Annotated in this window: 382 protein-coding genes, 1 tRNA gene, 3 pseudogenes and 1 riboswitch; of the genes and pseudogenes, 178 read left to right on the top strand and 208 right to left on the bottom strand. The window is 69.1% G+C overall.

Annotated elements, in window-relative coordinates; genetic code table 11:
* Positions 1–307 precede the first annotated feature (307 nt).
* The 6 genes from ACZ5ZX_RS11960 to ACZ5ZX_RS11935 are packed head-to-tail and all read right to left on the bottom strand — an operon-like array spanning position 308 to position 7,488.
* Positions 308–1,204 (bottom strand): AurF N-oxygenase family protein, encoded by an 897-nt coding sequence (locus tag ACZ5ZX_RS11960; RefSeq protein WP_465501993.1) that lies wholly within the window; start codon positions 1,202–1,204, stop codon positions 308–310.
* A 43-nt stretch (positions 1,205–1,247) separates the two neighbouring features.
* Positions 1,248–2,498, bottom strand: coding sequence for a cytochrome P450 family protein (locus tag ACZ5ZX_RS11955; RefSeq protein ID WP_465501992.1), 1,251 nt, complete (start codon positions 2,496–2,498; stop codon positions 1,248–1,250).
* A 13-nt stretch (positions 2,499–2,511) separates the two neighbouring features.
* Positions 2,512–2,787, bottom strand: coding sequence for an acyl carrier protein (locus ACZ5ZX_RS11950; RefSeq protein ID WP_465501991.1), 276 nt, complete (start codon positions 2,785–2,787; stop codon positions 2,512–2,514).
* A 23-nt stretch (positions 2,788–2,810) separates the two neighbouring features.
* Positions 2,811–4,532 (bottom strand): fatty acyl-AMP ligase, encoded by a 1,722-nt coding sequence (locus tag ACZ5ZX_RS11945; RefSeq protein WP_465501990.1) that lies wholly within the window; start codon positions 4,530–4,532, stop codon positions 2,811–2,813.
* Positions 4,529–5,803 carry a cytochrome P450 gene (locus ACZ5ZX_RS11940; protein ID WP_465501989.1) on the bottom strand — a complete coding sequence of 425 codons (1,275 nt, stop codon included), beginning with the start codon at positions 5,801–5,803 and terminating at the stop codon, positions 4,529–4,531. Before ACZ5ZX_RS11940 ends, ACZ5ZX_RS11945 begins: the two co-directional genes overlap by 4 nt.
* On the bottom strand, positions 5,800–7,488 hold the full coding sequence (locus ACZ5ZX_RS11935) for a carbamoyltransferase N-terminal domain-containing protein (RefSeq protein ID WP_465501988.1): 1,689 nt from the start codon (positions 7,486–7,488) through the stop codon (positions 5,800–5,802). The genes ACZ5ZX_RS11940 and ACZ5ZX_RS11935 overlap by 4 nt, the downstream gene beginning before the upstream one ends.
* A 325-nt stretch (positions 7,489–7,813) precedes the next feature.
* Between ACZ5ZX_RS11935 and ACZ5ZX_RS11930 the strand changes: the two genes are divergently transcribed.
* Positions 7,814–9,685 (top strand): glycoside hydrolase family 9 protein, encoded by a 1,872-nt coding sequence (locus ACZ5ZX_RS11930; RefSeq protein WP_465501987.1) that lies wholly within the window; start codon positions 7,814–7,816, stop codon positions 9,683–9,685.
* Between the two features lie 55 nt (positions 9,686–9,740).
* Here the strand turns inward: ACZ5ZX_RS11930 and ACZ5ZX_RS11925 are convergent, their stop codons facing one another.
* The 3 genes from ACZ5ZX_RS11925 to ACZ5ZX_RS11915 all read right to left on the bottom strand — a co-directional run bounded on the left by ACZ5ZX_RS11925 (position 9,741) and on the right by ACZ5ZX_RS11915 (position 15,992).
* Positions 9,741–10,187 carry a hypothetical protein gene (locus tag ACZ5ZX_RS11925; RefSeq protein WP_465501986.1) on the bottom strand — a complete coding sequence of 149 codons (447 nt, stop codon included), beginning with the start codon at positions 10,185–10,187 and terminating at the stop codon, positions 9,741–9,743.
* Positions 10,188–11,029: 842 nt separating this feature from the next.
* On the bottom strand, positions 11,030–13,294 hold the full coding sequence (locus ACZ5ZX_RS11920) for a hypothetical protein (RefSeq protein ID WP_465501985.1): 2,265 nt from the start codon (positions 13,292–13,294) through the stop codon (positions 11,030–11,032).
* A 142-nt stretch (positions 13,295–13,436) separates the two neighbouring features.
* Positions 13,437–15,992 carry a helix-turn-helix transcriptional regulator gene (locus tag ACZ5ZX_RS11915; protein ID WP_465501984.1) on the bottom strand — a complete coding sequence of 852 codons (2,556 nt, stop codon included), beginning with the start codon at positions 15,990–15,992 and terminating at the stop codon, positions 13,437–13,439.
* A gap of 487 nt (positions 15,993–16,479) precedes the next feature.
* On the opposite strand from ACZ5ZX_RS11915, the gene ACZ5ZX_RS11910 reads away from it, so the two are divergent.
* The 4 genes from ACZ5ZX_RS11910 (at position 16,480) to ACZ5ZX_RS11895 (ending at position 19,810) form a co-directional block, all read left to right on the top strand.
* A complete protein-coding gene (locus ACZ5ZX_RS11910; RefSeq protein WP_465501983.1) occupies positions 16,480–17,919 on the top strand; it encodes an amino acid permease in 1,440 nt (479 codons plus the stop codon).
* 364 nt (positions 17,920–18,283) lie between these two features.
* The gene (locus tag ACZ5ZX_RS11905; protein WP_465501982.1) at positions 18,284–18,919 is read left to right on the top strand and encodes a helix-turn-helix transcriptional regulator; all 636 of its coding nucleotides are present in this window, start codon (positions 18,284–18,286) and stop codon (positions 18,917–18,919) included.
* A 102-nt stretch (positions 18,920–19,021) separates the two neighbouring features.
* On the top strand, positions 19,022–19,642 hold the full coding sequence (locus ACZ5ZX_RS11900) for a helix-turn-helix transcriptional regulator (RefSeq protein ID WP_465501981.1): 621 nt from the start codon (positions 19,022–19,024) through the stop codon (positions 19,640–19,642).
* 30 nt (positions 19,643–19,672) lie between these two features.
* The gene (locus tag ACZ5ZX_RS11895; RefSeq protein WP_465501980.1) at positions 19,673–19,810 is read left to right on the top strand and encodes an Lsr2 dimerization domain-containing protein; all 138 of its coding nucleotides are present in this window, start codon (positions 19,673–19,675) and stop codon (positions 19,808–19,810) included.
* Between the two features lie 66 nt (positions 19,811–19,876).
* Here the strand turns inward: ACZ5ZX_RS11895 and ACZ5ZX_RS11890 are convergent, their stop codons facing one another.
* Positions 19,877–20,215: a hypothetical protein gene (locus tag ACZ5ZX_RS11890; RefSeq protein ID WP_465501979.1), complete on the bottom strand. Its 339-nt coding sequence runs from the start codon at positions 20,213–20,215 to the stop codon at positions 19,877–19,879.
* Between the two features lie 609 nt (positions 20,216–20,824).
* Here ACZ5ZX_RS11890 and ACZ5ZX_RS11885 point away from each other — a divergent pair.
* The 3 genes from ACZ5ZX_RS11885 (at position 20,825) to ACZ5ZX_RS11875 (ending at position 28,267) form a co-directional block, all read left to right on the top strand.
* Entirely contained in the window at positions 20,825–21,262 is a 438-nt protein-coding gene (locus ACZ5ZX_RS11885; RefSeq protein WP_465501978.1) for a hypothetical protein, read from the top strand.
* A gap of 223 nt (positions 21,263–21,485) precedes the next feature.
* Entirely contained in the window at positions 21,486–24,599 is a 3,114-nt protein-coding gene (locus ACZ5ZX_RS11880; protein ID WP_465501977.1) for a BTAD domain-containing putative transcriptional regulator, read from the top strand.
* Positions 24,596–28,267 carry a BTAD domain-containing putative transcriptional regulator gene (locus ACZ5ZX_RS11875; protein ID WP_465501976.1) on the top strand — a complete coding sequence of 1,224 codons (3,672 nt, stop codon included), beginning with the start codon at positions 24,596–24,598 and terminating at the stop codon, positions 28,265–28,267. Before ACZ5ZX_RS11880 ends, ACZ5ZX_RS11875 begins: the two co-directional genes overlap by 4 nt.
* On the opposite strand, the gene ACZ5ZX_RS11870 is transcribed toward ACZ5ZX_RS11875, so the two are convergent.
* From ACZ5ZX_RS11870 to ACZ5ZX_RS11835, 8 genes are all read right to left on the bottom strand, one after another.
* A complete protein-coding gene (locus tag ACZ5ZX_RS11870) occupies positions 28,239–29,627 on the bottom strand; it encodes a GH1 family beta-glucosidase (RefSeq protein ID WP_465502171.1) in 1,389 nt (462 codons plus the stop codon). The two genes, ACZ5ZX_RS11875 and ACZ5ZX_RS11870, sit on opposite strands and share 29 nt — an antisense overlap.
* A gap of 10 nt (positions 29,628–29,637) precedes the next feature.
* A complete protein-coding gene (locus ACZ5ZX_RS11865) occupies positions 29,638–30,480 on the bottom strand; it encodes a carbohydrate ABC transporter permease (protein ID WP_465501975.1) in 843 nt (280 codons plus the stop codon).
* Entirely contained in the window at positions 30,480–31,337 is an 858-nt protein-coding gene (locus ACZ5ZX_RS11860; RefSeq protein ID WP_465502170.1) for a carbohydrate ABC transporter permease, read from the bottom strand. The genes ACZ5ZX_RS11865 and ACZ5ZX_RS11860 overlap by 1 nt, the downstream gene beginning before the upstream one ends.
* Positions 31,338–31,383: 46 nt before the next feature.
* Positions 31,384–32,649, bottom strand: coding sequence for an ABC transporter substrate-binding protein (locus ACZ5ZX_RS11855; protein WP_465501974.1), 1,266 nt, complete (start codon positions 32,647–32,649; stop codon positions 31,384–31,386).
* A gap of 49 nt (positions 32,650–32,698) precedes the next feature.
* The gene (locus ACZ5ZX_RS11850; protein WP_465501973.1) at positions 32,699–33,325 is read right to left on the bottom strand and encodes a helix-turn-helix transcriptional regulator; all 627 of its coding nucleotides are present in this window, start codon (positions 33,323–33,325) and stop codon (positions 32,699–32,701) included.
* 114 nt (positions 33,326–33,439) lie between these two features.
* Positions 33,440–34,213, bottom strand: coding sequence for a GntR family transcriptional regulator (locus ACZ5ZX_RS11845; protein WP_465501972.1), 774 nt, complete (start codon positions 34,211–34,213; stop codon positions 33,440–33,442).
* 395 nt (positions 34,214–34,608) lie between these two features.
* The gene (locus ACZ5ZX_RS11840) at positions 34,609–35,670 is read right to left on the bottom strand and encodes an alcohol dehydrogenase catalytic domain-containing protein (protein ID WP_465501971.1); all 1,062 of its coding nucleotides are present in this window, start codon (positions 35,668–35,670) and stop codon (positions 34,609–34,611) included.
* An 873-nt stretch (positions 35,671–36,543) separates the two neighbouring features.
* Positions 36,544–36,804, bottom strand: coding sequence for a hypothetical protein (locus tag ACZ5ZX_RS11835; RefSeq protein WP_465501970.1), 261 nt, complete (start codon positions 36,802–36,804; stop codon positions 36,544–36,546).
* 240 nt (positions 36,805–37,044) lie between these two features.
* Here ACZ5ZX_RS11835 and ACZ5ZX_RS11830 point away from each other — a divergent pair, with 240 nt between their 5' ends.
* The gene (locus ACZ5ZX_RS11830; RefSeq protein ID WP_465501969.1) at positions 37,045–39,864 is read left to right on the top strand and encodes an AfsR/SARP family transcriptional regulator; all 2,820 of its coding nucleotides are present in this window, start codon (positions 37,045–37,047) and stop codon (positions 39,862–39,864) included.
* A gap of 74 nt (positions 39,865–39,938) precedes the next feature.
* The gene (locus tag ACZ5ZX_RS11825; protein WP_465501968.1) at positions 39,939–40,556 is read left to right on the top strand and encodes an SMI1/KNR4 family protein; all 618 of its coding nucleotides are present in this window, start codon (positions 39,939–39,941) and stop codon (positions 40,554–40,556) included.
* A 48-nt stretch (positions 40,557–40,604) separates the two neighbouring features.
* Here ACZ5ZX_RS11825 and ACZ5ZX_RS11820 read toward each other — a convergent pair whose 3' ends face one another.
* Complete coding sequence (locus ACZ5ZX_RS11820) at positions 40,605–41,576, bottom strand: peptidoglycan-binding domain-containing protein (RefSeq protein WP_465501967.1); 972 nt, start codon at positions 41,574–41,576, stop codon at positions 40,605–40,607.
* 26 nt (positions 41,577–41,602) lie between these two features.
* Positions 41,603–42,520 (bottom strand): peptidoglycan-binding protein, encoded by a 918-nt coding sequence (locus ACZ5ZX_RS11815; RefSeq protein ID WP_465501966.1) that lies wholly within the window; start codon positions 42,518–42,520, stop codon positions 41,603–41,605.
* 145 nt (positions 42,521–42,665) lie between these two features.
* Between ACZ5ZX_RS11815 and ACZ5ZX_RS11810 the strand changes: the two genes are divergently transcribed.
* The 3 genes from ACZ5ZX_RS11810 (at position 42,666) to ACZ5ZX_RS11800 (ending at position 47,582) form a co-directional block, all read left to right on the top strand.
* Positions 42,666–44,369 (top strand): glycoside hydrolase domain-containing protein, encoded by a 1,704-nt coding sequence (locus tag ACZ5ZX_RS11810; protein WP_465501965.1) that lies wholly within the window; start codon positions 42,666–42,668, stop codon positions 44,367–44,369.
* A 74-nt stretch (positions 44,370–44,443) separates the two neighbouring features.
* Positions 44,444–46,045: a hypothetical protein gene (locus tag ACZ5ZX_RS11805; RefSeq protein ID WP_465501964.1), complete on the top strand. Its 1,602-nt coding sequence runs from the start codon at positions 44,444–44,446 to the stop codon at positions 46,043–46,045.
* A gap of 10 nt (positions 46,046–46,055) precedes the next feature.
* Positions 46,056–47,582: an alkaline phosphatase D family protein gene (locus ACZ5ZX_RS11800; RefSeq protein WP_465501963.1), complete on the top strand. Its 1,527-nt coding sequence runs from the start codon at positions 46,056–46,058 to the stop codon at positions 47,580–47,582.
* 50 nt (positions 47,583–47,632) lie between these two features.
* Here ACZ5ZX_RS11800 and ACZ5ZX_RS11795 read toward each other — a convergent pair whose 3' ends face one another.
* Complete coding sequence (locus ACZ5ZX_RS11795) at positions 47,633–48,595, bottom strand: ArsR/SmtB family transcription factor (protein WP_465501962.1); 963 nt, start codon at positions 48,593–48,595, stop codon at positions 47,633–47,635.
* 615 nt (positions 48,596–49,210) lie between these two features.
* Between ACZ5ZX_RS11795 and ACZ5ZX_RS11790 the strand changes: the two genes are divergently transcribed.
* Both ACZ5ZX_RS11790 and ACZ5ZX_RS11785 read left to right on the top strand, forming a co-directional pair.
* Entirely contained in the window at positions 49,211–50,209 is a 999-nt protein-coding gene (locus ACZ5ZX_RS11790; protein ID WP_465501961.1) for a C40 family peptidase, read from the top strand.
* 29 nt (positions 50,210–50,238) lie between these two features.
* On the top strand, positions 50,239–51,372 hold the full coding sequence (locus ACZ5ZX_RS11785; protein ID WP_465501960.1) for a peptidoglycan-binding protein: 1,134 nt from the start codon (positions 50,239–50,241) through the stop codon (positions 51,370–51,372).
* Positions 51,373–51,409: 37 nt separating this feature from the next.
* Here ACZ5ZX_RS11785 and ACZ5ZX_RS11780 read toward each other — a convergent pair whose 3' ends face one another.
* The 3 genes from ACZ5ZX_RS11780 to ACZ5ZX_RS11770 all read right to left on the bottom strand — a co-directional run bounded on the left by ACZ5ZX_RS11780 (position 51,410) and on the right by ACZ5ZX_RS11770 (position 54,687).
* Entirely contained in the window at positions 51,410–52,072 is a 663-nt protein-coding gene (locus ACZ5ZX_RS11780) for a response regulator (protein ID WP_465501959.1), read from the bottom strand.
* Positions 52,069–53,238 (bottom strand): sensor histidine kinase, encoded by a 1,170-nt coding sequence (locus tag ACZ5ZX_RS11775; RefSeq protein ID WP_465501958.1) that lies wholly within the window; start codon positions 53,236–53,238, stop codon positions 52,069–52,071. Before ACZ5ZX_RS11775 ends, ACZ5ZX_RS11780 begins: the two co-directional genes overlap by 4 nt.
* 177 nt (positions 53,239–53,415) lie before the next feature.
* Positions 53,416–54,687 (bottom strand): cation:proton antiporter, encoded by a 1,272-nt coding sequence (locus tag ACZ5ZX_RS11770; protein WP_465501957.1) that lies wholly within the window; start codon positions 54,685–54,687, stop codon positions 53,416–53,418.
* A gap of 164 nt (positions 54,688–54,851) precedes the next feature.
* On the opposite strand from ACZ5ZX_RS11770, the gene ACZ5ZX_RS11765 reads away from it, so the two are divergent.
* Positions 54,852–56,393, top strand: a complete 1,542-nt coding sequence (locus ACZ5ZX_RS11765) for an FAD-dependent monooxygenase (protein WP_465501956.1) — start codon at positions 54,852–54,854, stop codon at positions 56,391–56,393.
* Positions 56,394–57,092: 699 nt separating this feature from the next.
* Complete coding sequence (locus tag ACZ5ZX_RS11760) at positions 57,093–58,061, top strand: ParB/RepB/Spo0J family partition protein (protein ID WP_465501955.1); 969 nt, start codon at positions 57,093–57,095, stop codon at positions 58,059–58,061.
* A gap of 62 nt (positions 58,062–58,123) precedes the next feature.
* Here the strand turns inward: ACZ5ZX_RS11760 and ACZ5ZX_RS11755 are convergent, their stop codons facing one another.
* Positions 58,124–58,867, bottom strand: a complete 744-nt coding sequence (locus ACZ5ZX_RS11755) for an AfsR/SARP family transcriptional regulator (protein ID WP_465501954.1) — start codon at positions 58,865–58,867, stop codon at positions 58,124–58,126.
* A 318-nt stretch (positions 58,868–59,185) separates the two neighbouring features.
* Between ACZ5ZX_RS11755 and ACZ5ZX_RS11750 the strand changes: the two genes are divergently transcribed.
* From ACZ5ZX_RS11750 to ACZ5ZX_RS11720, 7 genes are read left to right on the top strand one after another with little or no spacing between them, the layout of a single operon-like run.
* On the top strand, positions 59,186–59,629 hold the full coding sequence (locus tag ACZ5ZX_RS11750; RefSeq protein ID WP_465501953.1) for a nuclear transport factor 2 family protein: 444 nt from the start codon (positions 59,186–59,188) through the stop codon (positions 59,627–59,629).
* Positions 59,630–59,642: 13 nt separating this feature from the next.
* Complete coding sequence (locus ACZ5ZX_RS11745) at positions 59,643–61,187, top strand: FAD-dependent monooxygenase (protein ID WP_465501952.1); 1,545 nt, start codon at positions 59,643–59,645, stop codon at positions 61,185–61,187.
* A complete protein-coding gene (locus tag ACZ5ZX_RS11740; protein ID WP_465501951.1) occupies positions 61,184–62,212 on the top strand; it encodes a class I SAM-dependent methyltransferase in 1,029 nt (342 codons plus the stop codon). Before ACZ5ZX_RS11745 ends, ACZ5ZX_RS11740 begins: the two co-directional genes overlap by 4 nt.
* Entirely contained in the window at positions 62,212–63,228 is a 1,017-nt protein-coding gene (locus ACZ5ZX_RS11735) for an aldo/keto reductase family protein (protein WP_465501950.1), read from the top strand. The genes ACZ5ZX_RS11740 and ACZ5ZX_RS11735 overlap by 1 nt, the downstream gene beginning before the upstream one ends.
* Before the next feature lie 18 nt (positions 63,229–63,246).
* The gene (locus tag ACZ5ZX_RS11730) at positions 63,247–63,693 is read left to right on the top strand and encodes a PPOX class F420-dependent oxidoreductase (RefSeq protein WP_465501949.1); all 447 of its coding nucleotides are present in this window, start codon (positions 63,247–63,249) and stop codon (positions 63,691–63,693) included.
* Positions 63,690–64,490 (top strand): aromatase/cyclase, encoded by an 801-nt coding sequence (locus ACZ5ZX_RS11725; RefSeq protein ID WP_465501948.1) that lies wholly within the window; start codon positions 63,690–63,692, stop codon positions 64,488–64,490. The genes ACZ5ZX_RS11730 and ACZ5ZX_RS11725 overlap by 4 nt, the downstream gene beginning before the upstream one ends.
* Before the next feature lie 39 nt (positions 64,491–64,529).
* A complete protein-coding gene (locus ACZ5ZX_RS11720; RefSeq protein WP_465501947.1) occupies positions 64,530–65,243 on the top strand; it encodes a methyltransferase in 714 nt (237 codons plus the stop codon).
* Positions 65,244–65,440: 197 nt separating this feature from the next.
* Here ACZ5ZX_RS11720 and ACZ5ZX_RS11715 read toward each other — a convergent pair whose 3' ends face one another.
* The 5 genes from ACZ5ZX_RS11715 to ACZ5ZX_RS11695 are packed head-to-tail and all read right to left on the bottom strand — an operon-like array spanning position 65,441 to position 70,872.
* Positions 65,441–66,475 (bottom strand): methyltransferase, encoded by a 1,035-nt coding sequence (locus ACZ5ZX_RS11715; RefSeq protein ID WP_465501946.1) that lies wholly within the window; start codon positions 66,473–66,475, stop codon positions 65,441–65,443.
* On the bottom strand, positions 66,459–67,448 hold the full coding sequence (locus ACZ5ZX_RS11710; protein ID WP_465501945.1) for an acyltransferase domain-containing protein: 990 nt from the start codon (positions 67,446–67,448) through the stop codon (positions 66,459–66,461). The genes ACZ5ZX_RS11715 and ACZ5ZX_RS11710 overlap by 17 nt, the downstream gene beginning before the upstream one ends.
* On the bottom strand, positions 67,445–68,473 hold the full coding sequence (locus ACZ5ZX_RS11705) for a methyltransferase (protein ID WP_465501944.1): 1,029 nt from the start codon (positions 68,471–68,473) through the stop codon (positions 67,445–67,447). Before ACZ5ZX_RS11705 ends, ACZ5ZX_RS11710 begins: the two co-directional genes overlap by 4 nt.
* A 30-nt stretch (positions 68,474–68,503) precedes the next feature.
* Positions 68,504–70,408 (bottom strand): AMP-binding protein, encoded by a 1,905-nt coding sequence (locus ACZ5ZX_RS11700; protein ID WP_465501943.1) that lies wholly within the window; start codon positions 70,406–70,408, stop codon positions 68,504–68,506.
* An 11-nt stretch (positions 70,409–70,419) separates the two neighbouring features.
* Positions 70,420–70,872 (bottom strand): nuclear transport factor 2 family protein, encoded by a 453-nt coding sequence (locus ACZ5ZX_RS11695; RefSeq protein ID WP_465501942.1) that lies wholly within the window; start codon positions 70,870–70,872, stop codon positions 70,420–70,422.
* Positions 70,873–71,041: 169 nt separating this feature from the next.
* Here ACZ5ZX_RS11695 and ACZ5ZX_RS11690 point away from each other — a divergent pair, with 169 nt between their 5' ends.
* From ACZ5ZX_RS11690 to ACZ5ZX_RS11660, 7 genes are all read left to right on the top strand, one after another.
* Entirely contained in the window at positions 71,042–71,836 is a 795-nt protein-coding gene (locus tag ACZ5ZX_RS11690; protein ID WP_465501941.1) for an SDR family NAD(P)-dependent oxidoreductase, read from the top strand.
* A 29-nt stretch (positions 71,837–71,865) separates the two neighbouring features.
* Positions 71,866–72,816, top strand: a complete 951-nt coding sequence (locus ACZ5ZX_RS11685; protein WP_465501940.1) for an aromatase/cyclase — start codon at positions 71,866–71,868, stop codon at positions 72,814–72,816.
* Entirely contained in the window at positions 72,809–74,422 is a 1,614-nt protein-coding gene (locus ACZ5ZX_RS11680; protein ID WP_465501939.1) for an FAD-dependent oxidoreductase, read from the top strand. Before ACZ5ZX_RS11685 ends, ACZ5ZX_RS11680 begins: the two co-directional genes overlap by 8 nt.
* A gap of 16 nt (positions 74,423–74,438) precedes the next feature.
* The gene (locus tag ACZ5ZX_RS11675; protein ID WP_465501938.1) at positions 74,439–75,239 is read left to right on the top strand and encodes a cyclase family protein; all 801 of its coding nucleotides are present in this window, start codon (positions 74,439–74,441) and stop codon (positions 75,237–75,239) included.
* Positions 75,236–75,811, top strand: coding sequence for a flavin reductase family protein (locus ACZ5ZX_RS11670; RefSeq protein WP_465501937.1), 576 nt, complete (start codon positions 75,236–75,238; stop codon positions 75,809–75,811). The genes ACZ5ZX_RS11675 and ACZ5ZX_RS11670 overlap by 4 nt, the downstream gene beginning before the upstream one ends.
* Positions 75,812–76,050: 239 nt before the next feature.
* Positions 76,051–76,770 carry a PadR family transcriptional regulator gene (locus ACZ5ZX_RS11665; RefSeq protein WP_465501936.1) on the top strand — a complete coding sequence of 240 codons (720 nt, stop codon included), beginning with the start codon at positions 76,051–76,053 and terminating at the stop codon, positions 76,768–76,770.
* A gap of 57 nt (positions 76,771–76,827) precedes the next feature.
* Positions 76,828–78,300: an MFS transporter gene (locus ACZ5ZX_RS11660; protein WP_465501935.1), complete on the top strand. Its 1,473-nt coding sequence runs from the start codon at positions 76,828–76,830 to the stop codon at positions 78,298–78,300.
* 150 nt (positions 78,301–78,450) lie between these two features.
* Here ACZ5ZX_RS11660 and ACZ5ZX_RS11655 read toward each other — a convergent pair whose 3' ends face one another.
* The 4 genes from ACZ5ZX_RS11655 to ACZ5ZX_RS11640 all read right to left on the bottom strand — a co-directional run bounded on the left by ACZ5ZX_RS11655 (position 78,451) and on the right by ACZ5ZX_RS11640 (position 83,218).
* On the bottom strand, positions 78,451–80,424 hold the full coding sequence (locus ACZ5ZX_RS11655) for a KedN5 family methylcobalamin-dependent radical SAM C-methyltransferase (RefSeq protein ID WP_465501934.1): 1,974 nt from the start codon (positions 80,422–80,424) through the stop codon (positions 78,451–78,453).
* Positions 80,425–80,627: 203 nt separating this feature from the next.
* The gene (locus ACZ5ZX_RS11650) at positions 80,628–81,773 is read right to left on the bottom strand and encodes an acyltransferase family protein (protein WP_465501933.1); all 1,146 of its coding nucleotides are present in this window, start codon (positions 81,771–81,773) and stop codon (positions 80,628–80,630) included.
* Positions 81,770–81,985 (bottom strand): ferredoxin, encoded by a 216-nt coding sequence (locus ACZ5ZX_RS11645; RefSeq protein WP_465501932.1) that lies wholly within the window; start codon positions 81,983–81,985, stop codon positions 81,770–81,772. The genes ACZ5ZX_RS11650 and ACZ5ZX_RS11645 overlap by 4 nt, the downstream gene beginning before the upstream one ends.
* A 12-nt stretch (positions 81,986–81,997) precedes the next feature.
* Positions 81,998–83,218, bottom strand: a complete 1,221-nt coding sequence (locus ACZ5ZX_RS11640; RefSeq protein ID WP_465501931.1) for a cytochrome P450 — start codon at positions 83,216–83,218, stop codon at positions 81,998–82,000.
* Positions 83,219–83,392: 174 nt separating this feature from the next.
* Here ACZ5ZX_RS11640 and ACZ5ZX_RS11635 point away from each other — a divergent pair, with 174 nt between their 5' ends.
* Together ACZ5ZX_RS11635 and ACZ5ZX_RS11630 are read left to right on the top strand one after the other, a co-directional pair.
* A complete protein-coding gene (locus ACZ5ZX_RS11635) occupies positions 83,393–85,018 on the top strand; it encodes an NAD(P)/FAD-dependent oxidoreductase (RefSeq protein WP_465501930.1) in 1,626 nt (541 codons plus the stop codon).
* 37 nt (positions 85,019–85,055) lie between these two features.
* Positions 85,056–86,264, top strand: a complete 1,209-nt coding sequence (locus tag ACZ5ZX_RS11630) for a cytochrome P450 (RefSeq protein ID WP_465502169.1) — start codon at positions 85,056–85,058, stop codon at positions 86,262–86,264.
* Between the two features lie 330 nt (positions 86,265–86,594).
* On the opposite strand, the gene asnB is transcribed toward ACZ5ZX_RS11630, so the two are convergent.
* The 4 genes from asnB to ACZ5ZX_RS11610 are packed head-to-tail and all read right to left on the bottom strand — an operon-like array spanning position 86,595 to position 91,255.
* Positions 86,595–88,412 (bottom strand): asparagine synthase (glutamine-hydrolyzing), encoded by a 1,818-nt coding sequence (gene asnB / locus ACZ5ZX_RS11625; RefSeq protein ID WP_465501929.1) that lies wholly within the window; start codon positions 88,410–88,412, stop codon positions 86,595–86,597.
* A 29-nt stretch (positions 88,413–88,441) separates the two neighbouring features.
* On the bottom strand, positions 88,442–88,699 hold the full coding sequence (locus ACZ5ZX_RS11620; protein ID WP_465501928.1) for an acyl carrier protein: 258 nt from the start codon (positions 88,697–88,699) through the stop codon (positions 88,442–88,444).
* 43 nt (positions 88,700–88,742) lie between these two features.
* Positions 88,743–89,951 carry a ketosynthase chain-length factor gene (locus ACZ5ZX_RS11615; RefSeq protein WP_465501927.1) on the bottom strand — a complete coding sequence of 403 codons (1,209 nt, stop codon included), beginning with the start codon at positions 89,949–89,951 and terminating at the stop codon, positions 88,743–88,745.
* Positions 89,948–91,255, bottom strand: coding sequence for a beta-ketoacyl-[acyl-carrier-protein] synthase family protein (locus tag ACZ5ZX_RS11610; protein WP_465501926.1), 1,308 nt, complete (start codon positions 91,253–91,255; stop codon positions 89,948–89,950). The genes ACZ5ZX_RS11615 and ACZ5ZX_RS11610 overlap by 4 nt, the downstream gene beginning before the upstream one ends.
* 179 nt (positions 91,256–91,434) lie before the next feature.
* Here ACZ5ZX_RS11610 and accD point away from each other — a divergent pair, with 179 nt between their 5' ends.
* Genes accD through ACZ5ZX_RS11585 form a run of 5 tightly spaced genes read left to right on the top strand, consistent with a single transcriptional unit; the run spans position 91,435 to position 96,532 of the window.
* Positions 91,435–93,120: an acetyl-CoA carboxylase, carboxyltransferase subunit beta gene (accD, locus tag ACZ5ZX_RS11605; protein ID WP_465501925.1), complete on the top strand. Its 1,686-nt coding sequence runs from the start codon at positions 91,435–91,437 to the stop codon at positions 93,118–93,120.
* The gene (locus ACZ5ZX_RS11600; protein WP_465501924.1) at positions 93,117–93,644 is read left to right on the top strand and encodes an acetyl-CoA carboxylase biotin carboxyl carrier protein; all 528 of its coding nucleotides are present in this window, start codon (positions 93,117–93,119) and stop codon (positions 93,642–93,644) included. Before accD ends, ACZ5ZX_RS11600 begins: the two co-directional genes overlap by 4 nt.
* A complete protein-coding gene (locus tag ACZ5ZX_RS11595) occupies positions 93,641–95,038 on the top strand; it encodes an acetyl-CoA carboxylase biotin carboxylase subunit (protein ID WP_465501923.1) in 1,398 nt (465 codons plus the stop codon). Before ACZ5ZX_RS11600 ends, ACZ5ZX_RS11595 begins: the two co-directional genes overlap by 4 nt.
* Positions 95,035–95,724, top strand: a complete 690-nt coding sequence (locus tag ACZ5ZX_RS11590) for a class I SAM-dependent methyltransferase (protein ID WP_465501922.1) — start codon at positions 95,035–95,037, stop codon at positions 95,722–95,724. Before ACZ5ZX_RS11595 ends, ACZ5ZX_RS11590 begins: the two co-directional genes overlap by 4 nt.
* 49 nt (positions 95,725–95,773) lie before the next feature.
* Positions 95,774–96,532 (top strand): SGNH/GDSL hydrolase family protein, encoded by a 759-nt coding sequence (locus tag ACZ5ZX_RS11585; protein WP_465501921.1) that lies wholly within the window; start codon positions 95,774–95,776, stop codon positions 96,530–96,532.
* Here ACZ5ZX_RS11585 and ACZ5ZX_RS11580 read toward each other — a convergent pair.
* The 12 genes from ACZ5ZX_RS11580 to ACZ5ZX_RS11525 all read right to left on the bottom strand — a co-directional run bounded on the left by ACZ5ZX_RS11580 (position 96,523) and on the right by ACZ5ZX_RS11525 (position 108,519).
* Complete coding sequence (locus ACZ5ZX_RS11580) at positions 96,523–97,095, bottom strand: TetR/AcrR family transcriptional regulator (protein ID WP_465501920.1); 573 nt, start codon at positions 97,093–97,095, stop codon at positions 96,523–96,525. The two genes, ACZ5ZX_RS11585 and ACZ5ZX_RS11580, sit on opposite strands and share 10 nt — an antisense overlap.
* 78 nt (positions 97,096–97,173) lie before the next feature.
* Positions 97,174–97,611: an SRPBCC family protein gene (locus ACZ5ZX_RS11575; RefSeq protein ID WP_465502168.1), complete on the bottom strand. Its 438-nt coding sequence runs from the start codon at positions 97,609–97,611 to the stop codon at positions 97,174–97,176.
* Positions 97,608–97,925 (bottom strand): metalloregulator ArsR/SmtB family transcription factor, encoded by a 318-nt coding sequence (locus ACZ5ZX_RS11570; protein ID WP_465501919.1) that lies wholly within the window; start codon positions 97,923–97,925, stop codon positions 97,608–97,610. Before ACZ5ZX_RS11570 ends, ACZ5ZX_RS11575 begins: the two co-directional genes overlap by 4 nt.
* Complete coding sequence (locus ACZ5ZX_RS11565; RefSeq protein WP_465501918.1) at positions 97,925–98,311, bottom strand: VOC family protein; 387 nt, start codon at positions 98,309–98,311, stop codon at positions 97,925–97,927. The genes ACZ5ZX_RS11570 and ACZ5ZX_RS11565 overlap by 1 nt, the downstream gene beginning before the upstream one ends.
* Before the next feature lie 25 nt (positions 98,312–98,336).
* A complete protein-coding gene (locus ACZ5ZX_RS11560) occupies positions 98,337–102,692 on the bottom strand; it encodes an HAD-IC family P-type ATPase (protein ID WP_465501917.1) in 4,356 nt (1,451 codons plus the stop codon).
* Positions 102,693–102,813: 121 nt separating this feature from the next.
* Positions 102,814–103,299, bottom strand: coding sequence for a pyridoxamine 5'-phosphate oxidase family protein (locus tag ACZ5ZX_RS11555; RefSeq protein ID WP_465501916.1), 486 nt, complete (start codon positions 103,297–103,299; stop codon positions 102,814–102,816).
* 96 nt (positions 103,300–103,395) lie between these two features.
* Positions 103,396–104,745: an SPFH domain-containing protein gene (locus ACZ5ZX_RS11550; RefSeq protein WP_465502167.1), complete on the bottom strand. Its 1,350-nt coding sequence runs from the start codon at positions 104,743–104,745 to the stop codon at positions 103,396–103,398.
* Positions 104,746–104,803: 58 nt separating this feature from the next.
* Entirely contained in the window at positions 104,804–105,235 is a 432-nt protein-coding gene (locus tag ACZ5ZX_RS11545) for an NfeD family protein (protein WP_465501915.1), read from the bottom strand.
* Between the two features lie 95 nt (positions 105,236–105,330).
* The gene (locus ACZ5ZX_RS11540) at positions 105,331–106,146 is read right to left on the bottom strand and encodes a DUF3097 domain-containing protein (RefSeq protein WP_465501914.1); all 816 of its coding nucleotides are present in this window, start codon (positions 106,144–106,146) and stop codon (positions 105,331–105,333) included.
* A gap of 97 nt (positions 106,147–106,243) precedes the next feature.
* Positions 106,244–107,134, bottom strand: coding sequence for an aminoglycoside phosphotransferase family protein (locus ACZ5ZX_RS11535; protein ID WP_465501913.1), 891 nt, complete (start codon positions 107,132–107,134; stop codon positions 106,244–106,246).
* A 22-nt stretch (positions 107,135–107,156) separates the two neighbouring features.
* Positions 107,157–107,939 carry an SCO1664 family protein gene (locus tag ACZ5ZX_RS11530; RefSeq protein WP_465501912.1) on the bottom strand — a complete coding sequence of 261 codons (783 nt, stop codon included), beginning with the start codon at positions 107,937–107,939 and terminating at the stop codon, positions 107,157–107,159.
* 4 nt (positions 107,940–107,943) lie between these two features.
* Complete coding sequence (locus tag ACZ5ZX_RS11525; RefSeq protein WP_125678033.1) at positions 107,944–108,519, bottom strand: DUF3090 domain-containing protein; 576 nt, start codon at positions 108,517–108,519, stop codon at positions 107,944–107,946.
* A gap of 143 nt (positions 108,520–108,662) precedes the next feature.
* Here ACZ5ZX_RS11525 and ACZ5ZX_RS11520 point away from each other — a divergent pair, with 143 nt between their 5' ends.
* Genes ACZ5ZX_RS11520 through ACZ5ZX_RS11505 form a run of 4 tightly spaced genes read left to right on the top strand, consistent with a single transcriptional unit; the run spans position 108,663 to position 112,582 of the window.
* On the top strand, positions 108,663–110,603 hold the full coding sequence (locus ACZ5ZX_RS11520; RefSeq protein WP_465501911.1) for an alpha/beta hydrolase family protein: 1,941 nt from the start codon (positions 108,663–108,665) through the stop codon (positions 110,601–110,603).
* Positions 110,600–111,487 (top strand): S66 peptidase family protein, encoded by an 888-nt coding sequence (locus tag ACZ5ZX_RS11515; protein WP_465501910.1) that lies wholly within the window; start codon positions 110,600–110,602, stop codon positions 111,485–111,487. The genes ACZ5ZX_RS11520 and ACZ5ZX_RS11515 overlap by 4 nt, the downstream gene beginning before the upstream one ends.
* A 49-nt stretch (positions 111,488–111,536) precedes the next feature.
* Positions 111,537–112,163 carry a class I SAM-dependent methyltransferase gene (locus tag ACZ5ZX_RS11510; RefSeq protein ID WP_465501909.1) on the top strand — a complete coding sequence of 209 codons (627 nt, stop codon included), beginning with the start codon at positions 111,537–111,539 and terminating at the stop codon, positions 112,161–112,163.
* A gap of 2 nt (positions 112,164–112,165) precedes the next feature.
* A complete protein-coding gene (locus ACZ5ZX_RS11505) occupies positions 112,166–112,582 on the top strand; it encodes a TIGR03668 family PPOX class F420-dependent oxidoreductase (protein WP_465501908.1) in 417 nt (138 codons plus the stop codon).
* Positions 112,583–113,133: 551 nt separating this feature from the next.
* Here the strand turns inward: ACZ5ZX_RS11505 and mptB are convergent.
* The 6 genes from mptB to ACZ5ZX_RS11475 form a co-directional block, all read right to left on the bottom strand.
* Positions 113,134–114,693, bottom strand: coding sequence for a polyprenol phosphomannose-dependent alpha 1,6 mannosyltransferase MptB (gene mptB / locus ACZ5ZX_RS11500; RefSeq protein ID WP_465501907.1), 1,560 nt, complete (start codon positions 114,691–114,693; stop codon positions 113,134–113,136).
* Positions 114,694–114,776: 83 nt separating this feature from the next.
* Positions 114,777–116,426, bottom strand: a complete 1,650-nt coding sequence (gene nikE / locus ACZ5ZX_RS11495) for a nickel ABC transporter ATP-binding protein NikE (RefSeq protein ID WP_465501906.1) — start codon at positions 116,424–116,426, stop codon at positions 114,777–114,779.
* Positions 116,423–117,328: an ABC transporter permease gene (locus tag ACZ5ZX_RS11490; RefSeq protein WP_465501905.1), complete on the bottom strand. Its 906-nt coding sequence runs from the start codon at positions 117,326–117,328 to the stop codon at positions 116,423–116,425. The genes nikE and ACZ5ZX_RS11490 overlap by 4 nt, the downstream gene beginning before the upstream one ends.
* Entirely contained in the window at positions 117,325–118,356 is a 1,032-nt protein-coding gene (locus tag ACZ5ZX_RS11485) for an ABC transporter permease (RefSeq protein WP_465501904.1), read from the bottom strand. Before ACZ5ZX_RS11485 ends, ACZ5ZX_RS11490 begins: the two co-directional genes overlap by 4 nt.
* A gap of 9 nt (positions 118,357–118,365) precedes the next feature.
* Complete coding sequence (locus tag ACZ5ZX_RS11480) at positions 118,366–120,153, bottom strand: ABC transporter substrate-binding protein (RefSeq protein WP_465502166.1); 1,788 nt, start codon at positions 120,151–120,153, stop codon at positions 118,366–118,368.
* 330 nt (positions 120,154–120,483) lie between these two features.
* Positions 120,484–122,274 (bottom strand): hypothetical protein, encoded by a 1,791-nt coding sequence (locus ACZ5ZX_RS11475; protein WP_465501903.1) that lies wholly within the window; start codon positions 122,272–122,274, stop codon positions 120,484–120,486.
* A gap of 111 nt (positions 122,275–122,385) precedes the next feature.
* On the opposite strand from ACZ5ZX_RS11475, the gene ACZ5ZX_RS11470 reads away from it, so the two are divergent.
* The 3 genes from ACZ5ZX_RS11470 to ACZ5ZX_RS11460 are packed head-to-tail and all read left to right on the top strand — an operon-like array spanning position 122,386 to position 124,126.
* Positions 122,386–122,763: a cupredoxin domain-containing protein gene (locus ACZ5ZX_RS11470; RefSeq protein WP_465501902.1), complete on the top strand. Its 378-nt coding sequence runs from the start codon at positions 122,386–122,388 to the stop codon at positions 122,761–122,763.
* Complete coding sequence (locus ACZ5ZX_RS11465) at positions 122,760–123,983, top strand: hypothetical protein (protein WP_465501901.1); 1,224 nt, start codon at positions 122,760–122,762, stop codon at positions 123,981–123,983. Before ACZ5ZX_RS11470 ends, ACZ5ZX_RS11465 begins: the two co-directional genes overlap by 4 nt.
* Positions 123,980–124,126 carry a hypothetical protein gene (locus tag ACZ5ZX_RS11460; RefSeq protein ID WP_162835874.1) on the top strand — a complete coding sequence of 49 codons (147 nt, stop codon included), beginning with the start codon at positions 123,980–123,982 and terminating at the stop codon, positions 124,124–124,126. Before ACZ5ZX_RS11465 ends, ACZ5ZX_RS11460 begins: the two co-directional genes overlap by 4 nt.
* Before the next feature lie 5 nt (positions 124,127–124,131).
* Here ACZ5ZX_RS11460 and ACZ5ZX_RS11455 read toward each other — a convergent pair whose 3' ends face one another.
* Positions 124,132–124,566 (bottom strand): VOC family protein, encoded by a 435-nt coding sequence (locus tag ACZ5ZX_RS11455; protein ID WP_465501900.1) that lies wholly within the window; start codon positions 124,564–124,566, stop codon positions 124,132–124,134.
* Between the two features lie 24 nt (positions 124,567–124,590).
* A complete protein-coding gene (locus ACZ5ZX_RS11450; RefSeq protein ID WP_465501899.1) occupies positions 124,591–125,139 on the bottom strand; it encodes a TetR/AcrR family transcriptional regulator in 549 nt (182 codons plus the stop codon).
* A 91-nt stretch (positions 125,140–125,230) separates the two neighbouring features.
* Between ACZ5ZX_RS11450 and ACZ5ZX_RS11445 the strand changes: the two genes are divergently transcribed.
* Together ACZ5ZX_RS11445 and ACZ5ZX_RS11440 are read left to right on the top strand one after the other, a co-directional pair.
* Entirely contained in the window at positions 125,231–125,515 is a 285-nt protein-coding gene (locus tag ACZ5ZX_RS11445; protein ID WP_465501898.1) for an antibiotic biosynthesis monooxygenase, read from the top strand.
* Positions 125,512–126,090: a DUF2867 domain-containing protein gene (locus ACZ5ZX_RS11440; protein ID WP_465501897.1), complete on the top strand. Its 579-nt coding sequence runs from the start codon at positions 125,512–125,514 to the stop codon at positions 126,088–126,090. The genes ACZ5ZX_RS11445 and ACZ5ZX_RS11440 overlap by 4 nt, the downstream gene beginning before the upstream one ends.
* Before the next feature lie 545 nt (positions 126,091–126,635).
* Here ACZ5ZX_RS11440 and ACZ5ZX_RS11435 read toward each other — a convergent pair.
* Complete coding sequence (locus tag ACZ5ZX_RS11435; protein WP_465501896.1) at positions 126,636–127,082, bottom strand: winged helix-turn-helix transcriptional regulator; 447 nt, start codon at positions 127,080–127,082, stop codon at positions 126,636–126,638.
* Positions 127,083–127,170: 88 nt separating this feature from the next.
* Here ACZ5ZX_RS11435 and ACZ5ZX_RS11430 point away from each other — a divergent pair, with 88 nt between their 5' ends.
* The 3 genes from ACZ5ZX_RS11430 (at position 127,171) to ACZ5ZX_RS11420 (ending at position 130,341) form a co-directional block, all read left to right on the top strand.
* Positions 127,171–128,352, top strand: coding sequence for a thiolase family protein (locus ACZ5ZX_RS11430; RefSeq protein ID WP_465501895.1), 1,182 nt, complete (start codon positions 127,171–127,173; stop codon positions 128,350–128,352).
* Entirely contained in the window at positions 128,349–129,386 is a 1,038-nt protein-coding gene (locus ACZ5ZX_RS11425; RefSeq protein WP_465501894.1) for a 4Fe-4S binding protein, read from the top strand. Before ACZ5ZX_RS11430 ends, ACZ5ZX_RS11425 begins: the two co-directional genes overlap by 4 nt.
* A 67-nt stretch (positions 129,387–129,453) precedes the next feature.
* Positions 129,454–130,341, top strand: a complete 888-nt coding sequence (locus ACZ5ZX_RS11420) for a sigma-70 family RNA polymerase sigma factor (protein WP_465502165.1) — start codon at positions 129,454–129,456, stop codon at positions 130,339–130,341.
* Positions 130,342–130,413: 72 nt separating this feature from the next.
* Here the strand turns inward: ACZ5ZX_RS11420 and ACZ5ZX_RS11415 are convergent, their stop codons facing one another.
* From ACZ5ZX_RS11415 to abc-f, 4 genes are all read right to left on the bottom strand, one after another.
* A complete protein-coding gene (locus tag ACZ5ZX_RS11415) occupies positions 130,414–131,493 on the bottom strand; it encodes a glycoside hydrolase family 5 protein (protein WP_465501893.1) in 1,080 nt (359 codons plus the stop codon).
* Positions 131,494–131,660: 167 nt separating this feature from the next.
* Positions 131,661–132,263, bottom strand: coding sequence for a CGNR zinc finger domain-containing protein (locus tag ACZ5ZX_RS11410; RefSeq protein WP_465501892.1), 603 nt, complete (start codon positions 132,261–132,263; stop codon positions 131,661–131,663).
* Positions 132,264–132,408: 145 nt separating this feature from the next.
* On the bottom strand, positions 132,409–133,254 hold the full coding sequence (locus tag ACZ5ZX_RS11405) for an LLM class flavin-dependent oxidoreductase (RefSeq protein ID WP_465501891.1): 846 nt from the start codon (positions 133,252–133,254) through the stop codon (positions 132,409–132,411).
* Positions 133,255–133,342: 88 nt separating this feature from the next.
* Positions 133,343–134,971, bottom strand: coding sequence for a ribosomal protection-like ABC-F family protein (gene abc-f, locus ACZ5ZX_RS11400; RefSeq protein WP_465501890.1), 1,629 nt, complete (start codon positions 134,969–134,971; stop codon positions 133,343–133,345).
* A 270-nt stretch (positions 134,972–135,241) separates the two neighbouring features.
* Here abc-f and ACZ5ZX_RS11395 point away from each other — a divergent pair, with 270 nt between their 5' ends.
* From ACZ5ZX_RS11395 to ACZ5ZX_RS11365, 7 genes are all read left to right on the top strand, one after another.
* Positions 135,242–135,850: an Rv1733c family protein gene (locus tag ACZ5ZX_RS11395; RefSeq protein ID WP_465501889.1), complete on the top strand. Its 609-nt coding sequence runs from the start codon at positions 135,242–135,244 to the stop codon at positions 135,848–135,850.
* 42 nt (positions 135,851–135,892) lie between these two features.
* Positions 135,893–136,720: a M55 family metallopeptidase gene (locus ACZ5ZX_RS11390; protein ID WP_465501888.1), complete on the top strand. Its 828-nt coding sequence runs from the start codon at positions 135,893–135,895 to the stop codon at positions 136,718–136,720.
* The gene (locus ACZ5ZX_RS11385) at positions 136,713–138,008 is read left to right on the top strand and encodes a M20/M25/M40 family metallo-hydrolase (protein ID WP_465501887.1); all 1,296 of its coding nucleotides are present in this window, start codon (positions 136,713–136,715) and stop codon (positions 138,006–138,008) included. Before ACZ5ZX_RS11390 ends, ACZ5ZX_RS11385 begins: the two co-directional genes overlap by 8 nt.
* Positions 138,009–138,282: 274 nt before the next feature.
* On the top strand, positions 138,283–139,539 hold the full coding sequence (locus ACZ5ZX_RS11380) for an HNH endonuclease signature motif containing protein (RefSeq protein WP_465501886.1): 1,257 nt from the start codon (positions 138,283–138,285) through the stop codon (positions 139,537–139,539).
* 355 nt (positions 139,540–139,894) lie between these two features.
* Positions 139,895–140,671 carry a transposase gene (locus ACZ5ZX_RS11375; protein WP_465501885.1) on the top strand — a complete coding sequence of 259 codons (777 nt, stop codon included), beginning with the start codon at positions 139,895–139,897 and terminating at the stop codon, positions 140,669–140,671.
* A gap of 10 nt (positions 140,672–140,681) precedes the next feature.
* Positions 140,682–141,224, top strand: coding sequence for a hypothetical protein (locus ACZ5ZX_RS11370; RefSeq protein ID WP_465501884.1), 543 nt, complete (start codon positions 140,682–140,684; stop codon positions 141,222–141,224).
* A gap of 16 nt (positions 141,225–141,240) precedes the next feature.
* The gene (locus ACZ5ZX_RS11365) at positions 141,241–141,867 is read left to right on the top strand and encodes a maleylpyruvate isomerase family mycothiol-dependent enzyme (RefSeq protein ID WP_465501883.1); all 627 of its coding nucleotides are present in this window, start codon (positions 141,241–141,243) and stop codon (positions 141,865–141,867) included.
* A gap of 13 nt (positions 141,868–141,880) precedes the next feature.
* Here the strand turns inward: ACZ5ZX_RS11365 and ACZ5ZX_RS11360 are convergent, their stop codons facing one another.
* On the bottom strand, positions 141,881–142,486 hold the full coding sequence (locus tag ACZ5ZX_RS11360) for a TetR/AcrR family transcriptional regulator (protein WP_465501882.1): 606 nt from the start codon (positions 142,484–142,486) through the stop codon (positions 141,881–141,883).
* Between the two features lie 67 nt (positions 142,487–142,553).
* Here ACZ5ZX_RS11360 and ACZ5ZX_RS11355 point away from each other — a divergent pair, with 67 nt between their 5' ends.
* Complete coding sequence (locus ACZ5ZX_RS11355; RefSeq protein ID WP_465501881.1) at positions 142,554–144,140, top strand: FAD-dependent oxidoreductase; 1,587 nt, start codon at positions 142,554–142,556, stop codon at positions 144,138–144,140.
* Here the strand turns inward: ACZ5ZX_RS11355 and ACZ5ZX_RS11350 are convergent.
* Complete coding sequence (locus tag ACZ5ZX_RS11350) at positions 144,127–144,966, bottom strand: oxidoreductase (RefSeq protein ID WP_465501880.1); 840 nt, start codon at positions 144,964–144,966, stop codon at positions 144,127–144,129. The two genes, ACZ5ZX_RS11355 and ACZ5ZX_RS11350, sit on opposite strands and share 14 nt — an antisense overlap.
* Positions 144,967–145,089: 123 nt before the next feature.
* Here ACZ5ZX_RS11350 and ACZ5ZX_RS11345 point away from each other — a divergent pair, with 123 nt between their 5' ends.
* Positions 145,090–145,992 carry a LysR family transcriptional regulator gene (locus ACZ5ZX_RS11345; RefSeq protein WP_465501879.1) on the top strand — a complete coding sequence of 301 codons (903 nt, stop codon included), beginning with the start codon at positions 145,090–145,092 and terminating at the stop codon, positions 145,990–145,992.
* 70 nt (positions 145,993–146,062) lie between these two features.
* Positions 146,063–147,136, top strand: coding sequence for a GDSL-type esterase/lipase family protein (locus tag ACZ5ZX_RS11340; RefSeq protein WP_465501878.1), 1,074 nt, complete (start codon positions 146,063–146,065; stop codon positions 147,134–147,136).
* A 7-nt stretch (positions 147,137–147,143) separates the two neighbouring features.
* On the opposite strand, the gene ACZ5ZX_RS11335 is transcribed toward ACZ5ZX_RS11340, so the two are convergent.
* From ACZ5ZX_RS11335 to ACZ5ZX_RS11310, 6 genes are read right to left on the bottom strand one after another with little or no spacing between them, the layout of a single operon-like run.
* The gene (locus ACZ5ZX_RS11335) at positions 147,144–147,443 is read right to left on the bottom strand and encodes a hypothetical protein (RefSeq protein ID WP_005150941.1); all 300 of its coding nucleotides are present in this window, start codon (positions 147,441–147,443) and stop codon (positions 147,144–147,146) included.
* Positions 147,430–147,657 carry a hypothetical protein gene (locus ACZ5ZX_RS11330; protein WP_007035425.1) on the bottom strand — a complete coding sequence of 76 codons (228 nt, stop codon included), beginning with the start codon at positions 147,655–147,657 and terminating at the stop codon, positions 147,430–147,432. Before ACZ5ZX_RS11330 ends, ACZ5ZX_RS11335 begins: the two co-directional genes overlap by 14 nt.
* A 56-nt stretch (positions 147,658–147,713) precedes the next feature.
* Entirely contained in the window at positions 147,714–148,166 is a 453-nt protein-coding gene (locus ACZ5ZX_RS11325; protein WP_465501877.1) for an Lrp/AsnC family transcriptional regulator, read from the bottom strand.
* Positions 148,163–149,305, bottom strand: a complete 1,143-nt coding sequence (locus ACZ5ZX_RS11320) for a M24 family metallopeptidase (RefSeq protein WP_465501876.1) — start codon at positions 149,303–149,305, stop codon at positions 148,163–148,165. Before ACZ5ZX_RS11320 ends, ACZ5ZX_RS11325 begins: the two co-directional genes overlap by 4 nt.
* A gap of 10 nt (positions 149,306–149,315) precedes the next feature.
* The gene (locus ACZ5ZX_RS11315; RefSeq protein WP_465501875.1) at positions 149,316–150,566 is read right to left on the bottom strand and encodes an MFS transporter; all 1,251 of its coding nucleotides are present in this window, start codon (positions 150,564–150,566) and stop codon (positions 149,316–149,318) included.
* The gene (locus tag ACZ5ZX_RS11310) at positions 150,563–151,141 is read right to left on the bottom strand and encodes an ArsR/SmtB family transcription factor (RefSeq protein WP_465501874.1); all 579 of its coding nucleotides are present in this window, start codon (positions 151,139–151,141) and stop codon (positions 150,563–150,565) included. The genes ACZ5ZX_RS11315 and ACZ5ZX_RS11310 overlap by 4 nt, the downstream gene beginning before the upstream one ends.
* A gap of 118 nt (positions 151,142–151,259) precedes the next feature.
* On the opposite strand from ACZ5ZX_RS11310, the gene ACZ5ZX_RS11305 reads away from it, so the two are divergent.
* The 3 genes from ACZ5ZX_RS11305 (at position 151,260) to ACZ5ZX_RS11295 (ending at position 153,782) form a co-directional block, all read left to right on the top strand.
* On the top strand, positions 151,260–151,796 hold the full coding sequence (locus tag ACZ5ZX_RS11305) for an NADPH-dependent FMN reductase (RefSeq protein WP_465501873.1): 537 nt from the start codon (positions 151,260–151,262) through the stop codon (positions 151,794–151,796).
* A gap of 76 nt (positions 151,797–151,872) precedes the next feature.
* The gene (locus tag ACZ5ZX_RS11300) at positions 151,873–152,817 is read left to right on the top strand and encodes a 5'-3' exonuclease (protein ID WP_465501872.1); all 945 of its coding nucleotides are present in this window, start codon (positions 151,873–151,875) and stop codon (positions 152,815–152,817) included.
* Complete coding sequence (locus ACZ5ZX_RS11295; protein ID WP_465501871.1) at positions 152,814–153,782, top strand: pirin family protein; 969 nt, start codon at positions 152,814–152,816, stop codon at positions 153,780–153,782. Before ACZ5ZX_RS11300 ends, ACZ5ZX_RS11295 begins: the two co-directional genes overlap by 4 nt.
* On the opposite strand, the gene ACZ5ZX_RS11290 is transcribed toward ACZ5ZX_RS11295, so the two are convergent.
* The 12 genes from ACZ5ZX_RS11290 to ACZ5ZX_RS11235 form a co-directional block, all read right to left on the bottom strand.
* On the bottom strand, positions 153,779–154,999 hold the full coding sequence (locus ACZ5ZX_RS11290) for a GNAT family N-acetyltransferase (protein WP_465501870.1): 1,221 nt from the start codon (positions 154,997–154,999) through the stop codon (positions 153,779–153,781). The two genes, ACZ5ZX_RS11295 and ACZ5ZX_RS11290, sit on opposite strands and share 4 nt — an antisense overlap.
* Positions 155,000–155,043: 44 nt before the next feature.
* Positions 155,044–155,454, bottom strand: a complete 411-nt coding sequence (locus tag ACZ5ZX_RS11285) for a DUF4333 domain-containing protein (protein ID WP_465501869.1) — start codon at positions 155,452–155,454, stop codon at positions 155,044–155,046.
* A 35-nt stretch (positions 155,455–155,489) separates the two neighbouring features.
* Entirely contained in the window at positions 155,490–156,689 is a 1,200-nt protein-coding gene (locus ACZ5ZX_RS11280) for a GNAT family N-acetyltransferase (protein ID WP_465501868.1), read from the bottom strand.
* A 41-nt stretch (positions 156,690–156,730) separates the two neighbouring features.
* Positions 156,731–157,543 (bottom strand): DUF4333 domain-containing protein, encoded by an 813-nt coding sequence (locus ACZ5ZX_RS11275; RefSeq protein WP_465501867.1) that lies wholly within the window; start codon positions 157,541–157,543, stop codon positions 156,731–156,733.
* 177 nt (positions 157,544–157,720) lie between these two features.
* Positions 157,721–160,498: a DEAD/DEAH box helicase gene (locus tag ACZ5ZX_RS11270; RefSeq protein ID WP_465501866.1), complete on the bottom strand. Its 2,778-nt coding sequence runs from the start codon at positions 160,496–160,498 to the stop codon at positions 157,721–157,723.
* 96 nt (positions 160,499–160,594) lie between these two features.
* Complete coding sequence (locus tag ACZ5ZX_RS11265) at positions 160,595–161,470, bottom strand: diacylglycerol/lipid kinase family protein (protein ID WP_465501865.1); 876 nt, start codon at positions 161,468–161,470, stop codon at positions 160,595–160,597.
* Positions 161,471–161,478: 8 nt separating this feature from the next.
* Entirely contained in the window at positions 161,479–162,450 is a 972-nt protein-coding gene (gene tatC, locus ACZ5ZX_RS11260) for a twin-arginine translocase subunit TatC (RefSeq protein ID WP_465501864.1), read from the bottom strand.
* A gap of 110 nt (positions 162,451–162,560) precedes the next feature.
* Entirely contained in the window at positions 162,561–162,893 is a 333-nt protein-coding gene (gene tatA / locus ACZ5ZX_RS11255) for a Sec-independent protein translocase subunit TatA (protein ID WP_007035409.1), read from the bottom strand.
* Positions 162,894–162,930: 37 nt separating this feature from the next.
* A complete protein-coding gene (locus ACZ5ZX_RS11250; RefSeq protein ID WP_037319634.1) occupies positions 162,931–163,140 on the bottom strand; it encodes a bacteriophage holin in 210 nt (69 codons plus the stop codon).
* Between the two features lie 9 nt (positions 163,141–163,149).
* Positions 163,150–164,127 carry a helix-turn-helix transcriptional regulator gene (locus ACZ5ZX_RS11245; protein WP_465501863.1) on the bottom strand — a complete coding sequence of 326 codons (978 nt, stop codon included), beginning with the start codon at positions 164,125–164,127 and terminating at the stop codon, positions 163,150–163,152.
* Complete coding sequence (locus ACZ5ZX_RS11240; RefSeq protein ID WP_465501862.1) at positions 164,124–165,104, bottom strand: helix-turn-helix transcriptional regulator; 981 nt, start codon at positions 165,102–165,104, stop codon at positions 164,124–164,126. The genes ACZ5ZX_RS11245 and ACZ5ZX_RS11240 overlap by 4 nt, the downstream gene beginning before the upstream one ends.
* A gap of 9 nt (positions 165,105–165,113) precedes the next feature.
* A complete protein-coding gene (locus ACZ5ZX_RS11235) occupies positions 165,114–165,545 on the bottom strand; it encodes a winged helix-turn-helix transcriptional regulator (RefSeq protein WP_061986535.1) in 432 nt (143 codons plus the stop codon).
* A 104-nt stretch (positions 165,546–165,649) separates the two neighbouring features.
* Here ACZ5ZX_RS11235 and ACZ5ZX_RS11230 point away from each other — a divergent pair, with 104 nt between their 5' ends.
* Positions 165,650–166,594 (top strand): NADP-dependent oxidoreductase, encoded by a 945-nt coding sequence (locus tag ACZ5ZX_RS11230; RefSeq protein ID WP_465501861.1) that lies wholly within the window; start codon positions 165,650–165,652, stop codon positions 166,592–166,594.
* A 90-nt stretch (positions 166,595–166,684) separates the two neighbouring features.
* Here the strand turns inward: ACZ5ZX_RS11230 and ACZ5ZX_RS11225 are convergent, their stop codons facing one another.
* From ACZ5ZX_RS11225 to ACZ5ZX_RS11215, 3 genes are all read right to left on the bottom strand, one after another.
* Positions 166,685–167,563, bottom strand: coding sequence for a TIGR03620 family F420-dependent LLM class oxidoreductase (locus ACZ5ZX_RS11225; protein ID WP_465501860.1), 879 nt, complete (start codon positions 167,561–167,563; stop codon positions 166,685–166,687).
* 71 nt (positions 167,564–167,634) lie between these two features.
* Entirely contained in the window at positions 167,635–167,976 is a 342-nt protein-coding gene (locus ACZ5ZX_RS11220) for an ArsR/SmtB family transcription factor (RefSeq protein ID WP_465501859.1), read from the bottom strand.
* 28 nt (positions 167,977–168,004) lie between these two features.
* Positions 168,005–168,898, bottom strand: a complete 894-nt coding sequence (locus tag ACZ5ZX_RS11215) for an NADP-dependent oxidoreductase (RefSeq protein WP_465501858.1) — start codon at positions 168,896–168,898, stop codon at positions 168,005–168,007.
* 70 nt (positions 168,899–168,968) lie between these two features.
* Here ACZ5ZX_RS11215 and ACZ5ZX_RS11210 point away from each other — a divergent pair, with 70 nt between their 5' ends.
* Positions 168,969–169,547 carry a TetR/AcrR family transcriptional regulator gene (locus ACZ5ZX_RS11210; RefSeq protein ID WP_465501857.1) on the top strand — a complete coding sequence of 193 codons (579 nt, stop codon included), beginning with the start codon at positions 168,969–168,971 and terminating at the stop codon, positions 169,545–169,547.
* Positions 169,548–169,551: 4 nt separating this feature from the next.
* Here the strand turns inward: ACZ5ZX_RS11210 and ACZ5ZX_RS11205 are convergent, their stop codons facing one another.
* Positions 169,552–170,592, bottom strand: coding sequence for a WD40/YVTN/BNR-like repeat-containing protein (locus ACZ5ZX_RS11205; protein ID WP_465501856.1), 1,041 nt, complete (start codon positions 170,590–170,592; stop codon positions 169,552–169,554).
* Between the two features lie 79 nt (positions 170,593–170,671).
* Positions 170,672–172,030, bottom strand: a complete 1,359-nt coding sequence (gene pafA / locus ACZ5ZX_RS11200) for a Pup--protein ligase (protein ID WP_007035399.1) — start codon at positions 172,028–172,030, stop codon at positions 170,672–170,674.
* Between the two features lie 147 nt (positions 172,031–172,177).
* Between pafA and ACZ5ZX_RS11195 the strand changes: the two genes are divergently transcribed.
* Positions 172,178–173,656 (top strand): phosphatase PAP2 family protein, encoded by a 1,479-nt coding sequence (locus ACZ5ZX_RS11195; protein WP_465501855.1) that lies wholly within the window; start codon positions 172,178–172,180, stop codon positions 173,654–173,656.
* An 81-nt stretch (positions 173,657–173,737) separates the two neighbouring features.
* On the opposite strand, the gene prcA is transcribed toward ACZ5ZX_RS11195, so the two are convergent.
* The 4 genes from prcA to dop all read right to left on the bottom strand — a co-directional run bounded on the left by prcA (position 173,738) and on the right by dop (position 177,255).
* Entirely contained in the window at positions 173,738–174,499 is a 762-nt protein-coding gene (gene prcA / locus ACZ5ZX_RS11190) for a proteasome subunit alpha (RefSeq protein ID WP_465501854.1), read from the bottom strand.
* Positions 174,500–174,550: 51 nt separating this feature from the next.
* Positions 174,551–175,387, bottom strand: coding sequence for a proteasome subunit beta (gene prcB, locus ACZ5ZX_RS11185; RefSeq protein WP_465501853.1), 837 nt, complete (start codon positions 175,385–175,387; stop codon positions 174,551–174,553).
* A 73-nt stretch (positions 175,388–175,460) separates the two neighbouring features.
* Complete coding sequence (locus ACZ5ZX_RS11180; RefSeq protein WP_037319666.1) at positions 175,461–175,655, bottom strand: ubiquitin-like protein Pup; 195 nt, start codon at positions 175,653–175,655, stop codon at positions 175,461–175,463.
* 97 nt (positions 175,656–175,752) lie between these two features.
* Positions 175,753–177,255, bottom strand: a complete 1,503-nt coding sequence (dop, locus tag ACZ5ZX_RS11175) for a depupylase/deamidase Dop (RefSeq protein WP_465501852.1) — start codon at positions 177,253–177,255, stop codon at positions 175,753–175,755.
* 43 nt (positions 177,256–177,298) lie between these two features.
* On the opposite strand from dop, the gene ACZ5ZX_RS11170 reads away from it, so the two are divergent.
* Complete coding sequence (locus tag ACZ5ZX_RS11170) at positions 177,299–177,850, top strand: NUDIX hydrolase (RefSeq protein ID WP_465501851.1); 552 nt, start codon at positions 177,299–177,301, stop codon at positions 177,848–177,850.
* On the opposite strand, the gene ACZ5ZX_RS11165 is transcribed toward ACZ5ZX_RS11170, so the two are convergent.
* The 3 genes from ACZ5ZX_RS11165 to ACZ5ZX_RS11155 are packed head-to-tail and all read right to left on the bottom strand — an operon-like array spanning position 177,812 to position 179,764.
* On the bottom strand, positions 177,812–178,414 hold the full coding sequence (locus ACZ5ZX_RS11165) for a hypothetical protein (protein WP_465501850.1): 603 nt from the start codon (positions 178,412–178,414) through the stop codon (positions 177,812–177,814). The genes ACZ5ZX_RS11170 and ACZ5ZX_RS11165 overlap by 39 nt on opposite strands.
* 55 nt (positions 178,415–178,469) lie before the next feature.
* Entirely contained in the window at positions 178,470–179,423 is a 954-nt protein-coding gene (locus ACZ5ZX_RS11160; protein ID WP_465501849.1) for an aldo/keto reductase, read from the bottom strand.
* Positions 179,420–179,764, bottom strand: a complete 345-nt coding sequence (locus ACZ5ZX_RS11155; RefSeq protein WP_465501848.1) for a hypothetical protein — start codon at positions 179,762–179,764, stop codon at positions 179,420–179,422. The genes ACZ5ZX_RS11160 and ACZ5ZX_RS11155 overlap by 4 nt, the downstream gene beginning before the upstream one ends.
* Positions 179,765–179,905: 141 nt before the next feature.
* Between ACZ5ZX_RS11155 and ACZ5ZX_RS11150 the strand changes: the two genes are divergently transcribed.
* Positions 179,906–180,817, top strand: coding sequence for a DMT family transporter (locus ACZ5ZX_RS11150; protein ID WP_465501847.1), 912 nt, complete (start codon positions 179,906–179,908; stop codon positions 180,815–180,817).
* Between the two features lie 57 nt (positions 180,818–180,874).
* Here the strand turns inward: ACZ5ZX_RS11150 and arc are convergent, their stop codons facing one another.
* Positions 180,875–182,677 carry a proteasome ATPase gene (arc, locus tag ACZ5ZX_RS11145; protein WP_465501846.1) on the bottom strand — a complete coding sequence of 601 codons (1,803 nt, stop codon included), beginning with the start codon at positions 182,675–182,677 and terminating at the stop codon, positions 180,875–180,877.
* Between the two features lie 363 nt (positions 182,678–183,040).
* On the opposite strand from arc, the gene ACZ5ZX_RS11140 reads away from it, so the two are divergent.
* Together ACZ5ZX_RS11140 and ACZ5ZX_RS11135 are read left to right on the top strand one after the other, a co-directional pair.
* Positions 183,041–183,874 carry a hypothetical protein gene (locus tag ACZ5ZX_RS11140; RefSeq protein ID WP_465501845.1) on the top strand — a complete coding sequence of 278 codons (834 nt, stop codon included), beginning with the start codon at positions 183,041–183,043 and terminating at the stop codon, positions 183,872–183,874.
* A gap of 10 nt (positions 183,875–183,884) precedes the next feature.
* Entirely contained in the window at positions 183,885–184,334 is a 450-nt protein-coding gene (locus ACZ5ZX_RS11135) for a hypothetical protein (protein ID WP_465501844.1), read from the top strand.
* Positions 184,335–184,343: 9 nt separating this feature from the next.
* Here the strand turns inward: ACZ5ZX_RS11135 and ACZ5ZX_RS11130 are convergent, their stop codons facing one another.
* Positions 184,344–185,168: a tRNA (adenine-N1)-methyltransferase gene (locus ACZ5ZX_RS11130; RefSeq protein WP_465501843.1), complete on the bottom strand. Its 825-nt coding sequence runs from the start codon at positions 185,166–185,168 to the stop codon at positions 184,344–184,346.
* A gap of 61 nt (positions 185,169–185,229) precedes the next feature.
* Positions 185,230–186,381 carry a site-2 protease family protein gene (locus tag ACZ5ZX_RS11125; protein WP_465501842.1) on the bottom strand — a complete coding sequence of 384 codons (1,152 nt, stop codon included), beginning with the start codon at positions 186,379–186,381 and terminating at the stop codon, positions 185,230–185,232.
* Positions 186,382–186,510: 129 nt separating this feature from the next.
* On the opposite strand from ACZ5ZX_RS11125, the gene ACZ5ZX_RS11120 reads away from it, so the two are divergent.
* From ACZ5ZX_RS11120 to ACZ5ZX_RS11110, 3 genes are all read left to right on the top strand, one after another.
* Positions 186,511–187,404, top strand: a complete 894-nt coding sequence (locus ACZ5ZX_RS11120) for a RecB family exonuclease (protein WP_465501841.1) — start codon at positions 186,511–186,513, stop codon at positions 187,402–187,404.
* Between the two features lie 9 nt (positions 187,405–187,413).
* Positions 187,414–188,199: a thioesterase family protein gene (locus ACZ5ZX_RS11115; RefSeq protein WP_465501840.1), complete on the top strand. Its 786-nt coding sequence runs from the start codon at positions 187,414–187,416 to the stop codon at positions 188,197–188,199.
* A 67-nt stretch (positions 188,200–188,266) separates the two neighbouring features.
* Positions 188,267–189,202: a ParA family protein gene (locus ACZ5ZX_RS11110; RefSeq protein ID WP_465501839.1), complete on the top strand. Its 936-nt coding sequence runs from the start codon at positions 188,267–188,269 to the stop codon at positions 189,200–189,202.
* Positions 189,203–189,368: 166 nt separating this feature from the next.
* Here ACZ5ZX_RS11110 and hisG read toward each other — a convergent pair whose 3' ends face one another.
* The 6 genes from hisG to metH all read right to left on the bottom strand — a co-directional run bounded on the left by hisG (position 189,369) and on the right by metH (position 196,868).
* A complete protein-coding gene (hisG, locus tag ACZ5ZX_RS11105; RefSeq protein WP_465501838.1) occupies positions 189,369–190,214 on the bottom strand; it encodes an ATP phosphoribosyltransferase in 846 nt (281 codons plus the stop codon).
* Positions 190,215–190,247: 33 nt separating this feature from the next.
* Entirely contained in the window at positions 190,248–190,511 is a 264-nt protein-coding gene (locus ACZ5ZX_RS11100) for a phosphoribosyl-ATP diphosphatase (protein WP_061986583.1), read from the bottom strand.
* Between the two features lie 71 nt (positions 190,512–190,582).
* The gene (locus tag ACZ5ZX_RS11095) at positions 190,583–191,074 is read right to left on the bottom strand and encodes a methylated-DNA--[protein]-cysteine S-methyltransferase (RefSeq protein WP_465501837.1); all 492 of its coding nucleotides are present in this window, start codon (positions 191,072–191,074) and stop codon (positions 190,583–190,585) included.
* 14 nt (positions 191,075–191,088) lie between these two features.
* On the bottom strand, positions 191,089–192,552 hold the full coding sequence (locus ACZ5ZX_RS11090; RefSeq protein WP_465501836.1) for an AlkA N-terminal domain-containing protein: 1,464 nt from the start codon (positions 192,550–192,552) through the stop codon (positions 191,089–191,091).
* 55 nt (positions 192,553–192,607) lie between these two features.
* Complete coding sequence (locus tag ACZ5ZX_RS11085) at positions 192,608–193,288, bottom strand: HAD family hydrolase (RefSeq protein ID WP_465501835.1); 681 nt, start codon at positions 193,286–193,288, stop codon at positions 192,608–192,610.
* A 16-nt stretch (positions 193,289–193,304) separates the two neighbouring features.
* Positions 193,305–196,868, bottom strand: a complete 3,564-nt coding sequence (gene metH / locus ACZ5ZX_RS11080) for a methionine synthase (protein WP_465501834.1) — start codon at positions 196,866–196,868, stop codon at positions 193,305–193,307.
* A 39-nt stretch (positions 196,869–196,907) separates the two neighbouring features.
* Between metH and ACZ5ZX_RS11075 the strand changes: the two genes are divergently transcribed.
* Complete coding sequence (locus tag ACZ5ZX_RS11075; RefSeq protein WP_465501833.1) at positions 196,908–197,807, top strand: PAC2 family protein; 900 nt, start codon at positions 196,908–196,910, stop codon at positions 197,805–197,807.
* Between the two features lie 114 nt (positions 197,808–197,921).
* Here the strand turns inward: ACZ5ZX_RS11075 and ACZ5ZX_RS11070 are convergent, their stop codons facing one another.
* From ACZ5ZX_RS11070 to ACZ5ZX_RS11060, 3 genes are read right to left on the bottom strand one after another with little or no spacing between them, the layout of a single operon-like run.
* A complete protein-coding gene (locus tag ACZ5ZX_RS11070; RefSeq protein WP_465501832.1) occupies positions 197,922–198,746 on the bottom strand; it encodes a metallophosphoesterase family protein in 825 nt (274 codons plus the stop codon).
* A gap of 15 nt (positions 198,747–198,761) precedes the next feature.
* Positions 198,762–200,000: an MFS transporter gene (locus tag ACZ5ZX_RS11065; RefSeq protein WP_465501831.1), complete on the bottom strand. Its 1,239-nt coding sequence runs from the start codon at positions 199,998–200,000 to the stop codon at positions 198,762–198,764.
* Positions 199,997–200,575 (bottom strand): ArsR/SmtB family transcription factor, encoded by a 579-nt coding sequence (locus tag ACZ5ZX_RS11060; protein ID WP_465501830.1) that lies wholly within the window; start codon positions 200,573–200,575, stop codon positions 199,997–199,999. Before ACZ5ZX_RS11060 ends, ACZ5ZX_RS11065 begins: the two co-directional genes overlap by 4 nt.
* 150 nt (positions 200,576–200,725) lie before the next feature.
* Here ACZ5ZX_RS11060 and ACZ5ZX_RS11055 point away from each other — a divergent pair, with 150 nt between their 5' ends.
* Positions 200,726–201,205, top strand: a complete 480-nt coding sequence (locus tag ACZ5ZX_RS11055) for a MarR family winged helix-turn-helix transcriptional regulator (protein WP_465501829.1) — start codon at positions 200,726–200,728, stop codon at positions 201,203–201,205.
* A gap of 151 nt (positions 201,206–201,356) precedes the next feature.
* A complete protein-coding gene (locus ACZ5ZX_RS11050) occupies positions 201,357–202,970 on the top strand; it encodes an ABC-F family ATP-binding cassette domain-containing protein (protein WP_465501828.1) in 1,614 nt (537 codons plus the stop codon).
* A gap of 56 nt (positions 202,971–203,026) precedes the next feature.
* On the opposite strand, the gene mshC is transcribed toward ACZ5ZX_RS11050, so the two are convergent.
* Complete coding sequence (gene mshC / locus ACZ5ZX_RS11045) at positions 203,027–204,265, bottom strand: cysteine--1-D-myo-inosityl 2-amino-2-deoxy-alpha-D-glucopyranoside ligase (RefSeq protein ID WP_465501827.1); 1,239 nt, start codon at positions 204,263–204,265, stop codon at positions 203,027–203,029.
* A gap of 75 nt (positions 204,266–204,340) precedes the next feature.
* Entirely contained in the window at positions 204,341–205,105 is a 765-nt protein-coding gene (locus ACZ5ZX_RS11040; RefSeq protein WP_465501826.1) for a MerR family transcriptional regulator, read from the bottom strand.
* Between the two features lie 49 nt (positions 205,106–205,154).
* Here ACZ5ZX_RS11040 and ACZ5ZX_RS11035 point away from each other — a divergent pair, with 49 nt between their 5' ends.
* Positions 205,155–206,468, top strand: coding sequence for a cytochrome P450 (locus tag ACZ5ZX_RS11035; protein ID WP_465501825.1), 1,314 nt, complete (start codon positions 205,155–205,157; stop codon positions 206,466–206,468).
* Here ACZ5ZX_RS11035 and ACZ5ZX_RS11030 read toward each other — a convergent pair whose 3' ends face one another.
* Both ACZ5ZX_RS11030 and ACZ5ZX_RS11025 read right to left on the bottom strand, forming a co-directional pair.
* Positions 206,469–208,424: a vWA domain-containing protein gene (locus ACZ5ZX_RS11030; RefSeq protein WP_465501824.1), complete on the bottom strand. Its 1,956-nt coding sequence runs from the start codon at positions 208,422–208,424 to the stop codon at positions 206,469–206,471.
* Entirely contained in the window at positions 208,421–209,818 is a 1,398-nt protein-coding gene (locus ACZ5ZX_RS11025; RefSeq protein ID WP_465501823.1) for a sigma 54-interacting transcriptional regulator, read from the bottom strand. Before ACZ5ZX_RS11025 ends, ACZ5ZX_RS11030 begins: the two co-directional genes overlap by 4 nt.
* 136 nt (positions 209,819–209,954) lie before the next feature.
* On the opposite strand from ACZ5ZX_RS11025, the gene ACZ5ZX_RS11020 reads away from it, so the two are divergent.
* The 3 genes from ACZ5ZX_RS11020 (at position 209,955) to ACZ5ZX_RS11010 (ending at position 212,494) form a co-directional block, all read left to right on the top strand.
* Positions 209,955–210,407: a hypothetical protein gene (locus ACZ5ZX_RS11020; protein ID WP_465501822.1), complete on the top strand. Its 453-nt coding sequence runs from the start codon at positions 209,955–209,957 to the stop codon at positions 210,405–210,407.
* Positions 210,408–210,441: 34 nt separating this feature from the next.
* Positions 210,442–211,626 (top strand): sensor histidine kinase, encoded by a 1,185-nt coding sequence (locus ACZ5ZX_RS11015; protein ID WP_465501821.1) that lies wholly within the window; start codon positions 210,442–210,444, stop codon positions 211,624–211,626.
* A gap of 70 nt (positions 211,627–211,696) precedes the next feature.
* On the top strand, positions 211,697–212,494 hold the full coding sequence (locus ACZ5ZX_RS11010) for a hypothetical protein (RefSeq protein WP_465501820.1): 798 nt from the start codon (positions 211,697–211,699) through the stop codon (positions 212,492–212,494).
* 9 nt (positions 212,495–212,503) lie between these two features.
* Here ACZ5ZX_RS11010 and ACZ5ZX_RS11005 read toward each other — a convergent pair whose 3' ends face one another.
* Positions 212,504–213,550 (bottom strand): ferrochelatase, encoded by a 1,047-nt coding sequence (locus ACZ5ZX_RS11005; protein WP_465501819.1) that lies wholly within the window; start codon positions 213,548–213,550, stop codon positions 212,504–212,506.
* A gap of 85 nt (positions 213,551–213,635) precedes the next feature.
* Between ACZ5ZX_RS11005 and ACZ5ZX_RS11000 the strand changes: the two genes are divergently transcribed.
* From ACZ5ZX_RS11000 to ACZ5ZX_RS10990, 3 genes are all read left to right on the top strand, one after another.
* Entirely contained in the window at positions 213,636–214,220 is a 585-nt protein-coding gene (locus ACZ5ZX_RS11000; protein ID WP_465501818.1) for a TetR/AcrR family transcriptional regulator, read from the top strand.
* Positions 214,221–214,290: 70 nt separating this feature from the next.
* A complete protein-coding gene (locus tag ACZ5ZX_RS10995; RefSeq protein WP_465501817.1) occupies positions 214,291–215,469 on the top strand; it encodes a Cmx/CmrA family chloramphenicol efflux MFS transporter in 1,179 nt (392 codons plus the stop codon).
* Positions 215,470–215,477: 8 nt separating this feature from the next.
* Positions 215,478–215,882: a nuclear transport factor 2 family protein gene (locus tag ACZ5ZX_RS10990; protein ID WP_465501816.1), complete on the top strand. Its 405-nt coding sequence runs from the start codon at positions 215,478–215,480 to the stop codon at positions 215,880–215,882.
* A gap of 309 nt (positions 215,883–216,191) precedes the next feature.
* Here the strand turns inward: ACZ5ZX_RS10990 and fabI are convergent, their stop codons facing one another.
* Together fabI and fabG are read right to left on the bottom strand one after the other, a co-directional pair.
* A complete protein-coding gene (gene fabI, locus ACZ5ZX_RS10985; protein ID WP_465494922.1) occupies positions 216,192–216,959 on the bottom strand; it encodes an enoyl-ACP reductase FabI in 768 nt (255 codons plus the stop codon).
* Between the two features lie 49 nt (positions 216,960–217,008).
* Entirely contained in the window at positions 217,009–217,713 is a 705-nt protein-coding gene (gene fabG / locus ACZ5ZX_RS10980; protein WP_465501815.1) for a 3-oxoacyl-ACP reductase FabG, read from the bottom strand.
* A 191-nt stretch (positions 217,714–217,904) separates the two neighbouring features.
* Here fabG and ACZ5ZX_RS10975 point away from each other — a divergent pair, with 191 nt between their 5' ends.
* The 6 genes from ACZ5ZX_RS10975 (at position 217,905) to ACZ5ZX_RS10950 (ending at position 224,179) form a co-directional block, all read left to right on the top strand.
* Positions 217,905–219,263, top strand: coding sequence for an MFS transporter (locus ACZ5ZX_RS10975; RefSeq protein WP_465501814.1), 1,359 nt, complete (start codon positions 217,905–217,907; stop codon positions 219,261–219,263).
* A gap of 10 nt (positions 219,264–219,273) precedes the next feature.
* Complete coding sequence (locus ACZ5ZX_RS10970) at positions 219,274–219,942, top strand: response regulator transcription factor (protein ID WP_465501813.1); 669 nt, start codon at positions 219,274–219,276, stop codon at positions 219,940–219,942.
* A 3-nt stretch (positions 219,943–219,945) separates the two neighbouring features.
* Positions 219,946–221,349 carry a sensor histidine kinase gene (locus ACZ5ZX_RS10965; RefSeq protein WP_465501812.1) on the top strand — a complete coding sequence of 468 codons (1,404 nt, stop codon included), beginning with the start codon at positions 219,946–219,948 and terminating at the stop codon, positions 221,347–221,349.
* Positions 221,346–222,287, top strand: coding sequence for a TAXI family TRAP transporter solute-binding subunit (locus ACZ5ZX_RS10960; RefSeq protein WP_465501811.1), 942 nt, complete (start codon positions 221,346–221,348; stop codon positions 222,285–222,287). Before ACZ5ZX_RS10965 ends, ACZ5ZX_RS10960 begins: the two co-directional genes overlap by 4 nt.
* A 100-nt stretch (positions 222,288–222,387) precedes the next feature.
* Positions 222,388–223,680, top strand: a complete 1,293-nt coding sequence (locus ACZ5ZX_RS10955) for an alpha/beta hydrolase family protein (protein WP_465501810.1) — start codon at positions 222,388–222,390, stop codon at positions 223,678–223,680.
* Positions 223,681–223,747: 67 nt separating this feature from the next.
* Positions 223,748–224,179, top strand: coding sequence for an acyl-CoA thioesterase (locus ACZ5ZX_RS10950; protein WP_465501809.1), 432 nt, complete (start codon positions 223,748–223,750; stop codon positions 224,177–224,179).
* Here the strand turns inward: ACZ5ZX_RS10950 and ACZ5ZX_RS10945 are convergent.
* The gene (locus tag ACZ5ZX_RS10945) at positions 224,167–225,762 is read right to left on the bottom strand and encodes an alkaline phosphatase D family protein (RefSeq protein ID WP_465501808.1); all 1,596 of its coding nucleotides are present in this window, start codon (positions 225,760–225,762) and stop codon (positions 224,167–224,169) included. The genes ACZ5ZX_RS10950 and ACZ5ZX_RS10945 overlap by 13 nt on opposite strands.
* Positions 225,763–225,873: 111 nt before the next feature.
* Between ACZ5ZX_RS10945 and ACZ5ZX_RS10940 the strand changes: the two genes are divergently transcribed.
* Positions 225,874–226,335, top strand: coding sequence for a tRNA (cytidine(34)-2'-O)-methyltransferase (locus ACZ5ZX_RS10940; protein WP_465501807.1), 462 nt, complete (start codon positions 225,874–225,876; stop codon positions 226,333–226,335).
* Positions 226,336–226,421: 86 nt separating this feature from the next.
* On the opposite strand, the gene ACZ5ZX_RS10935 is transcribed toward ACZ5ZX_RS10940, so the two are convergent.
* The 5 genes from ACZ5ZX_RS10935 to ACZ5ZX_RS10915 all read right to left on the bottom strand — a co-directional run bounded on the left by ACZ5ZX_RS10935 (position 226,422) and on the right by ACZ5ZX_RS10915 (position 231,446).
* Positions 226,422–227,402: a VWA domain-containing protein gene (locus ACZ5ZX_RS10935; RefSeq protein WP_465501806.1), complete on the bottom strand. Its 981-nt coding sequence runs from the start codon at positions 227,400–227,402 to the stop codon at positions 226,422–226,424.
* Complete coding sequence (locus ACZ5ZX_RS10930; RefSeq protein WP_465494975.1) at positions 227,399–228,283, bottom strand: DUF58 domain-containing protein; 885 nt, start codon at positions 228,281–228,283, stop codon at positions 227,399–227,401. The genes ACZ5ZX_RS10935 and ACZ5ZX_RS10930 overlap by 4 nt, the downstream gene beginning before the upstream one ends.
* A 69-nt stretch (positions 228,284–228,352) precedes the next feature.
* Positions 228,353–229,423: an AAA family ATPase gene (locus ACZ5ZX_RS10925; RefSeq protein ID WP_465501805.1), complete on the bottom strand. Its 1,071-nt coding sequence runs from the start codon at positions 229,421–229,423 to the stop codon at positions 228,353–228,355.
* Between the two features lie 127 nt (positions 229,424–229,550).
* Positions 229,551–230,093 carry a molybdenum cofactor guanylyltransferase gene (gene mobA, locus ACZ5ZX_RS10920; protein WP_465501804.1) on the bottom strand — a complete coding sequence of 181 codons (543 nt, stop codon included), beginning with the start codon at positions 230,091–230,093 and terminating at the stop codon, positions 229,551–229,553.
* A gap of 3 nt (positions 230,094–230,096) precedes the next feature.
* On the bottom strand, positions 230,097–231,446 hold the full coding sequence (locus tag ACZ5ZX_RS10915; protein WP_465501803.1) for an NlpC/P60 family protein: 1,350 nt from the start codon (positions 231,444–231,446) through the stop codon (positions 230,097–230,099).
* Positions 231,447–231,787: 341 nt separating this feature from the next.
* On the opposite strand from ACZ5ZX_RS10915, the gene acnA reads away from it, so the two are divergent.
* Together acnA and ACZ5ZX_RS10905 are read left to right on the top strand one after the other, a co-directional pair.
* Complete coding sequence (gene acnA / locus ACZ5ZX_RS10910; protein WP_465501802.1) at positions 231,788–234,598, top strand: aconitate hydratase AcnA; 2,811 nt, start codon at positions 231,788–231,790, stop codon at positions 234,596–234,598.
* Positions 234,599–234,673: 75 nt separating this feature from the next.
* The gene (locus ACZ5ZX_RS10905) at positions 234,674–235,480 is read left to right on the top strand and encodes an alpha/beta fold hydrolase (protein ID WP_465501801.1); all 807 of its coding nucleotides are present in this window, start codon (positions 234,674–234,676) and stop codon (positions 235,478–235,480) included.
* Positions 235,481–235,810: 330 nt separating this feature from the next.
* On the opposite strand, the gene ACZ5ZX_RS10900 is transcribed toward ACZ5ZX_RS10905, so the two are convergent.
* The 3 genes from ACZ5ZX_RS10900 to ACZ5ZX_RS10890 all read right to left on the bottom strand — a co-directional run bounded on the left by ACZ5ZX_RS10900 (position 235,811) and on the right by ACZ5ZX_RS10890 (position 238,519).
* On the bottom strand, positions 235,811–236,269 hold the full coding sequence (locus ACZ5ZX_RS10900) for an MgtC/SapB family protein (protein WP_465501800.1): 459 nt from the start codon (positions 236,267–236,269) through the stop codon (positions 235,811–235,813).
* A 192-nt stretch (positions 236,270–236,461) separates the two neighbouring features.
* Entirely contained in the window at positions 236,462–237,499 is a 1,038-nt protein-coding gene (locus ACZ5ZX_RS10895; protein ID WP_465501799.1) for a hypothetical protein, read from the bottom strand.
* A gap of 114 nt (positions 237,500–237,613) precedes the next feature.
* Positions 237,614–238,519: a LysR family transcriptional regulator gene (locus ACZ5ZX_RS10890; RefSeq protein ID WP_465501798.1), complete on the bottom strand. Its 906-nt coding sequence runs from the start codon at positions 238,517–238,519 to the stop codon at positions 237,614–237,616.
* 153 nt (positions 238,520–238,672) lie between these two features.
* Between ACZ5ZX_RS10890 and ACZ5ZX_RS10885 the strand changes: the two genes are divergently transcribed.
* From ACZ5ZX_RS10885 to ACZ5ZX_RS10875, 3 genes are read left to right on the top strand one after another with little or no spacing between them, the layout of a single operon-like run.
* Complete coding sequence (locus ACZ5ZX_RS10885; protein ID WP_465502164.1) at positions 238,673–240,100, top strand: MFS transporter; 1,428 nt, start codon at positions 238,673–238,675, stop codon at positions 240,098–240,100.
* Between the two features lie 13 nt (positions 240,101–240,113).
* Complete coding sequence (locus ACZ5ZX_RS10880; RefSeq protein ID WP_465501797.1) at positions 240,114–241,004, top strand: SDR family oxidoreductase; 891 nt, start codon at positions 240,114–240,116, stop codon at positions 241,002–241,004.
* 11 nt (positions 241,005–241,015) lie between these two features.
* Complete coding sequence (locus ACZ5ZX_RS10875; protein WP_465501796.1) at positions 241,016–241,363, top strand: darcynin family protein; 348 nt, start codon at positions 241,016–241,018, stop codon at positions 241,361–241,363.
* A 75-nt stretch (positions 241,364–241,438) separates the two neighbouring features.
* On the opposite strand, the gene ACZ5ZX_RS10870 is transcribed toward ACZ5ZX_RS10875, so the two are convergent.
* The 7 genes from ACZ5ZX_RS10870 to ACZ5ZX_RS10840 all read right to left on the bottom strand — a co-directional run bounded on the left by ACZ5ZX_RS10870 (position 241,439) and on the right by ACZ5ZX_RS10840 (position 249,098).
* On the bottom strand, positions 241,439–243,049 hold the full coding sequence (locus ACZ5ZX_RS10870) for an alpha/beta hydrolase (protein ID WP_465501795.1): 1,611 nt from the start codon (positions 243,047–243,049) through the stop codon (positions 241,439–241,441).
* Between the two features lie 156 nt (positions 243,050–243,205).
* On the bottom strand, positions 243,206–243,628 hold the full coding sequence (locus tag ACZ5ZX_RS10865) for a nitroreductase family deazaflavin-dependent oxidoreductase (protein ID WP_465502163.1): 423 nt from the start codon (positions 243,626–243,628) through the stop codon (positions 243,206–243,208).
* A 46-nt stretch (positions 243,629–243,674) separates the two neighbouring features.
* Positions 243,675–244,652 carry an L-histidine N(alpha)-methyltransferase gene (gene egtD / locus ACZ5ZX_RS10860; RefSeq protein ID WP_465501794.1) on the bottom strand — a complete coding sequence of 326 codons (978 nt, stop codon included), beginning with the start codon at positions 244,650–244,652 and terminating at the stop codon, positions 243,675–243,677.
* Entirely contained in the window at positions 244,649–245,431 is a 783-nt protein-coding gene (gene egtC / locus ACZ5ZX_RS10855) for an ergothioneine biosynthesis protein EgtC (RefSeq protein ID WP_465501793.1), read from the bottom strand. Before egtC ends, egtD begins: the two co-directional genes overlap by 4 nt.
* Before the next feature lie 5 nt (positions 245,432–245,436).
* Positions 245,437–246,786, bottom strand: coding sequence for an ergothioneine biosynthesis protein EgtB (gene egtB, locus ACZ5ZX_RS10850; RefSeq protein WP_465501792.1), 1,350 nt, complete (start codon positions 246,784–246,786; stop codon positions 245,437–245,439).
* Positions 246,783–248,045, bottom strand: a complete 1,263-nt coding sequence (locus ACZ5ZX_RS10845; protein ID WP_465501791.1) for a glutamate-cysteine ligase family protein — start codon at positions 248,043–248,045, stop codon at positions 246,783–246,785. Before ACZ5ZX_RS10845 ends, egtB begins: the two co-directional genes overlap by 4 nt.
* Before the next feature lie 129 nt (positions 248,046–248,174).
* Positions 248,175–249,098: a LysR family transcriptional regulator gene (locus ACZ5ZX_RS10840; protein WP_465501790.1), complete on the bottom strand. Its 924-nt coding sequence runs from the start codon at positions 249,096–249,098 to the stop codon at positions 248,175–248,177.
* A gap of 161 nt (positions 249,099–249,259) precedes the next feature.
* On the opposite strand from ACZ5ZX_RS10840, the gene ACZ5ZX_RS10835 reads away from it, so the two are divergent.
* On the top strand, positions 249,260–250,447 hold the full coding sequence (locus tag ACZ5ZX_RS10835; protein ID WP_465501789.1) for a Glu/Leu/Phe/Val dehydrogenase dimerization domain-containing protein: 1,188 nt from the start codon (positions 249,260–249,262) through the stop codon (positions 250,445–250,447).
* A gap of 68 nt (positions 250,448–250,515) precedes the next feature.
* On the opposite strand, the gene pip is transcribed toward ACZ5ZX_RS10835, so the two are convergent.
* The 5 genes from pip to ACZ5ZX_RS10810 form a co-directional block, all read right to left on the bottom strand.
* On the bottom strand, positions 250,516–251,463 hold the full coding sequence (gene pip, locus ACZ5ZX_RS10830) for a prolyl aminopeptidase (RefSeq protein ID WP_465501788.1): 948 nt from the start codon (positions 251,461–251,463) through the stop codon (positions 250,516–250,518).
* A 483-nt stretch (positions 251,464–251,946) separates the two neighbouring features.
* A complete protein-coding gene (locus ACZ5ZX_RS10825) occupies positions 251,947–252,678 on the bottom strand; it encodes an ESX secretion-associated protein EspG (protein WP_465502162.1) in 732 nt (243 codons plus the stop codon).
* 24 nt (positions 252,679–252,702) lie between these two features.
* A complete protein-coding gene (locus tag ACZ5ZX_RS10820) occupies positions 252,703–254,043 on the bottom strand; it encodes a hypothetical protein (RefSeq protein ID WP_465501787.1) in 1,341 nt (446 codons plus the stop codon).
* Positions 254,040–254,666 carry a DUF3558 domain-containing protein gene (locus tag ACZ5ZX_RS10815; protein ID WP_465501786.1) on the bottom strand — a complete coding sequence of 209 codons (627 nt, stop codon included), beginning with the start codon at positions 254,664–254,666 and terminating at the stop codon, positions 254,040–254,042. Before ACZ5ZX_RS10815 ends, ACZ5ZX_RS10820 begins: the two co-directional genes overlap by 4 nt.
* Positions 254,667–254,668: 2 nt before the next feature.
* Entirely contained in the window at positions 254,669–255,067 is a 399-nt protein-coding gene (locus ACZ5ZX_RS10810) for a hypothetical protein (RefSeq protein WP_465501785.1), read from the bottom strand.
* Positions 255,068–255,271: 204 nt separating this feature from the next.
* Between ACZ5ZX_RS10810 and ACZ5ZX_RS10805 the strand changes: the two genes are divergently transcribed.
* From ACZ5ZX_RS10805 to ACZ5ZX_RS10785, 5 genes are all read left to right on the top strand, one after another.
* Entirely contained in the window at positions 255,272–255,868 is a 597-nt protein-coding gene (locus tag ACZ5ZX_RS10805) for a TetR/AcrR family transcriptional regulator (protein WP_465501784.1), read from the top strand.
* Between the two features lie 157 nt (positions 255,869–256,025).
* Entirely contained in the window at positions 256,026–257,372 is a 1,347-nt protein-coding gene (locus ACZ5ZX_RS10800) for a hemolysin family protein (RefSeq protein ID WP_465501783.1), read from the top strand.
* The gene (locus tag ACZ5ZX_RS10795; RefSeq protein WP_465501782.1) at positions 257,369–258,412 is read left to right on the top strand and encodes a hemolysin family protein; all 1,044 of its coding nucleotides are present in this window, start codon (positions 257,369–257,371) and stop codon (positions 258,410–258,412) included. Before ACZ5ZX_RS10800 ends, ACZ5ZX_RS10795 begins: the two co-directional genes overlap by 4 nt.
* The gene (locus ACZ5ZX_RS10790) at positions 258,409–259,320 is read left to right on the top strand and encodes a 3-methyladenine DNA glycosylase (protein WP_465501781.1); all 912 of its coding nucleotides are present in this window, start codon (positions 258,409–258,411) and stop codon (positions 259,318–259,320) included. Before ACZ5ZX_RS10795 ends, ACZ5ZX_RS10790 begins: the two co-directional genes overlap by 4 nt.
* 93 nt (positions 259,321–259,413) lie before the next feature.
* Positions 259,414–260,100, top strand: coding sequence for a hypothetical protein (locus ACZ5ZX_RS10785; RefSeq protein ID WP_465501780.1), 687 nt, complete (start codon positions 259,414–259,416; stop codon positions 260,098–260,100).
* Between the two features lie 398 nt (positions 260,101–260,498).
* On the opposite strand, the gene ACZ5ZX_RS10780 is transcribed toward ACZ5ZX_RS10785, so the two are convergent.
* Genes ACZ5ZX_RS10780 through ACZ5ZX_RS10770 form a run of 3 tightly spaced genes read right to left on the bottom strand, consistent with a single transcriptional unit; the run spans position 260,499 to position 262,703 of the window.
* Positions 260,499–260,978 carry a DinB family protein gene (locus ACZ5ZX_RS10780; protein WP_465501779.1) on the bottom strand — a complete coding sequence of 160 codons (480 nt, stop codon included), beginning with the start codon at positions 260,976–260,978 and terminating at the stop codon, positions 260,499–260,501.
* 41 nt (positions 260,979–261,019) lie between these two features.
* Complete coding sequence (locus ACZ5ZX_RS10775; protein WP_465501778.1) at positions 261,020–261,847, bottom strand: aldo/keto reductase; 828 nt, start codon at positions 261,845–261,847, stop codon at positions 261,020–261,022.
* Between the two features lie 49 nt (positions 261,848–261,896).
* On the bottom strand, positions 261,897–262,703 hold the full coding sequence (locus ACZ5ZX_RS10770) for a helix-turn-helix domain-containing protein (RefSeq protein ID WP_465502161.1): 807 nt from the start codon (positions 262,701–262,703) through the stop codon (positions 261,897–261,899).
* A gap of 136 nt (positions 262,704–262,839) precedes the next feature.
* Here ACZ5ZX_RS10770 and ACZ5ZX_RS10765 point away from each other — a divergent pair, with 136 nt between their 5' ends.
* On the top strand, positions 262,840–263,202 hold the full coding sequence (locus ACZ5ZX_RS10765) for a nuclear transport factor 2 family protein (RefSeq protein ID WP_465501777.1): 363 nt from the start codon (positions 262,840–262,842) through the stop codon (positions 263,200–263,202).
* 3 nt (positions 263,203–263,205) lie between these two features.
* Here the strand turns inward: ACZ5ZX_RS10765 and gcvP are convergent, their stop codons facing one another.
* Together gcvP and ACZ5ZX_RS10755 are read right to left on the bottom strand one after the other, a co-directional pair.
* Positions 263,206–266,085, bottom strand: a complete 2,880-nt coding sequence (gcvP, locus tag ACZ5ZX_RS10760) for an aminomethyl-transferring glycine dehydrogenase (protein WP_465501776.1) — start codon at positions 266,083–266,085, stop codon at positions 263,206–263,208.
* A 170-nt stretch (positions 266,086–266,255) separates the two neighbouring features.
* Positions 266,256–266,357: riboswitch (glycine riboswitch) on the bottom strand.
* Positions 266,358–266,403: 46 nt separating this feature from the next.
* On the bottom strand, positions 266,404–266,985 hold the full coding sequence (locus ACZ5ZX_RS10755) for a MerR family transcriptional regulator (protein ID WP_044853188.1): 582 nt from the start codon (positions 266,983–266,985) through the stop codon (positions 266,404–266,406).
* Positions 266,986–267,282: 297 nt separating this feature from the next.
* Between ACZ5ZX_RS10755 and ACZ5ZX_RS10750 the strand changes: the two genes are divergently transcribed.
* A complete protein-coding gene (locus ACZ5ZX_RS10750; RefSeq protein ID WP_465502160.1) occupies positions 267,283–267,897 on the top strand; it encodes a TetR/AcrR family transcriptional regulator in 615 nt (204 codons plus the stop codon).
* Between the two features lie 50 nt (positions 267,898–267,947).
* On the opposite strand, the gene ACZ5ZX_RS10745 is transcribed toward ACZ5ZX_RS10750, so the two are convergent.
* From ACZ5ZX_RS10745 to ACZ5ZX_RS10720, 6 genes are all read right to left on the bottom strand, one after another.
* A complete protein-coding gene (locus ACZ5ZX_RS10745) occupies positions 267,948–268,421 on the bottom strand; it encodes a bifunctional nuclease family protein (RefSeq protein ID WP_005150031.1) in 474 nt (157 codons plus the stop codon).
* 218 nt (positions 268,422–268,639) lie between these two features.
* Positions 268,640–269,401: a transcriptional regulator FtsR gene (gene ftsR / locus ACZ5ZX_RS10740; RefSeq protein ID WP_465501775.1), complete on the bottom strand. Its 762-nt coding sequence runs from the start codon at positions 269,399–269,401 to the stop codon at positions 268,640–268,642.
* Positions 269,398–269,865, bottom strand: coding sequence for a glycogen accumulation regulator GarA (gene garA, locus ACZ5ZX_RS10735; protein WP_037305121.1), 468 nt, complete (start codon positions 269,863–269,865; stop codon positions 269,398–269,400). The genes ftsR and garA overlap by 4 nt, the downstream gene beginning before the upstream one ends.
* A 125-nt stretch (positions 269,866–269,990) precedes the next feature.
* Positions 269,991–270,374: a glycine cleavage system protein GcvH gene (gene gcvH, locus ACZ5ZX_RS10730; RefSeq protein ID WP_061989543.1), complete on the bottom strand. Its 384-nt coding sequence runs from the start codon at positions 270,372–270,374 to the stop codon at positions 269,991–269,993.
* Between the two features lie 64 nt (positions 270,375–270,438).
* Positions 270,439–271,074 carry a CDP-alcohol phosphatidyltransferase family protein gene (locus tag ACZ5ZX_RS10725; RefSeq protein ID WP_465501774.1) on the bottom strand — a complete coding sequence of 212 codons (636 nt, stop codon included), beginning with the start codon at positions 271,072–271,074 and terminating at the stop codon, positions 270,439–270,441.
* 37 nt (positions 271,075–271,111) lie between these two features.
* Positions 271,112–271,345: a hypothetical protein gene (locus tag ACZ5ZX_RS10720; RefSeq protein ID WP_465501773.1), complete on the bottom strand. Its 234-nt coding sequence runs from the start codon at positions 271,343–271,345 to the stop codon at positions 271,112–271,114.
* Positions 271,346–271,655: 310 nt separating this feature from the next.
* Here ACZ5ZX_RS10720 and ACZ5ZX_RS10715 point away from each other — a divergent pair, with 310 nt between their 5' ends.
* Both ACZ5ZX_RS10715 and ACZ5ZX_RS10710 read left to right on the top strand, forming a co-directional pair.
* Positions 271,656–272,168, top strand: a complete 513-nt coding sequence (locus tag ACZ5ZX_RS10715; protein ID WP_465501772.1) for a hypothetical protein — start codon at positions 271,656–271,658, stop codon at positions 272,166–272,168.
* A 23-nt stretch (positions 272,169–272,191) separates the two neighbouring features.
* A complete protein-coding gene (locus ACZ5ZX_RS10710) occupies positions 272,192–272,575 on the top strand; it encodes a hypothetical protein (RefSeq protein WP_465501771.1) in 384 nt (127 codons plus the stop codon).
* 128 nt (positions 272,576–272,703) lie between these two features.
* On the opposite strand, the gene ACZ5ZX_RS10705 is transcribed toward ACZ5ZX_RS10710, so the two are convergent.
* A complete protein-coding gene (locus ACZ5ZX_RS10705) occupies positions 272,704–273,600 on the bottom strand; it encodes a hypothetical protein (RefSeq protein ID WP_465501770.1) in 897 nt (298 codons plus the stop codon).
* A 173-nt stretch (positions 273,601–273,773) separates the two neighbouring features.
* Between ACZ5ZX_RS10705 and ACZ5ZX_RS10700 the strand changes: the two genes are divergently transcribed.
* The 4 genes from ACZ5ZX_RS10700 to ACZ5ZX_RS10685 are packed head-to-tail and all read left to right on the top strand — an operon-like array spanning position 273,774 to position 277,556.
* Positions 273,774–274,760: an adenylate cyclase gene (locus ACZ5ZX_RS10700; RefSeq protein WP_465501769.1), complete on the top strand. Its 987-nt coding sequence runs from the start codon at positions 273,774–273,776 to the stop codon at positions 274,758–274,760.
* Positions 274,761–274,762: 2 nt separating this feature from the next.
* Positions 274,763–275,737, top strand: coding sequence for a hypothetical protein (locus ACZ5ZX_RS10695; protein WP_465501768.1), 975 nt, complete (start codon positions 274,763–274,765; stop codon positions 275,735–275,737).
* Positions 275,734–276,927, top strand: coding sequence for an adenylosuccinate synthetase (locus tag ACZ5ZX_RS10690; RefSeq protein ID WP_465501767.1), 1,194 nt, complete (start codon positions 275,734–275,736; stop codon positions 276,925–276,927). Before ACZ5ZX_RS10695 ends, ACZ5ZX_RS10690 begins: the two co-directional genes overlap by 4 nt.
* Complete coding sequence (locus ACZ5ZX_RS10685; protein ID WP_465501766.1) at positions 276,924–277,556, top strand: NUDIX hydrolase; 633 nt, start codon at positions 276,924–276,926, stop codon at positions 277,554–277,556. The genes ACZ5ZX_RS10690 and ACZ5ZX_RS10685 overlap by 4 nt, the downstream gene beginning before the upstream one ends.
* Positions 277,557–277,560: 4 nt before the next feature.
* Here ACZ5ZX_RS10685 and ACZ5ZX_RS10680 read toward each other — a convergent pair whose 3' ends face one another.
* From ACZ5ZX_RS10680 to ACZ5ZX_RS10670, 3 genes are all read right to left on the bottom strand, one after another.
* Positions 277,561–278,319, bottom strand: coding sequence for a D-Ala-D-Ala carboxypeptidase family metallohydrolase (locus ACZ5ZX_RS10680; RefSeq protein WP_465501765.1), 759 nt, complete (start codon positions 278,317–278,319; stop codon positions 277,561–277,563).
* Positions 278,320–278,537: 218 nt separating this feature from the next.
* Positions 278,538–280,241 (bottom strand): AMP-binding protein, encoded by a 1,704-nt coding sequence (locus ACZ5ZX_RS10675; RefSeq protein ID WP_465501764.1) that lies wholly within the window; start codon positions 280,239–280,241, stop codon positions 278,538–278,540.
* Between the two features lie 39 nt (positions 280,242–280,280).
* Positions 280,281–281,123, bottom strand: coding sequence for a crotonase/enoyl-CoA hydratase family protein (locus ACZ5ZX_RS10670; RefSeq protein WP_465501763.1), 843 nt, complete (start codon positions 281,121–281,123; stop codon positions 280,281–280,283).
* A 129-nt stretch (positions 281,124–281,252) separates the two neighbouring features.
* Between ACZ5ZX_RS10670 and ACZ5ZX_RS10665 the strand changes: the two genes are divergently transcribed.
* Both ACZ5ZX_RS10665 and ACZ5ZX_RS10660 read left to right on the top strand, forming a co-directional pair.
* Positions 281,253–282,140 (top strand): alpha/beta fold hydrolase, encoded by an 888-nt coding sequence (locus ACZ5ZX_RS10665; RefSeq protein ID WP_465501762.1) that lies wholly within the window; start codon positions 281,253–281,255, stop codon positions 282,138–282,140.
* Entirely contained in the window at positions 282,130–282,690 is a 561-nt protein-coding gene (locus tag ACZ5ZX_RS10660; protein ID WP_465501761.1) for a GNAT family N-acetyltransferase, read from the top strand. Before ACZ5ZX_RS10665 ends, ACZ5ZX_RS10660 begins: the two co-directional genes overlap by 11 nt.
* On the opposite strand, the gene cobA is transcribed toward ACZ5ZX_RS10660, so the two are convergent.
* The 6 genes from cobA to rpmB form a co-directional block, all read right to left on the bottom strand.
* Positions 282,678–283,895 (bottom strand): uroporphyrinogen-III C-methyltransferase, encoded by a 1,218-nt coding sequence (gene cobA / locus ACZ5ZX_RS10655; RefSeq protein WP_465501760.1) that lies wholly within the window; start codon positions 283,893–283,895, stop codon positions 282,678–282,680. The genes ACZ5ZX_RS10660 and cobA overlap by 13 nt on opposite strands.
* 54 nt (positions 283,896–283,949) lie before the next feature.
* Positions 283,950–284,357 (bottom strand): ankyrin repeat domain-containing protein, encoded by a 408-nt coding sequence (locus ACZ5ZX_RS10650; RefSeq protein WP_465501759.1) that lies wholly within the window; start codon positions 284,355–284,357, stop codon positions 283,950–283,952.
* Positions 284,358–284,422: 65 nt separating this feature from the next.
* On the bottom strand, positions 284,423–284,662 hold the full coding sequence (gene rpsR / locus ACZ5ZX_RS10645) for a 30S ribosomal protein S18 (protein ID WP_465501758.1): 240 nt from the start codon (positions 284,660–284,662) through the stop codon (positions 284,423–284,425).
* Positions 284,663–284,667: 5 nt separating this feature from the next.
* Entirely contained in the window at positions 284,668–284,973 is a 306-nt protein-coding gene (gene rpsN, locus ACZ5ZX_RS10640) for a 30S ribosomal protein S14 (protein ID WP_465501757.1), read from the bottom strand.
* The gene (gene rpmG / locus ACZ5ZX_RS10635) at positions 284,973–285,140 is read right to left on the bottom strand and encodes a 50S ribosomal protein L33 (RefSeq protein ID WP_005149953.1); all 168 of its coding nucleotides are present in this window, start codon (positions 285,138–285,140) and stop codon (positions 284,973–284,975) included. The genes rpsN and rpmG overlap by 1 nt, the downstream gene beginning before the upstream one ends.
* A complete protein-coding gene (rpmB, locus tag ACZ5ZX_RS10630) occupies positions 285,140–285,376 on the bottom strand; it encodes a 50S ribosomal protein L28 (RefSeq protein WP_005149951.1) in 237 nt (78 codons plus the stop codon). The genes rpmG and rpmB overlap by 1 nt, the downstream gene beginning before the upstream one ends.
* 84 nt (positions 285,377–285,460) lie before the next feature.
* Between rpmB and mrf the strand changes: the two genes are divergently transcribed.
* Genes mrf through ACZ5ZX_RS10610 form a run of 4 tightly spaced genes read left to right on the top strand, consistent with a single transcriptional unit; the run spans position 285,461 to position 288,226 of the window.
* Positions 285,461–286,714, top strand: coding sequence for a ribosome hibernation factor-recruiting GTPase MRF (gene mrf, locus ACZ5ZX_RS10625; protein WP_465501756.1), 1,254 nt, complete (start codon positions 285,461–285,463; stop codon positions 286,712–286,714).
* Entirely contained in the window at positions 286,711–286,968 is a 258-nt protein-coding gene (locus ACZ5ZX_RS10620) for a type B 50S ribosomal protein L31 (protein WP_020635049.1), read from the top strand. The genes mrf and ACZ5ZX_RS10620 overlap by 4 nt, the downstream gene beginning before the upstream one ends.
* Entirely contained in the window at positions 286,968–287,126 is a 159-nt protein-coding gene (gene rpmF / locus ACZ5ZX_RS10615; protein WP_465501755.1) for a 50S ribosomal protein L32, read from the top strand. The genes ACZ5ZX_RS10620 and rpmF overlap by 1 nt, the downstream gene beginning before the upstream one ends.
* Complete coding sequence (locus ACZ5ZX_RS10610) at positions 287,123–288,226, top strand: GTP-binding protein (protein WP_465501754.1); 1,104 nt, start codon at positions 287,123–287,125, stop codon at positions 288,224–288,226. The genes rpmF and ACZ5ZX_RS10610 overlap by 4 nt, the downstream gene beginning before the upstream one ends.
* Positions 288,227–288,292: 66 nt before the next feature.
* On the opposite strand, the gene ACZ5ZX_RS10605 is transcribed toward ACZ5ZX_RS10610, so the two are convergent.
* From ACZ5ZX_RS10605 to ACZ5ZX_RS10590, 4 genes are all read right to left on the bottom strand, one after another.
* Positions 288,293–288,589, bottom strand: a complete 297-nt coding sequence (locus tag ACZ5ZX_RS10605) for a hypothetical protein (RefSeq protein WP_465501753.1) — start codon at positions 288,587–288,589, stop codon at positions 288,293–288,295.
* A gap of 738 nt (positions 288,590–289,327) precedes the next feature.
* Positions 289,328–290,749, bottom strand: coding sequence for an AMP-binding protein (locus ACZ5ZX_RS10600; RefSeq protein WP_465501752.1), 1,422 nt, complete (start codon positions 290,747–290,749; stop codon positions 289,328–289,330).
* Between the two features lie 15 nt (positions 290,750–290,764).
* Positions 290,765–291,508, bottom strand: coding sequence for a 3'(2'),5'-bisphosphate nucleotidase CysQ (locus ACZ5ZX_RS10595; RefSeq protein ID WP_465501751.1), 744 nt, complete (start codon positions 291,506–291,508; stop codon positions 290,765–290,767).
* A 3-nt stretch (positions 291,509–291,511) separates the two neighbouring features.
* Positions 291,512–293,296, bottom strand: coding sequence for an MFS transporter (locus ACZ5ZX_RS10590; RefSeq protein ID WP_465501750.1), 1,785 nt, complete (start codon positions 293,294–293,296; stop codon positions 291,512–291,514).
* Positions 293,297–293,698: 402 nt separating this feature from the next.
* Here ACZ5ZX_RS10590 and ACZ5ZX_RS10585 point away from each other — a divergent pair, with 402 nt between their 5' ends.
* From ACZ5ZX_RS10585 to ACZ5ZX_RS10520, 14 genes are all read left to right on the top strand, one after another.
* A complete protein-coding gene (locus ACZ5ZX_RS10585) occupies positions 293,699–296,479 on the top strand; it encodes a LuxR C-terminal-related transcriptional regulator (protein ID WP_465501749.1) in 2,781 nt (926 codons plus the stop codon).
* Positions 296,480–296,726: 247 nt separating this feature from the next.
* The gene (locus ACZ5ZX_RS10580; protein WP_465501748.1) at positions 296,727–297,980 is read left to right on the top strand and encodes an aspartate kinase; all 1,254 of its coding nucleotides are present in this window, start codon (positions 296,727–296,729) and stop codon (positions 297,978–297,980) included.
* Positions 297,981–297,996: 16 nt separating this feature from the next.
* Entirely contained in the window at positions 297,997–298,785 is a 789-nt protein-coding gene (locus tag ACZ5ZX_RS10575) for a 2-amino-3,7-dideoxy-D-threo-hept-6-ulosonate synthase (RefSeq protein ID WP_465501747.1), read from the top strand.
* A 42-nt stretch (positions 298,786–298,827) separates the two neighbouring features.
* The gene (locus tag ACZ5ZX_RS10570; RefSeq protein WP_465501746.1) at positions 298,828–299,736 is read left to right on the top strand and encodes a family 3 encapsulin nanocompartment shell protein; all 909 of its coding nucleotides are present in this window, start codon (positions 298,828–298,830) and stop codon (positions 299,734–299,736) included.
* Entirely contained in the window at positions 299,733–300,650 is a 918-nt protein-coding gene (locus ACZ5ZX_RS10565) for a sulfotransferase (RefSeq protein WP_465501745.1), read from the top strand. Before ACZ5ZX_RS10570 ends, ACZ5ZX_RS10565 begins: the two co-directional genes overlap by 4 nt.
* A complete protein-coding gene (locus ACZ5ZX_RS10560; RefSeq protein ID WP_465501744.1) occupies positions 300,650–301,408 on the top strand; it encodes an SDR family oxidoreductase in 759 nt (252 codons plus the stop codon). The genes ACZ5ZX_RS10565 and ACZ5ZX_RS10560 overlap by 1 nt, the downstream gene beginning before the upstream one ends.
* 15 nt (positions 301,409–301,423) lie before the next feature.
* Entirely contained in the window at positions 301,424–303,073 is a 1,650-nt protein-coding gene (locus ACZ5ZX_RS10555; protein ID WP_465501743.1) for an AMP-binding protein, read from the top strand.
* A gap of 15 nt (positions 303,074–303,088) precedes the next feature.
* The gene (locus ACZ5ZX_RS10550; RefSeq protein ID WP_465501742.1) at positions 303,089–304,234 is read left to right on the top strand and encodes an acyl-CoA dehydrogenase family protein; all 1,146 of its coding nucleotides are present in this window, start codon (positions 303,089–303,091) and stop codon (positions 304,232–304,234) included.
* Positions 304,235–304,262: 28 nt separating this feature from the next.
* Positions 304,263–304,811: an adenylyl-sulfate kinase gene (gene cysC / locus ACZ5ZX_RS10545; RefSeq protein ID WP_410582720.1), complete on the top strand. Its 549-nt coding sequence runs from the start codon at positions 304,263–304,265 to the stop codon at positions 304,809–304,811.
* A complete protein-coding gene (cysD, locus tag ACZ5ZX_RS10540) occupies positions 304,808–305,722 on the top strand; it encodes a sulfate adenylyltransferase subunit CysD (RefSeq protein WP_465501741.1) in 915 nt (304 codons plus the stop codon). The genes cysC and cysD overlap by 4 nt, the downstream gene beginning before the upstream one ends.
* Complete coding sequence (locus ACZ5ZX_RS10535; RefSeq protein ID WP_465501740.1) at positions 305,722–307,008, top strand: sulfate adenylyltransferase subunit 1; 1,287 nt, start codon at positions 305,722–305,724, stop codon at positions 307,006–307,008. The genes cysD and ACZ5ZX_RS10535 overlap by 1 nt, the downstream gene beginning before the upstream one ends.
* The gene (locus tag ACZ5ZX_RS10530) at positions 307,005–308,387 is read left to right on the top strand and encodes an FAD/NAD(P)-binding protein (protein WP_465501739.1); all 1,383 of its coding nucleotides are present in this window, start codon (positions 307,005–307,007) and stop codon (positions 308,385–308,387) included. The genes ACZ5ZX_RS10535 and ACZ5ZX_RS10530 overlap by 4 nt, the downstream gene beginning before the upstream one ends.
* A complete protein-coding gene (locus tag ACZ5ZX_RS10525) occupies positions 308,384–309,961 on the top strand; it encodes an aldehyde dehydrogenase family protein (RefSeq protein WP_465501738.1) in 1,578 nt (525 codons plus the stop codon). The genes ACZ5ZX_RS10530 and ACZ5ZX_RS10525 overlap by 4 nt, the downstream gene beginning before the upstream one ends.
* Positions 309,961–310,422, top strand: a complete 462-nt coding sequence (locus tag ACZ5ZX_RS10520; protein ID WP_465501737.1) for an SRPBCC family protein — start codon at positions 309,961–309,963, stop codon at positions 310,420–310,422. The genes ACZ5ZX_RS10525 and ACZ5ZX_RS10520 overlap by 1 nt, the downstream gene beginning before the upstream one ends.
* Before the next feature lie 28 nt (positions 310,423–310,450).
* On the opposite strand, the gene ACZ5ZX_RS10515 is transcribed toward ACZ5ZX_RS10520, so the two are convergent.
* Genes ACZ5ZX_RS10515 through ACZ5ZX_RS10485 form a run of 7 tightly spaced genes read right to left on the bottom strand, consistent with a single transcriptional unit; the run spans position 310,451 to position 317,031 of the window.
* Entirely contained in the window at positions 310,451–310,606 is a 156-nt protein-coding gene (locus ACZ5ZX_RS10515; RefSeq protein ID WP_465501736.1) for a hypothetical protein, read from the bottom strand.
* A gap of 54 nt (positions 310,607–310,660) precedes the next feature.
* Positions 310,661–310,996, bottom strand: coding sequence for an ArsR/SmtB family transcription factor (locus ACZ5ZX_RS10510; RefSeq protein ID WP_465501735.1), 336 nt, complete (start codon positions 310,994–310,996; stop codon positions 310,661–310,663).
* The gene (locus ACZ5ZX_RS10505; RefSeq protein ID WP_465502159.1) at positions 310,986–311,297 is read right to left on the bottom strand and encodes an SRPBCC domain-containing protein; all 312 of its coding nucleotides are present in this window, start codon (positions 311,295–311,297) and stop codon (positions 310,986–310,988) included. The genes ACZ5ZX_RS10510 and ACZ5ZX_RS10505 overlap by 11 nt, the downstream gene beginning before the upstream one ends.
* Positions 311,298–312,698 (bottom strand): pyridoxal phosphate-dependent decarboxylase family protein, encoded by a 1,401-nt coding sequence (locus ACZ5ZX_RS10500; protein WP_465501734.1) that lies wholly within the window; start codon positions 312,696–312,698, stop codon positions 311,298–311,300.
* Entirely contained in the window at positions 312,695–313,999 is a 1,305-nt protein-coding gene (locus ACZ5ZX_RS10495; RefSeq protein WP_465501733.1) for an MFS transporter, read from the bottom strand. The genes ACZ5ZX_RS10500 and ACZ5ZX_RS10495 overlap by 4 nt, the downstream gene beginning before the upstream one ends.
* A 34-nt stretch (positions 314,000–314,033) precedes the next feature.
* Positions 314,034–314,993: a sphingomyelin phosphodiesterase gene (locus tag ACZ5ZX_RS10490; RefSeq protein ID WP_465501732.1), complete on the bottom strand. Its 960-nt coding sequence runs from the start codon at positions 314,991–314,993 to the stop codon at positions 314,034–314,036.
* A 22-nt stretch (positions 314,994–315,015) separates the two neighbouring features.
* On the bottom strand, positions 315,016–317,031 hold the full coding sequence (locus ACZ5ZX_RS10485; RefSeq protein ID WP_465501731.1) for a neutral/alkaline ceramidase: 2,016 nt from the start codon (positions 317,029–317,031) through the stop codon (positions 315,016–315,018).
* 247 nt (positions 317,032–317,278) lie between these two features.
* Here ACZ5ZX_RS10485 and ACZ5ZX_RS10480 point away from each other — a divergent pair, with 247 nt between their 5' ends.
* Together ACZ5ZX_RS10480 and ACZ5ZX_RS10475 are read left to right on the top strand one after the other, a co-directional pair.
* Entirely contained in the window at positions 317,279–318,535 is a 1,257-nt protein-coding gene (locus ACZ5ZX_RS10480) for an HNH endonuclease signature motif containing protein (RefSeq protein WP_465501730.1), read from the top strand.
* 88 nt (positions 318,536–318,623) lie between these two features.
* Positions 318,624–319,816, top strand: a pseudogene (locus tag ACZ5ZX_RS10475) (IS3 family transposase).
* 318 nt (positions 319,817–320,134) lie between these two features.
* Here the strand turns inward: ACZ5ZX_RS10475 and ACZ5ZX_RS10470 are convergent.
* Both ACZ5ZX_RS10470 and ACZ5ZX_RS10465 read right to left on the bottom strand, forming a co-directional pair.
* Positions 320,135–321,160 carry an LLM class F420-dependent oxidoreductase gene (locus ACZ5ZX_RS10470; protein ID WP_465501729.1) on the bottom strand — a complete coding sequence of 342 codons (1,026 nt, stop codon included), beginning with the start codon at positions 321,158–321,160 and terminating at the stop codon, positions 320,135–320,137.
* 12 nt (positions 321,161–321,172) lie between these two features.
* Positions 321,173–322,093, bottom strand: coding sequence for an oxygenase MpaB family protein (locus ACZ5ZX_RS10465; RefSeq protein WP_465501728.1), 921 nt, complete (start codon positions 322,091–322,093; stop codon positions 321,173–321,175).
* A gap of 90 nt (positions 322,094–322,183) precedes the next feature.
* Between ACZ5ZX_RS10465 and ACZ5ZX_RS10460 the strand changes: the two genes are divergently transcribed.
* On the top strand, positions 322,184–322,777 hold the full coding sequence (locus tag ACZ5ZX_RS10460) for a TetR/AcrR family transcriptional regulator (RefSeq protein WP_465501727.1): 594 nt from the start codon (positions 322,184–322,186) through the stop codon (positions 322,775–322,777).
* Here ACZ5ZX_RS10460 and dmpG read toward each other — a convergent pair.
* Together dmpG and ACZ5ZX_RS10450 are read right to left on the bottom strand one after the other, a co-directional pair.
* Positions 322,768–323,802, bottom strand: a complete 1,035-nt coding sequence (dmpG, locus tag ACZ5ZX_RS10455) for a 4-hydroxy-2-oxovalerate aldolase (protein ID WP_465501726.1) — start codon at positions 323,800–323,802, stop codon at positions 322,768–322,770. The two genes, ACZ5ZX_RS10460 and dmpG, sit on opposite strands and share 10 nt — an antisense overlap.
* The gene (locus ACZ5ZX_RS10450; protein ID WP_465501725.1) at positions 323,799–324,701 is read right to left on the bottom strand and encodes an acetaldehyde dehydrogenase (acetylating); all 903 of its coding nucleotides are present in this window, start codon (positions 324,699–324,701) and stop codon (positions 323,799–323,801) included. The genes dmpG and ACZ5ZX_RS10450 overlap by 4 nt, the downstream gene beginning before the upstream one ends.
* A 41-nt stretch (positions 324,702–324,742) precedes the next feature.
* Between ACZ5ZX_RS10450 and ACZ5ZX_RS10445 the strand changes: the two genes are divergently transcribed.
* Entirely contained in the window at positions 324,743–325,510 is a 768-nt protein-coding gene (locus ACZ5ZX_RS10445) for an IclR family transcriptional regulator (RefSeq protein WP_465501724.1), read from the top strand.
* A 3-nt stretch (positions 325,511–325,513) separates the two neighbouring features.
* Here the strand turns inward: ACZ5ZX_RS10445 and ACZ5ZX_RS10440 are convergent, their stop codons facing one another.
* The 3 genes and pseudogenes from ACZ5ZX_RS10440 to ACZ5ZX_RS10430 form a co-directional block, all read right to left on the bottom strand.
* On the bottom strand, positions 325,514–326,617 hold the full coding sequence (locus ACZ5ZX_RS10440) for an LLM class flavin-dependent oxidoreductase (RefSeq protein ID WP_465501723.1): 1,104 nt from the start codon (positions 326,615–326,617) through the stop codon (positions 325,514–325,516).
* A gap of 104 nt (positions 326,618–326,721) precedes the next feature.
* Positions 326,722–327,432: an MBL fold metallo-hydrolase gene (locus ACZ5ZX_RS10435; RefSeq protein ID WP_465501722.1), complete on the bottom strand. Its 711-nt coding sequence runs from the start codon at positions 327,430–327,432 to the stop codon at positions 326,722–326,724.
* Between the two features lie 17 nt (positions 327,433–327,449).
* Positions 327,450–327,566, bottom strand: a pseudogene (locus ACZ5ZX_RS10430) (mycothiol transferase); the annotation flags it as partial.
* A gap of 51 nt (positions 327,567–327,617) precedes the next feature.
* Here ACZ5ZX_RS10430 and ACZ5ZX_RS10425 point away from each other — a divergent pair.
* Positions 327,618–328,469: a DMT family transporter gene (locus ACZ5ZX_RS10425; protein WP_465501721.1), complete on the top strand. Its 852-nt coding sequence runs from the start codon at positions 327,618–327,620 to the stop codon at positions 328,467–328,469.
* Here ACZ5ZX_RS10425 and ACZ5ZX_RS10420 read toward each other — a convergent pair.
* On the bottom strand, positions 328,450–329,487 hold the full coding sequence (locus tag ACZ5ZX_RS10420) for a FecCD family ABC transporter permease (RefSeq protein ID WP_465501720.1): 1,038 nt from the start codon (positions 329,485–329,487) through the stop codon (positions 328,450–328,452). The genes ACZ5ZX_RS10425 and ACZ5ZX_RS10420 overlap by 20 nt on opposite strands.
* A gap of 23 nt (positions 329,488–329,510) precedes the next feature.
* Positions 329,511–330,554: a FecCD family ABC transporter permease gene (locus ACZ5ZX_RS10415; protein ID WP_465501719.1), complete on the bottom strand. Its 1,044-nt coding sequence runs from the start codon at positions 330,552–330,554 to the stop codon at positions 329,511–329,513.
* Positions 330,555–330,660: 106 nt separating this feature from the next.
* On the opposite strand from ACZ5ZX_RS10415, the gene ACZ5ZX_RS10410 reads away from it, so the two are divergent.
* The 3 genes from ACZ5ZX_RS10410 (at position 330,661) to ACZ5ZX_RS10400 (ending at position 335,299) form a co-directional block, all read left to right on the top strand.
* Complete coding sequence (locus ACZ5ZX_RS10410) at positions 330,661–332,346, top strand: ABC transporter ATP-binding protein (RefSeq protein WP_465501718.1); 1,686 nt, start codon at positions 330,661–330,663, stop codon at positions 332,344–332,346.
* Entirely contained in the window at positions 332,343–334,100 is a 1,758-nt protein-coding gene (locus ACZ5ZX_RS10405) for an ABC transporter ATP-binding protein (protein WP_465501717.1), read from the top strand. Before ACZ5ZX_RS10410 ends, ACZ5ZX_RS10405 begins: the two co-directional genes overlap by 4 nt.
* 113 nt (positions 334,101–334,213) lie before the next feature.
* The gene (locus ACZ5ZX_RS10400; RefSeq protein ID WP_465501716.1) at positions 334,214–335,299 is read left to right on the top strand and encodes an iron-siderophore ABC transporter substrate-binding protein; all 1,086 of its coding nucleotides are present in this window, start codon (positions 334,214–334,216) and stop codon (positions 335,297–335,299) included.
* Positions 335,300–335,803: 504 nt separating this feature from the next.
* Here ACZ5ZX_RS10400 and ACZ5ZX_RS10395 read toward each other — a convergent pair.
* Genes ACZ5ZX_RS10395 through ACZ5ZX_RS10385 form a run of 3 tightly spaced genes read right to left on the bottom strand, consistent with a single transcriptional unit; the run spans position 335,804 to position 359,708 of the window.
* On the bottom strand, positions 335,804–336,013 hold the full coding sequence (locus tag ACZ5ZX_RS10395; RefSeq protein ID WP_465501715.1) for an MbtH family protein: 210 nt from the start codon (positions 336,011–336,013) through the stop codon (positions 335,804–335,806).
* Positions 336,010–358,320: a non-ribosomal peptide synthase/polyketide synthase gene (locus tag ACZ5ZX_RS10390; protein ID WP_465501714.1), complete on the bottom strand. Its 22,311-nt coding sequence runs from the start codon at positions 358,318–358,320 to the stop codon at positions 336,010–336,012. Before ACZ5ZX_RS10390 ends, ACZ5ZX_RS10395 begins: the two co-directional genes overlap by 4 nt.
* Before the next feature lie 44 nt (positions 358,321–358,364).
* Complete coding sequence (locus ACZ5ZX_RS10385) at positions 358,365–359,708, bottom strand: lysine N(6)-hydroxylase/L-ornithine N(5)-oxygenase family protein (RefSeq protein WP_465501713.1); 1,344 nt, start codon at positions 359,706–359,708, stop codon at positions 358,365–358,367.
* Positions 359,709–359,846: 138 nt separating this feature from the next.
* On the opposite strand from ACZ5ZX_RS10385, the gene ACZ5ZX_RS10380 reads away from it, so the two are divergent.
* From ACZ5ZX_RS10380 to ACZ5ZX_RS10350, 7 genes are all read left to right on the top strand, one after another.
* On the top strand, positions 359,847–360,794 hold the full coding sequence (locus tag ACZ5ZX_RS10380) for a methionyl-tRNA formyltransferase (protein ID WP_465501712.1): 948 nt from the start codon (positions 359,847–359,849) through the stop codon (positions 360,792–360,794).
* 100 nt (positions 360,795–360,894) lie between these two features.
* Positions 360,895–361,872, top strand: a complete 978-nt coding sequence (locus tag ACZ5ZX_RS10375) for an RNA polymerase subunit sigma-70 (RefSeq protein ID WP_465501711.1) — start codon at positions 360,895–360,897, stop codon at positions 361,870–361,872.
* Positions 361,873–361,876: 4 nt separating this feature from the next.
* The gene (locus tag ACZ5ZX_RS10370; RefSeq protein ID WP_465501710.1) at positions 361,877–362,314 is read left to right on the top strand and encodes a PPOX class F420-dependent oxidoreductase; all 438 of its coding nucleotides are present in this window, start codon (positions 361,877–361,879) and stop codon (positions 362,312–362,314) included.
* A 57-nt stretch (positions 362,315–362,371) separates the two neighbouring features.
* The gene (locus ACZ5ZX_RS10365) at positions 362,372–364,477 is read left to right on the top strand and encodes an alpha-galactosidase (protein ID WP_465501709.1); all 2,106 of its coding nucleotides are present in this window, start codon (positions 362,372–362,374) and stop codon (positions 364,475–364,477) included.
* A gap of 137 nt (positions 364,478–364,614) precedes the next feature.
* On the top strand, positions 364,615–365,886 hold the full coding sequence (locus ACZ5ZX_RS10360; protein ID WP_465501708.1) for an extracellular solute-binding protein: 1,272 nt from the start codon (positions 364,615–364,617) through the stop codon (positions 365,884–365,886).
* A gap of 6 nt (positions 365,887–365,892) precedes the next feature.
* Positions 365,893–366,780, top strand: coding sequence for a carbohydrate ABC transporter permease (locus tag ACZ5ZX_RS10355; RefSeq protein WP_465501707.1), 888 nt, complete (start codon positions 365,893–365,895; stop codon positions 366,778–366,780).
* Positions 366,777–367,616 (top strand): carbohydrate ABC transporter permease, encoded by an 840-nt coding sequence (locus tag ACZ5ZX_RS10350; protein WP_465501706.1) that lies wholly within the window; start codon positions 366,777–366,779, stop codon positions 367,614–367,616. The genes ACZ5ZX_RS10355 and ACZ5ZX_RS10350 overlap by 4 nt, the downstream gene beginning before the upstream one ends.
* 100 nt (positions 367,617–367,716) lie before the next feature.
* Here the strand turns inward: ACZ5ZX_RS10350 and ACZ5ZX_RS10345 are convergent, their stop codons facing one another.
* Positions 367,717–369,354, bottom strand: a complete 1,638-nt coding sequence (locus tag ACZ5ZX_RS10345; protein ID WP_465501705.1) for an ABC-F family ATP-binding cassette domain-containing protein — start codon at positions 369,352–369,354, stop codon at positions 367,717–367,719.
* A gap of 146 nt (positions 369,355–369,500) precedes the next feature.
* Here ACZ5ZX_RS10345 and ACZ5ZX_RS10340 point away from each other — a divergent pair, with 146 nt between their 5' ends.
* Both ACZ5ZX_RS10340 and ACZ5ZX_RS10335 read left to right on the top strand, forming a co-directional pair.
* Positions 369,501–370,391 carry a PaaX family transcriptional regulator gene (locus tag ACZ5ZX_RS10340; protein WP_465501704.1) on the top strand — a complete coding sequence of 297 codons (891 nt, stop codon included), beginning with the start codon at positions 369,501–369,503 and terminating at the stop codon, positions 370,389–370,391.
* Between the two features lie 36 nt (positions 370,392–370,427).
* Complete coding sequence (locus tag ACZ5ZX_RS10335) at positions 370,428–371,207, top strand: enoyl-CoA hydratase/isomerase family protein (RefSeq protein WP_465501703.1); 780 nt, start codon at positions 370,428–370,430, stop codon at positions 371,205–371,207.
* 18 nt (positions 371,208–371,225) lie between these two features.
* Here the strand turns inward: ACZ5ZX_RS10335 and ACZ5ZX_RS10330 are convergent, their stop codons facing one another.
* Both ACZ5ZX_RS10330 and ACZ5ZX_RS10325 read right to left on the bottom strand, forming a co-directional pair.
* Entirely contained in the window at positions 371,226–372,134 is a 909-nt protein-coding gene (locus ACZ5ZX_RS10330; RefSeq protein ID WP_465501702.1) for a CU044_5270 family protein, read from the bottom strand.
* Positions 372,127–372,729 (bottom strand): RNA polymerase sigma factor, encoded by a 603-nt coding sequence (locus tag ACZ5ZX_RS10325; protein WP_465501701.1) that lies wholly within the window; start codon positions 372,727–372,729, stop codon positions 372,127–372,129. The genes ACZ5ZX_RS10330 and ACZ5ZX_RS10325 overlap by 8 nt, the downstream gene beginning before the upstream one ends.
* 221 nt (positions 372,730–372,950) lie before the next feature.
* On the opposite strand from ACZ5ZX_RS10325, the gene ACZ5ZX_RS10320 reads away from it, so the two are divergent.
* From ACZ5ZX_RS10320 to ACZ5ZX_RS10295, 6 genes are all read left to right on the top strand, one after another.
* Entirely contained in the window at positions 372,951–375,167 is a 2,217-nt protein-coding gene (locus tag ACZ5ZX_RS10320; protein WP_465502158.1) for a glycosyl hydrolase family 18 protein, read from the top strand.
* 94 nt (positions 375,168–375,261) lie between these two features.
* The gene (locus ACZ5ZX_RS10315; protein WP_465501700.1) at positions 375,262–376,287 is read left to right on the top strand and encodes a lactonase family protein; all 1,026 of its coding nucleotides are present in this window, start codon (positions 375,262–375,264) and stop codon (positions 376,285–376,287) included.
* Positions 376,288–376,442: 155 nt separating this feature from the next.
* Complete coding sequence (locus ACZ5ZX_RS10310) at positions 376,443–377,612, top strand: alginate lyase family protein (protein ID WP_465501699.1); 1,170 nt, start codon at positions 376,443–376,445, stop codon at positions 377,610–377,612.
* Between the two features lie 140 nt (positions 377,613–377,752).
* Positions 377,753–377,826: transfer RNA gene (locus ACZ5ZX_RS10305), tRNA-Pro, on the top strand.
* A gap of 372 nt (positions 377,827–378,198) precedes the next feature.
* Positions 378,199–379,176, top strand: coding sequence for a helix-turn-helix domain-containing protein (locus tag ACZ5ZX_RS10300; protein WP_465501698.1), 978 nt, complete (start codon positions 378,199–378,201; stop codon positions 379,174–379,176).
* Positions 379,177–379,237: 61 nt separating this feature from the next.
* Complete coding sequence (locus ACZ5ZX_RS10295) at positions 379,238–379,585, top strand: hypothetical protein (RefSeq protein WP_465501697.1); 348 nt, start codon at positions 379,238–379,240, stop codon at positions 379,583–379,585.
* Positions 379,586–379,627: 42 nt separating this feature from the next.
* Here ACZ5ZX_RS10295 and ACZ5ZX_RS10290 read toward each other — a convergent pair whose 3' ends face one another.
* From ACZ5ZX_RS10290 to ACZ5ZX_RS10275, 4 genes are all read right to left on the bottom strand, one after another.
* Positions 379,628–380,986, bottom strand: coding sequence for a lipase family protein (locus ACZ5ZX_RS10290; RefSeq protein ID WP_465501696.1), 1,359 nt, complete (start codon positions 380,984–380,986; stop codon positions 379,628–379,630).
* 447 nt (positions 380,987–381,433) lie between these two features.
* The gene (locus tag ACZ5ZX_RS10285) at positions 381,434–381,667 is read right to left on the bottom strand and encodes a hypothetical protein (RefSeq protein ID WP_465501695.1); all 234 of its coding nucleotides are present in this window, start codon (positions 381,665–381,667) and stop codon (positions 381,434–381,436) included.
* 123 nt (positions 381,668–381,790) lie between these two features.
* Positions 381,791–384,610, bottom strand: a complete 2,820-nt coding sequence (locus ACZ5ZX_RS10280) for an AfsR/SARP family transcriptional regulator (RefSeq protein ID WP_465502157.1) — start codon at positions 384,608–384,610, stop codon at positions 381,791–381,793.
* A gap of 115 nt (positions 384,611–384,725) precedes the next feature.
* Positions 384,726–385,292, bottom strand: a complete 567-nt coding sequence (locus ACZ5ZX_RS10275; RefSeq protein WP_465501694.1) for a TetR/AcrR family transcriptional regulator — start codon at positions 385,290–385,292, stop codon at positions 384,726–384,728.
* A gap of 105 nt (positions 385,293–385,397) precedes the next feature.
* On the opposite strand from ACZ5ZX_RS10275, the gene ACZ5ZX_RS10270 reads away from it, so the two are divergent.
* Positions 385,398–385,955: a cupin domain-containing protein gene (locus tag ACZ5ZX_RS10270; RefSeq protein ID WP_465501693.1), complete on the top strand. Its 558-nt coding sequence runs from the start codon at positions 385,398–385,400 to the stop codon at positions 385,953–385,955.
* Positions 385,956–386,278: 323 nt separating this feature from the next.
* On the top strand, positions 386,279–387,031 hold the full coding sequence (locus tag ACZ5ZX_RS10265) for a GH12 family glycosyl hydrolase domain-containing protein (RefSeq protein ID WP_465501692.1): 753 nt from the start codon (positions 386,279–386,281) through the stop codon (positions 387,029–387,031).
* On the opposite strand, the gene ACZ5ZX_RS10260 is transcribed toward ACZ5ZX_RS10265, so the two are convergent.
* Complete coding sequence (locus tag ACZ5ZX_RS10260; protein ID WP_465501691.1) at positions 387,024–388,244, bottom strand: MFS transporter; 1,221 nt, start codon at positions 388,242–388,244, stop codon at positions 387,024–387,026. The genes ACZ5ZX_RS10265 and ACZ5ZX_RS10260 overlap by 8 nt on opposite strands.
* Before the next feature lie 35 nt (positions 388,245–388,279).
* Positions 388,280–389,284 (bottom strand): glycoside hydrolase family 43 protein, encoded by a 1,005-nt coding sequence (locus tag ACZ5ZX_RS10255; RefSeq protein ID WP_465501690.1) that lies wholly within the window; start codon positions 389,282–389,284, stop codon positions 388,280–388,282.
* 850 nt (positions 389,285–390,134) lie between these two features.
* Here ACZ5ZX_RS10255 and ACZ5ZX_RS10250 point away from each other — a divergent pair.
* Genes ACZ5ZX_RS10250 through ACZ5ZX_RS10235 form a run of 4 tightly spaced genes read left to right on the top strand, consistent with a single transcriptional unit; the run spans position 390,135 to position 395,765 of the window.
* The gene (locus ACZ5ZX_RS10250; RefSeq protein WP_465501689.1) at positions 390,135–390,773 is read left to right on the top strand and encodes an endo-1,4-beta-xylanase; all 639 of its coding nucleotides are present in this window, start codon (positions 390,135–390,137) and stop codon (positions 390,771–390,773) included.
* A gap of 10 nt (positions 390,774–390,783) precedes the next feature.
* Entirely contained in the window at positions 390,784–392,430 is a 1,647-nt protein-coding gene (locus ACZ5ZX_RS10245) for a glycoside hydrolase family 27 protein (protein WP_465501688.1), read from the top strand.
* An 18-nt stretch (positions 392,431–392,448) separates the two neighbouring features.
* Complete coding sequence (locus ACZ5ZX_RS10240) at positions 392,449–394,428, top strand: alpha-L-fucosidase (protein WP_465501687.1); 1,980 nt, start codon at positions 392,449–392,451, stop codon at positions 394,426–394,428.
* Between the two features lie 38 nt (positions 394,429–394,466).
* Positions 394,467–395,765: a ricin-type beta-trefoil lectin domain protein gene (locus ACZ5ZX_RS10235; RefSeq protein WP_465501686.1), complete on the top strand. Its 1,299-nt coding sequence runs from the start codon at positions 394,467–394,469 to the stop codon at positions 395,763–395,765.
* Positions 395,766–395,787: 22 nt separating this feature from the next.
* Here the strand turns inward: ACZ5ZX_RS10235 and ACZ5ZX_RS10230 are convergent, their stop codons facing one another.
* Complete coding sequence (locus tag ACZ5ZX_RS10230) at positions 395,788–396,852, bottom strand: GlxA family transcriptional regulator (protein ID WP_465501685.1); 1,065 nt, start codon at positions 396,850–396,852, stop codon at positions 395,788–395,790.
* Positions 396,853–396,972: 120 nt separating this feature from the next.
* Between ACZ5ZX_RS10230 and ACZ5ZX_RS10225 the strand changes: the two genes are divergently transcribed.
* From ACZ5ZX_RS10225 to ACZ5ZX_RS10210, 4 genes are all read left to right on the top strand, one after another.
* On the top strand, positions 396,973–397,563 hold the full coding sequence (locus ACZ5ZX_RS10225; RefSeq protein WP_465501684.1) for an isochorismatase family protein: 591 nt from the start codon (positions 396,973–396,975) through the stop codon (positions 397,561–397,563).
* 70 nt (positions 397,564–397,633) lie between these two features.
* Positions 397,634–399,373: a pyruvate dehydrogenase gene (locus ACZ5ZX_RS10220; RefSeq protein ID WP_465501683.1), complete on the top strand. Its 1,740-nt coding sequence runs from the start codon at positions 397,634–397,636 to the stop codon at positions 399,371–399,373.
* A 173-nt stretch (positions 399,374–399,546) separates the two neighbouring features.
* Entirely contained in the window at positions 399,547–401,022 is a 1,476-nt protein-coding gene (locus ACZ5ZX_RS10215; RefSeq protein WP_465501682.1) for a cellulase family glycosylhydrolase, read from the top strand.
* A 571-nt stretch (positions 401,023–401,593) separates the two neighbouring features.
* On the top strand, positions 401,594–402,688 hold the full coding sequence (locus ACZ5ZX_RS10210; RefSeq protein WP_465501681.1) for a S1 family peptidase: 1,095 nt from the start codon (positions 401,594–401,596) through the stop codon (positions 402,686–402,688).
* Positions 402,689–402,743: 55 nt separating this feature from the next.
* On the opposite strand, the gene ACZ5ZX_RS10205 is transcribed toward ACZ5ZX_RS10210, so the two are convergent.
* The 5 genes from ACZ5ZX_RS10205 to ACZ5ZX_RS10185 all read right to left on the bottom strand — a co-directional run bounded on the left by ACZ5ZX_RS10205 (position 402,744) and on the right by ACZ5ZX_RS10185 (position 405,844).
* On the bottom strand, positions 402,744–403,130 hold the full coding sequence (locus ACZ5ZX_RS10205) for a hypothetical protein (protein WP_465501680.1): 387 nt from the start codon (positions 403,128–403,130) through the stop codon (positions 402,744–402,746).
* Positions 403,123–404,277, bottom strand: a complete 1,155-nt coding sequence (locus tag ACZ5ZX_RS10200) for a VanZ family protein (RefSeq protein ID WP_465501679.1) — start codon at positions 404,275–404,277, stop codon at positions 403,123–403,125. The genes ACZ5ZX_RS10205 and ACZ5ZX_RS10200 overlap by 8 nt, the downstream gene beginning before the upstream one ends.
* Positions 404,270–404,575 (bottom strand): hypothetical protein, encoded by a 306-nt coding sequence (locus ACZ5ZX_RS10195; protein WP_465501678.1) that lies wholly within the window; start codon positions 404,573–404,575, stop codon positions 404,270–404,272. Before ACZ5ZX_RS10195 ends, ACZ5ZX_RS10200 begins: the two co-directional genes overlap by 8 nt.
* Positions 404,576–404,671: 96 nt before the next feature.
* Positions 404,672–404,836, bottom strand: a complete 165-nt coding sequence (locus ACZ5ZX_RS10190) for a hypothetical protein (protein ID WP_465501677.1) — start codon at positions 404,834–404,836, stop codon at positions 404,672–404,674.
* Positions 404,837–404,917: 81 nt separating this feature from the next.
* Positions 404,918–405,844, bottom strand: coding sequence for a MurR/RpiR family transcriptional regulator (locus tag ACZ5ZX_RS10185; protein ID WP_465501676.1), 927 nt, complete (start codon positions 405,842–405,844; stop codon positions 404,918–404,920).
* Between the two features lie 136 nt (positions 405,845–405,980).
* On the opposite strand from ACZ5ZX_RS10185, the gene ACZ5ZX_RS10180 reads away from it, so the two are divergent.
* The 3 genes from ACZ5ZX_RS10180 to ACZ5ZX_RS10170 are packed head-to-tail and all read left to right on the top strand — an operon-like array spanning position 405,981 to position 409,017.
* Positions 405,981–407,372, top strand: coding sequence for an MFS transporter (locus ACZ5ZX_RS10180; RefSeq protein WP_465501675.1), 1,392 nt, complete (start codon positions 405,981–405,983; stop codon positions 407,370–407,372).
* Positions 407,369–407,806, top strand: coding sequence for a GAF domain-containing protein (locus tag ACZ5ZX_RS10175; RefSeq protein WP_465501674.1), 438 nt, complete (start codon positions 407,369–407,371; stop codon positions 407,804–407,806). The genes ACZ5ZX_RS10180 and ACZ5ZX_RS10175 overlap by 4 nt, the downstream gene beginning before the upstream one ends.
* On the top strand, positions 407,803–409,017 hold the full coding sequence (locus ACZ5ZX_RS10170; RefSeq protein WP_465501673.1) for a metal-dependent hydrolase family protein: 1,215 nt from the start codon (positions 407,803–407,805) through the stop codon (positions 409,015–409,017). The genes ACZ5ZX_RS10175 and ACZ5ZX_RS10170 overlap by 4 nt, the downstream gene beginning before the upstream one ends.
* Before the next feature lie 8 nt (positions 409,018–409,025).
* Here ACZ5ZX_RS10170 and ACZ5ZX_RS10165 read toward each other — a convergent pair whose 3' ends face one another.
* From ACZ5ZX_RS10165 to ACZ5ZX_RS10135, 7 genes are all read right to left on the bottom strand, one after another.
* Complete coding sequence (locus ACZ5ZX_RS10165) at positions 409,026–410,027, bottom strand: proline racemase family protein (RefSeq protein ID WP_465501672.1); 1,002 nt, start codon at positions 410,025–410,027, stop codon at positions 409,026–409,028.
* Positions 410,028–410,939: a dihydrodipicolinate synthase family protein gene (locus tag ACZ5ZX_RS10160; RefSeq protein WP_465501671.1), complete on the bottom strand. Its 912-nt coding sequence runs from the start codon at positions 410,937–410,939 to the stop codon at positions 410,028–410,030. It abuts the gene before it with no gap.
* Positions 410,936–412,288: an FAD/NAD(P)-dependent oxidoreductase gene (locus ACZ5ZX_RS10155; RefSeq protein ID WP_465501670.1), complete on the bottom strand. Its 1,353-nt coding sequence runs from the start codon at positions 412,286–412,288 to the stop codon at positions 410,936–410,938. The genes ACZ5ZX_RS10160 and ACZ5ZX_RS10155 overlap by 4 nt, the downstream gene beginning before the upstream one ends.
* A complete protein-coding gene (locus tag ACZ5ZX_RS10150) occupies positions 412,285–412,551 on the bottom strand; it encodes a (2Fe-2S)-binding protein (RefSeq protein WP_465501669.1) in 267 nt (88 codons plus the stop codon). Before ACZ5ZX_RS10150 ends, ACZ5ZX_RS10155 begins: the two co-directional genes overlap by 4 nt.
* Positions 412,548–413,726: an NAD(P)/FAD-dependent oxidoreductase gene (locus tag ACZ5ZX_RS10145; RefSeq protein ID WP_465501668.1), complete on the bottom strand. Its 1,179-nt coding sequence runs from the start codon at positions 413,724–413,726 to the stop codon at positions 412,548–412,550. Before ACZ5ZX_RS10145 ends, ACZ5ZX_RS10150 begins: the two co-directional genes overlap by 4 nt.
* An 80-nt stretch (positions 413,727–413,806) precedes the next feature.
* Positions 413,807–414,406, bottom strand: coding sequence for a helix-turn-helix domain-containing protein (locus ACZ5ZX_RS10140; RefSeq protein WP_465501667.1), 600 nt, complete (start codon positions 414,404–414,406; stop codon positions 413,807–413,809).
* 600 nt (positions 414,407–415,006) lie between these two features.
* Positions 415,007–416,422 (bottom strand): aminopeptidase P family protein, encoded by a 1,416-nt coding sequence (locus ACZ5ZX_RS10135; RefSeq protein ID WP_465501666.1) that lies wholly within the window; start codon positions 416,420–416,422, stop codon positions 415,007–415,009.
* A 90-nt stretch (positions 416,423–416,512) separates the two neighbouring features.
* Between ACZ5ZX_RS10135 and ACZ5ZX_RS10130 the strand changes: the two genes are divergently transcribed.
* The 4 genes from ACZ5ZX_RS10130 (at position 416,513) to ACZ5ZX_RS10115 (ending at position 420,009) form a co-directional block, all read left to right on the top strand.
* Positions 416,513–417,505, top strand: a complete 993-nt coding sequence (locus ACZ5ZX_RS10130; RefSeq protein ID WP_465501665.1) for a LysR family transcriptional regulator — start codon at positions 416,513–416,515, stop codon at positions 417,503–417,505.
* A gap of 55 nt (positions 417,506–417,560) precedes the next feature.
* Positions 417,561–418,928: an FAD-binding oxidoreductase gene (locus ACZ5ZX_RS10125; protein WP_465501664.1), complete on the top strand. Its 1,368-nt coding sequence runs from the start codon at positions 417,561–417,563 to the stop codon at positions 418,926–418,928.
* 53 nt (positions 418,929–418,981) lie between these two features.
* Entirely contained in the window at positions 418,982–419,194 is a 213-nt protein-coding gene (locus ACZ5ZX_RS10120; RefSeq protein ID WP_465501663.1) for a hypothetical protein, read from the top strand.
* 356 nt (positions 419,195–419,550) lie between these two features.
* Positions 419,551–420,009: an STAS domain-containing protein gene (locus ACZ5ZX_RS10115; protein WP_465501662.1), complete on the top strand. Its 459-nt coding sequence runs from the start codon at positions 419,551–419,553 to the stop codon at positions 420,007–420,009.
* A gap of 11 nt (positions 420,010–420,020) precedes the next feature.
* On the opposite strand, the gene ACZ5ZX_RS10110 is transcribed toward ACZ5ZX_RS10115, so the two are convergent.
* A complete protein-coding gene (locus ACZ5ZX_RS10110) occupies positions 420,021–420,365 on the bottom strand; it encodes an STAS domain-containing protein (protein ID WP_465501661.1) in 345 nt (114 codons plus the stop codon).
* A 158-nt stretch (positions 420,366–420,523) separates the two neighbouring features.
* Between ACZ5ZX_RS10110 and ACZ5ZX_RS10105 the strand changes: the two genes are divergently transcribed.
* Complete coding sequence (locus ACZ5ZX_RS10105; RefSeq protein WP_465501660.1) at positions 420,524–420,937, top strand: ATP-binding protein; 414 nt, start codon at positions 420,524–420,526, stop codon at positions 420,935–420,937.
* Positions 420,938–420,957: 20 nt separating this feature from the next.
* Here ACZ5ZX_RS10105 and ACZ5ZX_RS10100 read toward each other — a convergent pair.
* From ACZ5ZX_RS10100 to ACZ5ZX_RS10090, 3 genes and pseudogenes are all read right to left on the bottom strand, one after another.
* Positions 420,958–421,068: pseudogene (locus ACZ5ZX_RS10100) on the bottom strand (dihydrofolate reductase family protein); the annotation flags it as partial.
* A gap of 251 nt (positions 421,069–421,319) precedes the next feature.
* Entirely contained in the window at positions 421,320–421,991 is a 672-nt protein-coding gene (locus ACZ5ZX_RS10095) for a response regulator transcription factor (RefSeq protein ID WP_465501659.1), read from the bottom strand.
* Position 421,992: 1 nt separating this feature from the next.
* The gene (locus ACZ5ZX_RS10090) at positions 421,993–423,171 is read right to left on the bottom strand and encodes a sensor histidine kinase (RefSeq protein WP_465501658.1); all 1,179 of its coding nucleotides are present in this window, start codon (positions 423,169–423,171) and stop codon (positions 421,993–421,995) included.
* Positions 423,172–423,351: 180 nt separating this feature from the next.
* Between ACZ5ZX_RS10090 and ACZ5ZX_RS10085 the strand changes: the two genes are divergently transcribed.
* Both ACZ5ZX_RS10085 and ACZ5ZX_RS10080 read left to right on the top strand, forming a co-directional pair.
* A complete protein-coding gene (locus ACZ5ZX_RS10085; RefSeq protein WP_465501657.1) occupies positions 423,352–423,585 on the top strand; it encodes a hypothetical protein in 234 nt (77 codons plus the stop codon).
* Positions 423,586–423,674: 89 nt separating this feature from the next.
* Positions 423,675–425,987, top strand: a complete 2,313-nt coding sequence (locus ACZ5ZX_RS10080) for a LuxR C-terminal-related transcriptional regulator (RefSeq protein ID WP_465501656.1) — start codon at positions 423,675–423,677, stop codon at positions 425,985–425,987.
* Positions 425,988–425,990: 3 nt separating this feature from the next.
* On the opposite strand, the gene ACZ5ZX_RS10075 is transcribed toward ACZ5ZX_RS10080, so the two are convergent.
* The 3 genes from ACZ5ZX_RS10075 to ACZ5ZX_RS10065 all read right to left on the bottom strand — a co-directional run bounded on the left by ACZ5ZX_RS10075 (position 425,991) and on the right by ACZ5ZX_RS10065 (position 430,265).
* Positions 425,991–427,109 (bottom strand): helix-turn-helix domain-containing protein, encoded by a 1,119-nt coding sequence (locus tag ACZ5ZX_RS10075; protein ID WP_465501655.1) that lies wholly within the window; start codon positions 427,107–427,109, stop codon positions 425,991–425,993.
* 131 nt (positions 427,110–427,240) lie between these two features.
* A complete protein-coding gene (ilvD, locus tag ACZ5ZX_RS10070; protein WP_465501654.1) occupies positions 427,241–428,920 on the bottom strand; it encodes a dihydroxy-acid dehydratase in 1,680 nt (559 codons plus the stop codon).
* Between the two features lie 64 nt (positions 428,921–428,984).
* Positions 428,985–430,265: a hemolysin family protein gene (locus ACZ5ZX_RS10065; protein ID WP_465501653.1), complete on the bottom strand. Its 1,281-nt coding sequence runs from the start codon at positions 430,263–430,265 to the stop codon at positions 428,985–428,987.
* 128 nt (positions 430,266–430,393) lie between these two features.
* Here ACZ5ZX_RS10065 and ACZ5ZX_RS10060 point away from each other — a divergent pair, with 128 nt between their 5' ends.
* The 6 genes from ACZ5ZX_RS10060 (at position 430,394) to ACZ5ZX_RS10035 (ending at position 435,735) form a co-directional block, all read left to right on the top strand.
* A complete protein-coding gene (locus ACZ5ZX_RS10060) occupies positions 430,394–431,728 on the top strand; it encodes a cytochrome P450 (RefSeq protein WP_465501652.1) in 1,335 nt (444 codons plus the stop codon).
* A gap of 61 nt (positions 431,729–431,789) precedes the next feature.
* Positions 431,790–432,278: a hypothetical protein gene (locus ACZ5ZX_RS10055; protein ID WP_465501651.1), complete on the top strand. Its 489-nt coding sequence runs from the start codon at positions 431,790–431,792 to the stop codon at positions 432,276–432,278.
* Positions 432,279–432,340: 62 nt separating this feature from the next.
* A complete protein-coding gene (locus tag ACZ5ZX_RS10050) occupies positions 432,341–433,339 on the top strand; it encodes an AraC-like ligand-binding domain-containing protein (protein ID WP_465501650.1) in 999 nt (332 codons plus the stop codon).
* A 40-nt stretch (positions 433,340–433,379) separates the two neighbouring features.
* A complete protein-coding gene (locus ACZ5ZX_RS10045) occupies positions 433,380–434,147 on the top strand; it encodes a MoaF C-terminal domain-containing protein (protein ID WP_465501649.1) in 768 nt (255 codons plus the stop codon).
* A gap of 11 nt (positions 434,148–434,158) precedes the next feature.
* Positions 434,159–434,560 carry a nuclear transport factor 2 family protein gene (locus ACZ5ZX_RS10040; RefSeq protein ID WP_465501648.1) on the top strand — a complete coding sequence of 134 codons (402 nt, stop codon included), beginning with the start codon at positions 434,159–434,161 and terminating at the stop codon, positions 434,558–434,560.
* Positions 434,557–435,735: an ABC transporter substrate-binding protein gene (locus tag ACZ5ZX_RS10035; RefSeq protein WP_465501647.1), complete on the top strand. Its 1,179-nt coding sequence runs from the start codon at positions 434,557–434,559 to the stop codon at positions 435,733–435,735. Before ACZ5ZX_RS10040 ends, ACZ5ZX_RS10035 begins: the two co-directional genes overlap by 4 nt.
* Positions 435,736–435,897: the final 162 nt, after the last annotated feature.

Genomic DNA, 435,897 nt, shown 5'->3' with positions numbered 1-435,897 from the left:
CAAACATTTCACGACGTCGGCGACGGTTTTTTCCCGTTTGGCGTGGGCGCGCGCGGCGGCGTTTGGGAAAAATGGGTTTATACCCCTCTTGGCCACTCACGACCCCCGCACAAAACCGCACATGCAGGCATCAATCGGACACCGAGTCCCGAAAAGTGTCTCTTGTGGACAGTCAAGGACGCACCTTGTCTCAGCGGGGAGTATTTGACTGCAACCAAGTAGCGAAGGCCCCTTCCTCGCGCCTGACACAAGGAAGGGGGCCATCATGTACTTCCACTCGCGACCAACCCAGTGCTCCTCCCACACGTCACAGGAGAAAGGACTTACGCCAGAAGTACCGTCCGGGTTTGCCGACCAGTCCCGAATCCAGCAGGAACGGCATGACCTTCTCCCCCGCCCAGCGGATGGTCTCGTGCCAGCGCGGGTTGTTCCATGCCGCTTTGGCACCTTCACGGGGCCGGATCCCGACAGCCGCGAAGAAGTTCGGGTTGACCAGCGCGCGAACCACGAGGAACGAGATCTGCGCGGCCATGGCCTGCTGGTACAGCAATTCCGTTTTGGACAGCCGGGCCATCCCGCGGGTGAGCTCTTCGCGGGCGAAGGTGACGTGCCGGGCTTCTTCGAGCACATGGATCCGGTTGACCATCCGCACGAGGGGCTGGATGTCCGGGTTGTTCATCTGCTCACGGCCGATGCGGTCGAGTACCTCCTCCGCGACCAGGATCGCGGCATAACGCGCGGGCCCGTAGCTGAGGGTGGGCAGGAGTTTCCCGAGCCGGCGCATCCACGGTACGGGGCCGTAGACCGGGCAATCCATCCAGACGGTCAGCCGCGCGAACATGGTCGAGTGGCGGCATTCGTCCGCGATCTCGGTCAGCGCGTATTGGGCGTGCGAGCTGATCGGATCCCCCGTGTAGAGCTCTTTGAGCAGCATCTGCATCACGAGGTTTTCGAACCATAATCCCAAACCCGCGACGTTCGCCATCTCGTGCTTGCTGAGCTCGATGCGTTGCTCGTCCGACAGCGTGTCCCACAGCTTCGTGCCATAGAGCGAAGATCGGTGAGGAAGCATGAAGGACTTCCCCTCGACCAACGGAGCGTTCCAGTCGATGTCGACTTCGGGATCGTAGAACTTTCCGGCGGACGACTTGAGCAGCCGCTCCGCGGTCTTCTCGCGGTTCGTTTCCCTTGTCACAGGGGACATGACATTTTCACTCCACTAGTTCGGCGGATACCAAGCGGGATCGTCACGTCCGACGAAGGCGCACCGGCAGGCTTTGCACCCCGTACATCTGCAGCCCCGGGTGATACGGCAGTTCGTTTTCCGGAACGGCGAGGCTGAGTTCGGGCAGCAGCGGCAGCAGTTCCCGCACCGCCACCTCCGCCTCCAGCTGGGCCAGCTGCGCACCGATGCAGAAGTGGATGCCGAGGCCGAAACCGAGGTGGCCGGCGGTGTCCCTGGCCGGGAGGAATTCGTCCGCCTGCTCGAACTTCGCCGGGTCGCGGTTGGCCGAGAGCAACGAGACCAGCACCGCGTCCCCGCGGCGAACCACCACGTCGCCCATTTCGATGTCCTCGGCGGCGAAGCGGACCAGCGAGGTCAAGGCCGGGCTGTCGAATCGGATGATCTCCCTGATGGTGGCGGGGATCAGCGACGGGTCCTCTCGCAGTTCCCGGACCAGGTCGGGCCTGCGCAGCAGGCTGAACAGGATGTTGCCGATCAGCCGGACGGCGGGCTCGTGTCCGGTGAGAAGCAGCGACGACGCCATCGAGATCAGTTCATGGCCGTCGAGTTTGTCGTCTCCGGTGTCCTTGATCAGGGCGCTCAGGAGATCGTCCTGCGGATCGTCGCGCTTGCGGGCGATGAGCCTGGCGAAGTACTTGGTGATCGAGACGAACAGGTCGTTGTCCGCCTGCCCCGGCACGGTGACGGTGAAGAACGTGTCCGCCCACCCCTGGAAGATGTCCCGGTCGGCTGCGGGTATGCCGAGCAGGTCGCAGATCGTGGCGGTGGTCAGACCGCCGGCGAACTCGGTGACCAGATCGAAGGTTTCGTGCCGCACCATGTTCTCGCGCAGTTCCCGGGCGGCCTTCTCGATGCCCGGCCGCATCGCCTCGACGCGGCGCTTCGTGAACGGCCGGGCCACGAGCTTGCGCAACCGGGTGTGGTTCGGCGGGTCGTTACTCGCCAGATCCTTCGACCAGAGCTGGGACGTTTCCGTGCCGGGCTGCCAGCCCGCCGGCAGGCCGACCGCGGTCGGATCCTTCACCAGCCGAGGATCGGTGAGCGCGGCGGCACCCTCCGCGTGCCGGGTGATCATCCAGATCGGGGCCGCGCCGGGCGGTTCGCACCGGTGCACCGGCCCGCTCTCCCGCAGTTCACCGAGCAGGTCGAACGGATTCGCCGCGAAGTCCGGCGTCCGGAGCTTGCTGTGCAAGGAGGCGTCGACGGGGCACCGTCGCGCTTGGCCGGTGTGGGCGGTCGAAAGGTCATCCACCGAAATTCCTCCGCTAATCCCGCTGGGGAGTCGAAAGAAGCATTTCGACCACGAGGTTCACGGTCGGGTACTTCCACAGTGTGTCGACGCCCAGGACGATCCCGAATTCGTCCTCGAGGTCGACGGCGAGGGCGACCGCGCTCACCGAATCCAAGCCGTACTGGGACAGTGGCGTGTCGGCGTCGATCTCGGCGTCGTCCAGTTTCGCGTACTTGGCGGCCCGGGAGACCAGCCACTCCCGCAGCTGTTCTTCGTCGATCTGCCGCAGACCGTTCTGCTCGATGCTCATTTCCTGTTCTCCTGTGCTCGAGTTCAGCGGGTGTACTGATAGACGGGCCGCAACGAGCCGGCCAGATAGCGTTCGCGCATTTCCACGCGTTTCACTTTCCCGCTGGTGGTCCGCTGTACCCCGCCGGGGCGGAGGAACGACACCCCGGCGACCTGGGCACCGAACTCGCGAGCCACCAGGTGCACGACCTTCTGCGCCAGTTCCGCCAGGTATTCGGCCGACGCTTCGCGGACCTCGTGCGTGATGACGACCCGGTCCGGTTCGTCCTCGGGTCCCGGAAGGCGGAAGGCCGCGGTGATCCCCGGCAGTTCCGGGAATTCCGCCCGCAAGGCGGACTCGATGTCCTGCGGGTAGATCTTCAGCCCCCGCACGACGATGACCTCCTTGATCCGCCCGGTGACGTAAAGCTCGCCGTCGTGGCGGAACCCGAGATCGCCGGTCCGGAGATACGGTCCGTCACCCTGGGCCGTGGTCGCGTGGAACAACTGCCTGGTCTGTTCGTCCTTGCCCCAGTACCCCTTGGCGACGCTGCGTCCGCGCAGCCAGATCTCACCGACCTGGTCCTCGCCGAGAGGCGCCAGGGTGTCCGGATCGACGAGCTCCAGATCGATCTCGTGCGGGAACCCGCAGCTGATGATCTGCTTGCCGGTCTCGGCCGGATCCGCGACCTCGAAGGTCCCGCCGTCGAGCGCGGTCCGGTCCGCGTCGAGGACCCGCAGAGTGGCCGACCGACGGCTCGCCACGATCAGCGTGGCCTCCGCCAGGCCGTACGCCGGGCACATTTCCGCCTTGAACCCGGCGGCGGCGAACTTGTCCGTGAAGCCGCGCATGGTGGACAGGTTAAGCCAGTCGGCGCCGTTGGTCGCCATCTTCCAGGTCGACAGGTCGAGCCGGGAGACCTCCTCGTCGGAGATCCGATCGACACAAAGGCCGAAGGCGAAGTCGGGGGCAGCCGAAACCGTGGCGCGGTACCGGTCGATGGTGCGCAGCCAGGAATAGGGACGCCGGACGAAGGTGCCGGGATCGAGGAGATACGAGGTGCCACCGAACAACAGCGGGCTCAGCAACTGGCCGATCAACCCCATGTCGTGGTAGAGCGGCAGCCAGCAGACCAGGCGGATCTCTTCCGGCGGCAGATCGGTGATCTCGAACAGGATCCGGGAGTTGGTCAGGATGTTGTCGTGGGTCAGTACGACGCCCTTGGCGTCACCCGTGGATCCGGAGGTGTACTGCAAGAACGCGACGGCGTCGGGTCCGCGCTCCCGCGCGGAGAAGTCCGCCGCCGGGGCGGGGTCCACGGTGTCGGTGAACACGGGAACCAGACCGTCGAGCCCCTCCGAGGACACCCAGTCCAGTACGACGCCGCTGTCACCGGAGTGGGCAAGTACCACCGAGACACCGGCGTCCTCCGCGATGGCCGTCAATCGCCGCTTCTGTTGTTTGGAGCGCACGGGCAACGGCGCCGGAACAGCGATCAGTCCACTGTAGAGGCAGCCGAGGAAGGCCGCCGCGAAATGCGGTCCGGACGGATAGGTCAGCAGGATCCGGTCTCCCGGCCCGGCCAGTCGTTCGAGCTGCGCCGCGACGGCACTCGCCTCGTCGTGCAGCCGTCGGTAACTCCAGGACACGGTGGAGTCCGGGTCGTCCGGGTCTCGGACGAAGGCCACGGCCTCCCGCTCACCGTGCTCCCGGACCCGCTCCTGGAAGACCCGCGCCACACCCGGGGCTGTGGTCACATCGGTCACGTCCGCCTCCTTTCCTGGCCGACTCCGTGGCCGGCTGTCGCCCTGCTGAGCACCGGTGGCGCGGCACGGACACCGCTGAACGCGACCACGAGGCTTTCCGGCCCGCGCAGACTCGGGGTCGCCTTGTAGGTGAGCCGATCCGTCAGCAGCTTCGGCTCGACAACCCGGCCGGCGAACGCCTCGAACGCGGCGGCTCCTTCGACCCGGGCGAGCCCGCTGCCGAGGCAGAAATGCGGGCCCGACGCGAACGCGAGGTGCTGCCCGGCTCCCGTCCGGCCGATGTCGAACTCGTCCGGCCCGGCGAAGACGGCGGGATCGCGATTGGCCGCACCCAGCAGGAGGACCAGGAGATCCCCTGCCGCGATCCGCAGTCCACCGATGGTCAGGTCGGCGACGGCCACTCTCGTGGTGATCTGCGCGGGCGAGTCGTAGCGCAGCACCTCGTCCACCACCGCGGGCGCCAGCTCCGGATCCCCGGCGAGACGACGCAACTGCTCCGGATGCTCCAGCAATGCCCGGACGCCGTTTCCGACGAGATCGACCGTCGTCTCGTAGCCGGCGTTGATCAGCAGCACACAGATACCGAGGACTTCGCTTTCACTCAGCCCGCTTCCCTCGTCTCCGGTGTTCAGCAGGGCGTCGAGGACGGGACCGTGCGGCGTCGAACGTGGTTCCGCGAGCAGCTTCTTGAAGTGGACGAGCAGGCGTCCGCCTGCCCGCGCCGCGGCGCCGGTCGCCTCGTGGTCCACCGAGCCCAGCGGAAGCGGGTACAGCCCGCGGGAAAGCGTCCTGGACCAGTCGCCGACCAGTTCGTGGTCCGCGGCGGGAACGCCCAGCTGGGTACAGACCGTCGACAACGCCAGCGGCGAAGCGAAGTCCTTGATGACATCGAAGGGACCGTCCGGGGGAACCGCGTCGAGGAGGTCGTGCACCGTCGCCCTGATCCGCGTCACCAGCGGCGCGAGGGCGCGCCCGGTGAAGGCCTTGGACACCAGACGGCGGAGGCGAGTGTGGTCCGGCGGATCGAGGTCGACGAGCTTCCGGCTCGCCGGGCGGACGTCCTCGTGGAAGAGGCGGGCCCGGCTCCTGTCGCTACTGACGCGTGGGTCACGCAGGATCGCCGAGCAGTGTTCGTGTTTCGCCACCACGACGACGCCGTCCGAGGCCGGATACGGCGAGGATTCCCGCAGGTGGGCGAGAACCGGGTAGGGCTCCCGCTCACGCAGGATCTCCGGTAAGCGGGCGAAGACCTCTCCGAGGTCGGTGGTCATCGGCCGGCCTCGGAGCGGTAGAGCGCGCCCTCCGACCAGATGTAGCGGACCTTTCCCCAGCGGGCGGCCGAGGCGACGTCCGGGAAGAACCCGGATCCGTTGAAGTTCGCGCTGGTGTTGCACAACACCGGTACCCCGGTCCGGCGCCGGTAGGCGGTCAGCAGTGCGTACGTCACCGGGTTATCCGCACCGACGGTCTGCAGCCGGGCGCTGCCGTCGACGTGCACCACGGCCGGGACCCGCGTACGCCATTCCGGACGGACCTGGTGCTCGAACAACATGTACGGATCCCGCGTGCCCGGCGAGAACACCTCGGGCGCCGCGTCCTCCAGGCAGATCGGTGCCACCGGCCGGTAGGACGCGCGCTGCTTGAGCTCGTTCAGCCGGTCCAGCATCCCGGCGTCGATCGCCGGGGCGATGATGCTCCGGTGCCCGAGCGCTCGGGGACCGATCTCGGCCCGGCCGGTCAGCACGATCACCGGTTCGCCTTCGACGGCGAGCAGTTCGGCCAGTTCGTCCAGCGTGCACGGCGTCGACGTCCAGCCCTCCGGCACTTCGGTACCGGGAACGACCTCCGGTCCCGCGAAGGCCGACCAGTGCAGGGCACTTTTCCCGGTGCGGTCGATCATCTCCGCGCAGGCCGCGCCGATGGCCGAACCCGCGTCGTTGGGGAACGGTGGTACCCACACCTCGGAGAACAGGCCGGAGTCGCGGACCCGGGCGTTCCACTTGATGTTCAAGGCACATCCACCGGACAAGGCGATCGGTGTGCCGCGGAACTCTTCGTGCTCGGTCACGAACCGGCGGAGCGCTTCGACCAGCAGTCCCCCGAGGTACTCCTGCATCGACGCCATCAGGGTGGCGTCGGAAAGCTTCTTCGGCGCCAGGTCGCGCAGGACGGAGCGGCTCCACAGGTACATGGGCACGACGTCGGTGGGCCGGTGCCTGCTCGAAGCGGCGGCCATGGCGGCCAGCGCGTCGTCGTCCGGGCTTCCCAAGGCCGCGTAGGCCATCGCTTTGCCGGAGACCGGCAGGATCACCGTCTCCAGTTTCCGGGCATCGGTGTCGAGGGCGCCGTCCCCGGTACGGAAGGGTTCGAGGTGGGTGGCGAAAATGGGGTACAGACCACCCAGGACGTCCAACAGCCAGCGCAGCGGCCGCAAGGACCGGCGGACCGGGTCGTAGTGATACAGACAGGGCGCCATGCCGCCGTCCCACACCACGATGAGCGCGGATTCACCCCGCAGGGCGAACGGACTGCTGCAGTAGCCCGCGAGCGCGTGGCCGGTCGCGTGGCTGAAACTGCGGAACTTCACCAGGCCGTCGCCGAACAGTTCGGCCGTTTCGTACGGACGGCTGAGCGGGTCGATGCCGGTGCCGGGCAAGTCGCGATAGGGGGCGACCGGTACGGGACGCCGTGCGCCCGCGTCGTCGATCACGTGGACCTGGTGGGTGTCCTCACCCGCTGTTCGTCCCCAGCCGTCCACCGCGATCGACGTCAGCTCTTCCGGGCGCAGCCCCTGCCCGTCGAGTACGGCGACGAGGTCACGCCACGTGTTCAGCGCCGAGTACCGGTCCCGGTTCTCCAGTTTCTCGGCCTCGATCGAGAAGAGCAGCCGATCGTCTTCGATCGCGGCCAGGGAGCCGTCGTGGGTGAGCTTCAATCCGCAGAAGATCTCGCTCATGGTGGTGCCCCTTACCCGGAGTCGATTTCCCGATTCGCGGAAATCAGCTGATCAGAAGAATTCGGCACCATCTTCAGTACGCGGGATCGAAAATGTCCAACACGGCCGGACCGGCCAGGACTTCCCGCATAGGATCGTTGCCTCTTCGGACATTTTCCGGCGGCGACCGCCCGACCCCGGTGTACGCGGCGCAAGCCGAGAGGGAATCAGGGCAACCCGGGCCGATATCCGGGCAGATTCCACCACTCCGGGTGCCGTCCGCGAGATCGTCGGCCAGTCGAGCACCATTCACGGGATTCGTCCCGAAGCGGAGGAACCCGAAGCCATGCGGAACACCAGGTCGATTTCGCGTCGGCACGGACTCGGGCGAAGTCTGTACACCTGTGTGGTGCCGATGGCCGTCGTTCTGCTCGCCTCCGGCTGCACCACGGTCCCCTCCGCCTCGGAAGCCCCCGTCGTGCCGGTGGACGGTTTCGTGCGGGTCGACCAGGTCGGTTACGTCACCACCGAGACGAAACACGCCTACCTCATGAACACGGGCGTCGCGGCGCCCTTCCGGGTGGTCGACGCGTCCGGCCACACGGTCCTCGACGGCACAGCCGGCGCGTCGGCAGGCTCCTGGAACAGCACCTTCCCCAGCGTGCGACCACTCGACATCTCGGAGGTACGCACGCCGGGCGACTACCGGATCCTGGCCGACGGCGCGGAGCCGTCCCCGGTGTTCCGGATCGACTCGGCGGCCGCACTCTTCTCACCACAGGTCTCGGCGAACGTCCGCTTCTTCCAAGCCCAGCGCGACGGGTCCGAGGTCGTGAAGTCCATAATGGACCGCAAGCCCGCGCATCTGAACGACGCGCGGGCGACGGTGTACGAAATCCCCCGGTACGACGAAGAGGGCACCGAACTGCAGGACGAGCGGCTCGTCCGGACCGGCGGACCGGTCGACGTCGCCGGCGGCTGGTTCGACGCGGGTGACTTCCTCAAGTTCACCCACACCACCGCTTACACCGTCGCGTCCCTCCTGCTGGCGCAACGGGATTCGCGCGCGGGTGGGGCCGAACTGGCCGCCGAGGCCCGGCATGGGCTGCTTTGGCTGGACAAGATGTGGGACGCGGAGTCCGGAACCCTGCTCGCCCAGGTCGGGATCGGCGCCGGTAACGAGAACGTCCGCAGCGATCACGACGTCTGGCGGCTGCCCGAAGCCGACGAAGCACCGGGCGCGGATCCGGCGCTGGCGTCGCGGCCGGTGTTCCGTGCCGCCGGACCGGGCCTTCCGATCAGCCCCAACCTCGCCGGAAAGGTCGCCGCCGCCTTCGCACTCGCGGCGCAGACGAGCACCGGCGCGGAGGCCCGCCACGCGTTGGACGAGGCCGCCCGTGTCTACGCCCTCGCCGACCGGGAGCCGGACGCCCTCACCACCGCGTACCCACCGAACTTCTATCCGGAGGCGTCCTGGCAGGACGACATGGAATTCGCCGCGACCGAGCTGGCACTGGCGGGCAAGGCACTCGGCGACCCCCGGACCGGGCAGTGGGCTCAGGACGCGGGGCGGTGGGCCGTGGCCTACCTCGGCTCGGAGTACCTCGGAACCTTGGGAGTCGGTGATGTCAGTGCCCTCGCGCACGCGGACCTGGCGGGGCTCATCGAGTCCGGGACCCCGGCCGGCGACCTCACCCGCGACCGGCTGATCGGAGACCTCGTCCGTCAACTCGAAGACGGACTGGCACGAGCGGGCAAGGATCCGTTCGGCGCTGGCGCCGACCAGCTCGAATTCGATTCCGTGCCGCATACCTTCGGCCTCGCGACGACCGCGCTGCTGCACCGCCGTGTCACCGGTCAGGACACCTACGCGGCTTTCGGGACACGACAACGGAACTGGGCACTCGGCGCGAACGCGTGGGGCATGTCGTTCGTGATCGGCTCCGGCGCCGTATCCCCACGGTGTCCGGAGCACCAGGCCGCTAACCTCACCGGCAAGCAGCTCGTCGGCGCCGTGGTCAACGGCCCGAACAAGGCGGAGTCGTTCGCCGAACTCAACCGGTTCCCGACCATGCGCCCTTGCGTGGTCGGCGGGTTCGAACGCTTCGACGGCCGGGGAACGCGATTCGTCGACGACGTGGGCGCGTGGCAGAGCGTCGAGCCCGCCATCGACTTCACCGCCACCGCCCTGCTCACCTTCGCCCTCGCGAGCCGCTGAACGCCCGTGCCGTGGACCGTGGGATCCGGATTCGTTCGACCTCTCCCCCGTTGCTCTACGTCGTCGAGCTGGGGACCGCCTGGGTGAGATTGTCGTTGTAACCGTCGCCGTCGGAGTTGGTGCCCTCCCCGGAATAGTTCCGCTGGTCGTTTTCGGTCTTCTGGTCGAAGGTCGTGATCTTGCCGGAGATCTCCCCTTCGAGCGCGGCGAGAAGGTTCTTGATCGCCGCGGCGTTGTCGCCGTCGGTCTTCTCGAACTTGTCCGCGATGGCCTTCAATTTCGCGCTCATGGTTTCGAAGGTGAGCGTGAGATGGTCGGCATGCGCGACGACGGCGTTGCGCCGGTCATCGACGACCCTCTCGACCCACTGGGCCAGCGGGAACTTCCCCGCGTTCGGCCAATGGTGCTTCAGCGACTCGAAGGCCGTCTTGTGCTCGTCCATGATCTTGGCGATGTTGTCGGCCACCCCTCGGATGGCGTTGGCATCGATTTTCGTCGCCACGGGAACTCCTTAGCTGATGGTTCGCTGGGAAAGCCTGGTGGATCCTCCGGCCGGGCCCGGGCGGTCATGGGCGAACCGCCCTCCTCGTCAGCGCTTTCGGCCGTGGTCGCCGTCGACGGTAACGCGGGTTCGCCCGCTTCTCCGGGACCGCGGCCCCCTCGCGGACGAGGCGGAGGAGTTTCCTTCACCAAAGACATTCAAGGTGAAGTGGTGTAAGGCAAACGTGGCGTAATCGGCTCGCTGCCGTGAAGGTCCCCTTACCTACCTTCAAGGCAGGGGCCCGGCAAAGTCGCGATCTTGCAGTTCAGTCGACTATTCCTGCACTGCGGCGGGGCCGCATGCACCGGTGGCGGAGCTTGAGTGTCCACAAGAACCTCATCGAGCGATTGAGCGCCCGATTGATATCGCTATGTACGGTTCTGCGTGGGGTCGTGAGTGGCAATGAGGGTTCTAACCCTATTCGCCACTCACGACCCCCTCGCGAAACCGCGCAACTTGCCCAAACCGGGCACATGTGTCCCGCAAAGTGTCCCTTATGGACAGTCAAAAGCCGGGTGAGGCCCCTTGCGCGAGCCCACTTCCTCCGGGGCCACACGACACGTTCGCCTTGTCCCGCTCTAGCGGCGGAGTCGACCAGCAGTTATACGACGTTGCCGGGCCCCTGCCCTCAAGGTAGGGAAGGGGGGCCTTCACTACCTTCGGGTCGTGAGTGACAAAGAGCGTTAGAACGACCCCTCTCTTAGGTGCTTACTCGTGACCTGCGGCCTGGCTCGTGGGGGGAAAGGTGTGAAGGTCGAGTTTCCCCGGCTGAGCCGAGGGAAGGAGGCCTTCACGCGCTGCCGTTACGACTCGTTGCGCTGGAGTCCTTCACGGCCCGGCCGCGACCCAGGTGGGTCCGCGATTCCGGGGATCCGGCCCAACCGTGCCGTCCTCCTCCGGGGTGGCCGCACGCCGCCCGAACGGCCCGCGAATCGCCGCAACGACGACCGGATGAGTTCGTCCCGGGCCTGGGAACCGGCCTTCCCACCGTCCGCACCGACTTCCGATGCCATCAGTTCGCGCATCAGAATTCGTCCTCGCTCCTGTTCCCGGGGCTCGATGACTTCGAGCACTTTGAAGGCCGTGCCCGGCAGGAAGACCACCCGATTCGGAAGGCCCTCCTCCTTCGGTTCGATCAACGCGGTGAGCCGCCCGGTCCCCGACCAGACGACCAGATCCGTGGAACCCTCTTCCGCGTCATCGGGCACGGTGAGCAGGTTGAGAAAGCCCCATTCCCGCAATACCATGTCGTCGCGGAGCAACTCCCACGAACCCGGCGCCGGGTCGACGACCGTCGCCGCGACATTGCGATGCACCGGAAGCTTCTGCAGACCCGCCGCCACACAACGGCCGAAGTCCACGTGCGGCCCTTCCGCGCCCGCGCGCAGACCCGCGTCGAGATCGGGATCGTCACCGGCCAGATACAACCCGGCCGCGACCGCTTCGGTCAGCCCACTGTCCGACATCGGGCGATTCGGCGAGAAGCGACGCCAGGTCTCCGCGATCTGCGCCGACAGCAGATCGAAGGCACTCTCCCGCCCCGACCGCACCGACTCCCGATCGGCGACGAATCCCGGATCCAGGGGCCAGACACGCGATTCGGGTCGTGGCGACGGCTGGACCGCCGCTCGCTCGGGTTCAGGCTCCGGTAGCGCGGGTTCCTCCTCTCCTTTGCTCAGTTCCACGGGGAGATAAGGAACTTCCGTCTCCGCCTCGGGTCGCGGGGCCTTCGACTCTTCGAGATGCCGTCGCAGGAGCCGCGAAAGCCGGGGCAGCGGCGTCAGCGGCGTGGTGAGATCGGCGGCGAACGGCAGTTCGGTTTGCCGCGGTCCCGGTGCCGACGGGACCGGGAACGGCTTCGCGCCGGCACGGACCGGACCGTCCAGCCGATCGAGCAGCTTCGCGACGAGCGCGTCGTGCCCGTCCATCGCGGGATCGAAGAAAACCAGGAAGGCTCCGCTGTCGTACGGCATCATCCTGATCTCGGCCGCCCGCTCCGGCTCACGAGTGGTGCGGAGCCACAACCCCGCCTGGACGACCTCGACGACCGAATCCTCTTCGTACCGGTACACGCCGGGGCCGACCTCGATCAATCCTTTGAAAGGCAGGCGGCCTTGGCGGATCTGCGGAGCGGCGGCCTTGGCCGAACCGCGCCGTGGCGAGAAGGTGATCTGTTCGGCGAAGGTACGGAAGCTGTGCGAACCGTCCTCGCGCAGGGTGAAGAATTCGGGCGACGCGGGTGAACCCACCGGGAGACCGCCGTACAGCACGATCTCCTCGCCGACGGCGTCCGCCAGTGCCTGTCCGAGTGTCGTATCCGAGGGCAGCGGAACGTTCCCGAAGCTCAGGAAGCGAGTCCGGGCGCGGGTCTCCGGCGGTACCGAGGCCCACCACTGGACGACGTCGTCCAGTGCGAGCGGCGGCAGACCGTGGCCGCCGAGCACGGCCGTGAATTCCCGGGGACGCACGCTGAGCCATCGGGTCAGCCTCGCGCGGTCGGCGTCCAGCCACCGCTGAGGACCATCGGAACGCAGCCAGACGCCGGCGGGCAGCGGTTCGACCACCAGGGCCCGCCCCGCCCGCTGGGGGTCGGTGGTGACCGGGCCGTCCCACTCCGGGGAGGGGTACCTCCTGCCCAGCCGGACCGGTTCCCTGTCCGGTCCGCAGCCGACCCACCCGTTGGCTTCGAAGGGCGGCAGGAAGCACAGGCCGGAGACGCTCGCGAGCACCACCCCGTCGGGGTAGATCACCGTCCGGTCGATTCGGTCCGCGAGTTTCTGCGCCGTGGCGAGGGTGATGGCCCCGGTTTCGGTGGAAGGGATCAGGCGGAGAGGCCGCCCTTCTTCGCCGAGAACCGTCCCGACGGCGTTCGCGATCGAGTGGGCGTCGGCACCGGGGCGGTCCACGACGACGACGGCGTGCTCCGGATCGGCCGGCATCGACGAAGCCAGTTCCCGGGCCTGCGCCGTGATCCCCTCCGGACCGTGTACGACGAGCGAGGCGCCGATGCGCACGCAGGCGACTCGCGACTTGCGACGGCCGAGACGTGGCATTTTGAGGACCGGCATCGGGTTCACCTTTCGAGGTCAAGACTCGGGAAAGTCATCGCGGTCTTCGGTGAAGAACCGGGTGATCGACGCCGGTTCGATCTCGCCGCGAAGAAAGGACAGGGTGACGACCAGCGGGTACTCGGTGTCGTAGAACACCGCGTCACCCGAAGGGCGCCGCAGCGTCAAATCGGCCCGATGCGAGTGCGAGGTGTGGCCCTCCGTCCGCCCGGAGCCGCCCCAGACTCGACGTCGCCAGGCCGTACCTGGTGCGGCAGCCCGCTTTGGCGAACAACCTCGTCAGGTGCTTCTCGACCGTTTTCTCGCTGATCCGGACGGCGCGGGCGATCTGCCGGTTGGTCCGTCCGTCGCGCACCAGGTCGAGGATGCCGATCTCGGTCTCCGACAACGGTTCGCGACCGCCTGAACGGCCCGTCGCCTCGCCGCCGTTCTCCATCCGGACGTCGGCGGGAAACCGGCCGAGTCCGACCAGGACCCGTTCCGTGGGGGAAGTCCCCGTCTCGTCGCCGTTCACCAGGGCGCGCACCAGGGCGGGCATCTCGGAGGAATGCACGGCACCCTTGCGGGCGAACCACTTTTCCGCGGCCTCGACCACCTCGTCGTGCCGGACGGCCTCACCGGCGCGCCGGGCGGATCGGGCCAGCCGGAGGAACAGCCGCGCGGCACCGACCTCGTCGGCCGAATCGAAATGTGTCCACAGGGCACGCCAACCGGACTCGAAAGCCTCGCCGTCGTCTTCGCTCCCCTGGCGGGCACCCATTTCCACCCAGGCCCGCAGCAAGGGAAGCCTGCCGTCCGCGGGAACCCTGGCGAGCCAGCCCGCCGCGTGCCGTGCTCCGTCCATCCTGCCGCACACCTCCGCCGCGAGCAGCCGGGTGTGCTCCCGGACCAGCTCGTCCACCGAACCGTGCGCTTCGAGCTCGTTGACCGCCTCCAGCGCCTCCGCCCAGCGTCCTTCCGCGTGCGCGGTCCGCATCCGGTGGTGTGCGGCCACCGGCCCGGAGGGAGGGGTCCGGTAGTCACGGCCGAGCACCGTCCGGAACACGGGCACGAGATCGCGGATGGCGCAGGCCTCGGCGAGTTCGTCATCGGGCAGCTTGCGGCGCCGGCTCGGCGAGGGCGCCGCGAAGCTGACCTGACGCCAGACCGGCAGCAGGGACAGCTCCACGTCCTCCGGCACGATCCGCCGACCGGCGAACCAGCGGTCGGCGAATTCCAGCGTCGATTCCTCACCCACCAGCCTGTCCCGCACACTTTCCGGCACCGGACGCCCGAGGTGCACGGCGGACAGGACCGCCGCGACGGCGAGTTCGGCGCGCTCGCCGGCTCCCGGCGCCTCGGTCAGCGCCTCCTGGACGAAGGTTTCCAGCGCCGGGTAATCGGCGGTGCGAACCAGATGACGGAAGAGTTCGGTCTGTCGTCCGGCCCGGTCGGCCGTCCGGCCGGTGTGCCGCCAGATCGCGTGGAGATGCGCGGTGCGCTCGGGGGAATCGGCGGCGAGCGCGCATTCCGCGGCCCGCAGCAGGCCCACGTAGTCCGTACAAGGCGGCATCGCGCTTCCCGCCGCGGCGATATGCCCGGCGAGCGGTTCCCGATGCGGCCCGGTCACCCTGCCGCTGTCCAGCATGCCCTCGGCGATGGCACGGTGCGGCCGTCGGGCATCGAGTCCACTGTGGACCATCGCTGCGCCGATTCCCGGCACCCGGCAACGGATCCGCCCGTCCGGATCGCGGTCCAGCAGCCCCGCTTCGATGAGAGCGTCAGCCGCCCGGCCCGCGGTCTTGCCCGTCCGGTCGCCGTCCTCGAGATAGGGGATCTCCTCCAGTGCCAGTCCGGTCGAACCGGCCGCGATCAGCACCAGCCGCTCACCGATCGGCCCAAGTCCTTCGATCACTTCGGAGAAGGGGTGGCCGTCCGGCACGGCGATGGGGGCTTGCGCGTCACGCAGATGGGCGAGACCGTCGACGATCTGGAGCCTTTCCCCGCGACGCAGTTCGGTCACCGTCGAAAGCAGTGCCGCCGGATGGCCCCACAGCGGTCCGAGTGCCCGCCGGACCGCCTGTTCCACGGTCGGCGTGATCCGCGTACCCACCGCGCGCCGCAGCAGAGCCGTGGCTTCTTCCGGAGGCAGCGGGCCGAGTTCGATCGTCCGGCCCTGCGTTCCGCGGAACGGGTCCGGCCTGCCGGGCAGCGGCGTGCGGCACGACGCGATCACCGTATGACCGGCGCGGTGCATCGGAGCCACGGCGAGGACGGGATCCGGGAGCCGGTCGGCGTCGTCGAGCAGGACCGTCACCGGGGCGGCGGTCTCGAGCCTGGTGAACAAGGTGCTCATCGCGTGCAGGAGGCAGAAGCGCGACCACGGATCGGCATAGGCCTCCTCCGTGCACGAACCGCTCACCCGTTCCAGGGATTCCGGCAGCCGGGAGTCGGTTTCGAACTGCTCGTACTGCTCACGGATCGCCGCGAGCACCGATCGGAAGCCGAACAGGTCCCACTCGGGTCGCTCGACGCGCAAGGACACGCTGAGCACCGGCGCCCCGTTCTCGGCCAGTGTCCGGCGCACCTCGTCCAGCAAGGCCGACTTGCCGCTGCCCGGCAGACCGGACACCACGGTCGGGCCGGCGGTACGACGAACCGCCACGAGGGTCGCGAGTTCCGCCTTCCGTCCTACCGGTCCGCCACGTCGTCGCGCCATTTCGCAGTCCTTCCGGCCTCGGCTTTCCTGGAATACCGGCGATTTCAGCAAGGGCGACTCAATGAATTCTTTATCCGGCCGCCCCCGGGTATCTTCGGGCAGAGGTGCTGGACAAGCGCGCCGCCCGAGCGGGCATCCTGCTCCGGGCGTGGTACCGAGTGCGCCGGTCCGGCCCCCCGTCGGCGAGACAGCGCCTTACATATCGCAAAAGCGGTTTCAGCGCCCGACCCATGAATGCGATCCGGCTCACAATGGGTACCTCAAGTCTTCCTTAAGTCGAACTCAAAAGTAGCTCAAGCATTTCCCGTAGAAGCTTCTCTTGTTATCCAGAAGTTCAGTCTGGGCATCCGTGGCATTGACCCGGCGTTCGCCCGGCCTTCACAGTTCCCCTCGCGAGCCCACTGACAAGCTCGCCGGCTTGGTGCCTTCGATGCTCAGTGGGGGAACCGGGCCGTCCGTCATCACAGGACAAGAGGCTGAAACCCTGATGCGAACTTCAGGAAAAGAGGGACTGTCCGCTGTCGGCGTATCCCACGACGCCGGCGACGAAGGTTACAGCAAGTCCCTGAAGCCAAGGCATATCAGCATGATGGCGATCGGTGGAGCGATCGGCACCGGACTGTTCCTCGGCGCGGGCGGCCGCCTGAACTCGGCGGGTCCCGCGCTCGCGATCGTCTACGCCATTTGCGGTTTGTTCGCCTTTTTCGTGGTTCGCGCACTGGGCGAGTTGGTATTGCACCGTCCGTCATCGGGCGCCTTCGTCTCTTATGCGCGGGAATTCCTCGGCGAGAAAGGCGCCTTCGTCGCCGGATGGATGTACTTCCTGAACTGGGCGACGACCGGAATCGCCGATATCACCGCGATCGCGATCTACGCGCACTATTGGTCCATGTTCTCGGACATCCCCCAGTGGATACTGGCGCTGATCATGCTGGCCGTCGTGCTGACCCTGAATCTCGTCTCGGTGAAGATCTTCGGTGAGATGGAATTCTGGTTCGCCATCATCAAGGTCGGTGCCGTGGTGGTGTTCATGGCGATCGCGATCTTCCTGCTGGTCACCGGCACGCCGGTCGACGGGCATACGCCGGGACCGCAGCTGATCGCGGACGGCGGCGGCATCATGCCGAACGGTCTCCTGCCACTGGTCCTGGTCGTACAGGGTGTCGTTTTCGCTTATGCCGCGGTGGAACTCGTCGGTGTCACGGCGGGCGAGACCGCCGAACCGGCGAAGGTGATGCCGAAGGCGATCAACTCGATCATGTGGCGGATCGGCGTGTTCTACGTCGGCTCGGTCGTGCTGCTGTCCATGCTGCTCCCGTCGGACGAGTACCGCGCCGGAGAAAGCCCCTTCGTCACCGTTCTGTCCAGCATCGGTGTCCCGGCCGCCGGCGACGTGATGAACCTGGTCGTGCTCACGGCCGCGTTGTCCAGCCTGAACTCGGGCCTGTACGCCACCGGCCGCATCCTGCGTTCGATGGCGAAGACCGGCTCCGCCCCCGGATTCACCGGTGTGATGAACAAGAGCCAGGTGCCTTACGGCGGCATCCTGCTCACGGGCGGCGTATGCGTACTCGGCGTCGGCCTGAACTACCTGGTGCCGGCGAGCGCGTTCGAGATCATTCTCAACTTCTCCGCGGTCGCGATCGTCGCCACCTGGGGGTTGATCGTCATCTGTCACCTGGTCTTCGTGAAGCGCTCGAAGGCGGGCTTGGTCGAGCGTCCGGGCTACCGCCTGCCGTGGACGCCGGTGACGCAGTACGTCACCCTCGCCTTCCTGGCGTCGGTGCTCGTGTTGATGTGGCTCGACGACGGCGCGGGCCGGGTCACCCTGCTGTGCCTTCCGGTCATCGCGGGGGCCCTCGTCGTGGGCTGGTTCGCCAGCCGGCGTAAGCGCGAGCAGCTCGCCGGGGTGAACGAGGAGTCGTAGCGGCCGAAGGGAGCTTTCCCCGCACGAGACGCGAGGAAGGCTCCCTTCACCTCAGTCGCGACCGGTGAGTCGATCTGATTACTCTCCGCCACCCTCTGGCGCCGCGACCAGAGTCTTCGAGGCAGGAATCGGTGCCGAAACTCTCGCGTACGCTTTCCCGCGCGACAGCTCGTTGATCAGTGGCTAGGCTGGTCACCGGCCACTTCCGGCCGCGGTGGAGCGACGAAAGCGGCGGTCGCCGACCGCGAACTCTTCACCTGCGGCGGTCCAGCGATCAAGGTCGCGAAGGGTAATAGAGCGCTTATGAAGTAGCCGACGCCACTCTTCCTCATGTCCCGAGACGGGCGGAAGAGGAGTTCGTGCCATGGATGCGGTGAAAGTCCTGGTGCAGGCGAGTGACGAGTTCACCGAGGCCGGCGTCAAGACCATGCTGGGCGTCAGTGAGCAGCTTCAGGTGCTGACGGGCGGCACGACCGAAGGCCCGGACGTGATCCTGGCGGTCGTGGACGGCGTGGTGGGAAGCAGCACCTTCGCGTTCCTGCGCCAGTTCCAGGGCACGGGCGTCACCTCGGCGCCGCGAGCCGTGGTCGTCGCCGACCGTTTCCGCGCGGAGGACCTGCTGGTCGCGGTCGAATGCGGGGTGACGGCCTTGCTTTCCCGGAACGAGATCAAAGAAGGCACCCTGGCGTCCGCGGTCCTCGCGGTGGGCCGCGGTGCCGCACTGATGCCCTACCGGCTTCAGGGCATCCTCCTCGACCAGCTCACCCAGCTCAGGTTCCAGGTGCTGGCGCCCGCGGGCCTGACGCTCTTCGGTTTCGAGACACGGGAGCGTGACGTGCTCCAGTTGATCGCCGAGGGCTATCAGACCGACGAGATCGCCAAGAAGCTCACGTATTCCGAAGGCACGGTCAAGAACGTGCTGTACGGGTTGATGAGCCGGTTGCGGCTCAACACCCGATCCCAGGCGGTCGCGTATGCCATGCGGGCCGGGTTGATCTGATCGGCGCGCCGGGCGGCAGGCGCGCCGGTGGCGGTTGTGGCAAATCTGCTCGAGTTACGGCCGGCGACCCGACGGGGGTCGCGGCCATGGTGGAGGGTCGAAATGGAACCGGTACGGGTAGCCGTCCAAGCGACGGATTCGATCACGGAGACCGGGTTGACCAGCTTCCTGCGGACCCGCTCCGAGGTAGCCGTCATCGAAGTCGACGCGGTGAGCGATCAGGACGTGCTCATGGTCCAGGCGGACCGGATGACCCCACAGATCGTCGCGGACCTCCGTCAGGGTCCCCTCGCGATGGTGCCGAAGGTGCTGCTGGTCGGCGAGCTGCGGGAGAACGACGTCCTCAGTGCCGTCGAGTGCCGCGTGGTCGCGGTGCTCCCGCGGAGCCGCACATCCGGGGACAGGCTGGTCGAGGCCGTCGTGGCCGCGGGTTCCGGATGCGGTCTGATGCCGCCGGATCTGCTCGGTCAGCTGCTCGGCAGCGTGCGGCGGCTGCAGCACGACGTGCTCTCCCCGCGGGGGCTGAGTTCGGCCGGACTGACCTCGCGCGAAGTCGACGTCCTCAGGCTCATGGCGGACGGGTGGGACACCGGGGAGATCGCCGAGAAACTGTGCTACTCCGAGCGCACCGTCAAGAACGTGATCTACGAGCTGACCAGCAGGCTCAACCTGCGCAACCGGCCGCACGCGGTCGCCTACGCCATGCAGGCGGGCATCATCTGAACCCGCCCGCCTCGCAGAACTTCCGAGACGGTGCCGTTCTCCCTCGACGACGTCGACTACGAGATCGACCTCCCCGCTGATCGCGCGACGCGGCTACGACAGCTCTTGGAGCGGTACATCAGGGCCGGGCGGCGGCGGCCGGGTACCTACTTCACCGATGAGCGGTGACGCGCGCCCAGGAATCCCCGATTTTCGCCGGTCTCCCAGGCGCTTCCCATGGACAAGCCGCGAAACCTAGGGAGCGGCCAGGGCGAACCGATCCAGATCGACCCCTTGGATGAGGCCGAGCGCCGATCGCAGCATCCGCTCGGCGGATTCGTGATCGCAGCGTTCGGAACTGCGAAGGGCTTCGGCGGCATTGGACAGGCCGACCATGAGGTCCACCCGCTGGTCTTCGGTCAACGCGTCGGACGTCTTGGTATCCACTCGCACCAGCCGGTCCACATACCGATCGAGCCAGCCCGCCAATTCCAGATGCGGCAGCAGCGCATCCAAGGGCCGGGGCGGGGCCTCGGCCGCCTGCCGGTTCCGTTCGTCTTCCGCGGGCCGATTACCGAGCCCCTTTGAACTCACGATGTCCACCCTCATTGTCGTCGTCGTGCACAGTCGGATCGAAGCGCTGTTTCAGCGCACCGATTCATGCTTTTCCGGAGCCCGCGAGTCGCTCACGGCCATTGACCGTATTTGAGACTAGCAGGAAGCGGAACCGCTTGAGACGACGAACACGTCGACGATCACCGAAACGGTGAATCGTTCACCGGATCACGAACTCGGCCGTCGCGATTTACTTGCCGTATCAGTAGGTACCGCACGGCTTTCCGGCCGCGAGCCCGCCGGGACGGCGGCCTTGATCGCCGCGCCGCACCGAATAAAAGATGTGCCGAACCCCTCAGTCTTCCGAGGCGGCGAACCTTTACCGGAGCAGTTCCGATTACTCCGAGATCTCCGGACCCACAAGCGCTACTCGGACATTAAGAAGTAAAACCAAGAGTCGTCACGAACCCGCCGGTACCGATCATTTCATCCGCGTATGCCGTACAGCGACACCCGTCGGTCGCGCTTCGGCCTTCACGGCGGGCACAGGCCGCTCGACCGGCATCAAGAAAATCTGAAGACGGGACGGGCAACCTTCTGCTCGTCCCTCCCCGACCGCCGGACCCGCAAGAGAAAGGTGTGCCGATCATGACGAGCTCCGCACTCTCCCTGGCCGGAACCGACCGCGAGGTCCGCGACGCCGCTCTGCGCTACTGGAGCGACTTCGGCTGGCCGGTACGGACCACCCACACCGATGTCCTGCTTTCCCTGCAGCGGGATCTGCTCGCGGTGGCCATGTCCGCCGCCCACGGCGGACCACTGCTCGAAAGGCTGGCGTCGGCGGGAGCACGCGGCGGAGTGGTGAGCCTGCGTGGCGGCGACGGAGAACAATGGTGGGCCTTCCTCATCACTCCGCCGGAACGACGAGTCCCTCGGGTGGCCGGCGTGTGGCTGTTCAACGAAGGAACGGATCTGCCCCTCCCCCAGGGCGCGACCCCGGCGAACGGCGTCAGGTGGATACGCGAACCGATCCCGGGCGGAGCACTGTTCGACGGCGACCTGCTGTTCGACGCGGCAGGCGGCTGAGCCGCCACTTTCGAGCCGGAAGTGAATCGTTTTCGGCTTTTTCGACCGGACCTGGGGTCCAACCACAGTATCTCGTCCAGGAGTTTCGCTCACAGGGCGTAACCGTCAGATCATCAGATCGGATCGGCGAGGCCGTTCGGGTGAGTCGGTTGGTACGACGGCCTGGTCGATCCGCACCACCCCGATCCCCCATTCGGTACGCGAGCACACCGCGGAGGCGAAGATGCGCTTGCAGCTCGACCTCTTCGGTCCAGTGCGAGCTTGGCGTGGCGGCGACGAAGTCGTACTCGGGTCGGCTCAGCGCAGGACACTGCTGGCAGTACTGGCGTTCCAGGCGAACCAGGTCGTCACCCGGTCGGACCTCATCGACGCGATCTGGGGTGACAAGGCACCGGCCAGCGCCAACGGCAGCATCTACACCTATGTCTCCTCGTTGCGTTCCGCCCTCGATCCCGCTCGCACGCTGCGCGACGCCACGGCGGTACTGGCTTCGAGTGGCCCCGGCTACTGTCTGCGGGTCGAAGCCGAGGCGATAGACGTCGTCCGGTTCGAGCACCTCCGCGAAAGGGCCCGGCTGTGCCTGCGCGGACAGGATGTCGACGGCGCGCTCGCGGCGTTGGACAACGCGCTCGAACTCTTCAAGGACGAGCCGATGTCCGGATTGACCGGTCCCTACGCCGAGAACCAGCGTGAACGGCTGAAGGAACTGCGGCTGGAGGTCGTCGAGCGCCGCGCCAAGATCATGCTCGACGTGGGTGAGCACCAGCGAGTCCTCGCCGAACTGGCGCCGGTCGCCGCGGCGCACCCGGTCCGCGAAGGGCTCCAGGGCCTGCACCTTCTCGCGCTTTACCGATGCGGGCGCCGCGACGAGGCGCTGGGCGCGTTCGAGCGGCTTCGCGCCACCACGATCGACGAACTCGGCGTCGAACCGGGCAGCGACCTGACCGCGCGCTACGAGCAGATCCGCGCCGACGACCCGGCGCTGTGGCGTGGACAGGCCACCACCCCGCGGGTGACGGTCACCGCCGCTCCGGCACCCCGTACCGAGTCACGCGAAACCCTCGTCGGCAGGCATTGTGAACTGGCCTGGATCCAGGCGGCGGTGCTTGAGCTCGGCGCGGGCCGTGGCTGCTCCGTCTGGCTCGAAGGTGAGCCGGGAATCGGCAAATCCGCGCTGATCACCGAAGGGTTCGCGCGGGCCGGGGCGGGCCCGGTCGCCATCGCCGGGGCGGATCAGCTTGAGCAGCACGGTCCGCTGCAGGTCGTGCTCGACTGCCTCGACGTCAAAGTGACCTCGGTGGACAGCCGCCGCCGGGAAGTGGCTCGTGCGGCCCGCACTCTCGTCGCGGGTGACGTAGCGGGGTCCGAAGCGGTGATGGAACTCGTCGTCGAACTCGTCAGGGCTCTGTGCCGGGAACAGCCCTTGATCCTCGTGATGGACGATCTCCAGTGGGCGGACCCGGCCAGCCTCGAAGTCTGGCGACGACTCGCGATCGAGGCAGGCCGCCTTCCCCTGCTGCTCGTCGGGGCGAGCAGGAGGGTGCCGGCCGATCACCGGCTCACCGCGCTGCGTGCCCGGATTTCCACGACGGACACCCACTTCCACAACCTGGCGCCCCTTTCCCACCACGAGGTCGAGGATCTCCTCACCGCCCTCACCGGAGTCACCCCGAGCCCGGCGCTGCTGGAACTTTCGGCCGCCGCCGCCGGAAACGCCCTCTTCGTGCGTGACCTCGTCAGTGCGCTGGACGGGACCGAGCCGCCGGAAACCGTGGCCACCGAGAACGGTCCGGTCGTTCCCCAGCCCGCGCTGGAGGCCGTCGGCCGTCGCCTCGGTTTCCTCTCCGCCGCGGCCTCGGAGCTGTTGCGGTGGGCGGCCCTGCTGGACCGGTTCTTCACGCGCGACGACCTCGCCGCCGCGCTGGGGAGGCCGGCCGCCGAATTCGACCACGTCCTCGCCGAGGTGGAGGCCGTCGGACTGGTGACCCGCACCCGGGGCAAACTCGCCTTCCGGCATCCCGTGGTCCGCGAGGCGCTCTACGCCAGGACTCCGACCGCGATCCGGCTTGCCCTGCACCGCCAACTCGCGGAAGCACTCGCCGACGTCGGCGCCCCCGTCGAACGGGTGGCGTTCCAGTTGCTCGCCGCCCCGGTCCCGGTCGACAGATGGTTCTGCACGTGGCTGGCGCGCGAGGTCTACCAGCTGGCGCCACGAGCTCCGTTGGCGACGATGCGCCTGCTCCAGCGGGTGAACACCGCCGGCACCGTTCCGCCCGCGCTCCGGGAAACGCTGGGGATCGCGACCGCACGGATCAAGCTCTGGCTCGATCGGGACCTCGCCGCCGAAGCAGGCCAGGTCGCCGCCCGGACGGAAGATCCCGAAGTGCTGGCCGAGATGCGCTGGCTGCTCTCCTTCTCGCGTCTCCTCCGGGGCGCCACCGATCGAACCGCGCAGGAGGTCAAGGAGGCGCTCGAGGAGCCACGGCTACCGTCGGCTTGGCGTGCTCTGCACGAGTCCTTGCTGACCCGGGTCCGGGCCGGTGGCCGGCCGGAGGAGGCGAACCCCGCCGAGGAACCACGTCCGGCCCTGATCCCCGTCCAGCGGACGATGCCCGCTCTCGACCCCGTGGAGTCCTACTGGCTCGGCCGCTGGGACGCACCGCGAAAGGACCTCACACGTCGGCTTCGCAGCGGGATCACCCTCGCGCGGCACACCCTCGGCCGGTCCGTGGTCTTGCGGCGGATCGCCGGGGTGGCGGCGGTGATCGCCGCCCACCAGGGCAGGCCGGACGACGCGCGCACGCACCTGATGTCCGTCTGGGCCTCCGCTCCCCCTGAAGTCTCGGGGCAGGACGGCACGGAATTCATCCTGGTGGCCAACGCGATGCTCGCCGAGGCGGAGAACCGGCCGACGGTCGCCTTCGACCTGTGGTCGGGGTTGCTGGAGCTCGAAGACGAGGCGGCCTGCCCCTGGCTGCCCGGTCTGGTCCGGATCGCGGTCGACGCCGGGGAGTACGAGGTCGCCGAGCTGGCGACGTCACGATGTGAGCGCACATCGGGGTATCGCGCGGAGGCGCTCCGATGCCGGGCCGTGCTCGGCGGGGATCCGATGGCCGCGTTCGCCGCGGCCGAGTACCTGCGGACGGCGGGAAACCGGTTCGGCGAGGCACAGGCCATGGAAGACGCCGCCGCGCTTCTCGTCCGGCAGGGCGAGACGGCCAAGGCCGAGGCGTCGCTGCAGGTCGCTTTGAACGGTTACGACGAACTCGACGCGATCGCGGACGTCCAGCGAGCGGAACAGCGTTTCGCCCGCGGCCGTGAGCTGGCCCGCCGATGAGCGCAAAGCCGTTCAGGGTCCAGGCGCTCGGCTCGTTGCGTGCCTGGCTCGGCGACGACGAACTCGAGCTGGGACCGGCCCGTCAGCGCGCCGTGTTCGCCGCGCTCGCGACCCGGGCGGTGACCCGGCCCATCACCAGGGCCGAGCTGATCCAGGCGGTCTGGGGCGACACCGCGCCCGCCAGCGCGAACGGCAGCGTGCACACCTACATCTCGGGGCTGCGCCGGATCCTGGAACCGAGCCGGACCCGCTGGTCCACCGACGGTCTGCTGGTGTCGGACTCCGCCGGATATCGGCTCAGGCTCGATTCCTCCGCACTCGACATCGGCGAATTCGACAGGCTCCGTGAAACGGCTCGCGCGCATTGGCAGGAGAACGACGCCGCCGGCACGGTCGAAACGCTGGACCGCGCGCTGGCCCTGTGGAGCGGGGAAGCGCTGACCGGGGTCCCCGGCCCGCACGCCGAGTCGCTGCGCGCCGGTTTGGCCGAACAGCGGCTCGCCGCGCTCGAGCTGCGGGCGGCCGGGCTGCTGGCCTTGGGAGCGCATGAGGACCTGGTCTCCGAACTGACGCTCCTCGTGCGCGAGCACCCGTTGCGGGAACCGCTCTGGCAGTCGTTGATGATCGCCCTGCACCGCGGTGGCCGTACCACCGAGGCCCTGGACGCCTTCCGTACCGCGCGCCGGATCCTGCGTGCGGAGCTGGGTGTCCAACCTGGACGGAAGCTCGTCGAGATCCACCAGCGGATTCTCGTCAACGATCCGGAACTGGCCCCGCCCGTCGAGCACGCCGCCGCCGTCGAGACGCTGTCGGTGCTCCCCGGCCCGGTCGCTCACGCCTTGGAGGCCCGGGGCGAGACGTCGCCCGTCTGCCACGGCCGCGAAGAAGAAGTCACGCTTCTTCGGCGGCTGGCCGAAGAGGTTCTGGCCGGACGTGGCCGGACGGTGTGGATCGAGGGCGAACCCGGCATCGGGAAGTCCGAGGTGCTCACCAGCGCGCTGGCGGACGTCGGCGGGCGCGGCTGCCACGTCGCCTGGGCCGCGGCCAGCGAACTGGAGCAATTGTTCCCATTGCAAGTGGTCCTGGAGTGCCTCGGACTGGACGCGAAGCTCATCGGCGCGGACGCGTCGGCGAACGACACCGACCCGGTGGCCGCCGCCGCGGACCAGATCCTCACCCACGTCGACCGGCTGTGCGCCTCCGCGCCGCTGGTGATGGTCATCGACGACCTGCAGTGGGCCGACGAGGCGAGCGTGCTCATGTGGAACCGGCTCTCCGCGGCCACGCGGCAACTTCCGCTGCTGCTGATCGCCGCGTCGCGCCCCGTGCCGCGGCGGGAGGAACTGATGCAGGCGCGTCAGGCGGCGGAAGCCCGCGGTCTCGAGTTGATCACCCTCGGCCCGCTCCCCGTGTCCGCCTCCGAAGACCTCCTCGGTGACCTGATCGGCGCCCGTCCCGGCGAGGAACTGTGCTCGCTCATCACCAAGGCGGCGGGCAATCCGCTCTACCTTCGCGAGGTGACGGGCGCGCTGATGCGCGAAGACGCCCTCATGGTCGTCGACGGGATCGCGCGGGTGCGGACAGGTACGGATCTGAAGGCGCCGGAGTCCCTGCTGGACGCGGTTTCCCGGACGCTGGACCTACTCGGAGAACTCTCCAGGGAGACGGTGCGCCGTGCGGCGGTGCTGGGCATGGAGTTCGGCCTGGCGCAAGTGGGCGCCACGATGGGCAAGATGCCGTCCGAACTGCTCGGTGTGTTCGAAGAAGTGATGGAAATGCGGATCATCGTGGACACCGGGACGCAACTGGCGTTCCGGCATCCGATGCTCCGGTGGGCGCTGTACAACGAGATTCCCGGCGACATCCGGGCCGAGTGGCACCGCCGGGCCGCCGAGGCGCTGGCGGAGATCGGTTCGGGGGTAGAACATGTCGCCCAGCAGCTCGTCGCCGTTCCGGCGGCGGTCGACGACTGGGTGATCGGCTGGCTGGCCGACCACCACGAGTCCCTCGCCAACCGCGCCCCGTCGATCGCCGCGGTACTTCTGCACCGGGTGCTGGACGAATGCCCGGCGGACGACCCTCGCCGCGAAGCGCTGCTCGCCGCCTACGTCCTGGTCCTGTTCCGGCTCGATCAGGAGCCCTTCGAACTGGCGCGGGAAGCCATGCTCATCAGCCGTGACCCGAACCGGGCGGCGGAGATGCGCCACCTCGCGGCGGCGATGGCGCATCGCCGCGGTGACCCGGACACCGCGATAAGCCTGTTGGCCCGCAACGACTCCCCGGAGACCCCGCCGATCTGGCGGGAGCGACGCCGCGCTCTGCTGGCGAACTTCGACCGCGGCACCCTCGACGACCTCGAAGAGGCCTCCAGGAAGGCACTGCGGTCCTACCGCCAGGCGCTCTCGGTGGGCGAGCCCTATCCGATCGGGCACGCGCTGCAGACACTTTGGCTCGTCAAATCGATCCAACGCGACCACGAAGGCGCGCTGCGCCATGTCGAGAAGGCCATCGAGGCTGTCGAAGGACATCGAGAGCACGCGGGGTTCTACTTCGACCTGCTCGACAACCGCCTGTTCACTCTGCAGAACCTCGACCAGCTGGACGAGGCGCGTACGACGCTGCGCACCGCCCGGCGCGCGGCGGCGAAATACTCGCTCCCCCATGGGCTTCAGGTCTCCTCGGCCGTGCACGACTACTGGACCGGCGAGTGGGACGACGCGCTGGCGGAGCTGGACACCGTCACCGAAGACGGACCGGCGATCACCTTCCACGGCCATCGCGAGCCGGGCGCGGCCGCACTGCTGCTGCACGGTGTCGCCGGGTTGATCCACGGCCGCCGCGGTGAGACCGAACAGGCCGCGGCCCATCTCTACGCCGCCGAGGAGCACATCCCGGTCACCGGCTCCGAGCGGGAGAGCTGCGACTTCCTCCTGGTCGCCCGTTCTCTGCAGGCCGAACAACAAGGCGACCCGGACCAGGCCGTCGCGCTGCTCAGCCCGGTCGTGGACCCCACGTACGCCGCGATGATGCTGCGTCACCAATGGCTTCCGTGGCTCATCCGGCTGGCCAAGGACCACGGCGGCGACGACATCGCGACCAAGGCCCTCGACGTCTGCCGTGAAGAGGCCGCGAAGGAAATCAGACCCGCGAGAGCGACCGCTGCCGCGCGATGGTGCGAGGCTCTCGTGTCCGGCGAGCCGGAGCCCCTGCTCGAAGCTGTCGACCATTACGACAAGGTCGGCCGCCGGATCGAGCTGGCCTCGGCGCTGGGCGATGCCGCGGTCCTGCTCGCCGGGAAAGGCAGGTTCGACGAGGCCCGGGCGGCGGCGAACGACGCTGTCGCCGGGCTGGACCGGTTTGGCGCGCAATGGGACGTCGAGGCGCTCGAACAGCGCTTACGGAAGTACGGCATCATCCCGGGACGGCCGGACAACGCCGTGGCGGCGGCGGGATGGGCCTCGTTGTCGGCCATGGAGCGCGCGGTCGCGACCTTGGCTGGACAGGGACGCTCGAATCCGGAGATCGCCACCGCGCTGGCGCTGCCCCGTCGCACCGTGCAGGCGCATGTCACCCGCGTGCTCGCCGAACTCGGCCTGGAGTCGCGCAACGGTCTCGCCGGGCTCCCCGTCGACACTTCGATCAGGCAGGTAGCGCGTTCCTCTCGATGACACGCGCGTAGTAGCGGGCGCTGTCCTTGACGGTGCGGCGCAGTCCGTCGGCGAAGTCCACCCTGACCAGGCCGAACCGCTGCGTGTACCCGAGTGACCATTCGAAGTTGTCCAGCAGCGACCAGACCACGTATCCGCGCACGTCCGCCCCCGCGTCGATCGCGACGAGGAGCGCGTGGAGATGCTCATGGAGGTACCGTTCGCGCTCGCTGTCCCGGATCCGGCCGTCCTCCTCGACGCGGTCTTCGAACGCGGCACCGTTCTCCAGGACCTGCGTCGGCAGGCCTCCCGTGTGCCTGTGCAGCCAGACGAGAAGATCCGTCAGCGAATCCGGTGCCTGCTCCCAGCCGAACGAGGTCAGCGGTCCTCGCGGCGGGGTCACGTCCATCCCGCGCAGGCTCGGCAACCCACAGTTGCTCACGGCATCGGTGTCTTCCAGCGGGATCACCCTGGCCGGGGCGTAATAGTTGACGCCGAGCCAGTCCATCGGCTGGGCGATGGTCTCGAGATCGCCATCGTGGATGACCGACGTCCAGTCGCCGAGGTGCCGCGTGTCGGCCAGGACGTCCTCCGGGTAGCCCCGGCCGAGGGCGGGGTCGAGAAAGAAGCGGTTGTGCAGGCCGTCGAATTTTCGCTTGGCTTCGCGATGCCGTTCATCGTCGACGTCGGCCAGCGCCGGGGCGAAGTTCAGCGCCAGGCCGAACTCCTGTCCCGGCCTGGCGCCCGCGCGCAGCACCTGCATGGCGAGCCCGTGGGCGAGCATCAGGTGGTGCGCCGCACGCATCGCGAGTACCTCGTCGGTGCGCCCGGGAGCGTGCACCCCGGTCCCGTAGCCCAGGAACGCCGCGCAAAACGGCTCGTTGACCGTTGTCCAGTGATCCACCCGGTCGCCGAGCAACTCCTGGACCAACGCCGCGTAGTCGGCGAAGCGGTATGCCGTGTCCCTGGCGGGCCAGCCGCCTTCGTCTTCGAGCGCCTGCGGAAGATCCCAGTGGTAGAGCGTCAGCGAAGGGGTGATCCCCCGGTCCAGCAGAGCGTCCACCATGCGGTCGTAGAACCCGAGGCCGCGTACTTCCAGCGTGCGCCCGTCCGGCATCACGCGTGGCCACGAGACCGAGAATCGGTAGCCGGGGACGCCGATCCGGGCCACCAGCGCGAAATCTTCCTCGTAGCGATGGAAGTGGTCGCAGGCCACGTCCGCGGTATGCCCGGAGTGGATCTTGCCCTCGACTCCGGCGAAGGTGTCCCAGACCGATCGGCCCCGCCCACCCTCCGCGACACCACCCTCGACCTGGAAGGCCGAAGTACCCACTCCCCAACGGAAACCGGGCGGGAAACGGTACTGCTGCGCCACGTCCATCACGTTCCTCTCATCGCTTGAAACCGGAACCCGGCCCACCGGGCAGCGCTCCCTGGACCATGTGCCGCGCCAGCAGGACGAACAGCACGATCACCGGGGTCACCCCGAGCGTCGCGCCGGTGAGCATCAGCGCGTAGTCGGTGTAGTAACCGCTGGCGAGCGTCGACAGTGCCACCTGGACGGTCGGGCTGTCGTGGGGGTCCAGTACGACGAGCGGGAAGAAGAAGTCGTTCCAGGCCGCCATGAAAGTGAGCATCGCCAGCACGGCCGCCTGTGGCCGGATCGCGGGCAGGCCCACGTGCCAGTAGGACCGGAGGATGGAGCAACCGTCCATGGTGGCCGCGTCGAGCAACTCGGCGGGGACGGCCTCTTCACAAGCTTGGCGCATCCAGAACACGCTGAACGCGCTCACCAGGCCGGGCACGATCACCGCGGGCAGTTCGCCGTACCAGCCCAGTTCGCTCACCACCATGTACAGCGGGATGATCCCCAACTGGGCCGGCACCATCACCGTACCGACGAGCAGCAGGAACAGCGTGTCGCGGCCCCGGAAACGCAGTCTGGCGAAGGCGAATCCGGCGAGGCTCGCCAACACCACGTTGGACACCGTCACCGTGCTCGAGACGATGAGCGAGTTCTGCATGGCGAGCCAGAAATCGACCTTGTCGAAGACCTCACGCACATTGTCCAGGAGATGCCCGCCGGGGATCAGCGGCGGGGTCCGCTCGGCGATCGCGGATCCGTCCCTGGTGGACACCACGAACGACCAGTAAAGCGGGAAGACCGACCCGATCACGACCGCCAGCAGCGCACCGTAGACCACGAAGCCGGGCCGGCGCCGTCGTCGCACCATCACGCTCTCCCGGGGATCCGGCGGGCGAGGACGACACAGCCCGCCGCGAGCGCGGCGCAGACGAGGAACACCACCCACGCGATCGCGGCCGCGTAACCGGCGTCGAACTGCCCGAAGCCCTTCTCGTACAGGTACATCACGATGGTCTGGAACTGGCGGTCGTCGCCGCCGGTGCCCGCCACGCCGTTGGTGTCGAACAACTGCGGTTCGACGAACAACTGCGTTCCACCGATGGCCGAGACGACCGTGGTGAAGAGGATCGTCGGCCGGATCGACGGCACCGTGACGGACCAGAACTGCCGCAGCCGGGAAGCACCGTCGAGTTCCGCGGCTTCGTACAGTTCCGCGGGCACGCTCTGCATCGCCGCCAGGTACAGCAGCGCGTTGTAGCCCGCCCAGCGCCAGACGACGATCAAGGCGATCGCCGCCTGCGCCGACCAGCCCTGTGCGTGCCAGTCGAGCGGTGGCAGGCCCACGAGGCCGAGCAGCCAGTTGATGACGCCGAAGTCGCGCCCGAACAACTGCCCGAACACCAAGGCCACCGCCGCCACCGAAACCACGTTCGGCAGCAGGACGGCCGAGCGCCAGAAGGTCTTGGCGCGCAACGGACGGTCGAGCAGGGCGGCGACACCCAGCGCGAGCACGATCTGCGGCACCGTGGCGAGCGTCAGCAAGGTGAGGGTGTTGCCGAGGGCGTTGTAGAACTTGGGGTCGCCGAACAGGGCGAAGTAGTTGCCCAGTCCGACGTAACCCTCGTCGCCATTGATCAACTGCCAGTCATGCAGCGACACCCAGAGCGTGAACAACAGGGGAAACAGCCCGAACACCGCGAAGAGCGCGAAGAAGGGCATGACCATGAGGAACGGCGTGACCCGCCGATCCCATCGAGCCGAGAGCCCCCGGTCACGAAGCCGCGGCACGGGCTTCCGTGACCGCTTGGTCCCAGGCCGCGTCGAGTGCCTGCTTGCCGGATTCCACCCGGCCGAGCGCCGTGCCGAACGTCGGGCGCACCTTGGCGTCCTTCAGGCCGCGGTAGTTGGGTTTCAGGCTGTCGGCCGACGCGGCGTAGATACGGCCGATGGGCGCGTCACTGAAGTACGCGTCGGTTTTCCCGAGCACCTCCGGCGCACCGTAGGCGGCCGGTTCGCTGGGCAGGATGTTGGACTCGGTGAACAGTCGCACCTCCTGCGCCGGCTCCGTCAGCCACTTCGCCAGTTCGTAGGCCTCACGCTGATGCTTGCTCTGGGTGGGCACGGTCAGGAACGAGCCGCCGTTGTTGCCACCGCCGCCGGGCACCGCGGTCACGTCCCACTTCCCCGCGTTCTCCGGTCCGCCCGCTTCCTGGATCTGGGTGAGCATCCACGCCGGGCAGGCGATGGTGGCGAAGGAACCCTGCTTGATGGCGACGTTCCACGGCTGGGTGAACGGGGTCACCCGGGCGGTCTGCCCCTTCGCGCCGATCTGCCCGGCGATCGTGAAAGCCCGGCGCAGGGCGGAATTCCGGTCGGCGATGAAGGAGTCGTCCTTGGCGGAGAAGAAGTTCTCCGGTGACTGGTTCAGGATCGCGGTGTAGACACCGCCGGCCGAGTCCGCGAACTTGGCCGGAAGGGCTTTGCCCGAGAAGAGATCCCCGGTCTTCGCGTAGTCCTCCCAGGTGGGCCACAACGCGGCCACCGCGGCACGCTCGGTCGGCAGGCCGGCCTGGGCGAAGTAGTCCTTGCGGAAGCACATGGCGAGCCCGCCCATGTCCGTGCCGAGCCCCATGACGGTGCCACCGCTGTTCGCGAGCCCCTGCTCCCACTTCCATCGCGGCCACCGGTCGCGGAGGTCGGTGGCACCGAATCCGGCGAGGTCGACGAACTTGTCCACCGACTGACGGAACTGCGGCATGTACTGCTCTTCGATCGCCACGACGTCGGCGGCGCCGCGACCCGCGGCCAGCTGGGTCGCGATGCCTTTGTGATGTGTCTCGAAATCGGCGACCCGGTTCTGGATCCGGATCCCGGGATGAGCCGCCTCGTACTCCTTGAGAAGCGAGCTGTAGCCGAACTCGCCGAAGGTGGCGATGCTCAGCTCGATCCCCTCGTCCGCGGCCGGGGCGCACCCGGCACCCACCATGCCCGCGAGGACGACGATCGCGAGAACACGTTTGCGCAAGCCGGAAATCATTCCGGTCCTTCCCTTCAGGACGCCACCCGCGACGCCACCCGAAACAACGTCAGATCACTCCGGCACGCATCGCGTAAGCGACCGCGTGTGGACGGTTCCGCAGGTTCAGGCGGTTGGTCAGCCCGTAGATCACGTTCTTCACGGTTCGCTCCGAATAGCAGAGCTTGTCCGCGATTTCGACGGTGTCGTGGCCTTCGGCCATCAACCGCAGGACGTCGACTTCGCGTGGCGTGAGGCCGGCGGAGTCCGGTCCACGCGGGACCAGCGCGTCGCGCTGCAGCCGCCGCACCCCGTCGAGCAACTGCCCGAGCAGGTCGGTCGGCAGGAGACCGCGTCCAGGCACGACGGACAGGATGGTTTCGACCAGACGGTCACCGGAAGTCTGCGCCCTGGCCAGTACCGCCACCACCCGGCACTCGACAGCGCTCAGGATGTCGTTCTCCCGCAGTTCACCCGCGATCAGCACTTTGGACACCTGGCCGGTGACGGCGTCACCCCGGAGATCGGCGACCGTATGCTGGGTCATCCGGTCGATGTGGACGACCAGGACGTCTCGCTCGGTCAGCTCGTTTCGATCCACCAACACCAGCTCAGGGCGGCTTCGCAGAAAGCTCGCGAGGCCCGCTTGCATGATCGTGTCGGTCGCCTGCACCGCAACACGTACCGGTTCCATCATGTGTCCTTCCCACGCTCGGTACCCCGTGCGTCACGAGAATGCGGAACCGGACTTCACGATCTCTCAATGCGCAGGCCAGCGCCTTTCCCACCGCTTGCTCGAAGCGTGGGCGGGTCACCAGCGCCCTTGCGGATCACCGTCGGACAGCCCATCGAGCAGGCCACGCAGGCCCAAATCGAAAAGGCCGTCCGCGTCGTTCACCAAGTCCTCCCCAACCCCCTCGAAGCACCCCGGCGCACCGGACGCCGTCCCGTCGCCGAAAAGGTCCGCCGCCAGGCCGCGGACGAGCGCGGACAGCAGGACGCGGTGGTGACAAGAGCTCAGCGGGCCTTCTTCCTGCCACGACGGCGCCCGCGAGGTGCCCAGATCGATCCTGGTCAACCACGGATGGCGCCGGTAGGCCGCCCACAGCGATCGTGCGGCCGACTCGAGCCGCGACCGTCCACGCAGGGCGGCGTCCACGGGCGCGATCGCCGTCAAGGCGGTCTTCGCCATCAGGGTGATGAGTTCGGAACGGCCCTTCACATGGTGGTACAGCGACATCGTCGCGACGTCCAGTCTGGCCGCGACGGCACGCATGGACACCGCGTCGAGACCTTCCTCGTCCGCGATTTCGATCGCGGCGAGAACGACGCGCTCACGGGAATTGTCGCGTCCGCTCCTCCTGCCCGGCCCACCGGCGACCATGGTGTACGCGCCGGGGATGGCCTCGACGAGCCCTTCCGTGCGGAGGATGGCGAGGGCCTTGGTCGCGGTCGCATGCGCCACCCGCCACTCCGCCGCGATCGTCCGGATCGACGGCACCCGGTCGCCGGGCTTCAGCTCACCCTCCCCGATTCGGCGGCGAATCCATTCGGCTATCTCACCCGACCACGTTCTCGCCGCCACTCCTTTCCGTTGCTCCAAAACACTCCCATACGCCACGATCGAGAACGAGTACGCCGACACACTGCGTTTCCCGACAGGCCGAAGCAAAGCGCTTTCCGGAAAGTCGGGACAGAAGGGCACGAGTCCAGACGCGCCGGGCAACACGAGGCCCGTCGCGGAAGGTGTCCGAACGCGCCAGGTCAAGTCCTGCAAGTCACGGATTTTCTGCCTCGACACCGAACCCGGCTCGAAACCGACAGGCCGCGCCACTGTTGCCGGACGAAGAACGGAAAGCCGTCGACAGGGATCCTTTGTGGACCTCGCTCGGGCAGGTGATCTGGTTGCTCCGGCAAGCCGAACGCGACGAAGACGGGCAGTCAGGTCAGGTGCTCGCTCCGCACAGCTTTGATCCCGGTTCAGGGCCTAAGCAGCAACCGGTGCGGATCGTCCTCGTACTCGCGGACCTTGGCGAGTCCTTCCGCGATTCGCGTCAGCGGAAGAATCGCGCTGATGGAGGCGGAGACGTCCAGCCGTCCGCGTTCGGTGAGTTCGATCAGATCCCTCAGGTGGCGGACGCGGTAGCCGGTATGCGAAATGACGGTCCGGCCTTCCTCGCCCTCGGCGAGCCTCCGGGTGACCAGTGATCCCTCCGGAGCCGCCTTCACCAGCACCAGACGTCCTCGCGCGCCGAGGGCCGCATACGCCTGGGCGAACGTCGAATCGCGGCCGCCGAAATCGAAGGCCACGTCGAGTCCCCGGCCCTTCGTGATCTCCCCGATATAGGAGGCGACGCGTTTGTTCGCCGGATGCAAAGCGACGTCAGCACCCTGTTCGAGCGCTCTCTCGCGGGCTTCCGGGCGCCGGTCGAGTGCGATGATCGGCGAGGCACCGCAAATCCGGGCCAACTGGACCAGATGATTGCCGAGGCCACCCGATCCCCAGACACCGACGGCTTCGGCGGGCCGCAGCCGCGCGGCGTCGATGGCGCCGTACGCGGTGGACAGCGCGCCGGAGAGAACCGCCGCCTGCTCCAGCGGGATGGCCCCGGGAACCGCGACCAACGCCGTCGCCGACGTGACCAGGTATTCGGCCCACGCACCGTCGTAGTGCTCGCCCATCAACCGGAGGTCGGAGCAGTTGTCCGGGCTGAGCCCTTCCCGGCACTCGGGGCAGTCACGGCATTCCCGGCCCGCCGCGACGACCACCCGGTCACCGAGGACCCACGACCGTACGTCCTCCCCGACCGCCGCGATGACCCCGGCCGCTCCGTGCCCGGGTGTGTAGACGGGTCCGCGAGGGTCGGCGCCACCGTCGAGCCAGGCCAAATCGGACCTGCGGATCCCGCAGGCGACGACCTTGACCACGACTTCGTCGCGCCGTCGCGCCGGGACCGGGACTTCGGCCAGTCCCGGTCTCCCGGTGACGGGATCGAACCGGACCGCCCGCATCATCGCGGGCAAGCCGTGCTGGATACCCATCGCTTTCACACGCCGGTCGCGCCACGCGAAACGAAACTCGCCAAGCTCACCGGTACTCCCCTCGGTATCGCGCGGAGCCGACGGATTCCGAAGCCGTCACAGGCGGCGCGAACATTGCCGATAGCTTCGGCGAAGAGCTGCGAACCCCCATCGGTTCCCTGGCACGATAACACAGCGAAGTTCGTTTCGTGATAGGCGGAAATACCCTTGTCAAGGACGGCTTCGCGTGGTTATCGAGGTTCGCACTGGGGTCTGTTCACTGCCTTTCGAAGGGACCGAACGGGCACGAAGAACCGAAAAAAGGGCACTGCCGCGGGCCGTTCGGACCATGCGCCATCAACGGATGTGCCTGGCGCGCGATAGTCATGTCGCGAAAGTGGCTCTCGCGACACCTCGGTGAAGATTCCGGGAGCCGGGCATGTCCCCATGTGGCATCGGAGACACTGAGCGTCCCCAAGGGGAACCCGCATTTGGGTACCTACGTCTGACCTGGACGAGGGTGGTTCCGCGAGCATCGTCGCCCGGCTCGCCCCTTGGTCAACGGAAGATCCGGGACACTCAACGTCCGAAATCTTCCCCACCCGGACCGCGTCGGCAACCCGCACAAGCTCCACACCAGTAGGTAGACAAATACGAGTCCCTCAATTCACAACCCCACGCGGAACCGCGCATAGCGTCATCAATCGGACACCGAGCTTCGAGAGCTGTTCCTTGTGGACAGTCGCGCGACACACCCCGCCTCAGCCGGGGAGCTCCGTCGCCAGTCCACCCGCTTCCAGGATCGTGACGGTTCACCGAAAATGCACGTGTTCGCGTTGATTCGCCAACGGTGAAAACCGTCAAGAAAGGCACCGGAACCGCGGAACCGTCCGCTCAGGCGGTCTCAGCGGCTTCGGCAAGCGCGGCTTCTCCCGCGCCGGTGATCACCGCGGGCGTCGCAAGACCGTACGCCACCTGCCGTTCTTCCTCGATGAGACCTGCTTCGACGAGATTGTGCACCGCGGCGTGGTCACACCAGCAGCCGTCGATCGTGAGGGCCGGTTCACAGCTGGAGATGAGGACACCGCGCCCGGCCGCGACGGCCCGGAGTATCGCCCGCTCGCGTCGGCTCAATTCGATTCGGATACCGGTCATCACGATCACCGTCCCAGCCGGGTCATTTTTCCATGGCCTCAGCCTGTGACGAAGGTCTTCATTCTTTCTTCACCGGATGACCGGACGATCAGGCCCCAGGCGGGCGAGCGCTGTCACCGACAAGACCGCCAAGGGACAAAAATCCAGAATTCAGGGTAAGAAAGGGCAGACAGGCCCGGCTCCGGCACGCCTGGTCACCCGGAGTGCGCGATTCTGGTCCCGGCTGGAGGTTGGAGTGTCGTGGCCGGTGTCGAGAAGATCATGTGGGTAGAGCTATTAGGTGAGGTGAAGGCCCGCGCGGGAGAACAGGAGATCGCTCTGGGGCCGCCCCGGCAGCGAGCCGTCCTCGCCATTCTCGCGTTGCGGGCCAACCAGACGGTTTCGCGGGCGCAGCTCATCGACGGTGTTTGGGGCGATGCGGCGCCGGCTTCGGTCGAAGGCAGTGTGCACACCTACATCCACGGCCTGCGCCGTGCGCTGGCCGTCGCGGGCGAGGTCGTGCTCACGCGCTCAGGAGCGGGCTACAAACTCGTCCTCGGCCCGCAGGAGCTCGACGTGTCCGTGGTCGAGTCCAAGCTCGCTGACGCGCGCGGGCTGGCGCGCGCCGGGAAGAAGTCGGCGTCGGCCGACCTGATCGGACAGTGTCTCGCGCTGTGGCGGGGAATTCCGCTGTCCGGCCTGCCGGGGCCGTTCGCGGATTCGGAACGGACCCGCCTGTCGGAACTGCGCTACCAGCTCGTCGAAGAGCGGGCGGAACTGATGCTCGCCGCCGGCAGGCATCGTGAACTGGTAGCTGAGCTCGGCGAGGCCGTGGAAGCGGAGCCTTTCCGTGAGGGACTGCGAGCGCAGCTGATGCTGGCCCTCTATCGGAGCGGCAGGCGTGCGGACGCGCTGACCGAATTCGAATCCGCGCGCCGCTTGTTCGCCGACGAACTCGGCCTCGACCCCGGCGCGGCGCTCACGGATCTGCATCTGCGCATGCTGCGCTCCGAACCGGAACTGGACGCGCCGTCGGAAGCACCGGCGCAGGGACGTTCCCGGGTTCCCGCGCAGCTGCCCCACGAGGCGCCGGACTTCGTCGGCCGTACCGGTGAGCTCGAACAGCTGGCACAGTGGTGTTCGGCGACGCGGGCGAGCGGCAAGGCCCTCGTCATCTCGGCGATCGACGGCGCTGGGGGAATCGGCAAGACCACCCTCGCGGTACGGTTCGCCAGGACCGTCGTCGAGAGTTACCCGGACGGTCAGCTGTACCTGGACCTTCGCGGTTTCGACCCCAATCGCGCACCGCTCAGCACCGACGACGCGCTCGGTCAGCTGCTCTGGGCTTTGGGCGGCGCACGCCAGCGGTCCCAGCCGGACGCGCTGGCCTCGCTGTACCGGACCCTGCTCTCCGACAAACGAGTGCTGATCCTTCTGGACAACGCGGTATCGACGGAACAGGTTCGCGATCTGCTGCCGGGTACGTCGAACAGTCTGGTGCTCGTCACCAGCCGCAACCGCCTCAGTGGCCTGGTCGCCAGGGACGGGGCACGCCGGCTGACCCTGGGTCTTCTCACGGAGGCCGAAGCGCTGGATCTCCTGCGTAACACGATCGGCAGCCGTCGAATCGACGACGAGATGGCCGAAGCGGCCGAACTCGTGCGGTTGTGCGGTCATCTTCCGCTGGCCCTGCGGGTCGCGGCCGAAAAGATCTCGGGAAGGCCGGACACGAGCCTGCGTGAACTCGTCGAGAACCTGCACGCCGCACAGGACCGGCTGGACAACCTCCATGTCGACGACGACGAGATGACCTCCGTGCGCAGCGTCATCTCCTGGTCCTACACCACCCTCGACACCGAACTGGCCAGGGCCTTCCGTCTGCTTGGCCTGGTACGGGCCCCGAGCATCGGGGCTTACGCCGCCGCCGCCCTGATCGACCGTCCCGTCGCCGAAACCGAAGAACTCCTCCGTACCTTGAGCGAACAGCATCTGCTCGAACCCGACGGGAACCGGTACGGATTCCACGACCTCATCAAGGTCTACGCCGGCGAAAGGGTGAGCAGCGAAGAGTCCCCGGCGGCACGCCGCGAAGCGAGCCGAGAGCTGATGGTCTGGTACCTGCACGCCATGCGCGCGGTACTCAGCCGCCTGATCAAGGACTACCCGCTACCTTCTCTCCGGATTCCGTGTACGACTCATTCGTTGCCGGAGTTCGACACCCGCGAGTCGGCGTTGAGCTGGTACGAAGACGAGACCAAGAACGTGGTCGCCCTCATCGAACACGCGGCGGAACTCGGTGAACACGAGATCGTCTGGCAACTGGCCTGGTGCACCTACAACAGTTTCTATTCGACGGGACTGATGTCGGAATGGATCCAGGTCCTCACCATCGCGCTGGCCTCCACCGAAAAGCTGACCGAACCCGGGCCCCGGGCCCGGATTCTGATGTTCCTTGGCATCGGGAACTCCCGGATCGGCCGGAACGAAGTCGCCGTGGAGTATCTGGAGCGCGGGCTCGCGGCGGTCCGCGAGATCGACAACGATCACCTGCGTTCCAGCATGCTGGCCAATCTGGCCTCCACGCTGCGCGAGATGAAACGGTACGAAGAGGGCATCGCCTACGCCCGCGAGGCGGTCCAGCTGGCGAAGCCCGAATCATCGGACTACCAGAAGGCCGGCAGTATCGACGCCCTCTGCGAACTGTACGTCGAGTCCGGGCAACCGGAACAGGCCTTGCCCTACGCCGAAATCGGCCTGGAAGCCGCCCGCGCCTGCGACGCCGTCCTGCTCGAGGCCAACATGATGGTCAACGTCGCCCACGCGTACCGGGACATGGGTGACATGGCGACGGCGATGCGCGAATACGAAGCGACACTAGAGCTGTGCACGAGACTGGGCGATCGGTATCACGAAGCCCTCGCCCTGCTGGGGACCGCGGAACTGTACCGCCGCAGGAACCGGCACGACCCGGCCAGGGAATACGCGCTCCGAGCGTTGAACATCTTCGTCGAACTCGACGGTGAAGAGTCCGACGTGGTGCGCGAGTTCCTCGAATCCCTCGATACGGAAGCAGCCTCTTGAGGTGATCCGTGTGCCGCACCGCGGAGTCCGCGCCGGCTTTCGCTACGGTGGTTCATCGAGAAAAGGGGGCACTGATGAGCACGCCGGTGGCACAGACCTGGCAGCGGATCGCGGCCTCGCTGTCCGCACACGCACCCGCCACCGCGCGGGAGATCCGGCCCCCGGCGCCGACCGCACAGGTCGCGCGTCTGCGGGAGCAGGTCGGTCTCGACCTGCCACCCGAGCTGGTCGCCTGGTGGGGCGCGATGGACGGTGTCGACGATCAGCGCGATCACGGCGGCGGGAACCGATCCGGGTACCTCATCCCGAAGGGCTATTTACCTCTGTCGGTGACGCGGGCCGAGGACGAGTACGTCAGGCAGTCGCGGTACCCCGACCCGGCCTGCTGCGCTCCCGGAGGAACACACCGGAAGGAGGCCGGTGAGGACGGATTTCCGTTCTGTACCGCAGTTCTTCCCATCGGCAGGGCGATCGACGGAGGTTTGCTGTGCGTCGACCTCCGGCCGGGCGAAGACCACGGCCGAGTGATGGAATGGTATGCCGGCGAAGGGATCTACCGATCCGAGTGGGCGAGCGTGGCCGAGATCCTCGACGAGATCGCCGAGCGCCTCGACGACTACCTGCACGACCGTGAACTGCCTTATGGCGAACGGCATCCCGTCATCGCCGACGGCGAGCTGACCTGGCCCTGACCTGGGGGTGTCTCGCACTCAAGCGCACGAGACACCCGCCTGGCCGGTTCAGCAGGCGTACAGGTTGTTCGGATGCACCGCTTCGCAGTAGCGGACGTGCAGATGGTTGTCGTGGTTCGGATAGCTGGTCGTCAGTCCTTCGTCGATCAACGTGGGATCGTTGAAGAAGACGAGCTTCACGTGCCTGGGCGCGGCCGCCCGGATCGCCTTGACCAGTTCGCGCGTCGCCGCTCGGTCGTAGGTGGCCGATCGCCAGGTGATCCGGCCCGCACCGCACTGCGCGCCGTCGGTCCGCACCGGCCACAGGTCGACGTCGAGTCCCACCTGGTGACTGCCGTGCCCGGGGATCGCGCCGCCGTGTTCGAAACCGAAGTCGCCCATCGGGACTTTTCCGTGGCCCGTGGCCGAGAACGTCTTCGCCGCCTGTTCGAGCTGGGCCACCGCGGCGCCGGTGCCCCAGTTGGCCGCCGCACCGTTCCCGTCTGGGTCTTGATCGCACAGCCCTTGGCCGAAGTCGGGATAGTCGTGGTGCCAGACGAGGTTCTTCCACGTGGCCGGTCCGGCGATCCCGTCCACCGCGATACCCGCGTGCTCCTGGAAGCCGCGGACCGCCGTGGTCGTCGCCGCGTCGAACCGCCCGCTGACCGGCAGGCTCAGCCTGCGTTTGGCGTTCAGTTCCACCTGAAGTGCTTTGACCGCCTCGCCGCTGTCGCCTGCCCGGACCGTCGGAGCCAGCGCGGCCCAGGTCTTCGGGCCCGCGATCCCGTCCACCCCGAGGGCTTCGGCGGTCTGGAAGGCGCGCACGGCCGCGACCGTGGCGGAATCGAACACACCCGTCGCGGGGACCGCGTGCCCGTGCTGGGCGAGAAGATGCTGTATCGCGAGCACCTCCACGCCTCGGTTTCCGCTGCTCTGAGTGTGGAAGAAGGCGTTGCCGTACGCGTGGGCCGGTGCCACGGTGAGGATCGCCGTACCGGCCGACAGCACCAAGACGGCGAGTGCCGCCGCTAATCTGCGCATGGGATTCTCCGGGTTTCGCGGTGGTTTCAGTACGAACAGCCCGAGGTGGGCAGGCTCGACGGCGCGGGCGGGGCGACGCCATCGTAGATCGCCAGCAGCAACCGCTGCGGGCAATGACTGGTCGAGCCGATCTTGACGCCGAAGTGCAGGTGCGGCCCGGTCGAGTTCCCGGTGTTCCCCGTGTAACCGATGAGCTGGCCCGCCTGGACCGTCGCCCCGGACGCCACGGCGTGCTGGGAGAAGTGACAGTAGACGAACCGGGCCCCGTTCGCGCTCAGCACCACGCCCCTGCCGCAGGTGCTGTCGTTGACCAGCGCCACCGTGCCCGCGGTGACCGCGAGGGCCCGGGTGCCGGTGCCGACCGGCAGATCGATCGCCGGGTAGTCGTGGTGCGGATCGTCGTACTCACTGCGCGGCAGCGTGGCGCGCGAGACCGGTAGTGACCAGCCCGTGACGGACGGGGTCCCGCCGATGAGCCACTGCCAGGTGGTGGCGTCGATGAGCGACGTCGCGGGGAGGCCGTGCTTGGTCTTGAAGGCCGTGACCGCGCTCGCGGTGCTCGCCGCGAACGTGCCGTCCGGTTTGACCTGGTAACCGTGGCGCACCAGCTGGTGTTGCGCGCCTGTCACCGCCTCGCCGGTCGCGCCGCTGTCGAGGTTCATCACCAGTTTGCCCCAGGTCTTGGGACCCACGATGCCGTCGGCTGTCAGCCCCTGAGCGGTCTGGAACGCTTTCACCGCCGCTTGGGTCTTCGGGCCGACGATGCCGTCGGCGTCGATCTGCGCGCCGCGCTGGCGGAGCAGATACTGCGCCGACGTCACCTCCGGCCCGGTGGAATCACCGCCCACCAACGGCCACGCCGGGGCGGGCGCCGCGTGCGCGGATCCCGCCCCGATCATCACCATGGCCACGACGGTGGCGAGAAAAGTCAGTAGGCGCCGCATGACACTCCTTGCTCGTCCAGGTACGGAGCCGGAACCGTAGAACGCGGATTCCTTGCGCCGGAAGCCTTTCCACGGGCGCCAAAACGCTTCCGGCGCTTCGTCACGCGCCGATAACCTCCCGCCCTCGATTCCGGGAGGAGAACCGATGAAACCCACCTGGCGCGCAAGCGTCACCGCGATCGCCTTCGCATCACTGGCGGCCGCGACCACGACCACCCCGGCAGCCGTCGCGGACACGGGCTCGCGCACCGTCACCTACCACGGCTATCAGCTCGACGTTCCCGCCGGCTGGCGGGTGGTCGATCTGGCCACCACGCCGACCGCCTGCGTCCGGTTCGACAGCAAGACCGTCTACTTGGGACACCAGGCCGAAGAACCCGACTGTCCGGCGAAAATCGTCGACCGCACCGCGGGGCTGGTGATCGAACCACTCGCGGAGCTGACGCCCGAGCAGGTCCCCGACGGCGTGGTGACCGCGCCGCCGGGGACGGCCACCCCACCACCCGGGACGCCGTCCCGTGAGAACACGATCCGGGTCGCGGTCCCCGATGCCGGTGTCCTCGTCACCGCCGGGCACACCGGGAAGACCGAGCAGACCGTGCGGGCGGCGCTGTCCGGAGCACGTCTGGTACCGGGTGGCGCGCGTGCCGTCCTGCCCGCCAGACCGACGAAGGCGGCCGCGGCGGCGCCGATCGTGGCCCCCGGAAGCTTCCAGGGCAAGGGATTCGAAGCCTGCGCCGCACCGGCACAGGCCACGATGGAAGCTTGGCGTGCCTCTCCGTATCGCGCCGTCGGCATCTATTCGAGCGGTGACCTGCGTGCCTGCGCACAGCCCAATCTCACCCCGGCGTGGGTCGCGAACCAGGCAGCCCGCGGCTGGCGCTTCATCCTCACCGACGTCGGCAGACAAGCGCCGTGCACCGGGTTCCGGCTGAAGATGTCCAGTGACCCCTCGGTCGCCCGGCAACAGGGCCGCGACGCGGCGGCGAGCGCGATCACGGCCAACACCGCGCTCGGCTTCGGTCCGGGCAGCGTGATCTACAGCGACATCGAAGGCTACTCGTCGACGGCGGCGTGCAAGGCCGGTGTGCTGTCCTATGTCAGCGGCTGGACCGACGCGCTCCACGCGAAGGGCTGGCTTTCCGGCGTCTACACGAGCGCCGGATCCGGGATCAAGGATCTCGCGAGCGCCTACACGAACACCTCGTACACCAGACCGGACCACATCTGGTTCGCCTGGTGGAACGACAAGGCCGACACCGACAGTGGCTCCTACGCGCCGAGCACGTACTGGGCGAGTCACCAGCGGATCCACCAGTACGCCGGTGAGGTCGCGGAAACCTGGGGCGGGGTGCGGATTTCCGGTATAGACCGCGACTACCTCGACGTCGGGCCGCGCACGACACTGCCGTGCGACTCCGTGAGCCTCGATTTCGCCGCCTATCCGAGAATCGCCTCGGGCGCGACGGGGAACCTGGTCAAGGCGGCACAATGCCTGCTGACGCCCAAAGACCGGCCGACCGGAACTTTCGACGAACCCACGGTGTCCGCCACGAAGGCGTTCCAGCAGGCTCACGGACTCTCCGCGACCGGTGAGATCGAGGCGCGCACCTGGACCGCGTTACTGTCCACAGGGGACACCCCCACGCTGCGGCAGGGTGCCACCGGAGCCGCGGTGAACCGGCTGCAACGTGCCCTCACCGCCGCGTCCGGCAAAACCCTCGCCATCGACGGCACGTTCGGGCCGAACACCGAAAAGGCGGTCCGCGACTACCAGAGCGCCCGCGGACTGGACGTGGACGGTGTGGTCGGCCAGGCCACCTGGGCCGCGCTGCAGGCGGGGCGGTGAGCACCGTGGCGGACCTTTTCACTCAGGCGAAAACGATTGTCCACCCTTGTTCCGGCTTCCTACCGTCGTCGATCGTGGCGAAAAAATGGTTTCCCGTACTGGCGGCCGCGGCCGCACTGACCTTCGTGGCGTCCCCGGTGGCCGCCGCGCCGATGCCTGCGGCACTCGCGGCCACTCCGCAGACGGACGTGAACGGGGACGGCGTCGCCGACCTCGTGCTGTCCACTGGAGCGCGGCTGACCTACAGCGGCGACACCTCCCTCAAGCCCAACGACCTCGGCGGCTCTGTGCAGGTGGTGCCCGGCGGGGCCACCCTCCCCGGCGCCCCCTCGGCGCTGGTCAACCAGAACACCGCCGGCGTCGGGCTGGGCATGGAGGCCTCCGACAAATTCGGCGCCGCCCTCGCGACCGGCGACTTCAACCGGGACGGGCTGGCCGACGTCGCGATCGGCAACCCGGGCGAGTCGGTCAACGGCCTGGCGAACGCCGGTACGGTCAGCATCCTCTACGGGCAGCGCACAGCGCCCTACCTCCGTGCCCTTCCCGGAGCGCTCGGGACGATCAACCAGGACACCGCGGACGTGCCGGGGGTGATGGAGGCAGGCGACCAGTTCGGCGCCAGTCTGGCCACCGGCGACTTCAACGGGGACGGCTACGCCGACCTCGGCATCGGGTCGCCGGGTGAGGCGATCGAGACGAAAGCACGCGCGGGTGCCGTGTGGATCCTCTACGGCGGTAGCGCCGGGCTCACCGCACGGAACGCGATCGCGTTCAACCAGGACGATCCGGATCTGGCCGGGGCGGCCGAGGCTGGCGACCTGATGGGCTGGGCGCTGGCCGCCGGTGACGTCACCGGCGACAAGCGGGACGATCTCGCCGTCGTCTCGGCCGGTGAGGTGATCACCGGGACCGCCGACGCCTGGGGCTCGGTCCACCTGCTGCACGGTTCGGCGAGCGGGCTCTCCGCCAAGGCGTCCTCCTACGTCAGCGTCGGCAACGCGGCCACCCAAGGGAAATGGCGGGGCGCGGTGATCGGCCGCTTCCACGGCGGGGCCAACGCCGACCTGGTGATCCAGGCCGACCGCCGTCGTGGCGGCCCGGCCGGATCCGGCGCGCTCGTCGCCGTACGCGGCGGCAACGCCGGGCTGACCACCGCGGTCGAGGTAATCGACCAGTCCGGTGACGCGATCCCGGGCAGCCCCGAGGCGAACGACCAGTTCGGCGGCTCCCTCGCCGTCGGCGACCTCGACGGCGACACCTTCGACGACCTGGCCGTCGGCGTGCTCAAGGAGGACAACCGCACCGGAGCGCTGTGCCTGCTGCGCGGCGGCGCGACCGGGTTGTCGTCCTTCCCCGCCACCACGGTCGGCGAGAACACCGCGCCGGTGAACGCCGTCGCGGCCGCGGGCGAGGGTTTCGGGTACGGCCTGCGGATCCTCGACATCACCGGTGACGGCAAACCGGAACTGACCGTCTCGGCTCCGTGGGAGGACGGCAGCCCGCAGACCGGAGCGATGTTCGTGCTGAACACCGCGTTGGCGGGCAACGCGCTCACGGTGACCGCGGCACACAAGCTCGGCCGCGCCCAGATCGGCACGCCCACCGCTTTCGGGCCGGGGGCCCCGTTCGCGGGCAACTCCGCCGTACTGGACGACAACCTGGAAACACCTAAGTAGGGATGGGGAAATGAGCGAGTTCAACCGACGGACCTTCGTCTTCGGTACCGCGGTCACCGTGGGGGCGGTGGCACTCGGTGGCCGGGCGAGTGCCGCACTGCCTTACCCGTTCAAGCTCGGCGTCGCGTCGGGCGACCCGTTGCCCGACGGTGTCGTGCTGTGGACCAGGCTGGCGCCGGACCCGAAGAAGGACGGCAACGGTGGGATGCCCACCACGTCGACCGCGGTGGACTGGGAGGTCGCGACCGACGACAAGTTCGCGAACGTGGTCAAGAAGGGCCAGTTCACCGCCGTGTACGCCGACGCGCACTCGGTGCACGTCGAGGTCAACGGGCTGCAGCCGGACTACGAGTACTACTACCGGTTCCGTGCTGCGGGGCATATCTCCCCCGTCGGCCACACCCGCACCGCTCCCGCGTTCGACACCTTCGGGCGCGACCTGCTGATGGCGTTCACCTCGTGCGCGCACTACGAGGACGGCTTCTACACCGTGTACCGCCGCATGGCCGAGGAGCGTCCCGGCTTGATCCTGCACCTCGGTGACTACATCTACGAAACCAGCCACGGACCAAACGATCAGGTCCCCCGGCGTCACGAGAACAAAGCGGAACTCACCAAGCTCGAAGACTACCGGCTGCGGTACGCGGAGTACAAAATGGACGCGGACCTCCAGGCCGCGCACGCCGTCGCTCCCTGGCTGGTCGTGCCGGACGATCACGAGGTCGAGAACAACTACGCCGCGGGCAAGCGGGACAACGACAAACCCTCTCTGCCGGACGGCTGGGCCAAGCGCCGCGAGGACGCCTACAAGGCGTACTACGAGAACATGCCGCTGCGGGGCGGGGCGAAACCGAACGGGGACAAGATCCAGCTGTACCGGCGCCTGCGCTGGGGCAGGCTCGCGACCTTCCACATGCTCGACACCCGCCAGTACCGGAGCGACCAGGCTTGCGGCGACGGCTGGAAGTACTGCCCGGAGGCGGGTGATCCGTCGCGGAGCCTGCCTGGCATCGCGCAGGAGAACTGGCTGCTCGACGGGTTCTCCCAGCGGCAGGGAACCTGGGACGTGATCGGCCAGCAGGTGTTCTTCGCCCGGCGGGCGGACGCGAACGGCGCGTCCGGAATGGACGGCTGGGACGGCTATCCGGCTTCCCGTGACCGCATCCAGAAGGGCTGGGTCCAGCGCGGTGTCCGCAACCCGGTGGTCCTCACCGGTGACGTGCACCGCGCCTGGGCGAACGAACTCAAGGTGGACTACACCAATCCGGGCTCCCCGGTGGTCGGGACCGAACTGGTCACCAGTTCCGTCTCCTCCGGCGGCAACGGCGCGGACACCACGGGCGTGCCCGACCAGGCGGGCAACCCGCATCTGAAGTTCTACTCCCAGCACCGGGGTTACGTCCGCGCGAAGCTGAGCCAGACCAAGATGGACGTCGATTTCCGGGCCGTCAAGAAGGTCACCGTCCGCGGCGAACCCGTGACGACGCTGCGCTCGTACGTGATCGAAGAAGGCCGTCCGGGCCTGCAGACCCCGTGACCGGAGTCCGGGGCTCGGCCGCTAACCACTCGCGGCCGGGCCCCGGACGCTCAGCCTTCCGCCAGGAGCGCGAGCCCGAGCGGGGTGATCGAATGCAGCACCGATTGACCGTTCTGGCTGCTGGTGATCAGCCCGGCCGCGCGCAGGGTGGCGGCCTGCTGGCTCGCCGTCGGGAGACTGGTCTTCGTGCGGGAAGCCACTTCGGTGGTGGTGCCGGGGCGCTCCCCGATGGTCTCGAGGACCCGCGCCCGTGTCCGGCCGAGCAGGGACGTCAGCGGCCGGTGCGTCGCCTGGATGTCCGACCAGCCCACCTTGTGCTCGATCGGGTACACCAGGGTCGGTTCCAGCTCACCGTCCAAAAAGGTCGTCGGCAGTCCCCAGCAGAAGAACGACGGCGCGAGACAGAGTCCCCGCCCGTTCAGGCGCAGTTCGTGCTCGACCGGATAGTCCAGCTCCAGCACGGGATAGTTCCACCGCGCCGTGGGATGGACCCTGGCGAGCAGCGACTCGCACCCCTCCTCGGTCATCGTCTTCACCTGCCTGGCCCGTTCCTGCTCGACCCGGCCGCACACCCGTACCCAGTACGGGGCGAGGCAGGCCGTGAAGTACCGCTCCACCGAGTCGGCGAGCCGGGTGAGCGTCTCCGGTCTGCCTTCGGCGAGGCCCGCGGTCCACGAAGGGAGCCGACGGCTCCCGGCCAGCACGGCCAGATCGGCCCGAAGCCGCTTCTTCGGGGTGCGTCGCAGCGCTTCGAGCCCTTCCGCCAGCGAGAGGTCCCGCAGGGTCGGGGTGAGGAAATCGACCGCGTAACCGGATTGGGCGGCAAGGTCGGCCAGCGGCCGAGTCGTGACATGTGCCGCCCGCGCCACCGATCTTCGCCATTCTTCGAAGATGACCCCGCCTTCGCGGCCTCGCAGCCGGTACATGCTGAGCAGGATCTCCCACATCGGCTGCGGTGCCGCGCTGATCCGGGTCCTGGCCAGATCTTCGGGAGTGAAATGGATCCTCAGCACGGCCGTCCCCCGTGGGAACCGCGCTCCTGGTCATCGAAAACAAGCACAAGCGACATGACATCCCCCTGAAACGAACCCTCATGCCGGCAGGCGACCGGATGGAACCACGGCGCCTGGCAGACCCCCTTGCGACGCTCGATGCTAGGGGATCCACGGTGTTCCCCGACACCGCCGAAGGCACAAATACCGCGCAGGACTGGTCCACCTACCGCCAGGGTTGACCCGCACTCCACCGCGTTTCGTCCTCTGAATGCGGTCTTGTGCGGGTTGGCGGTGCGTTCGGGTGGGGAAGATTCCGGCCGTTGAGCGTCCGGGATCTTCCCCGCTCGATCGCCGGTCCACCGGTCGTGAGCGGGCACGAGCTTGATCAACGGAAGATCCGGGACGTTGAGTGTCCCGGATCTTCCATTGATCAAGAGGTGAGACCGGGCAACGATGCCTGCGGAACCACCCTCGTCCAGGTCAGGCGTAGGTACACAAATGCGGGTTGCCATTGGGGGCACTCGAGACCTTCACCGCAGGCCGATCACGCCAGATTCGCCTGACCTTTTCAGCCACCCTTTGGGGTAGGCGAAAACCTTTGCCACGCCCGCCGGGTCCTTCGATGCTGAGTCCATGCGAACCACAGCCGCGAGTGTCCTCGCCGCCGTCCTGGTCCTTTGTGGACTTCTCCAGCCGATACCCCGGCTCGCCTACGCGGAACCGGATCTCCAGTCGGCCGGACATCCCGCCGCCGATCTGAAACTGACCCGCGACGACATCCTGACCAGAGCGAAGAGCTGGATCGACGAGCGAGTGCCCTACAGTCAGGAAGCGAAGCACACCAATCAGTACGGCACCTACCGGCAGGACTGTTCCGGCTACGTGTCGATGGCCTGGGGGCTGAAGACCCCGCGCTGGACCGGCGACATCATGCAGGTCGCCACCCGGATCGACAAGAAGAACCTCTTACCGGGTGACAGCCTGTGGGTGCATTCCAGTGCGCACCAGCACATGGCGCTGTTCATCCGGTGGGCGGACACCGCGAAGACCCAGGCGGTGGTGTGGGAGGAGTACCGCTCCGGCACGGTGGCGTCACAGCGCACGTGGTCGGCCGACCGGACGGCGGGATTCACCGCGATCCGGTACCGCAACGTCGTCGAAGGTGACGCCAAGACCTGCGCGGCGGTGAACCTGGACCACCCGCGCTATCCCGAGATCGCACCGGCCGCGACCGGAGACCTGGTCAAGGCCGCGCAGTGCCTGCTCACCACCGCCGGATTCCCCACCGGGGCGAACGGCCCCACCGGCACCTTCGACGCGACGACCGCCGACGCCGCGAAACAGTTCCAGGCGAGCGTCGGCCTGCCGTCACTCGGCAAGGTGGATTCGCACACGTGGACCGCTTTGCTGGCGAGGGGCACGACGCCGCAGGTCCAGGACGGCGCCTCCGGAGACGCGGTGCTGCGCCTCCAGCGCGCGCTCAACGCCGCTCTCGACGCGGGCCTCGAACTCGACGGCCGGTTCGGCCCGAACACCACCGCGGCGGTGAAGCGGTACCAGACCGCGCAAGGCCTCACCTCCGACGGAATCGTCGGCGCGAAGACCTGGGCCGCGTTGCAGGCGGGCAAATGAAACTCCACTGTGGACAGAGAAGAGGCGTGATGCGGCTGACGACGGCAGCACTGGGAATGGCCATGATGGTCCTCGGCGGCCTCGCGACGGCGAACCAGGCGAGCGCGGTCACGGCCGCTGATCCGACCGGCGCCGAGTTGAGCGCGGTGGTCGCGACCTGCGCGCAGCAGGTGTCGGCCGGGAAATACGCCGAGCGCAGCGGCGGTACGCGCACGGTTCCCGTCTGCGCGACCGGCGGCGCGGTGCACTGGCGGTCCGGGATGACGGTCGACTGCGACGGGCAGCGCACCGAGAAGTGCAACGCTGCGACCGATCCCTCCTGGCAGGGGCAGACCGCGTGGTCGCAGTCGGACGGCAAACCGCTCAACGCCGAGAAACTGCCCTACATCGTTGTCCCCGGGATCAGCTCGACCTGGAGTTACGCCCGCTCCGGCATCACCGGTGGCACCGTCGCCGCGGTCGTCTATCAGGGCAGGGTCGCCTATGCCGTCGTGGGCGACGTCGGCCCGGCGGGAGCGATCGGCGAGGGCTCCTACGCCCTGGCCAAGGCGCTCGGTATCAACCCCGATCCGCGCTCGGGCGGGGTGTCCGGCCGGGTCGTCGACTACATCCTCTTCCCCGGCGTCAAGGCTTCGCCCATCCAGGACGCCGTCGACGCGGCCACCGAGGGCAAGCGCGCCGCGACCGAGCTGGTGTCCCGATCCCGCGGTTGCGCGAGCGTCGGCCTCGACGGTCCCTATCCGCGGCTCGAGCCCGGCGTCACCCGGCCCGAGGTGAAGGCGGCACAATGCCTGCTCCGGGCCGCCGGACAGGACACGGGCGCCGGTGACCCCAGCGGTGTCCTGGATCCGGCGACCGTGTCCGCGGTGAAGCGGTTCCAGGCACAGGTGGGACTCGCGGAGGCGGACTCGGTGGACTCACACACCTGGACGGCGCTGCTCGCCCGCGGCACCACTCCGCAGCTTCAGGACGGCTCGTCCGGTGAAGCCGTTTTCCGGCTGCAACGATCTCTCAACGCCGCCACCGCCGCGAAGCTGACCGTCGACGGCAAATTCGGTGCCAAGACCACCACGGCCCTGAAGGGCTACCAAACCTCGCGGGGTCTCGACGCCGACGGGATCGCCGGCGCGAACACCTGGCGGGCCCTGCAAGCCGGGCGATGAACCGTACTGAGGCTTCCGGGACCGCCTTCCGGAAGCCTCAGGCCCCCGGCTTGACGAGACCGGATTCGTAGGCCAGTGCGACGATCTGCGCGCGGCTGGAGAGGCCGAGTTTCGTCATCGCGCGGTTCACGTGCGTCTTCACCGTGGACTCGCTCACCACCAGCTCACCGGCGATACCGCCGTTGGTCATCCCTTTGCCGACCAGGCGCAGCACCTCGGTCTCCCGTGCGGTGAGGCAGTCCAGTTCAGGTCCGCGAGCGGCCGGCCGGTCCGGCCGGTTCGCGTAGGCCTCGATCAGCCGCCGCATGACGGACGGTGCGAACAGCTGCTCCCCCGCCGCGATCGTGTGAATCGCGGCGACCAGCCGTTCCGCACGGACGTCCTTGAACAGGAAGCCCGAGGCCCCCGCCCGCAACGCCGCGTACACGTACTCGTCCAGGTCGAACGTCGTCAGCACCAGCACACGGGTCGGACGGTCGCTTTCCGCGGCGAGGATGCGTTCGGTCGCGACCACCCCGTTCGTGCCCGGCATCCGGATGTCCATCAAGACGACGTCGGGCCGCAGCCGCGCCGCCAGATCCACCGCCTCCTGTCCGTCGGCGGCCTCGCCGACGACCGTGATGCCGGGCGCGACCCGCAACAGCGCGACGAATCCGGCACGGACCAGATCCTGGTCGTCGACGACCAGCACTTCGATCATGAACCGACTCCCCCAGCCGCCAGCGGAAGCACCAGCGTCACCACGAAACCCCCTTCCGCGCCCGCGCCGGCCACGAGTGTTCCCCCGTACAGTTCGGCGCGCTCACGCATGCCGATCATGCCGTGTCCGGCGCTCTCCTGGAACCGTTCGGAGCGGCCGTCGTCGGCGATCCGGACCGACACTTCCTCCGCGCCGTAGGTCAGCGACACCCATGCCCTGGCCGGACGGGCGTGCTTGACCACGTTGGTCAGCGCCTCCTGCACGACACGGTAGACGCAGAGTCCCACCCCGTCCGGCAGCGAGCGCGCCTTCCCCCGCACGGAGATCTCGACGCGCACCCCTGCCGCGCCGACCCTCGCCGCCAGTTCTTCCAGTCCCTCCAACCCGGGAGCGGGTACGTAGGTGTCGTCGTCCTCGCCGGACCGCAACACGGTCAGCATGCGCCGCAGTTCGTCCAAGCCCTCGCTGCTGGTGCGGCCGATGACCTCCAGCGCCGTCCGGCTGGCCGCTGGGTCCGACTCGAACACGTATCGCGCCATTTCCGCCTGCACCGCGATGACCGACATGTGGTGGGCCACCACGTCGTGCAGCTCGCGTGCCGTGCGGACCCGCTCCTCCGTGACGGCCCGCCGCTCCCGGTCTTCCTGCTCGCGGCGCAGCTGCCCGGTCAGCACGCGCAGCTGGCCGTTGCGCTGGGCCAGCCGACCCGCGTTCGCGCCGAAACCCCACGCGACGCCGGTCAGCAGCAGGCTCTGGAACACCGCCGTCCACGTCGAACCGATCAGCTGCGTATGACAGGCCGCGTAGATCTCGCCCGCCAGCGTGGCCGCGGCGCATACCGCGGTCACCGCAAGGGACCGATGCGCGGCGACGGTGTACAGGCCGAGCAGCAGTGCCAGCGCGGTGACGCCCGGCCAGTAGCCGGGTATGAGTAAACCGGCCCATCCGGCCAGCAGCAGGACGAAGACCGCCAGCGGCGCGCGGCGCCGAACCGCCAGCGGCGCGTTGAACAGCACACTCAGCACGACACCGAGCGCGTCGAACGGCCTGAACCCCGGGAGATGGACGGCGAAGCCCGCCTCGACCGTGAACCCGATCATGAACACGGCGAGTACCGCGTCGGCCACCTCGGGGGCGATCTTTCTCAACCAGGTCGGTGGGCGCACACGGAACGATAGCCGTCGAAACGACCACGGCGCGTCCGGCTCCGGGACGACATCCCTACCGCACAGGTTGACTTCCGGATCAGCGCGGCGGGTACAACCGGTTCCGCGCCGCTCGCCAGGGAGCGACCACCGATCAGAGCCGGATTCGCGGAAGCGGACACCTCTGGAGCGTCGACCTCATTCGGTCGGCCACGAAGAATCGGCCCTCGGCCGGCGAGCACGGTCAAGGAAAGGGCCCTGACCCGCGGCTCCGAGGAACTCACTCCGGGGATAGGCGACTCTGAGCATCGGGCCGGTCGCCATGGTCGTCACGACCGCCATCATCACCATCATCGTGTACAGGGGCTTGTCCAATACATCCAGCTCGAGCCCCACGGAGAGGATGATCAGTTCGGTCAGGCCACGCGTGTTCATCAGCACGGCCAGGGTTCCCGCCTGGCGCGTGTCGACGCGGTTCAGCCGTGCGGCGGCGAAGGTGCCGACGACCTTGCCGCTCACCGCGACCAAGAGGATGCAGGCGAACTCGACAAGCCGGCCCGCCCCCATGGTCGTCAGGTCCACGTTCAGCCCGGCCACGAGGAAGTACACCGGTAGCAAGAGCACTGCCGAGACCGGCTCGATCCGCTCGGTGATGGTGCGCCGCAGGCCGTCGTCTCTGGGCATCACCAGTCCGAACAGGAACGCGCCGAAAAGGAAATGGAGGGTGATCCACTCGGTGAAGGCCGCACAGGCGAGCAACCCGCCGAGGACGACGGCGAGCCGATTCTTCGGTGAATTCTCGACTCTGGCGAGAAGTCTTCGCAGCAACGGCCGCCCGAGCCAGAACAGGACGGCCACGAACGGCAACAACAGCAGGACCCGCCAAGACGTCCGGCCGCTGCCACCTGCCAGCACGACGACCACCGCGAGACCCGCCCAGGCGAAGACATCGCACAACGCGGCGCTGGAGAGCGCGAGCCTGCCGACGGCGGTCTGGGACATACCTCGATCTTCGAGAATCCTCGCCAGTACAGGAAACGCCGTCACCGACATCGCGATGCCGAAAAAGAGCGAGAAGCCGAGCCTGCTTCCCTGCCCGGCATGCTCGCTGATGCCCAGTGACAGGAGAAGACCCAGCGCGAAGGGCAGGAGCATCGAACCGAGTGAAACCCCCACGGTCACCTTGATCTTGCCGCGCATCGCACGCTGATCGAGATCCAGCCCGATCAGGAACATGAACAGGGCGACACCTACGTCCGCCAGCGAACCCAACAGTGGCCGGACGTCCACCGGGAACACGACCCGTGCCACCGCTCCCGCGAACAGCGTCGGCCCGAGGAGGATCCCCGCGAGGATCTCCCCGATCACCGCGGGCTGGTCGAATCGCCTGGCCAGCGCTCCCAGCCCCCGGGCGAGCACGAGCACCACCACGAGGTCGAGGAACAGGGCGACGATCTGCGACGCGGTCATCGGGACGAGCTCCCTCCAGCACGAGATCCGGTATCGCCGAACCGTAAAGAGACGCGTTCGCGTCGGGTTCGAACCCCGCTACGACGGCGTGAACCCGTTAGGAGCACCAAATCCGGTCGTAAGATGACCTTGCCAAGGTCCGCCATGCTCGGGGGAGGGAACTCGTGGACGCCACCGTGATCGTCGTCGGCGCCGGTCCGGTCGGCCTGCTGCTGGCCGCGGAACTACGACTGGGCGGCCTGCGGCCGCTGGTGCTGGATCGCTTGCCCGGCCCGACCGGCCAACGCAAAGCACGAGGTATCGGCCCTGTCGCTTTTGAGACCCTCGCCCGCCGCGGCCTGGGCGACGCCGTGGCGCAGTACCACGAAGCCGCACTCGAAGACCTTCGCCGCGACCGGCCGGGATTGGGCGGCGCCGCTCAGAAGCTTCACTTCGGCTGGATCCACCGCGTGGAACCGGTACTTCCGGATGAACCCGAGCGCAGAGGCGCGTTGATCTGGCAGCGCGATCTGGAGCGTGTCCTCGCGGCGTACGTCGCGGAGCTTGACCTCATCCCGCTGTGGGAGCACACGGTCACCGGTTTGGCGGACACCGGCGACTCCGTCGTGGTGACCGTCGAAACTCCGGACGGCGAACGGCAGGTCAGCGCGGAGTACGTCGTCGGCTGTGACGGTGGGCGCAGCACCGTGCGGAACCTGGGCGGCTTCGACTTCCCGGGGATCGAACCCATGCTGATCGGCCGGATCGCCAAGGTGGAGACCGAAGGCGCGCCCCTGACCAGCGGGCGGAGGCGAACGGAGGCGGGCATCTACTCCTATGACGCCGAGCGTGGCGTCATAGGAACCTTCGAATTCGACGGGCAGGCACGCGATCGGGCTCCGCTCACCGCGCGTGGCCTCCAGGAGAGCATCCGCCGGGTAAGCGGCCACGACGTCGTCGTGACCGCGATGAGCGAGCCGCAGCAGTTCACCGACTACGCCGCGCACGTGAGCACGTATCGCCGCGGACGGGTGCTGCTCGCCGGGGACGCGGCACACGTCCATTCCCCCAATGGCGGCCAGGGGCTGACCCTCGGCTTGCTGGACGCGGCGAACCTCGGCTGGAAGCTGGCCGCGACGGTCCGCGGCACGGCACCCGCCGGACTGCTGGAAAGCTATACGACGGAACGACATCCGGTCGCCGCCGCCGTGCTGGCGAACACGCTCGCCCAGTCGGTACTGATGCGCCCGGGACCGCATGTCGACGCGCTGCGCGCCCTGCTCGGCGACTTGATGGACCTGCCTGAGGTCAACCGCTATTTCACCGGAATGCTGACCGGTCTGGACCTCCGTCACGAATTCCCCTATCCGGCGTCCGGACATCCCCTGATCGGCCGCCCCTGTCCCGATCTCCGGTTCACCACACCGAACGGAGCAGGCAGGCTCAGCGACCTGACCAGGGCCGGACGCGCGGTTTTCCTTGCGGGACAAGATGTGCCGCTCGAAGAGACGATGTCCGGCCTTCCAGTGGACGTCGAGCGCCACACCGTGCGGTTCACCGACCTCGACGGGTCGACCGCACTGCTCGTCCGGCCGGACGGCATCGTCGCGTGGGCGAAAAGTCCCGGCCGATCCCCCGCCACGCCACTTCGGACCGCGTTGGATACCTGGTTCGGCGCGGGTGCACCGGATTTCGCCAATCACGACGGCCAGGACATCGGATCTTGACGGCGGCGAAGACCGCGACACCGGATTCTGCGCAAAAATATATCCGCGACTTGGATGTAAAAGCGCAAGTAAACATTGCCTCGCAGGAGCCGTAAAACAGCGCGCTTGCGACAATCGGGGTATACCGACGCAAAGGAATATCGCGCAAAGTAACACCGTGGACAGTCATCTCCACCCAGTCGTCACATATCGGACATTGCACGCAATCCGAAGATTTTGACATTCCGCCAAAGTTGGCCTCGACCAGGGAACTCCCTGGCCCGGTAAACCATTGACCGGGCGCGCCGAAACCAGGTAACTTGACCAACGCACTACTTTCGGCATGAGCGAAGAGGTCGATCGCCACTGGGGTATCGGCTCGGCCAACCGGGAGAGCGACCAATACGGGCGCCTGCACCACACCCGACCGCCCGAATCCGCGCGACCTGCCCGGTTACTGGGGAATCAAGGGGGCGTAGGTTTGTGTTTTCGCGGAAAGCCACCGCAATGGCGTTCAGAAGACGTACTCGCTTCGAAACCACTTCAGGAATCCGAGTCCGGACCGCGAATCCACGGTCCACGCCAACACGACCTGAGGTCGTCGGCATCACACCCACCCGGGGTTAACGGATGCCAGGGCGAGCCGGATCCTGTTGTGAATCGGCGGCTGGTACCGACCCGGCGGACTGCTCCAACTGCGGTCTCGACACCCAAGACGGGATGGACGAATCGACGTCCAGAGTTCGCATCGATCGCCTTCTCCCCGCGGACTCGCCGCGCAGTGAAGGCGAAGACGTCCAGCACGCGCGGGCGTTGGCGGAAAGCGGAGCGGTCCTGCCGCCGATCATCGTGCACCGGCCGACCATGCGGATCATCGACGGGATGCACCGGCTTCACGCGGCGCGCCTGCGCGGCGACGACCACATCGAAGTACGTTTCTTCGACGGCACCGAACCGGAAGCGTTCGTCATCGCCGTCGAGTCCAATGTCCGGCACGGGCTCCCGCTGTCCCTGGCTGACCGCAAGGCCGCGGCGTACCGGATCGTTCGGTCGCATCCGCATTGGTCCGATCGCGCTATCGCGTCGAGAACGGGACTCTCACACAAAACCGTTGGCGCGATGCGACGGCGGTCTAGTGGGGATATTCCCCAGTCGACCGTCCGAATAGGACGCGATGGCAAGCAACGGCCGGTACAGCAGGACGATGGCCGACGGCGGGCGAGCGACCTGATCAGCCGCGATCCGAGTGCGCCGATTCGGCAAGTGGCGGAGGACGCCGGGATTTCGGTATCCACGGCCAAAGACGTCCGGAACCGGCTTCGCCGCGGTGACGACCCGATTCCGCCAAGACAGCGGAAGGAACCTCCGCCGGAGGCCGAGAACGGGTTTCGGGAGTCTTCCGCGCGGCGGATCGGCACCGCCTCGGGCACTCCGCCGGGTCGTAACCGGACGGCCACGATCCGCGCCCTGCTCAACGATCCCTCCGTGCGGTACACCGAGACGGGCCGGACACTCGTGCGGCTGCTGCAGAGCCACAGCGTCGACGAAGACGAATGGGACGCTCTCGCCAGGCAGATCCCAGGGCATTGGCGGGCGCCGATCGCCGGACTCGCGCGCGACTACGCCGATAACTGGCACCAGCTCGCCGAACAGCTCGAATTCCTCCTGCGGCGGGACGGGAGCACCTGAGCGCCCCGGCCAGGGCGACAGGGCGGCCGGCCTGATCCCCGGCCGGCCGCCCTGGCCGGGGATCAGGCCGGTTGCCGCACGGTGGCGGTCAGCACGTCTTGGTGCACTCGCTGAAGATCCACCGACGGCGCCAGGCCCAGCTCCTCGCTCAGCAGGCCGCACACATCGCGATACGCCTGCAACGCCTCGCCACGGCGGCCCGCCAGATGCAGCGCGAAGATCAGCTGCGCGTGGAACCATTCGTTGAACGGGTGGTCCGCGACGAGCGACCGGAGCTCGGCGATGACCTCGCGGTGACGCCCCAGCAAAAGCTGTAACCGGACATGCAATTCCAGCGCGGCTATCCGCTTGTCCTCCAAGGCCGTGAGCATGCCTTCCAACACACGTCCACAGGGCACATTGGACAGTGCCGGACCGGACCACAGACCGAGCGCCTGGTCGAGCAGGCGCCGCGCTCTTTCCAGCTGGCCTGCCTGATGACAAGCCCGCGCCTCGGCGAACAACCGGTCGAACCGTTTGAAGTCCAGACCGGAATCGTCGAGGTGGAGCACATACCCGAGCGGCACCGTTTCGATGGCCCAATCGGGAAACGCCTTCCGGAGCAGGTAGGCGTAGGTTCGCGTGGTCAGAATCGCGCTGTTCGGCGGGTGGTCACCCCAGAGTTCCTCGACCGCCGACTCGATGGTGACCACATGATTGACCCGGAGCAGCAGCAACCCCAGGATCTGCCTGACCTTGGGCGCCGTCGGCGTACGCACCCGGCCCTGATCGATGACCGACAACGGCCCCAATAGCCTGAATTCCATCCGCATCTCCGTTTCTGCACGAGCTTCGACGACCGGAAACGCCGAAATCGGCGAACCGAACCAAAAGACCGTGAAGCGAATTCAGTACAGCACATCGAGAACGTTCGAGCTATTTCCTCCGTAGCACGCTGTCACCCCGGATTGCCTTATAAGCAAGGAAAAGTCAAGTCCCGCCAGGCGCTCGACGCGGCTTGACGGACGCTTCCGCGCTTCCGTACGGTCGACCTTCGAGCACCGGTCGAGAATTGTCGCAAGATTCCTCTATCGCGGCTCTGAAAGCGACATAAGCGAATTCGTCCCCACTTCCCGGGAGCCATCATGCCCGCGACACCCTCTCCTCGCGAGATCTTCGCCAAGGTCCAGCAGAGCATCCAGAACGGCGGCCGCGGCGAGGTCGCCGACTTCTACGCCGAGGACGCCGAAGTCGAGCACGTCTTCGGCGTCGGGCAGAGCAAGTGGAAGGGCCGTGAACAGCTGCGGGCGTTCTTCGACCGCCGGGTCACGGACCGGATAAAACTCAAGGCGCACAACACTTTCGTGCATGAGACGACCGATCCCGAGGTGATCGTCGCCGAATGGGATTACGACCTGCTCGACACCGAGACCGGGATGACCATCCGGCTGCCGAACCTGGTCGTCATGCGCGTCCGCGACGGTCTGATCGTCTCGTCCCGCGACTACCACAACCACCTGGCCCTTGCCGCGGCGAACGGGAAGCTCACCGAACTGGTCGCGATGGTCGAGAAGACCACCGCGGCCTGAGGGGCGGGCAACCGTGGACACAGACGTGGTGATCGCCGGCGGTGGGCCGGTGGGGCTGATGCTCGCCTGCGAACTCAGGCTGTACGGCGTCGGAACGGTCGTGCTCGAACGGCTACCGGAACCCACACGGCAGTCCAGGGCGCTGTCACTCCACGTCCGGACAGCGCAGACCCTGGACCGGCGTGGCCTGCTGGACCGCTTCCTGGCCGCGCAACGGGAAGTGCTGGGCATCGGCCCGAACGGCAGGCGGACCGGTTCGCATTTCGCCGGGATCCCCGGGATCGATTTCGCCCTGCTGGACACCGATGTACCGCACCTGGCCTTCATGCCGCAGACCGTCACCGAGCGCCTGCTCACCGAACGGGCCGCGGAGCTCGGCGTCGTCCTGCACCGCGGTCAGGAGGTCACCGGGTTCACCCGGACCGAAGACGGGGTGATCGTCCATTCCACCGGCGCCAGGGCACGCACCTTGCGGGCGCGGTACCTGGTCGGCTGTGACGGCGGCGCCAGCACGGTGCGGAAGCTGGCCGGGATCGGGTTCCCCGGCACCCCGGCGACGGTGGCCGGGATGACCGGCGAGCTGGTTCTGGGCGACCCCGAACACGCACCGAAGGGCTGGCGGCGTACCCGGCGCGGCTGGACGCTGATGCTCCCCTACCCGAAGTCCGCCTTCACCCGGGTCGTGACCCTCGACTTCGCCGGGCCCGAAACCGGCGGGGCGGCCGAACCGACGCTCCGCGACCTGGAGCGAAAAGTCGAGGACATTCTCGGCCACCCGGTGCCGATGGCCGAGCCGACCTGGATCTCCCGGTTCAGCGACGCCTCCAGGATCGCCGACGACTACATCTCGGACCGGGTGCTGCTGGCGGGCGACGCCGCGCACATCCATTTCCCCGCCGGAGGGCCCGGCCTCAACATCGGCCTGCAGGACGCGGTGAACCTCGGCTGGAAACTCGCCACGGTGATCGGCGGCCACGCCACCGGCGAGTTGCTCACCACCTACCCCGCCGAGCGGCGTCCCGTCGCCGAGGCCGTCCTGCGCACCACGCGGGCACAGCTCGCCTTGATGCGGACGGACGAGGGAACCGATCCGCTCCGCGAGGTGTTCGCCGAGCTGATGGAACTCGACGAGGTCAGGCTGCACATGACCGAGCTCTCCAGCGGGTACCGGGTCCGGTACGAGTTCCCGGACGCGACCTCACCGCTCGTCGGCCGGTTCGCCCCGGACGTCCGGCTCCTCACCGAGGCCGGTTCGCGGCGGCTCGCAGAGCTGCTCCACACCGGCCGCGCGGTTCTCCTGCAGTTGGGCAACCCCCACCGGTACGGCGAGTACGCCGCCGGCTGGGCGGATCGGGTCGACGTCGTCACAGCCGAACCGGAAGAGCACGACCGTGTGCTCGCGGATGTCGAAGCGCTGCTGATCCGGCCCGACGGCTACACCGCGTGGGCGGCCACCACCGGCGATCACCACGGCACACCGGCCGGACTCGACCGCGCCCTGCGCGGCTGGTTCGGCGTTCCCACCGCGCGTTCGACGGCCCGGAAGGAGCCGGCATGACCACCTTCACCCAACGCTCTCTCGTCGAGACACTCCAGGCGTACAAGCGGACCAGTCTTCTCAAGGCGGCGCTCGAACTCGCGGTTTTCGACGCTGTCGCCGACGGGCCTGCCGACGCGCGTTCGATCGCGAAGTCCCTCGGCACCGACGAACGGCGGACCGGCATCCTGCTCGGCGCTCTGGCCGCGACCGGTCTCCTCGAATGCGAAGGTGACGAGTTCGTCCTGCCCGAAGGGGGCGAACTGCTGGTGAGCACCAGCCCCACGTTCCGAGGAGGAGCCGTGAAACTCCTCGTCAGTGACGCGGAATGGGACGCGATGCGTGATCTCGCGACGCTGACGCGGACGGGTGGGCCGCCGTTGGCCACCAACCCCGGCTTCGCCTACTGGCAGGACTTCGCCGCGCAGGCCACGTTCGTCACGAAGAGCACCATCGACGTCGTCCTCGACGCCCTGGCACCTTGGGTCATGGACCGCGCCGCACCGCGTTTGCTCGACGCCGGCTGCGGTCACGCGTTGTTCGGGCTGTTGTTCACCGAACGGTTCGCCCACGCCAGGATGACCGGGATCGACTGGGCGGACGTACTCCCCGCCGCGCGGGCACAGGCGGAGAAGCTCGATGTCGCCGATCGTGCGGAGTTCCTGCCCGGTGACGCGTTCACCGCGCCACTCGGCGGGCCTTACGACGTCGTCGTGGCGGCCAACCTCCTTCCGTTGTTCTCCCCGGAACGCTGCGCGGAGCTGCTGCGCCGGTTCGCCGCGGTCCTCGCGCCCGGTGGGCGGCTGGTGCTGACGGGATTCGTGACCGGCGAACGGCCGCCGTCGGAAGAGGCAGAAGCACATCTGCTGTCGCTGCTGATGCTGGCCTGGACCACCGGCGGCGAGGCACATTCGGTCGCGACCTACCGGGAATTACTCGCCACCACCGGGTTCGGCCAACCCGAGGTCCTGCCGGTCGGCTCTCTCCCGGTCCGGGTCCTTGTCGCCACCCAGCAGACATCCGTTGCCAGCGAAGGGATCGGCTGATGGAGTACACCTCAGTGGGCAAGAGCGGCCTGATGGTGAGCAGGCTCGCCTACGGCAACGCGCTCACGCACGGCGAACAAGTGGACGAACGGGTGTCCTTCGCCTGTGTTCACGCGGCCCTCGACGCCGGTATCACCACTTTCGACACCGCGGACGCCTACGCCGCGGGCCGGGCCGAGGAGATCCTCGGCCGGGCGCTCGGCCGGAACCGGCGTGACGATCTGGTGCTGTGCACCAAGGTCGGCCGGTCCAAAAGGGACGATCCGAATGCGGGTCGCTTGTCCCGCAAACACATCTCCGAATCGCTGCACGGCTCACTCCGGCGGCTGAACACCGACCACATCGACCTCTACCAGGCACATCGATTCGACCCGGACACACCGCTTGAGGAGACCATGCGCGCCTTCGCGGACCTCGTGACGGCGGGAAAGGTGCTCTACGTCGGGGTCTCCGAGTGGCCGGCGGAGGAGATCAAGGCAGCCGCCGCCCTCGCCCGCGAGCTCGGTGTTCCGCTGATCTCCAATCAGCCCCAGTACTCGCTGCTGTGGCGCGTGATCGAGGCGGAGGTGATCCCTGCCTGCACGGAACTGGGCATCGGCCAGCTGGTGTGGTCGCCACTGGCCGGCGGTGTGCTGACGGGGAAATACGCGCCGGGAACCCCGGCCCCCCAGGACAGCAGGGCCGCCCGGTCACCGATCGGCGCCCAGTCGATCAACCGCTGGAACTACCTCGACGACGCCGTGCTCACCGCGGTCCGCAGTCTCGCACCTCTGGCCTCCGAAGCGGGGCTCACCCTGCCGCGACTGGCGATCGCGTGGGTGCTGAAGAACCCGGCCGTGTCGTGTGCCCTCCTGGGCGCGACCAGGCCGGAGCAGCTGACGGACAACGTCGGGGCCCTGTCGGTGAAGCTCGACGACGACCTTCTGAAGCTCATCGACGAGGTGGTGGAACCGGTCGTCCGGCGAGATCCCGTCCTGACCAGGGACCCGCTCGGGCCGGCCTCGCGGCTTCGCTGAGGACAGAGGAGAAGGCCGGTGTTCACCGAAAAGGAGATCGCTTACCTGCGCTCCCAGCGCCTCGGCAGGCTCGCCACCGTCGGCGAGAACGGCGAGCCGCACAACGTTCCGGTCGGCGTCCACTACAACGCCGCACTCGGGACGATCGACATCGGCGGGCTCGGCATGGGGGCCAGCCGGAAATACCGCGACGTGCGGCGCAACGCGCTGGTCGCGTTCGTGGTCGACGACGTGGATCCGATCGACCCGTGGACCCCGCGGGGCATCGAGATCCGCGGCACCGCCGAAGCACTCGCCCACGGCGGCAAGCGGTTCAACGACGTCGTCGCCGACGAGATGATCCGGATCACCCCACACCGGATCGTCTCGTGGGGCATCGAGGCCCCTTGGCAAGACGGTACCCACGCGCGGGGCATCCGCCCCGCGTCGCCGACCCCGATCGCGGGGAGAAGTGAGGAGAAATGACCGAGCTGATCCATGAAGTCCACGTGCCTGCCCCGGCGGGCGACCTGTTCGACCTTCTCGCCGCCCAGGAGCAGAACCATCTGTACTACCCGACGCATCTGTTCGCCGAGACCGTCGGACAGGAGGGTGGCGACGATCTGATCGACCGCTGGGTCATCGACGGCGACCAGGTCAAATCGTGGCGGGTACGGCGCTCGCTCGATCGCGAGGGGCGGAAGATCTCCTACGCGCACGTCGATCCGGCGGCGCCGATCCGGTCCATGGTCGCCGAATGGACGTTCCTACCCGACGGTGAAGACGGAACGCTGGTCCGCACCCGTCACGGCTTCGAGATCGCCGACGACGACGCCACGGCCGTCAAGAAGGTGTCCGAGCACATGGATCGCAACGTTCCCGAAGTGCTCGAGCACTTCCGCTGGCTCGCGGCGAACATCGCGACACTGCGGGACCGGACCTTCACCGCGGACCGCACCGCACGGGTGAAGGCCACGATCGACGAGGTGTACGAGTACCTCCTCGGCGAGACCGCCGACGAGTCGAAGTACGCGCGGGTGCTCAAGGCGCCGAACCGCATCCTGCACAAATGGCGGGCCGGACTGCCCGGTGACTTGTATTCGCTCACCGGCGAATACCGGCTCACCGAGCACGGCTCCGAGGTCGAGGTCCTGGTCGGCAACACCATCGTGCTTCCGGTGGACCTTGACCCCGGCCTCGTGGAGAAGACCGGCAGGAAGGTCGCCGGCAAGTCGGAGAAGAACCTGCAGGAGATCGTCGCGCGTTTCGCCGCCAAGGCCTGACTCGCCGCTTCGTGTTCCGCGAGAGGACTCAGGAGAACCATGGATCTGGAACAGGCCAAACCGGACGCCTACCGGCCACTGATGCCGCAAGAACGTGCCGAACACATCTGGGAGCTGCACAAATCCCTGGTCGACCGGGGCAGCGCGGCGGCCGAATGTGAGCAGACCTTCTCGTTTCTCGGCTTGGATCTGGTGGTCCCGCCACAGGTCCTGGGTATCGGGCCGGTCTCCTACTTGCTCGGTGAGGCGATTCTCGCCGAAGTCCAGGAAGGCGACCGAGTACTGGACATGGGCACCGGCTGCGGGGTCAACGGCATTCTCGCGGCGAGCAAGGCGTCGCGGGTCCTCGCCGTCGACATCAACCCGCATTCGCTGGCGGCCGCCCGGGACAACGCCGACCGGAACGGTGTGGGAGACCGGGTCGAGGTGCGCCACAGCGACATCTTCGACGATGTCGACGGCGTGTTCGATCTGATCATCTTCAACCCGCCGTTCCGCTGGTTCGCCGCACGGAACGTGTTCGAATCCGCCACCACGGACGAGAACTACGCCGCGTTGACGAGGTTCGTGCGCCAGGCTCGCGCGCACCTCAGTGACAAGGGGCGGATGCTGATCTTCTTCGGCACCGCCGGCGACCTGGACTACCTACGGAAACTCACCGACGAAGAGGGGTTCCGGAGAGACACGGTGTCCCAGCACAGCAGGTATGTCGCCGGGATGCAGGTGGACTTCTTCACCTATCGTCTGTCCTGAGTGGACCCAGCCTGACGGGCGGATGCCGGTATCGACGACGGAGGATCGGGGACGTCAGCGTCCCCGATCCTCCGTTGATGAACCCCAGGTCGGCCACGGATCTCTGACAGACCCCGAGCGGGGAAGATTCCGGACGTTGAACGTCCGGAATCTTCCCCGCTCATTCACGTCGGCCCCAGGTTGCCGAAGACCGACGGTCAGTTGTCCCCTTCTTCCCGGCGGCCCACCACCACGGTGCTGGTGCCACGCGGGAATCGCTGTGCGGCCACATAGGTCAGTCCGGCCTTCTCCATCCATTCGCGACACTCGGCCACGGTGTAGTCCGAACCGCCGGTGGTGTTGAGCGCGACGTTCAGGCTGCCGATGAAACAGTGCAGATCGGGATTCTCCTCGTCCAGCATCTGGTCGTAGACCATCACCACCCCGCCGGGACGGACCGCCTGACGGGCCCGCTGCAACAGTTCCAGACGCTGCGGTACCGGCCAGTCGTGCAACACGTGACCGAAGATCATCACGTCGCTCTCGGGCAGCGGATCGGTGAAGGCGTCGCCCGCGTGATAGCGGACCTTGTCCGTCAGCCCGAGTTCCGTGATCAGTTCCCGGAAGTACGGTTCGACGGCGGGAAGCTCGAAGACCGTTCCCGTCAGATGCGGATGCGCGGTGACCAGGTGGGAGGCCAGCCTCCCTCGCGATCCCCCGACGTCCACGAAGGACTTGTACGCCGACCAGTCCACGAAGGCCGCCAGCTGGGGGCCGACGAGTGAGATGTTCGCGTCGATGTGGTCGAGCAGTCCCTTGGTCTTCACCGGGTCGGTGTAGAGCGCCTCGAAAAGGTCCGGATCTTCGACACCGGCCTTCTGCTCGCCGTCGCGCAACGCTTCGGTGAGCTTGGCCCACCCTGGGAAGTGCCGTTTACTGGCCGCCTTCACCCGGCCCCCGAGGTAGAGTGACCCGCCGGGCACCAGATGGTCCGCTGTCACCTTGGTGTTGGCGTAGCGCTCACCTTTCCGTTCCAGCAGACCGAGCGCGACCAGCGCGGTCAGGAAATCGCGCGTCAGCCTCGGATGCAGTTCGAGCCGGGCCCGGATCTCCGGTTCGGCCGCCGGGCCGTCGGCGAGCAGTTCGAACAGGCCGATCTCGACCGCGCTGTGCAGCAGCTTCGACTGTGCGAAACCGTGATTGAGCCGGAAGATCGACACCGCGTCGGTCACCCGGTCACCGTTCATCGTCATGACATTCCCTTTCCTTGTCTCGCTGTTCGAGGAAATCCGAGAGCTCGCCGATCGCTTCGGGCCATCCATGCGCGGCAGGTGGCAGCAACGGGATCACCGGGATCCGGCGACCCCGGACGAGCGGATGCCGCCGGGCCAGCATCGAGAGGGTGTTGCCCGGCCCGGATTCGACGATCACATCCGTTCCCGCGCCGAGCAGGGCGTCGAGAGCGCGGTCGAACAGGACAGGCTCGGCGATCTGCCGCGCCCAGAACCCCGGTGTGAGAGCCTGGCCGGGCTGGAGCAGTTCGCCGGTCTTCGCCGACCAGATCGGAATCCGGGGCGCCCTCAGTGGCACCGCCGAGATCCCCTTCTCGAAGACCTCGGCCGCGTCCGCGAGGGCCGGACTGTGGAACGGTTGCAGGGCCCCGACGCGTCGGCAGCCGATCCCCGCCTTCCTCAGCGACTCCTCCACGACACGCAAGGCGGGTTCGGACCCAGACAGCACCGTCTGGCCCGGTGCGTTGACGGCCCCGATCACCGGGTCGGTCTCCCTCACCCACCCGGCGAGCCGCTCCGGCTTCGCCGCGACGGCCAGCAGACCGCCGGCGGCGGCACCGCGGAGCGCCGCCGACCTTGCCCGCATGATCACCGCCGCGCTTGGCAGGTCGAAGACGCCTGCCAGCGCGGCGGCGGCCAGTTCACCCACGCTGTGCCCGAGCAGCGCCGAAACCCGATGTCCGCGGTCGAGCAACGTGCGGCCGACCGCGTAGCCGATGGCGAACAGCAGGGGCTGGGCGCGGGACGCGTCGTCGATCGGGACGGCCGGGCGGATGGCCAGCCAGTCGGCGCGTAACAAGGCGCCGTCGGCGCCGAGTTCGGTGAAGAACTCGTCCATCACGGCGGTGAAGACAGGCTCGGTACCGTAAAGCTCCGTCGCCATCCCCGGCTGCTGCGCGCCCTGCCCTGGCAGGAGCAGGGCGATCCGGGTCACGCCGGGACAATCGTCTCGATCAGGTGCAGGTACGAGTTGACCGGTCGGACGCCGGCGACACTCAGCCCGGCTTCACGGACCAGACCGAGCAGTCCCTCCTTCGTATGCTTCTTGCCGCCGACGTTGAGTAACAGCAACAGATCCATCGCGGTGGTGAACCGTGGTTCCGGGCTTTCGTCGACGAGATTCTCGATGATCACCACCCGCGCGCCGGGGCGGGCGGCGGCCGCGGCGTTGCGCAGCGCGAGCACCGTGCTCTCGTCACTCCATTCGAGAATGTTCTTGAACAGGTACAGATCGGCTTCGACAGGGATTGATTCGAGGCAGTCGCCCGGTACCAGCCGGGCGCGCTCGCTCAGCGTGCCGCCCTCCGCGAGTCGCGGATCCGCGCCCGCGACCACGCCCGGCAGGTCGAACAGCACACCACGCAGTCCGGGATGCCGCTCCAGCAAGGTGGCCAGTACCTGTCCCTGCCCGCCCGCGATGTCGGCGAGCACACCGACACCGCCGACGTCGAGCACGTCGGCGACCGCCACGTTCGACAGCCTGCTCGACTGCGTCATCGCCCGATCGAACACCGCCGCGGACTCGGGTGCCTCGGCGTGGAGATGGGCGAAGAAGTCCTTCCCGTGCAGCGTGGGGAACACGCTGCGGCCGGTGCGGATCGCCTCGTCGAGCCGGGGCCACAGTTCCCACGTCCACGGTTCGGTCGCCCACAGGGCGTTGTACTTCACCCCCCGTGGCGCGTCCTCGCGCAGCAGCCTCGACGTCTCGGTGTGGACGAACCTGCCGTTGTCCTCGGCGAAGATCTCGTGGCTGGTCAAGGCCCGGAGCAGCCGCCGCAACGCGCCGGGGTCGGCACGTACCGCCGTCGCGAGTTCCTCAGCGGTGGCCGGAGTGTCGCCGAGCGCGTCCGGCAGGCCGAGGCGGATGGCGGCCCGGATCGCCGCCGCGCACGCGGCGCTGTGCGCGAGCTCCCGCATCCGGCTCACCGCGGGCGGCAGTGTGGGTACCGTGCTGGTCATGGGCTTCCCTTCTCCTCCGGAACGGGGGGCTCAGCTCGCGGCGACCGCCTCGGTGCGCTTGACCAGTTCGAACGGCGCCGCGTCGGCCTTGGCGAGCCCCAGTACCCGCTTGACCGGACCGCGGAAGCCTTCGCCACTGATCGCGGCCTTGTGCGCGGCGGCGTCCTCCCACACCGCGGTCTCCACGTAGACCTTGGCGTCGGTGGCCGAGCGGTACAGGTGATAGGACCGGAAACCCGGCTGTGCGGCCATGTACTCGGTGATCTCCTGCAGCACCTGCTCGAATTCTTCGCTGTCGCCGTTGACGGTGAAGCGGTTGATGAACGTGTACATTCTCTGCTCCTCTTCCTGGTGGGGGTTTCCGTTCCCGGCGCGGACCAGTCGCTCGCGCAGTTCGCGGCGAGCGACCTTCCCGGTCGGTGACCTCGGGATCTCGTCGACCAGCTCGACGTGACGGAGATGTTCGTAGTAGGGCAACCGGGTGGCGACATACTCGGCGACCTCGGCCACGTCGAGTCCTGGCGCGGCCGGGACGATCAGCCCGTACGCGACGGCGCCGCTGAGCTCGTCCGGATAGTCGACGACAGCGCAGTCGGCCACACCGGGATGGCGGAGCAATACGCGCTCGATCTCGGTCGGCGAGACCAGCCAGTTGTCGCATTTGAAGACGTCCTTGATGCGGTCGACGACGAAAAGCCTGCCGCTGTCGTCGTGACGGCCGATGTCGCCGGTGGCGAACCAACCGTCCGCGTCGACGTCCGCCCCGTCGGCGCGCCCGAGGTAACCGGCCATCACCTGCGGACCGCGTACCTGGACTTCGCCGCGCTCCCCCGGCGGGAGCACGGTCCGGCCGCCGACCTCGACGATCCGGCATTCGGTCCCGGCCACCGGCAGGCCCGACGAACCGACGGTCGGCGCGTCGAGGTCGTCGAAGTGGGTGGACGGCGACGTCTCCTGCAGGCCGTAGCCCTGCGCCACCGCGACACCGAACTGTCCCACGAGCGCGCGGGTGGTGGCGGGCGGCAACGCCGAGCCGCCGCAGAGAAAGGCCCGCAGGCTCGGCACCCGCAACCCCGCCAGCCGGGGATCCTTGGCCAGCCGGGACATCCGCACCGGGAGGCTGTAGAAGTGGGTGGCCCCGAACCGGTCCGCAGCGCCGATCGCCTCGACCTCGTCGTCACGCGGCCAGAGCACGAGGGTGCCCGCGGCGGCGACGCTGATCGTCGCGTGCATCAGGTGGAACGTCGGCAGGAAGTCGAAGAGCACGGACGAGCCGTCGAGGCGGTGCGCGGCGGCGGTCTGTGCCGCATTCACCAGTAGATTGCGGTGGGAGAGCCGGACGGCCTTCGGCGGTCCGGTGGTCCCGCTGGTGAACTGCAGGCAGGCCGTGTCCTCCGGCGCGGCGGTGGGGGTGGGGGCCGGACGCGCCGACGAGTCGAGCAGATCCTCCACAGTGGACAATTCGAGACCGGGGTCCCGCCGGGTGAGGATGATCGTCCGCAGGTCCGGAAGTGCCCCAAGGAAAGGTAAGAGCCGCCGGTACACCTCGGGCGGAATGACCGCGACCCGAGCCCCGCACAGCCTCAGGACATGGGAGAGCCCTTCCCCTCGCAGCAGGGGATTCACCAGGGCCGGCACGGTGGCCCCCCGCACCGCGCCGAAGAACGTCACCGGGAACACCGGATCGAGAACCGCGGCCAGCGCCACGACGCCGCCAGGCCCGGCCAGCTCACGCAACGCCGCTGCGCAGGAAGACACCCGCCCGTCCAGCCGGCGGTAGGTCAGGTCGAGTCCCGGCGCCCGCACGGCCCACCGGTCCGGTACGCGGGCGGCCGCGGTCCGCAGCAGGTCGTCGATCCTCGGCCCGCCGATCAGGGACTCGATCGACGCCAGCGGGGCACCCACCGCCACCAGCCCGGACGTTTCCTGCCGCACCGTCGACACGGTCACTTCTCCGGCAGGTCGTCGCGGCGGACACGGCGGTGCCGGACGCGCAGCTCGCCGTCGTCCCGCACGAGGACGTCCTCGCAGACACAGCTGAGCTCGACGGCCGCTACGCCGCCTTGGGGAATGGCGAGCACGGTCGCGTAGGTATGGGTGTGGATCGTGCCGTCCGGCTGCTCGGCGACCTGAAGCATGCCGAGCCAATGACGGCGGCGGACCCCTTGCTCGGCAAGCTTCCGGTGTGCGGTATGGGCACCTTCGACAATCGCCTTCCGACCTTCCTGTGGCTTCGGATGGGCGTTCGCGGTGAAGACGCCGTCCTCGGTGAAAGTGCCTGCCCAGTCGTCGATCTCACCTTCGTCGAGGTACCGCATCTGACGGCTGTAGAAGTGCTGGATCTCCACGTACAACGCAGTGGTCCCGGCGAGTCCCGCGGGTGGGGCGAACGACGACATGAGTGGTCCTCCTCGGAGCTCGGGTCTTCGACGGATCCGCCGGTGACGACGACCGTCGCACCGGCCGTTCGACCGCCGATAGAGCGCGCCGCGCTCGAATCCCGTTCTGCCCCGGATCGAACGAGGTCCGTCAGCCTCGGTTCGTCGTGGAGCGACAGCGGGAGAAGGGATGCCGATGCGTACAACGCCGAACGAACAGGTCGCGCTGGTCACCGGTGCCACGAGCGGGATCGGCCTGGCGATCGTCCGGCTGTTGGCCGGGCAGGGTCTGCGGGTCTTCCTCTGCGCGCGGACCGCCGAGAACGTCGCCTCGACGGTCAAACAGCTGGGTGAGGAAGGCCTGACCGTCGACGGGATCGAGGGAGACGTACGTGACCGCGCGGCCGTCCACCGGGTCGTCGAAGCCGCGGTCTCGCGGTTCGGCCCCCTTGACGTGCTGGTGAACAACGCCGGCCGCAACGGTGGCGGGGTCACCGCACAGATCACCGACGAACTGTGGAACGACGTCGTCGCGACGAATCTGACGAGCGTCTTCACCGTCACCCGCGAAGCATTGACCACCGGCGGGCTGGCCGAGTCCGCCCGAGGCCGCATCATCACCATCGCCTCGACCGGGGGGAAACAAGGCGTCCCACTCGGCGCGCCGTATTCCGCGGCGAAGGGCGGTGTCATCGGCTTCTCGAAGGCGTTGGCCAAGGAGCTGGCGCCGAGCGGGATCACCGTCAACGCGGTATGCCCCGGCTACGTGGAGACCCCGATGGCGGTACGGGTCCGGCAGGCCTACGCCAAAACCTGGCGGGTCAGCGAAGAAGAAGTGCTCGCGACGTTCAACGCCAAGATCCCGCTCGGGCGCTACGCCACCCCCGACGAGGTGGCCGGCATGGTCGGCTACCTGGTCACCGACGCCGCCGCTTCCGTCACCGCACAGGCGATCAACGTCTGCGGCGGCCTCGGCAGCTACTGAATCTTTCCAGCGAACAGGAAGGACGGCCAGTGCCGACCCTCATCGGATGTCACCGCACCCAGCACCGGATCGACATCGACGCGCCGCCCGACGTCGTCTACCGGATCATCACCGATGCCACGACCTGGCCACAGCATTTCGCCCCGACCATCCATGTGGAACGGTCGCGAGTGGACCGCGCCAGCGAACGGCTGCACATCTGGGCCATCGCCAACGAAGCGGTGAAGAGCTGGACGTCGATCCGTCACCTGAATCCGGACGCCCGCCGGATCCGGTTCCGGCAGGAGGTCTCCAGCCCACCGGTGGCGAACATGGGCGGCGAGTGGCAGGTGTTGCCCCGCGACGGCGGCGGGACGCTCCTGGTGCTCGACCACGACTTCGACGCGATCGACGACGATCCCGACGCGGTCGCCTGGATCACCGAAGCCACGAACTCCAACAGTGAAAAGGAACTGGCGAACATCCGCGCCTTGGCAGAGCACTGGGAACGGGCCAACGAGCTGTTGTTCACCTTCGACGACGCGGTACTGGTGCGCGCGCCGCTGGACGTCGTCTACGACTTCCTCTACGCCGCGTCCGAATGGCCGGACCGGCTGCCCCACGTGGCCCGGCTCGATCTGGTCGAGGACGTCCGGAACGTCCAGCGGATGGCCATGGACACCCGCACCAAGGACGGCAGCACGCACACCACCGAGTCGATCCGGATCTGCTTCCCCGGCGAACGGATCGTGTACAAGCAGCTGGTCACGCCTTCGCTGATGACCACGCACACCGGGGAGTGGCGGTTCGAGCGAAGCGGCCTCGGCGTCATCGTCACCTCGCGACACACGGTGATCCTCAACGAGAACACGATCAAACCGGTGCTGGGCGCCGACGCGACGGTCGCGACCGCGCGTGATTTCGTGCGTCGCGCGGCCGGGGGCAACAGCCGGGACACCTTGGCACTGGCCAAGAAGTTCGCCGAGGCGAGCCATGTCTGATCCCGAAGTTCTCGTCGCGGGCGCGGGCCCGGTGGGGCTGACCGTGGCGCTGGAACTCGTCCGCCGCGGGGTACGGGTGCGCGTGGTGGACAAGGCCACCGGACCGGCGACGTCGAGCCGGGCGCTCGCCACCCACCCGCGCACCTTGGAGATCTGCCACCAGATGGAGGTGCTCGGCGATCTGCTGCCGAGGGGCCAGCGGGTGCGGCATTTCACCATTCATCTGAAGGGACGACGGCTGATCGCCTTCGACGCCGACTACTCCCGGATGCCGACGCGGTTCCCGTTCAGCCTGATGGTCGATCAGGTCGTGGTCGAGCAGGTGCTTCGCGACACCTTGCGCCGACGCGGCGTCGAGGTCGAATGGGGTGTCGGGCTGACGGACTTCCACCAGGATCACACCGAAGTGACGGCCACGCTCCGCCAGGCGGACGGGCACACCGAGGAGATCGCGGTGCCCTGGCTGGTCGGCACCGACGGGGCACACAGCCTGGTACGCCGCACCCTGGGTATCCGCCTGCTCGGCGACTCGACGCAGACCTGGCTCAACGCCGACGTCGAACTGGACGTCGACCTGCCGAGAGACAGCAACCATCTGGTGCACCACGGCAAAGGGACCCTGCTGCTGGTTCCGTTTCCGGAGCCGGGCAAGTGGCGGGTGGTCGACACGGAGGATTCCGACCACGCCGGTGAACCGGAAGTGGTGCGGGCCAGGCTGGCGGACAAGCTTTCCCGTGCGCTCGGCCACGCCGTCGCGGTGCCGGAGCCCAGTTGGCTTTCGGTCTTCACCGTGCAGCAGAGGAAGGTCGAACGGATGCGGAGGGGACGCTGTTTCGTCGCGGGCGACGCCGCCCACGTGCACAGCCCCGCTTCGGGGCAGGGGATGAACACCGGAATCCAGGACGGGTACAACCTGGCATGGAAGCTCGCTGACGTCGTCCGGGGGTATGCGGACGAGAAGCTGCTCGACAGTTACGGCGCCGAGCGGGTCCCGATCGGCGAAAAGCTGCTGCGTTCGACGCGCACCGCAACCGCCTTGGTGGCCTTGCGCAACGCGCTCGCGCTGGTGTTCATGCCACCGGGGCTGGGCATGGTGAACGCGGTCAAACCACTGAAGGGCCGGCTGGAGCGCAAGCTGATCCAGGGCTTCTGCGGACTTACCCTGAGCTACCCGGACAGTCCGCTGAGCGAGCCGGACGCGGGAACCGGACGGTTCGTCCCCGGTGCGCGTGTGGCCTGCGACAGTGCCGAAGAGCGTGCTTCGGCAGGCTGGCGGGAGCTCTGCGCTGAACTGACCGATCCACGGTGGACCCTGCTGCTGTTCTGTGACGATCGGAGTGATCCCGTGCCGTCGGCGGTCAAGCGGTTCGAGGATGCGGTGTCGGTGCGGGTCGTTTCGGCCTCACCGCACGGCGAACGCTCGATCCCCGATCCCGGCGACATGGTGCGGCAGGCGTTCGCTCTGCCCGCGCGGAGCTACGCGCTCGTGCGCCCGGACGGCTACCTCGCCGCCAAAGGCGGCTATGAGGACGACGGCGTCCTGTTCGCCGTCCTGACCGCCCGGCACCTCATCCCAGCGGACCGCGACGCCGGGCTACCGGCCTGAGCACGAGGAGGCCGCCGTGCGGATCGTAGATCTCTCGTCCACAGTGGACGCCTCGGTGGAGTGGGAGGCGAACCCGGTCGAACACCGGGTCCTCTCCCCCGCCGAAGGCGCCGAGCACATGGCAAGGCAGATGCGGGAAAACTTCTCGATCGACTTCGACGTTTCGGTTCTTCCCGAAGGAGAATTGCTCTCCCTCGACACCTTCACGTTGACCTCGCACACCGGGACACATGTGGACGCGCCCTCCCATTACGGGTCCAAGGCCGACTACGGCGTCCCTCGCCACATCGATGAGATGCCACTGGACTGGTTCACCGGTCCGGGCATCGTCCTCGACCTCACCGGCGAGCCGGTCGGCGCGGCGGGCGCTGACCGGCTCCGCGCCGCGTTCGACCGGATCGGCACCACCCCCGCCCCCGGCGACATCGTGTTGCTGCACACCGGTGCCGACCGGCTTGCCGGTACGGAGAAGTACTTCACCGACTTCACCGGGCTCGCCGCCGCGGCCACGAACCTGCTGCTGGACCTCGGCGTACGGCTGATCGGTACCGACGCGTTCAGCCTGGACGCGCCGTTCGCCGACATGATCGAGCGTTATCGCCTCACTCAGGACCGCTCGGTGCTGTGGCCCGCCCATTTCGCGGGCCGCCGTCGCGAATATTGCCAGATCGAAAGGCTCGCCAACCTCGGCGCGCTCCCGCGGCCGACCGGGTTCACCGTCTGCTGTTTCCCGGTCAAGCTGGCCAGGGCCGGCGCCGGCTGGGCCCGCGCGGTGGCACTGCTGGACGAGAGCCAGGGCCCCGAGGAGCGACCATGAACCCGGATCGGCTCGACGTCTCTTCCGCCGTCCTCGATTCCTGCATCGGCGAGGACCGGTTCCGCTCGATCATGAGCGCGTTCCCCTCAGGGGTCACGGTGGTCACCACGCTGGACGAGCGGGGCGAGCCGCTCGGAGTGACCTGCAGCGCCACGTGCAGCGTCTCGCAGACCCCGCCGCTGCTGCTGGCCTGCCTGCACAGCGGCAGCCGTGTGCTGCGCGCGATCCTGGCCAGGCATCGGCTGATCGTCAATTTCCTGCGGGACAACAGGGAAGCGACATCCACCCGCTTCGCCACCCGGCACGACGATCGCTTCTCGTCGGTGACCTGGCGGCCGTCTCCCGAGTCGGGGCTTCCGTGGCTCGTCCAGGACACGATCGCCTACGCCGACTGCGCGCTCGTCGGTGCGGTCGAAGCGGGCGACCACACGGTCCTGCTCTGCGCCATCGTCGGCGGCCAAGCTCGTGAAGAGACGTTCGGACCGCTCATGTACTGGCGACGGCAGTATGGCCGCTGGCCGGTCGGCGAAGACGGTTCCGCCACCGCACTGACGATGGCCACCGAAGGCTGAGTATCGCCATCTATATCGTTATGGTCGGTATCGATATAGCGCTAGCGCGCTCTGCGCATCAGTCAGACACTTGCGTTCTGCGGGAAAGTTGCAGCTCAAGCGGCTTTATCCAGCAAATCGGGATGCTCGATAACTCAGACATGTGACCCACGTCACCTTGTATCGAGATAGTTAACGATATAACTTGACTGCATCAGGGCTTACGAAAGAGCTCGACCAGTCAGGTATGAGGAGACACGATGACTTCCCCCGACGCCGGCCAGAACGGGGACGAGGAGCGCCGGACCCGGCGGGAGACCACTTTCACCCGCGAGGAGTTGCTCGAGGCGCTCGAGAACAACGAACTTCATGGACGCGAACGGCGTCCCTTCGCCGAGGAAGACGACCCGCGAGAACGCCGCCGGGACGAGGACGACACCCGGCACGACACGCGCCGAACCGAAGACGATGGATCCCGCAGGCCGGCCGAACGTGGCGAAGCCGCCCGTCGCGGCGGCCGCAATTCGAACCGCGCCCGCCGCGGCGCGGTCCGGGCGGCTGCACTCGTACTGCTGACCGAGCGGGCGATGCACGGCTACGAACTCATGCAGGAACTGGCTGAGCGCACCAACGGTGCCTGGCGGCCCAGTCCCGGCGCCGTGTATCCGGCCCTTTCCCTGTTGCAGGAGGAAGGTCTGATCGTCGGCGAAGGCCGCACCGGACGGCGGGCGTTCACGCTCACCGAAGCCGGACGCCTGGAGGCGGAGAAGCTTTCCGCTGCCGGGGAAGTGCCCTGGGCCGACCTGATCGAGGACCGGGACACCGCGTCGAGCCGCCTGCAGGAGAACTACGAGCAGCTCGGCGAAGCCGTCGCTCAACTCGGCAGGGTCGGCACCCCCGGCCACAAGGCCACCGCCGCCACCCGGCTCACCGAACTCCGCCGCGAGATCTATCTGATGCTCGCCGGCGAATCCGCCTGAACTCCGCGACGGCGGAAACCACCCGACTACCCATCACGCACCGAGGAGTGCCCCTCCATGACCGAAACAACCACCGGCCAGGCGACCGAGTCGCCGGATACGGCGGGTGCGGCGCGGACGCGCTGGATCGCGCTCGCGTTCGTCGGCCTCGCACAGCTGATGTTGCAGTTCAACGCGAGCGTCGTGATCATCGCCCTGCCCTCGGCCCAGCAGACACTGAGCATCCCGGATTCCATGCGCGCCTGGGTACTCGGCATCTATTCACTCGCCTTCGGCGGGATGCTGATGGCCGGCGGGCGGATCGTCGACCGCTTCGGCCGTAAGCGAACCCTCGTGTTCGCCATGGCGGGCTTCGTGGTCGCCTCGGCCGTCGGAGGCGCGTCCCAGACGACGCTCATGCTGATCATCGCGCTCGCCGCACAAGGTGTTTTCGCCGCCGTGCAGAGTCCCGCCCAGCTCGCGATCGTCACCACGACCTTCACCGACCCCAAGGAACGCGGCAAGGCGTTCTCCTACTTCGGCCTGATCAACATGGCGGGCGGTACCGTCGGTTTCCTGCTCAGCGGGCTGATCACCAACACTCTCGGCTGGCGCTGGTGCCTGTTCCTCAGCGTGCCGCTCGGCCTGATCGCGCTGTTCGGCGCGATGACCGTACTCAAGGAAGGCCCTGCGGGCGAGCGCAAGCCCTTCGACGTGCCCGGCGCGGTACTGGTCACCGCGAGCATGCTCGCCTTGGTCTACGGACTCTCCGAAGCGGGCAAGAACGGCTGGGGTGACGGCACCACCGTGGGTCTGCTCGTCGGCGGGCTGGTGCTCCTCGTCGCGTTCATCGTGGTCCAGACCAAGGTCGCCCATCCGCTCATGCCTCTGCGGCTGCTGCTCGACCGGAACCGCGGCGGGGCGAACCTGGTGATGCTGCTGATCTCCATGCAGATCCTGAGCATGAACTTCTTCCTCACCTACTTCGCGCAGAACATCAAGCACTTCACGCCCGCCGAGACGGGGCTGACCTTCCTCCCGCTCACCGGTGGTCTGATGCTCACGAACTGGGTGGCGGGCAAGATCGCGACCAAAGTCCGGCCCCGGATGTTCGTCCTCGTCGGCATGCTCGTCTACGCGCTCGCGTTCGGTCTGCTGACCCAGGTCCGCGCGGAAGACAGCTACTGGTCCTCGTTCCTTCCGGCGATGCTCGTGATGGGTCTCGGGGTCGGCTGCATGGTCGCGTCCGTCTACAGCACCGCGACCGCGGGCGTGGACCCCGGTGACGCCGGTTCCGCCAGTGGCATCGTCGGGACGGGGCGCCAGATGGGTTCGGCGATCGGACTGGCCCTCGCCAACACGATCGCGACGCTGGTGACCAGCAACTACCTCGACGCCCACCCTGGCGGTGGCGACGAGGCGAAGGTGACGGCGACCGTGCACGGCTACAACGTGGCCGCAGGCTGGGCGGCGGGGCTCTTGGTCTTCGGTGCCATCGTGGGCTTCCTCCTGATCAACGCTCCGAAGCCGGACAAGGTCGGGCACCACTGAGCCGGCGGGCTCGGCACCACGATGGTCCCCCAGCCCGGGGTCCGCGCCCGCTACCCAGTGTCCCGCCCGCGACTCCGGTCGCGGGCGGGACACCTTCGTCACTGGGTACGGGCGGACCGGCGAGGCGCTTCACCGACGGCCCGCCCGCGGTCATCCGCAGCCGCCCTTCTCACCGGTCAGCGCGGCCGTCGCGGACTCGGTGACCGCGGCGCTCACCCGTACGTCGGCGGCGGTCATGCCCATGTAGTGCACGATCGTCTCGTGGTTCGTCGAGCGGACCGCGTTCTCCGCACCGGTCCGGTAGTACAGGTCGAGTTCCGTCGGCGACGGCGAGAGATCCGGCCTGGTGCCGGCGTTCAGCGCCGCGACCACCGCCGGGACGTCGTAGTCGAGCCGCACACCGGCGCGCAGGTAGTACCGCTCGCCGCGGACCCGCACCACCGTCAACGCGGGATCCGGGCCGTCGCTGTCCTCGACGCAGACCGGTTGGGTGAGCAGGTCGTACTCCAGCACGGAATCCAGCAGCGCGGCCAGTTCCGACGGCACCCGCGGCCGGATGCGTTCGGCCCACCAGTGCCGGAACATCTCCTTGGCCGCCGGATCGATGTAAAGGTAGGCGATCGCCGAACCCAGGCCGGCCATATGGGTGACCACCTCGTCGACCGCGGTCCGCAGGGGCTCCGCCGCCGGGTCGGTGGTCTCCCTCGTCCATTCGTCGAGGTCGCGGAGCACTTCGGTCTGGGTGATGCCGGCGAGTTCACGCAACGCCACCCAGATGTGCCGCAGCACGGCCATTTCCGCCACCGCTCGCGCCCAGAACAGGAACCGCTGCATCTGCTGGTTCTCGGCGAAAGTGACGCTGTTGGTGGCAAGGACGTACTCGAAGTCGTCGTTGTCCCCACGCACCGAAACGATGCCGTACACGTCCTTCTTGTCGCTGTAGTCGGTGTTGGGCAACATGAGCATCGGATAGCAGGCGATCCGCGACACGCGCCGGGCGAGCTGGTCGTAACCGTCCATGAAGGACTCCACCGTCTCTCCGGGCGCGCCCCAGATCAGCTCGGCGTAACAGTCGAGCCCTTCCTTCGCCAGCCGCTCGGAGAGATCCTCCCAGTCGTTGACCTTCATGTTGCGCCGGTTCATGAGGTCCAGCGTCCCCTTGTCGAGCGTCTGCAGCGCCAAGGTGAACGAACTGCGCAGGCCCGCCTTCTTGAGCTTGCCCACGATCTCGTAGAACGTCTTCGACTTGTTCTTCGCCCAAGACGTCTCCAGCGCGCGCGGGAACCCGTAGATCTGCCGGACCTCGATAAGGTCGTCCACGAACTCCACATCGATCGGCAAGAGCCCGAAGTTCGCGTCGCACAACACGATCGTGTGCACCTGGAGCTTGGCGAACATCTCCAGCTCCGCGCGCAGGCGCTTCCGGGAAAACGCGCGGACCTTCTGCCCGACGGCGCCACCCCAGTAGCAGAAAGCGCATTTGTAGGGACAGCCACGATTCGTTTCCATCAACGCCACGTCGTACCGGAACCGGCCGTCGGCGCCGGTCATCTCGATCGCCTCGTTCAGGAACGGTGACGGGATCTCGTCCAGGTTTTCGATCCGCTTCCGGTCCTCGGTCGTCACCGTCACACCGTCGGCGTCGCGATAGGAAATTCCGGTGATGCCGGACAGTTCTTCACGCGGCACGCCGTCCAGGAACGCGGCGAGCAAATCACGGAAGACGAATTCGCCCTCTCCGTTGACCACCACATCGACCTCGGGGAACATCCGGAACACCCGCTCGGCCTGGTTCGCGACATGGGTGCCGCCGAACACCACCCACCCGTGCGGGTTGAGCTGCTTGAAGGTCTCCGCCAGCACCCCGAACGACCGGAAATTCCAGCCCAATACGGAAAACGCGAGCACATCCGGCACCCTGCCGCCGAAGAGCTCGTTGGCCATCGTGGACAGGGTGACCTTGCCGCGGAAGTTCTGGATCTTGATCTCGGTCTCCTGCGCGATTCGCTCGTCGGCGAGCGCCGTGGCCTTGAGGTATCCCGACGCCAGCGGCATCGACTCCAACGGCATATCCCAGACGCCTTGTTGTACGAGGAAGACGGAGACTTTTTCCTTGCGAGTCATCTTGGCTCTCCTCGAGAGATTCGCCGGCCGACTTCTCCACCAGGACACGCGGCATCAGCCGATCTACGAACCAGATTAGAATCGCCCGTTGGATACCATTTCGAGCTTTCGCCGAAGGAGCGCGAGTCCCGCCTCGGTATCGGTGGTCGCGAGTGGCGATTCGGGCCGGCGCACGAATCGGCCCCTCACGACCACCGCCAGGGTCAGGAGACGGCGGTGCGCATCCGCGATTCCTGCCGGGACCGTGGCGAACTCCAGCGTTTCATCACCGGCCGCTCCACGAAACTGAACAACAGCCAGGACACCACCAAAGTGGCCACGAGTTCGAACACGAGCGCGGCGATCGCCATCGGCGTGGTCCAGCCGCCTCCGCCGAGCCAGCGGTAGAGCAGACTGACGATCACCGGGTGCAGCAGGTACAGCGCGAAGGAAACGTCGCCGAGCCACACCATGAACGGATTCCGCAACGGGGTCCAACGCCCGGCGATGTCCGCGGTGGCGACGGCCGGGATCAGCAGCGCCAACGGGATGATGGTGCAAGCGACCAGCCGGAACGACCACGGCAGCAGTCCGGGCATCGCATAGCCGGCCACCAGGAGCAACGCCGCGGGGAGCACACCGATCCGCACCCAGCGTCCGGTCAGCACGATGCGCGCCATCACCATTCCCAGCGCGAAATCCAGCAGCCGGGTGGCCGGCAGCATGTAGATGAACCAGTACCGCCATTCGGAGATCGGGCCAAGGAACACGTGCGGCTCACCGGGGAACAGCAGGGCGACGAACGGGACCAGCCACACCACGGCCATGATGCCGATGGCGACGGGCCACAGCCGCGAAAGCGGAATCCGGCGCACCACCTTCAGCAAGAACGGGAAAGCGAGATAGAAAAGGGCTTCCACCGACAAGGACCACGCGACGGGGTTGACGCTGGCCTCGGTTTTCAGATTCGGCGACCACGCCTGGAGCAGGAAGAAGTTGAGGACCGCGTTGCCCGGCTTCGTGGTCAGTCCGAGCACGGGCAGGATCAGCAGAGCGAGCACGAACGTGACGAGATGATTCGGATAGATCTTGAAGAATCGTCTTCGCCAGAACCGGCGTGGCTGGTCATGCGGGCGCGAGGACCAAGTCAGGACGAAACCACTGAGGACGAAGAAGAACCCGACGCCCGTCCAGCCGCCTTGGTCGACCACTCCGGTGAAGACCGAACCCGCCGCCTTGTCGGCGAACAAGGACTCGTCATCGGCGTGGAAGAAGAAGACCATGGCGGCCGCCACGAACCGCAAGCCGGTCAAGGACGGCAGCCGGTCCTCCTGGACACCGGACTCGGGCGACATCTGGATCGCGGTCATGACACCTCCTCCCTGGCCTGCTCCGAAGTGATCCGTGCCGCGCGCGACGGGCAGAGCACGGTCGCCTCCTTCGCCGCGGCTTGTTCGTTCGCGCCTGGGTTCGGCTCGAGGACGACGACGAGCCCTTCCTCGTCTTGGTCGAAAACCCGCGGCGCGACCAGTGCGCACAGCCCGGCCCCGACGCAGAGCCGCCGATCAGCGGTGATGTGCATGAGTTTCTCCTCCTACCAGGTGACGGGCAGCTCGTCGACGCCCTGCACCTGCCAGGGGTGGCGCAGCCGCAGGTCTTCGGCGGGCACGGCGAGCCGGAGATCCGGCAGCCGAGTGAACAAAGTGGACAGTGCGACCTCCAGTTCCAGCCTCGCCAGGTTCTGTCCGACGCATTGATGGACGCCGAAACCGAACGCGAGGTGGTGCCTGGCGGGTCGCCGTACGTCGAGGACGTCGGGATCAGGAAAGGCGGCTCCGTCGCGGTTCACCACCGAATGGGGAACGACGATCCCCTCCCCTGCCTTGATCAGCACCCCGTCGATGTCCACATCGGACTTCGCGACGCGGACGATGGTGTCCCCGATCGAGAGGTAGCGCAGGAGCTCGTCGACCGCGGTGGGATAGCCCGACGGATCGGCTCGGAGCGCGGCCAGCTGTCCGGGGTGGTTCAGCAGGGTGAGCGCGCCCAGCACGATCATCGACGCGAGGGCTTCGTGTCCGCCGAGCAGCACCAGCAACGCCGTCCGCACGGCCTCGTCATGGGTGAGCACACCGGCGGAGACCTGCCCCGCGACCTTGCCGAGCAGTCCCGGACCGGTCCAGGTGTTCTCGCGGGCTTCCAGCTTCCGGAGGTAACCGTCGAGATACTTGCTCAGGTCGATGCCTGCCTGTTTCGACTGTTCGGTGTCGGTGGCCAGCGCGAGCCGCGCACCGGCCTCCTCGAAGAATTCCCGGTCCGCGTAGGGCACGCCGAGTACGAGACAGATCACCTGGGTCGGCGCGATTTGGGCATAATTCGCCAGCAGGTCGACCGGTGGTTTCCGGGCGGCGAGCCGGTCCGCGAACTCGCGGTAGATCCGCTCGATGTCCGGCCGCAGCGCGCGGATCCGGCGCACGGTGAAGCCGGACAGCACGGTGCGCCGGAGGGTGGTGTGCCGCGGCGGGTCCAGTCCGATGAAAGCCGGGCTCTGCGACCGCATCCGGCCCATTCTCGGTGTGGTCACAGGGAAGTCGGGCCGCGTTCGATCCGAAGACAGGCGCGGGTCGGCCAGCAGCCGTCGCGCCTCGGCGTGCCTCGCGACCAGCCAGCCGATCGAGCCGTCATAGAGCGTGACCCGGTGCAGCGGTCCCTGCTCGCGCATACGGACGTAACCGGGTGGCGGATCGTAAGGACAGGTGCGTGCTTCCGGGAACTTCGGCGCCGCGGCGGTGGACGTGGTGACGGTCTCGGTCATGACTCCCCCGGTCAGGTCGGGAACGAGGATCGCCGCCAGACGCTAGGCAGCGCCGATCCAGCGGAGTTCGAGGCCACAAGCCGTCCCCCGCGCCCGCTCGAACGCGGCTATACCCGGCGGGACTCCACTGAAGGGCGTCGGAGACAACCCCACTGAGCGGAAGGAACTCGCCCTGTGCGGAACGGAGAACGCGGCCACGACGTGGTCATCATCGGGACTGGCCTGTCCGGAACCATCCTCGGGTCGATTCTGGCGAGGCACGGTTTCCGTGTCCTCCTGCTGGACGGAACCCAGCACCCACGGTTCGCGGTCGGCGAGTCCACCATCGGGCAGACGCTGTTCCTGCTGCGGCTCATCGCCGAACGCTATGGCGTGCCCGAAATCGGCTACCTGGGCAGTTTCGCCGACATCATGGCGAAGGTCGGCGGATCACACGGCCAGAAGAGCAACTTCGGGTTCGTTCTGCACCGCGACGGTCAGGAACCGGACCCTCGGGAGACCAACCAACTGCGGCTGCTCGACATCGCGGGCAACGCGGCTCACCTGTTCCGGCAGGACTCGGACGCCTACATGTTCCACACCGCGATCCGCTACGGCTGCGAGGCGAAGCAGAACTACCGGGTGGAACGCATCGACCTCGCCGACGACGGGGTCTCGGTGGTCGGCGCCGACGGGAGCACGCACCACGCCCGCTATCTGGTGGACGCCAGCGGTTTCCGCTCGCCGCTGGCGGGGCAGCTGGGGCTGCGCGAGCAGCCGAGCAGGCTGAACCACCACGCGCGCTCGATCTTCACGCATATGATCGGCGTCGACCCGGCTGACGACCACCTGGGCTTCGGGGGCGGTGACCGCCCGCCTGCCCCGTGGAGCGAAGGCACCCTGCACCACATGTTCGAACGTGGCTGGATGTGGATCATCCCGTTCGACAATCACGCGGGCGCCACGAACCCGTTGTGCAGTGTGGGGATCCAGCTCGATCCGCGTCGATACCCGCTGCGCGCCGATCTCTCGGCCGAAGAGGAGTTCTTCGCCCACGCACGCCGCTTCCCCGCGGTGGAGCGGCAGCTGGCCAACGCACGGAGCGTCCGTGAGTGGGTCCGCACCGACCGGATGCAGTACTCGTCGACCCGAACGGTCGGCCCCCGGTGGTGCCTGATGTCACACGCGGCCGGGTTCATCGACCCACTGTTCTCCCGTGGCCTGTCCAACACCTGCGAGATCATCAACACGCTGTCCTGGCGGCTGATGGACGCCTTGCGCGACGACGACTTCTCCCTCGAGAGGTTCGCGCACGTCGAACGGCTGGAACAGGGGCTGCTCGACTACAACGACAAGCTGGTCAACAGCTCCTTCATCGCGTTCGCCACCTACGACCTGTGGAACGCGGTGTTCCGGATCTGGTCGGCGGGTAGCATGATCGGCGGCAAGCGCTACCTCACCGCGCTCGCCAGGACCAAGGAAACCGGTGACGACACCTATTGCCGCCGGCTCGACGACGTCGAGCATCCCGGACTGTGGTGGCCCGTCGACTCCTATGCCGAATTGTTCGAAGAGGTCAACGCGCGCTGCGAAGACGTCCATGCCGGCCGGATTTCCGCCGACGAAGCGGCGAAGGGCCTGCTGGCGAAGATCCGGGCGGCCGATTGGATGCTGCCCGCTCTCGACCTCGACCGGCCGGAAGTGCGGTTCATCGAACCGACGGTGGACCGGATGCGCAGGCTGGCGGACTGGGCACGGAACCATCCGCGCCAAGAGATCCGAGACTACCTCGCCCCCGCCGCCGCTCCGGTCGGTGGCTGACCCGTGCACCCCCGGTCTTGAGGAGATTCCCGTGTCCCTGTCCGAAAAGCAGACCGAGGCGCGTCCTTTTCCGATGCCGCGCACCTGTCCCTTCTCTCCCCCGGAGCAGTACACCCGGCTGCGCGAGGAGGAACCCGTCAGCAGGGTCCTGCTCGGCAGTGGTCGTACGGCGTGGCTGCTCACCCGCTACGAAGACGTCAGAAAGCTGCTTGTGAGCGAAGCGATGACGTCGGACCGCCGTCACCCGAACTTCCCGCTCTTCTTCGAACTCCCACCGGAACAACTGGCCAAGCTGCGACCGGTACTCGTCTCGCTGGACCCGCCGGCCCACGCCGCGCAACGCAGGCTTGTCGTTCCGGAGTTCACCCTGCGGCGGATGCGGGCGCTGCGCCCGCGCATCACGGAGATCGTCGATGAACACGTGTCGGCCATGCTCGCCGGAGACCGGCCCGCGGACCTCGTCCAAGCCGTCGGAGTGAAGGTGCCTGCCCTGGTGATCTGCGAGTTGCTCGGAGTTCCCTACGCCGACCGTGAGTTCTTCCAGCACGCCACCACCGCGATCATCAGCAGATCCACGACACCGGAGGAAAGCGGGCGAGCGAACGCCGAACTGCAGGAGTATTTCGACCGGCTGGTCACCGCGAAGGAGGCCGATCCGGGCGACGACCTCATCGGTCGCATGATCGTGAAGAACCGCGAAAGCGACGAACCCCAGGACCACGAACAACTGGTGGGAATGGCGAGGATGCTGCTCGTCGCCGGGCACGAAGCCACGTCCAACATGATCTCGCTCGGCACGGTTGCCCTGCTGGAGCATCCCGAACAGCTCGCCGCGATCCGGGAGGATCCGGCGCTGGCGGAGCCCGCGGTCGACGAACTGCTGCGCTATTTCAGCATCGCCGACCAGCTCACGTCGCGCGTCGTGACCGCCGATATCGAGATCGGCGGCACCCTGCTCCGCGCCGGTGACGGCGTGATCGGGGTCAACGCGGCGGCGAACCGGGATCCCAGAATGTTCCCCGCCCCCGACGAGCTGGACATCCACCGCAACGCGCGCGGACACCTCGCCTTCGGCTACGGCATCCACCAATGCGTCGGTCAGAATCTCGCCCGCGTCGAACTCGAGATCGTCTTCCGTACGCTGTTCACCCGGGTGCCCGGCCTGCGGCTCGCGGTCCCCGCCGCGGAACTGCCGTACAAGGACGCCACCGTCTTCGGCCTGCACGAACTACCGGTGACCTGGTAGCACCTGCGCGGTTCAGGCGGCAATCGGGTCAAACGGCAGTGTCCTGAAGGCCCCCTTTGAGACGCTCAACGTCTCAAAGGGGGCCTTCCAGACGCCTTCCACCGACCGGCCCCAGACCACTACTTGCACGACCACACTTCGAAACCGCGCAAACAGCTCAAGTCAGACACCTGCATCCGGGAATGTGTCTCGTGTGGACACCCGGCCTCCGTCAGCCAGTCCGGACCCGCGCCGGGGCACGCCACGTTTGGCTTACCCCTCCATAACTCTATCTGCCATCAACGTGTCCCTTGTGGACACTGAAGCCAGATCGGCGCCCGATGGGACGCCTCATACGTCGATGGTGACGTCCCATCGGGTGAGCCATTCGTTGAGCCACAACACGAGCTCCAGACTGCCGCGGTCATAGGAACGGCTGACGTCTCCGACCTCGCCTCCGGCGAACCGGCGGGTCCGGTCGAGGTCGAGCAGGGGGCGCACCGGCGCGTCATGTCCGGAGACCAGTTCGGCCAGCCTGCCCCGCAACATCCGTTCGTAGGCGGGGTCCTGGGTCGCCGGGTACGGCGTCTTCACCCGATCGACCACCGACCGCGGGAGGATATCCTCGACCGCCGCCCGCAACAGGCTTTTTTCCCTGCCGTCGAACGATTTCATCGCCCACGGCACGTTGAACACGTACTCGACCAGCCGGTGGTCGCAGAACGGCACCCGAACCTCCAACCCGACGGCCATGCTCATGCGGTCCTTGCGGTCGAGGAGGGTTTGGACGAACCGGCTGAGGTTCAGGTAGGTGACCTCCCGCATCCGGCGATCGGTGACGTCTTCACCGGGCAGCCGAGGCACTTCCGCGAGCGCTTCCCGGTAACGCGCTTGCCGGTGACCGGCGATGTCCAGTTTCTCCTTGAGTCCTGTGTCGAGCAACGCCGAGCCACCGAAGTACCGCGCGGAACCGGAGGTGAGCCAAGGGAACGTCTCGGCGTTCACGGCACGGGGATTGCGAAACCAGCGGTAGCCACCGAAGAGCTCGTCCGCCGCCTCCCCGGACAAGGCCACTGTGGACTGTTGCCGGACGGCGCGGAAGAGCAGGTAGAGCGACGGCCACATGTCGCCCCAGAAGGACGGTGGCAGGTCGGTGGCGGCGAGTACCGACGAGCGGACGCCGGGATCCGCGAGGTCTGCGGCATCGAGGAGGATCTCGGTGTGTTCGGCGCCCACGTGCCGCGCGACGTCCCTGGCGAACGGCGCGTCCGCCTCCGCACGTACCGCGTCGGGCTGGAACCGGTCGGTCGAGCCTGCGAAGTCGACCGAGAACGATCGGACCGGCCCGTGTCCCGCCGCGAGCGCCGTCACCGCCGAGGAGTCGAGTCCGCCGGACAGCAGGGTGCACAGCGGGACGTCGGCGATCAGCTGCCTGGCCACGATGTCTTCCAGTAGCCCTCGCACGGTGGCGATGGTGGTGGGCAGGTCGTCGTTGTGCTCGACCGCCTCCAGCGTCCAGTACCGCTGTTTCGTGAGGCCGCTCCGCCGTACGCGGACCAGCGTGCCTGGCCGGACTTCGGCCATTCCGGTGAACACCGCCACCTCAGGCGTCTTCACCATGTCCAGGATTTCACACAGCCCCTCCGCCCCGACCCGGCGTGGCACCATCGGGTTCGCCAATAGCGCCTTCGGTTCCGAACCGAACAGCACTCCGCGCGAGGTCGGGAAGTAGTAGAGCGGCTTGATCCCCATCCGGTCGCGTGCCAGCAGCAGTTCGGCGCGGCGGACGTCCCAGATGGCGAGGGCGAACATCCCGTTGAGCCGTTCGACGAACCGCTCACCCCATTGGACATAAGCCCGGAGCACCACCTCGGTGTCGCTGCGGGTACGAAACCTGTGCCCCCGCGCGGCCAGCTCGGTACGCAGTTCACGGAAGTTGTAGACCTCCCCGCAGAAGGTCAGTGCCACTCCCTCCGGTTCGGCGACCATCGGCTGGCGGCCGCCGGCGGGGTCGATCACCGCGAGCCTGCGATGCCCGAGCGCGACGTGCCGGTCCAGCCACAGCCCTTCGTCGTCGGGTCCCCGGCATTTCATCGTGCCGGTCATGGCCCCTGCCGTCTCCTGGTCCGGGTCGCGCTCGAAATCGACCCAGCCGGCGATTCCGCACATCCGCGGCCGCTCCTTTCCGGTCCGGCCCGCTAGGCGGGCTGACCGATCCGGTCGTTGATCTCGGCCAGCAACGCGCGTGGCGTCTTCGCTTCCGCGACCACGTCCTCCGGCAGCTTGATCGACCAGTCGCGCTCGATCCGGCTCACGGTGTTGAACAAGGCCAGCGAGTCGTAGCCCAGATCCTCGAAAGGCTCGTCGAGGATCGAACCGTCCAGATCGACCCCCTCCTCCTCACCGGCGCACTCGCGCAGCAGGACGACCAGGCGCTCGATCGTGAATTCCGCCATTCGGGCTTCTCCTTCTCTTCCGTCTCCGGCTTTGGTCGTCGACTCAGGCACGCCGTACCACCATCGCCGAGTTGAACCCGCCGAAGCCTCGCGCCACGACGAGCGCGGTGGCCAACGGCCGCTCTCTCGGTTCCGGCCCGACCAGGTCGAGCAACCCCGGTTCCCTCTGGTTTCCGCTGTGGATGGTCGGCGGGATGACGCCGTCGCGTAAGGCCAGCAACGCGGACGCGAGGTCGAGGGCCGAGCCTCCGCCGAGCAATCGGCCGGTCATCGTCTTCGGCGCGGTGACCGGCACCCCGCCGGGCCCGAACACTCCCGCCAGGGTCGTAGCCTCTACGCGATCCAGTTCCGGTACGCCGGACGCGTCGGCGAAAACCACATCGACGTCCGCCGGCCGTACCTGGGCCTCGTCGAGTGCCAGTTCGATCGCCCGGCCGAGGGCGGGCCCCCGACCGCGTCCGGGTCGTGGATCGAACGTGGCGGCGTACCCGGCGATCTCGCCGTAGATGTCACCGTGGCGCCGTCGAACTGCGTCCCCCGGCTCCACTACCAGAAGAGCGCCGCCCTCCCCGATCACCGAACCACTGGCCTCCCGGTCGAACGGCAGGAAGGCGCGCTGGGGGTCCGCCGAGGTGCTGAGCGTGCCGGACCGGATCAGGCACAACCACGACCACGGGCACAACGAGCCGTCGACACCACCCGCCACCATCAGGTCGGCGCCGTCGCGCAGATGGCGCCGGGCCTTCGCGATCGCGTCCAGCCCTCCGGCCTGCTCGGCGACGAGTGCGCCACTCGCTCCCCGGAGCCCGTGCCGGATGGAGATCTGGCCGGTGTTCACCGGATAGAACCAGGCGAAGGACTGGTACGCGCTGACGTACGCGCCGCCCTTGCTCCACAACGCTTCCAGCTCACGCTGGCCGAACTCGAAGCCACCGCCCGACGCCGCCGTCACCACCCCGGCGCCGCATTCGGCCATCCGCGCGGGATCGAACTCGGCGTCGGCAAGCGCTTCCTCCGCCGCTATCAGGGCGAGCCGGGTCATGTGATCGGTCTGCGGGATGAGCCTGCCGGGGACCAGTCCGGCCGGATCGAGATTCACCTCACCGGCGACCTTCGCGGGATAGCCCGACGGGTCGAACCTGGTCAGCACACCCAGCCCGGATTCGCCGCGCAGCAGCGCGGACCAATACTCCTCGGTCCCGACACCGTTCGGCGCGACAACGCCGAGCCCGGTCACCACCGGCGCGGTCATCCCGCTGCCCCTGGTTTGGTCAGTACGATCGCGCTCTGGAAGCCGCCGAACCCGCTGGCCACACTCAAGGCGACGTCGACCGGTTGTTCCCTCGCGACCAGTGGCACGTAGTCGAGGTCGCATTCGGGGTCCGGTTCGTGGAGGTTGGCCGTCGGCGGGATGACCGAATGCTCAATGGTCAACGCGCACGCGGCGATCTCCAGCGCGCAGATCGCCCCGAGTGAATGCCCGATCATGGACTTGATCGAACTGATCGGTGTCGTATACGCGTGCCGGCCGAGGCTGGTCTTGAACGCCGCCGTCTCGTGCCGGTCGTTCTGTTTGGTCGCCGAGCCGTGCGCATTGACGTAGTCGATCCGGGATGGGTCGAGCCGAGCCCGGTCCAGCGCGCCGGTGATCGCCGCGGCCAGCTCCCGCCCGTCGTCTCGGAGTCCGGTCATGCTGAACGCGTTGCAGCGGGCGGCGGTGCCGGCGATCTCCGCATAGCTGTGTGCTCCGCGCCGCCGCGCACGGCCTGCCTCCTCCAGTACGAAGAACGCCGCGCCTTCCCCGAGGGCGAACCCGTTGCGGGTGCGGTCGAACGGCCGCGCGGCGCTCTCCGGTTCGTCGTTGCGCGGCGTGGTGGCCTTGATGGCGTCGAAGCAGGCCACCGTGATCGGTGAGATGGCCGCGTCCGAGGCACCCGCGAGCATCACGTCCGCGGCTCCGTCCCGGATCAGGTCGGCGGCGTGCGCCACGACGTCGATCCCCGACGTACAGCCGGTCGACACCACCCCGACGGGGCCCTCCGCGCCCACCAGCCATGCCAGCTCCGTCGCCATCGAGGACGGGAGGAAATAGTCGTAGAGGTACGGCGCGCCGTGCTGTTCGTCGACCAGCCACTTCCGGCCTTCGTCGCTGACCACCGCGTACTCCCGGTCCAGACTGATGGTCATCCCGCACGCCGTGCCCGCCATCACACCGGTGCGAGCCGGGTCCACGTCGTCCGCCGCGCCGCTGTCGGCGAGCGCCTCGACGGCGGCCACCACGGCGAACTGGGTGGTCCGATCCCACGCCCGGATCTGTCGTCTGCTCAGCCCGGCCGCCAACGGGTCGAAGTCGCATTCCGCGGCCACTCGCGAACGGAACTGCGCGGCATCGAACAGCGAGATCCGGCGGGTCGCCGTCCGTCCTGCGGTCAGCAGTTCCCAGAACGCCTTCGTGCCGATACCGCCGGGCGCGACGATGCCGATTCCGGTCACCGCGACGCGCCGGGTTTCCCGTCTCCCTGCCACCCTTTGATCCCTGCCTTTCGGCGCTCCCATGGTGCGGCGCGGCCCGTCAGGATGTGCGTCGCCTGTCCAGTCGAGCGTGACCGTCCGGCTTGGAGCGGGTATTGACCCGGATTCAACCCCCGGGCGTCCATGGCGGCTTGATCAGCGGACGAACGGACCCGCTCAGGATCGGCGGCGACGTATCGAGTTTCGACGACGGGACGCACAGGATGACCACTTTGGCAACGCGAGCCGAACCGACGGGCCTGCCGGACTGGGAACTGTGCCCCGGGTGCCGCGCGGTGCTTTACCGGAAGAGTCTCGACCGCGCGTCGCGAGTCTGTCCCGACTGCGGTCATCATCTGCGCCTGACCGCCGGGCAGCGGCTGGAAACGCTGCTGGACGAAGGGTCCGCGGCGGCGATCGCGGTACCCGGGGTCGCTTCGGACCCGTTGGGGTTCACCGACACGGTCGGTTATCCCGCACGACGTGCCGCCGCTCGCGAGCGGACCGGACTGGACAGTGCCGTGGTCTGCGCGACCGGCTCCGTGCACGGCAGGCCGCTGGTGGTCGCCGTGATGGACTTCCGGTTCCTCGGCGGCAGTCTGGGCGCCGCCGAGGGCGAGGCGATCACGGCCGCGGGAGAGCTGGCGCTGCGAAGGCATGTACCGCTGGTGCTGGTCACCGCGTCCGGCGGCGCGCGCATGCAGGAGGGGACGCTGGCTCTCATGCAGATGGCGAAGACAGCACAGATGCTGCGACAGCTGGACGAAGCCGGGATCCTCACGGTGTCCCTGGTCACCGATCCGACCTTCGGCGGTGTCGCCGCTTCCTTCGCCACGCTGACCGACGTGATCATCGCGGAACCGGGAGCGCGCCTCGGTTTCGCCGGGCCACGAGTGATCGAGCAGACCATCCGGGCACCTTTGCCACCCGGCTTCCAGACCGCGGAATTCCTTGCCGGACACGGGATGATCGATCTGCTCTGCCCGCGTGGTGAACTCCGCCGAACCCTGGGCACGCTGCTCGCCGCCGCCTCTCCCGTCCCGGTGAAAGGGGCTGGACCGGCGCGGTGGGACTCGGCGGTGGTGACAGATGCGGGGCTGCTGCCCGCCATGGATGCCTGGCAGGCCGTACAGGCGGCCCGTGACCTGCGGCGGCCGACCGCGCGGGACCATCTTGAGCGCACCTTCGACGATTTCCTCGAACTGCGCGGCGACCGGCTGTCGAAGGACTGTCCTGCCATCGTGGGTGGCGTCGCGTTATTGGCCGGGGTGCCGGTGATGGTCATCGGCACGCAGAAGGGGCACACCGCGGCCGAACTGGCCGCGCACTCGTTCGGGATGGCCTCGCCTGCCGGCTACCGGAAGGCGGGACGGCTGATGAGGTTGGCCGAGAAACTGGGGCTGCCTGTCGTCACCCTCATCGATACTCCCGGCGCGCATCCCGGGCTGGAAGCGGAAACCGACGGTCAGGCATACGCGATCGCCGAGAACCTGAAGCTGCTCGGCGGCCTGTCTGTGCCGGTGGTCGCGGTCATCCTCGGCGAGGGCGGCAGCGGAGGTGCGCTGGCCCTCGCTGTCGCCGACCGGGTGCTCATGAACGCCGATGCCGTCTATTCGGTCATCAGCCCGGAAGGCTGCGCGGCGATCCTTTGGCAGGATCCGGCGGCGGCGGCGCGCGCCGCCACCGCCTTGCGCGTCGACGCCCGGCAGACACTCGAGCTCGGCATCGTGGACGGCGTGATCCCCCGTGTTCCCACCGGTGACCTCGACGCCGCGGCCCTCGCCCTGCGAAACGCACTGACCGGCGCGCTCGCCGATCTCGGCGAGTCGTCGTCCGCCGACCTGCGCATCCGGCGGCGGGCACGATTCCGCCGCTTCGGTGCGCCAGACCCCCAGGAGGCACGATCGTGACCGATATCGACATCTCCCCTGGCAACGGCGCGGCACCCGGTGGCGACTGGGACTACGGCCGTGACCTGCTCTTCCCCCAGGCCCCGGGATCATCCGCAGGAGTGCTACTCCGCGAAGCCGCCGAGGTGGTGGCCACGCTGGTCGCCACCGGCCCGCCCCCGGACCGGATGACCGTCCGCGCCGGCGACGTCGCCATCGAGGTCAGCTGGCGCGACTACGAGCACCGCCCGCCCGCCATGCCACGAACCGCGGAATGGCCGACTGTGGACGAGCCCGAGCCCGACCACACGCTGGTGAGCGCACCGACCGTCGGGATCTTCTATCGCGCGCCCTCCCCCGGCTCGGACCCTTTCGTCCGTGAGGGTGACGTGGTCCGGCAAGGCCAGCAGGTCGGGATCATCGAGGCGATGAAGCTGATGATCCCGGTGGAGACCGAGCGGACCGGCACGGTCGCGCGCGTCCTGAAAGACGACGGCGCCGAGGTCGAGTACGGCGACGCGCTCATGGAGATCGCGGAGCCATGACCGACGAGCGGAAGCTTTCCACCGTCCTGATCGCCAACCGCGGGGAGATCGCCCTCCGGGTCGCTCGGGCTTGCCGGGCCGCCGGGATCCGGGTGGTCGCGGCCTGTTCCAGCGCCGACAGCGAGTCGGCCGTGACCCGGCTCGCGGATCGCACCATCCGGATCGGCCCCGCCATGGCACGGAAAAGTTATCTCAACGCCCCGGCACTGATCCAGGCGGCGTTGCTGGCCGGAGCGGACGGGATCCATCCCGGCTACGGTTTCCTCTCGGAGGACGCCGATTTCGCGGACGCCTGCGCCACGGCAGGCCTGGTGTTCGTCGGCCCGCCCGCCGCGGTCATGCGCCGGCTCGGGGACAAGTCGACCGCCCGCGCCGCGATGGCGGCGGCCGGGCTACCACTACTGCCCGGCGCGGTCGAGCCGGTGCGAGATGCCGCCACGGCGGCCAAGCTCGCCGAAGAGATCGGCTATCCGGTGATCATCAAATCCGTCGCGGGCGGTGGGGGCCGCGGCATGCGTGTCGTGCGGCATCATGGCGAACTCGCGGAGGCGTTCGCCGAGACGACCGCTACCGCCGGCACCCTCTTCAACGACGGACGGGTCTACGTCGAGCAGTACCTCTCCCGTGCCCGTCACGTCGAGGTCCAGATCCTTTGCGACGCGTACGGGAACGGCATTCATCTCGGCGCGCGCGACTGCTCCGTGCAGCGACGACGCCAGAAGCTGATCGAAGAATCCCCCGCCCCGGCCTTGCCCGCGCCGCTGCTCCGAACTCTGACCGAGGGCGCCCTTCACGGCGCACTCGCCACCGGCTATGTCGGCGCCGGCACGTTCGAGTTCCTCGTCGACGAAGCGGGCCGGTGCAGCTTCATGGAGGTCAACTGCCGGATCCAGGTCGAGCACCCCGTGACCGAGATGGTCACCGGACTCGACCTGGTCGCCGAGCAGCTGCGCATCGCGGCTGGGGAACCTCTCGGTTACCGTCAGGAAGACGTCCGGTTCTCCGGCGTCGCCGTCGAATGCCGTGTCAACGCCGAGGATCCGGCGCGCGACTTCGCGCCTGCGGCAGGCACGCTCACCGAATTCGTCCCGCCTGGCGGCCCGTTCGTCAGGGTGGATACTCACGCTTACACCGGCTACCGCGTGCCCACCGCCTACGACTCGTTGCTGGCGAAGGTGATCGCCTGGGCCCCGGACCGGCCGACCGCACTGGCCCGGTTGCGTCACGCACTCGACGAGTTCCGCATCAGCGGGCCCGGCGTGCACACGACCGCGGGCTATCTCGCGGCGGTACTGGCCGATCCCCGCTTCGTCGAGGCCCGCCACGACACCGGGCTGCTGGACGGCCTCACCTTCGCCGCAGCGACCGAACCCGACCGAACGGAGCGACCATGACCGACGACGGCACGCTTGAATCGCCGACAATGGATTTCGACCGGGCCTATCTCGGCCAGGTGCCCGCGATGGGGATCACGACGCCGAACGCGCCTTGGGACATCGGCGGCCCGCAGCCGGCGGTGATGGCCTGGGAACGAGCCGGGCTGGTGCGCGGGCACGTGCTCGACGCCGGATGCGGAACCGGCGGCAACGCGCTCTATCTCGCCGGGCGCGGCTACCGGGTCACAGCGGTCGACCTGTCGGCGGTGGCCATCGCCCGCGGAAGGAAGCAGGTGCGCGAGCGAGGCCTTGACGTCCACTTCGCGGTCGAGAACGTGCTCAGCCTGGACGGGCGTACCGGGGAATTCGACACGATCGTCGACAGTGCGCTCTTCCACGTCCTGGACGAAGACCGGCAACGGGACTACCTGGCCGCGACACATCGGGCGGGGCGCCCCGGAGCGTTGTTGAACATCGTGTGCATGTCCGATCTCAGCCCGCTTCCCGGCCTCACGAAGGCAGCCCTTCTCGCTTCTCTCGCGCCCTTCTGGTCCTGTGTAGACATTCACCCGACGGTATACCTCTCCCGCGTACCCGACCGGATGTTCGACGTTTTCGGGACGACCGAACGGCCGCCTGTCGACAACGACGGTCGGCACGAACTGCCCGCCTGGTCACTGACCGCGGAGCGGATCAACCCTTGATCGGCAGGGGTGACCAGGCCAAGCACACCCCGCTGGGTAACATCAAGGCATGACTAAGCGCTTAGTTAGTCTCGGCGATTCCTTCACCGAAGGCGTGGGCGACGAGGACCCGTCGTCCCCCAACGGCGTCCGAGGCTGGGCCGACCGCGTCGCCGGCCAGCTCGCGGGTAACCACACCGGGTTCCGCTACGCGAACCTCGCGATCCGCGGCAAGCTCCTCGGCCAGGTCCTCACCGAGCAGCTCTCACCGGCGCTCGCGCTGAACCCGGACCTCGTGACCCTGTACGCCGGCGGCAACGACCTGATGCGGCCGAAGGTCGACATCGACGCCCTCTGCGAAGACTACGACGTCGCGGTGGGCAAGATCGTCGAGTCCGGCGCGCGCGTCGTCCTTTTCACCGGCGTCGACGGGGTCGAAGACGCGCTGTTCCGCAGGATCCGGGGCCGCGTCGCGATCTACAACGAGCATGTTCGCGGTATCGCCTCGCGGCACGGGGCGCTGCTGGTGGACATGTGGGCGATGCGCCGGCTGCGGGACCGGCGGCTGTGGGCACCCGACCGCCTGCACCTGAACTCGTTGGGGCACAACGAGATCGCCATCGCCGTGCTGGACGTGCTCGGCGAGCCGCACAAGCTCACGCCAGCGGAGCTCGGACCGCGGCCGGTGCTGAGCCCGCAGGCGCGACGTACGGAGAACCTCCAGTGGGGCAAGGAACACGCCGTCCCGTGGATCAGGCGCAGGCTGCGCGGTGAGTCCTCCGGCGACGCGCTGGCACCGAAGCGGCCGACGATGGATCCTTACGCCTGACGCGGCCGAAGCCCGTCGAAGAGGAGGCAGACCGTTCGGTTCCGCAACTCGGGACCGGCGTATTCCGCGGCCTTCGCCGTCCCGATGATCACCGGGATCAGCTCGTCGACGATGAGGTCCTTGCGGACGGCGCCCGCGTCCTGCGCACGGCTGAGCAGGACGCCGAGCGCGCCCTTCAGCCGGGCGCCGATCACCGCACCCGTCGCCGGAACGCTGACCCCGGCCGCCGACAGGGCCTCGAAGTAGGCGTTCTTGGCGTCGGCCATCTCGATCCAGCCGGTCAGGAAGCCGAAGAACGCGGTGCCCGGGTCGGGTGAGTCCGCGGCCACCGTGGCCTCGGCTTCGTCGGCGAAGCGGTGAAGACGTGCGAAGAGAACAGCCTCCAGCAGGGCTTCCTTCGTCGGGAAGTGCCGGAACACCGTGCCGACCCCGACGCCTGCCTCGCGGGCGACCTCCTCGGTCGGCGCACTGGTGCCTTTGGCCGTGAAGACGCGCTCCGCGGCCTCCAGCACCCGGGTCCGGTTACGGCGGGCATCGGCTCGGAGCGGTTTCTCGTCCGTCACAAGCGGGGATCCTAGACCCGGTGTCCAGACCCGGTCCGGCGGACCGAATGCATTGAGAGGACTGAATGCGCGAGTGCCCTAGTCCGGCATCTCGGCCAGCACCCGCGCCAGTGCTTTCGGGACGGCGGTGCGCCAGCCACCGCCCATGATCCGGCGCGACATCCGCTGGAACTCGTCGTCGGGGTCGAAGCCCTCGTGGCTGAGGAAGAGCCGTGTGCCCTCGCCCTCCGGCACCAGCCGCCAGGTGACCGTCCACTCCGGACCCCAGCTGATGCTGAGCAACCGTTCCGGCTCGACGGCCAGTACCTCGCAGGCGACCGGTCCGCCCGTGAACCCCGCGGCCGGAACCGGATCCGCGAGCAGCTCGAACCGGTGCCCCACCACGGGTTTGATGTCGTTCGGCATCCGCAGCCAGCGTTCCAGCAGGTTCGGTTCGGTGAGCGCACGCCACACCTTCCTCGGCGGATGCGCCAGGAACTGGTCGACGTGGACAGCCGTCGGATCCTCGCCGTTCAGAACTCCTCCTCGTCGAGCAGATCGCGCAGAGCGGCCAGCTTGCCACGCCAGTACCGCTCGTAAGGCGAAAGCCAGTCGGAAACCTCCTGCAGCGGGGCGGCTTCCAGCGAGTAGACGCGGTTGCGGCCTCGTCGCTCTTCGCGGACGAGCCCGGCCTCCCGCAACACTCGAAGGTGTTCCGACAGGCTCGGCCGCCGCATGTCGAAGCGTTCGGCGATATCCCCCGCGGCTCGCGGGCCGTCGAGAAGGATGCCGAGCACCTCCCGCCGGGCCGGGTGGGAGAGGGCGGCGAAGACATCGGTGTTGACCGGCACTAGCGTGGCCAGTTTCCGTAGCCCGACGCCTCCAGGAGGCCGATCGCGTTGCCGTCGGGATCCTTCAGCGACGTCACGCGACCCCACGGCATCTCCTCGGCGTCTTCGACGTCGAGGCCTTGGGCGCGAAGCTCGGCGATGTCGGCGTCGACGTCGGTGGTGTTCAGCTGGAAGTGCACCCGCGCGTCGTGATCGATTCCGCCGACCGGCCGGTCGACCAGGACGATCCCGGTTTCCGCCCCCGGGGGGCCGACCATGACGAACTGCCCGTGCGGACCGCTGACATCGACGATCAGCTCGAAGCCGAGTTTGCCGACGTAGAAGTCCCGCGCCTTGGCCTGGTCGGACACCGGCACGGTGAGGAATTGGATCCGGTTGACGTTCATGCCGCGACAATACGTAGGAGATTTCCTACGTGTCAACACCGCGCCTCCCGACCAGCAGCCCGACAGCGCTCGCCGCACCGGCGCTACCCAGCGCGATCCCCCACCCGATCGGGCCGAGCGGGGTGCAGCCGAAGAACTGGCTGACGCCGGGCGTCTGGATCAGGACCGCGAGCAGGGCCGCGGAACCCAGACCCGCGGCCAGCACGGTGCCGTCGCGTCCGCCGATCAGCAGCGTCTGCCCGAGCTGTGTCCCGATCAACGAGGCGAGCGCGACGGTGCTCGCACGCCGCCGCCTGCCGGTCAGCCGGGCCAGGGTCCACGCCGTGGTCGCCCCCAGCGTCGTGGTCACCGCACGGGTGGTGATGTCGCGCCGGAGCGCGTCACCGAGCGAGGCGCTGGGCCCCTCTCGGAGCAGTTCCGGCACCGCCTCGCGATCCGGCCTGCTCAGGGCGATGGCCAGCGCGGGCGCCAGATCCGTGAGCAGGTTCATCAGCAGCAGCTGACGGGCGGTGAGCGGGGACCGTCCGGTGACCGCGGACCCGAGCACGGTGAACGCGATCTCCCCCAGGTTCCCGCCGAGTAGGATGCCGAGCGCTTCCCGCACCGACGCCCACATCGCGCGGCCTTCGATCAGCGCGGCGACGATCGTCTCCAGCCGGTCATCGGTGACCACGAGATCCGCGGCCGCCCTCGCCGCGGGGGTGCCCCGTTGCCCGAGCGCGATCCCGACGTCGGCGAGCCGGATGGCGGGTGCGTCGTTCGCGCCGTCGCCGGTCATCGCGACGACCCGGCCGCCTCGTTGGTACGCCTGGATGATCCGCACCTTCTGCGCCGGGCTGCACCGGGCGATCACGTCGACGTCGGCGAGTTCGGCATCGAGTTCGGCGTCGCCGAGTTCTTCGATCCGGGCACTGGTGAGCACCTTGGTGTCACCGTTGCGGCCGGTGATCTCCTCGGAGACCGCCTCCCCGGTCGCCGGATGGTCGCCGGTGATCATCACCGTCCGCACCCCGGCCTCGCGCAGTGTTTCCGCCGCGGGGGCGGCACTGTCGCGCACCGGATCCGCCAATGCGACGAAGCCGAGCAGCTGGAGATCGACGACGTCGTCCTCGGAAATGTCCTTTGTGGACACGGTCCGCTCGGCCACGGCGAGTACGCGATGTCCGGAGGCGGCCAGCCGTTCCATCCGCTTTTCCAGCCGTTTCCGGGCACCAGGGCCGATCGGCTTACCGCCGTGACGAGCGCACCTCGGCACGACGACCTCCGGCGCGCCCTTGACACACAACAGATTGTGGTCGCCGAGCCGGCCGTTGGTGGCGTGGAACCCCCGGGACGGCTCGAACGGGACCGCGGCCGTCTTCTCCCAGCCGTCCGCGTCCACACCCGCGGCAAGACCGCCTTCGAGGACCGCCTGATCCGTGTGATGCGGCAGTTCCTCCGGGTTCTCCGCCCGGGGCGTCGCGCGTACGGCGGCCGTCAGCACCGCACGATGGCTCTTCCCGAGCCGCGACACGGCGGCGCTGCTGTGCCCGTCGTCGATCCGGGTGACGCTGAGCCTTCCTTCGGTGAGCGTGCCGGTCTTGTCGAAGCAGAGGACGTCGACCCGGCCGAGTGCCTCGATGGTGCGCGGATTGCGGACGAGCGCGCCGTGGTCGGCGAGCCTGCGGGCCGCGGCCAGCTGCGCCGCGTTCACCAGGAACGGCAGGCCTTCCGGCACCGACGCGACCGCGAGATTCACCGCGGCGCCGAGACTTTCGCGCAGCGGTACACCGCGGATCAGGCCCGCACCCGCGACGGCGGCCGCCGAACCGACCGCGACCGGCAGCGCCTGCTTGGTGAGTGACGCCAGCCGGGTTTCGACCCCGGTCTCGGGTGCGGCGCCCCGTGCCGCCGCCAAACCGCGGCCGACCTCGGTCTGGTCGCCGGTCGCGACGACCACGGCGGTCACCTTCCCCGCGGCGACCACGGTGCCTTCGTAGAGCATCGAGGCCCGGTCGGCGATGTCCGCGGCCACCACCGGGGCCGGATCCTTGGCCACCGGCAACGATTCGCCGGTCAGGGACGATTCGTCGAGTTCCGCGCCGGTGGCCTCGAGCACCCGGCAATCCGCGGGTACGACGTCACCGGAACGCAACGAGACGATGTCGCCGCGCACCAGGTCGTCGGCGACGACGCGCTGCTCCGTACCGTCCCGCACCACGGTGGTCACCGTGGCGGACCGCTCGAAGAGCCCGGCCAGCGCGCGTTCGGTGTGGACCTGCTGGGCGCTGCCGATCAAGGCGGAAACCCCGACGATCCCGGCGACCAACGCGGCGTCGACCGGGGAACCCACCGCGGCGGACACGGCCGCGCCGCCCGCCAGCACCGGGGTCAGCGGATTGGAAAGCTCGGCGAGGAACGCCTTGGCGATACCGGTGCCCGCACCGCCTGCTCCCCTGACGCGATTCGCGGGAGCGCGCCGTCGCGCCTCGTGTTCGCCGAGACCACGCGGGTCCGAGCCGAGCCGGTCGAGGACGAGGTCCGCCGGCATCAGATGCCACGGCGGCGCGACGCGGCCCGCTGGAGCCGCCTTCCGCGTGCCGGTGAGGTTCCGTGCCCGCCAGATCCCGTCGCTGAAGGCCATGAGCGCCCCCGCGTTGACCGCGCGAAGGCCGCTCGCGGCCGGTTTGCGCCGGGCGCTGAGGGCGGTGACCCCGCCGATACCGCTCGCCACGGTCGCGAACAGCGTGGAGTCGCGCACGACCGTCCTGGCCGCGGTGATCGCTTCGACGAGCAGGATGGCCGTGTCGATGTCCCGCTCGATCAGGACGTGGGCGCCCCACGGTGGCGGGGTTCCCTCGGCGTGGACGCCGATCCCGCAGTCGGCCGCGCCCAGGGCCCGCCGGTCACCGGAGACGAGCATGACCACGCGCCCCTCGGCCTGGAGTTCGCGGACGCCGTCGAGCAATCCTTCACCGCCGTCGCCGCGCACCACCCGCATACCGGCCGACTCGGCCGCCGATGACAGGGCGTCGACCTCCGGCGAGAGTTCTTCCGTGACGGCCAGCAGGCCCTGCAGCCGCCCGTCACGGGCAAGGCCCAGCACGAGGGGCGCGCCCTGGTCCAGCAACCGCTGCCGTTCCCGTGTTCCCTTGCGCCCGTCGAGGTCCAGGTCGTCGACCGGCCCGAGGACCCAGTCACCGTCGCGCCGGACCACCTGTGGCTTCTCTTCGTCGAACAAGGCGAACGCGGCGGCGGTCATCTCCACCGGTTCGCTGCCCGGCAACGGAACCAGATCGCTGAGCACGTTCGCCCCGGCACCGAGTGCCGCCGTGTCGATGACCAGCGTGTCGAGCAGATCCAGCCTCCGCAGCACCGAGCGGTCCATCACCAGAGCTCCCCGCCTGGCGAGAACTTGGCCCAGTTGAGCGGAAAAGGCGGCCGCGCCATTCGACGGCGCCTTCGGCATGGCCGAGATCCCGACCGCGGCGGCCCGGCGCGGACCGGCGAAGGGCAGGGTCGCCGCGGCCGCCACCGCCCCGGCCGCGATGGACCGGCGCGCGTGACGGTCCGCCGCCCCTTCCGGGAGCGGCCGCGGTCGTTCACCCACCACCGGATCCGCGCCGGCGTGATCGCGTTGCCGCACCAGCCGGGACTCCGCCTCGCACCAGGCACGCTTGTGCGCCTTGGCCTCCCGCCACTGGGTGCTCCGGACCATGATGTCCAGCACCGTGCCCTCGCTCCGGGCCGCCAAACCGTGTGCCAGCGCCGCCCCGATCGACGTGGCCGAATCCGCCCGCTCGTGCCCGCGAAGCTTCCGGTTCGCCAGCGCGCGCAGCCGCGGATGCAGATCGACGAGCGAGGCCAGAGCGGCCACCTCCGTCGGCAACGGCGCCCACGGCATCAGTTTCGAAGCCGCCGAGAGCACCAGACCGGCGGCGTCGGCGGCGATCATGGAGGGAAGCCGCGTCGCGCGCGCTCCGTCGGCCGGATGGTGGAGTTCGTCCTCCTCGATCCGCTCGGCCTCACAAGACGGCTCCGACTCGGCCCGTTCGACCGCGCGAACCAGGTCCAGCCGCCGGGGCGCGGGCTCCCCGACCGCCACGACCACCCGTGACGTCGGCGCGTTCACCTGCGCCCACCGCACCCCGTTGATCTCCGTCAACGCCCGCTCGACCCGCCGGGCGACGCGGGCACCGTCCGGACCCTTGACACCGTGCGTCTCGATGTAGAGCCTGCCGGGACACGCCCAGACCGCCCGCCGCGGACCTCGGCCGGGAAGCCCTTCGAACGGCACGAGTGCCAATCCGGCCAGTCCCCGCGCGACCCGGCCCATGGCCGGTATCGGTTTGGGGAAAGGGACGCCGAGCACGTCCACGGTCTCCGGGTCCGTCCGCCGCATGCGGCATCCTCCTCGCGCCAGTGGTCATGTTGATCTCCCCGGGTACCCGGTCGCCGAAGCGTCCAATCGCGTGCGGTTTCGGGCGACACGGACGGGGTATACGCGGGCATGGCCACTACGTTCAGGCGCTGATCCGGGCGTACTCGGCGATACCGGACCAGCGAACCACCGGTGTGTTTTCCAGTCCGGGGTACTCCACCGCCATCCCGCGTTCCGGGAACATGGACCACAGCAGCGCGTCCGGCGCCGCCGCGTGGGCAGCCCAGGACCCGGTCCATTCGGGGATATAGCGTTCATAGATCCGGCGGATTCGCGGGAGGTCTTTCCGTTCGAGCCTCGCCGGTCCGGTCAGGCGCACCTGCCGGACATCGTCCGGCGGTGCGAACGTGGCGATCATGACCGCGACGTCCCGGCCGAGGCGGGCCGCGTCGAGGAACGGTGTCGGTCGATCGTCGGTCGCGGGCGTGTGGAACCACAGCCGGTTTTCCTCGGCCACGAACCACATCATCGCCAAGGCGGGGTTGCCACGTTTCGTGGTGGTGGCGACGCTGGCCGGCCGCCCACGCTCGTCGAGGAATGCCCTTACGTCGAATCCCGGTCGCTTCATGACCGGTACTATGCGACCTCCAGCGCGCTGGAGGTCCAGCACTCGGCACCAACGAAAAGGGCCGCCCCGGACGGGACGGCCCTCTCTCGAATCAACTCAGCGCTGCGGCGGACCGCCGAACGGACCCTGCTGCGGGAACGGACCGCTGCCACCCGGCGCCTGTCCCGGAGGACCCTGGTACGGGCCTCCCTGCGGAGCGGCGGGCGGCTGAGGCTGAGGCAGCTGCGAGGGCGGCGGCGTCTGCTGCTGCGTCTGCTGCTGCGGTGCGGCCTCCGGCTCCGGCTCCGGAGTGGGAAAAGCCTTCGGAATCGGCCGGGGAGCCGGCGGCTCCTGTCGCGGCGTCGCGACACCCAGCGCCGGAACCTCCTTGCGTGCCACGGCTTCCGCCGCCGCGACGGCCTCGGCGACCTTCGGGTCGCTGGAAGTGTCGAACCAGCCCTGGACCTCTTCGTCCTCCAGGTCCGGCTTCTCGACGGGCTCTTCCTTCGGCGGCTCGTAACGGAACACGCCGTCGTCGCCGGGGGCACCGAGTGCGCGGGCGAAGCCTTCCAGCGCCTTGCCGTAGTCGCTCGGGATCATCCAGACCTTGTTCGCGTCGCCCTGCGCCATCTGCGGCAGCGTCTGCAGGTACTGGTACGCGAGAACCTCGGGAGTGGGACGTCCGGCCTTGATCGCCGCGAAGACCTTCTCGATCGCCTTCGCCTGACCCTGCGCCTGCAGGTACCGGGCGGCACGTTCACCCTGTGCCCGCAGGATCCGCGACTGCCGCTCGGCCTCCGCGCTCAGGATCGCGGCCTGCTTGGCACCTTCGGCCGCGAGGATCTGGCTCTGCTTCTGACCTTCCGCGGTCTTGATCGCCGACTCACGCTGACCTTCGGCGGTCAGGATCATCGCGCGCTTCTCACGGTCGGCGCGCATCTGCTTCTCCATCGAGTCCTGGATGGAGGGCGGCGGGTCGATCGCCTTCAGTTCGACTCGCGCGACACGGATGCCCCAGCGGCCGGTGGCCTCGTCGAGCACGCCGCGCAGCTGGCTGTTGATCGAGTCACGCGAGGTCAGGGTCTGCTCGAGGCTCATGCCACCGACGACGTTTCGCAGCGTCGTGGTGGTCAGCTGCTCGACACCGACGATGTAGTTCGAAATCTCGTAGACCGCGGCCCGCGAATCGGTCACCTGGAAGTACACGACCGTGTCGATCGACACGGTCAGGTTGTCCTCCGTGATCACCGGCTGGGGCGGGAACGAGACGACCTGCTCGCGAAGGTCGATACGCGCCCGCACCTTGTCCAGGAAGGGCACCAGAAACGTCAGGCCGGGAGAAGCCACCGTCCGGAACCGGCCCAGCCGTTCGATCACAGCGGACTGCGCCTGAGGCACCACCATGATCGCCTTGACCACGACGACGACCACGAACAACGCCAGCAGCCCGACAACGATGAACACCACTGTCTCTGACAACTACCTTCCCCTTACGTAGAAACCCTTTGCTGTTCAGCCGTACGGCTCACAGCTCGGCGGAAACGACCGCCGTGGCGCCCGAGATCTCGACCACGGTCACCGATGTCCCAGGGGCGATCGGCTCCCCTTCGCTCACGGACCGGGCCGACCAGACGTCACCCGCCAGCTTCACCTGCCCGGCTTCGATGTCCACTGTGGACACTACTACCGCTCGCGCGCCGATCAGCGCCTCGGTGTTGGTCTTGATGTCCGGTCCAGCGAGGAACCGGCGTTTGAGGGCGGGCCGGACGAGGGCCAGCATTCCGACCGACGCCACGGCGAACACCGCGACGTCGATGAACGGGTTCCCGGTCAGCGCGGCGGAACCGGCCCCCAAGAGGGCTCCGGCGCCGACCATGAGCAGGAACAGGTCACCCGAGAGCAGCTCGGCGATGATCAAAAGGATCCCGGCGATCAGCCAGATGAGAGCGCCTGTCATGCGTTCATGCTCCCAGATCGCGCCGATTCATACCGAAGAAGCGAAACCGACGTGACCGACGCGTAACCTTGAGTGACCCCGCGCAAACCGGTCATTCAGAACTCCTCGCCGGGATCGGAGACGAAGTCGATGAGCCGCTCCACCGCTCCGATCAGCGGCGTTTCCAGATCCCGGTAGCTGCCGACCGCCGCCAGGACCCGCTGCCAGCCCTCGTACGGCTCGCCCCAGCCCAGCGCGGCGCAGACGCCCTGTTTCCATTCCGTGCCACGCGGGATCTTCGGCCAGGCGCGGATGCCGACGACCGACGGCTTCACGGCCTCCCAGATGTCGATGTACGGATGCCCGGTGATCAGCACGTTCTCGTCGCGGATCCCGTCGACGATCCGGGACTCCTTGCTCCCCGCGACCAGGTGATCGACCAGCACCCCGAGACGACGCCCAGGGCCGGTGCCGAACTCGCCGATGCGGTCCGACAGCACGTCCACACCATCGAGTGGTTCCACCACGACGCCTTCGACCCGGAGGTCGTGCCCCCAGACCCGCTCGACGAGCTCGGCGTCGTGCTTGCCCTCGACCCAGATCCGCGAATCGCGTGCGACCCGCGCCTTGAGCCCTTGGACCTGGACCGACCCCGACGCGGAGATCCGCCGGGCCGGGGTCTTCGGTGCGGCCTTCGCCGGCACGAGGGTGACGGGTTTGCCCTCGAGCAGGAAACCCGCGGGGTTCAGCGGGAACACGCGATGCCTGCCGTGCCGGTCTTCCAGTACGACGTTGCCGTACTCGATCTTCACCACGGCGCCGCAATACCCGCTGGCCGGGTCCTCGACCACGAGCCCCGGTTCGGCGGGCACCTCGGGGATCTTCCGCTTGCGCGGCCCGGACAGCACGTCGTCATACGAATGAGAGCGCACGGCGGACGACGCTATCGGCGCCCGGGGCCGACGTCGCCCCGCCACGCCGGTCAGGCCGCCATCCGTCGCCTGACCGGAGGTGATCGCGGACTCAGGTTCACCGACAGAATGACAGCATCGCTTCGACGAACGGGGTCCGTTCACCACGCTGGAGCGGACGGATCACGAACAGCGGGGAAAGCGCCACGCACCACGCCCGGACCCGCTCCGCGTCGAATCCCGGCAGGTGCGGCGCGATGGCGTCGAACCCGTCTTCGAGCGTGCCGCCGTCGATCATCGGCAGGGTGACCCAATCGGCGAGGTCGAAGGCCGTATCACCGACGCTCGGGCGCGGGTCGATGGCGACCGCGCCACGGCCTGGCCCACCGTCGAGGACGTTGCCCGGATGCAGGTCGCCGTGCACGAGCGAGTTCCCTCCCCCGCCGGTCGCGAGGGCGAGCGCGCGCCGCCGGGCCCGGTCGAGGGTCTCCATCGGCAGCGTGGCTTCGGCGACGGACCCGCGCAGCCCTCGCTCGGCGAGCCCGTACATGAAGACGACGCGGTCTTCGAGTGTCGAAAAGCCGGCCGGAGGGGGCACGGAGTGGATCTGCGTCATCAGGTCGCCGACCTCGGCCCACGGGACGTTCGCGCCCGACTCCAGCAACTGGGTCCCGGGATCGATGCCTTCCAGCAGGACAGCGCCGTCGGCGAGTTCGGTGGCGAGGATCTGCACCACCCGCGAACAGCCGTCCCAGGCGCGCAGCGCGGCGGCCTCGGACTCGGCGATCGCGCGGTCCGGGGTCAGCTTCAGGACCTTCTTGGCACCGTCGTCCCCCCTGCAGATCAGGGTGCGGCCGGTGTTGCCCGGCTTCGCGTCGACGACGGTGAGACCCCACTGTTCCGCCAGCTTCGCGACGACGGCGGGCAGCTCGTCACACCACGTTTCGACCTCTTCACCGAAGCGCGCGATCAAACGCGCGCGAGCCTCGTCGTCCAGCACCTCGGCCACATCGCCCCCAGCGATCAGTCGGTCAGAACAGCGGCCACGGGATGGCGCGCCAGTCGTCACCCGGCTCCGGGAACACACCCTCCGCCAGAAGCAGATCGGCACGTTCGGCCAAGGCACGGATCTCGAAACCGGTGAGATGCTCGCTCAGCGCCTCACCGAGTTCACCGTCGATCCGCTCGCGCAGCCCGCGCAGCTTGCCGATCTCGGTCTCGGTGAGCGGTTCACCGATCCAGCCCCACAGCACCGTCCGCAGCTTCGGGTCGGTGTGCAGGCAGATCCCGTGATCCACCCCGTAGATCCGGCCGTCCGCGCCGGCGAGCACATGACCGCCCTTGCGGTCGGTGTTGTTGACCACGATGTCGAGCACGGCCAGTTCCCGCATCCCCGGCCGATCCGCGTGCGCGAGCACCGCGGGCTCGCCGTCGCGATCGTGCGCGTGCAGCACGACACGCCAGTCCTCCGGCAGGCTCTCCGGGGACCGGACGTCGACCAATTCCTCTTCGGTGGTCTCGATCCACAGCTGCACCATGCCCGGCCCGAACGGCCCGTCACGCAGCACCGTCGGCGGGATCGCGCCGAGCCCGGCGGCTTCGGAGACCATGGCGGTCGCGACCTCGCGGCCCGCGAGCGTCCCGTCCGGGAAGTCCCACAGCGGCCGTTCACCCGACACCGGCTTGTACACGGCGTTGCCGGTCACACCGTCGAGCTCGATCTTGCAGAAGAGCGTGACGTTGGAGGCGTCGACCAGCCTGCCTTCGACATCGATCTTGCCGCGTGTCACCAGCTCCCGCGAAGTCTCCGCCACCTGGTCAGTCCTCGAGGACGTCGACGTCGCGCCGGTACCCGTTCTGCCGCGGGCAGATATGCCCCGCCGGGTCGAGCGGCTCGGCGCACAGCGGGCACGGTTTGCGGCCGGCGTTGACCACCCGGTCGGCACGTTCGGCGAACGCCCGCGCCGCGCCGGGGCTCAGGAAGACCCTGACCGCGTCCGGCCCCTCTTCGGTGTCGTCCAGAACGACCGTTTCGTCCACCTCCCCCTCCGTCATCGCGAGCAGCTCGATGACGACGGCGCTGCTCTCGGCGTCCCAGCCGAGACCCATCGTGCCGACGCGGAACTCCTCCTCGACCGGGACGGTCAGGGGGTCGACGTCGAGCAGTTCGTCGGGCGCGTCGTCCGGTACGTCCGCGCCGAACCGGCTGGCGACCTCTTCCAGCAGCGAACCGAGCCTTTCGGCCAAGACCACGACCTGCTGTTTTTCGATCGTCACACTGATCGTGCGGACGTCCTCGGACGCTTGGAGGTAGAAGGTGCGGTCGCCGGGCTCACCGACGGTTCCTGCGACGAACCGGTCGGGCTGGCGGAAGACGTGGATTACGCGAGACATGGCACCTTTGACCCTAGGCCACAGCCACATGATCGGCATCCGCCGCCCCACCGTTCAGCCGTGGGCGAACGGCGCGACGGATCGCCAGGTCGTGGGTGTGCCCCGGGCCACCCCGGGCAAAGCGGCGATCCTAGTCTTCAGCTGTGGTTGAGATCGCCCCTTACGGCACCTGGACATCCCCCCTGTCGGCCGCCGATGTCGCGGCCTCGGGAGTCAACGCGCAATGGCTCGCGACGGTCGGCGACGAGGTCTGGTGGGCCGAACCGCGCACCGGCGACGGCGGCCGCGTCACCCTCGTGCGAGCACGCGCGGACGGCACGGCCGAAGACGTCCTTCCCGCTCCGTGGAACGTCCGGAACCGCGTGCACGAGTACGGCGGCCGCCCCTGGCTGGTGGACGGCGACGTCCTCGTGTTCACCCACTGGGCGGATCAGCGGGTCTACCGCCGCGATCTCACCACCGGCGAGACCACTCCACTGACGCCGGAACCCCCGACCCGGCACGGGATCCGCTACAGCGACCTCCGGCCCGGCCGCCCCGGCGAGGTGTGGCTGGTCCGCGAACGCAGCACCGGCCCCAGGCGCGTCGACATCGACAGGGACCTCATCGCGCTCCCCCTCGGCGGCGGCCCGGAACGGGTCCTGACCGCGAGCCATCACTTCCTCACCGCGCCGCAACTCTCGCCAGACGGCGCGCGGGCGGCGTGGATCGGCTGGAACCATCCCGCGATGCCATGGGACGGCACGGAACTGTGCGTCGCCGACGTCCGCGAAGACGGCACGTTCGGCCCCCATCACGTACTCGCCGGCGCGGCCGACGTCGCCGTCTGCCAGGTCGAATGGGAATCCGCCGACAGCCTGCTGGCGCTACTGGATCCCGACGGCTGGTGGAATCTGCACCGCGTCGGACTCGACGGCGGCATCACGAATCTGGCGCCCGCCGAAGCGGAGATCGGCGGCGCGATGTGGAAACTCGGCGCGCGCTGGTTCACCCCGCTCGGCGACGGCCGGTTCGCCGTCATCGCGTCGGGCAAGCTCGCCATCCTGGACGAGGCGACACGGGACGTGACGCCGGTGGCGGCGGCCGCCGGCCTGACCGCGTGGTCCATCAACGGTTTCGCGGTCCACGACGGTGGCATCGTCGGCGTCGCGGCCGGACCGGACCGGGAAGGCGCCGTGGTCAAGGTCGATCTCGAGGGCGGCACGATGACCGAACTCGCGTCGGCACCCGAACCGCCGTCGCCGGACTACCTCTCGGCGCCCGTGGAGCGGATCTTCAAAACCGCCGACGGCGACCGGGTCCCCGCCTTCGTCTACCTTCCCGCGAACGCCGACTTCGCCGCGCCGGAAGGCGAACGGCCACCGCTGCTGGTCTACCCGCACGGCGGGCCGACCGGCCGCGACAGCGCGGTACTCGACTTCGAGATCGCCTACTTCACCAGCCGCGGCCTCGCCGTCGTCACGGTGAACTACGGCGGCTCGACCGGCTACGGGCGCGCCTACCGCGAACGGCTCCGTGAACAGTGGGGTGTCGTCGACGTCGCCGATTGCGTCGCCGTCGCCGAAACCCTCGCCTCCGAAGGCACCGTCGACGGCGACAGGATGGCGATCCGCGGCGGCAGCGCGGGCGGGTACACCTCCGCCGCGTCGCTGACCACCACGACCACCTACCGCGCGGGCACCGTGATGTACCCGATCCTCGACCTCTATCAGTGGACCGGCGACGGCGGCGAGACACACGACTTCGAGTCCCGATACCTCGACGGGCTGATCGGCCCGCTGCCCGAGGCCGAGCAGCGCTACCGGGATCGCTCCCCCATCCACAACGCAGGCACGGTCGCCGGGCCGCTGCTGTTCCTGCAGGGCCTGGAGGACGAGATCTGCCCGCCCGAACAGGCGGACCGATTCGTGGCAGGACTGGCGGGGCGGGGCATCGACCACGCTTACCTGAGGTTCGAGGGCGAGCAGCACGGTTTCCGGAAGGCGGAGACGATCGTGGCCGCGCTCGAAGCGGAGTTGTCGTTCTACGGCCAGGTTCTCGGCTTCGAAACCCCCGGCGTGCCGAAGCTCCGGCTGAGCCGGTGAGGCCGCCGAAGACGCGGCCGGGTGACACGATCGCCTTGGTCGCTCCCGCGGGTCCGGTCCCGGCGGACCTCGTCGAGAAGGCCTTGCCGGTACTGCGCGGCTGGGGTGTCGAGGTCGGCGTCGGTGAGTGCGTGCGCGCCGTCCGCGACGGCTATCTCTCCGCCTCCGACGAGGCGCGGGCCGCCGAGTTCACGCGGGCGTGGCTGGATCCGGGCGTGACCTGCGTTCTCGCCGCCCGCGGCGGCTACGGCTCCCAGCGGATGCTCGACCTGGTCGACTGGACGGCGCTGCGGGCGGCCGGGCCGAAGATGTTCGCCGGATCCAGCGACGTGACCGCGCTGCACCGGGCGGTGAATGTCCACTTGGGACTGGAAACCCTGTTCTCCCCCTTGCCCGCCACCACCCTGTTCGACGCGGTGGCCGCCGAACACCTGCGGCTGTCGCTGTTCGAACCGGACGAGGTGCGGACGATCGCCTCGCCGACGGCGTCGCCGCTGGTGCCGGGCACCGCGACCGGCACGCTCATCGGCGGCAACCTCTCCCTGCTCGTCTCGGGCCTCGGCACTCCCGAGCAGGGCTCCGCGCGAGACGCGATCGTGCTGCTGGAAGACGTCACCGAACCGGTGTACCGGATCGACCGGATGGTGACCCAACTGCTGCGATCCGGCTGGCTCGACGGCGTCCAGGGTGTCGTACTGGGCTCGTGGAAGGCGTGCGGCGAGCCCGAAGCGATCCGAAACCTGATGCTCGACCGCCTGGGCTCGCTCGGCGTGCCAGCGGTGTGGAACTTCGGCTTCGGCCACGTCCCGGCATCGCCGACCATCCCCCTCGGCGCGCGGGCCACCCTCGACGCGGACCGGGGAACACTGCGGATTTTGCCATAACGGCAACAGGACTGGCGGTTTCGGCGAGATCGCGGGCATCGTTTCCGGCATGGATTCCACACGACAGTTCTGGGAAGACTTCTACCGCGACAAGGACCAGGTCTGGAGCGGGAAAGCGAACCCGTTGCTGGTACGCGAAGCCGCCGATCTGACCCCCGGCACCGCACTCGACCTCGGATGCGGCGAAGGCGGCGACGCGATCTGGCTCGCGCGGCAAGGCTGGCGCGTCACCGCCGTCGACATTTCGGACACCGCTCTGGAGCGTGCCGCCGCGCACGCGGCCGAAGCCGGTGCCGAAGGCATCACCTGGGAACGCCATGACCTCGCGGTCTCGTTCCCCGAGGGGCGGTTCGACCTCGTCTCGGCGCAGTTCTTCCACTCCCCCGTCGAGGAGGACGGCGGCCGGGACAAGGCGCTCCGCCGTGCCGCCGAAGCCACCGCGCCGGGCGGCACACTGCTGGTCGCAGGCCACGCAGGCTGGCCGACCTGGATGGAAGACCCGCCCCACAAGGACGTCCATTTCCCCACGCCGGCCGAGGTACTCGAAGCGCTGGCGCTGGACGAAGGCGAATGGACCGTGGAACTGCAGGATCTGATCACGCACGACCACCCGGGGCCGGAGGGGCAACCGGGGACGCGTTCGGACAACGTGCTCCGGGTACGGCGTAGCGTCTAGGCATGCGCTTGTCCCCGGAGGAAGCCCGCGCCCGGTTCGAGGGCGAGCGGATCGCGAGGCTGGCGACGACGGGGGCGGACGGCGTGCCGCATCTGGTCCCGGTGACCTTCGTCGTCGAAGGGGATTCGGTGGCCTTCGCGATCGATCACAAGCCGAAGAGCACGACAGCGCTGCGACGGCTGAAGAACATCGCCGAGAACCCGAAGGTCAGCTTCTTGACCGACCACTACGACGAGGACTGGGCCGGACTGTGGTGGGCACGGGCCGACGGGGTCGCCCGGGTGCTGACCGATCCCGACGAGCAGGCGCTGCCGGTGCGGCTGCTGCGGGAGAAGTATCCGCAGTACGAAGAGCAGCCTGCTCCGCATGCCGTGGTGAGCACTCTCGTCCACGCTTGGCGAGGGTGGCGGGCTTCCTGAGCTTTTTTGGCTTTGTTGCCGTTTTACGTCAACAAAGCCAGCGCCACGCCGTATAGGTCATTATACGCTGGGAGGCGGCCGTAGACCCATCACAGTGACCTGACGCTCTTGCGATCATCCATACAGGGCACTTCTCACGGTTTTGTGAAGGGGGTCGTGGGTGCTGAAGCTGGCGCGATCGGCTCGCTGCCGTGCTTGGCCTGACCTGGACGAGGGTGGTTCCGCGGGCATCGTCGCCCGGTCTCACCCCTTGATCACGACCGGTGGACCGGCGACCGAGCGGGGAAGATTCCGGACGCTCAACGACCGGAATCTTCCCCACCCGACCGCCCCGGCGGCAGGCGAGGAGCTCCCCGCTGAGGTGGGCGCGCAACACAGCACAAACCACACAAGCCGGACACCCATCTCCAGAAAAGTGTCCCTTATGGACACTGGAGGCACGGCCCGGCTTTCGTCAGGCAGCCCGGTCCCGCGCGGGACACGCCACCGGGCATCCACTCCGCAATCAGACAACGAGTCAGTGGAGAGGGCCTACACGCGCTTTCAAGCGATCAAGAGCGCGGCGCCTCGGCGGGCAGGAACTGCTCCACCGGCTTCCCCCGCCAAGCGGCGATGATCCCCAGCGGATCCGGCCGCAGCAGCGAGGCGGCGGCGTAGACACTCGCGGCGACGACACCCGCCATGAACCACCAGTCGTACAGCGCCTGCTCCCCTGTCGGGTAGTACACCAGCGTCACGAACACCGAGACCGCGACGACGACGGCAAGGTTCCGACGACGCCATTCGAAGGCAGAAAGAACCACGAAGCCCCAGGTCAGGTACCACGGCAGCGACGGCGGTGGGACGATCGCGCCGGCCAGCAGGACGATCGCCATCCGGTGGATCGCCGGGTTGCCGCCGTTGCGGGCGAGCCACCATTGGCGGCCGGCGAAGACGAACAGGCCGACCATCGCGATCGCCCGGAACACGGTGACGAACGGTGACACTTCGACGTCGATCACCAGGTTCACCAGCGAGTAGACGATCTCGCCGATCCCGGTCGGGAAGTTCATCCAGTTCGCGATCAGCGTCGGCGCCTTGAGGCCGGTGAGCCAGCCGAGGTTCACCGAACCGAGCGAAATCCAGGTTCCCGCGACGAACACCGGCAGGAAGATCCCGACCGACGCGGCGCCGGCGCGGAAGAAGTTGACCACCTTCCGGTCACCGGGCAGGTGGTTCGCCCACACCCAGACCAGGAACGGCAATGCCCAGGCGGCGGTCGGCTTGATCAGCATGCCGATGGTGACCAGGACGATCGCGAGGACGTGCTTGCGTTCCAGCGCGGCCAGCACGCCGATGGTGAGGAAGCCCAGCATCAGCAGGTCGTTGTGCGGACCGCCGACGAGGTGGATGACCGTCATCGGGCTGGCGATGGCCAGCCAGAGCGTGATCGGGAGTTTCCCGCCGAGATGCTTGACCAGCCGCGGCAGTGACCACAGCATGCCGATCAGGCCGATCATCAGCACGAGCCTGGTCGCGATGACCCCGGCGATCATGTCGTTGCCGGTGACCGAGACGATGCCCTTGGCGACCAGCAGGAACAGCGGGCCGTACGGCGCGGGCGTGGTCTGCCACAGCGGGTGCACGTTCTGCACGACGTCCGGCAGCACGACCAGCTCGGCCGGGCCGTTGGCGTACGGATCGAGGCCGTTCAGCAGCTGCGCGCCCTGCGCGAGGTAGGAGAAGACGTCGCGGGTGAACAGCGGCGGCGACACCAGCAGCGGCGCCATCCAGCAGGCCGCCGCGATCACGATCGGACGGCTGCCGATCCGCCCGGCGAGCGCGTAGCGGCCCAGCCGGACCCACGCCCAGATGATCAGCCCGAAGCCGAGGTAGAGCATCGCGTTGGCCAGGAGACGGCCGTGGCCGTAACGGATCCACGACAAGGGTCCGTGGCCCAGGATCGGGTCACGGACGAGGATGCCGCCCGCCCCGAGCGCGGCCAGCATCAGCAGCGTGCTGCCCACGGTTCCCATCGCGATCGTGCGGTACGGGAAGCGGGAAGGCACCCGGAGCCGCTCGCCGAGCGAACCGGCCGAGGGCGTCTGCTGGGGGTCTGTCGTGGTCACCATTTCGAGATTGGAGGTTACACACCGCGCCTGTGCGTGTGCGCGGCAATGGGTATTTCCCGCGTCGGACACGGGATTCCCGTCGGTCAGCGGTCCGCCGCCGCCCGCTGAGCGGTACCTCCCGGCAACGCGGCGAGCAGCGACTTCGTGTACTCGTGCTTCGGGTCCAGCAGGACCTCTTCCACGGTACCGACCTCCACCAGCTCCCCGCGGTACATGACCGCGACCCGGTCGGCGATGTTCCACGCCAGTCCCAGGTCGTGCGTGATCACGAGCCCGGCGAGACCCAGCTCACGCCGCAGGCGCAGCAGCAGCGCGAGGATCTCCCCGCGCACCGACGCGTCGAGCGACGCCACCGGTTCGTCGGCCACGACCACGCCAGGGTTCAGCGCGAGCGCGCCCGCGATGACCACGCGCTGCCGTTGCCCGCCGGACAACTCGTGCGGGAGCCGGTCGAGGAACTTCTCCGCCGGCCGCAGTTCGGCCGCTTCGAGTGCCTTGATGACGATATCGTGCTCGGTCGCGCCCATACCGTGGATTCGCGGGCCTTCCGCGACGGCCTCGTACACCGTGTGGTTCGGGTTCAGCGCGCTGGTCGGGTCCTGCAGGACCAGCTGGACCTGCCGCCGGTACGCCTTGAGCCCGGCGCCGCCCAGCGGGACGGGTTTGCCGTCGTAACGCACCGCCCCGGAGTCGGGTTTCTGCAGCCCGAGCAGTGTCCTGGCGAGGGTCGTCTTACCGGAGCCGGACTGGCCGACCAGCGCGACGATCTCGTCCTTCCGCACCTGGAGACTCACTCCGGCGACGGCGTTGATCCGCTTGCCGGTGCGGTCGCGGAAGCTGACGCGCAGGTCCTCGGCCTCCAGGAGCGCGGGCTGGTCACCGGCGCGTTCCGGTTCCGGTGGCAGTGGCGTGCTGGTGGCGGGCGCGAACCGCGACGCCGGATCACCGACGGTCGGGAACGCGGCCGCCAGCGCCTTGCTGTGTTCGTGCCGTGGCGCGTTCATCAACTCCGCGCTCGGCCGTTCTTCGACGATCTCGCCGTCGTACATCACCGCGATCCGGCGGCAGGTCGCGGCGAGCACCGACAGGTCGTGGCTGATCATGATCAGCCCGATCCCCTGCTCGGCGACCAGCCTGCCGAGCAGGGCGAGCACCTGGGCCTGGACGACGACGTCGAGTGCGGTGGTCGGCTCGTCCGCGATGATCAGCCGCGGGGAGCAGGCCAGCGCCATCGCGATCATGACGCGCTGCTTCTGCCCGCCGGACAGCTCGTGCGGGTACGCCCCGGCGCGGCCGGGCGGCAGGTCGACCTGTTCGAGCAGCTCGGCGACCTTGGCCTGGACCTCGGCGTCCGAGGGTGCCTTGCCGCCTGGCGGATGCAGGCGGATCGGCTCGGCGATCTGCTCGCCGATCTTGCGGACCGGGTTGAGCGCGTGCATCGCGCCCTGGAACACGACCGAGGCCTCGGCCCAGCGCACCGCGCGCAGCCTGCCCCACTTCATGGCCGTGACGTCCTCGCCGTCCAGCAGGATCTCGCCGCTGATCTTCGCCGACCGCGGGAGCAGGCGCAGGACGCTCATCGCGACGGTCGACTTCCCCGACCCCGATTCCCCCGCCACCCCGAGGGTGTCGCCGGGTTCGAGCACCAGGTCGACGCCCCGGACGGCGGCGACCTCGCCACTGCCGGTCGTGTAGGTGACACCGAGGTTCTTCAGTTCCAGCAAGGGGCTCATGAGTGCTGTCCCTTCAGGCGCGGGTTCAGCACGGTCTCCAGCGCGCGTCCGACGAGGGTGAAGGCGAGGACGATCACGACGATCGCGATACCCGGCGGCAGCAGGTTCCACCAGGCGCCCTTGCTGATCGCGCCGTTGTTCAGCGCGGCCTGCAACATGGCGCCCCACGAGATGCTGTTCGGGTTGCCGACGCCGAGGAAGGCCAGCGTCGCGTCCGCGATGACCGCGTTGCCGACGACGAGGGTCGTGTTGGCCAGCACGAGCGGCATGACGCCCGGCAGGACGTGTTTGCCGACGATGTGCAGATGACCGCCGCCGAGCGCCTTCGCGCGCTCGATGTACGGACGGCCTTCGATCGTCAGGGTCTGGGCCCTGACCAGCCGCGCGGTACTCGGCCACGCGGTGACGCCGATGGCGACGATCACCGTCGCCGTGCCCTGCTCCAGCACCGAGGCCAGCGCCACGGCGAGGACGAGCGACGGCAGTACCAGGAAGAAGTCCGTGAACCGCAGCAACAGTCCCGACAGCCAGCCGCCGAAATGCGCGGCCGCGATCCCGACGACGGTGCCGATCAGTACCGAGAGGAACGCCGCCGAGAAGCCGACGAGCAGCGAGATCCGCGCGCCCCAGAACGTCATCAGCAGCACCGAGCGGCCGTCGATCTCCGTACCGAGCCAGAACTCCGCGCTGGGCGGGGTCAGCGAACCGCCGGTGGCCTTGGTGACGTCGAGGCCGGACTCGTCCGAGATCACCGGCGCGAGGATGGCCAGCACCGTGATGATCGCGAGGAACGCGAGCCCGAAGACACCCGCCTTGTTGGTGGTGAACTCGTGCCAGTGTTTCGCCACGGCCGCGCGACGGCGGCGCCAGACGATCGAACCGGGTTTTTCCGCTGTCGTCATGCCGTCCGCACCCTGGGGTCGAGCACGCGGTAGAGCAGTTCCGCGAGCAGGTTCATCAGCACCACCGCGCCGGCGAGCGTGACGAAGACGCCTTGCAGCACAGGAAGGTCCGGGCCGCGAAGCGCTTCGTAGAGCAGCTGCCCGAGACCTGGCCAGCTGAACACGGCCTCGACCGAGACCGCACCCGAGACCACCATGCCGAACTGCATGAACACCAGCGTCACCGTCGGGAGCAGGGCGTTGGGAACCGCGTGCCGCTTGCGCACGAGGTCGTCCCGCAGTCCCTTGGCCCGTGCGGTGGTGAGGTAGTCCGAATTCATCTCACCGATCAACGACGAGCGCATGACCAGCATGTACTGGGCGTAGAACACCACCAGCAGGGTCACGCACGGCAGCACCAGATGGTGGAGGACGTCGAGCCCTTCGCTGAAGAAGCCCGGCTCGGCGTCCGGGGAATGCATGCCCCGGCTGGGAAAGAGGCCGTTCGTCGCGACGAGCAGCATGAGCCCGAGCCAGAACTGCGGTACCGACCACAGGGTCAGCGCGAGTCCTGTTTGGACCTTGTCGAACCTGCTCCCCCGGCGCCAGCCCGCCCGGATGCCGAGCCACAGGCCGAGCGCGATCGCGAGCACGGTCGCGCTGCCGACGAGCAGGATGGTCGGCCACAGCCGCTCGCCGATCAGGTCCATGACCGGACGCTTCAGCAGATAGGAATCGCCCATGGTGCCGTGGAACAAGCCGACGACGTAGTCCCAGAACTGCCGGAGCAGGGGCTTGTCCACGCCCAACTGCTCCCGCAGCTCCGCCATCTGCACCGGATCCGTCGGCCGGTCGCGCACCATGAACCGCACGGGATCACCGGGCAGCGTCCGGAACAGGAAGAAGCCGAGGACGACGACGAGCGCGAGGCTCGCCAGCGCGCCGCCGATCTTGGAGAGGACGAACCGCGTGGTGCCGGTCCCGCCTCGGTGCTCGTCGGGGTCGACGAGCACCGAGGTCTGGTCGAGAGAACTGAGTGCCTCGCTCAACGCTGTCCTTTACTCCCGGTCTTCGGCGGACTTGCCGCGCCGTCCGAGCAGCACCCCGCCGCCGACGAGCACCACGAGCACGACCGCGCCGATGCCGATCCACAGTCCGGTGTTGCTTCCGCCGTCGTCGGAGCTCGCGGCGGCCGCGTCGGCGGGGGTTGCGCCGTAGACGCCCCAGTAGCCGGACTGCTCGAGGATCGCGCCATCGGGCTGCGGCTGCTTGGTGAACGAGGCGAACTTGTCCGAGCGGTAGGCCTCGAGCACGTTGTCGTAGTCCAGCACGACGTCGACGTACTGGTTCGCCAGCACGGCCTGGGCCTGCTTGACGATCTCGGCGCGCTTGGCCGGGTCGAACTCGGTCAGCTGCTTCTTGTACAGCTCTTCGAACTGCGGGTCGCAGAAGAAGGTGGCCGAGGTCCCGCCGTTGCCCTGCGCGTTCGGACGGGCGGCGCAGGTGTTGAGCGACAGCGCGTAATCCGGGTCGGGCGAGGTGCCGTAACCGGAGATGGCGAGGTCGTAGTTGCCCGCGGTGGTGCGGTCGTCGAGTTCGTCGTCGGAGACGAGTTCCTGCTTGACGCCGATGCCGACGTCCTTAAGCCAACCGGAGACGAACTGGGCGGTCCGCTGGTCGAACGGGCGGTTCGCGTGGCCGGCGAGGCGGAACTCCAGTTTCGCGCCACCGGGGGCGACCCGGATGCCGTCGGCACCCTTGGTGAAGCCCGCCTGGTCGAGCGTGGCGTTCGCGGCGGCGATGTCGAACTTGGTCTTCTCCGCCTCCGACGGGCTCCAGGTGTAGGCCTTGTAGATCGCGGGCACGACACCGGTTCCGGGCTGGCCGTAGCCGCTCATCACCTTCTGGACGATCGACTCGGTGTCGATGGCCTGCGCGATCGCCTTGCGGACGCGGATGTCCTTCAGCAGCGGGTTGCCGTCACCGATCGGCTGGTCGGCGACGTTCTTCACGCCGAAGTTGATGATGAGCTCGTTGTACCGGCGGCCGGGCGCCTTGTTCGTGGTGATGTTCTTCTCGCCCTTGAGCGCGTCGAACTGCGTCGGGGTGAGCCGGTTGATGACGTCGACCTCGCCCTGCTTGAGCGCGTTCACCGCCGCTTCGGCGTCCTTGAACTGCAGCAGCTGCAGTTCGTCGACCTTGGGCGCGCCACGCCAGTAGTCCTTGTTCGCCTTAAACTTCACGAACTCGTTCTTCTTGTACTCGGTCAGCAGGTACGGGCCGCTGCCGACGCCGACGACGGCCATCTCGTCGGTCGAGGGGGCGTTGAGGTCCTTGATCGGTTCCCAGATGTGCTTGGGCACGATCGGGACGTCGAGCGCGGTCATGCTCGCCTGCGGCGTCTTCGTCTTGATGACGAGCGTCTTGTCGTCCGGCGCCGAAACCGACGCGAAGTTCGTGACGTAGCTGCCGTTCGCGGTGCGGGCGTTCTCGTCGTCGAGCATCCGCTGGAAGGTGTACGCGGGGTCCTGGGCGGTCACCGGCTTGCCGTCGGACCACTTCATCCCCTGTCGGATGGTGAAGGTCCAGGTGAGCTTGTCGTCGGAAGTCGACCATTTCTCCGCGACGCCGCCCGTCGGCTGCGTGTCCTCCGCCGAAGGCAGGGTGAGGAACTCGTAGTTGAACCGGCCGACCTGCGTCGCCGCCGACAGCGTGGCGGTGAAGGGGTTCAGGTGGTCGATGCCGGTCGTGAGCGCCACCCGCAGTACCTTGCCCTGCTGCTGCGCCGTCGCGACCGGCGCGAAAGGCACCGTCGCGACCGCCGAAGCGGCAAGAACCGCGACCACGCGGAGACCGCGTCGTCTGGGAAAACGCTCTGTGCGCACGAAGACCACCCCATCGAAATTCGCTGTGTCCCAACCCCCGAGGCGGAAAAGTAACCACATGTCGCGGTAACCGCGCAATGACTCGCCAATACCGATCGTGCACGGTGGACGTCATCGCGTGGTCGGCAGCTACTTTGCGTTCGAGCTCAGTAGCTTTGAGTCACCGGCTCGGCCCGTGAAGCGGGAACACGTGCAGTGTCCTGGGTATTCAAGGGAACCGTGCTTGCAAAAGGCTTGCGCCGGATGATGCTCAATCGATACGTGGCGACCAAGTGCGAGCAAAGCGGTTCGTCAGCCGACGGAGACCTCACGCCGCCGCGCGCCGGCCGCGGCCGCGTAGAGCCACGCGAACAACGCCCACATCCCGGCGAAGATCAGGCCGACGACGGCGTAGGCGACCGTCCACAGCACGGCGGGGGTCTCGGACTTCCGTTCCCGCTGGAGGAACTCGATCTCGGACATGAACGGACGCGAGCCGGACGCCGCGTCGATCGACGGCGCGTTCGCGGCGGGGTCGGCCGGCGCGTAGATCGGGGCAAGCCCCATCACCCGGTTCGGCACGTGCACCCGGATCCCGGTCTTCCACTGGCCGAACACCGGCAGCGGCTGCGCCGTGCGGTACACGCCCTCGCCGATCTTCTCCAGCGGCGCCGTGAAGAAGTCGCCACCCTGCCAAGCGAAGCCGTTCAACCAGACGGAATCGTCGGCCAGGTCGGGCCGGGAGATCGTGACGGTCGCGTCGACCCATCGGGGCGTACCGCCACCGTGCGGGTTCGAGATCGGCAGCCCGGTGGCGGCCTCGGTCAGCCGGACGTCGGCGGTGAAGCCCGCTTCCGGGTCCTGCGGGACGGCGACCGCCGACATCAGGACGACCGCGCCCAGCGCGCCGACGAGCCCGATCGAGTGCCGGGGCCCGGTGGCGGGCACCTGGGTCGCCGTCTCCTCCACCCGTTCGTGCTGCCAGACGCCGATGAACGCGCCCGCGAGTGCCGCGCCGGTTCCGAACAGGACGAACAACGGCAGATGGGCGGTCGGCCACGGATTCGGCATCAGCCACTGGGTGAACGCCGCCTCGGCGAGCATCCCGGCCGTCCCCACGAGCAGCCCGGCGACAACGGCGAAGGAGTATCCCTGCCTGCCACGCAGCACCAGGGCGACGACCTCGATGATCACCGCTTCGGCGACGTACGGCAGCAACGACGCCACGTGCAGGTCGGCGAACAGCGGGATGACGGTGAACGACGCACGCGAGGCCAGGAAGACCGCGACCACGATCAGCGCCCCGCCGGGGCCCCAGGACAGCCGTCCGTAGGTCAGCGTCCAGGCGCCGATCAGGCCGACGAGCACGACCTGCGACAACATCGGGAACTGCGGCACGCCGAGGTCGAACTCCATCAGGAACGCCGACGCGCCCATCATCCAGGCGCCGGCGAGCACCGGCCCGAGCAGGCGCACGATCGGTCCGGTCGCGCCGACCTGGCGGGCCTCGCCGAGCAGCAGCTGCAGACCGAGGACGACGCAGACGCCGCCGCCGATCATCAGTACGTGGGTGGGTCCCCATTCGGTGACGTCCTGGCCGAACAGGCGGTGCCAGACGTCGTCGAGCGGGAAGCCCGCGATGCCGACCAGACCGGTCGCCATCATCTGGATGGAGCCCATCGGTGCGCGCCAGTGCGGGCCGATGCGGAAGGTCCGCTTCGGCAGGTCCTTGGTCGCCAGGGTCGCGCTGAGCACGCCGCTGGCGAAGATGCCCATCAGTCCGAAGTAGATCGGGTAGTGCGACGGATTCGCGAGCGGTCCTTCGTCGCGGCCGAGTTCCATGTGGATCGGCACGTCCCAGTAGACGCCGATCAGCGCCGACATCCCGGAGAGGAAGGCGACGACCATCGGCAGTGCCGCCCAGCGTGGCAGCCCGCTGAATTCACCCATCCAGTCGGCGACGCGGCCGACGACGGTGCGCTTTCCCGCGCGCTCACGGAGGACGAAGACAGCCAAGGGAAGGAAGACCGCGGTGAACATCAGGCCCGCGATGACGATCTGCCCGAATTGCGCGCCGCCGGCAGGCGGGCTCTCCTGAGCCATGAACACCGTGCTCGCCTTCCTGCTAACCTGAGTAACTGTTACCTTGGGGTAACACGATAGGGGCAAGGTCCCGGGCAGGCAAGCCGGGGCGTACGACTTGGAGGGACCTCGATGCGGAGGATCGGCGGGATCTGCGGGATCACCGTGGCCGCGCTGCTGGCCGTGACCGGCTGTTCGGGATCGACCGGTTCCGAACCGGGCCGGGATCCGGCCCCGGACACCGGCACCCGGACCGTCGAATTCTCGATCACCGAGGGCAAACGCACGGCCGGCCCGGAAGAGGTCGCGGTGCGCACCGGCGAGAACGTCGCACTGGTGGTCACCTCCGACCAGGCGGACGAGCTGCACGTCCACGGTTACGACAAGGCCGCCCAGCTTTCCCCCGGAGTGCCGGGGACCGTCGCCTTCACCGCGAACATCGACGGGATCTTCGAGGTGGAACTGCACAAGAGCGGCGCGGCGGTGACCAGGCTCCGGGTGAGCGGATGATCCTGGCGCACGGTCTCGGCGGCCGGTCCGATCTGCCGGTCCCGCTGTGGCTCGCGCTCTACGCGGGAGCGGCGGCCGTCGTGGTCTCCTTCTTCGCGCTCACCGCGCTCTGGAAGGAACCCAAACTCCGCGGTGCCGACGCCGGCCGCGCGCTTCCCCTTGCCCTGCAACGGTTCGTCGACAGCGCGTCGCTCAGGGTGGCGTCACGAGTGCTCGGCGTGGTGCTGTTCGCGGGCTTTCTCGCGATGGCGTGGGCCGGTCCCGCCAGTTCGGCCGACAACCCCGCTCCCGCCTGGTTCTACGTCTGGTTCTGGGTCGGCCTGGTGCCGCTTTCACTGGTGTTCGGCCCGGTCTGGCAGCGACTCAATCCACTGAGGACGATCGCGTCGCTCATCCCCGTCCGGCATCGTGAACTTCCGCCCAGATGGGGTTATCTGCCCGCGATCGTCGGCCTCCTGGCGTTTCTTTGGCTGGAACTGGTCTTTCCCCACTCCGACTCACCTCGCGCGATCGCCCTGTTCGGCACCGTGTATGCCGTTATACACATCGCGTTCGGCGTGGTCTTCGGTCCGGGTTGGTTCGACCGCGGCGACGCTTTCGAGGTCTACGCGCGCCTGATCGCGGGCCTCTCCCCCTTCGGCAGGCGATCCGACGGGCGGCTCGTGCTCCGGAATCCGCTGGACGGCTTGCTCACCCTCTCCCCCGCGCCCTGGCTGACCGCTCTGGTTCTCGTGGTGCTGGGCTCGACGGCGTTCGACGGTCTGACCCGGCTCCCGTTCTGGACGTCGCTGGACGCCGGCGTTCTCGGCGGCACCGCGGGGCTCGCGGCCTGTATCGCGCTCACCTACGGCGCCTACGCGGGTGCCATCAGCCTGACCAGGCCCTATCTGCGACGCGGGTTCGACCCGTATCCCGCGTTCGCGCCGTCACTGATCCCGATCATGGTCGGGTACACGGTCGCGCACTACTTCTCGTTCGCGGTGTTCTCCGGGCAGCAGGGCTTCGGCCGGGCGATCGATTACACGATCGTCTCGACGGGCGTGATCGCGCTGGTGCAGATCGCCGGAATCGTCGCCGGGCACGTGCTGGCCGTAACCTCGGCCCATGATCGCTCCGTCGGCGTGCTGCGCGCGAACTACGTCAAGGTGGGCCAATACCCCATGCTGGCACTGATGATCGGTTACACCGCACTCGGGATCGCGCTGGTCTCCGGCTCATGACCATCGCGGCGCGGGTGATGATGATGCACCAGGGCGGCTGGGACGAGATCCTCATCTTCGTCGGCCCCGTGGTGATCATCGGGCTGCTCATCTACGTCGCGCGCAAGCAGGTCCCGACGACTCCCGAAGAGGACGACGAGTAGGCGGCTCAGTCGAGGCAGAACTCGTTGCCCTCGATGTCCTGCATCACGATGCACGATTCGTTGACACCATCGGCGAGCATCACCCGCTGGCATACCGCGCCGAGTGCGACGAGGCGATCGCGCTCCGCCTCGAGTGCGGCGAGGCGCTCGTCACCCACGAGCCCGGTGCCGGCCCGCACACAGAGGTGCACCCGGTTCTTGACGACCTTGCCTTCGGGTACGCGTTGGAAGTACAGCCGAGGGCCCACCCCGGTGGGATCACTGCAGACGAACGACGCGCCCCGCTCTTCGGGCGGCAGGGTGCGCTCGTACTCTTCCCAGGTGGCGAACCCCTCCGGGGGCGGCGGCACGACGTAACCCAAAATCTCGCACCAGAAACGCGCGACCCGCTCGGGTTCCGCGCAGTCGAAGGTGACCTGGAACTGTTTGACCGACGCCATTCGATCACCCTAGTGGCGCCCGTACTAGCCCTTGAGCAGCAGGGTACCGGCGAGCTCGGTGACCTCGTCGCGGCTGCGGCCGCCGTGGTCGGCGGCCATGAAATGCTTGCCGACGAGCAGTGAGAACGCCAGCAGGCAGCGGGCTTCGACCTCGTCTTCGTCGGTGAAGATCTCGCGCATGAGGGACCGCAGGTAGTCCATCCGCTCGTTGTCGACCCGCCTGAGCCGTTCGGCGACCTCGGGGTCGCGGCGGGACCAGTCGCGGATGGCGAGGTCGACCGCCAGGACCCGCTCGGTGATGAGCATGCCCGCCCGCCGGATCTTCGCCTTCGCGTCGCCGCCCTCGCGTTCGACGCTCGCGATCAGTTCGCCGGTGCTCGTCCGTTCCCAGCTGGCCAGCATTTCCTCGATCAGCGCGCCGCGGTCGGCGAAATGGCCGTAGAAGCCACCTTTGGTGACTCCCAGCGTCTTCGCGAGCGCCTCGACCCGGACGGCGCCGGGGCCTCCGGCGGCCAGCGCGCGCAGCCCCGCGTCGATCCACGCTTGCGGCGGTGTCCGGGTCTCTGCGGCCATGTGATCACCGTATCTCCCGTCACGCCATCACTACGACAGCGATATATACGCTACCGTATAGATGGCGGAACGCACTGGGAGGAACAACGACATGACTGTCGGCTTCGTAGCAACGCACTACCCGCACACCGACCATCACGACGCCTTCGTCTCGCGGGTCCGGCGGGTCGCCGAGGTGCTGCGCTCCACCCCGGGCTGTCTCGGCGCCGAATGCTGGGTCACCGCCGACGGCGACGCCGTGGTGTCGATCGCTCGCTGGGAATCCGAAGCGGCACAGGCCGCTTCGATGCGCGCACTGGGATCGGCCGAGGTGGACGTCGCCTTCGACGACCGCGAGGTCCGCCCTCGCGAGATCGTCCAGCTGGTGTCGGCATGAAACTCGCGAACACGGCCCACACCACACGCTCGTGGCGAATCCACGAGATCGCCGGCGACTTCGAGCTCGAAGACGTCTGGGCGCTCGGCACCCCCGGCGGTCCCGACGACTTCCCCAAGCTCGTCAAGCAGTTCTCGTCGGGGAATTTCCCGGACGGCGCCCCGGCGATCGTCCGCGCGCTGTGGTCGCTGCGGTGGAAGCTGGGCGCGCTGTTCCGGTTGGACGACCGGGACTCCGGTCTCGACACCCGGGTCGGCTCACTCCGCGACCGGCTACCGGAAGACCTCCGCGACACCCCCACCGGCCCCGACGAGGACTGGCTGCCGTTCACCCCGGTCTACCGGCTGGACGACGAATTCGCCGCGGAGATGGCGAACCGGACCATGCACGGCGTCCTGCATCTCGCGTGGATCGAGGACGGGCCGGGGCGGTATCGCGGCCAGCTGGCGGTGCTGGTCAAACCCAACGGCAGGTTCGGCCGGGCGTACATGGGGTTCATCAAGCCGTTCCGGTACCTGTTCGTCTATCCCGCGCTGATGCGCATGATCGAACGGGAGTGGAAGGCTCGCTCCTGAAGCCTCGCGAGTGGTGATGGTTCTCTTGACGGATAAGCCAAGCGTGGCGTGACCGGCTCGCCGCTCGCCGCCTGGCGGCAGGCGAGGAACTCCCGTTGAGGCGCGGGAGCAACTGTCCACAAGGGACACCTTTCGAGGACTGGGTGTCCGATTGATGACGCTGTGCGCGGTTCCGCATGGGGGTCGTGAGTGGCGATTCGGGTTAGAACCCTCATTGCCACTCACGACCCCGTCCACAACCGCACAAACAACCCGAGTCGGACAACCTTCTTCGGAAAAGAGTCCCTTGTGGACACTAGGGCCCGGCCCGGCTCCCGTCAGGCAGCCCGGTCCCGCGCCGCGGCACGCCATGTTTGCCTTACCCCTCAATAAGTTCCTTGCATTGACCCTCAAGGTGGCGAAGGAGGCCTTCGCTACTGACGACAGGCGAGGAGGCACGACCACATCCCGAAACCGCGCAAACCGCTCAAGTTGGACCGGTATCCGGAAAGGTGTCTTTTGTGGACACCCCGAGTGCCCGAACTCGCTCCAACCATCATCACCACTCACGAGGCCCGGACGCGCCGCGTGCTCCGCACCAGCGTCATGTCCTTCTCCCGCACCGGTTCGCGGCAATGCGCGCACACCGTCTCCGGCGCGAGTTCTTCCCCGCACGCATGCCGCCACACCGTCGGCGGCGGCCCATCCGTGACGTACTTGTCGCCCCACGCCATGAGATTCAGCAGCACGTGGTTCAGCGCGTGCCCCGCCTCGGTGAGCACGTACTCGTACCGCGGCGGATGCTCCTCGTAGAGCCGTTTTTCGAGGATTCCCGCCTCGACGAGTTTGCGCAGCCGCGCGGTCAGGATGTCGCGGCTCGCCCCGGTGTTGCGGACGATCTGGTCGAACCTCCGCACCCCGAAGAACACCTCGCGCAGCGCGAGCAGGCTCCAGCGTTCCCCGATCACCTCCATCGCGTTGGCGATCGAGCAGTCCCTCGGTCCTTCGGTCATGCGACCAGCGTAAACCCAGTGAGTCTTGATTTCCAACCCACTCGATGCCACAGTGAGTTGGAAATCCCAACTCTCCCTGGAGGCAGCCGTGCACGACGCGGTCATCGTGGACGCCGTCCGCACCCCGATCGGCAAGGGCAAACCGGGCGGCGCCCTGCACGAGGTCCACCCGGTCCAGTTGCTGGCCCACACCTTGCGGGCACTCGTCGAGCGCAACGGACTCGACCCGGCGCTGATCGACGACGTCATCGGCGGCGCGGTCGACCAGGTCGGCGAACAGGCCCAGAACGTCACGCGGTGGGCGGCGCTCGCCGCCGGACTGCCGGAAAGCGTGCCCGCGACCACCGTCGACCGGCAATGCGGGAGCAGCCAGCAGGCCGTCCACTTCGCCGCGCAGGGCGTGCTGGCCGGCGCCTACGACGTCGTCATCGCCTGTGGTGTCGAATCCATGAGCCGCGTCCCGATGTGGTCGAACGTGCTGCCCGGCACCGATCCCCTCGGCCCCGGCGTCGCCGAACGCTATCCGGAAGGCCTGGTACCGCAAGGGATCAGCGCCGAACTCATCGCCGCGAAATGGTCACTCAGCCGCGAGGCGATGGACGAATTCGCCGTGGAGTCGCACCGGAAGGCGGCCCGCGCGCACGAGCTCGGCCGGTTCGCGAGCCAGCTCGTGCCGATCGAGACACCGTCCGGCGTGGTCTCCACCGACGAGTCCGTCCGGCCCCGCACCGACCTCGAAACGCTCGCCAAGTTGCGCCCGGCGTTCCAGGATCCGGCCATGGCCGCGCGCTTCCCGCAGATCGACTGGTCGGTGACCGCGGGCAACAGCAGCCCGATCAACGACGGCGCCTCCGCCGTGCTCATCACCTCCGGCGAGACCGCGGCCCGGCTGGGTCTCCGGCCCCGTGCGCGCCTGCACAGTTTCGCCGTCACCGGCTCCGACCCGATGCTCATGCTCACCGGTGTCATCCCGGCGACGGAGAAGGTCCTCCGGCGCGCCGGCCTGCGCCTGGCCGACATCGACCTGTTCGAGATCAACGAGGCGTTCGCCAGCGTCGTACTGGCGTGGCAGCAGGAGACCGGGGCCGATCCGGCCAAGGTCAACGTCCACGGCGGCGCGATCGCGCTGGGCCATCCGCTCGGCGCGAGCGGCACCCGGCTGATGGGCACCCTGGTCAACGCCCTGCACCACCACGGCGCGCGCTACGGCCTGCAGGCGATGTGCGAAGGCGGCGGCCAGGCCAACGCGACCATCGTGGAGGCGCTGTGACCGACCGCCTGCCCAAGAAACTGGCGGCCCATCCGTCGGTACAGGCGGTCCTCGCCAAACCGCGCGACAAGCCGTCACCGGTGATCGACGCAGCCTGGCTCAAGGAGATCTGTCTCGCCGCGGGCGCCGACGACGCGGCCGCGGTCTCTCTGGATCATCCGGATCTGGTGGGTGAACGCGAGCACGTACTGCGCGCGCTGCCAGGCGCCAAGACCCTGGTCTCCCTCGTGGTGCGGATGAACCGCGACGACGTCCGCTCCCCCGCCCGCAGCGTCGCCAACCAGGAGTTCCACCGCACCGGCGAGATCATCAACGAGGCCGGGCACACGATCGTCCGGACGCTGCAGGACGCCGGCTACCGCGCGATCAACCCGTCGGCGACCTTCCCCATGGAGATGGACGACTATCCCGGCCGGATCTGGGTGGTCGCGCACAAGACGGTCGCCGTCGCCGCCGGACTCGGCGCGATGGGACTGCACCGCAACGTCATCCACCCGAAGTTCGGCAACTTCGTGCTCCTGGCGACGTTGCTGCTCGACGCCGAGGTGTCCACCCACGGTGAAGCCCTCGACTACAACCCCTGCCTGGAGTGCAAGCTGTGTGTCGCGGCCTGCCCGATCGGCGCGATCTCGAAGACCGGCGAGTTCGATTTCCTCGCCTGCTCGACCCACAACTACCGCGAGTTCATGAGCGGTTTCACCGACTGGGCGCAGACCGTGGCCGACAGCGAGGACGCCGCCGACTTCCGGTCGAGGGTGACCGACTCGGAGAACGTGTCGATGTGGCAGAGCCTGGCGTTCAAACCGAACTACAAGGCCGCCTACTGCATGGCCGTCTGCCCGGCGGGTGAGGACGTGCTCGGCCCCTACCTCGACGACCGTCGTGGCTTCCTCGGGACCGTGGTCAAACCACTGCAGGACAAGGTGGAGACGCTGTACGTGCGCCCGGATTCGGCGGCGAAGGCCTACGCCGAACGCCGGTTCCCGCACAAACCGGTGAAGGAGGTCGACGGCGGCTACCGGATGTCCCGGTGAGGCCCTGTCACATCCGCGGTCTCCCATCCGTCAGGGTTACGACGGACAGGGAAGAAGGATGGGGACCGTGGAAGAACACGACTGGCTGGCGCGGCGCTTCGAAGGGCACCGGACGCATCTGAGGGCGGTGGCGTACCGGATGCTCGGTTCGCTGAACGAAGCGGACGACGCCGTGCAGGAGGCCTGGTTGCGGCTCAGCCGGGACGGCGGCGAGGACGTCGACAACCTCGGCGGCTGGCTGACCACCGTCGTCGGCCGGATCTGCCTCGACATGCTGCGTTCGCGCAAGTCGCGGCACGAGGACCCGGTGGGCGCGCAGCTCCCCGACCCGATCGTCGGCCGTGAGGGCGGGATCGACCCGGAACACGAGATCCTGCTGGCGGACTCGGTCGGGCTCGCGCTCCTGGTCGTGCTCGACACACTGGACCCGGCCGAACGGCTCGCGTTCGTGCTGCACGACATGTTCGCCCTGCCGTTCGACGAGATCGCGCCGATCGTGGGCCGGTCGCCGGGCGCGACCAGGCAGCTGGCCAGCCGTGCCCGCCGCCGCCTGCAGGGTTCGCCGACCGTTCCCGACTCGGACCTGAGCCGTCAGCGGGAAGTCGTGGACGCGTTCTTCGCCGCCGCGCGGGACGGCGACTTCGACGCCCTCGTCTCCGTGCTCGACCCGGACGTCCTGCTCCGCGCGGAGGGCGGCGCGGCTCCGGCCGGCACCTCGCGTTCCGTGCGCGGGGCGGCCACGGTCGCGAGCCAGGCGCTCATGTTCCGGCAGACCGGCGTCGGCGCGATTCCGTTGCCCGTGCTGGTCAACGGCGCGGCAGGCATGCTCGTCACCAAGGACGGCGTGCCGCAGACGCTCTTCGCCTTCACCGTCGTGAACGGGAAGATCGCGGAGATCGACATCCTCGCCGACCCGGACCGGCTCGCTTCGCTCGACTTCGAGCCGCTCGGCTGAAGTGTCATGAGGGGTCCCCTTAGGACACTTTTCGTCCTAAGGGGACCCCTCATGCCGTGCGCGCTGCCGGGATCAGGAGGTCGGGAAGTCGTCCGCGGTGCGGATGCGGTCCCGGATCCAGACACCGGCGGGCTTCAGCGGAGCCGTGCCGGTGAAGGAGGAGCCCGAGCAGGTGCCCGGTTTGAACACCGCGCCCGAACGGCTGTCGTCGGAGAAGTTCCAGTTGGCCCAGCTGATCTTCTTCGACGCCAGGAAGTCCAGGTACTTCTGCGAGTTGGTGAAGTCGTTGCCGCCGTCGCCGCTCGCGGTCTGGGTGCCGAATTCGGTCACGAACAGCGGGAGCTTGCTCGCGGCGCGGGTCAACGCGTTGAAGTACTCGGTTTTGTGCGACGCCGCGTAGAAGTGGAACGTGTACATGAAGTTGGTGGCGCGCACCGGGTTGTTGACGATGTCGGTCTCGTCGCGGCCGTCGGAGATGCCGAGCGAGCCCCACCCGTGGGTGCCCACGAGCACGACGCCGTCGGAGTCCTGTGCGCGGATGACCGGGATCATCTGCTCCGCGTAGCTGCGGACGCGGTCCCAGCTGACGTTGTTGGGCTCGTTGGCGATGTCGTAGATGATGTTGGTCTTGTCCTTGTGCCGCTGGGCGATCTCGGTGAAGAACGTCTTGGCGCGGCTGAGGTTGGCGTTCGGGTCGCCTGGGGTGAGCTGGTGCCAGTCGACCAGGGCGTACATCCCGCGTTTGGTGGCTTCTTCGATGTAGGAGTGCACCATGTCGGTGAACTTCCGCGGGTTGGTCTCGTACCCGCCTTCCTGGATGTACATCGAGATCCGGAGGACGTCGGCCTTCCAGTCGTTCGCGAGCGCGTCGAGCGACGCGGTCTTCACACATTGGCTGTACCACTGGATTCCGTGGGTGCTCATGCCTCGCAGCTGGATCGGCTTGCCCGCGGAGTTGCAGAGCTGGAGGCCACAGACCTTCAGCTGTCCGTTGATCGCGGCCGGGCTGCCCGGCGGAAGTGCGGCCGCTGTCCGCGTTGCGGGTTCTCCCGCGGCCTCGGTCGCCATCGACGTGCTCGCGGCGGCGACCGGGGCCAGCAGTCCGGCGGCCAGCGCGGCCGTCACCCGGAGACGGATCTTGTCCCAACGCATTCGGCTTCTCCTCTCGCGTCGGCGGCACCGGCGTCGGCGCGCCGACGGTCAGGGCGGCGGGATTAAATAGGAAACTTTCCTTACTATCGGAAAGTAAAGGAGAGATTACCCACGGGATCGACGGACGGTCAAGACTTGACCACCGACAGTTTCAGTCCGCCGGAGGTTCACGGACCAGATCGGCGCACCCGGGCGCGGTACGCGGCGGCCTTCACCCGGTTCTGGCAGGCCAGCCCGCAGAACCGTTTGATCTGCGCCTGACTCGCGTCGATGTACACCTGATCGCACCGGGGCGCGGCGCACAGCCCCACACGATGCGAGATGTGCTCGCCGAGCACCGCGGCCACGGAGACGGCCAGACCCGCCGCCCACTGCTGGACGAGGTCGGCTTCGGGACTGTGGAAGTGCAGATGCCACGACCGATCGTCGTGCCGACGCAGATGCGGGCGCGCCCCGCTGTCGACGAGCATCCGGTTCAGCAGCCCGGCCGCGTCGTCGTGCTCGTTCCGGGACAGCGCCACGATGACCTCTCGCAGCCTCGACGCGATGTCCCGCAACCGTTCCGCCGCGAGGAGGTCGACCCGGTGGTTTCCCGGCCCGGCGCCGTCGAGCGCCTCCGTGGCGGCGCGGACCAGATCGCGGCCCTGGAGCGGAGGTTTCGGCCTGCCGTGGACGTGCTCCCCGGTCAGGGTGTTGATCAGCGCGACCGCGGTTTCCAGGTGCATCGCGTGGTGGCCGTCGAGCTTCGTCCCGTCCTGCCCGTCAGCCATCGGTCCCTCCCCCGGCATCACCGGTTCACCGGATGCCGACGGTGACGCTACCAAAGGCGAGCCCTACCACAAGGGTGGTGAAGTCATTCGGAGCAGCGGAATCCCGCGAAGGATGGCATAAGTGTCCATTGAGGACAGAGGGCGATCACCACCGCGGCGGGCCGGCGTCCACGATCTTCTGCGAGAGCTCCAGCGGATCGAGGTGCATCAGCGATTCCATCCACCACGTCATCCCCGCCTGCGCCAGCGATGGCAGATCCACCTTGATCGGCTCCTCCCACGCGGGACTCGCGTTCCCGGCGACCGCGACGTCGAACGGCCGCCCCGGTTCCAGCCCAGCCATGCCGAGCGCACGGTGGGTCTCGGCGATCTCTTCGGCCGTCGGCGTGTGATCCTCGGGGTTGGGGAAGATCCCGTCGCACAGCGCCGCCCGCCGGACGACCCGTGGATTGTCGGTGGAACTCGCCACCCAGATCGGAATCGGATACGGCTCGGGCGGCGACTCGGCCAGCGCCACCTGATAGTGCGCGCCGTCGTGGTCGAACCGCCTGCCGGACCAGATGGCACGGATGACGTCGAGACCTTCGTCGAACATCGCCGACCGGGTCAGCAGATCGGTCTGCTCGCCGAACCGGCTGAAGTCACCGGATTCGTCCGAGCCGAGACCCGTGCCGAGGATCAGCCGCCCGCCCGAAAGCCTGCTGACCGTCGACGCGTGCCGCGCGACCACCCACGGACGGCGCCGCGCGGGCGGGGTGATCATCGGCCCGAACCGCAGTCCGGTGGTGGCGTGCGCGATCGCGCCGAGCGTCGTCCACGGATCCGCGATGGGCATCGTGTCCGCGACGACGTGGTCCCACAGAAAGAAGCCGTCCCAGCCCGCCGCCTCCGCGCGGACAGCGAGGTCCACGAGCACCGCGGGCTCGCCGAACGGGCCGAACGGTGGCAAGTAGACGGCATGGCGGACCGTGCTGCCGGTCAAGTCGATCATCCCCCCAACGTCATCGTCGAAGAAGGCTACGCCGAGTGCTCGCCTCGGTGTTCACCGTCTCACTATGCGCGACACTCCCGCGCCCACCTCAGACGGCGACCGATTCGGGTGCCAGCTCGAGCCGCCTGCCCTCGAACGTCCGCCGCATCCGCCGGTCGTGGGTGACGACGACGAGCGCGCCGGTGTACCCCGCCAGCGCCTGCTCCAGCTCCTCCACCAGATCCGGGGCGAGGTGGTTGGTCGGCTCGTCGAGCAGCAACAGGTCGGTCCCGGCCGTCACCAGCCGTGCCAGCTCCAGCCTGCGGCGCTGCCCGACCGACAGGTCCCGGACCGGCCTGCGCAGATCCGGTGCCCGGAACAGGCCCAGCGACAGCAACGTCTCCGCGGCTTCTTCCTCGTCGCCGTCCGCCGCGAACGCCCGCAGCACTGTCCGCGTGTCGCCGGCGTGGCCGCCGTTCTGCCGCAGGAACCCGATCCGGCCCGCCCGTTCCGCCGACCCGGTCGACGGCGTCAGCTCACCGGCGAGTACCCGCATGAGGGTGGTCTTGCCCGCCCCGTTGGGACCGGTCACGAGCACCCGTTCACCTGGCCGCACGCACAGCGACGTCCGCGGCAACCGGCCGGCCACCGACACGTCGTCCACCTTGACCACGGGCCGACCGGCCTCCGCCGCCCCGGCGGCGATCCGCGCGGTGAACCGCAATGGCCGCGGGGGACGCGGAACCGGATCGGCTTCGAGCCGCTGGATCCGCTCGCGGGCCGCCCGGATCCGGCTCATCGCCCCGTGTGCCCGGGAACGGGCACGGAAGGCGCCTGCCCCGCTGAAGGCCGCCGGGGCCTTGCGCGGGATCGCCGAGAACCGGTCGATGTTGGCGTCCGCCAACGCTTCATGCCGGGCCTTCTCCAGCCGCCACTCCTCGTACTCCCGGACCCACCTGGCCCGCGCCGCCTCCTTCGCCGCGAGATAACCCGCGTAGCCGTCGCCGTGCCGGTGCACGGTCCGGCGGTCGGCGTCGACCTCGAGGATCGTGGTGGTGACGCGGCTGAGGAACAACCGGTCGTGGGTGATCGCGACGAGCCTGCCGCGATGCCCGCGGAGGTGGTCCTCCAACCAGGCGACGGCTTCGTCGTCGAGATCGTTGGTGGGCTCGTCCAGCAACAGCAGTTCGGGCGCAGACGCCAGCGTGGCGGCCAGCGCCAGCCTGGATCGCTGCCCGCCGGACAACGTGCCCAACGGCCGCCCGCGGTCGAGGCCCGGCTGCCCGAGTCCGTGCAGCGCCACTTCCACCCTGGCGTCGGCTTCATAGCCACCGCGGGCCTCGAACGCGGCGGTGAGATCGCCGTAGGCGGCCAGATCCTCCGCGGTTTCCAGCGACGCCTCGGCCGCCCGCAGCCGGGATTCCAGTTCCCGGATGTCGGCCAGCGCGAGGTCGATCGCCTCTCCGACCGTGGCGGTGCCGGGCAGGTCCAGCGTCTGCGGGAGATATCCGAGGCCACCTGGCGCGGTGACCGTCACCGTGCCGTTGTCCGCCTCCTCCCGACCGGCGATCAGCCTCAGCAAGGTGGATTTGCCGGAGCCGTTGTCGCCGATGACACCGGCCTTCTCCCCCGGTTTGACGGTGAAGCCGACCTCGTCCAGCACGACGTGGTCGTCGAAACGTTTGGTGACACCGGAGAGCACGAGTTGTGTTCCGGGATTTTGACACGGGGTACGCATATGGGCGTCCTCCTGGATTCTCGGAAGGAAGAAGAGCGCGCGGAAGGACGCGGCCCGGCGGAGCGAAGGCTCTACGCCAGGGCCGCGTCGAAGGCGAGAATCACAGGAAGGACAAAGTTCCCATGGCCACGACGGTAGCCGGGAAGCGCGGACGGGCAAAACGAATTAACGGCTGTGTATCGCTTCACAGAGTGGTCTGTGTCCCCCTACCGGGACAACGCCGCGCCGGTGACCGACAATCGAAACGGAGTGTTTCGTGTTCTGGAGGGAATGGAGCTGCTCGTGCACGGGTCCAGCGGTCCGATCGCCCGGTTCCGGCGACGGCTCTTTCCCGGCCGCAACTCGCTGGCGCGCGGTTCGGACCGCATCGAGGCGCTGCTCCTGAAGCTCGCCATCCTCGCCGCGCTCCTCGCCATCCCCGTCGCGGCCGCCGTCGGCTCGGCCAATCACGACAGGCAGGTGGCCGAAGCCGCCGCCGACGCGACCGGTCGCCAGGCCACCACCGCGTATCTGCTGAAGGCCGCGCCCCTCCGCATCGCCGACAGCGAGAGTGTGGGGACCGGCGAAGCCACCACCGAGGCCGCCTGGACCGACTCACGCGGAGTCCGGCACACCGGCGGCGTCCTCGCCACGCCCGGCAGCCCCGCCGGATCGCCGGTGCCGATCTGGGTCGACGCCCGCGGTGACCTCACCTCCGCCCCGAAGACCGCGTCCACGGCCGTGTTCGATTCCGTGCTCGTCGGCCTCTGGCTCTGGTTCGCGGTGGTCGCCGCGCTCGTCGTCCTCCACCGGGTCGTCCGGCTGGTACTGGACCGGCGCCGGGCCGCGGCGTGGGAGCGCGCGTGGGCGGTTCATCCACGTTCCGGTTCCTGGCCCTGATCCCGGCGGCGAGGGCAAAGCGCCTCGGCTAGGGTGCCCGGCATGCGCATCATGATCTCGGCGGACATGGAGGGCGCCACCGGCGTCACCTGGACCGAGGACGTCATCCCCGGAACCGAACAGTGGCAACGGTTCCGGCGTCTGTTCACCGGTGACGTCAACGCGACCATCGCCGGCCTGTTCGACGCGGGCGCCACCGACGTACTGGTCAACGAGGCGCATTCGTCACAGCGGAATCTCCTGCTCGAAGACCTCGACGGCCGGGCGCGCATGCTCACCGGCAGGCACAAGCCGCTCTCGATGATGCAAGGGATCGACACCGGGGTGGACGGGGTCGTCTTCCTCGGCTATCACGCCGGCGCCGGATTCGACGGTGTCCTCTCCCACACCTACCTGGAAAATCAGATCACCGGGGTGTGGCTCGACGACGTCCCCGCCAGCGAAGGCAGGCTCAACGCCGCGATGGCCGCCGAGTACGGCGTCCCGGTGCTGGTCGTCTCCGGTGACGACAAGGCCTGCGACGACGCCCAGGACTACACGCCGGAGGCGGAACTGGTCACGGTGAAGGAATGCGTCAGCCGCTACGCCGCGATCTGTCTTCCGCCCGCGAGGACCTCGGAGCTGCTGGCCTCGGCCGCGGCGGACTCGATGAACCGGGCAGGCCGGGTCGAGAGGTTCACCACCGGCCACCGGATCGAGGTCGAGTTCGACGCGAGCCACCTCGCGCAGGCCGCGGCGGTGATCCCGACGGTGGAACAGATCGGCGTCCGGCGAGTCGGCTTCGACGCGCCGGACATGACAGAAGCGATGAAGGCGTTCAAGATCGTCACGGCGATCGCGGCCGGGGCGGTGCAAGGTATCTATGGCTGAGCTGGATGTTGTCGAGGTTTGTTCGCGGTTGATCCGGTTCGACACCACGAACCGCGGTAACGGGGATTCCGAAGGCGAGCGGGAAGCGGCCGAGTACGTCGCGTCGCTGCTGTCCGGGATGGGGATCGGCTCGAAGATCATCGAATCCGCGCCCCGGCGCGCGAACGTGATCGCCCGGGTCCCGGGAACCGACCCGAGCCTGCCCGCGCTGCTCGTTCAGGGGCATCTCGACGTCGTCCCGGCCGACGCCGCCGATTGGTCGGTGGACCCGTTCTCGGGCGAAATCCGCGACGGATTCCTCTGGGGCCGCGGCGCGGTCGACATGAAAGACTTCTGCGCGATGGTGCTCGCCGCCCTCGCCACCGGTGCGCGCCCGCGACGGGACCTGGTCCTCGCTTTCGTGGCCGACGAGGAGGACAAGGGCGAGTACGGCGCGCACTGGCTCGCCGCGACGCACCGGGACCTGTTCGACGGCTGCGCGGCCGCGATCAGCGAGTCGGGCGCCTACACCTACCACGTCCCCGCCGCCGACGGCCGGACCGTGCGGCTCTATCCGGTGGCCACGGCCGAACGCGGCACCGCGCATCTGCGGCTGACCGCCAAGGGCCGCGCGGGACACGGATCGCGCCCCAACGACGAGAACGCCGTCACCCGCCTGATCACCGCGCTCGGCAAGATCGCCGCGCACCGCTGGCCGGTCCAGCTGACCCCGACGGTGCAGGCTTTCCTGGAACGTACCGGGGAAGCGCTCGGCGTCCCGGTCGATCTGTCCGATGTGGACGGGACGATCGCGCGGCTCGGGCCTGCCGGGGCCCTGGTGGTGCCGACCGTCCGCAACAGCACGACCCCGACCATGCTCGACGCCGGCTACAAGGTGAACGTGATCCCGAGTTCGGCCGAGGCACAGGTGGACGTGCGCGTACTGCCCGGCGCCGAACCCGCCCTGTTCGCCGAAATCGACGCGATGCTCGGCGAGGGCGTCACCCGCGAGTTCGTCGCGCACCAGCCACCGGTGCAGGCCCCGGTGGATTCGCCGTGGTTCGACGCCATGGCGGCCGCACTGCGGTCGGAGGACCCCGAAGCGGTCGTGGTCCCCTACTGCATGGGCGGCGGCACGGACGCGAAGGCGTTCAGCCCGCTGGGGATCGACTGCTACGGCTTCGCGCCGTTGTGGCTGCCGGAAGGTTTTCCGTACCGTGCCATGGCTCACGGGGTCGACGAGCGCGTCCCGGTCGAGGGGCTGCGGTTCGGCACGCGGGTGCTGCGGCACTTCCTGGAGAACTGCTGACGCGTCTCGTGGTTTGTGGCTTATGGTTTGCGGGGCCCGAATGTCCGGCGTTTGCCGGTGCCGACATGTACTGGGGAAAGGCGACCGGACACGCCAGCGTCCATCTCGGCTTTGATCCGAATCGCCACTCACAACCGCCTAAACGTGCCTTCGGAAGTTTCGCAGCGAAGGCGCCTACGCGTCTTTGTAAGTTTGGCGTTCCGTGTATTTTCGTTGCCGCAGTAGTCTGAATATGTGATAGCACAGGTGTTCGAGCACGGGTATTGTTGGGGTCGTGGCCAGCGAAAACAGTCCCCAGGTGGTGCGCTCCGAGTGGTGGCGTGCCGATACTGCGACGCTGCATGCCCGCAAGCAGGAAATCGAGGTGTTGAAGCGGCAGTTGGAGGCGGAGCAGTACGCGATCCTCGCGGAAATCAATTCCCGCGGTGTCCGTGGTTGCTCGGGCCATTCCACGCTGGCGGCGATGATTTTCGAGGACTTCCAGGTCACGGACCAGGAAGCCGGGGCCCGCGCCGACCGGGTTCTGGCGTTGCATCCCGGGCCGTCTATCGGTGGAGACCCCCAGCCACCACTGGCGCCGTTGACCGCGGCGGCCGCCGCCGAGGGCGCGATCGGGGGTGCGCAGATCGACGCGATCATCCGCGCCCTCGCCCGCATCCCCTCCACCTTGTCGGAGGAGGCGGTGCGGGGTGGGGAGAAAATCCTGGTCGACTTGGCCCGGTGTGCTGGTCCTCGGCAGATCGCCCGTGCCGGGCGACGCCTGCTCGACAAGCTGGATCCCGACGGGAAAGAACCCCGCAACGAAGACCCCAAGGACACCCGGCCGGAGTTGCGGTTCGTCAAGCACCGTGACGGCACCCTCGGGCTCAAAGCCAGACTCGACCTGGAAACGTATGCGCGGTTGAAGTCCGACCTCGACCCGATGGCCAAACCCCACAAAGCCATCGACGGAGTCCGGGACTCCCGCACCCAGGACGAACGCTACGGGGACGCGTTCACCGACTATGTGCGGTTGAAGACCACCAGCCGGAACCTCCCCGGCCAGGCCGGGGAAGCCACCCACATCCTCGTCACCATGTCCTACGACGACCTGATCAACGACCTCGGTGAAGCACACCTGGACCTGGTCGGACCGATCAGCGCCACCGACGCCCGCATCCTCGCCTGCGACGCCCGCGTCCGGCCCGGCGTCCTCGGCACCGCGGGCGAACCACTGGATATCGGCCGATCGAAACGGACGGTGTCGCTGGCGCAGAAGTACGCGTTGACCCTCCGCGACGGGGGCTGCGCCTTCCCGGGCTGCGACATGCCCGTGCCGCGCTGTACGGCCCATCACATCGTTTTCTGGCGACACCACGGCGAAACGAAGATCGACAATCTCGTGCTGCTCTGCACGAAGCACCACCGGTTGATCCACCACAGCGAATGGAAAGTCCAGATCGCCCAAGACGGTCTGCCGGAGTTCACCCCACCCGCTTACCTCGACCCCACCGGGGCTCCGAGGCGCAACACCATGCACCTCAGGACATAGACCGACGCACCGAACTCGACGACCCGATCCTTCCATCATCACCCCATACCATCCCTGGGGCCTTGATCACCGGAGGATCGGCAATTGCAGACGGGGCGGCCAGCGCTTCATCGACTGGAGCCGCGCGATTGTGGACAGTGCCATCCCGGCGCTGCCCACAACGACGCAAGCCCGCCAAACACCATGCCCGACAAGACCGCAGCGGCCGGGCCGCGAAGCAGCACCAACAGGAGCGACAGCGGCGTGTGAATGCCCTCTTCCCTCAGCTCAGCCGAAGAAACTCGACCTTCGTGTACTTCGCCGCGCCCCAGGCCGCAGGCCACGAGTAGGTCCCTAAGTCGATCGGTCCACGTCAGTGGGCTCTCGTACCCGCCGCTATCCCTCGGACACCACCGATGCCAAGTGGGCGTTGCTCGAGCCGTTGCTGCCCGGCCCGCGTGCGAGGGCCCGGGCGCTGCCAGCGGATTTCCCGCCGTGGCAGACGGTGCACGGATTCTTCACCCGGTGGAGCAAAGCCGGGGTGTTCGAGAAGATCCGGGACCGGTTGCGGGAGATAATCCGGCTGCGCGCGAACAAGAACCCGGCACCGTCAGCGGCGGTGACCGACTCCCAGTCGGTCAAGGCCGCCGAAACCGTCGGCAAACCCAGCCACGGGTACGACGGCGGAAAGAAGATCGACGGCCGCAAACGCCATATCGCCACCGACACCCAAGGACTGCCACTGGTAGTCCTGATCACCGCGGCCGGCGTGCAAGACCGCGCCGCCGCCCGAGACCTGCTCTCGGCGCTGCACACCGCCTACCGCGGCACCACCTGGGTCCGGGCCGACGGCGGCTACACCACCTTCGGCCCGCCACCCCGCGCACCCCAACGACAACCTTGCCCCCTCAGAGAACGTCCCCTCGGCCTGCCCATCGGAGAACGGAACCCTGATCGAGGGGCTAGGGCAAAGTCGTCGCGGCCGGTGCCCCCGCGGGCCGCGGTCCCTCGAAAACAGAAGCCGCCAGCACCGCAACCTCCCACTCACCCACGCGAAGCCACCTTTACCCCCAACAACCTGGAGCCCAGAGCGCGATCACCACAACCAAGCACCTCCCCCTCGCGTCATCCGAATTTCATGAAGCCCGCTTAGCGTCGTCGGCGTGAGACCTCTGACTTCGCGTGTCCGGGTGGGCGTGCTTCTGCTCGGCCTCGGTACGGCACTCTCGGCGTGCCGAGGCGCGCTTCCGATATCGAGTTCCGACGCGGCACCCACAACGTACGCGGCACCCACGACGTCCGCGACGTACACCGCTCCCCTGGTCGAGACCCGAACGCTGACCGTGACACCGCCCGCGCCGACCTCGTCGTCGGCTCCGAGCCTCGAACCCGCGGCGATCGACCGGGTGTTCCAGGTTTACATGAACGGGCTGGCCAACCACGACATGACCGCGTTGCGGAGCGGAACCTGCCCGCGTCTACGCGAAACGCTGCTCGGTTTCGAACTGAACGGGCACTATGTCGAGCGCTGGGAGCTGCTGCCGTACTCCGTCCCACCCGGAATGGAGTACGTGACCGTGCAGGCCAAGGTCACCCAGCGCAACGCGCGGACCGGCAGGCTGGCGGGCGACGTCGTCTACTCCTGGTACGTCGAGCGGAACGAGGACACGAACTACTACGTTTGCGGCTGGCTCGACGGCGAATGAGACCCGGAGGTGGCAGGTGAAGGCGGTCGCACGACTCGCACGGGCCGAACGAGCGGATTTCGCCGCCTTCCTGCGAACGCTGACGCCCGCGCAGTGGGACGCGCCGACGTTGTGTGCGGAGTGGACGGTCCGGGAGGTCGTCGCGCATGTGGTCGACTACGACCACCTGGGCTTCCGCGGGCTGTTCGGTCAGGCCATTCGCGGTGGACTGCGGTTGAAGCGGATGAACGCGCTCGGTATCGAACGGAGTTCCGAGCGGACCCCCGACGAGCTGATCGCGCGGCTGGAAGAGCGGCTCGACCCGCGCGGGTTGACCACCGCTTTCGGCGGCCGGGTGGCGCTGCTCGACGGGCTCATCCACCAGCAGGACATCCGGCGCCCGCTGGGCCTTTCCCGTGAGGTGCCGCCCGAACGGCTGCGCCACGCCCTGGCGTTCGCGCGCTTCGCCCCGCCGGTCAAGGGTTTTCAGCGGGCACGCGGGTTACGGGTCGTCGCGACCGACCTCGGTTGGTCCGCCGGGTCCGGGCCGGAACTGCGCGGCCACGGCGAGCCACTCGTGATGGCCATCGCCGGACGGCGCCCGGCCCTCGACGAACTCTCCGGACCCGGCGCGGCGATCCTCGCCTCCAGGATGGACGTCTGACCTCCAGGGCGAGTCACTGCGGGAGAGCGGCGGAAAGCGCGCGGAAGGCGGAGTCCAGCCGCTGACGGTGTCCGGCGACGAGATCCGCCAGGTCCTCTCCGGCGAGGCGGCGCCGGACCGTCGCCACGACGACCGTCCGGTACGCGGCGACGACCAGTGCGGCGACCAGTTCGCTGTCGCCCGTGAACCGGACGTCGTTTTCGAGTTCGTCGGCCAGTTCGGCGTCGATCTCGTGCTCGAACTCGCGAAGCCGGGAGCTGAGCGCGCGGGATCCGGCCACCGTGCGGGCGAGCGGTTCGGCACCCTCACCCAACCCGGACAGCGGATGCTGTTCCTCCGCGAGGGCGAGGGCCGTTCTGCGAAGCGCTTCAACGGCACCGACGTCGTCCGCGCGCTCACGGACCGCCGCCCGCACGACGCTGACCGCGTCCGGGAGCCGGTCCAGCGCGAGATCCTCTTTCCGGTCGAAGTGCGAGAACACGGTCACCTTCGAGACACCGGCGGCCGCGGCGATCTCGGCGACGGTGACGTCGTCGAAGCCGCGTTCCACGAACAACTCCGTCGCGACCTCGGCGATATGCGCCCGCGTCTTCGAACCGCCTCGATCCCGTTTGGCCATATGACAACCTTACCTTTACTCGCTAAGCTTACCAAGTAAACTTACCGAGTAAACCTTGGAGGCGGTCATGCGACAGCTGGACGTGATCGTGGCCGGAGCGGGGCCCACCGGCCTGTTCCTCGCCGGCGAGCTGGCTTTGCGCGGAGTGCGGGTGTGCGTACTGGAGCGGCTCGATGAGCCGGATCCGACGATCAAGGCCGGTTCGATCAACGTCGCCAGTGCCGAGATCCTGGACCGGCGCGGCCTGCTGCCCGCCGCGGAGAAGGTGCAGCGCCGTCTCATGGCGGCCGCCGGCGCCTTCACCGACGGCCGCTCGAACCGGACGGTGCGCGAGCTGGTAGAAGGGGCAACGCGGACGTCCCGCCGGTTCCCGGTGCTCGGACACTTCGCGGGGATCATGTTCCGGCCCGAGCTGGTCGACCAGGACGATCCGGTGCTGGCCGCGCACACCGCGGTCGCCAACGGGATCGTGGTTCCCCAGCACGATCTCGAACTGCTGCTCGGTGCACACTGCGCCCGGCTGGGCGTCGAGATCCGCCGCGGTGTCGAAGTGCGGGGACTGCGGAGCACCGGCGCGAACCTCGGCGACGACGCCGACGTGATCGTCGAGACCAGCGCGGGCGACTTCACCGCCGGATGGGTCGTCGCGGCCGACGGCGGGCGGAGTGTCATCCGCAAGCGACTCGGCGTCGACTTCGTGGGTACCGAGCCGGAAATGGTGGGCTATCAGGCCATCGCGGAATTCGACGACCCGAGCGAACTGCGGCGCGGGTGGAATTGGACACCTCGCGGCATCTACAGCTACGGACCGGTTCCCGGACGCATCCTCGTCGCCCGCTTCGCACCTCAGCCCGAGGACAAGAACGCTCCCGTCACCCTCGAAGAGCTACAGAGCGCCGTACGGGAGGTCACCGGGATCCCGGTGACCATCACGGGTTTGCGCGGGCGGGCGACCCGGTGGTCGGACAACGCGCGCCAGGCACGAAATTACCGTCAGGGCAGGGTTTTCCTCGCGGGCGACGCGGCACACGTGCACTCGCCGTTCAGCGCACAGGGCCTGAACCTCGGCCTCGGCGACGCCGTGAACCTCGGCTGGAAACTCGCCGCGACCCTCAACGGCTGGGCGCCGCCGGGGCTGCTCGACAGCTACGAGACCGAACGGCATCCCATCGGGGCGTGGGTCCTGGACTGGACGCGGGCGCAGGTGGCGCTCATGCGCGGCGACGAGCGCACAGCCCACCTGAGGAAGGTCGTCGGCGAAGACCTGTTCACCGTGCCCGGTACGACCGATCACATGATCGCGCTCTCCTCCGGGATCCTGCAGCACTACGACGTCGCCGAGGACGCCACCGCCCCGGTCGGTTCGATCGCCGGAGACGTCGAACTGAGGTCCGGGTCCAGGCTCGCCGACCATGCTCACGATGGCCGCTTCGTCCTCGTCGACCGTTCGCCCGAGGGCCGGTACGCCGAAGCGATCCGCGGTTTGGAGGACAGGGTCGCTTATACGGCGGACCCTGCCTCACTACCGAGCCTCTTCGTGCGACCGGATGGGATCATCGCCTGGGCCGACACGGAAGAAGTCCCCGACGACTACGCGCGGAAGCTGCTCGACACCGCGATCCAGCGCTGGGTCGACGCTCTCAGAACGCCGTAGACCGGCTCACGTCCTCCCAAGCCGCCAACTCCGCCGCCTTCGCTTCATGCGTGGCCCGCAGCCCGTCGACAGCGTCGTCGCCGAGCGCGAGCCGCAGCGGCGGGTTGTCGCTTTCGAGCACCTTCACGATCGCGGCGGCGGCCTTCGCCGGGTCGCCGGGCTGCGAGCCGTCCATCCCCTCGACGAAATCCCGGATCGCGCCGGTCGATTCACGGTAAGCCTCGATCAGCCGCGACCGCTGCAGGCGGGCGCCGCCGAACTCGGTGCGGAAAGCGCCGGGTTCCACGATCAGTACCTTGACACCGAACGGCGCGACCTCGGCGGCCAAGGACTCCGACATCGCCTCCAGCGCGAACTTCGCCGAGCAGTAGGCACCGAACCCGGGCGGGCTCTGCTGGCCGCCCATCGAACTCATCTGCACGATGGCACCACTGCCCTGTGCACGCAGGTGCGGAAGCACGGCTTTCGTGACCTCGACGGCGCCGAAGAACATCACGTCCATCAACGAGCGCAGCTCGGTCATCGTCAGTTCTTCGACGGCCCCGACAGATCCGTGACCGGCGTTGTTCACCACGACGTCGATCCGGCCGAACGCGGCCAGGGTGGCGCTCACCGCCGCCTCGATCTGCGCGGGGTCGGTGACGTCGAGCGCGGCCGTGCGCACCCGGCCCTGTCCGAGTTCTTCCAGTTCGGACAGGGTTTCCGGGCGCCGCGCGGTGGCCATCACGCGGTCACCCGCGTCGAGGGCGGCCAGGACGAGGTGCCTGCCGAACCCGGCCGAGCAACCGGTGATCAGCCAGACGCGGCCCTCGGTTTCCTGTGTCATCCGGATCTTCCTTCGTATTCGTCCCTGCTCCAAAGACGTCAGTGGAGCTTCCGTCCTCCATGGTGCGAAGCTCGCGTTCGGCCCGCCAACACCGGCTTCCTGGTGCGGCTACAGTCTGAGCCTGTGACCCCTGAGTTGCGGCAGTTGCGGTACTTCGTCGCCGTCGCCGAGGAAGCGAGCTTCACCAGCGCGGCCCGCCGCCTGCATATCGCCCAGCAGTCGCTTTCCCAGCAGATCACCGTCCTGGAGCGGATCCTCGGCGCGGACCTCCTGCATCGCGACAGCCGCGGCACCCGGCTCACCGAAGTCGGAGCGCTGTTCCTGCCCGAGGCCCGCGCGGTGCTGGCGCGCAACGACGAAGCGCTGGCGGTGCTGGACCGCGCGGTACGCGGCGAAATCGGCACGCTCCACCTCGGTTTCCTGACCACCACGGCGAACTATCTCCTCCCGCCGGTGGTACGCGCGGTCCGTGACCGGCTCCCCGACCTGAACCTCACCACGGACGACACCCAGATCGCGGCGCTCGTCGACGGGCTGACCCGGGGCCGCTACGACCTGATCTTCACCCGGCCGCCGCTGATCGACGGCTTCGAGACCCGCACGTTGATCACCGAGGAGGTCTGCGCCGTCCTGCCGGAGGGGCACCGGCTGGCGGGCTCCCGCGAGTTGAAGCTCGCGGACCTGGCGGACGAGCCTTGGGTGCTCACGCCCCGCGGTTCGTGGGAGCCGTGGCATCGCCGCTACGACAGCGAATTCGAGGCGGCCGGATTCACCCCGAGGGTGGTGCAGCGGGCCGCGACCGTGCAGGGGCTGCTCGGTCTGGTCGCCGCGGGCGTCGGCGTGACCAGGCTGGCGCGGTCGTCGCACAGCCTCCGCCGGAGCGGTGTGGTGTTCGTGCCGCTGGCGGGTGACACGGCCCGCACGGTGGTGGCCTGGTCTCCCGGCAACGCCAAGCCGGCCTTGTCCGGCGTGCTCGACATCGTGTCGGAACTGGCGGCGGGAACAGATCTGACGGAGGCGGGCTGACCCGGCATAGCGACCGTCACACCCGGCTTGATCACCTGTTCGGGCCGGGTATCCGTAGACTTCGGTGACGATGCGACGTTTCCGGTGGTGGTGGGGTGCTCTCGCGCTCACGTTCGTGGTGGTCCTTGTCGGCTTCTTTGCCTTCTTCGGGTCGGAAAGCCAGCCAGGGCAGCCGTCCCCTCGCCAAGGCCCGCCGGGGACGGGTCCGCTGACGGTCGTCTCCATCGGCGACAGCACCGTGTCCGGGGAGGGCGCGGGCGACTACACGCCCACGACCAACGGGCAGGGCGGCAACTGGTGCCACCGCTCCCCCAACGCCTTCGTCGAGCAGATCAAGATCCCCGACGTCACCGCGCGTGTGAACCTCGGTTGTTCCGGAGCGCCGTCCGAGCAGGTCGCGCTCGGCGAGGCCAAGCAGTGGACCGAACCATCGCAGGCTCAGCAGCTCGCGAACCTGATCAAGGACCACCGGGTCGCCGCGGTGGTGATCGCGATCGGCGCGAACGACGAGCCGAAGTTCTCCGCTCAGGTCAGCGAATGCTTCAAGGCGTGGTTCTCTCCGCAGAATCCGCCGTGCAGTGCAGCACTCCGCACCACCTGGAAGTCCAAAGTGGACGCCATGGTGCCGAAGGTGACCAACGCCGTCGCCGATGTCAAGAAGGTGCTGGCACAGGCCGGTTACATCCCGGCGGACTACCAGCTCGTGCTGATGTCCTACGCCTCGCCGGTCGGCCCGCAGATCCCGGAAGCGCTCCGCAGTCTCAACGGCTGCCCGTTCCGCACCGAGGATCTGGAATGGATGCGCCGCGACGGGGTTCCCATCCTGGCGGACGGGCTCAAGCAGGCGTCGAGGGCGACCAGCGCGCGGTTCCTCGACCTTTCGCGGGCGGGCGCGGGCCGTGAGGCGTGCAGCAGCGACCCGGCGAACGAATGGTTCAGCAGGCTGACGCTGCAACTGCGCGACCTCGGCCAGGTGGACCGTGCTAGCCACGCGCTGCAGGAGTCGTTCCACCCCAACGCGAACGGGCACGCTCAGGTCGCGAACTGCCTCAACGAGTTCCTCGCCGCCCGCGGCGGCAACGCGTCCTGCCTCTCCGGGCCCGACGGCAAACTGCACGCCGCGCCCGAGGTCATCGCCCGCTGACGCCGCACTAGAGGTCCAGCGCGGCGCGCAACGCGATGTCGATGCGCTCCTGGACCTCTTGGTCGATCTCCGCGATCTTCTCGTCGAACCACGGCCGGTACAACCGCGTGAGGTTCAACGTGGACACCCAATACCGGGCGTCGACGGCGACACCGAGGATGTCCTGTGGATCACGGTCCAGCAGTTCGGTGCCGAGCAGCCACGGCCGCTCGGATTCGTTCACCCCGTCCGAGGACAGCAGTACGACGGTGCGCTGCCGTGCCGGTTCGGTCGGGGGGTGGTACGTCCAGACTTCACCCCTGTGCACGCAGATCCTTCTCCGCGGCGGTCAGCTCGGCCTCGTCCGATTCGGCGGACGGTTCGACCGGAGCGCGCTGCGGGGTGTATCCGGTGCGGACGGCTTCCCTCCGGGCCGCCTTGGACAACCACGACGAGACCGAGATCCCGTGTGCCTTGGCGGCCCGCTCGGCGAACTCGAGCGCACCACTGTCGAGTGAGAGTGTGACCTTACGTGTTGCCATACCTTTTATCGTACCAGCGCCGCGCAAGCCCACCCTTTTTCTCGGGAAGGGCGGGCTCAGAGGGTCGGTGAGCGCCCTTCGAACGGCGTCGAAAGCACCACCGTCGTCCGCGTCGAGACCTTGGCGGCCTCGCGGATGCGGCGGAGCAGATCCTCCAGGCCGAGTGGTGAGGCCACCCGGACCAGGAGAATGTACGACTCGTCCCCGGCGACCGAGTAGCAGGACTCGATCTCCTTGATGTGCTCGAGACGCTGCGGATAGTCGTCCGGGGCGGCGGGGTCGTTCGGTGTCAGGGAGATCAGCGCGGTGAGCGGGAGGCCGATCTGTTCGCCGTCCAGGCGCGCGGTGTACCCGAGGATCACGCCGCGCTGCTCCAGCCGTCGCACCCGCTGGTGCACCGCCGACACCGACAGCCCGACCCGCTCGGCGAGATCGGTGAAACTGCGCCGTCCGTCCGCCGCCAGTTCCTGCGCGATGGCCTTGTCGAGCGGCTCCAGCGGACCGGTCATGCGTCGAGCACGATCAGGTCGTGCGGACGCTGGTTGACCGACTCGACGCCGTCCTCGGTGACCACGACGATGTCCTCGATGCGGGCGCCCCAGCGGCCCGGCTGGTAAATGCCCGGCTCGACGCTGAAGGCCATGCCCGGCTCGAGCGGCAGCGCGTTGCCCTTGATGATGTAGGGCTCCTCGTGCACGTCGAGGCCGATGCCGTGGCCGGTGCGGTGGATGAAGTACTCGCCGAAGCCGGCGTCGGCGATGATGTCGCGCGCGGCGGCGTCGATCGACTCGGCGGTGACGCCGGGGCGGACGGCCTCGACCGCGGCCTTCTGGGCCCGCTGCAGGACCGCGTAGGTCTCGGCGACGTCGGCGTCACGCGGTTCGCCGACCGCGTAGGTGCGGGTGGAGTCGGAGTTGTAGCCCTCGGCGATCGGGCCGCCGATGTCGACCACGACGACGTCGCCGCGCTCGATGACGCGCTCGGAGACGTCGTGGTGGGGGCTGGCGCCGTTCGGACCGGAGCCGACGATCACGAAGTCCGCGTGCGTGTGGCCCTCTTCGACGATCGCGGCGGTGATGTCCGCGCCGACCTCGGCCTCGGTGCGGCCCGGCCGCAGCCACTCGTGGACCCGGGCGTGGACCCGGTCGATGGCCGCGCCCGCGTCGCGCAGCGCCTGGATCTCGGTCGCGTCCTTGCGCATCCGCAGTTCGCGCACGATCGGCCCGGCCAGCGTCTGCTCTGCGTCACCGAGCGCGCCGCGGAAGGCGAGCACGTGCAGGGCCGGGGTGAAGTCGCTGACCGCGACCCTGCCCGGCTTGCCGAGCCGGTCGGCGACCAGTTCGTAGGCGTTGTCCCCGTCGACCCAGGTGACGACCTCGATACCGAGTTCGTCGGCGGGGACGTCGGCGTAGCCGGGCGCTTCCAGCTTCGGCAGCACCAGCGCCGGAACCCCGTCGGCCGGGATGACCAGCGTGGTCAGCCGCTCGAACGAGCCACCCGCCTGCCCGATGAGGTAGCGCAGGTCCGAGCCGGGTGCGATCAGCAGGGCGTCGGTGTCGGCGGCGGCCGCGGCGGCGCGGGCCCGGTCGAGGCGGGCGCGGAGGCTGGCGGCGTCGGGGGCTGGGTTGTGAAGGGAACGGCGCGACATGGTGGCGAGCCTAGTCGGTCCGGGCCGCTTGGCTCACCAGCCGGTCGCGCTCGATCGGGGCGGGATCGTCCAGCCCGCGCCAGACCCGGAAGATCGCCGGGAAGGTGCCGGCGATGAGGTACAGGCCCCCGAACACGGCGAGCGTGGTGACGAGGCCGGCCCCGTCCAGCAGCACCCCGGCCGTCATCGAGCCGAGCGGCATCGCCGCCAGCACGCCGCCGACAAGAAGGCTGAACACCCGGCCGCGGACGGCTTCCGGAACGCGTTCGTAGACCACCGGCAACAGGATCGGGTTCAGCGCGCCCGCGCCGAGGCCCGCCACCACCAGCCCGGCGAGCAGCACAGGCGGCGTGGGCTCCAGCGCGAGGAGGGCGAATCTCGGCGCCCCCTCGACGCCCACGGCGACAAGCAGCGCCGAGCGGCGCGAGAACCGGTGTCCCACCCAGCCGTAGAGCGCGGATCCGAGCAGTCCTCCGGTGGCGACGGCGGTGATCATCGCGCCGATGAGGGCGGTGCTGTGCAGGACCTGATCGCCGTACGCCGGATACAGGACGCCGAGCAGGCCGAAGTCGAGGCTGTTGGTGAGCATCAGCATGCCGACGAGCGCGCGCAGCACCCGGTCGCGTTTGACGTACGCCAGTCCTTCGCGCAGTTCCTTGAGGTAGCCGTCCGAAGCCGCCCGGGGCGGCCCGGCCGCGGCGGGGATCAGGGCGAAGATCAGCGCGGCGGACAGCAGCAGCGCGCCGGCGTCGACGAACAGCACCGGAATGGGCCCGATCACCGCGATGAGCGCGCCCGCGGCGGGTCCGCCCACCATCCGGCCGGTCCGCGTGGCGGCCTCGACGGCGCTGGCACCGCGGCTCGGGCGGATTCCGCCGAGTTCGACGACCCCCGCCAGCAGAACCTGTTTCGCCGTGTCCGCGGGCCCTCGGGACACGCCCATCACGAACGACAACACGATCAGACCGGGCAGGCCGAGCCCTGTGGTGGAGACCGCGAGCGGGATCAGCAGGACCGTGCCGGTGGTCAGCAGATCCGCGCCGACACTGGCGCGCCGGGTGCCGACCCGGTCCACGATCGGCCCGCCGAGCAGCGCCGCGACCGTCAGTCCCAGCACCTCGGCCGCGGTGACGAGGCCGGTCTTGGTCCCGCTCCCGGTGCTCTGCAGCACGAACCAGGGAATCGCGATGAGGGTCATCATCACCCCGGCCGAGGAGATCCCCGAAGCCGCGACCAGGGCCCCCAGTGGCACTTTGCTCATGGCTGTTCCGGCTGGGCTCGTCTCGGGAAAGCCGCCCAGTGCACGCGGACCGGGGTGTCGCCGTCCTTTTCCGGCCGCCGGTAGCGGGCGATCACGTCGAGGATTTCGTCGCTCAAGGCGACGGCCTCGTCGGGTGTCAGCGACAGCGAGGAGTCGTGGAAGTTGACCTTGTCGATCCACTCGTCGGCCCAGTCCGCCAGTTCGCCGACGAACCGCGATTCGGCGGCGTAGCGCTGCTCGATCAACGTATGCGCGTAGGCGCTGAACGGGCCGGCCAGGTCGGGATCGTCGATGAAGTCCTTGGCGTGCAGCTGATCCCCCTCGTGCACGGCCTTCCACCACCGGTCGCGGCGGTTGCCGCGTTCGACGTCGTCGGTGACCAGGCCGTACTCCGCCAGCTGGCGCAGATGCCAGCTCGTGGTCCCGGAACTCTCCCCGACCCGTTTCGCCAGCCCGGACGCGGTCGCCGGGCCGTCCGCCCGGAGCAGCTCCAGGATCCGCACCCGCAGCGGATGCGCCAGCGCCCGCAGAAGACGGCCGTCGATCCGCGCGAGATATCGCTCGTTCTTCCCCATGCCGCGACCCTACAACCGCAGAGGACTCTCTGCAAAGAGTTCTCTGCGATTAGCTGCTCGAAATAAACTGGTTCTGGAGTTTGACCTCAACTTAAGTTCAGGTTTTACGGTCAGTGGCATGACAACGAACACGCCTTACCAGCTCGCCGTCGTGATCAGCAGCGTCCGCGAGGGCCGCTTCGGCCCCGTAGTCGCGAACTGGTTCCTCGACCGCGCGAAACAGCGCGAAGACGTCAACCTGTCCGTCATCGATCTGGCCGAAAGCCCTGACGGCCTCTCCCCCGGTGTCGCCGCCGCGGACGCCGTCGTGGTGATCGTCCCCGAGTACAACCACAGCTACCCCGGCCCGCTCAAGACCGCCCTCGACGCCACCGGCCCCGAATGGCACGGGAAGCCGGTCGCCTTCGTGTCCTACGGCGGGATCTCCGGCGGCCTGCGCGCGGTCGAGCACCTGCGTCCCGTCTTCGCCGAACTGCACGCCGCCACGATCCGCGAGACCGTGAGCTTCCCCTACGCCTGGAACTGCTTCGGGCCCGACGGCGAACCCCACGCCGCCGAAGACGTCGACCTCGCGGCGGCCACGCTGCTGAACCAACTGGGCTGGTGGGCCAACGCCCTGCGTGACGCGCGCCGGGTGCGGCCCTACGCCGCCTGACCGGCTTCCGTGAAGGACCCGGCCGGCGGCCGGGTCCTTCACGGACATCCGGACCGGAACGTGGCAGGCTGTCCGGGTGACCGGACCTCTCGCCCTCCTCGATTCCGCGAGCCTCTACTTCCGCTCGTTCTACGCCCTGCCCGAGTCGATGACCGCCCCGGACGGGACGCCGGTCAACGCCGTGCGCGGGTTCACCGACACCGTCGCCCGGATCCTCACCGACCGGCGCCCCGCCCGGCTCGTCGCGTGCCTGGACGCGGACTGGCGGCCGAAGTTCCGCACCGACCTGTTGCCCAGCTACAAGGCGCACCGGGTGGCCGAAGAGGTGCCCGAGGGCGGCGACGTCGAAGAGGTGCCGGACACGCTCACCCCGCAGGTGCCGATCATCCTGGAACTCCTCGAGGCCTTCGGGCTCGCGACCGCCGAGGCGGCCGGATACGAAGCGGACGACGTCATCGGCGCGCTCGCGACCCACGAGAAGAAGTCGCCGGTCGAGGTCATCACCGGGGACCGCGACCTGTTCCAGCTGGTGCGCCACGAGCCGACGCCCACGGTGGTCATCTACGTCGGCAAGGGCTGGAACAAGGCCGAGATCCTCGGCCCGGCCGAGATCGCCGAGAAGTACGGCGTCCCGGTGGAGCACGCCGGCGCCGCGTACGCGGACATGGCCGCGCTTCGGGGAGATCCGTCCGACGGGCTGCCAGGGGTGGCCGGGATCGGGGAAAAGACCGCGGCGAAGCTGATCACCCAGTTCGGTTCACTGCAGGCGCTGCTGGACGCGTCGACCGCCGGTGACTCCCGGGTACCGCTCAAGACGCGGCTGCGGCTGACCGACGCGGCCGACTATCTCGCGGTCGCGCCGACCGTGGTCCGGGTCGCGGCGGACGCGCCGATCGAGCAGTCCCGGCCGGACGTCGTCCCGTCCGAGCCCGCCGATCCGGACAAGGTCGCGGAACTGGCGGAACGCTGGAATCTCGGCCGTTCGGTGGAGCGTCTGCTGGCCGCGCTCCCCAAGTCGTGAGCAACACCGAGGCCGACCCGGCCGAACTGCTGTGCCGGGACCGGCCCGGCGACGGCGTCACCGTGCTGACCCCGCGTGAGGTCCCGCTCGGCGGCCCGCGCGCGATCCGCGTCCGCCGGACGCTTCCGCAACGGCGGCGGTCGCTGATCGGCGCCTGGTGTTTCGCCGACCACTACGGACCGCAGGACGTGTCGGAGTCCGGCGGCATGGACGTCGCGCCGCATCCGCACACCGGATTGCAGACCGCGAGCTGGCTGTTCAGCGGCGAGATCGAGCACCGCGACAGCATCGGGACCCGGGCCATGGTCCGGCCGGGCGAGCTCAACCTGATGACCGGTGGTCACGGCATCGCGCACTCGGAGGTGTCCACTCCGGACACCGCGACGCTGCACGGTGTCCAGTTGTGGATCGCGCTGCCGGACGAACATCGCGACACCGCCCGGGATTTCCGGCATTATGCCCCGCAGGTGCTCCGGTTGTCCGGTGCCACCGCACGGGTCTTCCTCGGCAGTCTCGCCGGGACCACCTCACCGGTCCCGGCGTTCACTCCCCTGCTAGGCGCCGAACTCACGCTGGAGCCCGGGGCCGCCTTCACCCTCGACGTCGACCCGGCTTACGAACACGGTGTCCTGCAGGACATCGGCTCGGTCACCGTCGCCGGGACGGCGCTGGACACCGGAGAACTCGCCTACCTCGCGCCCGGAGCCGAACGGCTGGCGCTGGCCAACCGGGGCACCGAACCGGCCAGGGTGCTGCTCCTCGGCGGGACCCCGTTCACCGAGGAACTGGTCATGTGGTGGAACTTCGTTGGCCGGAGCCACGAGGAGATCGCCGAGTACCGCGAGGCGTGGCAAGCCCAGTCGGACCGGTTCGGCCGGGTGGAGGGCTACCAGGGCACCACGGCGTGGCTGCCCGCACCCACGTTGCCGCAGGTGCGGATCAAACCCCGGCGCAACCCGGCCTAAAAGAACGTCCCGCACCACGGCGCCCGCGTGGTGTGGAACAACGTGTCGGCGCGGACGACCGCCGCCTCGTCCAGCACCTCGACACGGCCGGCGAGGACCTGGTCGCTGAAGAGGCCGTGGCCAAGGTACAGCGACGCCAAGGTGTCGACATCCAGCCGCAGGTCCGCCTCGGCGGTGGTGCGGTGCACGCCGCTCTGGCCGACGAGGTAGCGGCCGTTGTTGTCCGGAAGCTGCCTGTCGAGCACGTCAAGCACCACGGGTTCGGCCGCCCCGTACGTGCGCGCCTCAAGCGCGGCGAGCACGTCGATGAGCCGCACCCACAGGTCGTCGATCACCTCGGTGGTGTTGACCGCTCGCGGATCGGTGAGCAGTTCGGCGATCGGCTCGTCCATCGGCCGCCCACGGCCTTCGACCGCCGACACCAGGTCGACCGACAGCAGAAAGCGCCACAGGCCGGCCAAGGCCCGCGGTGTCGCGGCGTGGAGTTCACGGATCTGCAGCAGCGCGCCACGCTCCGGTGCCTGCCGGTCGCGCACGTCGACGCTCTGGTAGACCACGAAACCATCGTCACCTTCGGGTCCACTGTGGACCGCGACGCGATAGCCGTCGTCCCCGGTGACGAGCCGGTCGAAGAAGCCGGGCCACCACATGTCCGGACGGGCGAGGAAGCCTGGCCGGTCGCCCGCGAAGCGCCGGTACAGCGCCGGAACGCGTTCGACCGCCTCGGCCGGGGTGACGAACCTGACCACGCCGTCGCGCCCCACGCCGTCACGAAGCCGGGCTCGGGGACGTTCGACGACAACACCTTTCCCATAGGTGGCCGCGCCGTAGCCGAAGCGGCCGTAGATCACGCCTTCCGAGGCGTGCAACGCGGCCAGCGGGACACCGCGCGCGGCGATGTCCTCCAGCTGCGCGGCCATCATAGAGGTGAGGACACCACGGCGGGTCCAGTCCGCGCGGACGCCGACGCCGTCGACGGCCGCGGTGGCGAGCTTCCGTCCACCTGGGACGGTCAGCTCGGTGTCGAAGGAACTGGCGATGCCCACCAAGGTGCCGTGGTCGTCGAAAGCGGCGAACTTCCCTGTCGCGGGCCAGCTCGCGGCCATCTTGGCCCAGACTTCGTCCGAGACCGGCTTGCCGTGCAAGGTCTCTACGAGCAGTTCGAGACAGGCCCGCTGTTCACCTTCGGCCGCGGCACGTACGTGGAATTCGCTCATGCCACGAGATCCTGCCGTCCCGCCATGGCGAACCCAACCGGTTTTCAGCCGGGCGCGCCGACTTCGTAGCGGCCGTCGTCACCGGTGACGGTGATCGAGACGGTCTTGCCCTCGCCGCCGACCTGGACCGTGCAGCTGAACGTGCTGCCGTCCTTGACGGTCTGGTTGGGCGGGCAGAGCACTTCGCCGACGTCGCGCACTTGATAGGTCTCGGTGAGGATCTTCCGCACGTCCGCCTGCATGGTCCTCGGATCGAAGACCCGGCTCGCGGTGCCGGAGGAGGGCGAACCGCCCGACGTGCCGCCGGTGGCCTGCGCGCCCGACGAGGAACTCGTCGTCGGCGGTACCGTGACGGTCTTCGTCGCCGGCGCGGGTACCGGGGTATCCGAACACGCCGCCAGCACCGCGAAAGCGGCACCACACAGAACGACCGTCGCGACGGCTCGCCCGCTCAAGCTTCTCCACCCCCACCGAACGTGATCTTCCAACGTCAGAAGAACGTACCGCACCAGGGGTTCACTCGCGTACTGAACAGCAGGTCCGCCCGTTCCAGCGCGGCCTCGCCGGTGGCGCGGACGCGTCCGGCGATCGCGAGTTCCGACGCGCGCCAGCCGCCAAGGTACAACATCGACAGGGTATCGGCGTGCAGCTCGAGATCGGCCGGGTCGGTGGTGCGGACGGCGCCGTCCTCTGACAGGCGGTAGCGGCCGGAATTGTGTTCCAGGAAGGGATCGGTGACTTCGATGACGAGCGGACCGCCAAGGTAGGTGCGGGCGGCGAGCATCGAGGCGACGTCGACGAGGCGGAGCCAGCCCTCGTCCTGGATCTTCTGCACGGCCGCGTGCCGCGGGTCGATGAACAGCAACTCGACCGGTTCGTCGAGCGGACGTTTTTCGGCGGTGATGCGATCGACCAGGTCCACGGAGAGCAGATGCCGCCACAGCCCGGCGAACGCGTCGGGGCTCGCGTAGTGGAACGACTGGATCTTCAGCAGCGCCGGGGCACCGAAATGGGCCCGATCGACGTGATAGGTGACGTACCCGTCGACACCGTCCGTGCCACGGTGCACCGCTGTCGCCGTGGGGGTCGTCGCCCTGCGCACTTCGCGCTCGTAACCCGGCCACAGGTTCGGGCTCCTGGCGATCATGCCGGGCCGCGTCCGCGGGAGCGCGTCGAACAGCGACGGCCACTGTTCGATGGTGCTTTCCAGATCCAGCAGGGTGATCTGCCCGCCCGCCGGTACCTCGGGGCGGAACCGGGCACGGTGCCTGTCGACCTCGATCGACTTGCCCCGCGCGGCGACGCCGTACCCGAACCGGCCGTAGATGGCGCCCTCGGACGCGTGCAGCATCGCCGCTGGATAACCACGGGCGGCGAAATCCTCGAACTGGGCACGCATCAACGCCGTCAGCACACCGCGGCGGGTGCGGTCGGCGCGGACGCCGACGAGGCTGACCGCGGCGAGCGGCGCGGTGCCGCCGCCGGGCAGGGTCACTTCCGTGTCGAAGGACCGGACGGTGCCGATCAGTTCCGGGTCGAACGCCCCGAAACCGCGATCGGGCTGCAATGCCGCGGCGGAGATCGACCAGTCCTCGTCGGTCATCTCCTTGATGTGCAGCGCACGCCTGAACAAATCGGTCGCGGCCCGCTCCTCGTCGGACCGCAACCTCCGCACTGAGAAGTCGCTCATGGAACGATCATGCAGGAACGACCGCCACGCGCGCCCGCCGTTTACTTCGTGACGGCGGGCGGCGACACCTCGTAGTTGCCGGTGTCACCCTTGACGGTGATCGGCACGTCCTGCGGCTTGCCGTCGATCGTGGCGGTGCAGGTGAACTTCTCGCCGTCCTTGACCTCCTTGCCCGAGGGGCAGGAGACCGCGGTGACGTTCGGGATCTGGTAGGTCTCGGTGAGCAGCTTCTGCACGTCGGTCTGCATCTGCGTGTTGTTGAAGACCTGGGTGTTGAACCAGCCCGGCGTGACGAAGCCGAGGACGCCGACCGCGGCGATGATCACCACGAGCGCGCCGATCCCGATGAACAGGCCCTTCTTGGACTTCGGCTTGTCCTGCGCCTCGCCCGGGGTGCCCTGGAACTGGCCCTGGCCGTACTCGTACTGGCCCTGCTGCTGCGGCTGCCCGTACTGCGGTTGCTGCTGCGGGCCGCTCTGCGGGTAGCCGGGCTGCTGCTGGGGTCCGCTCTGCGGGTAACCCTGCTGCTGGCCGTACTGCGGCTGCTGGCCCCATTGCGGCTGCTGTTGCTGGGAGGGGTCGTAGCCCGGCTGCTGCTGCGGACCGCTCTGCGGATATCCCGGCTGCTGCTGGGACGGGTCGTAGGGCGCGGGCTGCTGGCCCCACTGGGGCTGTTGCTGCTGCGTCTGCGACGGGTCGTACTGCGGCTGCTGACCCCACTGTGGTTCCTGCTGCGGGGGTTGCTGCTGCGGGCCGCTCGGCGGTTGAGTGCCGCCCGGCTGTTGCCCGTAGCCCGGCTGCTGCCCCCATTGGGGCTGCTGCTGCGGGTCGTTGCCGCCATACGGCGTGCTCATCGTTCGCCTCCGCTGTTCCGCCATTGTCCACGGCCGAGTCACAAGGCCGTCGTGGGCGATCCAACCACAGGTCGGCGCCCCTGCCCACTGTTCCGGGGTGGTGTCGGGACAACTCGACGAGACCGTACCCACACCGGTGGCGGCATCGAATCCGCCGGTCAGCCCAACGCCCGCCTGCTACGCCCCGCCCGCCGCGACGACGCCGCGCCGCAGGGCCTTCACCGCGTCCGAGGCGGCCGCCCCGACCGGGTCGGCCCGCCCGAGGACGTCACGGATCTGGTCCAGCAGGTCGATGACCTGCCGTGACCAGCGGACGAAGTCCCCGGCGGAGAGCTCCTGCCCGTTCGCCTCGGCGGCGGTGAGGACCTTCTCCAGCGATTCGCCGCGTGCCCACCGGTAGATGGGCCAGGCGAAGCCCGCGTCCGGTTCACGGGTGCGGTCCAGCTTGTGCCGCCGCTCGTCCTCGGTGAGCTCCATCCACAGCCGCGTGGTCGCCTGCCAGGCGTCGACCACCTTGCCCGCGGGCAGCCGCGGCTCCCCCGCGATGTCGCGGCGCGCCTCGAAGACCAGCGTCGAGACGACGGCCGCGAGTTCGGCGGGCGCCAGCCCCTTCCAGACGTCGTGCCGGATGCATTCGGCGGCGAGCAGGTCGGATTCGCTGTAGAGGCGGGTGAGCCGTTTGCCGTGTTCGGTCACGCGGTCCTCGCCGTCGCCCTTGGATTCGGGGCCGAGGTAGCCGCGTTCGCCGAGCAGCCGCAGGATGCGGTCGAAGGCGCGCGCGAGCGAGTGCGTCGTCGCGGCGACCTTGCGTTCCAGTTGCTCGGTCTCCGCCGAGAGACGCTGATACCGCTCGACCCAGCGCAGGTTCGCCTCGCGTTCGGCCAGGCCGTGGCAAGGATGTGCCCGCAGCGCGCGCCGCAACGCGGCCAGCTCACCGTCCTCATTGGCCCCGGCGCGGCGCTTTTGCCTGCCGGGCAAAGAGATTCCCGCGTTGCGGAGACTCGAAGCGATGTCACGACGGGTCTTCGGGGAACGCAGCTCGATATGCTTCGGCAGCTTGATGTTCCCCAGCGCCTCGACGGGCGACGGGAAGTCGGAGACCGAGAGCGGGCCGGACCAGCGGTCCTCGGTGACCACGACGGGACGCGGTTCGCGGATCGGGTCGAGCCCCGGGTCGACGACGACCGCGAGCCCCGCGCGCCTGCCCGCGGGCACGGCGATGACGTCTCCCTTGCGGAGTTTCTCCAGCGACTCGGCCGTCCCCGCCCGCCGCGCGGAGGTGTTCTGCCGCGAGAGCGCCTTCTCCCGCGCCGAGATCTTGGCGCGCAGCTCGACGTATTCGAGCATGTCGTCGAAGTCCCCGGTGATGGCGGCGGTGTAGCCGCGCAGGGCCTCCTTGTTCCGCTCGATCCGCCGCGCCAGTCCGACCACCGACCGGTCGGCCTGGAACTGGGCGAACGACTGCTCCAGCAGGTCACGGGCCGCCTCGGCGCCAACCTGCGCGACCAGGTTCACCGCCATGTTGTAGCCGGGCCGGAACGACGACCGCAGCGGGTACGTCCGGGTCGAGGCGAGACCGCCGACCTGTTTCGGGTCGATGCCCGGCTGCCAGGCGACGACGGCATGGCCCTCGACGTCGATCCCGCGCCGCCCGGCCCGCCCGGTGAGCTGTGTGTACTCCCCCGGTGTCAGGTCGACGTGCGCTTCGCCGTTGTACTTCACCAGCCGTTCGAGGACCACGGTGCGCGCGGGCATGTTGATGCCGAGCGCGAGCGTCTCGGTGGCGAACACGACCTTGACCAGGCCCTGGACGAACAGTTCCTCGACGGTCTCCTTGAACGCCGGAAGCAGCCCGGCGTGGTGCCCGGCGATACCGCGTTCGAGCGCCTCACGCCATTCCCAGAACCCCAGGACGCCAAGGTCGCCTTCGGGCAGGTCCTTGGTGCGCTCGGCGACGATGCGACGGACCTTCTCGACCTCTTCGGGGCCGTTCAGCCGCAGGCCGGACCGGACACACTGGCCGACAGCGGCGTCACAGCCCGCGCGAGAGAAGATGAACACGATCGCGGGGAGCAGGCCCGCGTTGTCCAGGCGCTCGACCGTGTCGGTGCGGGACGGCGGCCGGTACCTCGGCATTCGCGAAGGCGCCCCTCGCCGTCCCCTCGGCCCGCGCAACCCGGCCGGGGCGAACCGTCCGCCGATCTCCTCGGTGCGGCGAAGCAGGCTGGGGTTGATCCGCAGCTCGGTGCCGGGCGCGTGCTCCTCCTGCCCGGCGAACAGGTCCAGTAGCCGGTTGCCGACCAGCATGTGCTGCCACAGCGGCACCGGACGGTGCTCGTCGACCACGACGGTGGTGTCACCGCGGACCTCGACGAGCCATTCGCCGAACTCCTCGGCGTTGCTCACCGTGGCCGACAGACCGACGACCCGGACGTGCTCGGGCAGATGGAGGATGACCTCTTCCCAGACCGCGCCGCGGAACCGGTCGGCGAGGTAGTGCACCTCGTCCATCACCACGTAGGCGAGCTCGCCGATGGTCGACGACCCGGCGTAGAGCATGTTGCGCAGTACCTCGGTGGTCATCACCACGACCTGCGCGTTGCCGTTGATCGAGGTGTCGCCGGTGAGCAGGCCGACGGCGTCGGCGCCGTACCGGCCGACGAGGTCGGCGTACTTCTGGTTCGACAACGCCTTGATCGGCGTCGTGTAGAAGCATTTGCGCCCCTCGGCGAGGGCGAGGTGCACCGCGAACTCGCCGACCACGGTCTTCCCGGCGCCGGTCGGTGCGCAGACGAGCACGCCATGCCCGCCTTCGAGCGCCTCGCACCCGCGGACCTGGAAATCGTCGAACTCGAACGCCGACTCCGCGGCGAACCGGGTCAGCTGGGGGTATTGAGCGCGGCGCTGGGAGGCTGCGTACGCCTCGGCCGGGGTCTGAGAAGGGCTGTTGACCACTTCGTCAGGGTTCCATACCCCACCGACAGTTCGCACTCGGTGTGACGATCACGGGAACGGCGGCCGGGTCTACACCGCGACGGCGCTACGCCGGGCTCAGCCGAGGACGGTGAGCGCGCCGGGAACACAGGTGATGTCGATCGGCAGCCCGCCCAGCGGCTCGCCGTCGGCGTAGACCGGCAGATCACTGCCGGCGAGGTGGATCTCGCTGGCCTTCAGGGTCCGGACCGCCGGATGCGCGAGGTGCTCGCCCTTGCGGACGCCGGGCAGCATGCGGAGCAGGTCGCGCCTGGTGGCCTTCCCGACGACCGTGACGTCGAAGAGGCCGTCTTCGGGGTCCGCTCCCGGGCAGATCGGCATGCCGCCGCCGTAGAACCGGGTGTTGCCGACGGCGATCATGGTGGCGTCGACTTCGATCGTCTCGACGTCGGTGCGGAGCACGACCGGCCAGGTGCGGAAGGCCGCCAGTTCGGCCAGGATGGCGAGGTCGTAGCGGCGTGGACCCCGAGGCCAGGTCAGCCGGTTGGCGCGTTCGGTGACCAGCGCGTCGAACCCGGAGCAGAGAACGGTGGCGAACCATTCGCCACCGGTCCGGCCGAGGTCGATCCGCCGCCGCTTGCCCTCCGCGATCCACCGGGCAACGAGATCGACGGCCACGTGCGGATTCTCCGGAAGGCCGAGTGCCCTGGCGAAGTCGTTGCCGGTGCCCGCGGGGACGACGCCGAGCGCGACACCGGATTCGGCGCAGAACTGGACGCCTTCGTGCGCCGCGCCGTCACCGCCGAGGATGACGAGGACGTCCAGTCCGGCCGCACGCGAGTCGGTCATCAGCGCGCGGGATTCCTCGACGGTGTTGGCGACGAGGACGTCGAGCCGGTCGACGGCGGGCCGTAGCCGCGCCGCGACCGACTCCATCAGCCGTCCCGCCGCCCCGTTGCCGGAAGCGGGATGGACGGCCAGTGCCGCGTGCATCCCGGCGATCAGGTGACGTCGTCGGTGCTGGTGCGCTTGCCGTTGGTGGCGGCGGACGGCTCCTCGTCGATCGTGCTCGGCGTGTAGTCGAACGGCGCGGCCTCGTCGTCGGCGAGCTGGTCCCAGCCCTCGGTGCCGCGTTCCTTGTCGAGCTTGCGGTCGTGGAAGCGCGCGATCTGGATGGAGAGTTCCAGCAGCAGCACCAGGGCGGCGGCAAGGGCGAGCATCGAGAACGGGTCCGAACCGGGCGTCGCGAACGCGGCGAAGACGAACACGACCATGATCAGGCCGCGGCGCCACTTCTTCAGCATCTGGTACTTCAGGACGCCGACGCGGTTCAGCATCACCACGAGCAGGGGCAATTCGAAGCTGACGCCGAAGATCAGCAGCAGCGACAGGATGAACGAGATGTACTTGTCACCGGTCAACGCGGTGATGAACTGGTCGCCACCGAAGTTCATCAGCAGCTCGAGAGCGTGCGGGATGAGCAGGTACGCCAGCACCGCACCGGAGGCGAAGAGAATCGACGCGAAGGAGACGAAGGTGAGCGCGTACTTGCGCTCCTTCGAATAGAGGCCGGGCGCGATGAACGCCCAGACCTGGTAGAGCCACAGCGGCGACAGCAGCACCGCACCCGCGGCGACACCCACCTTCAGCTGGATCATGAAGGCTTCGAACGGCACCGTCTGGAGCAGCTGACAAGGGCCGTCCGGCTTGGCTCCGAGCCTGCGCTCCCACGGAATGGCGCAGTACGGGCCGGTCATGATCTCGCCCAGCGACGGGATCGGGCCCACCTTGGTCTGGAACCAGATGAAACCGATGATCCCGCCCGCCAGGATGGCGAGCAGCGCGAAGCCCAGACGGCGCCGGAACTCGTAGATGTGCTCGATGAGCGTCATCGTGCCGTCGGGGTTGCTCCGACGGCTGCGCTTGCGCCGCTTCGTGCCGCGGCGCTCCTCACCGGAGGCGGAATCCGCCACTGGACAGTCCGTTCTCGTCAGGGTCCACCATGAGCGCGCCGTGGCTTCGGCGCGCTCATCCGCGAACAGGCTCCGCTGGGCTGGCTGGAAACTGCTTGCCGAAAGACCGCTCAGCTGGCGTTCTTCTGCGCCTGCTCGGCCGGAGCGGGCGTGGCGGCCTGCTGCTTCTTGAGCTCGTCGAGCTGACGCTGGAGGTCGGCGACCTGCTTGTCCTGCGCGGTCGCGGCAGGCGCGGGCGTGGTGGCCTGCGGCAGCTGCTTGGTCTCGACCTCTTCGGTCTCGGCGGCCTTGTCCTTGTCTCCGGCCATGTCCTTGGTCTCGGCCTTGAAGATCTTCATGGACTTGCCGATGGACCGCGCGGCGTCCGGAAGCCTCTTGGCGCCGAACAGCAGGACAACGACGAGCACCAGGATGATGATGTGCCACGGCTGCAGCGCGTTCATCGTGTGCGGCCTCCTTCTTGAGTCTCTGGGTGAGATGTTACCGGTCTTCGAGCCCACGTCGTTGCGCGATCGCCACGCGGAGCGCGGCCGATCGGGCGCGGAGCAGCCCTGTCCGTTTTCGGGTGTTCGTAGCCACCATGCTCATCGTATGGGTGAGCACGCGCAAGACTCCGCGTAACTTGATTAGCAAAACAAAGAGAGCGATCAGCCCGACGACTACGAGCGCGATGCTCGGCAGGTACGACACGGCGTCACCCTACTGCTCGTAGGTTGACGCAAGGTGACGTGCCCGCGCCAGCGCGTCGGCCGCCCGTCGACGAACCGCCTCCGCCAGCGCGGCGGGGCTCTCCACCTGCGCGTCTCCGCCCAGCCCGAGGATCAACCGGACCATCCAGGACTCGTCGGCGTAGCGCATCCGGATCCGGAGCCGACCGCCGTCGAGCTCGTCGAGTTCCTCGCACGGGTAGTACTCCGCTACCCAGCGTGCGTCGGGATCGAGCGTGAGAACGGCTTCCTGCTGATCGGGACGCGGGCGGAAGACACCGTCGGAAATGTCGGTCGGCCGGGCGTGCGCGGGCGGGACGGCGGGTTCGTCGAGCACGGTGAGCTCGTCGATGCGGTCAAGCCGGAACAACCGGACGTCTTCGGCACGGCGGCACCACGCTTCGAGGTAGCCGACGGCCTGCACGATCAGCAGCCGCATCGGGTCGACGGTGCGTTCGGTGATCTCGTCCTTGGACGCGGTGTAGTACCGGATCCGCAGCGCGCGCTTCGCGGTGAGGGCGGCACGGACGGCTTCGCGGGTGCGGGCGGTCTTCTTGCCTTCGCGGACTCCCCCGCTGACCACGATTCCCGACGGCTGGGCCTGGCCCGCGGCCGCTTCGATCTTCGCGATGGCGCGGCGGACGGCGTCGGCGTCGAGTACGCCGGGCGTCTCGGCCAGCGCCCGCAGCGCGACCAGCATGGCCGTCGCCTCGCCACCGGTGAGCCGCAACGGGCGGTTCATCCCGGCGTCGTGGGTGACGACGATCGTGTCGCCTTCGAAGGAGAGGTCGATCAGGTCACCGGGTCCGTAGCCGGGCAGCCCGCACATCCACAGCAGTTCGAGGTCCTTGCGCAGCTGTTTGGGCGAGACGTCGAAATCGGCGGCGGCGTCGGTGATCTTGATACCGGGCCGGGCGAGCAGGTACGGCACGAGCGCCAGCAGGCGCGGCATCCGTCCGGTGGCGCTCATCGGGCACCACCGGCGTGCGCGATGGCTTCCAGGCGGCTGAGGACCGACTTCGCGAGGACTTCGGGTTCGAGGACCAGGACGTCCGGGCCGTGCGCGGTGAGCCAGTCGGCGGCGGATTCCGGGTAATACAGGTCGATCTCCACGAGGTCGCCTTCTTCTCCTCCCGCGTCACTGCGGCCGACGACCCGGCCACGGCGGCGGACCCCGGCGGCGCGGCCGTCGGCGACCCAGACACTGGCGGTGGTCGGCGCGGACGGGTCCTCGCCGCTGCTGGACGACACCATCCGCAGCAGGTTGACCCCTTCCGGGCGTTCGACGACGCCGGGCCTCCCGACCGTCTCGACCTTCCCGGTGACGCGCGAAAGGCGGAAGCAGCGGGGCGCGCCGCGATCCCTGTCGTGCCCGACGACGTACCAGCGGGCACGCCACGACACGACACCCCAGGGTTCGAGGGTGCGGATCTTGCGTTCGGCGGAGCCACTGCGCCGGTACTCGAAGCGGACCACCTGCCCCGCCTGGACCGCGGCGAGCAGCGGGCCGAACGCCGGTTCGGCCCGCACGCGGGGCTCGACGACGGTCGGGGCGTTGTCGTCCACTTCGACCCCGGCGGCGCGCAGCTTCACCAACGCGCCCTGCGCCTCACCGGTCAGTTCCGGGGAATCCCACAACCGCACGGCGAGCCCGACGGCGGTCGCTTCGTCGGGCGCGAGGTCGATTTCGCCGAGCTCGTAGTCGCGGCGCGCGATGCGGTAGCCGTCGATGGCGTCGAAGGCGGAGTTGCGTCCGGTCTCCAGCGGGATGCCGAGTTCGCGCAGTTCGGTCTTGTCACGCTCGAACATCCGGAAGTAGGCCTCGTCGCTGGCCGCGTCGGCATACCCGGGCACGATGCCCCGGATCCGCTCGGCGGTGAGGTACTGCCGGGTGGACAGGAGGGCCAGAACCAGGTTGACCAGACGTTCGGCGCGTGCGGTGGACACCCGGCTACCCTAGCCCGCGCCGTCCGACCCGATGGTGAGAGCCGCCGATCGCGCGTCGTAACGATCCCTCGCGGACTCGACCTCGTCGAACCGCGTCTCGGCCCAGTCCTTGATCCCGGCCAGCAGCTCACGGAGGCTCCGGCCGAGCTCGGTCAGTTCGTAGTCGACCCGGACCGGTACACAGGCGGTGACGGTGCGGGTCAGCAGACCGTCCCGTTCCAGGGTGCGCAGTGTCTGCGTGAGCATTTTCTGGCTGACGCCCGCGATCCGGCGGGAGAGGTCGCTGTAGCGCTGGGGCCCGTCGCCGAGGGCGACCAGGACCAGACTGACCCATTTTCCCGAGACCTCGTCGAGCAGTTTCCGGGCCGGACAGGCGGCGAGGTAGGCGTCGTAGGCCCGTTTCTCCTCGTTCCGCCGTTCCTGCGCCGTGCGCGTGACCACGGTTCGCCGTACCTCCGCGTGAGTTGGGCACCTCGAAGTGCGTACTTCCCGATGGAGAGTAACTCCCCATACGTTCGCTCCGAACGAGCCCTTGGAGGAGAACGATGCGCGCAGTGGTGGTCCCCCGGTTCGGTGGCCCGGAGGCCCTGGAGTTCACCGAGGTCCCGGTGCCCGAACCGGGAACCGGTCAGGTACGGGTGAAGGTGGCCGCGGCCGGGGTCAACCCGGTCGACGCCGCGACCCGGTCGGGTTTCCTGACCGAAGCGGGGATCATCCCGCCCCGGGAAGTGATCGGGATCGGCTGGGACGTGGCCGGGACGGTCGACGCGACGGGCGACGGCGTCACCGGGTTCGCCGTGGGCGACGCCGTGATCGGCCTGCGGGACCGGCCGGCGACCGCGCTCGGCACCTACGCCGAGTACGTCGTGCTCGACGTGGACGCCATCGCCGCCGCCCCGGCGACGGTGTCCACTGTGGAGGCCGCGACCCTCCCCCTGAACGGCCTGACCGCACTCCAGGCGGTCGATCTGGTCGATCTCCCGACGGGAGCGACGGTCCTGGTGACGGGAGCGGCGGGCGCGGTCGGCGGGTACGCGGTCGCCTTGGCCAAGGCACGCGGTTTCCGGGTGGTGGCCGTCGCCGGTTCCGCCGACGAGGCACTGGTCCGGGGCTTCGGCGCGGAGGTTTTCGTGCCCCGGGGCGACTTCCTGGCCGACCGAGTGCGCGCCGAAGTCCCTGGCGGCGCCGATGCCGCCCTCGACACGGCTTTGCTCGGTCTCGAAGCCCTGGACGCCGTGAAGGGCGGTGGACGGTTCGTGGTGTTCGCGGCCGGTGCGGCGCCAATTCCCTTGCGCGGCATCAAGGTCGAGCACGTCTGGATCCGCGCCGACGGCGCCGCACTCGGTGAGCTGGCCGCACTGGTCGACGACGGCGTGCTCGCTCTGCGGGTCGCGGAGACCTTGCCGCTGGCCGACGCGGTGAAAGCCCACGAACGACTGGCGGCAGGCGGGCTCCGCGGGCGATTGGTGCTGACCGGCGAGGAGAGCTGAAGGACGCTTTCCCCGCATCTCACGCGGTGAAGGGCGCTTTCCCCGCATGTGATGCGGGGAAAGCGCCCTTCGGCCAGGCGGACAGGAGCGTCAGCGCGCGGCCGCGGTCTGGGGAAGCAGCGCCTCGGCCAGCCGCCGCCAGTGCGGCATGGCCGATTCACCGGGTTCGACACCGATGACCTGGACCCCGACGTGGTCGGCACCGGCGTCGAGGTGAGCGTGCAGTTTCGAGACGACGGTGTCGAGGTCACCCCAGAACACGAGGTCGTCGACGAGCCGGTCGCTGCCGCGGCCTCCGTCGATGTCGGCTTCGGTGTAGCCGAGGCGGAGGTACTTGGCGACGTTGTACTTCGACGTCAGATACACGTGCAGGTGCTCGCGAGCGATCTCCCGCGCCCTCGCCGGATCCGTTTCGAACAGCACGGCGTGCTCGACGCCGAGGAAGGCCTTGTCCCCCAGCACTTCCCTCGCCTGGGCGGTATGCGCCACGGGCACGTGATAGGTGTGTGCCCCCTCGGAACGGTCCCGGGCCAGTTCGAGCATCTTCGGCCCGTACGCGGCCAGCAGCCGTCGGATCGGCGCGGCGGGCAGCGGGTTGGCGCTGGTGACCGTGTCGAGTTCGTCGAGGTAGCCGTTCATCGCCTCCAGCGGCTTGACCCCGGCCTGCGCACCACCGAAGCCGAGCCCCAGTACGTGCCGGCCCGGATAGGCGTCGGCCAGCAAGAGCGCCGCGCCATGGGCCCAGCGCGCCCCACGCGAGCCGATCCGCGCGATCCCGTTGACCACGGAGATCCGTTCGGTGGACGCCAGCAGGAATCCGGCGTGGGTCAGCGCCTCGCGGCCGTCCCGCTCCGGGATCCAGATCGCGGGCCAGCCGAGTTCTTCCAGTTCCCGCACCGAATCCCGCAGCACGGCGGCAGGCTGCTCTTCGAAGTCGAACGTCCAGATCCCGAAACGCCCCAGTTCCATCTGTCTCTCCTCAGCTCGAGTCCTACATATCGAAGTATCGCAGATTCTCGATATGTTATTCCCGGCGAGGTTCAGATGGTGCGTCCCAGCAGGTCGACGAGCTGCGCGATCCGCTGTTCGTCACGCCGGTAGTGCGTCCACTTCCCCACCCGGGTGGATCGGACGAGCCCGGCACGCTGCAGCAAGGCCATGTACGCCGACACGGTGGACTGCGCGAGCCCCAGCTTCTCCTGGAGATGACTCACGCAGACCCCGACCTCGTTCTGATCGGCTATCGCCCGCTCCGGCGGGAAGTGCCGGTCCGGTTCGCGCAACCAGCCGAGCACCTGGAGCCGGACCGGGTTGGCGAGCGCCTTGAACACCTCGACCAGGTGCTCGGCGGCGTCCGGGTCGGGATCTGCGTGTGCGGTCATGATCCTCCGAGCTTAGGCCGTGTCCCCTTCAGACGAGGATGACCCGGCGTCCGCGCGTGTGCCCCGCCTGGCTGTCGATCTGCGCCTGCGCGGCCTCGGCGAGCGAGTACGACTTCTCGACCGGGATGCGCAGTCTTCCTCGCGCGATGAGATCGGCGGCCTCGGCGAGCGCGTCCGGCACGCTCCCGGCCACGCCGGAGAACCGGACGCCGAGGTCCGGCGCACCGAGATCGGCGATGGAGACGACCTTCCGCGGGTCCCCGGTCAACTCGACGAGTTCACGGATCACTCCTGAGCCCGCCAGATCGAGGGCCGCGTCGACCCGGCCCAGCTCGCGCACCCGCTCGACCCAGCCCTCGCCATACGTCGTGGCGAGGGCGCCAAGGCCGCGCAGGTAGTCCTGGTTCGCCGCGCCCGCGGTCCCGATCACCTTGACGCCGCGGTCGCGGGCGATCTGCAGCACCGCCGATCCAACGCCGCCGGACGCGCCGCTGACCAGCAACGTCTGCCCCGGCTCGACCCCGACCTCACGGACGAGACGGAGCGCGGTTTCCACCACGGAGGGGTACCCGGCAGCCTCTTCGAACGTCAGCCCCTCGGGCATCCGGGCCCAAGCCGTCAGCACGGCGAACTCGGCATAAGTACTCGAACCTTCGCCGAACACGGGGTCCCCGATCTCCACCCCTTCGACGCCCTCCCCGATCTCGTCCACCACGCCGGCGGCGTCCAGTCCGACCCCGGACGGCAACTTGATCGGATGAGCGCCCAGGACCTGCCCCTCGCGCAGTCTCCAATCGACGGGGTTCACCCCCGCCGCCCGCACCGCGACACGTACCTGGCCGGGGCCCGCGTGCGGCTCCTCCGTATCCAGGAGCTGCAAGACATCGGGACCACCGAACTCGGCGAAACTCACTCTCTTCATACGATCGACCGTAGCACTAACGGTTAGGGTTTTGAAACAGCTACTGTTTTGTATCTGATAGTGTTCGGTCATGACAGAGCCGCTGGGGCGCCGTGAGCGCAAAAAGGCCGCGACGCGTCAGAAGATCGCTGAAACCGCGTTACGCCTCTTCCTGGAACGCGGGTACGACGAAGTCGGCATTCGCGACGTGGCCACGGAGGCCGACGTGGCCGTCACGACGCTCTTCTCCCACTTCGCCTCGAAAGAGGCACTCGTGTTCGAGCTGGACGCGGACTTCGAGCACGGCCTCACCAAGGCGGTCACCGACCGCGCTCCGGGCGAGCCGCTCATCGCCGCGCTGCGCCGCGAGATCCTGACCCAGGTGCGCCACTGCGCCTCGGCCGACGCCGCCCCGGTCTGGCGCATGATCGACGGGTCATCCGCGCTGCGCGAGTACGAAGAGTTGATGAGGCTCCGCCACGCGAAGTCGCTGGCGGCGGCCATCGCCGCCGACATCGGCGCGCCGCGGCCCACGACGGCCTGCCGCACGATCGCGCGGTTCGTGGTCGACGCTCATTCGCTGGCCCGCGAGGCGGGCGATCCGGACGCCGCGGTGGACGAGATCTTCCGGATGATCGAGGCGGCCTGGGCCTCCACTGACCGCGTTTAGAGGACTAAAAGCGGAGGGCTGCGGCCCTGCCCTTCGCGCCGCTCGCCCAGCACGCACCGCGAGCGCAATCGACAGAGTCGAGCGAGCCCGTGTCGAAGGACTTCCAGTGCCGTCCGCCGTCCGGGCTCAGATCGCTGCCGCCGGGCCCGACGGCGATGACCGTGTTCCCCAGCCAGGCCAGCCCCGAGCGGTAACCGACGGGAGCCTCTGACGGCGTCCGCCAGGTGCGTCCCTTGTCCGCGCTCAACGCCACAGCGGGTCCGGGCGCGTTAGGTGCCGCGTAGTCACCGCCGATGGCGACACCGTGCCGCGGATCCCGGAACGTCACGGAGAAGACCCCGGCGGAGGCGCCACTGGGCAACGGCGTGTCGGCCGCTTCCCAGGTCTTCCCGCCGTCGCCCGAATGCAGGACCCGGGCACGGGCACCGCCGCCGGTGGCGATCCACGCGTCGCGCGGGCCCGACGTGGTGAGGCACTGGCCACTGGCGGCGAAGCCGAACTCGCCCTCCAGCGCGGGGACCATGCCTTCGGCGGGCACCTGCTGCCAGGTGCGGCCGCCGTCCGAAGTGGACTGCAGGCGGAACTTCCCGTCGACCGGATCGCTCATCGCGAGGCCACGGCGGTGGTCGAAGAACGCGAGGCAGTCGTAGAAGGCGGCCGGTTCGGCGTTCTGGAAGGACAGTCGCCAGCTCTTGCCGCCGTTGTCGGTGCGGTAAATCCGCGACGCGTCCCCAGGACCGATGGACAGCGCGACGGCGTGATCGGCGTCGAAGGCCTCGATGTCGCGGAAGTCGAGCGCCGCGGTGCCGGGCGGGGCGACGGACTGCCAGGTGCGGCCGCGGTCGGTGGTGCGCAGGACGGTGCCCTTGCTGCCGCTGACCCACGCCGTACGGGAATCCACCGCCGAGAGACCGCGCAGCTGGGCGTCCGTGCCGGTCGGGGTCTCCGTCCAGACGGGATCGGGACAGTCCGGCGCGGCCTGCGCGACACCGGTGAACGCCAACGGGACGATGGCTCCCAGCAGGACCAGCAACGCACGGCGCATCGGCGCACCTCTCCCTCGAAGATCCGTGAGGGCCACCTTAAGGGACTCTGATTCCCTCGAGGTGGCCCTCACGGACCAATCAGAGTGAGCTGATCAGCCGCTCTACCCGCTCGTCGACCGAGCGGAACGGGTCCTTGCACAGCACGGTCCGCTGCGCCTGGTCGTTCAGCTTGAGGTGCACCCAGTCCACGGTGAAGTCCCGCCCGGCGGCCTGCGCGGCGGCGATGAAGTCACCGCGCAGCTTCGCCCGCGTGGTCTGCGGCGGGGTGTCCTTGGCCAATTCGATCTCGCCATCGTCGGTGACCCGGCGGACCAGCCCCTTGCGCTGCAGCAGGTCGAAGATGCCGCGGCCGCGCCGGATGTCGTGATAGGCCAGGTCGAGCTGCGCGATCCGCGGGCTCGACAGGTCGAGGTCGTGCTTGTTGCGGTAGCGCTCGACCAGCCGGTGCTTGATCGCCCAGTCGATCTCGGTGTCGATCTTGCTGAAGTCCTGCTGCTCGACGGCCTCCAGTGCCCGGCCCCACAGCTCGACGACCCGCTCGGACTGCGGCGAGGAACCGGTCTCCTTGACATGCTGGACGGCGCGGGCGTGGTACTCACGCTGGATGTCCAGCGCGGACGCCTCCCGGCCGCCGGCGAGCCGCACCTGGCGACGGCCGGTGAGATCGTGGCTGATCTCGCGGATCGCCCTTATCGGGTTGTCCAGGGTGAAGTCGCGGAACTGGACACCCGCCTCGATCATCTCCAGCACCAGGTTCGCCGACCCGACCTTCAGCATCGTGGTCGGTTCGGCCATGTTCGAGTCGCCGACGATCACGTGCAGGCGCCGGTAGCGCTCGGCGTCGGCGTGCGGTTCGTCGCGGGTGTTGATGATCGGCCGGGAACGCGTGGTCGCGCTGGACACGCCTTCCCAGATGTGTTCCGCTCGCTGGGACAGGCAGTACACCGCGCCGCGCGGAGTCTGCAGCACCTTGCCCGCGCCGCAGATCAGCTGCCGGGTCACCAGGAACGGCAGCAGCACGTCCGCGATCCGGGAGAACTCCCCGGCACGGGTCACCAGGTAGTTCTCGTGACAGCCGTAGGAGTTGCCCGCCGAGTCGGTGTTGTTCTTGAACAGGAAGATGTCGCCGCCGATGCCCTCGTCCGCCAGCCGCCGCTCGGCGTCGACCAGGAGGTCCTCGAGGATCCGCTCCCCGGCCTTGTCGTGCGTGACGAGCTGCACGAGGTCGTCACATTCGGCCGTGGCGTATTCCGGGTGGGAACCCACGTCGAGATAGAGCCGGGAGCCGTTCGACAGGAAGACGTTCGACGAACGTCCCCAGGACACGACACGCCGAAACAGGTAACGCGCCACTTCATCCGGGGAGAGCCTGCGTTGCCCGTGAAAGGTGCACGTGACCCCGAATTCGGTCTCGATGCCAAAGATCCGCCGCTGCATCCCACCAGAGTAGGCGGTGAGGCCCCGCTGACGGTGCGCCGTTCGGGCGTCGACACGCGGTCGGTACGTTGCATTCGGTGAAAGGTGTGCGGAAAGTCCCGATCGGGTATCACGCACATGTCGACCTGACCCGGAAGCGGTGAAACCGTGTTAAAGCAGCTCAAACGCCCTTTCCGCAAGGTCGGCCGGACCGACCGGCGGCTGATGGCCCGGAGTGCGGCACTACCCAGGACCAAGGCCGACGACGTGATCACGGCACTTTCCAAAAGTGCGGACAAATCCAAACTCTGGTGGTGTGTCGCCGTCCTTCTCGCGGCGAAGAAGGGGCCGACCCGCCGGGGCGCGCTCCGTGGCGTGGCCGCCATCGCGGGGGCCAGCGCCGCGGCGAACCTGGTCGGCAAGCCGCTGTTCCCCCGCCGCCGCCCCGCGGCCGAAGAGGTGCCGATGCACCGGCGCCTCGTCCGGCGTCCGACCTCGTCGTCGTTCCCCTCCGGGCACTCGGCGTCCGCGGCCGCCTTCGTCACGGCCGTCGCGATGGAATCCCCCAAAACCGGCGCGGCGCTGGTCCCGTTGGCCGCCGCCGTGGCCTACTCCCGGGTCCACACCGGCGTCCACTGGCCCAGTGATGTCGGCGTGGGGATCGGCGTCGGCATCGGCGCGGGCCTGCTCACCCGGCACTGGTGGCCGTTGAATCCCGACGTCCCCGGGCGCACCGCGCACACCGCCGAAGCCCCCGAAATGCGCGACGGCGAGGACATGCTGGTCCTGGTCAACCCGCTCTCCGGGATCGACGGCCGCGACCCGACCGACGACGTCCGCTTCGCCTGGCCCAAGGCCACCCTGCTGTATCCGGACCCCAAACAGGACTTGCGCGAACAGCTCTGCGACGAGATCGCCGCCCGTGACAACACCGTGCGGGCGCTCGGCGTCGCGGGCGGGGACGGGACGGTCGCCGCGGTGGCCGCCGTCGCGGCCGACCACGACCTGCCGCTCGCGCTCATCCCGGCGGGCACCCTCAACCACTTCGCGCGCGACGTCGGCATGCGTTCCATGCCCGACGCCGACGCCGCCACCGAGGCGGGCAACGCCGTCGGCGTCGACCTCGGCGAAGTCGAGATCAACGACCAGGACGACCACCGCTACTTCGTCAACACCGCGAGCCTCGGCGGCTACCCGGAGATGGTGCGGCTACGGGAAAAGCTCCAGAAACGGCATCCCAAGTGGCCGTCCGCGGCGATCGCGCTCGCGCGCACGCTCCGGCGCGCGAAACCGCTGGAAGTGACCCTCAACGGCAAGCACGCCAGCATCTGGCTGCTGTTCGTCGGCAACGGCACCTACGCGCCGAAGGGACTCGCGCCCTCGCACCGCCCGGCGCTCGACACCGGCCTGCTCGACGTCCGCTACCTGCGCGCCGACCTGCCCTACTCGCGGGCGCGGTTCATCCTGGCCATGATCACGAACAGCCTCAACGCCAGCCACGTCTATCAGGAACTCGACCTGCCGGAACTGCACGTCCGGCTGCTCGACGGCAACCGCCGGGTCGCCACCGACGGCGAGGTCGGACCGCTCGGCAAGGACTTCCGGTTCCGGTCGCGGCCCAGCGCGCTGACCATCTACCGGCTCTGAGGACAGGTAAGCCCCGAAATCCGTGAAGGCCTCCTTCCCTACCTTGAGAGTAGGGAAGGAGGCCTTCACGGCTTAGCCGGCTCAGTCCTTCTTGGACTCACCTTCGGGCTTGTCGCCCTCGGCCTCGTCCTTCTCCGGCGCTTCCGGCTCGGGGGGCAGCAGCGCGTCCAGCGCCGCTCCGGCGACCCGCCGGAACTTGCGGCCGCGCCGCTCCCGCTCCAGGACCGCGACCTCGAGCTTCACCGGGTCCGAGTCGCCGTTCGTGGGCGCCGGGGTGTTGGCGCGCAACGCCTTCACCGCGACCCCGAGCGCGTCCGCCAGCTCCATGTCCGGCTCGAAGCTGTCCTTGAGCTTCGTGGTGAGCGTGTCGGCCTGACCGCCCATCACGACGAACTTCGGCTCGTCGTAGATCGAACCGTCGTAGGTCAACCGGTACAGCTGGTCTTCGGCCGCGGTCGCGCCGACCTCGGCGACACAGACCTCCACCTCGAACGGCTTCAGCTGCTCGGTGAAGATGCTGCCCAGCGTCGCGGCGTACGCGTTCGCCAGCGCACGCGCGCTGACGTCCCGGCGGTCGTACTGGTAGCCCTTCAGGTCCGCGTGCCGGATACCGGCGACCCGCAGGTTCTCGAACTCGCTGTACCGGCCCACGGCGGCGAAACCGATCCGGTCGTAGATCTCCGACACCTTGTGCAACGTCGCCGAGGGGTTCTCGGCCACGAACAGCACGCCACCGCGGTACTTGAGCACGACCACGCTCCGGCCGCGCGCGATGCCCTTGCGCGCGATCTCGGAACGCTCCCGCATCAGCTGCTCGGGAGAGGCGTACAACGGCATCGTCACTGTGGTGCTCCGCTCTTTCTGGCTCTCATCGGCAAGGGACTGGGAAGAGGGCTAGCGCCCGCGCTCGGCCCGCGCGGCCACGACGGCCTCGGCGACCGCCGTCGTCTGCTCCACCGGCACGGCGACGGCGCCCTGTTCCGCGGTGACCGTGACGACCGTCGGGAAGATCCGGCGCACCAGATCCGGCCCGCCGGTCGCGCTGTCGTCGTCCGCCGCGTCGTACAGCGCCTCGACCGCCACGCGGATCGCGCCTTCGGCATCCGCGTCCGGGTCGTACAGCTTCTTCAGCGCGCCCTTCGCGAACAGCGAACCCGAACCGATGGCGTGATACCCCGCGCGCTCCTCGTAACGCCCGCCCGTGGGGTCGTACGACACGATCCTGCCCGCGTGCTTGGCGTCCTCCGCTTCGAGGTCGTAGCCGACGAACAACGGCAGCACGGCCAGGCCGGCCATCGCCATCTCCAGGTTGGACTTCACCAGCCCGGCGAGCTTGTTCGTCTTACCGTCGAGCGAGAGCGAAACACCCTCGATCTTCTCGTAGTGCGCCAGTTCGACCGCGTACAGCCGCACCATCTCGATCGCCAGCCCGGCCGAACCCGCGATCCCCACCGCCGAATACTCGTCGGTGACGTGCACCTTCTCCATGTCGCGCGAAGCGATCAGGTTGCCCGACGTCGCCCGCCGGTCACCGGCGATCAGCACCCCGCCCGCGAACTTGACCGCGACGATCGTCGTACCGTGCGGCGCGTCGAGACCGGCCGCCCCGGCCGCGACCCGCCGCTCAGGGAGCAGCTCGGGCGCCTGCGCCCGAAGGAAATCCGAGAACGACGAGGTCGCAGACGAGAAGTACGCGGCGGGCAGCGCCGACTTACCCGAGGTGTGTTCCATACGTGCTCAAAGTTCCAATCTGTGTGATCCGCCGGCTCCGCACCGGCGGCCGCGCGGGCCGCCGGAAGACGAGCTACTCGCCGCCCTTTTGCACGTACGCGCGGACGAAGTCCTCGGCGTTCTCCTCGAGCACGTCGTCGATCTCGTCGAGGATCGTGTCGACGTCCTCACCGAGCTTCTCGCGTCGCTCCTGGCCCGCCGGACCGCCGTCCTCGAACTCTTCGTCCGAGTCGCCGCCGCCGTGCTTTTCGATCTTTTCCTGAGCCATCTCGCCTCCCGGTCTAGCCGATGTTTCCTAGCCTACCCAGCGGCCCCGACATTCCGTGGGACCTGTGATCGCTTAACACCGAGGAAAGGAAAACCCGCTAGTCCGAACCGGTGAGCGCCTCCACCAGCTCTTCGGCGGTCGCGGAGTCGTCCAGCAACTTCCCCACGTGGGCCTTCGTGCCCCGCAGCGGCTCCAACGTCGGGATCCGCACCAGCGACTCCCTGCCGACGTCGAAGATGACCGAATCCCACGACGCCGCGGCGATGGAGTTGGCGTACTTCTCCAGCGTGCGGCCCCGGAAATAGGCCCTGGTGTCCGAAGGCGGCGTCGTGACCGCCTCCAGCACCTCCTCCTCGGTCACCAGGCGCTTCATCGAACCCCTGGTGACGAGCCTGTTGTACAGGCCCTTGTCCAGCCGGACATCCGAGTACTGCAGGTCGACCAGCCGCAATCGCGGCGCGCCCCAGCCCAGCTGGTCCCGCGCGCGGTAGCCCTCGAGCAACCGCAGCTTGGCGGGCCAGTCCAGCCTGTCCGCGCATTCCTGGGGGTCCCGCGCCAGCGCGTCCAGGATCTCGCCCCAGACCCGCAGGACCTCCTTGGAGGCCTCGTCCGCGCCGGTGCGCTCCAGATTCGCCGACGCGATCTCGTGATAGGCGAACTGCAGGTCCAGCCCGGTGTACTTCCGTCCGTTGGCCAGCGACACCTTCGCCTTCAGCGTCGGGTCGTGGCTGATCTGGTGCACCGCCCGCACCGGCTCGTCCAGCTTGAGGTCGTCGAACCGGATGCCAGCCTCGATCAGGTCCAGCACCAGCGCCGTCGTCCCGACCTTGAGATAGGTCGAGTACTCGGCCAGGTTCGCGTCCCCGATGATGACGTGCAGCCTGCGGTACTTGTCCGCGTCGGCGTGCGGCTCGTCGCGGGTGTTGATGATCCCGCGTTTGAGCGTGGTCTCCAGGCCGACCTCGACCTCGATGTAGTCGGAGCGCTGCGAGAGCTGGAAACCGGCTTCCTCGCTCTGCTGACCGATACCGACCCGGCCCGAACCGGTCATCACCTGACGGGAGGCGAAGAACGGCGTCAGCCCGGCGATCACCGCGGTGAACGGCGTCGACCGCTGCATCAGGTAGTTCTCGTGCGTGCCGTAGCTCGCGCCCTTGCCGTCGACGTTGTTCTTGTACAGCTGCAAACGTGGCTGGCCGGGGACGGTGGCGGCCTTGCGCGCCGCCTCCTCCATGACCCGTTCGCCCGCCTTGTCCCAGATGACCGCGTCGCGCGCGTTCGTCACCTCGGGTGCCGAGTACTCGGGGTGAGCGTGGTCGACGTACAGCCGCGCGCCGTTGGTCAGGATCACGTTGGCCGCGCCAAGGTCCTCGACGTCCGGGTCGTGACCGGGGCCGCTCGGCCCGGTCAGATCGAACCCGCGGGCGTCACGCAAGGGCGATTCGACCTCGTAGTCCCATCGCGCCCGCCTCGCTCGCGGGATGTCGGCCGCGGCCGCGTAGGCCAGCACGACCTGAGTCGAGGTGAGTACCGGGTTCGCCGTCGCGTCGCCCGGCACCGCGATGCCGTACTCGACTTCGGTTCCCATGATCCGCCGCATACCCACCACCCTACGGGGTCGGAGCCGTGCGACGATGCCCCCCATGTCAGGCAGTGACGAACTCGTTGCGCTCTATGACCTCGGCGGAACCGCGGTGGGGGCGGCCGTCCGCTCCCGGGTGCGTGCCGAGAACCTGTGGCACGCCGCCGGCGTGGTCTTGGTCCGTTCGAGTGACGGAAACTCCGTCTACGTGCACTTGCGCACGCCCACGAAGGACGTCTATCCCTCCACTTGGGACTGCTGGGCCGGCGGCATCGTCGCGGCGGGCGAGACCCCGGAGGACTGCGCACGCCGTGAACTGGCTGAAGAACTCGGTGTTCACGGAGCGGAACTACAGCCGCTTTTCGTCCACCTCACCGACGACGGCACGATCCGGTGCCACAACTTCGCCTTCGAGACCCGCTGGGACGGCCCCTTCGTACATCAGCCGTCCGAAGTCGTCGAAGGACGATGGCTGACACTGGACGAGTTGCGTTCGTGGCTCGAGGATCCGGAGAGCCGGTTCGTCCCGGACGGACGGCTCGGCGCGTTGGAGTGGTTCCGGCGGGAAGACGCCCTAGGCCGAACGGAGGCGCTGCGCGACGATCGGCAGTAACCGCCGCGCCGCGTCGGTCGCCCGCGCCTCGGTCCCGGCGGTCACGCTGAGCGCGGAAACGAGCTTCCCCTTGGCGAGCAGCACCGTGCACGTCGTGCCTTCACACCAGGCGCGCTGTGCTTCGACGCCCGACTGCCTCGTCAAGGTGAGTTTCTTGCCCTCGCAGTCCGCCCGGGTGACGACCTCCGAGGCGTCGCGGTCGGTGTACTCGGTGACCTGATGCTCCAGCGTCGAGCCGCTCGGATACGACCACGCCGTCGAGCGGCTCGTGCCGCGGGTGAGGCCGGTCAGACAGCCGGACACCTTGCTCTCGCTGGGGACGACCTCTTCCTCGGCGACGTCCTCGTCGGTCAGCAGCGCGGCGGAAACGGCCGCGGGCACCGGGGCCGAGGTCGACGGCGGCACCGGCGCGGCCTGCGGCTTGACCGAAGGCTGCGTGGGTTCGACCGTCGGCGTCGGCGCCGGGTCGTCGTAATAGGTGTCGAGGTCGTTGGGACGGTCGGCGCATCCCGACAAACCGAACAGCGCGACCGTCGCCACCGCGAGCACCTGCCGATGACGCACCCTCAAGCCTCCCCGGTGTCCCGCCAGTGATTTGCCGCGAGACTAGACCAGTCCGTCAGTGCCAGCCGAGGCAGGACCTGTGCCGCCAGTAGGCGGCGGGTTCTTCGGCGAGTCCGCCCAGCTCCGCGAGCTCGTCCGCGGTCAGCTTCACCTTGACGGCAAGGAGATTCTCCGCGAGCTGGGCCGTGCTCGACGGACCGATGACCGCCACCGGCCCCCATTCCCGCGCCAGCACCGCCGAGATCGCCACCGCGTCCGGGCCGGTCTCGTGCTCCCGCGCGATCCGGGCGAGCACCGAAGGCGGCTCGACCACGAGGCGTCCGTTGGCGACGGTTTCCTTGACCAGGACCCGTTTCCCGGCCGCGTGTGCTTCCGCCAGCGCGGGGCCTGCCGAGGGTTCGAGCAGGTTCCACGTGGACTGCACGGCGCTGAAGACCGGCGTGCCGGCCACTTCCAGTTCGAACGCGCGGCGGACGGCGGCGGCCTGTGCCGGCCCGGACGTGGAGAATCCCACCGGGACACCGTCGGCGGCCAGTTCGGCCAGCGCGCCGATCAACCGCTCGTCGGTGAACAGCGGACTGTCCACGGTGAGCGAGTGGACCTGGTAGAGCGACACCGCTTTCCCGAGCAGGCCAACGGTTTCCGCCCACTGTTCGGCGAACCGGGCGGCGGTGTGCTCCTTGACCTCGTGCACTTCCGCGTCGAGTTTCCACTCCCCCACGTAGCGGTAGCCCCATTTACTCGACACGGTGACGTCCGCGTGGGCGCGATCGGCGAGCCAGCCGGCGAGGAACTCCTCCGAGGAACCATACGAACGGGCGACATCGATCCAGCGGACGCCGGCGCGGTACGCGTCGTCAAGCACGTCGTAGGTCGCCGCGCGCATCGCGTCGAACCCGCGCCCCGGCGGCAGCGCGTCGACCCGGCCGAGATTGATGTACGCGGGCCTGCCGAGCGCGGCCAGTCCGACGGCGATCCGTTCGCCGACGGGGATTTCCGAATCTGTCACCGGATTCCTTCGTTCTTGTGGCGGAGGATCGCGAGCCACTGGCTCGAGTTCTGTGCCTGCCGATGGAGCTTTTCGAGGCGGGCGGCCGGGGCCCGAACGTAACCCTTGCCGAAGACCGGCGCGATCTGACGGAGGCTGGCGCCCTCTTCCCTGGCGGCGAGCAGCGCCCAGTCGGACGCGTCGGCGCAGGCCGCGGAGGCGCGCCGTAACTCCCCCAGCAGTTCGATGAGTTCCGGGGCGCTCACCTCCCCCGCTCCGACGGCGGCCGCCGTCGTTTCCAGCCACGCCAGGACATCGGCTTCGGTGATCGGCGCGCGCGGGCGCCCGGAGGTTTCGCTCACGGCCGATGAGTATAGGTCGTTATACGCACCTCGAAGAGGACCGCCACGCGGAGGGATGAAACACATCGTCGGAAAACCGCTGGAGTACACAGTGGATTCCCGATTCACTGAGCCGGGGATCAGGACTCAGGAGAAGGACAATTGGGACGTTTCGGTATCGCGATCCGGTTCGCGGCACTCGCGATCGTGTGGGGTGCGAGTTTTCTGTTCATCAAGGTCGGTCTCACCGGCCTGTCGCCCGCTCAAGTGGCGCTCTCCCGCGTCTGTCTCGGCGCGGTGGCGCTGATCGCGATCGCCGCCTGGCGGCGAAAGCCACTTCCCCGTGATCCGGTGCTCTGGGGTCACCTCGCGGTCGTCTCCGTGCTGCTGTGCGTCATCCCGTTCCTGTTGTTCTCCTGGGCCGAGCAGTACATCTCCTCCGGGCTGGCCAGCATCTTCAACGCGACGACCCCGCTGATCACCATGCTCATCGCCGCGGCGGCCCTGCCCTCCGAGCGGTTCACGAAGGCCCGCACCGCCGGCCTGATCCTCGGTTTCCTCGGCGTACTCACGATCGTCGGGGTGTGGCAAGGCATCGACGTCTCCCACGAACTGACGGCGCAGCTGGCCTGCCTCGGCGCGACGACCTGCTACGGGATCTCGTTCGTCTACGTCCGCCGGTTCATCTCCTGGCGGAACCTCGACGCGCCGACCATCGCGCTCGGACAGGTCAGCTGCGGTGCCGTGGTGATGCTGGCGTTGGCGCCGTTCATCGCGACGTCGCCGGTGCGCCTCGACACGCCGATCGTCCTCAGCATGATCGCGCTCGGCGCACTGGGCACGGGCCTCGCCTACGCCTGGAACGCCTCGATCATCGCGGCGTGGGGCGCGTCGAACGCGTCGGCGGTGACCTACCTCACACCTGTTGTCGGCGTACTGCTCGGTGTCCTGGTCCTCGACGAACCCTTGGCGTGGAACCAGCCCGTCGGCGCGTTGCTCGTCGTTCTCGGGATCCTGGCCGCACACGGGCGGCTGAGCGTGCGCAAGAAGGTCCAGGAACCCGTGCCCGCCTAAGACACACCGAAGGGCCCTTCACCGCATGGCGTGCGGTGAAGGGCCCTTCGGTGTCTATTACAGGTACTGACCGGTGTTCGTGGCGGTGTCGATCGCCCGCCCGGAATCCTGGTTCTTGCCGGTGACGAGCGTGCGGATGTAGACGATCCGCTCGCCCTTCTTACCGGAGATCCGGGCCCAGTCATCGGGGTTGGTCGTGTTCGGCAGGTCCTCGTTCTCCGCGAACTCGTCCACGATCGCGTCCAGCAGATGCTGCACGCGCAAGCCGGGCTGCTGGGTTTCCAGCACCGACTTGATGGCCGACTTCTTCGCCCGGTCCACGATGTTCTGGATCATCGCGCCCGAGTTGAAGTCACGGAAGTACAGGACCTCCTTGTCACCGTTGGCGTAGGTGACCTCGAGGAACCGGTTCTCGTCCGTCTCCTCGTACATCCGCTCGACCGTGTGCTGGATCATCGCGTCGAACGTCGCCCGGCGGTCGCCGCCGAATTCGGCGAGGTCGTCCGCGTGGATCGGCAGACCGTCGGACAGGTACTTGGAGAAGATGTCCTTCGCGCCTTCGGCGTCCGGACGCTCGATCTTGATCTTGACGTCGAGCCGGCCCGGCCGCAGGATCGCCGGGTCGATCATGTCCTCACGGTTGGAGGCGCCGATGACGATGACGTTCTCCAGGCCCTCGACACCGTCGATCTCCGAGAGCAGCTGCGGGACGATCGTGGTCTCCACATCGGAGGACACGCCCGACCCGCGGGTGCGGAAGATCGAGTCCATCTCGTCGAAGAACACGATCACCGGAGTGCCTTCGGAGGCCTTTTCCCGAGCTCGCTGGAAGATCAGGCGGATATGCCGCTCGGTCTCCCCGACGAACTTGTTCAACAGCTCCGGACCCTTGATGTTCAGGAAGTAGGACTTCCCGTCCGCCTTGTCGCCGCGGGCTTCCGCGACCTTCTTGGCGAGCGAGTTGGCCACCGCCTTGGCGATGAGGGTCTTACCGCAGCCAGGAGGCCCGTAGAGCAGCACGCCCTTCGGCGGGCGCAGCTGGTACTCCTGGTAGAGATCCGCGTGCAGGAACGGAAGCTCGACGGCGTCGCGGATCTGCTCGATCTGCCGGGTGAGGCCACCGATGTCCTCGTACCGGACGTCGGGCACCTCCTCCAGCACGAGATCCTCGACCTCCGCCTTCGGCACGCGCTCGTAGGCGTAACCGGCTTTCGAGTCCACCAGCAGGGAATCGCCCGGCTTGAGGTGCTGTTCGGCCAGCGGATCGGAGAGCAGGACGACCCGCTCCTCGTCCGCGTGTCCCACCACGAGCGCACGGGGGCTGCCGCCCTCGACGTCCGGGGCCAGTACCTCGCGCAGCGCGCAGACCTCGCCGATCTTTTCGAAGTCGCCGCCTTCGACGACGGTGAGTGCCTCGTTGAGCCGCAACGCCTGTCCGCGCTGCAGTGTCGAGACCTCGACCGCGGGTGAGACCGAAACCCGCATCTTGCGGCCCGCGGTGAAGACATCCACCGTGTTGTCCTCGTACGCGGTCACGAACACGCCGTAACCGCTCGGAGGCTGGGCCAGCCTGTCGACCTCCTCTCGCAACGCCAGTAACTGGCCACGCGCCTCTCGGAGCGTCTCGACCAGCTTCGTGTTGCGTTCGGTGAGTTGGCTCACGCGTTCCGACGCTTCGGCGAGTCGCTGCTCCAGCACTCGGTTCTGACGTGGCGAATCGGTGAGCTTCCGGCGCAGCAAGGCCACTTCCTCCTCGAGGAAGCGAATCTGGCGTGCCTGCTCGTCGGACGTTGTTCCAGCTCCGGTCGTTTCTGAAGGGTCGGCCTCCTCGCGCCGACCTCCGGGAAGGTCATGATGCATTGGGCACCTCCTCGGAGTGCTTTTCATTCCACGGTACCGGCGATCACCGACAATAAAAGGCCTTTCCGCATCACAAGATCGGCGCGTCGCGTTCTGGGCGACCCGACTGCACGTACGTTCCCGCCGCGCAAGGGGCCATCCCGGTGCCGGGTCCGACACTCCCATGGTCACAATCCGTCCACCTGCCCTGACCTGCGCCGGAATACCCGGCCCCGGACGGGTGCAAACGGGTTTCCGGTATCAGTTCGGCCCTAATCGAGCGGCGATCCGGGTCGATGGCTAGCATCGGGCCGACGTTCGCCGGGTCGGCGGACCGGCCTGTCGTGTTGAGCATTTTCGCAGAACAGCTAGGGGGCAACAGCCATGACTTACCCGCCGCAGCAGCCCGGCGGCTACGGGCAAGACCCGTACGGCCAACAGGGCGGGTACCCGCAGAGCGGCCCCCAGCCGCAGCAGGGCTACCCCGGGGGCGGCCAGTACGGCCAGCAGCCCGGTCAGTACGGGCAGGACCAGTACGGCCAGCAGGGCGGATACCCGCAGAGCGGCCCCCAGCCCCAGCAGGGCTATCCCGGCGCCACGCAGCAGTTCGGCCAGCCGGATCCGTACGGTCAGCAACAGGGCGGCTACAACGCCTACCCGCAGGAAGGCGGCTACGGTGAGCCGCCGAAGAAAAAGAAGACCGGGCTGATCGTCGGTATCGCGATCGGTGCGGTCGTCCTGGTCGGCGGCGGGGTCACCGCGCTGGTCATCGCGCTGAACTCGGGTGACGACGACAAGACCGCCGCACCGCCCGCCGGCTCCAGCAGCGCGGCGCCGACCTCGTCCGCGCCCAAGTCCTCCAGCTCCTCGACCCGGACCAAGTCCAGTTCGCCGAGCACGTCGTCGTCCCCGAAGGGCACCGGCCCGGCTCCGCTGGGCAAGGCGACGCCGGAAGAGGTCGCGGACGCCGTGTTCAACGCCTACAACTCGGGCGATGGCAAGACCGTCGCGCAGTCGGCCTGCCGCAGCGTGAACACCAAGGACGACATCTCGATCGCCAAGGACCTGAAGATCGTGAAGAGCGGGGAGCTGGCGACCACCGGGGACTCGGCGACGCTCCCGATCACGGCCACCACGAACGGCAAGACCGAATCGGGGATCCTCGCCTTCAAGAAGGAATCCGACCTCTGGTGCTTCACCGGCGCGAAGAAGCGCTGACCCGAAGCCGGTGTCCAGCAGGCTGATCGCCGTTCTCGCCGGATGCGGCGCGGTCGTGGTGGGTGTCGTGGTGGGGCTGCTGCTGGTGGCCCCGTCCGGCTCCGACCCGGCCGCGTCGAGCACGGCGCCCGCCCCACCGGGGCCGAACTCGTCCCGTCCGGTCCCGGTGGATCCGGACGTGGCCGCGGTGGAGGTGGTCGGCAAAGCGATCGCCGCGGCCATCGCCAACCACGACGCGACGGCGTTCGGCACCCTCACCTGCGTCCAGCAGTCGACGGCCGACCTGGCCGAGCTGAAACGGAAGTGGGAGGCCGCGGGCAAGGTGAGCGCGACCGTCCCGGATCCGCCGACCGTCGGTGGCGACTCGGCCACCGTGACCGTGCACGTCGAAGGCGCGGGCGGTCGGAAGGACACCCCGTTCCCGCTCAAGAAACGGGACGGGAAGTGGTGCGTGCCGTGATCTCCCGCGTCAGCCCTTGCCGGAGCGGCGGTGGACCCGCGGCGAGACGGTTCCGTCGGCGAGACGGCGTGCCGTCAGCAGGAACGCGGTGTGCGCGACCATCCGGTGGTCCGGCCGCACCGCGAGGCTCACCACGTGCCACGGCCGCATGAGCGTCTCCCATGACTCCGGCTCGGTCCAGCACTGCTGGTCCCGCAAGGCTTCCGTGATCCGCGACAGCTGTGTGACCGTCGCCACATAAACCGTCAGCACGCCGCCGGGCACCAGATGCGCGGCGACCGTTTCCAGCTGGTCCCATGGCGCGAGCATGTCGAGCACCACCCGGTCGACCTCGCCGGTGTGCGTCGAAAGATCCGCGACCGTCAGCGACCAGTTGTCCGGTTTGGTCCCGAAGAACTTCTCCACGTTCCGTTCGGCGTGCTCGGCGTGGTCGTCCCGGATCTCGTAGGACTGCACGGTGCCCTCCGAGCCGACCGCCCGCAACAGCGAACAGGTCAGCGCGCCGGAACCGGCACCGGCCTCGAGCACCCGCGCGCCCGGGTAGATGTCGCCCCACATCACGATCTGCGCGGCGTCCTTCGGGTAGATCACCTGCGCACCGCGCGGCATCGACAGCACGTAGTCCGGCAGCAGCGGACGCAGCGCCAGGTAGTGGCTGCCGCCCGCCGAAGTGACGACCGAACCCTCCTGCGCCCCGATCACGTCGTCGTGCGCCAGCGCGCCACGATGGGTGTGGTACTGCTGTCCCTCGGCGAGGACCATGGTGTAGTGCCGCCCCTTGGAGTCGGTCAGCTGAACCCGGTCACCAACACGAAACGGCCCACGGACCGACACTGAACCTCCATAGCCGCAAACACTTGATCGACGATCGATCCTCGCAGGTGGCCGGATCGCGCTACGCCGGGGGTCGGCTCCGGGTCATCGCGGCGCGCAGGTCCTCGCGGCGGAGCACCCCGGCGGGCCTGCCTTCGTCGTCCACGACGAGGAACTGCCACGCGGCGGTTTCCCGGACCCGCTCGGCGATCTCCTCCCCCGATTCCGAGGAGAGCAGCACGGTGTCGGCACGGATCGGCTCCGCGGCCATCTCCGCGGGCGCGTGCGGTGAGGTCCCGGCCAGCTGCGCGGCGGCGGTCTCGTCGAGCAGCCCGGCCGCGACGCCGTCGGCACGCACCAGGACCACACCGCGGCCTGCCGAAGCGGCCAGCGCGTCCGAGACGGGGCTCTCCGCGGGAAGCTGGAGAACGGGCCGGACGAGTTCGCTCAGCCGTACGCCTTCGGGCCAGCCTCGGCGCGCTTCGGCGGCGAGTTCGCTCCGCGCGCCGAGGATCACGAACCACGCTGTCACGACGCAGACGCCGAGCCGGAGCCAGCGGTCCTCGCTGCCGGCCGCCAGTCCCCACAACGCCCAGATGACCAGTCCGGCCGCGACGAGACCGCCACCGACGACGGCGGCGCGGGTGCCCTTGTCGCGGCGTCCGGTGGCGGCCCACACCCCGGCGCGAACCAGACGTCCGCCGTCGAGCGGCAAGCCGGGCAGGAGGTTGAAGATCCCGACGGCGAAGTTCGCGACGGCGCATTCGGCGATGAGCAGCCATGCCGCGCTTTCCGACGGGACGGCGAACATGAGCAGCCCGCAGAAACCGCCGAGCAGCAACGAAACCACCGGTCCCGCGGCGGCGACGAGTCCTTCGTGCCGTGGCTGGCGAGGCGTCCTGGCGACCTCGGAGAGGCCACCGAGCAGGAACAGCCGCAGGCGCCGGACCGGGATGCCGAGGCGCAGTGCCACCAGGCAGTGCCCGAGTTCGTGTGCCAGCACCGACAGTCCGAGCAGGACCGCGAACGCGGCCGCCAGCAGCCACGAGGTCAGCATCGTCGCGCCGGGCAGGAGCCGTCCGACCAACGGCGTGTAGAGCACGACGATGATCAGGGAGCCGATCCACCACGAAGGCGCCAGCAACACGGGGATGCCGGAGACGCGGAACAGCAGGAGTCCGCCCTCCGGTGCCACGCCTCGTCGAGGCGGGCCCTGCTCACCCGTCACCGCCATGTGTCAGAGCGTAGATGCCCAGGTGTGGGGTGCCGGTAACCCGCCCTTCCCGTCCGGGTGGTGTCGGTCATGCCCGCTCCGGTGCGTCGCGGCCACGGAACTGTCGGTACCCGGCGCTACCCTCCCCTCATGCCCGACACCGACACGGTCACCGCCGATCCGCCGCCCGGCGCCGAAGTCCCGCGCCGTCGGCCGGCCCTGTCCCCGTCGCGTGCCAGCGACTTCAAGCAGTGCCCGCTGCTCTACCGGTTCCGCGCGGTGGACAGACTGCCCGAGATCCCGACGAAGGCCCAGCTGCGCGGCACGCTGGTGCATTCCGTGCTGGAGCGACTGTTCTCCCTTCCGCAGGCCGATCGCACTCCCCCGCAGGCCAAGGAGTTGCTCGCGCCGGCGTGGCAGGAGCTGTCCGCGGAACGTCCGGAGTGGATCGAACTGTTCGACCAGGAAGATCCCGAGGCCGTCACCTCGTGGCTCGCTTCGGCCGAGCAGCTCGTCGACACCTATTTCGGGCTCGAAGACCCGCGGCGGCTGGAGCCGGAGGCGTGTGAGCTGCACGTCGAGATCGAACTGGGCTCCGGGGTGCTGCTGCGGGGTTACGTCGACAGGCTGGACGTCGCGCCGACCGGCGAGATCCGCGTCGTCGACTACAAGACCGGCGCCGCGCCCCGCGAGATCGGCGAGGCCAAGGCGATGTTCCAGATGAAGTTCTACGCCGTGGTCCTGTGGCGGCTGCGCGGTGTCGTGCCGCGTCAGCTGAAACTGATGTACCTCACCGACGGGCAGTCACTGGCGTACACCCCTGACGAGGCCGAGCTGGTCCGGTTCGAGCGCACGCTCGAAGCGATCTGGCAGGCGATCCTCAAAGCGGGCAAGACCGGCGATTTCCGGCCCAATCCGAGCAAACTCTGCGCGTGGTGCGATCACCAGGCGCTCTGCCCGCAGTACGGCGGCACTCCCCCGCCCTATCCCGGCTGGCCCGAGCCGGACCCCGGTGAGGAGTCCGTTTTGGACCGTGCGGATTAGAGTGCCGGTGTGACAGAGGCCTTTTACGTTCCCTCGGGCGACGGGAAGTTCGTCCCGACCGAGCACACCGCGGGCCCGTGGTCCCCGGACGCGCAGCATTTCGGGCCGCCCTCGGCGTTGCTGGTCCGCGCGCTCGAAGAGATCGACGCACCACACGCGAGCCAGCTCGCCAGGGTGACGATCGAGATCCTCGGTCCGGCGCCGTTGAAGGAGCTTTCGGTGCGGGCGTCGGTGAAGCGGCCAGGCCGGTCGGTCGAGTGGCTGGAAGCCGAACTCGTCCACGGTGAACGGGCCGTCGCGAGAGCCTCCGCGTGGCGCATCGCGACCTCGGACACCACGCCGGTGGCCACCCCCGAGGGCCCGGCCCTGCCGTCGCCGGACGATCTCCCGGCGTCGAACTGGCCCGAAGGCTGGCACGGCGGTTATCTGGACGCCGTCGAGTGGCGGCGGGTCCGGGGCGCGCTCGACGAACCCGGTCCCGCGACGGTCTGGGGACGTCAGCGCGTCGCCCTCGTGGACGGGGAGAAACCGAGCGCGTTGCAGCGGCTGTTCGTCCTGGCGGATTCCGGCAACGGGATCTCGAACTTCCTCGACCCACGGGAGTGGTGGTTCATCAACTCGGAGCTGACCGTGCACCTCCGGCGACCACCACTGGGTGACTGGATCGGCGTTGACGCGGCCACCCTGGTCGGCCCGAACGGCATCGGCACGGCGACGACCACGCTGCACGACACGTCCGGACCACTCGCCTCCGGAGCACAGGCGTTGCTGGTGCGGCCGCGACAGGCGGGCTGATAGACGCGCTTTCTCGGCGTGTTTCCAATAGCCTTCCCGGAACAACAGACGCAGGGAGCGCTTCGGCATGCAGATCACCTCGGTGGTCAACCAGAAAGGCGGGGTCGGCAAGACCTCACTCAGCGTGGGCGCGTCGGCCGCACTGGCCGAACGCGGTCGCCGGGTGCTGCTGATCGACCTCGACCCACAAGGGCACGCGACCACCGAACTCCTCGGCCTGGACGAGGTGGCCCCGGACGCGCCCAGCCTGGCGAAAGCCCTGACCAAGGTGTGGAAGGGCCCGATCGAGGAACTGGCTGTGCGGCATCCGCGCAGCAACATCGGGCGGGGCGGCGCGTTCGACGTCATCCCGACGTCGCCGGGCATGTTCGACCTGATCAGGCGGCTCGACCAGTTCCGCGTACCGGGCTGGCAGCTGGCCAGGGTGATCCAGTTCGCGAACTACGACCACATCATCATCGACTGCCCGCCCGCCCTCGACGTGCTGACCAACAACGCGCTCGCCGCCTCACACGGCATCCTGGTTCCGGTGCAGCCGGACCGCACGAGCATCCGCGCGCTGCGCCTGCTCTCGGACCAGGTCCGTTACGTCGAACAGACCGTCGGGCGTCCGCCGATCGCCTACTACGGCCTCGTTCCCGGGCTGTACCGCCGCCCGATCTCGCATTACGCGGCGGCGGCACTGCAGGAGCTGTACACGTTCGGGATCCCGATGCTCTCGCACGTCCCGCTGGGTGTGGTGATGAACGAGGCGGCCGCGCACGGTGTCCCCGTGACGACCTACGCGCCGGAAACGTTGCAGGCCCTGTCGTTCCGGGAGATCGCGGACACGCTGGACGGGTATCTGCGGAACCACCCGGCGGCGGCGATCGTGCCCGCGGACGAAGAGTTCGTGTTCGAGGACTTCATCACCGAGGTCTCGGTGGCCCGCAGCGCCAACGACAACGGCGCGCGGAAGAAGCTCTACGACCTGATGCCCAAGAAGCCGAACAGGCCTCGGTAGCCCATGCCATGAAAGGTCCTTTCCTTGCAAATTTCGCAAGGAAAGGACCTTTCATGGCGTCTTTTCATCCTGGTTGTGACCCGGGGCTGAAGGGCGCTTTCCCCGCATCGCATGCGGTGAAAGCGCCCTTCGCCGCGTCAGATGAGGGGAAAGGCCCCTTCAGCCCCTACAGGCGGCAGGCCCGGATGTCCGAAGCCAGGACGGCCTTCGCGCCGGTCTCGGCGAGTTCGTCCATGATCCGGTTGACCTCCTTGCGCGGGACCATCGCCCGCACGGCCACCCAGTCGTCGTGCGCGAGCGGCGCGACGGTCGGCGACTCGAGGCCCGGGGTGATCGCGATGGCCGCGTCGAGCAGCGAACGCGGGCAGTCGTAGTCCAGCATCATGTAGTGCTGGGCGAACACGACGCCCTGCAGCCGCGCCTTCAGCTGGTCCTTCGGCCGGGTGTGCTCCGTGCCCGCGCGCTGCAGCAGCACCGCCTCCGACACGCAGATCGGGTCACCGAACGCCACGAGATTGTGCTGGCGCAGCGAACGACCGGACTCGACGACGTCGGCGATGGCGTCGGCCACGCCGAGCTGGATCGAGATCTCGACGGCACCGTCGAGACGGATGACCTCCGCCTCCACCCCGTGCTGCTTCAGGTTCTCCCGGACGAGCCGCGGGTACGACGTCGCGAGCCGCTTGCCCTGCAGGTCTTCGGCTTTCCAGTCCTTGCCGGCCGGAGCGGCGTACCGGAAGGTGGAACCGCCGAAGCCGAGGCCGAGGATCTCCTCGACCGGGGCGCCGGAGTCGAGCGCGAGGTCGCGGCCGGTGATGCCGAGGTCCAGTTCACCGGATCCGACGTAGATCGCGATGTCCTTGGGGCGCAAGAAGAAGAACTCGACCTCGTTGACCGTGTCCAGCACGGTCAGGTCGCGGGCCTCATGTCGCTTGCGGTAGCCGGCCTCTCCGAGCATCTCCGACGCGGCGGCGGCGAGGGCTCCCTTGTTCGGCACGGCGACACGCAGCATTGCTTCTCCTTGGTTCTCCGGGACGCGAACGCGTCACAGGTACCGGTACACGTCCTCTGTCGTCAGCCCACGGCCGAGCATGAGCACCTGCACCCGGTACAGCAGCTGTGAAATCTCCTCCGCGAGCCTGTCGTCGGATTCGTGCTCGGCGGCGATCCACACCTCGCCCGCTTCTTCGAGCACCTTCTTGCCCTGGGCGTGCACTCCAGCGTCCAGCGCGGCGACCGTGCCGGAACCGTCGGGGCGCGTGACCGCGCGGTCGGCAAGCTCGGCGAACAGCTCATCGAAGGTCTTCACGGTCCGAGATCCTTCCATCCGCATCGCGACCGCGCTGCCCCGGGCCGGTGTGTTGACACCGGCGTCACACCTCAGAACAGCGTCGACCCGCCCCGTTCGAAGTCGAGCAGCTGCCGCTTCCGTTCGATACCACCGCCATAACCGGTGAGATCGCCGTTCGAGCCGATCACGCGATGGCACGGCACGATGATCCCGAGCGGGTTCTTCCCGTTCGCGAGACCGACCGCCCGCGACGCCGTCGGCCGCCCGAGCCGGTCGGCGAGTTCGCCGTAGGAGACCGTCTCGCCATATGGGATCCCGAGCAGGCCCCGCCAGACCGTCCGCTGGAATTCGGTGCCGCCGAAGCTCAGCGGGAGGTCGAATTCCCGCCGTTGGGCCGCGAAGTACTCCTTCAGCTGTTTCTCGGTCTCCGCGAAGATCGGCGCGCTCGGATCGGGATGGCCGAAGGTCTCCTCGGCCGGACGGTGACGCTGCTCGACCATGTACAGGCCGCAGAGGCCTTCCTCGTCCGCGACCAGGGTCAGCGGGCCGTACGGGCTGTCGATGACGGTGTGCGTGCGCATTGCGCTCCTCGGGCTCAGGCGGCGGGCAGCCGGTTGATCGGGTGATCTCCGGTCGCCCAGAGATGTTGGACGGCGTAGGCGCGCCAGGGCCGCCAGCGCTCACCGTGCGCGACGAGGCCGGCCGGGGTCAGCCCGTACTCCTTCGCGGCGACCTTGACGCCGAGGTCGGTGGGCAGGAAGGCGTCCGGGTCGCCGAGCGAGCGCATCGCGATGCTCTCGACGGTCCACGGGCCGAAACCTGGCAGGGCGTGCAGCCGTTCCCTGGCGCGCTGCCAGTCGCTGCCCGCCCCGAGGTCGAGGTCGCCGTCGGTCAGTTCGGCGACGAGGCCGAGCAGTGTCCGCTTGCGGCTCCGCGGCATGGCGAGGCTTTCCGGGTCGATCTCCGCGAGCGCGGTGGCGTCCGGGAAGACGTGGGTGAGGCCGCCGTCCGCGTCGTCGATCGGTTCGCCGTGCGCGAGGACCAGCCGGGCGGCGTGCGTCCGCGCGGCGGCGGTCGACACCTGCTGCCCCAGTACGGCGCGGACGGCGAACTCGTCGCCGTCGACGGTCCGGGGCACCCGCCTGCCCGGCGCGGCGGCCACGAGCGGCGCGAGCAGCGGGTCCGCGCCCAAGAGGTCGTCGACGGCGACCGGATCGGCGTCGAGGTCGAGCAGGCGGCGGCAGCGGCTGATCGCGGTCGAGAGGTCGCGCAGATCCGACAGGGTGAGGCGGCAGCCGATGTGGCCGTCCTCGGGTTTGAGCGCGACGACGCCGGGGCCGTGCGGGAGCCGCAACGTCCGGCGGTAGGCGCCGTCACGCCACTCCTCGACGCCGGGGACGCCGGTCGCGACGAGATGTCCGAAGAGGTTGTCCGGGAACAAGGGTTTCCGATACGGCAGGCGCAGGTTCAGTGTCCCGGCGGCGGCCGCCGGCGCGCTGCGCACGCGCGCCCGCAATTCCGTCGGGGACAGCGCGAAGACCTCGCGGACGGTGTCGTTGAACGTCCGGACGCTGCCGAATCCGGCGGCGAGCGCGACGTCGATCATCGGCAGGCTCGTCGTCTCGATCAGCAGCCGCGCCGTCTGCGCGCGCTGCGCCCTGGCCAGGCTGAGCGGGCCCGCGCCGAGTTCGGCGCGCACATGCCGCTCGACCTGCCGGACGCTGTAGCCCAGCCGGGCGGCCAGACCGGTCACGCCGTCGGTGTCGACGACGCCGTCGGCGATCAGCCGCATCGCCCTGGCCACCAGGTCCGCGCGTTCGTTCCATTGAGGCGAGCCGGGACTGGCGTCCGGGCGGCACCGTTTGCAGGCGCGGAAACCGGCCTCCTGCGCGGCCGCCGCACTCGGGTAGAACGTCATGTTCTCCGGTTTGGGCGGGACGACCGGGCAGCTCGCCCGGCAGTAGATCCGCGTCGTCAGGACGGCGGTGAAGAACCAGCCGTCGAAACGGTCGTCCTTCGCCTGAACCGCACGGACACAACGCTCGAAGTCCTCATGCACCCAGCCAGCATCACCGACCACGCGGCCGGGGTCTAGCGAAAATGCGACATCGAGGTCAGGGCAGGAGCGCGGTCAATCCGGGCACGTCGAGGCCGACGAGCGAGGAGCGGAACACGCGCCGCTCCCCCGGCTCGACGTCGACGTCGTTCGGGATCACCACCACCGTGCAGCCCGCCGCGGCCGCGGAAGCCGCGCCCGGCGGGGAATCCTCGATGGCGACGCACCGGGAAGCGTGGACTCCCAGCAACTCCGTCGCCAGCTGGTACGGCCTGGCGTGCGGCTTGTTCAGACCATCGACCTCGTCACCGCAGACGGTGGCCGCGAAATACTCGCGGCCGATGGTGTTGAGGGCGAGTTCGGTCAGCGATCGTTCGGTGGAGGTGACCAGCGCCATCGGCACCCCCTGAGCGCGCAGCAATTCGAGCAGTTCCTGCGCGCCGGGCCGCCACGGCAGGGGCCCGTCGAAGAGGTTGGCCGTACGCTCGCGGATCCACTGCCCCATCTCCACGACCGAATCGGGCGTGACGGGTTTGGCACACACTTCGAGCAGGAACGCGGCCGTGTCGTCCATATTGGACCCGACGAGGCTCAGCCGCTGCTCCTCGGTCAAGGTGCCGCCGAGGGATTCGACGGCCTCGTAGAGCGCGACGTCCCACAGCTTCTCCGAGTCGACCAGCGTGCCGTCCATATCCCACAGCACGGCGGCGAGTCCGTCCGGTGTGGACGGTGCGGTCACGGCTCCCCCTTCACGGTCAGGTGTTGAAGTACTTCGCCTCCGGGTGGTGGCAGACGATCGCGTCGGTCGACTGTTCGGGATGCAGCTGGAACTCTTCCGACAGCTTCACGCCGATCCGCTCCGGGCGGAGCAGTTCGACGATCTTCGCCCGGTCCTCCAGGTTCGGGCAGGCGCCGTAGCCCAGGGAGAACCGAGCCCCACGGTAGCCGAGTTTGAAGAACTCCTCGACGTCGTCCGGATCCTCCTCGGCCACCGCCGCGCCGCCCGCGAAGCGCAGCTCCTCGCGCACCCGGCGGTGCCAGTACTCGGCCAAGGCCTCCGTGAGCTGCACGCCGAGTCCGTGGACCTCCAGGTAGTCCCGATAGGAGTTCCCGGCGAACAGCTCGTTGGCGTAGTCGGCGATGGGCTGTCCCATGGTGGCGAGCGTGAACGGAATCACGTCCACCTCGCGGTTCGCGAGCGCCTGCTCGCGCGGCCGGTAGAAGTCGGCGAGGCACAGCCGCCTGTCCCGCCGCTGCCTCGGGAAGGTGAACCGCACCCGTTCCGGGGCGTCCGGCCTGGGCTCGGTCAGCACCACGACGTCCTCGCCGTCGGCGACGCACGGGAAGTACCCGTAGACCACGGCGGCGTGCGCGAGGACACCGTCCGCGGTGAGCCTGTCCAGCCAATACCGCAGCCTCGGCCGTCCCTCCGATTCGACCAGTTCCTCGTACGTCGGCCCTTGGCCACCGCGCGCGCCTTTGAGCCCCCACTGGCCCATGAAGGTCGCGCGTTCGTCGAGCATGGCGGCGTAGTCGGCCAGCGGGATCCCCTTCACCACGCGGGTGTCCCAGAACGGCGGTGAGGGAAGCGGGACGTCCGTGGCGACGTCGGAGCGGGCCGGAAGGTCCACTTCGGACTCTTCGGCGGCCTTCTTCGCCTTCCGCGCTTCGGCGATCCGCAGCGACCGCTCCCGGCGTTCCTTGCGCTCCTGCCGTTTCCGCTCGGCTTCGGCGTCCACGATGGGCGATTCGCCGCGTTTGGCCGCCATGATCGCGTCCATCAGGCGAAGCCCCTCGAACGCGTCGCGGGCATAGCGGACGTCGCCGAGATAGAGCTCCGCGAGGTCGTTCTCCACATAGGACCGGGTGAGCGCCGCCCCGCCCAGCAGCACCGGCCACCGCGCCGAGACACCACGGGAGTTCATCTCCTCCAGGTTCTCCTTCATGATCACGGTCGACTTCACCAGCAGACCGGACATGCCGATGGCGTCGGCCGCGTTCTCCTCGGCGGCCTCCAGGATCGTCGTGATCGGCTGCTTGATGCCGAGGTTGACGACCTCATAGCCGTTGTTGGACAGGATGATGTCGACCAGGTTCTTGCCGATGTCGTGGACGTCGCCGCGCACGGTGGCGAGCACGATGCGGCCCTTGCCGGAATCCTCTTCCTTGTCCATATGCGGTTCCAGCAGCGCGACGGCGGCCTTCATCACCTCGGCCGACTGGAGCACGAACGGAAGCTGCATCTGCCCGGAGCCGAACAGTTCGCCGACCGTCTTCATCCCGGCCAGCAGCGTGTCGTTGATGATCTCCAGCGCCGGACGCTGCTCGAGTGCCGCGTCGAGGTCGGCGTCGAGCCCGTTGCGCTCGCCGTCGACGATCCGCCGCTCCAGCCGCTCGAACAACGGCAGCGCGGCCAGTTCTTCGGCACGGGACGCCTTCGACGACGCGGTGCTGACGCCCTCGAACAGCGCCATCAGCTCCTGCAACGGGTCGTAGCCCTCGCGGCGGCGGTCGTAAACGAGGTCGAGGGCGACCGCCCGCTGCTCGTCGGGGATCCGGGCCATCGGCAGGATCTTGGACGCGTGCACGATCGCGGTGTCGAGCCCCGCCTGCACGCATTCGTGCAGGAACACCGAGTTCAGCACCTGCCGGGCGGCCGGGTTGAGCCCGAACGAGATGTTCGACAGTCCCAGCGTGGTCTGGACCTCGGGATAGCGGCGCTTGATCTCGCGGATCGCCTCGATCGTCTCGATGCCATCGCGGCGGGACTCCTCCTGACCGGTGGCGATCGTGAAGGTCAGCGCGTCGATGATGATGTCGCTGTGCCGCAGGCCCCAGTTGCCGGAGATGTCTTCGATCAGCCGGGAGGCGATCGCCGTCTTGTGCTCGGCGGTCCGCGCCTGGCCTTCTTCGTCGATGGTCAGCGCGACGACGGCGGCACCGAACTCGCGGGCCATCTCCATCACCCGGGTGAACCGGGATTCGGGCCCGTCGCCGTCTTCGTAGTTCACCGAGTTGATCGCGCACCGGCCGCCGAGCCGTTCCAGCCCGGCGCGCAGCACCGGGACCTCGGTCGAGTCGAGCATGATCGGCAGCGTGGACGCCGTCGCCAGCCGTCCGGCGAGTTCGGCCATGTCCGCCGCGCCGTCCCGGCCCACGTAGTCGACGCACAGGTCCAGCATGTGCGCGCCGTCGCGGGTCTGGTCGCGCGCGATCTCCACGCAGTCGTCGAAGCGGCCTGCCAGCATCGCCTCGCGGAAGGCCTTGGAGCCGTTGGCGTTGGTGCGCTCGCCGATCATGAGGACGCTGGAGTCCTGCTGGAACGGGACGGCCTGGTACAGCGACGACACGCCGGGCTCCGGCCGGGGACGCCTGGTGGCGGGCTGGACGTCCGCGACCGCCTCGGCCAGCTGCCGGATGTGTTCGCCGGTCGTCCCGCAGCAGCCGCCGACCAGCCCGACGCCGAACTCGCGGACGAAACCGGTCAGCGCTTCGGCCAAACCTTCGGGTGACAGCGGATAGACCGCGCCGTCCGGGCCGAGTTCGGGCAGTCCGGCGTTCGGCATCACCGAGAGCGGGACCCGCGCGTGCTTCGACAGCTGCCGCAGGTGCTCGCTCATCTCGGCGGGGCCGGTGGCGCAGTTGAGGCCGATCAGGTCGATGCCCATCGGTTCCAGGGCGGCCAGCGCCGCGGTGACCTCGGTGCCGAGCAGCATCGTGCCGGTGGTCTCGACGGTGATCGAGGCGATCACCGGCACCAGCCTGCCCTCGGCCTTCATCGCCCGGTGCGCCGCGATGATCGAGGCCTTCGTCTGGAGGATGTCCTGCGTCGTCTCGACGATGATGGCGTCCACGCCGCCGGCCAGCAGCCCGCGGACCTCCTCGACGTAAGCGTCGCGCAGCGTGGTGAACGGCGCGTGCCCGAGCGTCGGCAGTTTCGTGCCCGGCCCGACCGACCCGAGCACGTAACGCGGGCGCGCCGGGGTCGCGTACTCGTCGGCGACCTCACGGGCGAGCCGCGCGCCCACCTCGGACAGTTCGAAGATCCTGTCCGGAATGCCGTATTCGGCCAGATTCGCGTAGTTCGCGCCGAAGGTGTTGGTTTCGACGAGGTCGGCGCCCGCCTCGAGATATCCGCGATGCACACCGCGGACGACGTCCGGACGGGTGACGTTGAGGATCTCGTTGCAGCCCTCCAGGCCGGCGAAATCATCCAGGCCGAGGTCGTGCGCCTGCAACGCGGTCCCCATCGCACCGTCGGCTACCAGGACTCGAGTACGCAGCGCGTCGAGCAGCGGTGACGAAAGGCGATCGGACATGCCCAACAGGGTACGACCGCCTGGTCGTAGGCTGGTCCGGTGAGTGAGCCCGTCGACGAGACCCAGCGGCCCGGCCGCGACCACCCGGACGAGACCAAGCCGATCATGATCGTCGCCTTCGAAGGATGGAACGACGCAGGTGACGCGGCCAGCCGGGCGGTCGAGCATCTCCAGCTCAACTGGGATGCGACACCGCTGAGCGAGCTGAGTCCGGACGAGTATTACGACTTCCAGGTGAGCAGACCGACCGTGCGCATGGTCGACGGCGTCACCCGAAGGGTCGACTGGCCGACCACCCGGCTCTCGGTGTGCCGCCCGGAAGGCTTCAGCCGGGACGTGGTGCTGGTACAGGGCCCCGAGCCCAACATGCGCTGGCGCGCCTTCTGCGGCGAACTGCTGGAGCACATCCAGCAGCTGGAGGTCGCCACCGTCGTCACCCTCGGTGCGCTGCTGGCCGACACCGCGCACACCCGGCCCGTCCCGGTGACCGGGACGGCGTACGACAAGGACACCGCGTCGCAGTTCGGCTTGGAGCTGAACAACTACCAGGGCCCGACCGGCATCGTCGGCGTCTTGCAGGACTACTGCGTGCAGGCGGGCGTCCCGGCGGTGTCGATCTGGGCGGCCGTGCCGCACTACGTCTCACACCCGCCGTCCCCGAAGGCCACGCTCGCGCTGCTGCACAAACTCGAAGACGTCCTCGACGTCGAGATCCCGCTCGGCGCGCTGCCGGAGCAGGCCGAGGAGTGGCAGCGGACGGTCACCGACATGGCCGAAGAGGACGAGGAGATCAGCGAGTACGTCCGGGGCCTCGAAGAGCGCGGCGACGCGGAAACCGAGTTCACGCTGGACGACGTGAGCGGGGACAAGATCGCGGCCGAGTTCGAGCGGTACCTGCGGCGGCGTCGTCCTGGGCAGGACGGCCCGGGGCGGGGCTGACAGCGGCCCCTCAAGCGCTCTCCCGCTCCATACACGCGCCATGAAAGGTCCTTTCCTTGCAAATTTTGCAAGGAAAGGACCTTTCATGGCGTTGGGGGTAGTGGTGGCGAGGCGTCAGAAGATGCGCCGCAGCGGGATGGGGCCCCGCGCCCGCTTCCGCCATTCCCGCGGATAGCCGAGCGAGACCTCCTCGAACCGCACGCCGTCCGCTTCCGTGGACCGCGGGATGTGCAGGTGCCCGTAGACGGCGACCTCCGCGCGGAACCGCAGGTGCCAGTCCTCGGTCTCGGTCGTCCCGCACCAGAGCGCGAACTCCGGCCAGTACAGCGGCGCGGTCGGGTGGCGGTGCAGCGGCCAGTGCGACATCAGGATCGTCCCGTGGTCCTCCGGGATCGCCTCCAGCCGCTCGGTGCTGATCTTCACCCGGTCGGCGCACCACGCCTGCCTGCTGGGATACGGGTCCGGATGCAGGAAGAACTCGTCCGTGCACAGCACACCGGCGTCGCGCGCCTGGTCGATGGCCGCCTGCAGCGGAAGGCCTTCGGCGGCCGGGGCCCGCCAGCTGTAGTCGTACAGCACGAACAGCGGGGCGATCGTCAGCGGCTTCTCCTGGTGTTCCCACACCGGGTACGGATCCTCCGGGGTGAGGACGTCGATCTCCCGGCATCGCTCGACCAGATGCTCGTAGCGTGCCTGGCCTCGCAGCTGGCATTCGTCCTTTTGGGTGGTCCACAGCTCGTGGTTGCCGGGGACCCAGACGACCTTCGCGAAGCGTTCGCGCAAGGTCTTGAGCACCCCGATCACGGATTCGGCGCGTTCGGCGACGTCACCGGCCACGAGCAGCCAGTCGTCGGAGGTACGGGGGACGACCTCGTCGACGAGCGGGGCGTTGCCCTCATGGGTGACGTGGAGGTCGCTGGTGGCGAAGAGATGCGGCACTCCACCACCGTAGCTTCACCCGGACCGGGGAACCGCCAAGACCGCATGACGGCGTAAGCGTCCCGACGCCAGGACGCCCAGCACGATCAGCGCGGAGACGGTGTGCAGGGCCGCCTGGACGTTCAGCAGGACGCCGGTGCCCAGCACGCTCACGAGTCCGCCGGCCAGGAGCGCGCCCAGCGCGGTGAAGCCCGCCATCCCGGCGAACATCGTGCTGAGCACGCGGCCGGAGCGTTCTGGCGACGCGGCCGTCTGGACCAGCGACAGCAATCCGGAACCGGCCAGTACCCCCGGGGCGCCGACGAGCCCGAAGAGCCCGACGTAGACACCCAGTGACGCCGTGAACGCCGGCAGGTTCCAGATCAGCGCCGACAGCAGGCCGAGCACGAGTCCGCCCCAGCCGAGCAGAGCGGCGGGCGCGACCTTGCGGGCGAAGGTGGCGACGGCGAATCCGGCGGCGAGCCCGCCGAGCGCCTGCACACCCCGCAGCAGACCGACGTCGCCTTCGGTGCCGTTGAGGATGTCGAGCACGAAGACCACGAACAACACCAGGAACATCCCCTGCGCCAGCGAGATCAGAACCACGACGACACCGGCGACGCGCAGCCGTCCCTCCCGTCCGATCTCGCGAAGGCCGTCGAGCCACGCCCGCAGCACCGACTCGTGCGGGACGGCCGCCAGTGGCGCGGCGACCCGGCGGAACGGACGCGCCAGCAGGGCCGACGCGATCATCAGTACGCCGAGATAGGCCACTACGACCCAGCCCAGGCCGCCGAAGCCGAGCAGGAGACCGCCCGCCCAGCCGCCCACGAGGCGGGCGACACTGCCGTTGATGCTCATGAGGCCGTTGGCGCCGGTCAGCTCCTCCGGGCCGACCAGTTCCGGTACGAGCGCGTTGCGGGCGGGTTCGAACAGCGAAGCCAGCCCCGCTTGGCCCGCCATGACCGCGTAGATCACGAACACCGGACCGCCGGCCCCGACGAACAGCAGCGGCAGGGCCACTAACGCCTGCGCCGCGCACACCACGCACAACACCAGCCGCCGGTTCCAGCGATCCGCGATCACCCCGGCGACAGGACTGAGCAGCACCGCGGGCAGCAGGCCGAGGACGATGCTCAACGCCGTGGTGGCCGCGGAGCCGGTCGCCTGGAAGACGAAGACCGGCAACGCGATCTGCAGCATCCATTCGGCGGTCTCGGAGAAGAAGGCGGCGGTCCACAGCCGGGCGAAAGCGGGCTCTCTCAACGGTTTCATCTGCTCGGCCTCCCCTCCGCGTCGATGCGCGGGAACGCGCGCAACCCCAGATGCACCGGCCGGGCCTCCTCCGGCGCGTCCTCGCGGATCGCGCCGACGTAGGGGCGGACCAGGGCGTCGATTCCCTCGATCAGCTTCTCCAGCTCGGCGGCGGTCACCCGCAGCGAATAGGTGTTGATACCGGAGGCGTCCTGCCACTCCTTCTCCAGCCGGTCCACGGCGTCGAGATAGCGCTCGGTCAGTTCCCGCTCCCGCGCGAGTGTCGTGCCCACGACGGCCAGTTGCGCCCCGCGCAACTCCGGGTCGTCCCCGAACTCGAGCCCGACCTGACACGCGCGCCAGGGCCGCTCGCGGCCGTCCTCCCCCTCGACGCGTTCGACCAGGCCGTGCTGGGCGAGCTGACGCAGGTGCCAGCTGATGTTCGAAGCGCTCGAACCGACGGCCGCCGCGCATTCGCTGGCGGTGCGCGGCCCCACCGCCATCAGGTGATCCACCAGCGCCGCACGCAGCGGATGCGCCAGCGCGCGCATCAGCTCGACGTCCTCGATCCGCTTGCGCGGCGGCAACCCGGTCATCGGCCGATCCAATCTGAAAGATGTCTTTCGAAAGTTCTCTTTCAGAGTTTCAGACCGTCATCGCCGTGTCAATCGCCTTCGATACCCTTCCCTAACAGTTGCTGTCTTGTGCAGTGACTGCGTGAGTCAACTACTGCTTGAGGAACACGCGTGCCTGACCAGCGAGAACTCGCCACCGCGGCGGCCTTGGAGATCCCCCGGTTCGTCAGCGCGACCGTCCTCTTCCAGACGGCCATGGCGGAACGGCTCGGGATCAGCCCCACCGAGCTGCACGGACTCCAGCTGGTCATCAGCGGAGCCGCCACCTCGCCGACCCGGCTCGCCGGCGCGCTCGGCATGACGACCGGCGCGGTGACGCGGATGCTCGACCGCATGGAGAAGCAGCGGCTGGTCGAGCGCGTCCCCGACCCGGCCGACCGGCGCCGGCTCCTGATCCGCCCGCTCCCCGACCGGCTGGACGACGTCGCCGAGTTCTACGCCCCCATGGCCCGCTTCTTCGGCGAACGCCTCGGGAAGCTCGATCGCCGCCAGCTCGCCGCACTTCTCGGCGTCATGACCGACGGCCGCGTTTTCGCCGAACGGGAGGCCGCGCGCCTGCGATCCGGGTCACCGGAACCAGGGGTTGACTAACGCTACATAGGTTGCGTTAGACTGCTCGCATCATGGACAACTGACACCGCATCCCTCCCCCCGCTCCGAGGCGGCTTCGGTCGAGCACGGCTCCCGCAAGCGATCAGGCCCGGCGGGGATCCCTCACGGATCCGAAACGCGGTGATGTCGTATGTCTTCTTCCCTTTCTCTGATCGCCAAGGACCTCGTCCGCTCCTACGGCACCCGCGTCGTGCTCGACGGCGTCAACCTGACCGCCTCGGCGGGGCAACGACTCGGTCTCGTCGGCGAGAACGGCGTCGGGAAGTCCACGCTCCTGCGCCTGCTCGCCGGGGTCGAAGAGCCGGACGCCGGTGAGGTGCTCCGTGGCGACGACGTCGGGTTCCTGCTGCAGGAACTGCCTTTCCCCGCGACGGCGCGGTTCTCCGAGGTCATCGACGACGCGCTCGCCGAAATCCGGCAGGCGTCGGCGAGACTCGACGAGCTGACCGCGGCGCTCGCGGAACGTCCTGACGACACGGTGATCCTCGACGAATACGGCGCCGTCCTCGAATGGGCCCAGGCGCACGATCTCTGGGACGCCGACCGGCGGGCCGAGGTCGTGTGCGCGGGCCTCGGGCTCGCCGGGATCGACCCGGCGCGGCCGTTGGGCACGCTCTCAGGCGGGCAACGGTCGCGGCTCGGGCTGGCCGCGCTGCTGATCCGGCGGCCGCGGACGCTGATCCTCGACGAGCCGACGAACCACCTCGACGACGTCGCGATGGAGTTCCTCGAACGGCATCTCGCGTCGCTGACCGGTGTCCTCGTGCTGGCGTCGCACGACCGCGTGTTCCTCGACGCGGTGTGCACCGACATCGTCGACCTCGATCCGGCACTGGGCGGGCCGACCCGGTACGGCGGCGCGTATTCCGCCTATCTGGACCAGAAACGGGCCGAACGGGCGCGCTGGGAACAGCGGTACGCCGAGGAACAGGACGAGCTGAAGGAACTGCGCGAATCGGTGGCCGTCACCGCACGCGCCGTCGCGCACAACCGGCCGCAGCGCGACAACGCCAAGATGCTCTACGACTTCAAGACCGGGAGGGTGCAGAAACAGATCTCACGCCGGGTCCGCAACGCCCAGCTGCGGCTGGACGAACTGGAACGCGATCAGGTCCGGAAGCCGCCCGCTCCGCTGCGGTTCCAGGCGGAACTGACCGGCACGCCCGGCGAGGACAAGACGGCGATCTCGGTACGGGACATCGAGGTCCCGGGACGGTTGCGGCTGGACACGCTCGACATCACGACCACGTCGAGGCTCCTGATCACCGGCGGGAACGGCGCGGGGAAGTCCACGCTCCTGTCCGTGCTCACCGGCGCCCTGACCCCGGACGCCGGGACCGTCCTTCGTGGACGCGGGGTACGGATCGGGCTGCTGGCACAGGATGTCGAGTTCGCCGAGCCGGACAAGCCGGCGCAGCGGATCTACACCGAAGCCCTCGGCGAGGGTGCGCCACCCTTGCGGAGTCTGGGTTTGCTGGCTCCGCGGGACCTCGGGACCAGTGTCGGCGCGTTGTCGGTCGGACAGCGGCGGCGGCTCGCGCTGGCGTTGCTGATCGCCGACCCACCGGAGGTCCTCCTGCTGGACGAGCCGACGAACCACCTCTCGCTCACTTTGGCCGAGGAGTTGTTCGCCGCGCTCGACACGGCTCCGGGTGCCGTCGTCATCGCTTCGCATGATCGATGGCTGCGCCGGGACTGGGCGGGCGACCACCTGCGGCTGGAAGCCGGTCGCGTGGCGGTATAGGGCGTTATACGCACGTCATGAGGGTCCCCACACGCTGGGGACCCTCATGACGTTTCTCAGAGCACGATGCCGAGCAGCGCGTCGACCGCGTTCCGGATCAGGCCGGGTGCCGCCGGGTCGGAGCCGGAGCGGTGGAGCGCCTCGGCCACCCAGGCGTCGACGGCGGCGAGCGCCTTCGGGGTGTCGAGATCGTCGGTCAGGTGGTCGCGGAGGCGGGCGATCGTGTCCTCCGCGGCCGGGCCGGTGCCGAGCGAAACGGCGTCACGCCACCGGGCGAGCCGGTCCTCCGCGTCCGCGAGCAGCTGTGCGCTCCACGGGCGGTCTTCCCGGTAGTGACCGGCGAACAGCGCGAGCCGGATCGCGCCGGGGTCGACCTTGTCGGCGCGCAACCGCGAGACGAACACGAGGTTCCCCCGCGACTTCGACATCTTCTCGCCGTCGAGGCCGATCATCCCGGCGTGCACGTAGTGGCGCGCGAACGGCCGGTCCCCCGCGACGGCTTCCGCGTGCGCGGCGCTGTACTCGTGGTGCGGGAAGATGAGGTCCGAGCCGCCGCCCTGGACGTCGAAGCCGAGGCCGAGGCGGTTGACCGCGATCGCGCTGCACTCGATGTGCCAGCCGGGACGGCCCGCGCCCAGTTCCGACTCCCACGACGGTTCGCCCGGTCGCGCCATCCGCCACAGGAGGGCGTCGAGCGGGTGCTGCTTGCCCGGCCGGTCCGGGTCTCCGCCGCGTTCGGCGAAGTACTTCGCCATGGTCTCGGCGTCGTAGTTCGACTCGGAGCCGAAGTGGCCGGTCGCGTTGTGGTCGAAGTAGATGTCGGGGTACTCCGCGTCGTCGGCGCGGTACGCGCTGCCGTTCGCCAGCAGTTTGGCGATGACCTCGACGATCTCCGGGATGCTCTCCACCGCTCCGACGAACTGCCGCGGCGGCAGCACCCGCAGCGCTGTCATGTCCTCGCGGAACAGTGCCGTCTCGCGCATGCCGAGGACGACCCAGTCGTCCTTGTCCCGCTCGGCCCGCTCCAGCAAGGGCTCGTCGATGTCGGTGACGTTCTGTACGTAGTGGACGTCGTGCCCGGCGTCGCGCCACAGGCGGTTGACCAGGTCGAATGTCAGATATGTGGCGGCATGGCCCAGATGGGTGGCGTCGTACGGCGTGATGCCGCAGACGTACATCCGAGCGGTGGACCCGGGCGCCGTGGGGCGGATCTGCCCCGTCGCCGTGTCGTGGAGCCGCAGCGGACGGGGGGTGCCGGGGATACGGGGCACGTCGACCGATGACCAAGTCTGCATACCTCGACTGTAAGCGGAGCCGCCACGCCGTTCCCGTCCGGTGGGAGACGGACACGGCCGGAGTAACCGAATTCGCTATCCCCGGGCACGGACCGCGTTGGCGTGGACGGCGTCCCGGATGTACTCGCCGAGGCCCGGCCGCTGGTCCGGCTCGCGTACCAGGAACCCGAGCTGGACCGGCTCGGTCGCGTACAGCCCGGCGATCTCGCGGTGCAGGGCGTGGTCGCACTCCCCCATGAACGCGGCCAGCATGCGCCGGTGCTCTTCGGCGAGGTCCATCGCCGCGGCGCTGTCCGCGGGCGAGCCGGAGTCGACGACGTCGAGCAGCCGCCGGACCCAGTCCTGGCGGACCTTCTCCGCCTCGGCCCATTCCTCCTTGGACAGTGGCATCGCCGCCGCCTGCCATTGCGGCGTCTCACCCCACCGCCGGACAGCCTCCTCCGCGTAGCCCTCCGGTTCACGGAACTCGCCGAAGACCTCGAACTTCTCCTCCGGCGTCAGCGCACCGCCGACCTGCTTCGCCTTGATCACCCGCTCGACGGACTCGACCATCCGGGTCAGCTCGCCGATCCGCTCTTGCAGCAGCGTCCGCTGCCGTCGCAAGTGCTCCAGCGCGTCCAGGCCCGGGTCGTCGACGACCTTCGCGATCGTCTCCAGGCCGAAGCCGAGTTCGCGGTAGAAGAGGATGCGCTGCAAGCGGTCGAGGTCGTCGTCGCTGTAGCTGCGGTAGCCCGCCGCGGTCCGCCCGCTCGGCGAGAGCAGGCCGATCTCGTCGTAGTGGTGCAGCGTGCGCACGGTGACCCCGGACCACGCCGCGACCTTCCCCACCGGATACCCCATCGGCCCAGCGTAGGTGGACGGCGTCATCCACCGCGCGTAGAAACGACTCATGGGGACAGCTGGAACCACCGTGTCGGCTTCGCTTCCACCCGGACCCCCGCTGCCCGGTCTCGTGCAGACCCTGCTCCTCGGCGGCTTCCGCCTGGAGGCGCTCCCGCTGCTCAAGCGCCGCTACGGCCCGGTGATCCGGATGAGGCTCCTCGAGAGCCGTGACGTCGTGATGCTCACCGACATCGAGCACATCAAAGCGGTGTTCGCCGGTCCGGTCACCACGTTCCACGCCGGCGAAGGCAACGACATCCTGCGGCCGGTGATGGGCGACCACTCCGTCCTCCTCCTCGACGAAGATCGGCATCTACGCGCCAGGAAGCTCCTGATGCCCGCGTTCAACGGCGCGGCGCTGCGGGGCTACCGAGCCATGATCACCGAACTGACCATGGCCGAACTCGACCGCTGGCCCGAAAACCGGGTCTTCCGCGCGCACGACCGGACGCGAGCGCTGACCCTCGAGATCATCCTGCGGGTGGTGTTCGGCGTCGCCGAGGGCCCGCGGTTGGACGAACTCCGTGGCCTGATCGGGCATCTCGTGGAGTTCGGGCTGATCCACGTGATCGGCTGGCAGCACCCGAGACTGCTGCGCTACGGACCATGGCGCAGGCACGCCGAACACCAGGCGCGCGTCGACGAACTGCTCTACGCCGAGATCGCCGACCGCCGGCGCGCGACCGACCTGGAGCACCGCACCGACGTCCTGTCACGACTGCTGACCGTGCCGGGTGACGGCGACGAGCTGACCGACGCGGAGCTGCGGGATCAGCTGGTGACCCTCCTGCTCGCCGGGCACGAAACCACCGCGACGGCGCTGGCCTGGGCACTGCACGAGCTCTCCCGCGATCCCCGCTGGGCCGCACGCGCCACCCAGGCGGCGGACGAGGGCGACGAGAAGACCCTCGAAGCGGTGATCAAAGAGGCGATGCGACTTCGTCCGGTGGTCGGCGAGGTCGCCCGGCGCTTGACCGCGGACGTCGAGATCGGCGGTTACCGCATCCCGGCGGGCTTCGACGTCATGCCGTCGATCGTCGCCGTGCACTCCGACGACGCCCACCACCCCGACCCCCGGCTCTTCCGGCCGGAACGATTCCTGGACGGCTCACCGCCGAACGGCAGCTGGCTGCCCTTCGGCGGCGGTGCCCGCCGGTGTCTCGGCGCGGGGTTCTCGCTGATGGAGGCCACGATCGTGCTGCGGGAGCTGTTCGGCCGGTTCCGCGTCGCCCCGGAGCGGGCGCGGCCGGAACGGATCCGGTCGCGGCCGATCACCCTGGAACCGGGACGGGGAGCCAGGATCAAGGTGACCCGCCGCTGACTACCGCTTCCTGGTCCGCAGGTAGTCGCCGACCACGGCGGCGCCGAGCCCGTCGAGGTCCGGCGCGACGACCCGGCCACCCGAACGGCGCGCGAGCAGCTCGACGAACGCGGTCAGGCGCGGGTCGTCCCCGAGCCGGAACACCGTCATCGAGGCACCCAGCTTCGCCATCCGGTCCACTTCGGACAGGGTCTTGAGCAGCGTCCTCGGCTGGGGCGGATAGTCGAACTCCGCCGTACCGTCGGGTTCCAGATGCGCTGTCGGCTCGCCGTCGGTCACCATCAGGACCACCGGCTGCGCGTCGGGATGCCGCCGCAGATGCCGTCCCGCCAGCAGCAGGGCGTGGTGGGCGTTGGTGCCCTGTTCCCACGCGCCCTCCAGGCCCACCAGTTCGGCGAGCTCGACCGATGTGGCGTGGCGGCCGAAGGTGATCAGCTGCAGGGCGTCGTCGCGGAACCGGGTGCTGATCAGCTGGTGCAGTGCCAGCGCCGTCCGCTTCATCGGCAGCCAGCGGCCCTCCTGCACCATCGACCACGAGGTGTCCACGAGCAGCGCCACCGCCGCGCGCGACCGATGCTCGGTCTCGACCACTTCGACGTCGGAGACGTCCATCCGGACGGACCGCTCGCCGACCGAAACCGAGCGCAGGACCGCGTTGCGGACTGTCCTGGAGACGTCCCAGGGCTGCATGTCCCCGAACCTCCACGGCCTGGTCGCCCCGGTCGGCTCACCGGCGGCACCGGCGGATTCGGTCTCCCGCCGGCCGGCTTTGCCGCGCAACGCGTTCACGACGTCGGCGAGCGCGGTTTCCCCGAGTCGCCGCAAAGCCTTGGGAGACAGCCGGAGCGTGCCGTCGGGCGCGCGCTCGAAGATCCCCTGCCGCCGTAGTTCGCGTTCCAGTTCGGACAGTCGCCGGGCGTCGACACCGGCGTCCGGGCCGAGCTGCCGTTCGAGCGCGTCGACGTCGATGTCCTCCAGCCTCGCGCCGGGATAGGACTGGCCGAGCTGTTCGGCGAGCGCGTCCAGTTCGGCGAGATCGGACATGGCGCGGGCCCCCTCGCCGAGACCGAGCGGATCGTCGCCCCGGAAGCGTTCCGAGGACGTCCAGTCCTCACCGGGCCGCAGCGCGCGCAGCTGCGAGTCCAAAGTGGACAGCTGCTGCGCGAGCCGGGGGTCCCCGAACGCCTGCTGGGACAGCTCGGCCAGTTCGGCGCGCTGTTCGGGGGTCATCGAGTTGAGCATCCGCTGTGCCGCCGCGGCACGGGCGGCGAGGACGTCGATCAGCTCCTCGACGTTCTTCGGGTTCTCCGGGAAGAACTCGCCGTGTTCGCGCATGAACCCCGCGAACCGCTCGGGCACGTCCTCGCGGCCCTGCGCGTGCGCGGCCAGGAGGTCGTTGAGATCGGCGAGCATCTTGCTGGCCCGCTCGACGTCCTCGGGGCCCGCGTTCCGCAGCGCCTCCTTCATCCCTTCGAAGCGGGAATCCAGCAGCTCACGGCCGAGCAGGTCGCGGATCTTCCCGTAGTTCTCCCTGCCTTGCTCCGAACGCCAGTCGTACTCGGCGAGTTCACGCACGGCCGCCGCCGTCCCCGGCGGCAACGCGTCCAGCCGCGCCTCCCGGAAACGGGCGTCGTCGTCCGGATCCGGGAACAGGTCACGCCGCTCCGCCTCCAGCGCCTCATCGAGCAGGCGCTGGACCTCCTGCAGGGTGCCGTCCAGCCGGTGGCGGCGCTGGATCTCCGACCGGCGCTGCCAGAGCCGCCTGGTCAGCTCGTCCAGTCCGGCGGTGCGCGGGGTCCCGCGCCGCAGCAGTTCCTCCAGCGCGGACCGGGGCGAGGCGCCCGCCATCACGTCGCGGCCGATCTCGTCGAGCGCGTCGCGCAGGTCCGCGGGCGGCGCCAGCGGATCCGGGCCGTCGTGCCACGGCCCGTAGGAATACCCTTCCGGCTGTGTCATCGGCCGTAGACAGTGGTCGAGTCGTCGGAATCCTTGGCGAGTTTCCGTGACAGGAACAGGGATTCCAGCGCCAGTTCGACCGCGGCGGCGATCCGGCCCGCCGGTTCGTCCGGGCCGACACCGGCCCGCGCGGCGACGTCGTGGAGCACGGGCAGTTCCGGCAGCGCGGCCAGCACGTCCTTGCCGGGTACGCGTTCCCCGGTGGTGACCAGGTGGCCGTCCTCGACGGCGTCGGCCAGCGGCAGCAGGTCCAGCCCGGCGAACCGCGAACGGGCCGTCTCCGCGACCGCGCGGCGCAGCAGGTGCACGAGGTGCTCGGTCTCGCGCCCCTCCTCCCCCGGCTCGAATTCGAGCTTGCCGCGCAGTACGGCCGGAACCGCGTCGAGGTCGACCGGACGGGCCACGGCGGGTTCTTCACCGGTGAGCGCGGACCGGCGCAGCGCCGCCGCGGCCACGGTCTCCGCCGCCGCGATGGCGAACCGGGCCGAGACGCCGGAACGCTGGTCGATCACCGGCGATTCGCGCAGGTTCCGCACGAACCGGGCGAGCACCTCCAGCAGCGGCTCGCCGACCTCGGCGACCAGGCTCGCTTCCTGCCGCACGACCGCGATCTCCGCGTCGACGTCGAGCGGGTAATGCGTCCGGATCTCCGCGCCGAACCGGTCCTTGAGCGGGGTGATGATGCGGCCGCGGTTGGTGTAGTCCTCCGGGTTGGCCGTCGACACCAGCAGCACGTCCAGCGGCAGGCGCAGGGTGTACCCGCGCACCTGGATGTCGCGTTCCTCCATCACGTTCAGCAGCGCGACCTGGATGCGCTCGGCGAGATCCGGCAGTTCGTTGATCGCCACGATGCCGCGGTGCGCACGCGGGACGAGTCCGAAGTGGATGGTCTCGGGATCGCCGAGGCTGCGGCCTTCGGCGACCTTCACCGGGTCGACGTCGCCGATCAGGTCACCGACCGAAGTGTCCGGTGTGGCCAGTTTCTCCGTGTAGCGCTCGTCGCGGTGACGCCAGGTCACCGGCAGGGCGTCGCCGAGTTCGGCGGCACGCCGCCGCGATTCCGGCGTGATCGGGTCGAGCGGGTGCTCGCCCAGTTCGGCACCCTCGATGACGGGCGTCCATTCGTCGAGCAGCGCGGCGAGACTACGCAGCAGCCGGGTCTTTCCCTGACCGCGTTCACCGAGCAGGACGACGTCGTGGCCGGCGAGCAGCGCGCGTTCCAGCTGGGGCAGGACGGTGCGGGAGAACCCGACGATCCCCGGCCAGGGGTCTTCCCCGGCGCGGAGCTTGGCGAGCAGGTTGTCGTGCAGTTCTTGTTTGATCGAGCGCGGCGTGTGGCCTGCCGCGCGAAGGTCCCCGGCGGTGCGGGGCAGAGGTGCGGGAACAGCGTTCACCTGTTCGACGCTACGTCGCGATCGTGTGCCCTGTCGACGTGAAGCAACTCCAGCCCGTGGATCAACCGATCGGTGGAGGGGGTTTTCCAGAGATCGGTCGATGTGGAACCGGGTGCCCGCCCGCGAGGCTGGTCCCATGCCCAAAACCCGCAAACCACCGGTGGCCCGAGCCGATCTCGAGCATCCTCGCAGCCGCGCGGCCTTCCGGTGGATCAAGATCCTCGTCTCCTGCTACGTCGGCCTCAGCGTGCTCGCCCTCGTCGTCGCGTATCTCTGGCGTGACCGGCCGGACGTGGTGACCGACCTCGTCTGGGTCCGCGGCGAAGGCGTGCTCATCGCCTCGGTGGTGCTGATGCTGTTCGTGTTCGGTGCCGCTCGCGGACGACGTGGCGCGTACCTGCGGTTGCGGATCGCCTCGGCGGCGATGGTGGTGGCGATCGCGGTGCTGGTCTCGATCCCCGGCTTCCTGCCTGCTTGGATGCGGATCGAGCAAGGGCTCTGCGGACTGGTCCTGATCGGTGTCGCGGTGATCGCCAACGGCGGTCATCTGCGATCGTTGTTCGCGGGTGGTCGGACAGCGGGAGTGTGATTTGAAGGTTCCGGAGCAGCTGCGGGGTCCGGTAGTGACCTACCTGCCCTTCGCGCTCCTGGCGATCCTGACCGGATTCACGCTGTCGGCCGACGGCCCCCGTGTCCTGGAACTCGTCCTCTGCGGACTCGCGGCCGGGTGGATGCTGGGGCTGTTCGCCCTGCCGCCTGCCTGGCGGGAAAGCGTCACGGTGATGGCCGTCTTCCTCGGCGTGCTGACGGCGATCACCCTGGTCCTCGTGCTCGAAGCGCCGTGGTTCGGCTGCTTCACCCCGGCGCTGTACGTCTACGCGTTCCGGCTCCTGCCGTGGCCGTGGGTCCTCCCCGGCGTCGCGGCGGTAGCGGTGGTGGCCGGGACCGCACAGGCCTACGACGTGGAGACGGACACCTTCTCCGGCGTGCTGATCTACCTCGCCGTCCTGATCGTCAACGTCGGGCCGATGTGCGGTTTCGCCTGGTTCGCCTGGCGCGGTGGCGAACGCAACCGGCAACGCGAGCAGGCGTTACGTGAACTGGCCGAAGCGAACAGGCGGCTGGAGGCGAGCCTCGCCGAGAACGCCGCCCTGCAGGACCAGTTGCTCGTCAGGGCGCGCGAGACCGCCGTGCACGACGAACGCGAGCGGATGGCGCGCGAAATCCACGACACACTGGCGCAGGGGCTCACCGGGATCATCACCCAGCTGCAGGCGGCCGAGCACGACCCGGAATCCTGGCGGCGGCGTGCCGCCACGGCCACCGCGCTGGCGCGGGAAAGCCTGACCGAAGCCCGGCGTTCGGTGCACGCGCTGCGGCCCGAGCCCTTGCGGACGTCCCGGCTGGGCGAAGCACTCGACGACGTCGCCGAACGATGGTCGGCACTGCACGGCGTCGCGGTACGGGTCACCACGACCGGGACCGTGACGCCGCTGTCCCCGGAGACCGAGGTTGCGCTGCTGCGCACCGCGCAGGAGGCACTGGCGAACGTCGCCCACCACGCACAGGCGACCACGGCGGGGGTGACACTGTCCTACCTCGAGGGTGAGGTGGCCCTGGACGTGCGGGACGACGGCCGGGGTTTCGATCCGCTGGATCCACGCGGTGACACCACCGGTGGCGGTTTCGGGCTGACGGCGATGCGCCAGCGGATCGAGAACCTGTCGGGAACGTTGCGGATCGAGTCCGAACCGGGCGGCGGCACCGGGATCTCGGCCCGCGTCCCCCTCGGGACGGACCAGGGGTGACACCAGCGCATCCACCGAGCTGAAGCGCCCTTTTCCGGGTTTCGTTGGGAGCACGACTAAAATAGGTCCAGTGTGCCGATCCAGTGCGACCCTCGCGGTCTGGTCTTCTGCGTGGCTGAACGGGGCCGCCGCCTCCGACGACGTCCTTGACGCCCTTCAGGTCTGGGGCGAGGCCCACGACGTCGTCGCCGCGGACGCCGCGGCCGCCGAGGCGTTCGACCTGCCGCTCGCGTTCAACCGCGCCGCGACCCCGGTCCAGTTGCTGCTCGCGCTGCGCTCGCAGGGGGCGAAAAGCATGGAGCTGCTGCTGCCGGTACCCGGCGATGTCCGCGGTCTGGGTGGCGGCGGCCAGTTCATGGCGGCCGCGCTGCGGACCGGCGAGGCGGTCTTGTTGCCGGATCTCGGCTACGGCCTGATCCCGGAATCGATCGCCGAAGGCCTCATGCGCTGGACCGTCTACTCGGTACCCACCCCGGGCGTCCTGGAGTTCCGGCCACTGGGCGAGGCCGAACACGGCCTGACCGACGCGATCCGCGCGAGCGCCGGCGCGCTGCAGTCGCTCGACGTCGCCAGCGAGCGGCCGGGGGTGCGTGCGGAACTTTCGGCAAGGCTGCGGGCGGCCACCGACGCACCGTGGCCTGCCGGTATGCCGGGCCGTTCGCTGCGCGTGCTCCAGCGGTCGGAAGAGATCGCGGCGATCCTGGCGATCGCCGAATCCGACGATCCGGGCGGCGCCCTATCGGCCTCGGCCGCGCTTCGCCGGTCCGAGGCGTTGCGGCCGCTGAACGAGGCGGTCCGGAACGCGCGGTGCGCCGCGATCAACGAAGCGGTGCGGGTGTTCGCGGACCAGGCGGATCGGCACCCTTAGCCGCACGGTCTACGGACGCGCTGGCCTCTTCGCCGGTTCACAACACCCGATCGCGCAAGGCGCCCCGTTCACCGTGCACCCGGCCGCCGGGAACGGCGACAGCTTCCGCGCCGGCGCTCCTTCCGTGTGCTCACGGATCAGCTCCACGACCAGCTCCGCGAACCGCGGATCGGTATCCGGGGTGGCCGCCCGCGCGAAGGCCATGCCGTGTTCCGCGGCACGCTCGGCGGCCTCGTTGTCGAGGTCCCAGATCACTTCGAGATGGTCCGACACGAACCCCACCGGACAGACCACCACCGACGTGACGCCTTCCGCGTGCAGCGCGTCGATGTGGTCGACGATGTCCGGCTCCAGCCACGGCACCTGCGGCGGGCCGGAGCGTGACTGCCAGACGACGTCGTAGCTCTCGATCCCCGCTTCGGCCGCGACGAGACGGGCGGCCTCGGCGATCTGGCGCGAGTAGCGGCGGCCGCCTTCCGAGGGCGGTCCGGACGCGGCGTCGGCGGACTCGGGGACCGAGTGCGCGCAGAAGACCGTCCGGGTGCCTGGCCGGTTCCCCAGCTCGGCGTGGGCGGCGCGGACGGCGTCGGCGAAGGCCGCGATGAACAGCGGGTGGTCGAAGAACTGCCGCAGTTTCACCAGTTCCGGCGCGCCGTCGCCGACGGCCGCGCGGGCGCGCTCGATGTCCTCGTCGTACTGGCGGCAAGCGGAGTAGCCGCCGTACGCGCTCGTGGGGAAGACCAGCACCCGCCGGGCTCCCGCCTTGGTGATCTCCGCCAGGGTGTCTTCGACCATCGGCCGCCAGTTGCGGTTGCCGAAGTGGACGGGCAGGTCGATCCCGGCCGCCGCGAGCTGCTTCTCCACCGCGGAGATCGCGTCACGGTTCAGGCGGTTGATCGGCGAGACCCCGCCGAAGTGCTGGTAGTGCTCGGCGACCTCGAGGAGCCGTTCCCTCGGGACCCCCCGGCCCCGCGTGACGTTCTCCAGGAACGGCATCACCTCGTCGGGTCCCTCGGGACCACCGAACGAAAGCCAAAGCAGCGCGTCGTAACCCACCCTGACATCTTGCCGCTGTGGCGCCCCGCACGCTGACCCGGCCCGTTTTGAACCAGTCGATCCAAAACCTGGTACGGTCGTTTCCATGGCCAGGCCGAAGGAATTCGACGAGCGCACCGCGATCGGACGCGCCATGGACGCGTTCTGGCTTCGCGGCTACGAGGGCACGTCCACCCAAGCCCTCTGCGAGGCCACCGGCCTCGGCCGCAGCAGTATCTACAACACCTTCGCCAGCAAGCACGAACTGTTCATGCGCGCACTCGACCACTACGCCGAACGCGGCATCGCCTCCAGGACGGCGTTGCTGGAAGAGGCCGAGACGGGCATCGAGCGGTTCCGGGCCCTGTTCTCGTACACCATCGACGAAGAGGTCGCGACCCACGGCCGCGGCTGCCTCGTGGTCAACACGGTGGCCGAGTTCGGCGATCGCGACGCCGAGGTCAAGGCGCGGATCGACGCCGACACGAAACGACACCTCGCACTCCTCACGTCCGTCGCCCTGGAGGGGCAGCACGACGGGACGGTCGACAGGACCCGCAAGCCCGCGGACCTCGCCGAATTCGCGCACAGCACCGTCGCCGGGCTCCGGCTGATGTCCCGGCGCGGATCCGGCCGGGCGGCCATGGAAGCCGTGGCGAACATCGCACTGGACGCGATCGCCGCGAAGTAATCCCGGCAGAACCCGCATGCGACGCTGCCCACATTTTGAACCGATCAATACAAAACCTGGAGGAAGTCCCGTGCCTTTGGCAGTCTGCGTGCTCGGGCTGAGCGTGTTCGCGCTCGGCACGTCCGAGTTCATGATCACCGGCCTGCTGCCGGGGATGGCGGCCGACCTGAACGTCGGCATCCCCGAAGCCGGGCTGCTCATCTCGGCCTTCGCGATCGGCATGGTCGTCGGCGCTCCCCTGCTCGCGATCGCCACCCTGCGCGTGCCGAGGCGCGCCACCTTGATGGGTTTGCTCGTCGTCTTCGGGCTTTCGCACGTCGTCGGCGCGCTGGGTTCGGGTTACCCGCTCCTGTTCGCGACCCGCGTCGTCAGCGCGGTCGCCTGCGCCGGGTTCTGGGCGGTCGCGGCGGCCACCGCCGTCGCGCTGGTCCCGGCCGAACGACGCGGGCGCGCGCTGGCCATCCTGGTCGGCGGACTCACCGTCGCGAACATCGCCGGCGTCCCCGCCGGCACCTTCCTCGGGCAGCACGCGGGCTGGCGGGCGGCGTTCTGGGCGGTCACGGCGCTGACCGTCATCGCGCTGATCGGCGTCTTCGCCCTCGTCCCGGAAACACAGGACGGCGCCAAGACCGAGATCGCGACCGAACTGCGGCTCTACCGCGGCGGCCGGTTCTGGCTGGCGCTGGGCGTGATCGCCCTCGCGCAGGCGATGATCTTCGCGACGTTCAGCTACCTGGCGCCACTGCTGACCGACGTCGCCGGATTACCCGAAGGCTGGGTCCCAGGCGTGCTCTCCCTGTTCGGTCTCGGCGCCCTGATCGGGATCACCGTGGGAGGCCGCCTCGCGGACGCGAAGCCGTTCCTGACGCTCTACGGCGGCCTGGCCCTCGCTCTGCTCGCCTTGGTCCTGCTCGCGGTGTCCGGTCCGGCGACCCCGTTGGCGATCTTCGCGGTCTTCCTGTTCGGCGTCGCCGGATTCGGCGTCAACCCCGCCTTGAACGTGCGCGCCTTCGCCGTGGCGGGCAACGCGCCCACCCTCGTCGGCGCGAGCACCACCGCGGCGTTCAACGTCGGCAACACCGTCGGCCCGTGGCTCGGCGGTGAGTCGATCGACGCCGGTCTCGGCTACCCCAGCGTCGCGTGGGTGAGCGTCGGCCTCGGCGTCGCCACGATGCTCGCCCTCACTTTCGCCGCCGGTGTCCAGCGCACCGACGACATCCGGTTGGTCCGCGAACCCGTTACCCAGTAAGGAGAACAATGTCCGAACGCACTGAAGAAACCCTCGCCGAGTTCTTCCGCCGAATGTCCACAGGGGACACTGACGGCGCCTCGGAACTCTTCGCCGAAGACGTCGCGTGGGACATCCCCGGCGCGACCGACCTCGTGCCCTGGATCGGCCCGCGCCGGAACCCGGCGGAGATCCGCGAGTTCTACGACCTGCTCGACAAGGGCCTCGTCAAGGACCGGTTCGACGTCGAACGCCTCCTCGTCGACGGGCCGCACGCGGTCGCGGTCGGCCGTCTGCGCTCGACGATCCGCAGCACCGGCAAGGTGATCGAGACGGCCTTCACCATCCAGTTCGAGGTGAACGACGACGGCCTGATCACCAAGTACCTGCTGCTCGAAGACTCCTGGCACGTGGCCCAGGCCGTCCTCCCCTGAAGGGGACGGCGGCGGCCGCGACAGGGTCGCGAGCGCCACACTTGAGACGCTGATCGTCCCGGGCGAGGCGCATGAGACAACTCATCGCGGCAGCGTCCGAACCTCACCCCCTACCTTGAAAGTCAGGGTCCCGGCAAAGTCACAGAGTTGCTGATCAGCGCCGCTCTTGATGGTCCGGATGTGACATCACTGGTACCTGCAAGGTTCGGGCGTGGAGGATTTGGGACGTTGAACGTCCCAAATCCTCCACACTCGGGCGCGAACCCCGGCGTTAGCCCCGGAAGGGGGCCGCCACGCGCGGGGAAGACCTCAGAAGCCGGTGGCGTGCAGACCGCCGTCGACCATGATCATCGAGCCGGTGGTGGCGGGCAGCCAGTCCGACAGCACGGCGCAGACGGACTTCGCCGTCGGGTCCGGGTCGGAGCTGTCCCAGCCGAGCGGAGCGCGGTCGCCCCAGCCGTTCTCCAGATCCGCGAAGCCCGGGATCGACTTCGCGGCCATGGTCTTCATCGGACCGGCGCTGACCAGGTTGACCCGGATGCCCTGCGGTCCCAGGTCGCGGGCCAGGTACCGGTTGACCGACTCCAGCGCGGCCTTCGCCACGCCCATCCAGTTGTAGGCGGGCCACGCGACACGCGCGTCGAAGTCCATGCCGACGATCGACGCACCGCGCGAGAGCAGCGGCAGCGTCGCCACGGCGAGGGCCTTGAAGGAGTACGCCGAGACGTCGACGGCCACCTTCACGTCCTCGCTGGGGGCGTCCAGGAACGGCGCGCCGAGGCAGGACTGCGGGGCGAACCCGATCGAGTGCAGCACACCGTCGAGACCGTCGACGTGCTCACGGACGCGGTCGGCGAGCGAGTCGAGGTGTTCCTGGTTGGTGACGTCCAGCTCCAGCACCGGCGCCTCCTCGGGGAGACGCTTGGCGATGCGCTCGACGAGCGACAGCCTGCCGAAGCCGGTGAGCACGACCTTCGCGCCCTCCTGCTGCGCGATCTTGGCCGCGTGGAACGCGAGCGAGGCGTCGGTGATGACGCCGGTGATCAGCAGGCGCTTGCCTTCGAGCAGTCCTGGCACGGGACCTCCAGTCCGGAGTGGGTGAGCAGTACGGGAAAAACGGGGGACGTCAGTGGCCCATGCCGAGGCCGCCGTCGACCGGCAGCACCGCGCCGTTGACGTACCCGGCCTCTTCGGAGGCGAGGTAACGGACGGCGGCGGCGATCTCCGACGGCTCGGCGTACCGGCCGGAGGGGACCTGGGCGAGGATCTCCTTCTTGCGGTCCTCGCCGAGTTCGTCGGTCATGTCCGTGGCGACGAAGCCCGGGGCGATGACGTTCGAGGTGATGTTGCGCGAGCCCAGTTCGCGGGCCAGCGACCGGGCGAGACCGACGAGGCCCGCCTTGCTCGCCGCGTAGTTGACCTGGCCGGCGGAACCGGTGAGGCCGACGACGGACGAGATGAAGATGAAGCGGCCCCACTTGCCGCGCAGCATGCCGCGCGAGGCGCGTTTGGCGACCCGGTAGGCGCCGGTGAGGTTGGCGTCCACCACGCGGGTGAACTGGTCCTCGCTCATGCGCATGAGCAGGGTGTCATCGGTCATCCCGGCGTTCGCGACCAGGACCTCGACGGGCCCCTGGTGCTCCTCGACGAGCTTGAACGCGGCGTCGATCTGCTCGGCGTCCGTGACGTCGGCCTGCACCCCGAAGAGGCCTTCGGGCGCGCCGGAACCGCGGTGCGTGATCGCGACCTTGTGCCCCTGCGCCGCGAGGTCCTTCGCGATCGCCAAACCGATGCCGCGGTTGCCGCCGGTGACCAGTACCGACCGTCCCACTTAGCTCTCCTCGCCTCGTCCTCGTCCCGCTGACGCACTGAGGTTATCGGCTCACCCGGGACCGGCCGGAGCCGCGCCACCGCTACCTCCGAGTAACCGCGACCGTCCTAAGCGGATGTTAGGAACCGGGCCGAACTCTTGCCCGGCCGTCACGGATTGTTCACCGTGAGCCGGAACACAGGAGGTCAAAGATGACAACCCGGATCGGTGAACCGTCGCCGCCCGTAAGCGAGAGGCGAGTCGTCGGCAACGTGCTGCGCGGCTCGATCGGCAACCTGGTCGAGTGGTACGACTGGTACGCCTACGCCGCCTTCACCACGTATTTCGCCAAATCCTTCTTCCCGACGAAGGACACCACGGCGGCCTTCCTCGGCACGGCGGCGGTGTTCGCCGTCGGGTTCCTCATGCGGCCGCTCGGCGGCTGGATGCTGGGCCGGTTCGCCGACCGGTTCGGGCGGCGAAGCGCACTCGTGCTTTCCGTCACGTTGATGGCGGCCGGGTCGCTGATGATCGCGCTGACGCCGACCTACGCCACCATCGGGATCGCCGCGCCGATCCTGCTGCTGGTGGCCCGGCTCATCCAAGGACTCTCGGTCGGCGGTGAGTACTCCACCTCCGCGACCTATCTGTCCGAAGTGGCCACTCCCGGCAAACGCGGTTTCTACTCCAGCTTCCAGTACGTGACGCTGTACGGCGGCCAGCTGCTGGCACTCGGCCTCCAGCTGCTGCTGCAGGCCATCCTCACCGAGCAGCAGCTGACCTCGTGGGGCTGGCGGATCGCGTTCGTCGTCGGCGCGCTGGCCGCGGTCGTGGTGATGTTCCTGCGCCGCGGGATGGACGAGTCGGCCAGCTTCGAGGAGGCCAAGGCCTCCGGCACCGGCAAGGCGGCGGGCGACAAGGGCACGCTGCGCGCGCTGATCAAGTACCCCAAGGAGATCGCGCTCGTCGTCGGTCTCACCCTCGGCGGCACGGTGTCCTTCTACACCTTCGCCACCTACAGCCAGAAGTTCATGGAGAACACCGCCGGCATCCCGCGCCGGACCGTCACGCTGATCCTGTTCTCCGCGATCCTCGTCGCCGCGATCCTGCAGCCGTTCGCGGGCAAGCTGTCGGACCGCATCGGCCGCCGCCCACTGCTGATGTTCTTCGGGATCGCCGGCACGCTGCTGACCGTCCCGATCATGACGCTGATGGGCGGGACCAAGGAACCGGTGCTCGCGTTCCTGCTGATGCTGGCCGGACTCGTCATCGTCACCGGGTACACCTCGATCAACGCGATCGTGAAGGCCGAGCTGTTCCCGACGAAGATCCGCGCCATCGGCGTCGGGCTCCCCTACGCGCTGACCGTGGCGATCTTCGGCGGCACCGCCGAGCTCATCGCGCAGGCGCTGAAGGGCGCCGGTCACGAATCGGTGTTCTTCTACTACGTCGCGGGCTGTGTCCTGGTGTCGCTCATCGTGTACGGCACAATGCGGGAAACCTCGAAGACCTCGGAGCTGGACAAGAAGAGGCAGCCCGAGCCCGAGCTCGTGTCCGGCCGCGAAGGCTAGGCGGGAAGGTGTGGCCGTGCGGGTGCTGCTCGTCGAGGACGACGCCGGCGTCGCCGACGCGCTCGCCGAAGCGCTGCAGGCGCGCGGCCACACCGTCTCCCACGCGATCCGCGGCAGCGACGCGCTGCACCGGCATCGCGCGGCCGACGTGATCCTGCTGGATCTCAACCTTCCCGACATGGACGGGCTCGACGTCCTCAGGAAGGTCCGGCAGGTCTCACCGGTGCCGGTGCTCGTCCTCACCGCGAGCGGGGACGAGCGTTCCGTGGTCCGAGGGCTGCGGCTCGGCGCCGACGACTACCTGACCAAACCGGTCCGGCTGGCCGAACTGCTGGCCAGGATGGACGCGGTCGTCCGCCGCGCCGCCGTCTCGGCCGCGCCGAAGGACGGCGTCGTCCACGTCGAGGACGTCGAGATCGACCTCGGCGCGCGGCGCGTGCTGGTCGCCGGGAAGGACATCGGGCTCACCACCAAGGAATTCGCCGTCCTGGCCGTGCTCGCCGCGCGCCCGGGAACCGCGGTGAGCCGTCAGCAGCTGATGGACGAGGTCTGGGGCGACGCGTACCTCGCCGTCTCCCGCTCGCTGGACGTGCACCTGACCCAGCTGCGGGCGAAACTCGACAGGCCGGGCTTGCTGACCACGATCCGGGGTTTCGGCTACCGGCTGGGCCGGGACTGACCGGTGCGCACCCGCCTGCTGGTCGTCCTCGTGGCGCTCGCGCTGACCGTGGTCGCCGCGTTCGCGATCCCGCTGTTCGGCTCGACCGCGGCGCAGCGGACCCAGCAACTGGTCATCGCCCGCAACGCCGACGTCGACCGGTTCGTCGTCCTCGCCCAGCAGGCGGTGGACACCGACGACCTGTCCGCGCTGGCGGTCGACGCGGCGCGGTATTCGTCGTTATACGGCGAGGCCGTCGTCGTGGTGGACGCGCGCGGTATGCCGATGGTGGAGACCGGCGGGATGGCGGCCGCGGAGCCGGTGGTGCGCTCGCTCGTCGAGTCCGCCCTGCGCAACCAGCCCGCGAAGGGCCCCGAACAGCTGAGCCCGTGGTCGGCCGATCCGGTCTACTTCGCCCGTCCGGTCGGCACCGGGACACGGGTGGCGGGCGTGGTCGTGCTCCGCGCGTCCGTGGCGACCGCCGCGGCCGACGTCGCCGCCGGCTGGGCCGCGATCGTCGCGGGCGCGGTACTGGTGGCGGCGGTGTTCGTGCTGCTCGCGGTCCTGCTGGCGCGGTGGATGGTGCGGCCGCTGCACGAACTGGAGACCGGTGTCCAGGCGGTGACCGAGGGACATCGCGCGCAGGTCCCCGCCCGGACGGGCCCGAGGGAACTGCGGTCGCTCGCGACGTCGTTCAACCGCATGTCCGACGCCGTCGTCGAGGCGTCGGAACAGCAACGCCGTCTCGTCGCGGACGCGTCGCACCAGCTGCGCAATCCCCTGGCCGCCTTGCGCCTGCGGGTCGATTCGCTGGCCGCGCAGGTCGACGGCGACGGCCAGCGGGCCTACCGGGCGACCGTCGCCGAGGTCGAACGCCTGGAATCCCTGCTCGACGGGCTGCTCGCGCTGGCGCTCGCCGAAAGCGCGGCGACCCGGCTGGCCGCGGGCGAAGCCGGCGACGAACCCTGCGATCTTCCTTCCGTGCTCGCGGAACGGATCGACGCGTGGCGTCCGTCGGCCGACGACGCGAGGGTCGACCTCGCGGCCGCGCGGGGCCATCACGAGCCGGTGACCGTGCGCTGCCCGGAAAGCGACCTGGCCCAAGTGCTCGACGTCCTGCTGGACAACGCGGTGCACTACGCCGGCCGGGGCGCGACCATCACCACCGGCTACGAGACCGGCGAAACGACCGCCACGGTCTTCGTCTCCGACAACGGACCCGGACTGTCCACAGAGGACCGTGAACGCGCGACCGAACGGTTCTGGCGTGCCGGTGGCGACGGCGCGCCGCGGGGAACGGGGCTCGGGCTCTCGATCGCGAACCAGCACGTGCTCGCCAGGGGCGGGAAACTCGAGCTGCGCCAGGCAGAACCGCACGGGCTCGAAGTCCGCGTCGAACTCCCTCTCGCCACGGGAGGAACGCCATGACCGTCACCAGGCGCACCGCCATCTTCGCCGGGCTCGCCACCCTCGCGGGCTGCTCGACAGCGGGGTATCAAGGGCCGGAGCGAGAGGTCGTCATCGCGGCGGGCGAGAGCGGCGGTTTCTACCTCGCCTTCGCGGAACTGCTGGCCCAGCAGCTGAACCGGGCCGAACCGCGGCTGCGCGCGACGGCCGTCGCGACCGAGGCCAGCGTCGAGAACCTGCGACGGCTGCGGGACGGCCGGGCCGATCTCGGGCTCGTCCTCGGCGACGTCGCCGAATCCGCCTTCACCGGCTCGGATCCGTTCACCGTCCCGATCGCGTTCTCGGCCATCGGCCGGGTCTACGAGAACTATCACCAGCTCGTGGTGCGCGCGGACGGCGGCGTCCGATCCCTCGCCGATCTCGCCGGGCGGCCGGTGGCCATGGGCGCGAACGGGTCCGGCGTGGCGGTGTTCAGCACCCGGCTGTTCGCCAGGGCCGAAGTCCCGGTGAAACCGAAGAACCTCCTCCTCGGAGAAGCGATCAACGCTTTGGTGGCGCAGGAAATCGACGCCCTGCTCTGGTCGGGTGGCATCCCGACCCCCGCGCTGACCGAGCTGAACCGGACCACCGCGATCACCCTCCTCCCCCTCGACGCGCACCTCCCGGCGTTGCGCGCGGCCTACGGACCGGTGTACGACCAGGTCCACGTTCCGTCGCAGGCCTACCAAGGAGTCGGCGAGCTGCGCACCATCGGCGTCGCGAACCTGTTGCTGGCGGCGCCTTCCCTGCCCGAGGACGTCGCCGCCGCCGTGGCGCGCACCCTGGCCGGACACGCCGCCGACCTCATCCCGGCACCGGCCGTCGGGACCCAGTTCCTCGACGTCCGGACGCTGATCGGCACCGGCAAGGTGCCGCTGCACCCCGGGGCCGCGGCGGCCTACCGTGCCCTGCACGGGTGATCCGGACTCCACCTCGAGAGGGATGCGCGTCGCACCGGGGCGCTGCCAGGGTCGGAAGAAGGCGGCCACCGGGCCGCCTCGATCCGAAAGGACTCCAGCAGTGTCATCGAGACACACCTGGGTGGTGCGGGGTTCGGCGCTTCTGGCCGGTCTGACCGTCGCCGCCGGACTCGCGGCCGCGGCCCCCGCCGCGGCGGCAGAGCCTGAGCCGATCCGGTTCACCACACCGGCGCCGACCGGCGACCACGCGATCGGCACCACCGAACTCCATCTGGTCGACAGCGCCCGGCCCGATCCCTGGAAACCGGACCGCCGCCGCGAACTCATGGCCACGGTGACCTATCCCGCGGACCGCCACGGCGACGGACCGCGGGCGCCCTGGCTCAGCGACGCCATGGCCGACACACTGGACGACGGGCTGAACAGCCCGGCCTACCTCGACGTCCCGCCGGGCTCGATCGACTGGGCGTCCGCGAAACGTCACGCGCGCACGGGCGTACCCGTGAGCCGGTGGGGCGGTCCGCGTCCGGTCGTCGTGTTCTCGCCCGGCTTCTCCGTGCCGAGGGAATTCGACACCGTCCTCACCGACGATCTCGCGAGCCGCGGATACGTCGTCGTCTCGCTCTCGCACACCTACGAGAGCATGGCCGTCGAGTTCCCCGGCGGCCGGATCGAGCAGGCCCCGCGACGGGAACTGGATCCCGCGACGATGAAGACGGCCATCGACGCCAGGGTGGCGGACAGCCGGTTCGTCCTCGACCAGTTGACTCTTCTGGCACACGGCGTCAACCCCGACGCCGAGCACCGGGCGCTGCCCCGTGGCCTCGACCGGGCGCTCGACCTCTCCCGCATCGGCATGTTCGGGCATTCCTACGGCGGTTTCACCTCCGGCGAGACGATGTACCACGACCGCCGGGTCGACGCGGGGATCAACCTCGACGGGGCGCTCGCGAGCGCGTTCGGCTTCCCGGAAGGCACCCCGTACGTGCCGGGCGAGGTCGTCAAGCACGGACTCGACCGGCCGTTCCTGCTGATGGGCTCGGAACTCACCGATCCGGTCACCGGCAAGCCCGTGGAGCACACGCACGCGAATCCCTACGACCGCAGCTGGGTCGAGTTCTGGGGGAACCAGCGAGGCTGGAAACGGGATCTGCTGCTGCGCGGGAGCGCGCACATGGGTTACAGCGACCTGCAGGCCGTCGTCCCGCAGCTGGCCTCGCTCGTCAAACCGGAGAAGGTGCGCGCACTCATCGGCACGATCGATCCGCGCCGATCCATCGCCGCGCAACGCGACTACATCGGCGCCTTCTTCGACCTGCACCTGAAAGGCCGGGACAGGCACCTGTTCGACCGCGAGTCGCCGCGCCATCCGGACGTCGCCTTCATCGACTGACATACGCGTGAAGGACCCCTTCCCTCGACTCAGCCGAGGGAAGGGGTCCTTCACGTAAATTGGCCAGGTGACCGAACCACGGAAACCGATCGTCGAGATGCCGCTGCGCGTGCGCTACCACGAATGCGACGGGCAGGGCATCGTCTTCAACGCGCACTATCTCGCCTACGTCGACATGGCCATGTTCGACGTGGAGAAAACCCTCTTCGGCTCCCACAAGAACGCGCTGGAGCACGGCGCAGACCTCGTGGTCGCCGAATCGAACCTCCGCTACCACGCGCCGTGCCGCTACGACGACGACCTGGTCATCGCCGTGTTCCTGGACCATCTCGGGACGACGTCGCTGATCGTCGACTTCGAGGTCCGCCGCGGCGAAACCCTGTGCACGGAGGTGAAGACGCGCTACGTCTTCGTCGATCCGGTGACGCTGAGGAAGGCGGCGCCACCCGCGTCCGTGCGCGAGGCGTACGCCGCCCTCCTGCCCGTTCAGGCGGACTGAACGCCGGGGCGCCGGTCCTCCACGACGTAGCTCGCCCGCGTGCTGATCGGCGCGCCGGGGGTGTTGACGTACGGCACCACCCGGAAGTCGCTGCGCCAGCGCTGCCGGTTCACGTTCACCCGGACGTAGCCGCGCTGGTTGTTGAAGAACTTCATGTGCGGGTTGGCCTTCAGCAGGTTCTCCCCGGCCGGGGTCATGTCGGCGCCGTTGCCGCCGCTGGTGATCGACGTCCCGACGAACTCGCTCGCCACGGTGGGCGAACCCGGGTCGCCGAAGTCGCGTTTGAGGTCCCAGGCGTAGTTCTGGTGCCGGTCCCCGGTGATGACCACCAGGTTCCGCACCCCGCGGTCCTGCGCCGCGGCGAGCACACGGTCGCGGTCGGCGACGTAGCCGTCCCACGGGTCGAGGTAGACGTTGGTGGCGGCGCCCGCGTCGGTGTCGGTCTGGCCCATCGGCGCCTGGTTGCCCAGGATCTGCCAGCGCGCGTGGGATCGGGAGAAGCCGTCGAGCAGCCAGTTCCGCTGCTCCGCGCCCAGCAGGGTGCGGTCCTCGTCGAACCGCTCGGTGCAGTTCGCCGACTGGCCGTCACCGCAGGGCTGGTCGTCGCGGTACTGGCGGGTGTCGAGCATGGTGAACTCGGCGAGCGTGCCGTAGCTCAGGCGCCGGTGCAGACGAGCGTCCGGTCCCTTCGGCAGCTGGGCGATGCGGTACGGCAGGTGCTCGTACATCGCCTGGAACGCCTGGGCGCGGCGCTGGCGGAACACGGCCGGGTCCTGGTCGGGCTCGTTGTCGGCCTGGGAGAGGTCGCCGGCCCAGTTGTTCTCGACCTCGTGATCGTCGTTGACGTGGATCCACGGGAAGGCGGCGTGCGCGGCCATCAGCGGCGCCTCGGACTTGTAGAGCGCGTACTGCAGCCGGTAGCGGGCGAGGTCGAACGTCTCGCCCTTGAACTGCGGCCCGACCGGCGTCCCGCGACCGACGCCCGTGACGCCGCTTTCGTAGAGGTAGTCCCCCAGATGCACGACCAGGTCGAGGTCTTCGGCCGCCATGTGCTCGTACGCGGTGAAGTGCCCGGCCTCCCAGTTCTGGCACGACGCGAACGCGAAGTTCAGCTCGCGCGGCGACGACCACGCGACGGGCGCGGTCCGGGTGCGGCCGACCGGCGAGATCTCGCCGCCCGCGCGGAACCGGTAGAAATACTGGTGGTCCGGCGCGAGACCGTGGATCTCGGGATGCACGGAATGGCCCAGTTCGGGCGTGGCGACCACGGAGCCCCGGCGGATCACGCCGCGGAAGCGCTCGTCGACCGAGACCTCGTACTCGACGCGCACCGGCGTCCGCGACATTCCGCCGAAGCCGTCTGCCTCGTACGGCTTCGGCGCGAGCCTGGTCCAGAGCACGACACCGCCGGGCAACGGATCGCCCGACGCGACACCGAGGGTGAACGGGTTACCGGCACCGCGAGCGAGCGGCATCGCACCGGCGGCGTTCCAGGCACCGGTCCCCAGCAGGACGGCGGCCGCACCGGCGGAGCCATAACCGAGGAAGCGGCGCCGCGACAGGGGATGAGGGAGTGAAGGCATGAAGCCCTCCTGTGGTGGGATGGTCACGGGCGGGCCTCATGCTCGTCCGGTTTGATGGCCACCCGGCCGCGCTCAGGCGAAGCGACCGTGAACGAAAGACGATCAACCCTCGTGTTCCGCATCCTGTTCTACCGCCCCGAAATCCCGCCCAACACGGGTAACGCGATCCGCTTGACCGCGAACACCGGCTGCGAACTCCACCTGGTGGAGCCGCTCGGTTTCACACTGGAGGACAAGCAGCTGCGGCGCGCCGGGCTGGACTACCACGACCTCGCGCGCGTCCACGTCCACGCGGACCTCGGCGCGGCGTGGGCGGCGCTGCTCCCCGCGCGGGTGTACGCGTTCAGCGCTTCGGCGACGCGGCTGCACACCGACGTCGCGTACGAGCCCGGGGACGTGCTGATGTTCGGGCCGGAGTCGGCGGGGCTGCCTCCTGAGGTTCAGTCGGCCCCCGAGGTGACCGATCGGGTGCGGCTGCCGATGCTGCCGTCGAGCCGGTCACTGAACCTGTCCAACACCGCGGCGATCAGCGTCTACGAGGCTTGGCGGCAGAACGGCTTCGCGACCCCGTGAGCCGCCTGGTCCAAGTGCTATGAAAGGTCCTTTCCTTGCAAATTTTGCAAGGAAAGGACCTTTCATAGCACGCGCGGTAGGTGAAACTAGGGTAACCGCTGCCCCAGGAAGAGCGAAGCGGCGGCGCCGATCATCAGCACCAAAGTCCCGATGATGACCCAAGGACGGCTCGCGTCGGCGTCCTTCAGTTCGTAACCGATCTGCTCGCCGAGGTCGTTGTACACGCGCTTCAGCTCGTCCGCGCTGGCCGCCTTGTAGAAGTCGCCGCCCGAAAGCCGCGCGATCTCCTCCAGCGACTCGTCGTCGACCTTCACGTCCTGGGGTTTGCCGTCGATGTCGACCGAGCCGTGCGTGGTCCCGAACGAGATCGACGAGATCGGCACCTGTGCCTGTTTGGCGGCCTGCGCGGCCGTGTAACCGCCTCGCGGTGCGTACAGATCGTCCGGGACCGTCTGCTTGCCGTCACTCATCAGGACGATCCGGGCGGGCGGCGGGCCTTCCGCGCCACCGACGATCGCCGAAAAACTCTCGATCGACTGCAGCGCGGCGAAGATTCCTTCACCGGTGGCCGTCGACTGCGCGAGCTTCAAGTTGTCGATCGCCTTCACGACACCGCCGCGATCGGTGGTCGGCGCGACCAGCACGGTCGCCGTCCCCGCGAACGAGATCAGCCCGAGGTTCACCCCCGGCGTCATGTTCTGCGCGAAGGAGCGCGCCGACTCCTGAGCCGCCTTCAGCCGGGTCGGCGCGACGTCGGTCGCTTCCATCGACAGCGAGGTGTCGATCACCAGCATCACGGTGGCCCGGTTGCGGGGCACCTTCTGCTCGGCCGTCGGACCGGCGAGGGCGACGGTGAGCACCAGCAGCGACAGCACGATCAGGATGGCGGGAACGTGCCGCACCCAGCCTTGGCTCTTCGGCGCGATCTTGTCCAGCAGTTCCAGGTTGGCGAACCGCATGGTGCGCTTGCGCCGCGCGCGCTGGGAGAGCACGTAGCCCACGGCCACCGCGGCGACCGCCAGCAGCAGGAGGAACCACCACGGCGAGGCGAATCCGGTGAGGCTCACGCGACACCACCGGACCAGCGGCGTTTGCGGGCCACCACGAACCGGACCATGTCCGCGATCCAGTCCGAATCGGTGCGCAGCACCAGATGCGCGGCACCGGCGCGGCGCAGCGCGGCCGCGACCTCCTGCCGGTGTGCGTGCGCCGCGGCGCCGAATTCCTTGCGCAGCAAGGCCGAAGCGTGCACTTCGCGCTGTTTCCCTGTCTCCGGGTCGGCCAGCACGACGGTGCCCACGTCGGGCAGGTCGATGTCGCGCGGGTCGAGGACTTCGATGGCGATGAGGTCGTGGTGCCCGCCGAGGGCACGCAACGCGCGCTGCCATTCCGTGTCACCGAGGAAGTCGGAGATCACGACGGCGAGCCCACGACGGCGGGGCGGACGGCGCAGTTTCTCCAGGGCCGCGGCGAGATCCCCGCGGACACCCACTTCGGCACGCGGGGTTTCGGCGATCTTGCGGACCAGTCCCCGCGCGTGCGGAAGACCGCCGCGCGCCGGGATACGCGTGATGCTGCCCGCCCCGTTCGTGACGAGCGCGCCGATCCGGTTACCGCCCCCACCGGTCAGATGGGCGACCGCGGCCGTCGCGCAGACGACCAGGTCGCGCTTCTCGCACAGCGCGGTACCGAAGTCGAGGCTCGCGGACACGTCCGCCACCAGCCACGTCTCCAGTTCACGGTCGGCGACGGTCTCCCGGATATGCGGGCTCGTCGTCCGCGCGGTGACCGCCCAGTCCATCCGGCGGACGTCGTCGCCGGGCTGATACGGCCGGGCCTCGCCCGGTTCCGAACCCGGTCCTGGCACCAGGCCGAGGTGGTTTCCCTGCAGCAGACCGTCGAGACGGCGGCGCACGTCGAGTTCGAGCGTGCGCAGGCCCGCCTCCATCCGCTCCCCGCGGAGTACCGGCGGAGCCCAGGAAGGACGTTCGCCCTTCTCGTTCTTCACGCGAGTTCCTTACCTGACCGGTACGCCTGCCGGGACCGGGCCGCCCTGCCCGGTGCCGCCCTGCGGACGGGCCGAGACCTGCGGCAACGGCACGGTCTGCAGCACCCGCGTGATGATGTGGTCGATGGGGACGCCGTCGGCAAGCGCGTCGTAGGACAGCACGAGCCGGTGACGCAGCACGTCGGGGACGACGTCGACGACGTCCTGCGGCAGCACGTAGTCCCGGCCGCGGACCAGCGCCAGCGCCCGCGAGGCGGCAATGATGCCGAGGCTGGCACGCGGCGAGGCACCGTAGGACACCCAGCCCGCGACGTCGGCGAGCCCGTGGTCGTTCGGGGTGCGGGTGGTGAGCACGAGGCGGACGACGTAGTCGACCAGCGCGTGGTGCACGAACACCTGCGAGGCCACGCCCTGCAGACGGACCAGCTCACCCGGGGAGAGCACCTCCTGCGGGGTGGGCGGGGTGACCCCCATCCGGTAGATGATCTCCCGCTCTTCCTCGGCGGTCGGGTACTCGACGACGATCTTGAACAGGAACCGGTCGCGCTGCGCCTCGGGCAGCGGGTACACGCCCTCGTTCTCGATCGGGTTCTGCGTGGCGAGCACGAGGAACGGGTCGGGCATCTCGAAGGTCTGCCCGCCGATCGACACGTGCCGCTCCGCCATCACCTCCAGCATCGCCGACTGCACCTTCGCCGGCGCGCGGTTGATCTCGTCGGCGAGCACGAAGTTCGCCACCACCGGGCCCAGCTCGACGTCGAACCGCTCGGCGCCCTGCCGGTAGATCCGGGTGCCGAGGATGTCGGCGGGGACCAGGTCCGGGGTGAACTGCACGCGGGAGAACGAGCCCCCGACCACTCGCGCGAAGGTCTCGACGGCGAGGGTCTTCGCGACACCGGGGACACCTTCGAGCAGGAGGTGACCCTTGGCCAGCAGGCCGACCAGCATCCGCTCGACCAGCCTGTCCTGGCCGACGATGATCCGCTTGACCTCGAACACGGTCCGCTCCAGCAACTGGGCGTCCCGCGCCGGCGTTCCGGGCTGCTGCTGCGCGCCGTCGGCGTAGCCGGGCTCGGTCACTCGTGCCTCCTGTGTTCCCCGCTTGCGTTCTTGCGTCCGGATGTGACCGTAGTGGTCGGTGGCACAGCCGTTCGTGAAGGTAGCCAACCGGACCACCGGTATGACGGCTGTGAAGGGGCCATCCCGGCTAAGAAAGCCGGTCCAGATCCTCCGGCGTGTCGATGTCGTCGCTCTCGCCCGGCTCCTCGGGTACCTCGACGATGTCCAGCCCGCCGAGCGTCCGCCGGAGCGACGCGTTCTCGACCCGCTCCGGCAACGCCGACCGCACCGCCTCCGCGCGCCAGGCACCGAGCAGCCACTGCCGCTCCCCCGAGCCGTCGACCAGTACCGCACCCGAGGCGGCGCCGAGCGAAGCCACCAGCCGATCCACAGTGGACTTCCGGACCCCGGCGAGGTCACCGGCCAGCACTACGACGATCTCCGTGCGCACCATGGCGAGTCCCGCCGCCAGCGCGGCGACCGGACCAGCTCCGGGCGAAGCTTCGCGAGTCCACCGCACGTCGCCGAAACCCGGCCGCTCCGGACCGACGACGATCACCGGATCCGCGTCGGCGAGCGCGGCCAAGGCCCTTGCCATCAAGGGTTTCCCGCCGACGGGCAACGCGGGTTTGTCCACACCGGACAGGCGGCGCGCGGCACCGCCCGCCAGTACGATCCCCGCGTACGCCACCGCCTAGCCGATCAAACGGGTCGCGTACGGCATGATGCCGCCGTAGCGCACCGGCGCGATCCGCACCCGCAGACCCGATTGGGGTGCCTCGACCATCTGGCCGTTCCCGAGGTACATGGCGACGTGGTGGATACCCCGCGCGCTGCCGCCCCAGAAGAGCATGTCGCCGCGGCGCATCTGCGAGAGCGGCACCTTCCGGCCCGCCTCGTACTGGTACCCGCTGTAGTGCGGCAGTGCCCGCACCCCCGCGAAGGCGTAGATCATCAGCCCGGAGCAGTCGAAGCCGATCTTCATGTAGTCGCCGTAGCGGTCCGCCGTGCCACCGTCGCGGATGCCCCGTGTCGGGCCGGAGGTGTTGCCGCCGCCCCACGCGTACGGAAGTCCCAGCTGCGACAGCGCCCGCTGCACGACGGCTTCGACACTCGCCCCGGCGGGAGCCGACTGGACGGGCCTACCCGACGGACGACCGCCGCCGCCCTGGCTCGGCCTGGACGCGGCGAGGGCGGCCTGACGAGCGCGTTCCTCGTCCTCGCGGGCCTTCTGCGCCTTCCAGTCCTCGTAACGCTGGCGCTGCCCCTGCAGGCCGCTGACCTTCTGCTGGGCCTCGAAAAGCTGCTTCTCGACGTTCGCCTTGTCGGCTTCGAGCAGCCCGTTCTGCGTCTCCTGGGTGTCCTGCGCGTGCTGAGCGGCGCTTTGGGCGTTGTCCGCCTCGTGCTTGGCCGCCTCGGCTTCGCGCTTGCGCTCCTGCGCGATCTCCAGTTTCTTGCGAGCCGTCGCGTCCTTGTTGGACTTCTCCGTCTGCGCGCGCTTCATCGTGTCGAGCGCGTTGAGCCTGCTGCCGCCGACCGCGTCGAGCAGCTGCGCGCGGCCGAGCAGTTCCTTGGGGCTGTCGGCGGTGAGGTACGCCGAGACCGAACCGATGGTGCTGCCCTGCTGGAAACTGGCGGCGGCGAACTTGTCGAGATCGGCGCGGGCCTTGTCGATGGCGGCCTGCGCGGCGTCGGACTCGGTGCGCGCGGACCGCGCCTCCCGGTCGGCCTGCGCGGCGGCGTCCTGCGCGGTCTCCGCGTCGACCCTCGCCTTGTTGGCCTCTTCCATCTTCAGCTCGACTTCGTCGTTGAGCTGAGCGAGCTTCGATTCGGCCTGCGCGAGCTGGTTGGTGAGCCTGCCGACATCGCCGGCCTTGGCGTTGGCCTCGGCCTTGCTCGAGTTGATTTCGGAGTCGCTGGGGTTCGGCGGGGGCGGCGGCACCGCCAGGCCCGTGCCCGTCACCCCGAGCAACAGGGCGAAACCGAGCGCGCCGATGGTCACGCCACGGCGGGCACCGGTCCGAGACCCGGTTTCACCACGCACGATCCGCCCACCTCCTGATCTTGAACAACGAGCTCACTGTGCCACTGCTGTCACAGCATTACCAGAAGCACCACCAGGAACTTACACACCGTAGGCACCATTTCCCCTCAACGGGGGACGAACAGACGAACGTTTCCTCACTCGAACGGACGCAGGCCGATGAGACGTTCATGACCGGCGTGGCGGCTTGCCAGGTAAAAAGGACGGGCGTACTGTTTTAAGGGACGAACGAGGTGTGCCATCCCGCGTCCGGACCTACGGTGGGGGTGCGCAAGACTCGCTCCCGGCCGGCCCGAACGGCCTGGAGAACTCACCGAACTGACCCGCCACTGGAGTTAGAAGTGACTGCACCCGCCAGCAAGGACAGCTTCGGCGCCAAAGACACGCTGAAGGTGGGCGACGCCTCCTACGAGGTGTTCCGCCTGAACAAGGTCGAGGGCTCCGAGCGCCTTCCCTACAGCCTGAAGATCCTGCTCGAGAACCTGCTGCGGACCGAGGACGGCGCGAACATCACCGCCGACCACATCCGCGCGCTCGGCAACTGGGACGCCAAGGCGGACCCGTCGATCGAGATCCAGTTCACCCCCGCCCGCGTGATCATGCAGGACTTCACCGGCGTGCCCTGCGTCGTGGACCTCGCCACCATGCGCGAGGCCGTCACCGACCTCGGCGGCGACCCGGACAAGGTGAACCCGCTGGCTCCCGCCGAGCTGGTCATCGACCACTCGGTGATCATCGACGTCTTCGGCCGCGCCGACGCCTTCGAGCGCAACGTCGAGATCGAGTACGAGCGCAACCGCGAGCGCTACCAGTTCCTCCGCTGGGGCCAGGGCGCCTTCGACGAGTTCAAGGTCGTCCCGCCGGGCACCGGCATCGTGCACCAGGTCAACATCGAGCACCTCGCGCGCACGGTCATGGCCCGCAACGGCCAGGCCTACCCCGACTCCTGTGTCGGCACCGACTCGCACACCACGATGGTCAACGGCCTCGGCGTGCTGGGCTGGGGCGTCGGCGGCATCGAGGCCGAGGCGGCCATGCTGGGCCAGCCGGTCTCCATGCTCATCCCGCGGGTCGTGGGCTTCAAGCTCACCGGCGAGATCCCCACCGGCGTCACCGCCACCGACGTCGTGCTCACCATCACCGAGATGCTGCGCAAGCACGGTGTGGTCAGCAAGTTCGTCGAGTTCTACGGCGAGAGCGTCGGCGCCGTGCCGCTGGCCAACCGCGCCACCATCGGCAACATGAGCCCGGAGTTCGGCTCCACCGCGGCGATCTTCCCGATCGACGAGGAGACCGTCCGCTACCTCAAGCTCACCGGCCGGTCCGAAGAGCAGGTCGCGCTCGTCGAGGCCTACGCCAAGGAGCAGGGTCTCTGGCACGACCCGTCGCACGAGCCGGAGTACTCCGAGTACATCGAGCTGGACCTCTCGACGGTCGTCCCGTCGATCGCCGGCCCGAAGCGCCCGCAGGACCGCATCGAGCTCACCGACGCGAAGAACTCCTTCCGCAAGTCGATCCACGACTACGTCGGCGGCGAGCAGGACACCCCGCACACCAACGTCGACGAGGCCGTCGAGGAGTCCTTCCCGGCCAGTGACCCGGCCGCCCTCTCGTTCAAGGACGAGGGCTCGGTCGACATCCAGTCGGCGGCGAACGGCCACAGCGGCCGCCCGAGCAAGCCGGTCAAGGTCAGCACCTCCGACCGCGGCGAGTTCGTCCTCGACCACGGCGCCGTGGTGATCGCCTCGATCACCTCGTGCACCAACACCTCCAACCCGTCGGTCATGCTCGGCGCGGCGCTGCTCGCCCGCAACGCGGTCGACAAGGGCCTCGCGGTCAAGCCGTGGGTCAAGACCTCGATGGCGCCGGGTTCGCAGGTCGTCACCGACTACTACACCAAGGCCAACCTGTGGCCGTACCTGGAGAAGCTGGGCTACCACCTGGTCGGCTACGGCTGCACCACGTGCATCGGCAACTCGGGCCCGCTGTCGGACGAGATCTCCGCGGCGATCCAGGAGAACGACCTCACCGCGGTTTCGGTGCTCTCGGGCAACCGGAACTTCGAAGGCCGCATCAACCCCGACGTGAAGATGAACTACCTCGCGTCGCCGCCGCTGGTCATCGCCTACGCGCTCGCCGGCACGATGGACTTCGACTTCGAGAACCAGCCGCTCGGCCAGGACACCGAGGGCAACGACGTCTTCCTGAAGGACATCTGGCCCTCGGCCAAGGAGATCCAGGAGACCATCGACTACGCGATCACGCAGGAGATGTTCACCAAGGACTACGCCGACGTCTTCGACGGTGGCGAGCGGTGGAAGTCCCTGCCGACCCCCGAGGGCAAGACCTTCGACTGGGACGCGGAGTCCACCTACGTCCGGAAGCCCCCGTACTTCGAAGGCATGAAGGCGGAGCCGTCCCCGGTCACCGACATCTCCGGCGCGCGCGTGCTGGCGAAGCTGGGCGACTCGGTCACCACGGACCACATCTCCCCCGCCGGCGCGATCAAGCCGGGCACCCCGGCCGCGCAGTACCTGACCGAGCACGGCGTGGAGAAGAAGGACTTCAACTCCTACGGCTCGCGTCGCGGTAACCACGAGGTCATGATCCGCGGCACCTTCGCGAACATCCGGCTGCGCAACCAGCTGCTGGACGACGTGCAGGGCGGCTACACCCGCGACTTCACCCAGGACGACGCCCCGCAGGCGTTCATCTACGACGCGGCGCAGAACTACGCGGCGCAGGGCATCCCGCTGGTCGTCCTCGGCGGCAAGGAGTACGGCTCCGGTTCGTCGCGTGACTGGGCGGCCAAGGGCACCTCGCTGCTGGGTGTGCGCGCGGTGATCACCGAGTCGTTCGAGCGCATCCACCGGTCGAACCTGATCGGCATGGGCGTCATCCCGCTGCAGTTCCCGGCGGGCGAGTCGGCCGCGTCGCTCGGCCTCGACGGCACCGAGACGTTCGACATCTCGGGTATCACCAAGCTGAACGAGGGCGAGACCCCGCGCACGGTCCACGTCACCGCGACGAAGACCGACGGCACCAAGGTGGAGTTCGACGCGGACGTCCGCATCGACACCCCGGGTGAGGCGGACTACTACCGCAACGGCGGCATCCTGCAGTACGTCCTGCGGAAGATGACCCAGGCGTAAGCAGTCCACACGTGAAGGCCCCTTTCCCCGCCCTTAAGGGAAAGGGGCCTTCACGTATTTTCGGTACCGTGCCTTATGACCTCGGGGAGAATCCACGTCGAAAACGGTGAGCTGGCGTACGAGATCCGCGGTGCGGGCGACCCGGTGATCCTGGTGCACGGCGGCATGCTCGACTCCCGCATGTGGGACGCCGAGATGACGGCGCTCGAACGCGGCTACACCGCCATCCGCTACGACGCCCGAGGGCACGGCGAGTCGTCCACGCCCACCGAACGGTTCAAGCACTACGAGGACCTGCGCGCGCTGATGACCGCGCTCGGCCTCCCCCACGCCTCCATTGTCGGTCTGTCCGGCGGTGGACGGATCGCGGTGGACTTCGCGCTCACCTATCCGGACCTCGTCGACAACCTGGTCCTCGTGGCCACCGGCCTCAGCTCGATGACGATGAAAGACCCCTTCGTCGTGGAGCAGAACAGGAAACTCGAGGAGGCGGGCACCGCGGGCGATCTCCCCGCCGCCATCGAATGCGTCCTGCGGATGTGGGTCGACGGTCCCCGGCGCGCGCCGGAGGACGTCGATCAGCGGGTCCGGCGGCTGTGTCAGGAGATGTACACGCAGACGATCGTGCGGCATGGGCTCGCCGGCTTCACGCTGATGGACGAGCTACGGGCCATCGAGCGCACCGGCGAGCTGCCCCCGCGCACGTTGACTCTGGTGGGCGAGGTGGACGCGTCCGACATCCACGATGTCGCCGATCAGATCGAGCGCGAGGCGCGCGACGCCCGGAAACTGGTCGTTCCCGGGGTCGCGCATATGATCAATCTCGAGAAGCCCGCCGAGTTTTCCCGGATCCTGCTGGATTTTCTGGCCGGATCCTCGTGAGTGGCCATAAGGCTTCTTCTCAGTTCAAGCGCCAGGGCCCCGGCAAAGTCGTGGAAGGGCAGGCAGGCGACTATGCCGCCATGCACGGTTCGACGTGGGGTCGTGAGTGGCGATTCGGGTTAGAACACTCAATAACACTCACGACCCTCTCGCGAAACCGTGCAACTTACCCAAACCGGGCGCATTTGCTTCGCGAAGTGTCCCTTATGGACAGTCAAGAGCCGGGTGAGGCCCTTTCGCGGAACTGCTGTGCCACGTCACCTCAGGCACCATCCCGCCCGGGCACGCCACCTTTGCCTTACCCCACAGCAACCCTCACGAGACCCCGCACTAGGCCGCCTCGCGCTCGTCTTGGTGATCGGGACGGCGGTCCACCACCCGGCCCAGCGGGCGCAGGAGCACGTTGACCCCGACGATCACCACGGTTCCCGCGAGCGCGACGACGTAAAGCCCCGCTCCCGCAAGGGATCCGACGGCCGCGGAGCACCACAGCGTGGCGGCGGTGTTGAGGCCGCGCACGTTCAGCCCGTCCCGCAGGATCACCCCGGCGCCGAGGAATCCGATACCGGAGACGATCTGGGCGGCCACCCGCGTCGGGTCGGCGTCACCGCTGGTGTTCAGCCCGCCGAAACCGTGGGCGGACAACAAAACGAAAAGGGTGGCGCCGACGGCGACGAGGGCGTTGGTGCGGAGACCGGCCATCCGGGCGCGGTACTGACGTTCGATGCCGATGACCTCGCCGAGGCCGACGCCGGTGCCGACCCTGAGCAGCATTTCGAAGGTGTTCATGATTCCGGCTCTTTTCTGGCGTGCGTACACAAAGCCAGACAGGGAAAGGAGACCGGAGAAGGTCAGCGCACCGCGCACACGGGTGAACGGCGACCGCTTCCGGTCGATCCAGAACTGTCTTCCGGCATGTGCCGCTCACCTCGCTTTCGTACTCGAACGGTGTTGATCAACCTTCGGAGGCTACCACGCCGCTCAGGGCGTCCAGCGCACCGCGACCGCGCCGGAGCGGCCGACGATCACGCCGTTGACGTTGATCGAACTCGCGAAGGTGATGGTTCCCGGCCCTGCTCCAGCCGCCCTTCCGAGGTCGGTGAGGCTTCCGTCGGAATTCCAGCGCACAGCGGTGTAACGACCCTCTGTGTCCTTCGACATACCGACCGCGGTGTGGTCCGGGCCCGCTGCCCGCGCTTCGCTGTCCGGCTTGTCGGTGACCGGGAAACCACCGAGATCGGTCACCGAACCGTCCGCCTTCCACCGGGTGGCGGACACGCCGTAGCTGCCGCCGATCGAACGCTGCACCGTGCCGACGATCGTCCCGTCGGCGCCGATGCCGAACGCCTTCGCGTAGTAGCCCGACGGCAGGTACTGCAACCCGGTGACCGTCCCGTCCTGGGCCCAGCGGGTCGCGTGCGTCTGGTAGTCCTTCGCGGTCGACCAGCCGGCGATGGTGCCGTCGTCGGCGATCGCCGCGCCGCCACCGGAGGTCCCGCCGGGGAGGGTGGCCAATTCGGTCACCTTGCCGTCGGTCCCCCAGCGGACCGGCTTCCCGTAGTAACTCGAAGACGACGCCGAGCAGTAGCCGGTGATCTGACCGGTCGCGTTGATCGCGTCCGCCTGGCAGTACGTCGTTCCCGCGAGGGAGTCCAGGACGGTGATCCCGCCGTCCGGCGCCCAGCGGACGGCGCGCTGGCCCGTGCTGTTCGACGACAGGCCGACCACCGTTCCCGCGTTGTTGATCCCGGTGGCCTCGCTCCGGGTGTCACCGGCGGCGGTGCCGAGATCGGTGACCTTCCCGTCGGCGCTCCAGCGGACGGCGTGGGAGGTGTCGCCGGCCCTCGACCATCCGACGGCCACGCCGCTGTCGTTGATCCCGGCGGCGCCGGCGATCGAAGAACCGGACAAGGCGGGCAGTTCGGTGAGTGCCGGTGCGGCCGAGGCGGAGCCGGGAACGAGGACGGCCAGCGCGACGGCGGACACCCCACCGATGGACAGCATTCTCTTGGTACGCAAAGTCTTTCCTTCCCCCGGGAGGCGGCGAACACCGCCGAACAAGATCACTCTAACAACGGGCGGTCTCCGCGCTCCAGATCATTTCCGGCTTCGGAAAAACGGGAGGAAACGACCTCAGGACGGTGAGCCGAACGCCTCGCGGATCGTGTCTCGCAGCCAGCGCTGGGCGGGGTCCGCGTCGAGCCGGGCGTGCCAGAGCAGCCGGACCTCGACCTCCGGCAGTTCCGCGGGGACGGGGAACCAACGGATCCCGAGCGACCGGCCGTACTGCTCCGCCAGCCGCTGAGGCACCAGCCCGATGTAGTCGCTCGACGCGACCAGGAACGCGGCGACCGCCGAGGTGGGGACGACGGCCGCGACGCGGCGGCGCAGCCCCTCGGCCTCCAGGACGTCGTCGAGCGGTCCCCGTATGCGGCCTCGCCGGGAGGCCGAAACGTGGGGATACCGGCAGAGTTGCGCGAGCGTCGGGCGGCGGGCGCGGCCGAGCGCGCCGTCGGCCCTGACGATCGCGACCACTCGTTCGCGGTACAGCAGCACCGAGCGGATGTCCGGTGACGCGATCTCGCCCGCGCCGATGTCCAGGTCGACCGAGCCGTCCCGGAGCGCCTCGGCGCTCTCGCTGCCTTCCGCGACGAACCGCAGGACCACGCCCGGCGCGACGGCCGCGGTCGCTTCGACGGCCGCCGTCGCCAAGGTCGCGGCGACGCCGTCGTTGATGCGGATGGTGAACGTGCGCTCGAGATCGCCGATCGCCAGCTCCCGGTCGGCGCTGATCAAGGCCGACGCCTCGTCGAGCAGCGACCGCACGCGCGGGGCGATCCGGAGCGCGAACGGTGTCGGCACCATCCCACGCCCCGCGCGCACGAGGATCGGATCCCCCATCGCCCGGCGCAGGCGGCTCAGCGCCCGGCTGGTCGCGGGGATGGACAGGTGCAGGCGTTCGGACGCCGCGGTGACGCTGCCGTCCCGCAGCAGCGCGTCGAACACCCGCAGGAGGTTGAGGTCCAGCTGATCGACCATAGTTGCATCGTACGCAAATAGTCGTTGCCAAAGTTGCGTCGCGCGAATAGGCCGCTGATCCCTAGCGTCATGGACATGTCACTTCGTCTTCAGCTTCGCGACGACCCCGCCGCGCCGGACGATCCGGCCGTCCGGCGCGGTCTGCTCGCCGTCATGTGCGCGTGCGTCGTGCTCGTCGTCGGAATGGTCGCCGCGATCAACCTCGCGGTCCCGATGCTCGCCGCGAGCACCTTGAGCCCGTCCGCGTCGGGACTGATCTGGATCGTCGACACCTACGTCGTCTTCTTCGCCTGCCTGGTGATCCCCGGTGGTGCCGCGGGCGACCGCTTCGGCCGCAAGGGCGTCCTGCTCGCCGGTCTCGCCCTGTTCGCGATCGGCGCGCTGCTCTCGGGAATCGCACCGAACGTGCCCGTCCTGCTGGCCGGCCGCGCGATCACCGGGGTCGGCGCCGCCGCGATCCTGCCGAACACGCTCGCCGTCCTCCTGCACGCGGTGCCCGCCGAGCACAAGGGCAGGACGATCGCGACCTGGGCGTCCATGACCGGGATCGGCGGCGTCGCCGGAAACGTCGGCGGCGGGGCGGTGCTTTCCGGCGGGTCGTGGCGCTGGCTGTTCGCGGCCGCCGTCCCGATCTCCTTGGCGCTCGCCGCGTTCGTCGCCAGGATCGCGCCGGTGTCGGCGCGCCACGACCGCCGTCTGGACCTGCCGGGCACCCTGTTGCTCGTCGGCGCGTCGGTCGCGCTGCTGCTCGGTATCGTCGAGGGACCGGAAGCGGGCTGGGGCAGCCCGCTCGTGCTGTCCGGATTCGCCTGCGCCGCCGTCCTGTTCGCCGGGTGGACGCTGGTGGAACTGAAGACCGCGCATCCGCTGATCGACCCCCGGCTCTTCCGCGTTCCCGCACTGCGGAGCGCGTGTCTCGGGATGACCGCGATCTTCTTCGGGATGTTCGCGCTGTTCTACGTCAACGCGTCGTTCCTCCAGTACGGCAAGGGTTTCGGGGTATTGGCGACCGGACTCGGCATCATCCCGCTGACCGTTCCGGTCATCCTCGGCGCACGACACGTCGGGCGGCTCGTCGAGCGCGCCGGCCTCGACACCACCATCGCCGTCGCGTTCGTCTTCGTCGGCGGCGGCCTCATCGGACTGTCCACAAGCGACACTCATACGCCGTACCTCGCCTACGCGGCCTGGCTCGTCGTGACCGGGATCGGTGTCACGCTTTCCTTGCCGACCCTGTCCGGCGCCATCTCCGGCGCGCTTCCCCCGGCACAGGCCGGGGTCGGCGCCGGTCTGCAGGCGACCACCCGCGAATTCGGCAGCGCGCTCGGCGTCGCGGTCATCGGCACCGTCCTCACCGGACGGTTCGTCGCCGCGCTGCCGCCGGACATCCGCGCGGACCACGATCCGCACACCGTCGCGCAGGCCCTCGCGGTGAGCGCGGCCGAACGGTCCCCCGAAGTGATCTCCGCGTTCGTCTCGAGCGCGAGCACCGCGCTGCGGGTGATCGGCGTCGGTGTGCTGGTCCTCGGCGCGCTCGTCGTCGGGCAATCACGTCTTTCCCGCACCCGCGGGAACCAGTAGAAGGAGTATTTCCGTGCACGTCTTCATCACCGGAGCGACCGGCTGGATCGGCTCGGCCGTCGTGGACGAGCTGCTCGACGCCGGTCACGAGGTCACCGGCCTCGCCCGCTCGGACGCGTCGGCAGCCGAACTGGCGGGCAAGGGCGCTGCCGTCCACCGCGGCGACCTCGACGATCTCGGCGGCGTCCGCGCCGCCGCCGATCAGGCCGACGCCGTCGTCCACCTGGCGAACAAGCACGACTGGACCGACCCTGCCGAGACCAAACGCTCCGAACGGGCCGCGATCGAGGCGATCGCCGACACGCTGGCCGGTTCCGGCCGCGCGTTCCTGTTCGCCTCGGTGCTGTCCGGTCTGGTGGCGGGACGCCCCGCCCTCGAGACCGACCCCTCACCGGCCGTCGGTCCCGATTCTCCGCGCGGGGGCAGCGAAAACCTGGCGCTCGAGTACGCGGAGAAGGGGATCCGGATCATCGGCGCCCGCTTCGCACCGTCCGTGCACGACGCCGGTGATCCCGGTTTCGTTTCGTCCCTCGTCGCGGCCGCCCGCACGCACGGCGTCTCCGGCTACCTCGGTGACGGCACCGTGTCCTGGGCCGCGGTGCACCGCACCGACGCGGCCCGGCTCGTCCGGCTGGGACTCGAAGGCGCGCCCACGGGTTCGCTGCTTCACGCCGTCGCCGAAGAGGCCGTCACGACCCGTGAGATCGCCGAAGCCATCGGTCGCACGCTCGGCGTCCCCGTGGTGTCGGTCGATCCCGAGAAGGCTACTGAGCACTTCGGTTTCGTCGGCAGGTTCTTCGGCTTGGACATGTCCGCTTCGAGCGCGCGCACCCGTGACCTCCTCAAGTGGACCCCGTACGGCCCGACCTTGGTCGGGGACATCGAAGCCGGCGCTTACGCCTGAAGGGAAGCACCATGTCCGAAGTGACCGCGTTCATGCTCGTGAAGACCACTCCCGAATGGCTCGGCCTGACGGTCGAACAACGGGTGGCGGCCTTCAAGACCGAAGTGCTCCCGGCGATCGAGAGCAAGGCGAAAGGAGTTCGTTCCCGCTTCTTCGACACCGAGTTCTACTCCGCGCGAGTGACCGACGTGTGGGTGTGGGAGGCCGACGACCATCACTCGTACCAGCTCCTCATCGAGGCGCTGCGCGAGACGCCCTTCTGGGACCGCTACTTCGAGATCGTCGACCTTCTCGTCGGCGTCGAGAACGCGTACGCCACGAACTACGGCTTGGACACCTACGCGAGCGTCGACGTCTGAGGCCAGAAGTCCGTGAAGGCCTCCTTCCCTACTCTCAAGGTAGGGAAGGAGGCCTTCACGGACTTGCACCTAGGTTCAGGCAGTGGCGGTTTCGAACGGCTGGACGTTCGGCTGGAACACCTGGCCGTTGGCCGGGACCTTCAGATCGATCAGGTAGTCGGCAGTCACCTTGTCCACCCCGAGCGAGTCACCCAGGATGCAGTGCCCGAAGGCGTCGACGGACAGCAGCCGGGCGTTGCCCAGCTCGGCGGCCATCCGCTTCGAGAACAGGTACTGGGTCGCCGGGTCGTAGTAGTTGCCGACGACCAGCACCGGGGTGTCGGTCTTGGCCTGCCACGGGCCGCGGTAGACGTCCGGGTTCTTCACCGGCCACACCGGGCAGCCCGCGACGTCGGAGAACGCCTGGTAGCGACCGAAAGTGGGCGATTCCTTCTCCCATTTCGCGGCGATCTCGGGGACCTTCTCCTGCTTGATCGTGATCTTCTTGTCCGAGCAGTTCACGGCGAAGTAGGAGTCGTCGCCCACGTACGGGCTGTCCGGGTTCGCGTCCGCACGCCCGTTCGCGCCCGACCGCAGCACCTTCAGCTCGACGGCCTGCGCCGTCTGCGTCTGCGCCGACGGCGGGTGGACGACGTTGTACAGCGCCTGCAGGTCGTCGGCCAGCGGCGGGAACGACGTCGGCGAGTACAGCACCCCGGAAACCGTGCTGGTGAACGCGTTGATGTCGTAGCTGCTGCCGTCCGGCAGTTTGATCGGCTGCTGACGCAGGTGGTCGCGGATCTCGTCGAACTTCTCCCGCGGCGTGCCCGCGCTGAACGAGCACTTCGGCCCGACCTGGGCGCACTTGCGGAGGAAGCCGTCCAGCGCGATCTCGAACCCGCGAGCGCGCTCGCGGTCGTACTGCACGCCGTCACTGGTGCGCAGTGCCGGGTCCACGTTGCCGTCGATGACGATCGCCCGGCTCTGCTTCGGGAACATCGACGTGTACGTCGACCCGATCAGGGTCCCGTACGAGAAGCCGACGAAGGTCAGCTTCTGGTCACCGACGGCGGCCCGCATCTTGTCGAGGTCGCGCACGACGTCCTTGGTGGACATGTGGTTCAGCAGCGCACCGGCGTTGTTCTTGCAGAACTGGCCGTAGTCCCGGTACGCGGCCAGCGTGCCGGAGATCTCCTGCCGCGACAGCGGCACGGGGACCTGCGCACCGAAGACGTCGTTCGCGTCTTCCTGCGTGGTGAAGCATTTGAGCGGGTTGCTGGCACCCACGCCGCGCGGGTCGAACCCGATCAGGTCGAACCGGTCCAGCACCTGCGGCTGGAAGTAGTTCGCCGCGCCGATCGGCATCCGGAACCCGGAGCCGCCGGGGCCGCCCGGGTTGAGGAACAGCGAGCCGACCTTCTTGTCCGGCGTCTTCGCGGCCCGCTTCAGCATCGCGATGTCGATGGTGCCGAGCGCCGCGTTGTCATGGTCGATCGGCACGCGATACCTTGCGCAGCTGTAGAACTTCGCCTGGTCGGCGGGAACACCGCGGATCTGGTCCGCCGTGCAGGCACCCCAGTTCACCGGCGCTGTCGCGCCGACCTGGGCGGCGGAGGTCCCGGCGTCCTGGGCGGCGACCGCGGTTCCGGGCGTCCCGGCCAGCGCGGCACCTGCCACGAGTGCCCCTACCAGTGCGAAACCGCGCACCGGCCTCCTTGTGGATCTCGGCAAAACGACTCCTCCCTCGGCTGGCGACGTGACGGACCACGTCGCACGATGCGCCGTCGACGTCACGGCGCGTAACACCAAGCGAGCCTCGCACAAGCGGGTAACCCAGTCACCGGCCGAAAGGATGGTACGAACCTATCGTGTGGTGGTCTTCAACTCGAAAATCGGTAACACACGGCGAGCGGATCGCTCCTCCATGGAGTAGCCCGGCCAGAACTCCAGCAGGAGCTTCCACATCGCGTCGTACTCGCCGCCGACGAGTTCCCTGGCCCTGACCGGGAACTCCTTACCGGCCAGCGCCACGACCGCGTCCGGGTTCGCCCGCAGATTGTGCGTCCACGCGGGATCGTTCGGCCTCCCCCAATTGGAGCCCACGAGCACGAGGTCCTCCCCGTGCGGGAAGTACAACAGGTTGGTGGCGCGAGGCAGCCCGCTCTTGCGGCCTGTCGTGGTCAGCCGCAGGGAAGGGAGCCCGGCCAGCGCGACCAGGCTCACCTTCCCGTTGAACAGGCGGTGGAGTTTCTTGTCCACCCAGATGATCCCGCCAGCGAGCTCCATCAGCCACGGTTTCGTGCCGAGCGCGCGAGCGAGGAACGTAAGAGGGTTAGCCACGCACAGATCTTGCCAGGCTCACCCCGAACCGCGATGCCGAGTCCGTCCACCATTTCTCCACCGCGAATCCGGCTTCGGCCAGTTCGGCGGCTATTCCCTCCCGCCGGAACTTCGCGGAGATTTCGGTGCGCACGTACTCACCCTCGGCGAACTTCACCAAAAGGTCGGCGCCCGGGATGTCGACGGTCAAGGACTCACGGGCCCGCAGGCGCATTTCGATCCATTCGTTCTCCTCGTCCCAATACGAGACGTGGTCGAAGGCGGCCGGATCGAAGTTCGCGCCGAGGCCGTTGTTGATCACGTGGAGCATGTTGCGGTTGAACTCGGCGGTGACCCCCGCCGCGTCGTCGTAGGCCTTTTCCAGCGTTTCCCGGTCCTTCACCAGGTCCGTCCCGAGGAGGAGCCACTCCCCCTCGTCGAGCACCTCGCGGACCGAGCGAAGGAAGGTCGCGCGGTCGGCGGGCAGGAAGTTGCCGATCGTGCCGCCGAGGAAGACCACCAGTCGCGGCCGATCGCCCGGCAGCAGGTCGAGATGCCGGGTGAAGTCCCCGACCACGCCGCGGACGTCGAGGGACGGGTAGTCGGCCGTGATGGCCTCCGCGGCTTCGGCTAGCGCGGTTTCGGAGACGTCGAGCGGCACGAACTCCTTCAGCGTGCCGTGGCTCGTGAGCGCGTCGAGCAGGAGCCGGGTCTTCTCACTCGACCCGGAACCGAGTTCGACGAGGGTGTGCGCGCCGGAGCTTTCCGCGATCTCCCCGCCGCGCGCGGCGAGTACCTCCCGTTCGCTGCGGGTCGGGTAGTACTCGGGCAGCGCGGTGATCTTCTCGAACAGTTCGCTGCCGCGCGCGTCGTAGAACCACTTGGGCGGCAACCACTTCTGGTCCGCCCCCAGGCCGGCACGGACGTCCGCGCGCAGCTGTTCGGTGATATCCGATTCGCTGTGGTGTACGTCGAGGTCCAGTTCGGTCATCGTGCCTCAGGGCTCCGATCGGCTTCGAGTGCGGTGTTTTCTTCGAGTGCGATGATCTCCACGCCGTCCCCGGTGACCCGGACGGCGTGCCGGTCGGGAACGGGCGTCCATCCGGCGACGTCGTCGCACGGTTCGGAAGCGACGACGACACCGCCGCCGAGGTCCCGGTAGGACAGCGAATGCGTCCAAGCCGTGCCGATGAGCGCCTTTCCGTCGGTCAACAGGAGGTTGAGCCGGGAACCCGGCCCCGCCTCCTCGACAGCGGTGGTCAGCCACCTGACGGCCCCAAGCGGGTCTTCACCCGCTTCGAGCCGCTCACGCAGCAAAGCCCACAGCAGCACCGAATCGGTCGTCGCTTCCAGGGTCAGCAGCCGGGTCACCGGCAGCTTCGCGGCCAGTTCGGCCATCGACTCCGGCCAGCCCTTGACCAGCCCGTTGTGGCTGAAGAGGAACGGGCCGCCGGTGAACGGCGCGTTGGCCGCCTCGACCACCGGCATCCCTGTGGTGCCGTTGCGGACCGCCGCCATGAAGGCGTGGGAGCGCACCGACCCGGCCAGCGCGGGCAGGTCCCCGTCCGTCCACAAGGGAGCGGCCCGGCGCAGTCGAACCGGCTCCGGACCGCCGACGTACCAGCCGAGGCCGTAACCGTCCGCGTTGACCGAACCGCCGCCCCGCATATCGGCCGGGGCGTAGGACTGCACGAGCAGCGAATGAGGGGCATGGAAGAGCACGTCGGCGGGCGAACGCGGCTCGCCGAGGTACGCGAGATGACGGCACATGCCGCTCAGGCCACCTCATCCCGCCGCGCGTCCCGGGCACAACGGAAGCCCGAGAAGATCTGCCGCCGGATCGGGTGGTCCCAGTTCCGGAACGTGCCGCGGATGGCCGCCGCGTCCGTGCCGAACGAGCCGCCTCGCAGGATCCGGTAGTCCCCGCCGAAGAACACCTCGGAGTACTCCTTGTACGGGAACGCGGCGAATCCCGGGTACGCCTCGAACCCGCTGCTGGTCCACTCCCAGACGTCCCCGATCAACTGGTGCACACCCAGCGGCGACGCGCCCGCCGGGTACGCGCCCACCTCCGCGGGCCGCAGGTGCCGCTGCCCGAGGTTGGCGTGCTCGGGGGTGGGTTCCTCGTCGCCCCAAGGGAACCGGCGCGAACGGCCGGTCGCCGGATCGAACCGGGCGGCCTTCTCCCATTCCGGTTCGGTGGGCAGCCGCTTGCCTGCCCAAGCGGCGTACGCCTCGGCCTCGTGGAAGGAAACATGGACCACGGGTTCGGCGGCGGGCACCTTTTCGTAGACCCCGAACCGCGTGCGCCACCAGCCGTCCGGCTCCCGTTTCCAGAAGCGCGGCGCGTCGATGCCGTGCTCGCTGCGATAGGCCCAGCCTCGTTCGCTCCACCACCTCGGGTCCCGATAGCCGCCGGAGTCGAGGAACTCGGTGTACGCCCCGCAGGTGACCGGTGTGGTGTCGATGAAGAACGCCTCCACCGCGACCTCGTGTGCCGGGCGCTCGTTGTCCAGCGCCCACGGTTCGGCCGAGGTGCCCATCGTGAAGGAGCCTCCGGGAACGAGGACCTCGGCGGGCAACCGCCCGGTCCGCGACGGCGGCGGAGCGGGCGCGTGCAGCACCGGATCGCCCTTGCGGAGCTGGTGGGTGGCCAGCATCGTCTCGTCGTGCTGCTGCTCGTGCTGGGTGATCATGCCGAAGGCGAACGCGTCCTCGGTGAGGCGCCTGCCTTGCAACGGAACGTTTTCCAGGACGTCGAAGGATTTCTCGCGGACCTCGCGGACGTACTTGCGTGCCTCTTCCGGGCCGAGCAACGGCAGCTCGGGGCGATCAGCGCGGGCGTGCTGGAACGCGTCGTAGATGTCGTCGATGTCCGGACGCAGCGCCTCGCGGCCGCCGACGTCGCGGACCAGCCAGAGTTCCTCCTGGCTGCCGATATGGGCCAGATCCCAGACCAGCGGCGACATCAGTTTCGAATGCTGGCGGACCAGGTCCTCGTCGTCGACGTCGGTCAGCGCGACGCTGCGCTCGCGGGCCCTGGTGAGCGCCTCGGCCGCGTGGGCCCGCAGGTCTTGCGGGCTCAGCGCGCGAAGCGGGTTGGTCTCGGTGCTTTCCACGCTCATGACTGGTGGCTCCTCGAACCGTGGAGGAGGGACTGCACGCCCTCGCTGATCCCGTTGATGGTCTCCGGTGGCAGACCGGTCATGCCGAGTTCGGCACAACCGAGGTCGACCACCTCGCAGGCGACGGCGGCGATCGCCCGGTCGGCGAGGCCGAACCGGGCCGCGCACTCCCATCGGCCCATGACCGGTTCGCACAGTTCGCGCACCTTGTCCACTGTGGACGGGCGCGCGAGCAGCGCGGCCAGCAGGGCGACCGGATGAAGCCACCTGTCGGCGGGCTGGGCGTCCAGGTAGCGGATCTCCAGGTACCCCTGTGGACGGACCGGGGTGAAGAAGGTCGTCAGGTGATAGGCCAGGTCGTCCTCGGTGGGCTTGCCGAGTCCGGCGCCCGCGCCCCGTCCGTCGATCCAGTCGGCGAAGGTCAGGGAATCGGGGGCGTCCCAGCCGCCGTCGCGGCCGGGCAGCACCATCAGCGGGGTGTCCAGGATCCTGCGTGCCCACTCCCCCGCCGGATCGCTCGACGGCTCCGCCGAGCGGGTGCGGGCCTGCTCGGTCTCCATCACGGCCAGCCAGCGCGCGGACGCGTGGCCGGTGTCGCGTCCGGCGTGGATCCGGGAATTGGCGAAGGTGGCCAGCAGGGGCGGGCCGAGCGCGTGGACCGCGGCCCAGCGCGCGGCGAGATCGCCCGCCTCGCCGGTGTCCACACACACCTGCAGCCCCGCGGTGCTGCACATCATCGTCGCGCCACCCTCGCCCATCGGGGCGAAGCGGCGTTCCATGGCGGCGTAGCGGGGTGTGCCCAGTTTGCGGACCGGGGCGCGGTGCCTGTCTATCCCGGTGTCACCCAGGTGTAGGCCTCGGGTGGCGAGAAGGGTTTCGAGGTGGGCCAGATCGGCCGAGACGACGGCGTCCAGTTGGCGCAGCGTGGTCTGTGGTTGAGCGGAGATCTCCACCTGGCATCCGGGCTCGAGGCTCAAGGGTGAACCTGCCGGAAGAGGGAGGGCGGGGCTGTCGGGGCGCAGGGTCCGCGGGGTGTGCGGGCCGAGCGCGGCGGCGAGATCATCGGGATCGAGAGGCCGGGCGGGCTCGTCGGCGTAGTGCACGGTGAATTCCAGCTCTACGCCGAGGAGTCTCGGTGGCCCGTGCTTGAAGCACACGGAAGCCACATACGCCTCACCTTCGGCGCGGTCCGACAGGACCTTCGCCGTCGCGTTCGACGCGCTCCCGGACTTCTCGGGGAAATCATGAACAGTAGTCATCTTTCCGCCGTCCAGTCGGTTGTCCGATATTCGGGAAAACTTGACTTCGGACGCTACACGCGGGGTCCGACAAATTCAGGTCGGTTCCTGCCGGGCAAGACCCCCGGACCACTATCCAGGACGGACAGATCAGGGCAAAGCGGGCTCCGTGCCCAGGCCCAGCGACGCGGCGGCGTTGCGGACCGCCTCGATTACCAGCTGCAAGGCCGGTCGCCGCGACGACGTCGTCCGGTAAGCGATCGAAACCGTTCGGAGCAACGGTGTGGTCAACGCGACAACGTCGATCCCCGGCGGCCGCAGCCCGAGCCCGAGATCCGAAACGAGGGTTATCCCGAGGCCCGCCCGGACCATCGCCATCGCCGTCGACTGCTCTTCCACCTCGTGGTTGATCTTGGGCTCGAACCCGTGCCGGTGGCAGGCGGTGCGCACCGCGCGGCCGAAGTGACTTTTCGGGCTGGCGAGGATCCACGGGTGTTCGGCCAGTTCGAGCAGCGACGCGCTGCCCGCGGGGACGGCGCCGGACGGCACCGCCGCGTGCAGCCGTTCCACCGCGATCACCGCGCGCTCCAGACCGGCGTCCCACGGCATCGGCGCGTCGGAGTAGTCGATCACGAACGACAGGTCCAGTTCGCCGTCACGGACGGCGTCGGCGGTGTCCTCGGGCGCCAGCTCGCGGGTCCGGACCTGGATCCCCGGATGTTCGCCCGCGAGCGCCGCCAGCGCGTGCGGCAGGAGCCCGGAAGCGACCGAAGCCCACACCCCGGCCATGAGGCGGACCGAAACGGTCGTCTGCGCCTCCTCCAGCGCCAGCGTCGCCCGCTCGACCGAGCCCAGGATCTCCTCGGCGTGCTCCGTCAGCAGTAACCCCAGTTCGGTCAGCTGCACCCGTCTGCCGAATCGCTCGAACAGCTTCGCGCCCACGTCCCGCTCCAGCTGAGCCAGCTGCTGCGACACCGCCGACGCGGTGTAGTGCAGTGACGCCGCGGCCGCCGTGACGGTGCCGCGCCTGCTCAGCTCGCGGAGCATCCGCAGGCGGTGCAACGAAAGCTCCATGTCACCAACGTAAACGGGCGCGGTCACGGACGCCGGATGACGCGTTACACCAGTTTCTCTGCACACCATCGTTCAGATTCGGTAAATGGACGCCCGCGCTCACCGGGGCGCACCCTCGGAAGTGGCGCAGGACGACCCCGAACCCCGAAGGAGGTGGCCGCATGGCCGCGAGGAACGCCGAACCGCTGATGAGGCTCATCTGGACCGACCCTGTCACCGGTGCCACCGGCTACCTCGTCGTGCACAGCCTGGTCTCCGGCATCGCGACCGGCGGCACCCGGATGCGCGCGGGCTGCACGATGTCCGAGGTCGAGGACCTGGCGCGAGGGATGGCGAACAAGACCGCGACCTTCGGCCTCCCGGTCGGCGGGGCCAAGGGCGGCATCGACTTCGATCCGAAGGACGAACGCGCTTTCGGTGTCCTCGAACGGTTCTGCGCGTTCCTGCGGCCGTGGATCGACAACCACTGGGTGACCGCCGAAGACCTCGGCGTGCCGCAGCACCTGATCGACGAGGTGTTCGCGAAGCTCGGGCTCGAGCAGTCGTACCACGCCGCGATCCGCCGTTCGGCCGATCCGGCGCACACCCTTCGCCGCGTGCAGGCCGGGTTGAGCACCCCGGTCCCCGGCGGGCTCCTGCTCGGCGACGTCATCGGCGGTTACGGCGTCGCACAGGCCTGCCTCGGTGTCGCCGACGCGTGGGAGTGGCCGGTCGAGAAGACCACCGTCGCCGTGCAGGGCATCGGCACCATGGGCGGTGGCGCGGCCTGGTACCTGCACGAGGCCGGGATGAGCGTCGTCGCGGTCGCCGACGCGGCCGGGACGCTGTACCGGCCGGAAGGCCTCGACATCCCGGCGCTGCTGGACCTGCGGGACTCCTACGGCGAGATCGACCGGAGCCGGCTGCCCTCGGACGTCCGACTGCTGCCTCGTGACGAGATCGTCGCGACGGAGGCCGACATCCTCGTCCCGGCGGCGATCTCCTACGCGCTGCGCGCCGGGAACCAGGGCTCGGTCAAGGCGAAGGTCGTCATCGAGGCGGCCAACGCCGCGACCACTCCCGACGCCGAGGCGGGCCTGGCGGCTCGCGGCATCCCGGTGATCCCGGACTTCGTCGCCAACGCCGGTGCCGCCGCGTGGGCCTGGTGGCTCCTGCTCGGCGAGGTCGGCGCGGATCCGGCCGACTCGTTCCTGCGGCTGCGGACCGAGATGCGCGCCAAGGTGGCGCTGCTGCTGAGTTCGTGGAACCTCGACCGCATCGCCCCGCGCACCACCGGGCTCCGGCTCGCCGAAACCACCCGTTCGGACGCCACCACCCCGGAGTCCGAGCCGATGCTGGTCATCCCCTGACGCCATGCGCGTGAAGGCCCCCTTCCCTCGGTTCAGCCGAGGGAAGGGGGCCTTCACGCGCGTCCTGGTCAGGCTGCGAAGCGGTCGGTGGCGCCGATGAGGACCTCGCGCATGGGCTCGTCCTGGGTGCTGTGGCCGACCTCGTCGATGATCACCAGTTCACTGCCCGGCCAAGCGTGCGCCAGCTCCCACGGGGTGCCGACGAGGTTGCCCAGGTCGAGACTTCCTTCGGCGAGCACGGCCGGGATGTGGGCCAGCGTCTTGGCCTCCCGCAGTACCACGCCTTCGTCCAAAAAGGACCCTTGACTCCAGTAGTGCGTGACCAGCCTGGCGAAGGCCAGCCGGAACTCGGGCGACTCGAAACTCTTGTACGGCGGGGAAGTCGGGATGATCGCGTCCTCCCACGCACACCAGTCGGCGGCCGCCTTCCCGTGCACCGCGGGATCCGGATCCATGAGCAGCTTGTAGTAGGCCGCCGCCAGGTCCCCGTCGCGGTCCTCTTCGGGGACGCCGTCGCGGAACCTGGCCCAAGCCTCGGGGAAGACGCCGCCAAGACCCCGCGTGAGCAGATCGGTCTCGCTTCGCCGACCGGTGGCCAAGCCCATCAGGACCATCTCGGAGACCCGATCCGGATACCGCTCGGCGTAGACCAGCGCGAGCACCGAACCCCAAGAGCCGCCGAAGAGCAGCCACTTCTCGATGCCCAGATGTGCGCGAAGCTTCTCCATGTCGGCGATCAGGTGGTCGGTGGTGTTGGTGGAGAGATCGGCGTGGGGATCGCTCGCGTGCGGGGTGCTCCGGCCGCAGCCACGCTGATCGAACAGCACGACGCGGTACTTGGCCGGGTCGAAGTAGCGACGCAGACCCGTGCTGCAGCCGGTACCCGGGCCGCCGTGCAGCGTGACGGCGGGTTTGCCGTCGGGATTCCCGCAGACCTCCCAGTACACGAGATGCCCGTCGCCGACGTCGAGCATCCCGTGGTCGTACGGTTCGATTTCCGGATACAGCCTCGTCACGTTCTCGTCCTCCCAGACCCCGCGCGAAATACAACAGCGCTGTCACAATAGCCGGGAGCGCGGTCCGGTGCGCGGGGTTTTCGGGCTGTGGAGCTTGCGCGGTCGCCGGTGCGGTCGAGTGGGGAGGATTCCGGCCGCTGAGCGTCCGGAATCTTCCCCGCTCGGTCTCCGGTCCACCGGTCGTGATCGGGTTGCTCAAGGAGTGAGACCGGGGGAACCTCCACCCTCGTACAGGTGAGGCGTGGTCTTGTGTACCTACGTCTGACCAGCAGATGAGCAGTGATCCGGCGAGCCGTCGAGCGTGTCTATGAAGGATTTGGGACGTTGAGTGTCCCAAATCCTTCATAGACAGCGGGGATCGCCACCGGTTCGGAGGCTGATCAAGGGCACCTCACTCAGGTCCCCGGTACAGGTGCGAGACCTCCACCAGTAGGTCAACAAATCAGTGCTCGCCAAGGAGGCCTTCACGGACTAGCCCGCTGCTTAACCGCCCAAAGTCGAAGCCACGTTCCGGAGCGCGTCCGCCAGTTCCGGTGGACCGGCGGGTCCGATGTGGACCACCGCGTCGTGGCCCCGCCCCGTCGTGTAACTGAGGTACCGGCCCCAGTCGGTGTCCGCGAAGTGCAGCGGATCCTCGACCGCGACGTGCCTGCCGACCTCGTCCCGTTTGCCGACGTAGAGTTCTCCGCTCCCCTCGACCGGTCGCTGCACCAGGCTGACGATGTCCGCGATCACCGGCGGCAGGGAGTGCGTGTCCGGGCCACGCCGCGCCGCCTCTTCGAGCTCGTAAGCCCGGACCGTCCGCAGCCTGCCGCCGCCCGCGGGGACGGGCGGCAACTGTTCGATCAGCGACTCGGGCAGCCGCCGCCGATCGATCTCCTGGATCCCGACCCAATCGCCGGAGGCCACCGCCAGCACCGCTTGCAGGCCCAGCGAAGCGGCGAGCAGGCCGTACGTCTCGCCGCCCGCGTGCACCCAGCCGTAGTACTCGATCGCCGGCTTCGTGAGGACCGGTAGCCAGTCCAGGAAGTCGACCGACGCGCGACCACTCGAATCCAGCAGCCCGGCCTGTGCCAAGGCGGCTTCCACTCGCTGGTCCGCCTCCGCGCGAGCCGTCCTGGACAGCCAGCGCGGTTCGGGACGCAGCGTGATGTGCAGGTCGCCGACGCGTTCGCGTTCGGCGAGCACCGCCAAGGCTTCGACCGGGAGATCCACCCGGCCCGTTCTGACGGTCATCCGCTACTCGCCGATGACCGGCGGGCTGGTCCGCTGGTCGGTGCCGAAGATCGCGTCGGGGTCGGCCTCGATCAGGTAGTCGGGACGCTGGTGCTCGTCGTCCTCGTCACCTTCGCCGCGCCTGCCGCCGGCGCCCATCGGGCCCATCTGGCCGCCGCCTCGGCCGCCCGCACCACGGCCGCCCGGCGCACCCGCGCCGGGCATACCGCCGCCCAGACCGCCGGCGCCGGTGCCCTTGCCGGCACCGAGACCACCGGAGCCGGTGCCACCCGGCCCACCCGCGCGGCCGCCAGTGCCGCCCTCGCCGCCGAGGAGCCTGCCCGCCGCGCTGTTGGGCCCGGGAACGTTGCGGCCGGTGGAGCTTCCGGGCGGGTTCTGCCCGGGGCCACCGGTGTAGTTCTGGCCGAGGCCGTTGGTGAGACCGACGACGTCTTCGAGGTCGCCGGTGCCGCGTCCGGTGTTCCTGCCCGGGATCTCGGTGGTCTGTCCTGGCCTGCCCCGGCCGCCGCCGGACGGGAGCGTCGTGTCGCCGACGCCCGGCTTCCTCGTCGGCGTCGTGATGCCGGTGTCGCTGCCGGGCCGGTCCCTCGGGTTCACCGGCCGGTCTTCACCGATCCCCGGCTTGTTCTGGTTCTGCTCGGTGCCCGGCTTGTTCTGGGTCTGGTTGGTGCCGTTGTCGTCCGTGCCGCTGGTGTCGGTGCCGTCGTGGTCGTCGTCCCCGCCACCGGTCCGGCCGGGCTTCACCGGGGGGAGGACCGGCGGCGGCTTGATCGGCGGAGGGCCGCCGTCGACCTTCACGCTGACGTTCGCGCCATCGCTCTTCAGCACGCCGTAATCGGTCGGCAGCCTGGAGCTCGTGCTGCTGGTGACCGAGTCGTACTGGTCCATCACCCGGACGTTGTTCTGGTTCGCCGCCTCGTGCTTCGCGACGCCCTCTTGGTAGTTCTTGATGTCGTTGTTGACCATGAACGGCCCGGCGATCGGGATCGCGCCCTTGAGACCGGTGGTCCAGGGATTGGGCTTATCCGGCTTGGGGGGCACGGGGACGACGGACGACCCCGAGTCGTCGAAGCTGTCGGCCTGCGTGGTGACTGAGGCCTTCGTGGCGAAAAGCGGGTCCGCCGTCTTCTTGAAAGCCTGCTCGAGCGGGCCCGCGCCGGCATTCGCCGCGTCGGCGGCGGAACCGGTCCAGGCGGACGCCATCCGCGTCTGCAGGGACTTGATGGCCATGCCGCGCTCGACATAGGCGTCCGAGAGTTCAGCGATGCGATCGGCCGCCGAACGCAGGTTACGGGTGTCGCCCTGGGTGAAGTTCTCGTAGATCTGTTTGCCGTCCACCCTCATGCCCCCTTGAGTGTCTTGATCACGGCCGACGCGAGTTTCCGTGCGGTCCCACATGAATCCTGTTCGTTGTCGTAACCCTTGGCGAGGGTGCTGATCGCCAGATCGTCGGCGACGCCCACCGCGAGATCGCAGTTGCCACTCGCTCGCCGGTCCTGCAGTCCGTAGTAAACGGTCGGATAACCGTCGACCTCGGGGCCCGGCTCGAGGAACCTCAGCTGCCCGGCTTCCTTGGCCTTGTGCAGGCCGGCCAGGCCGCCCATACCCTTTTCGCGGTTGCCGCTGCCGAGGATGATCAGCAGACTGTCGGCCTTGCCGCGAATCTGCCAGCCGCAACCCGGATTGCCGCCTTCGCCCTTCGCCTCGCCGGGCGCGGTGAACCCCAGTTCCGCGGCCGCGGCGGACGGGAGGAGCTTGCACACGTCGCCGACGAACGCCGAGGCGTCCAGCGGATTCGCCACCTTCGGGACGTTCGGGTCCCCCGGTGCGGCAGAAGACGCCGACGACGGCGAGGTTCCCGGGGCCGGCGTCGGCGTGCCCGGGGTTTCCCCCGTGCAACCGGAGACCGCGACGGAAACGAGCACGAGCACCGCCACCGCGGCGCGATTCCTCAACACGTTCGGCATCCTCAGGTCGTACGCATGGTGTTGGCCGCGTCGGTCGCCATCGTCTTCTCACGGGCGATCTGGAGCTTCTCGATGTACCCCTCGATGTACATCTTCATCGAGTCGTTCTGCTTCTGCAGTGACAGCAGCGAATCGAGCCCGGAGTTCACATAGCTGGCGCTGGCCTCGTCCTGTCCCGGCGGCATCAGGTCTCCGACGATGAGGTCGATCTTGTCGCCGTCGTCGACGACCTTCTTCAGCTCGTCTTCCCACAGCCCGATGACGGTCTGGAGCTCCTCGGGGCTCATCTCGAAGCCGCCGCCCCCGCCGCCTCCACCGCCGTAAACGGTCGGCTCCGGCGGCGTGGTGAGGTCACCCCAGACGGCCTTGATCGCGCTCGCGGCATCGCCGATGATGTTCACGCCCCGCACCTTCCCCTCAGCATTCACGCACCGTGACGGACAAAGCGTAGCCAAGTGGCGGACGACGTGTCAGCCGATCCGCGCTACTGATCGGACGTGTGTCGAAACCGCCCGGTTCCCCCTCCCGGGCGAAGATCCCGCGAACTGGTCACAGTACGTACGTACGGATTGCTTTACCCGGGTTCTCGGTGACAGGATTCCAGGATGCCACGCGTCAGCCAGGATCACCTCGACGCACGCCGGCGCCAGATCCTCGACGGCTCCCGCGTGTGCTTCGCGCGCTACGGCTACGAGGGTGCCACCGTCCGGCGGCTGGAGGAAGCCACCGGCCTTTCCCGCGGTGCCATCTTCCACCACTTCCGCGACAAGGAGTCCCTCTTCCTGGCACTCGCCGAGGACGACGCGGTCCGCATGGCCGACGTCGTCGCCGAGCAGGGTCTCGTCCAGGTGATGCGCGATCTGCTGTCGAACCGCAGCGAGCACCCCGCCGACTGGCTCGGCACGCGGCTGGAGGTCTCACGCCGGCTGCGCACCGACCCCGAGTTCCGCGCCCGCTGGGCCGAGCGCTCCCACCAGCTGACGGCCGCGACCCGCCGCCGTCTGCTGCGCCAGCGTGACGCCGGGATCCTGCGCGACGACGTCGATGTCGACGTCCTGACCGCCTATCTCGAACTCGTTCTCGAAGGACTCGTCTCCCACCTCGCGATGGGCCTGCCGGGAGACGATCTCGGCCCGGTCCTCGACCTGGTCGAGGAGAGTGTGCGACGGCACCGCGCCCCCGCGGCCGGCGGAACACGTTAAGATTGTCCCATCGCCGCAGTACAGCGGCGCAATCGTTGGTTTCCGATCGAGGAGTGACTCTTTTCGTGCGCGACGCGCAGTCACCTGGTGACAGTATCGAGCCGGGTGGCACACCCGGCTGTTCCAAGGACTTTCCCGCCGGCCCCCACGGCAGGAAATGATGGAAGTCCTGTTCGCCGTTCTCGGCATTCTCCTCTTTCTCCTGCTGACCGTCGGCACCGGCCTCGCCGTCGCCGCCGAGTTCTCGCTCACCGCTCTCGAGCGCAGCACGGTCGACGCGAACGTCCGCCAGGTCGGCGACCGCCGCGCGCATACCGTGCAGAAGGCGCACCGCACGCTCTCGTTCCAGCTCTCCGGCGCGCAGGTGGCGATCACCATCACCACGCTGATCACCGGTTACCTCGCGGAACCGGTGATCGGTGACCTGCTGCACCCGCTGTTCACCGCCGTCGGGTTCTCCGAAGGCGTGGCGAACGGGGCCTCGCTCGCGGTCGCGCTGATCCTGGCGACCTCGCTGTCGATGATCCTCGGCGAGATGATGCCGAAGAACCTCGCGATCGCCCGGCCGTTGCAGACCGCGCGAGCCGTCGCGGGGTACCACTCGCGGTTCTCGTCGCTCTTCCGCTGGCTCATCACCCTGATGAACAACAGCGCCAACTTCCTGGTCCGCAAGTTCGGCGTCGAACCGCAGGAGGAACTGCGTTCGGCCCGTTCGCCGCAGGAACTCGGCTCGATCGTCCGCTCCAGCGCGGAAAGCGGCACGCTCGACACGTCGACGGCGGAACTGCTGGACAAGTCGCTGCGCTTCGGCGAGCGGACCGCGGACGAGCTGATGACCCCGCGCGTCCAGCTCGAATCGCTGACCGTCGACGACACGATCTCCGACCTCATCGACATCTCGCGCCGCACCGGCTTTTCGCGTTTCCCGGTCTACACCGAGGATCTCGACGACGTACAGGGCGCGGTGCACATCAAGCAGGCGTTCACCGTCCCGGCCGCCCAGCGCGCCACGGTACGGATCGGCTCGGTCATGCGGCCGATCCCGACGGTGCCCGAATCGCTACCGGGCGACTCGCTGCTCAACCGGCTGCGCGACTCCCGGTTCCAGCTCGCGATCGTCGTCGACGAATACGGCGGCACCGCGGGGCTGGTGACGCTGGAGGACGTCGTCGAGGAGATCATCGGTGACGTCCGCGACGAACACGATGAGCGTGAGGCGCCGTCCTCGCAGCAGGTCGGCACCGACAACTGGCTCGTTTCGGGACAGCTTCGCGCCGACGAGGTGACCGACGAGACCGGATTCCGGATGCCCGATGGCGACTACGAGACCATCGCCGGGCTGATCCTCGAGCGGCTCGGGCGGATCCCCTCCCCCGGCGACGCCACCGATCTCGACGCCTGGCGGCTCACGGTGACCAAAATGGACCGTCTCCGCATCGCCGAGGTCGAAGTCCGCCGGGTCAGCGAGACCGCCACCTCCGCCGAGCAGGAGCCCGCCCGATGAGCGACTGGTTCAACATCTTCCTCGTCGTGGTCCTGTTGCTGGCCAACGCCTTCTTCGTCGGCGCCGAGTTCGCGCTGATCTCTTCGCGGCGCGACAGGCTCGAAGCCTTGCTGGAGCAGGGAAAGACCCGCGCCCGGATCGTCATCAACGCGAGCAGGAACGTCTCGCTGATGCTCGCGGGCGCGCAGCTCGGCATCACCATCTGCTCGCTGCTGCTCGGACGGCTCGGCGAGCCGGCCATCGCGCATCGGCTGGCCGGTTTCTTCGAACTGTTCGGGATTCCGGAGGTGCTGCTGCACCCGATCTCGTTCGCGATCGCGCTGGCCTTCATCACCATCCTGCACGTCCTCATCGGCGAGATGGTGCCGAAGAACCTCGCGATCGCCGAGCCCGAGCGGCTGGCACTGTGGCTGGTCCCGGTCCATGTGGCCTGGGTGAAGGTCGCGAACCCGTTCATCTGGCTGCTGAACTTCGTGGCGAACTCGCTGCTGCGGTTGTTCAAGGTCGAGCCGAAGGACGAGCTCGAAACCGCCTACACCTCCGACGAACTCGCCGAACTGCTCAGCGAGTCACGCCGCGAGGGGCTGCTGGAGCACTCCGAGCACCAGCGGCTGAGCAAGACGCTGTCCTCGGTGGAGAAGACGGTGGCCGACGTGCTGGTCCCGACGGCGCAGCTGACCACGCTGCCCTGCTCGCCCACCCTGGGCGACGTCGAGCGCGCGGTGTCCTCGACCGGATTCTCCCGCTTCCCGGTGTGCACCGACGACGGGAAGCTGACCGGCTACATCCACGTGAAGGACATCCTCGATCTCGTGGGCGAGGATCCGGGCACCGTGGTGCCGTCGGACAAGACACGGACCCTGACCGAACTGCGCGCGGACGCCCGGCTCGACGAGGCGTTGTCGGCGATGCGCAAGGAAGGCAGTCACCTCGCGCGGGCGCTGAGCCCGGCGGGGACCGCCGTGGGCGTCGTCGCGCTGGAGGACCTCGTCGAGGAGTACGTGGGAACTGTCCGCGACGGTACCCACGTCATGTCATGACCGGCCCGATCGTTCTTCCCGAGTCCGTGTGGCGGGCTCGGGAAGACGACCACGTGACGCGGATGCGGCGCTGGACGACACCGCACCAGCGCCGCCGCTCACGGGGCGAGAAACATCCGGTTCTCGACTTCCTCTTCACCTACTACTCCCACCGGCCCGGGCACCTCGAACGCTGGCAGCCGGGGCCGGGCGTCGTCCTGGAAGGCCGGTCCGCGCACCGGTTCCTGGAGCGGAAGGGCTACGTCGGGACACCGGACGGGGTCATGCTGGATCCGGCGGGTTTCACCGAGGGGCGGGCCAAAACCGCCGAATTCGTGCACGGCCTGCTTTCCGCGACCGCGTCCCGCGCGCCGAGACTCAGTTGTTTCGGGCTTCACGAATGGGCAATGGTTTACCGGGAATCGGCAAATGAGGTTCGTCACTCACAACTTCCGCTCCGGCTCGGTTCGGCCGGAACGGACGGGGTCGTCGAGTCGCTGGAGATCCGCTGCGGGCATTTCGACGCCTTCCGGTTCTTCACCGAGCCCGCCCGGCCGCGGAACACGCTGCGGCCGGAGCGGGAGAACCAGATCGACTTCGAGCAGCCCGGCTGCCTGCACGCCAACATGGACCTGTTCAAATGGGCCTACAAACTCGACCCGTTCGTGCCCGCCGAGCTGGTCGGGGACTGCTTCGAGCTGGCAGCGGACATCCGTGAGCTGGACATGCGCGCCAGCCCGTACGATCTCGCTTCGTTCGGGTACTCGCCCGTCCGGATCGAGACCCCGGAGGGCAGGGCCGAGTACGCCCGCGCACAGGCCGCTTTCGCCCGCCGGGCCGCGCCTCTGCGTGAGCACCTGATAGCGCATTGCAAACGGCTTCTGACCGAGGTAAAGACGGCGCACGCGACACGCGGAAAACAACTGTGAGTTGCCGCATTCCCCGTAACATCCTCCCCTGTTAGAGTGATAACGGTTTGATTGCATACGCAGCGCGAGCGCGCACGTTTCGAAAGGACAACGATGGGGCGACACAGCGTTGCCGAAGAGCCGGTACCGCACCCCCTCGACCCGCCGAAGCGCCCCCAGGGCCGCAGTGAGGCGACCGGCTCGCACCGGATCGTCGGGAAGAAGGCCCCGCGGCGCAGGATCGCCAAGTGGCCCATCGCCTGCCTGGTCCTGGTGGTACTGGTCGCGATCGGAATCTTCGGCTGGAACTGGGCGGACGGAGAGCTCAACACCCGCGCCGAAGCCCAGGCCAAGGGCTGCAGCGCCGGCGAGACCCCGATGCGGGTCGTCGTCACCCCCAGCATCGAGAAGCCGCTCCGCGCGGCGGCCGAGCGCTGGAACAACGCCGCGACCGTGGTCCGCGACCACTGCGTGATCATCCAGATCGACGCGCTGCCCTCGGCGGCCGTGCTCGACGGCCTCGTCGGACGGACGAACCTGGACGCCATCGGCGGTCTTCCCGCCGCCTGGATTCCCGAGTCGTCCTACTGGGTGACGGAACTGAACACCGCCAAGCCCGAACTGGTCGGTTCGCCCGCCCAGTCGGTCGCGACGGCGCGTTCGGCCGACTATCCGCTCGTCGGGCTCGCCGGCAAGACCATCGACGAGGTCCAGATGCGCGCTTCGCAGACGTTCCGGCAGTTCCTGCAGCAGCCCGCCCAGCAGGCCGACTTCGCCGCCGCGGGCATCAAGGCCACCTGAGGTCGCACACAGAAGTACGTGAAGGCCCCCTTCGGCGAACGTGTCGTGTGGCCGGAGGGAGCGGGCTCGCGGACGGGCCCTCACCCGGCTGCTGACTGTCCACAAGAGACACTTTTCGGGACACGTGTGCCCGGTTTGGTCGGCTTGCACGGTTTCGCACGGGGGTCGTGAGTGGCGAATAGGGTTCTAACCCTCATTAGCACTCACGACCCCACGGCGAACCGTACATAGCGACATCAATCGGGCACTCAACCGCCCGGCCGTGTCCCTTGTGGACATTGAAGCCCCGTCGGCGTCCAGAATCAGGCCTGCCTACCTCGGCATCTCCCTGCTCTTCCGTTGATCAAGCTCCGCCAACAGTGCACGCGGCCCCGGGCCTTCACGTACTTCTGAGGTACTCAGCCGGCGAGGAGCTGTTCACGCAGGATGTCGGCGTGCCCGCAGTGGTGGGCCAGTTCCCGCAGAACTTGCAGGTACACCCAGTGAAGCGTGCGCGGTCCGGTCCGGTGGCCGGTCACGACGGTGTCCAAGGGCAGGTCCTTCACCGTCGCGCGGGCCGTGGCGCAGGCTTCCCGGTGGGCCGCGATGACCGAAGCGATGGTGTCGTCGCCGGAGAGCCGGAAGGATTCCTCCGGATCCGGCACCAGGCCGAGTTCCTCGCGCGGTGTACCGCCCACGCATTCCTCGAACCACACCCGCTGCATCCAGGTCACATGCTTGAGCAGCCCGAGCGGCGTCGTCGCCGACGGGACGAGCCGGCGGCGGGCCTGTTCTTCGGTGAGACCGTCGAGCGTCGCCTCGAGAGCGGTGCGGTAGTCCTCGATGAACGCCTCGAGCTGGGTGCGCTCGTCATCCAGTGGCACCTCGAACGGACCCATCAACATCTCCTCTGGGTCTCTTGGGGCAAAGGCCTGCGGGGCTAAACCAGGTCGAAGGTGTCCGGGTCGGGCCCGGTACGGGTGCCGTTGTCGAACTCGGCGAGGGCGGCCAGATCGTCTTCGGCGAGTTCGAAGTCGAAGACGTCGAAATTCTCGCGGATCCGGGACGGCGTCACGGATTTCGGGATGGCCACGGTGCCGAGCTGCAGATGCCAGCGGAGCACCAGCTGTGCCGGGCTCTTGCCGTATTTGGCCGCGAGGGCGGTCAGCGTCGCGTCCGAGAGCAGCGATCCCTGCGCGAGCGGGCTCCAGGCCTCGGTGACGATGCCGTGCTCAGCGTGGAATTCCCGGAGCGCCTTCTGCTGCAACCGGGGATGCAGCTCGACCTGGTTGACCGCCGGCACGATCCCCGTCTCTTCGAACAGCCGACGCAGATGCGGCTCGTGGAAGTTCGAGACGCCGATCGCCCGCACCCGTCCGTCCGCGTAGAGCTTTTCCAGCGCCCGCCACGTTTCGACGTACTTGCCGCGCGTGGGCATCGGCCAGTGGATCAGGTACAGGTCGACCCGGTCCAGGCCCAGCTCCGCCAGGCTGGCGTCGAACGCGCGGAGCGCCTCGTCGTACCCGTGGGCCGGATTCGGCAGTTTCGTGGTGATGAACAGTTCGTCGCGGGGAACGCCCGCCGAGCGGATCGCCTCGCCGACACCGGCTTCGTTGCGGTAGGACGCGGCGGTGTCGATGCTGCGGTACCCGGCTTCGATCGCGGTCCGGACGACCTTGGCCGTATCGCCCGCGGGCACCTGCCAGACACCGAAACCGAGTTGGGGGATGGCTACCTCGTTGTTCAGGACGACGGAAGGCACGGCCATGGATGCAGAATCCTCACTCCGAGTCTGTGGCGGGACTTCTTGCCCCGCATCATTCCACCCCGCGCGCGGCGTACGCGCGCAGATACTCGGCCGTGTCCGCGTCGGCCGGGAAGAAGGACTCGATCACCAGCTCGGCGACCGTGATGTCCAACGGCGTCCCGAACGTGGAAACCGTGCTGAAGAACGTGAGATCCACGCCCTCGTGCCGCAGCCGCAGCGGGACGAAGATGTCACCCGGGCCGGGGACCTCCACCTCGGGGACGGGATCGTCACACGGATAGGCGACCAGCTCCTCCAGCAGCTCTGTCAGCGCCGGATCCGCCGTCTGGGACACCTGGCGCCGCAGCCTGCCGAGCAGATGGGCCCGCCACTCCCCCAGGTTGAGCACATGCGGCGCCATCCCCTCCGGATGCAGGGTCAGCCGGAGGACGTTGACCGGCGCTGTCATCAGGGTGGGCGACACCAGGTCGGTCATGATCGACACGCTCGCGTTGGCGTCGACCAGGTTCCACCCGCGATCCACGACGGCGGCCGGGTACGGCTCGTGACTCGTCATCAGCTGCCGGACGGCCTGGCGTACCGCGGCCAGCTCCGGGTCGCCGAGCCCGCTCTCCGGGTACGCGGGCGCGTACCCCGCCGCCAGTAGCAGCTGGTTGCGTTCCCGCAAGGGCACCTCCAGGTGTTCGCCCAGCCGCAGCACCATGTCGCGGCTGGGCTTGGACCGCCCGGTCTCCACGAAACTCAGGTGCCTGGTCGAGATCTCGGCGGAGATGGCGAGGTCGAGCTGGCTGATCCGGCGGCGATCGCGCCATTCCCGCAGGAGTTCGCCGACAGGGCGGCCCGCGCGGCTCGCCATCACTGTGGTCGTCACGAGCACGAACTTACGCACCGCGTCCGCCGCGCCGCCATTACCTCACGCGTAATCGACGGGACCCACCCCCGGCCGACAGAGTTGCGTCATCGGTTACCCCACAACGAAACAAGGAGACACCATGTCGGACATCCAGCGCGTCGCCGAGCAGTACATCGCCGTGTGGAACGAGACGGACACCGAAAAGCGCCGTGCGCTCATCGCCGAGGTGTTCACCGAGGACACCACCTACACCGACCCGCTCGGCGCGGTCACCGGCCACGACGGTGTCGACGGCTTCATCGCCGGCGCGCAGGCCCAGTTCGCCGGGCTGACCTTCAGCCTGCCCGCCGCCCCCGACGCGCACCACGACATCGCGCGATTCCAGTGGCACCTCAGCGCTCCCGGTGCGGAGGAACCGCTCGCGATCGGCTTCGACGTCATCACCGTCGAGGACGGGCGGATCAAGCAGGTGCTGGGCTTTCTCGACAAGATGCCCGGCTGACGCCTACGCGAAGGCCTCCGGCGGCGGGCAGGAGCAGACGAGGTTGCGGTCACCCGCGGCCCCGTCGATCCGCCGCACCGGGGGCCAGATCTTCGCGGCGGTGAAGCCTGCCGGGAAGACGGCGATCTCCCTGCTGTACGGACGATCCCATTCGCCCGCGAGGCAGCGCGCGGTATGCGGGGCGTTCCGCAGCGGGCTTCCGTCCACCGGCCACTCCCCCGCGGCGATCTTCTCGATCTCACTGCGGATCGCGATCATCGCGTCGCAGAACCGGTCGAGCTCGCCGAGGTCTTCGCTCTCGGTGGGCTCGACCATGAGCGTGCCGGCGACCGGGAACGACATCGTCGGCGCGTGGAGGCCGTAGTCGGCCAGCCGTTTGGCGACGTCGTCGACGGTGACACCGGTCCGTTTGGTCAGCGCGCGGAGATCGAGGATGCATTCGTGTGCCACGAGTCCCTCGTGCCCCGAGTACAGCACCGGGTAGTGCTCCGCGAGGCGCTTGGCGACGTAGTTGGCGTTCGCGACCGCGGTCAGCGTCGCGCGCTTCAGCCCTTCGGGGCCCATCATCCGGATGTAGGCCCAGGAGATCGGCAGGATCGACGCGCTCCCCCACGGCGCGGCGCTGATCGGGCCCACGCCGGTGGCCGGGCCCGCTTCCGGCTGCAAAGGATGGTTCGGCAGGTACGGCGCCAGGTGCGCGCGGACGCCGATCGGGCCGACGCCGGGGCCGCCACCGCCGTGCGGGATGCAGAAGGTCTTGTGCAGGTTGAGATGGGAGACGTCGGCGCCGAACCTCCCGTACTGCGCGACCCCGATCAGCGCGTTCAGGTTCGCCCCGTCGACGTAGACCTGGCCGCCCGCGTCGTGCACCAGCGCGCAGACCTCGCGCACGGTGTCCTCGTACACGCCGTGCGTCGAGGGGTAGGTGATCATGATCGCGGCGAGGTCGTCCGCGTGCTCGTCCACAGTGGACTTCAGGTGGCCGAGGTCGATATTGCCCTCGTCGTCGCATTTCACGACGACCACGCGCATCCCCGCCATCACCGCGCTGGCCGCGTTCGTGCCGTGCGCGCTCGACGGGATCAAGCAGACGTCACGGGCCGCGTTCCCGCGTTCGCGATGGTAGGCGCGGATGGCCAGCAGACCGGCGAACTCGCCCTGACTGCCCGCGTTCGGCTGCAGGGAAACCGCGTCGTAGCCGGTGATCCCGGCCAGCCAGCGCTCCAGGTCCCGCACGATGGCGAGCAGCCCGGCCGCGTCCCCGGCGGGCGCGAACGGGTGCAGACCGGCGAACTCGGGCCAGGTGATCGGCTCCATCTCGGCCGTGGCGTTGAGCTTCATCGTGCACGAGCCGAGCGGGATCATGCTCCGGTCGAGTGCGACGTCCTTGTCGGACAACGCCCGCAGGTACCGCAGCAACGCGGTTTCCGAACGGTGCGCGTGGAAGACGGGATGCGTCAGGTACTCGCTCGTGCGGCGCAGATCCGGCGGGAAGCCGTCGGCGGTGTCCGCGTCGAGGGAGTCCACATCGGACACCGCGACGCCGAACGCCTTCCACACCAGGGAAAGATGCTCGCGGGTGGTCGTCTCGTCACAGGCGATGGCGACGTGATCGGCGTCCACGAGCCGGAGGTTGACGCCGAGTTCCCGTGCCGTGCCGACGATCCCGCCCGCGCGTCCGGGGACAGCGACCATGACGGTGTCGAAGAACTCGCAGTGCACCACGTCCACGCCGTTTTCGGCGAGCCCTGCCGCGAGCACGGTGGCCATCCGGTGCGCGCGGTTCGCGATGGCGCGCAGGCCTTCCGGCCCGTGGTACACCGCGTACATCGACGCGATGACCGCCAGGAGCACCTGCGCGGTGCAGATGTTGCTGGTCGCCTTCTCCCGGCGGATGTGCTGCTCGCGGGTCTGCAGCGCCAGCCGGTAGGCGGGCGCGCCGTCGGCGTCCTTCGACACCCCGACGAGCCTGCCGGGCAACTGGCGTTCGAGCCCCTGGCGCACGGCGAGGTACGCCGCGTGCGGGCCGCCGAAGCCCATCGGCACGCCGAACCGCTGCGTCGACCCGATGGCGACGTCGGCGCCGAGTTCACCCGGCGACCGCAACAAGGTCAGCGCCAGCGGATCCGCGGCCATCACCACGGCGGCACCCAGCGCCTTGGCCTCGGTGATGGTGTGGCCCCATTCGCGGACGACGCCGGAAGCGCCGGGATAGGAAAGCAGCACACCGAAGAAGTCACCGCCGAGACCGAGTCCGGTGATGCCCTGCGAGAGATCCGCGGTCACCAGGTCGATGCCGAGCGGTTCGGCACGGGTGCGCAGGACCTCGATCGTCTGCGGCAGCGTGTCCTCGTCGACCACGAACCGCTTCGACTTCGCCTTGCCCGCCCGGCGGACCAGCGTCATCGCCTCCGCCGCCGCGGTCGCCTCGTCCAGCATCGACGCGTTCGCGATCGGCAGTCCGGTCAGGTCGGCGACCATGGTCTGGAAGTTGAGCAGCGCTTCGAGGCGGCCTTGCGAGATCTCCGGCTGATACGGCGTGTACGCGGTGTACCAGGCCGGGCTCTCCAGCACGTTGCGGCGGATCACCGGCGGGGTCACGGTGTCGTGGTAGCCGAGGCCGATCATCTGGACCATGGGCCGGTTGCGCGCGGCCAGCGCGCGGAGTTCGGCGAGCGCCGCGGTCTCGGTGGCGGGCGGCGGCAGGTCCGGCGGGGTGGCGGATTCCCGCAGCGACGCGGGAACGGCCCGCTCGGCAAGGTCATCGAGAGACGTCACGCCGACGACGTCGAGGATGCGCGCGAGTTCCTCCGGGCCGGGACCGATGTGCCGGTCCGCGAAGGGGGTTCCGGATTCGAGAGCGGCCAGAGACACGGGCTCCATCGGGGACCTCCCAGGACGCGGGGGTGAGGCCGGGACGATTGTCCTGGCCCTCCCCACTCTGTCCGTACTCCCGTGGGAGCGCCTGAGAGTTTCGCCCGAGTGTTGAGCCGGACTTGCACCGTCGGCGGGGCCGCCAGGCTGTGACCTGGCGAACCACTTTCCAGAGGCGTCTCGTCCGCGCGGTCCAGGGTGCCTGAGAGGTTCCGGGGAGGACTTGCTCCTTCGGCGCCGAGCTCAACGGTTATCGACTCGGTCTCTCCCGCGCGGATTCGTCGACCGCGGAAGTGAGCCTACCCTGCCGCCGGCGCGGCTTCATGATCAGCCGGTGCGACGTGCGTTACGGCGCTGCGTGAGTTCGTCCGGGGTGACGGTTTCGATCGTGCCGCCGTCGGCGCGTTCGGCCGGGAACTCGTGGATCGTGCCGCTGATCTCCTGCATCGCGCCGCTGACGGCGATACCGAAGACACCCTGACCGCCCTGCAGTAAATCGACGATCTCTTCGGGCGAGGTGCATTCGTAGACGGTGGTGCCATCGGAGAACAGGGTGACCCTGGCGAGATCACGGACGCCGCGCAGGCGCAGATGGTCGACGGCGACCCGGATGTTCTGCAACGAGACACCGGTGTCCAGCAGCCGCTTGACCACCTTCAGGACGAGGATGTCCTTGAACGAGTACAGCCGCTGCGAACCGGAGCCGTGCGCCGTGCGGATACTCGGCGCGACCAGCTTCGTCCTGGCCCAGTAGTCGAGCTGCCGGTAGGTGATCCCGGCGATCTGACAGGCGGCGGGACCGCGGTAACCGACGAGTTCGTCCGGGAGGGAAGAGTCGGGGAACAGCTCGCCCTGCTCGCCGTCTGCGACCGGAACGAGCGGCTCTTGAGGGCTACCAGCCTCGACCACGCCATGCCTCCCCTCGCCCGACCTGGCGGCCGGCGAACAAAGCCGCGCGGACCCATGTGAGCCCGCACCGGAGTGAACCGTCAAGACGGATGCCCCAGACATCCGAATCACACCTTGGCGATTTACCTCCATTGACGGTAAGCGTGTCCGGCAAAGCGGTCAACGCGACGCGCGGTCGGCCTCAAGCTCTTCTTGAGACTTGCCGTGAGCGGTCCCCCGAACGGCCGCAGGCTTGCCACTTTTACTCGGCCGTGTTAATTTTTACTCATGCAAGTAACACCGTCCACGCAAAGTGCCCTGCAAGAGGTGCAGGCAGAACTCGGGCTGTCGGTCACGGAGGCCGCGCGGCGGGCCCAGATCATCAGCGCCACGATCGCGACGATCGCCGAGCTCGGGTACCACAAGACGTCGTTCGCGAAGATCAAGGAGCGGGCCGGGCTGTCCAGCACCCGGATCATCTCTTACCACTTCACCAACAAGGCGGGCCTGATGCAGGCCGTGGTCACCACCGCGACCGGGATGAAGGACAAGTTCCTCGAAGAGCGGACCCAGGGCACGACCGACCGGGCCGGGCTGCTGCGCGGCTACATCGAGTCGGAGATCGCGTTCCTCGGCTCGTACCCGGAACTGGTGCGGGTCATGGTCGAGATGGCTTCGAGCGGATCCGACGCGGAGGGCTGGTTCATGTCGGCCCCGATCGTCGAGGAGTTCCGCACCGGCCGGCTCGAACGCCAGCTACGGCAGGGACAGCGGGAAGGCGCTTTCGGCGATTTCGCGCCGGACGTGATGGCGCTGTCGATCGCGCAGGCCATCGACGGTGTCGCCGCGAAGTTCGCGGCGGATCCGAAGCTGGATCTGGAGCGGTACGGCCGGGAACTGGCGGATCTGTTCACGCGGGCGACCGCGGCCTGAGTGGTGAGTGGTGATGACGGTTCTCACCGTCATCACCACTCACGAGCCGATCACGTATCCGCGCCGCGGAAGTCCTCCGGCGAGACGGAGTCGAGGAACTCGCGGAACTTCTCGACCTCGTCCTCCTGCTCGTCGGGGATGATGAGGCCCGCTTCCTCCAGCACCGCGTCCACGGCGTGGATCGGGACCCCCACCCGCAGCGCCAGCGCCACCGAATCGCTCGGCCGCGCCGAAACCCGGATATCCCCGTCGAAGACCAGTTCCGCGAAGAACGTGCCTTCCTTCAGGTCGGTGATGACGACCTGCTCCAGCTCTCGGCCCAACGCTCCGATGACCTCTTTGAGCAGGTCATGGGTGAGCGGACGGGCCGGGCGGACTCCCTGCTGCTCCAAGGCGATGGCGGTGGCCTCGACCGAGCCGATCCAGATCGGCAGGTAGCGCTCGCCTTCGGTTTCCCGCAGCAACAAGATCGGCTGATTCGCGGGTAACTCCACCCGCACGCCGACGACGCGCATCTCGCTCATCGGGCTTCGCCTCCCTCTCGTGCGCACGGGCTGCAACGCTTGTCTCGACGACCAAGCGACGGCGATCCCGACGCTACCCGTCTTCCGAGCGCTGTGCTCGCTGTCCAGACATTCTCGGTTCGCTCGCGGCAAACCCGACTCTCACGGTACGGCATAGGGTGCCGAACATTCAGTCATTGACAAGTGACCTCACAACGGATTCGGCTCCCCGGAGCCGCTCAGCCGCCCGTGACGGCCCGTATTCCGGCCTTCACCAAGAGCGTATGTAACGCCACGGTCAGCGCGGCGAGCTCGCGGACGACCTCGTCGCCCCTCGCTTGCGCGTCCTCGTCACGGTGTCGATACACCGGGGTCACGATCTGCTCCAGCAGGCCGACTTCGCGGTCGGCCGCGGCCCGGAAGGCACGCAGATGTCTCGGCTCGATACCGAATTCGGTCATCGCCTTCACGGTCTTCGCCACGAGGACCGCGTCGGGGTCGAAGAACCCCGCCGCTCCTGGGCGGACGAGACCGTATTGCCGCAGCTCAGCCAGGGTGGCGGCGTCGATGCCCGCCTGGCGGAGCAGATCTTCCTCGGTCAGTCTCAGCTCGCGGTCGCTCTCGAAATCCCCGGGGGACGGCAGTCCGCCGTTCTCCCCCGGGGCTTCGAGCGAAACGAGTTTCCGCGGCGGCTTGGGCCCCACCGCCGACGGCGCGGCGCCCTGATCCGCCGCGTCCAGCTGTTCCTTGATGACCTTCAGCGGAAGGTAGTGATCCCGCTGGGCGGACAGGACGAACCGCAACCGCTCCACGTCCGCCGGAGCGAACTGCCGGTACCCGGACGGGGTCCGGCCCGGCTGGACCAGACCCTCCGCCTCGAGGAACCGGATCTTGGAGATGGTGACATCGGGAAAGTCGCCGCGCAGCTGTGCCAGCACGGCCCCGATGCTCAACCCATCGCGCTGCGACGCATCCCGATCAGGCCGCCCGGCCGCCGTCACTGTGCCCCCTGGCCCCCGTGACCCGGGCCGGTCAGGAAGACCAGGCGGAACTTGCCGATCTGGACCTCGTCGCCACCGGCGAGGACGGCCTGGTCGACCGGCTCGCGGTTGACGTAGGTGCCGTTGAGGCTGCCGACGTCGATGACGACGAACTCGCCACCCTCACGGCGGAACTCCGCGTGCCGCCGGGAGACCGTGACGTCGTCGAGGAAGATGTCGCTGTCCGGATGCCGTCCCGCACTGGTGGTGTCGCGGTCCAGCAGGAAGCGCGAACCCGCGTTCGGGCCCCGCTTGACGACCAGCAGGGCGGAACCCGCGGGCAGCGCGTCCACACCCTGGACAGGGGCCTCGGCAGCCGGAGGAGCCTCAGTGCCTTCGACGTCGGCCAGGAAGTCGGCCCGGAAGACAGAAGTCCGCTCCGGAGACTGCTCCGGGGGAACGCCGGGCCCGTCGTTCGTGCTCACCTGAGCTCTCCTAACGCATGTGTGTTGCCACTACTCAAGAACGTGTAGAGGACAAACGTACCGTGCCTGATCGAATCTCCGGTCCGCGGCTCCCCCTACTCGGAGCGGACGGCCGCGGCCTGCGGCTATTCCTTGATCAGCGCCTGGTAGGCCTCGGCCTCGAGCAGGGAATCCACCGTGCTCGCGTCGTCGAGGCGGAGCTCGATCAGCCAGCCCTCGCCGTAGGGGTCGCTGTTGATCAGCTCGGGCGACTCGGTCACCGCGTCGTTGACCGCGACCACCTCGCCGTCGAGCGGGGCGAACAGCTCCGAAACGCTCTTGGTCGATTCGACCTCGCCGAACGCGTCACCCGCGCCGACCTGCTTGCCGACCTCTGGCAGCTCGACGAACACCACGTCACCGAGCTGATCCTGCGCGTACTCCGTGATGCCCACGCGCACGAGCCCTCCGTCGCGCACGGAGACCCACTCGTGCTCCTCGGTGTAGCGCAGTTCTTCTGGAGTGGACAACGCCGCTCCCCTTTCTGGGTGCCCTCACTCGAAACCGACGCGCGAAGTTTCGCATCCCGCCGGGTCACGCGCCCGGCGCCTCCCGCAACGCGGGCGTTTCGGCCGAACGCAGCGCTCGCACGGTCTGTACGACGTACAACACGCCCGAATAGACGTACAGCACCGCACCCCAGGCCGTGAAGGCGTACCCGATCGGGCGGGCGATCGCGGCGATGTCGGATCCACCCTGGGTGAGCAGCAGGAACGGGAAGGCGTACATCAGCACGAAGGTGGCGCCCTTGCCGATGTAGGTGACCTCCGGCGGGGCGAAGCCGCGGTGGCGCAGGAGCAGCACGCAGACGCCCAGTACGGCCTCGCGGACGACCAGGGGGACCACCAGCCACCACGGGACGATGTCGCGGATCAGGAAGGCGACGAGCGTCGCGAGGATGTAGAGCCGGTCGGCGGCGGGGTCGAGCAGCTGCCCGAGCCGCGACATCTGGTTGAGCCAGCGGGCGAGTTTGCCGTCGAGCCAGTCGGTGAGCGCGCTGAACACGAGCAGCGCGAGCGCCCAGCCGTCCTCCTTCGGGCCGAGGAGCAGCCACAGGAAGACCGGCACCCCGGCGAGCCGGAGGATCGAAAGCATGTTGGGAACGTTCAGGGCCTGCCGCAGCAAAGAGGGCTCTTCGCTGGTCACGCTCGGTTCGGGGGGCGTACTCACCAGCGCAGCCTATCCAGCGACGGCAGGTCCTCCGGCGTCAGCTGGCCCGGGTGTGGCTCCAGCCGCGGCGTTGCAGGTCCGCGCTGGTCAGCGCCACGGGCCTGCCCCGGTGGTCGGTACCCATCCAGCGGGTGTGCCCGGCGGAACTCTCGAGGACGTACGGGCGGCCGCCGCACCAGACGACGGTGCACGGTGCCGTGGGGGGCAGCTCCGCGCTCGCCGGTGCGGTGGCCTCGAATGACGCGGGATCGTTCTGTTCGTCGGTCTTCATCGCTCTCACGGTTTCGGGTGACGGGGACTGGGACACGCCGGAGCGCTTACTTGTCTTTTCGGCAGAACAGGGGCGGGCGTTAACGGTCCGGCCCGGGATTCGTCCGATCGGTTCGCGACGACAGCGGTGTGTTGTCGCGCCGTGAACGGCATGTTAATTGTCCATAGTGGACAGTTAACCGGCGGTCCTCGCGTACCGCCGCGCCGACGGCGCGATAACCTGCCGCGCATCGAACGTGGCTCAATGCCACGACATCGGGTCCGGCCGGGCCAGAATGGGCCTGCCACGACCGGCCGACGAAAGGATCGCCTTGCCCGTCTCGACGACCACGGGATCGTGGCGGCGCCTGATCGCGGTCTGCGTCGCCGCCGGAACCCTCGCCGCCTGTTCGGGCGAAGGCCCGCCACCGCCTGTCACCTCCACACCGGCTCTCCCGGCGGCCACGTCGCCTTCGAGCCCGTCCAGCGCCTCGGTGCCGCCGATCCCTTCGCAGACCGCGCCGGCTCCGTCTGCTGCCCCGAATCCCGCCCCCAAGCCGAAACCCGCTGAACCGGTACAGGGTTCGTGCGGCACGGTCACCGCGGCGAGCGGGCTGACCCTGCAGGTACTCAACGGGCCGGGGGTCTCGTGCGCGGACGCGACCGGGATCGTCGGCTCGTTCCACAAGAGGATCGCCGGACGCCAGTCCGCCGGCTCGGACGAACCGGTCAGCGAGACCGTCGACGGCTGGCTGTGCGTTTCCGGCGCACCCGCCGCGCAAGGCGGCACCAGTTGCAGCAAGGGCGAGCAGAACGTGTTCGCCGCCGTCGTCCCCGTCGAATGAACCATCCCCGAAAAGAAGGGCCCATGAAAAGCCTCTCCGTACTCCCCGCAGCGGTCGCCGTCATCCTGCTGAGCGGCTGCGGGGCCGACCCTGCCCCCTCGGCCGCGCCCGCGCCGTCCTCCCCCGCTCCCGCCGCCGACCAGGCACTCGCCGCGACGCCATGCGGTGAGATCACCGGGTTCCAGGGCGCGAAGAACAAGGTCGTCGCCCGCGGGAAGACCGAATGCGCCGAAGCGACACAGGTGCTCACGGACTACTTCGCCAAGTTGACGCCCGCCGAAGCCAACTCGCCGCAGGGGCCCGGCCCGGTGGTGATCGGCGCGTGGACGTGCGGGAGCGGGCCGAACGATCCGGTGACGAGTTGCTCGACCGAGGACGAGCGGCAGATCGAAGCGACCCGCTCCTGAGCCTCAGGCACTTCCGGCCGGCCAGGGGTGAGCCACGACTGCCTGTCCACAAAGGACACTTTCGTGACAAGGGCGTCGTGAGTGGCGATTCGGGTCGGCGCGAGGACCGGCGCGGCTTTCCTTTCGGGCTACAGCGTCAACCACGCTTCGCGGTCGCGTTCCCCGACAAGGAGATAGGCCGGCCGGTAGCCGGGCGGGACCACGAAACAGACCAGCCCCGAGGTGCCGTCGAAAGTGCCCGGAGCGCCCGCGCAGCCATCGACGCGCCGCGGTTCGCCGTGCGCGTCGGCGGACAGCTTCAGCGTGGTGTCGCCCAGCCCGGCCGCCTCGACCCGAAGCGCGAGCACCCGGAAGTCGCTCAACCACGCGGCGGCTCCTTCAGGCGGCTCCGGCACGATGCCGGTCACGCGCAGGGACAGTCCCCCGGCAACGACGGTCCCTCCTCGTCCGACCGCCGGCGGATCCCCGGCCTCACGACCGTACTTCCACAGATCCAGGACCGGACGTCCCGTCGCGTGATACGCCGTCCTGCCGAAGCCGACCGGTGTCAGCACGGCGAACGCGGCCAAGGCGGCACCGGCCAGGAGTACCGGGATCGCCCGGGGTGTCCCCAGTCGCGACGACAGCGGCCGGCGTAGCCGCCACACGGCCACGACGCCGAACGCCAGGAGCAGGCCGCCCAGTGCCATCGCCACGGTCTTCTCCCAGGGGTGATGGGCTCCCACCTCGGCGGTCGCGCCGCGCACGGACAGCACCCGGTCCGTCAGCGAGGAAAGGCGGGCGACCACGGGCTCCCCGCGGCGGAATTCCCCATTCACCGGTAGTTCGATCACGCGACGGTCTTCGGTGATCGCCCGGACCTCATAGGTGGTGTGCGGGCCGTTCTGTCCTTCCGTGATCGTGAAGTCCGACTCGCTGACCACCGCGCGCACGACGTGGGTCCCGCCCAGCCCCTCGGCGGCCCATCGGCCGACGAAGGCCGCGAGCAACCCCAGCACGATCCCGAGCACGGCCAAGCCCGCCACAGCCCGGGTCCGCTGCTCACTGTCTCGGGACTTTTCCTGGAATATCACCGATCACCCCCGCACGGTCGCTCGAGGGTAGGCATCGGCCAGAACAGCCGGGCACAGGATTTATGCCGACAAGATCTTCTTCGGGCCTCTTGTCACACCGAGTAAGAGTCGTCTAGACTCAAACTATGCTCACCAGGGACGAAGCCGTGATGGCGATCGAGAACGCGGCCGAAGCGACGGCCCTGTTCGACACCGACCCGCGGCTCGCTCACCGTCACTACCGCGCACTCGCCGCCGCGCTTCACCCCGACCGGAATCCCGGCGACTCACGCGCCCACGAGGCGTCCGCGACCCTCAATCGCCTTTATGACGAGTGGAAACGCGGCCGCGGCCAGACGGTCACCACGGCGACGTCGGCCTACCCGCTCACCCGTCCGCACGCGGTGGGCAGTATCGCGACCACGTACCGCACCACCGGACCGCATCTGGTCAAACTCGTCCGCGACCCGGCGCTGAACCCACTGATCCACGCCGAGTGGACGGCGTTGCGCACACTCGACGCCTTCACTGAGCGTCACCGATGGCTGCGCCCCTACTATCCGCGGCTGCTCGACACCTCGGGTCCGGTGGCGCGGGGCGAGCGGGCGTTCAGCGTCTTCGAGCCACTCGTCGACGGGTTCCTCACTCTCGCCGACGTGGGGAAAGCCTTCCCGGACGGTCTCGACGGCCGCGACTACGCCTGGATGCACCGGCGTCTCCTGCGCGCCGTGGCGGGAGCGCACCGGGCGGGCGTCGTCCATGGCCATCTGACCGCGGACAACGTGCTGGTCCATCCCGGCAGGCACGGCATCGTCCTGATCGGCTGGTCCTTCGCCGTCGAAGACGGTGCGCTCCCGCTGGCGGTGGACAACTCCGCCGACTATCCACCCGAAGTCCACAAAGGACTGCCGATGACCCCGGCCACCGACGTGCACATGCTCCACCGGCTGATGCTTTCCCTGCTGGCACCCGGAGAAACCCGCCAACGCGAGTTCGCCAGGTGGTGCACCCAGGAAGCCCCCGGACAACGGCCCGACGCCGTCGATCTGCTCGACGAATACGACGACCTGATCGGCGAGCTGTACGGCCCCCGCACCTTCCGACCCTTCACCATCCCCGAGACAGGAGCCTGACCATGGGACACGGACACTGGGACGACAACGCCTACGCCGCCGCGAAAACCTTCCGCGCGGCCAAGGGCGAGGACGATTTCGGCTACACCGCCGGCCTCCGCTCGAAGCCCGCGAAAGAGTGGAAGGTCGCGCCCGCGCTCGATCCGCTGAACGCCGTCCGGGAATGCCGGGATTCGGCCGAGCACGCCGATTCGACGCCGATCGCGGTGCTGTTCGACGTCACCGGCTCGATGCGCCGGGTACCGCGGGTCATGCAGGGAAAGCTCGGCAAACTGCACGGATTGCTGAAGCGCCGCGGCTATCTGGCCGATCCGCAGGTCCTGTTCGGCGCGATCGGCGACGCGGACAGCGACCGGGTGCCGTTGCAGGTCGGGCAGTTCGAGTCGGACAACCGGATGGACGAGCAGCTGCGCACGATCTTCCTCGAAGGCGGTGGCGGCGGGCAGAAGAGCGAATCCTACGAACTGGCCGCCTATTTCATGGCACGGCACGTGGTCACCGACGCGTGGCGGAAACGCGGCCGCAAGGGCTACCTGTTCCTCATCGGCGACGAGCTGAACAAGCCCGCGCTGGAGGCACGCCATCTCCGCCGGGTGATCGGTGACGACGTGCGGGAGGACATCGATCCCGCGTCGGTGTACCGGGAGCTCGCCCGCAAGTGGCATGTCTACTTCGTGCTGCCGAACCAGTCTTCGTACTACAACGACCCGGAGATCGGCGAACACTGGAGCGGCCTGCTCGGCCAGAACTTCCTCAAACTCGACGACCCCGGCGCGGTGTGCGAGCTGATCGCGGCCACCATCGGGGTGGAGGAGCAGGTCGTCGACGTCGACCGGGCGCTCGCCGATCTCGCGGACATCGGTTCGGCCGCCGAAAGCGCGGCGGTCGGCAAGGCACTGGCGAGGCTCGGAAGCCGGACGGTCGTCACCTCGGCGGTGCCCGAGCCCGGCGGTCCGGACCACGTGGTGCTGCGATGAGTCTCCTGGACGGGCACGTGGTGGTGGTCGGGCTCGGTTTCGGCGACGAAGGCAAGGGAGCCGTGGTCGACGCGCTCTGCGCCGACCGGCCCACCACCGCCGTCGTCCGGTTCAACGGCGGCGCGCAAGCCGCGCACAACGTCGTCGAGAGCGGACGGCACCACACGTTCAGCCAGTTCGGGGCGGGCACCTTCGCGGACGTGCCCACCCATCTGTCGCGCTTCGTCCTGGTCGAACCGTTCGCGCTGGCCGCCGAAGCCCGGCAGCTCGAAACCGTCGGCGTCGCGGATCCGTTGTCGATGCTGAGCGTCGACGGACGAGCGCTGCTGACCACCCCGTTCCACATTCACGCCAACCGGGCGCGGGAGGACGCCCGCGGCGCGAAACGGCATGGCTCGTGCGGGAAAGGCATCGGCGAGACCGTCTGGTACTCGCTGCTGTCCGGGGCCGCCCCGGGTGACCGGGTGGAGAACCAGGAGGTGATCGGGACACCGGGCGAAGCGCCCACGGTCGCCGACTGCGCCCGGCCGTCGGTGCTGCGGCGCAAACTGGACGCGCTCGCGCGGTTCTACGCGCCGCTCGCCACCCCGCCGCACGGAGTGGGCGAGCTGGTTGCCCTGTACCGCGATTTCGCGGACGCGGTGCGGATCACCGAAGGCGACGAGACGGGACGGCTCGCCGACAACGGCCGCGTGGTCTTCGAGGGAGCGCAGGGGGTTCTCCTCGATCAGCACCACGGATTCCATCCGCATACGACGTGGTCCACGACCACCCCGCACAACGCCCGCACGCTGCTGGGCGGGCGTCCGCACACCGTGCTGGGCGTGACGCGGACGTATCTCACCCGGCACGGCGCGGGGCCGCTTCCCACCGAGTCCGCTTCCGTGCTCGCCCGTTTTCCCGAGGCGCACAACGGCACCGGGGAGTACCAGGGCGCGTGGCGGGCGGGGCATCTCGACGCGGCGCTGCTGGACTACGCGATCGCGGCCTGCGAAGGCGTGGACGCGTTCGCGGTGACCCACCTCGACGCGGCGGGGCTGAAGGTCGTGCCGGGGGACGGCTCCCCCGCCGTCGACCTGCCGGATCCGCTGGCCTGGTTCGGTGCCCGGCTGCCGGTGGCCGTCGCCGGGTACGGCCCGGACAGGGCCGGTTACCGGGTCACGGAAGCAAGGTCGACAATCTACGCGTGATCGACTCGACTCCGGTGTCCGTCGACGTGCTGGTGGTGCGGTTCGACCCCGGCGCGCGAACCGTCCTGCTGGGAATCGCGCCGCGTGCCGCCGAGCCGTTCGAAGGGGAACTCGCCTTGCCCGGGGTGCTGCTCGGGCTCGGGGAACGGCTGAGGGACGCCGCGGGCCGGGCGGCGGTCACCAAACTCGGGCTGCCTTCGGACGCGCTCTCGGCGACGGGCCAGCTCATCACCTTCGACGAGCCGAATCGAGACCCTCGTGGTCCGACCCTCTCCATCGCCTTGTGGGCCACCACGGATCCCGCGCTCGACGAGCACGGGACCGTGGTGTGGACTCCGCTGGACGCGGTGCCGCCGCTGGCGTTCGACCACGACCGGATCGTGGCGGACTGCCGCCCGCTGCTGGCCGACCGGCTGTGGCGGGACGTCGCTTTCACCGCCGGGCTGCTAGGGCCGACCTTCACCACCGCGCAAGCTCTCGACGCGACCGAAGCGCTGACCGGGGACCGCCCCTATCCGGCCAATCTGGGCCGGATCATGGAACGGGTCCCCGGGTTGCGCAGGACCACCGAGCACGCGGCCGCCCTCCCGAAAGGAGGACGGCCGCCTTCGCTCTGGCGCTGGGAGTGACGGGTCAGATCCCGCAGGAGGACGCCGACCAGAACCGGCTGGACCGGTGCGCCACATGCGTGTGATCGTCGTGGCCGGGGTAGCCCGGTCCGAGGATCTCGCTGAACCCGTGGTTGCGAGCCTGCTTCGCCAGCCCGCAGAAGCCCTGCGAACCCGCGCCGAGGTCGACCGCGTCCCCGTAGAGGTGACGGCTGTTCGTCGCCCCGCCGACCGCGTTGTTGCAGGCGACGCTGCGGAAGCCGCCGTTGACGTCGATCGGCCGGTCGCCCATGGCGTGCCGCATCGCCTGCAACTTCCACATCGACACGAGCGCGTTGGCCTTCGCCGTCGCGGCCGGGACGTTGCCGCCCGACCAGTCCGAGTTGCACCGGTTCAGTTCCGCGTAGGTGAAGTTGACCGGCGTGCAGTCGTCGTCCTGCAACTCGTAGATCTTCGCGAACGTGGCCGATCCGGCGATGCCGTCCGCGCCCAGCCCGTACGCCTGCTGGAACCGGGTGACGGCGGCCTTGGTACCCGCGCCGAACTGGCCGTCGAGGGCCAGCACTCCGCCGTAACCGGGGTAACCGGCGACCCGGATCTGCAGCTGCCGGACGTCGTCGCCGGAGGCGCCCTCGGACAGGGTGCGCCCCCAGGTGTAACAGGCGTCGGCGGCGGCGACGTCGCCCGCCGTCACCGGGCCCGGATCGGCGGCGGCCGGAGCGGCCACCGCGGTGCCGAGCCCGGCCACGAGGGCGAGCATCGGCAGGAGAAGACGAATGCGCATGACAGGAACACCTTTCAAGGCAGGGAAGGTGAGTCCCGTGACCCCCACGGGATGTCAACGATTCACTACCTCGGAGGCTAACGCGTCTTCAGGTGCCGCACTGTGGTTCGTTCGACCCACACGGCCGCCGGGCGCCGGGGTCCGAGTGGCGCGTGAAGGCCCCCTTACCTCGGCTGAGCCGAGGGAAGGGGGCCTTCACGCGCACCTGTTATGACTGGTCAGCTCTTCAGCTGCGGAAAGTCCTCTTCGCGGAACTCCCCCGCCGGCCGCTCGCCGGTTTCGGTCTCGCGGCCCCGCAGCTCGACCCGGCGGATCTTGCCGGAGATCGTCTTCGGCAGTTCCGCGAACTCCAGCCGCCGGATCCGCTTGTACGGCGCCAAATGCTCACGGCAGAAGGCCAGGATGGACACCGCGGTCCCGGCGGTCGGCTCATGCCCGTCGGTGAGGACGACGTACGCCTTCGGCACCGCGAGCCGGATCGGGTCGGGCGCCGGGACCACGGCCGCCTCGGCGACGGCTGGGTGTTCCAGCAGGACGCTTTCCAGTTCGAACGGCGAGATCCGGTAGTCCGACGCCTTGAAGACGTCGTCGGTCCGGCCCACGTAGGTGATGTAGCCGCGTTCGTCGATCGACCCGACGTCGCCGGTGTGGTAGAAGCCGTTCGCGAAGGCCGCGGCGGAGCGTTCCTCGTCGTCCGCGTATCCGGTCATCAGCCCGACCGGGCGCTTGTCCAGGTCCAGACAGATCTCGCCCTCTTGCGCGCGCTCACCGGTGACCGGGTCGACGAGCGCGACCGTGAACCCGGGCAGCGGGCGGCCCATCGACCCCGGCACGACCTCCTGGCCGGGAGTGTTGGCGATCTGGACGCTGCTCTCCGTCTGGCCGAAACCGTCGCGAATCGTGACGCCCCAAGCCTTTCGGACCTGGTCGATCACCTCGGGATTGAGCGGCTCACCCGCGCCGACCACCTTGCCCGGCGGGGTCTTCAGCACGGAAAGGTCCGCCTGGATCAGCATCCGCCACACCGTCGGCGGGGCGCAGAAACTGGTGATGCCGCAGCGCTGCATCTGCGCCATCAGGGAAACCGCGTCGAAGCGCGCGTAGTTGTAGAGGAACACCGTCGCCTCGGCGTTCCAGGGTGCGAAGACGTTGCTCCACGCGTGTTTCGCCCAGCCCGGCGAGGAGATGTTGAGGTGGACGTCGCCCGGTTCGAGGCCGATCCAGTACATGGTGGACAGATGGCCGACCGGGTACGAGACCTGCGTGTGCTGCACCAGTTTCGGCTGCGCGGTCGTACCCGAGGTGAAGTACAGCAGGAGCGGGTCGTCCGCCGCGGTCGGCCCGTCCGGGGTGAACTCGTCCGGCTGCTCGTAGGCGTCCACGAAGGACTGCCAGCCCTCGACCCGCTGGCCGACGGCGATCCGGGTGTAGCCACCGTCGACGTTCTCGAACTTGTACGCGTCGGCGGAGCGGATCACCACGTGTTTCGCCGCGCCCCGCTCGACCCGGTCGGTGAGGTCCGCCGGGCCGAGCAGGGTCGAGGCCGGGATGATGACCGCGCCCAGTTTGATCGCGGCGAGGATCGTCTGCCACAGCTCGCCCTGGTTGCCCAGCATCAGGATCAGCCGGTCGCCCCGGCGGACGCCGAGTGAGCGCAGCCAGTTCGCGACCTGGTTCGACCGGCGGGCCATCTCCGGATAGGTCCAGCGGTTCTCGGCGCCGTCCTCTTCGACGATCCACAGCGCGTACCGGTCCTGATTGGCCGGATCGGCCGCGATGACGTCGAACCAGTCCAGCGCCCAGTTGAACTCGGCGGGCCGGGGCCAGGTGAACTCGCGATACGCGGTTTCGTAGTCCTCGCGATGGGTCTGCAGGTAGTCCCGCGCCTCGCGGAACGTGCGGTGTGCCTCCGAAGCGCTCACGTTCGTCCTCCTGGTCCGCCGGGTGGCCGCGGGTTCTTTCTACTCTCCCTTGAACTCGGGCGCGCGCCGCTCGAGAAACGCCTGCACGGCCTCGGCGAGGTCCTTGCTCGGCAGGAACGCGGCGTTCCAGGCCGAGACGTAACGCAGGCCCTCGGCGACCTGGCGTTCGGTGTTGGCCGAAAGGACGTTCTTGGTGCCCTGTACGACCAGCGGCGGGTTGGCGGCGATCTCCTGCGCCATCTTGCGCGCTTCGGCCAGCAGCGTCTCCTGGTCCGCGTAGACGTCGTTGACCAGGCCGATCTTCTCCGCACGGGCGGCGTCGACGTCCTTGCCGGTCAAGGCCAGTTCGCGCAGGTGCCCCTCACCGATGATCGGCGCGAGCCGCTGCAGGCTGCCGAGGTCGGCGACGATCGCGACCTTGACCTCCCGCACGCTGAACTTCGCGTCCGCGCTCGCCAGCCGCACGTCGGCGGCCGCGATCACGTCGACGCCACCACCGATGCACCAGCCGGAAACGGCCGCGATGACCGGTTTGCGGCATTCGGCGATCGAGGACACGCTCGCCTGCAGGGTCTTGACCTCGTCGAGGAACTTCGTCCGCGGGCCGGCGAGCGCGTCGCCGCCGAGCATTTCGCCCCAGCTGGGCATCATCGCCGGCAGGTCGAGCCCGTAGGAGAAGTGTTTGCCGCCGCCGGTCAGCACGACCGCCCTGACCTGGGGGTCCGCGTCGAGCGCGCGGAAGACGATCGGCAGCTCGCGCCAGAAGTCGGGGCCCATCGCGTTGCCCTTGGACGGGCCGAGCAAGGTTACTTCGGCGACGTGCCCGTCGATCTCCACCTTGAGCGAAACGAGATCGGGAAGACTGTCAGCTGTAGCGGTCATGGGGTCATCTTGACTCATGACATTGACAGCCTGCCAACGGCCACTGTGCCCGAGGGGGCCCGAGATGCTTTCCTGGTACTACCGAGTACTACCGGCGAGTACACGATGATGGACGAAGGACGGTGGGAGATGAGCCCGGCCAGTAGCGCCACCGCGGTCGCCGACCTGCCCGCACTGATCCCCGGACGGAAGCGGGAACGCTCTTCCCGGCCGATCGAGCTGTCGGGGTCCTTCACTCATGAAGGGCACCGGCTCGCCTACACCGAGTTCGGCTCGGGCGACCGGGTGGTCGTGCTCACCCACGGCATCATGCTGACCAGGCGGATGCACGCCCCGCTCGCCCGCAGGCTGGCGCGCGCCGGCTTCCGGACCGTGACCCTCGACCTGCTCGGTCACGGCGACTCGGACCGGCCGACCGACTCGTGGCTGTACTCGATGCCCGCGTTCGCGGAGCAGACCGTCGCGCTGCTCGACCATCTGGAGATCGACTCCGCGGTCGTCGGCGGGACGTCGCTGGGGGCCAACGTCGCGCTCGAAGTGGGGGTCGCCGCGCCCGGACGCGCGCTCGGCCTGATCGTCGAGATGCCCGTGCTGGACAACGCGATCGTCGCCGGGCTGATCACGTTCACACCCTTGCTCATGGCGGCCCGGTTCCTGCCGGTGACCGTGCAGGGGGTGGCGCTGGCCGCGAAACTCGTCCCGCACGGCAACCAATGGGTCGACGTGGTCACCGACACACTGTCCCAGCAGCCCGCGTCGATGGCCGCGCTCCTGCACGGCGTGCTCTTCGGCCGGATCGCGCCACCCAAGTCGATCCGGCGGAAGATCGAGACCCCGGCGCTGGTCATCGGGCACGAACGCGACCCGATCCATCCCTTCGGCGACGCCGACACGCTGGCCGCGGACATGCCGGCCGCCGAGTTCGTCCAGGCGAGGAGCCCGGTCGAGCTGCGGTTCGACCCGAGCCGCCTGACCGAGGCCATCGCCGAGTTCTCGGCGCGCTGCCATGACCGTTGAACCGGCGGCGACCCGGGACACGGGCGCGGAGGAGCTGCGGACCGAACGGCTGCTCCTTCGCCGTCCCACGCCCGAAGACCTAGACGCGATCTACGCCCTCCACACCGATCCGGAGGCCTGCGCGCACAACCCCTCGGACATGGTGGAGACCCGCAAGGACGCGGAACTGCTGCTGCTCCGCTGGTCGCACCAGTGGGACCGGTACGGCTTCGGGTACTGGACGGTCCGGCGGCAGGATTCGCCGGAGCCGATGGGGTTCTGCGGGGTGAAGATCGTCGGCTACCGGCGACACGCGGTCCTGAACCTCTTCTACCGGTTCTTCCCGTCCTCCTGGGGTGCCGGATACGCCAGCGAGGCCGCCACCGCCGCGGTGGACTGGGCGCGTGCCCACCGGCCGGACGACCTCGTCATCGCCCGCGTCCGGCCGGAGAACATCGCGTCACAGCGGGTCGCCGTCCGGGCCGGTCTGATCCGGGCCAGCGACTTCGACACCCCAGGCGACGACGGGGCCGACTGGTTCTACATCTCCGACTGGGATCAGGAGAGCTGAGCCAGCCCCGCCACCGGGCCGAAGACGATCACCGCGGGCGGCCGCACCCCGGCCGCGGCCGCGTCATCGACCACACTGTCCAAAGTGGATCGAAGAACCCGCTGCGTGCGCATCGTGCCGTCTTCGATGATCGCGACCGGCGTGTCCCCTGGCCGCCCCTCCAGGAGCGCCTTCGTGAACAGCGGAAGGCGTTCCACGCCCATCATCAGCACGATCGTGCCGCGCATCTTCGCCAGCAGATCCCAGTCCACCAGTGACTTCTCGTCGTCCGGCGCCACGTGCCCGGACACCACCACGACCTCGTGGGCGACCCCGCGGTGGGTCACCGGGACGTCCGCGGCGGCGGGCACGGAGAACGCGCTCGTGATACCGGGGACCATCGTCACCGGGATACCCGCTTCGGCGCAGGCGAGGACCTCTTCGAAGCCGCGGCCGAACAGGTACGGGTCGCCGCCCTTGAGCCGCACGACGAACTTGCCCGCCTTGGCCCGGTCGATCAGCGTGGAGTTGATCACGTCCTGGCTGGCGGCGCGGCCGTACGGGATCTTCGCGGCGTCGACGATCTCGACCTCGGGTGAGAGCTCGTCGAGCAGTTCGCGCGGGGCGAGCCGGTCGGCGACGACGACGTCGGCCCTGGCGAGGAGACGGCGGCCGCGGACGGTGATCAGTTCCGGGTCGCCGGGGCCACCGCCCACCAGCGCGACGCCGGGAAGGTCGCCGTGGGCCTCCGGCACACGGCCGTCGGCGACGGTGCCGTCACGGAGGCCGTCGAGAATGCTGTCCCGGACGGTGGCCGACCGCAGCGGCTCGCCACCGGAAAGGACGCCGACCAGCAGTCCGCCGTGCCTGCCCGAGGCAGGCGTGACCGCGCTGCCGAGGTCTCCGTCGTCGGCACGGACGCAGAACACGCGCGCACGCTCGGCCTCGGCGCAGACGGCGGCGTTGACCTCGGGGTCGTTCGTACACGCCAGCGCGTACCAGGCGTCGGCGAGGTCGCCTTCGGTGTAGCGGCGCTCATGCCAGACGATCTCCCCCGCGTCGGCCATGGCGCTCACTGACGGCGTCGTATGCGGTGAGACCAGTTCGACCCGCGCGCCGGCGCCGATCAACCGCGGCAGGCGGCGCTGGGCGACCGTCCCGCCACCGATCATCACGACACGACGGCCGGCCAGGTCGAGGCCGGAGAGGTAATGCGGGTCATCCATGCGGGGCAGTGTAAGGATTCAGTGGCCCGGACCGCGATCCGAGTGAGAACCGCCTCAGCGTTCCAGCAGGGCCAGCAGCCCGGTGTTGCCGAACATCCTGGCCGCGTCGATCGCGGACGGCTCCCCCGCCGCCGGGTCCGCACCGCCCGCGAGGAGCGCTTTCACGACCTCGGGTTCGTTCTTGAAGACCGCGCCGGCGAGCGGGCTCTGGCCGCGGTCGTTCTCCCGGTTCGGATCGGCGCCGCGCTCGATCAGCGCCGCGACGGTCTCCGCGTGGCCGTGATAAGCGGCGAGCATGACCAGCGTGTCACCCCTGTCGTTGGTCAGATTCGCCGAGACGCCCGCGTCGACGTACGCGGCGAGATCCGCTGTCGCCCCCGATCGGGCGAAGCCGAACACCTTCGCCCACAGCGCCAGCAGTTCGGGATCGAATTCCTCGGCCTGCCCGGGGTTCTCCGTCATGGCGCCGATTCTCCCACAGGGGCCGCGGTCCGGGCGGTGCGTGAACACCGCCCGGACCTCAGGCCTCAGCGGCCGGCGTTGGGGTAGGGAAGCAACGCCATCTCACGGGCGTTCTTGATCGCCGTCGCGACCTGTTTCTGCTGCCGCGGCGTCAATCCGGTGACCCGGCGGGCGCGGATCTTGCCCCGGTCGGAGATGAACTTCCGCAGCAGGTCGACGTCCTTCCAGTCGACCTCGGTGATCTTGTTGGCGTGCAGCAGGTTCGTCTTGCGCTTGAGGGGGCGGTCCCGGGTCGGTCGTGCCATCGCCCTCACCAGCTCGACTTCGTGACGCCGGGCAGTTCGCCACTGTGTGCCATCTGCCGCATCCGGACGCGGGAGAGCCCGAATTTCCGCAGGTAGCCGCGCGGGCGACCGTCGGCGGTGTCGCGATTGCGGATCCGGGTCGCGCTGGCGTCGCGCGGCATCGCCTGCAGCGCGGACACCGCGGCGGCCTTCTCCTCCGGCGAAGCGGACGGCGAGGCGATGGTGGCCTTCAGCGCACGCCGTCGTTCGACGTAGCGGGCGGCGATCACCTTGCGCTGTTCGTTCTTGGCGATCTTCGACTTCTTGGCCATCAGCGCTCCTCCTTGAACTCGACGTGCTTGCGCGCTACCGGGTCGTATTTGCGCAGCACCATGCGGTCCGGGTCGTTCCGGCGGTTCTTCTTCGTGACGTAGGTGTAGCCGGTGCCGGCGGTCGAGCGGAGCTTGATGATCGGCCGGATGTCGGTGCTCTTGGCCATCAGAGCTTCACCCCTTTCGCGCGAAGTTCGGCCACCACGGCCTCGATCCCCCGCTTGTCGATGGTCTTCATGCCCTTCACCGAGACCCGCAGCCGGACCCAGCGCCCTTCGCTCGGCACGAAGTACCGCTTGGCCTGCAGATTCGGCTCCCAGCGCCGGGACGTGCGGCGATGCGAATGCGACACCTGCTTCCCGTAGCCCGGCTTGCGGCCGGTGACCTGGCACACGGCGGACATACACCCTCCCGAGTTGATATCGGTTGTCGTTTTCATTTACTCTACACAGCCGAACCAGAACGCCCTCGACGCCCCGGAGCTTCAGTGACCGACAACCCCCGCGTGCCCCTCGTCCTGATCAGTGGCCTCGCACCGGGACCCAACGCCGACCTCGCCGAGCGGTTGCGCCTAGCCGAGCCCGGCACCGCCGTTGTGCATCACGACCTGAGGCAGATTCACTCCGGAGTGGTCAAGCGGCGGATCCGGCTGGCCGATCGCGACCAGCTGACGATCCTCGAACTGGCGCACGGCTGCGTGTCGTGCACGCTGCGCGAAGATCTGCTGCCGCTGCTGCGCAAGCTCGCGGAAATGCCGCAGGTGCGGCGCATCGTGGTCCGGCTCGACGAGGCCATGGAGCCCGAACCGGTCAGCTGGGCGCTGCGGAACGTCCTCGTCGGCGACCGGCCGGTGATCGAGGACGTAGACCTGAGGGCCGTCCTGACCGTCGTCGACTGTGCGGGCTGGCTCGCCGACGCCACCGGTGACGAGACGCTGACCGAGCGGAACCTGCAGGCCAGTCCCGAGGACGAACGCACGGTCGCCCAGGTCGCGCTCTCCCAGGTGGAATTCGCCGACCTGCTCGTCCTCGCCGGAGCGGCGACCGACGCCTGGTCCGCGGCGAAGGCCTCGGCCGTACTCGACCGGGTCGCGCCGTCCATCCCCCGGATCGAACTGTCCGCGGTGGACGGGAAGACCGTGCTCGACGCCGTCCCGGCCGGAGCCCGGCGCGGCGAGGTCACCGACATGCACGGACCGCTGCTGTACGGCCAGCCGCCGCTGCACACCGACTGCGGGATCGGGCTGCTCACCTTCACCGCGCAACGCCCGTTCCACCCGGAGCGCCTGCACGACGCGATCGACGTCCTGCTCGACGGCGTCGTCCGGAGCCGGGGCCGGCTGTGGGTGGCGAGCCAGCCGGACATGGCGCTCTGGATCGAGTCGGCGGGCGGTGGCCTCGGCGTCGGGCACGCGGGCCCGTGGCTCGCCGCCGAAGACGGACCGGACTGGGCCGACGTCTCCCCCGAACGCCGCACCCTCGCCTCCCTGCGCTGGGACCCGCTGTTCGGCGATCGCGCGCAGGAACTCGTCGTCGTCACCGATCAGGCCACCCCCGACGAGGTCGAAGCGGCCCTGCGCGGGGCGCTGCTGACCGACGAGGAACTCGCCGCAGGCGAGCAGGAATGGCTCCGCTACCCGGACCCGTTCGGCGAGTGGCACGAAGAACCGTGTGAAGACACGGAAATCGACCCCGAGAAGCACGACGTGAACGTGTCGAACCGAAAGGACGAAACGCAGTGAAACCAGGTATCCACCCCGACTACCACCCGGTGGTGTTCAAGGACCTCTCCACCGGGGACGCCTTCCTGACGCGGTCCACCGCCACCTCCGAGCAGACCATCGAGTGGAGTGACGGCAACACCTATCCGGTGGTGAACGTCGAGATCAGCTCGTGGTCGCATCCGTTCTGGACCGGCAACCAGCGGATCATGGACAGCGCGGGCCAGGTCGAGAAGTTCCACCGCCGCTACGGCCGTCGTGGAGGTTCGAAGTAATGGCCGTCCCGAAGCGGAAGATGTCGCGCAGCAACACCCGGTCCCGGCGCTCGCAGTGGAAGGCCGCCGTACCGGATCTGGTGCCGATCAAGGTGAACGGCGAGACGAAACTGGTGCCGCGCAGGCTGATGAAGCATTTCCATGAAGGTGGGAAGTGACGACGCCGGTCACGGTGCTGTCCGGGTTCCTCGGCGCGGGGAAGACGACCGTGCTCAACCACGTCCTCGCCAACCGCGAAGGGCTGCGGGTGGCGGTGATCGTCAACGACATGAGCGAGGTCAACATCGACGCCGCGCTGGTGCGGGACGGGAACAGCCTGTCCCGCACCGAAGAGCGGCTCGTCGAGATGACCAACGGATGCATCTGCTGCACCCTGCGCGACGACCTGCTGGAAGAGGTCTCGCGGCTCTGCGCGGACGACCGGTTCGACTACCTGCTCATCGAATCGAGCGGGATCTCCGAGCCGATGCCGGTGGCGGCGACGTTCTCGTTCGCCCGTGAGGACGGCGCCACCCTGCTGGACACCGCACGTCTCGACACGATGGTGACCGTGGTCGACGCGGTGAACTTCGAGCGGGAACTGGCTTCGGGCGACGCGCTGACCGAACGCGAACTGGACCAGTACGAGGGCGACGAGCGGACGGTCAGCGATCTGCTGATGGACCAGATCGAGTTCGCCGACGTCCTCCTGCTGAACAAGGCGGATCTCGTCCCGGACTCCTCCCTCGAACGGCTGACAGCGGTGCTGCGACGGCTGAACCCCGCCGCGGAAGTGGTCGTCTCGACGCACGGCCGGGTTCCGCTGGAGCGACTGCTCGGTACCGGGCGTTACGACGTCGAGCGGGCGCAGGAAGCACCCGGCTGGGTGGCCGAACTCAACGGTGACCACGTGCCGGAGACCGAGGAGTACGGGATCTCCAGCGTGGTCTTCCGTGCCGGGCGGGCGTTCGACCCGGAACGGCTGTGGGACTTCGTCGAACGGCTCGATTCCGGCGAGTACGGGACGGTCCTGCGGTCGAAGGGGTTCTTCTCGCTGGCGTCGCGGCCCGGGGTGACCGGGTTGTGGTCGCAGGCCGGGTCGGTCGCCCGGTTCGAGCCGCAGGGTGTCGAGGACGCGCCGAGGCAGGAACTCGTGTTCATCGGGGTGGGCCTGGAGAAGGACGCCCTGCTGGACGCGCTTCGGTCGTGTCTGTCCAGTGTGGACGACTTGGCCGGGGTGGATCCGTTTCCGGAGTGGGAAGCGGTGCACGTCCACTGAAGTGTCATGAGGGGTCTCCGTAGGACACTTTTCGTCCTATGGGGACCCCTCTGACACACGCGGGCGTCAGTGATCGTCGTAGTGGTCCCCGTGCGCGGCGTGGCGATGGCCGTCGTGCAGGTAGTCGACATGGTCGCCGTGCGGCACCGCGACATGGCCGCAGCCCTCGCCGTGGGCGTGGTCGTGCCCCTGATGCGGGACGTGGTCGCCGGTCTCGCACTCGTCGTAGTGCCCGTCGTGGGGCCGGTGCAGATGCCCGTCGTGCACGTAGTCGACGTGGTCGCCGTGGGGCACGGCGACGTGGCCGCATCCTTCACCGTGGGCGTGGGTATGGCCGGCGTGTTCGGTGTGCGCGGCGGTCATGACCGGGTCCTTTCTGAACGATCTTGCCTGATCAGGCGGACCGTAACACCGGCCCCTCCCGCCCAGCAGCGCTCTCACCCGACCGAGTGGCCGCACCGTGCTCAGGCCGGACCCGTCGTGATGGACCCGGCGGGCCCACGCAAAGGGGCCTCAACCGTCCACACAGGACACGTCACAAGATGAATGCGCCCGGTTTGGGCAAGTTGCACGGTTTCGCGAGGGGGTCGCGAGTGGCGAATAGGGCTATTGAGAGGTCAGGCAAATGTGGCGTATGGGTCCGGTAGCGGCCGGGCCGTGAAGGACTCCTTGAGGGACTCAGAGTCCCTCAAAGTTCCCCTCACCCGGCACGGAAGGCCATCACGAGCCTCAACAGCACCACCAGTCACAACGGCCGCGCGTGAAGGCCCCCTTCCCTCGGCTGAGCCGAGGGAAGGGGGCCTTCACGCGCTTCCCCACGAGCCGGGCCCGCAGGCCACGAGCAGGTACCTAAGAGAGGGTTCGCTCTAGCCCGAATCGCCACTCGCAACCACATTCGACACGCCACGTTTGCCTTACCCCTCAATAGAACCCTCATTGCCACTCACGACCCCCGCCCACAACCGCACAAACCGCCCAGCTCGGGCAGCCTTCTTCCGAAGAGTGTCCCTTGTGGACGCTGAAATCCGCTGGTGTCCCCGATCTTCCGTTGATCAAGCGCCGCCACCGGCCGCAAGGAGCAGGGCCTTACGCGCACCGTGCTCAGGCGATGTGGCGGTCGTGCCCGGTCCAGAACGGCGCCCGCAGCGCCCGCTTGTCGACCTTCCCGATGGCGGTCAGCGGCAGCGCGTCGGCGAAGTCCACATCGGACGGTACGAAATGTTCGCGTCCGAAGAACTCCCTGGCGTGCGCCCGGACTTCGCCGGCCGACAGCGCTCCTGGAGTGACCGGCACGACCACGGCGTGGACCCGCTCGCCCTCACCGCCTTCGCCCGGGACGCCGAACACGGCCACGGAACGAATCAGCGGATGCCGTGCGAGCGCGTTCTCGACCACGGTCGAGTACACCTTCGTGCCGTGCTCGCCGGTGATGATGACGTCGTTCGCCCGGTCCAGGAGGTAGAGGTACCCCTCGTCGTCGAACCGCCCGAGATCACCGGTCCGCAGCCATCCGTCGCCGATCGGCGCCGAACCGTGGTAACCGTCCATCATGGACAGTCCGCGCACCAGTACCTCGCCGTCGTCGAGCCGGGCCTCCATCCCCGGCACGATCCGGCCGACGGACTCGAGCCGCTCCGGCCGTCCGTCGAGCTCCGCCGCGGAAATGCTCGCGATCATCGGTGCTTCGGTGAGGCCGTAGCCCTGTCCGACCACGGGCCCGAACGCGTCGAGCGCCTGCGCCAGCCGCCGTGGCGGAAGCGGTGCGGCGCCCAGCGAAAGCTGCCGCACACCGCTGACGTCGGTCGAGGCCATGGCCGGATGGTCGAGCACCGCGGCCAGCCGCGCGGGAGTGAGGGACAACGTGGTGATCCGGTGTTCCGCGATCGCGTCCAGTACGGCGCCCGCGTCGAATCCTCGCAGCAGCACCACACTCTCCCGCCGCAGGATCGCCCCCAGCACGGTGGCGTTCCCGGTCATATGCGTCATCGGCGCGATCAGCAGCGTGCGTCCCGGCCCCGCCGGATCCGGCGCGAAGATATGGGCCATCCCGTCGTAGATCCCACTGTGCCGGATGAGTTTCGGCGCACCGGTGGTACCTCCGGTGGGAAAGATGACGGTGACCGAGCCCGGCAGCCTGGCCGGCTCACTACCGTCGCGGTCCACCAGTTCGTCGAGTCCGATCACCCGCGCGCCGACGGCGGGCCAGCCCGACGGCTCCTCGGTCACCAGGGTCGTGACCCCGGCCGCTTCGATCGCGGCGAGGCGATCCGGCAAGCTCGCCGAAGCGGCGACGAGCAGCACGGTCGCGCCCCGCAGCTGCGCGGCGATCTGCAGGAGAACGGTTTCCGGCCGGTTACCGGCGTCGATCGCGACCACCCCGCCCTCGGGCAGCCCCGCGGACAACCGGCGTACCACGTCGAGCGCCTGCCCATAGCTGGTCACCAGGCCGTCCTGGACGAACAGCACGTCGTCGCCACCGGAACGCAGCGCGTCCAGCACGCGGGTCAGGAACAGACTCTCCACCAGCCGGACCCTAGCTCACGAAACAGCGGCGACCCCGGCGAGCAGTACCTCTTTGAGCTCCGGACGGCAGATCAGCAGATCCGGCAACTCCGGCGTGGCGTTGCCGTATCTCAGCGGGCTTCCGTCGATCCGCGAGGTGTGCGCGCCCGCGGCATCGAGGACCGCCACCGGTGCGGCACTGTCCCATTCGAACTGACCACCCGCGTGGACATACGCGTCCGCGGCGCCGGTGAGGACGGCGACCGCCTTCACTCCCGCCGAGCCGAGGGGGATCACGTCGATGGCCATCTTGTCGGCCAAGGCGTCGACGAGGGCCGGGCGATGACCGCGGCTGACCGCCACTCGCGGGCGCGGAGGCGAACCGGCAGGGGCGAGCGCTTCCGGCCGGTCGGTGGCGAACGTACGACCGGCCGCCGGGACCGCGACCGCCCCGGCGACGAGCCGTCCGTCTTCGGCCAAGGCCACGTGCACGGCCCAGTCCATCCGGTCGCGGTCGCAGTACTCCCGAGTGCCGTCCAGCGGATCGATGATCCACAACCGGCCTCGTCCCGGTGTCGCGACCTGGTCCTCGCTCTCCTCGGAACGGACGGCGTCGTCCGGCCGGTGTTCGGCGAGAGCCTTGAGCAGCAAGGTGTTCGCTTGCCGGTCACCCTCCTTGCCCAGTTCCGCGCCGGTCAAATCCGGGTGGTCGTCGCGAAGGCCGAGCAGAAGCTCACCCGCGGCCGTCGCGAGCCACCTGGCCAGCGCGTGGTCGTCCACGGGTCAGCTCCCCACGGTGAGGGCGACCTTGTCCCCCACCACCTCGAAGCGGACGTGGGACAGATCGGGGACGACGATGTCGGCGTCAAGCCGGTCGGCGTCACCGATACCGAGGGTCACGCAGCCCGCGGCGGTTCCCGAAGCCAGACCGGACGCCGTGTCTTCGACGGCGAGGCAGCGTTGCGGGTCCACGCCCAGAAGTTCGGCACCGAGCAGGTACGGCGCCGGTTCCGGTTTGCCCCGTTCGACGTCGTCGGCGGTGACCAGGACATCGGTCGAGGGCAGCCCGGCGGCCGCGGTGCGGGCATCGGTGACGTCGCGGGTGCACGAGGTCACGATGGCCTTGCGTTCCCCGGTCGCCTCGGTCGCCTCCCTGGCGCCGGGCAGGATGACCACGCCTTCGAGGTCGTGCGTGGCGATGTGCGCGTAGCGGGCCAGGCCCTCGTCGAACCGGTCCGGTGGCAGCAAAGCGGCGACGATGTCCTTCGCGGGCTTCCCCGCTGTCCCGGCGAGCCGCTCCGGGTCCACCCCGACCTCTTCCGCCCATCGCCGCCACGCACGGCGGACCGCGGCGGTCGAATCGATGAGGGTGCCGTCGAGATCGAACAGCACGGCGTCGAATTCATGCCGGACCGGCTCGGATTCGGCCTTGGCGACGAAGCGGACGAGCATGATCACCAGGATCAGCGCCACCACGCCCAAGGCCGCGCCGAGGATCGCGACTCCGGGCAGCCCGGCGCGGGCCAGCGCGATCCCGCCGAAGCCGGCGCCCGCGACGATACCGACGTTGAACGCCGAGACCGCGAACGAAACGGCCAGTTCACCGCCCTTGCCCGCGGCCTGGAACAGCGCGGCCTGGACGGTGGGCACGAACGACCAGGCGGCCAGCTGCCAGACGGTGACCAGGATGATCGCCTGCACCGGACCGGTGGACAGCGGCAGCACCAGCAGCAGCGAGCCCGCCGTGATCCCCGCGGTCAGCAGCAACGTGAGCCGGGAGTTCTTGTCGGCGCCCTTGCCGCCGATGATGTTGCCCAGCACGGCACACAGTCCCGCGATGAACAGCACGACGATCACCAGCGTGCCGTGCACCCCGGCGCGCTGTTCGAGCAGTGGCACCAAATACGTGTAGACGGTGAAGGAAGCGCCCCAGAACAGCACGATCGCGCTCAGCCCGACGACCACCGGCTTGGCACCCAGCGCGCGGACACGCTCGCCGAGCGGCGGACCGTCGTCGGCGCCGGTCTTCGGGACGACGGCGGCGATGAAGGCCAGTGCGGCCAAGGCCATCCCGCCGATGACCAGCATCGGGGCGCGCCAGCCGAGATGCTGCCCCATCAGGGTGCTGACCGGGACACCGAGCGCGGTCGCGGTACTGACCCCGGCGACGATCAGCGCCATCGTCGACGCGCGTTTCGCCGGTTCGGTCAACCGGGCGGCCGTTCCGATCGCGGTCGCCAGATAAAGACCCATCATTCCGCCGGAGAGCAGCCGTGATCCGAGCAGAACGGGATAGCTGGGCGCCAGTCCGGCGGTGGCGTGACCCAGCGCGAATACGATCAGGCTGCCGAAGAGAACTTTTCTCCGGTCCATCCGGTGGAAAGCGGCGGCCAGTACGGGTGCTCCCACCGCGAACGCCACGGCGTTCAGCGTGACCAATTGCCCCGCCACCGCCTCGGACACCTCGAGATCGGTCGCGATCTGGGGAAGCAGGCCGACGACGACGAATTCGGTGCAGGACACCGCGAACGCGCCGGCGAACAGGGCCCAGATCCAGATTTTCTTCACTCCATCCTCCAGCGGATTCGGATCGGATCGTGCTGGCAGTTGATCCACTAGTACCCGACGAGCCGAAGCTCATTCACCGGATCGGCGACGTGTCCCCGTCCCTGAGCGGCTCATTCTCGCCCCTTACGACCGCATCTCTCCTGTGCACGGCGGATGAGCGCGCTTTCGTCGTACCATTGGTGCGAATAATCCTTTTCACTCGAATAGCGTAGTAGTCCGATTACGGCCGCCGGGTATTCGCACCGGCGAAGGGAGCGCGGTTCACTGGGGAGCTGACGATCAGGCGAACTGTTCGAGGAAAGGCATGGGGGCCGGAGCGGTCGTCTTGTCGCCGGACGCTGGAGGGAGTTGACCGTGCCCGATCAAGGGTGCCGATCGGCTGAGCGCTGTACTTCGCAATTCATGAGCACCGAGGCCGTCGCCTGTATCGACGACGCGCTGGCCACGGTGGAATCCGGTCGCGGCGCGGTGGTGATCGCCGAACGCTCGGGGGTCATGGGCAAGGGCGCGATCACCGAGTACGCGATCAACGCGTCCCGGTGCCGCGGGATCACCGTCGCGCACGGCCGGGCCACCCGCGCCGATCGCGCCGCCTCGCTGTCGACGCTGGTCGCGACATTGAGCGGCAGCGAGTGGACCCGGCAGGCGACCGCGGATCTCGGGAACCTCGACGGCAACCGGCTGGCCTCGCTGGACCGGTTGCGGGAGCGGCTGATCAAGCTCTCGGCGGAACGTCCTCTGGTGCTCTGTCTCGACGATTTCCACCACGCGGACGAACTCACCGCGTTGTCGCTGCGGGTTCTGGTGCCCGCGCTCGCCTCCTCCCCCGTGCTGTGGCTGCTGGTTTCACGGCCGTCACTGGCCCCGACGCCGGTTCGCGGTGTCGTCGACGCGCTCGCGGCCGCGGGCGCCCGGCGTGTCACGATCGGCAGACTCACCGCCGCCGAACTGAAACGGCTCTGTGAAGCCATTTTGGGTGCGGTCCCGGACGAGGACGTCCTGGAGGTCGCCGCGGGCGGTGGCGGGGATCCGATGCTCACCGAGGAACTGGTTCGCTGGCTGCTGAGCGCGGGCCAGGTCGAAGTACGTGACAGGCAGGCGAAACTCCTCCCCGACGCCGAACTGCTGCCGATGCCCGAAGCGGTCGCGCAGAAGATGCGAGCCCGGCTTTCCGATCTGTCCGAGCCGGTCGTGACCTTGCTGGAGACCGGTGCCGTACTGGGCCGGACGTTCACCGTGCACGAGGTCGCCGGGCTCACCGGACGGCCCGCGACCGAACTCGTCGGCCCGGTGACCGAGGCGATCGAAGCGGGCGTGCTCTCCCCGGAACCGGCGGGTCTGCGCTTCCGCAGTGAACTCGTCCGGAAGGCGCTGTACGCCGGACTCGACGAACCGGTCCGGATGGCGCTGCACCGCGAGGCCGCCACGGTGGTCCGCGCGGAGGGCAGGGAGCCCGACGAGGTGCTGGACCACCTCGTGCGCAGCGGACGCGGCAGCCTCGGCGAATCGATCGACCTGCTGTGGGAGGAGGTCCGCCGGAACGCGGAGCGGAAACCGAAGGTCGCCGCCCGGCTGGTGCTGCGGCTCCTGCATCTGCTCGGCGACGCCCATCCGATGGCGGAATCCCTGACCGTCGAAGCGGTGCGGCTGCTCAGTGTCACCGGCGACGGCAGGCTGGCCTGGGAACTCGCCGAGCGGGCGGTGCACCGCGCCGCCGACGCGGACACCGCGACCACCATGGTGCGCACCCTCGCCGAACTGGCCGAACCCGCGCACGATTGGGGCGGCGACAACGCGGTGGCGGAGTACACCCGGCTCGCGCTGGCCAGGCCCGATCTCACCCCGGTCCACCGCACCGAACTGCGCGCGGTCCAGGCCTACAGCCTCGCCCGCTCGGACGACGACATCGCGCTGGCCGAGCGAGCGGCCGAAGACAGTCTCGCCGCGGGCAGCGCGCTCGGGCTCGGCGAGGCGATCATGCTCGGCTCGGCGGCGAAAGGCCTGACGGCGTTGAGGCGCGGCGAGTTCGACCGGTCGCTGACGCTGACCCGCGCCGCCGTCCGCGCGGCGGACCGGATCGGCCCGCGCGCCCAGCAACGGCATCCGAGGTTGTGGCTGTGCCGTCCGCTGATGGCGCTCGACCGCTTCGACGAAGTGGCGTCGACCCTGACCCTGGCGCGCCGGGAGGCCCGGCACCTCGGCACCTCGTGGTCCACCCCGACCTGGCATCACCACTGGGCGAGGATGTGGGCCGCGCGGGGCGCGTTCTCCGAAGCCGAGACCGACGCCGAAGCCGGTGTCCGCGCGGCCCGGGAGCAGCCCGCGGGCGCGCTGCTCAGCAGGTTGCTGTGCCTGCTCGGCGAGGTCCGCGTCAGCCTCGGCCGGCTGGAAGAGGCCGACGCGAACCTGCGTGAGGCGGAAGCGCTCGCCGAGGGCGGCGCGAGAGCGCATGTGGCCCATCTGACCTGGCGGCGAGCGCTCTGGCTCTGGGCGGCCGGGCGGGAGGACGAGGCCGCCGAGGTCGCGAACGGGCTGCACGCGGCGACCGATCCGGTCGCCTTCACCGCGACCGGTGGCCCGCTGATCGCGCCGGTCCTGGTGAAACTGGCCCTCCGCCGCGGTGACCGTCCACGCGCGGACGAGATCGTCCGTACCGCGCGGGACCTGGCAGCCCGCAATCCCGGGGTGACCTCCACCGCGGCCGCGGCGGCGCACGCCGCGGGTCTCAACGAGGGTGACCTCAGTGCGCTGACCTCAGCCGCCGAACTGCACCGGATCAGCGGCAGGCGCCCGGCTCGGGTCCTCGCGCTGCGGGACGCCGGGGAAGTGGCGATGGGACTCGGTGAGCACGAGCGGGCGCGAAGCCTGACCGACGAGGCCACGCGCATCCACCGGTCGTGGAGCGACGGGCATGGCGAGCAGGCCCCGGTCGCCGTCAGTACCGAGATGATCCCGCCGGTGTCCCGGGCCCGGTGGTCCAACCTGACCGAGACGGAAACGCGCGTCGCCCGGCTGGTCGCGCAAGGCTTGACCAACAAGGCCGTGGCCGCGCAGCTGACCCTCTCCCGGCACACGGTCGACACCCACGTCCGGAACACCTTCACCAAACTCCAGGTGACGAATCGCGTGGAACTCGCGCTCCGGGTGATCGCCTACGAACAGGGGCGGCACGCACCGGACTGACCGGACCGACGAGATCGTCACCCAAGGCCGCTTCTCTTGCCGATAACGCAAGAGAAGCGGCCTTTTCTCTGGAAACAGCGGACTACGCCATCCGCACTCCCCTGTTTCAGTGACCGGGACTCCGTTTGCCGGGGGTCGCTCCCGGCGGCCTCGCTCCCGAGGTTCACGGATTTACGCGAGTGGGAGTGCCCACCGCGGTGGGCACCCAATTCCCGACGGAGAAAAGGATTCCTGGGGACGGAGCGAAATGGACATCAGGATCCAGAAGTACGGGGGCTCGTCTCTGGCCGACGCGGCCAAGGTCGCCTCCGTCGCCCACCGGATCGCGCGGACCCACCGCGAAGGCATGCCCCTGGTCGTCGTCGTGTCCGCACGTGGCGACACGACCGACGACCTGGTCCGCTCGGCCGTCGAAGCCAGCAACACCCCGGATCCACGGGAACTGGACAAGCTGCTGGCCACCGGCGAGCTGGCGTCGGCGGCACTGCTCGCCATCGCCTTGGGAGACCTGCGGATCCCCGCGGTGTCGCTGTCCGGACCGGACGCCGGTCTCCGGGCGGTCGGCAGGCCGGGAGCGGGGGTGATCGCCTCGATCGAGGCGGACCGCCTCCACGAACGGCTCGCCCGCGGACAGGTGGTGATCGTGGCGGGTTTCCAGGCCCTGGACCCCGCCGGCGCGGTCGTCACCCTCGGCCGCGGCGGTTCCGACACCTCCGCGGTGGCCCTCGCCGTCGCGCTCCGGGCGCCGGTCTGCGAAATCTACACCGACGTCGAAGGCGTGCGCCGGGCCGATCCCCGGGTGGTGCCGGAAGCGGGGCTGCTGCGCAGCCTGCCCGCGCCGGTCATGACGGAGATGGCGTTCTCCGGGGCGCGGGTGCTGCATCCGCGTTCGGTGGAACTCGCCGCCGCGCACGGGATCGACATCGTCGTCCGCGACGCGACCGGCCGCGGCCAAGGCAGCACCATCATCGGAAAAGGAGCATCGATGCTCGACGCGGAAGTCCTGGAAGGACGGGCAGGCGTCATCGCCGTGACCCACGACGAACGGGTCTCGGTCGTGGCGATCGACGCGGAATGCGACCGGGTGCGCGGTAGCGCCCAGATCCTCGACGCGTTGTCGCGGGTGGAGATCCCGGTCGATTCGGTCGTCTGGTCCTCACCACCGGACGCCCCGCTGCGGATGGAGTTCTGCGTATCCGACCTCCTGCGGGACGCGGCGGTGGAAGCCGTACGGGAAGCGCTCGACTGTTCGGTCGTCGTCCGGCGGGAGCTGGGCCGGGTTTCGGCCGTGGGCACCGGATTGCTCAGCAGGCCGGGACTCACCGCGCTGGGACTGTCCGCGCTGGCCGCCGCCGACATCGCGGCGGAATGCGTGTCCTGCGCACAGGCCCGCACCACGTTCCTGGTCCCCCGCGACCGCGTCCACGAAGCGGTGACCGTGCTCTACGAGTGCTTCGGCCTCGACGAGGCGGACACCACCACGCCGGTCATCCCGGCTTGAGCAGAAAGGAGTTCCGGTGAGTCAGCCCCAATCCTTCGGCGCGCGGCTGCGCCTGGACCGGATGGACGACAACCGCGACGGACGGCTGATGATCGTCCCGCTGGACCATTCCGTGGCCAACGGGCCGGTCACCCCCGACGACTCGCTCGACAAGCTGGTCGGTGAACTCGCCGACGCCGACGTCGACGCGATCGTGCTGCACAAGGGAACCGCCCGGCATCTCGACCCGGCGCGCTTCGCCAGCACCTCGCTGATCGTGCATCTGAGCGCCAGTACCGCGCACGCCCCCGACCCGGACGCGAAGTATCTGGTCACCAGCGTCGAAGCCGCGCTGCGGCTGGGCGCGGACGCGGTGAGCGTCCACGTGAACATGGGCTCCAAGGAGGAAGCGTCCCAGGTCGCCGACCTCGCCCGCGTCGCCGAGCACACCGACCGCTGGGGCATCCCCTTGCTGGCCATGATGTACGCCCGCGGACCGCGGATCAGCGACGCCAGCGATCCCGAACTGGTCACCCATTCGGCCACGCTGGCCGCCGACCTCGGCGCGGATCTGGTCAAGGTCAGCCATCCGGGTTCCGCGCAGGCGATGGCGGACGTGGTCCGGGCGTGCCCGATCCCGGTCGTCGTCGCGGGCGGCCCGCCGATACCGGAGAAGAAGCTGCTCCTGCGCCGGGTGGCGTCCGCCATGCGCGCGGGCGCGTCCGGTGTGGCCATCGGCCGCAACATCTTCGAGGATCCGCATCCCGGCAGGCTCGCCCGCCAGCTCGGCGACGTCGTGCACGGCCGGGTCGCCGTCGCGGCCTGACCCCACCACCGAAGCCCGGCCGAACGGCCGAGAAAGGCAGTGATGACCACAGCACAGACCACGCCCCCGACGAAGCAGAAGCGCCAGCTGCTCGCCGATCCCGCGATGACGGAAAGCACGCCGGGTTCGGAATTCGCGCAGGCGGCCACGCTCGGCTCCGGGAGCGACGACGTCACCGTCACCTTCCGCGCCTACCTGCCGACGGCGTTCCCGCTCTTCGCCGACCGGCCCCGCTACACCGTGCGGCAGCTGATGAAGATGGCGACCATTCGCGACGGCAACGCGCACTACATCCACGAACCGCGGCCGGAACGGAACCGGCGGGAAATCTCCGGCACGACGTTCGCGACCTCGCCCGAAGCACAGTTCGAACCGAAGCTCGGCGAGGCGGAACTGACCGACATCGGAGTCGGGCTGCCGGTTCCGCCGGGGCTGCTGGATCACCCGAGGCTGCTCGCCTCCTTCATCGACTACCGGCTGCTGGTTCGCTTCGGCACCACCGAAAACCAGGTGCTGTTGCACGGCAGTGACGACGGTCTGGTCTCCGGGCTGGTCGGCCTCCCCGGTTCGCGGACGCTGCGGACCGAACGGGAACCGGTGGACATGCTCACCCACGCGGCCGCGATGGTCGAGGAGACCGGCGGATCGTGCGACGGCATCGTGGCGCACAACGCGGTGTACTGGCAGGCCGTGGAATCGGGGTTGCTCGGCAAACTCGCCGAGGCAGGCATCCGCATCTCCAGGACCAGGATGATCGCGCGGAACCAGGTGCTGCTCGGCGATTTCCGGGCCGCCACGACCTTCCTCGATCCGGAGGTGTCCACCCTGACCCTGCGGCGCGGCGCGGCGGCCGACGGCGGTGACCTGATCGAGGCCAGCAGCCGGATGGGGCTCGCCGTGCATCTCCCGCAGCATCTGGTCCTGCTTTCCCAGGAAGGCGCCGGGACATGAGGGTGCTCTACATCACCGGGATGTTGCGCTGCGGCAGCACCATGATCGGCAACGTCCTCGGCGAGGCACACCGCACACTGCACGCGGGCGAGCTGTACTACCTATGGCGCAACGGGGTGCTCGGCACCGGGACGAATTCCCGCTGCGGCTGCGGCGGCCCGGTCACCGACTGTCCACTGTGGTCACAGGTACTGACGGACGGCGTGGTCGCCGACCGGCACGCCGCGGCCGCCGCCGACGCCGTCCAGTCGGCCCGTTTCCGGGCCCGGCACACACCGGCGCGGCTGGCCGAATCGCTCGGCGTCCGGTCGATCCCGCCGGACGTGGCCTGGCTGACCGGGCTGACCGCCGGCCTCTACCGCGCCACGGCGGAAGCCGCGGACGCCGACGTCGTCGTCGACGGTTCGAAGTACCCGGCGGAGGCCGCGGCGCTGCTGGGCAGGCACGACCTCGACGTCCGGGTGCTGCACGTCGTCCGGGACGCCCGCGCGACGGCGTTCTCCTATCGCAAGGACAAGGACTACGTCACCAGGATGAGCGCCGCGCGCAGCACCGGCTACTGGACCGCGGTCAACGCGGCGTCCGATCTGCTCGCGGTCGCCGGGCGGGACCGGTACCTCCGGATCCGCCACGAGGACTTCGCCGAGAGCCCCCGTGAGGTCATCGGTGACGTGATGCGGTTCGCCGGGATCGCCGGGATGAACCCGGTGGCCCCGGACGGCACCGTCGAACTGGGCGTCAACCACACCGTCACCGGCAATCCCGACCGGTTCCGCCACGGCCGGGTGCCCATCCGGGCCGACCGCCGGTGGCGTACCGGACTGGACTGGAAACCGAAGGCGCTGACCACGGTCGCCGCGGGGCCGCAACTGCTCCGCTACGGCTACGGCGTCCGCGCCGGAGAGGAGCACTGATGGAACTCGGACTGGACGGCAAGTCCGCACTGGTCGCCTGCGCGAGCAGCGGGCTGGGCTTCGGCGTGGCCGAGGCGCTCGCCGCCGAAGGCGCGAACGTCTCGATCTGCGCCCGCGACGCCGGCAGGCTCGCCGACGCGCACGGAAAGCTCGAAGCGATCGGCGGCGGCCGGGTGCACAGCCAGGTCGCGGACATGGCCGACGTCGCCGCGGTCGAGCGCTGGGTCGCCGACGCCGCGATCGAATTCGGCGGTATCGACATCGTGGTCGGCCACACCGGCGGCGTGAATCAAGGCCCGGTCGAAGGCTTCGGCGTCGAAGACTTCCGGCAGGCGTTCGACACGGCGTTCATCCCGCACGTCACGCTGGTCAACGCGGCCACCCCGCATCTCAAACGCGGCGGCTGGGGCCGGGTGCTGATGATCACCTCGGAATCGGTCCGGCAGCCGATGCCGCACAACGCGCTGTCCGGGATCGCCCGGCTCGGTTTGCTGGGCTACGCACGGAATCTGGTGCACGCGTTCGGCGACAGCGGGGTCACGGTGAACGTCCTGGCCCCCGGCTATCACGACACCCCGGCCCTGCGCGGGCCGTCCGGCGCCGATCCGAGCGCCGCGGCCGCCGAGGTGCCGGTGCGCAAGGTCGGCGATCCCGGCGATTTCGGTGCGCTGGCGGCGTTCCTGGCCAGCAGGCAGGCGTCGTTCGTCACCGGCACGCTCCTGCTCGCCGACGGCGGCAACACCCGCGCGGTCGTCTGACCGGAGGAAGGAATCATGTCCGAAGCACTCGCGAAGCACTACCTCGCCAAGGGCTGGTGGCGCGCCGAGGAGACCCTCCTCGACGATCTGCGCCGCGCGGCCCGCGAGCATCCCGATCGCCGCGCGATCGTCGTCCGGCACACCGACGGCGGCGCGACGGAAACCCTGACCTACGCCGAACTCGAACGCCGGGTCGAGCGGATCGCGGCCGGCCTCGCGGGGCTGGGCGTCGAGCACGGCGACGTCGTCACCCTGCAGTTGCCGAACTCCTGGCAACTGGTCGCGACCACCTTGGCGTGCGCCAGGATCGGCGCCGTCGCGGGTCCGGTCCTGCCGATCATGCGCCGTCGCGAACTGTCGTTCATGACCGGCCTGACCGAGAGCCCGGTCTACATCGGACCGGTGCGGCACCGGAACTTCTCGCACGCGAAGCTGAGCGCGGAGGTCGCCGAGACCACGCCGACCCTCAAGCACCGCGTCCTCGTCGGCGCCACCGGCGAACCCGCGGACTCCGCCGGGCTCGAAGGCGCGCTGGACTTCGACACCGCGCTGCTGGGCGAACCCGGTACCGACGGCGCGATCGCCGGCGACATCACCGGTCGCGGCGCCGGACCGGACGACATCGCCTACCTGATGTTCACCTCCGGCACCACCGGCGAGCCGAAAGGCGTACTGCACAGCCACAACACGTTGCACGCCACCAACCGGATGCAGATCGACGCGCTGGGCCTCGGTGACGGCGAGGTCACCGCGATGGGCTCCCCCACCACGCACAACGCGGGGTGGACGTGGAACTTCACCATGCCACTGCTGCTGGGCGCGACCGCGGTGCAGATCGACAACTGGGACGCCGAAGAGATGCTGCGGACACTGGAGGAGGAGAAGGTCACCTTCTTCATGGGCGCTCCCCCGTTCCTCGTCGACCTGATCGACCGGCAGCGGGCCCGGCGGCGCGATCTGTCCGCGCTGCGGACCTTCGCCACCGGCAGCGCGCCGATCCCGCCGGTGCTCGTCGAACAGGCCCGTGACGTACTGGGCTGCCGGCTGTACGCGTTGTGGGGCATGACCGAGAACGGCGCGCCCACGATCACCCGGCCGGAAGACCCGCCCCTGCGTGCCGCCGAAAGCGACGGCTCCCCCGTACCGGGGATGGAGATCCGCATCGTCGACGACGAAGGTTCCGAGGTCACCCCCGGCGAGACCGGGCACCTGCAGGTACGCGGCGCGACCCAGTGCCTCGGCTACTTCCGCCGTCCCGAGGTCTATGCCGGGAACCTCACCGCCGACGGCTGGTTCGACACCGGCGACCTCGCCCGCGACGACGGCCACGGCGGGATCCGCATCGCCGGGCGGGAAAAGGACGTCATCTCCCGTGGTGGCGAGAAGGTTCCGGTGGTCGAGGTGGAAGCGGCACTGCTGCGGCATCCGTCCATCAAGGACGTCGCCGTCATCGGTTACCCCGACGACCGGCTGGGCGAACGGGCGTGCGCGGTGATCGTGCCGTCGGACGGTATGCCGCGGCTGCCCGAACTGCGCGAACACCTCGACGGCCTCGGGATGGCCAAGCAGTTCTGGCCCGAGCGTCTCGAAGAGGCCGAAGCCCTGCCGAAGACGCCCAGCGGAAAGGTCCAGAAGTTCAAGCTGCGCGAACGACTGGCCGGCTGAGCCGGAGAGGACGACATGGATTTCGCATTCACCGACGGACAACAGGCGCTGGCCGAGAAGGTGCGGACCTTCGCCGCACAGCACATCGCCCCCGGCGCCGCCCGCAACGACCGCGAACGGACCTTCCCGCCGGGCTTCTTCGGCGAACTCGGCCGCGCGGGACTGACCGGGCTCTGCGTCCCGGAGGAGTACGGCGGACGCGGACTCGGCGCCGTCGAAGCGGGCGTCGCCGTGGAGGAACTGGCCAAGGCCGAAGCGACGGCCTGCTATCCGGTGCTCAACGCGGCCTTGATCGGCGGCATCATCGACCGCAACGGCACCGCCGCGCAGAAGGCGAGGTGGCTGCCCCCGGTCGCGTCCGGTGAGTCGGTCGTCGCGCTGGTGCTCACCGAACCCGAGCACGGCACGGACGCCGCGGCGATCGGGCTGCGGGCCGAACCCGACGGCGACGGCTGGACGCTCACCGGCACGAAGACGTCGATCATGCTGGGCGCGCACGCGACACACGGCCTGGTCTTCGCCAGGACGAGCGACGACGGGGCCCGCGGGGTCACCGCCTTCTACGTCGGGCTCGACCACCCCCGGGTCCGGCGGGAGGCCCTGACCGACCTCGGTGCCCGCGCCGGCGGACGGGCGACGATCGAGTTCGACCGCTACCCCGCGAGCCGGGACGAGGTCGTCGGCGAGGTCGGCGAAGGATTCGTCGGTGTCATGCGCGGTTTCGACCATTCCCGGGCGCTCATCGCGATCCTCGCCGTCGCGTCGGCGGACGCCGCGCTGACCGACGCGCTGGCCTTCGCTCGCGAACGCACCACCTTCGGCGTTCCGATCGGCAAGCACCAGGGCGTGGCGTTCCCGTTGGTGGAGCACGCCACCCGCGTCCACGCCGCCCGGCTGCTCGCCTACGAGGCCTTGTGGCGCAAGGACGCCGGCCTGGATCACCGCACCGAAGCCAATATGGCCAAGTGGTGGGCGCCGAGGGTCGGTGTCGAAGCCGCCCATCAGGCGTTGCTCACCTTCGGCCACCGCGGCTGGGACGAGAGCAACCCCGCCGGACGCCGTCTGCGCGACGCCGTCGGGCAGGAAATCGCCGACGGCACCGAAAACGCCACCAAACTCGTGGTCGCCCGGCAGTTGCTCGGCCGCGAATACGCGCCCTGACGACCGCACACCAGAAGGAAGGAGTCCCATGACCACCACGCTGTGGTTGACCGGACTACCCAGTTCGGGCAAGTCGACACTGGGCAAGAAGCTCGCGGAGCGCCATCGCGGGCACCGCGAGGTCGAACATCTCGACGGCGACGTCATCCGGCGTGAGCTGTTCCCCGAACTCGGTTTCGACCGGGAGGACCGGATCGAGAACATCCGCCGGATCGGCAAGATCGCCTCGATGCTCGCGGCGCACGACGTGCTCGTCGTGGTCTCCGTGATCGCGCCGTTCCGCACCGCCCGCGCCGAGGTCCGGGCCGAACACGAGGACCAGGGCCTGAACTTCGTCGAGGTCCATGTGCACGCCCCCATCGACATCTGCGTCCAGCGCGACGTGAAGGGCTTGTACGCCAAGGCGGAACGCGGCGAAGTCGCCGGGCTCACCGGATTCAGCGACATCTACGAGGCACCGGCGAGCCCGGAGGTCCGGGTCGACACGTCCGACTGCGACGTGGAGGAGGGCCTTCAGATGATCGAGCGGGCCTTGGACCGCTGCGAACGAGAGCGACAGGAGGCGATCGTCCGATGAGCGCGCCGGCCACCGACCGGGTCACGGCCGGGATCTCCGCGCTGGAGGCCGAGGCCATCCACGTCCTGCGCGAGGTCGCGGGCGAATTCGACCGGCCCGCCCTGCTGTTCTCCGGCGGCAAGGACTCCACGGTGCTGGTCCACCTCGCGATCCGCGCGTTCGCGCCGATCACCCCGCCGTTCACCCTCGTCCACGTCGACACCGGGCACAATTTCCCGGAGGTACTGTCCTTTCGCGACGACCTGGTCGAACGGTTCGGTCTGCGGCTGCACGTGGCCGCCGTCCAGGACTGGATCGACCGCGACGCCGTCCAGGAACGCCCGGACGGGCTGCGCAATCCGCTGCAGACCGTGCCGCTCCTGGACACCATCGCCGATCAGCGGTTCGACGCGGTGATCGGCGGCGGGCGCCGCGACGAGGAGAAGTCCCGCGCGAAGGAACGGGTCTTCAGCATCCGCGATTCCTTCGGCCGCTGGGATCCCAAGCGGCAGCGGGTCGAACTGTGGAACCTCTACAACGGCAGGCACAAGGCCGGTGAGCACGTCCGGGTCTTCCCCATCTCCAACTGGACCGAACTGGACGTCTGGCGCTACATCGAGCACCGTGACATCGAGTTGCCCGAGCTGTACTTCGCCCACCGCCGCCAGGTGCACCGGCGCGACGGTATGTGGCTCACGCCCGGACCGTGGGGCGGCCCCGCCGACGGCGAGGAACTGGTCGAACGGCTGGTGCGCTACCGGACCGTCGGTGACGGCTCCTGCACCGGAGCGGTCGAATCGGAGGCCGACACGGTCGCCGGGATCATCGACGAGATCAAGGCCAGCAGGCTCACCGAACGCGGCGCCAGCCGCGCGGACGACCGCATCTCCGAGGCGGCCATGGAAGACCGCAAACGGGAGGGCTACTTCTGATGACGACCGACCTTTTGCGGCTGGTGACCGCGGGCAGCGTGGACGACGGGAAGTCGACCCTCGTCGGCAGGCTGCTCTACGACACCAAGTCCGTGCTCAGCGACCAACTGGACGCGGTGCTGCGCAGCAGCGAGGAACGCGGCCTGACCGACCCCGATCTGTCCCTGCTGGTCGACGGCCTGCGCGCGGAACGCGAGCAGGGCATCACCATCGACGTCGCCTACCGCTACTTCGCCACCGCCGGGCGGACCTTCGTGCTCGCCGACACCCCGGGGCACGTGCAGTACCTGCGGAACACGGTCACCGGCGCGTCGACCGCGGACCACGCGGTGCTGCTCACCGACGCGCGGATGGGTGTCCTGCCGCAGACGCGGCGGCATCTGGCGGTGATGGCCATGCTCGGCGTTCCGGGAATCACGCTCGCGGTCAACAAACTGGACCTCGTCGACTTCGACGAGGGTGTCCACGAGGCGATCCGGGCCGAGTTCGTCGCACACGCGCTTTCACTGGGCTACACCGAAGAGCAGGTCACCACGATCCCCATCTCCGCGCTCGCCGGGGACAACGTCGTGACCGCGTCGGAGCGGACACCGTGGTACGACGGGCCCACGCTGCTGGCGCATCTCGAAGAGATCACGCCCGACCAGCGCGGCTGCGACGTCGGCTTCCGGATGCCCGTGCAGTACGTGCTGCGCGACGGCGACCAGGGCTACCGCGGTTACGCGGGTCAGGTCGCGGCGGGTGTGGTCCGGCCCGGCGACGAGGTGGTCGTCCTTCCCGAAGGAACGACCACCACCGTGACCACCGTCGGCACCCCGGACGGGCAGGCCGACGAGGCGACGGCGGGGAGTCCGGTGACCCTGGCGCTGGCCGACGAACTCGACATCTCCAGGGGCGACCTCATCGCGGCGGCGGCCCGCCGTCCCGAGGTGCGCCAAGAGCTCGACGCGACGCTCTGCTGGCTGGCCGGGACCCCGCTGCGACCGGGCGCGCGTGCCCTGCTCAAACACGGCACGCGGACCACGTCCTGCGTCGTACCCGAGCTGGTCTCCCGGTTCGACGAACAGGAGTTGTCCCTTGTGGACGGTCCAGGCGAACTGACGCTCAACGACATGGGCCAGGTCCGGTTGCGGGTGGCCGATTCCCTTCCCGCGGACGAGTACGTCGACTGCGCGGCCACCGGTTCCTTCCTGCTGATCGACCCGAAGGACGGCGACACGCTGGCCGCCGGGATGCTCGGCGACACCCTGGCCGCGGTGACCACCGGAGGGGCGGAACGCGGATGACTGAGCCCGCGCGGGTCGCCGTGATCGGGGTCGGCGCCAGCGGCGCGCTGGCCGCCACGCACCTGCTCCGCGCGGCCGTCGGACACCGGCGACGGCTGCGGCTCGTACTCGTCGACCGCGGCGGCGAGTTCGGCCCCGGCGTCGCCTACCGGACCACCGATCCCGAGCATCTGCTCAACACCCCGGCGGGGAAGATGAGCGCGCTCGACGACGATCCCGGGCATTTCGTCCGTTGGAGCCGGGCGCGGGGCTGGGACGCCGGAGACGGCACGTTCCTGCCTCGTGGTGACTACGGCCGCTACCTGACCGAAACGCTGGTCGCCGAAGAACGGCGGGCGGCCGGGGTGGCGACGGTGGAGCGGGTCACCGCGACCGCCGTCGGCCTGACGACGGACGAGGGCGGGGTGACCGTCGAACTGGACGGGCCCGGCCCGGTCCGGGCGGACACCGTCGTACTGGCTCCCGGCGCCGGGCACGGCGATCCGCTGGCCGGACTGCTGCCCGGCGGGTCGGATCGCTACGTGGCCGATCCTTGGCGGGGCGCGGGACCGGAAGCGGCGACGGACGGTTCACCGGTGCTGGTCCTCGGCACCGGTCTGTCCATGATGGACATCGCCGTCTCGGTGACCCGCGCGCATCCGGAGACGGTGGTGCACGCCGTGTCGAGGCACGGGCTGCTGCCGAGGCCCCATCGGCCCGGCCACGCGCCGGCGGCCGCGTCCGTGCCGGAACCACCGGAACAACTGGACTCACTGCGGGATCTGCTCGGCTACGCGCGCCGGTGCCTGGCGCGGGAACCGGAGCACTGGCGCGAGTTCGTCGACCGGATGCGGCCGCACACCGCGCGACTGTGGCGGCAACTGGACCCCGGTGAACGGCGCCGCTTCCTGGACCGTGTCAACCGGTTCTGGGACGTGCACCGGCATCGTGCCGCCCCGGCGACCCACCACCGGATCCGCGAACTGCTGCGATCCGGACGGCTCCGCCTGCACCGCGGCCGGGTCGAGCGGGTGCGGCCGACCACGACGGGCTTCGACGTCGGCCTGGCCACCCCGTCTGGCAGCCGGAAGCTCCCGGTCGGGTGGCTGGTCAACGCCACCGGGTTCCGGCCGGAGGTCCGCGACGACCCCGATCCGTTGCTGCGGCGCCTGTTCACCGAAGGCACGGCCAAACCCGATCCGATCGGACTCGGCATGGCCACCGGCCGGGACGGCCGCGTACTCGGACGGCACGGCGACGGACGGCGTATCTACACCCTCGGCGCGCTCCGCCGGGGCGAAGAGTTCGAAAGCACCGCGGTACCCGAGATCCGGAGCCAGGCGGCGGCCATCGCCGCGGCCACGGTCGGGGCCCGCGAGGAAGAGGTGACGCGGCGATGACCGCAGACGAGCTCCTGATGTACCCGGCCTACATCGACGGCAAGGACGTCGACCATCCCGAGGGCCGTTACGTGCACACCGTCACCGCCCGGGCGGTACTGGAGGACACTTTCGGCGCGCTGGCGCTCAAACGCGACCTCGACGCGGGCCTGGTGGATCCGCGTTCGGCGGGTCCCGAGGTCGCGGGTGGATGCGCGGTGGCGGACGAGGCGATGGCGCGGCAGGCCGTGGAGGCGGCGGCACGGGCGGCGCCGGAATGGGCCCGCGTCCCCTTGGCCGACCGGGTCGCGCTGGGTGTCCGGATCGGCGAACGGCTGCGTGAGCGGCGAGACGACCTCGTGGACCTGCTCGTCGCCGAGGGACAGCCGCGGGCACTGGCCGGTCCGACGCTCGACGAATACTGGCGCGCCGACTTCAGTCCGGAGACGCTGGACTGGTGTGCCGGGCAGATGGAGTCCACCCGGCATGCGGAGAACAGGCTGGCGACCGTCCGCCGGGCACCGGACGGGGTCGTCTGCGTGAACCCGCCGCAGAACGCCTCGACCCCCAACGCGCTTTTCGGGGTCACCGCGCTGCTCGCGGGCAACGCGGTCGTGGTGCGCGCCCCGCGCGGGGTCCCACTGGCGACCACGCACACCTTGCGCGAAGTCGTCGTTCCCGTCCTGGAAGAGGCGGGCGCGCCGCCCGGGGTGCTCAACGTCCTTTGTGGACCACCGATGACCGACCTGTGGCTGACCAGCCCGTGTGTCGACGACATCGTCTATGTCGGTGGCAGCGCGAAGGGCCTCGAGTTCGAACGAGCCGCCGTCACGGCGGGCAAGAAGCCGATCCTCGAACTGGCGGGCAACGACTGCTGTGTGGTCTGGCGCGACGCCGATCTCGACGGCGCGGTCGCGGCCATCACCGAGAATTTCCGCCAGTCCGGGCAGATCTGCAACATCCCCAACCAGGTCGTCGCCCATCCCGCCATCGCGGACGAACTGCTCGAACGCCTCACCGACGCCGCCGCGAAGACCGAACCCGGCTACCCCGACGACCCGGAGACCGTGCTCACGCCGGTACTGATGGCCGAAACCCATTTCGCCGACCTCGCCGACGCGCTCGACAACGGCGCGAGGCTGCTGCACGGCGGACGGCGGCTCGAAGTCGACGGCAAGCCGTCGGACACCGGGCTGTTCGTCGAACCGGCGGTGCTCCGCGTGGACGGACTCCGGGCCGCACGGGAGACCCGGGCCGTGCGCGAGGAGACCTTTTCGCCGCTCGTGCCGGTGGTGGTCCCGGAACCCGGCGACGACGAGACGATGCTGGACGACGTGCTCCGGTTCGTCGGCGAGAACGCCTACGGTCTGCGGAATTCCTTCTGGGCGCGGGATGAGCGGGTCGTGCGGAAGATCGCCGACGAGGTCACGAACTGCGGCGTCGTCAATGTCAACGACTCGCATTCGGCGTTCCGGCCGTTCCTGCCCACCCACGGCGGCACCGGCCTGACCGGCGGCGCGTTCGGCGAGGCCAACTACCTCATGCTGCGGACGACGCATCTGCAAGGCGTCAACATCGTCACCGGAGGCTCGTGATGACCGAATACGTGCTCACCCTGTCCACCGGCCGTCCCGCGGCGGAGGTCTTCGCGCTCGTGCGCGAGCAGGAACGGTTCCCGGAGGTCGCGGGCGACATCATCGCGGTCGAAGCGGCCGGGTCCGACGTCCATCAGTACGTCCTCGCCTTCCGCGACGGCGTCGCCCGCTGGACCCAGGCGACCGAGACCGGCCCGCTCCGGCTCCGGTTCGAGCAGACCGAGGGCGACTTCGTCTCGTTCGGCGGTTCGTGGGAGTTCGCCGACGCGCCGGGCGGCAGCACGGTGACCTACCGGGTGACGTTCCGGACCAGCGTCCCCCACCTGGCGGGGGCGATCGACCCGATGGCCGGCCGTGTCCTCCTGCGGGCCGCCGTCGAGGTGGTGACCGGACTCGCCGGACCGGTGGAGATCCTCGACGGCGGCCGGACGCTCCGCGATCCCGCACTGGTCGTCTCGTAGCCCGTCTTGCCGTGAAGGCCTCCTTCCCTCACGACCACCGCGACCGACCTCTGGTGCCGACGTAGAACGTCCACGCCTTGTGACAGACGTCGAAGCATTCGTACTCCGGCACCAGCCCGTGGTGGGTGAAGCGCGCTTCGGTCTTGTCGCGGGTGAAGTCGAAGTGGTTTCGAGGATCAGCCAAGAGACTTTGCGGCCCGGTACGGACTCCTTGATCCGAACGCGGCAACGGTGAAGCTCATGTTGATCCCTCCAGATGGTCTTTCAAGGCTGCGAGCGGGCCGTCCCAGTCACGGGCCAGCGCCGCCAGGAACTGCTGGGCGACCTGCATCGGGGCCGAGCGCAGCCGGTAGCGCACGCGGCGCCGCTCCCCCTGCTCCGGGGTCACCAAACCGGCGTCGGTGAGCAGCGCGAGATGCTTGGCGATGGCCTGCCGGGTGATGGGCAGCCGCTCGGCCAGGTCGGTCGCCGTGGCCGGGCCGCCCGAGGCGAGGGTGGCTAGAATGCTCCGTCTGCTCGGGTCGGCCAGGGCGACGAAGACCTGTTCGGCGATCGCTTCGATGTCAGGCGGCATCGAGGTATTCGATCAGTTCGCCCAACTCGGCCGCCCACCCCTTCGTGTTCCCTTCGAACGCGGTGCGGTGCGTCTCGTCCGGAAGCTGGGAAAAGCCGCTCTCGACGACCGTCAGCCGGGTACCCGCGCCGACCGGCTCGAGCATGTTCGCCTTGTGCCCGTTGTCCCACTTCATCTCGGCGTCACCGCCGGGTCGCAGGTCGATGGTCGCCTGGTTCCCGAACCAGGTGCCCAGCCCTTCGGCCGTGGTCAGCGCGGCCCAGACCTTGTATAGCAACCAGCTGATTGCGTCAAGGCCGATTCAGGACGCGGTGTACAGCGCCCCGAGGAACTCCAGCAGCAGCCGCTCCCGCAACGGACCGGGCGCGGCGGCGAGCAGCGCGTTGATCTCCGCCATCCGCGAAGGCAGCCCGGCACCCTCCCCGAGGCCCGCGGCCGTCAGTAGCCCGGCGAACTGCTCCGAAGTCAGCGTCGTGGGATCCAGCGCGGCGACGAACTGGGCCACCTGTGGGTCGACGACGACCGGACCGGAGTCGCGGGCGGCCTCGACCGACGCGGCGAGGCTCTCGAGAAACTCCCGTTCACCGGCCCGATTCGCCGCCGTCACGGTCAGGTGCAGGTTCGCGGGCGACGACTCGTGCGCGAACTGCGGCTGGACGTACCAGCCGCGCTCACGCATCTCGTCCGCGACGGTGAACAGGTCGAAACCCGCGCCCTCCTCGACGGAGAAGGCGAGCAGCGTCGACACCGGATCGCCGAGGACACGCAGCCCGTCCAGCGCCTCGATTCCGGCACGGATCTCCACGGCCGCCTCTCGCGCTGCCGTCGCCAGTTTCCGGTAGCCGTCGTCGCCGATATGACGGACGACCGCCCACGCCGCGGCGAGCGGGCCACCGGAACGCGTGCTCTGCAGCGTGGTGTTGAGCATCGTGTAGCCGGGCCAGCCGGCACTGGCGAAGTACTGCGGCCGGCGCAGTTCGGCGTCGGCGTGCAAGAGAACGGAGACGCCTTTGGGGCAGTACGCGTACTTGTGCAGGTCCACCGAGACGCTGGTGACGCCGGGAACGTCGAAACCGAACGGACCGAGATCCAGGTACGGCAGCACCCAGCCGCCGATGCAGGCGTCCACATGGAACCGGACGCCGTCGAGCAGCGCCGCGATCTCCGGGATCGGGTCGAGGACGCCGTGGGCGTACGACGGAGCGCTCGCGACGACGAGCACCGTGGTGTCGTCGACGGCGGCGGCCATCGCTTCGGGGACCGCACGGAAGGTCACCGGATCGACCGGCACCGGAACCACGCGGACACCGAAGAAATGCGCCGCTTTGTGGAACGCGGCGTGCGCCGTCGTCGGCAGCACGATGCTCGGCGACGTCACTTCCGGGCGGGCGTCCCGCGCGGCCAGCACCGCGAGCATGCACGACTCCGTGCCGCCCGAGGTCACCGAGCCGACCGTCTCCGCCGTACCACCCAGCAGCCGCGCGGCGGTGCCGACGAGGTCGTTCTCCATCCGCAGCAGACTGGGGAACGCGGTCGGATCGAGCCCGTTTGCCGACGACGCCAGCGCGTGCGCCGCGGCACCGAGTTCGTCCACTTCGGACAGACCACTGTCGTAGACGTAGGCGAGCGTCCGGCCGCCGTGCGTCGGCAGGTCTCCCGCGCGGAGTTCCCGCAGCTCCCGGAGAATGTCTTCGGCGGTCACGACCGGCGCTCCAGCACCGACTTCCGCAGCAACGGGATGCCCAGCACGATCAGCACGGCCGGCAGGATCGACGCGCCGAGCAGGATCGCCGTGAGCGCACTGTCCGGTTGCGCGGCCTTGGCGTCGAGACTGGACTGGTAACCGCCGAACTGCAGCACGAGTCCCCACAGACCGGGGCCGAGCGCCAGCCCGAGCGTCTCCGACGCCGTCCAGACCCCGGCCGCGATCCCCGCCCTGGTCTCGCCGGTCCGCTCTTCCTCGTCGCTGATCAGATCCGGCAGGATCGCCAGCGGGAACACCGAGATACCCGCGTACCCGACGCCGCAGAAGGCGACGAACACCATCGTGACCGCGAACGGGAGCACCTGGGCGCCGAGCAGGCCCAGCAGACCGACGCCGAACGCGGCGGTGGCGATCCGGAACCCGGCCAGCTTCCCCAGGCTCGCCCCGAGTTTCGGCCACAGCGGCATGGTCAGCAGCGCCGGGCCGACGAAGCCGACGAACAGCACCGTCGAGTAGCCGGAGCTGCCGAGGATCCGCTCGGCGAAGAACGGGATCGCGGCCAGCACCGTCCCGATCCCGAGCGCCTGGATGAAGTAGACCCCGAGCAGCCAGCGGAACGGCCGCCACCGCGCCAGCGTCCGGAGCAACTCGCGCGGGCTCACCGTGTTCGGCCGCAGCGCGCCGACGGGGGCGTCCTTCAGCCCGAAGTACACGCCGAGCGTCGCGAGCAGGATGATCACGGCGATGAACAGGCCCATCACCCGGTAACCGGCGACGCCGCCGATGAGGTCGGTGATCGCGGGTGCGCCACCACCGGAAACCAGGATGGCGACCGCGAGGAAGCCGATGCGGACACTGGTCAGCTTCGTGCGTTCCTCGGCGGAGTCGGTCAGCTCGGCGGGCAGCGCGTTGAACGGCACCTGGAAGAACGCGTACGCGGTGGCGCACAACAGGAACACGACAACGACATAGATCGCGTCAGGGACCGGACCGCCGAAGCCCGGGTGCGCGAACAGTGCCGCGAAAAGGATCGCGACGCCGATGCCGCCGTAGAGCAGGAACCGGCGGCGGCTGCCGGTGCGGACCATGTCCGCGTCCGACAGCCGTCCCGCGATCGGGTTGAAGAGCACGTCCCACGCTTTGGGAACGAACACGATCAGGCCCGCGACGCCCGCCGCGACGCCCATCGTGTCGGTGAGGTACTTCAGGAGGAGCAGGCCGGGAACCGTGCCGAAGGCGCCGGTGACGAACGAGCCGAGCGAGTAGCGGTACCTCGTCCGTGCTGGCAGGGCTGCCATGATCCTCCTCGAGGCGATTCTCCCGATGAAGGCCTCAGTATTGGATCTTGGCCACCACCGGGTAGTGGTCGGAGGGAATCGTGCCACCGTCGTAATGCACGAGCTGTACCGGGCCGACAGCGGCGAGTGGACGGCCGCCCGCGCGCACGGCTCCGACGTAGTCGAGCGAGTCGCGGTAGGTCGCCGGGACGGACTTCGCGGCTTGCGGGTTGGTCACCGCGTCGAAGGTGTACGCGCCTTCGCCCGCCGTTCGGAGGACGCCGTCGAGGAAGGCTTCACCCTGCTGGGCCTGGGTCCGGCCGAGTGAGTCCTTGCGCGCTTGTCCAGCCCAGTACTCGATGTTCAGATCGCCTGCCACGACGACCGGTTCGCTCGCGGGAGCGTATTTCGTGACCAGATCCCGGATCTCGCCGAGCTGCGCCATCCGGATGTCGTGCGCCTTGGGCAGCGTCTCCGGCCCTTCGTCGGCCTGCAGATGGGTGCCCGCGATCCAGAGCGGCTTCCCGTTCACGACCAGCCGGGCGAGCGCGGCGCCCTTGTTGGACAGATAGTCCGCGGTGCCCGAATAGGAATTGCCGAAGACCAGTTGGTGCTTCTCGGTCACCGGCGCCTTGCTCAGCACGGTCACCCCGCCGTTGACCACGATGGGGGAATTCGAGCAGTTCCCGTTCACCGTGGTCCAGCCCGGCGACGTCGAGCAGTACTGGCCGACGAGCGGGGTCTGATACGGCCAGACGTCCTTCAGCCGGGTCCTCATTTCCTCCGCCTGGGCGCTGAACGCCTCGTCGAGGACGACGACGTCGGCGTCGTTCGCGCGGATGACGGCCTCGGCGGCACGCGCCCTCGCCTGTTTGTCCGACGTGTTCGGATTGGCGATCCACGGGAGCTGCCAGATGTTGAACGCCATGACCTTCACCGAGACCGCGGCTTGGGCGGGCGCGGCGGTTCCGGCGAACAGGGCGGCGGCGATGGCGAGTACGGCGAGCTTCCGCACAGAAGAACCCTTTCGGTGTTTGTCAGGAGACGACGAAGGTCCGCGAAGTCCCGCTGAACGCGGAGATCGCCCCGTTCCAGCCGTTCTTCCAGTTGCCGAAGTGGACCACGCGGTATTTGCCGATCGGGGCGTTCGGGGGGATCTTCCAGTGGACGACGGCTTTCGATTCGGCGACGAAAGTCCGCGCCCAGTGGTACTTCGTGTCCCAGTCGCCGTCGTCGGCGTGCCGGATCCACTTGCCGTCGACCAGCCGCTGGATCTCCAGGAACGTGCCACCGCGCCGCAGGTCGTTCTTCGGATGCCCGGTGACGAACTCGACCGCGACCTGCTCGCCGCGGGCGTAGGTGCTCTTCGCGTCGACCAGGACGTCACCGAAGCTCTTGAACGCGGGCGCGCTGTCGAAGACGACGCCGGGCTGGAAGTTGATCAGCTTCCCGCGAAGGTCCCGTGGCGTCGGCCCGTGCGGCACCGCCGTCCCTGCCTTCATCGCGGCTGCGAGCTTGGCGAACTCCTGCTGGTACGCGGGAAGTGTGTAGCGGCCGAAGAGCGTCGACGCGCCTTCGTACTGCTGCGAGTCGTACTCCTCCGGCGTGGTGACGTATTGGCTGTAGGCGTTGGCGTAGCCCTGGACGAGCACGTTCTCCAGCGGGACGCCGAGTTCCGCGGCGACGGTCCGGCGCAGACGCAGCCCGGACACGATGGTCAGCTCGGCGGGCACGGCCACGAGGTGCAGCTGTCCGATGCGGACGAGCTGCAGCGGCAGGACCTCGGGCGCCCACGGATACGGCTTCATCGCACCGAACGGGACTGCGACCACCTTCGGCGCCTGCGCGTCGGCGAGTGCCTGCGGGATCGGCGCGTCGATGCCGCCGAGCCAGTCGATGAACGGGTTCTTCACCCCTTCCGGGAGCGGCAGCCCGGGACCGTCCTCACGGCTGCCCGCGAGCATCGACACCCCGATCGCGGCCGTGCAGGTGTGCTGCGGCCGCCCGTTCGGGGTGTACTTCGCGTCGACCGCGACGTCGGACATGTCCACGTAGCACATCCGGTGGTCGACGCCGCCGGTCACGGCTTCCGCGGCCGCGTCGAAGGCGCTTTTCGCGGCGCGGAACTGGAGATCTCCGATGGTGCGGGTGTTCTCGAACTCCGTCTCCGGCGTGCCGGGTTCGAGGTTCAGGTTCGGGCTCATGTCGCCGGTGTTGGTCTGCGGGAACGCGGCGACGAACCGCGGGTTCCCGTCCAGGTAGCGCACGCCCGCGTGGTCGTGCTCCCATTCGTAGGCGGCGTACCCCTTGTTGTCGCCGCTGATCAGGTGGTTGCCGTTGCTCATCGAGGTACCGTGCGTGGCGAACCAGCTGATCGCGCCGATGTCGGTGCCGCCCTGGCTGAACCGCAGCACCGTGACGGCCGGGTCGATCGCCTGCGGGAAGTGGTCCTTGTCCGCCTTGGGGTTCAGGTCGAAAGCCTTGCGGGAACGGTTGACGCTCGCCGTGGTCAGTTCGGCGCGGCCGAGCCGGATCGACCCGGGCGCGAGGTTCGCGTGCGCCCCGCTGATCGCCTCGAAGATACCGTCGACGACGGCGTCGTAAACCTCCTGCTGGAAGCCGAGAATCGCCAGATCGTAGGCGGCGTAATGGGAATCGCCGCCACAGGCGGAGTGGGTGTGCGTGGCGTTGAGGAGCACGTTCTGCTCGGTGTACAGGTCGCCGTACGCGGCTTGGAGCTTACGCATCACGCCCTGGTGGACGGACTGGAACAGCGCGCCGAGATCGGCTGTCACGAACGCGATCCGCTTGGCGCCGTCGTCGACCACGAAGGCCCGCGCCCGGGTGCGGAGGTGGATGCCGGCGGTCTGCTGCTGCGGCATCGAGTAACCCATCATGCCGTTCTCGGCGGCCGGGCCGGTGACGTCGGAGATGCCGGCGCCGACACGGAAACCCTGCTGTGGTGCGGCTTCGGCGCTCCTGGCACCGAGCACACCCGCCGCGACCGGCAACGCCGCCGCGCCCGCGAGAACCCGCCTCCGGCTCACCGTCATGAAGCACCTCCCGGTCACGAACATGAACCACCTTCATGTTCGTGACCGGGACGCTACGTGAGCGGGCTCACCATCGCAACCCACGAAAGGTCCGGTCTCGTGAGAGGCCTTTCGGAAAGCTTCGCAGCGAAGGCGCCTACGCGTTTTGTAAGTTGCCGCTCTGCGCAGTTTTCTCGGCCGCTGCTTGCTTCCTTATAGTCTGAATATGCGATAGCACAGGTGTTCGAGCGCGGGTATTGTTGGGGTCGTGGCCAGCGAAAACAGTCCCCAGGTGGTGCGCTCCGAGTGGTGGCGTGCCGACACTGCGACGCTGCATGCCCGGAAGCAGGAAATCGAGGTGTTGAAGCGGCAGTTGGAGGCGGAGCAGTACGCGATCCTCGCGGAAATCAATTCCCGCGGTATCCGCGGCTGCTCGGGTCATTCGACGTTGGCGGCGATGATCTTCGAAGACTTCCAGGTGACCGACCAGGAAGCCGGGGCCCGGGCCGATCGGGTTCTGGCGTTGCATCCCGGGCCGTCTATCGGCGGAGACCCCCAGCCACCACTGGCACCGTTGACCGCCGAAGCCGCCGCCGAAGGTGCGATCGGGGGTGCGCAGATCGACGCGATCATCCGCACCCTCACCCGCATCCCGTCCACCGTCCCGGAGGAGGCGGTGCGGGGCGGGGAGAAGATTCTCGTCGACTTGGCCCGGCGTGCCGGGCCTCGGCAGATCGCCCGTGCCGGGCGACGACTCTTGGACAAGCTGGATCCCGACGGGAAAGAGCCCCGGAGCGAGGATCCGAAGGACACGCGGCCGGAGTTGCGGTTCGTCAAACACCGCGACGGCACACTCGGGCTCAAGGCCCGGCTGGATCTCGAGACGTATGCGCGGTTGAAGTCCGACCTCGACCCGATGGCCAAACCCCACAAGGCCATCGACGGGGTCCGCGACTCCCGCACCCAGGACGAACGCTACGGGGACGCCTTCACCGACTACGTGCGTCTCAAGACCACCAGCCGGAATCTCCCCGGCCAGGCCGGGGAAGCCACCCACATCCTCGTCACCATGTCCTACGAGGACCTGATCCGGGACATCGGTGAAGCACACCTGGACCTGGTCGGGCCGATCAGCGCCACCGACGCCCGCATCCTCGCCTGCGATGCCCGTGTCCGGCCCGACGTTCTGGGTACCGCCGGCGAACCCCTCGACATCGGCCGATCCAAACGGACGGTGTCGCTGGCCCAGAAGTACGCGTTGACCCTCCGCGACGGTGGCTGCGCCTTCCCCGGCTGCGACATGCCGGTACCCCGCTGCACCGCACACCACATCGTCTTCTGGCGCCACCACGGCGAAACGAAGATCGACAATTTGGTGCTGCTGTGCACGAAGCACCACCGGCTGATCCACCACAGCGAATGGAAAGTCACCATCGCCCAAGACGGGCTGCCGGAGTTCACCCCACCCGCTTATCTCGACCCCACCGGGGCTCCGAGACGCAACACCATGCACCTCAGGACATAGACCGACGCACCGAACGCGAGAGTTGAGCGGCCTCGGTCCTTCCGGACAGCGGACCAACTAGAGTTCATGTCCGGAAGAGAGGGTGTCCGTGTCTAAGAAGAGTCGTCGGTCGTTTACTCCTGAGCTCAAGGAGGAGACGGCAAAGTCGGTGGTCGAGTCGACACGTCCTGTTTCGGCGGTCGCTCGGGAAATCGGTGTCAGCGAGCAGACCCTGCGCAATTGGGTTAACGCGTATCGCCGCGACCACGCCGCCGATGAGCCACCATTGACGATCTCAGAACGTGCCCGGTTGCGGGAACTGGAAAAAGAAGTCCGGGAACTGCGCACGGAACGTGAGTTCCCGGGAAAAGCCGCAGCCTTCTTCGCCAGCGACTATCGATAACAGAACTCTACGAGTTCATCGACACGGAAAAGGACGTCTTCAGTCAGACCACAGGAAGACCGTTGCCTGTCGTGACAATGTGCTCATTGCTTGAAGTGTCGAAATCGGGCTTCTATGAATGGCGTACCCGGCCGGAATCAGAGACCGCCCGGCGCAGGCAGTATCTCGCAGGGCTGATCACCAAGATCTTCACCGACTCGGACGAGACCTACCGTCACCGCCGCATCCACGCCCAGCTAGAGCGCCAGGGCGAGCGGTGCACCCCCGAACTGGTTCGCCAGATCATGCGAGGCCAGGGCCTGGAACCCTGCCAGCCCAAGCCCTGGCGGCCGGCACTGACCGACGGCGGCCCGGCGATCCTGCCGGACCTGCTGTGCCGGGACTTCAGCGCGGACGCGCCATGCGAGAAAATGGTCGGCGATATCACCTACATTCCCACCTGGGAAGGATGGGTCTATCTAGCAACCGTCATCGACTGCCACACCAAAGCGGTCATCGGATGGACCATGGACGACAACTACCGAACACCCCTGATCGAGAAAGCCATCCACATGGCCGTCCGGAACTACTCAATCAAACCCGGAGCGATATTCCACACCGACCGCGGCAGCAACTACGTGTCCACCCAATTCGCGAACACACTCCGATCTCTCGGCATCCGGCACTCCGTCGGACACACAGGAATCTAGTACGACAACAGCCGGGCCGAATCATTCTTCGGCACCCTGAAAAACGAGCGAGCCCATCGCGTGATTTACACAACACGAAAACAGGACATCGCAGATATCGCAGCATACGTAGAACTGCGCTACAATAACCAACGTCTCCACTCAGGACTCGACTACAAGACCCCCAACGAGGTCTACATCGAGTACCTAAACCGGCAGCAAGCAGCGTAGGCCAAGCCACCAAGTAGCTGTCCGGGAAGATCGAGACCCCTCAAGTTGCCACCAGTCCTATCGAAGGACAAGCCAAAGTGGATTGCTCGGGCAGGAGGTGGCCTAGGTGACGGAACTCCGCACTCGCGTGCTCAAAGACCGATCTCGCGTGCCTGAAACCGCAACTCGCGAGCTCAGAGTCGGAACACCCGAGTGCGCGGTCCAGGCACGCGAGTCACGCCTTCGCTCTGCCCGCTACCCCCGCGCACAGGCCGCCCACACTCACGACAACTTTCCCTTACCCCTCAAGAGAACCGTCGTCACCACTCACGAGAGCGGCTACGCGAGGGTCTCCGCGACCTTGGCGAGGGTGGCGGCATCGCCCCGCAGCAGCAGCGTGGTCACCACGGTCTCCTTCCAGGCGGCGAGTTCGTCCCGGATCTTCTCCGCCGGTCCGATCAGAGACGTGTCCTCGACCAGTGACGTCGGGATCGCGGCGGTCGCCTCGTCCTTCCGGCCGGCCAGGTACAGCTCCTGGACCTTGTCGGCGACGTCCTCGTACCCCATCCGGGCGAAGACGTCGTGGTGGAAGTTGACCGATTTCGCGCCCATGCCGCCGATGTAGAGCGCCAGCGACGGCTTGATCCAGCTCGCCGCCTCCTCGACGTCGTCGTGGACGAGCACGGGGACGGACGCGGCGACCTCGAAGTCGTCGAAACCGTGGCGGGCACCGGGGCGGGAGAAGCCCTCCTGCAGCGCGGTCCGGTAGAAGCCGTCGCTCTTGGGTGAGAAGAACAGCGGGAGCCAGCCGTCGCAGATCTCCGCCGACAGCGCCACGTTCTTCGGCCCCTCCGCGGCGAGGAAGATCGGGATCTCCTTGCGGAACGGGTGCACTGTGGACTTCAGCGGCTTCCCCAGTCCGGTTCCGCCTTGCAGCGGCAACTGGAAATGCTGTCCGTCGTGAGTCACCGGCGCTTCACGGGCGACGACCTTCCGCACGATGTCGACGTACTCGCGCGTGCGGGCCAGCGGTTTCGGATACGGCTGCCCGTACCAGCCCTCGACCACCTGCGGCCCGGACGCGCCGAGCCCGAGCACGAACCGGCCGCCGGACAGGTGATCCAGGGTCAGCGCGTGCATGGCCGTCGCGGTCGGGGTGCGCGCCGACATCTGGACGATGTTCGTGCCGAGCTTGATCCGGCTGGTCGACGCGCCCCACCAGGCGAGCGGGGTGAACGCGTCGGAGCCGTATCCCTCGGCGGTCCACACGGAATCGAAGCCGAGTTCTTCGGCCTTCAAGACAGCGTCCAGCGCGCCCTCCGGCGGGCCGGAGGACCAGTAACCGAGGTGGTAACCAAGCTTCATCGAGGCTCCTCGTCAGACGTTCGGTGAGTAGTGCTCGGGTTTGCCCCGCTCCGAAAGCGGCGGAAGGTTCCTCGCGGGAGTCTCGACCAACGGCGCGTCCATGGCCAGTTCGCCGCGCTCCCGGCGCCAGCCCGCCCGGGCGCGGGGGTGGTAGCGACGGTCGCGCGGAACCAGCTTGAACACCGCGTTGATCAGCTTTCCCACGCGACGGTGCCGTCGCTCGTCGCGTTCGGTCCAGGTGTAGCCGAGCCGGTCGCGGATCGGCGGGTCGTACAGGCCGACGGTCAGCCAGACGAAGTTCCGTGCCACCGGCCCGCGCACGAGCTTCCACACGAAATCCGGCAGCCGCGGCAGGAAATTCGGCTTCGGGAGGTCCTTGATGTCGAGGACGTCGCGCGTGGCCTTGTTGTCCTCCAGGACGTCCTCGCACATGCGCTTCCAGTACAGCTGGAAGTCCTCCCAGGACTCCGGCACCGGGCGCATGCTCATGCCGTACATCTCGTACCACTGGACGTGCTCGTCGAACAGCTTCCGCTTCTCCTGCTCGCCGATGCCACCGCAGAAGTTGTCGGCGATGAGGATGGCGCTCACGAAGAACGTCGAGTGCGCCCAGTAGAACGTGTCCGGGTTGAGCGCGTGATAGCGCCGCCCGTGTTTGTCGACGCCCTTGATCCGATCGTGGTACCCGCGCACCTCCAGCGCGGTCTGCCGCGCGCGCGGACCGTCGTAGATCACTCCCCCGATCGGGTACAGCGAGCGGAACAACCGCTGCCAGCGCTCCTCGAAGAACCGCGAGTGCTCCTCGACGCCCGCGCCCAGCTCGGGGTGCATGTTCTGCATGGATCCGGCCCAGAGCGCGATGAGCAGGCCACGCCAGTCGCCGAAGTACTTCCAGGTCAGCGAATCCGGTCCGAGCGGCCGTGGCTGTGTCATCCCCGGTCTCCTCAGTGAGCTGGTTAAATTGACCACAACTGTTGTCAGAGTAAAGTTGACAACGGCCGTAGTCAACAAGAGGAGCCGATCATGGCCGGCCGAAGCTGGGCAGGCACCACGCTGGACGACCGCAAGGCCGCCCGCCGGGAACAACTCGTCGAGGCCGGCCTCGACCTGCTCGGCACCCAGGGCAGCGCCGGGGTGAGCGTGCGCGCGGTGTGCCGCCACGCCAAGCTCACCGAGCGGTACTTCTACGAGAGTTTCACCGACCGCGAGGAACTGGTCGTCGCGGTCTACGAGCACATCGGCGAGCAGGCGAGGCAGGCGCTGGTCGACGCGGTCAGCGACACGGCCGAACCCGCCGAACGGGCGAAGGCCGCTGTCCGCGCCTTCGTGGAATTGATGCTCGACGACCCGCGCAAGGGCCGGGTGCTGCTGCTCGCGCCGATCACCGATCCCGCGCTGACCACCCGCGGGATCGCGCTCCTGCCCTCCTTCGCCGAACTGGTCAGCGGGCAGCTGTCCCACGGTGACGCGGCCGAGCGCCAGATGACCTCGATCGGGCTGGTCGGCGCGCTGAGCAACGTGTTCATCGCCTACCTCGACGGCTCGCTCAAGGTGAGCCGCGAGCGCCTGATCGACCATTGCGTCCGCCTGGTGCTCGGTGCCGACCGTCAGCCCTGACCGCGTTCGGCGACCAGCTGCAGCGCGATGTCGATGATCATGTCCTCCTGTCCGCCCACGTACTTCGCGGCGCCGACGCGGTAGAGGATCTCGTGTGCTGGAACGTCGTAGCGCTCGGCGGCGCGCTCCGCGTGCAGCAGGAAGCTCGAGTACACGCCCGCGAATCCCTGCACGATCGACGAGCGGTCCATCACCGGCAGCCGCGTGATGTAGGGCTTCACGACGTTCTCCGCCGCGTCCATCAGCACGTCCTTGTCTACGCCGGTGCGGATCCCGAGCCGTTCGAACGTCGCCGCGAGCACCTCGGTCGGCGAGTTGCCCGCGCCCGCGCCGAGCGCCACCAGTGAACCGTCGATCTGCCGGGCGCCGGCGCGATAGGCGAGCACGGAGTTCGCGACGCCGAAGCTCAGGTTCTGGTGCCCGTGGTAGCCGACCTGCGCCTCGTCCCCGAATTCCGCCACCAGCGCGGCGATCCGGTCGGCGGCCTCCTCCAGGATCAGCGCCCCGGCCGAGTCGACGACGTACACGCACTGACATCCGGCGTCGACCATGATCCGGCCTTGCTCAGCCAGCGCCTCCGGGGTGGACATATGGGACAGCATCAGGAAACCGACCGTCTCCAGCCCGAGCTCCCGTGCCGCGCCGAAATGCTGGACGGAGACGTCGGCCTCGGTGCAGTGCGTCGCGATCCGGACCGCGCCCGCGCCGAGATCGGCCGCCACCCGCAGATCGGCGACCGTGCCGAGGCCGGGCAGGAGCAGCACCGCGATCTTCGCGTGCCGTGCCTCGTCGACCGCCGCTTCGATCAGTTTCCGTTCGTCGACGAGGGAAAAGCCGTAGTTGAAGGTCGAGCCACCGAGGCCGTCACCGTGGCTGACCTCGATCAGCGAGACCCCGCCGTCGTCCAGCGCCCGGACGGTGTCACGGACGTTCTTCTCGGTGAACTGGTGCGCCATCGCGTGACTGCCGTCCCGCAGGCTCGTGTCGACCAGCCTGACCTCACGGTCGATCTCATCCCACTTCACGCCGCCACCTCCTGGGTCGCCAGCAGCTCACCGACGCGGGCGGCCGCGGCCGTCATGATGTCGAGGTTCCCGGCGTACTTCGGCAGGAAGTCCCCGTTCCCGGCGACCTCCAGGAACACCGCCACCCGCGCCTGCCCGCTCCATCCCGGCCTCGGCGGGTCGAACTGTGGATCCGCCTTGAGCGTGTAGCCCGGCACGTAGACCTGCACCGCTTCGACCATCCGGTGGATGGATTCGGTCACCGCGTCGAAGTCCGTATCCGGGTCGATCGCGCAGAACACCGTGTCCCGCATGATCATCGGCGGTTCCACGGGGTTGATGATGATGATCGCCTTGCCGCGGCTCGCTCCCCCGACAAGTTCGATCCCGCGCGCGGTGGTCGCGGTGAACTCGTCGATGTTCGCCCGCGTACCGGGCCCCGCCGAACGTGACGACACGGACGCGACGATCTCGGCGTAGGGCACCGGCGTCACCCGGGACACGGCGTGCACGATCGGGATCGTGGCCTGGCCGCCGCAGGTGATGAGGTTGACGTTCGACACGTCCAGGCGTTCGGGCAGGCCGACGGCCGGGCAGGTGAACGGGCCGACCGCGGCCGGGGTGAGGTCGATCGCACGGATCCCGGCGCCGGCGTAGCGCGGCGCGTTCGCCAGATGCGCCTTCGCGGAGGTCGCTTCGAAGACCAGGTCCGGCAGTTCGTCGCGGGACAACAGCCAGTCGACGCCCTCCGCGGACGTCTCCAGCCCCAGCTCGGCGGCCTTCGCCAACCCGTCCGAGGCCGGGTCCACACCGACCATGTACCGCACCTCGACGTGTTCGCTGCGCCGCAGCTTCGCGAGCAGGTCGGTGCCGATGTTCCCGGGGCCGACGATCGCGGCCACCGCTTTCCGTTGCGCCATACCAGGTGACGTTTCCCGAGTGGATAGGGCACACTCAACCCATGCGTGCCGCTGGGCGGAACGACGAGGAGGAACGAACCGGTGCGGACGGCCTCGTCGCCGCCCGCGTCACCGCGCTGCTCTCAGCCTTCCGGCCGGGCGACGACGCCCTCGGTGTTTCCGAACTGGCGCGGCGGACAGGGCTCGCGAAGTCGACCGTCCACCGGCTCACCGGCCACCTGGTCACGACCGGACTGCTCGAACGGGAAGGCTCCGCGCTGCGGCTCGGGCTGAAGCTGTTCGAGATCGGCCAGCTGGCGGTACGGCGCCGTGGACTGGTCGAGGCGGCGCGCCCGTATCTCGCCGACCTCCGCGAAGCGACGCGGAATACCGTGCATCTCGCGGTACTGGAAGGCACAGAGGTGGTCTATCTCGACATCCTGCGCGGCCCCGACGCGCCGTCGCTGCCGTCACGGATCGGCGGCCGTTTTCCCGCGCACGCCACCGGGGTCGGGAAGGCCATCCTCGCGTTTTCGCCGGAATCCGTGGTGACACAGGTGATCGACGCCGGATTGCCCCGGGTGAGCGTCCGGACGATCACCGCCGCCGGTCTGCTGCGCCGTCAGCTCGCGAAAGTCCGCGGCGACGGGATCGCTTTCGAGCGCGAGGAATCCGGCGTCGGCGTCGTGTGCGCCGCGAGTCCGCTGCTCGACGCGCAAGGCGTCGCGGTGGCGGCGTTGTCGATTTCCGGCTGGGCGAACCGCATGCACACCAGCCGCGTCGCGCCCGCGGTCCGGACCGCGGCTTTGGCGCTGTCGCGCACCTTGTGAGACTTACGCGACGAGCCCTCGCCGGACCAGTTCAGGCCGCACGCCCTCGCCGAACCAGTACGCCTCTTCCAGATGCGGGTATCCGGAGAGCACGAACTCCTCGATGCCATGCGCGTGGTATTCCTCGATGAGATCGGCGACCTCACGATGGCTGCCGACGAGGGCGGTGCCCGCTCCGCCGCGCACCAAGCCGATTCCGGCCCACAGGTTCGGGTAGACCTCCAGGCCGCGCACGCCGCCGTCGATGTTCCCGCCGTGCAGGGCCGCCATCCGTTGCTGGCCAACGGATTCGCTGGCGGACAACTGTTTCTGGGTGTGGGCGATCCGCTCGGGGTCGATCGCGTCCAGCAGTTTACCCGCCTCTGCCCACGCTTCCGCCGACGTGTCACGGGACAGGGTGTGCAACCGGATGCCGAAGCGGAGTTTCCGGCCCTGTTCTTCGGCGAGTTCGCGGACCTCGGCGATCTTCTCCGCGACCTGCGCGGGCGGCTCGCCCCAGGTCAGGTAGACGTCGGCGTGTTTCGCCGCGATCGGCAGCGCCGCCGGGGACGAGCCGCCGAAGTAGATCGGCGGCACCGGATCGGGGGCCGCGATCGTGGTCGCGCCTTCGACCTTCAGATGCTCGCCCGCGAAGTCGAACGGCTTGCCGCTCCACACCCCGCGCACGATCTCGAGGAACTCCCCGGTGCGGGCGTAGCGCTGGTCGTGATCGTGCCAGTCACCGAAGCGGCGTTGCTCGACCGTGTCGCCACCGGTGACGACGTTGAGCAGCACGCGGCCCCGCGAGATCCGCTGGAAGGTGCCCGCCATCTGCGCGGCCAGCGTCGGCGAGACCGTGCCGGGGCGGAACGCGACCAGGAACTTGAGGGTTCTCGTCTCCCGGATCAGTGCCGCCGTCGTCAGCCAGGCGTCCTCGCACCAGGTCCCCGTCGGCGTCAGGACGCCTTCGAAGCCGTTGGCCTCGGCGGCGCGGGCGACCTGGGCGAGGTAGTCGATGTCCGGCTCGCGGGAGGCGGCGGCCCCGGCGTCGCGACTGGCGTGGAAGTGCTCCACGATCGTCCGGCCGTCACCGGTGGTGGGCAGGAACCAATGCAGCTTGACCGTCACGACCCCGAGCTTCGGCTTCCGGGCGGCGCCGGGTCAATCGACGCCCCTCGCGTCCCGCGATCTGGACGCCCCGGGCTACGCATTTAGTCCTCTGAAGGCATCTTTCAGCCGCCGAACATCAAGCGCCACTCGTCCAGCGACTTCGGCCGGAAGACGAAGTTCGTGTCCTTCACGCGCGAGAGGTTCGCCGACGGTTCCGCCGAGTACTGGTGTCCCGGGTAGACGACCGGATCCCCGTCCAGCCCGGCCAGCCACTGCAGGCTCCGGTAGATCGCTTCCGCGTCTCCGCCGGGGAAATCGGTGCGCCCGCAGCCTTCGAGGAACAGCGTGTCCCCCGAAACGAGGCGTCCGTCGACGAGGAAGCACTGGCTTCCCGGCGTGTGGCCCGGCGTGTGCAGCAATCGGATCGGCACCGCGCCGACCTGGAGGACCTCGTCGTGCTCGTGCGAGCGCAGGTCGGTCTCCGAGACCCCGGTGATCCGGCGGACCCACTCGACCTCGGCGGCGTTCACGTGGATCGGCACCTGGACGCGTTCGAGCAGTTCCGCGATCCCCGGCAGCGAGAAGCCCATCATCTCGCCACCGACGTGATCGGGGTGATGATGGGTGGCGAGGACGCCGGTGAGGCGCATGCCGTCGCCTTCCAGCTGGTCAAGCAGATCGCCGACGGCGTACGCCGGGTCGACGATGACGGCCTCGTTCGTCTCCCGATCGCCGATCAGATAGGCGAAGTTGACCATCTGTGTCGCGACGGGATCCCCCACCGCGAAGTCGCGGCCCGCGAGCAATTGCCGGAAGTACAGCCTGTCAGCCATGCGCACACCTTACGGCGCTACTCACCCGTGGTGCCGTCGGCCGGTTCCCGCAGGATGTCCGGGTGCCCGGTGTGCCGTGCGGTCTCCTGGACGACGTGCGCGAGCACCCACCGGCTTGACGGCACTCGAACTCGTGTTCGACATGCGACCACCTTACCCGCCGGGCAGGACTAGGCTGACGCCTCATGTGGTGGGGATTGATCTGCGCGTTCTTCGCGGCCTGTGCGTACGGCATCGCTTCGGTGATGCAGGCGATCGCCGCGAAGGCGACTTCGGGCGACGAAGGCCGTGTCGATCCCAAGCTTCTCGTGCGGGTGCTGCGGCAGTGGAAGTTCGTCGCGGGCCTCGCGCTGGACGTCGTCGGATTCGTCGCCCAGGTGGTCGCCCTGCGCGTGCTGCCGTTGTTCGTGGTCCAGGCGGCGCTGGCGGGCAGTCTCGCCGTGACCGCGGTCGCGGCGCGGACGCTCGGTGTCCGGCTGGGACGTCGCGAGTGGACGGCGGTCGCGGTCGTCTGCGCCGGGCTGGCGTTGCTCGGGATGTCGGCGGAGAGCGAAGGCTCGTCGGCGACCGGGTTCGGCTTCCGGCTCGTGCTGATCGGCGCGGTGGTGGTCCTCGGCACCGCGGGGATGTTCGCCGGCCGCGCGCCGCGGCGGATCCGGACCCCGGCGCTGGGCCTGATCGCCGGGTTGTGCTTCGGCGTGGTCGCGCTTTCGGGCCGTGTGCTGCCCAGCCTGGCCCCGCTCGACCTGCTGACCGACCCGGCCACCTACACACTGGCCGCGGCGGGCGCGATGGCGATGCTGTTCTACGCCACCGCGCTGCAACGCGGCAGTGTCACCACCTCGACCGCGATGATGGTGATCGGCGAGACCGTCTTCCCGTCACTGATCGGGGTGCTCGTGCTCGGCGACACCACGCGACCCGGTTTCGCGGCCGTGGCGGTGGCCGGTTTCGTGCTCGCGGTCTCGGCGGCGCTGGCGCTGGCCCGTTTCGGTGAGCCCGCCCCGATCGAACCCGTCAGCGCGCCGCTCGGTTGACGCCTCTCCGGGACACCAGCAGCCACGCCAGGTACAGCCCGCCGATGGCCCCGGTCACGAGACCGACGGGCAGGCCCGCGAGCACCTGCTGGGTGATCAGATCGCTGGTGACCAGCAGGAGCATGCCCATCAGCGCGGCCGCGGCGAGTCCAGGCCCCGAAGAACGCGTGAGCCGCTTCGCCAGCTGAGGCGCAGCGAGCGCCAGGAACGAGATCGGTCCGGCGGCCGCCGTCGCGATCGAGCACAGCCCGACACTGACGCCGAGGAGCACGATCCGGCTCCGCTCGACAGGAACGCCCAGTCCCTTGGCCGAGTCGTCGCCCATCTCCAGCAGGGAAAGCCTTCTGCCGTAGACGAAGGCGGGTGGCAGCAGGACGGCGATGGCGATCGCGACCGGGACGACGTGCTCCCAGCCGCGTCCGTTGAGCCCGCCGACCAGCCACGCCTGCGCCGCCAGGCCGTCCTGCCAGGCGGCCCTGGTGATCAGGTACGAGTTGAAGGCGATGAGCATCGCGTTCACCCCGATGCCGACGAGGATCAGCCGGAAGGCGTGCACGCCGCGTTTGAACGCGATCAGCGCGATCAGCGCCGCGGTCACGATGCCGCCGACCAGCGCGCCCAGCGAAACCTGGAGCATTCCGCCGTGAACCACGACGATCGTCAGCAGCGCCCCGGCGGCCGCGCCTTCGGTGAAGCCGATGAAATCGGGGCTGCCCAAGGGATTTCCGGAAAGGCTCTGCAGGATCGCGCCGCTGACCGCGAGCGCGCCGCCGACCAGCAGCGCGGTCAGCAGCCGCGGCAGCCGCAGGGTGGTGACGATGAACTCGGTGCTCCGGTCGCCGAAGCCGAACAGCGTCTGGATGACCTCACCGACGGACAACGGGTAATCGCCGGTGGTCATGCTGACCGCGCCGACGAAGAACACGGCGACGGCCAGCAGGGTGACGACGATCGCCGCCCGCGGGGTGACCCGCAGGGACAGTCCGCCGCCCGGGGTGCGCAGGACACGGGTGGTCATCCGGGGTGGCTCCTTGATCGCGGTCACAGGCGGGCCAGCTTCCGGCGGCGGCAGAGCGCGATGAACACCGGCGCGCCGAGGAACGCGACGACGATGCCCGCCTGCAGCTCCTCCGGCGGGTTCAGCACGCGGCCGACGACATCGGCGCCGATCAGCGCGATCGGCGCGAGCAGCATCGAATACGGCAGGACCCAGCGCTGATCCGGGCCGGCCAGCATGCGCGCGGCGTGCGGCACGGCCAGCCCGAGGAACAGGACCGGGCCGACGGCCGCGGTACCCGCGCCGCAGAGCAGGGTGATCACGATCGCGCCCAGTACCCGGGTGCGGCCGACGTGGGCGCCGAGCGCCTTGCCGGTCTGGTCGCCGAGCGCGAGCACGTTGAGCGGCCGGGCGAGCAGCAGCGCGATGACCGCGCCGACCACCACGAACGGCGAGATCTGCCAGAACACGTCCCATTTGCGGCCGCTCAGCGAACCGACGTTCCAGAACCGGAACTGGTTGAACGTCTCGGGCATCAGCAGCAGGATCCCGACGATGTAGGCCTGGAGCACCGCCATGACGGCCGCACCGGCGAGCACGAGACGGTCCGGCGTGGCGCTGCGGCCCGCGGAACCGAGGACGTACACCACGACCGAGGCGATCGCCGCCCCGGCGAAGGCGAACCAGATGTAGCCGAGCACGCCGCTGACCCCGACGAACGCGATCCCCGAAACGACCGCGGCCGAGGCGCCGGTGTTGACCCCCAGCAGGCCGGGATCGGCGAGCGGGTTGCGGGTCAGCGCCTGCATCACCGCGCCCGCCAGGCCGAGCGCCACGCCGACGACCACGCCCAGCAGGGTCCGCGGGATGCGGAGGTCGTGGATGATCACCGCGTCGGTCGAGCCGTCGTTGTGCCACAGCACCGACCAGGTCGAGGTGAACGGGATGCTCTTCGACCCCACCCAGATGCTGAGCAGGAACACCAGCGCCAGCAGGGCGAGCCCGAGCACGAGACCACCGGCGCGGAACGTCCGTGCCGCCGCGCTCGGCGGGGACGCCGCAGCGGGCGGGCGTTCGGTGACGACCACGGAACCTCCTTCGAGTGAGGCGAGGCTAACCGAACGCCGGAGTTCACCTCAACGAGCTACCGACTTAGACTAGCCTTACCTACCCCCGAGCCAGATGGAGGCGCCGGTGCCCGCAACGGCCACCACCAGCCGGAGCGTGCTGCGCCAGGCGATTTCCGGGCAGCGACGGCAGGTCACGCTCGCGTCCGTGCTCGCCGCCGGCCATCAAGGCGGTGAAGCACTCGTCCCGGTGATCATCGGGGTGGTGATCGACCAGGCCGTCGCCGGTGGCTCGGTGGGCACGCTCGTGTTCTGGCTCGCCGTGCTCGGCGTCGTCTTCGCGGGACTGTCCTACAGCTACCGGTTCGCCGCGCGCGCGGCCGAAGGAGCTTCGCTGCGGGCGGCGCACGACATCCGGATCGCGATCAGCAGGCGTGTCCTGCATCCGGGCGGTGGCGCCGAAAACGGCAAGCTGGCAGGCGAATTGGTCAACATCGGCACCAGTGACGCGCAACGGGTCGGGATCGTGAACGCCGCCCTGCCGTTCGGGATCGCCGCGCTCGCCGGAGTGCTGGTCAGCGCCGTGGCCCTGCTGCGCATGTCGGTGCCGCTGGGTCTTCTGGTCCTCCTGGGCACGCCGCCGCTGCTGTACCTCGCGCATCTCATCGGCAAGCCGCTGGAACGCCGCAGCGAGGCCGAACAGGAGCGATCCGCGCACGCTTCGGGGGTCGCCACGGATCTGGTCGCCGGTCTGCGGGTGCTCAAGGGCATCGGCGCCGAACCGGCCGCCGTCGCCCGCTATCGCGACACGAGCCAGAACTCGCTGAAGGCGACCTTGCGCGCCGCGAAGGCCAAGGCCTGGCACGACGGCGCGGTGCTCGCGCTGACCGGCGGTTTCATCGCGGTCGTCGCCCTCGTCGGCGGGCATCTCGCGTCGTCGGGCTCGATCAGTGTCGGCGACCTGGTCTCGGCGGTCGGCCTCGCGCAGTTCCTGCTCACCCCGTTCCTGATCTTCTCGTGGGTCAACAGCGAACTGGCGCAGGGCCGCGCGTCGGCGTCCCGGGTCGCCGACCTGCTGACCACTCCGACGGCGGTCGGCGCGGGTGACGGCGAGCTTCCGTCGCCCGCCAGCGGGAACGTCCGCCTCACCGGCGTCTTCCACGGCAGCCTCCGCGGGGTCGACCTCGACATCCCGGCCGGGCAGCTGGTCGGTGTGGTCGCCACCGACCCGGCCGCCGCGACCGATCTGCTCGACTGCCTCGGCCGCGCGGCCGACCCGGCGCAGGGGCAGGTCCGCGTCGACGGCGTCAATCTGTCCACTGTGGACCCCGATCGGGTACGGGAGGTCGTCCTGGTCGCCGCGCACGACGCGGACCTGTTCGAAGGAACGCTGGCGGAGAACGTCCACGCCGCCGGTCTCCCGCATGACGAGGCGCTGGCCGCGTCGGCGGCGGACGAGGTCGCGGAGGCACTGCCGGACGGGATCGGAACCGCGATCACCGAACGCGGGCGTTCCCTCTCCGGCGGGCAGCGGCAACGCGTCGCCCTCGCCCGCGCGCTCGCCGCGGAGGCGCCGGTCCTCGTCGTCCACGACCCCACGACGGCGGTCGACACGGTGACCGAGGCGAAGATCGCCACCGGGCTCGCCCGGTTACGACAAGGACGGACCACGATCCTGGTGACCACGAGTCCCGCACTGCTCGCCGTCACCGACCGCGTCGTCGTCCTCGACGACGGCCGGGTCACGGCCGAAGGCGGCCACGCCGAACTCGCGCTCGACCGCGCCGACTACCGCGCGGCGGTGCTGTCATGAGCCGCGAACTCCTCCCCACCGCCGACGGCAAGCGGATCCGCGCCGTTCTCGGCGAACTGCTCCGCACCTCGAAGGCCCGTGCCACCGGCGCGCTCGCGATGCTCGTCGGCGCGACCGCGATCGGGCTGCTCACCGCTCCCCTGCTCGGCCATATCGTCGATCTGGTCATCGGGAAACGACCGGCGACCGAACTGACGACGCCGGTGGTGGCGCTGGTGCTGGTCGCCGTCGCGCAGGCGATCGCGACGGCGCTGGGTGTTTCCTTGACCGCGCGGCTCGGCGAAACCTTGCTGGCGGAACTGCGGGAGCGGTTCGTGGACCGGGCCTTGAGCCTTCCGCTGGAGCAGGTCGAACGGGCGGGCTCCGGCGATCTGACCGCCCGGGTCACCAACGACGTCACGGTGGTGGCGAGGGCGGTCCGCGAGGCCTTGCCCGAACTGGGCCGTTCGGTGCTGACCATCGTGCTGACCCTGGGCGCGCTCGCCGTCCTCGACTGGCGGTTCCTCCTGGCGGCGCTGCTGGCGACCCCGATCCAGCTGCACACGGTGCGCTGGTACGTCCGCAACGCCGTCCCGTTGTACGCGAAGCAGCGGATCGCGACGGGTTCGCAGCAACAGCAGCTGCTCGACACGATCGGCGGCGCGAAAACCGTCCGCGCGTTCCGCCTCGCCGACGCCCACGTGGAGCGCGTCCGGCAGCGCTCCGAAGGCGCGATGGAACTCATGCTGCGCGGCGTCCGGCTGATGACCAAGTTCTTCGCCAGGCTGAACCTCGCCGAGTTCGTCGGTCTCTCGGCCATGCTCGCGGCCGGTTTCCTCTTGGTGGGCGACAACGCCGTGACCATCGGCGCGGCGAGCGCGGCGGCGTTGTACTTCCACAGCCTGTTCGGTCCGATCAACACCGCGCTGGCGCTGGTGGACGACGCGCAGGCGGCCGCGGCGAGCCTCGCCCGGCTGGTCGGGGTCGCCGATCTCCCCGCCCCGCGGGAGCCGCAGCGGCCCGCGAAACCCCTTGACGCCTCGGTGAAAGTGGCCGGGATCTCGCACTCCTATGTGGACGGACACCCGGTACTGCGCGACGTCGACCTGAGCCTCGCCCCCGGCGAGCGGGTCGCGCTGGTCGGCGCGAGCGGCGCCGGGAAGACGACACTGGCCAAGCTGATCGCCGGGATCCACACCCCCGCCGCCGGCACGGTCACCGTCGGCGGAGTCCCGCTCGACGAACTCGGACCGTCCGCCACCCGGCAGGCCGTCGCGCTGATCAGCCAGGAGGTGCACGTCTTCGCCGGTTCGCTGGCGGACGACCTGCGGCTCGCTTGCCCCGGCGCGTCCGACGCGGATTTGCTGGCGGCACTGGAAAAGGTCGGCGCACGCGACTGGGCGGAGGCGCTGAGCGAAGGTCTCGCGACGGTGGTCGGCGAAGGCGGGCATCAGCTGACAGTCACCCAATCCCAGCAGCTGGCGCTGGCCAGGCTGGTCCTCGCGGATCCGCCCATCGCGATCCTCGACGAGGCCACCGCCGAAGCCGGGAGCGCGGGCGCCAAAACGCTCGAAGCCGCCGCGGCGGCCGCCCTCGAAGGCCGCACCGGGCTCGTCGTCGCGCACCGGCTGACGCAAGCGGCGGCTTCGGACCGCGTCGTCGTCCTCGACGCGGGCGTGGTCGTCGAAAGCGGGACGCACGACGAACTCGTGGCCTCCGGTGGTCGGTACGCAACGCTTTGGGCGGCCTGGTCGGACAACCGTTCACGGACGTGATCCGGGACGCAGCGAGGCCGGTTGCATTCGGCCGTTCGGCGTCTTAGGTTAGGCAAACCTGAATATCGATTAATCCGGTATCTCACCGGACCGCCGATCAAGAAGGACGGACGATGGCCCGAATCCCCACTCTCTCCGCCGTGCGCGGGCGCCTGAAGACCGCCGGCGTGCTGGCGTCCTCCCTGGTGCTGGCCGCCTCGCTCACCGCGTGCGGAGGTGGCGGCGAGTCACCCGCCCCGGCCGCGCAGAACTCCGCCGGTTCCGCGGTCGACGCCAACGCGTTCCCGACGACGATCGAGCACAAGTACGGCAGCACCACCATCACGCAGGAACCCAAGCGTGTCGTCACGGTCGGCCTGACCGAGCAGGACGCGCTGCTCGCCCTCGGCGTGGTCCCGGTCGGGGTCACCGAGTGGCTCGGGAAGTTCCCCGGCACCATCGGCCCGTGGGCGACCGGCAAACTCGGCGGCGCCGCGCTGCCCGAGGTCCTCAAGGACGTCGACGGGCCGCAGTACGAGAAGATCGCCGCGCTGAAGCCGGATCTGATCATCGCGCTGTACTCCGGGCTCACCAAGGAGCAGTACGACAAGCTGAGCCAGATCGGCGCCCCGGTCGTCGCGCAGCCCAAGGAGTACAACGACTACGGCATCCCGTGGAACGAGGCGACCAAGAAGGTCGGCCAGGCCGTCGGGCGCGCCACCAAGGCGAACGAACTGGTCAAGGGTGTCGAGGACAAATTCGCCCAGGTCCGCAAGGAGCACCCGGAGTTCCAGGGCAAGTCGGCGCTGATGGCGTCGACCTACGAGGGCTACTTCGTCTACGGCAGCCAGGACGGGCGCTCGCACATCCTCGAATCGCTCGGCTTCACACTGCCGGCCGACCTCGACGCCGCCATCGGTGACAAGTTCGGCAAGAGCCTCAGCGCCGAACGGACCGACCTGCTCGACCGCGACGCGCTCGTGTGGCTCATCGACACCCCGGCCAAGGCGCAGGAGATCCTCGGCAAGGACGCGCTCTACAGCGGCCTGAAGGTGGCGAAGGAAAAGCGCGAGGTCTTCATCGAGAACGAAGGCACCTACGGCAGCGCGGTCTCGTTCGTGACCGTGCTGAGCCTGCCGTACGTGATCGACCGGATCGTCCCGCAGCTGTCCGCCGCGGTCGACGGTGACCCGAAGACCGAGGTCAAACCGGCTTCCTGAGTCATATCGGGAAAGAACGGGGCCGCGAGCTTTGCGCTCGCGGCCCCGTTTTCGTGCGTGGCAGGCGCCGGGTCTCGCGGGTGATTGAGGGGCAAACTGCTGGTCGGCTCTACCGTTGGAGCGGGACAAGGCGAACCTGTCGTGGCGGCCCCGGCGGGAGCGGGCTCATGCAAAGGGACCACACCCGGCTCTTGACTGTCCATAAGGGACACTGCGCGAGACAAACGTGCCCGGTTTGGGCAAGTTGCACGGTTTCGCGCGGGGGTCGTGAGTGGCAAAGAGGGTTCTAACCCTCATTAACACTCACGACCCTCCGCCAAACCGCGTATAGCGACATCAATCGGACACCCAATCACCCGGCGGTGTCCCTTGTGGACACTGAAACCCGGCGGGCTGAGCCCTTCCCCCAGTACATGATGGCCCCCTTCATTGCGCCTAGCGCAAGGAAGGGGGCCATCATGTACTTCGCCGCGAGCCAGGCCGCAGGCACGAGACCGGAAGCGGTCAGGACTCCATGGCCTTGACGAGCGAAGCAGGCCGCAGATCCGTCCAGTTCGTCTCGACGTACTCGAGGCACTCCGGCCGCGAAGCCGGGCCGAACCTCGTGGTCCAGCCCGCCGGGACCTCGACGAACTCGGGCCACAGGCTGTGCTGGCCCTCGTCGTTGACCAGCACCAGGTACGTGCCGTCGGGGTTCTCGAACGGGTTCGTCATTCCTTGTTCTCCTTCTTCGTGGCCGGTGCGTCTGCCCGGCGGGTGAGCGCGTCGAGTGCGAGGAACCAGCCCTCCGCCAGTTCCCGCACCGACGCTTCGGTCAGTACGGCCTCCGGCCAGGACCACTGCGCGTTCAGTCCGGGACCGCCGGGGCGGTCCTCGGTCAGTGCGTTGATCGTCAGCGCGTGCGAAACCGGCATCTCGTCGTCCGGACCGAGTTCCGCCGCCTCGGCCTCCGCCGCGTACGACCAGTCCGTCGCTTCGGGGACGCCGATCCGGCCCAGGTAGTTGAACTCGATCTGCGGCTGCGCGAACGCCGCCAGTTCGGGACCGGTGCGCGGGTCGAGGTACCGGAGCAGCCCGTGCCCGATCCCCGCGTCCGGCAGCCCGGTGAGGTGCGCCCGGACCCGTTCGAGCGCGGCACCGGCGGCGGCGCCGCCCGCGAACGCGTCGTCCAAGTCGAGGTCGCCCAGGTCGAGGCAGACCGGCACGACACTGGTGAACCAGCCGACCGTCCGCGAGAGATCCGCGCCACCGGCCAGCTCCTCCTCGCGGCCGTGCCCTTCGACGTCGACGAGCACCGCGCGGCCCTCGTCCCGGCGCCAGCGGGCGACGGCGAGCGCGAGCCCGGTGAGCAGGACGTCGTTGATCGTCGTCCCGAACGCCGACGGCACGCGGGACAGCAGCGGGGCCGTCCGTTCCGCGGGCAGGGTCAGCGACACCTTCTTCACCGTGGCCGTCACGTCACGTTCGTGGTCCAGCGGCCGGTCCAGCGGGATCGGGTCCCCGCCGCCCAGCACCGACTTCCACAGGTCCAGTTCACCCCCGCGGTCCTGTTCGGACAGTGCCCGCGACCACCGCCGGAACGAAGTGTCCACAGAGGACAGCTCCGGCTTACGGCCGCTGTCGACCGCCGCCCAGGCGGAAGCGAGATCCGGCAACAGGATCCGCCACGAAACACCGTCGACGGCCAAGTGATGGATCATCAGCAGCAACCGGCCGGGGCCTGACTCCCCCGCGTCGAACCAGGTCGCGCTCAGCATCACCCCGGCGTCCGGGTCGAGCCGGGCACGGGTCGGCTCCGCGTGCCGCTCGATCAGAGCGGACAGGTCATCGCCATCGACCTCGACACGGTCGACGAGGACGTCGACGGTCTCCGCGACCCGGAGCGCCCAGCCGTCCACCGACCGGTCGAGCCGGGCACGCAGCATGTCGTGCCGCGCGACGAGGGCGCCGAGCACCTTCTCCAGCTGCCCGGCGGTCATCCCGGACGGCGTCCGCACCAAGGCGGCCTGGTGGTAACCGGCGATCGGCCCGCCCAGTTCGCGCAGCGCGTGCATGATCGGCGTCAACGCGATCGCCCCGTCGTCCGCCACGTTCACCGCGACCTCGGCCAGTGCCTCGACCGTCCGGTGCGCGAACACGTCGTGCGGCGTGATCTTCAGTCCGGCCGCGCGGACCCGGCTGACCAGCCGCATCGCGACGATGCTGTCCCCGCCGAGGGCGAAGAAGTCGTCGTCGGCGCCCAGTTCCGGCACGTCGAGCACTTCCGCGAAGAGTGCGCACAGCGCCTTCTCCCGCTCGGTCTCCGGCGCGCGGCCACCGGCCAGCTCCGGGTAGTCCGGCGCGGGCAGCGCCTTGCGGTCCAGTTTCCCGTTGGACAGCACCGGAAGCGCGTCGAGGGTGACGAACGCCGCCGGGACCATGTAGTCCGGCAACGTCTCGGCCGCGAACCGCCGCAGTTCCGCGTGCTCCACAGTGGACACCACATAGGCGACCAGCTGCTTGACCCGCGGCCGGTCCTCGCGGACCACGACGACGGCCTGCGCGACCTCGGCGTGCCGCTCCAGCACTGCCTCGATCTCCCCCGGTTCGACCCGGAACCCCCGGATCTTCGCCTGGTCGTCGGCCCGGCCGCCGAAGTCCAGCCGTCCGTCCGAGGTCCACCGGGCGAGGTCGCCGGTGCGGTACATCCGCGCGCCCGCCGGACCGAACGGGTCGGCCACGAACCGCTCCGAGGTCAGCGCCGCCCGCCCGAGGTAACCGCGAGCGAGACCGGCACCGGCGAGATACAGCTCACCGGTGACCCCGGGCGGCACCGGCCGCAACGCCGCGTCCAGCACGTAGGCGCAGGTGTTCGCGACCGGGCGGCCGACCAGCGGCTTTTCACTGTCGCCGATCCGCGCGACCAGTGCGTCCACTGTGGACTCCGTCGGCCCGTACAGGTTGAAGGCCTCGGTTCCGTCCAAAGTGGCCAGACGACGCCACAGACTCTCGGGCACCGCCTCACCGCCGACCCCGATCACGGCCAGCGGGCACCGGTCGCCGTCGAGCAGGCCGGCCTCCGCCATCTGCGCGAAGAACGACGGCGTGACCTCGATGAAGTCGAAGCCGTCCCGGGTGATCATCGCGGCCAGCAGTTCGGGGTCGCGCCGGGTCTGTTCGTCCACGATGTGCACGGCGTGCCCGTCGAGCAGCCACAGCTGCGGCTGCCAGGAGGCGTCGAAGGAGAACGACCACGCGTGCCCCACCCGCAGATGCGGTTTGCCGGTGGCTTCGACCGCGGGCCGGTGCAGGGTGGCGCGGTGGCTGTGGAACAGGTTCACCACGCCGCGATGCGGGACGACGACCCCCTTGGGTGTCCCCGTCGAACCCGACGTGTAGATCACGTACGCCGGATGTTCCGGGAGGAGGGGGCGGACGCGGTCCCGATCGGTCAGGTCGTGCGCGAGCCTGTCCTCGGTGACGAGCGCGCACAGCGCGAGCGTCTCGATCCCGGTCCGGGGCAGCGACTCCAGCAGTTCGGGTTCGGTCAGGATCACCTTGGGCCGCGCGTCGGCCAGCATCGCGGCCAGCCGCTCGGCCGGGTAGTCCGGGTCGAGCGGCAGATACGCCGCACCCGCCTTGTGCACGGCGAGGATCGCCAGCAGCACGTCCGCCGACCGCGGCAGCGCCAGCGCGACGAAGTCCTCCGGCCCGACGCCGTGGGCGACCAGCGCCCGGCCGAGCCGGTTGGCACGCTCGTTCAGCTCGGTGAAGGTCCAGGTGACGTCGCCGGAGGCCACCGCCACCGCGCCGGGGGAACGCCGAACCTGCGCCTCGAACAGACCGGCCACAGTGGACGGTTCGACGGTGATGGCCGCGCCGGTCCCGTCACGCAGGATCCGGTCGAGCTCGGTCTCGGCCAGGATGCCGATCCTGCCGACGAGGGTGTCCACATCGGACACCATCGCGGACAGCACCCTTTCCATCGCGACCGGGAGCCGCTCCGCCAGGCCGTCGTCGAACAGATCGCCGCGGTACTCGGCGGTGAGCTTCAGCCGCGCGCCGGGTTCCACCGCCCAGGTGAGCGGATAGTGCGTGGAGTCTTCGTGGCGCACGATCTCCCCGCGCAGCCCGGCACCGCTCTCGCCCTCCTCCGCACCCGGGTAGCTCTCGAACACCATCAGCGTGTCGAACAGCTCGCCGAGCCCGGCGCCGCGCTGGATGTCGGCGAGTCCGAGGTGCTGGTGCGCGAGCAGCCCCGCCTGTTCGTCCTGGACCCGGCCGAGCAACGTGCTCAGCTTTTCGGCGGGGTCGGCCGCGATCCGGACCGGGATCGTGTTGATGAACAGACCGATCATGCGCTCGACCCCGGCCAGTTCGGGCGGGCGCCCGGCGACCGTCGCGCCGAACACGACGTCCGACCGGCCGGTCAGCTTGCCGAGCACGATGCCCCACGCCGTCTGGACGAGCGTGTTGAGGGTCAGCCCCCGCGAGCGGGCCAGTGCGGCCAGCGCGGCGGTCGCCTGCTCCGGCAGCTCCAGGGTCAGGCGCTCCGGCAGCGCCGGCGCTCGCTGGGGGTCGTGCGGGACGAGGTGGGTCGGTTCGGTCAGCCCGTCGAGCGCCTGCCGCCAAGCGGCCTCGGCCGCCTCGCGATCCTGATCCCCGAGCCACGCGAGATGGTCGCGGTACTGCCTGGCGGGCACCAGGTCCGCGCCCGCGTACAGCTGGGACAGCTCCGCGAACAGCTGCGGAACCGACCAGCCGTCGAGCAGGACGTGCTGGTGGGTGAACACCAGCCGGTGCCGCCCGTCCGGCAAGGCCAGCAACAGGAACCGCAGCACCGGCGCGGCCGCCGGATCGAACCGGCGCCGATCGTGGGCAGGCTCCGCCTCGACGTCACCGTCCGATTCCACGAAACGCCAGGGAACCGTGACCGAACGCGCCACCAGCGCGACCGGACGGCCGGAGGCCAGGTAGCGGTAACCGGTACGCAGGACCGCGTGCCGGTCCACGAGCGCCTGAGCGGCCTCCTGTAGCCGCTGCGGGTCGAGCGGCCCGTCGAGATCGAAGGAGACCTGGACGGTGTAGACGTCCGGACCGTCGCCGTCCATCGTGGCGTGGAACAGCAACCCCGCCTGCAACGGCGTCAGCGGCCACACCTCGGCCGTGCCCGGCGCGACTTCGAGGATCTCGGCGCGTTCGCCCGGGTCGAGTTCGACCAACGGCTTCCCGCTCGCCGACGCGGGCGCGTCGAGCCGCACCGTGCTGGCCTCGGCCAAGGCGGCCACGGTGCGGTGCCGGAAGACGTCACGCGGGCTCAGCAGCAGCCCGGCGGTCCGCACGCGGCCGACCAGCTGCATCGCGACGATGCTGTCGCCGCCGAGGCGGAAGAAGTCGTCGTGGATGCCGACCTTGTCCAGCCCGAGGACGTCCGCGACGAGCGACGCGAGCAGTTCCTCACGTGGCGTGCGCGGTGCGTCGCCGGAGACCGCCTCGGCGAAGTCGGGGGCGGGCAAGGCCTTGCGGTCCAGCTTCCCGTTGGGGGTCAAGGGGAATTCGTCGAGTACGACGAACGCCGACGGCACCATGTACTCCGGCAGTGCGGCCTCCGCCTGCCGCCGGAGGTCTTCGACGTCGGCCGGACCGGCGAGATAGGCGACGAGCCTGCCTTCGCGCAGGACCACCCGGGCGGGAACCCGCCGGGAGAGCACGGCCTCGATCTCGCCCAGCTCGATCCGGAATCCGCGCAGCTTGACCTGGTCGTCGGCGCGGCCGAGGTAGTCGAGGACGCCGTCGGAGCGCCACCGCGCGAGGTCACCCGTGCGGTACATCCGCTCCCCCGGCGCGAACGGGTTCGCGACGAACCGTTCGGACGTCAGACCCGCCCGCCCGAGGTACCCACGCGCGAGCTGCGCACCGGCGAGGTACAGCTCACCGGTGACGCCGGGCGGAACCGGCTGGAGCCGCTCGTCCAGGACGTAGGTGCGGGTGTTCCACACTGGACGTCCAATGGGGACGGTGTCGTCGACGATCTCCCATGACGTCACGTCGACCGAAGCTTCGGTCGGTCCGTAGAGGTTGTGCAGCGGAACGGCCACGCGGGCGGCCAGGTCCGACGGGAGCGCCTCGCCGCTGCACAGGACCCGGCGGACGCCGTGCCACTGAGGTTCTTCGGCGAGGAACGCCTCCAGCATCGAGGGGACGAAATGCAGGGTCGTGATCCGCTGGTCGCGGATCACCGTCTCGAGGTACCGCGGATCCCGGTGCCCGTCCGGTTTGGCGACCACCAGGGTGGCGCCGGTGATCAGCGGCCAGAAGAACTCCCACACCGACACATCGAAACTCGACGGCGTCTTCTGCAGCACCCGATCATCAGCCGTCAGACCGTACTCATCTTGCATCCACAGCAGCCGGTTCACGATGCCGGAGTGCGGCACCACGACACCCTTGGGGCGCCCCGTCGAACCCGACGTGTAGATCACGTACGCCGGAGACTTCGGATCGACAACGCGGCCCAGGTTCTCGCCGGAGTAGCCGTCGAGAACAGGCAGCGTATCGAGAACGACGGCAGGGGCCGCGTCTTCGAGCATGAACGCCAGCCGGTCGGCCGGGTAGTCGGTGTCCAACGGCAGGTAGGCCCCACCGGCCTTGTGCACGGCGTACAACGCGACCACCAGATCGATCGACCGCGGCAGCGACACCGCCACCACCGACTCCGCACCCACACCCCGCTCGACCAACCACCGCGCCAACCGATTCGCCCGCGCGTTGAACTCGGCATACGAAAGCGACACGCCCTCGAACACCACAGCAGGCGCCTCCGGCGTCCGCGCCACCTGAGCCTCGAACAACTCCGGCAACGTCGTCACAGGAACGTCGTGCGCGGTGTCGTTCCAGCGCGCTAGCGACGTGCGCTCGTCTTCATCGACGACGTCGAGCGCGCCGACCGGGATCGCGGGATCTGCGGCCACCTGTTCCAGGACGGCGACCAGCCGTCGCCCGAATGCCGCGGCCGTGGGCTCGTCGAAGAGGTCGGCGCTGTACTCGATCGCGCCGGAGATCCCGTCGGTGTTCTCCAGGAACCCGAATTCGAGATCGAACTTGGCGACCCCCTGCGCGAAGTCCTCCTGCTCGGCGTGGAGGCCGGGCAGCTCCAGACCGTCGCCCGATGCGGGCACGTAGACCACCATCACCTGGAACAACGGGTGCCTGGCCAGCGAGCGTTCCGGGTTGACCGCGTCGACCAGCCGCTCGAACGGCAGGTCCTGATGCTCGAAAGCGGCCAGGTCCGCCGCGCGCACCCGCGACAACAGATCGCCGAACGCGGGGTCACCGGACAGGTCGGTGCGCAGCACGAGCGAGTTCACGAAGAACCCGACCAGTGGCTCCAGCCGTTCGTCGGTACGGCCGGAACTCGGTGCGCCGAGCGGGATGTCGTCCCCGGCGCCGAGCCGGTGCAGCAGCGCCGCGACCGCGGCCTGCGCCAGCATGAACATGCTGACGTCATGCCGGCGGGCGACCTCGCGCAGCCGTCCGGTGAGCGCGGCGCCGATCGGGAAGGTGACCAGGCCGCCGCGGTGGCTCGATTCCGACGGCCGTGGCCGGTCCGTCGGCAGGGCGAGTTCGTCCGGCAGCCCGGCGAGCGTGGACCGCCAGAACTCGAGGTGCTCGGAGGCCGCCGAGTCCAGCAGTTCCCGTTGCCACAGGGCGTAGTCCGCGTACTGGACCGGAAGTTCGGTCCACTGTGGAGCATTGCCGGTCAGCCTCGACTCGTACGCCGTGGCGAGGTCGGTCATCAGCGGTCCCTGCGACCACTCGTCCGTCGCCACGTGGTGCAGCACCAGCAGGAGCACGTGTTCCGTCGGCGAGACCGCGAACACGGTGACCCGGATCGGGAGTTCCTCGTCGAGGGCGAATCCGCGTCCGGCTTCGGCGGACAGCTGGGCAGGGAGATCCATCGCGTCGCAGAAGCGGATCTCCGGTCGCGCGTCGGCCGAAATCCGCTGCGCCGCGACGCCTTCCTCCTCGAAGAACACGGTCCGAAGCGTTTCGTGCCGCTCGACGACGTCGCCGATCGCCGCACGCAGCGCGCCGGTGTCCAGTTCGCCGTGCAGCCGCCAGGCGAGCGGGATGTTGTAGGTGGCAGTGACTCCTTCGAGCCGGTACAGGAACCACAACCGTTGCTGCGCGGGCGAAAGCGGCAGGACGTTCGGGCGTGGTCCGGCGCTCAGGGCCGGTTGTGCCGACGGTCCGGCCAGCCGTTCGGCCAGCCCCGCGACAGTGGGGGCGTCGAAGACGTCACGCACCGACACCGTCGCGTCCAGACCCGCCGAGATCCGGCTGACCAGGCGCATCACCAGCAGCGAATGACCGCCGAGCGCGAAGAAGTCGTCATCGATCCCGACCCGGTCCACGTCGAGCACGTCGGCGAACAACGCGCACAACGCCTCTTCCCGCGCGTTCCGCGGTTCGCGGCCCTCGGTGGTCGCGAACTCGGGTGCCGGAAGTGCTTTGCGGTCGAGTTTGCCGTTCGGGGTCAGCGGGATCTCGTCGAGGACGACGAACGCCGACGGCACCATGTGCTCGGGCAGCTTCGCCGCCAGCTCCTCGCGAAGGCCACTATCGGACCCCACGACGTAAGCCACGAGCCGGTCTTCCCTGGCCACGACCACGGCGCGCGTGACAGATCCCGAAGCGGTCAGGGCCGCCTCGACTTCGCCGAGTTCGACCCGGAAGCCGCGGATCTTGACCTGGTCGTCGACGCGGCCCAGGAACTCCAAGACCCCGTCGGCGGACCAGCGCGCGAGGTCACCGGTCCGGTACATCCGCTCCCCCGCGCCGCCGAACGGGTCGGCGACGAACCGCTCGGCGGTCAGCCCTGGCCGCGCCAGGTACCCGCGCGCGAGCTGCGCACCGGCGAGGTACAGCTCACCGGGGACACCCGGCGGGACCGGGTTCAACCGGGCGTCCAGCACGTAGGTTCGCGTATTCCACACCGGACGTCCGATCGGGACGGTCGGCGTCACCGAAGCACCGGCGGGCCAGGCGGTCACGTCGACCGACGCTTCGGTCGGGCCGTAGAGGTTGTACAGCGGGACGTCCACGCGGGCGGCCAGCTCGGACGGCAGCGCCTCACCACTGCAGATGACGCGCCGCAATCCGGTGCACTCCGCCGTCTCCAGGAACAGCGCGAGCATCGAGGGAACAAAGTGGACAGTGGTGATCCCCGCGGTGCGGATCAGTTCCGCCAGGTACGCCGGGTCCTTGTGTCCTTCGGGCTTGGCGACCACCAGGGTGGCGCCGGTGATGAACGGCCAGAAGAACTCCCACACCGACACATCGAAACTCGACGGCGTCTTCTGCAGCACCCGGTCATCAGCCGTCAGACCGTACTCGTCCTGCATCCACAGCAGCCGGTTCACGATGCCTTCATGAGGCACCACAACGCCCTTGGGACGACCGGTCGAACCCGACGTGTAGATCACATACGCCGGAGACTTCGGATCGACAACGCGGCCCAGGTTCTCGCCGGAGTAGTCATCGAGATCAGGCAGGGTCTCCAGAACCACCGCGGGGGCGGCGTCTTCGAGCATGAAGGCGACGCGATCCGCCGGGTAGTCGCGGTCGACCGGCAGGTACGCCCCACCCGCCTTGTGCACCGCGTACAACGCGACCACCAGATCGATCGACCGCGGCAGCGACACCGCCACCACCGACTCCGCACCCACACCCCGCTCGACCAGCCACCGCGCCAACCGATTCGCCCGCGCGTTGAACTCACCATAGGAAAGCGAGGTGCCCTCGAACACCACAGCAGGCGCCTCCGGCGTCCGCGCCACCTGAGCCTCGAACAACTCCGGCAATGTCGTGACCGGGACTTCACGAGCCGTGCGGTTCCACTCGGTGACCAGCGCGAGTTCGTCCTCGACAAGGACGTCGAGTGCGCCGACCGGCCGGTCCGGATCGGCGGTGACCTGCGCCAGCAGGGCCGCGAGCCGGTCGAGCAGCCGCCGGGCCGTCGACGCGTCGGCGAGGTCTTCGGCATACTCCAGCGTCAGCGTGGCGGTGTGCTCGTCGTCGACCATCGTGAAGTGCAGGTCGAACTTCGCCATGCCGGTGTCCATTTCGAACCACTCGGCGGGCAGGCCGAGCACGTCGTGGGCGCCGGTTTGCCGGTGGTAGCCCACCATCACCTGGAACAGCGGGTTGCGACCCGCCACCCGGGGCGGGTTCAGCTCTTCGACGACGCGCTCGAACGGCAGGTCACCGTGCGAGAACGCGGCGAGATCCGCCTCGCGCACCCTGTCGAGCAGTGCGGCGAACGTCGGCTCGCCGGTGAGATCGGTCCGCAGGACGAGAGTGTTCACGAAGAACCCGACAAGGTCGTCGAGTGCAGCGTCGGTGCGTCCCGCGATCGGGGCGCCGAGCGGGATGTCGTCCCCGGCGCCGGTGCGGTGCAGCAGCGCGGCCACGGCCGCCTGCAGCACCATGAACGGGCTCGCGCCCGCTTTCGCCGCCAGGTCACGCACGGCGGCCGACAGTTCGTGGGGCAGCCGGGACTTGACCTTTCCGCCTCGGCCGGTCGGCCGGAGCGGCCGAGGACGGTCCAGCGGCAGTGTCAGCTCGTCCGGCGCTCCGCGCAGGGCGTCCGCCCAGAAAGCGATCTGGCCGGCCCCGCGCTGTTCGAGGAAGTCCTTCTGCCACAGCGCGAAGTCCGCGTACTGCACCGGCAGGTCCGTCCACCCGGGAGCGCCGCCGGTGAGCCGGGCCTGATAGGCCGAGTTCAGATCGTCGAGCAACGGGCGGTCGGACCATTCGTCGGTGGCGCTGTGGTGCAGGACCAGCGAGATCACCTGGTCTTGGGCGCCGAGCCGCAGCACCCGCAGCCGGACCGGGATCTCGCGGACGAGATCGAAGGGCGTCCGTGACAGCTCGGCGACGCGGACGGCCAGCCCGGCCTCGTCGCACTCCTCAACGGCGAACGGGATCTCCGGTGCGTCGAGAACGCGCTGATAGGGCTCCCCGTCGTCCTCGGCGATGACGGTCCGCAAGACCTCGTGCCTGCCGAGTACGTCGCCCAGCGCGGCACGCAGCGCGTCGAAGTCCAGCTCACCGCGCAACCGGAAGGTCAGCGGGAAGTTGTAGGCGACCGCGTACGCTTCCATGCGGTCGACCAGCCAGAGGCTGCGCTGCGCGGCCGAGAGCGGGATCCGTTCGGGGCGTTCGGCACGGACCACCGCCTGCCGCGCCGGTTCGCCACCACCCGCACGGGCGGCCAGTTCGGCGACCGTCGGTGCCTCGAACAGGTCACGGATCGCCAGTTCGGCCCCGAGTTCGGTCCTTGCCCGGCTGATCAGCCGGGTGGCCAGCAGCGAGTGGCCGCCGAGGTCGAAGAAGTTGTCCTCGACGCCGACGCCGTCCAGCCCGAGGACCTCGGCGAAGAGCGCGCACAGCGTTTCTTCCTCGACGGTCTCCGCAGGGCGGCTTTCGGCGAGCCGCACCGCCGGATCGGCGTCCGGCAGCGCCCGTACGTTGAGCTTGCCGTTGTCGGTCAACGGCAGGCTGCCGAGCGTGACGAAGGCGGCCGGGACCATGTAGTCCGGCAGCTCCGTCTTCAGCCTGTCCCGCAGGCGCTGCACCAGTTCGCCGCCACCGCGGGCCGACGTCGGGCTCGTGGCGTACTTGGCGAGGTTCGTCCCGACCGAGACCGGCAGGTGCACCTCGGTGATCAGTGCGTCCGGCTGTCCCTTGTGGACGAACACGGCATCGAAGGCGCCGTCCACGGACCACGTCGTGTACACGCGGTAGCCGAGCCGTTCGCCGAGTTCGTGCACGTCCTCCGGCTCGATACCGTCGGCGGCACGGAAACGCTCCAGGACGTCGACGAGCGGCGCACCGGCGTCCAAAGCCCGGGTCGCCTCGACCTCGGGCAGCTGCCGGGCGTCCGGGATCCGGCTCACCCGCAGGGTTTCCGCGTCCGTGAGGCGCTCCGCCAACGCGTCCAGCGAACCGGCCTCGTCCCAGGGCAGACGCGGGGCCTGCGCGACCGAGAAGGTCTCCGCGGGCTCCTTCACCAGGACGGCGTCGTAGCGGTAACGGCTCAGTTCGTTGTGCAGCCGGGCGCGTTTGATCCGGACCTGCGCCGCGACGTCCGGCAGACGCCGCGCGAGCGCGGTGAAGTAGTCCGGATCGATCAGCAGTTCCTTCTCCAGCGCGGCACCGCGTCCGATCGCCCGCCGCACCTGGGCGACGTCGGAGGTCGCGTCGGCGCGGGTCAGCTGGATCGCGGTGTGGAACGAGCGCGCGAGGCGCAGGTTCCGGACGTCGCCGACGAACAGCGCGCCGCCGGGGGCGAGCAGGCCGATCGCCTTGGTGATGACACCGGTCAGGTAGTCGACGCTCGGGAAGTACTGGATGACGGAGTTGATCACGATCGTGTCGAACCGCCCGGCGGGCAGGCCGTCGAACACGTGCGCCGGCTGGGCGCGCAGGTTCACCTTCGCCGCCAGCTCCGGATCGCGCTCCAGCTCCCGGTTCAGCTTCGCGATCACCGGCGCGGCGAGGTCGGTGCCCCAGTACTCCCGCGCGAGCGGTGCGATCTGCCCCATCAGCAGGCCGGTGCCGACCCCGATCTCCAGCACCCGCTCCGGCTTCAGCTCGGCGATCCGGTCGACGGTCGCCTGCCGCCATTCCCGCATGTGCTCCAGCGGGATCGGATCGCCGTCGTAGCTGGAGTCCCAGCCCGCGAAGTCCTCGGTGAACAACGCGGTCGGGATCTCGGTGTACTCGTCCGAGTAGATCTGCTGCCATTCGCCGACCTGGTCGGCCTCCGCCTCGGCACGCGCGTCCCCGCTCAGTTCGGCTGGGACGACGTAGCCGATGAGCCGCTGCAGCCCCGGCGCCGACGGGTCGGGCCGGGCGATGACGGCGGCCTGCGCGACCTCCGGATACCGGCTGAGCGCGGTCTCGATCTCGCCGAGTTCCACGCGGTAGCCGCGGATCTTGACCTGGTCGTCGGTCCGGCCGAGGAAGTCGAGGTTCCCGTCCGGACGACGCCGCACCAGGTCGCCGGTGCGGTACATCCGCCCGCCATCGGCGGAGAACGGGTCGGCGACGAACCGTTCGGCGGTCAGGCCGGGACGGCCGAGGTACCCGCGGGCCAGCCCCTCTCCCGCGATGTAGAGCTCACCCGCGACGCCGTCCGGGACCGGCCGGAGCCAGGCGTCGACGATGTAGGCGCGGGTGTTCCAGATCGGTTTGCCGACGGTCGGGGTATCGCTGTCGGTGGTGCCGCCGCCGAGGGTGTTGATCGTGTATTCGGTGGGGCCGTACAGGTTGTAGCCGTAGGTCCCGTCGGTGTCGCGCAGCCGGTTCCACACCGACTCCGAGACGGCCTCACCGCCGAGCAGCACGAGCGCGGGCCGGTGCCGCCCGTCCCCGTCCTCCAGCAGTCCTTCCTCGATCAGCAGGTGGGCGTACGTCGGCGTCACGTTGACGACGTCGACCTCGTGCTCGTCGCAGTAGGCCACGAGAGCCCGCGCGTCCCGCCGTAGTTCCTCGTCGCAGACGTGGACCTCGTGTCCTTCGACAAGCCACAGCAGCTCTTCCCAGGACATGTCGAAGGCGAACGACACGGTGTGCGCGATCCGCAGCCGCCGTCCCCCCGCCGACGCGATGGCCGGGGCGAAGATCGCGCCCTGGTGGTTGAGCTGCATGTTCGTCAGGCCGCGATACGGCGTGACGACGCCCTTGGGCTTGCCTGTCGAGCCGGAGGTGTAAATGACGTAGGCCGGGTACTCCATGCGGTCCGCGCGGCCGCGCGCGAACAGCGGGCGTTCGGCGTCGGAGATCGGGCCGTCGCCGAACGCCCTGTCTTCGTGCTCGTCGACCAGGACCCGGGGGACGTCATCGGGCAGTGTCGCCGAAACGTCCTTTGTGGACACCAGGCACAGCGGCCCGGCGTCGGCCAGCATCACCGCGAGCCGGTCGGCCGGGTAGTCGAGTTCCAGCGGCAGATACGCCGCGCCGGTCCGCAACACGGCGAACAACGCGACGACCATGTCGATCGAACGCGGCAGGCCGAGCGCGATCACCTGTTCCGGCGCTGCCCCCTTTGACAGCAGGAGCCGGGCCATCCGGTTGATCCGCGCGTCGAGTTCGGCGTAGGTCAGCCGCTCCTTGCCGAACACCAAGGCGGTCGCGTCCGGGGTCCGCCCGGCCTGGACCGCGAGCAGGTCCGCGATCGTGTCCTCGATGACCGGGTGCTCGGCCTCGGCCCAGCCCGCTTCGAGCGCGGCACGGTCCTCGGCGGACACCGTCGCGAGCGCGCCGACGGGTTTCGCCGGATCGGCGACGATCTGCTCGACCAGCGAGGTGAACCGGCCCAGCACGGACGCGGCCTGGGCGGCGTCGATCACGTCGTCCCGGTAGGACAGCGTGATCCGGAGCTCCTCGCCCGGTGTCACCACCAGCGTCAGCGGATAGTGCGTCGCGTCGATGTTGAGCAGGCCGGTGATGCCGTGCCGGTGACGGAGGCCCTCACGCCGCTCGTCGCCGTCCGCGTTGCGCAGTACGAACAGCGTGTCGAACAGGACCCGATGCCCGGCTTCCCGTTGCAGGACGCCGAGGCTCATGAATTCGTACGGGGTCAGGTCCATCCGCTCGGACTGCAGGCGCCGCACCAGGTCCAGGACGGACTCGCCCGGGTCGAGCCGCACCCGGGTGGGCACGGTGTTGAGGAACAGGCCGACGGTGTTCTCGATGTCGGGCACGGCGGCGGGCCTCCCCGCCACCGCCGCGCCGAACACGACGTCGTGCCGCCCGGTCATGGTCGACAGGACCAGGCCCCAGGCCGCGTTGAGCACGGAGTTGACGGTCAGGCCGTGCCGGCGGGCCTGCTCCCGGAGCCCCCGGCCCAGGTCGCCGGGCAGCACGGTGTCCAGGTTGACCGGGGTGGCCGGCACCAGGTCCTGGCCGTCCGGTCCGATGACGGTCGGCTCCGCGAGCCCGGAGAGCGCTTCGCGCCAGGCCTTCGTGGCGGTCTCGATGTCCTGCCGGTCCAGCCAGCGGAGAAAGTCCACATAGGATCCGGGCGCGGGCAGCGTCCGGTCGTCCCCGCCGAGGTCGTACAGCGCGAACAGCTGCTCGATGAAGAGCCAGGCCGACCAGCCGTCCCAGAGCAGCAGGTGCCGGTTCAGCACCACGCGGTCGCGCCCGTCCCCGAGCCGCACCAGTTTCAGCCGGAACAGCGGTGGGGCACCGAGGTCGAACCGGGTCGCCCGGTCCTCGGCCATCAGCTCGTCGAGCCGTGTCTGTCGTTCGGCTTCGGGCAGGGCCGAGAGATCCACTTCGGACACCGGAGGTGCGACAGCGGCCGCCACGAACTGCACCGGGCCGCGCAGCCCGTCGCTGGTGAAACCGGCACCGAGACTCGGGATGCGACGAAGCAACGCGGACACCGCTGTCCGCAACCGGTCGGCGTCCAGCCGATGGTCGAAGTCGATCGCTTCCTGGATCGTGTAGATGTCGACCCGGTCGGAGTTGTAGCTGGAGTGGAAGAACAGTCCTTCCTGCAGCGGCGACAGCGGCCAGATGTCGGCGACCGGTACCGGGCTGACCTTCTCGACGCGAGCGATCTCCTCCTGGGTCAGCGACACCAGTTCGAGGTCGGACGGCGTGAGGCCCACCGGCGCGCCGGTGTCCGCCGCCGCGAGTCCGGCCATGGCGTCGGCCCAGCGGCCGGCGAGGGCGACCGCTTCGGCCGGGCCCGCGAACGTCGCGGTCAGCCTCAGCCCGTTCTCGGTGTCCTCGCAGGCGACCCCGATCCGCAGGACGTGGTCACCCGGTGGCGGCACCGCCACGTGCCCGGCGACCTGCCACTCCCCCGTTCCGGCGGGGACACGGCCTTCGTACCGCAGGGCGATCCGCGGCCGGGCGAGTCCGGTGAACAGCGGCACGGTCTGCGCGTTGAGGTACCGCAGCGGACCGTAGCCGCCGGGGGTTTTCCGGACGGTTTCCTTGACGGCCTTGAGCATCGCGAGCGGTGCGCCGGTCGCGGCGATCCGCACCGGGCGGACCGAGGTCAGCGCGCCGACAGTGGCCGAGTCGTCCACCAGGCCATGGAGATCGACGAGGAGGTCTCCGTCGACAGCGGCTTTCAGCGCTGTCAGGACGACGTCGGTCACGTCGCCGTGCACAGCGGCGGGCAGCGGGCCGACGAGCGCCTGAGTGTCCTCAGTGGACAAGGTGACCCGGCGTTCGGTGATCTCACCAGCGGTGGGGATCTCGACCGCGCCAGGCGCCAGTGTCTCGGCCCAGTGGGCGACTTCGCCGAGCAGCGCGGGATCCTGCGCTCCTCCGGCGATCCGGCGGGCGATGGTCCTCAACGAGGTCTCCACCGGCGTGAACACCGGCGCGTGGCCCTCGGTCACGGCGCGCCAAGCGGTGGCGAGATCGGCCGCCAGCGTCGTCCAGCTCCGCGCTTCCAGCAGCACCGGATGCGCGACCAGGAGCAGCCGGGCAGGCTCGTCGAACCAGACGGCCTGCAGCAGGCCGTCGTCCAGCCTGCCAGCGGCGTTCCGGTACTCGTCTTCGAGGGAGCCGGTCGCGTGGCGAAGCAGGTCCGTCGCCTGGACAGTCCCTTGTGGACGGACTTCGAGTGACCACAGCACCGAAGCGACCCGCGAAAGTTCGAGCCGCAGGCCGTCGTGGTGGTCGAGGACCAGCTGCAGGGCCGCGGCGAGCGTCTCGACGTCGGCGTCGGACGGCACCGTCAGGACCACGGACTCCGGTTGTACGACGGAACCCAGCTCCCGGATCCGGAGTACCTCGGGCAGGAGCGGAACCGCACCGACCCCGTCGGCGTCCGCCACCGGTTCCGGTTCGGCCGCCAGACCGGTGGCGGCGAGCGCGGCCGGGGTCCGGAGTTCGAACACGTCCTTGGGGCTCAGCTCGAAACCGGCCCGGCGGGCACGGCTCGACACGGCGATCGAGGAGATGCTGTCGCCGCCCAGCAGGAAGAAGTCCCCGTGAACGTCCACAGTGTCCAGTCCCAGGACCTCCGCGAAGATCCGCGCGAGCGCGCGTTCCCGCTCGTTCCCGGACGGCGCGATCGCGGGCCGCCCGATTTCGGGCGCGGGCAGGGCCCGGACGTCGAGCTTTCCGCTGGGGGTCAAGGGGAACTCGTCGAGGACCACGAGCGAGCGCGGGACCATCGGAGCGGGCAACGCCTCGCTCACCGCGGCACGCAGCCGCTCCGGGTCCGCGGCACCGGCGACGTAGCCGATCAGCGCGCCGTCCTTCGCCACGACCGTGGCGGCCGTGACACCGGGCTGCGCGGCGAGGACGGCCTCGATCTCGCCGAGTTCGATCCGATTGCCCCGGATCTTCACCTGGCGGTCGGTGCGGCCGAGATACTCGATCTCGCCGTCGGAGCGGCGCCGGACCAGGTCCCCGGTCCGGTACAGCCGCTGCCCCGGCTCGCCGAAGGGGTCGGCGACGAACCGCTCGGCGGTCAGTGACGGACGGCCGTGGTAGCCGCGGGCCAGCTGGACACCGGCGAGGTACAGCTCACCCGCCACGCCGTCGGGAACCGGGCGGAGGAAGCCGTCCAGAACGTGCAGGCGGGTGTTCCACACTGGACGTCCGATGGGGACTCCCCCGCCTTCGGACCCGGTGGTGCGGAAGAAGGTCACGTCCACGGCGGCCTCGGTCGGGCCATAGAGGTTGTGCAGCGGGACCCCGGTGAGCGAGCGCCAGCGCGCGGCGACCTCGCCGGTCAGCGCCTCCCCGCTGGAGAAGACGCGGCGCAGGGAGCGAGTCCAGCCGAGGTCTTCGGTCACGTCCTCACTGCCCAGGAACGCGGAGAGCATCGACGGCACGAAGTGCAGGGTGGTGATCTCACGCTCCCGGATCACCCGCGCGAGATACGCCGGGTCGCGGTGGCCGTCCGGTTCGGCCAGCACCACCGCGGCGCCTTCACAGAGCGCCCAGAAGAACTCCCAGACGGACACGTCGAAACTCGACGGCGTCTTCTGCAGCACGCGGTCCGACGCGGTCAGCCGGTACTCGTGCTGCATCCACGCCAGCCGGTTGACGATCGCGCGATGGGTGACCGCCACGCCCTTCGGCCGCCCGGTCGAACCGGAGGTGTAGATCAGGTAGGCGGTGTCGTCCGGACCGGCGGGTGCGCGCGAGACGTCGTCGACGTCGGCGTGGCCGCTCACGGAAACGTGTTCGAGCCCGGTCACGGCGGGGATCCGCGAAGCCGTTCCGGGTTCGGACACGACGAGACGCGCGCAGGAATCGGCCAGCATGTATTCGAGCCGATCGACCGGGTAGTCGAGGTCGATCGGCAGATACGCGGCACCGGCCTTGAGGACGCCCAGCAGGGCGACCATCAGCTCGGCCGACCTCGGCACGGCGACGGCGACGACCTCTTCCGCACCGGCCCCCGCCGCCCGCAAGCGACGGGCCAGCGCCTCCGCGCGGACGTCGAGGTCCGCATAGGACAGTTCGGTGTCCTGGAACACCACCGCTGTCGCGGACGGCGTCCTGGCGACCTGCTCGGCGAAGGCCTCGGCCAGTGTGCGCTCCGGCACCGGATGCGCGGTGGCGTTCAGTTCGGTCAGACGGCCGCGTTCGGCGGGCGACAGCAGATCGACGGCCGCGACCGGCAGCGCCGGATTCGCGGTCAGCGTCTCCATCAGCCGGGCGAACCGTTCCGCGAGCTGCCCGGCCGCGACCGCGCCGACCCGGGCGGCGTCGAATTTGAGGCTGAACTCCAGGTCCTCCCCCGGGGTCGCGATCAGCGCGACCGGGAAGTGCACCGCGTCGGTGACCTCGACGCCGGTGAGGCGGACGGTCCCGGACGGATCCACGCGTTCCTCGTCGCGTGGGAAGTTCTCGACGACGACGAGCGTGTCGAACAGTTCTTCCTGTCCGGCACCGGCGATGCGCTGCAGTTCGCCGAGGCCGAGATGCTGGTGCTCCAGCAGCGCCGACTGCTCGTCCTGCAGCCGCCGCAGCACGGCGGCGACGGTTTCGGCGCCGGACCAGTTCAGCCGCACCGGCACGGTGTTGATGTAGAGGCCGACCGCCGATTCGAGACCGTCGGCACCGGTGTCGCGGCCGGAGACGGTGCTGCCGAACAGGACGTCGTCGCGGCCGGTGAGCCCGCCGAGCAGGAGCCCCCAGGCACCGTGCAGGACGGTGCCGAGGGTGAGACCGTGCGCCCTGGCCATCGTCGACAGCTCGGCCGTCGCCTGCCGACCGAGGCTCAGTCGCACCCGTGACGGCTGCCGCTCGCCGGTGGCCGGTGCTTCGATCAGCCGGGTGGGTTCGTCCACTCCGGACAACGCCGTCCGCCAGGCCGCGCGGGAGGCCTCGTGGTCGCGTGCCGCGAGCCGCCGCAGGTGGTCCGCTCGGGAGTCCGTCTCCGGGCGCGGGTCGCCCGCTCCCGCGTAGGCCGCCAGCAGCTCGCGGAGCAGCACCACGACCGACCAGCCGTCGGCGATGATGTGGTGGAACGTCAGCGCCAGTTCGGCCCGGTCTTCCCCGAGCCGGGCGAAGGTCGCCCGCAGGAGGGGCGGCCGGGCGAAGTCGAACCGGCGCGCGCGATCGGCCTCGAAGGCTTCCGCGGCGTCCTCGGCGGCCACCTCGCGCCAGGGCAGTTCGGCGTGCCGGGTCACCAGCTGGACGACCTGTCCGCCGTCGAGCTGCCGGAAACCGGACCGCAGCGACGAATACCGGTCCAGCAGCGCCTGCACCGACCGGCGCAGCGCGGCGGCGTCGACCGGCCCTTCGAGCTGCAGCACCTCCTGGACGGTGTAGATGTCGGCGGCCGAGCCGCCTTCGAACTCCGCGTGGAAGAAGAAGCCTTCCTGCAACGGCGTCACGGGCAGGACGTCGGCGTACTCGGCGAGCGACGCGCGTTCGGCGCCGGTCAGCTCGAGCAACGGTCGCTCGTCCACAGTGGACTCACCGGGCAGTGCTTCCGCGCACGCGGCCAGAGCCTCGGGCGTCCGGTGCTGGAACACCTGGCGCGGGGTGATGACGAGACCCCCTTCCGCGGCTCCGAGCACCAGCCGGATGGACAGGATGCTGTCGCCGCCGAGGGAGAAGAAGTCGTCGTCGGCACCGGCCGAGGCCAGTCCGAGCACCCGCGCGACGACGTCGCACAGGATCCGTTCCCCCTCGGTCCGCGGCGCGCGGCCGGTGGCGGCGGCACCGAAATCGGGCAGGGGCAGCGAGGTGCGGTCCAGTTTGCCGTTCGGCATGATCGGCAGCCGGTCGAGTTCCACGAACGCCGAGGGCACCATGTAGTGCGGCAGCGCCGATTCCGCGTGCGCACGCAGTTCCTTCGACAGCGACGGCGAACCGCCCGCCTCCGGGACGAAGTACGCCACCAGCCGCCGGTCCCCCGGCTTGACCTCGCGTGGCACGACGGCGATCCGGTCGACCCCGGGGCAGGCGGCGAGCGCGGATTCGACCTCCCCCGGTTCGATCCGGAAGCCGCGGATCTTGACCTGGTGGTCGGTGCGGCCCAGGAAGTCGAGATTGCCGTCGGCACGCCAGCGGACCCGGTCACCGGTGCGGTACATCCGCTCGCCGCCCCCGGCGAAGGGGTCGGCGACGAAGCGCTCCGCGGACAGGCCCGGCCGTCCGGCGTAACCCCGCGCCAGACCGCGGCCGCCGACGTACAGCTCACCTTCGACGCCGACCGGCACCGGCCGCAGCGCGGTGTCGAGGACGTAGCAGCGGGTGTTCGGATCCGGCCTGCCGATCGGGATCGGCCCGGTCCAGCCGGGCTCGGCCGCCCACAGCGTCGAATTCACCGTCGCCTCGGTCAGCCCGTACGCGGCGACGACCCGCAGATCTTCGGCCCAGCGCGCGATCAGCTCCGGTGGGACGGTTTCGGTGCCGACGATCAGCACCGCGCCCTTCGGCAGTTCGCAGTCCGGCGGCAGCGCCGCGACCAGCGACGGCGGCAGGATCATGTGCGTCGCCTCGTGCTCGGCGATGTAGCCGGTCAGCTCGGCACCCGCGACCCGGCGGCGCGACGGCACCACGATGAGCGTTCCACCGACGCACAGCGACATGACCAGGTCCCAGACCGTCACGTCGAACCCGGTCGAGGCGAACTGCACGACCCGGCTGCCGGGGCCGATGCCGATCCGTTCGGTCGCCGTGCTGATCAGGCTCCCGATCCCGTCGTGGGACAGGACCACGCCCTTCGGCTTCCCGGTCGAGCCCGAGGTGTAGATGACGTACGCCGCGCGGTCGAGCACTATTCCGCTCACGTCCACAGTGGACGCGTCGAAGGTGGCGAGTTCGGCGGCGATCGCCGGATCGTCGAGCAGGACCCGTTCGACGTCCACACTGGACGGCAACTGCGCCGCCTCGTCCTTTGTGGACACGACGACGCCCGCACCGGCGTGGGAAAGCATGTACGCGATGCGGTCTTCGGGGTGGTCGAGGTCGAGCGGGAGGTAGGCCGCCCCGGCCTTCATGACGGCGAGGAGGGCGACGACGAGATCCGCCGACCGCGGCATCGCGACCGCGACGACGTCCTCGTCATCGACGCCCCGGCTCCGCAGCAGCCGGGCGAGCCGGTTGGCGGCGGCGTCGACCTCGGCGTAGGTCAGCCGGACGTCCTCGCAGACGACGGCCTCGGCGTCCGGCTTCCGTGCCACGACCCGGTCGAACGCCTCGGGCCAGGACACCTCCGGCGAATCCGCCACCGCGGTCCCGAACTCCAGCACCTTGGCCCGTTCCCCGGCCGAGAGCAGGTCGATCGCGGCCAGCGGCAGCTCCGGCCGCGACACCAGGTCGTGAAGCACCGTGGCGAACCGGCGACGGTGCTCGGCCAGCTCGTCGTCGGAAGACACGGCCGCGTCGGCGTCGAAGTCGAAACGCAGGCCCCGGCCCTCCCCGGCGTCGTACCCGGCGATGGCGACGTCGCTGAGCGGTCCGAGTTCGAGGTTGTGCACGGTGGCGCTCGCGTCGCCGAACGCGAGTTCGCCGTCGACGGCCATGAAGTTCACGCTCAGCCCGACGAGCTCGTGCACTCCGCCGCTCGCGCCGAGTTCCCGCGCGAGGTCCTCGCCGCGGTACCGGCTGTGCTCCAGCAGCGCGGAGACCTTCTCGGCGACCTGGGCGACCAGCCGCGACGGCGTCGTCTCGGGCCGCACGGTCAGCCGCAGCGGCAGGACGTTGGACACCATCCCCGGCTGCTCGCGCAGGGCGCGGGTGGTGCGCGCGGTGACCGGCAGACCGAGGACGAGGTCTTCGGCTCCGGTCACCCGGTGGGCGTACGCCGCCACCGCGGCGATCGCGACCCTGGACAGCCTCGTTCCCGCGTCGAGCGCGAACTTCCGCAGGCGACCGGTCTCCGCCTCCGTCAGCTCCCAGGAGTGCCTTCGCAGCCGGACGGGGCCGGAGGACGCGCGTTCGAGCAGCCGCACCGGGTTCGGCCTGCCCGCGAGTTCGCCGAGCCAGTAGGCGTGGTCCGCCGTCGGGTCATAGCCGGCCTCGGCCTCGACCAGGCCCGCGAGCGGCCAGGTGACCTTCTCCGTGGCTCCCGAGTAGAGGGCCGCCGCCCGGCGGGTCAGGACCGCCTGCCCGTGCGCGTCCATCACCAGATGGTGGTAGCGCTGGAACCAGCGGACCCGGTCCTCGGCCAGCACCAGCAGCGCGTGCGCGGTGAGCGGGCCCCGGGCGAGGTCGGCCACCACGGTCAGTTCCGCCCGCGCCCACTCGTCGGCCGCCCGCTCCGGATCCGGCTCGCCGGTGAAGTCCAGGACGGCGACCTCACCCGGCGTGGCCGGAAGCTGGACCGGCTCGCCGTCCTCGAAGCCGACCGTGACGTGCAGGCACTCCGCCTGCGCGACCGCCAACCGCACGGCCGCACGCAACCGGGCGAGGTCGACGTCGCCTCGCAGCTCCGCGACCCAGCCGATCGTGTAGACCGGATCGGCCGGGTCGAGCTGCTGAGCGAGCCAGATCCCCTTCTGGGCCGAAGTCAGGGGAAAGCCGCGGTTCATCGGAATTGCCTCCACCGTTCAAAAAACTCGACGTCGTCTGCGGATCAGGCGGGCCCGATGCCGCTCACCGCGTACTCGGGACGGGACGCGCCGGCGCCGCGCCGGTCCACAATGGACTGGAGGATCTCGCCGACCCGGACCGCGGTGTTGGACAGCAGCGACGACGTGATGCCGTGCGTGTGCTCGGTACCGCCCTGGAGGTAGATCCCGCCGTCCAGCGCCGGTTCGGTGACGATCCGGTAGTCGCGTTCGACGCGCAGCCTGCCCTCGTCGTCGCGCGCGCAGGCGGAGGCGAGCTCGCCGAGCAACGGGGTCGGGTCCGCCGGGCTGTACCCGGTCGCGTACACCACGAAATCGGCGTCGAGCCTGGTCCGCTCACCGGTCTCCAGCGCTTCGATGGTGACCCGTACTCCGGAGCCGGTGTCGACCACCTCGGTGGGCCGGGAGACGTTGATCAGCTTCAGGCGTTCGACCCCCTGCACCTTTTCGCGATAGACGCGGCGGTACAGCTCGTCGATCAGCTCGATGTCCACGGCCGAGTAGTTGGTCGCGCCGTGGTAGCGCATCAGGCGTTCCTTGACCTCTTCCGGCGCCGCGTAGAACCGCTCGACCGCTTCGGGGTCGAAGATCCGGTTCGCGAACGCGCTGTCGTCGGCCGGGCTGTAGCCGTAGCGCGCGAACACCGCGCACACCTCGGCCTGCGGGAAGCGGTCGTGCAGCAACGCGCTGACCTCGGCCGCGCTCTGCCCGGCGCCGACGACGACGAACCGGCGCGGCTCCTCGGCGGCCATTCCCTCGACCCGGTGCAGCAGTTCGCTGTTGTGCAGGATCCGGGTGCCGGGCGTGACACCTTCGGGCAGGTTCGGCCGCAGGCCGGTGCCCATCACCAGATTCCGGGCGCGCAGGTTCACCAGTTCACCGTCGGTGCGGGCGTGGACGTCGAAGAACACGATCTCGTCGCCGTCGAGGACCGGCGTGACCGAAAGGACCTCGGTGCCGTAAGAGACCACGTCGTCGACCTTGGCGGCCGCCCACTCGAAGTAGTCGTGGAACTCGATCCGCAGCGGGAACAGGTTCTTGTGGTTGATGAAATCGACCAGCCTGCCCTTGCTGTGCAGATACGACAGGAAGCTGAACGAACTCGTCGGGTTCCGCATCGTCGCCAGGTCCTTGAGGAAGGAGACCTGCATGGTGGCGTTGTCGAGCAACATCCCGCGATGCCAGCCGAAGCGGACCTGGCGCTCGAGGAAGTGGGCCGTGACGGTCTCGGCCCCTGGCGCGGCGTTGTGTTCGGCGACGGCGATCGCGAGCGCCAGGTTCGACGGCCCGAACCCGACCCCGACCACGTCGTAGACCGGAACCCGTTCACCGACCACTGCTCGTGCCATCTTTTGAACCCCTTGCGCGGCTCAGCCGCATCTCGGTACTTCTTACAAAGACCAGGGAACCCTAACCTAAGTTAGGTGAGGCTCAACTAGTACTTTCAGTGGTGATGTTCATCCCTCGACCAGGAGGAGGCCGATCCCATGCGGGTCGCCATGTTCGGATACCAGACCTGGGGACACCGCACCCTGCGGGCGCTGATCGACGCGGGCCACGAGGTCGCCCTCGTCGTCACCCACCCGAAGAGCGACCACGCCTACGAGAAGATCTGGTCCGATTCCGTCGCCGACCTCGCCGAAGCCAACGGGATCCGCGCCCTGCTGCGTCAGCGTCCCGACGACGCCGAACTGCTCGCGGAACTGAAGGAAGCAGATCTCGACCTCATCGTCGCCAACAACTGGCGCACCTGGCTGCCGCCCGAGATCTTCGAGATGCCGCGCCACGGCACCCTGAACGTGCACGACTCCCTGCTGCCCGCCTACGCGGGTTTCTCCCCGCTGATCTGGGCGCTCATCAACGGCGAGCCCGAGGTGGGCCTCACCGCCCACATGATGGACGCCGACCTCGACGCGGGCGACATCGTGCTGCAGCGGTCGGTCCCCGTCGGGCCCAAGGACACGACGACCGACCTCTTCCACCGGACGGTCGAGCTCATCGCGCCGATCACCACCGAGGCCATCGAGCTGATCGCGAGCGGGAACTTCACCCCGGTCGCCCAGGACCGGTCGAAGGCCAGCTTCTTCCACAAACGCGCCATCGAGGACAGCCTCATCGACTGGACCTGGCCCGCCGACGAGATCGAACGGCTGGTGCGGGCGCAGTCCGACCCGTATCCCAACGCTTTCACCTACCACCGCGGGAAGCCGCTGCGCGTCGTCCGCTCCTCGGTGTCGGTGGGCCACTACGGCGGCACCCCGGGGCGGATCTTCATCCGCGAGGGTGAGGGCGTCGTGATCGTCGCCGGCCCCGAATCCCGCCGCGGCCGTTCGCACGGGCTCGTCATCGAGCGGGTCCGGACCGAGGACGGCACCGAACTGGCCGCGACCGACTACTTCCGGACCATGGGCGGATACCTCACCGCTCGCCCCTGACCTGCGGTTACACCGACCTTCGGAAAAAGTCATCGCGAGACCGATGAGTTCTCGCGAAAGGCGCCGTTACATCGGGTAAGAACACTCGATGGGAGGCGCCATGACCGGCACGGAAACGGACGCGACAGTCGCCGCGGCGAAGGCGGGGGACGAAACCGCCTTCGCCGCGCTCACCGCACGGCACCGGCGGGAACTGCACGTCCACTGCTACCGCATGCTCGGCTCGTTCGACGAAGCGGAAGACGTCGTCCAGGAGGCGCTGATCAACGCCTGGCGCGGACTGGACACCTTCGACGGCGGGAACTTCCGCGCGTGGCTGTACCGCATCGCCACCAACGCCTGCCTCGACGCGATCCGCAGGAACAAGCGCCAGGTGCCGTCGCTGCGCTCCTTCGCCGAAGTCCCCTGGATCCAGCCTTATCCGGACAGGCTGCTGGACGAGATCGCGCCGCCGGAGGGCGAACCCCACGCACTCGCCGTCGCCAGGGAGACCATCGAACTCGCCTTCCTCGCGGTCCTGCAGATGCTGCCTCCGCAGCAACGCGCGGTGCTGATCCTGCGCGACGTGCTCGGCTGGCAGGCCGCCGAAACCGCCACGCTGCTGGATCTCTCGGTCCCCGCCGCGAACAGCGCCCTGCAGCGCGGCCGGGCGACCCTGCGCGAACGTCTTCCGCAGCAGCGCGGCGAATGGTCGGCGACGGCGGGGTCCGAGGAGGAACGCGTGCTGGTCCGGCGGCTCATCGAAGCCCACGACCGCGGCGACTTCGCCTCGCTGGGCGAACTGGTCCGCGACGACGTCCGCGTCACGATGCCGCCGGAACCGCACTGCTACATCGGGCTCGAACCGCTCGCCAGGCACGGCAAGATCGCCGAGGAGATGGGCGAATGGCGTGCCGTCGCGGTCGGCGCGAACCGGATGCCCGCGTTCGCCTCATACCTGCGGCGTCCCGGGGACACCGAGTTCCGCGCCTTCAAACTCGACGTCATCCGCGTCGTCGACGGCAAGGCCGCCGAGTTCACCACGTTCAACAGCAACCTGTTCCCGGCCTTCGGCCTGGACACCATTCTGAAGGGCTGAGGTAATGCCGGAGAAGATGACCGACGAACAGCGCCGCGCCTTCCTCGCCGAAGGCACCCGCACCGCCGTCTTCGCGACGGTCCGCCCGGACGGCAGGCCGCACGCCGTCCCGGTCTGGTTCGCCGTCGACGGGGACGACATCCTGGTCAACCTGGGCGCCGACACCGTCAAGGGCAGGGCACTCAAGGAGAACCCGCGCGTTTCGGTGGTCGCCGACGATCCGCTGCCCCCGTACTCGTTCGTGAGCGTGGAGGGTGTCGCGGAGATCGTCACGGATCCCGAAGAGATCCGCCGCGGTTCGATGCCGATCGCCGAGCGCTACCTCGGCGACGCCGGGCAGGAGACGATCGACGGCTGGCTGGCCTACGCGACGTCACCGGGGAAGGTCCTGGTGCGGGTGCGGCCGGAGAACATCGTGGCGATCGCGAAGGTCGGCGGCTGAGAGACTTGGACAGACTGCCTCTTGGCCCGCGGCGCCATTCCACGCCAGGATGGCGCCGTGACCGAGATCGTTTTCGACGAGACCACCCGCTCCTGGCTCATCCGCACGGCGGCCACGAGCTACGCGCTGAGACTGGCCGAAGACGACACGCCCAGTCACGTCCACTGGGGCCCGTCGCTCACCGCGGACCAGCTCGCCGAAGTCCTTCCCGAGACCAGGACACGCTGGGACTCCTTCACCGATCCCAACGAGGGGCTCGACGAACTCGCCGCCGACGGCGGCACCCGGCACTGGCCCCCCGCGCTCCAGGTCCGGTTCGCCGACGGGACCCGCGCCCTCGAATGGCGGTACCTCTCGCACGACATCGACGACGGGCTGCTGAAGGTCCATTTCCGTGACCGCCACTATCCCCTGCGGATCACCCTCGGTTACCGCGTTCCGCCGGGCACCGACGTCATCGAGCGCTGGACCGAACTCACCCACGACGGCGCGGACGACCCGATCGAGGTCATCCGCGCCGACTCGGCGAGCTGGGTCGTCCCCGTCCGGCCGGACTACCGGATCAGCCACGTCACCGGTCGCTGGGCCGCCGAAAGCCAGCTGCTCCGGGAGCCGGTCCCCCACGGCGAGACCACCTTCGGCAGCAGGCGCGGCATCACCAGCCACCACGCCAATCCGTGGGTGATGATCGACGACGGTGAAGCGACCGAGCGGTACGGCGAGGTCTACAGCGCCGCCCTCGCGTGGAGCGGTTCGTGGCGCATCACCACCACCCGCTCGTCCGCCGGCCGCCTCACCGTGACCGGCGGCTTCGGCCAGGACGGCGTCGTGCATCGCCTCGCGCCCGGGGACACGCTCACCACGCCCGTCTTCGCCGGGTTGTACAGCGAAGGCGGGTTCGGCGCCGCGAGCCGCGCATGGCACGCGTACGCCCTCGGCCATGTCCTTCCGTACCCGGACGAAATCCGGCCGGTGCTCTACAACTCTTGGGAAGCCACGGGATTCGACGTCACCGAAGCCGGACAGCGCGCGCTGGCGGAGAAGGCGGCCGCGCTCGGTGTCGAACTGTTCGTGATGGACGACGGCTGGTTCGGCGCCCGCAGCGGCGACCACGCCGGGCTCGGCGACTGGTCCGTCAACCGCGACAAGTTCCCCGACGGCCTCGCGCCGTTGATCGGCGAAGTACGACGTCTCGGCATGAAGTTCGGGATCTGGGTCGAACCGGAGATGGTCAACCCGGACAGCGATCTCTACCGCGAGCGGCCCGACTGGGTCCTGCACCATCCACATCGGACACGCTCGGAACTGCGGAATCAGCTGGTGCTCAATTTCGCCCGCCCGGACGTCGCGGAGTGGGCGTTCGGCTGGCTCGACGCGCTCGTCGGCGAGCACGGGGTCGACTTCCTGAAATGGGACATGAACCGCCCGTTCACCGAGGCGGGCTGGCCGGCCGACCGTGACCCGGACCGGCTGTGGGTGGAGCACACGCGCGCGGTCTACGCGATCATGGACCGCCTGCGCGCCGGCCATCCCGGACTGCGGATCGAGGCGTGCAGCGGCGGCGGCGGGCGGATCGACTTCGGCGTCATGGCCAGGACGGACCAGGTCTGGACCTCCGACAACACCGACGCGCTCGACAGGCTCGTCATCCAGCACGGCTACGGGCAGGTGTATCCGCCCCGCGCGATGTCGGCGTGGGTCACCGACGATCCCAACTTCGTCACCCAGCGCTCCACCCCGCTGCGCTTCCGGTTCCACGTCGCGATGGCGGGTGTGCTGGGCATCGGCGGCGACATCGTCAAGTGGTCCGAGGAGGACCTCGGCTACGCGCGCGAACAGATCGCGCTGTACAAGGAGATCCGGCCGGTCGTGCAGCACGGCAGGCTCCACCGGCTCGTGCCGCCGTCCACCGACGGCGTCTCGGCGCTGCAGTACGTGGCGGCCGATGGTGGGCGCGCGGTCGTGTTCGTGTTCCGGCAAGCGGCACATTTCCCCACTTCCGAACGACCGGTCCGGCTCGACGGTCTCGACCCCGCCGCCCGGTACCGAGACGAGGACACCGGGAAGGTGTGGCACGGCGCCGCACTGCTGGCACACGGCCTGTTCCCCGGTCTTCCGGGCGGCGATTTCGCGAGTGTGGTGATCCGGCTGACCAAGCTCTGAACCCCGAGATAGGTCAGATGTATCGCCCTTTTTGGGCCGTTTTCCCGCCGTGAAGCCGCTTGACATCCCCCTAGACATCCGATCGAATGCCGTCGTCCGGGAGACGCCACGCATCGTCGCGAGAAGGGTGGCCGGGGATGAGAAGATCCTTCGCTTGGGGAGCGGCGCTGCTCCTCGCCACGAGTCTCGCCGGCTGCACCGTGGGCGGCGGGTCGAGCGCGTCCGGCAAGGAGATCTCCTTCCTGACCTTCGAGACACCGAACCTTCCACCGTCCTATTGGGACGCCGCCATCAAACGCGTGACCGACCGCGATCCCGGTCTCAGCGTGAAGAAACTGGTCGCCCCGTCGACCGACCGGACCGGATACGCCAAGCAGCTGCTGCAGTCCGGCCAGTTCCCCGACGTCGCGATCGCCGTCGACTCGGCCGGGTTCGCCGAATCGGGCAACCTCTACGCGTGGACACCCGAGGAACTCAAGGACTTCCAGTTCCCCGGCGCCAACCCGATCAAGGGCGGGCACCACCAATTGCCGGCCAACACCCAGACCATCCCGCCGATCTACTACAACAAGAAGCTCTTCGCCGACGCCGGGATCGCCTCGGCCCCGGCGACCTGGGCGGATCTCCTCGCCGCGGCCGGGAAACTGAAGGCGAAGGGCATCACGCCGTTCACCATCGGCGGCGGCAAGGAAGGCTTCCCGTCCGCGATGCTGCTGGACGGCCTGGTAAGCGTCGACGTCTACGGAAAGACCCCGGACTGGCTTTCCCAGCGGCGGGCCGACAAGGTCAAGTTCACCGATCCGGCCTTCCAGCGGGCGTTCGGCAAGTTCGCCGATCTGGTCGCCAAGGGCTACCTCGACAAGACACAGGTCTCGCGGGACTACTCGGCGACCGAAGCGGCCTTCCTCAACGGCGAGGGTGCGATGTACCCGATGGGCAACTGGTTCGCCGCCAGCGCCGACGCCAAGAAGCCACCGTTCGAGATCGGCGTCTTCAACTTCCCTTCCGAGGACGGGAAACTCGTCGTGCCCGCCTACACCGGCGGCGGCATCGTCGTGAACGCCAAGTCGCCCAAGCTCGACGCCGCCAGGAAGTTCGCGCTCGCGTTCCAGCTCGACAAGGAGCAGATCGACGCCTCGGTCAAGGCCGACGGCCTGTTCCCCGCGATCAAGAGCTACACGCCGCCGCCCGGCGTCGGCCCGGTCTTCAAGGCGGGCTACGACCTCTACCGGGAAGCCGTCGAGAAGAACGCGATCGTGAACGCCTTCAGCTGGGAGACCGCGGACGACGGGCTCCTGCCGGGTATGAAGGACAAGGTCTACCAGGCCGCACAGGACGTCATCACCGGCCGCAAAACGGTGGCCGACGCGTGCGCGTTCCTGGACGCCGAGTGGGCGAAGGCGCGCTGACGCGCGATGGGGAGAAAACCGGTCCTGCCGCGAGTGTGGCATTTCGCCTCGTTCGGCGCTCCCGGCGTCGTCATCTATCTCTGCTTCGTGATGGCGCCGATCCTCATCAGCTTCGGCTACAGCTTGACGAACCACAACCCGTTCAATCCGCCTTCGCGGTTCGTGGGTCTCGAGAACTACAAGCTGCTCTTCCAGGACGAGCAGTTCCTGGCCGCGCTCAAGGTCACGACGATCCTGACCGTGATCGTGGTGGTAGTGCCGAATCTGCTCGGCCTCGGCGTCGCCCTGCTCCTCGACCGGAAAGGCTGGCTGTACAACGTTTTGCGAAGCGTGTTCTTCACGCCCGTGATCCTCAGCTCGGTCGTGGTCAGCATCATCTGGACGAAATTGCTGGACGACCGGGGGCCGGTCAACGACGTCCTCCGCGCGATCGGTGTCGAGCATCCGCCGGGCTGGCTCTCGGACCCGGATCTGGCGCTGTACTCGGTCGCGTCGATCGTCTGCTGGCAGATGCTGGGCTTCTGCGTGGTCGTGTACCTCGCGGGCCTGCAGGGTGTCCCGGCCGAACTGCTGGAGGCCGCCGAGATCGACGGCGCCGGACCCGTCCGGCGGTTCCGCGCGGTGACCTGGCCACTGCTCGCGCCGTCACTGACGATCAACACCGTCGTCCTGCTGATCTCGGCGTTCAAGACCTACGACTACGTCAAGGTCGTCACCAACGGCGGACCGGGTTCGGGGACCACCGCCACGATCGCGTTCGACGTCCTCGCCACCGGGCTCGACGCGAACCACGTCGGCTACGCCTCCGCGATGGCCGTGGTGATGCTGGTGATCGTGGCGGCGCTGACCACGATCGTGCTGCGCTTCCTGCGACGGCGGGAGGTCGACCTGTGACCACAGTGGACGGTGCGCGGCGTTCGTGGCTCCGGCCCGCCGCGGCGATCCTGGCGAGCGCGATCTTCTTCGTGCCGCTGTACTACGTGCTCGTCAACGTCTTCAAACCCGGCGACCTGATCGCCCGGGAGCCGGCGTCGGTCCCGCTGCCACCGACGCTCGCCAACATCCACGCCGTCCTCACCCGGCCCGACGGCCTGTTCTGGGTGAGCCTGGTGAACAGCCTGCTCGTCACGGTGCTGTCGATCATCGTGCTGACGGTGCTTTCGGCCATGCTCGGCCATTACCTGGCGCGCTCCGGCAAGCGATGGACCAGGGTGCTCGCGCTGATCCTGTTGGCGGGCTTGATGATCCCGCCGCAGGTGATCCTGATCCCGGTCACCGAGGTGCTGCGGCTGACCGGGATGATGGCGACGCTGCAGGGCCTGGTGCTGTTCAACGTCGGGTACTACGTGCCGTTCGGGGTGTTCGTGTTCACCGGCTTCATCCGCGGGGTGCCGGTGGAACTGGAGGAGGCCGCCCTGCTCGACGGGGCGAGCCGGACGCAGGTGTTCTGGCGGATCGTGTTCCCGCTGCTGCGCCCGGCGACGGCGAGTGTGCTGATCTTCCTCGGCGTGTGGATCTGGAACGACTTCATCGACCCGCTGATCATCCTCGGCCCCAGTCAGGGGACCACGGTCACGACCGGGATCTACCGCTCGATCGGCCAGTACCAGGCGGACCTCGGGAGCGTGTTCGCCCTGATGTTCCTGGCGACCCTGCCGGTGCTGATCTTCTACCTGGCGCTGCAGAAGCAGTTCGTGAAGGGACTCACCGGCGGCGCAACCAAGGGCTGACCCGCTTGTCAACCCCCGGGTGTTATGAAAGTCCCGTTCATTGCAAATTTTGTAATGAACGGGACTTTCATAACACCCCAGGTGAGCGTGAAAGGGACGTTCACACCTCGGTGACCTTCCCGTCGGCCACTTCCAGCCGCCGCGTGGTCTCCACCGCGTCCAGCATCCGCCGGTCGTGTGTCACCAGGAGCAGCGTCCCCGGATATTCCGACAGCGCCGACTCCAGTTGCTCGATCGCGGGCAGGTCCAGGTGGTTCGTCGGCTCGTCGAGCACCAGCAGGTTCACCCCGCGCGCCTGCAGCAACGCCAGCGCCGACCGGGTCCGCTCCCCCGGCGACAGCGTGGCCGCCGACCTCAGGACGTGCGCGGCCTTCAGCCCGTACTTCGCCAGCAGCGTCCGTACATCGGCGTCGGCGAGTTCCGGAACCTCGCGGGCGAAAGCTTCGAAGAGCGGAAGGTCGCCGAGGAAGAGCTTCCGTGCCTGGTCGACCTCGCCGACGACGACGCCGGAGCCGAGCGACGCGGCGCCCTCGTCCAGCGGGACGCGGCCGAGCAGGGCGGCCAGCAGGGTCGACTTCCCGGCACCGTTGGCCCCGGTGATCGCGACCTTGTCCGCCCAGTCGATCTGCAGATCCACCGGGCCCAGGGTGAACTCGCCCCGCCGCACCACCGCGCCGCGCAGGGTCGCCACCACCGCGCCCGCCCTGGGCGCCGCGGCGATCTCCATCCGCAGTTCCCATTCCTTACGCGGTTCTTCGACGACGTCGAGCCGTTCGATCATGCGGTCGGTCTGGCGGGCCTTCGACGCCTGCTTCTCCGTCGCCTCGCTGCGGAACTTGCGGCCCACCTTGTCGTTGTCGGTGGCCTTGCGCCGGGCGTTCTTGACACCCTTCTCCATCCACGAACGCTGCATCGCGCCACGGGCTTCGAGTGACGCCTTGGTGTTCGCGAACTCCTCGTACTCCTCGCGGGCGTGCCTCCGCGCGACGGCGCGTTCCTCCAAATAGGACTCGTAGCCGCCGCCATAGGTCCGTACCTGTTGCTGCGCGAAGTCGAGTTCGACGACGCGATCCACGGTGCGGGCGAGGAATTCGCGGTCGTGGCTGACCAGCACCGTCCCGGCGCGCAATCCGGTCACGAACCGTTCGAGCCGTTCCAGCCCGTCGAGGTCGAGGTCGTTGGTCGGCTCGTCGAGCAGGAAGATGTCGTACCGGCTCAGCAGCAGCGAGGCCATCCCCGCCCGTGCCGCCTGCCCGCCGGACAGCGACAGCATCGGCAGGTCGAGATTGACCGTGAGCCCGAGTTCCGCGGCGACCTCGCCCGCCCGGTCGTCGAGATCGGCCCCGCCGAGCGCGAGCCAGCGGTCCAGCGCCTCACCGTAGGCGTCGTCCGCGCCGGGTTCGCCCGCGGTCAGCGCCTCGGTGGCGGCGTCGAGCGCGGCCTGCGCGGCGGTGACCCCGGTGCGGCGCGCGAGGAACGCGCGGACCGACTCTCCTTCGCGGCGTTCCGGCTCCTGCGGCAGGTGACCGACGGTGGCCGTGGGCGGGTTCAGCCGGATGCTGCCCTCTTCAGGCGGAACCAGGCCGCCGAGGGTCTTCAGCAGGGTCGACTTGCCCGCGCCGTTGACGCCGACGAGACCGATCACCTCGCCAGGGGCGACGACGAGGTCGAGACCGGAGAACAGAACACGGTCGCCGTGGCCGGCGGCGAGATCCTTGGCAACGAGTGTGGCGCTCATGAGATCTGTGAGTCTACGGGGACCGATTGAACAGCTCGTGGTCCCTCGGAAGAGTGGCAAGTATCCAACCGATCACGGAACGTGGGTAGCCTTGTTGTTCTTCTGGACCCGAACGAACCCCCGAGCATTGAGGTCGGTGACAGCAAATGGCGGATTCCGCCACCCAGGTCCCCGTCGCCCATCAGCAGAAAGGCGGTACCCGAAGGCCGACGCTGAGCAGGCGGCGGGAGGTCAGTCATGCCAGCGCGCGCTCGCTGCTGATGACGATCCTCGGCGAGTACGTCCTGCCCCGCGACCAGCCGATTTGGACGTCCACGCTGGTCGAAGCGCTCCGCGTGCTCGACATCGAGGAGAAGTCCGCCCGGCAGGCGCTGGCCCGGTCCTCCGCCGAAGGCTGGGTCGTCTCCGAACGCGTCGGGCGAAGAGTGCGCTGGTCGCTCACTCCACCAGGCAGACGCCTCCTGACCGAAGGCGCGGAACGGATCTACGCCTTCGGCAATGACGAAAGAGCGTGGGACGGGCATTGGCTCATGCTGATCGTCTCGGTCCCCGAAGCGAAGCGCGACCTCCGGCACCGGCTGCGCACGCGCCTGACCTGGGCCGGATTCGGCTCGCCGGTCGCGGGTGTCTGGGTCAGCCCGGACCTCACCCGCCAGCGGGAAGCCCAGCAGATCGTGCAGGAACTCGGTCTCGACGCGCAGGCGATGTCGTTCACCGCCGCCTATGGCGACGTCGGCGATCAGGAGACGATGGTCGCGCGGTCCTGGGATCTCAGCGAACTCAAGGACCGCTACGAGGACTTCATCGACCGTTTCACCGGTTTGCATCCTTCGGGTGAACGCGGCGTCCTCCGTGCACAGACCGAACTCGTCCACGAATGGCGCAGTTTCCCGTTCCTCGATCCACGGCTTCCGCTAAAACTTCTTCCCGACGGTTGGAGTGGCGTGCGCGCGGCGGAGTTGTTCCACCGCAAGCACGTGGAATGGCGACCAGAAGCACAGGCGCAATGGGACGAACTCGCGGTCTCCTCCGGCTAGGGTCACCGAAAACGATCTAGCGGAGGGAACACCGCCTTGGCCACCTCGATCCGCCTCGACCGCGAGGACGGCGTCGCCGTCCTGACCATCGCTTCGCCGCCGCTGAACCTCTATACCGCGGAACTCCAGCAGGAACTGGGCGAGGCGATCGGCGACCTGGAGGCCACGCCGCCGCGCGCGGCGCTCATCCGGGCCGAGGGGAAGATCGTCAGCGGCGGGGTCGACGTCTCCCTGTTCGACGCCCAGTCCTCCGCGGCCGAGGCGAAGGTGCTCTTCGACGAGATGCTGGCGATCCCCGACCGGATCGCCGCGCTCCCCTTCCCCACCGTGTTCGCCGCCCACGGCCTGTGCCTGACCTGGGCCTTCGAGGTCGCGGTCGCCTGTGACCTCATCCTGGCGAGCGAGAAGGCCAAGTTCGGTCTCGTCGAACGGGTCGTCGGACTGACCCCGACCATGGGCGGCACCCAGCGGCTCGCCGCCCGCGCCGGCGTCGGCCGCGCCAAGGAGTTCGTGATGACCGGCGCGACCTACGACGCCGCGACCCTCGAACGCTGGAACGTGGTGAACCGCGTGTTCCCGGCGGACGGTTTCGACGAGGCCGTCCGCGCTTTCACGAACGACCTCGCGCAAGGCCCGACCAGGGCGCACGCGGCCACCAAGAAGGTACTCGAGCATTACGAGCACGGCGGCGTCGCCGAGGCGAACGAGCACATCACGACGATCGCCGCCGGACTCTTCGACACCGAGGACCTGCGCGGCGCGGTGAAGTCGTTCCTCGCCGACGGCCCCGGCAAGGCGACCTTCACCGGCCGCTGATCCGCTGCGCGGTGACCGCTAGGGCCGCTGACCGGCCGCGTCCACCACGCCGGACGCGGTCACCGCGGTCGAATTCGTGCCCAGGTACTGGAACGTGTCGGCGGCGAAGACGATCACGACCGGTTTCGCCACCTTGGGGTCGTCCCCCCGCCGCAGCGGCCAGGTGATGCCGACCCCGGGCCTGCCCGCCGCGTCCTGGGCGTGGTCGATGGCGCGCAGCCCCGGCATCTTCGCCGCCGCGCCGAACAGGGCCGCCCGGACGGCGGGCGGAAGGTAGTTCTCGTTCGCCAGCGTGAGAACGTCCTTGCCCATCGCGTTGACGTCGCCGTCGTGACCGCTGTGGTTGGCGTTGAGGTAGGCGAACATCGCGTCGGCGTCGGCGGGGAGATCCGTCCGGTAGGCAGGGGTCGGCTTGCAGGGCTCCGTGACGCCCTTGAGCGGCTCATCGCCCTTGTACACCTGCGCCCGCCCGTTCCGGCAACCCGCAATCGGGAAGGAACCACCGTCCGCCATTTTGATCAACCCGTCGTGGGTGCCATCGGCCGAAAGCCACGATTCCCGCTCACCGTCGGGCTGCGTGGTCTTCGTGTAGACGAACTGGTCCGGCTTCGGCGGCGTCGCCGGAGCCTTCAGCGCGGCCGCGGCGGCGTTGCGGAGCACCAGCACGGGATCCGCGGCGGCGGCGGGCGGTTCGAGACCGACTTCCTCGACCGGGGCCAGCGCGACGACAGCGGTGATGGCCGCGGCCAGCCCTGCCGCCCCCACGCCGGTCCAGACCCAGTGCCGCCGTTTCCGCGGCGGCACCACGTTTTCCGTTTCGGCGGCGGCGATCTCGGCCATCAGGCGCGCCCGCGCCGAGTCGAGGGCGCCGGATTCCGCGAGCGGGACCGATCCGGTCCGCTCGGCGATCAGCTGCAGCTCATCCATGGGTGGTGATCTCCTTCGAAGTCGTGCTGTCCTGCCGCCCCAGTGCCTCGCGGACCTTCCGGCGGGCGCGGTTGAGCCGTGAGCGGACGGTGCCGAGCGGAATGCCCAGTGCCGAGGCCACTTCGTCGTAGCTCAGGCCTTCCCCGGCGAACAACGTGAGCGCGTCCCGGTCCCCGTCGGTCAGTTCCGCCAGCGCCGAGTCCAGCAGCTTCCCCATCGCCTCGGCGGTGACCTGCTCGGCGACGCGTTCGGCATGCCCTTCCTGCGCGGGCGGCGGACCGAGGGCTTCACGCAGCTTCAGTTCTTTGACCTCCTCGCGGCGCCGCTGCGCCACCAGGTTGGTCGCGATCCCGTAGAGCCACGGCCGGGCGTCACGGCGCTCGGTCTCGTAGCCACCGCGTTTACGGAAGGCCACCAGGAACACCTCCCCCAGCGCGTCCTCGGCGGCGGTGGGTCCGATGCGCCGGACCAGGTACCGGTGGATGTGCGCGGCATGCCGGTCGAAGATCGCGGAGAACCAGTCCGGCCTGGTCACCGACCTCGCGATCAGCTCCGCGTCTTCGAGATCGCCGGGATCCACCCCAGATGTGCTCATGAACCGCCCTTCGCCGTTCGACAGTGTCACCTGCTATCCGCGGCGGAGGCCGAACGGGTTCACGCCGGCCGAATCGGTCTAGACCTTTTATGCGAGCCGCGCTACATTCAACTGTGGTCTAGACCACATCGCGCCAGTTCAGATCAGGTTCAGTCTCGCCGCCTCTTTTGGAGAGAACCGCCATGAGACGCACCAGAAAACGACTACTCAGCGCACTCACCGTGACACTCCTCGCCGCCGGGCTCCTCGTGGCCGCCGGCACTCCGGCATGGGCGGCGGGCCGCCTCCGCGCCGCCTTCACCTTGACGGGGACCACCGGTGAGTACACCGTCACCAACCCCAGCAGCGAAACCGTCGCCGACTGGTCCATCACCTTCACCCTCCCCGCCGGGGTGACCGCCACGAGCGGCTCCAACGCCACCGTGTCCCAAGCGGGCAACCAGGTCACCCTCACCCCGGCGTACTACATCAAGTCGCTCGCGCCGGGCCGCTCGACCTACCCCTACAGTCCGTCGTTCCAGCTCAGCTCCGCGGTCAGCCCGACCACGTGCCGGATCGACGACGCCAACTGTGACGGCTCGGGCGACACGCCCCCGTCGACGCCTGCCAACCTGCGCCTCGTGGCGAAGACGACCACGACCGCGGCGCTGGCCTGGAACGCGTCGGCCCCGGGTTCGCTGCCCGTCGCCGGCTACGACGTCTATCAGGGCACCACCCTGGCGGCGTCGGTCACCGGCACCGAAGCGAGGATCACCGGCCTGACGCCGAACACGGCCTACAGCTTCACCGTCGTCGCCAAGGACCGGAAAGACACCAAGTCCCCGCCCACCCCGGCGCTGGCAGTGACCACCAACAACCCGGGCGACGACACCCAGGCACCGACGGCGCCGTCGAACCTCCGCTCGACCGCGGTCACCTCCAGCTCCGTCGCGCTGGCGTGGACCGCGTCCACCGACAACACCGGCGTCGTCTCCTACGACGTCTACCGCGGCACGACACTGGCCACCACGGTGACCGGGACGACCGCGACGGTGAGCGGGCTTTCACCGTCCACTTCGTACTCTTTCACGGTCAAAGCCCGCGACGGGTACGACAACGTCTCCGCGGCGAGCGCCGCCGTCAGCGCTCGCACCGGCGACATCGTGAGCGGGTACGCCCGGGTCGGCTACTTCGTCCAGTGGGGTATCTACGGCCGCCAGTTCTTCGTCAAGAACCTGGTGACCAACGGATCCGCGAGCAAGCTGACGCATCTGCTGTACGCCTTCGGCAACATCGACCCGGTCAACCACACCTGCCTTTCGGGGGTCACGAAGGGGACGACGTCGAATCCGCAGGATCCGAGCCAGGGTGACGGCGCGGGTGACGCGGAAGCCGACTACTCGCGGCCGATGTCCGCGTCCCAGTCCGTCGACGGTGTCGGCGACACCGGCTGGGAACCGTTGCGCGGCAACTTCAACCAGCTGAAGAAACTCAAGGCCAAGAACCCGAATCTGAAGGTGCTCATCTCCTTGGGCGGCTGGACCTATTCGAAGTACTTCTCCGACGTCGCGGCCACGGCCGCGTCCCGGCAGAAGTTCGTCGCGTCGTGCATCGACACGTACCTGAAGGGGAACGTGAAGGCGTACGGCGGTGCCGGCGGACCGGGCACGGCCGCGGGCATCTTCGACGGCATCGACATCGACTGGGAATGGCCGGGCAGTCCCGACGGGCATCCCGGCAACCACTGGAGCGCCAACGACAGGACGAACCTGACCGCGCTGCTGGCCGAGTTCCGCACGCAGATGGACGCCTACGGCGCGACCACCGGCAAACGGTACGAACTGCAGGCGTTCACCCCCGCCGACCCGGCGAAGGTGAAGGGTGGCTGGGAGATCCCGAAGATCTTCGACTACCTCGACGTCGCGAACGTGCAGGGTTACGACTTCCACGGCTCGGGCAGCGACAACTCGTGGGAGCCGAACCGCACCGGCCATCAGGGGAACCTCTACGCCGACGCGGACGACCCGTACAACTTCAAGTTCAGCGTGGAGTCGGCGATCAACGCCTACACCGAGGCCGGGGCCAATCCACGGAAACTGACCCTCGGGCTCGCCTTCTACGGGCGAGGGTGGCAAGGGGTCGCGGACGGCGGCAAGAAGGGTGAATGGCAGAGCGCGACCGGCGCCGCGCCAGGCCAGTTCGCCGAGGAAGCGGGTACCCGTGGCTACGCGAATCTCCTGGCCAGTGTCCCGAACTGCACCGTCCAGCACGACACCGCGGCCGTGGCCACCGCGTGCTACACCGGCAACGGCGGGCAATGGTGGACCTTCGACGACGCCTGGTCCATCCAGCAGAAGGTCGCCTGGCTCAAGACCAGAGGGCTACTCGGAGTCATGGCCTGGGAGATGTCGGGTGACACCGGAACCCTCATGACCACAGTGGACAACTCGCTGAGGTAGCGGTTTCCGGTCAGTCCGTGAAGGCCTCCTTGCCTACCTTGAGGGTAGGGAAGGAGGCCTTCACGGATGTCCCCGTTTGCTGCACAGTGGGCCTGTGACTCCTGCGAACGACGACCGGATCCTGATCATCGTCGGCTCCTACACCGCCGCGAGCAACGGCAACGGTGAAGGCATCGGCACCTTCTGGCGTGACGGGCGGACCGGGGAGCTGACCCCCGCGGGCTCCCTAGAGCTGGACTCGCCAAGCTGGCTGACGCCGCATCCCACGCTGCCGGTGCTCTACGCCGTGAACGAGACGGCCGAGGGCGCCATCACCGCCGTGGCGGTCGCCGAGGACGGCACGCTGGAGGCGTTGAACTCGCTGCCGACCGGCGGCGCGGATCCGTGTCATCTGGCGGTCACGCCCGATGGCCGGTTCCTGTTGTGCGCCAACTACAGCGGCGGAAGCCTCGCCGCCTTCGCGCTCGGCCCGGACGGGGTACCCACCGTGCGCACGGCGCTCGTCCAGCACGAAGGCACCGGGCCCCACCCTGAGCGGCAGGAAGCCGCGCACGTGCACATGGCCGTGGTGGACGAGACCGGCACACTGGTCAGCGCGGTCGATCTCGGCGCCGACGAGATCCGCGGTTACCGCATCGGCGAGGACGGCGACCTGATCCCGGTCTCGTCCTCGGCGCTGCCCGCCGGCACCGGCCCACGTCAGCTGGTCCGGCGTCCGGGCACCGGCCACGCTTACATCGTCGGCGAGCTGGCCGCCTCGTTGGTGACGGTGCGCGAAGAGCAGCCGGGCTCGTTCACGGTGGTGAACTCGGTTCCCGCGACCCTGAACCCCGGCGGCGAGAACCTCCCGGCACAGCTCGAACTCCACGGCGACCGGCTGTTCCTGTCGAGCCGCGGCCCCGAAGCGATCACCGAGTTCACGCTCGACGGCGTCCTCCCGAAAGCCGTCGCCGACCACGGGACCGGTGAATGGCCACGGCATTTCTCGATCGTCGGCGAGCATTGTTATGTCGCGGCGCAGAGCAGTGACGCGATCCAAGCCTACGAACTCGCGACCTGGGAACTCATCGGCAGCTACCCCATCGGAAGCCCAGCCTTCGTCGGCCCCTGGCGGCACTGATTCATTCAGCGGGCTGACCGCTTTGTTCAGCCCGCTGAACAAAGCGTTCCTTCTTTCTTTTCGAGGCGAATTAAGGTCTTGACTCAACTGGTTCAGACCACGACACTGAACCACACGCCGCCGGTGACCTGGCTCACACCCGCCCGAGGAGAACCATGTCCCTACCGAGGAAACTGCTCGCCCTGACCACGCTCATCCCCTTGGCGCTAGGCCTTTTCCACGCTCCCGCCCAGGCCGCACCCGCCACCTTCACCCACCCCGGCGTGCTGGTCAGCCGCCCGCAACTGGATTTCGTGCGCGCCAAGGTCCAGGCCGGCGCGCAACCGTGGAAACAGGCCTACGACGCGATGATGTCGAGTTCGTACGCGTCGCTGTCCCGGTCACCGAAACCGCGCGCCGTCGTCGAATGCGGTCCCTATTCGAATCCGAACATCGGGTGTACCGATGAACGGCAGGACGCGATCGCCGCGTACTCCCTTTCCCTCGCCTGGTACATCACTCGCGACGCGAAATACGCGACCAAGGCGATCGAGATCATGGACGCCTGGTCGGCGGTAGTGAAGGACCACACGAACAGCAACGCTCCCCTGCAGTCGGCCTGGTCGGCCTCCTCCTGGCCGCGCGCGGCGGAGATCATCAAGCACACCTACCCGAACTGGCCGAACTCCGGCCGCTTCGGCACCATGCTGCGCAACGTGTACCTGCCCGAGGTGATCAACGGCAGTCACAGCAACGGAAACTGGGAACTCAGCATGACCGAGGCCGCGGTCGGCATCGCGGTCTTCCTCGACGACAAGACGAGCTACGACAAGGCCGTCGCGAAGTTCCGGACCCGCGTGCCCGCCTACCTCTACCTGACCAGCGACGGAGCGCTCCCGAAGACCGCGCCCGGCAGCGGCCTCGACACCCGCGACAAGATCGTGAAGTACTGGCAGGGCCAGACGACCTTCGTCAACGGACTCTCCCAGGAGACCTGCCGCGATTTCACCCATACCGGCTACGGCCTCGCCGCCATCGCGAACTTCGCCGAAACCACCCGCATCCAGGGCCAGGACCTCTACCCGGAGATCGCCGACCGCCTCCGCGAAGGCCTCGGCTTCCACGCGAAGTACCAGATGGGCGCCGCCGTCCCGTCGTGGCTGTGCGGCGGCAGCCTGAAGCTCGGCCTCGGCCCGGTCACCGAGGTCGGCTACAACCACCTCCACACCCGCCTCGGGCACACCATGAGCAACACCGAGGCCCTCACCCTGCGCCAGCGCCCGGCAGGCACCAACAGCCTGTTCGTCGCCTGGCAGACCCTCACGCACGCGGGCAACCCACAGTGACCCCGCCGACGCCGCCTGATTGCGGCGTCGGCGGCCCTCACGGTCCGTTTTCCCAGCTCAGACACACAGTGACCCCTGGTTGCAAGCCCTGCTTTCGGACCCGCTAAAGTACTCACATCGCACTCCACGGAGCGCGGGTCCGGGCTGTGGCGCAGTTTGGTAGCGCACTTGACTGGGGGTCAAGGGGTCGCAGGTTCGAATCCTGTCAGCCCGACGGACAGAAAGACCGCTTGATCTGGACGAAAGTCCGGGTCGGGCGGTTTTTTCGTTGCGGCGTAAACAATTTCTCGGCTCGCACCGAAGGTTTGTCCGCTCGCTCGGGATGAGCACGCCCGACGACCGATCCAGCGGGTCTCGAGCGCTTTCGGAATCTCTGCGGGCGAATCAGGGATGCCGTCCTCGGCCGGACAGGTGATGTGCCTGTCGATGAGCCTGTCCGGTGGAAATTCGTCGAAATATGCTCCATCCGCGTGGCCGTTCCTGACAGCCGCCGCGTTTCCCCTTCGGGAGGAGGAGGCTGCTCGCCGTACTGGTGGCGGCCGGACCCCGGGGTCGCCGACGTTCTTCTGTGCCTAGGAGACATGAGATGGCCGCCCCGTCCCAGCCCGTGCTGTTCGAGACCCGCGATCATGAGCGTTGGGGTGAGTACATCAGCGGTGCCTACGGCAGCAGTATCCGGCTGGGCAGCCCCAGCGACGGTCATCTGCTCCGCCACACCCGGCTGGCGGTGGCCACGTTCGCCATCGACACCGTGCAGACCATCGACATGACCTACTCCGTGGAGTCCTTGCCGACGTTGATGATCAGCCGCCACCGCACCGCGACCTTCGAGTACCGGTCCGAGGGCGCCGAGCATCGATTCGGTCCCGGCGAGATGTTCCTTCTCTCCAGGAGCGAGGTCGGCGCCCCGTACTGGCTGCGGACACCCCGAGGTGGCCTCCAGGGCATCTCCGTCCCTTTCCCGGTACTGGGCCAGGTCGCCGCCACCGCCGAAACCCGCCGCCCCGCCCCGGTGCTGTTCACCGACCTCCGTCCCGGCACCCGTGCGGCCGCGCGGCAGCTGGCCGCGACCATCGACTACCTCGAAGCCAGTCTTCGCGACCGGCCCCGCACCATGGCCGAACCCCTCGTGGCCGGTGCGGCCGGGCGGCTGCTGGCGGCGACGGTATTGCACACCTTCCCGAACACGGCGCTGGTCGAGCCCACCATCGAAGACCGCCACGACGCGCACTCGGCCACCCTGCGGCGGGCGATGGCGTTCATCGACGACAACGCCCACCGCGACATCAACGCCGCCGACATCGCCGCCGCCGCACACGTCTCCATCCGCGCCCTGCAATACGCCTTCCGGCGCCATCGCGACACCACCCCCATGGGGTACCTCCGCCAAGCACGCCTCCACCAAGCGCACCGGGAACTACAGGCCGCCGGCCCGGACACCGGCGTCACCGTCACCGAGATCGCCGCCCGCTGGGGCTTCTTCCACCCCGGTCGCTTCGCGGCCTACTACCGCACCGTGTACGCCTGCCCGCCCTACCAGACCCTGCGACGAGACGGACACTGACCGAGAGCCCGGCGCGGCGGCCGATCTCGAACAGTCATGAGACCGGATGCAGGATGTCCCCATGGAACATCTTCCGGACGAGCCGATCACCCTGCGAATGCCTGCCGGGATTTGGGCGGGTATCGATGCCGGGATCGACAACGTCGTATCGCTTGCCGCCGAAGACGGTGACGACGACGCTGTCCGCGTCGGAGAGAGCATCAGGAAGGCGGGATGGGACCAAGTCCCTTGGGTGGAGGGGAACTGGCCGCCGTTGGACCAGGTCATCGCCATCCGGTTGACCCGGTCTCAATGGCGGTTCGCCGCCGATGACGCCCGCGAAAGCATCCCTGTGCACGAAAGGCTCGACGACGCGAAGTCGGCCCAGCTGTGCCGGGACGCTCTCGCGCTGATCGAGACCGTGCTCTGACGGCCACGTCGATGATGTAGGCCAACCCCGAGGCGAGACCGGTTACTGCCGTGGCCGGCGGTCTCCGGTGAACCCTTGCGGGCGGAACTCGAGGAAGGCGGCGGAGACGAGTCCGAAAGACTCCGCGAGTGCCTGCATCCGCGCGGGTCGCGCCGACGTACCCCAGCCCCCGGTGTCCACTCGGCGATGGACGGTCTCCACCGCGGCCACCAGTTCGGCGGTGGTGAAGGTGCAGTGTCCGGGGTGGGCGGTGTAGGACTGGCGCAGCAGCCCGCCGGCACCCGCCATACGGACGTCCTCGGCGTACTCGTCCTCGTGTTCGACCGGGACGAGGTTGTCGTCGGTGGTGTGCATCGTGAGCACGGGGATCGCCAACCGTCCACTCAGGACTGAAGTCGAGGCCATCCAGCGCGCGGCCGCCTGATCCGCCTTCACATCGGCGGTGCGGGTCAGCATGTCGAGGTCACCGTTCAGGTCGGCGCCCGCCTGCCGGTAGAGATCCGACACGAAGCCGAGCCTGCCGGACTCCGCGAGCAGCCCGCGATAGTCCACACCGGTGTTCCACGAGGGATTCCCGCCGGCGGTCTGCTCGATGTCGTACCGCGCGGGCAGGATGAAGGGCAGGATGGCGCGGAGATTGCGATATTGGCCCGCCTGCCGCGCCTGCCGATCGTCCGGCGACGGGTTCGGCTGTCCTGGGACCCAGCCGGGTTCAAGGAAGAGCGAGGTGATCAGGGCGACCCGCGCCCGGCCTTCCGCTGTGGCCTGGGCCTGATCCAGCGCGTCGACCATCCGCTGCGCGGTCGCCGTCGCCTCGGCGGCGCTCTCGAAGCGGGTCAGTTTCAGTGGCTGTCCGCGGAGCAGCAATCCGGCCACGGCGTGCGCGCCGTCGAGCTGGTAGTTGAGCAGGTCGACGCCGCCACCCATCAGACCGCAGGTGGCCACGGCGCCATCGAGCCGCACGCCCGGTAACTCGGCGAGTTCCCCGGTGACCAGTCCTCCCATCGAACTGCCGACCGCGATCGCGTGGCGTGGGGCGCCCGTCAGTCCGGCCACCGCGCGCAACGTGTCCCGCTGGTCCCGCGCCGCGGTGCCGAGGGCCCATCCGGCACGCGAGTACGACGAACCCGCCAAGGCGTAACCTCGCGCGAGAAGCGCCTCGGCGGTGGCCGGATCCGGCGCGTTGCGCGGCGGGTTCGCCGGACTCGGGTCGTAACCGTGGCTGTAGAGCAGAATCGTGCCGTTCCAGGGTGCCGGGACATCGGCGATCCACGTCGTGCCGTTCGGCAGGACGCCGGAATGACGGGTCGCGGACGGGGTTTGCGCCGCCACACTGCCCGGCGCGACCAAAGCCGCCGTCACGATCATCGCGGCCACCAGGACATTCCGCATGCCAGCCATTGCCGTCACCTTCCGAGGGCCAACCGATCGGATCCGACATTAGGCAGTACCGTGACGAGCGTCAAGACTGTGCACGACTTCGGCGCTCCCGAGAGCCCTCTCGGCCGGCTTTGCGCCGAGCGATCAGCGGAACCGCCAGAACGCACAACGCGATCACGACCAGGATCGTGATGCCGAGAACGTTCGCCGGTACCAAGGGCCTGATCAGGAACACCACGACGAGCATCCAGCCCGCCAGAGTGACGATCTCGAGAACGAACGACCGCCACCCCCGTCTCACCCGAGGCCGCACCGACACGCCGAGGACGACCAACGCGGCACCCACCGCTCCCCACCACCAGTGATCCCCCATCGCCCCGTTCCCCGCTCGTGCCGACCGTCACCGAGCGAGTATCCGGATCGGCGCCTGGCTACTCCGGGGTGCCGGGACGGCCTGCTTTCGTGGCGTCACTCATCGCCGGAACGGTAGCGCTGACGGTGTTCCTCGGCCTCCTCGCGCGGCGACTTCGTCAGCGGACGTCCGTGGACAAGGTCGTGCTCCGTGTAGTCCGCGCGCCGGGACGCCCAGCCCGGCAACAGGAATTTCCGTGTCCCGCCGCGCCCGCGATCACGCAGATCGGTGACCACGGCGAGACCGATGACCACAACGAGAACGCCGAGCCCTACCCAGATTCCGACCATGTCCGCTCCCCGTAGAAGAATTCACCGTCGGCGGAGTGATCCGCCACGCCCACCCGTGGACGGTGGGCGACCGGCCATCAGGATCACGGCGGAGCCGGGAGAGAACCTTGAAGAATCCTTGAATCAGCAGGTGAGGCCTGACTGTCGAGCCGCGCTGAGCAGTGCGCGCACCTCATCGGCTTCGGGTGCGCGAAGCTCGGTGTACGCGGCGAGGGCGGCCTCCAGATGCGGCCTCGCCTCGCTGTGGTTCCCGCCGGTGTGGTGGGTTTTGCCGATGCCATGGTGGGCTCTGGCGCGTTCGTGCAGATGACCGATCCGCTGCGCGAGGACTTGTGCGTCCTCGTACAGCTTGATCGCCTCGGCACCGGTCTTCGTGGCGGCGAACTCGTTGAGGGTGGCGACTTCGACGTTGGTGTTCCCACCGGTACGGGCGAACTCGAGGGCACGCTGGAAGTGCCGTGTGGCCTTGTCGTCCTGTCCCAGGCCGGCGTAGGCGCTGCCCAGCGCGGCCAGCACCGGTGCACCGAGACCGGCTGAACCGAGATCCTGCGCGATTCCGCCGCTCTGCTCCAAGAAGCCGATCGCGGCCTGATGATGGCCGCACCAGCTGTAGTGCTCGCCGAGGTTGCACAGCGCGATACCTTCCAGCAGCGCATGGCCGGTGCGGCGGGCGGCGGCGAGAGCGAGTTTGTACTGCTTCCGGGCGTCCTTCCGCCGGCCGCGCATGTCATCCACCGACGCGAGACCGTTGCGGACCATGCTTTCGAGGAGGTCGTCTCGCCGATCCAGGGCGATGGACAGGGCCTGCTCGAAATGACCGGCGGCCTCGTCGTAACGGCCGAGCCGGAACAGGGCCATGCCGACGGCCTGCCCGGCGAAGCCCTGTTCCGCCGTGCCGGTGCCGGTCAGCGCGAGAGCGGTCGTGTGGAGGGTGAGTGCCTCGTGGTAGTGCGCGGCCACGTCCAGATATCGCCAGAGAATCGCGGACAGCCGGATCACCTGCTCTGCCATGCCTGTTTCCGCCGCGTCGGCGGCCAGCGCCAGCATGGTGGCGCGTTCGGTGTCGAGCCACGCACGCGCGTCCTCGTGGGCGGCGAAGTGCGGCTGTGGCCCGGCCGAACGTGCTGTCCGCGGCCGGAGGTAGGGCTCGTGGGGTGACATCCGGTCCATGGCGGCCGATGCCCAGCTCAGGTAGTGATCGAACAACCGGGTCGACGCGGCCAGGCGGTCGGCGGGGGCGTCGGTCTCGGCGAGGAGTTCGGCAGCGTAAAGCTTGACGAGGTCGTGTATCCGGAACCGGCCCGGCGGATTCTCTTCCAGGAGATGGGCGGCACACAAGGCACGCAGTGGCCGAGTGTCCGCGAAGAGGGCGGCCGCGGCCGCCCGGTCGATGCCACCATCGGGCAAGAGCCCGAGCAGGCGGAACGCCGACGCGCACTGGCGGTCGAGGGAACGGTAGGAGGCGGAGAACACCGCGCGCACGCTCGCGGACAGCTCCCCGGTGTCCAGCGCGTCCAGCCGGCTTTCGCGCAGCTCGGCGGCCACCGAGGACAGCCGCCTGCCCGGCTGGACGGCGATCCGTGCGGCGGCGATCGCGAGCGCCAAGGACAAGCCACCACAGTGGCGCAGGATTTCCTGTCCTGCTTCGGGTTCCCCGGCCAGGGCGGCCGCGCCCACCTTGTGCGCGAGCAGCTCCCGCGCCTGACGCTCGTCGAGGGTTCGCAGCGGCAGCGCGCTCGCGCCATGGGTGGTCAGCAGCCCGCCGAACCCGTGACGGCTCGTGACGAGGACCGAACACGAAGATCCGCCCGGGAGCAACGGGACGACATGGTCTGTGTCCCGGGCGTTGTCGAGCAGCACGAGCAGCCGTCGGTGGGCGGTCAGGCTCCGGTACAGCGCCGCCAGCTCGTCCGGCTCGGACGGAATCGACCTCCCGGCAACACCCAGCGCGCCAAGGAAACCGCGGAGTACACCGGCCGCGGGCACAGGTTCGTGGGCCGGGTCGAAGCCCCGGAGATCGACGTAGAGCTGCCCGTCGGGGAACCGGGTCACGTTGTCGGTCGCCCACCGCACCGCGAGCCAGGTCTTCCCGAGACCGCCCGCGCCGGAGATCACCGCGACCGCGCCCCCGTCGGCGAGCATCCGGTCGAGCGCCGCCAACTCCTCCTTGCGTCCGACGAATGAGGGAGGCGCGGCCGGTAGCTGCCGAGGGGCCGACCGGTCGCCATCCGGCCCTGCGCCGGTCAGGATTCGCTGGTGCAGCGCGCGTAATCGGGGCCCAGGGTCGGTGCCGAGCTCCTCCGCCAGATGCGACCGGAACGTTTCGTATTCCCGCAGCGCGTCGGCCGGATGTCCGTCGAGGTACAGCGCCTCGATCCGCTGCGCCGCCGCGCGTTCCCCGGCCACGCCGTCCGGTGGCGGCTCGGCCAGCACGGCGGCGTGGGCACCGCTCCGCAGCCGGCGGTCATTGCGGTCCAGCACGGCCGCTTCATACTTGTACGCCAGCTCGCCGCGAACGCCGTCCGCCCATTCGGACTCCAGCTCGCCCAGTGGCCTGCCCCGCCACAACGCCAGCGCCTCTTCGTACAGCGAGAGCGCGACGTCGTCTTCCGCCGTCGTCCGCGCGCGCCCGAGCAAGCTCTCGAAGCGGTGAACGTCCACCGTCCGCGGATCGGCGAAGAGGACGTAGCCACCGCGGTCACGCTCGATCGTCACACCGTCCACCGGGGCGAAAGCCCGCCTCAGCCGGGACACGTAGCCGTACAGCGCGTTCCTCGGCTGTGCGGGCGGCCGCTCGCCCCATACGCGGTCGACCAGCGTGTCGACCGGTACCACTCGTGCGACTTCGAGCAGCAACACCGCCAGAACGTCACGTTGACGCGCGTGCCCGACATCGAGCCGGACCCCGTCGGCCACCACCTCGACCGGCCCCAGCACCCCCATTTCCAGCACGGCCTCTGCCCTCCTCGTCTTCAGGGGTAGCGGATCGCCGTCACTCGTACAAGGCCTCTTCAAGGTTTTCCCCAGGTCCCCGGCGCACCGTGACGAGACCGAACGATCAGCGTGACGAGGACAGGAAGATCGCGGCTGCTTCGTCGGCGAGTACCGCCGGTTCCGGGGCGTCCGGATCGGTTTGCGCCAGGTGCAGGAGACCGAGGATGGCCGCGTAGGCGACTCGCGCCCGTGATGCCGCGCGGTCCGGTGACAGGCCGAGTTCCCGATAGGTCCGGGTCAGCAGGTCCAGCCGGGCTCGATTCACCTGGCCGATCGCCTCGTTGACCCGTGGGTCGTTGCGGTCACCGAGCAGGCTCAGATGCACCGACGGCGCGAGCGGCTGGACGGCTTGCACGACAACGGTGAGCAGCTCGCGCAACCGCTGCACGGGATCCGCGATCGCGGCGAATCGGGCGAGTCCGTCTTCGCCGTGACTTCTCCCCCATTCCGAGAGTGCCGCCGTGATCAGCTCGTCCCGGTTCCGGTAGTGCGCATAGAAACTTCCCTTGGTCACGCCGAGCGTCCGCGCCAGCGGTTCGACCGCGACCGCGGCCAGTCCGCCTTCCGCGATCGCCTTCAGCGCCGCCCGGGCCCAGTCTCCGGCGGACAGCCGGGTCGCCTCACTCGTCACGCACCGCAGGATACGGCACCGTATTGACGATGCGCCCGGCACGAGGATACGCTGCCGTATGGATACGCACCAGTATCCATACGGTCCAGTATCAGGGAGGATTCGATGCACAAGAGCATTCGGCGGGTGGTCACCGGTCACGACGCCGCGGGCAGGGCTCGCGTGGTGGACGACCGCGCCGTCGAGCCCATCACGTCCGAGCTGATGCCCGGCTGTGCGGCGTACCGATTGTGGGGTCGCGATGAGCGGCCGACGTTCCCCGACGACGGCTCGCCGCGGTCCGCCGAGGCCTATTACCCGCCACCGGACGGTTCGCGCTTCATGGTCAACACGATCGCGCCGGGCGAGCTGGTTCCCTCCCCCGATCTCGATCAGGCCGCCGCCTTGAACGAGCTGGAGAAACTGATGCCGGGCGCGATGGCGGCGATGGAACCCGGCTCGGCGGGGATGCACACCACCGACAGCATCGACTACGTCCTGGTGATCTCAGGCGAGATCACGCTCGAACTCGGCGACGGGGAACAGCGGCTCTTGCGGGAGGGCGACGTGGTCGTCCAGAACGGCACGCGGCACGCCTGGCGCAACCACGGGACCGAGCCCTGCATGATCGTCGGTGTCGCCATCGGCGCTGATCGCACCCCGCCGGCCCGGGTCCCGGACTGACAGGGTGAGCCGCCGAGGGTATTGGAACGCGGTTCCTCGCGGCAGGGCTACCGTCGTTGTCCATTGTGGATAGTTCGCCGAGACACCGGCGCACCCGTTGACACGCCGGTCGCGAGTCCGGATACTCCACAATGGACAGTCGCGCGACCCTTCGGGCAGAGCCACTCGGCCACGGGGCGAAAAGGGCTCACCGGAGAGGACGCTTCGAAACTTGATCACGGCCGTGCTCTTTGCTCACGGGTCTTCTTGTGGTTTCATCGAAAGCGATCCGACCTGAGAGCGCTCCCAGAGATGCGCCCCGCACAACGAGGTGGAGGCGGCACATGAAACTGAAGCACGCCCTGTCCGCGGTAGCACTGGCCACGGCCGGACTCATGGCACCGGCCGTCGAGGCCGCGCCGCCCGCCCATGCGGACACACTGATCTGCGACCAGTACGGATCGACCACGATCGGCGGCCGCTACGTCGTCATGAACAACCGCTGGGGCAGCAGCGCGACGCAGTGCATCAACGTCACCGGCAGCGGGTTCCGGATCCAGACCCAGCAGGGTTCCACCAGCGGCGGAGCCCCGTTGTCGTATCCGGCGGTCTACCTTGGCTGCCACTACGGGAACTGCTCTCCCGGTACGAACCTGCCACGGCAGCTGAGCCGGATCGGCAACGCGTCGTCGTCGATCTCCTACACCTACGTCGGCGGGTCCACGTACAACGCCTCCTACGACATCTGGATGGATCCGGCCGCGAAGACCACGGGGGTCAACCAGATGGAGCTGATGATCTGGCTCAACCGCACCGGCGGCGTGCAACCGATCGGCGGCCGGGTCGGCACCACGACCATCGGCGGCCGGGGCTGGGAAGTGTGGCAAGGCAACAACGGCGGCAACGACGTGGTCTCCTACGTCGCCCAGTCCCCGACAGCGAGCTGGTCGTTCAACGTCATGGACTTCGTGAACGACGTCGACGCCCGCACCCGTGTCGACCGCTCCTGGTACCTGACCAGCATTCAGGCCGGATTCGAGCCTTGGAGCGGCGGAGTCGGCCTCGCGGTCAACTCGTTCTCGGCCAACGTCAGCTGAGGCCGCTGGGCGGCGCGCGGCGCTCGATGGCGCCGGACACCACGGCTACACCGAGCGCGGCGACGCCCAGTGCCACGCCGATCCACATCGGGGCGATCAGTCCGAACCCGCCGTCGATCGCCATCCCGCCGAGCCAGGCGGAGAGGGCGATGCCGACGTTGAACGCCGAAGCGTTCGACGAGGAGGCGAGCGAGGGCGCGTCCTTGGCGGCGTCCATCATGCGGGTCTGGAAGACGGGGACCATCGCGAACCCGGCGGCACCCAGCACGAACACCATGATCACCGCCGACACCTGATGGTGCACCGCGAAGGCGAAGACGACCAGTGCGACGATCGCCGCGAGGATGGTGCCGTAGAACGTGGGCAGGAGTGCCCGGTCGGCGAGCCTGCCGCTGAGCAGGTTGCCGCCGGTCAGTCCCGCGCCGAAGAGCAACAGCAGCCACGGCACCGCCGGGGCGTCGAAACCGGCGACCCGCGTCAGGATCGGCTCCAGGAAGGTGATCGCGGCATAGGCCGCGCCCCAGCCGAGCGTCGTCGTCGTCAGGACCAGCCATACCCGGGAGCGGCGGAACACGGCCAGTTCGCCGCGGAGCCCGGCGCCCGGGTCGTTCGGTCGCGAGGGCACGAACGCCACGATCGAGGCCAGCGCGGCCGCACCGATCAGGGCGATGGCCCAGAACGCCGAACGCCACCCGAGCTGCTGGCCCAGCGCCGTTCCGAACGGAACGCCGACCACCGTCGACAACGTCAGCCCGGTCATCATCAGCGCGATGGCGCGGGAGCGCCGCTCAGGGGCGACGAGACTCGCCGCCATGACCGGGCCGATGCCCATGAAAGCGCCATGGCACAGGGCCGTGACGATCCGGCCGGTCATGAGCACGCCGTATCCGGGCGCGACGGCGGCGAGCGCGTTCCCGGCGATGAAGAGACCCATCAGCGCGATGAGCATCGTCTTGCGCGGCAGCCTGGTGCCCGCGGCGGTCATGATCGGAGCGCCGATCGCCACCGCCGCCGCGTAGCCGGTGACCAGCAGACCGGCGGTGGGGATGGACACGTCGAGGTCTTCACCGAGCGGTCCGAGCAGACCGACGACGACGAACTCGGTCAGGCCGATGCCGAACGCGCCGAGGGCGAGAGCGCCGATCGCGAACCCCCGGCGCCGTTTCGAGTGCTCAGCGGCGGAAGTACGGGCGCGGGTGGCCAGGATCGGCACGCGGTTGGTCCCTTCGCGAGAGGTCGACGGCGGCCTCAGATCTTGGCCAGCCGGTTGTACTCGGCCCGCGTCACCGGCAGGACGGTGCCGTGCCGGGGCTTACCCGGCAACTGCGCGTCCGCGACGGGTCGCCAGTCGCCTGAGCTCAGGTCGGTGGTCTCGAACGGTCGATAGCCGCGGCCGCCGTACTCGTCGATGAACAGGTACCAGCGCTTTTCGGTGTTCGACCGGAAGACCAGCGGACCCTCGCCACCGACGATCGCGTCCTTGCCGACGCACTCCTTCACCAGGGCGTACCCAGGGCTGGTGAGCATCGTGGACTTCTCCTGGGTGATGTACCGCCCGCACGGCGTGGAGCCACCGCCGCCGGCACCCCGGTCGTCCTGGGAGAACCGGTGGTAGACGCCGTTGTGCTCGACCACCGTGGAGTCGATCACCGAATGCCCGGGGTCGAACCAGACCTTCGGCTCGCTGAACGTGCGGAAGTCCTTGGTGGTGGCGTACATCATCCGGTTATGAGACTTCGTGGTGTGGCCGGGATCGCCGGCCGGATAGAGCGTGGACGCCCAGAACACCACGTAGGCGCCACGCGCCGGGTCGTAGAACGCCTCCGGTGCCCACACGTTGCCCGCGGTCTCCGGCGCCACCTCGACCAGCCGCGGCTCGCTCCACCGCACCAGATCCTTCGACTCCCACACCACCATCGACCGGCTGCCGTGGCGGGTGGTCTGGTCCCAATCGTCGCGGCCGTACATCCTCAGATCCGTCGCGATCAGGTAGAACCGGTCGCCGCGCGGCGACCGGATGACGAACGGGTCCCGGACGCCCTTGGTCCCGAGCGTCGACCTCAGCACCGGCTCGCCGCCGCCCAGCTCCCGCCACCGCAGCGGGTCATCGCCCTGGCTCAGCGCGAAGTGCACCTGCTCCCCGTCCGCGGTGTTCTCGCCGGTGAAGGAGACGAACAGATACCCGGCGTACCGGTGCGACCCGGCGCCGGCCGGACCCGCCGGCGACAGCAGCCCGCAGGCGACCAAGAGCACCGTGGCAATGATCCGAAACACGCGCATACCCGCGTCCTCCTCGCTCGGATACCGATCCGCTCCACACCGATGACCACGACCAGGACATCGTCGACCGTGTCCATTGTGGACACGATCGCACGGCCATTCGCACGGTCCACAGAGGAACATTCCTGACCGCCGAGCGGAACCGGCACGTGAAGAGGGTGACGGGCTGACGATATTGATCTGTTTCCAACGGCGTCAAGGACTTTCCCGTCGGACGAACGCGGTCACCTTGGTCGGCGAGGGTGTTCCAAGCCCGCCCTACCCTCGCGGGAAACCGCTTTCCCAGGAGGGCGGATCGTTCAGGCACTCTCCGCGTGTCCGCGAAGGCCGAACTGTCACCCCGCGTGATCCCGAGGGCCTGCACGAGGGGTTGCCCCAGGAGGCGCCGGAAGGACACTGCTCGATAAGACTGATCCATTACCCCGGATAAGACTGAAGCATTGCGCTGTACATAACGGATCGCGTACGGTTACGAACTGATCGAACCGGTTCGACCCCACTCGGGAGTCCTCGTGGTTCACCCGCGGAACGCGCTCGCCCCCTTCTTCACCGACCTGCCGGCCACCCCCGCCAGGACGTGATGGTCCCCCTGGCGGACCGGTAAACCCAGTCAGGTCAACGAGACCTGGCGGTTCGAGGGCACTGGTCCGGCCACCCCATCCACGTCCTGGGCTTTTCCCACCCCGAACTGGGAGCGCTCTCAGCAGCACCGCACGGATGCCTTCAACGACGAAGGAGGAAGTATGAACCCGCAGCTCCGGTCCCCCGACGGCGGAGACGGACCTCGCTCCGCTGGGCGATCGCTTCGCTCGCCGCGACCAGCGTGATCACGCTCGTACCGGCCGCCGACGACGCCGCGGCCGGGCCCCTGGGCGACGCGCAGTACACCACCATTCTCAACCGGGAGTTCAGCTCGATCACCCCCGAGAACGAGATGAAATGGGACGCCACCGAGCCGTCCCGCGACAACTTCACGTTCGGCGGAGCCGAGCGGGTCGCCAACCACGCCCGTAGTCAGAACAAGCAACTCCGTGGGCACACCCTCGTGTGGCATCAGCAGCTACCCGGCTGGGTGAGCGGAATCCGGGACGCGAACACGTTGCGCGCCGCCCGCGCGGCGGATCCCGCCGCCAAGACACAGGGTGTCCACAACCTGGTGCGCGACTTCAGGTCCCGCGGCGTCCCGATCGACTGTGTCGGCCTGCAGGCGCACTTCGGCAGCGGCGGCCCGCCCGCCACCATCCGGGCCTGCCTGAACGTGCCGCGCTGCACCGGGATCACCACCTGGGGAATCCGGGACAGCGACTCCTGGCGCGCCAGTGAGAACCCGCTGTTGTTCGACCGAGGTGGCACCAAGAAGCCCGCTTACGACGCGGTGCTCACCACGCTGAACGGCACGACCACGGGAAGCCCGATCAGCGCTTCCAACTCCAGCGGGCCTGACCCCGCCGCACATCAGTGAAGGAGCAAGGATGCTCACTCGATCACGTCGACGACTGGTCGCCCTGCTGGCGACCGCGGCCGCGGCGCTGTCCCTGTTCACGGTCGCACCCGCCCGGCAGGTCGCCGTCGCCGCACCGGGCAGCCCGGCGGTCACTCCCCCGCTGGGCTGGAACAGCTGGAACAGTTTCGGCTGCGGCGTCACCGAGGCCGCGGTCCGCCAAGCTGCGGACGCGATGGTCTCTTCGGGGATGCGGGACGCGGGCTACCAGTACGTCGTGGTCGACGACTGCTGGTTCGACCCGCAGCGCGACGCGCAGGGCACTCTGCGGGCCCATCCGACGAAGTTCCCCAGCGGCATGAAGGCCCTGGGCGACTACATCCACGGCCGCGGCCTGAAATTCGGGATCTACCAGGTGCCGACCGAGCGCACCTGCGCCCAGCGCGTCGGCAACCATCCGGGCTCCACGGGCAGCCAGGGGCATGAGGTGCAGGACGCCCGCACCTTCGCCTCCTGGGGAGTGGACTACCTGAAGTACGACTGGTGTTCTCCCGACGGGACCCGGGACGAGCAGGTCGCCCGGTTCACGATCATGCGGGACGCGATCCGCGCCACCGGCAGGCCGATCGTCTACAGCATCAACCCCAACAGCTTCCACGCGATCACCGGTGACAAGTACAACTGGGGCGAGGTCGCCGATCTGTGGCGTACCACCGAAGATCTGCTCGACATCTGGCAGAACGGCAACACCAACAGCTACCCGATGGGCGTCGGCAACGTCGTCGACATCAACGCTCCCCTGGCCGCACAGGCCGGGCCCGGCCACTGGAACGACCCGGACATGCTGGTGGTCGGGCGCCCTGGCCTGACCCTGACCGAATCGCGGGCGCATTTCGCGCTCTGGGCCCTGATGGCCGCGCCGCTGATGGCGGGCAACGACATCCGCACCATGTCCGCCGACGTCAGCGCGATCCTGCGCAACCCGCGGCTGCTGGCGGTGAACCAGGACAAGCTCGGCGCGGGCGGCCGCCGGGTGCGGGACGACGGCGCCACGGAGGTCTTCGCCAAACCGCTGTCGGACGGCTCGGTCGCGGTCGGCCTGTTCAACCGCGGCGGCGGGGCGGGCACGGTCACCACCACGGCGGCGCAGCTCGGGTTGTCCGGCGGATCGTTCACGCTGACCGACCTGTGGACCGGCGCCACCTCGACCAGCGGCGGGCAGATCTCCGCCACCGTCCCGGCGCACGACGTCGCCGCGTACCGAGTCACCGGCGGCAACCCGGTGGCCGCCACGACGGCGAGGCTGCGCGGTACCGGCTCGGGCCGGTGCCTGGACGTGAACGGCGGCTCGACCGCGCCCGGAGCGGCCACGGTGATCTGGGACTGCCACACCGCGGCGAGCCAGTCGTGGACGACGTGGGCGGGTGGCGAGATCCGGGCCTTCGGCGACAAGTGCCTGGACGCCGAGAACCAGGGCACCGCCAACGGCACACGAGTCCTCACCTGGTCGTGCAACGGCCAGGCCAACCAGAAGTGGACCCAGGACGCCGACGGATCCATCACCAACGTCCACTCCGGACTCTGCCTGGACGTCAACCAGGCCGCCACCGCCAACGGCAGCCGGCTGGTCCTCTGGACCTGCAACGGCCAAGCCAACCAGAAGTGGGCTCGCGCCTGAGCCGAAGGGGGTCGTGCCATGTCCTTGTCCTCAAGCCGGTTCACCCGTCGCCGGGCGCTCGCCCTGAGTGGGTTCACCGCCGCCGCCGGGCTGCTGCGAGCCGGAACGGTATGGGCCCCCGAAGGACCGAGCAGCTACACGCCGACGTGGCCGTCGGTCGACCGGCATCCGCCCGCGCCCGAGTGGTTCCAGGACGCCAAATTCGGCATCTACTTCCACTGGGGAGTCTTCAGCGTCCCGGCGTTCGGCAACGAATGGTATCCGCGCACCATGTACATCGCCGGGTCCAACGAGAACCGCCATCACATCGCCACCTACGGGGATCCGTCGGCGTGGCCGTACCACAACTTCATCAACGGAGCGCGGGACAAGGCCGGGAACTGGGTCCAGTTCGCGCCGAGACTGAAATCCGCGGGTGGCGATTTCGACCCCGGCGAATGGGCACAGCTGTTCGCCGACGCCGGTGCCAGATTCGCCGGACCGGTCGCCGAGCACCACGACGGCTACTCGATGTGGAACAGCGCCGTCAACGAATGGAACTCGGTACGCACCGGCCCCAAACTGGATCTGGTGGGGCTCCATGCCGCCGCGATCCGGGCCAAGGGGCTGAAGTTCGTGGTGTCGCTGCACCACGCGTACAACTTCACCGGGTTCTACGACCGGGTCCCGGCGCAGTCGGATCCGAGCCTGCGCAAGCTGTACGGCCAGCTCGGCAGGGCGCCGGAGAACCAGCTGTGGTTCGACAAGCTCAAAGAGGTCATCGACGGCTACCAGCCCGACATCGTCTGGCAGGACTTCAACCTCCCCCAGGTCGACGAGGCACAGCGGCTGAACTTCCTCGCGTACTACTTCAACCGGGCGGTCGCGTGGAACAGGGACGTGGTCAGCACCTACAAGGACGGCCTGAACAACCGCGGTTCGGTGTTCGACTTCGAACGCGGCGGGCCGGCGGACATCCAGCATCCCTTCTGGCTGACCGACGACAGCATCTCCAGCTCCAGCTGGTGTTACACCGTCGGCATCGGCTACTACTCGCTCAACGCCATGCTGCACTCGCTGCTCGACAGGGTCAGCAAGAACGGCAACATGTTGCTGAACATCGCGCCGATGGCGGACGGGACCATCCCCGGTGGCCAGCGCGCGATCCTGCTGGGCATCGGGGACTACCTCAAACGGTTCGGCGAATCCGTCTACGCCACCCGCGCCTGGACGGCCTACGGCGAAGGCCCCACCCAGATGGGCGGCGGTTCCTTCGTCCAGCCGAGGGAAGGCACCAACCGGGACATGCGGTTCACCCGCAGCAAGGACAACACGGTGCTGTACGCCACCGTGATGGGCTGGCCCGGCGGCACCCTGAGCATCACCACCCTCGGCTCCGGCCGGATCGACCTGAGTTCCCTGGCCTCCGTGCGGCTGCTCGGCTCCACGGCCGGGACGTACCTCGACCTGCCCACCCGTAACCAGAACGGCTCGGGACTGCACATCTCGATGCCGTCGGCGGCAGCGCCCTTCGCCGCCCCCGCGTACGTGGTCAAGCTGACCTTCTCCGGTCAGATCCCCGCCTTGGGTGCCGCGCCCGTCCCCACCGGCTGGTCGCGGATCACCAACGCCGCCACCGGACTCGCCCTGGACAGCGGCGGGAACGTCGCCTCGGGATCGCGGCTCAAGCAATGGAACTGGGACGGCAGCGGCAACCTGCAGTGGCAGCTGGTGCCGCTGGGCGGCGAGTGGTACCGCATCGTCAACCGCACCAACGGGATGGTCGCCGACAGCTGGGGCAACAGCGCCAACGGCGCCGCCTGTCAGCAGGCGGCCTGGAACGGCGGCGCCAACCAGCAATGGCGCCTCAACGGTGTCGGCGGTGGCCGCCACCAGGTGATCAACCGCGGCACGGGTACCGCGCTCGACAGCCTCGGTGATTCCACCGCGGGCTCCGGCGTGGCGCTGTGGGCACCGAACAGCAGTCCCAACAACCACTGGGCCATCGCCGCCGTCTGACCTGACCCGGTAACCCAGTACAGAACAGGAGCACACCCATGAGGAAACGAGCCCATCCACGCCGCTGGTGGTGGACGCCGATCGCCGCCGCAGCCCTGGTCCTCGCCGGTTCCACCGCGGCGGCCGCCGCCCCGGCGCCGCCCGCCGATCCCGGCACCCTCGCCGCGTCCGCCGGCTGCGGCAAGGCACCCACGCTGCGCAGCGGTCCCCAGACGATCCAGAGCAGCGGCAAGACCCGCAATTTCATCCTGCGGCTGCCCGACAACTACTCCAACACCCGCCAGTACCGGTTGATCTTCGGGTACCACTGGCGGGGCGGGACCGCCAACGACGTCGACTCGGGCGGAACCGACGGCTTCAACTGGTCTTACTACGGCCAGCGGAGACTCGCGGAGAACAGTGCGATCTTCGTCGCGCCGCAAGGCTTCGGCAACGGCTGGGCCAACTCCGGCGGGGAGGACGTGACCCTCACCGACGACCTGATCAAGCTGATCGAAAACGACCTCTGCGTCGACACGGCACAACGTTTCGCGCTGGGCTTCAGCTACGGCGGCGGCATGAGTTACGCGATCGCCTGTGCCAGGGCGCCCATGTTCCGCGCTGTCGCGGTCTACTCCGGGGCGCAACTGAGCGGGTGCGCCGGTGGCAGCCAGCCCATCGCGTACATGGGGATCCACGGCGTCTCCGACTCGGTGCTCAACATCTCCCTCGGCCGCGGGCTTCGGGACACGTTCGTCAGGAACAACGGCTGCACCCCGCAGAGCCCACGGGAACCCGCGGCGGGCAGCCGGACCCACATCATCACCACCTACGCGGGATGCCGCGCCGGTTATCCGGTCGTCTGGGCCGCCTTCGACGGCGGTCACACCCCAGGTCCCATCGACAGTGGCGGTGACGGCTGGCGCACCTGGACTTCGGCAGAGGTGTGGAAGTTCTTCACCGGAGGCACGACGCCGACCCCAACGACGTTCCGGCTCCGGGGCGAATCCTCCGGCCGATGCCTCGACGTCAACGGCGCGAACTCGGCGAACGGCTCCCAGATGATCGTCTGGGACTGCCACACCGGCGCCAACCAGCAGTTCAGCCAGAACAACCAGGCTCTGCAGGTGCTGGGCAAATGCCTCGACGTACCGGCGAACGCCACCTCCGGCACGCGGGTGCAGATCTGGGACTGCCACGGTGGCGCGAACCAGCAATGGAACGTCAACACCAACGGCACGATCAGCGCCGTCCAAAGTGGACTGTGTCTCGAGGTCGCGGGCGGGACCGGCAACGGTTCGGTCGTGAACGTGGCGACCTGTACCACGAGCGCCAACCAACGCTGGGCCAAAGCCTAGTGCCGCCTTCGGGAAGGGGCCTTCACGCGCTGCCCGGGTGACCGGTGGTGCCGCCGAGTCCCTCGGTCCGAAACGCGAGTGCGGGCACGGCTCTTTCCCGGCTCATGCTCGGTGTCGCAGGCTTCGCGGAAGTAGTGATTCCGGAGAACTCGATCCGGTAGCGGGTCGGCGTCGTGCCCAGCGCGGCGGCGAAGTGCTCGCGAAGACGGGCAGGCGTGCCGAAACCGGATTGTGCGGCGACGGCGTCGATGCCGAGCGTGGTCGTCTCGAGAAGGTGCCGTGCCCGCGCGAGGCGTTGGGCGACCAGCCAGTTGTGGACGGTGCTCCCGGTGCGGGCGCGGAACGAGCGGGTGAACGTGCTCCTGCTCATATGGGCCCTGGCGGCGAGGTCGTCGATGCTGTGCTGTGCGTCGAGGTGGGACTGCGCCCAGCTCATCACGGGGGTGAGCGGATCCTCGTCCGGGGCGGGGACGGGGAACTCGATGAACTGGGCCTGGCCACCGGGCCGGTGCGGCGCGGCGACGATCCGCCGGGCGACGCGGTTGGCCACGTCCTGACCGGCCCGGCCGGCGAGCAAATGCAGACAGGTGTCGATCCCGGCGGTCGCGCCCGCGCCGGTCACGACGTCGCCCTCGTCGACATACAGGTCTTCGGGACGCAGCTCCACCGAGGGGAAGCGCCTCCGGAACGTTTCGGCCCATTTCCAGTGGGTGGTCGCCGCACGACCGTCGAGGATGCCGGCGTCCGCGAGGGCGAAGACCCCCAAGCAGAGCCCGACGACGAGTGCTCCGCGTTCGTGCGCGGTCCGCAGCGCGGCAAGGACGGGCGCGGGCGTCGGGGCTTCCGGATCGGACCACCACGGCACGACGACGATGTCGGCGTCCGCGAGCGCGCCGAGGTCCGCGGGAACGTCGATGGAATAGCCGGCGCTCGTGGCGAGCAGCCCGCGCTTCACGGCGACGACCGTGATCGGCCACGGCTCCATGTCGCCGACCGGCGCTTCCGGTCCCCAGACCAGCGACGGCACGGCGAGGTGGAACGGGCTGATCCCCTCGAACGCCAGGACGGCCACTCTCGGAGCGCTCATCGATCCCTCTTCCCGCGGATGTCGGCCGATCTCGACCATGCCTGACCCGAATCCGTATCTCCATATTTGATCGGGTCAGTCACGATGGTAGCCGTACCGACGGAAAGCGAAGGAAACACGATGACCAGCACCACTCTCCGCGAAATCAGCGCCCTGCCGACGACGCCCGCGACGCTCTCGGACGCGACGGTGATCCTCGTCGACTACCAGAACACCTACACGCGCGGTGTGATGGAACTCGACGGCTGGGAAGCGGCGCTCGACGAGGCCGCCACGCTGCTGGCACGTGCTCGTGCGGAGGGCGCGACGGTCATCCACGTCATGCACGACGGCGGCGAGGGCAGCCCGTACGACGTCGGCCAGGACATCGGCCGGATCCACGAGCGCGTCGCTCCCGCCCCGGGTGAACAGGTCGTGGTGAAGACCGCGCCGAACTCGTTCGTGGGGACACCGTTGGGGGAACTGGTCGACGCCGCCGGGCATCAGGACGTCGTCGTGGCCGGGTTCATGACCCATATGTGCGTCACGTTCACCGCGGAAGGCGCGTTCCTGCGCGGGAACACCCCGACCGTGGTGGCGGCCGCCTGCGCCACGCGTTCGCTCCCGTCCGTCACCGGTGCGGTGACCGCCGCGGAACAGCACCGTGCGGCGCTCGCCACGATCGGTGATCTCTACGCCGTCGTCGTCGGCTCCACGGCCGAGCTCGGCTAGGACCTGCGGGGCGGCGCCCGCACGTGGATCATGAACGTAGTCCCGCCGCCGGAGCATCGAAGGGGTCGTGATGGCCAAGCCCACCGTCGCCGAGCAGTTCGTACAGGTCCTGGTGCAGGCCGGGGTGGAGCGGATCTACGGCGTGGTCGGCGACAGCCTCAACCCCGTCGTCGACGCCATCCGCCGCACCCCGGGCATCGAATGGGTGCACGTCCGCAATGAGGAGGCTGGCGCGTTCGCCGCGGCCGCCGAGGCCCAGCTGACCGGTCGGCTCGCGGTGTGCGCCGGCAGCTGCGGTCCCGGCAACACCCACTTGGTGCAGGGGCTTTACGACGCGCACCGCACCGGGGCCCCGGTCCTCGCGCTCGCCTCGCATATCCCGTCCGGTCAGATCGGTACCGGCTTCTTCCAGGAAACCCATCCCGAACGGTTGTTCGTCGATTGCAGTGGCTACTGCGAGCAGATCAACGGACCCGCTCAGCTGCCCAGGGTGCTGCGGATCGCCATGCAGCACGCGTTGTCCCGCGGTGAGGTGTCGGTGCTGGTGCTGCCCGGTGACGTCGCGCATCTCGACGCCACTTCGCCCACCGGCCATGGGGTCCCGGTCACCGAACACGGGACGGTCGTACCGCCGGAATCGCAGGTGGCACGGCTCGCCGAGCTGATCAACGAAGCCGAGACCGTCACCGTGTTCGCCGGGGCCGGGGTCCGTGGCGCGCACGCCGAGGTGATGGAGCTGGCCGGAACGGTGCAGGCCCCGGTCGGCCACAGCTTGCGCGGCAAGGAATGGATCCAGTACGACAACCCCTACGACGTCGGAATGAGTGGTCTGCTCGGCTACGGTGCCTGCTACCGGGCCATGCACGACGCGGATCTCCTGCTCCTGCTGGGCACCGATTTCCCTTACGACTCCTTCCTTCCCCAGGCCCGGACCGTGCAGGTCGACCACGACGCGACCCGGCTGGGCCGTCGCACGCCGCTGGAACTCGCGGTGCACGGCGACGTGCGAGAGACCCTGCGAGCCGTGCTGCCGCTCCTGCGGCGCAAGACCGACCGCCGGTTCCTGGACCGCATGTTGCGTGAGCACTGCAAAAACCTGGAGCAGGTCGTCGACGCCTACACCCGCAACGTCGAACGGCATGTGCCCATCCATCCGGAGTTCGCCGCGGACCTCCTCGACGAACTCGCCGCGGACGACGCGATCTTCACCGTCGACACCGGCATGTGCAACGTCTGGGCGGCCCGGTACCTCACGCCCAACGGGCGCCGCCGGGTCATCGGGTCGTTCCTGCACGGCACCATGGCCAACGCCCTGCCGCACGCCATCGGCGCGCAGTTCGCCTACCCGGGGCGCCAGGTCGTGTCGATGTCCGGCGACGGCGGACTCGGCATGCTGCTCGGAGAACTGCTCACCGTGGCCTTGCACGATCTTCCGGTCAAGATCGTGACGTTCAACAATTCCTCGCTCGGCATGGTGAAACTGGAAATGCTGGTGGACGGCCTGCCCGACTATCAGACCGATCACCGGCCGGTCGATTTCGCCGCCATCGCCAGTGGCGCGGGACTGCGCGCCGAGCGGGTGACCGATCCGGTTCGGCTGCGTGCGGCACTCAAGGAGGCACTGAGTCACGACGGCCCCGCGCTGGTGGATGTCGTGACGGATCCGAACGCGTTGTCCGTCCCGCCGCACATCACCGCCGGTCAGCTCGGCGGATTCGCCTTGGCCGCGAGCAAAGTCGTGCTCGAAGGTGGGGTGGGCCGGATGATCGACCTCGCCAGGGCCAACCTCCGCAACATCCCGCGCCCCTGAGATCAGCCCGCCGATCGGTGATTGGCCCACCCGGCCCAATCGCCGATCGGCGGGTGGATGAATTCCCGCCCGGGGTCGCGTCCGGAATTGACAGGACATCCCTCGATCGGTCAACGTGACCACTCTGGGAGCGCTCCCAGGTTGGTCGGCTCATCGAGCACAAAGGAGTGTCCATGGGTGTGGCAGTGAGAAAACTCCTCGCCGTGGCGAGCGCCTGCGCCGCCGTGGTGCTGTCGGCGGCGCCGGTCTCCGGAGCGAGTACCGAGGCCGCGGCGTTCGCCTGCCGGGTGGACTACGCCGCGAAGGACTGGGGCTCGGGCTTCGGCGTCTCCGTGACCATCGCGAACCTCGGCACCACGGCCGTCAACGGCTGGACCCTGACGTATTCCTACGCCGGAAACCAGACGCTTCAACAGGGCTGGAACGGCCTTTGGTCGCAGTCCGGCAAGCAGGTCACCGTCCGGAACGAGACGTGGAACGCCACCATCGCGGCAGGCGGCAGTGTCCAACCGGGCGCGAACTTCTCCTACAGCGGCAGCAACGGCACGCCGACGGAGTTCGCGGTCAACGGTGCCGCCTGCACCGGTGTCCCGCCGACCGAGCCGCCGGCCGGCGGGCCCGCACCGGCGTTGAAGGTGGCCGGGAATCAACTGACCGCCGACGGCAAGGCCTACCGGTTGCTCGGCGTCAACCGCGCCAGTGGCGAATTCGCCTGCGTGCAGGGCAAGGGCATGTGGGACAGCGGCCCGGTCGACCAGGCGTCGGTCGACGCGATGAAGACCTGGCACATCCGCGCGGTGCGCATCCCGCTGAACGAGGACTGCTGGCTGGGCCTGTCCGGCTCGCCCAGCGGGCCCGCCTATCAGCAGGCGGTCAAGGACTACGTGAACCTGTTGGTGGCCAACGGCATCAACCCGATCCTCGATCTGCATTGGACACACGGGCAGTACACCGGCAACGTGTCGGCGTGTGCGGACGTCAACGCCACCTGCCAGAAACCGATGCCGAGCATGCAGCACACGCCGGCGTTCTGGACTCAGGTCGCCACCGCGTTCAAGGGCAACGACGCCGTCGTGTTCGATCTGTTCAACGAGCCCTACCCGGACGCGGCCGACAACTGGGCGAACGCGGCCGCCGAGTGGCGCTGCCTGCGCGACGGCGGCCAGTGCACCGGCATCGGCTACGAGGTGGCGGGGATGCAGGACCTGCTCGACGCGGTCCGCGCGACCGGCGCGACCAACGTCGTCATGACCGCCGGGCTCACCTGGACCAACGACCTCTCCCAATGGCTGGCCTACCGGCCGATCGACCCGCTGAACAACGTGGTCGCGTCGTGGCATTCGTACAACTTCAACGCCTGCAAGACCTCCGCCTGCTGGGACAGCCAGATCGGCGCGGTCGCCGCGCAGGTTCCGGTGCACGCCGGGGAGATCGGCCAGGATTCGTGCGCGCACGACTACCTCGACCAGGTGATGGCGTGGCTGGACACGCACCGCCTCGGATACACGGCGTGGACGTGGAACCCGTGGGGCTGCACCGGTGGCAACGTCCTCATCCAGGACTACGCCGGCACCCCGACCGCCACCTACGGCGAGGGTTACAAGGCACACCTGCTGAGCGTGACCCCCTTCGTGGCGCGGCGATCCTGAGACTCGGCAGCGCGGCCAGTGAAGTACGTGATGGCCCCCTTCCTTGCGCCTGGCGCGAGGAAGGGGGCCATCACGTACTCGGTGAGATCAGCGCCGCAGATCGAGGTAGGCCACGGCCGCTTGCCCGGCGAGCACCACGTAGGCGTGCGTGCCGTCCTGGGTGACCGCGATGCCGGGAAGCGGACAGCGCACCAGTGGCCCGGCTCGGGCCGCTTCCGCGGCTACCGGGTGAAAGAAACGCGTTCGTCACCGATTCGAACGAATGGGTTCAGCATGATCACCATCAGGTGATGCGCCCGCTCTCCCCGCGAGCGACCGTTTCCCTAATGGGCGCACGGGTGTCGCGGATTGTCGAATACCGCTCGACGAATCAGGGTCGGTAAATCGTGCAATCCCCACTCACAAGAGTGAGGAAATCCCGAAGCACTCGCTTTCACTGAGCCAGAAAGGGGAACCGCCGGTGCAACTCAAATGGCGGCATTCGGCCGGTACTTCGCTGTCGTAACGTCGAATGAGGAGCGTGTCTCCAGCACACACCCCGCAACGAATTCCGTAATACCTGGAGGTTTTCGTGATTCGACGTCCTCTGCGCACAATGGCCGCCGTGATCGGCGCCGCGGCCGCCGTGACCGCGTTCGCGACCCCGGCTTCGGCGGCGAACCCGGTGCTGACCGAAGCGGCCGGTCCGGCCACATTGGCCGCCACGCAGCAGCGCCTCGGCGGTGCGCTCGGCGCCGCTTTCGCCGGTTCCTGGCTCGACAAGACCACCGGTGAACTGGTCGTCGGCACCACCGACGCGAGCCACTCTGCCCGGATCCGCGCGGCGGGCGCGATCCCGAAGGTGGTGCGGCACAGCGTCGCCGAACTGAAGAAGATCCAGTCTACTTTGGACAATAGATCGGCGGAGGTGCCCGCTTCGGTCGCCGGCTGGTACGTCGACTCGCCCGCGAACGAGGTCGTGGTCAGCGTGGTGGGCGGCGACCCCGCGGGCCGGGCCTGGGCGACGGCCGCCGGAGCCCCGGTCCGGGTGGCACAGGTGAAGAGCGCGCCGCGGCCGCTGTGGGCGGTCATCGGCGGGCAGGGGCTCTACTTCAGCGGCGGGGCTTGTTCCGTCGGGTTCAACGCCTACGACGACGATGACCATTACGTGATCACCGCCGGCCATTGCACCGAACTCGGCGGCACGGTGCGCGGTGTCGACGGCACGATCGGCAAGGTCGCGCGGTCGTCCTTCCCCGGCAACGACTACGGGACCGTCAAGGTGACCCACTCGGACGTTTCGACCCCGCCCCGGGTCGATCGGTACGAGGACGGTTCGGACGTGCGGATCGAAGGCGCCGACGTCGTGGGGGTCGGCGGCCGGATCTGCCGGTCCGGGATCACCACCCACTGGCAGTGCGGGCGGGTGGAGGCCTTGGACCAGACGGTGAACTACGGCAACGGGAACATCGTCAAGGGCCTCACCCAGACCGACGCCTGCGCCGAACCGGGCGACTCCGGTGGTTCGTTCGTCAGCCGTCCTTCGTCGGGTTCCGGTACGAAACTCGTGCAGGCGCAGGGAATGACGTCGGGTGGCTCCGGTGACTGCGACGAAGGCGGCACCACGTTCTTCCAGCCCGTCAAGGAGGTGCTAGACCGCTACGACCTGACCCTCGAGAAGGACTGATCCCCGGGCAGGGGGCGGCCGAGTTCCCCGGCCGCCCCCGTCGTACTCGCGGAGGTCAGGGGCAGGGCGACACCGCTCGCCTGCCGAGGAATTCCGCGACCTGTCCGGCGAGGTCGCGCGCTTCGCCGACCAGCGACTCGATTTCGGCCCACCGGCGGCGGATCCGCTCGTCGTCGGCGACCATTGTGCCGGAAACCATGCTCAGGAACAGATTCGCGTCCACCGCGACCTCCGCGAGCCGCAGGAACGGACGGAGTTCCTCCCGGGTTCCCGCTCCGTGCACGGCCGCCCATTCGCGGGCCCGCATTCCGGCGTCATGGCAGGCGTCGACGAGGAAGGACCGGATCTCCTGCGGCCGGTTTCCCGCGCGGGCCGACGGCTTTCCCAGCAACGGAAGAATGTTCCACGCCACCGAGAGCAGGCAGTCGGCCACGTCATCCATCGACTCCACGTCCACGGCGGGGAGTGTTCCCGCCCGGCTCCGCTGCCAGGCGGAATGACTCGCGCGAACGGCAGGATAGACCCGATCGTGCGTCGGCCACCTGCAAACCGGCGAGGAGACCGGACAGTCCTTGATGACCCAGGGGCCGGATCGCGAGGATGCCGCTGGCGAAGAACAGCAGATTCGCCAGCGGCTCGAATCCGCCGTTGACCACCGAAGCCAGGGTGAGCAAGGTGAAGTAGCCGCCGGAACCGGCGAGAAACCGCACGAGTATCCGCCACCCGGCAGGCTTACCGCCGTCCGGTCCGATCGGGCGCAGCAGCACGATCCGCTGGCCGAAGCTGGCGCCGTCACCCGCGAGAGGGACGACGAGCAGGAGGAGCATCGCGGGCAACAGGGTGCCGATCAGGGCCGTGACCACGGTGTTCGGTTCGCCCGCCAGCAAGGTGGTCACCAGCCCGATGGTGGTGCCGAGCAGGACGACCGAGACGACGTCGACGGCCATCCCGAGCAGACGGCGGCGGGCGGTGACCGGACGCGGGGCGCCGGGTGGCGCGGACGGCTCGGTCCCGGGCAGCAGCCGCAGCAAGGGGGCGAGCCCGAAGCCGGCGGCGGCGCCGAGGGTGTTGGTCAGCAGGTCGTCGACGTCGGCCAGCCGGTACGGGCACTCGAACAGGAACCAGACCCCGGTGAGCTGGGTGCACTCGATGAACAGCGAGACCGCGAGTCCGATCGCGACAGTGGCCGCGAAACCGCGCCGGAAGAGGTGCCGGACGAACATCCCCAGCGGTACGAACAAGGCGACGTTGAACACCGCCTGCCGGACCGCGGGATTGCGCAGGAACGCCCGCAGGCCGCTCCCGAGCTGTTCGCGGCGGATGTCGGCGATGAACTGGAACGGTCGTAGCTGCAGGTGACTCGCCGCGTGTTCGGCGCACCACGCCGCCGTCGTCCGCGGGATGGGGAGCAACGTGTAGGTCCACAAGGACATGGCGTAGACCAGAAAGCCGAACACCAGCAGGACCCGCCAGAACCCCAGTTCGCCGCGGCGCCGGTAACTCGCCGCGATGTACGGGACGGCCAGCAGGCCCGCGAGCACGAAACCCGCGAGCACCGCGATGACCGCGGAGACGGTCGGATCAGTCACTCGCGGAAGCTAGCAACGCCCGCTCCGGAGCACCCGTTACGCCACCTGGCCGGGTGACGACGTCAGCCGAAGCGAGGGCACGCTGACGCGCGAGCGCCGCGATGGCGAACGTCAGATGGACGACGACCCAGTTGCGGTCTTCGCGGTGGATCCGCTGCAACAGGTCGAGCGTGGCGTCGCCGGGACTACGGCCCTGACGACAGGCGTCGATGAACGCCTGGGTCAGTTCGTCGACGTTTTGCCGGAACTCGGCGAAGGCGTCGGCGGGTTGGGCGTTGGAGCAGCAATCCACGGTCACGTCACTCAGCGTTTCATAGCGCGACGCAAAGTTACGACTTGACCGGGGCCGAATCACTCACGTGAGGTAGCTTCGGAGAGATGTCTGTGCTCTGCGTCACGCTGAGGCGAATTTGGCGGGCATCCGGCCTTCCCGTCCGGCCGCCTTCGCCCGGCGGGTGAGCGGGAAGCGCTGGTCGAGTTCGACCAGCAGCGGCGTCACCGCCATCAGCGCCAGCAGCGCGAGTCCGGCGTAAGCGCCCAGGGTCGCGATGATCGTCATTTCCGCCTCCTGATCCCCGTGCCGCCCGCTTCCGGCGGCCCTGGAACCAGGATCGCCGTCCGGCGGGGTGCGGCGGATCGGTCATCCGGCGGGTACACCTCGACCGGTCGGCCTTTTCGGCACCGGCCTTTCGGCCGACCCGGGGCGGCGGTGCAGCAGATCGAACCGCGACCACATCGCTTCGGCCGCCTCGATGGATTCACCGGTCCGGACCGGGTCGACGGCGGCCAGTTGCGCGACGATGGCCTGCACCAGGCTCATCCCCGCGGTCAGCGACGGGAAGAAGGTGACCCCCTCGGCGGGCACCATCAGCACCTGCTCCACGGCATTCGCCAGCGCGGGACTGGCCGCGTCGGTGATGGCGAAAGCACGCGCTCCCCTGGCCTTCGCCTCATTCGCGGCGAGCACGGTGCTTTCGTACAGCCGCCAGAAACTGATCGCGATGAGCACGTCGTCGGCGGTGAGCTTCGCCGTGGCGTTGGCGAGTTCGGCGTCGCCCGCGGTGATCGCGTGGACGTCGTAACCGGCGAGCCGCGCGTTGTGCGCGAAGGCGATCCCGACGGCGGCGTAGCTGCCATCGGCGATGACGACGGTGCGGCGCGCGGCGGCGACCGCCTCGGCGACGTTGCGGATCTCGTCCTCGTCGAACCGGCGGTTGAGCAGAGCGAGGCTGTCGAGGTCGCGGCGCAGCGCCGCCGACCCCGGCGAGTCGACGTCCCGGTGCTCCTCGGCCACCTGCGGCGCGCTCAGCGAGGACAGGTAGCGCGCCCGCAATTCCTGTTGCAGCGCGGGCCAGCCGGCGAACCCCAGCGCCTGCGCGGTACGGGTGACGGTGGCGACGTTGACCCCGGCGAGCTGCGCGAGTTCGGCCGTCGAGCCGAACGACGCCCGACGGGGCTGGGAGACCAGCACTTCGAGCACGGCGGCCGACTTCGGGCGCAATCCGCGTTCCGGCGTCCGATCCCGAAGCCACGCCTCGAAACCGTCGTCGGTTGCCGTCTCTGCCACGCGCACCCCTCCCTCGACCGCGTCACGGTAACGCATCGTGCACACCGAACCACATGCAACAACCATTGCAGTTTTGCCGAAACGCAGTATACGTTGTCCGCACTCTTCGTCGCCCGAACCACGGAAGGCGTTCCCCATGACGCTTCTGGCCCGACTGGACCGGCTCCCCTTGAGCCGCCCCCACTACAAACTCCTGCTCATCGGCGGACTCGGTTACACGTTCGACGGGATGGACTCCGCCGTCGTCGCCTTCCTCCTGCCGAGCGCGAAAGCCGCCTGGGACCTCGACAACGGGCAGCTCGGGCTGATCGGTTCGGCGACGCCGTTCGGCTTCCTCTTCGGCGCGATCGCCGCCGGACTGCTGGGCGACCGCATCGGGCGCAAGAAGGTCATGATGTACGCGCTGGCCTTCTACGCGGTGTTCTCGGTGCTCGCCGCCTTCTCCCCCAACTACGAGATCTTCCTGGGCGCCCGGGTGCTGGCCGGAGCGGGCGCGGGCGCCGAAAGCGCGATCATCGCCCCGTTCCTGTCCGAGTTCGTCCCCGCCAAACGCCGCGGCTGGTTCGTCGGCGCGCTGGCCGGGTTCTTCTCGTTCGGCTTCGTCATGGCCGCGCTGATCGGCCGGTTCATCGTCCCGACGGTGCCGGAAGGCTGGCGCGTCGCCCAGCTGATCACCGCGCTGCCGATCGTCATGCTGCTGTGGTGGCGCCGGTCGCTGCCGGAATCACCGCGGTTCCTCGTCGCGAACGGGCGGCACGCGGAGGCGGAGAAGATCGTCACCAAACTCGAGCGGGACGTCGAAAAGGCGACGGGGCGGGCACTTCCGGCGGTCGCCGAGACCGATGCCCAGCCGGCGACGGAGACGCCGAAGGTCAACCTCCTCAGCGCGCTGAAGTTTCTCTGGAGCCCCGCGATGGCACGGCGGACGGCGGTGATCTGGACCGTCTGGTTCGTGATCACGTTCTCCTACTACGGCTTCTTCTCCTGGATCCCGACCCTGCTCGTGCAACGCGGGATCACGGTGACCAAGAGCTTCGAGTTCTCCATCATCATCTACCTCGCCCAGATTCCCGGGTACTTCTCCGCGGCCTGGCTGTCGGAACGGCTCGACCGCAAGCACACCATCGCGCTGTACCTGGCGGGCTCCGCGGTGAGCGCGTTCTGGCTGAGCCAGATGGACGCGCCGTGGTCGATCACCCTCGCCGGGGCGGTGCTGTCGTTCTTCCTCAACGGCACCTACGCCGGTGTCTACTCCTACACCCCCGAGGTGTTCCCGACCTGGATCCGCGCCAGCGGCACCGGGCTGTCCAGCGCTTTCGGCCGGCTGGGCAGCATCCTGGCCCCGACGATCATCGGCCTTTCGGCGGCGAGCCTCGGCTTCGCCGGTGTCTTCGGCCTGACCACCGCCGTCCTGGCGGCCGGAGTGGTGTGCGTGGTCGTGTTCGGCCTGTCCACCGCCGGTCGCTCACTGGAAGAACTGACCGAGCACGGCGCGCCCGTGAAGACCGCGAAGGAGATGACGAAGTGACCGTGTCACTGTCCACTGTGGAGGACAAGACCCGCGCGACGATCGGCGTGCGCTTGTTCACCGTGCTGGCGTGGGTGCCCGAACGGAAAGCGCTGCGGCGCGTGCACAGCAGCCACCCGGCGGAGTACCCGGTGGGCGGCGAGAAGACCGTCGAGGTCGCCGCGGGTTGGCTGGACCGGTGCATCACCGGGCAGGAACCCTACTTCGGTCCGGACAGCGCGGCGGTGCGGGAGATCTTCGCCGACCACGAACTCATCGACCGGCTGGGGTGCGGCGCGGTGATCAACGTGCCGGTGGTGGACGACGGCCGCACGCTCGGCGTCCTCAACATCCTCGACGCGGAGGGCAGCTACGACGCCGATTCCGTCGTCGCGGCCCGTTCACTGGCACCGTTGGCGGTCCCGGCCCTGCGCGAAATCCTGGAGACGCGATGAACGGATCACTGCTGCTGCGCAACGCCCGTCTGCTCGACCCGGCCAAGGGCGAGTACACCGAGGGCGACCTCCGGTGCGAGGACGGCCGCATCGTCGAGATCGGCACGGGTCTGACCGCCGGTGACGTCCGGACGGAGGATCTGCGCGGCGCCGTCGTGCTCCCCGGCCTGGTCGACGCCCACGTGCACGTGACCGCGTCGACGGCGGATCTCGGGTCGCTCCCCGCGTCGTCGCCGTCCTATGTGGCCGCGCACAGCGCCCGTACGATGAGCCGGATGCTGGACCGCGGCTTCACCACGGTCCGCGACGCATCCGGTGCGGACTACGGCCTCGCCGACGCGCAGGCCGAGGGCTTGTTCCGGGGTCCGCGACTGCTGTTCTGCGGACGCGCGCTGAGCCAGACCGGCGGGCACGGTGACAGCCGGACCCGTGGCGCGAACGCCAGTGACGACCACCCGTGCTGCGCGGGTCTGGGCAGGCTCGCCGACGGTGTCGACGCGGTCCGCGCGGCGGCGCGCGACGAACTCCGCAAGGGAGCGCACCACATCAAGGTGATGGCCTCCGGCGGTGTCGCCTCCCCCACCGACCGGATCGACTCGACGCAGTACTCCGCCGACGAACTGCGCGCCATCGTCGAAGAGGCGGAAGCCGCCAACCGGTACGTCGCCGCGCACGCCTACACCGCCCGTGCGGTGAACCGCGCGCTGGAACTGGGCGTGCGGTCGATCGAGCACGGCAACCTGATCGACGATCTCAGTGTCGAACTGTTCCTCCGGCACGACGCTTATCTCGTGCCCACCCTGGTCACGTACTGGGCGTTGAAGGAGGAAGGGCGCGAGCACGGGCTGCCGGAATCCAGCTGGCGGAAGGTCGACGAGGTGCTCGGCGCGGGGATGGCCGCGCTGGACCGTGCCGCCCGCGGCGGGGTGAAACTGGTGTACGGCAGCGATCTGCTCGGCGGGATGCACCGGCACCAGAACCACGAATTCCGGCTGCGCGGCGAGGTGCAACCCGCGCTCGACGTCCTCCGGTCGGCGACGTCGACCGCCGCGGACCTGCTGAACCTGACCGGTGAGATCGGCACGCTCGCCCCCGGCGCGCACGCGGATCTGCTCGTCGTGGACCGCGATCCGCTGGAGGACATCGGCGTCTTGGCCGAACCGGAGAAGTTCCGGCACGTCATCCAGGGCGGGACCGTGGTCTCCGACTGAACGCGGGGTCAAAGGACGAAACCCTCGGGGAACGGATCGTCCGGGTCGAGCAGGTAGGTGGCGTTGCCGGTGATCCAGGCGCGTCCGGAGAACTCCGGCACCACGGCGGGCACGCCGCCGACGGTGGTCTCCTCGACCAGTTCCCCGGTGAACGTGGTGCCGATGAACGAGCTGTTCTCGAACGGCGTATGCAGCGGCAACTCACCACGGGCGTGCAGCTGAGCCATCCGGGCCGAGGTGCCGGTGCCGCAGGGCGACCGGTCGAACCAGCCCGGATGGATCGCCATGGCGTTCCGCGACGCGCGGGCGTCCGAGCCCGGCGCGAGGAACTGGACGTGCTTGCAGCCGCCGATCAGCGGATCGGCCGGATGCTTCGGCGGACGCTGCTCGTTGATCGCCGCCATGATGTCGAGCCCCGCGCCGAGGATCCGGTCCTTTTCCGCGCGGTCGAACGGGATGTCCACTTGGGACAGTTCGAGGATCGCGTAGAAGTTCCCGCCGTAGGCAAGGTCGTAACGCACCTCCCCGAGGCCGGGCACCTCGACGACGGCGTCACGCTCGGCCAGGAACGACGCGACGTTGCGGAGCTTGACGCGTTCCGCGCGGCCGTCCCGGACCTCGACCTCGGCGTGCACGAGCCCGGCCGGGGTGTCCAGGCGCACCACGGTCTTCGGTTCGGTCACCTCGACCATGCCGGTCTCCACCAGCACGGTCGCCACCCCGATGGTGCCGTGCCCGCACATCGGCAGGCAGCCCGACACCTCGATGTAGACCACGCCCCAGTCCGCGTCCGGCCGGGACGGCGGCTGCAGGATCGCGCCGCTCATCGCGGAATGGCCGCGCGGTTCGTTCATCAGGAACCGCCGCAGATGGTCGAGGTGCGCCATGAAGTACCGGCGGCGTTCGGCCATGGTGTCACCGGGGATGAGCCCGACCCCGCCGGTCACCACCCGGGTCGGCATGCCTTCGGTATGGGAGTCGACCGCGGTGATCGAGCGGATCGACCGCATCTACGCCACCCCCAGCGAGGCGAGCGCACGACGCATGTCGGCGGTGACCCGCTCGCGGTGCTCGCCGGTCAGCGGCCCGCGCGGCGGTCGGCACGGGCCGCCGTAGCGGCCGACGAGGTCCATGCCGAGCTTGATCGCCTGGACGAACTCGGTGCGCGAGTCCCAGCGGAACGCGGCCACCAGCGGTTCGTAGAGCGCCCTGGCCTTTTCGAGTTCACCGGCCGTCGCCAGTTCGAACAGGCGCACCGATTCGGCGGGGAACACGTTGGGGAACCCGGCGAACCAGCCGGTCGCGCCCATCAGCAGGCTTTCCAGCACGACGTCGTCGGCGCCGCTGATCACGTCGAGGCCCGGTGCCTGCTCGCGGATCTCCAGCACCCGCCGGACGTCGCCGGAGAATTCCTTGACCGCCACCACGTTGTCGATCGCCGCGATCTCGGCCAGCAGGGCCGGGGTCAGGTCGACCTTGGTGTCGATGGGGTTGTTGTAGACCATCACCGGCAGGCCGACCGACGCCACCGCCTCGAAGTGGGCGAGCACCTCGCCGCGGTTGGCGCGGTACATCGTGGGCGGCAGGCACAGCAGGCCGTCGGCGCCGTCCTCGGCCGCGGCCTCGGCCCACCGCCGTGCCTGATGCGACCCGGGACCGTGCACGCCGACGACGACGATCCCGTCGTCGCCGACGGTTTCGATCGCGGTCCGGGCGACGCGACGGCGTTCCTCGTCGGTCAGCGAGGAATATTCGCCGAGGGAGCCGTTCGGGCCGACGCCCCGGCAGCCGTTGTCGACCAGCCACCGGCAGTGCGCGGCGTAGGCGTCGTAATCCACGGCCAGCCCGGCGGGCGCCGAGGCGTCCACCCGGTACGGGAGGGCGGTCGCGACGACGACGCCACCGAGGTCGGGGCTGCTCATTCAGGATCTCCTTCGGGTCGGGAGGCGAGTTCGCCCAGCCGGATGGGCTGGACGATCGGGCGATGATGCCGTTCGGCGGCACCGCACAGCTCGGCCACGGTGGGGCCGCACATCCGGCCCTGGCACGGGCCCAGCCCGGCGCGGGTGCCGAGTTTCAGCGCGTGCGAGCCCGGACAGGCGGGGTCACGGGTGGCGCGGCTCAGTTCGCCGTACGTCGTTTCCTCACAGCGGCAAACGATCGTGTCTTCCCGTAGCCAGGCGGGCCACGCCGCGCCGATCGGATGAGCCGCGGCGAGCCGTCCGGCGAATACTCGGGCCCGGTCACGGGCGCGAAGCAGTGCCGTCGGCGGCGTCCCGCCCGCGGCGACGCATCCGGCCACCGCGCCTTCGGCGGCGGCGGTGACCGCGCCGCCGATGCCGGTGATCTCGCCCGCGGCGAAGACACCGTCCACTGTGGTCCGTTGCTCGCCGTCGACACGGACGAAACCACCGTCGAGGACACAACCCGCCGCGACGGCCAGCTCGGGCTGCGGGACGAAGCCGTGTCCGACACAGACCGCGTCGACCTCGTAGATCCACTCGGTGCCGGGGACGACCGACCAGTCCGCCCGGACCCTGGCGGTCACCACCTCGCGGACCCGGTCGGCGCCGCGTGCTTCGATCACGGCCCGGCCCATCCGGTACGGGACGCGGTGGCGGGCAAGGGTGGCGCCGTAGCGGGCCAGTTCGCCGGCCTTGCCGGTATGCGCGGCCAGCCGCCACGGCCGCGCCGACCATCCTTTCCGGACGGTGGCGAACGGGTTGGCCTCCAGCACGGCGACCACCTCGGCCCCGACGCCCAGCAGGGATTCCGCCACCGGCAGCAGGAACGGTCCGGCCCCGGCGACGAGCACGCGCCGGCCGATCGCGACCCGCTCCCCCTTGGCCAGCGCCTGTGCCGCGCCCGCGGTGTACACCCCGGGCAGTTCCCAGCCGGGGAACGGCAGGGTGCGATCGTGCGCGCCGGTCGCCAGGATCAGCGCGTCCGGTTCGAGGGTCAGCCTCCGCCGCCCGCCGCCGTCGGACCGCCCCCGCAGTATCTGCAGCCGGTTATCCACGCGATCGAACGCCCAGACGGTGGTGCCGGGCCACCACCGGCAGCGCGGATGCGCCAGCAGACGACGGCGCCGCTCGAAGCCCGCCCGGCCTGGGTTCCGCGCCTGGCAAGCCTCGGGCGGCATGCGGTGGTACTGACCGCCGGGAGTGTCCGCCTGGTCCAGCACCGTGACCCGGGCGCCCGCCCGCAGCGCGTGCTCGGCCGCCGCCAGCCCCGCCGGTCCGGCACCGACGATCACGACCTGCGCGCTCACGTGCCCTCCTCCCGGGACTGGGTGCGGATCTCGTCGCCGTCGGCGGCCGGACGGCGGCACGCGCGGACATCGGGCACGTCGTTGACCGTGAGCAGGCAGTCGAAGCAGGCGCCGATACCGCAGAACACGCCGCGGGGCGCGCCGGACCGGGTGGTGCGCCAGGAGATCCGGCCCGCGGCCAGCAGCACGCCCGCCACACTCTGGCCCGCGATCCCGGCCACCGGTTCGCCGTCGACGGTGATCCGGACCGGCCTGCCGCTCATGCCGCCACCTCCGCCACTACCGCAGGACGGTCCACAGTGAACTCTTCGACGCCCATCGCGGGCTCCGTCCCGGTGAGCAGTTCGCGCAGCAACCGGGCGGTACCGACGCTCAACCCGATTCCGGCGCCTTCGTGACCGGTGGCGTGCCACAGGTTTCCCAGCCGCGGGTCCGCACCGAGCACCGGGAGATGATCGTCCACATAGGGCCGGAAACCGCCGTAGGCCCGCATCACCGCGACGTCGGCGAGTGCCGGGAACAGCCGCAGCGCCTTGACGGCGATGGCGCTCAGCACGTCGGGGCGGATCGTGTCGTCGAAGCCCACCCGGCGGCGCGACGAGCCGATCAGCACGGTCCCGCCCCAGGTCGACTCGACGACGGCGGAAGTCTGCAGGTCACCCGAATCGGCGCCGACCGCGCCGACGTAATCGGCGTCGTAGACCTTGTGCCGGACGACCCCGGGCATCGGGGTGGTCACCAGCACCTCGCCCCGGCGGGGACGGATCGCGATCGGAGCACCGAGACGCGCCGACACCTGCCCTGCCCACGGGCCCGCGGCGTTGACGACGACGTCGGCCCCGATGACCTCACCGGGCACGCGGACGCCGGTGATCGATCCGTCGCGGACGACGGCGCCGACGACCTCGGTATCGGACCGCAGCCGGGCGCCGTGACGCAAGGCGGAACCCAGCAGCGCCAACGCCGCGCCGGCGGGCTGGACCTGCGCGTCCTCCGGATAGTGGAATGCGGCGGTCACCTCGCGGGTCAGCGCGGGTTCGGCTCGCGCGAGTTCCTTGAGTGACAACGGTTCCGCGCGCACTCCGGCACCGGTCTGGGTCCCGGCGAACGCGGTGAGGGCGCGAGCGCCCTCGTCGGTGGTGGCGACCACGATGCCGCCCTTGGGGTCGTACTCGATCGCCGACGCCGCGCGTGCGTCCTCGTCGGCGATCTCGGCGACCACTCGCGGCCACAGCAGCGCCGAGAGCTTCGCGAGTTCGAGTTCGGCGCCCGGCCCTTTGTCGGAGACGAGGACATTGCCCTCGCCGTGCGACGTGGTGCCCCCGGCTGGACGACCGCGATCCACGACCACGACGTCGAAGCCCGCCCGGCTCAGCTCACGGGCACAGGCGGCGCCGACGATACCGGCGCCGAGGACGACCACGCGCGTTCGGTTCAACAACCCTCCAGTGTTCGGTAAAGCGAACGATCGGAGGGTAGGTTCCTCTCCAGAGGGGTGTCAATCCCCCCGCCTCGCGGTCAGCCCTTCAGCACCGGATGCGGCTTGCCGTCGAGCCGTTCGTCGGCGCGGTACTGCAGCAGCAGGACCGAATGGACCGGCCCCTCCGCGGCGGTGTAGCAATGCGGCTCACGGGCGTCGAAGGCGACGTAGTCCCCCGGGCCGACATCGACGGTCCGGCCTGCCACCTCGACCCGCAGCGAGCCCGACTGCACGACGGTGTGCTCGATGCCGACATGCCCCTGCGAACGCTGTGGCGCGTCACCGCGCACCACCTGGTCGTACACCTCGAACACGCCGTCACCGGTCTCGATCCGCCGCAGCGGCCGAAGATCGACGCCCTCACCGCGCAGCACCTCGACGTCGGCGCCGCGGACCACGGTGAGCGCGCCACCCGCCCGATGGTCGAGCAGGTCGGAGATCGCCACCTCCAGCACCCTGGACAGGCTGAACACGGTTTCGATGGTCGGATTGCCGCCACCGGACTCCAGCTGCGACAGCGTCGCCTTGCCGATACCCGAGCGCCTGGACAGCTCTGACAGCGAGAGCCCCCTCGCCGTCCTGGCCGCGCGCAGGTTGACCGCCAGCATGTCCCGGATCGAGGGCGCCTCGTTCTCCACCGCTTCTCCCGCGTCGTTCGTCAAACCGTACGACCGGAGCGCGAATCGTTCGCTTTGCCGATCGAGTTCGCCGACATCATGACACGCCTTTGAGCGGAGGGCCGCGAAGAGCTGTCACGAGCCTCAGCGGCGCCACCAGTCACAACGGGTGCGCGTGAAGGCCCCCTTCCCTCGGCTGAGCCGAGGGAAGGGGGCCTTCACGCGCTTCGCCGCGAGCCACGCCGCAGGCCACGAGTGGGTAAAGGTGACGTGATCGGCTCGGTGCCGTGGAGTCCCCTTGATTGCAGTCAGGTACTCCCAGACACGACACGGCCCTGACTGTCCACAAGGGACACAGGCGCACAACTTCGTGTCCGATTTGGGCCTGTATGTGCGGTTCCGGGCGGGGGTCGGAGTGTTATTGAGAGGCAACTCAAATGTGGCGTGTCCTGAAGGTCCCCTTTGGGACGTTGAAGGTCTCAAAGGGGTCCTTCAGGACATCACGCTTCGACGCTGGGGCGGCGGTGTTCGCGACACCGGCAGCGGGCGCCGACCGCGCCATATTTGCCTTACCCCTCAAGAGAACCCGAATCGCCACTCACGACCACCTGGACCCGCCGCTCATCCCCTGGCGGCCCGAACCCAGGCGGTGACCTCGTCCGCGGTCGAGGGGAACCCTCCAGAGAGCAGGTCGTGGCCGGATTCGGTGACCACGACGTTGTCCTCGATGCGGATGCCGAGGCCGCGGAGCTCCGGCGGCACGGTGCGATCGGTGGCGTGGAAGTACAGACCGGGCTCCACCGCCAGCGCCATACCCTCGGCGAGCGTGCCCTCCCGGTAGGCACCGGGGCTCGCGGAAGCGCAGTCGTGGACGTCCAGCCCGAGGAAATGGCCGGTGCCGCAGACGATGTACCGCCGGTGCTGCTGCCCGTCCGGCGACAGCGCTTCGTCCACCGAAACCGGGAGGAGGCCCCAGTCGTGCAAGCCACGGGCGAGTACACCCAGCGCCGTCGTCTGGAAGGCGGCGAAGTCCTGGCCAGGCCGCACTTCCGCCAGCGCCGCGAGATGCGCCTTGTGCACCAGGTCGTACACGTCACGCTGGGCGGTCGTGAACTCCCCGCCGACCGGGAAGGTACGGGTGATATCGGCCGTGTACAAGGAATTCAGCTCGACCCCGGCGTCGAGCAGCAGCAGGCTGTCGTCGGTCACCGGCCCGTCGCAGCGCGTCCAGTGCAGGATCGGCGCGTGTGGCCCGGCGGCGACGATGGAGGTGTAGCCGGGGCCCGTTCCCTCGGTGCGGGCACGGCGGTCGAAGGTGCCCTGCAGCCAGCGTTCCCCGCCGCCGCGGACCGCCTCGGGCAACGCGGACAGCACGTCGGCGAAGCCGAGCGCGGTGGCGTCGACGGCGTCGCGCAACTGGCCGATCTCCCAGTCGTCCTTGATCCGGCGCAGGTCCGCGAGGATGGTACGCAGCCGTTCGCTGTGGCCGAAGCCGTACGCGTCGAGTACGGGATCGACCCCGGCACCGGTCAGCACACCCGGGTTACGTCCGCGCAGGCCGCGCGGGAGGTCTTCCAGCGGGCGGCATTCGATGCCGAGCGCGTCGCCGTACGCGGCAGGACCGGCGGCGGAGCCGACCCACAGCGGGCTGGTGTCCGCGTCGCCCACGAAGTCGGGTTCACCCGACTCCGCCGGGCGCGGGACGTACAGCGTGGCGTGGTGGCTGTCGCCGGCCGGGGTCAGCACGAGAATCGCGCCTTCGCGCTGGCAGCCGGTGAGCCAGACGAAGTCGCTGTCGGCGCGGAAGCCGTGAAAGGTGTCGTTGGAGCGCACCACGGCGCGGCCCGCCGCGAGCGCGATCCGGTGCCCCGGCAGCTCAGCCGACAGCCTGCCGCGGTGGGCGGCCGCGGCCTCGGCGGTGCCCGGCGGCACCTCGACCACGTCGTCGACGGGCTCCCAGCCGTCACTGATCCAGTTCCGGAATCCCTTGGCGGCCAGCAGCGCGCGCAGATCCGGCCGGGTTCGGTCGCCGGTCATCGGCTCCCCCTTCGAGTAGTCGCGGTCCTGGTCGCACTGTCACACCGCGAACGGGCGGGCCGTAATGACCGGCGGCGATAGACTCCGCCTATGGCCCTGGAGATCCGGCACCTGCGGGCGATCTGCGCCATCGCCGAAGCGGGCAGCCTCTCGCAGGCGGCCGCCGCGCTGGGCATGTCCCAGCCGTCGCTGACCTCGCTGCTCCAGCGGCTCGAACGGCAGATCGGCGCGCCACTGTTCCTCCGCAGCCACACCGGGGTGACACCGACCCCGGTCGGCGAGCAGACACTGCGCCGCGCGCTGACCCTGCTCGTGGAGTTCGACCGGTTCGAAAGCGATCTTCTCGGCGCGCTGGGCGACGGCCCGGTCCGGCTCGGATCGTCCCAAATGGACTGTCTGCCCACGTTCGTCGAACGGCTCGACGACGCGCTACCGGGACTCGACGTGACCGTCCACGTGGAGCCGTCCAGTTCCGTGCTGGCTCAGGGGTTGGCCCGCGCCACCCTCGACATCGCCGTCATCGCCATGTCGGACGACCAGGAAGTACCGCTGGCGAAGCAGTTGGGGCACCGGGTGCTGTTCTCGTGGCTGCCCGTCTTCGTCGGCCTTCCCGCCCGGCACCGGCTCGCCGACGGCTTCGAGGTCGACCTGGCCGATCTCGCGGACGAAGCGTGGATCGGACCGCCGGGGCCTGAGGACGGTTCGCTGACGTCGTTGCGTGCGGCCACGCATCGCGCCGGGTTCACGCCGCGGATCCGTTTCGAATGTCCCAACGGCGGTGGGCGGCAGCTGATCGCGGCCGGGCAGGCGGTGCAGCTCGTCGAACCGACCGCACCCGAGCTTCCTGGCATGGTGGTCCGGCCGCTGAAGGGTGATCCCATGCGGATGCGGCTCGTGCTGGCGTGGCGCAAGGAACGGCTGACCTGGGATCAGGCGGAGAACGTCTATCGCGCGGTGATGACGTCCTACACGCGGCACGCGATGGCGTCCACGCCGTTCCGGACCTGGTGGGAACGGCGGCGGAGCGTCCAGTCCTGGGATGGGCTGGTGGACTTCTTCCGCACGCCCGGCTGGTCCTCGTGAGTGGAAATGACGGTTCTCACCATCCTCACCACGCACGAGACCTAGCGTGAAGACCATGATGATCGATGATCTGGTCGCCGAGTTCCCGCCGGACCGTCTCGTCCGCGACCCGGACGTCCTGCGGAGCTTCGCCCACGACGAAGCCGAGTGGGCACAGCACGGCATCCCCGTCGCCGCGGTCCGCCCGCACACCGCCGAAGAGGTACAGGCGGTCGTGCGGCTCTGCCTGCGTCATCGCGTCCCGCTGGTCACCCGCGGCGCGGGCACCGGCCTGTCCGGCGGCGCGAACGCGGTCGACGGCTGCGTCATCCTCGTCACCGACAAACTCACCGCGATCAAGGAGATCGACGAACGAGAGCGGTTCGCGGTCGTCGAACCCGGCGTGGTCAACGACGATCTCGGCGCCGCCTGCGCGGAACGCGGGCTGTGGTATCCGCCGGATCCGGCGAGTTCGCCGTGGTCGACGATCGGCGGCAACGTGGCGACCAACGCGGGCGGCGTGTGCTGTGTGAAGTACGGCGTCACCCGTGACTACGTGCTCGGCCTGCAGGTGGTGACCGGCACCGGCGAACTCGTCCGGCTCGGCCGCCGCACCGCGAAAGGCGTCGCGGGTTACGACCTCGCCGGGCTCATGGTCGGTTCCGAGGGCACGCTGGGCGTGCTCACCGAGATCACCGTGCGGCTCCGGCCCGCGCGAGGCGCGGAGCGGACCGTCGCCGGGTATTTCGACACCACGGTCGCGGCGGGCGAAGCCGCTGCGGCGGTGGCGGCGCGAGGTGTGGTGCCTTCGGCGCTCGAACTCGTCGACAGGCACTGTCTCGCGGCGGTGGACGCGTGGAAGAACATGGGGCTGAGCGCGGACGCGAACGTCGTCCTGCTCGGCCGCACCGACACCCCCGGCGCGCTGGGCGAGCACGAAGCCGCCGTCCTGCTCGAATGCTTCGAGAACGCCGGAGCGACCTGGGCCGCCCAGTCCTCCGACGAGACTGAAGCCAACGCGCTGTTCGCCGCCCGGCGGCTGGCCTACCCGGCGCTGGAACGGCTCGGGCCGGTGCTCACCGAGGACGTCTGTGTCCCGACGCAGGCGGTACCCGAGATGCTCGCGCGGATCGAGGCCGCCGCCCGGCGGCACGACGTCGTGATCGCGAACGTCGCGCACGTCGGCGACGGCAACCTGCATCCGCTGCTGGTGACGCCGCCCGGCGACGAGAACGCGAGGAAGGCGGCGCAAGCGGCCTTCGAGGACATCATCTCCGGCGCGCTCGATCTCGGCGGCACGGTCACCGGCGAGCACGGCGTCGGCCTGTTGAAGCAGGCGGGACTCACCCGCGAACTCGGTCCCGCGGTGCTCGAGCTGCATCGCGCGGTCAAACGCGCGCTCGATCCGCACGGAATCCTCAATCCCGGCAAGGTCTTCCTGTAACTCCGTCCCGCCCCGCCGCGATTGACCCGGTATCTGGGGAACGGAGACGGGAGATGATGACGCAACGGCTGTGGCTGGGTCTGGCGGTCGTCTACACAGGCACCGCCGTGGTCCAGCTCTACCTTCTCGCCAGCACCGGCGCCGTCTGGGCCGGGACACTCACCGCGGTCGGCTTCGTGGCGGCGTTCCTGTGCGCGTTCGCCGCGTGGAAGGCCTCGAAACAGGAACGTGGCGGCACGAGGGAAGCCGGCTCGCCTCGGCGCTAGGCGCTGCCCTCATCATCGAAACGGGTGAAGACGGTTACCGGCCGACACCACCCGGGAAGGACTTCCTCCACGCGTCGCCTCCACTGGAAACCGGGGTCTCGCCTGGGAAAAGGCGGTCAGGGAGTAACCATGCGCCGTCATGAATCATGCGTTGTTCACCCCTGGCGGTATTGCCACGCGCTGTGAGCGGCGTACCGTGGCTGGTACGTGAGGTTGAGTCCACCAGCCCGCATGAACGACCGCATCTCCGCGGCCCAGCACTTTTCGACGGGCGACGCGGTGGCGAGTTCACTTGCGCAGCCGTTGTGCAGGCTTACCCGTTGTCCGTCTCGTCCCGGCTATCCGGGAGACCCCTCATGATCGACCGACTTCCGTTCCCCCGAGGAAGCCGCGATGGCCCCGCCCTCCGGACCGTCCTCCGCGTCACCGTCCCGCGCCCTCGTCCGGCCGACGAGCAGCTGATGCGAGTCCGCCGGACCCGATGGAGTGACGACCTGCTCGTCGTCTCGGCCGGTGGCGAGATCGATCTCGCCACGGCGGGACGACTCGAGCGCGCACTGCGCGGCACTCTCCCCGCCGCCACGGTCCTCGACCTCACCGACGTCACCTTCCTCGGCGTCGCGGGGCTGCGGGTCATCGAATCCTCCGCCGCCCGCGCTCGCTCCGAACGCCGGGCGACCGGGGTCGTCGCCAGCACTCACGCGGTGCTGCGGCTGCTGCACCTGTTCGGTGCCGACACCCACATCCCCCTGTACCAGCACCTGGCCACCGCGATCCGCGAAGTGCCGAAAGCCGTGCCCGCGCGGAATCCCTGACCCGCGGCCGGTCAGGATCCGGCGAGCGGCAGCAACGTGGAGAGGCCCGTCTTCTGCGCGAGCCGCCGGATCGTGGGCGAGGGCAGGAAACTCAGGCCGACCCCCTGGCTGCCGCACCGGTCGTTGATCCGGACCAGGGTCGCCAGGCCGGTGGAATCGCAGAACTCCACGCCTTCGAGGTCGACGACGAGCCTGCCGGGCACGGGTTCCAGCGCCTCCTCGAAGGTCTCTTTGAGGTCCTCGGACGTCGTCATGTCGATCTCCCCGGCCACCGAGATGACGACCTGTGCGCCGTGGGGCCTGGCGACCGTCACCGAGAAGGGAACCTCCTTGATGTCGCCGTCTCCGCTCGTCACCGTCACACTCCCTCACGATCGGAACACCGACGGTTCCGAAGATATCGGATGACGGCCCCCACGCGCGCGGCACTCACGCCGCGATCCGGGTGTTGCCTTAACCTTGGCGTGGATCCGGCGGTCGTGGACCGCGGCGGACGAGGAGGAGAAGCTCCGTGATGCCGATCGACGAGCCGGTGCGCCAGAGCCCTGACGAGCTTGTCCGCGAAGTCGCCGCCGTTCCCGCCGAGGCAGCCGCACTGCGGGACGTGCTGGCGAGCTGGGCACTCGAACGAGGTCTTCCCCGCGAACTGGCCGAGGACCTCAAGCTCACCGCCTACGAGGCGATGACCAACGTCGTCAAGCACGCCTACCCGGACGGGACCGACGACAACGTCATGACGATCACCGCCACGTACGTCGACGGTTCCATCGTGGTCACCGTCGCTGACGAGGGCCGCTGGCGCGACGGGAGCCGCTCGGACGGCGGACGCGGCCTGCCGATCATCCGCGCCTTCGCCCCGGAGGCCTCCGTGACGAGCACGCCCACCGGCACCAACGTCCGGCTCTCCTGGCCCTGCCCCACTGCCTGAACCGCCGACCGGCGGCAGGCTCAGCGGACGACGTCGTAGACCAGCTTCTGCACACCGTTGCGGTAAGCCTCGCTCTCGACGAGTTCGAGGCTCTGCTTGTCCTTGTCGGTGTCGCTGAACAGCTTCTTGCCCCGCGCCGAGCAGTGCTCCGCGGAGAGCACCGGTTGGCACCGTCACCCAGGTACCTACTGGTGGCCTGCGGCCTTGTACTGGGGAGCGCGTGAAGGCCCCCTTCCCTCGGCTGAGCCGAGGGAAGGGGGCCTTCACGCGCAGCCGTTGTGACTGGTGGTGCCGCTGAGGCTCGTGATGGTCGTCCGCGAGGGGTGAGGGGCTCTTTGAGGGACTCTGAGTCCCTCAAGGAGTCCTTTCCGGCGCGTCCGGGTCAACTCTCGGCGTCGCGGACCAGCAAGGCGATCTGGACCCGGTTCTCGACGCCGAGTTTGGCGAGCATGTTGCTGGTGTGGGCCTTCACCGTCGCGACGGTGATGTCGAGCCGCCGCGCGACGTCGGTGTTGGAGAGCCCCTCGGCGATGGCGTTCGCCGTCTCGCGTTCGCGGTCGGTGAGCGTGGCCAGCAGGTCACGCGCCTGGTCGCGGGACGCCCGGCGCGCGTCGGAGGAGCGTGGTCCGGTGGCCGCGGCGATCAGCCGGGCCGTGGCGGCGGGCGAGAGCGCGGGTTCCCCGGCGGCGACCGTGCGCACGGCTTCCAGGATCCGCCGCGGCGGGGTGTCCTTGAGGACGAACCCGAGCGCGCCGACGCGCAACGCGCCCAGCACCATATCGTCGGTGTCGAACGTGGTCAGCACCAGCACCTTCGGCGGATCCGGAAGCCGGAGGATCTCCTCGGTCGCGCTCAGCCCGTCCCGGCCCGGCATCCGGACGTCCATGAGGACGACGTCGGGCCGCTGCTCGCCCACCACCGTGATCGCGGCGTCGCCGTCGGCGGCCTCCCCGACCACGGCGAGGTCCGGCTCACCGTCGACGATGAGCCGCAGCGCCATCCGCACCAGGTGTTCGTCGTCGACGAGCACGACACGCACCCGCTCGCGGTCCATTTCACTCGCTCCCTTCGCGGACCGGCCACGGCAGCCGTGCGGCGAGCACGAACCCGCCACCGGGATCCGCGTGCCGTTCCAGGTCACCGCCGGCCAGCGCGACTCGCTCGGCGAGGCCCAGCAGGCCGAATCCCGAGGCGGGCGGGCCCGTGACCGCCAGCGACGCACCGGAATCCCGGACCGTCACCCGCAGCCCGTCACCCGGCTCGCCTTCGACGGTGACCGCGACCCGGGCTCCCGGCGCGTGTTTGCCCGCGTTGGTCAGCCCTTCCTGGACGACCCGGTACACCGTCCTCGCGATCGCGTCGGGCGGCGAGCCCTCGGTCGTGGCCGTCAAGGTGACATCCAGTCCCAGTCCGCGCGCGTTCGCCACGAGGGCGGGCAGATCGGCGAACGAGGGCTGTGGTGGTTCCAGGCCCTCCGGCCCCGCCCGGAGCACGCCGAGGACGTCGCGCAGTTCCTCGAGCGCCTGATGAGAGCCATCGGCGATCCCGCGGGCGAGTTCCGCGACCTGTTCGGACGGCAGGTCGGTGCGATGTCCCAGCACCCCGGCCTGCATGGCGACCAGCGAGACCCGGTGGGCGAGGACGTCGTGCATCTCGCGGGCGATCCGGTGCCGCTCCAGGATCCGCGCCTCGGCCGACCGCGCGGCCTGCTCGCGTTCCGCGCTCTCGGCCCGCGCCCGCAGGGAACGCAGCTCCTCCCGGCGAGCCCCGACGGCGGCACCCACGGCCACCACGATGCCCACGGCCAGGATGGAGACGCCGAGCATCAGCCACAGCGGCGCCGGCGCGTCACGGCTGGGATAAAGCCCGGAAGTCACTACCGCGGTGATCACGCAGACCACCGCCGCGACCGACGTTTCCACCGGACGGCGCCGGGTGGCCAGCGAGCCGAGGGCGTACATCGCGGCGCCACCGGCCACCACCGAAACCGTCGCGACGAGGATGACCGCCATCGCGACCACCATCGGGAACCGGCGGCGCCACAGCAGCGCGACCAGGCAGACGAGGGCGATCAGCGGATCGCCGGTGATCAGCCACTGGATCCTCGGGTCCTCCGATCCCGGCGGGAGCTGCGCCGCGGTGAGGATCCAGAGCACCACACCCAGCGCGGCGGCCGCCAGCAGACGCCAGGCCTGCTGCCAGGGCCGGAGCGGTGGCCCGACGTCGGTGATCACCGGCCCATCATGGTCGACCCGCGCCCGGCGGCACAGCCGGGCACGGGACGATTTCGGCCCCTACCCCGGTCGGGGCCGGGGTCGACTTTGGTCGAACACCGGATGCGACGCGATGCCGATGTGGTCGTCCTCCGTCCTGCGCGATGCTGAGCCCAGACCGCGAAAGGGGAGGTAGGGAGCATGAACAAGGGCGGCTATCAGGGGCTGCAGGTACTCGGGATGGTGGCGATCGCCGTCTTCGCGCAGGCGGCCATCCGCAGTCTCTTCGACCATTCCGCCACCCAGTTGTGGGGAGCGTTCGACTGGGTACCCGGTGACTGGGGCGGCAGGTTGATCGTCTTCCTGCTGCTCGCCGCCGCTGGTGTGGTGCTGGCCGGCTGGGCGCACGAGCGCGGCAAGCAAGTGTCCCGCTGACGGAACGCCGGTCCGCTAGGATCCGCAGCCGGGCGTTTTCCGTCTACATCGGACGGAGGACGCGGGCCTGGTCGATCGCGGGAGAGTGCATGGCGGACGGAGTTGGCTTGCTTTCGGGGTGGTCGGCCGAACCCACCGAAGTGACCAGCTACGTAGGCCGCGACGCCGAGACCGGCGAGGCGCGGCGCCTGCTCGAAGCGGCTTCACTGGTCACCTTGACCGGTCCGGGCGGAGTGGGGAAGACGAGGCTCGCCTGGCGGATCGCGACGGCGCACCGGGAGGCGACCGCCGACGACGTCGCGTTCGTGTCGCTGGCCGAACTGCGCGAACCCGCGTTGCTGGTGCCGACCGTGGCGAACGTGCTCGGCTTCGGCGACCGTTCGGCGAAACCGGCCATCGAGGTCGTCGTCGAAGCGCTGCGGGAAAGCCGGTTACTGCTGGTACTGGACAACTGTGAACACCTCGTCGAGAGCTGCGCCCGGTTCGCCGACACCGTGGTGCGGGAATGCCCTCGGGTGTCCGTGCTGGCCACGAGCAGGCAGTCCCTCGGCGTGGCGGGTGAACGGGTCCTGCCGGTGCCGCCGCTGGCGGTGCCGGAACAGGGCGACTCCTTCGAACGCGTGGTGAACTACGAGTCCGTGCGGCTGTTCGTGGACCGCGCGACCGCGGTGGCGCCGTCGTTCCGGCTCACCGAATCCGACACCGAGCCGCTGATCCGGCTGTGCCGACGGCTCGACGGGCTGCCGCTGGCCATCGAACTGGCCGCCGTCCGCGCGCGGGTGCTGTCCCTGCGCCAGCTGGCCGACCGGCTCGACCGGCAGTTCTCCGTGCTCACGAAGGACCGTCGAGGCCGCCCGGAACGGCACGAGACGATGCGGGCGCTGATCGACTGGAGTCACGACCTGTGCACCGGTCCCGAACGGCTGCTGTGGGCCCGCGCGTCGGTGTTTTCCGGCAGTTTCGACCTCGACGCCGCCGAGGAGGTCTGTTCCGGCGGCGACCTGCCGCGCGAGGACGTCCTCGAGGTCGTCGACGGACTGCTCGACAAGTCCATCCTCCTGCGCGAGGAGTACCCCGGCGGCGTGCGGTACCGGATGCTGGAATCGGTCCGTGAGTACGGCGCCGACAGGCTGAGCGAGACCGGAGGGACGACGGAGTTCCGGAAACGGCACCGGGACACCTTCGCCGAACTCTCCGCCCGGTACGCCGCGGAATGGCTGCAGACCGATCAGCTCGGCTGGATCGCGCGGTTGCGGCGCGAGCACGCCAACCTCCGTGTCGCGCTCGACTTCTGCGCCGGTGCTCCCGAAGAGGCGGTCGTCGGGCTGCGGATGTTGCGTGACGTCAAGGAGTTCTGGATCGTCCGCGGGCTGAACACCGAAGGCCGGATGTGGGTACGCCGCCTCGACGAGGCCGCCCCGCCGGATGTCCCGGAGCGGGCACACGGACTGTGGCTGTCCGGTTTCCTGGCCCTGGTGCAAGGAGATCTGCCCGCTCATCGGTCCATGGTGGACAGGGCGGCCGCGGAAGCCGAGGCGAGCGGCGACGAACTCGCCGCCGCCTACGTCCTGCACGTCCGCGCCTATGCCGCGCTGATCGGCAACGACATGGCCGAGGCGGCGCGCCTGTTCGGCGCGGCCATCGACCTCTTCCGCACCCATGGCGACGAAGGCGCGGAGCTCTGGGCGAGCTACAACCACGGGCTGGCCGTCTGGCTGGACGGCGACATCGACCGCGGCCGGGCGGTGCTCACCGAATCCGTCGAGCGCTGCGAACGCCGGGGCGAGGTCTTCTGGCGGGGCTGGGCGCTGTGGTCGCGTGCCGCCGCCGAGTACCTCCAAGGCGATCTCGCGGTGGCGGGCCGCTGCTGCGAGCAGATCCTGCGGCTGCACGCCCGGGTCGACGACCGCGTCGTCGTCGGCTTCACCCTCACCGTCATGGCGGGCTGCGCGGCCCGCACCGGACGGCCCAACCGGGCCGCGATCCTGCAGGGCGCCGCGATGAACGTCTGGCGCACCGTCGGCGCGTGGCCGACGCGGTACGAAGCGTTCACCGAACCGCTGCGGGCCGACATCGACACCGTGACGACGGCACTCGGCTGGGAGGTCGCGGTCAAGGAGTTCACCGACGGCTCCGCGATGTCCACCGGTGACGCCATCGCGTACGCCCTCGGCGAGCGGTCTCCCGAGCCGAGGAAAGAGACCGCGCGGGTCCTCACCAAACGCGAGACCGAGATCGCGCACGTGATCGCCGAGGGGCTGACCAACCAGGAGATCGCCGACCGGCTCGGCATCGCCAGGCGCACCGTGGACACGCATATCGACCACATCCTCACCAAGCTCGGCTACTCCAACCGGGTGCAGGTCGCCACCTGGGTGACCCGCACCGCGGATCAGGCCTGACGGTCACGCCGCCCTGATCGGGGTGAGCGGCTTCGCCGGCTCGGGCGTGAGCAGCTCCGCGCGCAGGGCGATCCGCAGGTCGAGCCGCTCACGCGGATCGTCGAGGCGGTCACCGAACAAGACGCGGAGACGGCGCAGGCGGTTGCGGACCGTCTGCGGGTGCACGCCGAGGTTGTTCGCGATCTCCGGCGCACCGCCACGGGCGGCGAGCATCGCTTCGAGGGTCTCGGCGAGCTTGGTGCGCTCGTTCGGCGGCAGCTGCGCGATCGGCGCCAGGCTGCGCGTGACGAGCGCGGTCGTGAGTACCTCGTCGGCGAACAGCCAATGCGTGGTGAGGTGATCCGACCAGCGCACCAGCGGACCGTCCTCGATCACCTCACGCCGGACCAGTTCGAGCGTCCGGCGGGCCCACCGCAGGGACACCGCCGCTTCGGCGGGCGCCACCGCGGGCCCGACAGCCGCCCGCGTCCCCGCCAGTACCCCGCCGACCTCGACGTCGTCGGGCACGAGGAGGTGCGGATATTCGCCGGTGAGGTCGGCCAGCACCTCCGGGCCGAACGAGGCGCGGATCGCGCCGGGCTCCGCGGCGATGGCGACCACGCGCGCGGGCGGCACCCAGCCGGCCTCGGCCGCGAGCCCCGCCCACCTCGCGGGCGGGCGGCCGCTCAAGATCTCCTTGAGCAGGTCACGTCGCACCTCGGCGACCGAGGGTGTGTGCGCGGCGCGGTAGGCGGCGGTGGAAAGCCGGGTCAGGACGTCTGAGCAGCGGAGCAGCGCCTCCACGCCGGTGTCCATCAAACCCGGTCCGGCCCCTGTCCGGCGGGACAACGAGGCCAGCACGGGCAGCGCGCTCCGGCCCGCCGCGTGGTAGGCCCTGGAGAGCCTGTCGAGCCCCTTACCGGCGGCGTACTCGGCGACACCCACTTCCCGGAAGGCGTCCGCCCCGGCGGCGATACCCAGCGCGGACGCCATGCCGTCGTGCTCCAGGACCGAGGCGACGAACTCCGTGGCACGCGCGCCGAACAGGGGCGCGTGCTCGGGCAGGGAATGCCGGACGCCGTCGACGACGGCACGGGCGAGCACGAGGGCGGCGGAGCGGGCTGGAGCAAGGGACGCGGTCATCGTCGACCTCCGGAGCAGCGGGAATCGTCGGGGCGCCGAGTCTGCTACTCCGGGGTAACGGGCACATCGGGTGAATTACGTAGTCGGGCCTTTCCGCGGTGTGGATCACCCGATCGTGGCGGTTCGGGTCCCTACTCGCACACGGCTCCATGAGCGGCGCTTTGGACGACCTTCGCGTACTTGCCGAGCACCCCGCGCGTGTACGCCGGAGCCTTGGGGGTCCAGCCCTCCCGGCGCGCCTCGATGTCGTCGATCTCGACGTCGAGCGTCCGGTTCGCGACGTCCAGTGTGATCGGGTCCCCGTCCCGCACGAACGCGATCGGCCCGGCGTCGACCGCTTCCGGCGCGATGTGGCCGACGCAGAGGCCGGTCGTGCCGCCGCTGAACCGGCCGTCGGTGATGAGCAGGACGTCCTTCCCGAGTCCGGCGCCCTTGATCGCGCCGGTGATGGCGAGCATCTCCCGCATCCCCGGCCCGCCCTTGGGGCCTTCGTAGCGGATGACGACGACGTCCCCGGCGACGATCCGGCCCTCGGCGAGCGCGTCGAGCGCCGCTCGTTCACCGTCGAAGACCCGCGCGGTCCCGGTGAACGTCGATTCGTCGAAGCCCGCCGACTTCACGACCGCGCCTTCCGGCGCGAGCGATCCCTTGAGGATGGTCAGCCCGCCGGTCTTGTGGATCGGGCGGTCGAGCGGGCGGATGATCTCGCCGTCGAGACCGGCGGGCGCGATGCCTTCGAGGTTCTCGGCCATCGTCTTGCCGGTCACGGTCAGCACGTCGCCGTGCATGAGCCCGGCGTCGAGCAGCGCCTTCATCACCACGGGGATGCCGCCGACCTTGTCGACGTCGTTCATCACGTACTTCCCGAACGGCTTGAGATCGCCCAGGTGCGGGACCTTGTCGCCGATCCGGTTGAAGTCGTCGATGCGCAGGTCGACCTCCGCCTCACGCGCGATCGCGAGCAGGTGGAGCACGGCGTTGGTCGAACCGCCCAGCGCCATCACGACGGCGATGGCGTTCTCGAACGCCTCCATGGTCATGATCTGCCGCGCGGTGATGCCCTGGCGGAGCATGCCGACGACGGCCTCCCCCGACCGGTGGGCGAACCCGTCACGGCGCCGGTCGACGGCGGGCGGGGCGGCCGAACCGGGCAGCGACATGCCGAGTGCCTCGGCCACCGACGCCATCGTGTTGGCGGTGTACATCCCGCCGCAGGCACCCTCGCCGGGACAGATCGCGCGCTCGATCCGGTCCACCTCGGCGCGGGTGATCTTGCCTGCCAGGCAGGCGCCGACGGCTTCGAAGGCGTCGATGATCGTGACGTCCTGGCCGTCGACCTGGCCGGGCATGATCGAACCGGCGTAAAGGAAAACGGAGGCGAGGTCGAGCCGGGCCGCGGCCATCAGCATGCCCGGCAGCGATTTGTCACAGCCCGCGAGGAGCACGGAGCCGTCCAGCCGCTCGGCCATCATCACCGTCTCGACGGAGTCCGCGATGACCTCCCGCGACACCAGCGAGAAGTGCATACCCTCGTGCCCCATGGAAATTCCGTCGGACACCGAGATCGTGCCGAACTCGAGCGGGTAGCCACCGCCCGCGTGCACGCCGTTCTTGACCGCCTTGGCCAGCCTGTCCAGGGAGAGGTTGCACGGGGTGATCTCGTTCCACGACGACGCCACGCCGATCTGCGGTTTGGCGAAATCGTCGTCGCCCATGCCGACCGCGCGGAGCATGCCGCGGGCGGCGGCGCGCTCGAGGCCGTCGGTCACGTCGCGGGAACGAGGCTTCAAGTCCGGCTGGTCCTGCGGCATCGGGATACCTTTCCTTCGTGGTGGGACAACGGGCACGCTGCCAACCGGAGCCGCCCGGCGCAACTCACCGCTCCGTAGCCGGTCCGCGGCGCAGCGCGACCCGCGTGATCGCGTGGTGCTCCACGCCGAGCACTTCGACCGTCCAGCCGGAGACCACCACCCGGTCACCGGGTTTCTCCGGGATCCGGCCGAGGATCACGAGAATCAGCCCCGCGATCGTCGCGTACTCCCCCGGCGGCGCGTCCGGCAGTTCGACACCGATGTCGACGAGGTCGTGCACCGGGAAGGTACCGGGCAGCACCAGCGAACCGTCCTGGCCGTCCCGTACGGCCAGCACGTCCCGGTCGGTCTCGTCGTAGATCTCGCCGACGATCTCCTCCAGCAGGTCCTCCAGCGTGACCATGCCCGCGACCGCGCCGTGTTCGTCGACGACCAGCGCCATCTGCTCCCGCTCGGCCTTGAAACCGCGCAGCGCGTCGGAGACCCGCAGCGAATCGGGGAACACCACCGCCGGCCTGACCACCTCGGCGAGTTCTTCGCGGTCGTCGAGCAGATCGCGCAGGTGCACCACGCCGACGACGTCGTCCAGATGCCCGCCGCGGGCGACCGGCGCCCGGGAATAACCGGCCTCGGCCAGCTGCCGCCGCGCCGACCCGAGGTCCTGCTCCACCGCGAGCGTCAGAACCGCACGCCGGGGGACGAGCACTTCGCGCAGCCTTCGCTCGTGGATCTCCAAAGCCCCGTTCATGATCATGCGCTGCTCGGCGTTCAGCCCGCGTTGGGCCGACACCAGTTCCCGGAGCTCCTCGGGCGACATCTGGTCCGGATCGGCTTCCGTACGTCCGCCCAGCATCCGCACGACGAAGTTCGTCGACACGCTCAGCGCCCACACCGCGGGCCGGGAGATCGCCGACAACAGGGTGAGCGGACGCGCCACCAGCAACGCCCACCGCAGCGCGTTCTGCATGGCCAGCCGTTTGGGCGCCAGTTCCCCGAGTACCAGGGTCAGGAAGGTGAGCACCATCGTCACCAGCGCGACGGCCACCGCCGGCGCGGCATTGCCGAGGAAACCCAAGAGCGGCACCAAGGGCTCGGAGAGGGATACCGCCGCCGTCGCCGAGGCGAGGAACCCGGCGAGCGTGATCCCGATCTGGATCGTCGCGAGGAAGCGGTTCGGGTCGCGCGCCAGCCGCACCAGTGTCCGGGCGGCGGCACGGCCGTCCCGTTCCAAGGTCCGCAACTGCCCCTCGCGCAACGAGATCAGCGCCATCTCGCTGCCCGCGAACACCGCGTTGAGCACCACCAGCACCGCGACCAGCGCGATGTCGAACCCGTAGCCGCCCACAAGCACTCCCCGGCCCGCCGGAAGTGCAGAACATTACCGAGGGACGAGCGCACCCGCAGATATCCGGACGGGTCGATACTGACACGTCGTTCCGCTACCGTCGAAGGACCCGCACGGACGGAGTCCTGATGTTCGCACTCAAGACCGCTCCCGCCCGGACCTTCCTGCGCCGGGCGGAGGAGATCGCCAAACCGGTCACCCGCTGGAGCCTCGGCCACGCGATCCCCCGGGTGGCCTTGCGTGCCGCGGCTCGCCGGGGCGATCTCCAGGGCAGGCTGTCGGTCGAAGCGAGCGGCGGGGCCGACCTGACCGGCCTGTTCGACGAGATCCGCTCGCACGGCGCCATCGCCACCACCCGGGTCGGGCATGTGACCACGCGGCACGCGGCGTGCAAGGAGATCCTGACCGGCGACGCGTTCAAGACCGTCCGGTTCGTTCCGGACAACCCGCTGCTCAACCGGCTCGTCACCTGGTCGGCGTCCGGGCTGATCCATCCGATCGAACCGCCGTCGCTGCTCGCCAGCGAGCCGCCGGACCACACGCGCTACCGGAAACTCGTCACGCGCGTCTTCACCGCCCGCGCGGTCGAGCAACTGCGGGAGCGCACGCAGGCGATCACCGACGAACTGCTCGACGGCCTCGACCCGAAGGACCCTGTCGACCTCATCGAGTCCTATTGCGGGCTTTTGCCGGTCACCGTCATCAGCCAGATTCTCGGTGTCCCGCTGGAAGAACGGGACAAGGTCCTCGCGCTCGGCGGGGCCGCGGCCCCCAGCCTCGATCTCGGACTGCCGTGGCGGACCTTCCGGACCGTGGAGTCGACGCTCGCCGAGTTCGACTCCTGGCTCACGGAACATCTGGAGAAACTGCGGGCTCATCCCGGCGACAACCTGCTCAGCAAACTGATCGCCGCCCGCGAAGACGGCGTCGGCCTGACCGAGCGGGAACTCAAGGCCACCGCGGGGCTGGTGCTGGCGGCCGGCTTCGAAACGACCGTCAACCTCCTCGGCAACGGCATCGCCTTGCTCACCCGGCATCCGGACCAGCTCCGGAAACTGCGGAATGATCCGGAGTTGTGGAGCAACGCCGTCGACGAGGTCCTCCGCCACGACCCGCCCGTCCTGCTCACCGGACGGCTGTGCGCGCGCGACACCGAGATCGGCGGGGCGCGCGTCGAGCGAGGGGCGATCGTCACCACGGTCCTGGCCGGCGCGAATCGGGACCCGGAGATCTTCGACGACCCGTCCGCTTTCGACGTCGCACGGGCGAACGCGCGGGACCACGTGTCCTTCGGTGCCGGTCGGCACTACTGCCTCGGCGCGTCGCTGGCGAGGATGGAAGGGGAGATCGGTTTGCGGTCGATCTTCGAGCGGTTCCCGGATTTACGGCTGCTGGACGGCGCGCGGCGGCGGCAGACCCGGATCCTGCGCGGTTTCGAAACGTTGCCCGCCGCCCTCTCCTGAGCGGTGAGGACCGGCATTTTTACCGGACCAGGCCCAAGGATCGGCCACTACTGTCGCGCCGGTGACGACCACTCCGGACCGTCGAGGCGAGGAGGCCCCGGAGTTGCCCGCCCTCACCGGCTTCGGGTGCCTGCTGGGCTTCTTCATGACCGTGATGGCCCTCATCGGGCCTGCCCTGCTCTGGCTCAGCACCCGGTTCGACCCCGCCGACGACGACCGGCTGGTCGTCATCGCCATGGGCGCCGTGTTCACGATCGGCGGGCTGGCCACCGTCGCCTCACACCTCCGGCGGAACGCCAGGGCCCGCGAGGTCCACCGCGCGCTCGACCGGTCCGGAGTCCGCGCGACCGCCGAAGTCGTTGCCAGGAAACGGATCTGGTTCGGCGAGGTGAGCACTCCGGCCGAAGACGTCGACTTCGTGGTCACCGGCCCCGGAGTGACGCCGTTCAGCGCGCGGCTGCTCACCGAGGACCTCGGCCGCTACGAAACGGGCACGGTGGTACCCGTCGACGTGGACCCGGGGACCCTCCTCTTCCGCCTCGCCGACTGACCTTCCCGCGATCATTGCCCGGCAGCATCGTATCGCTTATCGTATATGAAATTCACCCCCCGATGCTGCGAGGTGACGTCTTGACCACCGCCACCGCCGACCCGACCACCACCACGGTCGCGCGAGATTTCACCGATTTCCGCACGGTGGTGTCGCAGTCCTTCGTGCCGTTGCACGTGACGAGCGAGCACCGCGACCACTTCCGCGGCCGCATCCGCTCTTGTGGCGCCGACGAGGTACAGCTGACCGAGGTGACCGCGTCGGCCCACGTCGTCGAGCGGACGCCCGAGCTCATCGCGAGGGCGGACAGGCACTACTACAAGCTCAGCCTGATCCTGTCCGGGACAGGACTGCTGGTGCAGGACAACCGCGAGGCGATGCTGCGCCCCGGTGACGTGGCGTTGTACGACACGAACCGGCCGTACACGCTGGCGTTCGAGGAGGATTTCCGCACGCTCGTGGTGATGTTCCCGCAGCGGCTCATCGATCTCCCCCGCGACCTGGTCGGCCAGCTGACCGCCGTCCCGATGTCGGGCAAACGCGGAATGGGCAACGTGGTGGTGCCGTTCCTCGCGCAGCTCGGCAGCAACCTCGACCAGCTCGGCGGACCGGCGGGTGTGCGGCTCGCGCATACCGCGGTCGATCTGCTCGCCACGCTGTTCGCCAGCGAACTCGACCTCGCCCGCACGACGGCCGGACCGCATCACGAACTGATGCGCCGCGTCCTCGCCTACATCGACGCGAACCTCTCCTCCACCGAGCTCGGCCCGGCGCAGATCGCCGCGGAGCACTACATCTCCACCCGGCATCTGCACGGCCTCTTCCACGAACAGGGCACGACCGTCTCGAGCTGGATCCGCACCCGGCGCCTCGAACACTGCCGCCGTGAACTGCTCGACCCGGTGCACGCCTCGCGGCCCGTCGCCGCCATCGCGGCGAAGTGGGGTTTCGTCGACGCACCGCATTTCAGCCGGGTCTTCAAGACGGAATTCGGCCGCTCGCCGAGCGAACTGCGCCGTGGCTTGACCGTGAGCGAGCGGTTGTTGCCGCCCAGCGCGTGACAGCTGGCCCTCCCGCGGGCCTCGCCCCGACGATGACCGCATGTCCGAAGCACCCGAGGAACAGTGGCGCACCTATGACGAGTTCGCCGCCGGAATAGCCACCTACCGCCTGCCGAACGCGGATCTGTCCGGACGCGAGCTCACCGTCACCCTCGACGACGGGGCGAAACTCGCGCTGCGGTTCGAGAACGCGGAAACCGTCACCTGCAACGGCATCGAGGATCCGTACGACGCGGTCGCCGTCCGGGAAGACGTCTTCTTCGTCAATCTCCCCCATACCAGCGTGGAAGGTGAAGCGCTCACCGTCGTCTTCTCCACGACGACGCATCGCGCGCTGGCCGTGCGCTCGGTGATCGGCGCCGAGGACGTCGAAGGCGTTCCCCGGGTCTCGCAGACATTCTGGTCCGGCACCACCGACGCGGGCACGCCGGCCGGCGAGGTGCCCGGGCCGTCGCGCGACCTGATCGGCAAGCGCAACGTCTACCGTTACAGCCCGGAACACCTCTACGAGCACGTGTACGTGTCCTCCCAGCGCTATGCCTGGCAATGCCTCGAAGGCGTGCAGCGCGGCCACGGGGACATGGACCTCTCGACGGTGTGGAAGTTCCAGGACGGGCTCTACCTGTTCTGCTTCCGCGAATTCCGCATCGCCGTGGCCAGTGTGTGGCTGCACGACCTCGGCTACGCGCTGAAGACCACCGGCGTCTTCCTCGGCCTGACCGGGGACGGCCGGTCGGAGCATTCCCGCGCGGGCGGGCACATCTACCCACTCGGCACTGTCACCTATCCCGACGCGCAACCAGTCTGAAGGAGCTTCGAGTGTCCAATCTAGACACCATCGCCGCGCACTACGCCGCGAGCGACCGGGGCGACCTGGCGGGCATGCTGGCCCCGCTCGGTCCCGGCACCACCTGGACGGAGGCGGCCGGTTTTCCCTACGCCGGAACCTACACCGGCCCGGAAGAGGTCCGGGACAACGTCTTCGGCGCGATCGCCAAGGACTGGGACGGCTACACCTTCACCCTCGGCGACCTGCTCGACGCCGGTGACACGGTGATCGGTCTCGGGACCTACCAGGGCAAGCACCGCGAAACCGGTCGCTCGTTCACCGCCCGTGTCGCGCACGTGTGGAGGTTCGAGGGCGGCGAGCTCGTCTCGTTCGAGCAGATCGTCGACTCCGTGCCCGTCGTGAAAGCCATGAACGATGCGGAGAACCGGTGAAACCCGCACGGGGCCTGACAGCCCTCGCCGCCGCCATCCTGCTCGGCGCGGCGGGCTGCGCCGGAGCGGAAAGCGGTGCGAGCGGCCCGATCGTGGTCGGCTCGGTCAACGCGCTGAGCGGCGCGGCCACCTTCCCCGAGGCCTCCCAGGCGGCCAAGGCGGTCTTCGACGCCGCCAACGCGAGCGGCGGCGTCAACGGCAGACAGATCCAGTACAAGGCCCTCGACGACAAAGGCGACCCAGCGGCAGCGGCGGCAGCGGCGCGCGAGGTCGTCGGCCGCGACGAGGCCGTGGCGCTGGTCGGCTCGTCCAGCCTCATCGAGTGCGAGATCAACAACAAGTACTACGAGCAGCAGAAGATCCTGTCCATGCAGGGCATCGGGGTGGACCCGGCGTGCTTCTCCAGCCCCAACATCGCCCCGGTCAACGTCGGCCCGTACCACGACATGACGCTGACGCTGCTCTACGGCTCGGAAACGCTGAAGCTGAACGACATCTGCGCCTTGCTGGAGATCGCGGGCAACACGCTGCCCTCGTATCAGGCGGCCATCGACGAATGGTCGGCCATCACCGGCAAGAAGCTCAAGTACCTCGACGCGACCGTGCCCTACGGCGGTTCCGACTACACCTCCTACATCGTCAAGGCCCGCAACGCCGGGTGCAAGGCGATCACGGTGAACCCGGTCGAACCGGATTCGATCGGGCAGCTCAAGGCGGCCGCCGCGCAGGGCTGGAACGACGTCACGTGGCTGTTGCTGACCAGTGTCTACAGCGAGAACTACGCCAAGGCCATCACCAACGCCGGCGCCGGGGTCTACGTGCCTGCCGAGTTCTACCCGTTCACCGACGCGACCAGCCCGCAGAACAAGGACTGGCGCGAGCTGATGACGAAGAACGGCATCCCGCTGACGTCGTTCAGCCAGGGCGGCTACCTGGCGGCGAAGTACTTCCTCGACGTCGTGCGCGGGATCACCGGTGACATCACCCGCGAGTCGGTGACCAAGGCACTGCGCGAAATGAAGCCGGTCAGCGACCCCATGGTCGGCACGCCGTACGTCTTCGGCCCCGGCAAGACCCACCACGACAACACCTCGGGCTGGCCGATCAAGCTCGCCTCGGGCACCAACAAATGGGAGCTCGTCGCGAACGACTGGCTGCGGATTCCCAAGAAGTAACGGGAGGCTCGGTGCGTGCCGGGTCGCGTGGGTCGTGGGTGGGGGGTTGGGGTTTTTAAACCAAAAGCCCCCAACCACAAACCCGCCCCCCCCCCCCCCGCGGGGAAACCCCGCCGGCCCAAAAACCCCCCCCCCCCCGCGGCCCCCGGTAAAAAACGGTGG

Source organism: Amycolatopsis sp. NPDC033938 (genome assembly GCF_055575975.1).
The sequence above is the reverse complement of the archived record's forward strand: the minus strand, read 5'-3'. Positions and strand labels throughout refer to the sequence as shown.

Excerpts from the sequence above, each read along its gene's own strand:
- ACZ5ZX_RS11960 (WP_465501993.1), bottom strand. The coding sequence starts at position 1,204 with ATGTCCCCTGTGACAAGGGAAACGAACCGCGAGAAGACCGCGGAGCGG.
- ACZ5ZX_RS11950 (WP_465501991.1), bottom strand. The coding sequence starts at position 2,787 with ATGAGCATCGAGCAGAACGGTCTGCGGCAGATCGACGAAGAACAGCTG.
- ACZ5ZX_RS11940 (WP_465501989.1), bottom strand. The coding sequence starts at position 5,803 with ATGACCACCGACCTCGGAGAGGTCTTCGCCCGCTTACCGGAGATCCTG.
- ACZ5ZX_RS11935 (WP_465501988.1), bottom strand. The coding sequence starts at position 7,488 with ATGAGCGAGATCTTCTGCGGATTGAAGCTCACCCACGACGGCTCCCTG.
- ACZ5ZX_RS11930 (WP_465501987.1), top strand. The coding sequence starts at position 7,814 with ATGCGGAACACCAGGTCGATTTCGCGTCGGCACGGACTCGGGCGAAGT.
- ACZ5ZX_RS11920 (WP_465501985.1), bottom strand. The coding sequence starts at position 13,294 with ATGCCGGTCCTCAAAATGCCACGTCTCGGCCGTCGCAAGTCGCGAGTC.
- ACZ5ZX_RS11915 (WP_465501984.1), bottom strand. The coding sequence starts at position 15,992 with ATGGCGCGACGACGTGGCGGACCGGTAGGACGGAAGGCGGAACTCGCG.
- ACZ5ZX_RS11910 (WP_465501983.1), top strand. The coding sequence starts at position 16,480 with ATGCGAACTTCAGGAAAAGAGGGACTGTCCGCTGTCGGCGTATCCCAC.
- ACZ5ZX_RS11905 (WP_465501982.1), top strand. The coding sequence starts at position 18,284 with ATGGATGCGGTGAAAGTCCTGGTGCAGGCGAGTGACGAGTTCACCGAG.
- ACZ5ZX_RS11900 (WP_465501981.1), top strand. The coding sequence starts at position 19,022 with ATGGAACCGGTACGGGTAGCCGTCCAAGCGACGGATTCGATCACGGAG.
- ACZ5ZX_RS11885 (WP_465501978.1), top strand. The coding sequence starts at position 20,825 with ATGACGAGCTCCGCACTCTCCCTGGCCGGAACCGACCGCGAGGTCCGC.
- ACZ5ZX_RS11880 (WP_465501977.1), top strand. The coding sequence starts at position 21,486 with ATGCGCTTGCAGCTCGACCTCTTCGGTCCAGTGCGAGCTTGGCGTGGC.
- ACZ5ZX_RS11875 (WP_465501976.1), top strand. The coding sequence starts at position 24,596 with ATGAGCGCAAAGCCGTTCAGGGTCCAGGCGCTCGGCTCGTTGCGTGCC.
- ACZ5ZX_RS11870 (WP_465502171.1), bottom strand. The coding sequence starts at position 29,627 with ATGGACGTGGCGCAGCAGTACCGTTTCCCGCCCGGTTTCCGTTGGGGA.
- ACZ5ZX_RS11865 (WP_465501975.1), bottom strand. The coding sequence starts at position 30,480 with ATGGTGCGACGACGGCGCCGGCCCGGCTTCGTGGTCTACGGTGCGCTG.
- ACZ5ZX_RS11860 (WP_465502170.1), bottom strand. The coding sequence starts at position 31,337 with ATGGTCATGCCCTTCTTCGCGCTCTTCGCGGTGTTCGGGCTGTTTCCC.
- ACZ5ZX_RS11855 (WP_465501974.1), bottom strand. The coding sequence starts at position 32,649 with ATGATTTCCGGCTTGCGCAAACGTGTTCTCGCGATCGTCGTCCTCGCG.
- ACZ5ZX_RS11850 (WP_465501973.1), bottom strand. The coding sequence starts at position 33,325 with ATGATGGAACCGGTACGTGTTGCGGTGCAGGCGACCGACACGATCATG.
- ACZ5ZX_RS11840 (WP_465501971.1), bottom strand. The coding sequence starts at position 35,670 with ATGGGTATCCAGCACGGCTTGCCCGCGATGATGCGGGCGGTCCGGTTC.
- ACZ5ZX_RS11835 (WP_465501970.1), bottom strand. The coding sequence starts at position 36,804 with ATGACCGGTATCCGAATCGAATTGAGCCGACGCGAGCGGGCGATACTC.
- ACZ5ZX_RS11825 (WP_465501968.1), top strand. The coding sequence starts at position 39,939 with ATGAGCACGCCGGTGGCACAGACCTGGCAGCGGATCGCGGCCTCGCTG.
- ACZ5ZX_RS11820 (WP_465501967.1), bottom strand. The coding sequence starts at position 41,576 with ATGCGCAGATTAGCGGCGGCACTCGCCGTCTTGGTGCTGTCGGCCGGT.
- ACZ5ZX_RS11815 (WP_465501966.1), bottom strand. The coding sequence starts at position 42,520 with ATGCGGCGCCTACTGACTTTTCTCGCCACCGTCGTGGCCATGGTGATG.
- ACZ5ZX_RS11810 (WP_465501965.1), top strand. The coding sequence starts at position 42,666 with ATGAAACCCACCTGGCGCGCAAGCGTCACCGCGATCGCCTTCGCATCA.
- ACZ5ZX_RS11800 (WP_465501963.1), top strand. The coding sequence starts at position 46,056 with ATGAGCGAGTTCAACCGACGGACCTTCGTCTTCGGTACCGCGGTCACC.
- ACZ5ZX_RS11790 (WP_465501961.1), top strand. The coding sequence starts at position 49,211 with ATGCGAACCACAGCCGCGAGTGTCCTCGCCGCCGTCCTGGTCCTTTGT.
- ACZ5ZX_RS11785 (WP_465501960.1), top strand. The coding sequence starts at position 50,239 with ATGCGGCTGACGACGGCAGCACTGGGAATGGCCATGATGGTCCTCGGC.
- ACZ5ZX_RS11780 (WP_465501959.1), bottom strand. The coding sequence starts at position 52,072 with ATGATCGAAGTGCTGGTCGTCGACGACCAGGATCTGGTCCGTGCCGGA.
- ACZ5ZX_RS11770 (WP_465501957.1), bottom strand. The coding sequence starts at position 54,687 with ATGACCGCGTCGCAGATCGTCGCCCTGTTCCTCGACCTCGTGGTGGTG.
- ACZ5ZX_RS11760 (WP_465501955.1), top strand. The coding sequence starts at position 57,093 with ATGGACGAATCGACGTCCAGAGTTCGCATCGATCGCCTTCTCCCCGCG.
- ACZ5ZX_RS11755 (WP_465501954.1), bottom strand. The coding sequence starts at position 58,867 with ATGGAATTCAGGCTATTGGGGCCGTTGTCGGTCATCGATCAGGGCCGG.
- ACZ5ZX_RS11750 (WP_465501953.1), top strand. The coding sequence starts at position 59,186 with ATGCCCGCGACACCCTCTCCTCGCGAGATCTTCGCCAAGGTCCAGCAG.
- ACZ5ZX_RS11740 (WP_465501951.1), top strand. The coding sequence starts at position 61,184 with ATGACCACCTTCACCCAACGCTCTCTCGTCGAGACACTCCAGGCGTAC.
- ACZ5ZX_RS11735 (WP_465501950.1), top strand. The coding sequence starts at position 62,212 with ATGGAGTACACCTCAGTGGGCAAGAGCGGCCTGATGGTGAGCAGGCTC.
- ACZ5ZX_RS11725 (WP_465501948.1), top strand. The coding sequence starts at position 63,690 with ATGACCGAGCTGATCCATGAAGTCCACGTGCCTGCCCCGGCGGGCGAC.
- ACZ5ZX_RS11720 (WP_465501947.1), top strand. The coding sequence starts at position 64,530 with ATGGATCTGGAACAGGCCAAACCGGACGCCTACCGGCCACTGATGCCG.
- ACZ5ZX_RS11715 (WP_465501946.1), bottom strand. The coding sequence starts at position 66,475 with ATGACGATGAACGGTGACCGGGTGACCGACGCGGTGTCGATCTTCCGG.
- ACZ5ZX_RS11705 (WP_465501944.1), bottom strand. The coding sequence starts at position 68,473 with ATGACCAGCACGGTACCCACACTGCCGCCCGCGGTGAGCCGGATGCGG.
- ACZ5ZX_RS11695 (WP_465501942.1), bottom strand. The coding sequence starts at position 70,872 with ATGTCGTCGTTCGCCCCACCCGCGGGACTCGCCGGGACCACTGCGTTG.
- ACZ5ZX_RS11690 (WP_465501941.1), top strand. The coding sequence starts at position 71,042 with ATGCCGATGCGTACAACGCCGAACGAACAGGTCGCGCTGGTCACCGGT.
- ACZ5ZX_RS11680 (WP_465501939.1), top strand. The coding sequence starts at position 72,809 with ATGTCTGATCCCGAAGTTCTCGTCGCGGGCGCGGGCCCGGTGGGGCTG.
- ACZ5ZX_RS11670 (WP_465501937.1), top strand. The coding sequence starts at position 75,236 with ATGAACCCGGATCGGCTCGACGTCTCTTCCGCCGTCCTCGATTCCTGC.
- ACZ5ZX_RS11665 (WP_465501936.1), top strand. The coding sequence starts at position 76,051 with ATGACTTCCCCCGACGCCGGCCAGAACGGGGACGAGGAGCGCCGGACC.
- ACZ5ZX_RS11660 (WP_465501935.1), top strand. The coding sequence starts at position 76,828 with ATGACCGAAACAACCACCGGCCAGGCGACCGAGTCGCCGGATACGGCG.
- ACZ5ZX_RS11655 (WP_465501934.1), bottom strand. The coding sequence starts at position 80,424 with ATGACTCGCAAGGAAAAAGTCTCCGTCTTCCTCGTACAACAAGGCGTC.
- ACZ5ZX_RS11650 (WP_465501933.1), bottom strand. The coding sequence starts at position 81,773 with ATGACCGCGATCCAGATGTCGCCCGAGTCCGGTGTCCAGGAGGACCGG.
- ACZ5ZX_RS11645 (WP_465501932.1), bottom strand. The coding sequence starts at position 81,985 with ATGCACATCACCGCTGATCGGCGGCTCTGCGTCGGGGCCGGGCTGTGC.
- ACZ5ZX_RS11640 (WP_465501931.1), bottom strand. The coding sequence starts at position 83,218 with ATGACCGAGACCGTCACCACGTCCACCGCCGCGGCGCCGAAGTTCCCG.
- asnB (WP_465501929.1), bottom strand. The coding sequence starts at position 88,412 with ATGTGCGGAATCGCCGGCTGGGTCGATTTCGAGCGCGACCCGGACCAG.
- ACZ5ZX_RS11620 (WP_465501928.1), bottom strand. The coding sequence starts at position 88,699 with ATGGCGGAATTCACGATCGAGCGCCTGGTCGTCCTGCTGCGCGAGTGC.
- ACZ5ZX_RS11615 (WP_465501927.1), bottom strand. The coding sequence starts at position 89,951 with ATGACCGCGCCGGTGGTGACCGGGCTCGGCGTTGTCGCGCCGAACGGT.
- ACZ5ZX_RS11610 (WP_465501926.1), bottom strand. The coding sequence starts at position 91,255 with ATGGGAGCGCCGAAAGGCAGGGATCAAAGGGTGGCAGGGAGACGGGAA.
- accD (WP_465501925.1), top strand. The coding sequence starts at position 91,435 with ATGACCACTTTGGCAACGCGAGCCGAACCGACGGGCCTGCCGGACTGG.
- ACZ5ZX_RS11595 (WP_465501923.1), top strand. The coding sequence starts at position 93,641 with ATGACCGACGAGCGGAAGCTTTCCACCGTCCTGATCGCCAACCGCGGG.
- ACZ5ZX_RS11590 (WP_465501922.1), top strand. The coding sequence starts at position 95,035 with ATGACCGACGACGGCACGCTTGAATCGCCGACAATGGATTTCGACCGG.
- ACZ5ZX_RS11585 (WP_465501921.1), top strand. The coding sequence starts at position 95,774 with ATGACTAAGCGCTTAGTTAGTCTCGGCGATTCCTTCACCGAAGGCGTG.
- ACZ5ZX_RS11565 (WP_465501918.1), bottom strand. The coding sequence starts at position 98,311 with ATGAACGTCAACCGGATCCAATTCCTCACCGTGCCGGTGTCCGACCAG.
- ACZ5ZX_RS11560 (WP_465501917.1), bottom strand. The coding sequence starts at position 102,692 with ATGCGGCGGACGGACCCGGAGACCGTGGACGTGCTCGGCGTCCCTTTC.
- ACZ5ZX_RS11555 (WP_465501916.1), bottom strand. The coding sequence starts at position 103,299 with ATGAAGCGACCGGGATTCGACGTAAGGGCATTCCTCGACGAGCGTGGG.
- ACZ5ZX_RS11545 (WP_465501915.1), bottom strand. The coding sequence starts at position 105,235 with ATGACAGGCGCTCTCATCTGGCTGATCGCCGGGATCCTTTTGATCATC.
- ACZ5ZX_RS11525 (WP_125678033.1), bottom strand. The coding sequence starts at position 108,519 with ATGTCTCGCGTAATCCACGTCTTCCGCCAGCCCGACCGGTTCGTCGCA.
- ACZ5ZX_RS11510 (WP_465501909.1), top strand. The coding sequence starts at position 111,537 with ATGGATTCCACACGACAGTTCTGGGAAGACTTCTACCGCGACAAGGAC.
- ACZ5ZX_RS11505 (WP_465501908.1), top strand. The coding sequence starts at position 112,166 with ATGCGCTTGTCCCCGGAGGAAGCCCGCGCCCGGTTCGAGGGCGAGCGG.
- mptB (WP_465501907.1), bottom strand. The coding sequence starts at position 114,693 with ATGGTGACCACGACAGACCCCCAGCAGACGCCCTCGGCCGGTTCGCTC.
- nikE (WP_465501906.1), bottom strand. The coding sequence starts at position 116,426 with ATGAGCCCCTTGCTGGAACTGAAGAACCTCGGTGTCACCTACACGACC.
- ACZ5ZX_RS11490 (WP_465501905.1), bottom strand. The coding sequence starts at position 117,328 with ATGACGACAGCGGAAAAACCCGGTTCGATCGTCTGGCGCCGCCGTCGC.
- ACZ5ZX_RS11475 (WP_465501903.1), bottom strand. The coding sequence starts at position 122,274 with ATGGCTCAGGAGAGCCCGCCTGCCGGCGGCGCGCAATTCGGGCAGATC.
- ACZ5ZX_RS11470 (WP_465501902.1), top strand. The coding sequence starts at position 122,386 with ATGCGGAGGATCGGCGGGATCTGCGGGATCACCGTGGCCGCGCTGCTG.
- ACZ5ZX_RS11465 (WP_465501901.1), top strand. The coding sequence starts at position 122,760 with ATGATCCTGGCGCACGGTCTCGGCGGCCGGTCCGATCTGCCGGTCCCG.
- ACZ5ZX_RS11460 (WP_162835874.1), top strand. The coding sequence starts at position 123,980 with ATGACCATCGCGGCGCGGGTGATGATGATGCACCAGGGCGGCTGGGAC.
- ACZ5ZX_RS11455 (WP_465501900.1), bottom strand. The coding sequence starts at position 124,566 with ATGGCGTCGGTCAAACAGTTCCAGGTCACCTTCGACTGCGCGGAACCC.
- ACZ5ZX_RS11450 (WP_465501899.1), bottom strand. The coding sequence starts at position 125,139 with ATGGCCGCAGAGACCCGGACACCGCCGCAAGCGTGGATCGACGCGGGG.
- ACZ5ZX_RS11445 (WP_465501898.1), top strand. The coding sequence starts at position 125,231 with ATGACTGTCGGCTTCGTAGCAACGCACTACCCGCACACCGACCATCAC.
- ACZ5ZX_RS11440 (WP_465501897.1), top strand. The coding sequence starts at position 125,512 with ATGAAACTCGCGAACACGGCCCACACCACACGCTCGTGGCGAATCCAC.
- ACZ5ZX_RS11435 (WP_465501896.1), bottom strand. The coding sequence starts at position 127,082 with ATGACCGAAGGACCGAGGGACTGCTCGATCGCCAACGCGATGGAGGTG.
- ACZ5ZX_RS11415 (WP_465501893.1), bottom strand. The coding sequence starts at position 131,493 with ATGCGTTGGGACAAGATCCGTCTCCGGGTGACGGCCGCGCTGGCCGCC.
- ACZ5ZX_RS11410 (WP_465501892.1), bottom strand. The coding sequence starts at position 132,263 with ATGGCTGACGGGCAGGACGGGACGAAGCTCGACGGCCACCACGCGATG.
- ACZ5ZX_RS11405 (WP_465501891.1), bottom strand. The coding sequence starts at position 133,254 with ATGATCGACTTGACCGGCAGCACGGTCCGCCATGCCGTCTACTTGCCA.
- abc-f (WP_465501890.1), bottom strand. The coding sequence starts at position 134,971 with ATGCGTACCCCGTGTCAAAATCCCGGAACACAACTCGTGCTCTCCGGT.
- ACZ5ZX_RS11395 (WP_465501889.1), top strand. The coding sequence starts at position 135,242 with ATGGAGCTGCTCGTGCACGGGTCCAGCGGTCCGATCGCCCGGTTCCGG.
- ACZ5ZX_RS11390 (WP_465501888.1), top strand. The coding sequence starts at position 135,893 with ATGCGCATCATGATCTCGGCGGACATGGAGGGCGCCACCGGCGTCACC.
- ACZ5ZX_RS11385 (WP_465501887.1), top strand. The coding sequence starts at position 136,713 with ATGGCTGAGCTGGATGTTGTCGAGGTTTGTTCGCGGTTGATCCGGTTC.
- ACZ5ZX_RS11360 (WP_465501882.1), bottom strand. The coding sequence starts at position 142,486 with ATGGCCAAACGGGATCGAGGCGGTTCGAAGACGCGGGCGCATATCGCC.
- ACZ5ZX_RS11355 (WP_465501881.1), top strand. The coding sequence starts at position 142,554 with ATGCGACAGCTGGACGTGATCGTGGCCGGAGCGGGGCCCACCGGCCTG.
- ACZ5ZX_RS11350 (WP_465501880.1), bottom strand. The coding sequence starts at position 144,966 with ATGACACAGGAAACCGAGGGCCGCGTCTGGCTGATCACCGGTTGCTCG.
- ACZ5ZX_RS11340 (WP_465501878.1), top strand. The coding sequence starts at position 146,063 with ATGCGACGTTTCCGGTGGTGGTGGGGTGCTCTCGCGCTCACGTTCGTG.
- ACZ5ZX_RS11330 (WP_007035425.1), bottom strand. The coding sequence starts at position 147,657 with ATGGCAACACGTAAGGTCACACTCTCACTCGACAGTGGTGCGCTCGAG.
- ACZ5ZX_RS11325 (WP_465501877.1), bottom strand. The coding sequence starts at position 148,166 with ATGACCGGTCCGCTGGAGCCGCTCGACAAGGCCATCGCGCAGGAACTG.
- ACZ5ZX_RS11320 (WP_465501876.1), bottom strand. The coding sequence starts at position 149,305 with ATGTCGCGCCGTTCCCTTCACAACCCAGCCCCCGACGCCGCCAGCCTC.
- ACZ5ZX_RS11315 (WP_465501875.1), bottom strand. The coding sequence starts at position 150,566 with ATGAGCAAAGTGCCACTGGGGGCCCTGGTCGCGGCTTCGGGGATCTCC.
- ACZ5ZX_RS11310 (WP_465501874.1), bottom strand. The coding sequence starts at position 151,141 with ATGGGGAAGAACGAGCGATATCTCGCGCGGATCGACGGCCGTCTTCTG.
- ACZ5ZX_RS11305 (WP_465501873.1), top strand. The coding sequence starts at position 151,260 with ATGACAACGAACACGCCTTACCAGCTCGCCGTCGTGATCAGCAGCGTC.
- ACZ5ZX_RS11290 (WP_465501870.1), bottom strand. The coding sequence starts at position 154,999 with ATGAGCGAATTCCACGTACGTGCCGCGGCCGAAGGTGAACAGCGGGCC.
- ACZ5ZX_RS11280 (WP_465501868.1), bottom strand. The coding sequence starts at position 156,689 with ATGAGCGACTTCTCAGTGCGGAGGTTGCGGTCCGACGAGGAGCGGGCC.
- ACZ5ZX_RS11275 (WP_465501867.1), bottom strand. The coding sequence starts at position 157,543 with ATGAGCACGCCGTATGGCGGCAACGACCCGCAGCAGCAGCCCCAATGG.
- ACZ5ZX_RS11265 (WP_465501865.1), bottom strand. The coding sequence starts at position 161,470 with ATGCACGCGGCACTGGCCGTCCATCCCGCTTCCGGCAACGGGGCGGCG.
- tatA (WP_007035409.1), bottom strand. The coding sequence starts at position 162,893 with ATGAACGCGCTGCAGCCGTGGCACATCATCATCCTGGTGCTCGTCGTT.
- ACZ5ZX_RS11245 (WP_465501863.1), bottom strand. The coding sequence starts at position 164,127 with ATGAGCGCCACCGGACGGATGCCGCGCCTGCTGGCGCTCGTGCCGTAC.
- ACZ5ZX_RS11230 (WP_465501861.1), top strand. The coding sequence starts at position 165,650 with ATGCGCGCAGTGGTGGTCCCCCGGTTCGGTGGCCCGGAGGCCCTGGAG.
- ACZ5ZX_RS11225 (WP_465501860.1), bottom strand. The coding sequence starts at position 167,563 with ATGGAACTGGGGCGTTTCGGGATCTGGACGTTCGACTTCGAAGAGCAG.
- ACZ5ZX_RS11220 (WP_465501859.1), bottom strand. The coding sequence starts at position 167,976 with ATGACCGCACACGCAGATCCCGACCCGGACGCCGCCGAGCACCTGGTC.
- ACZ5ZX_RS11215 (WP_465501858.1), bottom strand. The coding sequence starts at position 168,898 with ATGAAGAGAGTGAGTTTCGCCGAGTTCGGTGGTCCCGATGTCTTGCAG.
- ACZ5ZX_RS11210 (WP_465501857.1), top strand. The coding sequence starts at position 168,969 with ATGACAGAGCCGCTGGGGCGCCGTGAGCGCAAAAAGGCCGCGACGCGT.
- ACZ5ZX_RS11205 (WP_465501856.1), bottom strand. The coding sequence starts at position 170,592 with ATGCGCCGTGCGTTGCTGGTCCTGCTGGGAGCCATCGTCCCGTTGGCG.
- pafA (WP_007035399.1), bottom strand. The coding sequence starts at position 172,030 with ATGCAGCGGCGGATCTTTGGCATCGAGACCGAATTCGGGGTCACGTGC.
- prcB (WP_465501853.1), bottom strand. The coding sequence starts at position 175,387 with ATGGAACACACCTCGGGTAAGTCGGCGCTGCCCGCCGCGTACTTCTCG.
- ACZ5ZX_RS11180 (WP_037319666.1), bottom strand. The coding sequence starts at position 175,655 with ATGGCTCAGGAAAAGATCGAAAAGCACGGCGGCGGCGACTCGGACGAA.
- dop (WP_465501852.1), bottom strand. The coding sequence starts at position 177,255 with ATGCGGCGGATCATGGGAACCGAAGTCGAGTACGGCATCGCGGTGCCG.
- ACZ5ZX_RS11170 (WP_465501851.1), top strand. The coding sequence starts at position 177,299 with ATGTCAGGCAGTGACGAACTCGTTGCGCTCTATGACCTCGGCGGAACC.
- arc (WP_465501846.1), bottom strand. The coding sequence starts at position 182,677 with ATGCATCATGACCTTCCCGGAGGTCGGCGCGAGGAGGCCGACCCTTCA.
- ACZ5ZX_RS11140 (WP_465501845.1), top strand. The coding sequence starts at position 183,041 with ATGACTTACCCGCCGCAGCAGCCCGGCGGCTACGGGCAAGACCCGTAC.
- ACZ5ZX_RS11125 (WP_465501842.1), bottom strand. The coding sequence starts at position 186,381 with ATGGCGGTGACGGGTGAGCAGGGCCCGCCTCGACGAGGCGTGGCACCG.
- ACZ5ZX_RS11120 (WP_465501841.1), top strand. The coding sequence starts at position 186,511 with ATGCCCGACACCGACACGGTCACCGCCGATCCGCCGCCCGGCGCCGAA.
- ACZ5ZX_RS11110 (WP_465501839.1), top strand. The coding sequence starts at position 188,267 with ATGCAGATCACCTCGGTGGTCAACCAGAAAGGCGGGGTCGGCAAGACC.
- hisG (WP_465501838.1), bottom strand. The coding sequence starts at position 190,214 with ATGCTGCGTGTCGCCGTGCCGAACAAGGGAGCCCTCGCCGCCGCCGCG.
- ACZ5ZX_RS11095 (WP_465501837.1), bottom strand. The coding sequence starts at position 191,074 with ATGCGCACGCACACCGTCATCGACAGCCCGTACGGCCCGCTGACCCTG.
- metH (WP_465501834.1), bottom strand. The coding sequence starts at position 196,868 with ATGTCCGATCGCCTTTCGTCACCGCTGCTCGACGCGCTGCGTACTCGA.
- ACZ5ZX_RS11065 (WP_465501831.1), bottom strand. The coding sequence starts at position 200,000 with ATGAAACCGTTGAGAGAGCCCGCTTTCGCCCGGCTGTGGACCGCCGCC.
- ACZ5ZX_RS11060 (WP_465501830.1), bottom strand. The coding sequence starts at position 200,575 with ATGACCGGGTTGCCGCCGCGCAAGCGGATCGAGGACGTCGAGCTGATG.
- ACZ5ZX_RS11050 (WP_465501828.1), top strand. The coding sequence starts at position 201,357 with ATGTCTTCTTCCCTTTCTCTGATCGCCAAGGACCTCGTCCGCTCCTAC.
- mshC (WP_465501827.1), bottom strand. The coding sequence starts at position 204,265 with ATGCAGACTTGGTCATCGGTCGACGTGCCCCGTATCCCCGGCACCCCC.
- ACZ5ZX_RS11040 (WP_465501826.1), bottom strand. The coding sequence starts at position 205,105 with ATGGGGTATCCGGTGGGGAAGGTCGCGGCGTGGTCCGGGGTCACCGTG.
- ACZ5ZX_RS11035 (WP_465501825.1), top strand. The coding sequence starts at position 205,155 with ATGGGGACAGCTGGAACCACCGTGTCGGCTTCGCTTCCACCCGGACCC.
- ACZ5ZX_RS11030 (WP_465501824.1), bottom strand. The coding sequence starts at position 208,424 with ATGACACAGCCGGAAGGGTATTCCTACGGGCCGTGGCACGACGGCCCG.
- ACZ5ZX_RS11020 (WP_465501822.1), top strand. The coding sequence starts at position 209,955 with ATGCCCAAAACCCGCAAACCACCGGTGGCCCGAGCCGATCTCGAGCAT.
- ACZ5ZX_RS11000 (WP_465501818.1), top strand. The coding sequence starts at position 213,636 with ATGGCCAGGCCGAAGGAATTCGACGAGCGCACCGCGATCGGACGCGCC.
- ACZ5ZX_RS10990 (WP_465501816.1), top strand. The coding sequence starts at position 215,478 with ATGTCCGAACGCACTGAAGAAACCCTCGCCGAGTTCTTCCGCCGAATG.
- ACZ5ZX_RS10975 (WP_465501814.1), top strand. The coding sequence starts at position 217,905 with ATGACAACCCGGATCGGTGAACCGTCGCCGCCCGTAAGCGAGAGGCGA.
- ACZ5ZX_RS10960 (WP_465501811.1), top strand. The coding sequence starts at position 221,346 with ATGACCGTCACCAGGCGCACCGCCATCTTCGCCGGGCTCGCCACCCTC.
- ACZ5ZX_RS10945 (WP_465501808.1), bottom strand. The coding sequence starts at position 225,762 with ATGCCTTCACTCCCTCATCCCCTGTCGCGGCGCCGCTTCCTCGGTTAT.
- ACZ5ZX_RS10930 (WP_465494975.1), bottom strand. The coding sequence starts at position 228,283 with ATGGAGGCGGGCCTGCGCACGCTCGAACTCGACGTGCGCCGCCGTCTC.
- ACZ5ZX_RS10905 (WP_465501801.1), top strand. The coding sequence starts at position 234,674 with ATGACCTCGGGGAGAATCCACGTCGAAAACGGTGAGCTGGCGTACGAG.
- ACZ5ZX_RS10900 (WP_465501800.1), bottom strand. The coding sequence starts at position 236,269 with ATGAACACCTTCGAAATGCTGCTCAGGGTCGGCACCGGCGTCGGCCTC.
- ACZ5ZX_RS10890 (WP_465501798.1), bottom strand. The coding sequence starts at position 238,519 with ATGGTCGATCAGCTGGACCTCAACCTCCTGCGGGTGTTCGACGCGCTG.
- ACZ5ZX_RS10885 (WP_465502164.1), top strand. The coding sequence starts at position 238,673 with ATGTGCGCGTGCGTCGTGCTCGTCGTCGGAATGGTCGCCGCGATCAAC.
- ACZ5ZX_RS10875 (WP_465501796.1), top strand. The coding sequence starts at position 241,016 with ATGTCCGAAGTGACCGCGTTCATGCTCGTGAAGACCACTCCCGAATGG.
- ACZ5ZX_RS10865 (WP_465502163.1), bottom strand. The coding sequence starts at position 243,628 with ATGGAGCTCGCTGGCGGGATCATCTGGGTGGACAAGAAACTCCACCGC.
- egtD (WP_465501794.1), bottom strand. The coding sequence starts at position 244,652 with ATGACCGAACTGGACCTCGACGTACACCACAGCGAATCGGATATCACC.
- egtC (WP_465501793.1), bottom strand. The coding sequence starts at position 245,431 with ATGTGCCGTCATCTCGCGTACCTCGGCGAGCCGCGTTCGCCCGCCGAC.
- egtB (WP_465501792.1), bottom strand. The coding sequence starts at position 246,786 with ATGAGCGTGGAAAGCACCGAGACCAACCCGCTTCGCGCGCTGAGCCCG.
- ACZ5ZX_RS10845 (WP_465501791.1), bottom strand. The coding sequence starts at position 248,045 with ATGACTACTGTTCATGATTTCCCCGAGAAGTCCGGGAGCGCGTCGAAC.
- ACZ5ZX_RS10840 (WP_465501790.1), bottom strand. The coding sequence starts at position 249,098 with ATGGAGCTTTCGTTGCACCGCCTGCGGATGCTCCGCGAGCTGAGCAGG.
- ACZ5ZX_RS10835 (WP_465501789.1), top strand. The coding sequence starts at position 249,260 with ATGGCCGCGAGGAACGCCGAACCGCTGATGAGGCTCATCTGGACCGAC.
- ACZ5ZX_RS10820 (WP_465501787.1), bottom strand. The coding sequence starts at position 254,043 with ATGAGGGTGGACGGCAAACAGATCTACGAGAACTTCACCCAGGGCGAC.
- ACZ5ZX_RS10815 (WP_465501786.1), bottom strand. The coding sequence starts at position 254,666 with ATGCCGAACGTGTTGAGGAATCGCGCCGCGGTGGCGGTGCTCGTGCTC.
- ACZ5ZX_RS10805 (WP_465501784.1), top strand. The coding sequence starts at position 255,272 with ATGCCACGCGTCAGCCAGGATCACCTCGACGCACGCCGGCGCCAGATC.
- ACZ5ZX_RS10800 (WP_465501783.1), top strand. The coding sequence starts at position 256,026 with ATGATGGAAGTCCTGTTCGCCGTTCTCGGCATTCTCCTCTTTCTCCTG.
- ACZ5ZX_RS10795 (WP_465501782.1), top strand. The coding sequence starts at position 257,369 with ATGAGCGACTGGTTCAACATCTTCCTCGTCGTGGTCCTGTTGCTGGCC.
- ACZ5ZX_RS10790 (WP_465501781.1), top strand. The coding sequence starts at position 258,409 with ATGACCGGCCCGATCGTTCTTCCCGAGTCCGTGTGGCGGGCTCGGGAA.
- ACZ5ZX_RS10785 (WP_465501780.1), top strand. The coding sequence starts at position 259,414 with ATGGGGCGACACAGCGTTGCCGAAGAGCCGGTACCGCACCCCCTCGAC.
- ACZ5ZX_RS10780 (WP_465501779.1), bottom strand. The coding sequence starts at position 260,978 with ATGGGTCCGTTCGAGGTGCCACTGGATGACGAGCGCACCCAGCTCGAG.
- ACZ5ZX_RS10775 (WP_465501778.1), bottom strand. The coding sequence starts at position 261,847 with ATGGCCGTGCCTTCCGTCGTCCTGAACAACGAGGTAGCCATCCCCCAA.
- ACZ5ZX_RS10770 (WP_465502161.1), bottom strand. The coding sequence starts at position 262,703 with ATGGCGAGCCGCGCGGGCCGCCCTGTCGGCGAACTCCTGCGGGAATGG.
- ACZ5ZX_RS10765 (WP_465501777.1), top strand. The coding sequence starts at position 262,840 with ATGTCGGACATCCAGCGCGTCGCCGAGCAGTACATCGCCGTGTGGAAC.
- gcvP (WP_465501776.1), bottom strand. The coding sequence starts at position 266,085 with ATGGAGCCCGTGTCTCTGGCCGCTCTCGAATCCGGAACCCCCTTCGCG.
- ACZ5ZX_RS10745 (WP_005150031.1), bottom strand. The coding sequence starts at position 268,421 with ATGAGCGAGATGCGCGTCGTCGGCGTGCGGGTGGAGTTACCCGCGAAT.
- ACZ5ZX_RS10720 (WP_465501773.1), bottom strand. The coding sequence starts at position 271,345 with ATGAAGACCGACGAACAGAACGATCCCGCGTCATTCGAGGCCACCGCA.
- ACZ5ZX_RS10710 (WP_465501771.1), top strand. The coding sequence starts at position 272,192 with ATGAAAAGCCTCTCCGTACTCCCCGCAGCGGTCGCCGTCATCCTGCTG.
- ACZ5ZX_RS10700 (WP_465501769.1), top strand. The coding sequence starts at position 273,774 with ATGCTCACCAGGGACGAAGCCGTGATGGCGATCGAGAACGCGGCCGAA.
- ACZ5ZX_RS10695 (WP_465501768.1), top strand. The coding sequence starts at position 274,763 with ATGGGACACGGACACTGGGACGACAACGCCTACGCCGCCGCGAAAACC.
- ACZ5ZX_RS10690 (WP_465501767.1), top strand. The coding sequence starts at position 275,734 with ATGAGTCTCCTGGACGGGCACGTGGTGGTGGTCGGGCTCGGTTTCGGC.
- ACZ5ZX_RS10680 (WP_465501765.1), bottom strand. The coding sequence starts at position 278,319 with ATGCGCATTCGTCTTCTCCTGCCGATGCTCGCCCTCGTGGCCGGGCTC.
- ACZ5ZX_RS10670 (WP_465501763.1), bottom strand. The coding sequence starts at position 281,123 with ATGACCGCTACAGCTGACAGTCTTCCCGATCTCGTTTCGCTCAAGGTG.
- ACZ5ZX_RS10665 (WP_465501762.1), top strand. The coding sequence starts at position 281,253 with ATGAGCCCGGCCAGTAGCGCCACCGCGGTCGCCGACCTGCCCGCACTG.
- ACZ5ZX_RS10660 (WP_465501761.1), top strand. The coding sequence starts at position 282,130 with ATGACCGTTGAACCGGCGGCGACCCGGGACACGGGCGCGGAGGAGCTG.
- cobA (WP_465501760.1), bottom strand. The coding sequence starts at position 283,895 with ATGGATGACCCGCATTACCTCTCCGGCCTCGACCTGGCCGGCCGTCGT.
- ACZ5ZX_RS10650 (WP_465501759.1), bottom strand. The coding sequence starts at position 284,357 with ATGACGGAGAACCCCGGGCAGGCCGAGGAATTCGATCCCGAACTGCTG.
- rpsR (WP_465501758.1), bottom strand. The coding sequence starts at position 284,662 with ATGGCACGACCGACCCGGGACCGCCCCCTCAAGCGCAAGACGAACCTG.
- rpsN (WP_465501757.1), bottom strand. The coding sequence starts at position 284,973 with ATGGCCAAGAAGTCGAAGATCGCCAAGAACGAACAGCGCAAGGTGATC.
- rpmG (WP_005149953.1), bottom strand. The coding sequence starts at position 285,140 with ATGGCCAAGAGCACCGACATCCGGCCGATCATCAAGCTCCGCTCGACC.
- rpmB (WP_005149951.1), bottom strand. The coding sequence starts at position 285,376 with ATGTCCGCCGTGTGCCAGGTCACCGGCCGCAAGCCGGGCTACGGGAAG.
- rpmF (WP_465501755.1), top strand. The coding sequence starts at position 286,968 with ATGGCCGTCCCGAAGCGGAAGATGTCGCGCAGCAACACCCGGTCCCGG.
- ACZ5ZX_RS10605 (WP_465501753.1), bottom strand. The coding sequence starts at position 288,589 with ATGACCGCCGCGCACACCGAACACGCCGGCCATACCCACGCCCACGGT.
- ACZ5ZX_RS10585 (WP_465501749.1), top strand. The coding sequence starts at position 293,699 with ATGAGCACCGAGGCCGTCGCCTGTATCGACGACGCGCTGGCCACGGTG.
- ACZ5ZX_RS10580 (WP_465501748.1), top strand. The coding sequence starts at position 296,727 with ATGGACATCAGGATCCAGAAGTACGGGGGCTCGTCTCTGGCCGACGCG.
- ACZ5ZX_RS10570 (WP_465501746.1), top strand. The coding sequence starts at position 298,828 with ATGACCACAGCACAGACCACGCCCCCGACGAAGCAGAAGCGCCAGCTG.
- ACZ5ZX_RS10565 (WP_465501745.1), top strand. The coding sequence starts at position 299,733 with ATGAGGGTGCTCTACATCACCGGGATGTTGCGCTGCGGCAGCACCATG.
- ACZ5ZX_RS10560 (WP_465501744.1), top strand. The coding sequence starts at position 300,650 with ATGGAACTCGGACTGGACGGCAAGTCCGCACTGGTCGCCTGCGCGAGC.
- ACZ5ZX_RS10555 (WP_465501743.1), top strand. The coding sequence starts at position 301,424 with ATGTCCGAAGCACTCGCGAAGCACTACCTCGCCAAGGGCTGGTGGCGC.
- ACZ5ZX_RS10550 (WP_465501742.1), top strand. The coding sequence starts at position 303,089 with ATGGATTTCGCATTCACCGACGGACAACAGGCGCTGGCCGAGAAGGTG.
- cysC (WP_410582720.1), top strand. The coding sequence starts at position 304,263 with ATGACCACCACGCTGTGGTTGACCGGACTACCCAGTTCGGGCAAGTCG.
- cysD (WP_465501741.1), top strand. The coding sequence starts at position 304,808 with ATGAGCGCGCCGGCCACCGACCGGGTCACGGCCGGGATCTCCGCGCTG.
- ACZ5ZX_RS10535 (WP_465501740.1), top strand. The coding sequence starts at position 305,722 with ATGACGACCGACCTTTTGCGGCTGGTGACCGCGGGCAGCGTGGACGAC.
- ACZ5ZX_RS10530 (WP_465501739.1), top strand. The coding sequence starts at position 307,005 with ATGACTGAGCCCGCGCGGGTCGCCGTGATCGGGGTCGGCGCCAGCGGC.
- ACZ5ZX_RS10525 (WP_465501738.1), top strand. The coding sequence starts at position 308,384 with ATGACCGCAGACGAGCTCCTGATGTACCCGGCCTACATCGACGGCAAG.
- ACZ5ZX_RS10520 (WP_465501737.1), top strand. The coding sequence starts at position 309,961 with ATGACCGAATACGTGCTCACCCTGTCCACCGGCCGTCCCGCGGCGGAG.
- ACZ5ZX_RS10510 (WP_465501735.1), bottom strand. The coding sequence starts at position 310,996 with ATGCCGCCTGACATCGAAGCGATCGCCGAACAGGTCTTCGTCGCCCTG.
- ACZ5ZX_RS10495 (WP_465501733.1), bottom strand. The coding sequence starts at position 313,999 with ATGGCAGCCCTGCCAGCACGGACGAGGTACCGCTACTCGCTCGGCTCG.
- ACZ5ZX_RS10485 (WP_465501731.1), bottom strand. The coding sequence starts at position 317,031 with ATGACGGTGAGCCGGAGGCGGGTTCTCGCGGGCGCGGCGGCGTTGCCG.
- ACZ5ZX_RS10470 (WP_465501729.1), bottom strand. The coding sequence starts at position 321,160 with ATGAAGCTTGGTTACCACCTCGGTTACTGGTCCTCCGGCCCGCCGGAG.
- ACZ5ZX_RS10465 (WP_465501728.1), bottom strand. The coding sequence starts at position 322,093 with ATGACACAGCCACGGCCGCTCGGACCGGATTCGCTGACCTGGAAGTAC.
- ACZ5ZX_RS10460 (WP_465501727.1), top strand. The coding sequence starts at position 322,184 with ATGGCCGGCCGAAGCTGGGCAGGCACCACGCTGGACGACCGCAAGGCC.
- ACZ5ZX_RS10450 (WP_465501725.1), bottom strand. The coding sequence starts at position 324,701 with ATGGCGCAACGGAAAGCGGTGGCCGCGATCGTCGGCCCCGGGAACATC.
- ACZ5ZX_RS10445 (WP_465501724.1), top strand. The coding sequence starts at position 324,743 with ATGCGTGCCGCTGGGCGGAACGACGAGGAGGAACGAACCGGTGCGGAC.
- ACZ5ZX_RS10435 (WP_465501722.1), bottom strand. The coding sequence starts at position 327,432 with ATGGCTGACAGGCTGTACTTCCGGCAATTGCTCGCGGGCCGCGACTTC.
- ACZ5ZX_RS10425 (WP_465501721.1), top strand. The coding sequence starts at position 327,618 with ATGTGGTGGGGATTGATCTGCGCGTTCTTCGCGGCCTGTGCGTACGGC.
- ACZ5ZX_RS10420 (WP_465501720.1), bottom strand. The coding sequence starts at position 329,487 with ATGACCACCCGTGTCCTGCGCACCCCGGGCGGCGGACTGTCCCTGCGG.
- ACZ5ZX_RS10405 (WP_465501717.1), top strand. The coding sequence starts at position 332,343 with ATGAGCCGCGAACTCCTCCCCACCGCCGACGGCAAGCGGATCCGCGCC.
- ACZ5ZX_RS10400 (WP_465501716.1), top strand. The coding sequence starts at position 334,214 with ATGGCCCGAATCCCCACTCTCTCCGCCGTGCGCGGGCGCCTGAAGACC.
- ACZ5ZX_RS10395 (WP_465501715.1), bottom strand. The coding sequence starts at position 336,013 with ATGACGAACCCGTTCGAGAACCCCGACGGCACGTACCTGGTGCTGGTC.
- ACZ5ZX_RS10390 (WP_465501714.1), bottom strand. The coding sequence starts at position 358,320 with ATGAACCGCGGCTTTCCCCTGACTTCGGCCCAGAAGGGGATCTGGCTC.
- ACZ5ZX_RS10385 (WP_465501713.1), bottom strand. The coding sequence starts at position 359,708 with ATGGCACGAGCAGTGGTCGGTGAACGGGTTCCGGTCTACGACGTGGTC.
- ACZ5ZX_RS10380 (WP_465501712.1), top strand. The coding sequence starts at position 359,847 with ATGCGGGTCGCCATGTTCGGATACCAGACCTGGGGACACCGCACCCTG.
- ACZ5ZX_RS10375 (WP_465501711.1), top strand. The coding sequence starts at position 360,895 with ATGACCGGCACGGAAACGGACGCGACAGTCGCCGCGGCGAAGGCGGGG.
- ACZ5ZX_RS10370 (WP_465501710.1), top strand. The coding sequence starts at position 361,877 with ATGCCGGAGAAGATGACCGACGAACAGCGCCGCGCCTTCCTCGCCGAA.
- ACZ5ZX_RS10360 (WP_465501708.1), top strand. The coding sequence starts at position 364,615 with ATGAGAAGATCCTTCGCTTGGGGAGCGGCGCTGCTCCTCGCCACGAGT.
- ACZ5ZX_RS10355 (WP_465501707.1), top strand. The coding sequence starts at position 365,893 with ATGGGGAGAAAACCGGTCCTGCCGCGAGTGTGGCATTTCGCCTCGTTC.
- ACZ5ZX_RS10345 (WP_465501705.1), bottom strand. The coding sequence starts at position 369,354 with ATGAGCGCCACACTCGTTGCCAAGGATCTCGCCGCCGGCCACGGCGAC.
- ACZ5ZX_RS10340 (WP_465501704.1), top strand. The coding sequence starts at position 369,501 with ATGGCGGATTCCGCCACCCAGGTCCCCGTCGCCCATCAGCAGAAAGGC.
- ACZ5ZX_RS10330 (WP_465501702.1), bottom strand. The coding sequence starts at position 372,134 with ATGGATGAGCTGCAGCTGATCGCCGAGCGGACCGGATCGGTCCCGCTC.
- ACZ5ZX_RS10325 (WP_465501701.1), bottom strand. The coding sequence starts at position 372,729 with ATGAGCACATCTGGGGTGGATCCCGGCGATCTCGAAGACGCGGAGCTG.
- ACZ5ZX_RS10310 (WP_465501699.1), top strand. The coding sequence starts at position 376,443 with ATGTCCCTACCGAGGAAACTGCTCGCCCTGACCACGCTCATCCCCTTG.
- ACZ5ZX_RS10300 (WP_465501698.1), top strand. The coding sequence starts at position 378,199 with ATGGCCGCCCCGTCCCAGCCCGTGCTGTTCGAGACCCGCGATCATGAG.
- ACZ5ZX_RS10295 (WP_465501697.1), top strand. The coding sequence starts at position 379,238 with ATGGAACATCTTCCGGACGAGCCGATCACCCTGCGAATGCCTGCCGGG.
- ACZ5ZX_RS10290 (WP_465501696.1), bottom strand. The coding sequence starts at position 380,986 with ATGGCTGGCATGCGGAATGTCCTGGTGGCCGCGATGATCGTGACGGCG.
- ACZ5ZX_RS10285 (WP_465501695.1), bottom strand. The coding sequence starts at position 381,667 with ATGGTCGGAATCTGGGTAGGGCTCGGCGTTCTCGTTGTGGTCATCGGT.
- ACZ5ZX_RS10280 (WP_465502157.1), bottom strand. The coding sequence starts at position 384,610 with ATGGGGGTGCTGGGGCCGGTCGAGGTGGTGGCCGACGGGGTCCGGCTC.
- ACZ5ZX_RS10270 (WP_465501693.1), top strand. The coding sequence starts at position 385,398 with ATGCACAAGAGCATTCGGCGGGTGGTCACCGGTCACGACGCCGCGGGC.
- ACZ5ZX_RS10265 (WP_465501692.1), top strand. The coding sequence starts at position 386,279 with ATGAAACTGAAGCACGCCCTGTCCGCGGTAGCACTGGCCACGGCCGGA.
- ACZ5ZX_RS10245 (WP_465501688.1), top strand. The coding sequence starts at position 390,784 with ATGCTCACTCGATCACGTCGACGACTGGTCGCCCTGCTGGCGACCGCG.
- ACZ5ZX_RS10240 (WP_465501687.1), top strand. The coding sequence starts at position 392,449 with ATGTCCTTGTCCTCAAGCCGGTTCACCCGTCGCCGGGCGCTCGCCCTG.
- ACZ5ZX_RS10235 (WP_465501686.1), top strand. The coding sequence starts at position 394,467 with ATGAGGAAACGAGCCCATCCACGCCGCTGGTGGTGGACGCCGATCGCC.
- ACZ5ZX_RS10230 (WP_465501685.1), bottom strand. The coding sequence starts at position 396,852 with ATGAGCGCTCCGAGAGTGGCCGTCCTGGCGTTCGAGGGGATCAGCCCG.
- ACZ5ZX_RS10225 (WP_465501684.1), top strand. The coding sequence starts at position 396,973 with ATGACCAGCACCACTCTCCGCGAAATCAGCGCCCTGCCGACGACGCCC.
- ACZ5ZX_RS10220 (WP_465501683.1), top strand. The coding sequence starts at position 397,634 with ATGGCCAAGCCCACCGTCGCCGAGCAGTTCGTACAGGTCCTGGTGCAG.
- ACZ5ZX_RS10215 (WP_465501682.1), top strand. The coding sequence starts at position 399,547 with ATGGGTGTGGCAGTGAGAAAACTCCTCGCCGTGGCGAGCGCCTGCGCC.
- ACZ5ZX_RS10205 (WP_465501680.1), bottom strand. The coding sequence starts at position 403,130 with ATGGATGACGTGGCCGACTGCCTGCTCTCGGTGGCGTGGAACATTCTT.
- ACZ5ZX_RS10190 (WP_465501677.1), bottom strand. The coding sequence starts at position 404,836 with ATGACGATCATCGCGACCCTGGGCGCTTACGCCGGACTCGCGCTGCTG.
- ACZ5ZX_RS10180 (WP_465501675.1), top strand. The coding sequence starts at position 405,981 with ATGACGCTTCTGGCCCGACTGGACCGGCTCCCCTTGAGCCGCCCCCAC.
- ACZ5ZX_RS10170 (WP_465501673.1), top strand. The coding sequence starts at position 407,803 with ATGAACGGATCACTGCTGCTGCGCAACGCCCGTCTGCTCGACCCGGCC.
- ACZ5ZX_RS10165 (WP_465501672.1), bottom strand. The coding sequence starts at position 410,027 with ATGCGGTCGATCCGCTCGATCACCGCGGTCGACTCCCATACCGAAGGC.
- ACZ5ZX_RS10160 (WP_465501671.1), bottom strand. The coding sequence starts at position 410,939 with ATGAGCAGCCCCGACCTCGGTGGCGTCGTCGTCGCGACCGCCCTCCCG.
- ACZ5ZX_RS10150 (WP_465501669.1), bottom strand. The coding sequence starts at position 412,551 with ATGAGCGGCAGGCCGGTCCGGATCACCGTCGACGGCGAACCGGTGGCC.
- ACZ5ZX_RS10135 (WP_465501666.1), bottom strand. The coding sequence starts at position 416,422 with ATGACCGGCGACCGAACCCGGCCGGATCTGCGCGCGCTGCTGGCCGCC.
- ACZ5ZX_RS10130 (WP_465501665.1), top strand. The coding sequence starts at position 416,513 with ATGGCCCTGGAGATCCGGCACCTGCGGGCGATCTGCGCCATCGCCGAA.
- ACZ5ZX_RS10125 (WP_465501664.1), top strand. The coding sequence starts at position 417,561 with ATGATGATCGATGATCTGGTCGCCGAGTTCCCGCCGGACCGTCTCGTC.
- ACZ5ZX_RS10120 (WP_465501663.1), top strand. The coding sequence starts at position 418,982 with ATGATGACGCAACGGCTGTGGCTGGGTCTGGCGGTCGTCTACACAGGC.
- ACZ5ZX_RS10115 (WP_465501662.1), top strand. The coding sequence starts at position 419,551 with ATGATCGACCGACTTCCGTTCCCCCGAGGAAGCCGCGATGGCCCCGCC.
- ACZ5ZX_RS10105 (WP_465501660.1), top strand. The coding sequence starts at position 420,524 with ATGCCGATCGACGAGCCGGTGCGCCAGAGCCCTGACGAGCTTGTCCGC.
- ACZ5ZX_RS10095 (WP_465501659.1), bottom strand. The coding sequence starts at position 421,991 with ATGGACCGCGAGCGGGTGCGTGTCGTGCTCGTCGACGACGAACACCTG.
- ACZ5ZX_RS10085 (WP_465501657.1), top strand. The coding sequence starts at position 423,352 with ATGAACAAGGGCGGCTATCAGGGGCTGCAGGTACTCGGGATGGTGGCG.
- ACZ5ZX_RS10080 (WP_465501656.1), top strand. The coding sequence starts at position 423,675 with ATGGCGGACGGAGTTGGCTTGCTTTCGGGGTGGTCGGCCGAACCCACC.
- ACZ5ZX_RS10075 (WP_465501655.1), bottom strand. The coding sequence starts at position 427,109 with ATGACCGCGTCCCTTGCTCCAGCCCGCTCCGCCGCCCTCGTGCTCGCC.
- ilvD (WP_465501654.1), bottom strand. The coding sequence starts at position 428,920 with ATGCCGCAGGACCAGCCGGACTTGAAGCCTCGTTCCCGCGACGTGACC.
- ACZ5ZX_RS10060 (WP_465501652.1), top strand. The coding sequence starts at position 430,394 with ATGTTCGCACTCAAGACCGCTCCCGCCCGGACCTTCCTGCGCCGGGCG.
- ACZ5ZX_RS10050 (WP_465501650.1), top strand. The coding sequence starts at position 432,341 with ATGCTGCGAGGTGACGTCTTGACCACCGCCACCGCCGACCCGACCACC.
- ACZ5ZX_RS10045 (WP_465501649.1), top strand. The coding sequence starts at position 433,380 with ATGTCCGAAGCACCCGAGGAACAGTGGCGCACCTATGACGAGTTCGCC.